General features: G+C 34.8%; 355 protein-coding genes, 5 tRNA genes and 46 pseudogenes (2 of these 406 running past the window's edge). 222 read left to right on the forward strand and 184 right to left on the reverse strand.

The features are described 5' to 3' along the window. Nucleotides 1-1,442 carry the 3' portion of a replicative DNA helicase gene (locus OPR50_RS03470; RefSeq protein ID WP_015589094.1) on the forward strand. It extends 10 nt beyond the left edge of the window, so the window shows 1,442 of its 1,452 coding nt (coding positions 11-1,452); its start codon lies beyond the left edge, outside the window; its stop codon occupies nt 1,440-1,442. Nucleotides 1,443-1,558: 116 nt separating this feature from the next. After that, entirely contained in the window at nt 1,559-3,010 is a 1,452-nt protein-coding gene (locus tag OPR50_RS03475; RefSeq protein ID WP_265024274.1) for a hypothetical protein, read from the forward strand. 73 nt (nt 3,011-3,083) lie between these two features. Here the strand turns inward: OPR50_RS03475 and metG are convergent, their stop codons facing one another. Next, nucleotides 3,084-4,721 carry a methionine--tRNA ligase gene (metG, locus tag OPR50_RS03480; protein WP_265024275.1) on the reverse strand — a complete coding sequence of 546 codons (1,638 nt, stop codon included), beginning with the start codon at nt 4,719-4,721 and terminating at the stop codon, nt 3,084-3,086. Between the two features lie 139 nt (nt 4,722-4,860). On the opposite strand from metG, the gene OPR50_RS03485 reads away from it, so the two are divergent. Continuing rightward, complete coding sequence (locus OPR50_RS03485; RefSeq protein WP_264339322.1) at nt 4,861-5,301, forward strand: TrbC/VirB2 family protein; 441 nt, start codon at nt 4,861-4,863, stop codon at nt 5,299-5,301. An 11-nt stretch (nt 5,302-5,312) separates the two neighbouring features. Here the strand turns inward: OPR50_RS03485 and ubiG are convergent, their stop codons facing one another. Further along, nucleotides 5,313-6,488, reverse strand: coding sequence for a bifunctional 2-polyprenyl-6-hydroxyphenol methylase/3-demethylubiquinol 3-O-methyltransferase UbiG (gene ubiG / locus OPR50_RS03490; RefSeq protein WP_174515933.1), 1,176 nt, complete (start codon nt 6,486-6,488; stop codon nt 5,313-5,315). Nucleotides 6,489-6,835: 347 nt separating this feature from the next. Between ubiG and OPR50_RS08775 the strand changes: the two are divergent. Then, nucleotides 6,836-7,776, forward strand: a pseudogene (locus OPR50_RS08775) (IS5 family transposase). A 293-nt stretch (nt 7,777-8,069) separates the two neighbouring features. Here OPR50_RS08775 and OPR50_RS03510 read toward each other — a convergent pair. Beyond that, nucleotides 8,070-8,408: an outer membrane protein assembly factor BamE gene (locus OPR50_RS03510; RefSeq protein WP_006279908.1), complete on the reverse strand. Its 339-nt coding sequence runs from the start codon at nt 8,406-8,408 to the stop codon at nt 8,070-8,072. A gap of 131 nt (nt 8,409-8,539) precedes the next feature. On the opposite strand from OPR50_RS03510, the gene OPR50_RS03515 reads away from it, so the two are divergent. The 3 genes from OPR50_RS03515 (at nt 8,540) to tsaB (ending at nt 11,382) form a co-directional block, all read left to right on the forward strand. Further along, on the forward strand, nt 8,540-9,529 hold the full coding sequence (locus tag OPR50_RS03515) for a ribonucleotide-diphosphate reductase subunit beta (RefSeq protein WP_155969016.1): 990 nt from the start codon (nt 8,540-8,542) through the stop codon (nt 9,527-9,529). Nucleotides 9,530-9,667: 138 nt separating this feature from the next. Next, entirely contained in the window at nt 9,668-10,798 is a 1,131-nt protein-coding gene (locus OPR50_RS03520) for a dicarboxylate/amino acid:cation symporter (RefSeq protein WP_264339318.1), read from the forward strand. Next, the gene (gene tsaB, locus OPR50_RS03525) at nt 10,798-11,382 is read left to right on the forward strand and encodes a tRNA (adenosine(37)-N6)-threonylcarbamoyltransferase complex dimerization subunit type 1 TsaB (RefSeq protein ID WP_155969018.1); all 585 of its coding nucleotides are present in this window, start codon (nt 10,798-10,800) and stop codon (nt 11,380-11,382) included. The genes OPR50_RS03520 and tsaB overlap by 1 nt, the downstream gene beginning before the upstream one ends. Here tsaB and OPR50_RS03530 read toward each other — a convergent pair. Beyond that, a complete protein-coding gene (locus OPR50_RS03530) occupies nt 11,377-12,000 on the reverse strand; it encodes an AAA family ATPase (RefSeq protein WP_265024276.1) in 624 nt (207 codons plus the stop codon). The genes tsaB and OPR50_RS03530 overlap by 6 nt on opposite strands. A 280-nt stretch (nt 12,001-12,280) precedes the next feature. Between OPR50_RS03530 and OPR50_RS03535 the strand changes: the two genes are divergently transcribed. After that, complete coding sequence (locus OPR50_RS03535; protein ID WP_155969022.1) at nt 12,281-12,991, forward strand: class II aldolase/adducin family protein; 711 nt, start codon at nt 12,281-12,283, stop codon at nt 12,989-12,991. A gap of 105 nt (nt 12,992-13,096) precedes the next feature. Further along, nucleotides 13,097-14,077 (forward strand): annotated as a pseudogene (locus tag OPR50_RS08780) (IS3 family transposase). Nucleotides 14,078-14,123: 46 nt separating this feature from the next. Here OPR50_RS08780 and OPR50_RS03555 read toward each other — a convergent pair. Further along, the gene (locus OPR50_RS03555) at nt 14,124-14,405 is read right to left on the reverse strand and encodes a hypothetical protein (RefSeq protein ID WP_039964338.1); all 282 of its coding nucleotides are present in this window, start codon (nt 14,403-14,405) and stop codon (nt 14,124-14,126) included. On the opposite strand from OPR50_RS03555, the gene secD reads away from it, so the two are divergent. Continuing rightward, a complete protein-coding gene (gene secD, locus OPR50_RS03560) occupies nt 14,305-15,747 on the forward strand; it encodes a protein translocase subunit SecD (protein WP_458694006.1) in 1,443 nt (480 codons plus the stop codon). The genes OPR50_RS03555 and secD overlap by 101 nt on opposite strands. Nucleotides 15,748-15,763: 16 nt before the next feature. Here secD and OPR50_RS03565 read toward each other — a convergent pair whose 3' ends face one another. Further along, nucleotides 15,764-16,549: an enoyl-ACP reductase FabI gene (locus OPR50_RS03565; protein ID WP_182309896.1), complete on the reverse strand. Its 786-nt coding sequence runs from the start codon at nt 16,547-16,549 to the stop codon at nt 15,764-15,766. A 233-nt stretch (nt 16,550-16,782) separates the two neighbouring features. Between OPR50_RS03565 and OPR50_RS03570 the strand changes: the two genes are divergently transcribed. The 5 genes and pseudogenes from OPR50_RS03570 to OPR50_RS08790 all read left to right on the forward strand — a co-directional run. After that, nucleotides 16,783-17,502 carry a hypothetical protein gene (locus OPR50_RS03570; RefSeq protein ID WP_265024278.1) on the forward strand — a complete coding sequence of 240 codons (720 nt, stop codon included), beginning with the start codon at nt 16,783-16,785 and terminating at the stop codon, nt 17,500-17,502. Between the two features lie 262 nt (nt 17,503-17,764). Then, nucleotides 17,765-18,937 carry a porin gene (locus tag OPR50_RS03575; RefSeq protein ID WP_265024279.1) on the forward strand — a complete coding sequence of 391 codons (1,173 nt, stop codon included), beginning with the start codon at nt 17,765-17,767 and terminating at the stop codon, nt 18,935-18,937. A gap of 170 nt (nt 18,938-19,107) precedes the next feature. Next, nucleotides 19,108-19,815: pseudogene (locus OPR50_RS08785) on the forward strand (IS3 family transposase); the annotation flags it as partial. Nucleotides 19,816-19,923: 108 nt separating this feature from the next. After that, nucleotides 19,924-21,390, forward strand: coding sequence for an IS4 family transposase (locus OPR50_RS03590; protein WP_265024323.1), 1,467 nt, complete (start codon nt 19,924-19,926; stop codon nt 21,388-21,390). A 14-nt stretch (nt 21,391-21,404) separates the two neighbouring features. After that, nucleotides 21,405-21,744 (forward strand): annotated as a pseudogene (locus OPR50_RS08790) (transposase); the annotation flags it as partial. A 298-nt stretch (nt 21,745-22,042) separates the two neighbouring features. Here the strand turns inward: OPR50_RS08790 and OPR50_RS03605 are convergent. From OPR50_RS03605 to OPR50_RS03620, 4 genes are all read right to left on the reverse strand, one after another. After that, nucleotides 22,043-22,600: a hypothetical protein gene (locus OPR50_RS03605; protein ID WP_405196805.1), complete on the reverse strand. Its 558-nt coding sequence runs from the start codon at nt 22,598-22,600 to the stop codon at nt 22,043-22,045. 402 nt (nt 22,601-23,002) lie between these two features. Further along, on the reverse strand, nt 23,003-24,331 hold the full coding sequence (locus OPR50_RS03610; RefSeq protein WP_155969615.1) for an IS4-like element ISWosp9 family transposase: 1,329 nt from the start codon (nt 24,329-24,331) through the stop codon (nt 23,003-23,005). Between the two features lie 125 nt (nt 24,332-24,456). Further along, nucleotides 24,457-26,898, reverse strand: a complete 2,442-nt coding sequence (locus OPR50_RS03615; protein WP_264339187.1) for an ankyrin repeat domain-containing protein — start codon at nt 26,896-26,898, stop codon at nt 24,457-24,459. A 62-nt stretch (nt 26,899-26,960) separates the two neighbouring features. Beyond that, the gene (locus OPR50_RS03620) at nt 26,961-28,688 is read right to left on the reverse strand and encodes an ankyrin repeat domain-containing protein (RefSeq protein WP_265024280.1); all 1,728 of its coding nucleotides are present in this window, start codon (nt 28,686-28,688) and stop codon (nt 26,961-26,963) included. A gap of 681 nt (nt 28,689-29,369) precedes the next feature. Between OPR50_RS03620 and OPR50_RS03625 the strand changes: the two genes are divergently transcribed. From OPR50_RS03625 to OPR50_RS03635, 3 genes are all read left to right on the forward strand, one after another. Further along, complete coding sequence (locus tag OPR50_RS03625; protein ID WP_265024281.1) at nt 29,370-30,602, forward strand: hypothetical protein; 1,233 nt, start codon at nt 29,370-29,372, stop codon at nt 30,600-30,602. Nucleotides 30,603-30,703: 101 nt separating this feature from the next. Continuing rightward, nucleotides 30,704-40,546, forward strand: a complete 9,843-nt coding sequence (locus OPR50_RS03630; RefSeq protein ID WP_265024282.1) for an ankyrin repeat domain-containing protein — start codon at nt 30,704-30,706, stop codon at nt 40,544-40,546. 28 nt (nt 40,547-40,574) lie between these two features. After that, nucleotides 40,575-40,718, forward strand: a complete 144-nt coding sequence (locus OPR50_RS03635) for a hypothetical protein (RefSeq protein WP_265024283.1) — start codon at nt 40,575-40,577, stop codon at nt 40,716-40,718. Nucleotides 40,719-40,891: 173 nt separating this feature from the next. Here the strand turns inward: OPR50_RS03635 and OPR50_RS03640 are convergent, their stop codons facing one another. After that, complete coding sequence (locus tag OPR50_RS03640; RefSeq protein ID WP_265024284.1) at nt 40,892-41,761, reverse strand: Rpn family recombination-promoting nuclease/putative transposase; 870 nt, start codon at nt 41,759-41,761, stop codon at nt 40,892-40,894. 120 nt (nt 41,762-41,881) lie between these two features. On the opposite strand from OPR50_RS03640, the pseudogene wmk (OPR50_RS03645) reads away from it, so the two are divergent. From wmk (OPR50_RS03645) to OPR50_RS03655, 3 genes and pseudogenes are all read left to right on the forward strand, one after another. Next, nucleotides 41,882-42,792: pseudogene (wmk, locus tag OPR50_RS03645) on the forward strand (WO male-killing family protein Wmk). A gap of 170 nt (nt 42,793-42,962) precedes the next feature. After that, on the forward strand, nt 42,963-43,619 hold the full coding sequence (locus OPR50_RS03650; RefSeq protein WP_264330402.1) for a JAB domain-containing protein: 657 nt from the start codon (nt 42,963-42,965) through the stop codon (nt 43,617-43,619). A 101-nt stretch (nt 43,620-43,720) separates the two neighbouring features. Then, a pseudogene (locus tag OPR50_RS03655) lies at nt 43,721-44,551 on the forward strand (hypothetical protein); the annotation flags it as partial. A 101-nt stretch (nt 44,552-44,652) separates the two neighbouring features. On the opposite strand, the gene OPR50_RS03660 reads toward OPR50_RS03655, so the two are convergent. Both OPR50_RS03660 and OPR50_RS03665 read right to left on the reverse strand, forming a co-directional pair. After that, a complete protein-coding gene (locus OPR50_RS03660; RefSeq protein WP_096097236.1) occupies nt 44,653-45,885 on the reverse strand; it encodes an IS256 family transposase in 1,233 nt (410 codons plus the stop codon). Nucleotides 45,886-46,089: 204 nt separating this feature from the next. Beyond that, nucleotides 46,090-47,049, reverse strand: a complete 960-nt coding sequence (locus OPR50_RS03665) for an IS110 family RNA-guided transposase (RefSeq protein WP_264688607.1) — start codon at nt 47,047-47,049, stop codon at nt 46,090-46,092. A 253-nt stretch (nt 47,050-47,302) separates the two neighbouring features. Between OPR50_RS03665 and OPR50_RS03670 the strand changes: the two genes are divergently transcribed. The 9 genes from OPR50_RS03670 to OPR50_RS03710 all read left to right on the forward strand — a co-directional run bounded on the left by OPR50_RS03670 (nt 47,303) and on the right by OPR50_RS03710 (nt 54,545). Continuing rightward, the gene (locus tag OPR50_RS03670) at nt 47,303-47,515 is read left to right on the forward strand and encodes a PAAR domain-containing protein (RefSeq protein WP_264688641.1); all 213 of its coding nucleotides are present in this window, start codon (nt 47,303-47,305) and stop codon (nt 47,513-47,515) included. Between the two features lie 21 nt (nt 47,516-47,536). Beyond that, on the forward strand, nt 47,537-47,872 hold the full coding sequence (locus OPR50_RS03675) for a GPW/gp25 family protein (protein WP_262986416.1): 336 nt from the start codon (nt 47,537-47,539) through the stop codon (nt 47,870-47,872). A gap of 2 nt (nt 47,873-47,874) precedes the next feature. Then, nucleotides 47,875-48,660 (forward strand): baseplate assembly protein, encoded by a 786-nt coding sequence (locus OPR50_RS03680; protein ID WP_265024285.1) that lies wholly within the window; start codon nt 47,875-47,877, stop codon nt 48,658-48,660. Beyond that, entirely contained in the window at nt 48,660-49,820 is a 1,161-nt protein-coding gene (locus OPR50_RS03685) for a phage tail protein (protein ID WP_265024168.1), read from the forward strand. Before OPR50_RS03680 ends, OPR50_RS03685 begins: the two co-directional genes overlap by 1 nt. A 167-nt stretch (nt 49,821-49,987) precedes the next feature. Then, nucleotides 49,988-50,716, forward strand: coding sequence for an ankyrin repeat domain-containing protein (locus OPR50_RS03690; RefSeq protein WP_265024167.1), 729 nt, complete (start codon nt 49,988-49,990; stop codon nt 50,714-50,716). A 38-nt stretch (nt 50,717-50,754) separates the two neighbouring features. Beyond that, a complete protein-coding gene (locus OPR50_RS03695; protein WP_265024286.1) occupies nt 50,755-51,219 on the forward strand; it encodes an ankyrin repeat domain-containing protein in 465 nt (154 codons plus the stop codon). A gap of 4 nt (nt 51,220-51,223) precedes the next feature. Then, nucleotides 51,224-51,664 (forward strand): DUF2924 domain-containing protein, encoded by a 441-nt coding sequence (locus OPR50_RS03700; RefSeq protein ID WP_265024287.1) that lies wholly within the window; start codon nt 51,224-51,226, stop codon nt 51,662-51,664. Beyond that, on the forward strand, nt 51,657-53,165 hold the full coding sequence (locus OPR50_RS03705; protein WP_265024288.1) for a recombinase family protein: 1,509 nt from the start codon (nt 51,657-51,659) through the stop codon (nt 53,163-53,165). The genes OPR50_RS03700 and OPR50_RS03705 overlap by 8 nt, the downstream gene beginning before the upstream one ends. Before the next feature lie 66 nt (nt 53,166-53,231). Further along, the gene (locus tag OPR50_RS03710; protein ID WP_264704602.1) at nt 53,232-54,545 is read left to right on the forward strand and encodes a hypothetical protein; all 1,314 of its coding nucleotides are present in this window, start codon (nt 53,232-53,234) and stop codon (nt 54,543-54,545) included. 113 nt (nt 54,546-54,658) lie between these two features. Here OPR50_RS03710 and OPR50_RS03715 read toward each other — a convergent pair whose 3' ends face one another. Beyond that, a complete protein-coding gene (locus OPR50_RS03715; RefSeq protein WP_264704603.1) occupies nt 54,659-56,743 on the reverse strand; it encodes an ankyrin repeat domain-containing protein in 2,085 nt (694 codons plus the stop codon). A 298-nt stretch (nt 56,744-57,041) separates the two neighbouring features. On the opposite strand from OPR50_RS03715, the gene OPR50_RS03720 reads away from it, so the two are divergent. Then, nucleotides 57,042-58,001, forward strand: coding sequence for an IS110 family RNA-guided transposase (locus OPR50_RS03720; protein WP_264688607.1), 960 nt, complete (start codon nt 57,042-57,044; stop codon nt 57,999-58,001). Nucleotides 58,002-58,201: 200 nt separating this feature from the next. Here OPR50_RS03720 and OPR50_RS03725 read toward each other — a convergent pair whose 3' ends face one another. The 4 genes and pseudogenes from OPR50_RS03725 to OPR50_RS03735 form a co-directional block, all read right to left on the reverse strand. After that, a complete protein-coding gene (locus tag OPR50_RS03725; RefSeq protein ID WP_264704604.1) occupies nt 58,202-60,850 on the reverse strand; it encodes an ankyrin repeat domain-containing protein in 2,649 nt (882 codons plus the stop codon). 827 nt (nt 60,851-61,677) lie between these two features. After that, nucleotides 61,678-64,221: an ankyrin repeat domain-containing protein gene (locus tag OPR50_RS03730; protein ID WP_265024289.1), complete on the reverse strand. Its 2,544-nt coding sequence runs from the start codon at nt 64,219-64,221 to the stop codon at nt 61,678-61,680. 12 nt (nt 64,222-64,233) lie between these two features. Then, a pseudogene (locus OPR50_RS08610) lies at nt 64,234-64,680 on the reverse strand (ankyrin repeat domain-containing protein); the annotation flags it as partial. A gap of 189 nt (nt 64,681-64,869) precedes the next feature. Then, nucleotides 64,870-65,334: an ankyrin repeat domain-containing protein gene (locus OPR50_RS03735; RefSeq protein ID WP_265024290.1), complete on the reverse strand. Its 465-nt coding sequence runs from the start codon at nt 65,332-65,334 to the stop codon at nt 64,870-64,872. Between the two features lie 343 nt (nt 65,335-65,677). Between OPR50_RS03735 and OPR50_RS03740 the strand changes: the two genes are divergently transcribed. Together OPR50_RS03740 and OPR50_RS03745 are read left to right on the forward strand one after the other, a co-directional pair. Continuing rightward, nucleotides 65,678-66,658: an IS481 family transposase gene (locus OPR50_RS03740; RefSeq protein WP_265024291.1), complete on the forward strand. Its 981-nt coding sequence runs from the start codon at nt 65,678-65,680 to the stop codon at nt 66,656-66,658. A 55-nt stretch (nt 66,659-66,713) separates the two neighbouring features. Then, nucleotides 66,714-66,866, forward strand: a pseudogene (locus tag OPR50_RS03745) (transposase); the annotation flags it as partial. Nucleotides 66,867-66,883: 17 nt separating this feature from the next. Here OPR50_RS03745 and OPR50_RS03750 read toward each other — a convergent pair. Continuing rightward, nucleotides 66,884-68,209: an IS4 family transposase gene (locus OPR50_RS03750; protein WP_265023871.1), complete on the reverse strand. Its 1,326-nt coding sequence runs from the start codon at nt 68,207-68,209 to the stop codon at nt 66,884-66,886. Nucleotides 68,210-68,300: 91 nt separating this feature from the next. On the opposite strand from OPR50_RS03750, the pseudogene OPR50_RS03755 reads away from it, so the two are divergent. Then, a pseudogene (locus OPR50_RS03755) lies at nt 68,301-68,931 on the forward strand (IS5 family transposase); the annotation flags it as partial. A 75-nt stretch (nt 68,932-69,006) separates the two neighbouring features. Then, complete coding sequence (locus OPR50_RS03760; RefSeq protein ID WP_264339190.1) at nt 69,007-69,585, forward strand: hypothetical protein; 579 nt, start codon at nt 69,007-69,009, stop codon at nt 69,583-69,585. Between the two features lie 1,038 nt (nt 69,586-70,623). Here the strand turns inward: OPR50_RS03760 and OPR50_RS03765 are convergent. The 3 genes from OPR50_RS03765 to OPR50_RS03775 all read right to left on the reverse strand — a co-directional run bounded on the left by OPR50_RS03765 (nt 70,624) and on the right by OPR50_RS03775 (nt 76,713). Next, nucleotides 70,624-74,148, reverse strand: a complete 3,525-nt coding sequence (locus OPR50_RS03765; protein ID WP_019236548.1) for a cytoplasmic incompatibility factor CifB — start codon at nt 74,146-74,148, stop codon at nt 70,624-70,626. A gap of 53 nt (nt 74,149-74,201) precedes the next feature. Further along, the gene (locus OPR50_RS03770) at nt 74,202-75,677 is read right to left on the reverse strand and encodes a cytoplasmic incompatibility factor CifA (RefSeq protein WP_265024292.1); all 1,476 of its coding nucleotides are present in this window, start codon (nt 75,675-75,677) and stop codon (nt 74,202-74,204) included. A 115-nt stretch (nt 75,678-75,792) separates the two neighbouring features. Beyond that, the gene (locus tag OPR50_RS03775) at nt 75,793-76,713 is read right to left on the reverse strand and encodes an Rpn family recombination-promoting nuclease/putative transposase (protein ID WP_265024293.1); all 921 of its coding nucleotides are present in this window, start codon (nt 76,711-76,713) and stop codon (nt 75,793-75,795) included. A 120-nt stretch (nt 76,714-76,833) separates the two neighbouring features. Between OPR50_RS03775 and wmk (OPR50_RS03780) the strand changes: the two genes are divergently transcribed. The 6 genes from wmk (OPR50_RS03780) to OPR50_RS03805 all read left to right on the forward strand — a co-directional run bounded on the left by wmk (OPR50_RS03780) (nt 76,834) and on the right by OPR50_RS03805 (nt 82,528). Then, the gene (gene wmk, locus OPR50_RS03780) at nt 76,834-77,745 is read left to right on the forward strand and encodes a WO male-killing family protein Wmk (protein ID WP_265023937.1); all 912 of its coding nucleotides are present in this window, start codon (nt 76,834-76,836) and stop codon (nt 77,743-77,745) included. Nucleotides 77,746-77,915: 170 nt separating this feature from the next. Further along, a complete protein-coding gene (locus tag OPR50_RS03785; protein WP_264330402.1) occupies nt 77,916-78,572 on the forward strand; it encodes a JAB domain-containing protein in 657 nt (218 codons plus the stop codon). 99 nt (nt 78,573-78,671) lie between these two features. After that, entirely contained in the window at nt 78,672-79,886 is a 1,215-nt protein-coding gene (locus OPR50_RS03790) for a hypothetical protein (protein WP_265023935.1), read from the forward strand. 79 nt (nt 79,887-79,965) lie between these two features. Then, entirely contained in the window at nt 79,966-80,859 is an 894-nt protein-coding gene (gene wmk / locus OPR50_RS03795) for a WO male-killing family protein Wmk (RefSeq protein ID WP_265023934.1), read from the forward strand. A 25-nt stretch (nt 80,860-80,884) separates the two neighbouring features. Next, nucleotides 80,885-81,787, forward strand: coding sequence for a WO male-killing family protein Wmk (gene wmk / locus OPR50_RS03800; protein WP_265023933.1), 903 nt, complete (start codon nt 80,885-80,887; stop codon nt 81,785-81,787). A gap of 408 nt (nt 81,788-82,195) precedes the next feature. After that, complete coding sequence (locus OPR50_RS03805) at nt 82,196-82,528, forward strand: WD_0736 family protein (RefSeq protein WP_264330455.1); 333 nt, start codon at nt 82,196-82,198, stop codon at nt 82,526-82,528. 78 nt (nt 82,529-82,606) lie between these two features. Here the strand turns inward: OPR50_RS03805 and OPR50_RS03810 are convergent, their stop codons facing one another. After that, a complete protein-coding gene (locus OPR50_RS03810; protein ID WP_265023932.1) occupies nt 82,607-83,521 on the reverse strand; it encodes a patatin-like phospholipase family protein in 915 nt (304 codons plus the stop codon). Between OPR50_RS03810 and OPR50_RS03815 the strand changes: the two are divergent. Beyond that, nucleotides 83,520-84,026 (forward strand): annotated as a pseudogene (locus tag OPR50_RS03815) (phospholipase D family nuclease); the annotation flags it as partial. The gene OPR50_RS03810 and the pseudogene OPR50_RS03815 overlap by 2 nt on opposite strands. Here OPR50_RS03815 and OPR50_RS03820 read toward each other — a convergent pair. The 20 genes and pseudogenes from OPR50_RS03820 to OPR50_RS03920 form a co-directional block, all read right to left on the reverse strand. Then, nucleotides 84,017-84,235, reverse strand: a complete 219-nt coding sequence (locus OPR50_RS03820) for a hypothetical protein (RefSeq protein ID WP_264331023.1) — start codon at nt 84,233-84,235, stop codon at nt 84,017-84,019. The pseudogene OPR50_RS03815 and the gene OPR50_RS03820 sit on opposite strands and share 10 nt — an antisense overlap. Before the next feature lie 47 nt (nt 84,236-84,282). Continuing rightward, nucleotides 84,283-84,807 carry an ankyrin repeat domain-containing protein gene (locus tag OPR50_RS03825; RefSeq protein WP_007301895.1) on the reverse strand — a complete coding sequence of 175 codons (525 nt, stop codon included), beginning with the start codon at nt 84,805-84,807 and terminating at the stop codon, nt 84,283-84,285. A 56-nt stretch (nt 84,808-84,863) separates the two neighbouring features. Beyond that, nucleotides 84,864-85,799 carry a contractile injection system protein, VgrG/Pvc8 family gene (locus tag OPR50_RS03830; protein ID WP_265023931.1) on the reverse strand — a complete coding sequence of 312 codons (936 nt, stop codon included), beginning with the start codon at nt 85,797-85,799 and terminating at the stop codon, nt 84,864-84,866. After that, nucleotides 85,800-86,009, reverse strand: coding sequence for a tail protein X (locus tag OPR50_RS03835; RefSeq protein ID WP_038536967.1), 210 nt, complete (start codon nt 86,007-86,009; stop codon nt 85,800-85,802). Further along, nucleotides 86,006-86,362 (reverse strand): phage tail protein, encoded by a 357-nt coding sequence (locus tag OPR50_RS03840; RefSeq protein ID WP_038536970.1) that lies wholly within the window; start codon nt 86,360-86,362, stop codon nt 86,006-86,008. Before OPR50_RS03840 ends, OPR50_RS03835 begins: the two co-directional genes overlap by 4 nt. Next, nucleotides 86,362-88,626 (reverse strand): phage tail tape measure protein, encoded by a 2,265-nt coding sequence (locus tag OPR50_RS03845; protein ID WP_265023930.1) that lies wholly within the window; start codon nt 88,624-88,626, stop codon nt 86,362-86,364. The genes OPR50_RS03840 and OPR50_RS03845 overlap by 1 nt, the downstream gene beginning before the upstream one ends. Nucleotides 88,627-88,741: 115 nt before the next feature. Beyond that, on the reverse strand, nt 88,742-88,996 hold the full coding sequence (locus tag OPR50_RS03850; protein WP_264705694.1) for a phage tail assembly protein: 255 nt from the start codon (nt 88,994-88,996) through the stop codon (nt 88,742-88,744). A gap of 36 nt (nt 88,997-89,032) precedes the next feature. Beyond that, the gene (locus OPR50_RS03855) at nt 89,033-89,539 is read right to left on the reverse strand and encodes a phage major tail tube protein (RefSeq protein WP_265023929.1); all 507 of its coding nucleotides are present in this window, start codon (nt 89,537-89,539) and stop codon (nt 89,033-89,035) included. A 21-nt stretch (nt 89,540-89,560) separates the two neighbouring features. Beyond that, a complete protein-coding gene (locus OPR50_RS03860; protein ID WP_265023928.1) occupies nt 89,561-90,733 on the reverse strand; it encodes a phage tail sheath subtilisin-like domain-containing protein in 1,173 nt (390 codons plus the stop codon). Between the two features lie 320 nt (nt 90,734-91,053). After that, nucleotides 91,054-92,535, reverse strand: coding sequence for a hypothetical protein (locus tag OPR50_RS03865; protein ID WP_265023927.1), 1,482 nt, complete (start codon nt 92,533-92,535; stop codon nt 91,054-91,056). After that, entirely contained in the window at nt 92,532-92,726 is a 195-nt protein-coding gene (locus OPR50_RS03870) for a hypothetical protein (protein ID WP_265023926.1), read from the reverse strand. Before OPR50_RS03870 ends, OPR50_RS03865 begins: the two co-directional genes overlap by 4 nt. A gap of 4 nt (nt 92,727-92,730) precedes the next feature. Beyond that, nucleotides 92,731-93,909 carry a hypothetical protein gene (locus OPR50_RS03875; RefSeq protein WP_070356855.1) on the reverse strand — a complete coding sequence of 393 codons (1,179 nt, stop codon included), beginning with the start codon at nt 93,907-93,909 and terminating at the stop codon, nt 92,731-92,733. A 9-nt stretch (nt 93,910-93,918) separates the two neighbouring features. Next, nucleotides 93,919-95,847 (reverse strand): DUF4815 domain-containing protein, encoded by a 1,929-nt coding sequence (locus OPR50_RS03880; protein ID WP_265023925.1) that lies wholly within the window; start codon nt 95,845-95,847, stop codon nt 93,919-93,921. A 6-nt stretch (nt 95,848-95,853) separates the two neighbouring features. After that, the gene (locus OPR50_RS03885; RefSeq protein ID WP_264953772.1) at nt 95,854-96,537 is read right to left on the reverse strand and encodes a hypothetical protein; all 684 of its coding nucleotides are present in this window, start codon (nt 96,535-96,537) and stop codon (nt 95,854-95,856) included. 86 nt (nt 96,538-96,623) lie between these two features. Further along, nucleotides 96,624-98,672 (reverse strand): AAA family ATPase, encoded by a 2,049-nt coding sequence (locus OPR50_RS03890; RefSeq protein ID WP_265024294.1) that lies wholly within the window; start codon nt 98,670-98,672, stop codon nt 96,624-96,626. Nucleotides 98,673-98,689: 17 nt separating this feature from the next. Beyond that, a complete protein-coding gene (locus tag OPR50_RS03895) occupies nt 98,690-99,940 on the reverse strand; it encodes a helicase RepA family protein (RefSeq protein ID WP_265023923.1) in 1,251 nt (416 codons plus the stop codon). Then, nucleotides 99,925-100,425, reverse strand: a complete 501-nt coding sequence (locus OPR50_RS03900) for a hypothetical protein (RefSeq protein WP_265023922.1) — start codon at nt 100,423-100,425, stop codon at nt 99,925-99,927. The genes OPR50_RS03895 and OPR50_RS03900 overlap by 16 nt, the downstream gene beginning before the upstream one ends. A gap of 38 nt (nt 100,426-100,463) precedes the next feature. Beyond that, nucleotides 100,464-101,251: pseudogene (locus tag OPR50_RS08540) on the reverse strand (AAA family ATPase). 11 nt (nt 101,252-101,262) lie between these two features. Further along, nucleotides 101,263-102,084 (reverse strand): ATP-binding protein, encoded by an 822-nt coding sequence (locus OPR50_RS03915; RefSeq protein ID WP_265023919.1) that lies wholly within the window; start codon nt 102,082-102,084, stop codon nt 101,263-101,265. A gap of 93 nt (nt 102,085-102,177) precedes the next feature. Next, nucleotides 102,178-102,672, reverse strand: a complete 495-nt coding sequence (locus OPR50_RS03920) for a sigma-70 family RNA polymerase sigma factor (RefSeq protein ID WP_265023918.1) — start codon at nt 102,670-102,672, stop codon at nt 102,178-102,180. Between the two features lie 574 nt (nt 102,673-103,246). Here OPR50_RS03920 and OPR50_RS03925 point away from each other — a divergent pair. From OPR50_RS03925 to OPR50_RS04090, 34 genes and pseudogenes are all read left to right on the forward strand, one after another. Then, nucleotides 103,247-103,696, forward strand: a complete 450-nt coding sequence (locus OPR50_RS03925; RefSeq protein ID WP_265024319.1) for a crossover junction endodeoxyribonuclease RuvC — start codon at nt 103,247-103,249, stop codon at nt 103,694-103,696. Between the two features lie 113 nt (nt 103,697-103,809). Continuing rightward, nucleotides 103,810-105,019: pseudogene (locus OPR50_RS03930) on the forward strand (DNA modification methylase). A 7-nt stretch (nt 105,020-105,026) separates the two neighbouring features. Then, nucleotides 105,027-105,506, forward strand: a complete 480-nt coding sequence (locus OPR50_RS03935; RefSeq protein WP_265023917.1) for a hypothetical protein — start codon at nt 105,027-105,029, stop codon at nt 105,504-105,506. Between the two features lie 18 nt (nt 105,507-105,524). Next, nucleotides 105,525-107,009, forward strand: coding sequence for an ankyrin repeat domain-containing protein (locus OPR50_RS03940; protein ID WP_265023916.1), 1,485 nt, complete (start codon nt 105,525-105,527; stop codon nt 107,007-107,009). After that, entirely contained in the window at nt 107,006-108,835 is a 1,830-nt protein-coding gene (locus OPR50_RS03945) for a phage terminase large subunit family protein (protein ID WP_265024306.1), read from the forward strand. Before OPR50_RS03940 ends, OPR50_RS03945 begins: the two co-directional genes overlap by 4 nt. A 1-nt stretch (nt 108,836) precedes the next feature. Then, on the forward strand, nt 108,837-109,070 hold the full coding sequence (locus OPR50_RS03950; RefSeq protein WP_143688830.1) for a gpW family head-tail joining protein: 234 nt from the start codon (nt 108,837-108,839) through the stop codon (nt 109,068-109,070). 39 nt (nt 109,071-109,109) lie between these two features. Beyond that, nucleotides 109,110-109,397 carry a hypothetical protein gene (locus OPR50_RS03955; protein ID WP_143688829.1) on the forward strand — a complete coding sequence of 96 codons (288 nt, stop codon included), beginning with the start codon at nt 109,110-109,112 and terminating at the stop codon, nt 109,395-109,397. A 93-nt stretch (nt 109,398-109,490) separates the two neighbouring features. Next, the gene (locus OPR50_RS03960; protein WP_237350101.1) at nt 109,491-109,688 is read left to right on the forward strand and encodes a type II toxin-antitoxin system RelE family toxin; all 198 of its coding nucleotides are present in this window, start codon (nt 109,491-109,493) and stop codon (nt 109,686-109,688) included. 128 nt (nt 109,689-109,816) lie between these two features. Next, complete coding sequence (locus tag OPR50_RS03965; RefSeq protein ID WP_265024090.1) at nt 109,817-111,235, forward strand: phage portal protein; 1,419 nt, start codon at nt 109,817-109,819, stop codon at nt 111,233-111,235. Then, the gene (locus OPR50_RS03970) at nt 111,235-112,266 is read left to right on the forward strand and encodes a S49 family peptidase (RefSeq protein ID WP_265024089.1); all 1,032 of its coding nucleotides are present in this window, start codon (nt 111,235-111,237) and stop codon (nt 112,264-112,266) included. Before OPR50_RS03965 ends, OPR50_RS03970 begins: the two co-directional genes overlap by 1 nt. 142 nt (nt 112,267-112,408) lie before the next feature. Then, a complete protein-coding gene (locus OPR50_RS03975) occupies nt 112,409-112,780 on the forward strand; it encodes a head decoration protein (protein WP_265024305.1) in 372 nt (123 codons plus the stop codon). 25 nt (nt 112,781-112,805) lie between these two features. Then, nucleotides 112,806-113,810: a major capsid protein gene (locus OPR50_RS03980; RefSeq protein WP_265024295.1), complete on the forward strand. Its 1,005-nt coding sequence runs from the start codon at nt 112,806-112,808 to the stop codon at nt 113,808-113,810. Between the two features lie 86 nt (nt 113,811-113,896). Then, a complete protein-coding gene (locus OPR50_RS03985) occupies nt 113,897-114,202 on the forward strand; it encodes a head-tail joining protein (RefSeq protein ID WP_265024296.1) in 306 nt (101 codons plus the stop codon). Beyond that, complete coding sequence (locus tag OPR50_RS03990; RefSeq protein WP_265024297.1) at nt 114,203-114,718, forward strand: phage tail protein; 516 nt, start codon at nt 114,203-114,205, stop codon at nt 114,716-114,718. It begins immediately after the preceding gene. Then, nucleotides 114,715-115,191 (forward strand): hypothetical protein, encoded by a 477-nt coding sequence (locus tag OPR50_RS03995; protein ID WP_265024146.1) that lies wholly within the window; start codon nt 114,715-114,717, stop codon nt 115,189-115,191. The genes OPR50_RS03990 and OPR50_RS03995 overlap by 4 nt, the downstream gene beginning before the upstream one ends. After that, complete coding sequence (locus OPR50_RS04000) at nt 115,178-115,642, forward strand: phage baseplate assembly protein V (protein ID WP_265024145.1); 465 nt, start codon at nt 115,178-115,180, stop codon at nt 115,640-115,642. Before OPR50_RS03995 ends, OPR50_RS04000 begins: the two co-directional genes overlap by 14 nt. Further along, nucleotides 115,643-115,897 carry a PAAR domain-containing protein gene (locus OPR50_RS04005; protein ID WP_019236415.1) on the forward strand — a complete coding sequence of 85 codons (255 nt, stop codon included), beginning with the start codon at nt 115,643-115,645 and terminating at the stop codon, nt 115,895-115,897. 35 nt (nt 115,898-115,932) lie between these two features. Next, nucleotides 115,933-116,964 carry a PDDEXK nuclease domain-containing protein gene (locus tag OPR50_RS04010; protein ID WP_265024298.1) on the forward strand — a complete coding sequence of 344 codons (1,032 nt, stop codon included), beginning with the start codon at nt 115,933-115,935 and terminating at the stop codon, nt 116,962-116,964. A gap of 7 nt (nt 116,965-116,971) precedes the next feature. Further along, nucleotides 116,972-117,307, forward strand: a complete 336-nt coding sequence (locus OPR50_RS04015) for a GPW/gp25 family protein (protein ID WP_253309045.1) — start codon at nt 116,972-116,974, stop codon at nt 117,305-117,307. A 2-nt stretch (nt 117,308-117,309) separates the two neighbouring features. After that, nucleotides 117,310-118,104 (forward strand): baseplate assembly protein, encoded by a 795-nt coding sequence (locus OPR50_RS04020; RefSeq protein WP_253309046.1) that lies wholly within the window; start codon nt 117,310-117,312, stop codon nt 118,102-118,104. Then, a complete protein-coding gene (locus OPR50_RS04025) occupies nt 118,104-119,258 on the forward strand; it encodes a phage tail protein (RefSeq protein ID WP_253309047.1) in 1,155 nt (384 codons plus the stop codon). Before OPR50_RS04020 ends, OPR50_RS04025 begins: the two co-directional genes overlap by 1 nt. Before the next feature lie 168 nt (nt 119,259-119,426). Further along, entirely contained in the window at nt 119,427-120,137 is a 711-nt protein-coding gene (locus OPR50_RS04030; protein WP_265024299.1) for an ankyrin repeat domain-containing protein, read from the forward strand. Nucleotides 120,138-120,162: 25 nt separating this feature from the next. Further along, complete coding sequence (locus OPR50_RS04035) at nt 120,163-120,651, forward strand: ankyrin repeat domain-containing protein (RefSeq protein WP_253309049.1); 489 nt, start codon at nt 120,163-120,165, stop codon at nt 120,649-120,651. Between the two features lie 4 nt (nt 120,652-120,655). After that, entirely contained in the window at nt 120,656-121,087 is a 432-nt protein-coding gene (locus OPR50_RS04040; protein WP_253309050.1) for a DUF2924 domain-containing protein, read from the forward strand. A 10-nt stretch (nt 121,088-121,097) separates the two neighbouring features. After that, complete coding sequence (locus OPR50_RS04045) at nt 121,098-122,600, forward strand: recombinase family protein (protein ID WP_265024324.1); 1,503 nt, start codon at nt 121,098-121,100, stop codon at nt 122,598-122,600. 122 nt (nt 122,601-122,722) lie between these two features. Then, nucleotides 122,723-125,521, forward strand: coding sequence for a hypothetical protein (locus OPR50_RS04050; RefSeq protein WP_265024300.1), 2,799 nt, complete (start codon nt 122,723-122,725; stop codon nt 125,519-125,521). After that, entirely contained in the window at nt 125,518-127,074 is a 1,557-nt protein-coding gene (locus OPR50_RS04055; RefSeq protein WP_265024301.1) for a flagellar basal body-associated FliL family protein, read from the forward strand. Before OPR50_RS04050 ends, OPR50_RS04055 begins: the two co-directional genes overlap by 4 nt. A 57-nt stretch (nt 127,075-127,131) precedes the next feature. After that, nucleotides 127,132-128,457 (forward strand): IS4 family transposase, encoded by a 1,326-nt coding sequence (locus OPR50_RS04060; protein WP_265023871.1) that lies wholly within the window; start codon nt 127,132-127,134, stop codon nt 128,455-128,457. 54 nt (nt 128,458-128,511) lie between these two features. Beyond that, the gene (locus OPR50_RS04065) at nt 128,512-129,720 is read left to right on the forward strand and encodes a hypothetical protein (RefSeq protein ID WP_265024302.1); all 1,209 of its coding nucleotides are present in this window, start codon (nt 128,512-128,514) and stop codon (nt 129,718-129,720) included. Nucleotides 129,721-130,305: 585 nt separating this feature from the next. Beyond that, nucleotides 130,306-132,162, forward strand: coding sequence for a hypothetical protein (locus OPR50_RS04070; protein WP_264718830.1), 1,857 nt, complete (start codon nt 130,306-130,308; stop codon nt 132,160-132,162). Between the two features lie 240 nt (nt 132,163-132,402). After that, a complete protein-coding gene (locus tag OPR50_RS04075; protein WP_265024303.1) occupies nt 132,403-135,006 on the forward strand; it encodes an ankyrin repeat domain-containing protein in 2,604 nt (867 codons plus the stop codon). 183 nt (nt 135,007-135,189) lie between these two features. After that, a pseudogene (locus OPR50_RS04080) lies at nt 135,190-135,409 on the forward strand (transposase); the annotation flags it as partial. Nucleotides 135,410-135,814: 405 nt separating this feature from the next. After that, on the forward strand, nt 135,815-136,600 hold the full coding sequence (locus OPR50_RS04085) for an ankyrin repeat domain-containing protein (RefSeq protein WP_265024304.1): 786 nt from the start codon (nt 135,815-135,817) through the stop codon (nt 136,598-136,600). Further along, nucleotides 136,528-137,367, forward strand: coding sequence for a hypothetical protein (locus OPR50_RS04090; protein WP_265017885.1), 840 nt, complete (start codon nt 136,528-136,530; stop codon nt 137,365-137,367). The genes OPR50_RS04085 and OPR50_RS04090 overlap by 73 nt, the downstream gene beginning before the upstream one ends. Here OPR50_RS04090 and OPR50_RS04095 read toward each other — a convergent pair. Then, the gene (locus OPR50_RS04095; protein WP_015589128.1) at nt 137,356-138,267 is read right to left on the reverse strand and encodes an Rpn family recombination-promoting nuclease/putative transposase; all 912 of its coding nucleotides are present in this window, start codon (nt 138,265-138,267) and stop codon (nt 137,356-137,358) included. The two genes, OPR50_RS04090 and OPR50_RS04095, sit on opposite strands and share 12 nt — an antisense overlap. A 580-nt stretch (nt 138,268-138,847) precedes the next feature. Here OPR50_RS04095 and OPR50_RS08795 point away from each other — a divergent pair. The 6 genes and pseudogenes from OPR50_RS08795 to OPR50_RS04130 all read left to right on the forward strand — a co-directional run bounded on the left by OPR50_RS08795 (nt 138,848) and on the right by OPR50_RS04130 (nt 148,219). Further along, a pseudogene (locus tag OPR50_RS08795) lies at nt 138,848-139,940 on the forward strand (IS3 family transposase). 1,331 nt (nt 139,941-141,271) lie between these two features. Further along, a complete protein-coding gene (gene coxB, locus OPR50_RS04110; RefSeq protein WP_012673173.1) occupies nt 141,272-142,036 on the forward strand; it encodes a cytochrome c oxidase subunit II in 765 nt (254 codons plus the stop codon). A 15-nt stretch (nt 142,037-142,051) separates the two neighbouring features. Beyond that, on the forward strand, nt 142,052-143,602 hold the full coding sequence (gene ctaD / locus OPR50_RS04115) for a cytochrome c oxidase subunit I (RefSeq protein WP_265023821.1): 1,551 nt from the start codon (nt 142,052-142,054) through the stop codon (nt 143,600-143,602). Between the two features lies 1 nt (nt 143,603). Then, nucleotides 143,604-144,491 carry a heme o synthase gene (locus tag OPR50_RS04120; RefSeq protein ID WP_182309217.1) on the forward strand — a complete coding sequence of 296 codons (888 nt, stop codon included), beginning with the start codon at nt 143,604-143,606 and terminating at the stop codon, nt 144,489-144,491. 175 nt (nt 144,492-144,666) lie between these two features. Then, on the forward strand, nt 144,667-145,104 hold the full coding sequence (rnhA, locus tag OPR50_RS04125) for a ribonuclease HI (protein ID WP_151807582.1): 438 nt from the start codon (nt 144,667-144,669) through the stop codon (nt 145,102-145,104). Beyond that, entirely contained in the window at nt 145,097-148,219 is a 3,123-nt protein-coding gene (locus tag OPR50_RS04130) for a DUF3971 domain-containing protein (RefSeq protein WP_265023822.1), read from the forward strand. The genes rnhA and OPR50_RS04130 overlap by 8 nt, the downstream gene beginning before the upstream one ends. A gap of 562 nt (nt 148,220-148,781) precedes the next feature. Here the strand turns inward: OPR50_RS04130 and groL are convergent. Both groL and OPR50_RS04140 read right to left on the reverse strand, forming a co-directional pair. After that, complete coding sequence (gene groL, locus OPR50_RS04135; protein WP_265023823.1) at nt 148,782-150,431, reverse strand: chaperonin GroEL; 1,650 nt, start codon at nt 150,429-150,431, stop codon at nt 148,782-148,784. A gap of 100 nt (nt 150,432-150,531) precedes the next feature. Next, nucleotides 150,532-150,813, reverse strand: a complete 282-nt coding sequence (locus OPR50_RS04140) for a co-chaperone GroES (protein WP_173862895.1) — start codon at nt 150,811-150,813, stop codon at nt 150,532-150,534. 186 nt (nt 150,814-150,999) lie between these two features. Here OPR50_RS04140 and ygfZ point away from each other — a divergent pair, with 186 nt between their 5' ends. Together ygfZ and OPR50_RS04150 are read left to right on the forward strand one after the other, a co-directional pair. Beyond that, the gene (gene ygfZ / locus OPR50_RS04145; RefSeq protein ID WP_155968877.1) at nt 151,000-151,806 is read left to right on the forward strand and encodes a CAF17-like 4Fe-4S cluster assembly/insertion protein YgfZ; all 807 of its coding nucleotides are present in this window, start codon (nt 151,000-151,002) and stop codon (nt 151,804-151,806) included. A 260-nt stretch (nt 151,807-152,066) separates the two neighbouring features. Then, nucleotides 152,067-153,392: an IS4 family transposase gene (locus OPR50_RS04150; RefSeq protein WP_264339118.1), complete on the forward strand. Its 1,326-nt coding sequence runs from the start codon at nt 152,067-152,069 to the stop codon at nt 153,390-153,392. On the opposite strand, the gene OPR50_RS04155 is transcribed toward OPR50_RS04150, so the two are convergent. Together OPR50_RS04155 and OPR50_RS04160 are read right to left on the reverse strand one after the other, a co-directional pair. Continuing rightward, complete coding sequence (locus OPR50_RS04155) at nt 153,379-154,281, reverse strand: hypothetical protein (protein ID WP_264339178.1); 903 nt, start codon at nt 154,279-154,281, stop codon at nt 153,379-153,381. The genes OPR50_RS04150 and OPR50_RS04155 overlap by 14 nt on opposite strands. 173 nt (nt 154,282-154,454) lie before the next feature. Further along, nucleotides 154,455-156,581 (reverse strand): heme lyase CcmF/NrfE family subunit, encoded by a 2,127-nt coding sequence (locus OPR50_RS04160; RefSeq protein ID WP_265023824.1) that lies wholly within the window; start codon nt 156,579-156,581, stop codon nt 154,455-154,457. 168 nt (nt 156,582-156,749) lie between these two features. On the opposite strand from OPR50_RS04160, the gene OPR50_RS04165 reads away from it, so the two are divergent. The 10 genes and pseudogenes from OPR50_RS04165 (at nt 156,750) to OPR50_RS04210 (ending at nt 173,607) form a co-directional block, all read left to right on the forward strand. Further along, a complete protein-coding gene (locus OPR50_RS04165; protein WP_265023825.1) occupies nt 156,750-157,985 on the forward strand; it encodes a hypothetical protein in 1,236 nt (411 codons plus the stop codon). Nucleotides 157,986-158,099: 114 nt separating this feature from the next. Continuing rightward, nucleotides 158,100-159,425, forward strand: a complete 1,326-nt coding sequence (locus OPR50_RS04170; protein ID WP_264339174.1) for a dihydroorotase — start codon at nt 158,100-158,102, stop codon at nt 159,423-159,425. A 198-nt stretch (nt 159,426-159,623) separates the two neighbouring features. Then, complete coding sequence (locus tag OPR50_RS04175) at nt 159,624-160,808, forward strand: dicarboxylate/amino acid:cation symporter (RefSeq protein ID WP_155968759.1); 1,185 nt, start codon at nt 159,624-159,626, stop codon at nt 160,806-160,808. Between the two features lie 3 nt (nt 160,809-160,811). Next, nucleotides 160,812-161,408 (forward strand): orotate phosphoribosyltransferase, encoded by a 597-nt coding sequence (gene pyrE / locus OPR50_RS04180; protein ID WP_265023826.1) that lies wholly within the window; start codon nt 160,812-160,814, stop codon nt 161,406-161,408. A gap of 105 nt (nt 161,409-161,513) precedes the next feature. After that, nucleotides 161,514-163,343, forward strand: a complete 1,830-nt coding sequence (typA, locus tag OPR50_RS04185; protein ID WP_265023827.1) for a translational GTPase TypA — start codon at nt 161,514-161,516, stop codon at nt 163,341-163,343. A gap of 62 nt (nt 163,344-163,405) precedes the next feature. Next, nucleotides 163,406-163,651: pseudogene (locus OPR50_RS08545) on the forward strand (PD-(D/E)XK nuclease family transposase); the annotation flags it as partial. 969 nt (nt 163,652-164,620) lie between these two features. Beyond that, the gene (gene clpB / locus OPR50_RS04195) at nt 164,621-167,182 is read left to right on the forward strand and encodes an ATP-dependent chaperone ClpB (protein WP_264339172.1); all 2,562 of its coding nucleotides are present in this window, start codon (nt 164,621-164,623) and stop codon (nt 167,180-167,182) included. Nucleotides 167,183-167,209: 27 nt separating this feature from the next. Further along, entirely contained in the window at nt 167,210-171,952 is a 4,743-nt protein-coding gene (locus tag OPR50_RS04200) for an NAD-glutamate dehydrogenase (protein ID WP_264339576.1), read from the forward strand. Between the two features lie 4 nt (nt 171,953-171,956). Next, nucleotides 171,957-172,253, forward strand: coding sequence for a Sec-independent protein translocase subunit TatB (tatB, locus tag OPR50_RS04205; protein WP_010082258.1), 297 nt, complete (start codon nt 171,957-171,959; stop codon nt 172,251-172,253). Continuing rightward, entirely contained in the window at nt 172,225-173,607 is a 1,383-nt protein-coding gene (locus OPR50_RS04210) for a PleD family two-component system response regulator (RefSeq protein WP_264339171.1), read from the forward strand. The genes tatB and OPR50_RS04210 overlap by 29 nt, the downstream gene beginning before the upstream one ends. A 388-nt stretch (nt 173,608-173,995) precedes the next feature. Here OPR50_RS04210 and recO read toward each other — a convergent pair whose 3' ends face one another. From recO to OPR50_RS04225, 3 genes are all read right to left on the reverse strand, one after another. Continuing rightward, nucleotides 173,996-174,718, reverse strand: a complete 723-nt coding sequence (gene recO, locus OPR50_RS04215) for a DNA repair protein RecO (protein WP_065094880.1) — start codon at nt 174,716-174,718, stop codon at nt 173,996-173,998. A 66-nt stretch (nt 174,719-174,784) separates the two neighbouring features. Further along, a complete protein-coding gene (locus tag OPR50_RS04220) occupies nt 174,785-174,925 on the reverse strand; it encodes a hypothetical protein (protein ID WP_007548500.1) in 141 nt (46 codons plus the stop codon). Then, nucleotides 174,925-175,956: a PDDEXK nuclease domain-containing protein gene (locus OPR50_RS04225; RefSeq protein WP_265023828.1), complete on the reverse strand. Its 1,032-nt coding sequence runs from the start codon at nt 175,954-175,956 to the stop codon at nt 174,925-174,927. Before OPR50_RS04225 ends, OPR50_RS04220 begins: the two co-directional genes overlap by 1 nt. Before the next feature lie 172 nt (nt 175,957-176,128). On the opposite strand from OPR50_RS04225, the gene OPR50_RS04230 reads away from it, so the two are divergent. The 5 genes and pseudogenes from OPR50_RS04230 (at nt 176,129) to OPR50_RS04260 (ending at nt 182,939) form a co-directional block, all read left to right on the forward strand. Beyond that, complete coding sequence (locus OPR50_RS04230) at nt 176,129-176,749, forward strand: hypothetical protein (protein WP_264339167.1); 621 nt, start codon at nt 176,129-176,131, stop codon at nt 176,747-176,749. A 202-nt stretch (nt 176,750-176,951) separates the two neighbouring features. Next, nucleotides 176,952-177,892 (forward strand): annotated as a pseudogene (locus OPR50_RS08800) (IS5 family transposase). A gap of 694 nt (nt 177,893-178,586) precedes the next feature. After that, nucleotides 178,587-180,335, forward strand: coding sequence for a DNA primase (dnaG, locus tag OPR50_RS04250; protein WP_265023830.1), 1,749 nt, complete (start codon nt 178,587-178,589; stop codon nt 180,333-180,335). A gap of 237 nt (nt 180,336-180,572) precedes the next feature. Beyond that, nucleotides 180,573-181,655 (forward strand): Fic family protein, encoded by a 1,083-nt coding sequence (locus OPR50_RS04255; RefSeq protein WP_213863077.1) that lies wholly within the window; start codon nt 180,573-180,575, stop codon nt 181,653-181,655. A gap of 201 nt (nt 181,656-181,856) precedes the next feature. Further along, on the forward strand, nt 181,857-182,939 hold the full coding sequence (locus OPR50_RS04260) for an efflux RND transporter periplasmic adaptor subunit (protein WP_265023831.1): 1,083 nt from the start codon (nt 181,857-181,859) through the stop codon (nt 182,937-182,939). Between the two features lie 57 nt (nt 182,940-182,996). Here OPR50_RS04260 and OPR50_RS08805 read toward each other — a convergent pair. Next, nucleotides 182,997-183,358: pseudogene (locus OPR50_RS08805) on the reverse strand (transposase); the annotation flags it as partial. Between the two features lie 87 nt (nt 183,359-183,445). Here OPR50_RS08805 and OPR50_RS04275 point away from each other — a divergent pair. Continuing rightward, nucleotides 183,446-184,428 (forward strand): annotated as a pseudogene (locus OPR50_RS04275) (IS4 family transposase); the annotation flags it as partial. 287 nt (nt 184,429-184,715) lie between these two features. On the opposite strand, the gene OPR50_RS04280 reads toward OPR50_RS04275, so the two are convergent. Then, entirely contained in the window at nt 184,716-186,041 is a 1,326-nt protein-coding gene (locus OPR50_RS04280) for an IS4 family transposase (RefSeq protein WP_264339118.1), read from the reverse strand. A gap of 87 nt (nt 186,042-186,128) precedes the next feature. On the opposite strand from OPR50_RS04280, the gene OPR50_RS04285 reads away from it, so the two are divergent. Genes OPR50_RS04285 through OPR50_RS04295 form a run of 3 tightly spaced genes read left to right on the forward strand, consistent with a single transcriptional unit; the run spans nt 186,129 to nt 187,839 of the window. Beyond that, a complete protein-coding gene (locus tag OPR50_RS04285; protein ID WP_265023832.1) occupies nt 186,129-186,299 on the forward strand; it encodes a hypothetical protein in 171 nt (56 codons plus the stop codon). An 8-nt stretch (nt 186,300-186,307) separates the two neighbouring features. Beyond that, nucleotides 186,308-187,228: a patatin-like phospholipase family protein gene (locus OPR50_RS04290; protein WP_265016534.1), complete on the forward strand. Its 921-nt coding sequence runs from the start codon at nt 186,308-186,310 to the stop codon at nt 187,226-187,228. Further along, nucleotides 187,213-187,839 carry a hypothetical protein gene (locus OPR50_RS04295; protein ID WP_264705698.1) on the forward strand — a complete coding sequence of 209 codons (627 nt, stop codon included), beginning with the start codon at nt 187,213-187,215 and terminating at the stop codon, nt 187,837-187,839. The genes OPR50_RS04290 and OPR50_RS04295 overlap by 16 nt, the downstream gene beginning before the upstream one ends. Nucleotides 187,840-187,885: 46 nt before the next feature. On the opposite strand, the gene wmk (OPR50_RS04300) is transcribed toward OPR50_RS04295, so the two are convergent. Both wmk (OPR50_RS04300) and OPR50_RS04305 read right to left on the reverse strand, forming a co-directional pair. After that, nucleotides 187,886-188,842: a WO male-killing family protein Wmk gene (wmk, locus tag OPR50_RS04300; RefSeq protein WP_265016533.1), complete on the reverse strand. Its 957-nt coding sequence runs from the start codon at nt 188,840-188,842 to the stop codon at nt 187,886-187,888. A 170-nt stretch (nt 188,843-189,012) separates the two neighbouring features. Then, nucleotides 189,013-189,396 (reverse strand): annotated as a pseudogene (locus OPR50_RS04305) (hypothetical protein); the annotation flags it as partial. A gap of 84 nt (nt 189,397-189,480) precedes the next feature. Between OPR50_RS04305 and tnpA the strand changes: the two are divergent. Further along, nucleotides 189,481-189,918 carry an IS200/IS605 family transposase gene (gene tnpA / locus OPR50_RS04310; RefSeq protein ID WP_265023833.1) on the forward strand — a complete coding sequence of 146 codons (438 nt, stop codon included), beginning with the start codon at nt 189,481-189,483 and terminating at the stop codon, nt 189,916-189,918. Between the two features lie 64 nt (nt 189,919-189,982). Here the strand turns inward: tnpA and OPR50_RS04315 are convergent. From OPR50_RS04315 to wmk (OPR50_RS04325), 3 genes and pseudogenes are all read right to left on the reverse strand, one after another. Further along, nucleotides 189,983-190,792: pseudogene (locus OPR50_RS04315) on the reverse strand (hypothetical protein); the annotation flags it as partial. A gap of 352 nt (nt 190,793-191,144) precedes the next feature. Beyond that, the gene (locus OPR50_RS04320) at nt 191,145-191,813 is read right to left on the reverse strand and encodes a JAB domain-containing protein (protein ID WP_265023834.1); all 669 of its coding nucleotides are present in this window, start codon (nt 191,811-191,813) and stop codon (nt 191,145-191,147) included. A gap of 170 nt (nt 191,814-191,983) precedes the next feature. Then, entirely contained in the window at nt 191,984-192,895 is a 912-nt protein-coding gene (wmk, locus tag OPR50_RS04325) for a WO male-killing family protein Wmk (RefSeq protein WP_265023835.1), read from the reverse strand. 113 nt (nt 192,896-193,008) lie between these two features. Here wmk (OPR50_RS04325) and OPR50_RS04330 point away from each other — a divergent pair, with 113 nt between their 5' ends. After that, on the forward strand, nt 193,009-193,941 hold the full coding sequence (locus OPR50_RS04330; protein WP_265023836.1) for an Rpn family recombination-promoting nuclease/putative transposase: 933 nt from the start codon (nt 193,009-193,011) through the stop codon (nt 193,939-193,941). Between the two features lie 332 nt (nt 193,942-194,273). Here the strand turns inward: OPR50_RS04330 and OPR50_RS04335 are convergent, their stop codons facing one another. Both OPR50_RS04335 and OPR50_RS04340 read right to left on the reverse strand, forming a co-directional pair. Further along, complete coding sequence (locus OPR50_RS04335) at nt 194,274-194,579, reverse strand: hypothetical protein (RefSeq protein ID WP_265023837.1); 306 nt, start codon at nt 194,577-194,579, stop codon at nt 194,274-194,276. Next, complete coding sequence (locus tag OPR50_RS04340; RefSeq protein ID WP_264339584.1) at nt 194,557-196,023, reverse strand: IS4 family transposase; 1,467 nt, start codon at nt 196,021-196,023, stop codon at nt 194,557-194,559. Before OPR50_RS04340 ends, OPR50_RS04335 begins: the two co-directional genes overlap by 23 nt. A gap of 105 nt (nt 196,024-196,128) precedes the next feature. Here OPR50_RS04340 and OPR50_RS08810 point away from each other — a divergent pair. The 3 genes and pseudogenes from OPR50_RS08810 to OPR50_RS04360 form a co-directional block, all read left to right on the forward strand. After that, nucleotides 196,129-196,490 (forward strand): annotated as a pseudogene (locus tag OPR50_RS08810) (transposase); the annotation flags it as partial. 171 nt (nt 196,491-196,661) lie between these two features. Then, nucleotides 196,662-199,247, forward strand: a complete 2,586-nt coding sequence (gene polA / locus OPR50_RS04355; protein WP_265023838.1) for a DNA polymerase I — start codon at nt 196,662-196,664, stop codon at nt 199,245-199,247. A gap of 49 nt (nt 199,248-199,296) precedes the next feature. After that, nucleotides 199,297-200,436 carry a hypothetical protein gene (locus tag OPR50_RS04360; protein WP_264339616.1) on the forward strand — a complete coding sequence of 380 codons (1,140 nt, stop codon included), beginning with the start codon at nt 199,297-199,299 and terminating at the stop codon, nt 200,434-200,436. 36 nt (nt 200,437-200,472) lie between these two features. Here the strand turns inward: OPR50_RS04360 and OPR50_RS04365 are convergent, their stop codons facing one another. The 4 genes and pseudogenes from OPR50_RS04365 to OPR50_RS04380 all read right to left on the reverse strand — a co-directional run bounded on the left by OPR50_RS04365 (nt 200,473) and on the right by OPR50_RS04380 (nt 202,865). Further along, nucleotides 200,473-201,252, reverse strand: coding sequence for an exodeoxyribonuclease III (locus tag OPR50_RS04365; RefSeq protein WP_006280373.1), 780 nt, complete (start codon nt 201,250-201,252; stop codon nt 200,473-200,475). After that, nucleotides 201,252-201,959 carry a uroporphyrinogen-III synthase gene (locus tag OPR50_RS04370; protein ID WP_010962976.1) on the reverse strand — a complete coding sequence of 236 codons (708 nt, stop codon included), beginning with the start codon at nt 201,957-201,959 and terminating at the stop codon, nt 201,252-201,254. Before OPR50_RS04370 ends, OPR50_RS04365 begins: the two co-directional genes overlap by 1 nt. 253 nt (nt 201,960-202,212) lie before the next feature. After that, a pseudogene (locus OPR50_RS04375) lies at nt 202,213-202,710 on the reverse strand (hypothetical protein). Between the two features lie 70 nt (nt 202,711-202,780). Further along, nucleotides 202,781-202,865, reverse strand: a tRNA-Leu gene (locus tag OPR50_RS04380). 62 nt (nt 202,866-202,927) lie between these two features. On the opposite strand from OPR50_RS04380, the gene tldD reads away from it, so the two are divergent. Next, nucleotides 202,928-204,346 (forward strand): metalloprotease TldD, encoded by a 1,419-nt coding sequence (tldD, locus tag OPR50_RS04385; protein WP_265023839.1) that lies wholly within the window; start codon nt 202,928-202,930, stop codon nt 204,344-204,346. A 286-nt stretch (nt 204,347-204,632) separates the two neighbouring features. Further along, on the forward strand, nt 204,633-205,880 hold the full coding sequence (locus OPR50_RS04390; protein WP_265023840.1) for an IscS subfamily cysteine desulfurase: 1,248 nt from the start codon (nt 204,633-204,635) through the stop codon (nt 205,878-205,880). Here OPR50_RS04390 and OPR50_RS04395 read toward each other — a convergent pair. The 5 genes from OPR50_RS04395 to OPR50_RS04415 form a co-directional block, all read right to left on the reverse strand. Then, the gene (locus OPR50_RS04395; protein ID WP_265023841.1) at nt 205,877-206,827 is read right to left on the reverse strand and encodes an Rpn family recombination-promoting nuclease/putative transposase; all 951 of its coding nucleotides are present in this window, start codon (nt 206,825-206,827) and stop codon (nt 205,877-205,879) included. The two genes, OPR50_RS04390 and OPR50_RS04395, sit on opposite strands and share 4 nt — an antisense overlap. 261 nt (nt 206,828-207,088) lie before the next feature. Continuing rightward, nucleotides 207,089-208,252 (reverse strand): 1-deoxy-D-xylulose-5-phosphate reductoisomerase, encoded by a 1,164-nt coding sequence (gene dxr, locus OPR50_RS04400; protein WP_265023842.1) that lies wholly within the window; start codon nt 208,250-208,252, stop codon nt 207,089-207,091. Nucleotides 208,253-208,324: 72 nt separating this feature from the next. Continuing rightward, a complete protein-coding gene (locus OPR50_RS04405) occupies nt 208,325-208,822 on the reverse strand; it encodes a hypothetical protein (RefSeq protein ID WP_264339621.1) in 498 nt (165 codons plus the stop codon). Nucleotides 208,823-209,142: 320 nt separating this feature from the next. Continuing rightward, complete coding sequence (locus OPR50_RS04410) at nt 209,143-209,844, reverse strand: ABC transporter ATP-binding protein (RefSeq protein ID WP_006279859.1); 702 nt, start codon at nt 209,842-209,844, stop codon at nt 209,143-209,145. Further along, entirely contained in the window at nt 209,837-210,619 is a 783-nt protein-coding gene (locus OPR50_RS04415; protein ID WP_264339622.1) for an MlaE family ABC transporter permease, read from the reverse strand. Before OPR50_RS04415 ends, OPR50_RS04410 begins: the two co-directional genes overlap by 8 nt. 918 nt (nt 210,620-211,537) lie before the next feature. Here OPR50_RS04415 and rpmF point away from each other — a divergent pair. Genes rpmF through OPR50_RS04430 form a run of 3 tightly spaced genes read left to right on the forward strand, consistent with a single transcriptional unit; the run spans nt 211,538 to nt 213,771 of the window. Beyond that, complete coding sequence (rpmF, locus tag OPR50_RS04420) at nt 211,538-211,720, forward strand: 50S ribosomal protein L32 (protein WP_041573607.1); 183 nt, start codon at nt 211,538-211,540, stop codon at nt 211,718-211,720. Between the two features lie 10 nt (nt 211,721-211,730). Further along, nucleotides 211,731-212,768, forward strand: coding sequence for a phosphate acyltransferase PlsX (plsX, locus tag OPR50_RS04425; RefSeq protein ID WP_182309753.1), 1,038 nt, complete (start codon nt 211,731-211,733; stop codon nt 212,766-212,768). Then, nucleotides 212,761-213,771, forward strand: a complete 1,011-nt coding sequence (locus tag OPR50_RS04430; protein WP_182321005.1) for a beta-ketoacyl-ACP synthase III — start codon at nt 212,761-212,763, stop codon at nt 213,769-213,771. Before plsX ends, OPR50_RS04430 begins: the two co-directional genes overlap by 8 nt. Before the next feature lie 117 nt (nt 213,772-213,888). Here the strand turns inward: OPR50_RS04430 and OPR50_RS04435 are convergent, their stop codons facing one another. Beyond that, on the reverse strand, nt 213,889-215,214 hold the full coding sequence (locus OPR50_RS04435) for an IS4 family transposase (RefSeq protein ID WP_264339118.1): 1,326 nt from the start codon (nt 215,212-215,214) through the stop codon (nt 213,889-213,891). Nucleotides 215,215-215,526: 312 nt separating this feature from the next. Here OPR50_RS04435 and OPR50_RS04440 point away from each other — a divergent pair, with 312 nt between their 5' ends. Continuing rightward, nucleotides 215,527-215,709: a WD_0736 family protein gene (locus OPR50_RS04440; protein ID WP_265023843.1), complete on the forward strand. Its 183-nt coding sequence runs from the start codon at nt 215,527-215,529 to the stop codon at nt 215,707-215,709. 81 nt (nt 215,710-215,790) lie between these two features. Continuing rightward, on the forward strand, nt 215,791-217,257 hold the full coding sequence (locus tag OPR50_RS04445; protein WP_265024323.1) for an IS4 family transposase: 1,467 nt from the start codon (nt 215,791-215,793) through the stop codon (nt 217,255-217,257). Nucleotides 217,258-217,431: 174 nt separating this feature from the next. Here the strand turns inward: OPR50_RS04445 and OPR50_RS04450 are convergent, their stop codons facing one another. Both OPR50_RS04450 and OPR50_RS04455 read right to left on the reverse strand, forming a co-directional pair. Then, a complete protein-coding gene (locus OPR50_RS04450) occupies nt 217,432-218,703 on the reverse strand; it encodes a M16 family metallopeptidase (protein ID WP_265023844.1) in 1,272 nt (423 codons plus the stop codon). Further along, nucleotides 218,700-219,329: a superoxide dismutase gene (locus tag OPR50_RS04455; protein ID WP_265023845.1), complete on the reverse strand. Its 630-nt coding sequence runs from the start codon at nt 219,327-219,329 to the stop codon at nt 218,700-218,702. Before OPR50_RS04455 ends, OPR50_RS04450 begins: the two co-directional genes overlap by 4 nt. Nucleotides 219,330-220,271: 942 nt before the next feature. On the opposite strand from OPR50_RS04455, the gene OPR50_RS04460 reads away from it, so the two are divergent. The 7 genes from OPR50_RS04460 (at nt 220,272) to OPR50_RS04490 (ending at nt 228,178) form a co-directional block, all read left to right on the forward strand. Then, nucleotides 220,272-221,678, forward strand: a complete 1,407-nt coding sequence (locus OPR50_RS04460; RefSeq protein WP_265023846.1) for a cytochrome ubiquinol oxidase subunit I — start codon at nt 220,272-220,274, stop codon at nt 221,676-221,678. Further along, nucleotides 221,671-222,693 (forward strand): cytochrome d ubiquinol oxidase subunit II, encoded by a 1,023-nt coding sequence (gene cydB / locus OPR50_RS04465; protein WP_265023847.1) that lies wholly within the window; start codon nt 221,671-221,673, stop codon nt 222,691-222,693. The genes OPR50_RS04460 and cydB overlap by 8 nt, the downstream gene beginning before the upstream one ends. A 250-nt stretch (nt 222,694-222,943) precedes the next feature. Next, nucleotides 222,944-223,828 (forward strand): GTPase Era, encoded by an 885-nt coding sequence (era, locus tag OPR50_RS04470; RefSeq protein ID WP_265023848.1) that lies wholly within the window; start codon nt 222,944-222,946, stop codon nt 223,826-223,828. Continuing rightward, the gene (locus OPR50_RS04475) at nt 223,821-224,642 is read left to right on the forward strand and encodes a 3'-5' exonuclease (protein WP_006279435.1); all 822 of its coding nucleotides are present in this window, start codon (nt 223,821-223,823) and stop codon (nt 224,640-224,642) included. The genes era and OPR50_RS04475 overlap by 8 nt, the downstream gene beginning before the upstream one ends. A gap of 207 nt (nt 224,643-224,849) precedes the next feature. Beyond that, the gene (locus OPR50_RS04480) at nt 224,850-226,817 is read left to right on the forward strand and encodes a WD0745 family porin (RefSeq protein WP_265023849.1); all 1,968 of its coding nucleotides are present in this window, start codon (nt 224,850-224,852) and stop codon (nt 226,815-226,817) included. 436 nt (nt 226,818-227,253) lie between these two features. Then, entirely contained in the window at nt 227,254-228,060 is an 807-nt protein-coding gene (locus tag OPR50_RS04485; protein WP_010962809.1) for a DUF2163 domain-containing protein, read from the forward strand. Between the two features lie 31 nt (nt 228,061-228,091). Beyond that, nucleotides 228,092-228,178, forward strand: a tRNA-Ser gene (locus tag OPR50_RS04490). 106 nt (nt 228,179-228,284) lie between these two features. On the opposite strand, the pseudogene OPR50_RS04495 reads toward OPR50_RS04490, so the two are convergent. Beyond that, nucleotides 228,285-228,631, reverse strand: a pseudogene (locus OPR50_RS04495) (transposase); the annotation flags it as partial. Nucleotides 228,632-228,723: 92 nt separating this feature from the next. On the opposite strand from OPR50_RS04495, the gene OPR50_RS04500 reads away from it, so the two are divergent. Next, nucleotides 228,724-230,049: an IS4 family transposase gene (locus tag OPR50_RS04500; RefSeq protein WP_264339118.1), complete on the forward strand. Its 1,326-nt coding sequence runs from the start codon at nt 228,724-228,726 to the stop codon at nt 230,047-230,049. Here the strand turns inward: OPR50_RS04500 and OPR50_RS08815 are convergent. Continuing rightward, nucleotides 230,045-230,651, reverse strand: a pseudogene (locus OPR50_RS08815) (transposase); the annotation flags it as partial. The gene OPR50_RS04500 and the pseudogene OPR50_RS08815 overlap by 5 nt on opposite strands. Nucleotides 230,652-231,008: 357 nt before the next feature. Between OPR50_RS08815 and OPR50_RS04510 the strand changes: the two are divergent. The 3 genes from OPR50_RS04510 to OPR50_RS04520 are packed head-to-tail and all read left to right on the forward strand — an operon-like array spanning nt 231,009 to nt 234,422. Beyond that, complete coding sequence (locus tag OPR50_RS04510; protein WP_265023851.1) at nt 231,009-232,118, forward strand: outer membrane protein assembly factor BamB family protein; 1,110 nt, start codon at nt 231,009-231,011, stop codon at nt 232,116-232,118. Then, nucleotides 232,111-233,490, forward strand: a complete 1,380-nt coding sequence (lpdA, locus tag OPR50_RS04515; RefSeq protein ID WP_265023852.1) for a dihydrolipoyl dehydrogenase — start codon at nt 232,111-232,113, stop codon at nt 233,488-233,490. Before OPR50_RS04510 ends, lpdA begins: the two co-directional genes overlap by 8 nt. 2 nt (nt 233,491-233,492) lie before the next feature. Then, nucleotides 233,493-234,422, forward strand: a complete 930-nt coding sequence (locus OPR50_RS04520; protein ID WP_264339486.1) for a tyrosine recombinase XerC — start codon at nt 233,493-233,495, stop codon at nt 234,420-234,422. Here OPR50_RS04520 and OPR50_RS04525 read toward each other — a convergent pair. The 4 genes from OPR50_RS04525 to OPR50_RS04540 form a co-directional block, all read right to left on the reverse strand. Then, nucleotides 234,419-235,456, reverse strand: a complete 1,038-nt coding sequence (locus tag OPR50_RS04525) for a coiled-coil domain-containing protein (RefSeq protein WP_265023853.1) — start codon at nt 235,454-235,456, stop codon at nt 234,419-234,421. The two genes, OPR50_RS04520 and OPR50_RS04525, sit on opposite strands and share 4 nt — an antisense overlap. A gap of 108 nt (nt 235,457-235,564) precedes the next feature. Beyond that, nucleotides 235,565-235,936, reverse strand: coding sequence for an ankyrin repeat domain-containing protein (locus tag OPR50_RS04530; protein ID WP_265023854.1), 372 nt, complete (start codon nt 235,934-235,936; stop codon nt 235,565-235,567). Between the two features lie 89 nt (nt 235,937-236,025). After that, on the reverse strand, nt 236,026-236,973 hold the full coding sequence (trxB, locus tag OPR50_RS04535; protein WP_264339488.1) for a thioredoxin-disulfide reductase: 948 nt from the start codon (nt 236,971-236,973) through the stop codon (nt 236,026-236,028). Continuing rightward, nucleotides 236,960-237,559, reverse strand: coding sequence for a peroxiredoxin (locus OPR50_RS04540; RefSeq protein ID WP_012673206.1), 600 nt, complete (start codon nt 237,557-237,559; stop codon nt 236,960-236,962). Before OPR50_RS04540 ends, trxB begins: the two co-directional genes overlap by 14 nt. Before the next feature lie 841 nt (nt 237,560-238,400). Between OPR50_RS04540 and OPR50_RS04545 the strand changes: the two genes are divergently transcribed. The 4 genes and pseudogenes from OPR50_RS04545 (at nt 238,401) to recJ (ending at nt 244,501) form a co-directional block, all read left to right on the forward strand. Next, the gene (locus OPR50_RS04545) at nt 238,401-239,726 is read left to right on the forward strand and encodes an IS4 family transposase (protein WP_264339118.1); all 1,326 of its coding nucleotides are present in this window, start codon (nt 238,401-238,403) and stop codon (nt 239,724-239,726) included. A 14-nt stretch (nt 239,727-239,740) separates the two neighbouring features. Then, nucleotides 239,741-240,577: pseudogene (locus OPR50_RS04550) on the forward strand (cbb3-type cytochrome c oxidase subunit I); the annotation flags it as partial. A 781-nt stretch (nt 240,578-241,358) separates the two neighbouring features. Then, nucleotides 241,359-242,284 (forward strand): annotated as a pseudogene (locus OPR50_RS08820) (IS5 family transposase). A gap of 477 nt (nt 242,285-242,761) precedes the next feature. After that, a complete protein-coding gene (recJ, locus tag OPR50_RS04565) occupies nt 242,762-244,501 on the forward strand; it encodes a single-stranded-DNA-specific exonuclease RecJ (protein ID WP_264339147.1) in 1,740 nt (579 codons plus the stop codon). A 54-nt stretch (nt 244,502-244,555) separates the two neighbouring features. On the opposite strand, the pseudogene OPR50_RS04570 reads toward recJ, so the two are convergent. The 3 genes and pseudogenes from OPR50_RS04570 to OPR50_RS04580 all read right to left on the reverse strand — a co-directional run. Further along, a pseudogene (locus tag OPR50_RS04570) lies at nt 244,556-244,813 on the reverse strand (IS256 family transposase); the annotation flags it as partial. Nucleotides 244,814-244,892: 79 nt separating this feature from the next. Beyond that, a complete protein-coding gene (locus OPR50_RS04575; protein WP_264339118.1) occupies nt 244,893-246,218 on the reverse strand; it encodes an IS4 family transposase in 1,326 nt (441 codons plus the stop codon). A 335-nt stretch (nt 246,219-246,553) separates the two neighbouring features. Next, nucleotides 246,554-248,020 carry an IS4 family transposase gene (locus OPR50_RS04580; protein ID WP_265024323.1) on the reverse strand — a complete coding sequence of 489 codons (1,467 nt, stop codon included), beginning with the start codon at nt 248,018-248,020 and terminating at the stop codon, nt 246,554-246,556. A 150-nt stretch (nt 248,021-248,170) separates the two neighbouring features. Between OPR50_RS04580 and OPR50_RS04585 the strand changes: the two genes are divergently transcribed. Both OPR50_RS04585 and secF read left to right on the forward strand, forming a co-directional pair. After that, nucleotides 248,171-248,962 (forward strand): hypothetical protein, encoded by a 792-nt coding sequence (locus tag OPR50_RS04585; RefSeq protein ID WP_265023855.1) that lies wholly within the window; start codon nt 248,171-248,173, stop codon nt 248,960-248,962. Nucleotides 248,963-249,162: 200 nt separating this feature from the next. Next, on the forward strand, nt 249,163-250,038 hold the full coding sequence (gene secF, locus OPR50_RS04590) for a protein translocase subunit SecF (RefSeq protein ID WP_264339180.1): 876 nt from the start codon (nt 249,163-249,165) through the stop codon (nt 250,036-250,038). A 6-nt stretch (nt 250,039-250,044) separates the two neighbouring features. Here secF and OPR50_RS04595 read toward each other — a convergent pair whose 3' ends face one another. Beyond that, nucleotides 250,045-250,560, reverse strand: a complete 516-nt coding sequence (locus OPR50_RS04595; protein WP_006279648.1) for a TIGR02281 family clan AA aspartic protease — start codon at nt 250,558-250,560, stop codon at nt 250,045-250,047. Nucleotides 250,561-250,694: 134 nt separating this feature from the next. Here OPR50_RS04595 and yidC point away from each other — a divergent pair, with 134 nt between their 5' ends. The 5 genes and pseudogenes from yidC (at nt 250,695) to OPR50_RS08830 (ending at nt 255,530) form a co-directional block, all read left to right on the forward strand. Continuing rightward, complete coding sequence (yidC, locus tag OPR50_RS04600; RefSeq protein WP_265023856.1) at nt 250,695-252,404, forward strand: membrane protein insertase YidC; 1,710 nt, start codon at nt 250,695-250,697, stop codon at nt 252,402-252,404. Then, nucleotides 252,382-252,810 (forward strand): 6,7-dimethyl-8-ribityllumazine synthase, encoded by a 429-nt coding sequence (locus OPR50_RS04605; RefSeq protein WP_006279647.1) that lies wholly within the window; start codon nt 252,382-252,384, stop codon nt 252,808-252,810. The genes yidC and OPR50_RS04605 overlap by 23 nt, the downstream gene beginning before the upstream one ends. Next, on the forward strand, nt 252,810-253,292 hold the full coding sequence (gene nusB, locus OPR50_RS04610) for a transcription antitermination factor NusB (RefSeq protein WP_007549265.1): 483 nt from the start codon (nt 252,810-252,812) through the stop codon (nt 253,290-253,292). Before OPR50_RS04605 ends, nusB begins: the two co-directional genes overlap by 1 nt. Before the next feature lie 172 nt (nt 253,293-253,464). Next, nucleotides 253,465-254,405 (forward strand): annotated as a pseudogene (locus tag OPR50_RS08825) (IS5 family transposase). A 199-nt stretch (nt 254,406-254,604) separates the two neighbouring features. After that, a pseudogene (locus tag OPR50_RS08830) lies at nt 254,605-255,530 on the forward strand (IS5 family transposase). 229 nt (nt 255,531-255,759) lie between these two features. Here OPR50_RS08830 and OPR50_RS04640 read toward each other — a convergent pair. From OPR50_RS04640 to yihA, 4 genes are all read right to left on the reverse strand, one after another. Beyond that, a complete protein-coding gene (locus tag OPR50_RS04640) occupies nt 255,760-256,377 on the reverse strand; it encodes a hypothetical protein (RefSeq protein ID WP_231115830.1) in 618 nt (205 codons plus the stop codon). Between the two features lie 78 nt (nt 256,378-256,455). Further along, nucleotides 256,456-256,917, reverse strand: a complete 462-nt coding sequence (dut, locus tag OPR50_RS04645) for a dUTP diphosphatase (protein ID WP_006279458.1) — start codon at nt 256,915-256,917, stop codon at nt 256,456-256,458. Between the two features lie 392 nt (nt 256,918-257,309). Continuing rightward, nucleotides 257,310-258,221, reverse strand: coding sequence for an acetylglutamate kinase (gene argB, locus OPR50_RS04655; RefSeq protein WP_320110175.1), 912 nt, complete (start codon nt 258,219-258,221; stop codon nt 257,310-257,312). A 4-nt stretch (nt 258,222-258,225) separates the two neighbouring features. Next, nucleotides 258,226-258,819 (reverse strand): ribosome biogenesis GTP-binding protein YihA/YsxC, encoded by a 594-nt coding sequence (yihA, locus tag OPR50_RS04660; RefSeq protein ID WP_265023858.1) that lies wholly within the window; start codon nt 258,817-258,819, stop codon nt 258,226-258,228. Between the two features lie 98 nt (nt 258,820-258,917). On the opposite strand from yihA, the gene prfA reads away from it, so the two are divergent. Next, on the forward strand, nt 258,918-259,997 hold the full coding sequence (prfA, locus tag OPR50_RS04665) for a peptide chain release factor 1 (protein WP_265023859.1): 1,080 nt from the start codon (nt 258,918-258,920) through the stop codon (nt 259,995-259,997). Nucleotides 259,998-260,024: 27 nt separating this feature from the next. On the opposite strand, the gene OPR50_RS04670 is transcribed toward prfA, so the two are convergent. Further along, complete coding sequence (locus tag OPR50_RS04670) at nt 260,025-261,188, reverse strand: multidrug effflux MFS transporter (RefSeq protein ID WP_264339185.1); 1,164 nt, start codon at nt 261,186-261,188, stop codon at nt 260,025-260,027. 16 nt (nt 261,189-261,204) lie between these two features. Here OPR50_RS04670 and OPR50_RS08835 point away from each other — a divergent pair. The 4 genes and pseudogenes from OPR50_RS08835 to OPR50_RS04700 all read left to right on the forward strand — a co-directional run. Further along, nucleotides 261,205-261,347, forward strand: a pseudogene (locus OPR50_RS08835) (N-acetyltransferase); the annotation flags it as partial. A gap of 304 nt (nt 261,348-261,651) precedes the next feature. Further along, nucleotides 261,652-262,581 carry an AEC family transporter gene (locus OPR50_RS04680; protein ID WP_141456821.1) on the forward strand — a complete coding sequence of 310 codons (930 nt, stop codon included), beginning with the start codon at nt 261,652-261,654 and terminating at the stop codon, nt 262,579-262,581. Between the two features lie 209 nt (nt 262,582-262,790). Beyond that, a pseudogene (locus tag OPR50_RS08840) lies at nt 262,791-263,771 on the forward strand (IS3 family transposase). A gap of 173 nt (nt 263,772-263,944) precedes the next feature. After that, nucleotides 263,945-265,276 (forward strand): DNA recombination protein RmuC, encoded by a 1,332-nt coding sequence (locus OPR50_RS04700; protein WP_151807714.1) that lies wholly within the window; start codon nt 263,945-263,947, stop codon nt 265,274-265,276. A gap of 36 nt (nt 265,277-265,312) precedes the next feature. Here the strand turns inward: OPR50_RS04700 and OPR50_RS04705 are convergent, their stop codons facing one another. Further along, on the reverse strand, nt 265,313-266,641 hold the full coding sequence (locus tag OPR50_RS04705; protein ID WP_155969615.1) for an IS4-like element ISWosp9 family transposase: 1,329 nt from the start codon (nt 266,639-266,641) through the stop codon (nt 265,313-265,315). Nucleotides 266,642-266,808: 167 nt separating this feature from the next. Between OPR50_RS04705 and OPR50_RS04710 the strand changes: the two are divergent. Together OPR50_RS04710 and OPR50_RS04715 are read left to right on the forward strand one after the other, a co-directional pair. Beyond that, nucleotides 266,809-267,003: pseudogene (locus OPR50_RS04710) on the forward strand (IS256 family transposase); the annotation flags it as partial. A gap of 589 nt (nt 267,004-267,592) precedes the next feature. Continuing rightward, nucleotides 267,593-267,736 (forward strand): hypothetical protein, encoded by a 144-nt coding sequence (locus OPR50_RS04715; protein ID WP_153296793.1) that lies wholly within the window; start codon nt 267,593-267,595, stop codon nt 267,734-267,736. Between the two features lie 27 nt (nt 267,737-267,763). On the opposite strand, the gene OPR50_RS04720 is transcribed toward OPR50_RS04715, so the two are convergent. Further along, on the reverse strand, nt 267,764-268,936 hold the full coding sequence (locus tag OPR50_RS04720) for an NADH-quinone oxidoreductase subunit D (protein WP_264339441.1): 1,173 nt from the start codon (nt 268,934-268,936) through the stop codon (nt 267,764-267,766). A gap of 275 nt (nt 268,937-269,211) precedes the next feature. On the opposite strand from OPR50_RS04720, the gene OPR50_RS04725 reads away from it, so the two are divergent. The 5 genes from OPR50_RS04725 (at nt 269,212) to folD (ending at nt 273,472) form a co-directional block, all read left to right on the forward strand. Then, nucleotides 269,212-270,390: an aspartate aminotransferase family protein gene (locus OPR50_RS04725; protein ID WP_155968466.1), complete on the forward strand. Its 1,179-nt coding sequence runs from the start codon at nt 269,212-269,214 to the stop codon at nt 270,388-270,390. An 88-nt stretch (nt 270,391-270,478) separates the two neighbouring features. Continuing rightward, a complete protein-coding gene (locus OPR50_RS04730) occupies nt 270,479-271,762 on the forward strand; it encodes an HlyC/CorC family transporter (protein WP_007549013.1) in 1,284 nt (427 codons plus the stop codon). A gap of 13 nt (nt 271,763-271,775) precedes the next feature. Continuing rightward, a complete protein-coding gene (locus OPR50_RS04735; protein WP_010082293.1) occupies nt 271,776-272,042 on the forward strand; it encodes a DUF2312 domain-containing protein in 267 nt (88 codons plus the stop codon). Continuing rightward, nucleotides 272,035-272,610 (forward strand): UbiX family flavin prenyltransferase, encoded by a 576-nt coding sequence (locus OPR50_RS04740; protein ID WP_006280027.1) that lies wholly within the window; start codon nt 272,035-272,037, stop codon nt 272,608-272,610. Before OPR50_RS04735 ends, OPR50_RS04740 begins: the two co-directional genes overlap by 8 nt. Beyond that, nucleotides 272,594-273,472 carry a bifunctional methylenetetrahydrofolate dehydrogenase/methenyltetrahydrofolate cyclohydrolase FolD gene (folD, locus tag OPR50_RS04745; RefSeq protein ID WP_155968464.1) on the forward strand — a complete coding sequence of 293 codons (879 nt, stop codon included), beginning with the start codon at nt 272,594-272,596 and terminating at the stop codon, nt 273,470-273,472. Before OPR50_RS04740 ends, folD begins: the two co-directional genes overlap by 17 nt. Before the next feature lie 480 nt (nt 273,473-273,952). On the opposite strand, the pseudogene OPR50_RS08845 reads toward folD, so the two are convergent. After that, a pseudogene (locus tag OPR50_RS08845) lies at nt 273,953-275,039 on the reverse strand (IS3 family transposase). Nucleotides 275,040-275,690: 651 nt separating this feature from the next. On the opposite strand from OPR50_RS08845, the gene fsa reads away from it, so the two are divergent. Both fsa and OPR50_RS04765 read left to right on the forward strand, forming a co-directional pair. Then, the gene (gene fsa / locus OPR50_RS04760) at nt 275,691-276,332 is read left to right on the forward strand and encodes a fructose-6-phosphate aldolase (protein WP_007552982.1); all 642 of its coding nucleotides are present in this window, start codon (nt 275,691-275,693) and stop codon (nt 276,330-276,332) included. 336 nt (nt 276,333-276,668) lie between these two features. Further along, a complete protein-coding gene (locus tag OPR50_RS04765; RefSeq protein ID WP_265023861.1) occupies nt 276,669-277,364 on the forward strand; it encodes an ankyrin repeat domain-containing protein in 696 nt (231 codons plus the stop codon). A gap of 183 nt (nt 277,365-277,547) precedes the next feature. Here the strand turns inward: OPR50_RS04765 and OPR50_RS04770 are convergent, their stop codons facing one another. Continuing rightward, the gene (locus OPR50_RS04770) at nt 277,548-278,873 is read right to left on the reverse strand and encodes an IS4 family transposase (RefSeq protein ID WP_264339118.1); all 1,326 of its coding nucleotides are present in this window, start codon (nt 278,871-278,873) and stop codon (nt 277,548-277,550) included. A 167-nt stretch (nt 278,874-279,040) separates the two neighbouring features. Continuing rightward, on the reverse strand, nt 279,041-281,701 hold the full coding sequence (gene secA, locus OPR50_RS04775) for a preprotein translocase subunit SecA (RefSeq protein ID WP_265023862.1): 2,661 nt from the start codon (nt 281,699-281,701) through the stop codon (nt 279,041-279,043). Nucleotides 281,702-282,163: 462 nt separating this feature from the next. On the opposite strand from secA, the gene OPR50_RS04780 reads away from it, so the two are divergent. From OPR50_RS04780 to OPR50_RS04800, 5 genes and pseudogenes are all read left to right on the forward strand, one after another. Beyond that, nucleotides 282,164-282,511: a hypothetical protein gene (locus tag OPR50_RS04780; protein ID WP_264339438.1), complete on the forward strand. Its 348-nt coding sequence runs from the start codon at nt 282,164-282,166 to the stop codon at nt 282,509-282,511. Next, the gene (locus tag OPR50_RS04785; RefSeq protein WP_265023863.1) at nt 282,460-284,250 is read left to right on the forward strand and encodes a hypothetical protein; all 1,791 of its coding nucleotides are present in this window, start codon (nt 282,460-282,462) and stop codon (nt 284,248-284,250) included. Before OPR50_RS04780 ends, OPR50_RS04785 begins: the two co-directional genes overlap by 52 nt. A gap of 33 nt (nt 284,251-284,283) precedes the next feature. Continuing rightward, nucleotides 284,284-285,432: a tetratricopeptide repeat protein gene (locus OPR50_RS04790; protein ID WP_265023864.1), complete on the forward strand. Its 1,149-nt coding sequence runs from the start codon at nt 284,284-284,286 to the stop codon at nt 285,430-285,432. Nucleotides 285,433-285,497: 65 nt separating this feature from the next. Next, nucleotides 285,498-286,823 carry an IS4 family transposase gene (locus OPR50_RS04795; protein ID WP_265023865.1) on the forward strand — a complete coding sequence of 442 codons (1,326 nt, stop codon included), beginning with the start codon at nt 285,498-285,500 and terminating at the stop codon, nt 286,821-286,823. Between the two features lie 128 nt (nt 286,824-286,951). Next, nucleotides 286,952-288,109: pseudogene (locus OPR50_RS04800) on the forward strand (phage major capsid protein). 389 nt (nt 288,110-288,498) lie between these two features. Here the strand turns inward: OPR50_RS04800 and OPR50_RS04805 are convergent. From OPR50_RS04805 to OPR50_RS04815, 3 genes are read right to left on the reverse strand one after another with little or no spacing between them, the layout of a single operon-like run. Beyond that, on the reverse strand, nt 288,499-289,140 hold the full coding sequence (locus OPR50_RS04805) for an amino acid ABC transporter ATP-binding protein (RefSeq protein WP_077188144.1): 642 nt from the start codon (nt 289,138-289,140) through the stop codon (nt 288,499-288,501). Then, nucleotides 289,124-289,771, reverse strand: a complete 648-nt coding sequence (locus OPR50_RS04810; protein ID WP_007548901.1) for an amino acid ABC transporter permease — start codon at nt 289,769-289,771, stop codon at nt 289,124-289,126. Before OPR50_RS04810 ends, OPR50_RS04805 begins: the two co-directional genes overlap by 17 nt. Continuing rightward, the gene (locus OPR50_RS04815) at nt 289,771-290,505 is read right to left on the reverse strand and encodes a substrate-binding periplasmic protein (protein ID WP_077188142.1); all 735 of its coding nucleotides are present in this window, start codon (nt 290,503-290,505) and stop codon (nt 289,771-289,773) included. The genes OPR50_RS04810 and OPR50_RS04815 overlap by 1 nt, the downstream gene beginning before the upstream one ends. 125 nt (nt 290,506-290,630) lie before the next feature. On the opposite strand from OPR50_RS04815, the gene OPR50_RS04820 reads away from it, so the two are divergent. Then, the gene (locus OPR50_RS04820) at nt 290,631-291,086 is read left to right on the forward strand and encodes an arginine repressor (protein WP_064125001.1); all 456 of its coding nucleotides are present in this window, start codon (nt 290,631-290,633) and stop codon (nt 291,084-291,086) included. Nucleotides 291,087-291,139: 53 nt separating this feature from the next. Here OPR50_RS04820 and tatC read toward each other — a convergent pair whose 3' ends face one another. From tatC to OPR50_RS08855, 4 genes and pseudogenes are all read right to left on the reverse strand, one after another. Further along, nucleotides 291,140-291,901 (reverse strand): twin-arginine translocase subunit TatC, encoded by a 762-nt coding sequence (tatC, locus tag OPR50_RS04825; protein ID WP_010962605.1) that lies wholly within the window; start codon nt 291,899-291,901, stop codon nt 291,140-291,142. Continuing rightward, a complete protein-coding gene (locus OPR50_RS04830) occupies nt 291,898-292,995 on the reverse strand; it encodes a type I glyceraldehyde-3-phosphate dehydrogenase (protein WP_264339594.1) in 1,098 nt (365 codons plus the stop codon). The genes tatC and OPR50_RS04830 overlap by 4 nt, the downstream gene beginning before the upstream one ends. Nucleotides 292,996-293,599: 604 nt before the next feature. Beyond that, nucleotides 293,600-293,680 (reverse strand): annotated as a pseudogene (locus tag OPR50_RS08850) (WPE palindromic element domain-containing protein); the annotation flags it as partial. Between the two features lie 46 nt (nt 293,681-293,726). Beyond that, nucleotides 293,727-294,667 (reverse strand): annotated as a pseudogene (locus tag OPR50_RS08855) (IS5 family transposase). A 329-nt stretch (nt 294,668-294,996) separates the two neighbouring features. On the opposite strand from OPR50_RS08855, the gene OPR50_RS04855 reads away from it, so the two are divergent. The 8 genes and pseudogenes from OPR50_RS04855 (at nt 294,997) to lepA (ending at nt 303,492) form a co-directional block, all read left to right on the forward strand. Beyond that, nucleotides 294,997-295,284, forward strand: a complete 288-nt coding sequence (locus tag OPR50_RS04855; RefSeq protein WP_264339398.1) for an HK97 family phage prohead protease — start codon at nt 294,997-294,999, stop codon at nt 295,282-295,284. 189 nt (nt 295,285-295,473) lie between these two features. Beyond that, the gene (locus tag OPR50_RS04860; RefSeq protein ID WP_265023866.1) at nt 295,474-295,755 is read left to right on the forward strand and encodes an HK97 family phage prohead protease; all 282 of its coding nucleotides are present in this window, start codon (nt 295,474-295,476) and stop codon (nt 295,753-295,755) included. 135 nt (nt 295,756-295,890) lie between these two features. Further along, nucleotides 295,891-296,217 (forward strand): hypothetical protein, encoded by a 327-nt coding sequence (locus tag OPR50_RS04865; RefSeq protein ID WP_265023867.1) that lies wholly within the window; start codon nt 295,891-295,893, stop codon nt 296,215-296,217. Nucleotides 296,218-296,290: 73 nt separating this feature from the next. Then, nucleotides 296,291-297,616, forward strand: a pseudogene (locus OPR50_RS04870) (IS4 family transposase). Nucleotides 297,617-297,700: 84 nt separating this feature from the next. Then, nucleotides 297,701-297,940: a hypothetical protein gene (locus OPR50_RS04875; protein ID WP_265023868.1), complete on the forward strand. Its 240-nt coding sequence runs from the start codon at nt 297,701-297,703 to the stop codon at nt 297,938-297,940. A gap of 480 nt (nt 297,941-298,420) precedes the next feature. Continuing rightward, nucleotides 298,421-299,361: pseudogene (locus OPR50_RS08860) on the forward strand (IS5 family transposase). An 855-nt stretch (nt 299,362-300,216) separates the two neighbouring features. After that, the gene (locus OPR50_RS04895) at nt 300,217-301,620 is read left to right on the forward strand and encodes a malonyl-CoA decarboxylase (RefSeq protein WP_265023869.1); all 1,404 of its coding nucleotides are present in this window, start codon (nt 300,217-300,219) and stop codon (nt 301,618-301,620) included. Nucleotides 301,621-301,695: 75 nt separating this feature from the next. Next, nucleotides 301,696-303,492: a translation elongation factor 4 gene (gene lepA, locus OPR50_RS04900; RefSeq protein ID WP_264339418.1), complete on the forward strand. Its 1,797-nt coding sequence runs from the start codon at nt 301,696-301,698 to the stop codon at nt 303,490-303,492. A 653-nt stretch (nt 303,493-304,145) separates the two neighbouring features. On the opposite strand, the pseudogene OPR50_RS08865 reads toward lepA, so the two are convergent. Then, a pseudogene (locus OPR50_RS08865) lies at nt 304,146-305,086 on the reverse strand (IS5 family transposase). A 359-nt stretch (nt 305,087-305,445) separates the two neighbouring features. On the opposite strand from OPR50_RS08865, the gene OPR50_RS04920 reads away from it, so the two are divergent. Then, entirely contained in the window at nt 305,446-305,820 is a 375-nt protein-coding gene (locus tag OPR50_RS04920) for a TrbC/VirB2 family protein (protein ID WP_006279664.1), read from the forward strand. On the opposite strand, the gene OPR50_RS04925 is transcribed toward OPR50_RS04920, so the two are convergent. The 4 genes from OPR50_RS04925 to OPR50_RS04940 all read right to left on the reverse strand — a co-directional run bounded on the left by OPR50_RS04925 (nt 305,796) and on the right by OPR50_RS04940 (nt 310,805). Beyond that, nucleotides 305,796-306,794, reverse strand: a complete 999-nt coding sequence (locus tag OPR50_RS04925) for a pyruvate dehydrogenase complex E1 component subunit beta (protein ID WP_012673123.1) — start codon at nt 306,792-306,794, stop codon at nt 305,796-305,798. The genes OPR50_RS04920 and OPR50_RS04925 overlap by 25 nt on opposite strands. A 547-nt stretch (nt 306,795-307,341) precedes the next feature. After that, nucleotides 307,342-308,442: an ATP-binding protein gene (locus OPR50_RS04930; RefSeq protein ID WP_265023870.1), complete on the reverse strand. Its 1,101-nt coding sequence runs from the start codon at nt 308,440-308,442 to the stop codon at nt 307,342-307,344. 395 nt (nt 308,443-308,837) lie between these two features. Beyond that, nucleotides 308,838-310,163, reverse strand: coding sequence for an IS4 family transposase (locus OPR50_RS04935; RefSeq protein WP_265023871.1), 1,326 nt, complete (start codon nt 310,161-310,163; stop codon nt 308,838-308,840). Between the two features lie 57 nt (nt 310,164-310,220). Further along, the gene (locus OPR50_RS04940) at nt 310,221-310,805 is read right to left on the reverse strand and encodes a hypothetical protein (RefSeq protein ID WP_265024325.1); all 585 of its coding nucleotides are present in this window, start codon (nt 310,803-310,805) and stop codon (nt 310,221-310,223) included. Between the two features lie 213 nt (nt 310,806-311,018). Between OPR50_RS04940 and OPR50_RS04945 the strand changes: the two genes are divergently transcribed. Continuing rightward, nucleotides 311,019-312,224, forward strand: coding sequence for an MFS transporter (locus OPR50_RS04945; protein ID WP_265023872.1), 1,206 nt, complete (start codon nt 311,019-311,021; stop codon nt 312,222-312,224). Nucleotides 312,225-312,449: 225 nt separating this feature from the next. Then, entirely contained in the window at nt 312,450-313,775 is a 1,326-nt protein-coding gene (locus OPR50_RS04950) for an IS4 family transposase (protein ID WP_265023871.1), read from the forward strand. Nucleotides 313,776-313,834: 59 nt separating this feature from the next. On the opposite strand, the gene OPR50_RS04955 is transcribed toward OPR50_RS04950, so the two are convergent. Continuing rightward, nucleotides 313,835-314,428 (reverse strand): hypothetical protein, encoded by a 594-nt coding sequence (locus OPR50_RS04955; RefSeq protein WP_231115873.1) that lies wholly within the window; start codon nt 314,426-314,428, stop codon nt 313,835-313,837. A gap of 85 nt (nt 314,429-314,513) precedes the next feature. Between OPR50_RS04955 and OPR50_RS08870 the strand changes: the two are divergent. Further along, nucleotides 314,514-315,591, forward strand: a pseudogene (locus OPR50_RS08870) (IS3 family transposase). Between the two features lie 46 nt (nt 315,592-315,637). Here the strand turns inward: OPR50_RS08870 and OPR50_RS04970 are convergent. From OPR50_RS04970 to OPR50_RS04980, 3 genes and pseudogenes are all read right to left on the reverse strand, one after another. Beyond that, nucleotides 315,638-316,008: pseudogene (locus OPR50_RS04970) on the reverse strand (IS4-like element ISWosp8 family transposase); the annotation flags it as partial. Nucleotides 316,009-316,229: 221 nt separating this feature from the next. Then, nucleotides 316,230-317,231 (reverse strand): gamma-glutamyl-gamma-aminobutyrate hydrolase family protein, encoded by a 1,002-nt coding sequence (locus tag OPR50_RS04975; protein WP_264339431.1) that lies wholly within the window; start codon nt 317,229-317,231, stop codon nt 316,230-316,232. A 90-nt stretch (nt 317,232-317,321) separates the two neighbouring features. After that, nucleotides 317,322-317,394 (reverse strand) — tRNA-Phe (locus OPR50_RS04980). A gap of 79 nt (nt 317,395-317,473) precedes the next feature. On the opposite strand from OPR50_RS04980, the gene coaD reads away from it, so the two are divergent. Continuing rightward, nucleotides 317,474-317,980 carry a pantetheine-phosphate adenylyltransferase gene (gene coaD, locus OPR50_RS04985; RefSeq protein ID WP_015589048.1) on the forward strand — a complete coding sequence of 169 codons (507 nt, stop codon included), beginning with the start codon at nt 317,474-317,476 and terminating at the stop codon, nt 317,978-317,980. A gap of 68 nt (nt 317,981-318,048) precedes the next feature. Beyond that, nucleotides 318,049-318,240 carry a zinc-finger domain-containing protein gene (locus tag OPR50_RS04990; RefSeq protein WP_006279326.1) on the forward strand — a complete coding sequence of 64 codons (192 nt, stop codon included), beginning with the start codon at nt 318,049-318,051 and terminating at the stop codon, nt 318,238-318,240. A gap of 16 nt (nt 318,241-318,256) precedes the next feature. On the opposite strand, the gene OPR50_RS04995 is transcribed toward OPR50_RS04990, so the two are convergent. The 6 genes from OPR50_RS04995 to rpsB all read right to left on the reverse strand — a co-directional run bounded on the left by OPR50_RS04995 (nt 318,257) and on the right by rpsB (nt 322,852). Beyond that, nucleotides 318,257-318,883, reverse strand: a complete 627-nt coding sequence (locus tag OPR50_RS04995; protein WP_015589049.1) for a phosphatidate cytidylyltransferase — start codon at nt 318,881-318,883, stop codon at nt 318,257-318,259. Continuing rightward, nucleotides 318,873-319,568, reverse strand: coding sequence for a polyprenyl diphosphate synthase (gene uppS / locus OPR50_RS05000; protein ID WP_182309382.1), 696 nt, complete (start codon nt 319,566-319,568; stop codon nt 318,873-318,875). The genes OPR50_RS04995 and uppS overlap by 11 nt, the downstream gene beginning before the upstream one ends. 275 nt (nt 319,569-319,843) lie before the next feature. Continuing rightward, entirely contained in the window at nt 319,844-320,401 is a 558-nt protein-coding gene (gene frr, locus OPR50_RS05010; protein WP_155968563.1) for a ribosome recycling factor, read from the reverse strand. A gap of 7 nt (nt 320,402-320,408) precedes the next feature. After that, on the reverse strand, nt 320,409-321,146 hold the full coding sequence (pyrH, locus tag OPR50_RS05015) for a UMP kinase (protein ID WP_406830263.1): 738 nt from the start codon (nt 321,144-321,146) through the stop codon (nt 320,409-320,411). Nucleotides 321,147-321,162: 16 nt separating this feature from the next. Beyond that, on the reverse strand, nt 321,163-322,023 hold the full coding sequence (tsf, locus tag OPR50_RS05020) for a translation elongation factor Ts (protein WP_264339432.1): 861 nt from the start codon (nt 322,021-322,023) through the stop codon (nt 321,163-321,165). Continuing rightward, on the reverse strand, nt 322,004-322,852 hold the full coding sequence (rpsB, locus tag OPR50_RS05025) for a 30S ribosomal protein S2 (RefSeq protein ID WP_264339433.1): 849 nt from the start codon (nt 322,850-322,852) through the stop codon (nt 322,004-322,006). The genes tsf and rpsB overlap by 20 nt, the downstream gene beginning before the upstream one ends. Nucleotides 322,853-323,043: 191 nt before the next feature. Here rpsB and OPR50_RS05030 point away from each other — a divergent pair. From OPR50_RS05030 to OPR50_RS05045, 4 genes are all read left to right on the forward strand, one after another. Further along, a tRNA-Asp gene (locus OPR50_RS05030) sits at nt 323,044-323,120 on the forward strand. A 137-nt stretch (nt 323,121-323,257) separates the two neighbouring features. Continuing rightward, the gene (yajC, locus tag OPR50_RS05035) at nt 323,258-323,629 is read left to right on the forward strand and encodes a preprotein translocase subunit YajC (protein ID WP_015589055.1); all 372 of its coding nucleotides are present in this window, start codon (nt 323,258-323,260) and stop codon (nt 323,627-323,629) included. A gap of 80 nt (nt 323,630-323,709) precedes the next feature. Continuing rightward, a complete protein-coding gene (gene glmS, locus OPR50_RS05040) occupies nt 323,710-325,521 on the forward strand; it encodes a glutamine--fructose-6-phosphate transaminase (isomerizing) (protein ID WP_265024326.1) in 1,812 nt (603 codons plus the stop codon). 306 nt (nt 325,522-325,827) lie between these two features. Then, nucleotides 325,828-326,760 carry an Rpn family recombination-promoting nuclease/putative transposase gene (locus tag OPR50_RS05045; protein WP_141457147.1) on the forward strand — a complete coding sequence of 311 codons (933 nt, stop codon included), beginning with the start codon at nt 325,828-325,830 and terminating at the stop codon, nt 326,758-326,760. Between the two features lie 114 nt (nt 326,761-326,874). Here the strand turns inward: OPR50_RS05045 and OPR50_RS05050 are convergent, their stop codons facing one another. The 3 genes from OPR50_RS05050 to hemC form a co-directional block, all read right to left on the reverse strand. After that, nucleotides 326,875-327,066 (reverse strand): hypothetical protein, encoded by a 192-nt coding sequence (locus OPR50_RS05050; RefSeq protein WP_265023874.1) that lies wholly within the window; start codon nt 327,064-327,066, stop codon nt 326,875-326,877. A gap of 96 nt (nt 327,067-327,162) precedes the next feature. Then, nucleotides 327,163-328,050: a UDP-N-acetylmuramate dehydrogenase gene (murB, locus tag OPR50_RS05055; RefSeq protein ID WP_174516061.1), complete on the reverse strand. Its 888-nt coding sequence runs from the start codon at nt 328,048-328,050 to the stop codon at nt 327,163-327,165. Then, nucleotides 328,041-328,919 (reverse strand): hydroxymethylbilane synthase, encoded by an 879-nt coding sequence (hemC, locus tag OPR50_RS05060; protein ID WP_010962666.1) that lies wholly within the window; start codon nt 328,917-328,919, stop codon nt 328,041-328,043. The genes murB and hemC overlap by 10 nt, the downstream gene beginning before the upstream one ends. 955 nt (nt 328,920-329,874) lie before the next feature. On the opposite strand from hemC, the gene odhB reads away from it, so the two are divergent. Continuing rightward, nucleotides 329,875-331,047, forward strand: a complete 1,173-nt coding sequence (gene odhB, locus OPR50_RS05065) for a 2-oxoglutarate dehydrogenase complex dihydrolipoyllysine-residue succinyltransferase (RefSeq protein ID WP_264339436.1) — start codon at nt 329,875-329,877, stop codon at nt 331,045-331,047. Between the two features lie 40 nt (nt 331,048-331,087). Here odhB and OPR50_RS05070 read toward each other — a convergent pair whose 3' ends face one another. The 8 genes from OPR50_RS05070 to OPR50_RS05105 form a co-directional block, all read right to left on the reverse strand. Further along, on the reverse strand, nt 331,088-331,255 hold the full coding sequence (locus tag OPR50_RS05070) for a tetratricopeptide repeat protein (protein WP_265023875.1): 168 nt from the start codon (nt 331,253-331,255) through the stop codon (nt 331,088-331,090). A 10-nt stretch (nt 331,256-331,265) separates the two neighbouring features. After that, entirely contained in the window at nt 331,266-332,591 is a 1,326-nt protein-coding gene (locus OPR50_RS05075) for an IS4 family transposase (RefSeq protein WP_265023871.1), read from the reverse strand. Nucleotides 332,592-333,418: 827 nt separating this feature from the next. Beyond that, on the reverse strand, nt 333,419-334,216 hold the full coding sequence (locus OPR50_RS05080) for a hypothetical protein (protein WP_007548904.1): 798 nt from the start codon (nt 334,214-334,216) through the stop codon (nt 333,419-333,421). Between the two features lie 49 nt (nt 334,217-334,265). After that, the gene (gene pyrF, locus OPR50_RS05085; RefSeq protein ID WP_264339403.1) at nt 334,266-334,940 is read right to left on the reverse strand and encodes an orotidine-5'-phosphate decarboxylase; all 675 of its coding nucleotides are present in this window, start codon (nt 334,938-334,940) and stop codon (nt 334,266-334,268) included. Between the two features lie 30 nt (nt 334,941-334,970). Next, nucleotides 334,971-336,329, reverse strand: coding sequence for a coiled-coil domain-containing protein (locus tag OPR50_RS05090; RefSeq protein WP_265023876.1), 1,359 nt, complete (start codon nt 336,327-336,329; stop codon nt 334,971-334,973). Nucleotides 336,330-336,494: 165 nt separating this feature from the next. Further along, the gene (locus OPR50_RS05095) at nt 336,495-337,646 is read right to left on the reverse strand and encodes an AAA family ATPase (RefSeq protein WP_265023877.1); all 1,152 of its coding nucleotides are present in this window, start codon (nt 337,644-337,646) and stop codon (nt 336,495-336,497) included. Between the two features lie 5 nt (nt 337,647-337,651). Then, nucleotides 337,652-337,996, reverse strand: a complete 345-nt coding sequence (locus OPR50_RS05100) for a hypothetical protein (RefSeq protein ID WP_264339406.1) — start codon at nt 337,994-337,996, stop codon at nt 337,652-337,654. Nucleotides 337,997-338,068: 72 nt separating this feature from the next. Continuing rightward, complete coding sequence (locus OPR50_RS05105) at nt 338,069-340,729, reverse strand: valine--tRNA ligase (RefSeq protein WP_265023878.1); 2,661 nt, start codon at nt 340,727-340,729, stop codon at nt 338,069-338,071. Nucleotides 340,730-340,978: 249 nt separating this feature from the next. Here OPR50_RS05105 and OPR50_RS05110 point away from each other — a divergent pair, with 249 nt between their 5' ends. Continuing rightward, on the forward strand, nt 340,979-342,271 hold the full coding sequence (locus tag OPR50_RS05110) for a coiled-coil domain-containing protein (RefSeq protein WP_265023879.1): 1,293 nt from the start codon (nt 340,979-340,981) through the stop codon (nt 342,269-342,271). A 50-nt stretch (nt 342,272-342,321) separates the two neighbouring features. On the opposite strand, the gene OPR50_RS05115 is transcribed toward OPR50_RS05110, so the two are convergent. Beyond that, entirely contained in the window at nt 342,322-342,837 is a 516-nt protein-coding gene (locus OPR50_RS05115; protein WP_010962614.1) for a gamma carbonic anhydrase family protein, read from the reverse strand. Nucleotides 342,838-342,981: 144 nt separating this feature from the next. Between OPR50_RS05115 and secG the strand changes: the two genes are divergently transcribed. From secG to OPR50_RS08875, 4 genes and pseudogenes are all read left to right on the forward strand, one after another. After that, nucleotides 342,982-343,302 (forward strand): preprotein translocase subunit SecG, encoded by a 321-nt coding sequence (gene secG, locus OPR50_RS05120; RefSeq protein ID WP_007548880.1) that lies wholly within the window; start codon nt 342,982-342,984, stop codon nt 343,300-343,302. After that, nucleotides 343,302-344,906 carry a CTP synthase gene (locus tag OPR50_RS05125; RefSeq protein ID WP_265023880.1) on the forward strand — a complete coding sequence of 535 codons (1,605 nt, stop codon included), beginning with the start codon at nt 343,302-343,304 and terminating at the stop codon, nt 344,904-344,906. The genes secG and OPR50_RS05125 overlap by 1 nt, the downstream gene beginning before the upstream one ends. Before the next feature lie 25 nt (nt 344,907-344,931). After that, complete coding sequence (locus OPR50_RS05130) at nt 344,932-345,342, forward strand: nucleoside deaminase (RefSeq protein ID WP_015588966.1); 411 nt, start codon at nt 344,932-344,934, stop codon at nt 345,340-345,342. A gap of 180 nt (nt 345,343-345,522) precedes the next feature. After that, nucleotides 345,523-345,630 (forward strand): annotated as a pseudogene (locus tag OPR50_RS08875) (WPE palindromic element domain-containing protein); the annotation flags it as partial. 72 nt (nt 345,631-345,702) lie between these two features. On the opposite strand, the gene OPR50_RS05140 reads toward OPR50_RS08875, so the two are convergent. Continuing rightward, nucleotides 345,703-347,028, reverse strand: coding sequence for an IS4 family transposase (locus tag OPR50_RS05140; RefSeq protein WP_265023871.1), 1,326 nt, complete (start codon nt 347,026-347,028; stop codon nt 345,703-345,705). A gap of 235 nt (nt 347,029-347,263) precedes the next feature. Next, nucleotides 347,264-348,733: an Asp-tRNA(Asn)/Glu-tRNA(Gln) amidotransferase subunit GatA gene (gene gatA / locus OPR50_RS05145; protein ID WP_010962643.1), complete on the reverse strand. Its 1,470-nt coding sequence runs from the start codon at nt 348,731-348,733 to the stop codon at nt 347,264-347,266. A gap of 389 nt (nt 348,734-349,122) precedes the next feature. Between gatA and mtaB the strand changes: the two genes are divergently transcribed. Then, nucleotides 349,123-350,349, forward strand: coding sequence for a tRNA (N(6)-L-threonylcarbamoyladenosine(37)-C(2))-methylthiotransferase MtaB (gene mtaB / locus OPR50_RS05150; protein ID WP_010082135.1), 1,227 nt, complete (start codon nt 349,123-349,125; stop codon nt 350,347-350,349). Between the two features lie 66 nt (nt 350,350-350,415). Further along, complete coding sequence (locus tag OPR50_RS05155; RefSeq protein WP_070357048.1) at nt 350,416-351,327, forward strand: outer membrane protein; 912 nt, start codon at nt 350,416-350,418, stop codon at nt 351,325-351,327. Between the two features lie 7 nt (nt 351,328-351,334). On the opposite strand, the gene OPR50_RS05160 is transcribed toward OPR50_RS05155, so the two are convergent. The 3 genes from OPR50_RS05160 to OPR50_RS05170 all read right to left on the reverse strand — a co-directional run bounded on the left by OPR50_RS05160 (nt 351,335) and on the right by OPR50_RS05170 (nt 355,843). Next, the gene (locus OPR50_RS05160; protein WP_265023882.1) at nt 351,335-352,822 is read right to left on the reverse strand and encodes a type II secretion system protein GspD; all 1,488 of its coding nucleotides are present in this window, start codon (nt 352,820-352,822) and stop codon (nt 351,335-351,337) included. A 134-nt stretch (nt 352,823-352,956) separates the two neighbouring features. Next, complete coding sequence (locus OPR50_RS05165; RefSeq protein WP_265023883.1) at nt 352,957-354,321, reverse strand: ankyrin repeat domain-containing protein; 1,365 nt, start codon at nt 354,319-354,321, stop codon at nt 352,957-352,959. An 847-nt stretch (nt 354,322-355,168) separates the two neighbouring features. Continuing rightward, nucleotides 355,169-355,843: a septal ring lytic transglycosylase RlpA family protein gene (locus tag OPR50_RS05170; protein WP_010082236.1), complete on the reverse strand. Its 675-nt coding sequence runs from the start codon at nt 355,841-355,843 to the stop codon at nt 355,169-355,171. Between the two features lie 26 nt (nt 355,844-355,869). Between OPR50_RS05170 and murC the strand changes: the two genes are divergently transcribed. From murC to fumC, 4 genes are all read left to right on the forward strand, one after another. Then, the gene (murC, locus tag OPR50_RS05175) at nt 355,870-357,366 is read left to right on the forward strand and encodes a UDP-N-acetylmuramate--L-alanine ligase (RefSeq protein ID WP_265023884.1); all 1,497 of its coding nucleotides are present in this window, start codon (nt 355,870-355,872) and stop codon (nt 357,364-357,366) included. Nucleotides 357,367-357,370: 4 nt separating this feature from the next. Then, nucleotides 357,371-358,645 carry a phosphopyruvate hydratase gene (gene eno, locus OPR50_RS05180; protein ID WP_182309408.1) on the forward strand — a complete coding sequence of 425 codons (1,275 nt, stop codon included), beginning with the start codon at nt 357,371-357,373 and terminating at the stop codon, nt 358,643-358,645. Beyond that, on the forward strand, nt 358,633-359,655 hold the full coding sequence (gene cgtA / locus OPR50_RS05185; RefSeq protein WP_174515741.1) for an Obg family GTPase CgtA: 1,023 nt from the start codon (nt 358,633-358,635) through the stop codon (nt 359,653-359,655). The genes eno and cgtA overlap by 13 nt, the downstream gene beginning before the upstream one ends. A gap of 475 nt (nt 359,656-360,130) precedes the next feature. Next, nucleotides 360,131-361,525 (forward strand): class II fumarate hydratase, encoded by a 1,395-nt coding sequence (fumC, locus tag OPR50_RS05190; RefSeq protein ID WP_265023885.1) that lies wholly within the window; start codon nt 360,131-360,133, stop codon nt 361,523-361,525. A 194-nt stretch (nt 361,526-361,719) separates the two neighbouring features. On the opposite strand, the gene grxD is transcribed toward fumC, so the two are convergent. Together grxD and OPR50_RS05200 are read right to left on the reverse strand one after the other, a co-directional pair. Beyond that, nucleotides 361,720-362,043 carry a Grx4 family monothiol glutaredoxin gene (grxD, locus tag OPR50_RS05195; RefSeq protein WP_265023886.1) on the reverse strand — a complete coding sequence of 108 codons (324 nt, stop codon included), beginning with the start codon at nt 362,041-362,043 and terminating at the stop codon, nt 361,720-361,722. Nucleotides 362,044-362,058: 15 nt separating this feature from the next. After that, on the reverse strand, nt 362,059-362,277 hold the full coding sequence (locus tag OPR50_RS05200) for a BolA/IbaG family iron-sulfur metabolism protein (RefSeq protein ID WP_006280012.1): 219 nt from the start codon (nt 362,275-362,277) through the stop codon (nt 362,059-362,061). A gap of 164 nt (nt 362,278-362,441) precedes the next feature. Between OPR50_RS05200 and OPR50_RS05205 the strand changes: the two genes are divergently transcribed. Further along, nucleotides 362,442-363,314: a P44/Msp2 family outer membrane protein gene (locus OPR50_RS05205; RefSeq protein WP_080717615.1), complete on the forward strand. Its 873-nt coding sequence runs from the start codon at nt 362,442-362,444 to the stop codon at nt 363,312-363,314. A 14-nt stretch (nt 363,315-363,328) separates the two neighbouring features. Here OPR50_RS05205 and OPR50_RS05210 read toward each other — a convergent pair whose 3' ends face one another. Then, a complete protein-coding gene (locus OPR50_RS05210) occupies nt 363,329-364,651 on the reverse strand; it encodes a malic enzyme-like NAD(P)-binding protein (protein ID WP_155969552.1) in 1,323 nt (440 codons plus the stop codon). Between the two features lie 134 nt (nt 364,652-364,785). Here OPR50_RS05210 and pgsA point away from each other — a divergent pair, with 134 nt between their 5' ends. From pgsA to OPR50_RS05255, 9 genes and pseudogenes are all read left to right on the forward strand, one after another. Beyond that, entirely contained in the window at nt 364,786-365,328 is a 543-nt protein-coding gene (pgsA, locus tag OPR50_RS05215; RefSeq protein ID WP_012673109.1) for a CDP-diacylglycerol--glycerol-3-phosphate 3-phosphatidyltransferase, read from the forward strand. 111 nt (nt 365,329-365,439) lie between these two features. Continuing rightward, entirely contained in the window at nt 365,440-366,381 is a 942-nt protein-coding gene (locus tag OPR50_RS05220) for a hypothetical protein (RefSeq protein ID WP_265023887.1), read from the forward strand. A gap of 60 nt (nt 366,382-366,441) precedes the next feature. Beyond that, a complete protein-coding gene (locus OPR50_RS05225) occupies nt 366,442-367,149 on the forward strand; it encodes an outer membrane protein assembly factor BamD (RefSeq protein ID WP_155968525.1) in 708 nt (235 codons plus the stop codon). 59 nt (nt 367,150-367,208) lie between these two features. Next, nucleotides 367,209-367,943 (forward strand): YebC/PmpR family DNA-binding transcriptional regulator, encoded by a 735-nt coding sequence (locus OPR50_RS05230; RefSeq protein ID WP_155968523.1) that lies wholly within the window; start codon nt 367,209-367,211, stop codon nt 367,941-367,943. Next, nucleotides 367,940-368,878 (forward strand): M23 family metallopeptidase, encoded by a 939-nt coding sequence (locus tag OPR50_RS05235; RefSeq protein ID WP_264339421.1) that lies wholly within the window; start codon nt 367,940-367,942, stop codon nt 368,876-368,878. The genes OPR50_RS05230 and OPR50_RS05235 overlap by 4 nt, the downstream gene beginning before the upstream one ends. A gap of 7 nt (nt 368,879-368,885) precedes the next feature. Then, nucleotides 368,886-369,730: pseudogene (locus tag OPR50_RS05240) on the forward strand (SPFH domain-containing protein). A 39-nt stretch (nt 369,731-369,769) separates the two neighbouring features. Next, a complete protein-coding gene (locus tag OPR50_RS05245) occupies nt 369,770-370,204 on the forward strand; it encodes a thiamine diphosphokinase (protein WP_265023889.1) in 435 nt (144 codons plus the stop codon). A 57-nt stretch (nt 370,205-370,261) separates the two neighbouring features. Further along, nucleotides 370,262-371,587: an IS4 family transposase gene (locus OPR50_RS05250; RefSeq protein ID WP_265023871.1), complete on the forward strand. Its 1,326-nt coding sequence runs from the start codon at nt 370,262-370,264 to the stop codon at nt 371,585-371,587. Between the two features lie 10 nt (nt 371,588-371,597). Continuing rightward, nucleotides 371,598-373,076 carry a coiled-coil domain-containing protein gene (locus OPR50_RS05255; protein WP_264339395.1) on the forward strand — a complete coding sequence of 493 codons (1,479 nt, stop codon included), beginning with the start codon at nt 371,598-371,600 and terminating at the stop codon, nt 373,074-373,076. On the opposite strand, the gene OPR50_RS05260 is transcribed toward OPR50_RS05255, so the two are convergent. Then, nucleotides 373,060-374,235, reverse strand: coding sequence for a CCA tRNA nucleotidyltransferase (locus tag OPR50_RS05260; RefSeq protein ID WP_213862916.1), 1,176 nt, complete (start codon nt 374,233-374,235; stop codon nt 373,060-373,062). The two genes, OPR50_RS05255 and OPR50_RS05260, sit on opposite strands and share 17 nt — an antisense overlap. Before the next feature lie 75 nt (nt 374,236-374,310). Beyond that, nucleotides 374,311-375,243 (reverse strand): OTU domain-containing protein, encoded by a 933-nt coding sequence (locus OPR50_RS05265; RefSeq protein WP_265023890.1) that lies wholly within the window; start codon nt 375,241-375,243, stop codon nt 374,311-374,313. A gap of 117 nt (nt 375,244-375,360) precedes the next feature. Here OPR50_RS05265 and ychF point away from each other — a divergent pair, with 117 nt between their 5' ends. From ychF to OPR50_RS05290, 5 genes are all read left to right on the forward strand, one after another. Then, nucleotides 375,361-376,455, forward strand: coding sequence for a redox-regulated ATPase YchF (gene ychF / locus OPR50_RS05270; protein WP_264339392.1), 1,095 nt, complete (start codon nt 375,361-375,363; stop codon nt 376,453-376,455). 267 nt (nt 376,456-376,722) lie between these two features. Beyond that, nucleotides 376,723-377,916: an ankyrin repeat domain-containing protein gene (locus OPR50_RS05275; RefSeq protein WP_265023891.1), complete on the forward strand. Its 1,194-nt coding sequence runs from the start codon at nt 376,723-376,725 to the stop codon at nt 377,914-377,916. Then, nucleotides 377,909-379,714 carry a pentapeptide repeat-containing protein gene (locus OPR50_RS05280; RefSeq protein ID WP_265024327.1) on the forward strand — a complete coding sequence of 602 codons (1,806 nt, stop codon included), beginning with the start codon at nt 377,909-377,911 and terminating at the stop codon, nt 379,712-379,714. The genes OPR50_RS05275 and OPR50_RS05280 overlap by 8 nt, the downstream gene beginning before the upstream one ends. Further along, nucleotides 379,698-380,303: a guanylate kinase gene (gmk, locus tag OPR50_RS05285; RefSeq protein WP_264339592.1), complete on the forward strand. Its 606-nt coding sequence runs from the start codon at nt 379,698-379,700 to the stop codon at nt 380,301-380,303. The genes OPR50_RS05280 and gmk overlap by 17 nt, the downstream gene beginning before the upstream one ends. 285 nt (nt 380,304-380,588) lie before the next feature. Next, a complete protein-coding gene (locus OPR50_RS05290) occupies nt 380,589-383,126 on the forward strand; it encodes an ankyrin repeat domain-containing protein (protein ID WP_265023892.1) in 2,538 nt (845 codons plus the stop codon). On the opposite strand, the gene sdhA is transcribed toward OPR50_RS05290, so the two are convergent. Continuing rightward, nucleotides 383,098-384,903 (reverse strand): succinate dehydrogenase flavoprotein subunit, encoded by a 1,806-nt coding sequence (sdhA, locus tag OPR50_RS05295; RefSeq protein WP_213862922.1) that lies wholly within the window; start codon nt 384,901-384,903, stop codon nt 383,098-383,100. The two genes, OPR50_RS05290 and sdhA, sit on opposite strands and share 29 nt — an antisense overlap. An 867-nt stretch (nt 384,904-385,770) precedes the next feature. Continuing rightward, a complete protein-coding gene (gltX, locus tag OPR50_RS05300) occupies nt 385,771-387,201 on the reverse strand; it encodes a glutamate--tRNA ligase (RefSeq protein ID WP_265023893.1) in 1,431 nt (476 codons plus the stop codon). A gap of 149 nt (nt 387,202-387,350) precedes the next feature. On the opposite strand from gltX, the gene OPR50_RS05305 reads away from it, so the two are divergent. Next, on the forward strand, nt 387,351-388,106 hold the full coding sequence (locus OPR50_RS05305) for an ankyrin repeat domain-containing protein (RefSeq protein ID WP_265023894.1): 756 nt from the start codon (nt 387,351-387,353) through the stop codon (nt 388,104-388,106). Nucleotides 388,107-388,178: 72 nt separating this feature from the next. Continuing rightward, the gene (locus OPR50_RS05310) at nt 388,179-390,155 is read left to right on the forward strand and encodes an acetyl-CoA carboxylase biotin carboxylase subunit (RefSeq protein WP_265023895.1); all 1,977 of its coding nucleotides are present in this window, start codon (nt 388,179-388,181) and stop codon (nt 390,153-390,155) included. Here OPR50_RS05310 and OPR50_RS05315 read toward each other — a convergent pair. From OPR50_RS05315 to OPR50_RS05340, 6 genes are read right to left on the reverse strand one after another with little or no spacing between them, the layout of a single operon-like run. Further along, a complete protein-coding gene (locus OPR50_RS05315; protein ID WP_265023896.1) occupies nt 390,104-391,378 on the reverse strand; it encodes a COX15/CtaA family protein in 1,275 nt (424 codons plus the stop codon). The two genes, OPR50_RS05310 and OPR50_RS05315, sit on opposite strands and share 52 nt — an antisense overlap. Beyond that, nucleotides 391,336-392,934, reverse strand: coding sequence for a glycosyltransferase family 2 protein (locus OPR50_RS05320; RefSeq protein WP_320110177.1), 1,599 nt, complete (start codon nt 392,932-392,934; stop codon nt 391,336-391,338). Before OPR50_RS05320 ends, OPR50_RS05315 begins: the two co-directional genes overlap by 43 nt. Before the next feature lie 14 nt (nt 392,935-392,948). Further along, nucleotides 392,949-393,425 carry a F0F1 ATP synthase subunit B family protein gene (locus OPR50_RS05325; protein ID WP_065094793.1) on the reverse strand — a complete coding sequence of 159 codons (477 nt, stop codon included), beginning with the start codon at nt 393,423-393,425 and terminating at the stop codon, nt 392,949-392,951. Between the two features lie 8 nt (nt 393,426-393,433). Next, nucleotides 393,434-393,913: a F0F1 ATP synthase subunit B family protein gene (locus tag OPR50_RS05330; RefSeq protein ID WP_065094794.1), complete on the reverse strand. Its 480-nt coding sequence runs from the start codon at nt 393,911-393,913 to the stop codon at nt 393,434-393,436. A gap of 3 nt (nt 393,914-393,916) precedes the next feature. Next, nucleotides 393,917-394,144: a F0F1 ATP synthase subunit C gene (locus tag OPR50_RS05335; protein ID WP_006014985.1), complete on the reverse strand. Its 228-nt coding sequence runs from the start codon at nt 394,142-394,144 to the stop codon at nt 393,917-393,919. A 59-nt stretch (nt 394,145-394,203) separates the two neighbouring features. Further along, nucleotides 394,204-394,929 carry a F0F1 ATP synthase subunit A gene (locus OPR50_RS05340; protein WP_264339383.1) on the reverse strand — a complete coding sequence of 242 codons (726 nt, stop codon included), beginning with the start codon at nt 394,927-394,929 and terminating at the stop codon, nt 394,204-394,206. Between the two features lie 229 nt (nt 394,930-395,158). Here OPR50_RS05340 and OPR50_RS05345 point away from each other — a divergent pair, with 229 nt between their 5' ends. Together OPR50_RS05345 and pheT are read left to right on the forward strand one after the other, a co-directional pair. Further along, nucleotides 395,159-395,446 (forward strand): hypothetical protein, encoded by a 288-nt coding sequence (locus tag OPR50_RS05345; protein WP_077188073.1) that lies wholly within the window; start codon nt 395,159-395,161, stop codon nt 395,444-395,446. Nucleotides 395,447-395,566: 120 nt separating this feature from the next. Further along, on the forward strand, nt 395,567-397,906 hold the full coding sequence (gene pheT, locus OPR50_RS05350; RefSeq protein WP_264339382.1) for a phenylalanine--tRNA ligase subunit beta: 2,340 nt from the start codon (nt 395,567-395,569) through the stop codon (nt 397,904-397,906). Here pheT and OPR50_RS05355 read toward each other — a convergent pair. Both OPR50_RS05355 and OPR50_RS05360 read right to left on the reverse strand, forming a co-directional pair. Then, nucleotides 397,897-400,617: a hypothetical protein gene (locus OPR50_RS05355; protein ID WP_264339381.1), complete on the reverse strand. Its 2,721-nt coding sequence runs from the start codon at nt 400,615-400,617 to the stop codon at nt 397,897-397,899. The genes pheT and OPR50_RS05355 overlap by 10 nt on opposite strands. 68 nt (nt 400,618-400,685) lie before the next feature. Next, nucleotides 400,686-403,940: an isoleucine--tRNA ligase gene (locus OPR50_RS05360; RefSeq protein WP_265023898.1), complete on the reverse strand. Its 3,255-nt coding sequence runs from the start codon at nt 403,938-403,940 to the stop codon at nt 400,686-400,688. A 176-nt stretch (nt 403,941-404,116) separates the two neighbouring features. Between OPR50_RS05360 and OPR50_RS05365 the strand changes: the two genes are divergently transcribed. Both OPR50_RS05365 and OPR50_RS05370 read left to right on the forward strand, forming a co-directional pair. Continuing rightward, nucleotides 404,117-404,470 (forward strand): hypothetical protein, encoded by a 354-nt coding sequence (locus OPR50_RS05365; protein ID WP_265023899.1) that lies wholly within the window; start codon nt 404,117-404,119, stop codon nt 404,468-404,470. Next, nucleotides 404,463-405,581, forward strand: coding sequence for a peptide MFS transporter (locus OPR50_RS05370; RefSeq protein ID WP_265023900.1), 1,119 nt, complete (start codon nt 404,463-404,465; stop codon nt 405,579-405,581). Before OPR50_RS05365 ends, OPR50_RS05370 begins: the two co-directional genes overlap by 8 nt. 139 nt (nt 405,582-405,720) lie before the next feature. Here OPR50_RS05370 and miaB read toward each other — a convergent pair whose 3' ends face one another. Then, nucleotides 405,721-407,040 carry a tRNA (N6-isopentenyl adenosine(37)-C2)-methylthiotransferase MiaB gene (gene miaB, locus OPR50_RS05375; RefSeq protein ID WP_264339378.1) on the reverse strand — a complete coding sequence of 440 codons (1,320 nt, stop codon included), beginning with the start codon at nt 407,038-407,040 and terminating at the stop codon, nt 405,721-405,723. Nucleotides 407,041-407,810: 770 nt separating this feature from the next. On the opposite strand from miaB, the pseudogene OPR50_RS08880 reads away from it, so the two are divergent. After that, nucleotides 407,811-408,751: pseudogene (locus OPR50_RS08880) on the forward strand (IS5 family transposase). Nucleotides 408,752-409,067: 316 nt separating this feature from the next. Here the strand turns inward: OPR50_RS08880 and hemJ are convergent. Further along, on the reverse strand, nt 409,068-409,496 hold the full coding sequence (gene hemJ, locus OPR50_RS05395; protein ID WP_010082641.1) for a protoporphyrinogen oxidase HemJ: 429 nt from the start codon (nt 409,494-409,496) through the stop codon (nt 409,068-409,070). A 55-nt stretch (nt 409,497-409,551) separates the two neighbouring features. Between hemJ and pdhA the strand changes: the two genes are divergently transcribed. Further along, nucleotides 409,552-410,532: a pyruvate dehydrogenase (acetyl-transferring) E1 component subunit alpha gene (gene pdhA / locus OPR50_RS05400; protein ID WP_264339372.1), complete on the forward strand. Its 981-nt coding sequence runs from the start codon at nt 409,552-409,554 to the stop codon at nt 410,530-410,532. A gap of 633 nt (nt 410,533-411,165) precedes the next feature. Next, nucleotides 411,166-412,089 carry an RluA family pseudouridine synthase gene (locus OPR50_RS05405; protein ID WP_155968382.1) on the forward strand — a complete coding sequence of 308 codons (924 nt, stop codon included), beginning with the start codon at nt 411,166-411,168 and terminating at the stop codon, nt 412,087-412,089. A 7-nt stretch (nt 412,090-412,096) separates the two neighbouring features. Here OPR50_RS05405 and OPR50_RS05410 read toward each other — a convergent pair whose 3' ends face one another. After that, nucleotides 412,097-413,359: an MFS transporter gene (locus OPR50_RS05410; protein ID WP_264339370.1), complete on the reverse strand. Its 1,263-nt coding sequence runs from the start codon at nt 413,357-413,359 to the stop codon at nt 412,097-412,099. 61 nt (nt 413,360-413,420) lie between these two features. Beyond that, nucleotides 413,421-415,223, reverse strand: coding sequence for an aspartate--tRNA ligase (gene aspS, locus OPR50_RS05415; RefSeq protein WP_007548818.1), 1,803 nt, complete (start codon nt 415,221-415,223; stop codon nt 413,421-413,423). Nucleotides 415,224-415,419: 196 nt separating this feature from the next. Here aspS and OPR50_RS05420 point away from each other — a divergent pair, with 196 nt between their 5' ends. The 4 genes and pseudogenes from OPR50_RS05420 to OPR50_RS05435 all read left to right on the forward strand — a co-directional run bounded on the left by OPR50_RS05420 (nt 415,420) and on the right by OPR50_RS05435 (nt 420,760). Then, a complete protein-coding gene (locus OPR50_RS05420) occupies nt 415,420-415,851 on the forward strand; it encodes a hypothetical protein (protein WP_265023901.1) in 432 nt (143 codons plus the stop codon). 3 nt (nt 415,852-415,854) lie between these two features. After that, nucleotides 415,855-416,478 carry a heme ABC exporter ATP-binding protein CcmA gene (gene ccmA, locus OPR50_RS05425; protein WP_182309299.1) on the forward strand — a complete coding sequence of 208 codons (624 nt, stop codon included), beginning with the start codon at nt 415,855-415,857 and terminating at the stop codon, nt 416,476-416,478. 992 nt (nt 416,479-417,470) lie between these two features. Then, nucleotides 417,471-418,936 (forward strand): annotated as a pseudogene (locus tag OPR50_RS05430) (IS4 family transposase). Nucleotides 418,937-419,464: 528 nt separating this feature from the next. Continuing rightward, a complete protein-coding gene (locus OPR50_RS05435) occupies nt 419,465-420,760 on the forward strand; it encodes a Na+/H+ antiporter NhaC family protein (protein ID WP_264339364.1) in 1,296 nt (431 codons plus the stop codon). A 1,001-nt stretch (nt 420,761-421,761) separates the two neighbouring features. Here OPR50_RS05435 and OPR50_RS05440 read toward each other — a convergent pair. The 5 genes from OPR50_RS05440 to OPR50_RS05460 all read right to left on the reverse strand — a co-directional run bounded on the left by OPR50_RS05440 (nt 421,762) and on the right by OPR50_RS05460 (nt 426,283). After that, on the reverse strand, nt 421,762-422,061 hold the full coding sequence (locus OPR50_RS05440) for a type II toxin-antitoxin system RelE family toxin (protein ID WP_010962566.1): 300 nt from the start codon (nt 422,059-422,061) through the stop codon (nt 421,762-421,764). Then, nucleotides 422,042-422,266, reverse strand: coding sequence for a hypothetical protein (locus OPR50_RS05445; RefSeq protein WP_010962565.1), 225 nt, complete (start codon nt 422,264-422,266; stop codon nt 422,042-422,044). The genes OPR50_RS05440 and OPR50_RS05445 overlap by 20 nt, the downstream gene beginning before the upstream one ends. 94 nt (nt 422,267-422,360) lie before the next feature. After that, nucleotides 422,361-424,067, reverse strand: a complete 1,707-nt coding sequence (argS, locus tag OPR50_RS05450) for an arginine--tRNA ligase (RefSeq protein WP_264339362.1) — start codon at nt 424,065-424,067, stop codon at nt 422,361-422,363. 95 nt (nt 424,068-424,162) lie between these two features. After that, a complete protein-coding gene (locus OPR50_RS05455; protein ID WP_010962563.1) occupies nt 424,163-424,381 on the reverse strand; it encodes a hypothetical protein in 219 nt (72 codons plus the stop codon). A gap of 195 nt (nt 424,382-424,576) precedes the next feature. Further along, a complete protein-coding gene (locus tag OPR50_RS05460) occupies nt 424,577-426,283 on the reverse strand; it encodes an ABC transporter ATP-binding protein (protein ID WP_264339358.1) in 1,707 nt (568 codons plus the stop codon). 811 nt (nt 426,284-427,094) lie between these two features. On the opposite strand from OPR50_RS05460, the gene OPR50_RS05465 reads away from it, so the two are divergent. Further along, a complete protein-coding gene (locus tag OPR50_RS05465; RefSeq protein WP_264339357.1) occupies nt 427,095-427,958 on the forward strand; it encodes an Rpn family recombination-promoting nuclease/putative transposase in 864 nt (287 codons plus the stop codon). Between the two features lie 281 nt (nt 427,959-428,239). On the opposite strand, the gene OPR50_RS05470 is transcribed toward OPR50_RS05465, so the two are convergent. The 8 genes from OPR50_RS05470 to rpsD all read right to left on the reverse strand — a co-directional run bounded on the left by OPR50_RS05470 (nt 428,240) and on the right by rpsD (nt 433,051). Then, on the reverse strand, nt 428,240-429,355 hold the full coding sequence (locus OPR50_RS05470; RefSeq protein ID WP_264339356.1) for an FtsW/RodA/SpoVE family cell cycle protein: 1,116 nt from the start codon (nt 429,353-429,355) through the stop codon (nt 428,240-428,242). After that, the gene (gene ubiE / locus OPR50_RS05475) at nt 429,352-430,068 is read right to left on the reverse strand and encodes a bifunctional demethylmenaquinone methyltransferase/2-methoxy-6-polyprenyl-1,4-benzoquinol methylase UbiE (RefSeq protein ID WP_264339354.1); all 717 of its coding nucleotides are present in this window, start codon (nt 430,066-430,068) and stop codon (nt 429,352-429,354) included. The genes OPR50_RS05470 and ubiE overlap by 4 nt, the downstream gene beginning before the upstream one ends. Before the next feature lie 53 nt (nt 430,069-430,121). Beyond that, nucleotides 430,122-430,985: a lipoyl synthase gene (gene lipA, locus OPR50_RS05480; RefSeq protein WP_264339352.1), complete on the reverse strand. Its 864-nt coding sequence runs from the start codon at nt 430,983-430,985 to the stop codon at nt 430,122-430,124. Beyond that, the gene (gene rpmB / locus OPR50_RS05485) at nt 430,978-431,292 is read right to left on the reverse strand and encodes a 50S ribosomal protein L28 (protein WP_006279619.1); all 315 of its coding nucleotides are present in this window, start codon (nt 431,290-431,292) and stop codon (nt 430,978-430,980) included. Before rpmB ends, lipA begins: the two co-directional genes overlap by 8 nt. A 37-nt stretch (nt 431,293-431,329) precedes the next feature. Further along, entirely contained in the window at nt 431,330-431,671 is a 342-nt protein-coding gene (locus OPR50_RS05490; RefSeq protein WP_010082513.1) for a DUF721 domain-containing protein, read from the reverse strand. A gap of 438 nt (nt 431,672-432,109) precedes the next feature. After that, on the reverse strand, nt 432,110-432,310 hold the full coding sequence (gene iscX / locus OPR50_RS05495) for a Fe-S cluster assembly protein IscX (protein WP_007552114.1): 201 nt from the start codon (nt 432,308-432,310) through the stop codon (nt 432,110-432,112). 30 nt (nt 432,311-432,340) lie between these two features. Then, a tRNA-Leu gene (locus tag OPR50_RS05500) sits at nt 432,341-432,427 on the reverse strand. A 9-nt stretch (nt 432,428-432,436) separates the two neighbouring features. Beyond that, nucleotides 432,437-433,051 (reverse strand): 30S ribosomal protein S4, encoded by a 615-nt coding sequence (rpsD, locus tag OPR50_RS05505; protein ID WP_010962555.1) that lies wholly within the window; start codon nt 433,049-433,051, stop codon nt 432,437-432,439. 113 nt (nt 433,052-433,164) lie between these two features. On the opposite strand from rpsD, the gene tkt reads away from it, so the two are divergent. Next, a complete protein-coding gene (gene tkt, locus OPR50_RS05510) occupies nt 433,165-435,216 on the forward strand; it encodes a transketolase (RefSeq protein WP_265023902.1) in 2,052 nt (683 codons plus the stop codon). 259 nt (nt 435,217-435,475) lie between these two features. Here tkt and OPR50_RS05515 read toward each other — a convergent pair whose 3' ends face one another. From OPR50_RS05515 to OPR50_RS05535, 5 genes are all read right to left on the reverse strand, one after another. Next, nucleotides 435,476-435,649: a hypothetical protein gene (locus tag OPR50_RS05515; protein ID WP_265023903.1), complete on the reverse strand. Its 174-nt coding sequence runs from the start codon at nt 435,647-435,649 to the stop codon at nt 435,476-435,478. Then, nucleotides 435,646-436,671, reverse strand: a complete 1,026-nt coding sequence (locus OPR50_RS05520; protein WP_265023904.1) for an ankyrin repeat domain-containing protein — start codon at nt 436,669-436,671, stop codon at nt 435,646-435,648. Before OPR50_RS05520 ends, OPR50_RS05515 begins: the two co-directional genes overlap by 4 nt. 276 nt (nt 436,672-436,947) lie before the next feature. Beyond that, a complete protein-coding gene (locus OPR50_RS05525; RefSeq protein WP_265023905.1) occupies nt 436,948-438,228 on the reverse strand; it encodes an ankyrin repeat domain-containing protein in 1,281 nt (426 codons plus the stop codon). 133 nt (nt 438,229-438,361) lie between these two features. Then, nucleotides 438,362-439,525 (reverse strand): multidrug effflux MFS transporter, encoded by a 1,164-nt coding sequence (locus tag OPR50_RS05530; protein WP_264339590.1) that lies wholly within the window; start codon nt 439,523-439,525, stop codon nt 438,362-438,364. Nucleotides 439,526-439,708: 183 nt separating this feature from the next. Then, nucleotides 439,709-440,524: a hypothetical protein gene (locus tag OPR50_RS05535; protein ID WP_265023906.1), complete on the reverse strand. Its 816-nt coding sequence runs from the start codon at nt 440,522-440,524 to the stop codon at nt 439,709-439,711. Nucleotides 440,525-440,730: 206 nt separating this feature from the next. On the opposite strand from OPR50_RS05535, the gene OPR50_RS05540 reads away from it, so the two are divergent. Then, nucleotides 440,731-442,056, forward strand: a complete 1,326-nt coding sequence (locus OPR50_RS05540) for an IS4 family transposase (RefSeq protein ID WP_264339118.1) — start codon at nt 440,731-440,733, stop codon at nt 442,054-442,056. Here OPR50_RS05540 and OPR50_RS05545 read toward each other — a convergent pair. Both OPR50_RS05545 and dcd read right to left on the reverse strand, forming a co-directional pair. Continuing rightward, on the reverse strand, nt 442,033-442,305 hold the full coding sequence (locus OPR50_RS05545) for a hypothetical protein (protein ID WP_265023907.1): 273 nt from the start codon (nt 442,303-442,305) through the stop codon (nt 442,033-442,035). The genes OPR50_RS05540 and OPR50_RS05545 overlap by 24 nt on opposite strands. A gap of 353 nt (nt 442,306-442,658) precedes the next feature. Further along, nucleotides 442,659-443,216: a dCTP deaminase gene (gene dcd / locus OPR50_RS05550; protein WP_006280485.1), complete on the reverse strand. Its 558-nt coding sequence runs from the start codon at nt 443,214-443,216 to the stop codon at nt 442,659-442,661. A gap of 140 nt (nt 443,217-443,356) precedes the next feature. On the opposite strand from dcd, the gene OPR50_RS05555 reads away from it, so the two are divergent. Next, a complete protein-coding gene (locus tag OPR50_RS05555; RefSeq protein WP_265023908.1) occupies nt 443,357-444,373 on the forward strand; it encodes a substrate-binding domain-containing protein in 1,017 nt (338 codons plus the stop codon). Nucleotides 444,374-444,452: 79 nt separating this feature from the next. Here the strand turns inward: OPR50_RS05555 and OPR50_RS05560 are convergent, their stop codons facing one another. After that, entirely contained in the window at nt 444,453-445,691 is a 1,239-nt protein-coding gene (locus OPR50_RS05560) for a hypothetical protein (RefSeq protein WP_265023909.1), read from the reverse strand. A gap of 141 nt (nt 445,692-445,832) precedes the next feature. Between OPR50_RS05560 and OPR50_RS05565 the strand changes: the two genes are divergently transcribed. Further along, nucleotides 445,833-447,293: a TrkH family potassium uptake protein gene (locus tag OPR50_RS05565; protein ID WP_209472862.1), complete on the forward strand. Its 1,461-nt coding sequence runs from the start codon at nt 445,833-445,835 to the stop codon at nt 447,291-447,293. A 255-nt stretch (nt 447,294-447,548) separates the two neighbouring features. Here OPR50_RS05565 and mgtE read toward each other — a convergent pair whose 3' ends face one another. Next, entirely contained in the window at nt 447,549-448,919 is a 1,371-nt protein-coding gene (mgtE, locus tag OPR50_RS05570) for a magnesium transporter (RefSeq protein WP_265023910.1), read from the reverse strand. 153 nt (nt 448,920-449,072) lie between these two features. Here mgtE and prfB point away from each other — a divergent pair. Beyond that, nucleotides 449,073-450,177, forward strand: a protein-coding gene (gene prfB, locus OPR50_RS05575) for a peptide chain release factor 2 (protein ID WP_141456981.1) whose coding sequence is annotated in 2 segments (ribosomal slippage) — nt 449,073-449,147 and nt 449,149-450,177 — 1,104 coding nt in all. Because the reading frame shifts where the segments join, the coding sequence is not laid out codon by codon here. Nucleotides 450,178-450,356: 179 nt separating this feature from the next. Here prfB and OPR50_RS05580 read toward each other — a convergent pair. The 12 genes and pseudogenes from OPR50_RS05580 to OPR50_RS05640 all read right to left on the reverse strand — a co-directional run bounded on the left by OPR50_RS05580 (nt 450,357) and on the right by OPR50_RS05640 (nt 458,417). After that, the gene (locus tag OPR50_RS05580) at nt 450,357-450,521 is read right to left on the reverse strand and encodes an IS3 family transposase (protein WP_010082072.1); all 165 of its coding nucleotides are present in this window, start codon (nt 450,519-450,521) and stop codon (nt 450,357-450,359) included. Beyond that, nucleotides 450,514-450,675: a DDE-type integrase/transposase/recombinase gene (locus OPR50_RS05585; protein WP_010082071.1), complete on the reverse strand. Its 162-nt coding sequence runs from the start codon at nt 450,673-450,675 to the stop codon at nt 450,514-450,516. Before OPR50_RS05585 ends, OPR50_RS05580 begins: the two co-directional genes overlap by 8 nt. Before the next feature lie 233 nt (nt 450,676-450,908). Beyond that, nucleotides 450,909-451,616 (reverse strand): annotated as a pseudogene (locus OPR50_RS08885) (IS3 family transposase); the annotation flags it as partial. Nucleotides 451,617-451,694: 78 nt separating this feature from the next. After that, nucleotides 451,695-452,453, reverse strand: coding sequence for a phosphate ABC transporter ATP-binding protein PstB (gene pstB / locus OPR50_RS05600; protein WP_265023911.1), 759 nt, complete (start codon nt 452,451-452,453; stop codon nt 451,695-451,697). After that, entirely contained in the window at nt 452,450-453,235 is a 786-nt protein-coding gene (gene dapB, locus OPR50_RS05605; RefSeq protein WP_182309436.1) for a 4-hydroxy-tetrahydrodipicolinate reductase, read from the reverse strand. The genes pstB and dapB overlap by 4 nt, the downstream gene beginning before the upstream one ends. Before the next feature lie 406 nt (nt 453,236-453,641). After that, the gene (locus OPR50_RS05610) at nt 453,642-454,403 is read right to left on the reverse strand and encodes a Fic family protein (protein ID WP_265023912.1); all 762 of its coding nucleotides are present in this window, start codon (nt 454,401-454,403) and stop codon (nt 453,642-453,644) included. Between the two features lie 303 nt (nt 454,404-454,706). Further along, the gene (locus OPR50_RS05615; RefSeq protein ID WP_265023913.1) at nt 454,707-454,901 is read right to left on the reverse strand and encodes a hypothetical protein; all 195 of its coding nucleotides are present in this window, start codon (nt 454,899-454,901) and stop codon (nt 454,707-454,709) included. A 169-nt stretch (nt 454,902-455,070) separates the two neighbouring features. Beyond that, on the reverse strand, nt 455,071-456,063 hold the full coding sequence (gene holA / locus OPR50_RS05620; protein WP_182309435.1) for a DNA polymerase III subunit delta: 993 nt from the start codon (nt 456,061-456,063) through the stop codon (nt 455,071-455,073). 5 nt (nt 456,064-456,068) lie between these two features. Further along, nucleotides 456,069-456,248: a hypothetical protein gene (locus OPR50_RS05625; protein WP_010082539.1), complete on the reverse strand. Its 180-nt coding sequence runs from the start codon at nt 456,246-456,248 to the stop codon at nt 456,069-456,071. Nucleotides 456,249-456,379: 131 nt separating this feature from the next. Next, a complete protein-coding gene (locus tag OPR50_RS05630) occupies nt 456,380-457,189 on the reverse strand; it encodes a metal ABC transporter permease (protein WP_265023914.1) in 810 nt (269 codons plus the stop codon). Between the two features lies 1 nt (nt 457,190). Beyond that, nucleotides 457,191-457,547, reverse strand: a complete 357-nt coding sequence (locus OPR50_RS05635; protein WP_209472851.1) for an Mth938-like domain-containing protein — start codon at nt 457,545-457,547, stop codon at nt 457,191-457,193. A 3-nt stretch (nt 457,548-457,550) separates the two neighbouring features. Continuing rightward, entirely contained in the window at nt 457,551-458,417 is an 867-nt protein-coding gene (locus OPR50_RS05640) for a 4-(cytidine 5'-diphospho)-2-C-methyl-D-erythritol kinase (RefSeq protein WP_182309431.1), read from the reverse strand. 81 nt (nt 458,418-458,498) lie between these two features. On the opposite strand from OPR50_RS05640, the gene OPR50_RS05645 reads away from it, so the two are divergent. After that, nucleotides 458,499-461,373, forward strand: partial view of a UvrD-helicase domain-containing protein gene (locus OPR50_RS05645; RefSeq protein WP_265023915.1) — the 5' portion only. It continues 368 nt past the right edge of the window; the window shows 2,875 of its 3,243 coding nt (coding positions 1-2,875); its start codon is at nt 458,499-458,501; its stop codon lies beyond the right edge, outside the window.

The following is a 461,373-nucleotide window of genomic DNA, read 5'->3' on the forward strand; positions in this document are numbered from 1 at the left end:
TAGCCAATCTCCTCAGTTCAAGAAGTGTAGATAAGGAAATATGTAAATTACCGCATAATTTAGAAGCTGAACAGATGCTTATTGGTGCAATGATTCGTGATAATAGAATCTGTGATGCAGTTGAAGACACAATTACAGCAGAAAATTTCTATGATCCACTGCATCAAAGTATTTTTACGCAAATATCTAAAACCAGAAAACATGGCATAGTTGCCAATGAACTGAGCCTTAAAATGTTTTTTGAAAACGACCAAGCATTTACCGAGTGTGGTGGGGTAGAGTACTTAGCAAAGCTTGCAGCGAAGGCAAGTATTGCACTTGATATTTATAGTTTGACTAGAATAATCCGTGATACTTACTTAAGGAGATGTTTAATCAAGCTCGGGCAAGAAATAGTTGGTGATAGCTACAACTACGATATTGAAAATCCTGCACAGGCGCAAATTGAACAAGCAATGACAAAATTGTTCAATTTGGCAGTAAAAAAACAAGGTGAGAAAACATATATAAAACTTGCAAGTTCAATTAAAGATGTAGTTGAGAAGATCAGCACACTGAAAAATAATCCAGAAGCGCTAGGCGTTACAACCGGACTTCAAGATCTAAATCAGCTTCTTGGTGGTCTACAAAAATCTGATTTATTAATTTTAGCTGCAAGGCCTTCTATGGGTAAAACAGCATTGGCGCTAAACATCGCACTTAATGCTTGTAAGATGTTGCAAAAAAGAGCAGATAAGCAACACTATGTAGCGTTTTTCTCGCTTGAAATGTCAGCAGAGCAATTAACTGCAAGGCTGATCACTATAGATTCAGGAATTAGTTATTATAAGGCATTAACCGGGAGAATTAGTGATTTTGAATTGCATGAATTTATCAATACTAGTACAGAATTATCTGAACTGCCTTTCATCATAGATGACACCCCTGCGCTATCAATTAGTGCCCTTCGCACCAGAATACGCTTGCTGTATCAATTATATAATGTAGAAGTGGTATTCATTGATTATTTGCAGCTAATCAGAGGAACAACAAAAAGGAGTAATGAAAATAGAGTGCAAGAAATCTCGGAAGTGACGCAGGGTTTGAAAGCAATTGCAAAGGAGCTAAATATTCCCATTGTTGCACTATCTCAGCTCTCTCGTTCTGTTGAGCAGAGGGATGATAAAAAACCACAACTTTCTGATTTACGTGATTCAGGGAGCATAGAGCAAGACGCAGATATAGTAATGTTTCTCTATAGAGAAGAGTATTATGAACTAAGAAAACAGCCAAATGAAGGAAACAATAAACATCGGGAATGGCAAGAGAAAATGGAAAAAATTAGAAACATTGCAGAGCTCATTATTGCAAAGCAGAGAAATGGACCAATTGGCAGTGTGAAGCTATATTTTGACTCTAACAGAGGTGCATTTAAAGATTACACGGAAAGGCATAGTTCATAGCTTGACAGCAATCTTCTTGTTCCCAAGTTTATCAATTATTTTTTTATGTAAAGATAGCTTGACAACTTCTTAAAAATCCTTTTATAATGGTATTATATTTTATAATACGTGAGATGATGAATAAAAACAATGTACCCTATTATATAGCTGGAACTCTGGCTGCTTTAACTTTATTAGCATCTGGAGTGTTTGCTGCAGCTCCTTATATTGGTTTCTTAGCTCCAGTTGCAGCATTAAGTGTTGGCCTTCCATTTATTATTGGTGGTGCTGTATTTTCTGCTGTAGCTATTGCACTTTCGTATGCAGCAGTTAGTAAGAACAAAACTATTTCTGAGAAGGAAGCTCAGCTTTCTGATGAAAAAAGTAAAGTAGAAGCTAAAGGTAAAATAATTTCTGAGAAAGTAAAAGAAATATCCGAAAAAAATACTCAACTGGCTAATCAAGCAAAAGAGATAGAAGATAAAGATAAAACTATTTCTGAGAAAGATCGGGAGATTTTTAGAATGAAAAATGAGTTGGCTGCAACCAGAAGGATTAATGCTTCTCAGCCAGGTAATGCGGTAGAATTTGATAGCATAAACCAGCAGCTTACTAAGAGAGATTTCGAAGTACAAACTCAAGAGCAAGCCATTATTTCACAAGCAAAAGGGAAATTTAATAGTGTTGGAAATAAATTAAAAAATATTTATGATACTATGCCATCAGCTGAGTTTGCAAAGGATATCAAAACAGCATCTGAAAAAGCATTTACTTCTACAAAAGAAGCATTTATTAGTGGTCGTGTAACTCGTATTGTTAAAGATGGCTTAAAAGATGTTTATGGTACGTCATTTGAACCAGTAAAAAGTGCACTTAATAGCTTTGGAAGCAGCTTGAAAAACACTTGTGATACATCAATTGAGTCAGCAAAAGGGACAATTAGTAGTGTTGGAAATAAATTAAAAAATGTTTATGATACTATGCCATCAACTAAAATAGAATTTTCATGGGTCTCAGAAAAATTTTCACCATACTGGAATAGTGTTAAAAACTTGATGTTTGGTAATAAGGCAGATCAAGCAAGTGGTGCTAGTCAACTTTCAAGTGAATCTCAAGGTAATGGTATTGTTATTCCAGAGGGGGCAAAGCTAGAGCTTTCTCCAATATTATTTGATTTTTTGTTTAGAGAAAAACAGAAGATGGTAAGGCAATTTTTAAGAGAGCAAACTGATGAAAAAAAGAATGTGGCTACACAAGAAAATTTAAAAACTGAGACTCCTAGCCAGGAAAATCAGATGAATATTGATAACGTTCCTAAGCAACCTGATCATTTAAATGTTGATGCTGCTAAAAGGTATTTAATGAGTCTTTCTGAGGATCAGGATGTATTTTATGATGCAGAATCTGGTGATGAAAAAGGTACTGAGATTTCTAGCCCAGAAAGTCAGCCAACTAAAGAAGAAAATGGTCAAGGCTGGTTTGCATGGAGCCTAGGAAAGGTTAAGTCGGCAATGACTGAAGTAGTAGTGATAGATGCTGATGTTACTAAATCACATTTTGCTAAAGTAACTAAGGCACTTGCCACCTAACTTGAATATGTAGACAGCGGTGTGCACCGTCGTTAACTAAAGATAATCCCATCCAGGAGAAATAGTTTTTACACTATTTCTCCTCTTTAGCATCAACCCTCAAAAAAACCGGCGTAGATTTAGGCAATGTTATGCCTGAACTTACGCACGCGTCGCACAAAGATTTTAAATCTCGTTGTTCTTTCGGAATTTGCAGTTGATTTAGTATCATCTCTGCTGACTTGGGAACGATTGGCTGCAATAAAATGCCTATTATCCTGATATATTCCAGTAACTTGTAAATTACTAAATTCATGCGCTCTCTGTCAGTTTTGCTTAGTGTCCAGGGTGCACTTTTGTCTATGTAGGCATTTGCTTCAGAAGAGATGTTGATAATTAGAAGTATAATCTGGTTAAATTCATACTTTGATAGGTGATTCATCACTTGATCGAGTATAGCTTTGCAACCTGGAAGACTTTCTTCACCTTTAAGTAGGCTTTGATCGATTGTTGGTACAATTCCAGAACATTGCTTGTGTAAAAATGAAATTGTTCTTTGTACTAAATTGCCTATGTTGTTTGCCAGTTCTGAATTTATCCGGCTGATCATATTTTTCTTACTAAAGTTGCCATCTTGGCCGAATCTTGCTTCCCGAAGGAGAAAATAGCGTAGCTGATCAACACCAAACTCTTGAGCGAGGCCAATTGGATCTATGACATTACCAAGGGACTTGGATATTTTCTCTCCCTCGTTCAACCACCAACCATGAACTGCAATTTGTTTTGGCAGTGGCAGGTCTGCTGCAAGGAGAATCGCTGGCCAATATACAGCATGAAAGCGCAATATGTCTTTACCGATTACATGAACGTTGAAAGAGTTGTCAGCTAGGTTTGCAGCGCTTGACACTGGAATCTGCGTTTTCCCTTGGTTTGGTGTCATTCCAGTGCTTGACACTGGAATCTGTGTTTCTGGTTCTGCCCAAAACCTCTTATATTCCTCACCTTCAGTACTAGGGAAACCTATTGATGTAAGATAATTGGTTAATGCATCTATCCAAACATAGATTACGTGTTTGTCATTACCTGGTACTTTTATTCCCCAGTTAAAACTAGTGCGAGAGATTGAGAGGTCAATGAGCCCTGATCTTACAAACGATATCACTTCATTTCTTCTGCTCTCAGGAAAGATAAAACTTGGCTGATTTTTATAGAGTTCCAGTAATTTTTCTTGCCAGTTTGATAAGCGAAAAAAGTAACTCTCTTCTTTTATCCACTGGACCTCAGCACCTGTTGGTGCTTTGCCATCTATCAGCTCTGACTCCTGATAAAATGCTTCATCACGAACTGAATACCAACCCGAATAGGAATCCAAATATATTTGCCCTCTCTCTTCAAGTCTATTCCATAAAGCTATAACTGCTTTTTTGTGACGTTCCTCCGTAGTGCGAATAAAATCGTCATACTCAAAATTCATGAACTTAGCCAATTCTTTAAATGAAACGCTCACTTCATCTGTAAATTCTTTTGGCTGCATTTCCTTTGCTTTAGCTGCTTTTTCTATTTTTTGTCCATGTTCATCTGTACCGGTGGTAAATTTGACATTTTTCCCAGCTAGTTTCATGAACCTTGCCACCACGTCACACAAGAGAGAAGTGTATGCATGACCAATATGCGGCTTATCGTTTACGTAATATACTGGCGTGGTGATGTAAAAGTTCTCGAATTGTTCCATGGTTTAGCATTTTGATAAAAATCAACTGAGTTAATTATAGTATTAAAAAGGCAGTAATAAATAAATATTGATTGGGTTAAGCATAATTTTTGAAAAAAGCTATTTACTGAAATTTTATTAAAATAAGAAACAATCAGGCATGATTATTGAAAGAACAATGAGAAATTTTCTTGTAATTCTATTTATAGTTTTCTATGCATTTGATGCACACGCTGATGGAGCAACAGATGTAATGTGTAATGTAATAGGTTACGTTCATGGAATAGGTAGACCAATGATTACAGTGGTAATAATTGGTTCAAGCTTACTTGCAATATTTGGCAGAATGCCTTGGCCTGCACTTTTCGCACTGGGTATGTTTGTTGCTGTGTTTTTTGGTGCTCCTCAAATTGTAACAAAGGTAACAGAAAAAGAAGTTTGTTGTCTTTTTAAAGGTCAAACCTTGGAGAATGGAAAGTGTGTTGCTGCTCCTGGATATGAACGTGTAGGTACAGATTATGCTTGTCGTTCCGGTTGGGCGCTAACTAATAAAGGCTACTGTATAAAAGCTGGCCAAGATCCTTCAAAGTATTGGAAGTGAAAATGGTGCTTTTATAGAGTTAAATCTAACAAACCGCAGAGTATATAATTAACATCCACGCCTTTAGTTAGATTCCACTCACGCTTTATTACGTTGTACTCCATGCCAGCCATGTTTTGCAGCGTTACATTATTTTCTCTTAAGTGATTTGCAATTTCTGACGGCTTGAGAAATTTATTCCAGTTATGTGTACCTTTTGGCAGCCAATTTAATATGTACTCTGCACCAATTATTGCAAGGCAGAAGGATTTGATAGTTCTATTTATTGTGGATATAAATATCAGCCCATTCGGTTTTAGCAGTTCTATCGCTTTTTTCATGAAAAGCTCTAAATTATCCACATGTTCAACTACTTCCATCAACAGAACCACGTCGTACTTCTTGTCATTGCTTAGCTCTTCAATGCTGGTGTGTATATATTCTATATTTAACCCTACTTTTTTTGCATGTGAATGCGCTACTTTTATGTTTTCTTCACATACATCTATTCCCACAACGTTAATGCCAACGCGTGCCATTGACTCTGACAAAATGCCACCACCGCATCCAACATCAAGCAATGATAATTCTTTCAAATTGCATTTTTTTAACTCTTTTATTTTCTCAATAATGTAAGATACTCTAACAGGATTCATTATGTGCAATGGTTTGAATTTGCCGTTCTCATCCCACCACTGGCCTGCCATTTTAGCGAATTTTGATATTTCATCTTCGTTATAAGTTTTTGTTTTTTTTTTCTTAGAGGTTATATTGCTGAGTTTATCAAGGCGTTTTTTATGTCTGCTTTCTTTTGAAAATTCTGTTTCGAGGAATTGTTTGACTATGTCTTTTGCTAATCCACTCGCAGTAAATCCTGCACCAAGACACAGTACATTTGCGTTGCCATGCTCGCGAGCTAATTTTGCGATCTCAACACTGTTACATAAAGCAGCGTAGATTCCTTCAAAACGATTTGCCACAGTACTCATGCCCAAACCTGTACCACAAATTAATATCCCATAATTTGCTTTTTTGCTTGTTATATCTTCTACAACTTTAACAGCATAGTTTGGGTAATCTACACACTTTTGCTTAGCAGTGCAGCCTTGATCTACTACTCTGTAACCTAGGGCTTCCAGGTAAGGTTTTATTTCTGATTTTAATTCATAACCAGCATGATCTGAGGCAATTGATACTATACCTAACATATAAGAAATAAGGACATTTTATATGGGTTTGAACTTTCTGTCAAGTCATTCAATGCTTCTGACCTTTTGGGAGTTCTAAAGCTATAGCTAAGGTTTTCCTACGTCATACCGCAATTCATTCCACAACTGTACGAACATTGTGATTTGAGAATAATCTCCGCCAGGAAGGGTGTCATCCCAGTGCTTTGGCACTGAGATCCAGAAAACTTAATTTTAAATAAGTACACCAGATAGCTGTATAATAAGAACTGGATTCCAGTGGGCTTTGTTGCATAGCAACTGAAAAAATCTGGTGGCTACTGACAAAATTCATTATAAAATAGCCATTTAACCTTGAAAGAAAAAATATGCCACAAAAAATGAGGGTCAGTAACCATAGCGAATATAACAAATTTCTAGAAAAAAGAGGAAATATTTTTCATTATATCAACGAAGCCATAGAAAAGTGGTACGAGAATGGTCCAAAAATACCAGTTGGCAACAATATTTATAGCGATAAAGTTGTAATTTTGGTGCACATAATAACTTGTTTATTTAGAATAGGCCTGAGGCAAACAGTTGGGTTTATAGCAGGATACCTTGAGCAAATTGGGAAAAATTTGCAAGTTATCAGCTATTCACAATCATCAAGAAGGTTTAAGAAACTCAATATTAAGATCAATGATTGCAGAAAATAATATGGAAGATATCGAAATTGCTATAGACAGTACAGGAATTAGTATATACAACAACACTCCTGGTCATAGCAAAGAAAATAGCGAAGATAGAAAGTATCGCAGCTATGAACAGACAAGAAAATTGCATGTAATGTTGAATACAAACAGCAAAAAAGCCATAGCTGTAAAATACAGTAACGGCTGATCACTATGGAGCTTGTGATTTGCTAAAAGAAGTCGATTTTCAGTATGTCATAAAAGTACTATATGCAGATAGGGCATATGACAGAGAAAAGCTCTATAAGCTGTGTAATCAATATGGTATAAAAACGAAAATTCCTCCGAAAAACAACGCAGCAGAGCATCCAAAGTTAGACTATATGGCTGAGAGAAATGCTGCAATTAGACTAATAAAATCATGCAGCGAAGATGGAATGAAGAGGTGGAAAAGGCAAACAAACTACGGAAAAAGATCTTATATAGAAAGTTTTTTCTCGCGACTGAAACAAACATTCGGGTTTAGTTTTAGGAATAAATCTGAGACAAATAGAGAGAAGGAACTACTTGTTAAATGCTATTTGCTCAATAAGTTCACTGATATTGGTATGGCTAAATTTGAGATAGCTTCATAAATTTATTGTGCGTTACCTACTATCCGAAGAGCGATGCAACAAAGCCCACTGGGATCCAGTTTTCTTTACAAATTCACCAAAAGTGCTTCATTCTATAACGCAAAACCCATACTTACCAAACCCAATGCATTACTTGCAATTAAGTTTCCTGGATCCAAGTAGTCTGGGCACTGCCGTCATAAAGGAACTAGTGTCAGCTACTTTCATGACACCCTTCTGGTAGGCCCAAATCGCAATGTTCGTACAGTTATGGAATGAACCGCGGTATGACGTAGGAAGATCTGAGCAAACTTTCAATCAGAAACAGCCAAAGATCTCTCTAAGATGTCAGTTTCTTTTGTATCTTCAACTTTACCGTCCTGGTCGAATGAAATTTGCAGAGACTTACTACTATACTTCCTTTTTCCTAAAAAATTGGCTTGTTTAATTTTATATGAGACATAGTACCAAACATTGTCATCGAACTTTGATACTAATGTTGGTGATCCTAAAGTGTGAACCACTTTTTCTTTATCGTCACCTACTTTTATCTTGCTCCACAATTCAACACTAATGCCAGGAGCTCCGTGATTGTGAATAGTGTGAGTGCAGCTCACTGTAAATAATAAAATAAAAGATATTAATACTCGCATTTCTGTTGATAAATTACTTGAAGCTATAATACACTAATAAATTATCTGCCGTCAAATTTCAAAAAAGTTAAATTGACTGATTCTCAATATCACTTAATATAATATTTACTTTAGAAAATAATAGGTGTCTTATGTCATTGTTAGAAGCAGATCCAATATACAAACCTTTTAATTACCCTTGGGCGTATGATGCGTGGCTGCAGCAACAAAGAATCCATTGGATACCTGAGGAAGTTCCGCTTGCTGATGACGTAAAGGATTGGAAAACTAAACTTTCAAGTGTAGAAAAAAATCTACTAACCCAGATCTTTAGATTTTTTACTCAGGCAGACATTGAAGTAAATAACTGCTACATGAGGCATTATTCAAATATATTTAAGCCAACGGAAATATGCATGATGCTTGCAAGCTTTTCCAATATGGAAACTATACACATTGCAGCTTATTCTTATCTTTTAGACACAATTGGCATGCCAGAAAGCGAGTATCAAGCATTCTTAAAGTATGATGCTATGAGAAAGAAGTATGAATACATGTTAGAATTCGAGGAAAGCAAAAAACACGATAAAAAACATGTAGCTAAAACTCTAGCGGTGTTTGGTGCATTTACCGAGGGGTTGCAGTTATTCGCATCATTTGCAATTTTGCTCAATTTTCAACGCTTTGGAAAAATGAAAGGCATGGGACAAATAATTGCCTGGTCAGCCCGTGATGAAACTTTGCACACCAATTCAATTATCATGTTGTTTAATACATTTATTAAAGAGAATAATGAAATTTGGGACGACGAGTTTAAAGAGGAATTATATTCTGCATGCCGCACTATTGTTGAGCTTGAGGATGAGTTTATAAAGCTTGCTTTTAATTTCGGAGACGTTGAAGGACTATCTGCAGAAGAAGTGCGCAATTACATACGCTACGTAGCAAACAGACGGTTAATGCAATTAGGTCTTGAGTCCATATATGATGTTAATGATAATCCTATTCCGTGGCTTGATGAAATACTAAATGGCGTGGAACATACGAATTTCTTTGAAAATAGAGTAACAGAGTATAGCCGTGCAGCAACTCAAGGCACATGGGAGGAGGCTTTTACTGAAAACGACACGAATAATAAGTGAGTGCTAATTTCACTCTTCTTTGTCATTCCAGTGTCAGCTACTTTCATTACGTCATTTGCTGTGCAATTTAGACAGTTTTGCTTTACTTAACAACTAACTTACCATATATATGTCCATAGGACATTGGTATATAAGAACGTGCTACAACTATTAATCTTACTCACGGTCATCACTTCAGTTGCATTCTTTGGTCATTTAGTTCCAATGGAAGCAAAAACCTTCTTGTACTCAACGAGCCTGAGTATAAAAGAGGTTTTGCTATTTATAATGCCTTTTATTATTTTTGCGTTAATCTTTAGCAGTGTTAACAATCTTAAGCAGTCAGCTATAAAGTTCATATTGTTACTTATTATAATGATCTTCTTGTCAAATCTGGCTTCAAGTTTAATAGCTTATTCTGTTGGGCATTTTATCATACAAAACACTCATTCAATACAAGATATAACGTATGAAGAAACAATTGTTCCCTTATGGTCGTTTAGGCTGCCTGCATTGCTTTCTAATTTTTATGCCCTTGCCTGTGGATTTGTGTCCAGCATAGTAGTGTCCACACTGCTACCCAAGAAAAGCAAAGAGCTTTCGAACAAAATGTTAGATTTAACTCTCTTTCTTTTGAAGACGTTTTTGACGCCGATTATTCCAATATTTGTACTTGGGCTTGCTTTAAAAATGCAGCATGATCAAGTTTTATCTATAATATTTAAGGATTACTCAATAATTTTCATTATTATAGCATCTGCAACCTACCTTTATGTTTTCCTCTTATATGGAGCAGCAAATTCATTCAAGATCACAAGCTGGATAGCTAGTATAGGCAATATGATACCGGCATTTATTACTGCAATGAGCACAATGTCTAGTAATGCAACTATGCCACTTACTCTTGAAGGAAGCAAAAAAAATGTAAAGCAACCTGACATAGCATCGTCTGTTGTACCAATAACTGCTAGCTTTCATTTAGTAGGTGATTGCTTTTTTATCATAATATTATCAATGATAATTGCCTCCGGTTATTCATTGTTCACAATAGATTATGTAACTTTTCTTCTCTATTTTTTGTTATTTAAGTTTGCTATCGTGGCAGTGCCGGCAGGAGGAATTATGGTAATGCTACCTATTCTTGAGAAATATCTCAAATTCTCTCCAGAAATGCTTTCGTTAATTACAGCATTGTATATAGTGTTTGATCCAATAATCACTTCAGCAAATGTTATGGGTAATGGTGCCTTTACTATAATATTTTCAAAACTCTATGATAAGCTTAAGTAATGTCTATTTTAGCGATTGATACTGTAGGTATTGGTAGTTCAATAGCAATAGTTGATTATGATGGTAACTGTTTTGTAGAGCACAATTCCACCAGCAATAGTCATGCAGAATCATTTTTTCAAATACTAAGTACTTTATTTGATAAGCACAACTATAATTATGATAAAATAGATCATTTGGCGGTAGTAGTTGGACCAGGAAGTTTCACTGGAATTAGAGTTGGTATATCAGCTGCACAAGGTATAAATCTTGCTACAAATAAGCCGTTATACGGGGTTAGTGCGCTGGAAGTTCAAGCCTACGCAATATCTTTGCTTTGTGCAAATAGCAAAAAAAATATCAGAGCTATAATCAAAAATGCTCAAGGGTTTTATACACAGTTATTTGATTTCAATTTATTGCCGCTGTCTGGTCCAACTGCAGCATGTGACCCTGGTTACGCTACAAGCAGTACACATATGGATTGCAATTTAAATGCTAGCCATGCAGGGCTATTAGTTCATTATAGACTGAAGAACAAGCAAAAATTAAATGAAGTTGAAGCTCTATATTTAAATGAGCCTCAGTATATGAAATTGCTATAGACTATTTTTTTGCATACACGCAATTTGGCTAAGCTTGTGCATCTGGTTTACTATCTCTTGAGCTACTTCTTTTATACTCATATTTGAATTTTCTATCTCTATAGCACTCGGTGGTGTAAATAAATTGTTAATCCTACATTGCTCCATCATGCTATTTAGATTAATCACCTTCCTATTTTTTCTTTGCCTTTTTAATGCAATACGCTTTTGTAATGTCGGTAGATCACACCTAAGTACCACAGGAAGGATTTCTGTGTTCATTTTTTTACTAAGCCTTACTATTGAATCATACATCCTCATGTTCTGGTCATTATTTTTCATCAACTCATCAATAAATATGTAATTTTTTGAGTGAATCGGATAATTTTCTATTACCTGAAGCATAATTTGCATAATGCCATATATTCTATCTTGAACTTCTTTAGGTATTTGATCACGTTCAAAGACACCATCGTATATAGAGCAAGCTTGAACATTGTTATAGAACTTGCTATTTACAATTAATGCGTCTATCATATTAGATAATTCTATTGCTGTGGAAAGTTTACCACTTCCCGAAAGACCAGAGAGATATATGAAAAATCCTGCTGGCTGTTTTTTTGTGTTAATATTTACCATATTATTTTCAATCTTGAAACTTACATTTATAATAACATAAAAATGAAGCTTTAAAACATATGAAATATTATATAGAAAATTATTTTTTTAGTTAAGATATTATGTAATTTAAAAACATAAATTCTGTATATAAACTCTATAATAACGATAACTATTTTTAAGCAAGCTACAACACAAAAGTGTTTGGTATTCAGAAAGCAAGACAGAGTGGCATAGACTTATTAGTTTACTACAAGTCTCTTTTCGCGTATAAACCTTCAGAAGATTCTAACAGAGGATTGTGTTGTTAACAAAGAGCAGAGTAAAAAGGGATCTAGTCTATGCCTATCAGATTTTGTCCTACCTTAAGTTCGATGATCATACATATACTCACCTTTCAGTGCGTTCTGAAGATCAAAAGTCGTTTTATATTTATCCGTTTGGTATGCGTTTTGATGAAGTAGATGAACGTTCGTTAATGAAAGTATCATTTGATGGAGATGTAATTGAAGGCAAAGAATATCAATATAATAGAACTGGCTATATAATTCATGGTTTTGTTTATCAAGCAAGGAAAGATATTCAAGCAATTTTTCACTTGCATACACCTTCTATTGTAGCGGTTTCTTCTCTCAAAGATGGGCTGCTTCCTATAAGTCAATGGGCACTGCACTTTTACAATAAAATCTCTTACCATAATTATAATTCCCTAGCACTTAGCGATACAGAAGGAAAGAGGTTAATAGCTGATCTGAAAGAAAATTTTGTCATGTTAATGCGTAATCATGGATCTATAACGTGTGGTCGGACTATACAAGAAGCAATGTTCTACACATATCATTTAGAACGAGCGTGCAAAACTCAATGTTTAACGTTAGCAATGAATAAGGAGTTATCAATTCCAAGTGAAGAAATTTGCTCAAAAGCTGTAAAGGATCTCCTATCTTTTGAAAGCAATCTTGGTGAGAGGGATTGGCACGCATGGGTTAGACTAATTAAAAGTAAGTTGTAAGAGACTTTCGCACTACTATCTGTCATCCAAGTAGTGACCTTACCCAGAAAAAGTAGAGAGAAAGTTAAGACGTTTTTGGAGTAAAATAAAACGTTTTTTCAAAATATGACAAATAGAAGAGAATATACAGCAGAATTCAAATTAGAAGCTGTTAAGCTGGTTAAAGAAACAGGTCAAGCAAGTACAAAAATAGCAAAAGATCTAGGTATAGATGGTAGTATGTTAAGTAAGAAAATATGATGGAAAAATGTCTGGAGCATACGCATTTCCAGGCAAAGGCTCCTTATGACAAAGAAAGATTTGATCTAAAAAAAGAGCTAATAAGAGAAAGAGACATCTTAAAAAAAGCCCTGGGCAAAGAAAAAGAGTAAAGTATTCTTTTATATAGAAATTGCTATAAAACACAGGAACTATGTAGGGTTTTGTACTGGTGGTATGGGTTGCTAAGGAAAAAAGCAGTAAAGAATTAGTAAAAGAAGGGCTTCTAGCAGATATTCAAAAAATACATCAAGCTTCTAAATGCAGATATGGAGCCCCTAAAATTCACGCTGAATTAAAAGCTTTAGGCAAAAATTAAAACAGTACAAAGTGTTATGCAAGAAAATGGCATTAAAGCCAAGTTTAGACGAAGGTTCAAAAATAAAAAACAGCAAATAAGCAACCGAGTTGTGGCTCCGAACACATTGGATCAAAATTTTACTACTGATCAGCCAAATAAAGTTTGGGATTACCTACATAAAAACTAAAGAAGGTTGTTGGCGGCAATAATTGACCTATATTCACGCATGGTGGTTAATGAGTAACATGATAATTAGTTATAGATTCTTTATTGATGGCCGTTGATAAACGCAAACCCGATAAAAATCTGCTGTTACATAGCGATCAAGGGTCACAGTATACCTCTCAAAATTACCAATTTCTATTGAATACAAAAAACATCATTTCCAGCATGAGCCATAAGGGCTGTTGTTACGATAACTCTGTTGCAGAAAAGTTCACTTAAAAGGGAGCTGCTTATTGATACTTCTCGCTCAACAAACCAGAACTGCCATATTTGAATACATAGAAATCTTTTATAACAAATAACGTAGACATTCTACTATTAACTATTGCATTCCTGCACAATTTATTCTCATGATAAAAACGTCTTAACTTTCTCTCTACTTTTTCTGGGTAAGGTCAAATAGAGAATTTTACAAAAATCTATTTTTAACTTACAATCAATTATTACAATTTTAAACCTACAACTTATGTATAACAGACTTATAGTCAAATCTTTTTCAGTATTATGCATCTGTTTATTTGCTTTATACATAACACTGCCAAATTTCTTTGATAATAAGCTTTTTATTTCGAAAAAAAGAATAAACTTAGGCCTTGACCTGAAAGGAGGGGCATCTTTGCTTTTAAACATAGACTTAGACTTCTATTTTAAGGAAAAGCTAAGCATGCTAGCTAACGAAATAAAAGAGACATTGCTAACAAAAAATATTGAATCTAACGTACAAAATAGCGTTATAACTTTAAATAATATTGATGATTATAAAAAAGCATCTGTGTTGATTAATGCGATAAATCCAAATTTAGAGCTAAATAGAAAAGATTCTTCAATTCTCATTTCGTATAAACCCCATTATAAAAATTCTTTGATCAGTGAAGTAGCTGCAGAATCAATAAACAATGTCCAGCGCCGTTTGGACAAACTTGGCACAAAGGAAGTTAGCGTTCAAAAACAAGGGCAGAATAAAATATTAGTGCAGGTGCCTGGAGTAGAAGATACCAAGCAGATAAAATCTCTGCTTGGCAAAACTGCTAAGCTAGCTTTTCATTTGGCAAACACTAACATAGCCAAGGTGCAGGATATAGACCATGAAACCACTGTCATGCTCAAGGATTCTTTAGGTAATTCTTATCCAATATTCCGCAAAACTGAAATAGGTGGTGATTCGCTGGTTAACGCATCAGTTAGATTTGGTCACTTAGGTAAACCAACAGTGCATTTTAAATTTGACAGCATAGCGAGTAAAAGATTCGCAAAAATCACTAAAGAAAATGTGGGAAAACCTTTTGCAATTGTTCTGGATAACACAGTCTTAACAGTACCTACAATACGTGAGCCAATTTTAAATGGAGAGGGAGAAATTAGCGGTAATTTCACTGAAAAACAAGCAAGCGAACTTGCAATACTTTTAAAATCTGGAGCACTGCCAGCACCACTTAAAATAATTGAAGAAAAAAACATTGGCCCAAGTCTTGGAGAAGAATCAATAAAGGCAGGGGAAATGGCAGCAACAATCTCTATTATAGCCGTGGCTTTATTTATAATCATCACTTACGGCAAATTAGGTGTATTGGCCTCTGTTGCACTTTTTTCTAATGTAGTTCTTATATTATCAATTCTCACTCTGCTTGAAGCAACTCTAACTTTACCTGGAATTGCCGGTATTGCACTCACTGTCGGTATGGCGGTGGATGCAAATGTTTTAATATTTGAGCGAATTCGTGAGGAAATAAAATCTGGCAAGAGAGTGGAACGTGCTATTGAAGAAGGGTTTAAAAACGCTATAAAGACAATACTGGATTCAAATATCACTACATTAATTGCTGCAGGAATAATGTTCATTATTGGCAGCGGAGCAATTAGAGGCTTTTCTGTCACTTTATCAATAGGAATTTTATGTTCGATGTTTTCTGCAATCACAGTCACAAAACTCCTGATAGAGTTGTGTATGAACCCGAAGGAACTAGCGCTTTGAATTAAGGATTTAGATCTCAGTCAACCACCTTCATTCCCACAACGTTATATCCTGAATCGACGTGCAAAATTTCTCCAGTAGTGCCACTACTTAAATCGCTTAATAAGTATAGCGCTGCCTTGCCAACATCCTCTATTGTAACATTGCGTCTGAGCGGAGAATTATTTCTATTCCATTCTGATATGAAGTGAAAATCGCTTATTCCAGAAGATGCTAAAGTTCTGATTGGACCAGCGGAAATTGCATTTACTCTGATATTTTGTGGCCCGAGATCACATGCTATATATTTTACACTTGCTTCAAGTGCTGCTTTACATAAACCCATAACGTTATAATTTGGCATAACTTTTTCAGCGCCATAATAAGATAAAGTAAGCAAACTACCACCACCTGACATCATTTTTTCAGCTCTTTGTGCTAAAGCAGTGAAAGAATAGCACGATATATGCATTGCATTGAGGAAGTTATCCAGTGAAGTATTGACATATTTACCATCTAACTCATTTTTATCGGAGAATGCTATTGCATGCACCAAAAAGTCAAGAGTACCCCATTTTTTCTCTATTATTTCGAAAGCGTTATCTATGATTTTTTCATTTGAAACGTCGCAGTGTAATATTAGCTCCACATTTAGTTCATCTGCTATTGGTGATAGTTTTTCTTTTATTATTTCATTCTGGTAGGTGATTGCAAGTTCTGCTCCGTGCTCTGAGAGAGTTTTTGCTATACCGTATGCTATTGATCTCTTATTTATTATTCCGGTTATTAATCCCTTTTTGCCTTGTAATAGACTTGTCGTCATAGAACTATCTGTTTTTTTATAATTTGGAATATTAACTAGGTAAAGTCAAGATATCACTATGTTTTAAAATATTTTTTGCAGTAACTTGAAGTCTATAAACAGTAATCTTGATTCTTCTACAACAAAGCCATCCCGTATGACATTTTGTCTATAGCTAATTAAGCATATCAATAAGTAAGTAAATCTTAATATAATCTTATTATACTTATAAATACGCTGTATAGAATGAAAGTATGGATGATTTCATAACTGCAAGAAGAAAAGATGATGCTGTGGTATCTGTTTGTCAGGATAATAAGAAAAAAAACGTGTTAATTTTAGGGCTCAATCAAGCCGCAAGGAATTTGTTAAAATACGAGGAAGGGAATTTACTTAATAAGCCGTTAATCAATATTTTAAGTGCAAGAGCAGCTGACGACATGAAGAATTATTTAGAGTATACCGAAAATGGGCACGATTTACTTGATATATTACCTAAAGTGATAGATTTTTCCTTAACTGATGCTAAAGGAGAAGATATCAGGACAAAAGTAAAAGTTTTCCGCACTGCACAATTTGCCAGTAATAAAATAAATTATGAGCTGTTAATACGTGATATCAGTTTGTCCCATAAATTAGGAATCTTTAGAGATGAATATCTAATGGGTAAGAAATATAAAAACCATGACTTATTCGATATAACGGGCAATGAGTCCACTATTCTAGAGTTATACGTTATATTGAATTTCGCCTTTCAACATCAAATTAATGCAGCTATAGGAATAATTGGCTTAAATAGTAGCTGTAGCGAGACAAATGATGCACTGAAAGTTATCATAGAACATTTTTATAAAAATTGCCGTAGTGATGATTTTCTAGGGTATATTGATGAGAATAAAGTGCTTTTTGTTTTGATTAACTGCGATGTAAAAAGTACATCTATAGCCTTTCTTATAATAGTCCGAATGCGATAAGATATGTGTTTATGGCTATAGCAGGCCAGTAGCATATTACGGTCTGTTCGGATTATTGTAAAAAGAGCTATAAAATAATTAATCGTATACATTCTGCCATTAATAAGCAGTTATTAATGCAAAAATTACCAAGTGTATCAATAATTTATGGGAATATAGCTCAAAAACAGGCAGCAAAATCTACCAGCGGTGCCTTCTGAAAAGTTGTTTTTTATTTATATTGAGTTTAAACTTAAATTTTTATAAAGATTTAAGTTTATTTATGAAGTTAAAGTACTACCTGGTAGCACTGCTTTCATCATTGTTTTTGCAGAATAGTGCTAGCTCTAAAACAATTTTGGATAAGGAAATATTTTATGCAGAACTAGACGGAAAAATAGATTTGAGATTCAGCTACGCCTTCAACAGAGATTCTTTCAATGCTAAGCCTAAGGATAAAACTTCAAGTTATTCATACTTGCGCTTTCTTTATTTACAGCAAGTTTATCCAAATACTCAAATGGGGGTTAATGTTAAGGCAGGGGTTTCTGGTATTGCAAACCTAAAAGCGTTAGACATAGAAAAGTTAGACATGGAGGAATGGTATTTTATCATAAAAAACCAGGAACTTGGATCAATTGAATATGGTAAAAGAAGTTTAGTTGGTCAGAGCATGTTAATTAACACTTCAAAAATTTATGCAGCTGCTGGAGGAGTAAATGGTCATTGGACAAACTATGCAAATTTGCGCGGTGATCATAAAAAGGATGGTGACCCTGGATATGATCAAGACAAGGTGTTCTGGGTCAAGCCCAATATTTATAGCGATTATAATGAACTCGAACTAGGGTTAAAACAATCATCAATTAACTACATCTCCCCTGAAATCTATAACTTTCAACTCGGATTCAGTTATGTTCCAGGAAAAAATAACTTACAGTACAGCAATTTAATTGCTGCTGGCCTTTCCTATAAAAACAGCTTGTCAGATGATATAGGTTTTACTACTGCCTTAACTGGTGAATTTGCAAGAGAAAATTTAACTGATTGCTCAGATGGGACTTCTAAAAATTATGAATGCCGCAATCAATTACTACACTGGAATTTTGGTTTGAAGCTAAAATTGTTCGATCTTGATTGCATTTTTTCGTATGGTAATGGTGGTAAATCTGGTGAGAAGCGTAATCCTGAAACAAATAATACGTATTATATGAATGCAGGTATCGCTTACCGTTCTGATTCTTACAAATCGAGCTTAACATATTTTAGTAGTGGTAGGGATATTGCAGGCGAAGGTACAAACGAGTTAACATCATATGCTTTAAGTCTTGAAAATTCTCTTTTTTTAGGTACTTCATACTATTTCGATATTGTAAAGTTTAGTACAAAAGAGCCTAAAATAGAAAATAACAACTCTGGTTATGTGTTCTTGGCTGGACTGAAATTAAGTTTTTAATATTGCCTCCTTCCAACACTCTTTTCTGTCATCCAAGGTAACCGTTCACAGATTTCCACTTAATTTTTCAATCTCACTCATGGAGAGGCCAGTAAACTGACCTTACCCAGAAAAAGTGGAGAGAAAGAAAAGAGTTTTTTTGGGTAAAATAAAATTTTGGAGGATTAGAAATGGTAAGAGAATATACGGCAGAATTCAAATTGGAAGCTGTTAAGCTGGCAAATGAACAAAGAAAGGTAGGTCAACCAGTTGCAAAAGTAGCAAGAGATCTAGGAATAAGGGATAGTGTATTAGGAAAATGGATGAAGAAATATAACGAAAAAAAGTCAGCGGCAAATGCATTTCCAGATGTAGCACCTTATGACAAAGAGAGGTTTGATTTACAAAGCAAGAGTAACAAGGGAAAGAGACATTTAAAAAAAAGCCCTGGCCAGTCAAAAAGAGTAAAATATTTTTTTATATAGTAACTGCTATAAAGTACAGGAATTATGTAGGATTTTCTGCTAGTGGCTACTATAAGTGGACCACAAGAAAAATAAGCAGTAGAGAATCAGCAAATAAAGAGCTACTCGAAGCTATTCAAAAAATATATCAAGTTTCTAAATGTAGATATGGAGCTCCTAAAATTCATGCTGAATTGAAGGCTTTGGGTAAAAGTTGCAATTTGAAAACGGTGCAAAGTATTATGCAGAAAAATGACATCAGGGCTATACTGAGAAGAAAGTTTAAAATTAAAAAACAACAAACAGATAATAGAGCTGTAGCTCCCAATATATTAGATCAAAACTTTATTGTTGATCAACCAAATAAAGTATGGGATTACTTACATCAAAACCAAGGAGGGATGGCTATATTTGGCAGCAATAATTCTCACGTATGGTAGTTAATCTTACTATTACCCATAAGTATATAAATAGTAAAAAAGCTGATATTTTACTAATTCAACTTTCTATTATAAATGGATCTATGGTCTAAAAATGGAATATATGATGAAAAGAACTATAAATACTTCAACTGGCGAATGGGCAGAAAGTGAATTTGGAATTGTTAATTTTGGTGATATAAGATTAAGTAAAAGGCTTCTAAAAATAGTTAATAGTTTTGCTGAATCGCCTGAGCGTTCAATAAATCAAGCTTGTGAAGATTGGCATCAAAGTAAAGCAGCTTATAGATTTTTCCAAAACGATGCCATTTCTGAGAGAAAGATATTAGAAAGTCATATAATTAAAACTGTTGAAAGAGCTAAAGAATACTCAACTATCTTAGCTATCCAAGACACGAGTTATATCTCATATAAAAATCATAAAAAGACCGAAGGATTAGGGATTATAGCAGCAAGATTAACATCTAAAACAACTAATTTTAAAACACATGGATTAGTGATGCATACAACGTTTGCAGTTACAACAGAAGGACTGCCTATAGGATTATTGGATCAAAAAATTAGTACTAGACCCTCCTTAGCTGAAGACCTAAAAGAGTTGAAAAGAAGAAGCCATAATACTGCTGTTCCCATAGAAGAGAAAGAAAGCATACGGTGGATAGAATCACTTAAATATTCTACTAATCATCCTGGATTAAAGGATATCAAGGTAGTTACCGTCTGTGACAGAGAAGCAGATATGTATGATTTATTTGAAGTTGCTTCCACTAATCAATCTCTTTTTGTAGTAAGAGGAAATCAAAACAGAACAATAAATAAGAAGTCGACTTATTCTGAAAAAGGTGGTGAAAGGTTGTGGGATCTGATGAATCGCATGTCTTGTCAAGGAGAAATACAAGTGAATATTCCTGCTCGCAATGATAAACCTCAAAGAACAACAGTTTTAGAAGTAAAGTTTAGCAACTTTGTGATGAATGCATCAAAAAATAACGCTAGACGTAAAACCCAAAAACTTCCTAATTTAAGTTTAAATGCTGTCTATGCTATAGAAAAATACTCCCCATTTGGCGAAGAGCCTGTGAACTGGATTTTGTTGACAAATATAAATATTAATAATTTTGAAGAAGCAGTAGAAAAAATACAATGGTATTGCTTAAGATGGAGAATAGAGGTTTTTCATAAAATTTTGAAATCTGGTCTTAAAGTTGAAGAATGTAGGCTCCAAGCAGCAGATAGATTAATCCGCTTTCTTACAATAATGAGTATAATTGCATGGAGAATATTTTTTATCACACTAGTAGCTAGAACAAATCCAAATCTTTCTTGCACTTTCATACTGACTGACGACGAATGGAAGGTTTTATATACCAAAATGCTTAAGACAAAAAACTATCCTGAGACACCACCACCTATAAGAGAAATTGTGAGGTGGGTGGCCAAGTTAGGAGGGTTTTTAGCTCGCAAAAATGACTTAGAACCAGGCCCTATAGCTTTGTGGAAGGGATGGAAACGTCTCTTTGATTTAGCAGAAGGATGGAAACTTGCTCATGAATTTTATACTTGTGGGTAATAGTAAGGTAGTTAATGAGTAGTGCAATAAATAAACAATTGGTTATGAACTCTTTATTAATGGCCATTAATAGGCGTAAACCTGTTAAAAATCTACTGCTGCACAGTGACCAAGGTTCACAATATACTGCGCAAGGGTATCAATATCTCTTAGCTGTAAAGAATATAGATGAGTAATAAAGGCTGTTGTTACGACAATTCTGTTGCAGAAAGCTTCTTTAGCTCATTGAAAAGAGAAATACTTATTGATACTTCACAACACTCTGCTCAACAAACTAGAACTGCAATATTTGAATACAACGTCACTATTAACTATTGCATTCCAGAACAATTTGATGCATCATTCTTTTTGTAAAAAACATTCCAAACTTTCTCTCCACTTTTTCTGGGTAAGGTCAATACCTTTAAGCCCAACACCAAGCTCGAGAAAGTAGAAAGTGTGGAGCAGCCTATTCAGTCTTCTTTGAATCTAACATGAAAGGCTATGCTCAAAAAACTATAAGCGTCCAAGTAATTTTTTAAATAAGATAACTCCTTTAGAATATCTCTTAAGCTATTAACTTAACATCACCATAGGATTTAAAACATTCCCCAAAAAATGTTAAAGCTATTTTAGTAAAATACTCAAAACTTGACCCTAAGCAACTTTGAGTTCATGCTCCTGGTACTCTTGCTTTACCTTCCTGCATAATCGCTTTTGGAGGAAATATATTACTGGATGAAGAACTCACTATATCACCACACTTTAAACCTTTTACCGCTGCTTTGACTCCTTCTGAGACTTTTTTAGATAGACTAATTGTTTCAAAAGATTGACAAAGTTTTCCAGACCTTTCAAAATATCCCTGTTTAATAGCATCGTAGACCCAATATCCACCAAGCGAGCAATTCTCACCTAATTCTTCTTTACAATTTTTGAACTTTTCCAGTATTTCCTTTTTGTTACTAACTTCTACTATTATTTTATCTTGCTTGTCAGGGTACAAATTAACTTCTAATTCTCCTAAACTAGTAGAGAAAGTTAACACTATATTACTATTGTCTGCAAGATTAGTGTAATGCCTTATGCCATTTTCCGTTATAATTTCTACCTCACTTTTACCGATCTTTACTATATCTCTTCCGTATTCTATTTTTCCTTGAGTTAACCCTAAGCTCCTTGCCCCATCTGTTATCTTTGCGACATCTATTATGCTCTTAAATAAGTTCACTACTTATCGTTCTACAGCCAGAATGTCACACAAACGAAAGTTTAATTTGTGCTTACTGTAGACATGGGGTTTTAAATGTGATACCCATGGATGTGAAATCCCACCCCTGAAGATTAGAATTCAAGCAGTTTAGCTTTAACCATATTGATCAGGTGTTGCAAGCCGTTACCTTACACATCTTCAGATAACTCTCGCTTTACATACATGCTCTTGTCCTCCTTCCCTTTCGGGTTAAAGTTAGTTGTTCACCTCGAGGCCATTTATTCTGAACCCCGCTTAGCTCCGCTAAGTATTTCTTAATGCGTACCACGGCGCACCCTCTCGACTCACACAGCTCCCATTATTCAGCCTTTTGTCCCAAACCTAATGTCCAGTGGGGGAGTGTTAAATAAACCATACGCGTCAAGTTAAGGAATGTAGAGAGCTTAAAGTAGATACCCTGGTCTTCCTATATCTGTCTTTCAAAGAAAACTTTGACCAGATTATAGTAAGCTTTTTTAGAAAAATTTTTAAATTATTGACAATATTGTTTAATATCAAAAAGAGCTCTCTAACCCGCCTTTTCAATTCAATAAATGCCTTTGTTAAACTGAGCTCCGTGTTCTTTTTTAGTTTTACACAGCCAACCATTTCGTGAAATACGAGAATAGCACATAATTTTGCGTATAGCTCGCACAATACTCTAAATGGATTTGTCTTTCCTTTTAGTTTATCAAGATTGATATGACTTTTATATAGTTTAAATAGTAATTCGATTTGCCATCTTACTCTATAAACCGTCAATATTTGTTCAGCATTAATTTTACTCTCTGGAACATTAGTTATAAATATTGACCAATCTAATAACTTTTGATTCTTTTGAGAAGATGTATATCCATGTGACTTTGCTAATTTATTAGCCTTTCTTCTTCTAGCCATAGACTGTTCTTCAGTTAGCTTTTGACATATAATTCTTACCTTAATTTTTACTTCCTTTCCTAATAATACTTCTTTTTCTGAAGATAATTGACCTTCTAAATACTCCAATAGCTCTATTTTTTGATTTGTTTCTATATCATATATATTGGTATCAGACTTATAACGACTAACAAAATATGCACCTGCTTCATCAATCTGTTTAAAAGAACTAGGCACAAAGTAGCCCAAGTCAAATATTAGCAAATCATTGGCTGATAAACCGTTCAGATAATCCCTATAACCTTGATCCGACCTTATTCCTTCCATAAAATTTAACTTATCTAGCGCTTGATTCAGGTAATCAAAGACTAACTGTAGCTTTATTCCTGATTTAGTATTATTCTCACAATCTCTATAGCTACTGCCATATCCTTTGTACATATCTTCCATGCTACTGGGCAGGCTAATGTAGCTGCTATCCAATAATTTAACGCTTCCAAATTGCTGTAAAATTTTGCAATCAATCTGTAGACTTTTTTTAAATAAACACAAAGCTTCGTTATACATTTTTTTCATGAACTCAACTGCTTCTTCACTAAACCTAAAATCTAAACCCTGTTTTGTAATTTCTATCGAGTCTTCATTTAGCAATTGGCACATTGTTTCTATGCTGCAATCATCAACTCCTATGTTACCAAAAACCATAGCTTTTATGAATGATGAGCCATTAAGTTTTCTCTTTCTTTTTATAAAACCTACTGCAATTGATATTTCGTCTGCTTTTTCATTAAAGAATTCATTGAGGTCTTTTGATAAGCAAGCTATTCTGTCCATTGTAAGTTCTCTCATTCATATATCCAAGAGAATTTATACCTTATTATTTTCCTTCACTCTATCAACTTTACTTACACTTTTCCTTAACTTGACGCGTATGGTTTATTTAACACTCCCTCACTTCATTATAGAAAACGGCCTACTGTTTCTTCAAGACTTGAAGCTTTTCTCATTTTTTCGCGCTTTGTCCAAGAGTCCACTTTTGTTGCATCAGATTGATTAATTGTTTCAGAACGAATCAACTCTCCAGATCTAGTAAAAAAACCTCGTTCAATAGCATCACGTACTGAACACCCACCAAGCAAACATTTTTCCCCTATCCGTTCCTCACAATTCTGTAATTTTTTCCACTTTTCTTGATCTTCTACTTCTACCTTTATTAGATTTTGCTTATCAGGGTATAATCTCACTTCCAACTCTCCCAAGCCAGTATCGAAAGTCAATACTATATTACTACCATCTGCTAGGCCTACATAATTCCTTATAGCGTTTTCCGTTATAATTTCTACCTCACTCTTACCTATCTTTATTATATTTCTTCCGTATTGTACACCTTCCTGAGTGATACCTAAACCCCTTGCTCCATTTGTAATCTTTGCAACATCTACTTTACTATCCTGTGAATATTCAAGACAGAGAGTAGAGTTGTCGATTTTTACGTCTCTTACCTTACCACTTGTTGCGCTTTGAACGATTGTTATGAAATCTAAAGCACGATTCTCATAATCTGCATAAGCGTTTTTCATATTAGCTTTGTGGCTTTCAAACTCTTCCAGTTCGTCAATTACATATATACTGCTTATGTTGTACAAAATTGCCCCTTTTGATATCAATTGACATACTATACCACTAGCAACCTCTATATTCCTTGAACCTTCGGAACTCTTTCTTAATTCACTAATCTTTCTTATCACAAAATCTGTAAAACTATATTCCTTTTCATATACCTTTCCGTATATACTACCCTGGTTAGGAAAGTTCAGCCTTACCCCAAGTTCTATAGCTTCGTTTACAACGCGTTTTAACTCATCTATATCTTTGGATTTATTTACCCTACCCAAAAATATTTTCAACTTTTCCGACTGATCTAATATTAAATCATCCCATAGAGTTCTAAGCTTAGGCAAACGTTTTTTGTCCTTCCACTCTTCGTAATCAATCGCTCCTGCTTCTAGCAGCAACTTTTTTGCTTCTTTGAAATGAGTTTCATTACCATAACAAGCCTCCCTAATCTTTTGAAAAACTCGAGACTTTCCTTCGCAATCACGAAGATTGAGAATCTCTTTAAGACCTTCATTTCCTTTGTGCTGATTGAAAAACTTTCTTAGTCGATTAGTGTTAAAGCTATGACCGCAAATACCTTCTAAATCATTTTTTGCTTCCAATTGCTCCTGAGTTAAAAAGATCTGTTCTAAAAGATTCACTTCAAAAGGTTTTTTGTTAATAATTACAATGTCTAGAGGAGTTTTTCCTTGTCTGTCAGTTTGACCACGTGCTCCTTTTTTCAGAAGCAAAGGTATATTTAAAGTATTATAATAAGCAGCATAGTGCAAAGGTGTTTGCCCTTCACTGTTAACTATGTTAGGATCAGCACCAGATTTTAAAAGTAAAGTCATAAATGCACTAACTGCACAACCTATGTCTTTTTCCACTGCTAAATACTCCATACCTTGTATTACATGTAGTATTGTCAATTTGGATTCTCCCCTTTGAAGATTGAGAACAGCTTTTAGATCATCACCTTTGTTATCGTGTAAAAAGTCCTCAAACCTTGTAATGTCACAAAATGGAAAGTCTGTAAGAAGGTTTAACAGTGCCTTATTCAAATTTTTTTGGTTATCTTTTAAATCAGGTACGTTGAAAGACCAATCAGATATTAAATTTTTGAATTTTTCCCTTTTAATAATAGAGGTCAAAGAGCTGTTATCACTAAGCAGCAACGAGTATTTAATTGACTCATACTTATCATCTACCCGCCCCTCCTTCTGTTCTACCTTTACCTCCTTTAAATACTCTGTATCATCATCTTTAATGCGTTTAGCTAGATCCTTTAAAAATTCAATATCTCTGTTTTCCAGTAAAGGTAATGCCCCCTTCTTCATGAGAATCGAGACCATTTTTGTACTTCGTCCAGCTAAGTATAATGGAGTGCGCCGTTTTTCATCTAACGCATTAACATCAGCTCCATTGTTTATAAGATACTCTACTATTTTTATTTTTTGGCTCAAGACAGCATGATGTAGAGGAGTGCTTCCGTCATTATACTTCTTATTAACACTTGCTCCATTTTTTATTAGGATCTCTACCATTCTTGTGTTCCCTTGTGAGATAGCATAATATAATGGATCACGATTGTACGCATCAATTGTGTTAACATCAGCTCCTCCTTTTATAAGGGTTTCTACCATTTGTTTGTTGTTTTTTAAAACAGCAAAACTTAATTGGCACAATGTACCTGGATCTACTTGCTTTAATCTCTCTTCTATTTTACTAACTACATTACTCTTACTGAAACCAACATCAGCGTTAGCAGAATTTAATACTTCCTGCAATTTATTCAATTCCATAACTCCACCTCGGTTAAAAATACTACACACCATTTTCACACGCATGACATAAAATGCAAGAACTAATATGACATGCAACATTCGTCCTTAGGCATTTGAGGTAAGCTTTGCCTATTCACTTCACATTCATTTAGCCTACTATTAGGCTTTAATACTGCATATGTAATGCCACCAGCAATGGCCCCAACAATCAATGCAGCAGTAGCTGATATTGATAAACTAAGATGAATAGCAGTACATCCAATAGCCACACTTGTCAACATGGTCATTATCCCTACACAGAAACTGGTCTTTATTGCTCTATTAGTTATAGTTAGGTGTTTATTTTCTGTCACTTTTTGATACTGTATCACATTTTTATCATCAGCCAGACTTCCCGAGGTTTTGGGACACTCCCTTACTCGAAGACTAAGATACTTAACTATATCTTTGTAACCATTAGAATCTGCCAAATCGGAAGGAGTCTCACCTCTAAAGTTTTTTACATCAATAGTAGCCTTTTCTTCCTCTACAAGATATTCAACTATATCGTAGCAATTCATTCTAGCAGATTCATGTAATGGAGTATCGCCATTTTTTTCGCTTACTACATTAACATCAGATCCCTTTTCTAACAGAGCTTTAACTATGCCTAAACAGCCCACCTCACAAGCAATATGCAAAGCAGTGCATCCTTCTTCGTTTCGTGCTTCAAAACTAGCTCCTTTTTCTAACAGAAATTGAACTACTTCCAAATGACTACATCCAGCAGCTTCATTTAAAGCAGTATCGCCTTCATAGTTTGTTGCATTAATATCAGTACCTTTGTCTAATAGAGCTTTAACGATTTTTAAGTAACCCTCTCGAGCAGCAATATGCAATACACATTTGAAACTATTCTTTCGTATGTCAGCATTATTCATTTGGCCCAATAGAGCTTTAACTATTTCTAAGTGGTCCTCGCTAGCAGCAATATGCAAAGCAGTACAGTCTTTGTTGTTTCGTGCCTCAACACTGGCTCCTTTTTCTAACAGAAATTGAACTACATCTAAGTGACACATTTCAGCGGCAATATGCAAAGGAGTGTCATTATCATAGGTTGCTTGGTTAATATTGATTTTTTCTTCACTTATAAAGTACTCAACCACTTTTAATTTACCCATTTCAGTAGCAGAATGAAGAGCAGTGCATCCTTCTTTGTTTCGTGCCTCAACACTAGCCCCTTTTCCTAATAGAACTTGAACTACTTCTAAGTGGCCTGCTTTAGCAGCAATATGTAAGGCAGTGTCACCATTATCTTTTTGCGCATCAACATCAGCACCATTATCTAGTAGAACTTGAATTACGTTTAAGTGACCCATCTGAACAGCGATATGCAGCGGAGTAGCTTCTTCATTGTTTATTACCTCAACAGTAGCTCCTTTTTTTAACAGGGTTCCAACGATTACGAAGTGGCCCCTGCCAGCAGCAAGATGCAAAGGCGTGTTACCATTGTTGTCTTTTATCTCAACACTAGCTCCTTTGTTTAATAGATCTTGAACTTTCTCTAAGGAACCATGAAAAGCAAAATTAAGTAAGTCAGTATGTATATTACTTTCGTGTACACAATGCTCATCTGTTTTTAAGTGACTATCGAGCGTAGCTAAATATGAATACGTAATATTTTGATTAACTTGATAAATTGGTATGGTCTGTGTTGCATAAAAACCTTGTTCTTTTGACCGCTTTTCTATTCCATCAACCATACTGTTCTCTTCTAAATCTGCTTGAATATTTATTGGACTAGATACTTCTTTCAATTGATTACCCACGACACTACCTTAACTTAAAAACTTATGTTTTAATTATTACACAATTATTATAATTAGCAATAGTTTTATATTTTTTTCAGAATTACAAATTTATTGTATTCAGATATAGGAAAATACCTTTTGTCTCTAAAAAACATTGCAACCAAGTATTACAAAGATTTCAATTATTTACTTCTTCAAAGATCCCAAAAAGATCGTATCTTTGTGAGAACAAGCTACGTAAAAGTAGGGTTATGAAAATAGGAACTTGCAATCTTTGCAACAAAGTTAGGTAAGTTAGTTCGTATGTAAATGTAGTAAAAGTAGGCTAATATAGCTGGTTTTAGGATATAGTAGAATCACTATAAAGAAAAGTTCGAACGGTACACTTGGTAGACCAATCCATTCCAAAACGAACTCTTCTCTCACTAGCTGGTTTTGAGTGCTGGAAATGGTTATATTATTTAAGTTATTAATGACATATATTGTTAAATTAATACCAGTTTATTTTAGAATAATAATTAAGGTAGACTTATAAAAAACAGAATTTAAAAGTGAACAAAAGATCGTATATTAAGCCTATTAAGAGCCTTTTACTGAAAACCACTTTAGGTTAGAAAATTTTTCTAAAATAGTAATTGACAGAGTTTTAAAGGTAGAGCAATATTCCTAAAATATATTAAATCTTGTTAGGGGGTAAGTATGGATTACAAAGATGTACAAAAGATATTACTAACGTCTATTAAAGAAGATGATCCTCATAAAGGGCTTAAAGAGTTAGAGATTAAAAGATGGTGTATTGCATATCAGACATTGCTGAATAAATGGGGTAGAACAATAATACCACCCCTTTTTAAGAAAGTTTTAGAAGATGAAACTTGTTGGAAGATAGAAGATGCTTCAGGACAAATTAGACTCAATAGGTATACTTTCGGGGAAAAATTGTTAGCCTTGAAAACTTTGGATGGGCAAAGAAGTCTTATTAGACCCTTTGATCGCTACAGAATAGCCTGCTGGTGTTGTTTTGAGGACGAGATAAGAGCCATTTTTGAGGAATTTAAATCAACATTAGGCAATAAACCAGTAGAGAGTTTGGTTAAGGGATGTGATAAAGGGGCTTTAATGATTTACTGGTCACATGCTATGAATAACCAAGAACATCAGTTGAAGTTAAATAATGAGCATCCATACGTTTACGCTTTTAAGTGTGCAATGCTAGAAAAGCATGTTGAAGCTTTAGAATTCTTTTGGAGTAAATTGCAATCTATTGGTTCTGTATCCCCAAAAAGGAAAGAAGATTTATTAATGGAGGTAGCATATAATAAAGGGCGTTTTTCCACTGACGATGTTGGTATGGTTGATTTCTGTCTACGTTACCTTCATGAAGATAAGTATCATGAGTTATTGAAAAGGGATTTTAAACAAAATAGGTATTACCATACCTTAAATACATTAAAAGGAAATTATTTTTTTGAAAGCGCTAAAAAGCTGTTTGAGCATTTAAATGCAGAATATTTATCTCCTGATAAGTACTCTACGTTAATGTTTGCAGCGTTAGACTCAATTGTTTCTGCACCAAATGATAATTTTGTTAAATCTGGCAGTGATATGCTCGCCTCTATGTGGAATAGTCCTGGCTTTGAAGCTCATAGACAACACTATTTACATAATCTAAGCATAAGATTGTCATCCAGAGATTTAATTGTCCAGCTTATCAAGGAAAACAAAGCTACTAAAGTAGTATCAGAAATTATCAATTCTCTTAGTCAGGAGCAAATGCAGTCTATTATGAAACTCAATAAGTCAGAGTATGAGGTGTTTATTAGAGTTAGAAACAAACAATCAGATGGTAGAGGTGATAGTCAGTTGCCAAGTTCATCATTAGATGTAGAAACTATACAGCAGAAGGTGGTTGATGTTACGAGCAAAGTGTAGTGCTCCTCTTTTGAGAAATTCAGTTACTTAGACTTAAACGAAAGCATGCAAAGAGCTTAGTGAGGATAAAATTTGTAAAGGGTTAAAATCGGGGGCTAGTTATGGTTAATAACGATCAACAGCAAGAAAAACCACAAGATTTCGAGCTAATGGAGTTACTTTTTGGGAAAGTAGATTCTTCAACTTCTGATTCACTGGATAAATCTTTTGAAGCAAGATATCAGTCGTTGGTTGATCAAATACAATCTTATTTACATTCTAGTGAAAAGCCTGGCTTTTTTCCTCATCGATTTTTAGGTTCTTTTTCCAGTGTATTAGATACTAAACTTAATGACAAGTTAGGCATAAAGAAATTGCACTTTCGTTTTGAGGGGGCGAGAACTTTAAAAGTTGTAGCAGAAACAGAATCCAAAATACATGTTTTTATTTTCACTGAAGATATAGAAGCTCAACATTCTAAACAAACAAATACTAAGAATTTCGAATTCACCACAGGTGAGTGGAAGAATGTGATGGGTAGAGATTATACTAAATCAGATGCGCATAAGCTTCAAATTGATGTAATAAAAATTTTAAAAGATAAGTATGAGTTAGTAAAAAGCAGATCGAAGTCAGATAAAGATGTTAAATCGAAGAAGTTATATTTATACTTGAGGAATAACGTATTGAAGTGTAAAGCTAAGGATGTATATGGAAATACTCAAACGATACAAATTGGTCCTGATGAATTAAAAGGTAATAATGCATTTAAAAATAAATTTTTTGATGAAATCAAGCAGTTTTTAGATAAGTCAGGTAAAGATCTTAGTGATGATGTTAGAAAGGAGTTATCAAGAATCACGTCAGCAAAGGGATATACCTTAAAGAGTGATGGAGAAGATGAAAAAATAAACATTAAGGTAGAAAGTAAAAAGAAGATTGTAGATCAACCCATCGAGCCTACAGTAAAGTTTCAAGAAGTGACAAAAAAGTTAGATAAATCTGTCTATCTGGAAAGTTATATTGAAAAGCTTGCTAACCCAGATGCAGAAATAGATCAAGTTCAGGATAATCTTGAAAAAATTCTAACTTACATAAAAGAAGTTCATACCAATTTAGATTTACAGGGTAATGTTTATGGTATTAAAGCTCGCGAAGCTGCTCAACATGGCTTTGTAGCAGGAATATTCGATAATTTTCGATATCGTGATAATACCAAACTCTATTTGGAACAATTTGCTGGTGGAGGTTACGCTGATATTGTTTTGCTTGTTCGTGGGCCTAATCGTGCTATTGATTCAGTTCCAATTCTTATTGAACTCAAGGCTGGAACTGAAGGACAAGTTGATCCAAGTGATGCACTTGAGCAAGCTAAAGATTATATAAAAGGTTTTAGACCAAATAAGATGAGGATTTTAACCAATGCAGATAATGCCATTGCTGTTGGGTTAAATTTAGATGACGCGGAACCGTTTAAAACCGAAGTACAACCTATTAAACAACCACCAGCTCCTTTGATGGAGGAATTTATCGAACTAGTTGGCGAGTGGGATAATCAACAAATTTCTGAGGAAGATTTTAAGCAAGAAATAACGGATTTGTTATCAAGTGAATACCATACTTTTCCAGCAAATAAAGAAACAAAAGATCATTACTATTTCAGTCGAGACATATTAGGTCAATCAATTTTAATCAACAAGATTGGTCAAGATCAAAGTAACATTAAAAAATATATATACTCATATGGTGAGTACCCTCTGGATTGGTCTGGAGGAACGGAGTACACTTTGTCCAAAAGCCCGGTTATGACATTAATATTTGTTCAAGGTAATGAAGGGCAAGAAAACACAGCATTCATTTTTCATATACGGGAGTCCAATACAAAGGAATTCTATGCTGATAAAAAAATTCCAGTGCTGAACATACCTGAAATAGGAGGAGTAGGAAATGTCATAGAAATTAAAATGAGTCTCAAAAAATATGAAACAGGGTTATCTTTTGAAGACCTTTTTGAAATAGAACAGATAAGTAAATATGAATCAAGTGGTAATGATCAACAATTTACAGATGGCAAGTTTATTGAGATACCTAATTCTGATGAATTAAAGGCAAAATTTGATCAAGCAATCACTTCTCAACATGCTTCCGACGGTGAGGTTTCATTGCAAGCCTATAAAGTGTTGCTTACTAAAGTAGCAGATACGATTTACCCTATCAAAGATTTGATTACTAATGAAGCAAGATTACAAGCCATTCTTAATGGTTTATTTAGTAGTTACAGTGATTTAAAGCTACAGGAGACTTCTGCGAAGACTGTAATTATACCTGAATTTCAAGTAGGAGCAGGTGGTCGTGTCGATATGGTAATTCAAGGTATTGGTCCTTCACCTCAGGGTGCTAAAGAATACACTCCTATAGCACTGGAATTTAAGCTTATAGGTAAAAACTTAAATCAAGATCAGCTAAAACAGGAAGTTGATAAATTAACAAAAGAACAAAACATTAGATATGCTAAAGGTGCGGCACTGAAAGCAATTACAGATAGTGATAAAATGTTTTTCATGGGTGTAGTTGTTAATGTGAAGGCTAAGGATAAAAATTCTTTAATATTAACGAGTGATAAGCTTGTCCATGCTCTAGTAGTTCATAGTTCTATTGACATAGCTAAGAGAAAACATTTAGAAGGAATACAAGAGATAACTCAGAGACTTAAAAATACTGGTATACAAGAGGAGAATCTACGTACGTTAGAATCTGCAACAGCAGAACGAGATTATCATTATTGGCTGCAGCAACATGATATAGCTGATATTGCAAGAATAAAATATGGTTATGGAATTGACACATTGTTTGAAATAGTGGGATCACCAGAACATATAGTTAATCAATTGCAACAGTTTCAAGATAGCGTAACAACAAGAGGTGAAAGAAGGCCATTAACTTTAATTGTTAATTTAGATAATAATCACTGGGTTACGTTGGTCATCTCCCATCAAAATGGGCAGTATAATGGATACTATGTAGACTCGTTGGGTAATAATGTTCCAGATAATATTCGTCAAGTTTTACAACAGGCTCAAATTACCGTTAATGATGTTTCTGTTATTCAACAAAGAGATGGTTATAATTGCGGCTTATGGGCGTTAGAAAACGTTAGAGATATTAATACTGTGTTGCAAGGAAATAGATTAAGTAATATTCCTGATGAAATACGTAACCATTTGCGAATTCAAAGAAGAGAAAATCATTTTATACGTATGAGAGAAGGTATTTCAAACACATTAAGTATAGATCCACAACGTATAGCTAACTTAGAGGCTGTACTTGCTGGGACACAACAACCAAAATTCGACCTAAATAGTTGCGTAGGAGGAGGTAGAAGTAGAAGAAGTATCAATCCTTGTTTATTTTCAAAGGGTGATGTGGAAGAGTTTAGTAAAGGGAAAGTAGATGGAAATAATGTGGACAAAATTATAGTTGATAGCGAAAAATTTCTAACTTATGTTAAAAACAGTCAAGATGAAGCAAAAAATGCTCAACTAGTGGAGTTTGTTAGGAACAAAAATATTGAAGGTGACTATAAATATTTAGTTGATAAGGTAATTGAAGATCAAGGATATGAGCGCTATGTCCAGAATGAACGTATCAAGGATTTGCACGGTGATATTGTACATCAAGAGAGTAGTTTAACAAAAAATCTAAAGCTAAAAAGCAGGTTAATGAATGCTGCTGGTGGGATACAATTAATAAGAGGGATCCATGGTGCCATTGTGTCTTGTAAGGATGGAACAGCAACGGATTGTGGATTAAATCTAGGCGGAGTAGGATGGTCTTTTGCATCTCAACCAATTGAGAATGTAATGGTTAAAATTACTCCAAGAGTTGTAACATCAGCTGAAAAGGTTGTAGGAAAAGTTATACCAGGTGCTTTAGGTGAACAGACAAAATTTGCTATTCGAGTTGCAGGAGTAAAATTTGGAAGTACAATAGCGAAAGGTACAGCAGGAGCTTTAACTGGTGTCTTTGATATTGTTGATATAGGCATGTCAGCAAGTAATCTTGTAGATTGTAAAAAAAGAGAGAATAGTGATAATCCATGTGGAGAGAAAGAAATAAGAGATAATATAGCATCTATATCTTTTTCTGGTGTGTCATTTGTTTCTGGTGTTGCTCTTGCAGCAGCAAGTATGCCGGTAGTTGGTATTGCAGTTGGATTTGGGCTCATGGTAGGTTACGGAATTTATAGTGGTGTTAGCAATATCGTAGAGTACAAGAAAAAGTATGATACAACCCATGGAGAGAACTGGAGTATTTTTTGGCGTACACTTCTTTTTCAACCTATGGCAGCTGATGTGCAGCATCTTGCAGCTAGGAAAGACATAGTTAATAGTTTAGCTAAACAAGTTTGGAAGGCTCTAAATAATGCTCCTAATAGTGTTATTGCTTATGGTGTTGGTCTTGGAAAAGTAAGTGGTAATACTCTTCGTCCAGATTATGCAACGATTATGATGAATAGGAAAAATGCCAATACAAGAAATCTTTCGCGTGTTATACCTGATTATATTAAAGGTGCTAGCAAGATTTGTTTACCACAGATTACTAATCAAGATTATGAAAAAGGTATTAAAAGCTCAGTTAATTCGGCTGTATACTACTGTGAAAATGCAATGGTTATTAGCCATGATAAGAGAGTAAATATGATGCAAAAGGACAAAACAATTATTTATGATTTAAGCAATGTGGACAAAGGTACCGTCGTTGGAAGTAACGAGTGGAACAATAATTTTCTAATTGGCTCAGGTACAGCAAACATAACTGGTGGTAGTAATAAGGTAGTAAATAGGTTTGTTGTAAATAACGTTGACTTCTCAGGTAAAATTATTGGTGGAAGTAACTCTGTTAATATACTTGATTTGAGCCAATTGAAAGATGCAGTTATAGGAGTGAATGTTAACTATCGTTTTAAGCCTAGTGCCTCTGGGTCATTAAAGGCAAGAGTAAATGGTCGTTGGCTAATCAATGATCAAATTCATAATAATGGCATCTTTAATTATTACTATGTTGGAAGAAAGAACAAGGTGGATGAGATTTCGTGCATGGGTTACTCTAAACACTTTACAGGAATCGATGATCGTGACGTTATCATAGATAGTGGTGGTGGTTCTAATAAAAATGAGAAAGATGTAGTTGAAAGTTGCAAAAAAGTAATTATTTCGCCGTATACTAGAGTCAAAGGTAGAAAAAGCAATTATACTTTTTACGTAAAAACTGCAGACTATAAGGGTAGGGGATTATATTCAGAAATTGACGTAGATGGAACAGGAACTGTAAGTTTTCCTGAATTTGATTTATTAAGTGATTGTGATCAAATAACTTACTCTAAAAATAGTAATACTTTATCTTTGAAAATAAATTTTGGTCAAAATAATCAATTTACCCTCGATATAAAAAATTATGTTGAACAAAGCAGTAATAAACCTCACTTTGCACTAATAGACAAAAATGGTAGTAATATTGTTCCTAAAATTGAAAAATCGGACTCACCAACTATAGAAATTAAATCATTTGAGCTATATTCAGAACATTCTCTAAAGGGTTTTAGAGCTGTAGAAAATCATTACAAGAAAATTCTAAATAATCATAAGGGTTATAAAGTCTTGAGCGTTGTTAGAGGTAAAACACAAAGTCAAAATAATAGTGTAGTTTCACACATAGTTTTTGGTTCTCTGGAAGATGATGTAATAAACTTCGATCAAGGAACTATGTTTGCTAGGGGAGGAGGAGGAAGTGATGTGTATTTTATTAGCAATGATATAAATAGTAGAGAAGTTAAAATTGATAATAACTCAAGTGATAAAAAACTAGATACACTATTTATGTCGGCAGTTGAGAAAGATTTTTCAATCCAGCAATGTGATCTGTATTTAAAATACAATAATAGTAACATTCGAGTGAAAAATTACTTTCAAGATCCTAATTATAGGCATCTTATAGTTATGAACAAAAAAGGAGAAACTTTTATCCCCAATATACAATCAATGTTTTGTTCTCCCTCTTCTTCGGGAAAGGGTAAATTAGTTCCTTTTTTCCACTCTACACAAGCTCAAAACATGTTTGTGTTACCTAAAGATTTTCAAGATGATCATGTAGTGATAGATTCCCGTCTTGAAGATATTGAAAAATATAAAGATAAAGATGACCTCTTATTAATAAGAGAAAGTGAAATTCCTTTTATTATTAGAATAGAAGGGTTTTATACTAACCGAAATAAATGGAAAAATATTTCTTATTCTTTATGGAATAATAATGACCTTTTCCTATCTTCTGGCTTATTAGAAAATGTTGATAATGTAGTGGAGTATAAGGATAAACTTAGAGGTGATTATGAAAGAATTGTAAAAGAATACACTGAAGATTTCAGTGACTCTACTAGTATTATTCATCACAACCAAAAGTTGGAAGAAAATATCTCTACTTCTATAGAACAAGATGAGGAACGTATAGGAGTAATGATATTAAAGAATATTACTCCTGGTCAAGTTGAAATTTTCAGCAATGGTGCAGATCTGATATTTCGCGATAAGATGTCTAATCACACGATCAATATAAAAGATTGGGATAATAATGAATTTCATAGAATTTCTACGTTGGAATTTGATCTAGGTTTAGAACCAATAGTAATCCGTAGATTAGATAGGTTTAGTTTATCTGAGGTAAGAAAAATACAAGCTTTAATTGATAAAGCTTCAGAAAATTACCACAATAGAAGTAAATATACTCCTAAAGTAGAAACTGACTTTAAATGTTTAATATCAATTGATGGTTTTGCAAATAAAAATTCAACGTATCAATGTTTAGGTTTTTCGTCAGTCCAAAATCAAATTAGCTTTACTGAAAATTTCTGTAGTTTAGAACAACTCACTGAATTTAGAGATAAATCGAAGAGCACTCAGGTTTCAGCGTTATCAAAGAATTTACAAAACAATCTTTTATTAAATGGATATGATCAAAATATAGTAGGTAAGTGCTCTAAATTAATATTGACTGAGGAAAATAATCAGCAGAGTAAAATATCTTCCATGGTTAAAAGTGTTGAAGAATCTACTTTCCTCAGCCAATCAGAAAATAAGTTAGATTTAGGTAGATGTTTAAGTAAAAGGAGGAAAAGAAGCTCTGATTTTTGTCCAGCGTTTTTGGAAAATATACACAATGAACTTAATAGAGAAGAAAGTGAAAGGAGAAATATTGTTGTAGAAGAAAGCAGTATACGTGTAATTACTTCATACCATGAAACACTCGATATAGAAAACTTACCTATTCGAGAAGTAGTAATTAATGACAATATCAACAGAAAAAGGAGTTTGAGGAGTACGTTAGATTTGTATAAGTTGGTACAACAAATAGATAAGGATTTGGGTATTGAACCAATATCAATGGTTATTAAAGATGCAAGTGATTTGTTAATTAAGTTGTCTATATCAGCTACTGGCTTAAGGCAAGATATAATAACAGTTAGGTTAAAAGATGCGCTTATAAATAAGTGGTATAAAAAATTACAAATTATTTTCGATAATGCACCTATGGAAATAGGTGATAGTTTAGATTTGAAGCCTTCACTCTTTATTTCTGATGAAAAAATTACTTTAGTAAGAACTCAAGATGTAGAAGAAAGTAATAAACTAATTATATCTAAAAGAGCAGGACAATATACTTATCTTTATGATAAATATGACTTGATGATTACCAATGCCTTTGATGCTGACATAGAAGCAAATGAGTTGTATATTATATATTTTAGAGATTTCTATAAAGAACCTAAAATGAAAACTTTATCCATAAGGTTTGCTGATAAAGAGGTGTTATTAATTGATGAAATAGATAAAATATACAAATCAGAAAGTGCTGATAAATTAAATTATGTTAGCTCTATTCTCAATTTACAGGAAAATTCTGCGTCTTTTGAAGTTACAAACAGTGGAGAAATAAATGCTCGAGGTAAACTTGATAGGACATCTTTGCATCTTGCTTCCGAAGCGGGTGAATGGGATAAGGTGAAGCTTCTTCTTGATGAGAGCGCTAATATCGAAGTTCAAGATGAGTTTGGTTACACACCAATATTTCTTGCTACTCAATCAGGTAAATGGAGTGTGGTAGAACTTCTTCTTAATTATGGTGCTGATATTGATGCTCAAGATAAGGAAGGTCAAACACTTTTATGCTTTGCTGTATCAGGGAATAATTTAGATATGATTCAATTTCTTGTTGATAGAGGTGCAAGCATTGAGGCTCAAGACAAGTCTGATTACACACCTATACTCTATGCTGCTCAGTCAGGTAAATGGGATGTGGTAAAACTTCTTATTAGTAACGGTGCTAAATTTAATAATGAAATAACATATCAAGGAACACCTTTACATTTTGCTGTTCAGGAAGGAAATTTGGATATGGTTCAATTTCTTCTTGATAAAGGTGCTGATATTGAGGTTGAAAATACATATAATGAAAAACCCTTGCATATTGCTGTTAAAGCAGGCAGGCTGGACATATTAGAACTTCTCCTTGATCGAGGAGCCAATATAAATGCTACAGATATGGATGGACAAACACCTTTGCATTTAGCTGCTAAGCATCACAGACTAGATGTGGTAAAGTACCTTATAGAAAAAGGGGCCAATACCAATGCTAAAGATAAAGATGAAAAAACACCTTTGGAATTAGCTATTCAAGAAAATTATGCGGATATAGTAGAGTTTTTCAAACAAACACAATTAGATAAAGAACTATTAATGGCTGCAGAAAAAGGAGATCTTGAAAAAGTTAGAGACAGTATCATACGAGGTGCTAATGTTAATGCTCAAGATAGTCAGGGTTGGACTCCTTTATTCTGGGCCATTCAAAACAATAATTTTAATATAGTTGAACTTCTTTTAGATAACAGTGCTGATATTAAGGTCAAAGATAATGAAGCTTGGACACCTCTTCATTGGGCTGTGCAGTTGGGTTCATTAGACGTCGTTGAGCGTCTTGTTGAAAGAGGTGCTGATTTTAATGCCTCAACTGCTGACGGTAGAACACCACTAGATATTGCTAGAGATAAAGGATATGATAATGTTGTAAATTATTTAGAGGAAGAGCTCAGTAAAGAAAGAGAAAAACCTGTACGACGTAAACGCCTTCATCATCATGGAGATTACAATTCTTATCACTTATCACGCAAGCTTCGTAGTATAGATTCGAGTAATCAACCCGAAATAGTAGCAAGTAGTGGTGCAAGACCATCTTCATGGATAAATGATTTATTTGGTTGGGTAAAGAGCTCTATAGGTGGGTTATTAGGTTCTAGAGCTGCTTTACCTGAGAAAACATTCACTCAAAGTTCAATCTCACAAATTAGTGCACCAATCGATGTAAATGGTACAATAATGTTACTTGACGTGCTCATTAGAAAAGTTACAGGTCAGAAGTACATTGCTACAGTAGATCAGCCTATATCTCCACTAGAAGCACAGGGATATGCATTAAGTATTATAGAGAAATTTGAAAAAGTAGTAGAACAAGCTGCATTAAAAAGTGGCATATCAATGCACCGGTTAAATATTGATTTTGTAGAAATACAGAAAGAAGTTACAGGAAAAATCATGAGTGGTAAATTTAATGAGACTTCAGGGATTTTAAAGTCGTATGTAGAGAAAGCATGTCCTGGTAGGGAAGCAGGGTGCCCTGGTAAATTAAGTCCGAAGAAATTTGAAAAGTTTATAGCTCAATTTAATAAGGGTCTGCTAAATCAATCAATAGAGCAGATATTACACAACGGAGATGGTAGGTTAGAAGTTGATGGTGCAAAGCAAATGAGTTTAGAGCCTCAAAGTTATTTAAGTAATGCTTCAGTTCACAGCCATTCAGAAGTATCAACTTGTCTTTCTGAGATAGGAGTAACCAAGCTTGGAGGTAATATCAATAGGTAGGTTATAATATAAGAGGTGCAGCTATAAAATGCCAAGTAGTGAAATTTTTAAAGTGAAGGTAGCCAAAATAATTAGGGAAACCAGTAGCAAGTTTGATGGTCTTAATACTAAAATGAATGAAGTAGACGTTACAGGTAATAATGCTAAGTGGTTAATGTGTTTTCCATATTGAACTTACAGTATGTAGCTTTGATATAGAAGTTTGAGTAACGTTATGATAGTAATTTATATAATTCTGTGTGCTATTTTTATAGCTGTTTTAGACAGTTCATTAGACTCTTAATTATGGGGTATGTCTAACTTAGGAAAGATTTTCATCAATGTTGAAGTGGATAAGTAGGAATATTATGTTTTTTCTTTGAGTTGTGAAATTTCAGAATGAGAGAGACCGGTAATTTGAGCTATAACATCAATAGAGACACCGGCCTTGAGTGAGTTTTTTGCAACTTCGATTTTTTCTTCTTGTCTACCTTCTAGTTTAGCATCATCGAGTTTTTGAGCGAGGATAGCCTGTTCATCACGAATACGTCTGATCTCTTGTTCATAGGCAATAAATTCTTTTTCTGACCAGTTGAACCTATTTAGTTCTTCATATGCTCTTTTAATTATTAGGTCACTTCCTATGATTCTCTCTAGCTCTTGTTCACTAGTTTCATCTGCATATCTAAAGAAGTAGACCCATTTTTCAACTATACTTAAAAGCTGATCTTCTTTGGTTTTTGGAAATTTAGGCAACTCAATAAATATAAAGTAAAAATCTTTCAGATCATGTTCATTAGTATCTTCATCGCGAATAGTATGCTTTGATTTGTACTCAGACTTATCAGGGAATAAAATACAATCTGCTATAGCAATAAAGATAATTTCCTTAAGATCATGATATTGATCACCTTTATCAGCCTGTCTTGAGTAAGCTTTAGCAGCATAGTATTGAGCACGTTTTTCAAAGCCTTTAGTTTTAGCGACCTGCATTTCGACTATCACTTGCAGCCCATTTTCATCTCTACAAAGAACATCAACAATGCTTTGTTTTTTAGAAGCAATATCAGGATCTTGAATAGTACTTAAAAACTCTATATCCTTTATTTCATTTTTGCCAGTAAAACCCAGAATATCATTGAGAAAGTGAATGAGGATGTCTTTATTCTTTTCAGTGCCAAAGATACGGCGAAATGCGACATCATTCTTGGGATCGAGAAACTTCGAGAGAGCCATAGCAAGAGTACCTAAAAAGCATTAATAATTATACACAATTCTGAAGAAATATTCAACTAAAATGCAAACATAGAAGTTTTTGTATATCTTTGTTTGGTAGTATTAACATGTATAATATTTATGGCAAACATCTCAATAAGGTATCAGATAGCACAAAAAGTAAGGAACTGGAGGTTAAAGCGAGGATATACTCAAAAAGATTTAGCGAAGAAAGTCAGTGTAACGTATCAAGTAGTACTACAATATGAAAAAGGAACACGTAAATTTCGATTGAAAAGTTGTATGCTATAGCAGAGATATTGTCGATTGGTATTATAGACCTAATTCCTGTATCAAATGAAAAAATCTGTTTTGAAGATGAGGGAGAGGAAATATTAAATCTAGTAAGAAAATATAAAAAGATTAATGATCAGGAATTACGTAGAATGTTTTGTTTACTAACCAAATTTGTTCAAGTTAGTGAGAAAAATAGTAAAAAAACGGAGAGAATAAAAATTGCAAAAGGTCTTATTAAAGCAGGAGTTTCTGTTGATACTGTTTCAAAAACAATTGGTCTGTCTGCTGATGAATGTGTTGAAGAAAAAACGGGTTCTATCTACTACCAAATAGGAAAAAAGATAAAGGAGTGGAGGGCAGTACGGGAGTATACTCAAAAGGATTTGGCTGAGAAAATGGATACAACACGTGATGAAATAAGCAACTATGAGCAAGGACGTGTGGCCATTCCACTGGAAAAATTATATGCAATAGCAGAAACATTATCAATTAGCATTACAGATCTGCTCATAGAAGAAGATGAGATAGTAGAAAATGAACTACCTGATTTAATAAAAGAATACAAAAAAATTGAGAGTCAAGAATTACGCTATGCGCTAATAAAATCTCTGTTTGAAAGCATACAAGTTTGCAAAGAGAAAGTGGAGAGAGTAGAAAAGATGAAAATTGCAAAGAATTTAGTTAAGGAAGGAATTTCTATCAATATTATTTTAAAAACAGTAGGCATCTCTTTAGGCGAAATTCAACAGATTTAAAATAAAAAAATCATTATCTATTAAGATCTTAATTTATTCATGAAAAAATAAGTAGAAAAGATTGAGAAATTGATTTGACTTCACTCGAAAGCTATGGCTTTATGCCAATGCTGATAAAAAACAGCAGTAAATATTAAAAAAAAGTTTGTTGTTAGTGAAGGGTAAATTATATGAATAAAAGTAAAGAAGAAATCGAATTCAGAATATTAGAAAGCAAAGGCAAAGCACTACTTGATCGTGAAATAATGGAAACGTTTTTAAGTGCAGTACATGAAAGACCACAAGCTCAAGAAATTGCTAAAAATCTGGTGAACACTTATACGGGAGTAGGAAGGATTTTAGGCCGAGAAATGGATGACCTGAAAGTTATAGAAGGAGTAACTGATTCTGCAGTAGCAATGATTATGTGTGTTAAGGAAACACTAGAAAGGGTACTGAAAGAAAAGCTTAAGAGTGAGCCAATAATGGACTTACAAGGGCTAGTAGAGTACTTAAACGTAAGTATAGGTCATGCAGAGAGGGAATGTGTAAAAATACTGTACTTGAATAAAAGGCGTCAACTAATTGGAGAAGAATCCTATATTGGTGAAATGGAAAAAGCACCAGTATACATAAAGGAAATTATAAGAAAAGCATTAATAAAGAATGCAACATTAGTAATAATGTCACACAACCATCCTGGGGGACGCTTAGAACCATCAGAAGAAGATCAAGAAGTAACGAAGAGCTTAGCAGCAGCATGTAGTACTGTAAGCGTTAGGTTATTTGATCACATTATCATCACAAGTGGTGGCTATTTTAGCTTTAGAGAAAACGGATTGTTATAGCAGAAAGTATTTGCAAATCTACTCACTATAATTTATAATAAGTAATAGAGTGTATAATAACTATACACTTAGAAAGTATTTTTAATAATGGAGGTAATTGTATGGGTAATAAAATAATTGTACCTTTTGGTGACAAAAAAGGAGGTACTTACGAATTAAACGTTGACCTTGATAAGTTATCAAAAGGTGAGATGTTAAATGCTATTATAGGAATTGGTCGTACTAAAGAGCAGTCTACCTTTGTAAGCAAAATTAATAAGGCTAAAAATCCTGGAGATGTACCTTTCCCTGGTAGAGAAGTTCAAATCAACTATGGGAAAGGACTTGACTACATATATGGTACAAAACCTATAAGTGATCAAGAAGATAAAAATCCATTTACCTCTGCCTTGCAAAAAATAAAGCCAAGTAGAGGTGAAAGTGAAAAGTTGAGCTGGTTTAAGAGTACTGTGGTAAGAGCAAAAAGTCCAAATGAACTGCACAAGGCTGTAGACGAAGCACTAGCTGCTGGAGCAAGGCTAAATGCATGTAATGATGGGGAATGGAGTTTTGCAGAATATGTAGTATTAGGTACACATTTTCACAGATTAGAAAAAAGTGATCGAAAAAAGCTAATACGTAAATTAATGCTAAGCGGTGCAGAGTTTCATGATACTTTACTGCAGAATAAACTGATAGGTGAAATCTATAATGAGCTACAGCCAGAAGTTCAGCCACAGATAGATAAGCAACTAGAAGAGCTAGAGGAAGCTGGCGAAAGTGCTGTTCAAGAAGGATCCTTAATAGATTTCGAGATAGACAATACAACATCATATATAGAATTTTCTGATGATAGCAAGGTAGAGGTAGCCAAAATACTGGAAGCAAACAGAGGTTTAATTTTAAGAATGGGCAATAATGCAGTAGAGGTTAAAAGCGAGAAAGGAGCAGTTGTGTTAAAAGTCAATAGAAAAATACTAAAAATAAATTTTTACTTAGTGGACTATAAAGCCAAAGATGGGGAACGTTCAAAAAAGTGTGTCAAGCCGCATTTTTAGTTCAACTCAATTTTCAATCTATCTGGAAAGAAAATATCAAGTTGAGACATAGTTAAAGCCCAATTAGGGAGAGCCATAATCCACTTTTGCTCTACCTTTTTTATAGCACAATATACCTGTTTGTACAAGGCATTTGTACTAGTAAATGAACCCTTAGTTTTAGTAAATTTCCTGATTTGTCTATGCAACCCCTCAATTGGATTGGTGGTGTAAATCAGCTTCCTAACTTGCCCAGAATACTTAAAATAACTGGATAAGTTTTCCCAATTGTTCTGCCAGGATTTTATAACTAAAGGATACTTCTCTCCCCATTTTTCTTCCAGCTCAAGCAGATAATTCTCAGCGATCTCTTTACTTGAAGCACGATATATTTTTTTCAAATCATTCATGAAAACTTTTACATCTTTGCTAGATACATATTTCAGTGAATTCCTTATCTGATGCACTATACATAGCTGTACTTCTGCCTTAGGAAACACACTATTTATAGCCGCAGGAAAGCTTTTTAGCCCATCAATGCAGGCAATTAGAATATCTTCTACTCCTCGCTCTTTTAGGTCATTTAGAACTCCCAACCAGAAGTTAGCTCCTTCACTTTCAGCCAAATAAAAACCTAATACTTCTTTTCTGCCATTTTGATTTATGCCCAATATATTATACATGCATTTACTTATACAATGTCCGTCCTCCTTGACCTTAAAGAACATGCCATCCATAAACACTATTGGATACACTGATTGCAGTGGGCGGCTGCGCCATTCATTGATTACTGGTAGCAGTTTATCAGTAATACTGGATATCTCTGCTGCTGATATTTTGTGGTCATATATTTCCTCAACATGTGAAGCTATATCTCTGTATCCCATGCCACTGGCATATGTGCTTAAGACCTTTGCTTCAAGTTCTGGATGTAGGCTTGTTTGCCTTTTTTTGACTATTTGCGGTTCAAAGCTTCCTTCTCTGTCTCTTGGTGTTAATAGTTCAAATGAGCCTGAACTTGTACGTAAAGTTTTTGCATTCCTTCCATTTCTTCGGTTATTTTCTTCACTTTTAGCTGACATGTGGCTTTCTATTTCACCTTCCAGACTTGCCTCTAGCAACCTTTTTATAAACGGTGTTAATGCTCCATCTCTTCCTGTCAATGGTCTTCCTTCTCGTATAGATGACAGGATATTTGTTTCTAATTCTTTATAATCTACCAAACCAGTAGTTCTATTTGCTTGACCCATATCAAACCTCCATTTTTTATATCAATTTATTACTTTTTTTTCGGTTTGACACACTTTTTTGAACGTTCCCCAAAGATGCTTTTAACACATTTTACGTAATTTAAGTTGTAGTATTTGATTTGAATTCTTTTAAGAAGTGTGGATGTGGATAAGTGCTTTCAGTCTGTGTAAGCGCACTTATCCACAACTACACTAATTTTCAATCTAAGCAGCTTTAGGGCTATATTCCTCAGTAAAAACCCTGCCATCTCTGATTAAAGAGTTAGCAAGGATAAGTAATTTTCTCATGGCAGCAGTAGAAGCAACTTTATATGGTTTTTTGTATTGATCGTATAGCCTATCAAAGAAGATTCTTATATAAGAATTGTACTTTTGTGCACTAAGAACACACATATGTAAAACTGTTCTAATCTGTGATCTACCACCTTGAATACATCTTTTTCCTTTACTAAAACCACTATCTCGATTAAAAGGTGCAACTCCAGAAAGGCTAGATATTTCTTTATGTCGGAGAGTTCCTAATTCTGGTAGATAACAGATCATAGTAATAGCTAAGATTCTACCTGCTCCTGGCATACTAGTTATTGATATGTATTTTTCTTTAAGCTCTTGACTTTGCTCAATCAATGTTATCATCTCGTCTTCTAAAACTTGAATTTGACTTTGCAAAATGGCAAGTAGTTCTTCCATTTGTTTGATTATGGATATATCAGTTACTTGATGAGCTTGAGTTTTTTGTATTTTTGCCATTTCCACTAATTGATTTCTGCGAGATAACTTTTGCTTCAAACTGTCAATATTACTAACCTTTAAAGGAGTAACACGCATATCTGTATTATTGATATAACGTGAGATGATGCTGCAGTCTATTTTATCAGTTTTAGTAGCGATACCAAGGCTTTTTGCATAATCTCTAACCCATCTAGGTTGAATAACATATACTTCGAAACCATGGCTTAGTAAAGTATAAGCACATAATTTTTCGTACCCACCAGTTGCTTCAAGTCCAACTTTGGTTACATTATGCAAACGTAAAAAGTCGAGTATTTGATCAATAGCTTGAACGTCATTTTCAAATACTTTATAATGTCCAAGTGGATGAATGTGGATATCTAGCTTATTTTTGCTAACATCAATGCCAGCAATGATATTTGATGAATTCATAATTCCTCCGTAAGAATAATATAATACTGCATTTTCCACCCTTATATACGAGCCTAAAAACTCAATCAGTTGTTCGGAACTATTCAGTATATAAACAGAGAAGAGAACCTTGCTCCAATACGGTCCCTTATGACCAAGATCTATGACGGTTCCTCTTCTCTATACATCTTTATATTACTACTTCTTAATACTTATAAAGACTTGTTTTTAACATATAAGACTTGTTTTTAACATATAAGATCATTGTACAGGTATGCCGATTCATGTCTGTGTGAGCGGGAGTGAAGATGTATTTGTTAATGGTAGACCTGCTTGTCGTAAGGGTGATATCTTGAGTATTGGGGAAACACTAACGCAAGGATCAAACAACGTATTTGTAAATGGTATTGGTGTAGCGAGAACAGGTGATGTGGCATCCTGTAGTTTTCAAATAGTAAGTAAAAATCAAAGTGTGTTTTCAAAATAAAAAAATTAAAATAGTCGAAAAATGAAAGGAATGGACGCTAAAACAGGTAAAGAATTAGAGGGAATAGAACATCTGAAACAATCGATAATTGATATATTGACCACTCCTATTAACAGTAGAATAATGAGAAGAGATTATGGATCAAGATTATTTGAGTTAGTAGATAAGCCAATAAATAGGGATTTAACTTTGGAAATTTACGCATCAACTGCAGAAGCACTGGGGAAATTTGAGAAGAGATTTAAGTTAGAAAAAGTAAAAGTTGAAGGAGTAAAAGAAGGAAAAGTGACGCTTGATCTAGAAGGATTGTATCTGCCAATGGGAAGAAAGATTCGCTTCGATGGGGTTGTAGTATAAAGATGCAGCAGCCAAATATTATTGAATCACTGAGCTTTGAAGAGATTTTTTCTCGGATGAAGGAAGAGTTAGTGAAAAGTTTTACAGCATTAGTAGAAAGTGATCCAGCAATGAAGGTATTAGAAGTAGCAGCATGGCGAGAACTTTTGCTTAGAGAAAGAATAAATGAAGCAGTAAAGAGTAACTTACTTAAATTTGCGACAGGAGAAGATCTTGATAATTTGGCTGAGTTTTATGGAGCAGAGAGGCAAGATGGAGAAGAAGATGAACGCTTCAGAAAAAGAATCAAGGCAAGAATAGTTGGCTCAAGCACAGGAGGGAGTAAAGAGCATTATCGGTTTCAAGCACTCTCAGCAGATAGTAGAGTAAAGGATGCGCTGGTTGAATCAAAAGTGCCAGGAAAAGTACAAATTTCAATCTTATCAACACAATTATCCACAACTGGCATAGCGTTAGAAGAGCTACTAGAAATTGTAAAAAAGCAGGTTACTAGAGATGATATAAGGGTTTTAACAGATACAGTAACAGTAATTGGTTGCAATATTACGGAAATAGATATTCACAGCAGAATGAGCATAAGTCCTGTAATATCGAAGGAGGAAATCAAGAAACAGTTCATTAAGAAGTTTGAAGCAAATAGAAGGCTGGGATGGAACGTTACAAGATCATGGATAATAGCGAATTTGTTTGTGGAAGGAGTGGAAAACGTAGAATTAATCGAGCCAAAAGAGGATATTGTGATACTAGGGAACGAGTGTGCAAATTTGCGAAAATTAAAGATTGAGTAATGCTATTACCACCAAATGCAACAAAACAGGAAAAAGCGCTAGTAGATGCAACAGATTATAAGGTTGATCCAAGCTGTATTAGAGGATTTAAATTTAGATTGGAAGAAGAAACATTGTCGTGGATAATAGAAGAATATGGTTTAGAAGAGATATTACGCTGGGTAAAAGATAAAAGAAAAGCCATAGTAGAAGGAGTAAAATTTCAAAGACTGCGAGGAACACCTAAATCACTTAAAATAGCACTCAAGTGGGCAAATATAGAAGACATTACAATCATCGAAGAACCACCCGGTAAACACTTTTTTGAGTTGCAAGTAGGGATAAAAGAGGTACCAAATGACTTCTTCGTAGATGCAGTAGTAGAGCTGGCAAAACTATCACTGCCTGTAAGATCCAGATTGATGAGGATTTTTAACGATTATTATAATGTGCAGAGATTTATATTGGATGAGAGTTTATTTGGAGATCTTCTTTCTGATTATTCAGGGGTAAAAATAGAAAAAGATGGACCAGTGTTATCATTTGGAAGAGTAAATTTTTTCAGGTCTAGTGGTCCAGTTATTAGGATTATAGAAAATTATCTACGCGATCATTATGAACGAGCTTTAAGCAATGATATATATCGCCTAGATGTAGCAATCCTTGGAGAAACCGAGCCTCACACAAAGAATTATAACGGTATTTATGAAAGAAATCATTTGTGGTACAACTTAAAAGCACTATATCCATTACCACAGAGTTTATTACCATCGATTAAATTTGCAAAAGCGCAGATTGTACTGTCAGATAGCTGGAAATTAGGAGAAATAAATAGCTGTTTTCCGGTTGGTAGAATAGAAGAAGAAGGAAATAAATTTGTATTGGGAAACGATAAACTTTCAGGGCAACGTTGGAATTTAAAACACAAGCCAATTTTAGAAAGGTTTAGCGTTACTCACCACTACAAAATAGAAAATTATACAGATCAGAAGGTCAGAAAATATGTTTTAGCAGAACACAACATTTACTATAAAAACGACTTATATTCAGAGCAAAAAGACTCAATACACGAATTAGAAAAGCACATTTTAGTGTTTTACCCGGGAGTACTGAAATGGCACGAACATCGACATTTGCACAGAAGTTGGAAAAATAGTCAAGCAATATGTGTAATAAGTTAAATACTTATATTTAGATCCTCATATATTATATTAATAATAGTTTAAAGTGTATGAAATAAAAAGAAAAGGACTTGCTTTCTCATGCTAAAAAGGACATGACTTGAATAGCAGCAGGTAAATATAAGAAATTTGTCTGGCGCTAGAAAAGCTAATTTTGTGAGGTAAGTATGAAGTTTAGCAAAGAATCTTTTAGTAAGTTTTTTAAAGAAGTATCAAGTAACGGGTTTAAAAACATTAATAAAAGAAATGAAGAAGGAGAGACAATATTACACCAAGCAGTGGAAATCTCTGATTACAAAACAGTGAGATTATTAATAAAAAAAGGGGCAGAGGTAAATGCAAGAGATAAAAATGGTTATACACCACTACACTGTGCAGTATTTGCGAAAAGTTTAGAAAATGTAAAAGTGCTGCTAAGGGAAGGAGCAGAAGTCAATGCCACTCAATATATCACCGGATGTACACCTCTGCACTCTGCGTGCAAAATAGGAGGAGCAGGAGTTGAAATAATAAAAGAGCTAGTAAAGGCCGGAGCTGAGGTTAATCAACTGAATAAATATGGTGCAACGCCAATGTATTACATATGGGAAAGTGAAAAGTATTCTCTATGTGATAGTAAAGAAAGTGAAAAGGCGAGTAAATTTTTGAGAGAAAAAGGTGGAGTAACAAAAAGTAGAGAACTGACGTGCTATGGAATAGAGGGGCTAGTGGGAGAAATAGCAGACATGTTGAATGGGAGTTATTTACCAGAGTTAAAAATAATAGAGATAGGAGAAATAAGGAAGAGAGACAAATCGCTAATAAAGAAAGAATGTCAAAATTTAGCAAGCAAGATAATGAGCCAAGTAAATGAAATGATAGATGAGGTAGAAAATGTAGTGAGAGGGAAGGCTTAAAAGAGGGATTTAAATTTAAAGAAAAAGTGGGGTAAGTTATGGTAAAGCTGGGTAAAAAAGAGGAGTCACTATTAGAGAACTCATATAAAAATATTTATGCAAGAGACGAAAAGGGAAGAACGGTTTTACATTATGCGATAGATGCAAAAACAGTGAGGTTACTAGTCGAAAAAGGAGCAAATGTGAATGCAACAGATGCAAGAGGATATACAGCACTGCATCTAGCGGTAACAGAGAAACGCCTAGAAACCGTGAGAGAATTGATAAAATCAGGAGCAGATATAAATGCTGAAGAGTATGGCAATAAATGCACTCCATTGCACCTTGCATGTATGGTGGGGAAAATGGAAATAGTAAAAGAGTTAGTGGAAGCAGGAGCAGAAATAGAGCAAGAAGATAAGTTCGGAATGACAGCAATGGATTATGCGAAAAATAGCAAAGAAATAGCCGAGGTATTAAAGAAAGAAACAGACAGAATTGAAAAGCTATTTATGAAGGGCTAAAAATATGGAGAAAGAAATAGAAAAGAAAATAATGAATTTAGAGAGAAAACCTTTGGGTGAGCTGAGAAAAACGTGGAAGAAGGTATATGGGGAAGAGGCGCCTAGATACTCAAAGAAATATCTGATACCTAGATTAGCTTATAGAATGCAGGAAAAAGCGTATGGAGAAATGTCAAGAAAAGGGTCAAAAAGACTAGATTATTTAGCAGATCGGCTGGAGAAGGGAAAAAGAATAAGTAGTGACAAATTACCAGTAGCAGGAACAGAGCTAATATTAGAGAGAGGGGAAGAAACGCATGCGGTAATGGTAACAGACAAGGGTTTAATCTACAAAGAAGAGTTTTATACATCATTGTCAGCAGTAGCAGGGGAAATAATGGGAATGAGTTACAATGGGCCGCTCCTATTTGGTTTGCGTGATCAAAAGGGAAGGGAAAATGTGTAAAGGGATAAGATGTGGAATATATACGAGAAAGTCAAATGAAGACGGTCTAGAGCAGAAGTTTAACAGTTTAGATGCGCAACGAGTAGCATGTGAGAAGTACATAAAGAGCAAAGAAGGCTGGGTAGCATTGGCCAAAAGGTATGATGATGGCGGATATTCAGGAAAGAATTTAGAAAGACCAGCGATAAAGGAATTATTTGCAGATGTGAAAGGAGGAGAGATAGATTGTGTAGTAGTATATACTCTGGATAGGCTATCAAGGGAAACAAAAGACAGCATCGAAGTAACATCATTTTTTAGAAGGCACCGAGTAAATTTTGTAGCAGTAACGCAGATATTTGACAATAATACGCCAATGGGAAAATTTGTACAAACGGTGTTATCAGGAGCAGCACAGTTAGAAAGAGAGATGATAGTAGAGAGAGTAAAAAATAAAATAGCAACATCAAAAGAGCAAGGAATATGGATGGGTGGAACTTTGCCTCTGGGATATGATGTAAAAGAGAAGGAATTAATAATAAATGAAAAAGAAGCAAAGTTGGTAAAACATATATTTGAGAGGTATATAGAGCTGAAGTCAATGGCAGAATTGGCAAGGGAGTTAAACAGCGAAGGGCACAGAACAAAGAGATTTGAAGCAAAATCGGGGAAAGTATATGGAGGAGAGATCTTAAAAAAAGCGACGGTGAGAAGAATAATAACAAACCCAATATATATGGGAAAAACAAGACATTACGAGAAACAATATGAAGGAAAACATGAAGCAATAATAGAAGAAGAAAAATGGCAAAAAGCGCAGGAATTGATAAGGAATCAACCATATAGAAAAGCAAGATATGAAGAGGCGCTACTTAGGGGAATAATTAAGTGCAAGAGCTGTAATGTAAATATGACGCTAACATATGCAAAAAAGGAAAATAAAAGGTACCGATATTATGTGTGCAACAATCATTTAAGGGGAAAGGGTTGTGAATCAGGAAGCCGAAATGTAATAGCCGGAGAAGTGGAAAAAGAAGTAATGAGGAGAGCGGAGCAGATATATGAAAAATGGGGAGAAAAAGCAGAAGAGTGTAGTTTTGGAAAGCAAAAAGAAGTAGTGAAAAAGTTAATAAAGGGAGTATTGGTGAGAGAGGATGGAATAGAGGTGCATTCTGAATCAGAGGAAAAATTTATACCAATAAAAAAGAAAGGAAACAAATGTGTAGTAATAGAACCAGAAGGCAAAACAAATAATGCGTTACTCAAAGCAGTGATAAGATCCCATCTGTGGAAACGTCAGCTAGAGGAAGGAAAATATAGAAGTGTTAAGGAACTCAGTGCCAAAATTAACATAGGTACAAGACGTATACAACAAATTTTAAGATTAAATTATTTAGCTCCGAAGATTAAAGAAGACATAGTAAATGGGAGGCAACCAAGTAATTTGAGGCTAGCTGATTTAAGGGAAATACCGATGCTGTGGAGTGAGCAATTTGAAAGATTTTACAAATTAGCGCCTTAAAAATTGCACAATTAATACTTTCCTAACATAACTCATTTATAAAGACAACAGTAGGAGTATAATAGTATGAGAATAATAAAAAACGCTAATAGAGCAGATATAACTTATGAGTTGACAAGTAATGATGGCAAGTTAACAAATCAAGATAAAGAAAAGCTTTTTAAGCTATTAAAAAAGATAGAAGAGGGTAAAAGTATTAGTGAAAAATTGAAGAAATCTGATTACAACACAAGAAAGATTCTGCTGACAAGAGTAGTTTACAAACATGAAGGTAGAAAAGACGTATTTACACTACTACATTATGCTAAATTTTGTAAGAACAACCAAGCTGTAAAGAATCTTTTAGAAGAAGCCAAAAAACATGGTCTTTTTGAGGAAGTTAATGATAAGAAAATAATCTCAGAATATTTAGGGAGTAATGGAGAACCAATACGTACCCATAGTGCTGTTGAAGATGGTGTAGTAAGAGTAAAAGATCTTTATGATAAAAATAATAAGAAAGTGCTGAATCAAAATATAACAATTCAAGTTGGTGCTAATGCAGAGATATCAACCGACACCAGATCATGTGGAAGTAACGAAGAAGGCAAAAATGCTTCAACAGACAATACTATGGAAGAATCGATGGCTTGTAGTGTATCAAGGAAGGTTAAAGAAGTGATGGATAAGTGTTTTGATATAGAAGGGCAAGAGGAGATAATAAATTTTTATAAAGCTAAAGAAACTGACACTGAGTCATATAAGGATATTAATAAAGATAAAGAAGATTTTCAACTGACATTTGAAAATAATGAGAGAGCTGAAACCGAGGTTCCTCTTCCTAAAGAAAAAATGGTGTCAACACAAAGACTAATACCATTAGATCTGGTATTATTAGACGACGAACGTATAGGTAATTTTAATCCAACAACGATAGAGCGTGCTAAAGAAAAAGCGATGTCAGCAAAAAGGTTGATACCATTAGATCCAGTATTATTAGACAATGAAGATAACGAAAATTTTCACCTGACATTTGAAAACAGCAAAAAAGTCCAAAACTTCTCAATAGAAAATGCTGTGCAAGAGCGCAATATTTCTGATAGCTTTCCTTTTCGAAAATGTTTTAATAGTGATGCTGCAGGCAAAGAAGAAAATCCATCAACAAAAACAATACAGCAAAAACGAGTAATCCTGTCTAGTAGTGCTGGGATAGTGTTATTGGTGGGTAGTGTTGTATCCTATATTATGAAAATACATGTAATAGCCGTAATTGGAGGGATTGTTGGATTAGCGTGTATAGGTTTCGCACTGTATAATTCGTTCAAGCCAAATACCAAACTGGAGAAAGTGGAAGATCCAGCACAGCCTGTCATTGTTCATTCTTATTTGAATACAACATAAAAATGTTATGCTTAAAAACAAATAAGCATCAGGTAAACCTTTAAATAAGATAATTTATTGAGAAAATTACTCAAAATGTTAACTTAATATTACCATGGCTTTCCATTGTAAAATTATGTAACTGACCATCTTACCTTTTGTATACTTTCTTGTATAGGAGAAGATAAAGATACATCACCTAATGAGGAGTTGACGCTAAGTGTTTCAGAAGGTTGACTAAGCTTTCCAGATCTGAAAAAATATCTTTGTTCTATTGCCTTATTGACTGATAACCCTCCTAGCAAGCAATTCCTTCCTAGTTCTTCTTCACAGTTCTTTAAACTTTCCAGCAGACCTTGATCTTTTATTTCTACCCTTATTTGTTCTTTATTTTGCTCGTCAGGGTATAACCTAACTTCTAACTCCCCTTGGCTAGTGTAGAAAGTTAATACTATATCACTATTATCTGCAAAGTCTGTGTAATTCCTTGTGCCATTTCTTGTTATAATTTCTACCTCACTTTTACCGATTTTTATCAAGTCTCTTCCATATTCTATGCTTCCCTGAGTTAGCCCTAAACTCCTTGCTCCATCTGTGATCTTTGCAACATCTATCGTGCTATCCTCTGAATATTCTAAATAAAAAGTAGAGTTATCCATTCTTGCATTTTTTACCCTACCACTAGCTGCACTTTTAACAATTTCCATAAACTCTAGAGTACGATTGACATATTCTGCATAGGCTTCTTTCATATTGGTTTTATGGTCTTGAAATTCTGATTCCAGTGCCTCAATTACTTTTATGCTACCATTGTTACACAATACTGCTCCTCTTGATACCAATTTACATACTATCTTACTGGCAACTTTAGGATTCTTTTCTAATTCACTAATTCTTTCCATTACACGATCTGTAAAATTATACGTACTTTCATACATATCTTCACCTTGAGAAAATCGTTTAGGAAAATTAAACCTTACTCCAGAGTATATAGCTTTGCTTACAACTTTTTCTAGTAGATCCATATTTTGAGCTTTAGATACTTCACTAAAAAATTCGTTCAGCATTATCTTCTGCCTTGGTATTAAATTACTCCATAAGGTCCTAAACAAACACTCTTTCCTGTCATAATCTAACTCTTTTTGGTCAGCTACTCCTGCTTTCAAAAGTAAGTTTTCTACTTCGGTACCAATTCCAGAATCAAAAAGAATACTTCTTGCACGTCGAAGCACTTTTGACTTTCCTTCTTTACCCCGAATATTTAAAACCACTTTTAGATCTTGATTATTCTTGTGTTTCTCCAAAAAGTCTTTTAGATTTTTAGTAAAGTTACCAATGTAATCCAAATAATTTACAGACGATCTTTCACGTTGATATAATACTTCGTGAATTATATCATGTAATTCTTTGTATAATATCTTCTGACTGTCAGTGAAAAAGCACTTTTCAATATGGTAGTGATGATTATCAATTGCAACTTCTAGTGGGGTCTTCCCTTGTCCATCACGTAAATCGGGTTTAGCGTTGTTCTCTAGAAGCAAATCTACACTTTTACTATCACCAATGTCAGCAGCATAATGCAAAGGTGTTTTCCCTTCATTGTCCCTTATATTAGTATCAACTCCTGCTCTTAGGAGATGAGTTATACTACAAGATCCTGTAGCATAATGTAAAGGTGTCTTACCTCCATCACTCTTTCTATTAGGATCAGCTCCTGCTTTTAAGAGTAAACCCATGGCACAACCATATATGCTACTTACCCAATCCACACTCGATAGTAAATGTAATATTGTCAATCCAGATTCTCCTATTTTTAGGTTAAGAACATATTTTAGATCTGGATGTTTCTCATTTTTTTTTAAAAACTCCGTAAGTCTTGGAATATAACCATTTTTTTCATCAAAAGAAGGTGGATAGACGGTAAGAATGCTTAATAATCCCTTATTTAACTCCTCTTGACTTTCTGTTAAATCAGATGTTTCAACAAACCGTTCATACATTAAATTATCAAGTGAATACTTAAATTCAACAGCACCCACTAAAGAGCGATCATGAAAGAATAAAGGACGATTATAAGCTGAATTTAAATATTCTTTAACCAACTCATACTCATGATCGAATTGCTCTTTCTCTAGCATTTTTGGTAGCCCCTCCAATGTTTCGTTTATCTCTGGATTTGTTTTTCTGTTAAGATTTTGCTCATTGTCTTTAGCTACCATATCCACTCCAATCTATAAACACACGCTATAGTATATAGTACAAACAAATCTAATCAAGCATAATTTTTTTACTAAGATACTTATATGTTAAAAACAAGTCTTTATAAGTATTAAGAAGTAGTAATATAAAGATGTATAGAGAAGAGGAACCGTCATAGATCTTGGTCATAAGGGACCGTATTGGAGCAAGGTTCTCTTCTCTGTTTATATACTGAATAGTTCCGAACAACTGATTGAGTTTTTAGGCTCGTATATAAGGGTGGAAAATGCAGTATTATATTATTCTTACGGAGGAATTATGAATTCATCAAATATCATTGCTGGCATTGATGTTAGCAAAAATAAGCTAGATATCCACATTCATCCACTTGGACATTATAAAGTATTTGAAAATGACGTTCAAGCTATTGATCAAATACTCGACTTTTTACGTTTGCATAATGTAACCAAAGTTGGACTTGAAGCAACTGGTGGGTACGAAAAATTATGTGCTTATACTTTACTAAGCCATGGTTTCGAAGTATATGTTATTCAACCTAGATGGGTTAGAGATTATGCAAAAAGCCTTGGTATCGCTACTAAAACTGATAAAATAGACTGCAGCATCATCTCACGTTATATCAATAATACAGATATGCGTGTTACTCCTTTAAAGGTTAGTAATATTGACAGTTTGAAGCAAAAGTTATCTCGCAGAAATCAATTAGTGGAAATGGCAAAAATACAAAAAACTCAAGCTCATCAAGTAACTGATATATCCATAATCAAACAAATGGAAGAACTACTTGCCATTTTGCAAAGTCAAATTCAAGTTTTAGAAGACGAGATGATAACATTGATTGAGCAAAGTCAAGAGCTTAAAGAAAAATACATATCAATAACTAGTATGCCAGGAGCAGGTAGAATCTTAGCTATTACTATGATCTGTTATCTACCAGAATTAGGAACTCTCCGACATAAAGAAATATCTAGCCTTTCTGGAGTTGCACCTTTTAATCGAGATAGTGGTTTTAGTAAAGGAAAAAGATGTATTCAAGGTGGTAGATCACAGATTAGAACAGTTTTACATATGTGTGTTCTTAGTGCACAAAAGTACAATTCTTATATAAGAATCTTCTTTGATAGGCTATACGATCAATACAAAAAACCATATAAAGTTGCTTCTACTGCTGCCATGAGAAAATTACTTATCCTTGCTAACTCTTTAATCAGAGATGGCAGGGTTTTTACTGAGGAATATAGCCCTAAAGCTGCTTAGATTGAAAATTAGTGTAGTTGTGGATAAGTGCGCTTACACAGACTGAAAGCACTTATCCACATCCACACTTCTTAAAAGAATTCAAATCAAATACTACAACTTAAATTACGTAAAATGTGTTAAAAGCATCTTTGGCTTTATAGTCCACTAAGTAAAAATTTATTTTTAGTATTTTTCTATTGACTTTTAACACAACTGCTCTAAACACTATTTTGAGAAACTACACGTTCAGGATCCTTTAAGACTTGATCGGTTTCAACATTACTAAGTGCCGTATTTGCCTTATATGAACAGTAACACCCTACTGCAAGAAAAGTTAATGCGGCTACAGAAAGTATAATACACACTGCTGAATGAAACATTGTTAAACTTGCACCAACAGCAAATGCTCCAGATAATACAAAAGAAATAGAAGCATAGGTTATTTGCTTTCTACCCTGAGCGCTTGCTGCTGAGAGTTTTTTGCTTCCATTATCTGGATTTGGACCTTTCAAGCTTTGTTGCATTCCATTTAAATTCTCTTCTAATTGCTTTGCATCATCGAGCTTTTTCTGCAAGTCTACAAGCTGAGCTTTTGTTGCGTTAAGTTCATCTCTAAGTTGACTTTTTTCATTAATAAATTGAGTTACCTGATCATTTAATTTACTAACTTCTCCTTCCTTCTCTTTAAGCTGAGCCTTTGTTCTATTGGATTCTTCTCTAAGTTCATTTACTTCACTATTTAGCTTCTCCTTTAATTGACTATTTTCTTCCACCTGGCTAGCTTTTTCTTTTAGTTCAGCGTTTGCTTGCTTAAGCTTTTCTACTTGACTAGTTAGACCATTTTTTTCCTTAAGAAGCACAGCTACTTCCTTAGTTTTACCTTCTAGCTCTTTCTCTTTATTTGCAAACTCTTGCTTCTTTACTTTGAGTTCAATCTGTATCTGCTCCAGCGCTTCATTATTCCTTGCAAGTTTAGCTTCTGTTTCCTTAAGTTTCTCTACTTGTACTTGGCTAATTAGATCACCATTTCCTTGTTTAAGTTGAGCTTTTGTTTCATCAAATTCCTTTTTAAGTTTCTCTGCCAAAAGATTAAATATGTCCTTTGCTCTGTTGTTTGATACTTTCAACTTTTTGATTGCCAAGCTCAAGTATGAAAAATCAAAATAATCTTCATGATTAAGTAAAAGATTAATGGCTTCCAATTTGCTCTTTTCAATAGCAAGGGCTAAAGGCGTACAATTTTCAGAATCTTGAGCGTTAATAAAGCGTTCTTGTTCGAGAAGAAGCTTAAGTGTTTTAGAATTATCACTTAAAATAGCGTAATGTAAAGGTGTACGCCTCTTTCCTATTTCTACCTCTTCCTCAAAGAATTTTATCACTTCTTCTTTGTTTTCTGATTCTGATGATCTTGCCAAATCTAAAACAGTTTTACCCTTACATTCAAGATCAAAGTCAGCGCCTTCCTTCACAAGAAACTTTATCATCTCCAAATTGCCATTACAAACTGCAAAGTGTAAAGGTGTCATACCACCACTATCTTTGGCATCAATGTTAGCACCTTTACCAAGAAGAAACTCTATACCTTCTCGAAAGGGTGCCGTATCATCGTTGCCTGCGCTACTACTAGAAAAATTCAACCAGTTAGGCAACACAGAAAACCACCCATTATTAGTATCTTTTTGAGCTACTTGACCTACATTGCGAGCTATAAAGTGTAAAGGTGTCATATCATTAATATCTTTAACATTAACACTAATTCCATTATTCAAAAAGTCTTGAGCTGTTTCTCTACTATAGCAAGCAGCAAGATACAAAAGACTAGCACCACTAAGTCCAGCTTTTCTGGATGAAACTAGTATTGCTTTGATACACTCTTTATTTTGAACAGACGTCGCTGCATCAAGTATATTACGTATCGTATCAACAATATTGTTATCTTTTAATGTTTTCAAGTATTGAGTAATATGGCTAGTAAAAAGCTGGTTAAATTCCTTTCTTAATGCTATAGTTGAAAAGAATTTATGGCTTACAACTTTTATTCGGTTATCTTTCTCTTTCAATTTATCGGATAAAATGTCAATGTATTTTTGCCCGCCTACAAGCAGTAATAGAGATTTTAGTTCTAAATCTTCTTGATTAAGCAATACATCCTGATACTTTTCTGCGAGCTTGTTATTGGCTGCAATTGCTAGAAGTATTAATTCTCTTTCTAAAAAATTGCAATCACCACCTTCTGTGCCAAGATTATACTTTGACAATATGTTGTCATATATATACTTACGATCAGTCCTTTCGTGCAAATCCAAATTAAGGTATTCTGAACAAAAGGCTTTAAAATTATCACTATTCAGACTAGTTATAAACACATAATATCGATTATCCCTTATAACTTCATTTAATTTTTGATAATCATCACCATTGACTGCTTTGCTTAAAGTGTTTCTCAACTCATTAAGGGTTGTCGTGTAAGAAATATCGAATTCTTCATCAAATTCTTCTGAAGCTTCATCATTATTTTCATCTCTCGCCCTTGGTGTTTGACTATACCCATCACGGGTACAAGATTCTCTCTTTCTGTCATAGCGCTCTCTTTTTTTTGAGTCGGATAATGTACCATATGCAAAAGAAATTTTCTTAAAGGGCAAGAGTTTTTTTTCAAGCTGAACTAGCTGCTCTTCTTCTAACGATGAGAGTGATTCCCCATCTTTTTTTCTTTCCGATAGTTTTCTGTGTTTATCCCGTTCACCAGGTGAAAGAAATCTATCCGGATGATACTCCTTAGACAACCTGTGGTATTCCTGTCTTATCTTATGTTGAGTGGCATCGGGTTTCACTCCTAATACCTCATAGTGGTCACTATCCATCATTCCCCCTAACAACACTGGCCTTCTACTTTTTAAAGTATAGCCTTTCTTATAATAGTCCGAATGCGATAAGATATGTGTTTATGGCTATAGCAGGCCAGTAGCATATTACGGTCTGTTCGGATTATTGTAAAAAGAGCTATATCTATAATATTACCGTATTAATGGTACGAATTAACCTAGCTTTTGTCAACATGCATAATAAACCTCTAAATTAGAAACATTAATTTATTTTAGAATTATTCAACAAGGAAACATATCAAAAGCTCTGTCAACTTACATTAAAAGTCCGTTCTAATGCAACAAAATATTACACTCTCTAGCATCAACGAAAATTTATTTGTTTACTTTATTCCAAAAATAGAAAAATAGTACGTACCTTCGCGAGAACAATTTAAATAAAAGCTGCGTTGTGAAAATAGAAGCTTAAAATTCTTGCACCGAAGCTAGGTAAGTTAGTTCATATGTGAATTTAGCTGAAGTAGTCTAATATAGCGGATTTTGTGGTATAGTAAAATTATTATAAAGAAAAGTTCGCACGGATCTAGCGGTAGACCACGCGATTCCAAGAAAAAATCTTCTCACGCTAGCTGATTTTTGTTGCTGGAAATGGTTGCATCATTTAAATTTATTAATGTTATACACTACCAAATTAATAACTGCTCATTTCAGAACCTCCTTCAACTTTACCCAACTCGACACATATACTTTTTGAAACATTGCTGCAAGTAGAAAAAAACAGGTTACCCACCTTAACTTCTTTAAAATTGCTCACATCTCTACTTGATGCATAAGGTTTTTATTACACTCCTTTCATCTACCGATTAGCTCTACCTACCGCCTTTACCTTTGCTAAGGTCAGAAACACGACTAGCTTCAGGACCTTCTAAACTAGACTGTGGCAGGTCACCAAAATTACTGGGATCACTAACACCAAGCGATATAGGTGCTTCTACTAATCCATACCCTCCTCCTACTCTGTGATATCCTAATTCTAGATAAGTACGTAGTAATGGATCAATTTGTTCTCTATTTTGAATGTATGCTTGCAATTGCACATCTTGAAATCCCGGATCATTCCTGAATAATTGTGAAATGCCCACTCTTATGTTCTGAAAGTAATTTCTATCTCTTTTTGGGTGACCTCTTTCAAGAAAATCGCGTATTATATTTATGATATTCTGCACTTTCCCAACAGGATTTTCGTTTAGAACTCGATTAATACTATTAGCATTTTCTAATGCCCATAAACCACAATTCCAGCCATCTGTTTGCTGACTAACAGAAACATTATTAATCCTGATATTATTTCCTAAGTTATTTTGAATGATATCAGTAATATCACCTGGAACAGCAGTAGCAGTTGAATCAGCATAGTATCCAACATAGTTCCCATTTTGACGTTCAATCACTAGTGTAACCCAATGAGCATTATTTAAAGTAATGATTAAGGTTAAACGCTGTTGTTCTTCATTTTCCCTAAATTGATTTAATACTCCAACAATGGGCTCGTTACCGTCATTCCCCTCCAAATTAGCTACTTCAAAAGTGTGATTACCTTCAGTACGAAACTGATATAGCAATCTTGCAGCACGGGCTATATCAATTTGTTGAAGCCAGTAATCATAATAGCCAGCACTTGTTGCAAATTCCAGTGTAAGCAGATCATTTACTTCTATCTGTTGGTTATCAAGAATCCCTCTTATTTGTGTTAATATGTCTTGCACAGTTTGAGTAGTAGGTATAGTTTTATGCTCTAATGAAGACCTTCTCTCTATCACTTTCTCATTAGGTAGCCCTTTCACCTCTACCAACTTAATTAAGGATTTTCTATCGAAACTACTTGGTAGATATTTTACTATCATTTCACCTATTTCTAGAGGTAAATTTTTCACTACAAAAAGATTGAAGATTGCTTCCAAAGCTCGATTGAATAGGTGTAAATTCTCCTTTCCTATTTCATATTGACTTTCCATTATCTTGGAATACGTAGGAAATTTACTTTTATATTCACCTTTCTCCAATACTGTTACTATATCTTTATTAAGCATCAAAGATGCTAATTTATCACCTTTGCTTGTCAAAAGATCGTAAAATGTAACATTACCATTAATTATTTCTTTTTTTATCCCTTCTATTTCATTCACACATCTATCAATATATTCTGACGCTTCTATTTCAAGATCGGGATTATGTTGCACGATATCTCGTGGCTTTCTTACATTGCAACCCTTTAACTTAACTTCATGTTCCATTAAAAGCTTTGCTATATCTTGAAACTCATAACCTACAGCCCAATCTAAAGGATAGTCAACATCCTTAATTTCAGCTCCTTGTTCTATTAGGGTATTTACTGCCTGTATATTATTACTTTTAACAGCCCAATGTAAGACAGTATATCCACTTCTACTCACCCTATTAACATCAGCCCCTCGTTTTATTAGAGTATCTACCATCTGTATATTGTTGCTTCTAACAGCAAAATGTAAAGGAGTAAATCCATACTTATTTGCTTTATTAACATCAACCCCTCGTTCTATTAGACTATTTACTAACTCCATATCGTTTCTTAGAACAGCTAAATGTAAAGGTGTACATATATCATCACCCACTTCATGTGCTATTAGAGCATTTATTATCTCAGCATTACCTAATTGAACAGCTAAGTTTAAAGGAGTACGTTCATATTTATCTGCTTTATTAATATCAGCACCTCTTCCTACTAAAGCATTTACCATCTCAAGATTACCTAGTTGAACAGCTAAGTATAAAGGAGTACGTTCATATCTATCTGCTTTATTAACATCAGCACCTCTTCCTACTAAAGCATTCACTGCCTCGAAATTGCCTTCCTCAATAGCTAAATGTAAAGGAGTACGTCCATATCCATCCGTTTGATTAATATCAGCACCTTCTTCTAATAAACAATTCACTGCCTCGAAATTGCCTTTCTCAATAGCTAAATGTAAAGGAGTGCTTCCGTAAGCATATCTGTCACTACTTCCGAAAACAGATTCGTCACTATTCATTTGATTAACGCCAGCCCCTCTTTCTATCAGAGCTCTTATCACCTCTGCATTGCTTACTTGAGCAGCAAAATGCAAAGGAGTAAATCCGTACTTACCTACTTCATTAACATTAGCACTTCTTGCTAATAAAGCATTTACTACATCAACATCACCTACTTGTACAGTAAAATGTAAAGGAGTAAATCTATCATTATTCATTTGATTAATCTTGGCACCTTGTTCTATTAGAGCATTTATCATCTCAACATTACCTGCTCGAGCAGCTAAATGTAAAGGTATATATCTGCCCCTACTCTCTTGACAAACATTAGCCCCTTGTTTTATTAGACTATTTACTAACTCCATATCGTTCCTTAGAACAGCTAAATGTAAAGGTGTACATATATCATCACCCACTTCATGTGCTACTAGAGCATTTATTATCTCAGCATTACCTATTTGAGCAGCAAAATTTAAAGGAGTAGATCCATACTTATCTGCTTTATTAACATCAGCACCTCTTCCTACTAAAGCATTTATTATCTCAAGATTACCTGATTGAACAGCTAAGTGTAAAGGAGTATGTCCATATCTATCTACTTTATTAACATTAGCACTTCTTGCTAATAAAGCATTTACTACATTAACATCACCTACTTGTACAGCTAAGTGTAAAGGAGCACGTTCATATTTATCTGCTTTATTAATATCAGCACCTCTTCCTACTAAAGCATTTATTATCTCAAGATTACCTGATTGAACAGCTAAGTGTAAAGGAGTATATCCATATTTATCTGCTTTATTAACATCAGCCCCCCGTTCTATTACTTACTATTACCCACAAATATAAATGTTTGTTGCATAGCTCTTAATGGCATAACTTTTGCTTGAAATAACTGTTTATATGGTGCAATTTACAGCTTTTAGTTGCTAAAATTATAACTCTTAGTTTAATAATTTTAATCTAATAAGCTTTCAGGTTAATAAAATTAAATTATTTGAGTAAATACAATACTATGTTTTTATTTGTGGGTAATAGTAAGGTTCTATTAGGGTATTTACTATCTCAAGATTACCTGATTGAACAGCTAAGTGTAAAGGAGTATGTCCATCCGTTTGATTAACGTCAGCACCTCTTCCTACTAAAGCATTTATTATCTCAAGATTACCTGATTGAACAGCTAAGTGCAAAGGAGTATGTCCATATCTATCTACTTTATTAACATTAGCACTTCTTGCTAATAAAGCATTTACTACATTAACATCACCTACTTGTACAGCTAAGTGTAAAGGAGCACGTTCATATTTATCTGCTTTATTAATATCAGCACCTCTTCCTACTAAAGCATTTATTATCTCAAGATTACCTGATTGAACAGCTAAGTGTAAAGGAGTAGATCCATATCTATCTGCTTTATTAATACCATACCATAGCAAAATAGCTAAGGATGAAAGAAAAGGAATGTGTCTATCTTCCATTTTGCCTCGTTAAATACCTTACTATAACACTTAAAGTAAAATTTGCAACCAATATAAGTTGTTTAAAAATGTCTTACTTGGAAATATCTGTTACACTTGTTTTGGCTGCGTTAACTTTCCTTAGAACCTGTTAAGAATCTTGGAAATATGAGTTAAAATAGGCATAGATTTAAGAAAGAGGTATATATCTATGCAAAAAAGTTATCCAAGTGATATAAGTTGTGTGATTCATAGAGGTTATTACAGCAAAAATGTAAGATAAAATAAAAACTTTGACTTGTGATAGTTTAAATACCTTATTACAATAATATGAATAAATTCATCAACAAGAGGCAATCAGTAAATGGATACCAAAGTTAAGTTGCGTTTGAATTGGATAGAATTATACAAAAAATTAGTTCATGCAGGCAAAGTGTGTCAACACTATAACATTTCACGCTTTACCTTACGAAAATGGTACAAACGTTATGAAAAGCTAGGTGCACAGGGATTGTCAAACCTTAGTAGCAGGCCTAAAACTTTACCCTTACAAAAAATCAACGAGTCAAATGAGCAGCTCATTCTTCATCTGAGAAAAGCTAGAAAATTAGGAGCAAGACGTATTCAAGCTGAATTGAAGCGTTTACATGATATCTCTTTTGCATTGGCTACTATACACAAAGTTTTGAAGAAACACGATGTAAGTCTTTTACGTATTAAACGCCACTATCGCAAGCAGATTAAGCGTTATAACTGCAAAGTGCCAGGAGAGCGTGTACAAATGGATGTTTGCAAAATATCCTCGGGGCTTTATCAATATACTGCTATAGATGATTGTACGCGTTATAAAGTTATCGCATTATACTCAAGGCGTACTTCAAAAAATACTCTGGATTTCTTAAAACAATTAAGGGAAAGGGCTCCATTTCATTGTCAAAGGATTCAAACCGATAGAGGACAAGAATTTTTTGCTTACGAAGTGCAAGAGTGTCTAAAAGAATGGAAAATAAAATTCCGTCCAATTAAGCCGTTTTCACCACATTTAAATGGTAAAGTAGAAAGAGCGCAGCGTACAGATTTAGATGAATTTTATAGTAGCGTTAACATTAAGGATCATGAACTGCAAGTCAAGCTTAGGGATTGGGAAGAATATTATAATAAACAACGTCCTCATAGCTCTCTTCAGGGAAAGACTCCTTGGGAAAAATATAAAGAACTGGAAAAAACAATTCCTTGTCTAAGTGAAATACAAAAAAATTATATTTCATCAAAAGAAACGTTTGTCATGCAAAATTACAAACATGACCAAGAGTTAAAGTCACTTCAAAAATACAAAACCTCTTAACAGGTATTTCAAGTTCAGACTTGATCTGACAAATTAGTTGCAATAACCTCTATGAATCACACATATAAGTCGAGAAAAGTTTGAGATTATTGTAGCAGATCTGGAGTCTTGCAGGAAGAGGACAAAGCCAAGAACACTTGATTTATATGATGTATTTTGTGGAGTGTTATACGTCTTAAAAAGTGGCTGCCAGTGGAGAATGTTACCAAAAGCATACGCGTCAAGTTAAGAGATTGTGAGCAAATTTAGAGAGGTTAAAGTGGATACTCTAGCCCTTCTACGTTTGTCTTTTAATGAAAATCGCGACCAAGTTATAGTGAGTTTTTTAAGAAATGCTTTTAAACTATTAATTTTGGTTAATACTAAAAATAACTCTCTAACCCGCCTTTTTAGCTCAATAAATGCCTTTGTTAAGCTAAGTTCTGTATTCTTTTTCACTTCTGTGCAACCAACTATGCCGTGAAATATAAGAATTGCGCACAATTTAGCATATAGTTCACATAATACTCTGCATGGCTTTCCTTTTAGCTTATCAAGCCTGATATGGCTTTTATACAATTTAAATAATAACTCAATTTGCCACCTTACTCTGTAAATCGTTAATACTTGCTCAGCACTAATTTTATTTTCTGGAACATTAGTTATAAATATTGACCAGTTCAACAATTTTTGATTTCTTTTAGAGGATGTATATCCCTGCGATCTTGCTAATCTATTAGCTTTCCTTCTTCTGGCCATAGACTGTTCTTCAGTTAGTTTCTGACATATAATTCTTACTCTAATTTTTGCTTCTTTTCCTAACAATACCTCGTTTTCTAAAAATAACTTATCCTCTAAACATTCTAATAACTCCATTTTTTGATTTGTTTCTACATCATATATGTTGGTATCGGATTTATAACGACTTATGAAATAAGCTCCTATTTCATTGATTTGTTTAAAAGAACTTGGCACAAAATAACCGAGATCAGATATTAGCAAATCATTGCTTAATATATTACTTAAATGTTTCCTATATCCCTGGTCTGATCTTACCCCCTCCGTTAAATTAAGTTGGTCTATTATCTGATTCATGTAGTCGAAAACTAATTGTAACTTTATTCCAGACTTAGTATTGCTTTCATAGCCACTGTAGCTAGTACCATAACCTTTATACATCTCTTCCATACTGTTAGGTAGAGTAATATAGCTACTGTCCAATAATTTAACACTATTAAATTGCTGTAAGATTTTGCAATCAACTTGCAAGATATTTTTAAAGAGAATCACAGATTCATTATACATCCTTTTCATAAATTCCACTGCTTCTTCAGTAAATCTAAAATCCAAACCTTGTTTTGTTATATCTATCGAGTCCTCGTTTAGTAATTGACACATTGTTTCTACGCTACAATTATCAACTCCTATATTACCCAAGACCATGGCTTTTACGAATGATGAACCTTTTAGCTTTCTCTTTCTTTTTATAAACCTTGTTGTAATTGAGATTTTCTCTGCTTTTTCATTAAAAATTTCTTTGAGCTTTTTTGATAAGCAAGTTATTTTATTCATTGGTTCTCTCACTAAAAGTATATCTGGGAGAACTTATACCTTATTATTCTATCTCTTTCATACCTTTATTTCCTTAACTTGACGCGTATGGTTACCAAAAGAGTTTCCAAAATGGCGGAATTGTTACGACTATTTTAAGAAATGGAGTGAAAAAGCAGATGCAAATAAAGAAAGTGTTCTGGAGCTGGTATTAAAAAAAAATAGTTGGCATGGTCCGACAAAACAATGGTCGGAAAGAAAAAAACAGCTTCTGCATAATTGATGCACAAAGCGTAAAAAATGCAGATACTGCTGAAGAAAAAGGCTATGATGCAGGCAAAAAGGTTTCAGGAATAAAACGCCATATTGCGGTAGATACGCAAGGTTTACCCCACACAATTTATATAACAACGGCAGAAATAACTGATCGTAGTAGCGCTGTGAGAATGGTTAAAAATGCTAAAGAAAACCTATCTGAAGTTAAAAATATACTAGTTGATGCTGGCTACACAGGAGAAAATTTTGCAACACAAATAAAAGCAACTATTGGCGCTACCGTTGAAGTAATAAAGCGAAACGAATTACACACCTTTGTCGTATTGCCGAAAAGATGGGTTGTTGAGAGATCTTTTGCTTGGTTGCAAAAATGTAGGCGATTGTGGAAAAATTGCGAGCGGAAACTCAACACTAGCCTACAAATGGTCGTTCTTGCTTTCGCTGCTTTGCTTCTGAAAAGATTATGAACAGGCTCTAAGAAAGAAATTGAGCAATTAAAGAATGAAAGTGAAATATCAGAAAGAAGAGCAGAAGAAGCAGAAGTGAGAGCAGAAGAAGAAAGAAGAGCTAAAGAGGAAGAAAGAAGAGCTAGAGAAAAAGCAGAAGCAAAAGTTGAAATGGAAATAGCAGAGAAGAAAGCTCTTGATTTACTATACGATGAAGCAGGCGATCAAGATATATCAAGAAAAAGAATAAAACAAAATAAGGAAGTGCAGAAGTTTTTAGAGTGCCAATATACTTTTCTGGTTTTAAATGAAGGTTATACAACAAAATTTAAGAACCTATGTAAAGAGTATAGGGAGTTGAAGAGGGAAGTGAAAGAGCCTGACTTTGAAAGATTATCAAAGCTTGCGAATGAGTTTGAGAAGCTAAGCAGAAGTTTTATTGAAGGAGAGAAAAGAGAGAATGTACCAGAATGTAGTGATCTTAATATTGATAGATTAAAGCTAAGTATAGTAACGAGAGTAGTACAAGCAAGGGATGTAGCAGAGAAAGAAAAGAGGAAAGTAGAAAAAGAAAAAGTAGAGGTAGAAGAGATAGTAAAACAACTGCAAATACCAAATTCTGCATTTAGTAGTGTAAGTCATGAATCAGTTGCAGGACCTTCTTGGTGGATATGAAAGACTGAAAATTTTTGAAAGGTTTGAACTAATATAGAAAAGATTTTATAAAAATATCAGTCTATTAGTGTCACGGCAAATTGAATTATTTACTCCTTCAAAAAAGGTCGTATATTTTTGAGAACAAGTTGCGTAAAAATAGGATTGTAAAAATAGAAGCTTGCAACCTTTGCAACGAAGTTAGGCAAACCAGTTCATATGTAAATGTGGCTCAATCAGGCTAATATAGCTGGTTTTAGCGTATAGTAAAATTATTATAAATAAAAGTTCGTATGGTACACGTGGCAGTCCAATCCATACCAAAAAAACTTGTTCTCACCGCACTTGGTTTTGAGCGCTGAAAATGGTTGATTTACTTGAGATATTAATAATATAGTTTACTGAATTAATAGTAATTCATTTGAGAATAAAAAGAAAAATTTATGATAATTTTACATTTCAAATCGATATTGTTCTTTTTATAAAAAATATTCCTATACTGCGCAAGGTCAAGTTTTAACCACATCAATTTTTCTTTCAAATTAAATCTTATCTTTTACAATGGGTCTTACGTTTAAATTATTTGATACCCAAAATTAAGGAAGCCATTTTAAACGGCACACAACCTCAGCATCTAAAACTAGCTGATTTGAAGGAAATATCACTCTCATGAGAGGAGCAAATGAAGGTGCTTTACGGACAAGAGTCTTAATAATAGTCTTCTATATTATTGTTAATAAACACCACCATAAAATATCTTACTATTACCCACAAATAAAAACATAGTATTGTATTTACTCAAATAATTTAATTTTATTAACCTGAAAGCTTATTGGATTAAAATTATTAAACTAAGAGTTATAATTTTAGCAACTAAAAGCTGTAAATTGCACCATATAAACAGTTATTTCAAGCAAAAGTTATGCCATTAAGAGCTACGCAACAAACATTTATATTTGTGGGTAATAGTAAGATAAAATATGCAGAAACAACCTAGAAGACCGATTACAACCAATGCGTAAATATAGAGTAAAGAAAACTTCATCCACCTATTAACTTCTACCTACTACCTCTACTATTGCTATGGTTATAAACTCTACTCACTCCATCAATTTTATCTAATGCAGACTGCGGGTTACCAAAATCAATTGATATCACTCTTTCTCCGCCTAATTGTAATGCTCCTCCACCTCCACGCTGTGGGTATTGGAGTCCTAAAAATTGTAATAGTAATGGATCAATTTCATGTTGAATTCCTGGATGATCTTGAATCAGTCTACCCCTAGGAGAAGATAGAGGATCATTTTGGAATAATTGTGAAATATTTCTTCTCCGATTTTTAAAGTATTGTTCATTTCTTTGAGATTGTCTAGTGTCATTTCCAATGCCTACACTAAGAAGACCACGTATATAACCTATAATACCCTCACCTTTCTCTCCAAAGTTATTATTTCCCTGTAAAGCTTGATCAATAGCTTGGTTAATATCCCTAGCATTTTCGTATACCCATATGCCACAATTATGGCCATCTGTTTGCTGATGAACGGAAACATTATGGACATTATCATCGTTAATATCACATTCTCTTAAAGCTCCTCGAATATTATTGTCAATACCACTATCTGGACCAAGTGAATCAGCATAATACCCATAATAATTTCCATTTTGGTGTACAATAACTAATGTAACCCAATGACGATTACCTACATTAATAATAGCAATTAATCTATCTTTTTCACCCGAATCTACTTTTTGTTTAAAGTTAGCTATGTGACTACTTAATAAGCCCCTACCTGTTGGATCATTTTGATTTCCATCGACTCCTACTGAAGTTATTGTAAAATCATGACGATTATTAGTTGGATTAGATCGATCATCATAAAAAGTATATTGTTGTGCAGCGAAAAACATGTCATGAGTTTGTAGCCAATAACGATAATTTTGATTATCTGTTGCAAAGTCTAGTGCAAGTAGATCATGCACATCTTCTATCTCACGAGCGTTGTTTCTACGAAGGATAGCATTTATTTGTTGTAATATTCCTTGTGCTGTAGGAGTACCACCTCCCCTTATTCTTGACTTTAATGTTTCTATTACCTGTGCTCTAGTACCTTGCAAGTAACTAAACGGAACATGTAGATTGTCGCCTATATCAAGCAAAAAAATCGAATTTTGTCCTGGTGCTTTTTCTTCGTAAAAACGCCTAAAGTTTTCACGAGTCTGATCTGATAATAGACCTTCTGGTGGATTCTCATCAATAACACTTTCAGGTCCCACTAATCCTCCTGGTCTTGAACCGCGAACATGACGATCAAGCTTGTGTACATACTCTTCTCTTCCTATCCCTTCTGGGAAAAGTATAAGATTACCTGCTTCGCGTGCATCTCTATTAAACACAATAGGAAACAAAACCACCTCATTTCCAGAAGTAATAGGTATAAATCCTCTGTGTTGTTTCTTAAGTCTTCCGATTTCTTGTCTCGCATCATTTTGCTGTTGTCCTACTTCTTCTGCATTATTAGCAAGTCTTAACACATATCCAATTGGGTGAGTATCTAGGTCATTCTCTCTAGGTTGTCTTAATAATAAAAGATCTAATCTCTGTTCTGTAATTCTTGTGAGTATTACCCTTTCTCCTTCTTCTTCCTGCCCCCTTTTTAAACTATATGTTTGACCAACTTTATACATAGCAAGCACTTTATAAGGATTATCACTAGCATAAAATGTACCATGTAGTATAGAACGGAACTTATCCTCACTATTAACATTTATTGTATCCACAAGCGGCATCAATGCTCCAGAGATCTCTTGAAATAATCCTCTATGCTGAGCTATATTTTTCCAGCCATCATTCACAACTTGATTTAAAGTATTATGTACATTTTCAGTATTGGGCACTTGTACAAGATCACCAGCAAGAAAATTATTTGCATTATTATTTTGGTAATCGTGATATAAACCAAGGTCATTTGGTAGATCAATATCTAGTTCAAGTTGATTATTAAGTGTGCATGAAACTTCCCACACATGAACATCATTTCCATTAACATTAAGAGTCTGTAAATTGATGGCTCCTTGTTGTTGCGCATCGTGAGCTCTAATATGAAGTATAACTATATCAGAACCTTCAGCATGAAAGACCATAGTTAAACATCTTAAACCCTCATCACCATGTCTAAATATGTACTTTGTTATAGGTGCTTCGTCTTCCTCTTCTAGTTCTAAAGGGTGCCTATCAAAAGCACTACTTCCAAAAGCAAAGCCAGTTATGCAATCAAATATTCTATTATAATTCTCTGCATTTCTTGGTATTTCAGCAGGAAGATGGTGAAGCAAGAAATCTCTAACATTTTCTCTAATGCCTTCATTCTCTAAACACTCAAATAATCTTTGTACTAAAGGAAATCTATCCTGTTGAAGTTCTACTGTATCAACACTAAAAGGATCTAGATCTAAATTAAAATTTAATCCAACACAGACAGTATTTCTTGATTCAGTATGGATAGGTATAAATGAAGAAGTGTGTAACCTTCCAGCGTAGCCTATGGCACAGTTTAATGTAACATCTGACGGTGTGTCAAATATAGCAAGATTAATAACAATAGGAATATTTTCTCTTTCTGCTTGATGACGTACAAGAAATGCAACATGTGTGTTTCTAGGAGATAAATCAAGATCGATGCCTATTGTGTAGCGATGACTAAAATTTGCTAAGAAACCTAATAAAAACCCGTGACCCTCAAATCTTTGATTGCGATTTTCAATATTATTTTCCAGTACTTGTCTGTAATTATTATAGATGTCAGTTATGTATGGCAAAATTTCTCTGCGTATTCTATCTCTTACATCTTGTCTTCTATCACTCGCTAGCATTTCCATAAAATTATCAATTCCTTGTTGACCCTGTGCTACTTGCGCAAAATTGACCAACCTACCAAGTTGTCTACGCTGATTTTGATTGAGTTGTCTTCCTTCTATTTCCTTAATTGTTAGTCTGTGATCTCCTAAGAGCCGTCTAATAAGATTGATTTCAGATGCTGAATATTTGGCAAATTTATCCCTACCTTGACGATCTTTTTCACGAATTACCTCGAATACCGTTGCAATTGCCTCTCCCTGACTCTTGCCCTTTCCGTGCATGCATACTTTGTATTGCTCAAAATTTAGGTCTTCTTCCCTTAAATTTGGATTTTGCCGTCTAATCTCTTGTACTAGAGCATTTCTCTCCCTTGTACTGAACCTCAACCCATCACTATTAGGACGATCAGAAATACTGTAGCATCTGACAACTTGCTGTCCGTCACGATAAACAGCAACTTTTAGGTTTGCCGTATTTCGATTTTCACCATTACGTGGATTAACACCATGGTTATCAAAACGAAAATAGACTCTCTCATTTGCATTTAAGATATTAGCATCATGTGCAGTAGAAAACATACTAAAAAAGAATACAGGAAGGAAACGACCTGCACTTACATGATACAAGAAAGATGGACATTGATCTAAAAAAGATTCAAATCCTTGTCTGAATCCTTCAAGATCTCCATCCACCAAACTCCTAATAAGTCCATCACCATTACTCATACAAAATACCCCTTATTTACTACGACCAAAAACACCAAGAGTTCATAAGTGGATTACTTATTACCACTAAGCGTAAAGACGCTTTTTTTCTTATAAGAAGAAACACCACTTACACTAGGAGTTCCAAGCTCAGACTGCGGACTATCATCAACTGGCAAAGTTGTTTTCTTACTACCATGAGCTTTAGATCGTGATCGCAAATTACTGCAAGGACCATCACCTACAGGACCAGGTGGCAAAATTGTTTTCTCTAACTCAGAGAATAATTCTTCTGCAAACAGACCGTAATCTACATTTACTCTTTTACCTTCCCTACCGCATAATCTAAGGTCTCTTATTATTAGTTTTTTAAAGAGCTCAAACTTTTCAGGAAAGCAATCTTTGGCAAATGACATCATATCTAATATTTCTTTTTTCTCTATTTCTTTTTCTTCATCAGTCTTATAAATGTCTTCTCGTCTCCAATTGACTATTAACTCTGCAAATACACCACTTGTAGGAACTGTATAATTAGAAGTATTAACAGCAGCTTTTCTGTATTGATACAAGCTACCACATTCCCAAAATTCCATAATAAGAGATCTAGCTTGAACATTTGATTCAGGATTTTTCAACATCACATCTGAAAGAGAGGAAAGAAAAAGCTCATAGTCTCGCTGTGAGAATATTTTGTCCGAACAGTCTCCTCTTGCTGAAACTTCTTTATAACACCAGCACTGTAGCAAATCATGAACCGTATCAAAAAAACATGACTCTATTAATTCAGCAAAAAGGGAATATACTCCTTTATCTTTCTGTGATAATTTCTGTAAAAGAGTATCTTTATCGACTATCTTATTTACACAAAAATCTAAAATAGGGGCGTCTTTCTCAACAGATTGAACGCGAGAAAGAGCAAGAATAGCTTCTGTGAGCTTCTTTTCCTTATCTTCTTCTTTTAAATGATTATAAAAATACTCTACCCCTTCACTCCACTTAAGTTTTACAGCACTGTCAAAACCTTCTACTGCATCATACTTCTTTAATTCCCCAGATTCTCTATCGATCCAGAAATCAAATACAGGACCTTTCCTCTTTATGCTATCTAGTAACGAGTTTCGTACGTATTTGCCAAATTCAGTTTCAGTTTTACCATCAAATGCACCAGGAGGAAACTTGTTCCTATAAGATTCAAATCTTTTTTGAAAGAGAGGATGAATTTTATCCACTACACAGTAACTACAAGCCATCTCATATTTGCGAAGTGGATTATCTATTCCACCTATTTTTTCTTCAGTAAACCTTTGACCTAAAGCAGCATTATCCAACCTTACACCTGACCAGCAACCTTCATCTTGAAATACATTGTGCAAAAACTTCAACTTATCACCCTTAAAGTATTTTATGTGCTCCATAAAGTTATCTTGAAGGACTCCCACCCATCTCTTGATAGCTGACTTCCTCCCGGCAACAACTGCTGGATCTGGATGTTTAATAGCTTCCTGTAATTTTTTGGACATCGTAGCCCGAAGCTCTTTCTGTGTTGGCATTATCCCCCCTATTAAGTATTAACAGTGTCATGTAAAAAAGGCATTATACAGAAATTAGAATGGATTGCAATATTAAAATTACCAGAATAGAGGGTTTAATAAAAAAACGTTATGGCTAAAACTTCTTTTCTTGAATTTTCTCAATATAATCAACAGAAAGACCAGTAGTTTGAGTTATAATGTCAATAGAAACTCCTGCTTTAAGTAGATTCTTTGCAACCTCAATTTTCTCTGCTTTTCTGCCTTTTTCATGGCCGATTTGGATGCCTTCTTGTCTACCTTCTTGTCTACCTTTTTGAGTGGCATCATCGAGTTTTTGAGCGAGGACAGCCTGTTCATCACGAATACGCTTTATCTCTTGTTCATAGGCTATAAATTCTTTTTCTGACCAGTTGAACCTATTTAATTCTTCATACGCTCTTTTAATTATTAGATCACTTCCTATTATTCTCTCTAGCTCTTCTTCACTAGTTTCGTCTGCATATCTAAAGAAGTAGATCCATTTCTCGACTATACTTGAAAGCTGATCTTCCTTGGTTTTTGTAAATTTAGGTAACTCAATAAATATAAAGTAAAAATCTTTTAGATCATGTTCATTAGTATCTTCATCACGAATAGTATGCTTTGATTTGTACTCAGACTTATCAGGAAATAAAATACAATCTGCTATAGCAATAAAGATAATTTCCTTAAGGTCCTGGTATTGATCACCTTTATCGGCTTGTCTTGAATAGGCTTTAGCAGCATAGTATTGGGCACGTTTCTCGAAGCCTTTGGTTTTAGCGACCTGCATTTCAATAATCCATTGCACCCCCGTGGAATCTCTACATAATACATCAACAATGCTTTGCTTTTTAGAGGCAATATCAGGGTCTTGAATAGTACTTAAAAACTCTATATCCTTTATTTCATTTTTGCCAGTAAAACCCAGAATATCATTGAGAAAGTGAATGAGGATGTCTTTATTCTTTTCAGTGCCAAAGATACGGCGAAATGCGACATCATTCTTGGGATCGAGAAACTTCGAGAGAGCCATAGCAAGAGTACCTAAAAAGCATTAATAATTATACACAATTCTGAAGAAATATTCAACTAAAATGCAAACATAGAAGTTTTTGTATATCTTTGTTTGGTAGTATTAACATGTATAATATTTATGGCAAACATCTCAATAAGGTATCAGATAGCGCAAAAAGTAAGGAACTGGAGGTTAAAGCGAGGATATACTCAAAAAGATTTAGCGAAGAAAGTCAGTGTAACGTATCAAGTAGTACTACAATATGAAAAAGGAACACGTAAAATTTCGATTGAAAAGTTGTATGCTATAGCAGAGATATTGTCGATTGGTATTATAGACCTAATTCCTGTATCAAATGAAAAAATCTGTTTTGAAGATGAGGGAGAGGAAATATTAAATCTAGTAAGAAAATATAAAAAGATTAATGATCAGGAATTACGTAGAATGTTTTGTTTACTAACCAAATTTGTTCAAGTTAGTGAGAAAAATAGTAAAAAAACGGAGAGAATAAAAATTGCAAAAGGTCTTATTAAAGCAGGAGTTTCTGTTGATACTGTTTCAAAAACAATTGGTCTGTCTGCTGATGAATGTGTTGAAGAAAAAGTTGGTTCTATCTACTACCAAATAGGAAAAAAGATAAAGGAGTGGAGGGCAGTACGGGAGTATACTCAAAAGGATTTGGCTGAGAAAATGGATACAACACGTGATGAAATAAGCAACTATGAGCAAGGACGTGTGGCCATTCCACTGGAAAAATTATATGCAATAGCAGAAACATTATCAATTAGCATTACAGATCTGCTCATAGAGGAAGATGAGATAGTAGAAAGTGAGCTACCTGATTTAATAAAAGAATACAAAAAAATTGAGAGTCAAGAATTACGCTATGCGCTAATAAAATCTCTGTTTGAAAGCATACAAATTTGTGAGGAGAAAATTAGAGAAGAAGAAAGAATCAAAATTGCAAAAGATTTAGTAAAAGAAGGAATTTCTGTTGATATTATTTTGCAAGCGGTAGGCATCTCTTTGAACGAAATTCAACAAATTTAAAATAAAAAATCATTATATATTAATATTTTTACTTCTTAATGAAAAAATAAGTAAAAAAGATTGAAAAATTGATTTGACTTCACTCGAAAGCTATGGCTCTATGCCAATGCTGATAAAAAAACAGCAGTAAATATTTAAAAAAAGTTTGTTGTTAGTGAAGGGTAAATTATATGAATAAAAGTAAAGAAGAAATCGAATTCAGAATATTAGAAAGCAAAGGCAAAGCACTACTTGATCGTGAAATAATGGAAACGTTTTTAAGTGCAGTACATGAAAGACCACAAGCTCAAGAAATTGCTAAAAATCTGGTGAACACTTATACGGGAGTAGGAAGGATTTTAGGCCGAGAAATGGATGACCTGAAAGTTATAGAAGGAGTAACTGATTCTGCAGTAGCAATGATTATGTGTGTTAAGGAAACACTAGAAAGGGTACTGAAAGAAAAGCTTAAGAGTGAGCCAATAATGGACTTACAAGGGCTAGTAGAGTACTTAAACGTAAGTATAGGTCATGCAGAGAGGGAATGTGTAAAAATACTGTACTTGAATAAAAGGCGTCAACTAATTGGAGAAGAATCCTATATTGGTGAAATGGAAAAAGCACCAGTATACATAAAGGAAATTATAAGAAAAGCATTAATAAAGAATGCAACATTAGTAATAATGTCACACAACCATCCTGGGGGACGCTTAGAACCATCAGAAGAAGATCAAGAAGTAACGAAGAGCTTAGCAGCAGCATGTAGTACTGTAAGCGTTAGGTTATTTGATCACATTATCATCACAAGTGGTGGCTATTTTAGCTTTAGAGAAAACGGATTGTTATAGCAGAAAGTATTTGCAAATCTACTCACTATAATTTATAATAAGTAATACAGTGTATAATAACTATACACTTAGAAAGTATATTTAATAGCGGAGGCTAATATGAATAATAAAATAATTGTACCTTTTAGTGATAAAGAGGGGGGTGTTTACGAGTTAAACGTTGATCTTGATAGATTATCAAAAGGTGAGATGTTAAATGCTATTGTAGGAATTGGTCGTACTAAGGAGCAATCCACCTTTGTAAGCAAAATTAATAATGCTAAAAAGCTTGGAGATAAGGAAGTAGTACCTTTCCCTTGTAGAGAAGTTCGCGAAAACCAAATCAACTATGGGAAAGGATTTGACTATATTTATGGCACAAAACCTTTGAGTAATCAAGCAGATTATCCAGAAGGGTTAAATCCATTTGCTTCAGCTTTGCAAAAAATAAAGCCAAGTATAAGCGAAAGCGAAAAGTTGAGCTGGTTTAAAAGTGAAGTGGTAGAGGCAAAAAACGTAAATGAATTGCACAAAACTATAGACCAAGTACTAGCCTCTGGAGCAAGAATAAATGCATATAACGATGGGGAATGGAGCATTGCAGAGTATGTAGTATTGGGTACACATTTTCATAAATTTGATAAGACTGATCGAAAAAAGATAATGCGTAAATTAATGCTAAGTGGTGCAGATTTTCATGATACTTTATTGCAGAATAAACTAATAGGTGAAATCTATAATGAGCTACAGCCAGAAGTTCAGCCACAGATAGATGAGAGACTAGAAGAACTAGAGAAAGCTGGCGAAAATGCTATGCAAGAAGGAGAATTAATAGATGTTGAGATAGATAATACAACATCGTATATAGAATTTTCTGGGGATAGCAAGGTAGAGGTAGCCAAAATACTGAGAGAGTTAGGAATTAATATTTTAAAAATTGGCAATGATGCAGTTGAGGTTAAAAGTGAGAAGGGAGGTATAAGAAACTATATCGATATGTCAGATGAAAGCTCTATCATGTTAGAATTTCCTACAAGCATTGGTAAGCTAAATATTATATTGTACCACGATGTAAAAAAATATGATCAAGTACAAGTCAGAGTAGAAAACAAGGAAATGTGGGCTGAATTACAAAAAAGAGGCGAAGAAATAGGAAAAAACTGCCTTTTTGGAGGAGTGAAACTTCAAGAAGCAGTAGAAAAGGGAAGTTTTATGAGGTGTGGCATATGGAATAGCAAGCAGCTTATGAAGGAGGTTGATAGCCCAAGTGAAAAATTGTTTTCATGGGCAGACAAAGTACGTGAAAATAGTAAAGAAACTTGTAGGGCACTTTAATTTAAAGGTTCCAGAGTCTGGCTATTATATCTGGAGCCTTTGAGCTATAATAGAAAATATTATATGCAAGGTTCTTTTTGTGGAAAAAAGTCTAGATTATAAAGTAGGGCAAAAATTAAAAAGCTGGAGGTTAGAGCGAGGGTACACTCAGAAAGATTTAGCAGAGAAAATTGGTGTAAAATACTGGGTGATATTGCAATATGAGAAAGGGAATCGTAGAGTTCCAATTGAAAGGTTGTATGCTATAACTGAGGCACTATCAATCAGTATTACGGATCTTATTCCTGTATCAAAAAGCTGTCTTGAAGATGAAGAAGAAATATTAAATCTAGTAAGAGAATATAAAAAGATTAACGATCAGGAGTTACGTAAGATGTTTTGTTTGCTAACCAAATTTGTCCAAATTAGTGAGAAAAGTAGTAGAAAATCGGAAAAAATAAAAATTGCAAAGAGTCTGGTTAAAGCAGGAGTTTCTGTTGATATTGTTGCAAAAACAATTGGTCTGTCTGCTGATGAATGTGTTGAAGAAAAAGTTGGTTCTATCTACTACCAAATAGGCAAAAAGATAAAGGAATGGAGACTGGTAAGAGAGTGCACTCAAAAGGATTTAGCAGAGAAAATGACTACAACACGTGATGAAATAAGTAACTATGAGCAAGGAAGGACTGCTGTTCCACTTGATAAATTATATGAAATGGCAGAAGCATTATCGATTAATATTATGGATCTACTAATAGAGGAAGGGAGTAAAGTGAAAAATGAGCTACCTGATTTGATTAAAGAATACAAAGAAATTGAGAGCCAAGAACTACGTAATGCACTAATAAAATCTCTGTTTGAGGGAATACGTATTTGTGAGGAGAAAGTGAGAGAGATAGAAAGGATTAAAGTTGCAAAGGATTTAGTAAAAGGGGGAATTTCTATTGATATTATTTTGCAAATAGTTGGTTTATCCACTGATCAAATTGCATGAAAATTTATTTCTAAGTAAGGTATATATGTTTGTTTCTGTAAGAGATATTAGTTCTATAAGTTATAAAATAGGGCAAAAAATAGAAGATTGTAGATTAATGCAAAGGTGTACTCAAGCAGAGTTAGCAAGTAAAATCGGATTAGCATATAAAGAAGTAACCAATTATGAAAATGGGTATATTCCTATTACGATTGAAGTACTATATGTAATAGCAAGAGTACTGTCAGTTAATGTTGTAGATCTATTACCTAAACCAATAACAGTAAGAGAGTATGAAGATGAAGACGAAGAAATACTCTATCTAACAAAAATATATGAGAATCAAAAGTTAGGCAAAATAGTACCTTCATTAATCAGGTTTGTTCATATTAGCGAGAAAATCAATCAAGAGGAGGCAAGATTAGAAGTAGCAAAAAATCTAGTTAAAGAAGGAGTTTCAGTTGACATAATTTCCCAAGCAACCGGCTTATCTATTTACGAGTATGATAATACAGAGAAAGAAGTCTGCACTGATTCTATATACTACAGAGTAGGGCAAAGAATAAGAGAATGGAGATTGATAAGGAGATACACTCAAAAAGATTTGGCGGATAAAGTTGGTTTAACACTCAAGGAAATACACGACTATGAAAGAGGGTATACTGCTATAACATTTGATAAATTATATGAAATATCAGATGCATTATCAGTGAATATTAAAGTTCTGCTACCTAAAACAAGAGAAAGCAAAAAGCTATTGAGTTTAATGGATGAGTACGGAGAACAAGAATCACTAGTCAAATCTCTATCTGAAAGTATGAAAAATGGCAAGAAAAAAGTTAAAAAAATAGAAAAGATCAAAGTTGCGAAAAATCTAGCAAAGGCAGGTGTTGCTATTGATATTATTGTGCGAGCAAGTGGCCTAACTACTGATGAGTGTGAAAATTGAATTGTGTTAAAGATATAAGTAAAAGTAGTTATATACTTAATATAGATAAAGGTTGCAAATAATCTACTTATGCTGGACATTTCTATTGAGGAGATTGAAAATCATGCTTTCAAAACTTAACCTGGATTAAAGATTTCAGTAGTTTACTTACTCATAAATAATACATTAAAATATCAATAAAAATAATTGTATATTTAATATATCTAAATTACTGAATGAAATTCTTGTGCTTCTGTGTTTAATATATAATGTTCAAATAGATTGAAGTGAATTAACTAAATTAGAATTTGCTTAATGTAATTCATTGGTATCACAAATGATTATCTTGAGTATGCCAATTTTTCTAAAAATATTGACGGTACTAAAAAAATAAGTTATCCTTTTAACAGATTTATTAAGAAGGTGTGTATGGTTAGTCATGAAAAGAAACATACAGTAGCATTTTGCATTTCAGCTATTGCGTTTTGTGTTGGCATCTCATTAATTGCAGCAGTACTTACAACAATAGCACCTTTAATTGCCATAATTGTTTCAACTATAATAGGGGCAATAACTATTTTGTCTGCTTGCCAAGCTATTGAAAGCTACTCAGTCATAAAAAATAGCAATAAGGTAACAAGTAGTTTGCATGAAATAAAAGAAGCTTTTACAGGAGAGGAAAGCGAGCTTTTTATTGAAAAGGTTTTTAACCATTTACGTGGATTTTTTAGTAGTGAAAAAGAAAGTAGTACACAAAGATAATAAGATTTCTCAACAAGGCAAATTTGCTTATTTTACTTTTCTGGCTCAATGAAAGCTTTATATTTTACTTGATGTAAATTAAGACACAATGTTACAAAATTTATCGACTACTTTTTGATTATTCTCTATCATTGCCTTTGCCTCTTGCTGAAGAGATTTGATATTTTTTGATGTAATATTATCCATGTCAGGTGATGCTATTTTCAATTGCAATTGTATGCGTATATATTTATCAGCTATAACTTGATCAAGTTGGTAATTTACTGCATCTAAACTTGAGGCAAACATCACATGTAGTAGTGGTTTTACCCAGCCTATTTTTCCAAATCTCTTTGAATTGGCTATGCTTCTATCTGTTCTTCCAGTACCTATCGATAACAGTACAATATCATCATTTGGAAATAACCTTTTACTACTTGCATATGCACAAGCCGCTGGATTATTGGCAAAAACCCCTCCATCCACTAATACCATTTCCTTTTGGTTAATTTTAAGATATTTAGGTGCAAAGTAAGTAGGTGCTGCAGTTGCTGCTCTTAATACATCCCTTAATTTAATAAAATTCCTATCCTCTTTCCAGCTTTTGAAGAAAAATGGGCAGTTATTGTGAATATCGTAACTCGTAATCAACACATTACTTAAAGTGTTTTTAAAGACATCATCGCCAAAATATTTATGAAGTACATACTCAATATTTTTATGTGGGTATTGTGTACAGTTAAACCAAGATAATATTGATCTTCTCAAAAATGAAGACTTAAAAATATATGGTCCATATTCCCGATAGAACTCGACTAAATCATTAGCAGAATATTGAGGTTTATCTTTTTTACATAATCCTGCCACAACAATCCCACCGGTTGAAGTACCAGCCATTAGATCAAAGATTTCAGCTATAGTTCTTCTTGTTCTTTTTTCTATTTCTGCTAGAATAATGGCTGGTATGATGCCTCTTATGCCTCCGCCGTCAATTGAAAGGATGTATTTTGCCATGGTTAGGTATTTATTGATTTTATTAACTTGTTCGCTTTTATCGGGATGTGTTTCCTGCCCAAAAGCCACAGTCTGCTTCACGCCTGGAGAAAATTGCACCAACCTAATAATTGATTCCGTGGGTCATGCTAAAAAATCCTTGTTGGTTCAGGCATACCAATTTACCTCAAAGCCTATTGCTGAATCCTTGGTTCAAGCTAAAAAGCGTGGAGTTGATATTAAGGTTATTCTAGATGAATCACAAACTAGTTCAAAACATAGTGTAATTAACGAATTATTTGAGCACAAAATCCCGATATGGATTGACTTTAAACCCGCTATTGCTCATAGCAAGGTAATTATTATTGATGAGCAAAAAATCATAACCGGATCATTTAACTTTTCAGATGCCGCTCAGCAAAGAAATGCTGAAAACCTACTGATCATAACAGGAGATTCTCCACTAGTTGAACAATACGTCAAAAATTGGAAAAATCGCCAATCGCAGTCTAAGCATTATACACCAGACTTTAAGTTATCTTTGAATTCATCTAATTCCTCAGAAAGATTTTTCACCCTTTCCTCAAGTACTAACACTTTTTCCATTAAACCATATTCAATAAGTTTATCGTGAAATTGTACCCTTGAGTCTAACTTGGATAACCACCATATCAATGCTACGGTTTGGATTAATAACGTGATAATTAATGTAATTGGGATTTTTTGATTTTGCATAATGATTTAAAGTATGAATTTATTATGGATAGCTACTTTAGTAACTACTATTTTGATTTATGCTGTTCCTCTGCATTTGCAAGTAGCTTAATAATTTCTCTGTAAGGTTTATCTTTGTTGTGCCTTGATTCTATTACAGCTACATCCCGAGGGTTTTTTCCATCTGTATCTCTAGTATTAGGATTAGCACCTCTTTCTAATAAGAACTTAACTATCTCTAAATTGCCTCCGTATGCGGCAGAATGTAATACTGTCCATCCTTTATATCTACCTGTATCATTTATATCAACTCCTTCATTCACTAGAAATTTTACTAATTCTAGACATTTTCCTTCTGCTGCACAATGTAGCGCCGTTAATCTAGGAATTTGTGTGTTAATGCTCAATAGGTTCTTTACTGAAAACTTTACTACATCTAGATTACAATTTTCAGAAGCAATGCGTAAGATTGTTTTGTAATTATCTGTAGCTTTAGATTTTTGATAGCAATATGTAATAACAAGACATACTATTAATAGTGCGAACCATGCGAAATGTAACTTATATTTTTCATTAGACTTTATTTTTTTCATATTTCGCACACAGTTTCTTCATATTAAATAGATCATTACTCATTTTTTTCTTAACATTACTTACTCAAAGATGCTGACAACATAGTAAGGTAACCCGAGCTATTTAAAGTATGCTCCGCTCTGTTAACTATCCATTCACCATCTACCGCTTGATTAAAACCTATAAGATTAAGTTTAGCTTCTGCAAATAACTCTGGATTACCAGGCATAGTTATATCTAAAGTTTCATTGTTACGCTTCAATTGTTTCAACTTGGCATTTGCTGCACTCAGCGCTGACTCTGCATTAGAGTAAAGTTCCAGCATAATATAACTTGGCTCGCTACTACCAACTGTTTCTTTAATAGTTTCGCCCTTTTCATAGCTGTGCCATTTTGCTACTACTGAATTGTATTTATCGCGTACGGTAAAATGCACTTTCCAATTAATTGTGTCTTGAGGTCTAATAGTCGTTGTTCCTAAAGCTTTTCCTGTGGCTGATTTTGCCATGTTTTTTGAAATAAATAATATATACCCACCAGCTAATTTTGCCATTGCTTCACGCTCTGTTGCGATCTTTGTTAACAGACTTATATCACTTTCATCTGCCTGATTAATATGGGGTATCAATACATTCTTAAATTCCTCAGCAACTTTATGTCCATATCCATGTTTTTGGGCTATTTCTTTCACTAAGTTTTCTATGGTAATTTGATGCCATTCTTTTGATACCTTTGCTTTTAAAGATATTCTTAAATTTGTTGCATGAGCTTTGATTAGTAGAGTCTTAGGTGGACCCTGTATAGTCACTTCGTTGACTGTATATATACCCATTGGAAAGATTCCAAATTCCTTATAACCTAGTGCTATGTTCAATTCATTTGGAACTTCCACATTTTCATTGCCATAATCAACGCATACCTCTGCAACATCATCTATAGTACCAGATTCATCAGTAAGATGCACCGATATTACATGATCTTTTATTCCTTCAATGCTAAATTCAGGTTTCATTTATTCCCACACTTTTAACTTCGATTTTTTTAATTGCTCTTGTATTCTAGGTAACCTGATCTTTAATCCTGTAGGCAAAAAACTTCCATACTCTGCAAGACCAGGATTAGCCTCCAATACTATTTCTACTGCTCCAGAGCTATATCCATAGTGCTTAAAACATATGTAATCTAACATTTCATTTTCTCGGGTTATATAATGTACTGTCATACATAACTCCTTAAACTTAAGCTAAATTCAACCTTTTTTGGTAATCCACAGGGAAAATACGACGTTTGCTTTTCTTCTAACCGCACAATAACAAATCTTCCCAAAACATTCCCTAAATTGTCTACTAAGATACTTGGTTCATGATTTTTCTCAGTTTCTTTCATACTTTTTAATTGATTTAAATCATTCAGATTATGGAAATAAATTACTCCTTCTAAGTCTATATTTTCTGCACCTTGACCAATATTTTGTAATGAAGGTATTTTACCAATGCACTCAATTGTACTCCAACGATTTTCTTTACTATACCTTACACTTGTTGGAGAAAGCTTATGTTGACCAAGTGATAGCATTAGTAAATTGGTTCTATTGAATCAAATAAAACATCACGAGATTTTTCCCTTATTCTTTTTATTACTGCATCAGCAAGACTACGTACATCTTGGTTAGGTTCTGCTTTTATACTTATATTAAATGTAAAAGTTTGATTGAAAATTTTTTGTTCACACTTTTCACAGTCTTTTAAAACTTTCTCTGAATTATCTGCTACAGAACTTTTTTCTGTAATCACACTTTCAATATTCGTTCTACTATTCGAAATTCTACTAAAAGCATTATTATTCAATAAAGGATTTCCTTTACTAAAAACATTATTTTCACTAGTTGCACTGCCTATTTTTGCTTCTACTGGTTTCTCTAATGCTTTTATTGGACTATCATTAAAAAATTTTCCTATACCAGTCCAATTTTCTATAGATTTTGTAATTGATTTCCAGAGACTTGAAAAAAAGTCCTTTACCTTTTGCCAATTAGCAATTACAAGCGCTGTACCAACTGATAGTCCAGCAATAGCAGCTCCTATAGGATTGGTTAGCGTTAAAGCTTTCAGTCCCATGATTACTGCTGGAATTACTCGCGCTGATAACGAAGTTAATACTGGCAAAAGTGTTCCCTGCAAAATAGCCTTAAAAGTTAGTATTCCACCTCCAGCCAATGCAAATGCATAACCAAAACCTACCACTGCAATCTTGCCAATAATAAGAGCTGAAATTATGCTCATAACTCCTGTAGTTAAAATTGGACACTTCTCTGCGAACCAAGCTATACCTGTAGATATTGACCTCAAAATCTTACTTATCCAATTTAAAGGAGGTAGCATAACTGACCCTAAGTTCATTCCTAGCTCTGCTATTGTATTTTTGAGTAGCTGCAAGTTATTTGCTGTAGTACTTGCACGGTTATTAAATTCCTTTTGCATAGATTTATTATACTTTTCTTTATCGGTCACAAAACCTATTGCTTTTTTATATTCTTCCAAACTCCCAACTATCAATGCAATATCATCTTGATATTCTTGACCGAAGAGGTTGAGAAGAATTTGAGAACGTTCCTGTCTATCTACTTTTTCTAAAATTTCAAAAAAATGAAGTAGAGCGTTTTGCCCGTTTTCAGCAACCTTTTGTGACATTTCCTCTGCAGTGATACCTATGGATTCCAATGCTGCTCTGAACTCTTTTCCCTGTCCTTCAGCAGTCTGAAGTTTACTAAGTAGAGCGTTTATTGCAGTTGCTGCTTTTTCAGGTTGTTTACCTAAACTAACGAAGGCATTTACTAAACTACTTGTCTGATTAATATCTAAACCAAATTGTTTTGCATTACCACCCCCTCTAGCGAGTGCTTCAATCATATCGTTCGCCTTAGCTGCAGTATTATCTGATAGGTAATTTATAACATCACCAACTTCTTCCATCTTCTCTACTGCGATTCCATAAATGTTAGCGAGTTTGGCAATAGAATCACCAGCTTGTTCAGCAGACATGTCAAATGCTGTGGCCATTTTAGCTACTGTTGTGGTAAATTCAAGTAGCTTATCTTTGTCGATACCAAGCTGACCACCACTTGCAGCTATTTGTGCTAACTCTGCAGCTGATAATGGTATTTCACGGGATAATTTCTTCAATTTTTGAGCAAATTCTTCGGCTTCATTTGTTCCATCCTTGAAATTTACTACCTTTTTAACATCAGCCATAGCACTTTCAAAGTCAATCGCAACTTTAATTGGTGCTGCAAGTGAAAGACCTAGTCCTATAGTCTCCATTACTTGTGACCTATAATGCGCTTTTTTTGCCAAAGCATTTTGCTGTTTTTGTATTACAGATCCTAATTTACTGTATTTCCCTTTGAGTACTTCAACAGATGAACCAAGTTTAGTTTGATCCCTCACTAAAGATTTAATATCCTTTCCACTTTTCCTTATTTCTTCATTTAATGTGTGAAGTGCATCTCTCTTTTTGATATAAGCCTCTTTTGCCTTTGATGCCGATGCTTTCAATTTTTCGAATTCATTTCTCAGTGCTTTGCTTGGTTCTTTTTTTTCCTTCTTCTCTTTAGCAATTGCTGCGGCTGATTTTTTTGCTTTTTTCTCTGCTTTCTTCCAATTCTTCATGGCTTCAAGGGCATCATGATTTAATTGCTTAAATTTAGAAACAGATTTCATTGACGAATCAAGCTGCTTTATACTATCACCCAACTTAGAAAGCTTTGCTGCACTACCTGTCATTGCACTATTAAAACTGCCATCTAACGTTGCACCGATCTTTATTGAAAGCATTGACATTTTTTTGTCACTCCTTCACTTACTTCTAACCACTTTAGAAACTCTTTTATACTCATATTAATAATTTGCTCAATTCCACTTCCTGTTGTTGAGCTAAGTTTTAAAATATTGAATCTTAACTCCTCTGTTCCAGCGGCGACAAAAAATCTTTTAGTACCTTCTGTATTTCTACATAATCTTTAATACATAAATCTTCAACTACTTCTTTTGGCACAGACGCTAGATTAGCAATTAAAGCTACTTCTTTCAAAGCTTCGCCTTCTATGCGTTCTATAGCAAGTAAATCTCTTACTTTAGGTTCACGCATCGATAACTCTGAAACAGAAATTCCATCAACTGTAATGGGGTTATTAAGTGTTATAGTGTGCATTATTGCCTCCTTAAAAATAAAATTTCAAATAAGTTTTTATATGCCTAAAACCGTTTGCAGCAAGGCCATCTGATCAACACCATTTATCTTTCTAATCATATTTTCAGCATCGATCTCTATCAGTTCATTGCCACCTATCGTAAGTTTATAATAATGAGCAGCTACAGTGCATTTTAGAGTGGCTTTTTCAGCAGGTTTCCAGCTACCAAAATCAAATTCTTTGAATATACCCCTAAGGTTGATAATTACTCCTTCAATATCATTACTTCCACTTCCTTGCATTCCACCTCTGAGCGTCAAAGATACCGAATTTCCATTTATCAACCCAAATAGCCGAAAGAGCTCTGTATCGTATTCAGAAAAAGTGAAATCTGCTTCAATCTTTTCCATGCCCATATCAATATTTACTGGAATATCCATACCACCAGCACGATACTCTTCTGTTTTTATGGTAAGTTTTGGTAGGGTAATTTCATCTATTTTTCCTGCATAACCACGACCATCAACAAATACATTAAAATTCTTTAAAATCTTTGGTAACATTTTTTCCTCTTTCTCCCCTTTTTATAATATTGTACCACTCACAAGATGTGACCTGAAAGTAATCTGTTCTGCCGGATATGGTGGTGTAAACTCAAAGTCAAAATATACTTTTCCACTTGCAATATTTGTTGGTGTATTGAGCTCTGGTGTTGCATAACATTTTCCACTGATAATAGCTCCTTGCGCTTTTAAATTGGCCAAATAAGAATTCACCCCCTCAATTACATCATCTATGTAAGTTTTGGTAATATTGCGATCAACTGCCCATAGATGAGCTCGCAGCAGACTATCGTTGATTAAATCTGCAGTCCTTCTCACTGACAGAAAAGCCCATTTCGAATCGTTTGAACATGTTCTATTTCCCCAAAGCCTATAGCCATTTTGATGAATTATCGTTGTTACTTCATTTTCATTTAAATTGTTTGCTCTACAATTTGTATTACCGAGCGTAAAATCAATAGGCCTGCTTGTTCCAACAATACCGTTTATTTCTTTATTTGAAGGTGAGTGCCAGAATCCTTGTTCGCTATCTACTTTCGCTATTAAACCAGCTACAAATGGGCTTGCTGGCAAAATTTCTTCTTTTCCTTCAATAAGTACCTTAACCCACGGATCAACAACATAAACTCTTGAGCTGCCTACACTTTTTCTCCACTTGATTGCTTCTTCATCATTGGTATTTGGTCCATCTGCTACTATTATGCTTCTCAGCTTTTCTGCTATAGGAATTAATGCTGCAACCACTGCATCTTCTGGGAGTTGGTGAGTAAACTGAGGTGCAATTAATATTCTTGGCGCAACATGAACTATGCTTTCACTGCTGAGAAATGCCTCAATTCCCTGATATTCTCCGGTTTCTTTATCAACTCCACCAATTATATTTTGAATAGTTTCACTTTCTTTGAGCTTTGGATCACTGTTATCACTTTCTTTAACTCGAATAACCACTACTGTTGCACCAATTTGGGAAAATATTCCATTTACTGCAGAAGGTAAACTGCCACTCTTTCCGAGCTTTGCTGCTTCCTTTAAGCTTCCTGCAACTAACACTGGTTTATTTAGCGGAAATTTTTGCTCATCTGCTTCAGGTGCAGTACCAATTACACCTATCACTGATGATTTAGCTGTACGTACTGATCTTGCCCCTGAGGTTACCTCAATAACATTTACACCATGTAAAAATTGTTCTGTCATATAGTTGCGTTATAAGTTTGCTAAAACTTGCTCTTTAAAATTGTTAAAAAACTCTGTAACTCTTTGATTTCCCTAATTTTCTTCTTGTTCCAAATCTTCTGATTACTACTTTTTAAGATTTAGTATATTTATTAAAATAAAGACAAAAACTAGAAAGTATAGAAAATTTCTCATTTTGCAATAACTCCAACTCAATATCTTCTTTACTCCTCTTGGCAATTTCTCCCCCTTCTGTTAAACGATTATCAATAAAAATCCTCTCTAGCTTGTTTTCAAGTATTGTTATTTCAACTTATTTGTAAGCGTATTTTCTTCCTCTTTTACTGCCAAAGCTTATATGTTGCATCTAACCCAGGACATTGCCACGCTCTTAATGTCCTTTCTACATCTATCTCAAGCCCTTTGGTTAAAAAATTGCTGCGAAAATTATATATTCCCCACTGGATAAATTGACCATAGATTGTGCTATACGTGTGCTCACTTGCAAAGAACTCAGGTGTCTCACCAACTCTTTCACCTTCTGAGTGAAGATTGGATGACGTATAAAGTAACACTGTAACAGTTTTTCCTGCTGGAATGATTATGTTACCTGATGCAATAAATTCAGGACTGCTAATTTCATGCTGGTAAATACGTGTCCAAGTAATTCTCGAAATATCTGACTTCCTTGTGTTAGTTTTATCAGGTGTACCTATAAATAATCCTGCTCCTCCATAATTAACTTCATCTTTGTACCACATTGCAGATCCAACAAAGTTTAGAGTTTTACTTATATCTACATTGCTTGTGTTTTTTACGAATATTACTCCCAATGCAGCATAAGGGTATTTCAGCATATTGAATTGCTCAGAAAATCCATCATACATAAATCTTGGGTATGATTCTCCATAGATAAATGTACCTTTGCTTCCCTCTAAAAAACTGAGTTGTCTTGGCCGATAAAAACTAACATAGCTTGTATCATATGTGTGAGTACCTGCTAGTAGTTGTAGCATATAGTCTGTTTTTGTTACATCACTACTCCACTGACCAAGCTCAGTTGTAAAAGTTCCGTGGCCAAAGTAATTATTTTTTCTACTTAGTACACCAAATAAAAAAGGTAATGCTCCAGGTTCAATCATATGACGATTTCTTACTTCTTTCATGATTGATGAGCCACTTGGTACATCATTTATGGAGTTAAGCTTGGTTGGTTCTCTGCTCCTTATCTCCCTCATAATCGATGAACCACTTGGCACATCATTAACAGTACGGAAGTTATTCACTAAACCTTTTAGACCATCTTTATGATCATTGCCAACACTATTTATTGCTGCAATGTTGGCATTCTTTCTCGTATCAAGTAGCGATATATGTGAATCTGATGATGCTTTTAAAGTATCCAAGGTATTAGTTTTTAGCGTATTGATCTCATTTACAGACTTTGTCTTTGCTACAGTTATTGCCGATATTGAATTTTCCTTATTGGTATTTATGTCATTCAAATGTGATCTTGCAGCGTTTAGAAGTTCTTTTAACTTACCATCTGTCATCTGTACAATTTCAGAAACTGCACTTTTGTCGATTATTGATTCCAATGCTTTAGCAAGATATGCTAATTGATCTGGTGTACTGTTTTCTGCTAAATCCTTAAGCCTCTTTTGTAGTGCATCAATTATTTCTTTTACTTTAGTCATTTGCGCAATATCAGAAATAGCTTTTTTATCTGCTATCAATTCCAGCGATTTTGCAAGATATGCCAGTTGATCAGGTGTGCTGTTTGCTGCTAAATCCTTTATCCTTTGGTATATTGCTTCTTTCATTTCCAAAAATTTAAAAAAGTCTCAAAATTAAACCGCTCAAAATTACTCTTAAGTTGATTATGCTCATCTTCTCTTTCGGTAATATCTTCATCTATTTTCTTAATTGTGGTACGGATACGAACAACATCTTCCACTGCAATATTCTCTGGGTGTGGCAAAGGATATCCGCGCCTCGTTTCATCATTTGGCATTTTCTTACGTTATAACAACCCGCAAGTTTTTTACCTTTGGCCGATAAATAACCGTTCCACTTAAAACCAATTTTACCCTTGTTTCATTGCTATTAAAGTTTGTTAGTACATGAGTTCTCTCCACCCAATTTTCCCCAATAGGTTTTCCTGATGTTAAATTTACTAATTGCCATCCTTTGACGCTTTGTTCCACATATGCTTTAACATCTGCAGTGCCAGGTATTAGCGCATCATAGGTAATTGTTATCTTAGTGTTAGCTCCTGCTGTAATGCTCCTTGTAACATAATCTCCGGACTCTGAAAGATTACCTAGAACTAGCTGTAACCCAGGATAGAGAACAGGACTTTTTTCTTTTGCACCTTTTAAATTTGCCTTTACTGTTAACTCTCCAGATAGTCTTTCACGCAGCGCGAGCGGCAAATTATCAGACAAAAAGTTTTCTTTCCCTTCTTCATCTGTTAAGATAAATTCTACATTGGTATCAAATGCTACTTTTTCAACATTTGTTAAAACTATTAAATCTGATACGTTGTTTGCAGTGACTTTACCAAGATCAATAACATGAGAATTTTCACTAAATTTTGCAGCTAGTAGTCGAAACGTTAAATCTAAATTTTGATGCGGAGTCCAGGTACTTGCATTACTTGATGATAGTAATACTCCTACTTGATATGGCTGACTCGTTACCCAGCGGCTATTTACTACATCATATTTGCCAAGCTCTGCTATTTTTACTGCTGTATCTGCATCATCGGTTAGCAAAACTATTGCATATTCTCTGCTAGATTCACACCAGACAGGAGACCAAGTTATACGTGTTGCTGTGCCATCTATCTTTATATCTTTTGGCTCAATATAGCTTTCAGCAATGACAGTCTGCGAGGGCATTCCCACTGCTGTTTCTCTAATCTGCACAACAACACGTTTTTTGCCTTTATTTACAAACCATAGCTCCACGCCTCCTATGTGTCTGCTCTCATTTAGCGTAAATGTTTGGGCTAAAGGATCAACTCGTCTTGCTGCGATCACTCTTCTTCTTTCTTCTATGGTAATAGTTTTTTTACCAGTATAAGTTGCCTCTCCATAGCTTCCTTTATCCCCATAAAACTGTACTAATTTAGTACCTGCTGGAATGTTTGCTGGGATTTTTATCTTTCCACTTATTCGTCCTTGATTTTCCACTTTTTTCCTCTATGGTATGGGTTGAATGCTTAGGCCATCAAATTTTACTTCCTTAAGCTTTTCACCAGTTGCAAAACCTTCAATCTCAAAATTTTGAGTTGCTTCTCGCATAAATTCAGTTTCGTATGAGGTACTTGACAGCAGCTCTGTTGTTTCTTTAACATTAAACACTCTGGTTACTGGACTTTTCCAATTCGTAGTAACCTCCGTCCAGTGATCTATATTTTTGTTCATGGTAACTTTTGCCGGGACTGGGTCAAAAGCTTGATATGGATTGATCTTTTCTCCTTTGGTCTGTAAAAGCTGCTCCAGTACCGGTTCAAGTTCATATGGCAACAAATAAGTTTTTTCTCCTCCATCAATATCAGCAATCGTTACATCTATTGGTAAAATTAGTTCCTTATTTACTATTGCTGCAGACTGCAAAATTCCTTGATCACGCATATCATCATCAAAGAACGAATCAACAAATACTCCTTTTTTGGTGGTAGGTTCTCTTGAATTTGCATCATTGCGTAAACGCTCCTGTGCAACAAGTGCATAAAGATCATTTATTCCTTTTTTCATTGCTTCAAGCTCATTCATCGGTACAGCATGAATAGCATTATTCACTATTTTTACCCCTTCGCCTTTTTTCCACGTCTGATGAATGTAGCAGAGCAAAAGTTGTCCACTAGGCGCTCTAGGCATTGATGGTCGCCAAGGGTGAGAAATTCCTTTTATTCTTCTTACCACTCCTTTGCTATCGATAGTAATTAAATCATAGCGGGGCATTTTCCAGGTGTAATCAATCAGAACCAAGCTGTTATCAACTGCTCTTTTTACTTTGCATCCCTGTTCACTTATATCTTCAGGGCTTACATGAGTGCGACAGCGATAGGTTATTAGGTAACTACTTCCAGGAGCTGGTTCTTTACCTGGTAATGACCAATCAACATTTCCTGCATTTAACTTATAGTCTATACTATTTTCATAAATAACATTGCCTTGTTTAACTTGAATAATCTCAAGTACTGCAGAGTCAGGTATCGGATCAATAGCTCCAGAATATGAACCATGAGTAATGGTAATGGTTTTTTGAACAGTGATATCTACTTTTTTAATTTCACTTATTGGAAAATCATTAACTTTAAGTTCCATTACTCTTTGGCTATTTGGCTGAAAAGTATGTGGTTCTGATTCAACTGATTTTATATCCGGATCTTCATCAAAAGAAACACGAATACTGTGAGGAAGTTCAATCTCATAGCCATCAACATGAGCTTTGCCCTCATTAATTACAAATATTTTTTTTCCTCCTTCCCCCTCTTCCTTTTGCAGGAACATTACTTCAAGACCATTTACGACGTAGGAACCATTTGCTTCTTTGTCATAACGAGCAAGAGCAGTAGTTACTATGTTTGCTTGTGGAGGTGGTGAATGTTCTATTAATACTCCATTTTCAATGTTATAGATTGGATAAAACTCTCCTTCAGAAAAACGTGGAGAAAGACCTTCTGCTTGATAACCCCAAATGGTGGAAACTTTAAGCCTTGCAGCTCCTACTTCCTGATAGTTTCTTGTACCAACTGCAGGATCACGAAGATTTTCATCCTCAAGTTCTGTAATCGTAGATTCTACGTAATAAACACCGATACGAACTATAGTATTAAGAGGAACAACAAACTCTTCTTTTTCGACTTTTCTAACTGCACCACGCAGATAGATTTTTCCTCCTTCAAGTGTAACTTTACCAGTTTCTCTATCTATAATACAATTGCTTCCCGTTATAACATCACCATCACGAAATATTGCATCACCTATGCCTTTAAGCTTAGAAAGAGCATACTCCTGAGTCTCATTTAATTCTGCAGACTGTAGACCTCTTCCTGCAAGGAACAAACTTTTTTCGTACTCTTTGTCAGGATTAAAGCGGTTATAATAACTATTTAAGGTCATTTTGTTTCAAAAAGTTACAACAAATGAAAAAGTTTCCCGAGTTGCAGATGTTCTGATAAGTGGTACGGTATGTTCTAAAACTAATAAAATTCCAGGATTTTCCACGTCTTTTGGCTCGAAATATCTCTGTCCTTCAGGTAATCCTTCTTTTATTTTAGTACCAACCATAACCCCTAATTCCCGTATAACTTGATTTGCTGCGTCCGTGAAATCGAAAGTAAATTTAAGGTACAAGTTATTAGTTGGTACATTTAAGGGCCTAAACCTTCCAGAAGGAGTTATAAGTTCGCCATTTTCATCACCTGTGCAGAATAGCACTTCATCTGCAGTACGTCTGCCAAGTTCATTCAAGAGCTTTATAGAATTTATAGGTTCAGGTGGTGTGCTTTCAGTATGCTGTACAGTAACTTTATCACTTACTGGAATAGAGCTATTTTCCGTACGTTTTATTAGACCAGTACTACTATCAACTGTATAGTCAACACTTGGCTGATAAGTTGTTTGTCCGATAAAAACTTTTACGTCTTTAATGGGATGGTGATCTAGGGCTATTTCACCCTCAACAAAAACTTTTTCGACCTGATGGCTACTTTCCCAATTTGCATCACCACTGCTCCAGGCAAGATGTAGAGGTTGCTCTTTTATGCTGGCTGCTATTGCTGCTCTTCCTGATTGTGTGAGTATTGACATTTTTCTCCCTATATTATATATATGTACGATGACTTCAAAATTCGTCCGCAAAAATCAAAATATTTTTTTTATATCAGAAAAAATTTTTAGGAGAATAGCTCAGCTCCACAGCTAAATTTTCCAACACCACGAGCAAATGGTCCGCTAGGAATGTCAAGCCATTTATCTTCTTTTGAACCAGTAGCCATTTCCTTAACCAGCTTCCGTGCTTGTAACAGCTCTTGAACTATACGCTCCATTCTATCTCTCCCTATACTGTGAAACTCCTCAGGTAGTCTATGCCGCTGTTTATACACTCCTGTACTTCCTGTATGGGTAAATGGATGTCCAGAAATTGCTGCTCGTGTAATTGCAGTTATAAGATGCTGCTTTGAATCTTTTTCGTTCATATTTTTTATTTTTAATCTTTCAGTTATGTCTTCTAACAATCCTGTTTCTTCATTTCTTAAATAAGTGCGTAAAGTGCGATCAGCCAAACCGTTTGCTTTAACAATTGCTCCATAAAATAATGCGTTCTGTCTTACAGATTCTCCTATTGATTTAAAAATTGTCGGTTTAGCTGCATCTTCCACAGACCAAAAAGCGTATGAACACCTAACACCATTAACAAGAGCAGATGTACCTCTAATGGCATCTCGTGCTTGCTCAACAGTCGATATAGGTTTTTCACTTTTTGGCTTTCTCATATGGTGGGCAGTAATTATTGATGCTCCAGTGCTACCTGCTAAATCAGATAATAAAGACATCAAATAATCGCCTACGGCTGGGTCAGTATTTAAGTCAGCGTGCACAAATGAAGCAAGTGGATCAAATACGATTAATTTTAAGTCTTTTATCTTATGAAGTTGTTTTGTTATAGATTCAAATTCAGGAGAAATCTCTATAATTTTACTCGAAATACTCTTTATTATCGTAAGTGATCCACTAACATTGGGTAATGGTACAATAAAGAGCCTATCTTTATATTTTAATCTTTCGCATTGCGAATCAAGACGCTCTAAACGACGATGTATTTCACTCATATCATCTTCTGCTGAGAAAATTACAACAGATCCATGTTCAGTAACTAAAGGACCAAAACCACATGGCTGATCTTTTCTACTCGCAACTTTCAGTGCTAAATCAAGCAGAAGCATACCTTTACCAGTATCTCCCATTGCAGCTAGAATAGATGTCACTCCTAAAGGAAATAACCCTTCAACAAGAAACTTTTGCTCTGGTACTGGACCTATAAAACGTTCTACGCTCCATTCTTGAATATTAAGCAATTGCTTAACAATTACTTTTCTCGAGTTACTTTCAATGAATTCAGAAATATCTATATTTGTTTGTACGCTATCTGCTGCATCCCATCCCTTTGGTTTATTCTCCGGTATTTCAAGAAGAGTAAGTGATAAAACACCAAGAAAAGTAAGCTTTTTCACAACTTTCTCAGCATATTGTTTACCTGGTTCATCATTGTCTGGCCAAATAATAACATGCTTGCCCTTAAGTGGTGACCAGTCTGTTTTTTCTATTGGTGCATTTGCTCCTAACATTGCAGTTGTGGCAGTCATACCTTGCTCTATCAGAGCATCTGCAAACTTTTCACCTTCAACTAAAATCACCTTATCAGATTTCACGATACCTGGAATATTATATAAAGGCCTGGTCTCTGGTAGAGTAAAACTAGACCTTTTTACATCAAAAGGAAGATATCTTTTTCCTGAATCAGTGTTATAACGATAAACTGTAACAATCACTTGATCACTTTCATCGTAATAGTTCCATGATGCCGTTGGTTGCCCCAGAGTGTTATTTTTTTCCGAATAACCAATCCACTTAGCAATATCTTCTATCGTATCAGTAAATTGATTTTTTCCAGTAACAGCAGCCCAAAGATCAAAAATATCTCCTCCTTCTTCGGTAGAAAAATCATGCCATAATCCGGCTTTACTGCCAGTTAACTCCACTATCATACTTTGTCCTTTATTGCCTTGTAGATCACCTACATAGAACTTATCACCACGAAAAGTTCCTCTTGGCAGTAAATAAGAAAGACATGACCTTATATTTGATAGGAGTTGAGTTCTTAATTGTTCTTTCTTCCCTAATAATTTATAATGTCCATTTCTTTGTGAACAATAAATATCCATACCTACCTGAAGAATTTTTATGCTCTAGCTATAACATTAGCAGTTTTCCAACATCCATTAATCTTGTTGATGAATTTTGTTGGTATAGATCTACCGTTTCTAAGTTCATATACTACTTGCAAGATATTTGTACGTTTATTGGGTTGAAATATTACTATTCCAGATGTATAAAAACTTCTTAAAGCGTTAGCACCAACGAGAGCTTGAAATGGATTCTTTTCCAATATAGAGGTAGATACTTTTTTGGTGTGATTTGTGATGATTATTCCAGCCATAGGATTAATCTTGGAACGTAGTTTTTCTATTGCATGCTGCAGACCATAGTTAACGTAATTATAAGGAGAATCAATCACAACTAAATCAAACTTTTCCTCTACCATATTTTTTATTTTTTCTATACCTTCTTCATTTAAGGTCAAATTCATCTTGTTCGTCACAATTAAGTTTTCTGTTGCTAAATGAGGAAGTTTGTTGAGTTGTTGTATACGTTCTCTAATATAGTCATATTCCATTTCATTTTGTAGATAGAATATTTTTAGCGGTCTTGTAGGTTTCATGCCAAGAAATGATCTTCCTGCTGCCAGATGTACCAATAGAGAAAGAAGAAAATGACTTTTGCCAATCTTTGGAGTACCACCTATGACCAAAAGACCACCTGGTGTCAAAATTCTTGGGCCTATTATATCTTGTGGCATTGGTGATTTGTCGTTTAAGTAATGGTTTACAGAAAATGCTTTTTCCGAGTTTTGTTTTTCTTGCAGTACGGAACTTCTTTCATCTTTACCGTTCAACCATGTCTCAGCAGAATCTATATTACCTTTAACTAAAGTCCAAAGGTATATTATATTTCCTTTCTTTTCTTCGATCAGGTTGTACCAATTTCCTGCATTTTCTCCTTCCATTTCAACTATTATCTTACTTCCATTTCTACTGCCAATATAGAATTTATCTTGGTAAGATTTGCCATCAGGCAACAAATAAGATAAACAATCTTTGATGTTATTAATTAATAATGATTTTATTTTCAAAGCATTTTTAGATGAAAAATCCATAAAATTCTCCTTGTTTATTCCAAATTTGTTCAACATATTTTTTAGACGTTTACAGTCAAGATTAGCCAGCTCACAAACAGTTTCAAAAGATCGTGAGCGAATCCATTGACAAGCCTCTTTTTTAAGTTTAGGGTTTTTTCCTGCTGCATCCTGAATAGCTCTAGTAATAACAGCAGCCCACAACTTTCCTTCGTCGTACTTCAAAATGGCAACCAATCATCTTGAAAACTTTTTTGTAATTCTGGAGTAATAACTGTAGTAATCCTATTCCTATCTCCGTACGTATTATTAGTTTCAACGCCTACTTTTGCTGTAAACTCTAAATCGTTGAAATCAGCTATAGAGTTGATTCTTCTAGCAGTAACTGCTTTCTCTGAAGTGTCATTTGCATGAATATTTCTGGATGATTCCAAAATACTACGCAGCATAGAACGTCCAGATTCTCCCCAGATGTCTTCTTCACCTTCTGCTTTGCCATTTTTGATACCTATAATCTGAAAAATCTTGCGTTTTGCATATGGGCCTTCAGTGACGGTAAATTCTGCATTTAAATAGATACTGCCAGTAGTGTAGTTTTTAGTGAACCAATTTTCATAACCTCCAGGCTTTATTGCCATTTTTACCTTGACTATTGTACCTTTCGGTATTAAACTGCTTTGCAGTTTTGCGTTATTAAAATCAGTTAAAAAATCTTGTAGCATACGCTCTCCTATAAGTTGATTTTAAAGTGAAAAATTAGCTATTCCATTAGCTGCCAATGACCATTTATCTTATCGACAAGTTTGTTTGGCACGCGTTCACCATTACGAAGCTCAAATACTATCTGGCGTACACTGCTTTCTTCATCATGAGCAAACATCACCATACCAGTACTGTAAAATCCACGTAAAGATCCAGCACCACTTAGGCCTTGAAATGGATCTTCTTCGAGCATCTTTTTTGATAATTTTTTTGTATGATGAGTAAGTACAATACAAGCATCTGGATTGACAGCACTGCGTAACTTCTCAAGAGTCTTTTGCAGAAAGAACAGCATAGCACTATTATCATTTTCATTGCCATACTCGCTGCTAAAGATGTTACGCAATGGATCTATGGCCAAAACATCAGGTTTAAAGCGTTCATTCACAATTTCCTTAATTTCACTTATTTCATCATGATTAAATGATAGTGCACTTTTGGCGTAATGATTAAGTTGTTAGCAGCTACATTCAAAAGTTCATTATCAAGTTGTTGCAACCGTTCTTTCATATATTCATATTCAATTTCAGTTTGCATGTAGAAAATTTTCAAAGGTCTATTTGAATCCATACCAAGAAAAGAAACACCTGCAGCCATATGGACGAGCCATGAAATCAAAAAGTCGCTTTTGCCGATTTTAGGTGGGCCACCCAGTATCAATAAGCCTCTTTTTGTTAAAATTCTTGGTGAGATTATATCCTCTGGTATTGGCGATCGATCGTCCAAGTATTCTTTCACACTGAAAAAAGGAATTTTTTGACCAATAGTTAAAAAGTTTTGTAGCATATAATAACCTCCTATATGTTGGGCGTGACAGGTTGAATTGCAAAAGCTTTAGTTTTAATTTTTGTAAGAAGTTTTCCTAGATGCGGTTCTTCAACCATATTAAGGCAACCACTTCGATCTTTAGCAGGATATCCCCAAGAATTAATCGTCTGACAGACAAATGAACGAATTTCTGTACCATCATCTTTCTTGATTCCAACCATACTGATTACTTCGTCAACTATCCCAGGAATTTCACTTGCGGTTTTAGCACCTTCACACTGAGGTAGCCAAGTCGAGCGATTGAAATCATCAAGGTATTGCCCAAGAGTTCCAACTGTAATGATGTCTTTATTTGGAATATGTTGAAACTGATTGAGCCAAGCCATCATTTCTTGAGCAAGTAACCCGTAAGCAGCTCTCATATCTTGTTTTCCTGATCTTTCAGAAAAGGCTTCAGGTTGCATTTTTGCCCATAATAGACATAAACGCGAGGCTACTGTAATACTATCGATAAAAATACAGCGATACTTGAGAAACTCCGAAGCAAGCTCTCTGTATTTACTGGATACATGCTCATAGTGTCTTTGGCTATATGCTGAGTCAGATTTTAACGCAGGATTAGGACCACCTATGAGACATGCAATATCTCTTGCCTCATTCCAAGTACGAATACTTACAGAATCCCCTTGCCAATCTTGAACAGCAAGTAAACCTGCCTCAAAATCAAGACAAAGTGTTGGTTCATTTATGGTCTTTAAGAGACTAGTTTTACCTATACCATAAGGACCAAAGATGACCATTTTTATACCTGTTTGAACTTTTAGCCGTTCATTGCTGTTCATTATTTTCATTTTTCTCCCAGTACCTAAATATATATGTACGATGACCTAGGCAATTCGTCCGCAATTTGCAAAAAAAAAATTTGAGCAAATATAATCAAGAGCTTATAACTTCTCTAAAACTGAGAATTTATCGCGTATTCGTTCTAGTGTGCGATAGATAGTTGTCTTTGGTATTTTGGTTATTACAGAAACTTCAGTAATAGTAAATACCTTAAGTAATTGACATAAATTACTATCTTTTTCAGATAAAGTTGAAATTATATTATTTATATCAGTGCGAATTATCGCTTCGATTTCCGAGTTCCTATGATCTGGAATATTGTCGTTTATATCATCAAAAATTATATTACGTTTTAGACACAACTGATTGCGTAACATATTGCGAGCACAATAATTAGCTAATCTAGCAACGAAAGTACTAAAACTACTTCTTTTCTCATCGTGCTGGTTAAGATATTGCCAAACCTGACAAAAAAGCTCCTGCTCTATATCTTCGAGACTTTCGTTAATAAAACAGCTTTTAGATTTAAGACGTGAAGCTTGAAATCTTACATGTTTAACAATTGTAGAATCGATTCCTTGATAAGAATTCTTCATAAAAACTCCAAAAGTTTCATGAATAGAGATTTTTACCAAGACCTTATATGACTAATTTATTATAAAAAAGTAGTAATAATTTTTTTATCTAAAAGAATAAAATCTTTAAAAATTAAAATAAGATTTAAACGTTTTGATACACTACTGAAGCTACTTTTTCATAGGTAAAAAACTACCAATTTCGTACCTAATTTCTGAATTACTAATTAGTATTTCAGAAAGCAGTAATCGTTAAGTTATTGATAATATTGTCTTTTTTATGTTCTATTCCTAAAAGCCGTTTCTAAAGTTAAGTGGCTAAAATCGGCCAGTGAAGAGGATTTACGGATTACTGAAGTCTTATATATATTATATATATATTTAAATACAGGTAAAATATAATATATAATAATATAAATATTGGCGTAATATAAGTTATGTAAAATAGTTATTAAGATAAGTAAAAACTCAAATGGCAGGATATGAAATTTTTTTTAATTTTTTTTCAAAATTGCGGACGAATTTGCGAGTCATCGTACATATATATTATACAGGGCATTGAACTTTAATTACACAAAGGAGTTTTTGTACGTCAATCTTAACGCTAGATCTCGGCAAGCAAACCGGCTGGGCAATTCTTACAGATGGAGTAATTGAAAGTGGAAGCAAAAGCTTTCATGGTAGCCGTTTCAGTGGAGGTGGAATGTGTTTCTTAAACTTTTGCAATTGGCTCAATTCTTTGAAAGACATTTCTGCAGTGTACTTTGAGGAGGTGAGAAGACATTTAGGAACTGATGCAGCCCATTGCTACGGTGGGTTTCTTGCAGTGCTGTCTGCTTGGTGTGAAGAGAACAATATTCCCTACCAAGGTGTTAATGTTAAAACTATAAAACGCTTTATAGCAGGCAAAGGCAATGCAAGTAAGAGTGAAGTTATTGAAGCGATACGTGAAAAAAGTTTTTCACCTAGAGATGATAATGAGGCCGATGCTTTGGCATTAATGTTCTATATTAGTAAAGATATTAATAAGACGAAAAATCCATAAAAAGTGGGTCCTTTCAGCCAGAATGGCGGATTTGGTGGGTTCAACCCCAGGCCTTCTTTAGCGTCAGAGATATTTTGAATATTAACTTTTTAATTATTAAGGATTTAAATTATATGAATTTAGCAATCCACTACTATCCTGTTGAAAACCTCGTCGAATATAAGCGTAATCCTCGTAAAAATGATGATGTAGTAAATAGAATGTGTGCTTCAATCAGGGAATTTGGCTTTCGTATACCAATAGTTGCAAAAAGCGATGGAACTGTGGTTGATGGTCATTTAAGACTTAAAGCAGCAAGAAAACTTGGTATGGAGAGTATTCCAGTGGTCTTAAGTGATAATTTAAATGAACCACAAACTAAATTTTCGGTTACTGGCAAATCAATCAGCTAACTGGGCGAAGTGGGACGATGATCTTTTGAAGGTGGAAATTCAAGAATTAGAAGATTTGCAGTTTGACCTTAAAATGACAGGATTTGAATTAGAAAAAGTTCAACATTTCCTTGATGATTTAGATAGTGAAAAAGAAGATTTTTCTGACTTGGTTGGTGATGAAAAAAGGGTAGAAATAACAAAACCAGGTGATCTTTGGATTTTAGGTGATCATCGAATCTATTGTGGTGATAGCTCTGTAGTTGAATCATATAAAGCGCTGTTAGATGATAAAATGGCAGACATTACTGTTTGTGATCCTCCATATAACGTTGATTATGGTGGTAGCCAAGATAAAAAAATATTAAACGATAATCAAGGTGAAAAGTACGAACTTTTTCTCTACGATATCTGTTCCCACATTTTAGCATATACGAAAGGTGCAATTTACATCTGCATATCATCATCAGAGTTTTCAACGTTGCAAAAAGTATTTGAGGAGGCAGGAGGAAAATGGTCAACATTTATCATTTGGGCAAAGAATCATTTTACGCTAGGCAGGTCTGATTATCAAAGACAATACGAAGCAATGCTCTATGGATGGAAAAGCGGCAATAAACGTGAGTGGCATGGAGGTAGAAATCAAAGTGATCTGTGGTTTTATGATAAGCCAACACATAACTCATTACATCCAACGATGAAGCCAGTAGAGCTAATGGAGAGAGCAATAGTAAACAGCAGCAGATCAGGAGACATAGTACTTGATCCATTTAGCGGTTCTGGCAGCACACTGATTGCATGTGAGAGAACAGGAAGAATTTGCAGAACAATAGAGCTAGATTCAAAATTTGTAGATGTAACGATAAAACGTTGGCAAGTATACACAGGTAGGGAGGCAATTTTAGCCGGTACTGGTAAAACCTTTTCACAAATTCAAGAAGAAAAACAGTAAGAAAAAAGTGGAAAAGATAACGCAAACAGAATGGGCAAAAGAACAAGGATTTTCAAAGCAATATGTCTGTTATTTAGTAAAAAAAGGAATAGTTAAGTTGGAGGATGGTTTGATCGACCGAGAACAAGCAAATGAAGCAGTAGCGGCAATAAGAGATCCAAGTCAGCCACTGAGGAGGAAAAATCCAGAAAATACAAGTAATCTTTCCACGATGTTGCTAAAAACTAGAATAAAAAATGAAATGGAACGAGGTAAACTGCTTGAGGCAAAGGCAAAAGCTGAGATTGGTGAACTTGTAGCAGTAGAGGAAGTAAAGCGCGAAGCATTTAATGTAGCAAGAGTTGTCCGTAATAATTTGCTTAATATTCCAAATAGAGTTTCAGCGCTGCTTGCATCACTGAGTGACACTGAAAAGATTCATGGAACATTGACTGAGGAAATTACAAACTCACTTGAAGAATTATCTAACACTAAATTTCAAATGTAAAAAGATTTTGAATATAAAATGGCTGATAACCTAAGTTTGGAGTTAATAAAGTGCCTCATTAATCAACCAGGGGTAGATATAAACATTAGAGGATCAAACGGAAAAACCCCACTACATTGCGCTATAGAGTTTGATGAATTAAGTATGGTAGATCTGTTACTCACGAAAAAGAACATTAATCCTTTTGTAGAAGATAATGATGGTAAAACATCTCTTGATTACGCCAAAGAAGGGAAAAAAGCAGAAATATTACAAGCGCTAATTAATAACAAGTACGGGTCAGAACAAGATAGCTTACTTCATTTAGCTGCAATGATAGGTGAAGTTAATGCAGTTAGATATTTGATAGGAAAAGGTATTGACGTTAATGTACGAAATGCTTTGCATCATACGCCATTACATCTAGCAGCAGGAATAGGACATGCAGAAGTTGTAAAGATTTTGATAAGAGAAGGAAAAGCTGAAATCGAGGTTTTTGATGCACGAAATCAGACACCGATGCACTATGCAGTTAATAACAAAAAGTTGGAGATAGTAAAGTTACTGCTAAAGCTAGGAGCAGATGTAAATAGCGCACGTGTAGGACAAAACTCGATGAAATTATCACCTGTTCATATAGCTGTAAGTAATACTAATTACGATGAAAGAGACTTATGTCTTGATATCCTCAAATCCTTAATAAAGGAGCCTAATGCTCAAGTAAATTTGCAAGACTACGAAAATAAAACACCACTACATTATGCTGAAAGACTAAAAACAATAGAAGTTTTACTAACGCGAGAAGATATAGACCCTCTGGTAAAAGACGATAGCGGTAAAACACCATTTGATTACGCTAAACCTGAGATAAAGAAGACTTTGATGAGCAATAAGTATGGTTCTGAAAAGAATAGTCTACTCCATTTAGCTGCACAAAGAGGAGAAATTGAGATTGTAGATGCAATCTTAAAGGAAGAAATTGATATTGATATTGTAAATAATAAAGGTTTATCACCTATTTACCTTGCTGCAGAAAAAGGACATTTACATGTAGTAAAATTACTACTGAAAAAAGGAGCAAACTATACACCTGTTTTGCACTTAGCAATCAAGTCAAATAATTTAGAGTTACTTAAAGTTTTATTTACTGAAAAAAATGGAGCGTTACTCTGCAGAGATACCGTTGTTAATTTTCCAACCCTTCATAATAAATATATAGCACAGAGAGAAATAGCAGATAAAAGGATGAAAAAACATAATAATATTATCTGCATCTGTATTACAGTTAGCGCAGTAGCAATGGCAGCATATATAGGTTTAACAGCAACAACAATAAGCAGTACAATCATTTTTGCAACAACAACAGGAATACTTGCGCTTATTATAGCAATAATGATAAGTGAGATGAGCAAAAGATACATAGAAAAGGAATTTCAGAAAAAGATGTTTATGGAACTGGAAGAGTGTAGTTCTACTGTTAATGATGTTGAGATAGAGTCAATTATGAGTAGATGCAGACAATGATATACGCTAGAGCTTTTTCTGAAGGTTTAAGACCAGATCCAGAGCTTAAAGTATCAGAGTGGGCAAATGAGTATCGAGTTCTAGCACCAACTGCAGCATCAGAGCCAGGGAAATGGAGAACAGAAAGAACTCCTTATTTAAAAGAAATAATGGATTCACTTTCTCCTTCTTCACCGGCTGAAAAAATAGTATTCATGAAAGGAGCGCAGATTGGAGGAACAGAAGCAGGAAATAATTGGATTGGCTATATCATAGATCAAACACCAGGTCCAATGCTAGTAGTACAGCCAACAGTTGAAATGGGAAAACGTTGGTCAAAAGGAAGATTTGCGCCACTGATTGAAAGTACACCATGTTTAAAAAGTAAAGTAAAAGACCCAAGATCAAGAGATTCAGGGAATACTGTACAAAGTAAGGAATTTCCAGGTGGAATAGTAGTAATAACCGGAGCAAATAGCAGTGTAGGACTAAGATCTATGCCAGTAAAATACCTCTTTCTTGATGAAATAGATGCCTATCCAGGAGATTCGGGAGGTGAAGGAGATCCAGTTTTACTCAGCATAGCCCGTACTAATACATTTGCACGGCGAAAGATTTTTTTAGTATCAACGCCAACGATTCATGGAATAAGCAGAATTGAGAAGGAATTTGAAGCTACAGACAAGAGATATTTTTTTGTACCATGTCCGCATTGTAATTATTACCAAATTTTAAAGTGGTCACAAATAAAATGGGAAGATAAAAATCCAAATACAGCACACTATATGTGTATAGAATGTGGTGAAAAGATAGAAAATCATCAAAAGACAGAGATGCTAGACCGTGGAGAATGGAGAGCTACAGGGGCAAAAGAAGGGGAGAAAAAAGGATTTCATCTTTCAAGTCTTTATAGCCCAGTTGGGTGGTATAGTTGGCAACAAGCAGTAGAGGATTTTCTGCATGCAAAGGAAAGTGAACAATTACTGAAAGTTTGGATAAATACTACGCTTGGAGAAACTTGGGTAGATAAAGGAGAAGTACCTGATTGGAAGCAATTATTTAACAGGAGAGAATTTTTTCAGATTGGCACAGTACCAAAAGGCGAAGTAGTTCTCACAGCAGGTGTTGATGTCCAAAAAGATCGTTTAGAAGTAGAAGTTGTAGCATGGGGAAAAAGCCGTGAAAGTTGGTCAATAGACTACCGAGTATTTGAAGGAGATACTGGAAGTAGAGAAGTATGGGGAAAGCTTTCGGAGCTTCTGAGTCATCATTTTATCGGTGAAAATGGGCTTGAATATATGATAAGCATGATGGCGGTAGATGCTGGATATGCAACGCAAGAAGTATACAACTGGGTAAGAGGTCATCAAGGATCTGGAAGAGTAATGGCAGTCAAAGGTGTAAATAAAGCCCTAGTGCCACTGAGCAGCCCAAGTAGAGTAGATATAACAGTTGGTGGTCAAAAGCTAAAGAGAGGAATAAAGCTCTGGCCAGTGGGAGTATCGATATTAAAGTCAGAGCTTTTTCAATTACTTAATATTTTGAAAGAAGAAGAGGGAAAAGCTCTACATGGATATTGTCATTTTCCGGAGTATGCACCTGAATATTTTAAGCAGCTAACGGCAGAGCAATTAGTCAGCAAGGTAGTAAAAGGATACACCAAACAAGAGTGGCAAAAGGTAAGAGAAAGAAATGAAGTATTAGACTGTAGGATTTATGCAAGAGCAGCATCGATAGCACTGGGAATAGACAGATGGCCAGAGAGTAAGTGGAATAGTTTGAGTGGAAAAATGGAAAGTAAAAAGCCTAAAAAAGTGAGACAAAGTAAATGGTTGAATGAGAAGTAAAATGTACAATCAGGAATATTTAAGTCAAGTCGAAGAAGCGATAAAAAAACTGCAAAGCGGAGAGCGAGTAGTATCAATTGCATATGGTGACCATGTGGTGAGATATGCTGAAGTTCAGATAAATGACCTGCTGAATCTACGGCAACGTATTAAGGCTGAACTGAAAGTTGCAGGTGTGAGACCGAAGAGAAGAATTGTGATTGCGACAAGTAAGGGAATTGACAAAATTGTGTAAAAATGTTATAGTTTAAAATTGGTATTTTCTAGTTAAAATATGGATCAAAGTCAAGAAAGGCTTAATGTTAATGTAAATTTTGAGGGGGAATTTGCTCACTACCTTATAGAAATGGCAAAAGTTCAAAATAGAACTATAGAAGAGGTTGTAAAGGACCTAGTGGAAGAAGAAATTGAAGCAAGTAAATTATCTGAAGAAGATGATGAAATAGATGAAGTAGATATAAAGTTGGCTAAGCTTTCTCTTGAGCGTGATGCTAGAGGTGATGAAGAAATTAGAAGTGAGGATGTAGATTGGAATAGAATATTATCTGCAAAAACAGTCTAAAGGTGGAGATACAAGCTGAGATACGATATTATCTATTCAAAAAAAGTTCTTGAGGAAGACTTTCTTGCATTACCACCAACGATAAGATCTAGAGTGAGAAGAGCTGTAGATAGTCGTCTTGCAACCAACCCTAAAGCAATAGGTAAAGCATTATCGCATGAATTCAAAGGGTATTTTAGGATACGAGTAAGTGATTATCGTGTAATTTATAGGATAAATTACTCAAAACACACAGTAACTATTACTGCAATGGGACATCGGAAGGACATTTATGAACGCAGCCCAGAATAAGCGTTGGTATTTGTGCAAGAGCCTCATGCATAATTTATAAAGTGTTAACAGCCAGACTCTCCAGCAGCTTGCTGTAATTTTTTAATGTCAAATTGCGCAACAAACTGCTGCATAATCAAAGAGGCAAAATGCTATTAAAATCGTTCAAACAACTATTTAGTAAGCCAAAAATCAAAAGCTCAGCGTGGGATGCAGCAGGCTCAGGAAGAAGATTTTTTCACTTTCAACCAGAGTTAGGAAGTATAAACAATTTGCTGTCTCAAAGCCTTGAAACTTTACGTAGTAGATCACGTGATATGGTGAGAAAAAATCCTTACGCTGCAAATATAATTGATACAATAGTAAGTAACTCTATTGGAACAGGAATAAAACCACAATCAAAAGCAAAAGATGGAGAATTTCGAAAGAAAGTACAAGAATTATGGCTAAAATGGACAGACGAAGCAGATAGCTGTGGAATAAGTGATTTTTATGGATTACAAGCTCTAGTATGCAGAAGTATGATAGAGGGTGGAGAATGTTTTGTACGTTTAAGAACGAGAAAGCTGGAAGATAGATTTTCTGTACCATTACAACTGCAAGTACTTGAGTCTGAACATTTAGACAATAAGAGCAATCAAACTTTAGCAAATGGTAATGTAATAAGAAACGGGATTGAGTTTAACAAGCTTGGGCAAAGAGAAGCTTATTACTTATTTAAAGAACACCCTGGTGAAAATACCTTTGGAGAGTCAGTAAGAGTGCCAGCAAACGATGTTTTACATATCTATAAACCACTGAGACCTGGACAAATTAGAGGGGAACCTTGGCTTTCTAACGTGCTTTTAAAACTTTACGAACTTGACCAGTATGATGATGCAGAATTAGTACGAAAAAAGACTGCTGCAATGTTTGCGGGATTCATTACGAGACTCGATCCTGAAGCAAATATTTTAGGTGAAAGTGAGTCAAATGAGCAAGGAGTAGCACTATCTGGCCTAGAACCTGGTACTATGCAACTACTTGATCCAGGTGAGGATATAAAGTTTTCAGAGCCATCTGATGTAGGAGGAAGCTATGAAGCATTTATGAGACAGCAACTCAGGGCAATAGCAATAGGCACAGGGATAACATACGAACAACTAACAGGAGATTTAACCGGTGTTAATTATTCATCAATCAGAGCAGGACTGATAGAGTTTCGTCGTCGATGCGCTATGCTGCAACATAACATTATGGTATTCCAATTTTGTAGACCAGTATGGAGTAGATGGCTAGAGTTAGCAGTACTTTGTGGAGAACTCCGTATAGATGAAAAAGTGGCAAAAGCAGCGAAAGAAGAAGTAAAATGGATACCACAGGGATTTGATTGGGTGGATCCACTGAAAGATCAACAAGCACAACAGATGGCAGTAAGAAATGGCTTCAAGAGTCGCTCAGAAGTTGTTTCAGAATTGGGTTACGATGTTGAAGAAATTGATCAAGAGATTGCCGAAGATCAAAAGCGAGCTGATTCTTTTGGACTTTGTTTCGATTCTGACATTAATCATAAAAGGGAAGGAAGGTGATGTGGATAAATAAACCAGTAATGGTAGAGAGAAGAAGCTTTGAACTATTATCATTATATAATAGCAAACAACCTATCTTTAAGAACTTAAAGCATTTTCATATAAACCCAAAAGGAATAGTAATAATACGTATTTATGGAGTTTTGACAAAAAAAACAGAAGCTTTTGATCATATTTTAGATATGACTTCGTATGAAAATATTCATGAAGAGATAGAGAGTGCTTTAGAAGATAAAAGCATAGAGACGATTCTACTTGACATAGATAGTCCAGGTGGAGAAGTAAATGGAGTGTTTGATCTAGCTGATTTTATCTACGGTGTAAGAGGAAAAAAGAGGATAATAGCGATAGCAAATGATGATGCGTACTCTGCTGCATATGCTATAGCTTCAAGCGCTGAAAAGGTTTTTGTGAGTAGAACCTCTGGTGTTGGAAGTATAGGTGTTATTGCAAGTCACATTGACCAAAGCGGTTTTGATGAAAAGCAAGGAATAAAATACACAACTATTTTTGCAGGCAAGAGAAAGAATGATTTAAATCCACATGAGCCAATGACGTCTGAAAGTCTGGAAAGCTTACAAAAAGAAGTAGACCGACTATATGAAATGTTTGTGCAGCTAATAGCAAGAAACAGAGGTCTTTCAATTGAAAAGATTCGATCAACAGAAGCAGGTCTATATTTTGGCGAGAAAGCAGTAGAAATAGGCCTTGCAGACGGAATGACAATTCTTTCATCTATTAATAAAAACAGGAGTATTACTATGAATGAACAAACTACAAATGACCTAGAAACTGATAATTTAACCAAGTATCGTACTGAAGTTCTTGAATTAATACGTTTATGTAATTTATCGAAGATGCCAGAAAAGATAGGAGAATTTATTGAGCAGGGCGTAAGTATTGAGCAAGCAAGGGAGGTTTTAATGGAATTACTTGCAGAGAGAACGAAGAAGACAGAGATACTGAGTGCAATACCACAGAATTCGCAGGAAGATTTGATGACACAGGTAGCGAAAAGTCGGTGCATTTAAATTTTATAACCGCCATATATAGTGCTCTGCGGTAAATAAGTGTCCAAAATGCGCCATAATGGCTAATTATAAGGTAATAACCGCAGTGTATAGCAGTTATAAACACGGCGGTAAAAAAAATAAAAAAAGGAGAGAAAAAGACATGATAAGTATAACTGAAGGAAATAATTTAGGCGATCTTCTGAAATATGAAGTGTCCAACCTATATTCAAGAGACCAAATAACAGTAGCTAAAGGTCAAAATCTTAAGCTTGGTGCAGTAGTTGCCAAAAAGACGGAAGATGGTTTTATTAGAGTACTTAATCCTGCTGGAACAGATGGCACACAAACAGCAATAGGTGCAATAATAAGTGATGTAAATGCGACAGAAAATGCCAAAGCAGTAATTATTACTCGTGGTGCAATACTAGCAGATCATGCAGTTGTGTGGCCAGCAAATATCACTGAAGAACAGAAAGCTGAAGCAATAAAGCAACTTGAAGCACGAGGGATCATTGTCCGCAAGGGAGTGTAACTTAAATTAATAAGGGGGAAAAAGAATGCAAAATCCATTTACAAATACAGCATTTAGTATGACGGCACTAACAAATGCGATAAATATATTGCCGATAAATTATGGACGAGTTGAAAATTTAAACTTGTTTCCAAGTAGGTCAGTAAGATTTAGACATATTACCATAGAAGAACACAACGGAGTTTTAAGTCTATTGCCAACACAAGTTCCAGGAGCACCAGCAACAGTAGGAAAAAGAGGAAAAAGAAAGGTAAGAACATTTACGATTCCACATATTCCACATGATGATGTAGTGTTACCAGAGGAAGTACAGGGAATAAGGGCATTTGGATCAGAAAGTGAACTTAAAGCGCTAGCAGACGTAATAACTGACCATTTACAGCTAATGAGAAACAAACATGCAATAACATTAGAGCATTTGCGAATGGGAGCGCTGAAGGGAATAATTTTAGATGCTGATGGGTCAGAATTATTAAATCTGTACAACGAATTTGAAATAACACCAAAAGTAGTAAATTTTGCCCTTGGAACAGCAACAACTGATGTAAAACGTAAGTGTCTGGAAGTATTGCGGCATATAGAAGATAACCTAAGTGGTGAATATATGACTGGAATTCATGCCTTGGTAAGCCCTGAGTTTTTTGATGCACTAACTTCTCATGCAAAAGTAAAAGAAGCATATGAAAGATGGCAAGAAGGAGCAGCACTTCGAAATGATATGAGGTCAGGGTTTACATTTTGTGGCATAACGTTTGAGGAATATAGAGGGCAAGCAACTGACCCTGAAGGAACGGTTAGAAGATTTATTGAGAAAGATACAGGGCACTGTTTTCCACTAGGAACAGCAAGCACGTTTACAACATATTTTGCACCAGCAGACTTTAATGAGACGGTGAATACTCTCGGACAGCCACTCTATGCAAAACAAGAGCCAAGAAGATTTGATAGAGGGACCGATTTACATACGCAGTCAAATCCTCTGCCAATGTGCCATCGTCCAGGGACATTAATCAAAGTCGTTGCAACATAACAATACTAACTACAAAAGTGGTGAGGCATTCTACCAATATGCCCCTCCTTAGCGTGCGTGTAGAGATTAGTGCATAAAGGTAAAATATGCAAGGAGAAATAGAAAGATTATTTGCAGATTGTTTTGCACATCTTGGGGAGCAAGCGTTGTATGAATCAAAGGATAAGGCATACATGGTACAAATATTGAAGCAACAGCCAGATAAATTATATGGAATTGGTGAAGGACAATTTGTGGGGGAGATGCTTTTTCTTGAGGTAAGCGTTTTTGATGTATTAAAGCCAATGGTGGGAGATATTTTTGTTATTGATGATCGTAAATATAAAGTACATTCTCCACCGCTGCAAGACAATTCAGGAATGGTATGGAAAATTCAAGCGTCGGGGGTGTGAATGCGTATCAACGTTGAGGTTAGCGGTAGCATTGAGAAGGTTATGCAAAGTATAGATGCTGAAAGGAAAAAAGTGGAAAAAGCGACGGAGAGGGCATTAAACAAAACAGCACTATGGTTAAAAGCAAAAGCAGCTAAGGAAATTAGTGAGGAAAAGAAGATAAAATTAAGTTTGATAAGAAAGAGATTAAGAATTTTTAAGGCAAAAACTAGCAGATTAGAAGTGTTAATTAGAGCAAATCTCTATGACATTAGAGCATCAACAATTGGTAAAATACAAAAAACAAGAAGAGGATCGAAAGTAGGAAAGCATGAGTTTATAGGAGGATTTGCAGCAGTTATGCCAAAAGGAAATAGCGGTATTTTTAAGCGTGAAGGAAGAACAGCATTACCAATAAAGGAAGTTAAATTGTCACTGAAACCAGAGGCTTCAAGGATAATAGGTAATCTTGTTAATTATGAAGTTGAAGAAGTCTTTACAAAGTTTTTTGAACGTCAATTGAGCTATAAAGGATGAATTTGAAAGATTTACATGATAAAATTTGTACCACGCTGAAGAGAGAAATACCAGCAATACAGACGTGCGAAATTTATCCAACAATAAGGAAAGAATTGATAGCACCGGCAGTATTTGTGGAACTTAGTGGCTTTGAAAAAGGACATGATCCAGGAACAGAAGAATTAGCGTTGAGAGCAAAATTTGAAGCACGAATTGTAGTTGATGGAACAGTCGAGGATTCCTCGGTAGTTGTAAGGTCATTAGCAGCAGAAGTAGCAAGAGTAGTAAATAAAAATACTTGGAACGTAAAGAATATTTCTCCTGCTGAATTTCTCTCTGCAGAGCCTGATGGATTTAGACCCGAATTAGATGCATATTTGGTGTGGATGGTTGATTGGAGTCATCAGCTTCATTTAGGTAAATCAGTATGGGAAGAGGGGAAAATTAAGCCACATAAAATAGCAGTAGGAGAAATGCATGTTGGAAAATAATTTTGCCATTGCAGAGTTACAGAGAAAAGTAGCGAATATCATTCGTATAGGAGTTGTAAAAGAAGTAGATTATGAAAAAGCAAAAGTAAGAGTGAAAATAGGAGAATTTTTAACAGATTATTTACCGTGGATAACAAGTAAAGCAGGAAAAGATAGAAATTGGTCTTCACCAGGTATCGATGAACAAGTTGTGGTATTTTCTCCTTTTGGTGAACTATCATTAGGAGTGGTATTAGGAGGAATATATCAGAAAAAATACCCTGCACCAGAGAATAAAAAAGAAATAAATAGTATAAAATTTCAAGATGGGACGAAGTTTACATATGATAAAGGTAAGCATCATTTAGAGATTGAAGTAGTAGACAAAATAACACTGAAAGCTGGGGGATCGAGAATAGAAATGACAAAAAGTGGAATAAAATTGAAGGCAGATAAAATAAACCTTAATTAAATGAATAAATCGGTTGTGCGAGTAGGAGATCATTGTGCAGAAGCAACACTACATTTTTGCGTTAGTGGCAGTAACAATGTTTTTGTAAATGGTAAGCCAGTTTGCCGAAAAGGAGATAATTTTACAGAAGGTAGAGTATTAACTGAAGGATCAAAAACAGTGTTTGCAAATGGGTTTGGAGTGGGAAGAGTTGGTGATATGGTTTCTTGTGGTTCCAAGGTGATCAGTGGTAGCAGTAACATTTTTTCAGGATAAAATATGCTATACTTATCAAAAATAAAGTTATGAATATGGATATAACTACTAGCCTATTAGGAGACATTAGTAATTTAATAGATAGAGCAAAAAATCATCTTTCTGTTCAATTCAATTCTACTCTAGTATTGTTAAACTGGGAAATTGGCTCTAGAATTGATCAAGATATTCTAAAGCACAAACGTGCAGATTATGGGAAGCAAATCATCTCCCAACTTGCAAAAGAACTTCAGATTAAATATGGACGTGGTTTTGATAGAGCGTCATTATTTCGTATGGTGCAATTTTCTAAATTCTTTTCTGATCAAGAAATTGTCGCGACACTGTCACAACAATTGAGTTGGTCACATTTTGTAGAAATTATTGCAATTTCTGATGAGCTGAAGCGTAATTATTATATAGAAATGTGTCGTATTGAAAGGTGGAGTGTTAGGGCACTACGTAGTAAAATCGATACTATGTTGTATGAACGTACAGCGCTAGCAAAAAAACCTGAAGAGTTTATAAGAAGGAGTATAAAAAATTTACGTGAAGAAAATATGTTAGCACCAGAATTCATTTTTCATGACCCATACTTCCTTAGCTTCATGGAATTGCCATCAAGTTATAGTGAGACTGATCTAGAAAATACAATCTTGGATGAATTGACAAAATTTTTACAAGAGTTTGGAAATGATTTTTGTTTTGTAACACGTCAAAAAAGGATGAGTACTAAAACAACTGACAGGTATTTGGACCTGCTATTTTTTCACAGAGGATTAAAACGCCTTATAGCAATAGAACTAAAAATAGGTCGCTTTGAACCAGCTTATAAAGGACAGATGGAATGGTATTTAAATTGGTTAGATAAAAATGAACGAAAAGCAGGTGAAGAAAAACCGTTAGGGATTATTTTATGTGCTGATAAGGATCAAGAGGATATAGAATATCTTGAACTCGAAGGCTCTAATATTCATGTTGCACAGTATTTAACACAGCTTCCTTCTAAAGAAATTCTTGAAAAGAAGTTGAGAAAGGCTATTTCTATAGCACGTGAAAAACATGCAAGTATTCAGTCAGAGCCATGAAAAATATATGCGAGGAATGGATGCTAAAACGGGAAAAGCTCTTGAAGGAATAGAGCACTTAAAGCAATCGATAATTGATATACTGACCACTCCTATTAACAGTAGAATAATGAGGAGAGATTATGGGTCAAAACTATTTGAATTAGTGGACAAGCCAGTTAATCGTGATTTAACACTAGAAATTTACGCAGCAACTGCAGAAGCTTTGGAAAAATGGGAAAAGAGATTTAAGTTAGAAAAAGTAAAAGTTGAAGGAGTAAAAGAAGGAAAAATAACTATTTCACTTGAAGGAGTTTATCTGGCAAACGGGAAAAACATTCATTTTGATGGAATTGTAGTGTAAATATGCAGCAGCCAAATATTATCGAACCACTGAACTTTGAGGAGATCTTTTCCAGAATGAAGGAAGAGTTAGTAAATCGAGACACAAGTTTTACAGCATTAGTGGAAAGTGATCCAGCAATGAAGGTATTAGAAGTAGCAGCATGGCGAGAACTTTTACTCAGACAAAGGATAAACGAAGCAGTAAAGAGTAATTTACTGAAATTTGCAACGGGAGAAGATCTTGATAATTTGGCTGAGTTTTATGGAGTAGAGAGGCAGAAAGAAGAAGAGGACGAACGATTTAGAAAAAGAATTAAAGCAAAAATAAAGGGGTGGTCAACAGGAGGAAGCAAAGAACACTATCGATATCATACACTGTCAGCAGATAGTAGAGTAAAAGATGCATTAGTAGAATCACCCATACCAGGGAAAGTACAAATTTCAATCTTATCAACAAAATTATCCACAACTAGCATAGTGTCAGAAGAGCTACTAGAAATCGTAAAAAAGCAGGTTACTAGAGATGATATAAGGGTTTTAACAGATACAATAACAGTAGCTGGTTGCAATATTATGGAAATAGATATCCACAGCAGAATCAGCACGAATTATATAATATCAGAGGAAGAAATCAAGAAGCAGTTTATTGAGAAATTTGAATTAGCAAAAAGATTAGGGTGGAGTGTAACAAGATCTTGGATAATAGCGAATCTATTTGTAGATGGTGTAGAAAATGTGGAATTAATAGAGCCAAAAGAGGATGTTGTGGTGCTAGGTAACGAGTGTGCAAATTTGCGAAATTTAAAGATTGAGTAATGCTATTACCCCCAAACGCAACAAAGCAAGAGCAAGCACTGGTTGATGCAACAGATTATAAGGTTGATCCGAGCTGTATCAGAGGATTTAAGTTTAGTCTTAAAGAAGAAACATTGCCTTGGATAATAGAAGAATATGGTTTAGAAGAAATACTGCGCTGGGTAAAAGATAGAAGAAAAGCCATAGTAGAAGGAGTAAAATTTCAAAGACTGAGAGGAACACCTGCATCACTTAAAATAGCGCTCAAATGGGCAAATATAGAAGATATTACAATTATTGAGGAGCCACCTGGTAAACATTTTTTCGAGTTGCAAATAGGAATAAGAGATGTTCCAAATAACTTTTTTGTAGATGCAGTAGTAGAACTTGCAAAACTATCACTACCAGCAAGATCAAGGCTAATGAGGATTTTTAATGACCACTACAACGTTGACAGGTTTATATTAGATGAAAGTTTATTTGGCAGCTTATTATCAGACTATTCAGGTAGAAAAGTTGAAAAGGATGGACCAGTACTGTCATTTGGTAGAAAGAATACATTTGAGCTAAAAATCTTAAATCCAAGTTTTAAGTTTAGTACTTTTCGTGTTCATTATGAGCAGGCATTTAGTAATGACATATATCGGTTAGATGTGGCAGTACTTGGAGAAACAGAGCCTCACACAAAGGATTACAAAGGCATCTATGAAAGAAATCATCAGTGGTACAATTTAAAAGCACTATATCCATTACCACAGAGTTTATTACCAGAAATTAAGTTTGCTAAGGCACAAATAGTATTATCGGACAGTTGGAGGTTAGGAGAAATAAATTCGTGCTTTTCAGTTAGTAGTGTAGAGGAAAGAGGGGATAAATTTTTACTAGGGAGTAGCAAGCTATCTGAGCAACATTGGAATTTAAAACACAAGCCAATTTTAGAAAGATTCAGCATTATACATGATTACAAAGTAGAAAATTACACCGATCAGAAAATCATAAGATACGGTTTAGCAGAACACAACGTTTACTATAAAAATGATTTAGAGCAAAAAGACTCAATACACGAGTTAGAAAAGCACATTTTAGTATTTTACCCGGGAGTACTGAAGTGGCACGAACATCGACATTTGCACAGAAGTTGGAAAAATAGTCAAGCAATATGTATAATAAGTTAAATACTTATATTTAGATCCTTATATATTATATTAATATTAGGTTAAAATGTATGAAATAAAAAGAAAAAGACTTGCTTTCTTATGCTAAAAAGGACATGACTTGAATAGCAGCAGGTAAACATAAGAAATTTATCTAGCGCTAGAAAAGCTAATTTTGTGAGGTATGAAATGAGTTTTAGCAAGAGTAAGTTTTTTAAAGAAGTATCAAGTAACGGGTTTAAAAACATTAATAAAAGAAATGAAGAAGGAGAGACGATCTTGCATCAAGCAGTAGAAATCTCTGATTACAAAACAGTGAGATTATTAATAAAAAAAGGGGCAGAGGTAAATGCAAGAGATAAAAATGGTTATACGCCACTACACTGTGCAGTATTCGCAAAAAGTTTAGAAAATGTAAAAGTGCTGCTAAGGGAAGGAGCAGAAGTAAACGCCACTCAATATGTCACTGGATGTACGCCACTGCACTCTGCGTGCAAAATAGGAGGAGCAGGAGTTGAAATAATAAAAGAGCTAGTAAAGGCTGGAGCTGAAGTTAATCAACTGAATAAGTACGGCGCAACGCCAATGTATTACATCTGGGAAAGTGAAAAGTATCGTCTATGTGATAGCAAAGAGAGTGAAAAGGCGAGTAAATTTTTGAGAGAAAAAGGAGGAATAACAAAAAGTAGAGAACTGACGTGCTATGGAATAGAGGGGCTAGTGGGAGAAATAGCAGACATGTTGAATGGAAGCTACATGCCGGAGCTAAAAATAATAGAGATAGGAGAAATAAGGAAAAGAGACAAATCACTAATAAAGGAGGAATGTCAAAATTTAGCAAGCAAGATAATGAGCCAAGTAAATGAGATGATAGATGAGGTGGTGAAAAGGAAGGCTTAGGTTTAAAGAAAGGTAGGGGTAGATTATGATAAAGCTTGGTAAGAAAGAGAAATCTCTATTAGAGAACTCATTTAAAAATATTTATGCAAGAGACGAAAAAGGAAGAACAGCTCTACATTATGCAGTAGAGGTAAAAACAGTGGAGTTATTAGTCGAAAAAGGAGCGAATGTGAATGCTAAAGATGTAGAAGGATATACAGCACTGCACCTAGCGGTAACGGAAAAACGCCTAGAAACCGTGAGAGAGTTGATAAAGTCAGGAGCAAATGTAAATGCTGAAGAGTATGGCAATAAATGCACTCCATTGCACCTTGCATGTATGGTGGGGAAAGTGGAGATAGTAAAAGAGTTAGTGGAAGCAGGAGCAGAAATAGAGCAAGCAGATAAATTTGGAATGACAGCAATGGATTATGCGAAAAATAGTAAAGAGATAACCGAGGTATTAAAGAAAGAAACAGACAGAATTGAAAAGTTATTTGAACAGCAAAGTGGGAAATCTTCTATGAGAGGCTAAAAGCATGGAGAAAGAAATAGAAAAGAAGGTAATGAATTTAGAGAAAAAAGCGTTGGTAGAGTTGAGAAGAATATGGAAGAAGGTATATGGGGAAGAAGCGCCAAGGTACTCAAAGAAATATCTGATACCGAGACTAGCTTATAGAATACAGGAGGAATCGTATGGAGAAATGTCAAGAAAGGGGACAAAAAGACTAGAGTATCTGGCAGATCGGCTAGAGAAGGGAAAAAGAATAAGTAGCGATAAATTACCAGTAGAGGGGACAGAATTAATATTAGAGAGAGGTGAAGAGACGCATGCGGTAATGGTAACAGATAAGGGTTTAATCTACAGAGAAGAATTTTTCACATCATTATCAGCAGTAGCCGGGAAAATAATGGGAATGAGCTACAACGGACCTTTATTATTCGGTATGCGTGATAAAAATGAAAATTGAAGAGAATAAAATGCTAAAAGAAGTAAGGTGTGCGATATATACAAGAAAATCAAATGAAGACGGTCTAGAGCAGAAGTTTAACAGTCTTGATGCGCAGCGAGTAGCATGTGAAAAATACATAAAGAGCAGAGAAGGCTGGGTAATATTGGCCAAAAGGTACGATGATGGAGGATTTTCAGGGAAAAATTTAGAAAGACCAGCGATAAAGGAATTGTTTGAAGATGTAAAAAAAGGAGAGGTAGATTGTGTAGTAGTGTACACACTAGACAGACTATCAAGAGAAACAAAAGACAGCATCGAAGTAACATCATTTTTTAGAAGACATAGAGTAAATTTTGTAGCAGTAACGCAGATATTTGACAATAATACGCCAATGGGAAAATTTGTACAAACGGTATTGTCAGGAGCAGCACAACTAGAAAGAGAAATGATCGTAGAAAGGGTAAAAAATAAAATAGCAACATCAAAGGAGCAGGGATTGTGGATGGGGGGAACTTTGCCGCTTGGATATGATGTAAAAGATAAAGAATTAATAATAAATGAAAAAGAAGCGAAAATAGTAGGGCACATATTTGAAAGATATTTGGAGCTAAAATCAATGGCAGAATTGGCAAGGGAGTTAAATAGTCAAGGTTACCGTACGAAATCAGATATCTTTAAGAAAGCGACGGTGAGAAGAATAATAACAAATCCAATATATATGGGAAAAATAAGGCATTATGAGAAAGAGTATGAGGGAAAGCATGAAGCAATAATAAAAGAGGAAAAATGGCAAAAAGCGCAGGAATTGATAAAGAATCAACCATATAGAAAAGTAAAATATGAGGAAGCGCTGCTTAGGGGAATAATTAAGTGCAAGAGCTGTAGTGTAAACATGACGCTGACCTATGCAAAAAAGGAGAATAAAAGGTACCGATATTATGTATGCAACAATCACCTAAGGGGAAAAGATTGTGAATCAGAAAACCGAAATGTAATAGCAGGAGAAGTGGAAAAAGAAGTAATAAAGAGAGCGGAATGCTTATATGAGAATTGGGAAAAAGGGGCAAAAAAAGAAAAATGGGAAAATTTAAGTTTCAGAGAACAGAAAGAAGTAGTGAAAAAATTAATAAAGGGAGTAATGGTGAAAGAAGATGGAATAGAGGTGCATTCTGAGTCAGAGAAGACATTTATAGCAATGAATTTAAAGAAGAAAGGAAACAAATGCACAGCAGTAGAACCAGAAGGAAAAACAAACAATGCGCTACTGAAAGCAGTGGTGAGAGCCCATCTGTGGAAACGGCAACTAGACGAAGGAAAATATAGAAGTGTGAAAGAGCTGAGCGTTAAAATTAATATAGGTACAAGACGTATACAACAGATTTTAAGGTTAAATTATTTAGCACCAAAGATTAAGGAAGATATAATAAATGGGAGACAACCGAGAAGTTTAAAGCTAGCTGATTTAAGAGAAATACCGATGCTGTGGAGTGAGCAGGTGAAGAAATTTTATGGTCTTAATTATACCATTTAGTAACTAGATGAAGTTCCGGTAGTGTGTACGTTCGACAAGTAGTTCAAGAGATTATGTAAAAGATATTGACTTATAAAGTCATGACAATTAAGATATGCTTAGTCTATAGCTAGAGAGGTCATATGCCGAGTTTTTTTGATAAACCGTTTGCAGAACAAGTAGAAGAAATAATGAGAACGGGGGATCTAAAATTACTGCAGGCACTGATTGGTACAAGGGCACCAATTGGGTTATCATTATATTGTTCTAGCTTTTTTCTTACTAGAACAGTTATTGCACAAGCAAAGTATCAAGCATATAGTGCTCTACTTAACGTGCTAACTGAATATCAAAAAGCAGAAAAAGAGATTTTTGTAGACAACATAAAAAGGGATATAGAAAGACAAATAAGCGGTAATGAGGATAGATTACGCCAAAAAGCACTTTTGCCATCGTCAAGTAATAATTTAAAATCTCTAACTAATAATAGTTGCTCTGATTTAGAGAGTTATGTTCAGGAAACAGATGTATCAAGTTTGTGTACTTTTAACTTACAAAAAGTAATTGAAATTTATCATAACTATATTTCTCGTGAAGAGATAAAAAACTTAGAGAAAGTAATATTAAAAGGTAAAGAAATGGAAGATAGGTACTCGTATATAGAAAGTCAAAAAACAAACTTACAGTATAATAGCAAAAGAGAAAAAGCACGTAATACAGTAAAAGATAATGAACCTCTATTACTCAAAATAAAGGACAAGACCTTTTTTGATAGCTGGTATAAAAAATTATTGTACGAAGTTCTTTGTGAAGCAGAAATGAATAAGAAACATATACTACATGAAGAAATAGTAAAGAGCAGTTCTCCCTATATGAAAGATAAAATTAATAGTGCAAAAAGCAAGCTAGGTACTTCCTTTAATAAAGAAGCAGTTAGAAGAGTAATAAATAAATTAGTGAATGATTACATTAAGATTTTACCAACTAGTTTTGGAGTAAAAGAATCGTTATTGTCCTACATGAAATGTGTTGATATTGATGATTATAGAGGAAGAATGAATTATGAGGCAGTAAATCATAGGATTATTAGTAGAGCCAATGAGGTGATCTTAAGTGAGTCAATTGTACAAAATAGTTTGAGTGATGATGTAGAAAGGGGTTTACAGTACATAGTGGACAGAATGGATGTATCTCTTCTTACTGCAGTAGAGCAAGAGATGCTAAATGAAATAGCAGAAAGAGCAGCAAGTTATAGGGAAAGAGACAATAAGAAGAAAGATTTAGAGTTGCTATCTATATGCAATGGAGGAGAATTTGAAGATAAACTTTCTTTACCAACGGACTTGAGTTTTTCAGAGATTGAGCGTTTATATAAAGATATGCTCTCAATAGAGTTTAAAGAGCAAGGGGAATTTGAGTTACACAAGCTATGCGAGAGGTTACCATTGTTAGAATTGGAAGAAATAAAAGAAGCCTTTCCTGCTTCTATCACTGAAGATATTTTAAAGAGTATGGTAGAAAGCCTGAACAAGTATGTAGAGATAGTAAAGAAGGTAAAAAAGGACATAGTTGATAAAGTTTTTGGAAAGCAAGAAAATTTAGAGAAGTTATATAAATTGGAGCAAGAACTGGAGTTTAGTTTTATGCAAAGGCTTTTCCACCCTATTTATTATGGACAGTATAAAGAGATAAAAAGTTTTGTTGAATGTAAAAGCTTTATTCACGATAACATCAAAAGCGAGAAAGATGTAACATTCCGTGAAAGACTTGAAGAGCAACTAAGAAAACTAGATAAACCAAAGCGTGAAGAATTGGAAAGATTGTTATTATCCTCAATAGATAATGAATTTCAAGGATTGGTAAATCAGTTAATTTTTTGTAAAGATGAATTAGAAAAGAAAGCTAGAAAAGAATTTCGCTTGCCAAAATTGTTCCATCCTTCTTATTGGGAATCTTATATAGAAAGAGAGAATCATAGTCTTAAAATATGTGAGGAGGCTTTGAAGAAAAGTGTTGCTACAGGAGATGATGAGTTGTTCTATCAAGCAGTAGAAGATATCAAGAAAAACTCTAATTATATGTGGGTATTTCAGGTAAATAAAGCATTGTTTGACGGTGTATACAAAACTCAACATGATTCAAGAAAAAAGACGTTATCATTTAGAGAGCTAGCAGAAAAATTTATTGGGAATCGTAAAAAGCACATAGCTGATCAACAAGATGAGTATAAGATAAGAAAAGCAACTGCAGAACAGCGTCAAGTCAATGTGGAACTTGCTGGAAAAGACATAATTAATCAAGAAGAACTTCATGCTATGGCAGCAAGTAATGAAATACTAGGAAAAAAAGCAGAGGAAGCAGAAGCAAGAGCTGAAGAAGAAAGAAGAGCTAAAGAGGAAGAAAGAAGAGCTAGAGAAAAAGCAGAAGCAAAAACAAAAGCGATTGACCTACTATATGATGAGGCAGATGATCATGGCATATCAACGAAACGAATAAAACAAAACGAGGATGTACAAAAGTTTTTAAAATGCCAATATACTTTTCTGGTTTTAAACGAAGATTGCATAACAAAATTTAAGGGTCTCTGTAGAGAGTATAGGAACTTAAGGAGAGAAATAAAAGAACCTAACTTTGAAAGGTTATCAGAACTTGCAAATGAGTTTGATAGACTAAGCAGCAGTTTTGCTGAAAGAGAAAGAGAAGAGGAAGAATCAAGAGAGAATGTACCAGGATGTAATGACCAGAGTATTGATAGGTTAAAGCTCAGTATAGTAACGAGAGTAGTACAAGGAAGAGATGTAGCGGAGAGAGAGAAAAGAACAGTGGAAAAAGAAAAAACTGAGGTGGAGGAGATAGTAAAACGACTGCAAATGCAAGCACCAAATTCTGCATTCAGTAGTGTAAGTCATGAGCTAGTTGCAGGAACATCTCAGCAAATATGAGAGCAGAGGAATTTATTGACTTTTTAGAAAAGGAAAAGCTGAAGAGCATTATATATAAAAGGTTAAAGTGGAGGGAGAGTTACATACCGAAAAGCTCTGAAGAATTGAATGCTCTAATTTACGAGTTTGGCAGGCTGAAGATAATTTGGTGGATGCCAAGCGTAGCTGATTGTAGTAAAGGTAAAAGATTTGCTAAAGGGCAAGTAGTATTAGCTCTTTTTTTTATAGGACTATCATCGTGTTGTTTGTCTAAAGAATATAGATTAATGTCAGCTTTGTGTCTAGTGGCGTTATCTTGTTATGTAATATGCTCTTTTCTACTGTATGCAAGGTATATTACAGATTATGTTGATATTTATAAAGGAGAGATTATGCCTTTTTTTTCTTATACGGGAGTAGAAGAGTGTGTTGAAGGGGATTACATTGAATCAATAAAGGGAATAGTAAGCAGTGCAGAGTTTAGTATGCATGTGTGCTATTTATTAAACATGGAAGATGAAGGGTATGAAGACGACGATGGAATATATCATACAGGGTTTAACGACTATGTATCACAATTAAGAAGTAGTAATAGATTTAAGACTGAACTTGAAAAAAGTGTAATAGAGAAGTTTTTAAGTTATGTAGAGGTTAAAAGGAAAGATAGAAAAGGTTTTGAACAGGATATAAGAAGCCTGCGTTTTTGTGATGAAAGAAATGATGAGCAAGGTATTAAGAAAGCATACGAAAAGTTGTTTAGATGTACAAAAAAGTTGCTTTGGCATATAGAGCCTTATAAGTTGCAAGATGATAAGCCAATAGATGTGTTCTATAAAAGAGTAAAACACCTTAATGAGAACTTATCACTGGAGAAGTCTTTAGAGAGGGTGTGCATTTTATATGATAACCCTGATCAAATACTAAGGGAATTGAAGGGCTTATTAGTTATGTATCATCCAGATAAAAATATACATGAGGATGCAAGAAAAATATATGAAAAAGTTGAGTTGGTATATAAGGCAGTAAGCACGATATTAAAAGGCTATGAAAGGCATTTTGGTGACACTATATTCTGTAACTTTAAAATGTTTTTAGGGAAGAAATTGCAGGATATTGATGAGAATAGTGTATACGAAGAAATTGTTTCAACGTACAAAATTTTAAGAATGAAAGAGTACTCAAAAAAGAAAGATAATATTGCAAATATAAGAGATGAGATGCTAGAAAAATATAGGGTATTAATATACTGGGAAGATATAATTTTAGAGAAAAGGATAACTTATCCTAATCCAAAAAGATACAAAGGAACTCAAGAAAAAAAAACGGAATTGAAAGAAGAATACAAAGACCAGGAAAAGACGATAAGAGAACTTTCTAAACGAAAAAAGGAAATAATTGAAGAGTTAGAAAATTTGAGTAAGAAATTAGGGCTGGAAATTGAGGAGATGTCAGAGATATGTTCTACAATAAAAGAGAGGTGTAATAACGAAATAGAAAGACAAAGCCTTGTTTTTGCTGATAATGCTTTTAGTAAGTACTACCATACGCGTCAAGTTAAGGAAATAAAGGTATGAAAGAGATAGAATAATAAGGTATAAGTTCTCCCAGATATACTTTTAGTGAGAGAACCAATGAATAAAATAACTTGCTTATCAAAAAAGCTCAAAGAAATTTTTAATGAAAAAGCAGAGAAAATCTCAATTACAACAAGGTTTATAAAAAGAAAGAGAAAGCTAAAAGGTTCATCATTCGTAAAAGCCATGGTCTTGGGTAATATAGGAGTTGATAATTGTAGCGTAGAAACAATGTGTCAATTACTAAACGAGGACTCGATAGATATAACAAAACAAGGTTTGGATTTTAGATTTACTGAAGAAGCAGTGGAATTTATGAAAAGGATGTATAATGAATCTGTGATTCTCTTTAAAAATATCTTGCAAGTTGATTGCAAAATCTTACAGCAATTTAATAGTGTTAAATTATTGGACAGTAGCTATATTACTCTACCTAACAGTATGGAAGAGATGTATAAAGGTTATGGTACTAGCTACAGTGGCTATGAAAGCAATACTAAGTCTGGAATAAAGTTACAATTAGTTTTCGACTACATGAATCAGATAATAGACCAACTTAATTTAACGGAGGGGGTAAGATCAGACCAGGGATATAGGAAACATTTAAGTAATATATTAAGCAATGATTTGCTAATATCTGATCTCGGTTATTTTGTGCCAAGTTCTTTTAAACAAATCAATGAAATAGGAGCTTATTTCATAAGTCGTTATAAATCCGATACCAACATATATGATGTAGAAACAAATCAAAAAATGGAGTTATTAGAATGTTTAGAGGATAAGTTATTTTTAGAAAACGAGGTATTGTTAGGAAAAGAAGCAAAAATTAGAGTAAGAATTATATGTCAGAAACTAACTGAAGAACAGTCTATGGCCAGAAGAAGGAAAGCTAATAGATTAGCAAGATCGCAGGGATATACATCCTCTAAAAGAAATCAAAAATTGTTGAACTGGTCAATATTTATAACTAATGTTCCAGAAAATAAAATTAGTGCTGAGCAAGTATTAACGATTTACAGAGTAAGGTGGCAAATTGAGTTATTATTTAAATTGTATAAAAGCCATATCAGGCTTGATAAGCTAAAAGGAAAGCCATGCAGAGTATTATGTGAACTATATGCTAAATTGTGCGCAATTCTTATATTTCACGGCATAGTTGGTTGCACAGAAGTGAAAAAGAATACAGAACTTAGCTTAACAAAGGCATTTATTGAGCTAAAAAGGCGGGTTAGAGAGTTATTTTTAGTATTAACCAAAATTAATAGTTTAAAAGCATTTCTTAAAAAACTCACTATAACTTGGTCGCGATTTTCATTAAAAGACAAACGTAGAAGGGCTAGAGTATCCACTTTAACCTCTCTAAATTTGCTCACAATCTCTTAACTTGACGCGTATGGTAAGTACTACAGTCAGAAGAAAATAGATGGTTTTAAAGCAATGTTAGAAAAGCTAGATAAAGAACAAAAAGAAATGAAGGCTTTTTTAATAAGGTTGAAAGGCAAGAGCGTTTTAAATATGGTAAAAAATGTGGATGTTAAGGAGCTACTTAGCTCTAGTAAGAGTGGAATACAAAGTGCGTTAAACAACAGTTATAAAACAGTGAAGAAGAGGGGAATGATAGGTACATTAGAAAGTGGTTACGAAACAGTAAGGAACATATTCTCTTTAGAGACAGAGTACGACTATATAGGGTATTATTCTGATCTTCATGCAAAGTACTTGTTGGTGGAAGAAGAGGTAAAGGATTGTGAGGTGAAATCCGACGAGAACGGCAAGTTTATTTTTTATAGAAAAGTGTACGAAAGGCAAGAAGGCTTATGCTCTGATTGGCCAAGTGATGTAGTTAAAGTAGAAACGGTAGATTTTGATGCCAAGTTAAAGAATCTAAGATGGGAGAATGATCGGCTGAGTAAGGCATTTAAAACGCAGCAAGAACTGGAAAAGGAATACAAAGATAACTTATTAGTAACTAAGAATATGAAGAAGAAATCAGTAGAAACGAGAAAAAAAATTGAGCAGTTAAAGAATGAAAATGAAATATCAGAAAAAAGAGTAGAAGAAGCAGAAGCAAGAGCTGAAGAAGAAAGAAGAGCTAAAGAGGAAGAAAGAAGAGCTAGAGAAAAAGCAGAAGCAAAAACAAAAGCGATTGACCTACTATATGATGAGGCAGATGATCATGGCATATCAACGAAACGAATAAAACAAAACGAGGATGTACAAAAGTTTTTAAAATGCCAATATACTTTTCTGGTTTTAAACGAAGATTGCATAACAAAATTTAAGGGTCTCTGTAGAGAGTATAGGAACTTAAGGAGAGAAATAAAAGAACCTAACTTTGAAAGGTTATCAGAACTTGCAAATGAGTTTGATAGACTAAGCAGCAGTTTTGTTGAAAGGGAGAAGGAAGAGGAAGAGTCAAGGGAGAATGTACCAGAATGTAATGAACAGAATATTGATAGGTTAAAGCTCAGTATAGTAACGAGGGTAGTACAAGCAAGGGATGTAGCAGAGAGAGAAAAAAAGATGGTAGAAAAAGAAAAAACTGAGGTGGAGGAGATAGTAAAACGACTGCAAATGCAAGCACCAAATTCTACATTTAGTGGTGTAAGTCATGAGCTAGTTGCAGGACCTTCTTGGCGAATATAAGAGTTTTGGAGTTTCTATAGTGTGAAAGGTTTGAATTTGTAAATATTATTTTATATAGCCTTTCTACCATAGAGGGTGTCAAAAAATTACTTTTTATAAAAACACAAGTTTATTAGCGTCGCAAAAAAATTAGATATTTACTTTCCCCAAAACCGCAAAAAAGTACCTACCTTCGTGAGAACACGTTGCATAAAAATAGGGTTGTGAAAATAAAAGTTTAAAATTATTGCAATAAAGTTAGACAAGTTGGTTCGTATGTAGATTTAGCAAAAGTGAGCCAATATAGCTGATTTTAGCGTATGTTAAAATTATTATATTAAAAAGTTCGTATGTATCATTTGGTAGTCCAATCCATCCCAAAACAAACTCTTCTCACGACCCTTGGTTTTGAATGCTGGAAATGGTTGTGTTATTTGAGTTAGTGGTAATTAATGTTAAAGAGTGAAAATTAGTTTATTTGGAAATAAAAGGAAAATTCATTGCAATTCTATATTTAAAATAGAATAAAGCTCTTTTTGCATCATGTATTAATAAAAAAATATATTTTTTTTGCGTATCCTTTCGTTTTAATTAATATGAAGTGATATGACACCTAATGTAGAGTTTAAAGATAATCACGGCACATCAATATCAAATTTGGAAAATGTTAAAATTATAACCTTGAGTGATGAGAAAGGTAATAAGTATACTTTAGATGCAAGCAATGGTAGTCTGGAATTAAAATATAAACAAAATGGTCAAAATGAAATAAGCCATAAAGTAGAAGGTTTAGCGGCAGCTTTTAAAAGTCTACTTGATATGAAAAGTACTAACAATGATGAACATACAGTACTTGAAGAGAAGTTAGCAGAAAAGTCCATAGTGGAGGCGATATTTTATGCAAAAGATTTTGATAAGGGTGATAGAATCTCTAACTTGATACTAGATAGTACATTTCCTAGGCGAGATGTTCTGCCTGCTTACCTAAATAAAAAGGCTGATGTTGAAAATGTATATACTAAGGAAGAAGTAGATGAAGGATTAAATAAAAAGGTTGATGTTGAAAATGTATATACTAAGGAAGATACAGATAGAGGATTTATTTCTCGTGACAGTGACGGAATCAATAGATTAGCAAGTGAATTATTTTATAAACATGATCCCAATGCAACTTCAATTTTAGTTAATACATTAGGGAAGCTTCTTGATGAAAAATATGAAATATATGGTGATAATAAAACAGCAAAAGATTTTTTGGCAGAAAAGGGTAATTTTGCTAAAGCTGATGGCTCTAATATAAAAATTTTAGAATTCACGAAAAAAATACTTGATGCAACAGAGGATATAGGAGATGGGAAAAAGAAATCAATTTTAGTGGAGAAATTAGGCAGATTTCTTGATCAAACTGCTGATAACGAAAATGCTTATGATGGTAAGATAGCAAAAGCTTTTTTAGGAGACAAGGGGGTGCAGGGATCAAAAGGTGCAGATGGTCCTCAAGGTCCGGCAGGTAGAGATGGAAAAAGCCCATCAATTGAGGAAGTCGCTGTACAGCTACTTACTGATGAAAATAAAGATATATTGGGAAAAACAGTACTTGATATAACTGATAGCACTGGTCAAAATCTTGCTACTCATGTTGCTAATAAAATAAATCTTAATTCGCAGGATTTTATAAATAAAGCTGATCCAATAAAACTCGCTGAGTTGCTTTTTAATAAAAGTAACTTAGATCAACTTGCAGCCAAAAAGATTGCCGAAGATAAAGTTAGCTCGTATAAGATTTCTGAACTAGTATTTAACGATGCTAAGAATGCACTAGCAGAGAATTATCAGTGGGATCAAAAGAGCTTTATTGAAGATATAATAAAAAATGTCGGCACTTCTAGGTTAGCTGAGTTGTTATTTAATGCTGGCAGTATAGAGAAAGGTGAAGCAAAAAGAATTACTGAAGGGAAGGTTAGCCCTGAAAAATTAGCTGAATATTTGTTTAATGCAAGTGGCTTAGGCGATAATATAGATGAGTCGAAGACGTTAGTCAATAACGTAACTCAGCACCTTTTGAATACCAAGGTAGATGAAATAGGGAAAGCGGTTGTGAAGGATAATGAAAATAGAGAGATCTTAGCAGGTAGTCGTATTTTGCAGGAAGGAGTGGCAGAAAAATTAATTAGTAGCAACACAAATAAATTGGGACAAGCTATTCTGAATGTGAAAAACAAATTTGGTAATGACGCAAAACCTGTGCTGGAAACTCATCTTGCCAATAACAGCAGCTTTCAGGAAGCTGTGGCAGGAAATCAAGATTTAAGGACTGCAGTAACAGCTAATTTTGGGAGCAATAGAGATTTTTGCAATATTGTAACAAGAGATCTTAGTAGAGATGAAGAAAGTCTGTTAATTGATAGGCTGCCTTTTTATGAAATTCCAGATGATCCAAATGCTCCGCTTTCTTGGAATTAGTAATGTAATTTTTGCTAGACCAACCGATTCCAAGAAAAATTGTTCTCACGCTTGCTGGTTTTGGGTGCTGGAAATGGTTATATTGTTTAGGTTTTTAACAGTATATATTGCTAAATTAGTAGCAATATATTAAAGACTTTCATCAAAAATTATTCCATAAAAAATTTCTAAATAGGGGTTGATAAGTTTTAAAAATGGAGTATTGTACTGAGTAGGAAAATAGTTTTTTTTATATAGTTTATGAAAGATCAAACGAGCCTTACAACGGATTTTACGCATGCTATAGAAAATGACGACTTTAAACGGTTGGAGGAATATATTGATCAACATATTGATAAATATAATGTTAATCGTGAACTTTTAGATAAGTTGCCTTTGCTGTCCTGGGCTGCCTGTAAAAATAGTGTAAATGTAGCTCAACTTCTTCTTAGTATTGGTGCTGATATTGACATTAGATGTGACCAAAATTGGACACCTCTACACTATGCTGTTAGTGCAGGTCAATACGATATGGTTAGATTTCTTGTTGATCAAGGTGCCAGCATTTTAGCTAAGGATAATAATGTTAAGACACCTTTACGCATAGTAAATGAGCTTGGTAACACAGAAGTAGCAAACTTTTTGAGAGCAAAGCTAGATAAATATTTATTTTCTGCTATAGAAAGAAAAGATATTAGAAAGGTTAGTGATTTTCTTGATGGAGGTGCTAATATTGAGGCTAAAGGTATAAACAATCAAACGCCTTTGTGTGTAGCTTCTTGTAAGGGTAATTTGTATGTCCTTAAACTTCTTCTCAGTAGAAATGCTAAGGTTAACGTTCAAGATGATAGTAGAAAAACACCTTTACATTATGCTGCTAGGGAAGGTCATTCAGATGTAGCTGAACTTCTTCTTGGCCGTGGTACTATGATTAATGCTGAAGACTGTTTTGGTATGGCTCCTCTACACTATGCTGCTTACCACAATAGAAAAAATATGGTTAGCTTTCTTATAAAACAAGATGCCAAAATTGAGGCCGTGGATAAAGAAGCTAAAACACCTTTACATTATGCTGCTGGGAAAGGTCATTTAGATGTAGCTGAACTTCTTCTTGACCGTGGTGCTATAATTGATGCTGAAGACCGTTTTGGTATGACTCCTCTACACTATGCTGCTTGCTACAATAGAGAGGATGTGGTTAGCTTTCTTATAAGCCGAGATGCTAAAGTTGAGGCCATGGATGAAGAAGATAAAACACCTTTACATTATGCTGCTGGGGAAGGTCATTTAGATGCAGCTAAACTTCTTCTTGACCATGATTCTATAATTAATGCTAAAGACCGTTTGGGTATAGCTCCTCTACACTATGCTGCTTACTACAATAGAGAGGGTATGGTTAGCTTTCTTATAAGCCAAGGTGCTAAAGTTGAGGCCATGGATGAAAAAGCTAGAACACCTTTACATTATGCTGCTAGGGAAGGTCATTTAGATGTAGCTAAACTTCTTCTTGAATGTGATGCTATAATTGATGCTAAGGACTGTTATGATCGGGATCCTTTATATTATGCTGATTCGTATAAAAAATTAGATGTAGTTAGACTGCTTGAAGGTAGGAATGGTGTGAACACTTGTAACCCTCTTACTAATTTTTTAAGTGCATGTATCCATTCCCCTATTGCTCGTTACTTCGGAAGTGTTTGCGTAGAAGGAGCGCCAATTTTATACAGAAGGCAACGTGCCTCTGCAATTGATCACAATGCTTTGGAAGGTAGTTTACGACTCTTCAGTATCTGTAAAGGAGGAAGAGAAGGTATAGATAAAACACGTTTCAATAAAGAGATTAGTTATCTACATGAAAATGCTTATTTGTATGATGTTTTACTGTTACAAGATGAGGAAAATCAAAACACACTTTTGCATGTGGTTATTAAAGAAAATCAGGTTGATCTTGTAAAAGAACTTTTGTGTATTCTTAAGGAGCCATATCGTTCGAATAAGGTGTATGAGTGCAAGTATTTTGAAGGTAAGCAAGAAAATGAAAAGCCGCTTTCTAAAGTTATTAATTCTAAGGATAAAGACGGAAAAGATGCAATTACTCTGGCTATTGAAGGTAATGACCCAGAATGTATTTCGGCTCTTTTCAAGTATTTAACTTATGAAAATATTAACAGAAGGAAAGATGTTAAAAGCGATTACACACCTCTACATGAAGCTGTGCGTTCTAGAAGTAGTAACGCAATTAGTGCGCTTCTAAAATCAGAGCATGTAAACGTTGAGCTCATAGATGGAAGATCTTATAGAGCATGGAAATATGTTAATAATGAAGAAACAAAACAATTGTTTATTAGGTACTATAGTGATAAAATTGATGATTTGCGTAAAGAATTAGCACATTGCAATGAAAAATTAGCGCAAGTCGAGTATTTCCTGTGCAGAACAAAACTTGCTTTTGTATGCTCTGCAGCTTTTGGCTCTTGTCTTAATATGTATAAAAATTTTCATGATGCAAGAAGTGGAGGTATGCCAGGTGTTACCATTCATCCTCTCTTGTTGTTATTTTCTAGTGCTACAGGTCTAATAGTGTTGTGTAATCATTTTATCGATTTAACACTTTCAAAGTATAAAGAAGAAAGTGTTAGCTTGCAAAAAAAATTGGACAGTTTTAGAGAAGCAAGAGATAAGTTGGAAAATAAATTACTTCATTTTCAAGAAGGTACATCTCAGGGTATTAGGACGAATTCAATTTCTACGCAACTATCTGATTATGATGACGTACCTGGAACATTAGAATCACCTACCTCTATAAAGAGCTTTGAAAGCTCAGCAAAGGTATCCGTTTATAACCTGCCTAAGGAATTTAAGTAGCCTAATTTAGTAAGTACATAGAAGTAATCATATTAAAGAAGATATTGGTTTTTGAAGTAAGAGGAGAAAGCTCACAATCTTTGCTCATGTGTCTAAATTGGAGAACCAAGAGAAAGTTTGTTCCACAATAGAGATGTTCAAAAAAGTGTGTCAAATCAAAAAGAAAGTAATAAATTGATATAAAAAGGTGAAATAGAAAACCACTTATTGGCTGAAAGTGAAGAAAATAATAGAAAAAATGGGAGAAATGCAAAGGCTTTACGTACAAGTGCAGATTCATTTGAACTTTTAACACCAAGAGATAGAGAAGGAACCCCAAATAGTCAAAAAAAGGCAAATAAATTTACATCCAGGGCTTGAAACGAAGATTTTAAGCACATTTGCAAGACCAATCGATTTCCAAAAAAATCTTCTCATGCTAGCTGGTTTTTATTGCTGAAAGTGGTTGTATTATTTAGGTTCTTAGTAATATTTAATATTAAATTAATAGTAATTCATTAAAAATTTTCATCAAAAATTATTTCAAAAAAATTTTAAATTAGGGGTTGACAAGTTTTAAAAGTGGAGTACTATTCCTGAAATACATTAGATTACTAATTTTTTATGGTATGTAAGTGTGTGATGGCTAAGGTAATTTTACTTTTGTGAGCGGGCTATGTTATGTGAGGGCATTCCAGAATTCTTGTTTGAGGGAAGATGGTCCTTTCTGTGTTGCTTGAGGAAAGAAAAAAGCTCAGGGTAAGAGTGGCTTGTTATAGTGTGATTGCTTAGTTAAGTTAGGTAAGTTTTTATAAATTTGGAGGGACAAATGACTTTAAACAATGATGATTTATTAGTTAGTGCTGCAGGAGCAGGACGCCTTAGTGACGTTAGAGAACTTCTTGAGAAAGGGGCTAATATTGAAGCTAGAGATAATGATGGTTACACATCTTTGCATAGGGCTGCTGAAGGAGGTCATTTAGAGATAATTAGATTTCTTATAGATAAGGGGGCTAACATTGGAGCTAAAAATAAGGATGGTGGAAAACCTTTAGATGTAGCAAATACCTCTCGTCAGTCAGAAGTAGTAAACTTTTTAGGACCAAAGCAAAGTGAGTATGATAGACTTTTATTTGCTGCTGTAGAAAGTGGGAATGTTAGTGAAGTTACAAATCTTCTCAATATTGGAGCTAGTATTGAAGTTAAAGGTGTAGAAAATGCGGAGTTTAGGTTAGCCCGTTATGTAAAAAGAATTATGGAGATGAGTAATTACCATAATGTTCATTCGGAAAAAAAATCTGAGCTTGAAAGGATAAAAGGAGAATTACCAGAGTCAGTAAAGAATGCAGTATTTTCATCGGAGGTATGTATTAAAAGTGTTTACTATAGTAATGAGTATTTATATCCTGCTAGTGATTATCTTAGCCATGATAGTGATAGAAGGAGAGTATTTACTTGGAGGCCAGGGGCAAAGATAGTCCATGTCAATGGAAAATTGAGGATTGTGGATCTACTCGCAAGAAGCGTGATGTACAATATAGTATTACAAAAGAAGCTAAGTGTGATCTATCTTATGATAATGCATCAGACAATTCATCGCAAAGTGACGAAATAGGCTATAACAAAATAGGAGCTACAAGCGGAGCAAGTAAGCCGTCTTCATGGATAGATGCTGTTAAAGGTGTTTTTCAGTTTATCTCTTCCCCTTTAAGGGCTGCGTTGCCTTCATTTTCAGAAAATAGCTCTAGCCGTTCTGGTACAGCAGGAAGTAGCTCCAATCATTCTGATACAGTAAGAAACCCAAATATCCAATATACTAGCCAATTTAGTCGTGAAGTTTGTGCGAGTAATAATGCTAGCTTGATGTTTTTCTTGTTACAAGCTTTTCTAGATAAAAAGTGTCCTCTTCCTAAGTTTTCTGATGTTAATCCTGTAAAGGCTCTTTTTTACACATCGGATATTATAAAGTCGTTCAAGGAAGTATTAGAGAAGCAAGCTGAATCGAAAGGTGGTATAAAAATGCACCGCTTAGATATTAATTTTGAGAAATTATTTGAGAAGATTAATGAAAAAATTAGGAGTGGTGAATTTAATGAAATTTCAGGGATTTTAAAATCATACGCAGAGGAAGCATTGCCTGGTAGAGAACCCGGAGATCCCGGTAGATTAAGTCCGAAAAAGTTTGATAAGTTTATGGCTGAATTTAATAGAAGAATAGACCCAGTAATAAATCAATTAATGCAACAAATGTTAAGCAGATTAGAAGTGAGTGACGTAAAAGAACAACAAATAAGCTTGGAGCCTAAAAGTTATCTAAATAATACTTCTGTTCAATGTCATTTAACTCAAGCTAGAGGTCAAGGTAAAGTATTAATTCCTTAATTTTTGAATTTCATCTATCGAAAGGCCGGTAATTTGAGCGATAACATCAATAGAGACACCGGCCTTAAGTGAGTTCTTTGCCACTTCGATTTTCTCTGCTTTTCTGCCTTTTTCATGTCCGATTTGGATGCCTTCTTCTTTACCTTCTTCTCTACCTTTTTCAGTAGCATCATCAAGTTTTTGAGCGAGGACAGCCTGTTCATCAAGAATACGTTTTATTTCCTGTTCATAGGCAATAAATTCTTTTTCTGACCAGTTGAATCTATTTAGCTCTTCATAGGCCTTTTTAATTATTACATCACTACCTATTATTTTTTCCAGCTCTTCTTCACTAGTCTCATCTGCATATCGAAAAAAATAAACCCATTTTTCAACTATATTTTCCAACTGATCTTCCTTATTCTTTGGAAATTTTGGCAACTCAATAAATATAAAATAGAAATCTTTTAGATCATGCTCATTAGTGTCTTCATCTCGAATAGTATGCTTTGATTTGTACTCAGATTTATTAGGAAACAGTACACAATCTGCTATAGCAATGAAGATAATTTCCTTAAGGTTATGATACTGGTCACCTTTATCAGCTTGCCTTGAGTAAGCTTTAGCAGCATAGTATTGGGCACGTTTTTCAAAGCCTTTAGTTTTAGCGACCTGCATTTCGCAAATGTATTGAGCACCTGTAGAATCTCTACAGAGAACATCAACAATACTTTGCTTTTTAGCGGCGATATCGGGGTCTTGAATAGTACTTAAAAACTCTATATCCTTTATTTCATTTTTACCAGTAAAGCCAAGAATATCATTGAGGAAGTGAATAAGAATATCTCTATTTTTTTCAGTACCGAAGATACGCTTAAACGATACATCATTTTTGGGATCAAGAAACTTAGAAAAAGTCATAAGAAAGAACCTTAAAAAGCATTAATAATTATACACAATTCTGAAGAAATGTTCAAGTTTTTTATTTTTTTAAGTTTTGAATGCGTTGATGAAAAAAATGTCTCCCATAGATGGCTTTAGAATGCTACTACGCACCTTAGACGTCCTTTTGTACATCTTTTATTAACCCTTCTATAAAGAGCCTTAAAAGGCTGGCAAATGGATGCTATGAGTTTGGAGCTGTAGGAGACATCAAAGATACCCTTTTTGGTGTATAAAAATACGAATCTACGACAACATCGTTTAAAGAAATTAGCAGCTATTAATATCTTCTACCTTTTCATAAAAAAATAAACAAAAAAAAATTGAAAATTTGATTTGACTTCACCCAAAAGCTATGGCTTTATGCCAATACTGCTAAGAAAATAACAGTAAACATTTAAAAATAATTTATTATTAGTGAAGGGTATATTATATGAACAATAAGAATAAAAGTAAAGATCGTAAAAAAGAAATAGAGTTCCGAATTGACCTTACCCAGAAAAAGTGGAGAGAAAGAAAGGAGTTTTTTCGGGTAAAATAAAATTTTGGAGGATTAGAAATGGTAAGAGAATATACGGCAGAATTCAAATTGGAAGCTGTTAAGCTGGCAAATGAACAAAGAAAGGTAGGTCAACCAGTTGCAAAAGTAGCAAGAGATCTAGGAATAAGGGATAGTGTATTAGGAAAATGGATGAAGAAATATAACGAAAAAAAGTCAGCGGCAAATGCATTTCCAGATGTAGCACCTTATGACAAAGAGAGATTTGATTTACAGAAAGAGTTAGCAAAAGTAACAAGAGAAAGAGACATTTTAAAAAAAGCCCTGGCCAGTCAAAAAGAGTAAAATATTTTTTCATAAAAGAGCATAGTAAACACTATAAAGTGCAGGAATTATGTAGGGTTTTCTGCTAGTGGCTACTATAAGTGGACTACAAGGAAAATAAGCAGTAGAGAATCAGCAAATAAAGAGTTATTAGCAGATTTCAAAAAATATATCAAGCTTCTAAATGTAGATATGGAGCTCCTAAAATTCATGCTGAATTAAAGGCTTTGGGTAAAAGTTGCAACTTAAAAACAGTGCAAAGTATTATGCAGAAAAATGGTATTCAGGCTATATTGAGAAGAAAATTTAAAATTAAGAAACAACAAACGGACAGTAGCTCCCAATATATTAGACCAAAACTTTATTGTCGATCAACCAAATAAAGTATGGGATTACTTATATAAAAACCAAAGAAGGATGGCTATATTTGGCAACAATAATCGATCTATATTCACGCATGGTAGTTAATGAGCAGTTCAATAAATAAACAATTGGTTATGGACTCTTTATTAATGGCCGTTAACAAGCGTAAACCTGCCAAAAATCTACTATTACATAGTGATCAAGGTTCACAATATACTTCGCAAGGTTATCAATATCTCTTATCCATAAAAAACATAGATGAGTTATAAAGGTTGTTGTTACGACAATTCTGTTGTGGAAAGCTTCTTCAGTTCTCTAAAAAGGGAGTTACCAATAGACACCTCTCGGCACTCTAAACAGCATATCAAAACTGCTATATTTGAATATATAGAAATTTTTTATAACAAACAACGTCACTATTAACTATTGCATTCCAGAACAATTTGATGCATCATTCTTTTTGTAAAAAACATTCCAAACTTTCTCTCCACTTTTTCTGGGTAAGGTCATCATAGCATTAGTTAGATGCATTAGAATTGATCATGATGATGTACATATAATGTTTAGGTTTCAAGAACTTGCTCTGGAAATGCAAAAAAAAATGTTCAACATTATGTCGCGAGTCAAACTTAGGGTATTTGGCGTCTCATGTTTAATTTTTCGCACTACGTGCATCGCATGTCTTTAAAAATTTCTGGGTTTTTACCTATATAAGCTGAAACGCGCTTATAAAGCGTTACAAGACATCAAAAAATGCCAATACTCGACAGAGATAGTAAAAGACTAGCTAACTCGGGGATTCTTTGTCTTTTTTTCTGCTTAGTAAATTTCTTAAACATTTGCAGCGTAGGTTAGTTGCAATTAAAAGCAGCTGAATTTCGCTTGTCAAGCGTTTAAAACATAAAAAACGCCAATATTTTAAAGCGGATAATAACCCCAGGGCTTCTTTTGCCTTTTTTTTTATTTGGTAAATTTCTTAATGTTTATGGCTAAACGACAATCGTCATCCCGCTACTTGTTAGCGGGATCTAGAGATACCGCGAATGAATCGCGGTATGACGGTTTGTGGCGGCATGACGATAAGGTTTATACCTTGTCATCCCAGTGCTTGACACTGGGATGACAGCTAGCCTGACAATCGTCATCCCGCTACGTGTTAGCGGGATCTATGCTTTGAGATACTGCGAATGAATCGCGGTATGATGGTTAAGTAAGGGATCTATGCTAAGAGATGCCAAAGACCTTCATGAAACTTTGCCCATTTGGCTTCTCTAAAGATTTCGTTTACAGAATCTAGTAACTCAGCTATGCAGAATAAAAAAAGTTTGTATGGTATACAAATAGTGTGTTTTTTTTATAATTATTTTCTATAATACATAAACCTTTGGTCCAAGCTGTAAATGCCACCATAGGCATTAAAAGTTAATTAACAAACTGCAATGTATAATGAAATAAAGAAACTTGTAAGACTTTGATCTTACAGATTATAAACTTGTCATAAAGTTTAATAGTGTCTGTTACTGCTTTTAGGTGTGAGGCTAGAGGGTTATTAGCAGTAACAGACACTATTAAAATTATTATAGAATTTACTTAAAGTAAATACTTAATTTAAAATATTATAATATTTTTACTTACAATAGATTTATGTAAATGCTTTTTTCCTCAATTAGTATTGTACTATTATACTTGTTGAATGCTAAAAAATTATTAACCATCACTAATCTCTATTTGCATAGTAAGTTTATATATACTATTATACAGTATATCACTTAGTTTTATAGCAAACAAACAAAAGATATGGTGAAGTTATTTGCACTATTGATAATATTTTACTCAAATATATCTGTTGCCTCTGCTCCTACTTCCTGGCAATTTGGATTTCCTGCTCCTGCAACTGAAGTAATGGAGGCTGTAGTTAGGTCACATTCGTTTGTGATGCTTGTGATGGTTACAATAATGCTTTTTGTGTGGGCGCTGCTTGCTTATATAGCGTTTCGCTTTCGTAAAAGCAAAGTAACAAACATAAGTAAAACTACCCATAGTGTTCCTTTAGAAATTATTTGGTTTGTTATACCAACTATCATTGTTGGAATATTAGCCTTTGAAAACGCTAAATTACTGAAGCTACAGGAAGAAATACCGAAAGCTGATATAACACTGAAAGTTATTGGCCATCAATGGTATTGGAGTTACCAATATCCAGAATATCAAGGTGTGTCATTTGATAGTTATATTAAGGGAAAAGAAGACTTTATCGAAGGAGATTTAAAGCTATTCTCTGTTGATAACAACATCGTTTTACCCATTAATACTAATGTTCGTTTACAAGTTACAGCAGGAGATGTGATACACAGCTGGGGAGTACCGGCTTTTGGTGTAAAAATTGATGCGATACCAGGTAGGCTGAATGAGGCGTGGTTTAATATCAAAAAGTCTGGTGTTTATTACGGGCAGTGCTATGAATTGTGTGGTCAAGGCCATGGATTTATGCCAATTGTTGTTGAAGCAGTAAGCAAAGAAGATTTTAATAAGTGGATTGAAAATAGAAAATTAGTGAGTTAAATTTGGAGTATAGATATGAGTGACGTACCAAGGGGCATAAAGCGTTGGTTGTTTTCCACTAATCATAAAGACATAGGGACACTGTACATTATTTTTTCCATATCAGCTGGAATTATTGGTGGATTATTATCGGTGATTATTCGCACTCAGCTAATGCACATTAATATACTTAACAATAACTATCAATTATATAACGTAATGGTTACAGGGCATGCATTGATAATGGTGTTTTTTATGATAATGCCAGCCCTCATGGGAGGATTTGGTAACTGGTTTGTACCTCTCATGATTGGCGCACCAGATATGGCATTTCCTCGTATGAATAATTTAAGTTTTTGGTTATTAGTGTCATCTTTTATTTTGCTCATTCTCTCAGTGTTTATTGGTGAAGGTCCAGGTACAGGTTGGACTTTATATCCACCTTTATCACAGGTAATGTCCCATCCAAGTGCAGGAGTTGACATTGCTATACTTGCACTTCATGTTGCTGGTATGTCGTCAATTGTTGGGGCGATCAACTTTATAGTTACTATATTTAACATGCGTGCGAAAGGCATGTCGTTGACTAAGATGCCACTATTTGTTTGGTCTGTCTTGCTAACAGCATTTATGTTGATTGTTGCCTTACCGGTGCTTGCCGGTGCTATAACTATGCTTCTTACTGATCGCAATGTTGGTACTTCCTTTTTTGATCCTGCCGGTGGTGGTGACCCTGTGTTATTTCAACATTTATTTTGGTTTTTTGGTCATCCAGAAGTTTACGTAATTATTTTTCCTGCATTTGGCATCATAAGTCAGGTTGTATCAACTTTTTCTCACAGACCTGTATTTGGTTACATAGGGATGGTTTATGCAATGATAGGTATAGCAGTATTTGGCTTTATGGTTTGGGCTCATCATATGTTCACTGTTGGGCTTAGTGCTGACGCTGCTGCATTTTTTAGCACTACCACAATTTTTATCGGTGTTATAACTGGTGTAAAAGTCTTTAGCTGGATTGCAACTATGTGGGGCGGAGCAATTGAGTTTAAAACCCCTATGCTATTTGCACTAGGTTTTATTTTTATGTTTGTTGGCGGTGGCATAACGGGAATAATTCTTTCTCATGGTGGAATAGATAAGCTCCTGCACGACACCTATTATGTTGTTGCTCACTTCCATTATGTCATGTCACTTGCTGCATTATTTGGAGCTTTTGCTGGCTTTTATTATTGGATTGGTAAAATGTCGGGTAAACAATATAATGAGCGCTTAGGTCAAATCCACTTTTGGCTTACTTTTATTAGCACCAATATCACTTTTTTACCTCAACATTTCTTAGGATTAGCTGGTATGCCAAGGCGTATACCTGATTATCCTGATGCGTTTATCCCTTGGAATTATATATCCTCAATTGGTTCGTATATGTCCTTTGTTTCAGTTATGTTTTTTGTGTTTATAGTTATACATCTTTTTAAATGGGGCAAGAAAGCTGGAGATAATCCTTGGGGAGGTGACACCTTGGAATGGACGGTATCTTCACCACCGCCTTTTCATACTTTCGAAAAACCACCAGTGGTAAAATAGAATGTACACAAGTGTTTTGCTAAATGTTGAATCAACAATACTGGATTTTTGGCGTTTGCTGAAGCCAAGGATAATGTATCTTGTGGTATTTACTGCAGTTGCTGGTATGGTTACTGCACCAGGTAGTATGCACCCTTTTCTAGCACTAATATCTCTTATATGTGTTGCTCTTGGCTCAGGATCTGCAGGTGCTATAAATATGTGGTATGACAGAGACATAGATCTGCTCATGGAAAGGACAAAAAACCGCCCTATACCCTCAGGTAGAGTTTCTGCAGAAAGTGCGCTTGAATTTGGTATAACTCTTGGAATATTGTCAGTATTTATCATGGCAATAGCAGTAAACTATATTTCTGCTGCTTTGCTTGCTGTTAGCATATTATTTTACGTTTTCATATATACAATTTGGCTAAAAAGGCGTACTCCGCAGAATATCGTTATCGGTGGTGCAGCAGGTGCTTTCCCTCCAATGATTGGCTGGGCAGTTGTGACTAATTCTGTAAGTTGGGAAAGTTTCATTTTATTTTTAGTAATTTTTATGTGGACTCCACCACACTTTTGGGCCCTATCTTTAAATAAGTCTGAAGACTATGCAAAGGCATCAATTCCAATGTTCAATATTGTTTATGGTCCGGAAAAAACAAGAAAATATATATTAATTTATAGTGTTTTGCTGGTGCTAACTAGCTTGCTTCCGGCTCTATTTTTGAAAAAGGCTTTACTTTATCTAAGCATGGCAACCTTTGAAGGTTGCGTTTTTATTTGGTACGCTGTATCTGTTATGAAGTTCAAGAATCACAGCTCACAGAAAAAAATGTTTTCTTATTCAATTTCTTATCTATTTTCCCTATTCGCCAGTATTATTTTTTGTTCTATTGATTTATTTTAGTTATGAAAGAACGGCAGAAGCATAAAAACTATTTTTTACTTTTCCTTTTGGTAATGCTCGTTGTCACACTTTTTTTTGTTTCTATAATAAAATTTAAAGGTGCAGCTTAAACTACCTTTAGAAATTGTGCTTTCATAAAAGCAACTATATACTTTGTTAACCGATATAAACAAAGATGAGTAAAAAAGAAGTGACAATATATACGGATGGGGCGTGTTCTGGTAATCCTGGAGCGGGAGGATGGGCAGCTATCATATTATTTCAAGATTACAGAAAAGACATTTATGGTAGAGAAGAAAATACCACAAACAATAAAATGGAGTTAACAGCGGTGATCAATGGGCTGAAAGTATTGAAATTTTCTTGTAATATTAATTTATATACGGATAGTCTTTATGTTAAGCATGGCATAACAGAATGGATAAATAAGTGGAAAATGAATGGCTGGAAAACAAGTAATAAAAAATCAGTAAAAAATATGGAATTGTGGAAAGAGCTAGACAACGTTGCTTCACAACACGAAATTGATTGGAAGTGGGTTAAAGCACACAGTGGCGATAAGTATAATGAGGAGGCTGATAGTTTAGCAAGAAAAGCAATAATCGATGCTTAAAAAAATTACTATATTATTTTCCGTAGCTTTATTATTCATATTGTGCTTCTTTATTTTTTTTAAGCCTTTAGAAATCAATATTAATTATATTGATTTTTATGTTAAACATAAAATATCAAAAATATTTGTTGGCTCAAGCGTTAATATGGAGAATACCTCAGTTGTTTGGCAGAAAGATGGCAAAGATCCGTATTTAGTCATTACGGATTTGGCAATAGCAAACCCTAATTTTACTATAAAAGTTCCTGAGCTTTTTGTACATTTTAAGTTAAGTTCCTTATTTAAAGCTAGCACAAATCTCTCTCAGGTTTCAGCTGATAATGTGCATGTATGTATCAAGAGAGAAGAAACTAATGTTAATCCGCAAAACTCATTAGACCTTTTGGATAATCATTATTTAAGTAGTAACCGCCTTCCTTCGGTGTCATTCCAGCGCGTGACGCTGGAATCTAGAAAAAAAGAAACAAGTAGTCAAGCTACTTGGATGACAAGGACGAGTGCTGGGATGACAGGAAAAAAAGATACTGGGATGACAGGGAAGAATTTCAAGATGACAGAAAGTAGTGCAAAAAATCTATTAAAAACAATAAGGGAATTTTTTTTTGACTTAAATGCGGATTCAAAAATTGAATTTACTAACATCGCTATTGATAAAAGCACAGAAGATGAATTTTTTATTGATAAATTATATATAGGGAAGGGGGAAGATTTTAATGTTTTAGATATTCATGTGAATACAAAAGATGGAAAGGGATTTTTGGATGATTTATCAATTACGATAAAAAATCGCAACAATTTGCTAAATGTGTACGGGATATTTTATGATCTAAAATTGGGACTATTGAGCAAGTTTTCTACATTAGTTAAAAGCTACAATTTGGACAAAAATATAGGATTCAAAGGAAGCTTCTCAGTGAAAATTAATAAAAAGGATGAAATTGTAGATGGAAATATATACGTATTAAATACAGAAAATTATTTGAACAAAAATTTGGCCTTAACTAATGTAAATATAAATTTAACATATAGTAGTGGAATTATTAGTGTAAAAAACTTCCATTTTAAGTTAAATGACACGTATCTCTCTTTAATAGGCAAAATGAACTTTGGTACAAGTCATGCTTTGCTTAGAATTAATATTAGTAAGTTTGCTGCAAAGGATTTATGTACTTATATACCAGATAGTGTAGTAAATAGTAAATTTAAAAGCTGGTATTGTGATAATATTGATGGGGATGTTTTAAATACCATTGTAAGTTTCAATGGCAAAATTAACAATTTGGTTGATGACGATCTGTCAGACATTGTAATTGTTGCTGATATAGAAAACGGTAGCGTAAAATTTGATGAAGATTTTGAGCAAGTAAAGGAATTAAAGGGTGATTTGATCATCAAGAATAACGATCTTGAAATTACTGTAAATAGCGCTAAGTTTCAGAATTTCACTGTTAATGGTGGTGATATTGAAATGAAATCTCTAAATAAGGAAGATTCAGTTCTAACCATTAATGGCAAAGCTGTAAGTGATGCGTATGGTTTATATGAGCCTATAAGATTTAAGCTGGATGATGTGGTGAAGGTTGAAAGGGATAAAGTAAGTGGAATGGCAAAATCCGTATTTAATTTTCGCATTTTTAATCTAAATGCTGATGACAAAAAAGTAGACTTCTCAGCAAATTTTCATTCTGAAATTGACAATTTGGCCGTCTATAATGCAAGTCTTGGTAAATATGATATTAAGCTTAGTTTTGGCAGTGACTTTATAGATTTAAATGGTAGTGGTATGGTGAATAACACACAGCTATTATTTGACCTGAAAAGTAGCAATAGGAATGAAAGTTTCGCCTGGAATTTGACCGGAGATTTACCCGCTCAAATATTTAATTTTGATAGTGGCTATGTCAGTGCAAATTTAGAGTCAGTGATAAATCAAGATAAGACGGGGTATGTTAATGGTGATATAGATTTATCAGAATTTGAATCACATTCAAGCTACTTAGGGTGGAAAAATCGCTTTGAAGATCACAATAAAATTTTGTTTTCTACAAGGTTAAAAGGAGCAGGTGAATTGTTAGTAGATAAATTAGACATTGTAGGAAATGACCTAGATATAAAATTCAGCGGAAGAGTAGAAAATGGAAATTTATATTTAAATTCTAGTAGCTTTAAATTGCCTGATAATGATTTTAGTATAGAAATTGAATCAGGTAAGGAGAAAAATGCCATAACTATTTATGGTGAGGAAATTAACTTAAGTGATATTTTAGGCTTGCTTGGCAAAAACAGTAATGGATTAAATAAAGATATAGAGATTAGTATGAATGTTGACAATGTAATTATGAAAGAAGGCATCGTTATCAAAAATGCTAAGCTGAATGTAACCTGTACTAAAGGTAATTGCAATGGAAGTCAATTTACAGGGCAGTTTCTGGAAGATAGCAGCAACATACTAGCAGAATACAGTGGAATAGGGCTCGAAATATATGCGGATAATTCAGGTATGCTTTTGCGTTCCTTAGGCATTAGTAAATCAATTAAAAACGGCAAATTGTCTTTTTATCTCTCTCCTCAGAGAGAAAGTGGAGAACATTATGGTACGTTATCCATTAGCAATTTCTACATCAAAGATGCTCCACTACTTACTACTTTATTGTCGATGTCTTCATTGCCTGGCATTGTAAATGCCATAAAAAATGAAGGTGTATACTTTTACAAATGTAATGCACCTTTTTCATACAAAGATGGCACTATTGAAATTGAAGAATCTTGGCTTGAAGGGGCGGAGTTAGGTATTAGCACTGGTGGTAAGCTCGATATTAGAAATTATAAATTCCAGGTTGCAGGACAAGTAATACCAGCATATTCAATTAATAAATCTTTGTTAAAAATTCCTATAATTGGAAAACTTCTTACTGGTGGGAAAAGTAGGGGAATCGTTTCAATAGACTATAAAGCAAGTGGTGATGACAAAAACAATAACGTATCTGTTGATCTTATCTCTTCGCTAACTCCAAACCTATTAAAGAGGTTATTGGGAGTGTTTGACCGCATTATGACAAAAACTAACGAAAGTGGCTTAAAAGGTGGTGTGAAAAAGAAATTTGGTTCGATATGACCAAAAGGGAAGTTATTTAACAAAATTATGGACAAAAATGCAAGAATTTCAGAATGATCTACCTGATTTTTTATTTAGTTGTTTAAGTAATACCACTCCCTTTAACCTCTCTATATTTGCTGAACAACTAAAAAGGGTAGGGGGGTGGTTGTAAATTGTATCTGTTCAGCAGAGTGGCAAAATAAGGTAGACGAGAAAAGACAACTATAGGAACAAATGGGTGTCATGCCAGTACGTGACACTGGTTTCCATCCAAAAGGGTGTCATTCCAGTGTCAGCTACTTTCATGACATCGTTTACTATGTGCCATATTGTAATGTTCGTACAGTTGTGGAATGAATCGCGGTATGACGTGTTGCTTGGGTCAGCTATAGTATAAATATACTAGGGGTTATAGTTTTCTTATGCTGCCTTTTTGTTATTAGACAACCACAATATAAAGGAGTGAAACGGATGCAAACAGTAGTGCATTTCTGCACCAAACGTATTACCTTTAACGAATAGTAAAATGTGAGATTTTTTGGAACTACCGTGGAGCAATTGCTCCACGGTTTCATTCTACTTAGAATCCACCCATGCCACTCATTTCTCCTGCACCCATAGGAGATGAAGCATTTTCTTTGCTTGGTACATCAACTATCATAGATTCAGTAGTTATCAGCACACTCGCAACAGATACCGCTGTTTCAAAAGCAATACGCACCACTTTTGCTGGATCAATCACACCAGCTGTAAATGCATTAGCGTAATTCATAGCCTCAACGTTGTATATAAGCTCTTTATCATTCTGCTTAATCAAATAGTCAATTATAACAGCAGATTCAAGACCAGCATTTTTAACTAACCTTCTAATTGGAGCACTGAGAACTTTCTTGATAATGTTTATGCCTATTTGCTCTTCGTCACTTGCACCTTTTAATTTGTCGAGAACAGATGAAGCATAAAGAAGCGCAACTCCACCACCTGGAACTATGCCTTCTTCAATTGCAGCTCTTGTTGCATGCAGCGCATCTTCGACTCTATCTCTACGTTCTTTAACTTCCACTTCAGTTGCTCCACCAACTTTGAGCACAGCAACGCCACCTGATAATTTCGCTAAACGTTCTCTTAGCTTTTCTTTATCATAATCAGAAGTTGAAGTTTCAATTTGAGATTTAATCTGCTCGATTCTAGCTTTCACACTGTCAGAATCGCTGTTTTCGCTGACAACTGTGGTATTATCTTTAGTAATTTTAACATTTTTAGCCGTACCAAGATCATCAAGCGTGAGATCTTCCATCTTGATTCCAAGTTCATCTTTTATGACGTACTTAGCACCAGTTAAAGTTGCTATGTCTTCGAGCATCTCCTTTCTTCTGTCACCAAAACCTGGAGCTTTTACTGCAGCAACTTTTAAACCACCACGCAATTTATTGATAACTAAAGTGCTTAATACTTCACCTTCGATATCCTCTGCAATAATAACCAAAGGTTTACCAGATTTAACAATAGCTTCAAGAATAGGAAGTAAAGGTTGAATAATATTTAATTTTTTCTCTGTAATTAATAGATAAGGATTATCAAGCTCCACGATCATTTTTTCATTATTTGTAATAAAATACGGAGAAAGATAACCGCGATCAAATTGCATGCCAGTAGTCAGCTCAACTTCTAACTCTTTTGAACCTTTACTCTCTTCAACAGTTATTACACCCTCTTTTCCAACTTTTTTCACGGAATCAGCGATACTGTTACCTATATCCTTATCACCATTTGCAGAGATTATTGCAACTTGTGCCACTTCGTCTATTTTCTCTAGAGAAATTGTACGAGACATTGACGCAATTTCCTTTAATATTACATCTTTTGCCTTCTGTATTCCGTTTTTAATACCAACACGATCGTTTCCAGCAGCAATTGATTTTGAAGCTTCCATTATCATGTTGCTAGTTAGTATTGAGCACGTTGTTGTACCATCACCAACTTTATCGTTACATTGAGAACAACTTTGTGCAAAGATGCTTGCTATCGCAGCGTTTAATGGTTTTTCAGGCTTGATACCCTTCATCACCTTATAACCATCTTTTGTAATTTCTGGTGCTCCATAGGGCTTATTAATCCCTACTGTTTTTCCTCTAGGTCCTGCAGTTATTGCTACCGTTGAATCCACTATTGCTGCAACTTCACGAAAGGCTTCTTGCAACTGCTCACCTGATACTACTACATTAGTCATTTTTATCACCTCTTGTTAATAAAAAATTTAGAAAACTATAATAAAATCATTTACAATGCGCTATGTTGCGCTTTGTTTCAGTTTAGTAAAATAAAGACTGCTACTTAATGACAGCAAGTATATCGGACTCTTTCATCACGATAAGCTTCTCATTATTATGTTCTATTTCTGTACCAGCCCATTGGCGATAGAACACTTTATCACCAGCTTTCACAGTTAAAGTTACGCGTTCGCCACTTGAATTGCGTGAACCTTCACCAATTGCTATAACTTCACCTTTAGTAGGTTTCTTTTCAGCACTTGATGGAAGCACAATTCCACCTTGCTTTTCTTCGCTAATAGGCTTGATCAGCACGCTATCATCTAATACATTTAAACTTATACTTGACATTTGTTTTTCCTCATCAACAAATTAACTTATAAGTTTATATATATATACTCGTAAGTTAGATTTCAAGGGCTGGAGCTTGTAAAATATGCACGCCATTATAAAATATGCACGCCAAAAGCAGTTTCTAAAAGAGCCTAATGTTATATAATAAAATTTAGATTTATTTATAGAGATTTCATGAGTTATATACCATTTTTAAGTCGTGGTGTGATAGTGCTATATGGGCCTGACACTAGAGATTTTCTGCAGGGTATTATAACCAATGATATTAATAAGTTGGATAGCCAAAAAGCCATTTACTCTTTATTGCTTAGCCCTCAGGGAAAATATCTATATGATTTTTTTCTTATTGAATATGGTAAATACACCCTCTTGGAGTGCGAAAACATGCACTTGCAGCAAATAATCGAGAAACTGGATTTGCTTAAAACTTATTTGAAAGTGAAAATTAAAGACGTTAGCGCACTATATAAGGTTGGAGTTTTGTTTAATACTAAGTTGGCGGAGTGTAGTGGTAAGTCACAAGTTATTTTTCAAGATCCAAGGCACAAGCTGCTAGGAATGAGGATCATACATAAAGATGAAATAAAAGAGCCGGTTGGGGATTTTACTCAGTATGAAAAAGTTAGAATTCAAAATCTCGTTCCAGATGGAGCGAAAGATATGGTGCAGAATTCATCATTTCCACTGCAATTTTTAATCGATAAAGTAAACGGTATAAGCTTTAATAAGGGGTGTTATATAGGTCAGGAAGTCGTAAATCGAATGAGCAGACAAGAAATATTCAGAAGAAAACTTTACCTTGTTGAGGGAGATAACGCACTTCCAGATATTGGCACTAAAGTGACAAATGAAAATAATGAGGAAATAGGGGAACTGCGCTCTAGTGTAGACAACATTGGATTTGCATTGCTTAATACTGGAAAGAGCCATGCAAATTTATATGCAGATGGAGTTAGGTGCGTTAAGACGTTGAAGTCTTAAGGTAGCGCATATAGAAACGAAAAACTTGCTTGACACCCTTCGCCAGCACCCTTATCATAACAGTGAAGCTATTTCATTTAACTTCGCAATCTGTGCAGATTAAAACGACAAGGACTCCTGATATAATGTTGAACATTTTTTTTCTGCATTTCCGGGAATGTTCAAAAAAGCATACGCGTCAAGTTAAGGAAATAAAGGTATGAAAGAGATAGAATAATAAGGTATAAGTTCTCCCAGATATACTTTTAGTGAGAGAACCAATGAATAAAATAACTTGCTTATCAAAAAAGCTCAAAGAATTTTTTAATGAAAAAGCAGAGAAAATCTCAATTACAACAAGGTTTATAAAAAGAAAGAGAAAGCTAAAAGGTTCATCATTCGTAAAAGCCATGGTCTTGGGTAATATAGGAGTTGATAATTGTAGCGTAGAAACAATGTGTCAATTACTAAACGAGGACTCGATAGATATAACAAAACAAGGTTTGGATTTTAGATTTACTGAAGAAGCAGTGGAATTTATGAAAAGGATGTATAATGAATCTGTGATTCTCTTTAAAAATATCTTGCAAGTTGATTGCAAAATCTTACAGCAATTTAATAGTGTTAAATTATTGGACAGTAGCTATATTACTCTACCTAACAGTATGGAAGAGATGTATAAAGGTTATGGTACTAGCTACAGTGGCTATGAAAGCAATACTAAGTCTGGAATAAAGTTACAATTAGTTTTCGACTACATGAATCAGATAATAGACCAACTTAATTTAACGGAGGGGGTAAGATCAGACCAGGGATATAGGAAACATTTAAGTAATATATTAAGCAATGATTTGCTAATATCTGATCTCGGTTATTTTGTGCCAAGTTCTTTTAAACAAATCAATGAAATAGGAGCTTATTTCATAAGTCGTTATAAATCCGATACCAACATATATGATGTAGAAACAAATCAAAAAATGGAGTTATTAGAATGTTTAGAGGATAAGTTATTTTTAGAAAACGAGGTATTGTTAGGAAAAGAAGCAAAAATTAGAGTAAGAATTATATGTCAGAAACTAACTGAAGAACAGTCTATGGCCAGAAGAAGGAAAGCTAATAGATTAGCAAGATCGCAGGGATATACATCCTCTAAAAGAAATCAAAAATTGTTGAACTGGTCAATATTTATAACTAATGTTCCAGAAAATAAAATTAGTGCTGAGCAAGTATTAACGATTTACAGAGTAAGGTGGCAAATTGAGTTATTATTTAAATTGTATAAAAGCCATATCAGGCTTGATAAGCTAAAAGGAAAGCCATGCAGAGTATTATGTGAACTATATGCTAAATTGTGCGCAATTCTTATATTTCACGGCATAGTTGGTTGCACAGAAGTGAAAAAGAATACAGAACTTAGCTTAACAAAGGCATTTATTGAGCTAAAAAGGCGGGTTAGAGAGTTATTTTTAGTATTAACCAAAATTAATAGTTTAAAAGCATTTCTTAAAAAACTCACTATAACTTGGTCGCGATTTTCATTAAAAGACAAACGTAGAAGGGCTAGAGTATCCACTTTAACCTCTCTAAATTTGCTCACAATCTCTTAACTTGACGCGTATGATCATCACCACAGTCCGAACTGTCTTCTGAGTTCCCATCACTATCTGACCAATTGTTAACTTTCGGAAATTCTGAGCTTTTCTGTTCACCTTCAAAAGTCTGATTACTACCACCAGCGCCCTTTGTCAAATTTTCTTTACTTTCACAAGAACCATCTGAACCATAGCCCTCATTCCCTTTTGGATCTGAATCATCTGGATTACAATCAGAAGTTATTTCTGTATCTTCAGAAATCTGTTGATTATCACTTTCACCTAACAAACCACCATTTGTTGGATTACATACATTTTCTGTATATTTTTGATTATTTTGTGCTTCTATTTTCCTCTTCTTGTACAACGGTTCAAACTGATCAATTTCAATCGATCGTACTCGTTTCCTTGAAGGAAAGTCCTCTGGAATCTGATCCTCATCGTCAGAATTGTGACCTGAATCACAAATTACATGATCATTGCAGGTAGAATTATGCTCTACTGAATCAGTACTTTCAAAAATTTGTGGATTATTACTCACGTCTGGCAAATCACCTGATAAACCAGTCTGATGATTATTTTCACCTGCCCAACCATCAGTTGGTGTTGGAATGCATATTCCTGTATATCTTTGGCTATCAAGAGAATCATTAGTTAATTGTACTGCTGTATAAGTTGCCCGGTCATCCTCATCATCGGAACTAATACCTGAATCATGGCCATCACCTTCTTCAATCTTTTGAGTTTCTATATCGTGTTCATTTATTTCGCTCGACGAATCATAGTTGGAAGGGTTATACTGTTGATTAGGACGTTTAAAAATTTGATGCCAATCGCTGTAAGGCTCCTTAAAATCGAAAGCAGTGCGTATAGCTTTTTCCTTGTCTGATACCCCACCATTCATATTGTATAACCATTACTCACTAATCCCTTAGTGAATATCGTAATATATAGGTCTGTCAATAAAAAAATATAACTTTCTTTGGTTCTAACCTTTGCAAATCAGTATCTATAGCCCGGTAATTTCTCATATATTGCACTCTGGACCTAGGAGCGTTGTTAATAAATCCACGACAGCTAGACAACCTTCGCCCGTTTACTAAAAGGAAAAGCAGCAAAGAGCGAACCAAAAGCGATAAGAAAGGATCCAAGCCAGATTATAGACATTCCAGGTTTATAGTGCACTTTGGCTGCGATTTTGCTCTTACTCTTATCAATCTCTCCAATTACAACATAAATATCAGAAAATAAATTGTGGTAGATACTGCTTTCAACATTTTTCTGACCTTCCACAAGGTAAAATCTATATTCAGGGGTCATCTCACCTAATATCTTATTATTCAGCAAATTCCTGATATCCATTGTACCCCTCACTGCATGGAAATTTTTTTCTTTTATTAGCTCAATATTTCGTAAAGTAACTTTAAATTTATTGACTGTTATGCTATCCCCTATTTTTAAGTAATTTTCTTTTTTCTCCTGCCAACCAACCGAATATGCTATACCAAGCACTAGAATTGCCACTCCAGCATGAGCTGCCATCATTGCATAGTAGGATTTAGAAACTTTTCTTGCTAATAAAATTGATTCACCAAATGCTACCTTAAATAAACAAATTCTTTTACTGTATGCTTCTAAAACAAAGATTAATAATGCTATGGAGATAGTAATTGATAGCACAATTATTAGCTCCATGTGAAAAATAAACGGCAAAATAGCTGCAGCACTACAAAATGAAAATCTATATTCACGGAATATTGGCAATAGACTATTTCCCTGCCAACTGCAGTATTGCCCAATTATCGTGAGGGCTAGAATAGCCAGTGCAATAGGGTTAAATAAGGAATTATAGTATGGTGCTCCAACTGAAATTAATTTACCGGTTAAATATTCGAGCACTGTAGGGTATAAAGTGCCAACGAACACAATGAAAAAGGCAGTGATGAATAATAAATTGTTCATCAGCATCATCGTAAGGCGTGAAAAGAATCTTCTACCCTCTGTCACTTGAGTAGCAGGTTTCTTTTCAGATTCCAGTGTCAAGCATTGGAATGACATCGCAGACGTGTGATTTTTTCTCGTAAATACTACAAATATTACTAAGCTACTGACTGTAATTACACCAAGTAGAGCTAATATATATAGTCCATATCTTGGATCATCTGCAAACGTGTGCACTGAGGTAAGTATTCCTGAGCGGACTAGAAATGTTCCAGTCACACTCAATATAAAAGTTGTAAGCGTAAGTAAAATAGCAAAGTTCCTTAAAACATTGAAATTTCGCACCACGAGCAACAAATGTGTCAGCGCTACTGCAATTAGCCACGGCATCAAAGAAACGTTTTCCACTGGATCCCAAAACCAAAATCCACCCCACCCAAGTTCGCGATATGCCCACCAGCTACCTAAGCTGATGCCCAAAGTGAGCAGCGACCAAGAAATAAGTACCCAAGACCTGACAATTTTAGCCCAAACATTTCCTTCAGTATTTAAAATTAATCCAGCTATAGAGAGCGAAAAAGGAACGCTAAATCCAAGGTACCCCAAATATAATATCGGTGGATGAATAGCAAGGCCTATATCCTGCAATATCGGATTAAAACCCAATCCATCTGTTTCAATGCCTGGCATTTTAGTGAAGGGGCTGGATTCAATTAAAGTGAACAGCAAAAAACAAAAGCAAATCAGCCCATGAGTGATAAGAGATATTTTTTTTAATTTACTACCATTAGTTCGTTCTGGTGTCATTCCAGTGCTTGACACTGGAATCCAGTTTTTATTACACTGCCATTTGATGTACTCATTTGCAATTAAATTGTCTGGATCCCAGTGTCTGGGCACTGGGATGACAGAAGAAGAGACTGGGATGACAGAGGGGGAAACTGGGATGACAGAAGGTATATAAATATCCATTAGTAATAAATACATGACAAGCACTAAGGTCCAAAGCAACATGGACCCTTCTTTGTTTCCCCAAACACCACAAATCTTGTAGATCAAAGGTTTTGTTGTGTGTGAGTGGTAGTATACGTTTTCAAGTGAAAAATCATTTGTAATGTGGCAGTAGATCAAAATAGCCATTGACACTGATACACAAAAAAATATGGCAGTGGTAATAAACCGACAAGAACTAAGCGGTAAAAACAAATATGTCAAAGACAATAAGCAGGCTAGCAATAGCAATATATTCCCAAGTTCAGGCATAAAAAATTATAGTTTTTATATAAACAATATTACTGATGACAAGTTAGAAGTTAAAGTGTTAATTGATGCTAGCATAATGCTCCCGTAGTTAGCTGTGCTAGTATTAATTAAAAATTAAATATTAAATCTTTATACTTTTATAGATAGCGTTAATATTGAGGTAACATTGTGGGTACAACTAAGATTAGTAAATTTCCATTCAATATAAAAGGTAAAGTGGCAAAACAACATGCCGAACCAATAATCGAAAAAAATCTCTATACTATTTTAGGATTCAAAGATATAGAAGATTTTGAAAATAAGACAAGTAAGCTTGTTAATAAAAAAGTTTGGCAATCATTTGTTGACTGCTTTGCAAAAGAAATAGATTATGCAGCAACCGAAAAAGTTGTAAAAAGCATCGTTTGTAACATTGCAAAGAGTGATCGCGGTGATGCTTTTACCAAAACTGAACATCTCATATTAAATGAAAAACAAGATAATAAAAAGAGAGAAAAAGCGATTAGAAAAGCTATTAGTATTTTGAGAAAAATCAATCCAGAAAAAGCCTTTAATGAACTTTCAGTAATAAAAAAACAAGCTGAAGATTTTTTACAAACCGATTTTTGTAAAGCACAGAGTAAATCACTTCAAGGATTTGCTCCCTCTGGTGGACAGCTCTTTGCGGAAACTCTGAAATATATAGAAACACTAGAAAGATTATCCGAAGTAAAAAAAGAAGGGCTAGTTAAAGATTTCTTGTTAAATCATGTTAGTTCATTGAATAAAAAGTATCCTAAATCACAAGGTAAAAGGGAAGATGCTATAACAATACTATCAAGTGATGAGTTGAAGAATTTTTACAATAAAGGTGTAGAAGAAGGAATATTACAACCAATGGCATCTTACAAAGAATGTAGAAACCTGTATGACAAAATGAACCAGATAAAAAATGAATCCAAAAGTATAATTAAAAGAGAAGAACGGGAAGAAAATTCGAAGAAAATAGATAAGTCGATAGTCAGCGCGATTAATGACATAAAAAAACATAGAGAAGCAATCCTTAACTGTAAAGACTTTCAAAGTTCTTACATAAAAGAGAAAAAAGAACATCCATTTAGAGGCAACGCATGTCAAAAAATGATTGATATATATCAAGAGAGAATTGTTGGATATCAGGAGAAAATTCGTCAAAACTTAAACCAAATAAAAGCGATATTAAAAAGTGCGCCGCAAGAAATGGATGAAGAATTAGAGGAAATAATCGATGGTATACATGAAGCAAAACAGTTCGATGAAGATTTTGATTCAGCTTTAATTTGTTTATCGAACATGCAGAATGAGCCAGATATTCAACTGGAAAATCCTCCAACAGAGCTAAGAGTTTCACACATTAACGTTAAAACTAAGCTAATTAGGTTATAAGGGCGGGATTTTTGGGATAATTTTAATTCAAGACAGCTCTTAGTCTGTGTTTTAATTTGGTTGTGTTTTATTAAAAAAACTTTAGATTTATTGCATAATTGATACTCAAATATAATGACTCAAACTTGGAATTTGTTGCAAACAGGGCAAAAGGAAGGCTATAAAATTGCGTATACTAATGCTCGTATTATCGACCCAGAAACTAAACTTGATATAAAAGGTTCGCTATTGACTGAAGGGGATAAAATTGTTGATTTTGGCGAATCATTATTTTCAACAAGTGGAGTTGATGAAACAATAGACTGTAAAGGGCTTGTTCTAATGCCAGGCCTTATTGACATTCACGTACATTTTCGTGAACCAGGCCAGGAACATAAAGAAACTATATATACAGGCAGCAAATCTGCAGCTGCGGGGGGAGTTACAACTGTAGTTTGTCAGCCAAACACTGTTCCAGCAATTGATAGCGTTATTTTGGCTAAATATTTGAAATATAGAGCACTTGAAACTTCACATGTAAACGTTGAATTTTACGCTAAAATCACCACTTCGGAAGAACACCTGACTGAAATGGCACTTTTAAAGGAAGCAGGTGCGGTTGGGTTCACCGATGATGGCATGCCAGTTATGAACCCAATGATTATGAGACAGGCGCTGCTTTATTCAAGTATGCTGAATGTTCCTATTGCTCAACATGCAGAAGATTTAAATTTATCAGCAGGTGGTGCAATCAACGAAGGTAAAATTTCTGAAGAATTGGGAGTAAAGGGGATCTTAAGTGCGTCAGAATCGGTTATGGTAAGTCGCGATATACTGCTCATGAAAGATATGGAGAATGTGCACTACCATATTCTACATGTCTCTTCAAAAGATTCACTTGATGCTATTAAACGTGCAAAAGATTTGGGATTAAATGTTACGTGCGAAGTAACCCCTCATCACTTCACTTTGACTGAAGATATAGTAAAACAACATGGGGCAATTGCAAAAATGAACCCGCCACTTCGCACTGAAGAAGATCGTTTAGCTATGGTTGAAGGTTTAAAGACAGGTGTGATTGATTGCATTGCAACCGATCATGCTCCGCATGATCGTAGTTCTAAAGATCTGCCACTTGAAAATGCTGCATTTGGTATTGTTGGTCTTGAAACAATGCTGCCCCTTTCACTTGAACTCTATCACAGTGGGCAAATGGGTCTACTTGATGTGCTCGCAAAATTGACATATAAGCCTGCAGATATAATACACATACCACGTGGTCGTATACAAAAAAACCTTGCTGCAGACTTAATTTTAGTTGACCTCAATCATGAATGGGAAATTAAAACTGACAACTTTGCTAGTAAATCAAAGAATTCTCCTTTCGATGGTCGCAAAGTAAAAGGACACGTAGTACGTACTGTTGTGTCCGGCAAAACTATATACTCGCAGAAGAGTTAGTTATCATATCTTATCTATTCCAATTTGTTATCACCAGAATGGGCTAAGTGCACCTAAATTTAAATTAAGAAATCTTACACTGTCTCCGAATAAACACATCCTCTTATCTTTCCCTAATCTGTAAAGTTATTTTGTCTATCAATCTGATTCCAAAACAGCAAAATTATTGTATAATGTTACTTTGAAGTTTTATTTTCAATGCACAAGTTTGCAATACTTTTTTCTATACTGCTTGCAATAGTTGCTTACTACCTAAACAATGAAATCATATTTGAAATAGCAAAGCTATTTAGTGATATCTTTATCAGCTTGCTCAAATTAATAAGCTTACCTTTGGTTTTTTTATCCATAGTTTCCACAATTTCCGGGCTCAAAGACTCAATTGAAATCAAAGTCTTAGTTAAGAAAACACTATTTTATACTCTGCTTACAACTATTATAGCTGCGTTTGTTGCATTATCGTTTTATTTGTTAATAGATCCAGCAAGAAAAAATTTCATAAGTAATACAATAGGGAGTATTAACAGCAATAACCACAGTTATTTTTCATATTTAAAATCACTCATTCCTTCTAATTTTGTGCAAGTTTTTCTTGAAAATAATATGATTGGTAGCATATTAATCGCTTTTTTGATGGGTGGAGCTATTGTTTCACTTTCAAAAGAAAAGCAGGATATATTACATCAAATATTCTCTGCACTTTTTGATACGCTACTTAAAATTGCTCAGGGGTTACTAAAATTCATTCCGCTTGCTGTGTGGTCCTTTATCACATGTTTTTTGCATGAATTAAAAGGCGGTAGTGAGTTCTACAATCTTTTATGGTATTTTGTTTGCATAATGTCTGCAAATTTTGTGCAGGCATTTCTGATTTTACCGCTATTTATGTGGTATAAAGGCATATCACCAATTCAAACGCTGAAAGGGGTTATGCCAGCACTCACACTTGCGTTTTTTTCTAAATCATCCAGTGCAACATTGCCAACAACTATAGAATGTGTGCAGAACAAGCTAAAGGTGCCAAAGAAATTATCGTCTTTTATTTTACCAATATGCACAACAATTAACATGAATGCATGTGCTGCATTTATACTAATCACTGTAATGTTTGTTGCAGAAATGAACGGATACGTATTTTCCTTAAGCGAAATGTTGATATGGATTTTTTTAGCTACAGGGGCTGCAATTGGTAACGCTGGAGTGCCGATGGGGTGCTATTTTATGGCAACCAGTTATCTCATGTCGATGAATGTTCCTCTGCATATTATGGGACTGATTTTGCCTATTTATACAATCATCGATATGTTTGAAACTGCAATAAATGTGTGGTCTGATGTTTGTATCACTCAGATAATTAATAAAGAATGTAATAGTGAAACTTAAAAAATGATATTAGACGAAAATAACCTAATAATAAAAGAATTTAAAGAAGCAGAAGCAATTTTGCATGGGCATTTTGTTTTATCATCCGGGCTGCATAGTGACACATACATACAGTGTGCGAAGATTTTTGAAAATCCAAGCAGAGCCATGAAAGTTTGCGCATTATTAGCAGATAAAATAAAAAAAGAATTAAATAGCTCCATAGATTTAATATTATCTCCTGCAATTGGTGGAATAATTGTGGGTTATGAGATTGGCAGGCAGCTTGGAATAAAGACAATGTTTTGCGAGCGCGTTAATGGTAAGTTTGAATTACGCCGTGGATTTAAGATCAAAAAGGGTAAGAAAATATTGCTCATTGAAGATGTAATAACCACAGGTAAATCTTCACTTGAAGCAGTGGAATGTGCAGAAGGGGAAGGAGGTAAAGTTGTTGCTGAAGCTTCTTTGATAAAGAGAAATAGTGAAACGAAACTGCCTTTTCCTGTCATATCTTTGATTGAACTGAACATCAAAAACTACAGCGAGGAAGAACTTCCAAGTGAATTAAAACAACTACCCATAACAAAACCTGGGAGTAGGGAATATTTAACAAAGTAATCCTATAATATCTTGGAAACACAGCATTTATACACAGCTTTAGTTATTTACTCCAAGTGTATTTTATGTATACTTATTACTAAATTAATTTTGAAATGATAGAAAATGAACGAATTTAAATCGATCCGAAATATAGCAATAATCGCACACGTTGACCACGGTAAAACTACTTTACTTGATAACATGTTAAAACAAAGTGGCACATTCCGCGAGAATCAAGAAGTTCAAGAACGAGTGATGGATAGTGGTGATCAAGAGCGTGAACGCGGAATTACAATACTTGCAAAATGTACATCAATAATGTGGGGCGATGAAAAGATCAATATTATTGACACGCCAGGGCACGCGGACTTTGGTGGGGAAGTGGAAAGGGTATTGTGCATGGCAGATGGTGTGTTGCTGCTGGTTGACGCTGCAGAAGGTCCCATGCCACAAACAAAATTTGTGCTCTCAAAAGCACTAAAAGCAAATTTGAAGCCAATTGTGATAATCAATAAGGTCGACCGACCAGACAGCAGAATTGATGAAGTATTAAATGAAATATATGAGTTATTTTTTAACCTTGATGCAACCAACGAGCAGCTAGATTTTCCAGTGTTGTATGCTTCAGGTAGAAATGGCTGGTGTGCTAAGGAGCTTTCTGATGAAAGAAAAGATTTAAGCCCATTATTTTCAACGGTTATAGATTATATAAAACCTCCTGTTTATAATCAAAATGCACCTTTTGCTATGTTGGTCACTCTACTTGAGTCTGATAAGTTTCTTGGCAGAATATTGACAGGAAAGGTTTATCAGGGCATTGCAAAAGTCAATTCAGATCTTAAGGTGCTTGACCTCGATGGCAAAGTAATTGAACGAGGAAGATTAACTAAGTTGCTCTCATTTTCTGGCTTGAAACGCATTCCAGTAGAACAAGCTGTGGCGGGAGACATAATTGCAATTGCAGGACTTGAGGAAGCTTCGGTTTCAGATACTATAGCAGCACCAGAAGTTACAACTGCAGTAAGCTCAACTCCAGTTGATCCGCCAACAATGGCGATTACTCTGAGCGTTAATGATTCACCTTTTGCTGGGCAAGAAGGTACAAAGCTTACTTCAACTGCTATAAAGGATCGTTTATATGCGGAAGCAGAAACAAATGTTGCAATTACTGTGACTTTGGCACCAAGCGGTGAAGCATTTGAAGTAGGTGGGCGTGGTGAGTTACAGCTTGGAGTGTTAATTGAAAATATGAGGAGAGAAGGTTTTGAGCTTTCGGTATCACGCCCTCGCGTGTTATTTAAAGAAGAAGGCGGTAAAAAACTTGAACCTATAGAGGAAGTAGTAATTGATGTAGATGATGAATATAGTGGAATCATCATGGAAAAACTCAGCTTCCGTAAAGGTGAAGTAACTGACATGAGACCTTCTGGTAATGGCAGGACAAGATTAACGTTTTTAGTGCCATCAAGAGGATTAATCGGTTATCAAGGAGAGTTTTTAACTGATTCTCGTGGCACAGGCATAATTAACCGTTTATTTCACAGTTATGCTCCACATAGAGGTCCAATTTCTGGAAGGCGCAATGGAGTTTTAATTTCTACAGATAAGGGTGAGGCTGTGGCATATGCAATTTTCAATTTGCAAGACAGGGGAATTATGTTTATTAAGCCACAGGATAAGGTATATTGTGGCATGGTTGTCGGCCAGCATAGCCGTGACAATGATTTGGAGATAAATGTGTTAAAGGGTAAGCAATTAACAAACGTAAGAGCTTCAGGTAGTGATGAAGCTATAAAGCTCACTCCACCAAAGATAATGACACTGGAGGATATGATAGCGTATATAGATGATGATGAATTGGTGGAAGTAACTCCAAAATCTATACGTTTACGCAAGAAATTCCTTGATCCAAATGAACGTAAGCGTGCAGGAAGGGCAAAGAATAAGGAGTAATCAGAGGTTGAACATTTGCGAAAAATAGTGTATAATTATTCGTCTCCTAATTGTATTTAATTATGGCCTTTTCGAAATTTCTCGATCCAAAAAACAATTTCGCGTTCAAGAGAATATTTGGCACTGAGAAAAATAAAGATATTCTCATTCACTTTCTCAATGATATATTGGGCTTCGCTGGCAAAGATGAAATAGAAGAAATAGAATTTCTCAGCACTATCATGGATGCTGAGATTGCCTCTAAAAAACAAAGTATTGTTGATGTTTTCTGTACTGATTCTGCTGGAACCCAGCTAATTATTGAAATGGTGCGACCTGAAAGTCTTCGGTCATATTGTTTAAAAGGAGAGGAATTCCTTCAGAAAGAAACTAAAAGAGTTCTAAAACTTATTAAACCAGATGTTTTGCCATCTGAGTCTACGCATCAGTGCGAATCGGGTAACCGGTTGGTGCCAAGCGATGCGGACAATGAACCTCCTCTTGAAAAAGAAGATGCTCAATCGTGAAAGGAGCATAAACTACAAGCATCATGTGGTTGGAGAGCTAGGCTTAGTGGTATGGTGAACGTAAGTGAAGCTTCATAAGTATCGTAACGATTAAAGAGCTAAAGATGCTGATAAGCTCCGACCAAAAGGTAATGTGACATTTTTCATTTCTGGATGTACGCAAATCACCGGTATAGAGAAGTCACCTAACCCACTGTTGTATGACAGAAGGAACAGGGTAAGCCTGTATTTCCGCCTATATGGCAAGCAAACCGCAAGGAACGCTGATGAAAATGCAGGTAAAGGATAATGGAGAAAGCGAATGCCATTTTGTAACGAAATGTATAGAATTTGTAACATTAATTCGCGTGAAAACGAGCAGATTTCCATTTGGTCCCTCGTGACAAGAAACTTTGTTAACCACTTGAGGTAGAGAAGCAGATGACCTTACCCACAGAAATGATGAAGAAATTAGGAATATTTTTTACAAAAAGGACAATACTAACAAAAGAACTTTATTCTATTTAAAATATAAAGTTACAATAAATTTTCCTGTCATCTCCAAATAAATTACATTAACTTAGTATTGTATATTGTTAATAACTTAAATAATACAACCATTTTCAGCAACAAAAACCAAAGGTCTTGAGATACAAGATATTTGTATGGTTACTATGATAGTTCCTTTTTTAAGAAAGTTTTAAATTTCATACTTAACAATAAGCAACTTTAGGTTTAAATTTATGAAATCAGTTGTTATATACATCAGCAAATACGAATTTAACTGGTGTTATGGACTTAAATAAATTTACCGAAAAAGCAAAAAGTCTAATTCAAAGTGCTCAGATGAAAGCGTTGGGAGCTGGGCATCAGATTTTTATGCCTGAGCATTTACTAAAAGTGATGCTTGAAGATGAATCAGGTTTAGTTCAGGATTTGATAAACGCTTGTGGTGGAAATGTGCAGAGTATTTCCGATGCTGTGGATAGTGCAATAAAAAAGTTGCCAGTAATTGAAGGTCCAGGAAGTGGTGGCCTTCAACTTTCAAGAGAAATAGCAAAAGTTTTTGAAGATTCAATTGGTATTGCAAAGAGAAATAAAGATTCATTTGTTGCTGTCGAGCGTTTACTGCAGGGCCTCACTGCACAAAAAGATGATACTGTAGGCAAAATTCTGGCAGAGAATGGTGTGACTCCACAAAAACTGAACTCAGTTGTTGCAGAAATGAGAAAGGGCAGCAGTGCGGACTCGCCAAACAGTGAGGAAAAATTAAATGCGGCAAAGAAATATACAAAAGATGTTACAGAGCTTGCTATGCAAGGAAAGCTTGATCCTGTAATTGGTCGTGATGAAGAGATCAGAAGAACTATGCAGGTATCACTGAGGCGGACAAAAAATAATCCAGTGCTGATCGGTGAACCTGGTGTTGGAAAAACTGCAATAGTTGAGGGGCTTGCAAATAGAATTGTTGCAAACGATGTACCACTTGGTTTGCATGATGCAAAGGTCTTAGCTTTGGATCTTGGAGCACTAATTGCTGGCACTAAGTTTAGAGGAGAATTTGAAGAAAGGTTAAAAGCAGTTATTAATGAGCTTTCGAGAGCGGAGGGAAAAGTTATCTTGTTTATAGATGAGCTTCATACTTTAGTTGAAGCAGGAGCAACAAGTGGTGCAATGGATGCCTCGAATCTGCTAAAGCCTGCTCTTGCGCGTGGAGAAATTCGCTGTATAGGAGCCACAACTTTAGATGAATATCGTCAGCATATAGAAAAAGATCCTGCACTTGCAAGGCGTTTCCAGCCCGTGTTTATTTCTCAACCAACTGAAACTGATACCATTTCAATACTCAGGGGTTTGAAGGAAAGATATGAGGTGCATCATGGTATAAGAATTACAGACGGTGCAATAATTGCTGCTGCAACGTTGTCCAATAGATATATAACAGATAGGTTTTTACCTGATAAAGCAATTGATTTGATTGATGAAGCAGCAAGTAGGGTGAGAATTGAAATGGATAGCAAGCCTGAAGTTATTGATGAACTTGAGAGAAAGGTTATACAGCTAAAGATTGAAGCAGAGGCTTTAAAAAAAGAAAGTGATGAAAATTCTAAACAGCGTTTAAAAAAGATAAATGAAGAGATCGAAAATCTAAACAGTAAATTTGCTGACTTGAACAGCAAATGGCAGATGGAAAAGAATAAAATAGCTAGAATACAAGAAACAGCCGAAAAATTAGATAACGCTAGAAAAGAGCTGGAATTGGCTCAGCGGAGTGGAAATTTAGGAAAAGCAGGAGAGCTGATGTATGGTGTGATCCCTCAGCTTGAGAATGAATTAAAAAATCAGGAAAAGGTTACTGATAGTTTCTTAAAGAAAGAAGTGACTGGAGATGATATTGCAAACATTGTTTCAAAGTGGACAGGAATTCCAGTTGATAATATGATGCATAGTGAAAAGGAAAAACTCCTTAACATGGAGAATGAAATAGGAAGAAGAGTAATAGGGCAGAAAGATGCAATAGAAGCGATAAGTAATGCAGTTAGGCGCTCCCGCTCTGGGGTGCAAGATACTAATCGACCTTTTGGTTCATTCTTATTCTTAGGCTCAACCGGGGTTGGTAAAACCGAACTTGCGAAAGCCTTAGCTGAATTTCTGTTTGACGATCAATCAGCGCTTCTGCGTTTTGATATGTCAGAATATATGGAAAAACATTCTGTTTCAAAGCTAATTGGCGCGCCTCCAGGGTATGTTGGCTATGAACAAGGTGGCAGATTAACTGAAGCGGTAAGAAGAAGGCCATATCAGGTTATTCTGTTTGATGAAATCGAGAAAGCAAATCCAGATATATTTAATCTATTGCTACAGATCTTGGATGAGGGGAGACTCACTGATAGTCATGGTAAATTAATTGATTTTCGCAACACCATACTGATTTTAACTTCTAACCTTGGCGCTGAGATAATGCTAAAAGGGAATGTTGATTCTGTAAGAAATGAAGTGATGCAAATAGTTAAATCAACATTTCGTCCAGAATTTTTAAACAGGCTGGATGAAATTATTATATTTCACAGTTTAACCAGAGATGACATCTATAAAATTATAGATGTTCAATTTTCTTATTTACAAAAAACACTTGCTAAGCGTAAACTGAGTATAAGTTTGTCGCAGGAAGCTAAAGAACTAATAGCACAAACTGGCTATGACCCTGAATATGGAGCAAGGCCCTTAAAAAGGGTTATACAAGAGTGTATTCAAAATAATTTAGCTAAATTAGTTTTATCAGGGGAAGTAGTAGAAAATGATGAGCTAATAGTGTACGCTCTTGATAATGAAATCTTAGTTAAAAAGGTTTAAGTTCACTGTGTATTTTTGTTAAAAAAAATGTGTATAGATCATAATGTTGACACTGAGTCTTTATTTAAGCTAGCTGATCAAGAAAATCAGCAAGATAAAGAAAAAATTAAAAAATTCATTAAGTATTTTTATAGTTTTGTTTATAAAAGCGACCTAAAAGCCAATGATAAGTTTTTGCTATATATTGTAAACGATGCTTACAATTTTGTTTCTCAAAAAGAGAAAGATGAAAGTAAGTTAGTAGTAAGCAATATAGATGATATACCAGGAATAGAAGGCGATTTTACCACGATTAAGATAACAAACGATGATATGCCATTTTTGGTTGATTCTGTTATTGCAACTATTAAATCGCACGATTTAACCATATGCTATTACAGCAACAGCATAATTAACATTAAAAGAAAAGATGGCCTAATAGACGAGATTTACTCTTTGGAAGAAAGCAATGGAGTCAAAGAGTCAGTCATATATGTAATTATCAAAGGTATAAGTGACAGCTTTGTTGATACATTAAAAGAATCTCTACAGAAAACGCTGAAAGCGGTTAATTGCGTTGTGAAAGATTGGCACTTAATGCTCAAGAAACTTGATGAGGCAAGTCTTTCTGTCATCCCAGCTGGGATCCAGGAAAAGGACACGTGGATTCCAGTGTCACGCACTGGAATGACACCAGACCGAAATCAAGAGCAAAAAGATTTTCTAGTTTGGTTAAAGAATAATAATTTTGTATTTCTAGGTTATCAAGAATATATTGCTGGTAAAGATGAAAAACTCGTCTGTGATGGCAAAAAGGACCTTGGCCTGATGAGAGTAGGTCAAAGTACGTTGATTCCTTCTGCAAACCTTGATTCCCTATACATATTGAGATCAGATCTAATCTCAATAGTCCATCGGCGTACATACATGAATTGTATAGGAGTAAAAGAATTTGATGACCAGGGTAATGTAGTAAAGGAACGGCGTTTTTTCGGGCTATTTACTTCTGTAGCGGAGGTCCAAGATATTCGAACTATTCCAATAATAAAAGATAAAGTTAAAGTTATAGAAAAAAATGCAGGATTTGTAACCGGGGGCCACAACAATAAAGCTTTGATTTCTATTTTGCAAGTGTTCTCTTGTGATGAATTATTCCAATCAAATGAAGACGAATTATTTAAAATTTGCATTTCGATCATGTCTCTTGCGATTAGGCCAAGGGTCAGATTATTTTTAAGAAGAGTCGGGGATTTTATTAGTTGCATAGTGCTGATACCGATGCGTTATGCTAGCGCTAGGCTAATGTTCAAGATACGTGACATATTGAAGGATGAGACAAGTGCAGGAAGTTCAGATATTTATAACAATCACATTATCAATGAATATGATTTGATGAAATTGCATGTAGTGCTAAAGACCAAAAATGCTAGCGTTCTTGATGATGAAGTTTTGCGTATCGAAAACAAATTAAGAAACATTACAGAAAAGTGGGAAGATCGTTTTATAGACAATTTATACAATACTTTTAGCACTGTTGAGGATATATTCATCCGTTATTGCAAGGCATTTCCAATAAGCTATCAAGAGAGTTTCGAACCTCATGACGCATATTACGATATGAAAAAATTGGAGATAGTGAGGAAGAAAGGAGTTAGCGAGGTCGATTTAAGACTTACTCGTGATAATCTTAATTATCAATTAAAGGTTTATACTCCAAACAATGGAGGCCTTGAATTATCGAAGATATTAAGGATCACTAAGAATTTGGGAGCTAAAATTCTATCTCATAATGGCTATTACATAGAAATTAACGGTGGAATATGGATACACCATTTTGTGTTGTCAAGAGTCGATGAATTAATAGACAACATTACCCTAAAAGAGCAATTTGAAATAACACTTGCGAAAGTGTTTAGCAAGGAAATTAAAAATGACTATTTCAATAGTTTGATCATTATTGCTGGGCTCAAGTGGAAGGAAGTGCTTCTGATTAGAGCGCTAAGTGCCTATCTAAAGCAGACGTCATTTAACTACAACCCAGAATATATCCAAAAGGTAGTCTCAGAGTATCCAAAAGTAGTAAAGTATTTGATACAACTATTTCATGCAAGATTTGATCCTAACATAGACATTGATAGAGCAGAAACTACAGACATTGTCAGAGAAAAAATTGAGGAACTTCTAAAAGAGATCAGCAATGTTTCACATGATTACGTTTTGCGCTCGATATTTAACTTGATAATGGCTATTTTAAGGACCAGTTATTATCAAGATAATAAACCCTACTTATCCATAAAATTTGACTCAAGTAAAGTGAATGGTTTGCCTGATCCTCGTCCGTATCGTGAATTATATATTTATTCAAACCTTTTTGAGGGAATACATCTAAGAGGAGGGAAATTAGCCCGTGGTGGCTTAAGGTGGTCGGATAGGACGGAAGATTTTCGCACTGAAGTTTTGGGGCTCATGAAAGCTCAGATGACAAAAAATGCGGTTATTGTCCCTGTTGGCGCAAAGGGTGGGTTTGTAATTAAGCAAGTTTATAAAGACAAAGATACTTTAAGAGAGAAAAGTGTTGAGTGCTATAAGAGTTTTATTAGAGGAATGCTTGATATTACTGATAACGTGGTTGATGGTGAAATAATTCCACCAGAGAATGTGATTAGGTATGATGAAGACGATCCATACTTGGTAGTTGCAGCAGATAAAGGCACTGCTTCATTTTCTGATTATGCCAACCAGATAGCCTCTGAATACAATTTTTGGCTTGGCGATGCATTTGCATCTGGTGGATCAGCAGGTTATGATCACAAAAAAATGGGTATTACAGCCAAAGGTGCATGGATTGCAGCACAGAGGCATTTTTGGAAAATGAATAAGGATATTTACCAGGATGCAACTGTTATTGGAATTGGGGATATGGCTGGCGACTTATTTGGAAATGGTATGCTGCTTTCAAAAAATATACATTTAATCGGCGCATTTAACCATATGCATATTTTTGTTGACCCAAACCCTGATGCAAAAAAGAGTTTCACAGAGCGTAAACGTCTCTTTGAGTTACCATTTTCAACTTGGATGGATTATAATAAAGATTTGATTTCTAAGGGTGGAGGAGTATTTGAGCGTAGCAGTAAGCAAGTAAACATTTCTCAAGAAATAAAAAAGTGCTTTGATATAACAGAAGATATGCTACCTCCAAGTGATTTGATTAGATATCTATTGAAAGCAAAAGTGGACTTCATATGGAATGGAGGAATCGGCACGTTTGTTAAGGCAAAGAGTGAAAATCATAGCATGGTCGGTGACAAAGCAAACGATGAGTTAAGAGTGAATGGTAAAGATATTAGAGCTTCTATGTTTATAGAGGGTGGAAATCTTGGTTGTACACAGTTTGGAAGAATAGAATATGCTGAAAAAGGTGGATATATCAATGCAGACTTTGTTGATAATTCAGCCGGAGTGATATGTTCGGACCTTGAAGTTAACATTAAGATTGCATTTGTTTCAGCTATGAAAGCAGGGGGTATTTCTTTAGAAAAAAGGAATGAAATACTGGCAAGTATGGTGGATGAAGTTGCATCCAAAGTGCTTGAGAACCACAACAAAATTGAAACAAAAGCATTACTTCTTGAGTGTTTGCAAGCTAAAGAGAGATTGGAGCAGCACCACAGGTTACTGCTCAGTTTAGAAAAATCTGGGCTGTTAAACCGAAGCGTAGAATTTCTTCCAACTGAAGAAGAGATAGCAAGGATGTTAACTGGTGCAGAAGGTTTCAGTTCTCCTCAGCTCTCTGTTCTAATGTCTTATGCTAGAACAGCAATAAAAAATGAAATTATACATTCCGATCTGTCTGAAAAAGATCTTATATCTCATGACTACTTGCTAGGTTATTTTCCTAAAAAGATGGTAACAAAGTTTAAGGATTTCATATTAAAACACCAACTTCGTAGAGAAATTATCTCTACTTGCATTGCAAATGATGTAGTGAATAGAATGGGCTGTATATTCATCAATAATTTGGCTGAGAACACTGGAATTAAGATACAAGAAGCGGTTAACATATATATTGTTGTCAACCACCTGTATGATTTAAACAGCCTGTGGCAGAAAATTGATGAATTGGATGGAAAAATTGATGTTAACTCATACTTACAAATAGTGAGGAACGTGCAGAAATTTATTGGCAGAGTATCATTTTGGCTAGTGAAAAATCTTGGCAAGCTTAGCTTTGTAGAATTGGATGATGTTACAAAATTTAAAGATGCAATTGAAACTTTAGGCCAGAACTTAACTGATGTTTTAGATGAACACCTATTAAAGATCTATAGCCATGGATCAACTTCTTTAGTAGAACTTAATATAAATAAAGATCTAGCAAAAAAAGTTGCTGATCTATGCGTTCTTGCTTATGCACTGGACATTATATCTGTTGCTGAACAGACATCTTTGTCCATTCTTGATGCTGGTAAAATATACTTTGAGTTAAAGTCGCTGTTAAGATTCGATCTGATTAGAACAATTGCCATCAAGATGAAAAGCCGCTCTTCTTATTGGGATCGCAGCTTAGTTAATGATTTATTGGACGATTTAAGCAATTACCATCACAAGCTAGCTGTTAAAGTCATAAAAGCTACTGATAACCCCGAAGATAAGGTTCAAACCTGGGCTTGTGATGATAAGGACTACATAGAACGTTATAATAGTTTTTTAGATGAGATGGTTGCTTCTAAACTTGATTTAAGCAAATTAATATTTATAATCAGAAGGATTAAAGTACTTGCTTCATAGGAAAATGTTCAATATAGGTCTTTCAGAAATTTTAGTTGTAGCTTTAGTGAGCATAATTGTTCTTGATAAAAATAAGGTACCTGTATTTATTGATTTTATTAAGACTATATATAGGTATTTTACAATTGTAAGGTTAAAAGCCAGAAGGTTATTGAAGGATGCCGGAATTGAAGACTTATATAAAGAGTGTAATACTGAGAAAGTAAATTACATAGTTGGTAAAAATGGTAAGCTTTATCCTACTTACGATATAGATAATACATCTAAAGATAATGACAGCGAAGATTCTGGTAGTAGATGATGTACTATCTAATGTCAAGCTTTTAGAAGCTCGACTAAAAGCAGAGTACTATACGGTTATCGTAGCTCATGATGGTGAAGAAGCTATAGATTTAGTAGCAAAGCAGCAGCCTGATATTATATTACTTGATATCATGATGCCAAAGATGAATGGCTTTGAAGTTTGTAAGGAGCTAAAGAGTGATCCCTTGACAACCCATATTCCAATAATTATGGTAACTGCGCTGCATGATACTCATGATAGAGTGCAAGGTATTAATGCTGGCGCGGATGATTTTCTGACTAAACCAATAAACGAAACTGCTTTATCTGCACGAATTAAGTCTCTCACACGCTTAAAGATGATTATTGATGAATTGCGTTTGAGAGGAGAAACTAACGCTGAGATTGGTGGAGTCGCAGGAAACAGTATTATGGATTATTCCAATCAGATTTTTGATGCTAACATACTTGTTATAGATGAGGATGTTCATCAAGCAGAGCAGATATATAATATATTAAAGCAACGCTTTAGGTCAATTAAAATACTGAGTGATCCAATGGAAGCATTGAAGGTTGGTATTGAGAATGGTTACGACCTGATCATTTCTGATATGCAATTTTCAAAAACTGACGGCTTGCGTTTGTGTTCTGAGTTTCGTAGTAAGGTGGAAACACGTTATACACCAATTCTGATTCTTTCTGAGGATTATGATAAAAACAATTTAGTAAAAGCACTTGATGTAGGTGCTAATGATTATTTAACAGTACCTTTGGATGAGGGTGAGCTAATAGCAAGGGTTAATTCGCAAGTAAAACGCAAAAGATATCAAGATGCCTTGAGAATGAATTTATTTAATAATGCGGAAATGTCTATAAAGGACCCATTAACTAACTGTTATAATAGAAGATATTTTGATGCACACTTAAGAAACATTGTTAAGGACTCTGTGGAAAAGGATAGAAGGTTGTCTCTTATGATACTTGATATAGACTATTTTAAGATAGTGAATGACAGTTTTGGGCATAGTGCTGGAGATGAACTTTTAAAGCAAATACAGAAAAGAATTTCTGAAAATATCAGAGTGACAGATTTACTAGCTAGGTTTGGTGGTGAGGAGTTTGTTGTTGTAATGCCAGATACCAATGTATCAGATGCGTATACTATTGCGGAGAGAATACGAAAAATTATTGCTAAAGAACCTTTTGTACTTGCGGATAAAAATACAACCCATAATGTAACTGTGAGCATTGGAATTGCAGAAATGCAAGGATCTGACTTTGATGATATTAAAAAATTTATAGTACGTGCCGACAAATATTTATATAAAGCAAAAAACAGTGGTAGAAATAGAGTGGTTACTGGCTATAGCTAAAGTGGCTTAAGTTTACCGACAACCGTCATTCCGCTACTCGTTAGCGGAATCTATGCTGAGATACCGCGCACAACTGTACGAACGTTGTAGTTTGGGAGCAATTCCCACCAGTGGGATGTCATCCCAGTGCCCAGACACTGGGATCCAGCTTCTATGCAACTTAATTAAAAACGTTTGTTTTAGCGTAAGACAACTACCTTTAGCTCATCAGCTCAGTTATAAGCAAAATTTCTGGATTCCAGTGTCAAGCACTGGAATGACACCATTTGCTGTGCAATTTACCTTCAAAAATGAATGTTTGTACAGCTATGGAATGAATCGCGGTATGACGTGTTGCTTGGGTTAGCTATAGATTTCTGAAATGATTTCAAAAAAATGATAACTAAGATTAAAGCGACAACATGAGGTTTCTCAGCTCTGGAAATTTCACGTTTAACTGCAAAAATAGATACTTATTTAAAAAATATCCTGTGACTTTCAGTCCTAACTGAAATTCTTGGAATGAGTAGCTGTTTTGTAGGGTATTATTGTATACATCATGCAACATTTGTGGAAAAGGTAGGAGTTTATCTGCATAATAATCTCCTACTTTTTTTGACACTGCTCTACCAGTTTTTGGAGAAATAAATTGCAGATTTTCCTTAACACCTGTTACAGCGCATTTGGATAAGTCTAACTTGAATCCCAATTGCGTAAGAAGCAGAAGCTCTAAGTTAAGATAATGGCTTTGCCAAGACTGATTGTTGTGTTTAATTACATCGATGAAATATCGAAAATTGTCATACAGCATGGCACAGGGTTCACTTTCTGGAAGCACTTTTTCTAAAATAGAGGAGAAAGAAACAATAGTAATGCTTTTTAACCTATCTTGAAAGAAATGATGGAATGGAGATTCGATTAATTCGCACTTAAAAAAACCTAGATTTTCAGGTAACTTAGCACTCCATTCTGCATGTAATAGATTACTTATCTGAAACTTATAATTGCTATTGTTTGTTAGCTTAGTTAATCCCCTGCGCTTTCCATGATTTTTTGTAAACAGAGAAAGAATTAAGTTTTTATCGCCGTATTTTTTAGCAGCTATAATGATGCCTTCATCTTTCCATCTCATTTAGAGTGTATTGACCGTATGATATATAGGATAGTGCACCTAGAGCGTGTAATCCATAAAAATCACTTACTCCGTTACTGTTTGCTTCCAAAGTTTCAAGGCTATGAGAGAGTAAGTTATTGGCTGCCACTCTTCTTCCTGAGCCTGATGCATTTCATACTGAGCTTTTGGTTTGCTAAATAATTGTTTGAATGATTTTAGTAACATTACTTTTCCTCGTCTGAAATTTTGGATAATTCAGCTTCTAATTCTTCTATCGTCGGTAAAGCTGTTTTTATGTTCTCTGGTAGATTTTCAGTTATTCGATATTCTGCTAGCCCTATTGGCTTATTCATGTCTCGGAGTGTATATTTAGCAAGTACATCGTCTTTAGATTTACATAAGATTAACCCTATAGAAGGTTGATCTGTCGAGTGCTTCAGTAAATCATCAACTGCAGAAAGATAAAAATTCATTTTACCAGCATATTCCGGCTTAAAATCCTTATCTTTTAGTTCAATCACTACGAAGCAACGTAACTTTAAATGATAGAATAATAAATCAATATAAAAGTCTTTATTACCAACATCTAAATGAAATTGTCTACCAACAAATGCAAATCCTTCACCGAGTTCTAACAGAAATTTTTCCATATGCCCTACGAGTCCTTTTTCTACTTCTCTTTCATGAGCATCCTTACCTATACTTAAAAAATCAAAAATATACGGATCTTTTAATGTGTAATGTGCTAGATCGGATTGTGGAGATGGTAATTTTTCTTTAAAATTAGTTATTGCTTTTCCTTGACGTTTATGTAGTCCAAGTTCTATCTGCATCACCATAATGTTACGTGACCAGCCATGTTCAATAGCTTTTTTTACATAAAATAATCTTACTTCATGACTTTCTATTTTTTCCAAAAGAGTGATATTGTGATACCAAGTTAATTGTGCAAGAGGCTCCTGCACAAATTCAACATCAGGATATTCTTCGGCAAACTTACGCATATACTTCAGATTTCTCATGCTAAAGCCTTTCATTTCTGGAAATGTACTTCTCAAATCCTTACTTAATTGATCAATTACCTTAGCTCCCCAGCCGTGTTCTCTTTGCCGTTTTAAGATTTCTGTTCCAATATAATGGTAGAGCAAGATAAGCTTACTATTTACTGCAAGCGCTGCCTTATAACGGCTTGTTGCAATACGATCTTTCAACTGCTCTAAAAATTCTGTATATTCTTTTGCTATAATTCTTGTCATAGGATTCCTTTTAATCCATTATACAATTCCTTTGTCTGTCGAGAAGACAATCTTTCGCTTGCCTGCAACTTTGAAGGGATTCCTTATTTACTTCAAACTTGTCCATCAACTAAAATATATTGACTTTACGTGCAATATTAGCTTTAAACCAGTAAAACAAGCTGCTTAACATATGCGTTTTTTCTATTCTAATTATATTCTTTTTTTGTCTTTATGTTGTTTTTTGCTTTTTTCGTTATCTTCAACAAAAGCCCAAACGAATGATACGTTAGCTGTTCCTATACCACAAAGGAAAAAAGAAATAGTTGAGCACACTGTTGTAGCACAACCGAGGCAAATTATCGAAATGCAAGAAGAAGTCATTATTAACGAGGGTAAAGAATTCATTCCTGTTCCAAAAAGAAAAAAAAGTGTAGAGAAGAAACTAAGAAGGGATGTCAGAGAGGCAAAGAATGAAATAGGAAACGAAAAAAGCGTTGAGAGCAAAAAGGATGAATTAGTTGTAACAGAAATTATTAACTCTATAAGAGAAAAGCTCACAAAATGCTGGAGCATTCCTGAAAGCATAGCTTACAAAGAAAATTTTAATATAAAAATTAACTTATTGTTATCCAGTCAAGGCGAGATAATTATGGCAGATGTAGCAGACAGTGATTCCTATCGAAATAATCCACTTTTCAGGTCGATAGCAGATAATGCAATGCGTGCAGTATATAAATGTAGCCCATTGACCGGCTTGCCTACTCAGCACCACCACATTTGGCGTGAAGTAACACTAGATTTTATTCTATAGCTAAAGTAATTCTATAATTTAATAAGCCCACTGTATCCGTTCAGGATAGCAGCAAGACCATAGAGTAAAAGTGAGTTTACAACAAATGGTGTCATCCCAGTGCTTGACACTGGGATGGCTTTGTTGCATAGCAACTGAAAAAATCTGGTGGCTACTGACAAAATTCATTATAAAATAGCCATTTAACCTTGAAAGAAAAAATATGCCACAAAAAATGAGGGTCAGTAACCATAGCGAATATAACAAATTTCTAGAAAAAAGAGGAAATATTTTTCATTATATCAACGAAGCCATAGAAAAGTGGTACGAGAATGGTCCAAAAATACCAGTTGGCAACAATATTTATAGCGATAAAGTTGTAATTTTGGTGCACATAATAACTTGTTTATTTAGAATAGGCCTGAGGCAAACAGTTGGGTTTATAGCAGGATACCTTGAGCAAATTGGGAAAAATTTGCAAGTTATCAGCTATTCACAATCATCAAGAAGGTTTAAGAAACTCAATATTAAGATCAATGATTGCAGAAAATAATATGGAAGATATCGAAATTGCTATAGACAGTACAGGAATTAGTATATACAACAACACTCCTGGTCATAGCAAAGAAAATAGCGAAGATAGAAAGTATCGCAGCTATGAACAGACAAGAAAATTGCATGTAATGTTGAATACAAACAGCAAAAAAGCCATAGCTGTAAAATACAGTAACGGCTGATCACTATGGAGCTTGTGATTTGCTAAAAGAAGTCGATTTTCAGTATGTCATAAAAGTACTATATGCAGATAGGGCATATGACAGAGAAAAGCTCTATAAGCTGTGTAATCAATATGGTATAAAAACGAAAATTCCTCCGAAAAACAACGCAGCAGAGCATCCAAAGTTAGACTATATGGCTGAGAGAAATGCTGCAATTAGACTAATAAAATCATGCAGCGAAGATGGAATGAAGAGGTGGAAAAGGCAAACAAACTACGGAAAAAGATCTTATATAGAAAGTTTTTTCTCGCGACTGAAACAAACATTCGGGTTTAGTTTTAGGAATAAATCTGAGACAAATAGAGAGAAGGAACTACTTGTTAAATGCTATTTGCTCAATAAGTTCACTGATATTGGTATGGCTAAATTTGAGATAGCTTCATAAATTTATTGTGCGTTACCTACTATCCGAAGAGCGATGCAACAAAGCCATTCCAGTGTCAAGCACTGGAATGACACCTTCTGTATAAATATTAAGAAATTTACCAAACGAAAAAAAAGGCAAAAGAAGCCCCGTGGTTGGCTAATTACTTACATTATACTTTCAAGTATGGCGTTTTTTTATTCTAAACACTTAATAACCGCGATTTAGCTGCTTTTAAGCCGCAACTAATCTAAATTATAAACGTTAAGAAATTTACTAAACAGAAAAAAAGGCAAAAGAAACCCTAGGGTAGCTAGTTATTTACTATCCATTTTTTAAGTTGGCGTTTTTTAATGTTTTAAATGCTTTATAAGCGTATTTCAGCTTGTGTAGGTCAAAACCCGGAAATTTGATAAAGACATAAGGTGCACATAGTGCAAAAAATTAAACATGAGACGCCAGATACGTTGAGTTTTTTTGTCATTTAATCTGTACAGAGAAGATAAATAAATAGCTTCAGTTTCATGATAAGGGCGCTGGCGAGGTTTGTCAAGGAAGTTTTTTGTTTCTGTGGGCTACCTGGATGACAGGATTGCTCTTGAATTTGTATAGCTACATTGTCGGTAAATCTAAATTGCTTTAGTTATAGAAATAAATTTCGAGTCAGATGTGTATAAATTCTATATAATTTTTATCCTACTACTAATTTAACAAGATGGATCATATAGATATTATAAAATCAAAATTATTATTATCCGACCTAGTAGGTAAAAAAGTCAGATTAATAAAAAGAGGAGATAGTTTTGTTGGGCTCTGTCCATTTCATAACGAAAAAACCCCATCTTTTTCGGTAAGTAATACTAAAGGATTGTATTACTGTTTTGGTTGCTTAGCTAGTGGTGACGTATTTGAATTTATTTCACAAACTGAAGGATTAAGCTTTAAAGAAGCATTGGAAAGATTAGCATCGGTTACAGGTGTTGAACTGCCCAAAAGTCTTAGTATTACAAAAGAGGACAATAAACTATTTTTAGCGCTTGATTTAGCTGCAAATTGGTTTGCACAAAAAAATCAAAGTGTTGTAGATTATTTAAAGCAGCGTAAGATTTCACCTAAAATCATAGATAAATTTAAGATAGGTTATGCACCAAGCTCTGGTTTGAAAGAGTATTTAAACTCTTCAGGTATTGAAGACAAAATTTTAATTGATATTGGATTAGTAAACAAAAATTTTCATGATTATTTTTATGACCGGCTGATATTTCCTATACAGAGCATTGCAGGGAGAGTTATTGGTTTTGGCGGACGTGCGCTAAGTTCTGAGCAACAGCCGAAATATTTAAACAGTCCAGAGAGTCAGCTCTTCAAGAAGAGGGAGAATTTATACGGATTAAACTTTGCTTTAAGCGAAATACGTAAAAAACAGCACATACTCGTTGTTGAAGGATATATGGACGCTATAGCGCTACATCAAGCAGGAATTAGTAATGCAGTTGCTCCGCTTGGTACCGCAATTTCTGCAGAGCAGATAAAAAATCTATGGAGATTTGCTAAAGAAATCTCCATCTGTATGGATGGCGATAGTGCTGGACGTCATGCTGCTACTCGAGTTGCAGAACTTGCTCTGCCAATATTAGAGCCTGGATACACGTTAAAATTTGTGACTTTGCCGAGTAATAAAGATCCATACGATATATGTAACGAACTGGAATACAAGAAAGAAGACGTATTGATTGCGCTTGATCACTCAACAAAACTTCATTCTGAATATTTATGGCATCACATAATCGATAGCAATTTGCAAAATTATGAAAAACTTGCTCCGGAAAAATATTCAATTCTTGAGCACAAGTTCATGGAATATGTAAATACTATTAGCAACAGCAGTATTAGAAGGTATTACAGAGATTATTTTTACAATAAGGCTAGTGAACTAAGAAGTAGCTTCAAAAAACAGATTTTTAATAGTAAAACTAGAGCAACAAAAGGTGAGTATCTTCATAACAAATCTCCAGAGCTAATTGAAGCAGAGCAAAATCAGGCCGTAATTTTGCGTATAGCCGTAGAATTTCCTGAAATCTTGAACCGTCCTATATTTTTTGAGCAATTTTCTCATTTTGAATTTACTAATGAGATGAAAAGATTACAACAGCGTATAATTGATGTAATAAGTAACAAAAGCAAACTCGATAAAGAGGCTTTGTTACAAGAATTGAAACAGTTTAACGTTATAAAGTATGTATTTGAAAAAACTAGTGTACTAAATAGCCAACTGAACGAGAGAAAATCTGCAGAAATTGTGTGGAATAATATAGTGTTACTAAAAGAGTTAAATGCATTACGAAAAGAAAGAACCGAAGCGAGGCTGAGCGGTAATCTTGACTTAGAGGAAAGGTTGATAGAACAAATAAAGCAAATAGAAAGCAGTATACAAGAAATGCAAATGGAGTTTATTGAAAAGTAGATATCGTCTCGTTAGTCAACAAGAAAATTACAAAATAAGACAATATTTTACATAAGATTGAAATTTTTAACTAATTAAGCCTTCCTCTAACAGCTTTGCCCTGTAGTTTTTGATATGGTTAGGATCACTTGAAAATGTATAATTTTTGTAGTTAGCTCTGCTGTGCATATAAAGTTTACTATTGACTTTTATCACATTATCTCACATTATCTCACATAATATGCATGTGAGAAGAATATGAACTGGAAGAATTTTCGTCTTAGTACGCGTCTCAACCTAGAAGGGCCTGTAATTGAGCAAGTGTACGAGTTAATTACTGCAGTTGATAGTGTTAAAAATAGCTGGCAGATAACGAAAAAACTACTACCACAAACAATTGAAAGATTAACTCATTCAGTTATTGTTACATCTTCTGGCGCTTCTAACCGTATTGAAGGAAATCGTCTAACCGATAAAGAAGTTGAGGATCTATATAAAAACCTACGTGTCAAAAAATTTAAAAATAGAGATGAGCAAGAAATTGCTGGCTACTTAGAAATGCTTAAACTAATATTTCATGATTATACGGATATTCCAATTAGTGAGTCATCAATATTGCACATTAACAACCAGATGCTACTTTATAGTGAAAAAGATTTGTATCATAGAGGAAAATACAAAGCAAGTTCTAATAGAGTTGAGGCAAAAGATCAGAATGGAAAAGTTGTTGGTATAATTTTTGATCCCACACCACCTTACCTTGTTAGAAAGGAAGTACAAGAGCTTATTGATTGGTATCACTGGTCCTTAAATAATAAATTTAAGCATCCTCTTATTATTGTTGCTAACTTTGTTTTTGAGTATTTGGCAATACACCCTTTTCAAGATGGAAATGGCAGAACTAGTAGATTGATAACTAATTTAATGCTGTTGCAGCAGGGTTATGATTTTGTATCTATTGTATCACATGAAAAGATAATTGAAACTAACAAACTTGATTACTATTTAGCGCTTAATAAAACACAAAGTAGCTGGAAAAGTGGCAAAGAAGATATTTCCCCATGGTTAATATTTTTTCTTAATGTGCTCAAAACGCAAGCAAATGAGGCGCATTATATTCTTGAGAGGGAGAATACTGAATATTTATTATCAAGAAAACAATTATTCTTCTGGGAGTGGGCACTTAGCCTTGCAGATAAAGAATTTAGTAGAAAAGATGCTATAGAAGCTCTAGGATTTCCTCCAAGAACAGTAGAGGCAATTACAAAGAAACTGCTAGGGATGAAATACTTACAGCGTCTTGGAGAAGGCAAAGCCACTAGATATAAAGTTATTATTTAAAAGTTTTAGTATGTTTTTCGAGATTTTTTTAAATCCAGTCTTATGCACAACTTTGTTTGCAATTTTATTCGATTAAAAATTGCATTTTAGCAATAAAAAACTTACTTATTATAGGAAAATCTTGTGTTTGTTCTCATATAAAACTATTTATGGAGTGACAATGGTACATGTATTATACTTACATTTCTGATTCGAAAATTTATGCAGTTGTTTCTAACAAGATTGGTCAACAAATTCTATTGTTTAAAGATGAGAAATAAAGTAATCATCATTTCCAGTATTGCTTTTATTCTACTGTTTTTTATCAGCAGTGCATTTTTAAAAAAAGATCAGGCGGTTCATAGCGATAATGCAACTAGTAGCTTTTCAGTAAAAACTCAAGAACGTGCGCCGCAAAACCGCACTATATATTTAAATTTTTCTGGTACAGTAAATCCCTTACATAGAGCTAGCCTTGTCTCAAAAATAAGTGGTAAGATTATTGCTATTTATTTACCTGATGGTGAAAAGGTAAAAAGAGATGATGTAGTGTTAAAGATAGAAGATTATGACAGGATTGAGCAAGCTCAGAAAGCCAAAGCTTTATTAAAGCAGCGTGAAATTGAGTATGATTCCTCTCACAAACTGAATAAAAAAGGCTATGGGGCACAAATACAAGTAGAAGCAGCTTTTACTGCGTTACAAAGTGCAAAAGCTGACCTAAAAAGGCTAGAATTGGATTTAGAAAATACTGCAGTCACATCTCCTATAGATGGTTATATTGATAAAATCAATGCAAACGAAGGGGATTTTGTTAATGCTGGGCAAAAAATAGCTGACGTGGTTAATTTCGATCAAATTCTTGTAGTGTTATACGTTTCGGAAAATGAAGTAAATAAAATAGAGCTAGGCAGCACAGCTCAAATTAATTTGCTGGACGGAAAAGAATTGGCAGGTGAAGTAAGTTTTATTAGTAAAATTGCTGAGCCTAAAACTGGGTCTTATAGGGTAGAAGTAAAGGTAACTAATAATAAAATGATATCCTTGCAGGGACTAACTGCCAACGTAAGGCTACCTTCAGGCGAAAGATTTGCATATAAAGTTCCTTCTTCAGCCCTGAGCTTAAGTGACGAAGGTGCTCTTGGAATAAAGATTGTTGATGATAATAATTATGTAGTATTTGCACCAATAGAAATTGTTGATCATGAGAGCGATGGGGTTTGGATAGTAGCAAATAACGAAGGTAAACCCATAAAGTTAATAGTATTGGGCCACCTATTTGTTAAGCCTGGTGATAAGGTTTAAGACATAAGATCCTTTGACCTTACCCAGAAAAAGTGGAGAGAAAGTTTGGAATGTTTTTCACAAAGAGAATGATGAATCAAAATGCTCAGGAATGCAATAGTTAATAGTAACGTTGTTTGTTATAAAAAATTTCTATATATTCAAATATAGCAGTTTTGATATGCTGTTTAGAGTGCCGAGAGGTGTCTATTGGTAACTCCCTTTTTAGAGAACTGAAGAAGCTTTCCACAACAGAATTGTCGTAACAACAGCCTTTATTACTCATCTATATTCTTTACAGCTAAGAGATATTGATACCCTTGCGCAGTATATTGTGAACCTTGGTCACTGTGCAGCAGTAGATTTTTAACAGGTTTACGCCTATTAATGGCCATTAATAAAGAGTTCATAACCAATTGTTTATTTATTGCACTACTCATTAACTACCTTACTATTACCCACAAATATAAATGGACTAAAAAGTAAAATATTACAATATTAAAGTTTGCAAATATTGAGGGTGTAAAATGGCAAGTAAAAGTAGTGAATGGGCTAAAAATGAATTTGGAGATAAAAGATTAACTGACCGATTAGTAAAGATTGCTGATAGTTTGATAAGTTTACCTGAAAGCTCAATTAATGAGGCATGCGGAAGTTGGTCAGAAGCAAAAGCAGCATACCGTTTTTTTCAAAATGAGAATGTAAAAGAAAGTGATATTTTAGCTACACATATTAATAAGACGGTTGAGAGAACAAAAGCTCACAAGAGGGTTCTTGTCATTCAAGATACCAGTTACATTGTATATAATAACCATAAAAAAACAAGCGGATTAGCAAATTTGTCCAGTTATGATACTGCAAAAGGTATTATAATGCATACAGCTCTTGCCGTTAGTATAGAAGGTTTGGTACTAGGGATACTAGATCAAAAAGTTTATTCAAGACCTGAAGAAACTGAGAACCTTAAAAAAAAGAGCGATCGCATTGAAGATAAAGAAAGCGTAAAGTGGTTGGAAACTTTAAGAAAAACAAATAATATTATTGATCCAACTCAAACTGAGACTATAACTGTATGCGATAGAGAAGCAGATATATATGACTTTTTTGAGCTTGCACATAATCTTAATTCGGCAGTGCTAGTTAGAGCATGCAGAGATAGAGCAGTAAATAGAAAATCTCGATATCCTGAAAAAGGTGAGCAGAAGTTATGGGCATTTATTAAATCCTCTCATTGTACAGGTACGGTAGAAGTTGAAGTTCCTGTAAAAGATAATAAGCCAAAAAGAACAGCACGTTTGGAAGTTAGATTTGGAAAGTTTATGATGAATCCATCTAAGAATAATATTAGGCATAAGACGGAAGAACTACCTAAATTACCACTTTATGCAGTTTATGTTGTTGAGAAAACTCCCCTTCCCTTAAAAAAAAACCGCTAGAATGGATGCTATTAACGAATCTTTCAGTTAATACTTTCGATGAAGCTGTTGAAAAAATTAGTTGGTATCAACTATGTTTTTTAAAAATTTTTTTATTTGTGTAATTTTGCAAATTATATGGGCAATAAAAACCCGTTTGTCATAGAAATAGAATTTTATATCAAACAGCTACCACAGCAATTTCTGCTTAAGCTAATGAATATGTGCTTTAAGTCTGTGTGGACGCACATATTCATTAGCCAATTTCAGTTACCGTTGTGAAGATTTTTAAGTATGCAAATTAATTGCTTCTTTAAGTCTTGTATTAGCAATTACTATAATTTTACGCATTAGGGCTGTTATAGCCACCATACGCGTCAAGTTAAGAGATTGTGAGCAAATTTAGAGAGGTTAAAGTGGATACTCTAGCCCTTCTACGTTTGTCTTTTAATGAAAATCGCGACCAAGTTATAGTGAGTTTTTTAAGAAATGCTTTTAAACTATTAATTTTGGTTAATACTAAAAATAACTCTCTAACCCGCCTTTTTAGCTCAATAAATGCCTTTGTTAAGCTAAGTTCTGTATTCTTTTTCACTTCTGTGCAACCAACTATGCCGTGAAATATAAGAATTGCGCACAATTTAGCATATAGTTCACATAATACTCTGCATGGCTTTCCTTTTAGCTTATCAAGCCTGATATGGCTTTTATACAATTTAAATAATAACTCAATTTGCCACCTTACTCTGTAAATCGTTAATACTTGCTCAGCACTAATTTTATTTTCTGGAACATTAGTTATAAATATTGACCAGTTCAACAATTTTTGATTTCTTTTAGAGGATGTATATCCCTGCGATCTTGCTAATCTATTAGCTTTCCTTCTTCTGGCCATAGACTGTTCTTCAGTTAGTTTCTGACATATAATTCTTACTCTAATTTTTGCTTCTTTTCCTAACAATACCTCGTTTTCTAAAAATAACTTATCCTCTAAACATTCTAATAACTCCATTTTTTGATTTGTTTCTACATCATATATGTTGGTATCGGATTTATAACGACTTATGAAATAAGCTCCTATTTCATTGATTTGTTTAAAAGAACTTGGCACAAAATAACCGAGATCAGATATTAGCAAATCATTGCTTAATATATTACTTAAATGTTTCCTATATCCCTGGTCTGATCTTACCCCCTCCGTTAAATTAAGTTGGTCTATTATCTGATTCATGTAGTCGAAAACTAATTGTAACTTTATTCCAGACTTAGTATTGCTTTCATAGCCACTGTAGCTAGTACCATAACCTTTATACATCTCTTCCATACTGTTAGGTAGAGTAATATAGCTACTGTCCAATAATTTAACACTATTAAATTGCTGTAAGATTTTGCAATCAACTTGCAAGATATTTTTAAAGAGAATCACAGATTCATTATACATCCTTTTCATAAATTCCACTGCTTCTTCAGTAAATCTAAAATCCAAACCTTGTTTTGTTATATCTATCGAGTCCTCGTTTAGTAATTGACACATTGTTTCTACGCTACAATTATCAACTCCTATATTACCCAAGACCATGGCTTTTACGAATGATGAACCTTTTAGCTTTCTCTTTCTTTTTATAAACCTTGTTGTAATTGAGATTTTCTCTGCTTTTTCATTAAAAAATTCTTTGAGCTTTTTTGATAAGCAAGTTATTTTATTCATTGGTTCTCTCACTAAAAGTATATCTGGGAGAACTTATACCTTATTATTCTATCTCTTTCATACCTTTATTTCCTTAACTTGACGCGTATGGTAGGATTCATATGGTGGTTGGCAAAACTTGACTTACGTGTACACATCCATGATAAATTTATAGAAAAAAACCAAGAACTAATCGAAATAGTCTATCGACTTGAAGAGAGAGTGAAAAACCTCACTGAAGAAGTCAACGAACTTGAAGCTATTCACAAACACAAATAAATTTTACAGTGACAAAGTACATTTTATCTGTAGATGGAGGTGGCATTAGAGGGATAATACCTGCCATTATTCTTGCAGAAATTGAATCTAGGACAAAAAAGCCAATTTCCCAGATTTTTGATTTAATGGCAGGCACCTCAACCGGTGGGATTATTGTTGCTGGACTTTGTAAAAGCAATAAACTTCAATACTCTGCCAATGATTTGGTTGAACTTTACCAAGAGTATGGAGCATATATCTTTCAATCATCATTTTGGAGAAAATCAATTGCTTCTTGGCTGAGTGGTTCTCAGTACTCGTATAGAAATATGGAATTTATTCTCAACAAATACTTTGGTGAAAGTACTATGGCCGATGTTGCGAGTAATCTACTGCTCACCAGTTATGACATTCACAATAGTTGTGAGTTTTTCTTCAAAAGTTGGAAAGAAGAAAACATTAAGTTGAAAGATGCACTCAGAGCTACAACAGCTGCCCCAACGTACTTTACACCAAAACGTCTAAAAATTAGCCAAACAGAGAGAGTGTTGATAGATGGCGGAGTGTTTGCTAATAATCCAGCGGCTTGTGCATATGCAAGTGGTAAGAGGTTATTTCCAAATGATGATACTCTACTGTTATCGATAGGTACTGGAAGAACAGATAGAAGTATAGCTAATTCAAGGAGATTTGGAAAAATAAGCTGGATAAAACCTTTGTTAAATGTGATGTTTGCCTCTGGATTGGACTGCGTAAATTATCAGATGAATCAAGTAATAGGCAATAGATACGTAAGAATACAATCGCAATTAAAAATAGCATCACCTGACATGGATAATATTACATCAAAAAATATCAAATCTCTTCAGCAAGAGGCAAAGGCAATGATAGAGGACAACCAGGAAGTAATAGATAGATTCTGCAATATTGAACGATGCCAAGCAAACTAAAGAAATTATACCACAAAGCAAAGAAAGGTTTAAAAAACATAATTTCGCCCAAAAAACATGCTAAGGGGCAAGAAGCTAAAACTTCAAACGATAAGCCAAAACCGCTCTCTGAAATTGTGATGAAACCTAGCCTATGCTCGAAAGTAACCTCTAAAGCAAAAAAAGATAAAAAAGGAATAAAAGAAAAAATAAAAAGCTTTAAAATAAAGAAAGCAAAACCCGTAGAAAAAGAGCTGAAAAAGGGTGACATATTCAAAAAAGGCTTCAAAAAGCTAAAAGGGAAAATAAAAAGCCTAAACCCCATAAAGTCCAAGAAAAACAAGATAATCGGGAGCAAAAGACTAGCATTTTTACTAACATCTGCTACAATCGTGGCAATTTTACCAACATTCAGTTTAGCTCCCTTGCCAGCATTAGCGGTAACTTCTGCATGTGTTTTCAGTATAAACTTTATCGCAGTCAAAACATTGAAGAAGTTTATCAAACAACGCAAATTAGCAGCAGAATCTAAAGAAGTAGCCGAACCAAACAAGCCGGAAGAGGAAATTCAAGATGTATCGGTTGAACCGGTAAAAGAAAAAGCCGCAAGCAAAACTTCAGAGAAATCTTAAATAGATTAACTATTTTCATCTATATCATAATATATTATATAAATTATCATAGTTTTAATTCCGTTGGGAGCGTAAGTTGCGCAATTTCCTCAACAGTCAAGCTAGTTATTGAAGAAATAGCATCAGCAGAAACACCTAGTATAAGTAGATTATTTGCTACTTTGATTCCCTCTATTTTATCAATCTTTTCTTTATAAATTCGCTTTCTTTGCAATAAAAATTCTACCCATATATCCAGTTCATCTTGTGATTCTTGATTGTTAATTTTTTTTAACTCTCTCGCCCAGCTTAATAGCTCTTTTTCTCCTTCACTATCTGTATCTTCGTCTTCACAACAGTTTTCTTCCGCTACCAGATCTTCAGCATTCACTGATAATTTTCTTGCTATTTCCCATAACCTCTCACCGAACATGGTGCTTCCTTGTTCATAGTAATGTATCTGTGGACCTCCTATACCAAGCTCCTTCGCTAATTCCTCTTGAGTATATCCCCGTATTATCCTCCACTTTTTCATTCCATCCCTCTTGTTGGAACGCTTAGAACTTTTTTCTTCTTTATTTTCATATTCATCAACTGATAAGCCTGTTGCTCGGTAGATAATATCAGCATCAAATTCTAACTTGAGCATATTTTTTGCCATTCTTATTCTTGCTGCTTTTATAGCACTTTCTTCCTCAGCTCGGATAGATTTGGTTAATGCGTAGATTGCCTTGCGTCCCCTTGTTTTTTCTATGAAATTGGACATCCATTGAGTCTTATCACAACAACGATTTTCTTTGAGTACTTTTTGTCTAGGAAGTAGATCACTAAAACTAACTGATAATGCGTCTGCTATTGTTTGTAACTCTTCATCTGGAATGCCACATACCCCTAGTTCATATCTTCGCAGCGTATGATAGTTTATACCTGTTTTGCCTGCTAAGTCTTTTACGGTATATTTTCTTTTTAACCTCCAGCTTCTTACTTTTTGCGCTATTTTGTATCTTATAGAGATATTTGCCATGCCGCAACGGTTTTACGGAAATAAACATGTATACCCTGTTAATAGGCTTTTTGCTATAACCTACTTTGTCAAAAGATTAAATTTAGCTTATGTTTATTGGAAGAGCTCGGCTTGGACTGCGATTTATATAAAGCTTTTACGCAGTCCAATTTGAGAAGGAAGTCCTTTGTTTAACGTTTCCTAAATGCTTCTTGGCTACCTCCACATGCCCTATTTACCCACGACAGTGTTTCACTTGAGTGATCCGCCCTTATCTCCTCTTTGGCCTGCTCTTTACTCCACATGCCACTTCTTGTGAAACTTCCTCTTTCTACAGCTTCTTTGACTGTCGTTCCCCCAAAGAGGCAACCTTTTCCTATTATTTCACCTCTTTTTTGTAGTTCAGACCACATTTCTGTATCTGCTACTCTTACCTGTACTTGGTGGTCGTTTTCTGCTTTGTGGTACAGTATAACTCTTAGTCCACCAATGCTTGTTGGAAATGTTACCTCAAAAACGCTATTGTCCGATATATCAGTGTAATTTCTCTCACCTCCTTTCTCGTTTTTGACTTTCCATAAGATGGTACAAGCCTCCACCTTCTAGGTGGAGAAACTTTAGTTTGTCAATGTCATAACTGTACTTTATAAAGTATAGTTATGACGGAATATGACAAAGGAAAACACACTGTATTTTATCATAGGTACCATATAGTCTGGATTACAAAATATCGGTACAGAGTATTAACTAAGGCTATGAAGGAGAGAATACGAACAATCATAGCAGAAGTATCTGAAGAAATGGGGATTAAGATAGAAAACGGAGTAATATCATCAGATCATTTACATTTATTCGTAGTAATACCTCCTCATATAGCTGTGAGTGATTTTGTTCAAAGAGCCAAAGGCAGGTCTTCACGCAAAGTTCAACAAGAATTTTCAGAGCTAAATAAAATGTACTGGGGAAAGCGTTTTTGGGGAAGAGGATACTTTAGTGCTACCAGCGGACATATCACAGATGAAGTCATTAATGAGTACATCAATAAACATACAGATGCACATCAGCCTCATTCTATATCTAGTATAAGATTGGAGTAGCTTTAGCTTCTCACCGCGCTTCCAGCGCTATATCCAACCTTTCGGCTCTCAGCCGATAGTGGTTGAGTTCAAATTCTCTATTGCCTATTTTTATGATGTTACATCTGTTTAGACCTAAGCCTTCTATTACTTTTGCAGGCTCTACTGTGCTACCCTCAGAAAATTCCGTATACGATGTTGTATTGTCTATTTCCACATCTATTACAGCTCCTTTTTGAACAGCACTTTCACCGACTTTCCTCAGTTCTTCAAGTTGCTTGTCTAGCTGTGGCTGCACCTCTTTTTGCAGTTAGTTATAAGTTTCACCTACCAGCTCATTCTGCAATAGCCTGTCATGAAACTCTGCACCCTTCAGCATTAATTCACGCATTATTTTTTTTAGTTCACCTTTTTTGACTTTGTGAAAATGTGTGCCTAATATCACATACTCGGAAAAACTCCATTCTCCTTCATGACATGCATTTATCCTTATTCCAGCAGATAGAGCTTGATCCACAACCTTATGCATCTCTTTTGGGCTGCCTGCTTTTACCACTGCACTTTTAAACCAGCTCAACTTTTTATTTTCCCTTGCACTTAGCTTTATTTTTTGCAGGCCTGAGGCAAATGGATTTAACCCCTCTGGATAATCTTCTTGATTACTTGCTGGTTTTGTGCCATAAATACGGTCAAGTCCTTCTTCGAAGTTTATTTGGTTTTCGCGACCATCTCTACTAGGGGAAGGCATTGTACCTCCAGGATTCTGGTTATTAATTTTGCTCACAAAGTTAGACGGTTGTATATCAATGCCCTCAAGAGCACTAAATATTTTGCCCAATAACTTGCGGTTAATATTGAACTTACGATTCTTTTTATTTGGGTCTTTTCGAACCATTGTAATTTTTTTACTAGCCATATAAGCCTCCTATATTAAGCATATTATCTAAGTCTATAGCGCAATTTATTGCTTTACTATTAACTTAATATACAAATATTAGAAAGATCTTGTATGGTTTGCAACTATTTATAACAAAAGAATAGAGCTTTTTGGGCTTTTATTCGTTTATTATAACTTAATATGCAAGTTATACAAAGATCTTGTATGTTTTACAACTTTTGTTATGTCTTTTTCCAAATCTCAGCTATAGAAATACGCTTTTCTTAAAGCACTTATATTCATATTTCGTATTGTTTCCACTAGCAGTGGTAGCCAAACTTCCCAAACCTGAAAAATTTGGCATCCATCTTTATAACAGCTCTCTTTCCTTAAAGCTGCAATATCCTTTGTCCGTCACAATAATGTGATCCTCTAGCTCAATTCCCACCCCTTGACATGCTGACACTAATTCTCTAGTCATAACTTTATCATCTTCTGATGGTTCTAAACTCCCTCCTGGATGGTTGTGAGCTAATATTATCGATGCTGCCTCCATTGATAATGCCTTTTTTACCACTTTCCTTTCAGATAGGTGCACCTCATCTATTGTACCAAAATACACTTCGTCTCTTATCAAACGGTAATGTGTATCCAAATATATTATCTGGACAGCTTCTTTTGCTGAAAAGCCTATGTTTACCCTTACATACTCTATCAGCTTTTCTTGGCTATCCATTACAGGGCCTCTTTTTAACCCTTCTCTGAGTGCTCTTTTATAAGCTTCTTTAACACATTCAATTGCTGCAGCTGCATGTTCGGTCATTCCTTCTATCATTTTCAGATCATCGATTTCTCGTCCCAAAATTTCTCCTATTCCTGGGCAGTTATCCATTAGAGTTTTAGTAACATCTTGTGCTTGCTTTCTGTCATGAACTGCTCCTAGAAGCACTGCCATTATTTCACGATCAAACAGAGCACTTCCTCCTCCACTCTGTAATACTCTCTCAATTTCTTCTGTAAGTTTTTTACCATTATTCATAAAATATACTCCTCGTTAATAACAAATTGTTTTTAATTATTTACTGCTGTTTTTTATCAGCATTGGCATAAGGCCATAGCTTCCGAGTGAAGTCAAATCAATTTCTCAATCTTTTTTACTTATTTTTTCATGAATAGGTGAAGATATTAATATATAGTGATTTTTTTATTTTAAACTTGTTGAATTTCGCCTAAAGAGAGGCCTGTTATTTGCAAAATAATATCGGTAGAAATTCCTTTTTTAACTAAGTTCTTTGCAATTTTGATTCTTTCTTCTTCTCTAATTTTCTCCTCACAAATTTGTATGCTTTTAAACATAGATTTTATTAGTACATTACGTAGTTCTTGGCTTTCAATCTTTTTGTATTCTTCAATTAAATTCGGTAATTCATTTTCTACTTTACTACCTTCCTCTATTAGAAGATCTGTAATACTAATCGATAATGTTTCTGCTATTGCATATAATTTATCAAGTGGAACAGCAACTCTTCCTTGCTCATAATTGCTTATTTCGTCACGTGTTGTACTCATTTTCTCTGCTAAATCCTTCTGAGTATATTCCTGTACTGCCCTCCATTCCTTTATCTTTTTCCCTATTTTGCAGTATATAGAACCCGTTTTTTCTTCAACACATTCATCAGCAGAGAGACCAATTGTTTTTGCAACAATATCAACAGAAACTCCTCCTTTAACCAGACCTTTTGCAATTTTTATTCTCTCCGTTTTTTTACTATTTTTCTCACTAACTTGAACAAATTTGGTTAGTAAACAAAACATTCTACGTAATTCCTGATCATTAATCTTTTTATATTTTCTTACTAGATTTAATATTTCCTCTCCCTCATCTTCAAAACAGATTTTTTCATTTGATACAGGAATTAGGTCTATAATACCAATCGACAATATCTCTGCTATAGCATACAACTTTTCAATCGAAATTTTACGTGTTCCTTTTTCATATTGTAGTACTATTTGATACGTTACGCCGATTTTTCCCGCTAAATCTTTTTGAGTATAACCTCGCTTTAACCTCCAGCTCCTTACTTTTTCTGCTATCTGATACCTTGTAGAGATATTTGCCATAAATATTATATGGGTTAATACTATCAAATAAAGATATACAAAATGTTTGCATTTTAGTTGAATATTTCTTCACAATTGTGTATAATTATTAATGCTTTTTATCTTACTTTCTCATGGCTCTTTCGAAGTTTCTCGATCCAAAATTAGATTTAACATTTAAGAAAATCTTCGGTACTGAAAAAAATAAGAATATCCTTATCCATTTTTTGAATGATATCTTAGGCTTTACTGGAGTCAATGCTATTCAGGATGTTGAGTTTCTCAGCACCATTATGAATCCTGAGATTGCTTCTGATAAACAAAGCATCGTTGATGTCCTCTGTAAGGATTCTCTCGGAAATAGGTATATTGCAGAAATGCAGCTTGCTCGTGATAAAGGCTTTGAGAAACGTGCCCAACTTTATGCTGCTAAGGCTTACTCAAGACAGTCTGGCAATTACATCGATTTTAAGACAGTATTCTTTATTGCTATTTCCAATAGTACTCTCTTTCCTTCAGATGTTTATTATATTTCCACTCATAATATACGCGATATAAAGACTAACGGGCACTATTTAAAAGATTTTCAATTTGTCTTCATTGAACTACCTAAATTTACAAAAAGTAAAGTAGAGCAGTTGGAAACTACTGTTGAGAGATGGTGCTTTTTCTTTAAGTATGCAGAAGAAACTACGGATGAAGATTTAAGAAAAATAGCAGAAAAGTCACCAATAATAAAGCTAGCATATGATGAATTAGATAAGTTTCATTGGAATGAGAAGGACCTAGTAGCTTATGAAGAAAGAGTAATGGATTTACAGAAAGAAGCTGCTATCTTGGAACAAAAAATCGATGATGCTAAACATGAAGGCATCCAAATTGGAGAAGAGAAGGGCAGGAAAGAAGGCATCCAAATCGGCCATCAAAAAGGTAAAATTGAAGGTAAAATTGAAGGTAAAATTGAAGTTGCAAAAAACTCACTTAAGGCCGGTGTTTCTATAGATGTTATAGCTCAAATTACCGGTCTCTCTCATTCTGAAATCTTGCAACTCAAGGAAAAAACATAATATTCCTACTTATTAACTCGAACATTTATGAAAACCTTTCTTAAGTTAGACATATCCCTTAACTAAGAGTCTAATGAACTGTCTAAAACAGCTATGAAGATTGCACAAAGAATTATATAAATTACTATCATAACGTTACCCAAACTTCTATATCAAAGCTACGTGCTGTAAGTTCAATATGGAAAATACATTAATCACTTAGCATTTAATGTCTACTTCATCCATTTTAGCATTAAGACTATCAAACTTGCTACTGGTTGTTTCCCTAATTATTTTGGCTACCTTCACTTTAAATTTTCCACTACTTGGCATATTACCTCTTATATTATAACCTACCTATTGAGATTACCTCCAAGCTTGGTTACTCCTATCTCAGAAAGACAAGTTGATACTTTGTCCTTTGAATGGCTGTGAACTGAAGCATTACTTAAATAACTTTTAGGCTCTAAACTCATCTGCTGTTTTTTTGTACCATCAACTTCTAATGTACTATCTCTGTTGTGTAATATCTGCTCTATTGATTGATTTAGCAGACCCTTATTAAATTGAGCTATAAACTTTTCAAATTTCTTCGGACTTAATTTACCAGGGCACCCTGCTTCCCTACCCTTACTATTACCCACAAGTATAAAATTCATGAGCAAGTTTCCATCCTTCTGCTAAATCAAAGAGACGTTTCCATCCCTTCCACAAAGCTATAGGGCCTGGTTCTAAGTCATTTTTGCGAGCTAAAAACCCTCCTAACTTGGCCACCCACCTCACAATTTCTCTTATAGGTGGTGGTGTCTCAGGATAGTTTTTTGTCTTAAGCATTTTGGTATATAAAACCTTCCATTCGTCGTCAGTCAGTATGAAAGTGCAAGAAAGATTTGGATTTGTTCTAGCTACTAGTGTGATAAAAAATATTCTCCATGCAATTATACTCATTATTGTAAGAAAGCGGATTAATCTATCTGCTGCTTGGAGCCTACATTCTTCAACTTTAAGACCAGATTTCAAAATTTTATGAAAAACCTCTATTCTCCATCTTAAGCAATACCATTGTATTTTTTCTACTGCTTCTTCAAAATTATTAATATTTATATTTGTCAACAAAATCCAGTTCACAGGCTCTTCGCCAAATGGGGGGTATTTTTCTATAGCATAGACAGCATTTAAACTTAAATTAGGAAGTTTTTGGGTTTTACGTCTAGCGTTATTTTTTGATGCATTCATCACAAAGTTGCTAAACTTTACTTCTAAAACTGTTGTTCTTTGAGGTTTATCATTGCGAGCAGGAATATTCACTTGTATTTCTCCTTGACAAGACATGCGATTCATCAGATCCCACAACCTTTCACCACCTTTTTCAGAATAAGTCGACTTCTTATTTATTGTTCTGTTTTGATTTCCTCTTACTACAAAAAGAGATTGATTAGTGGAAGCAACTTCAAATAAATCATACATATCTGCTTCTCTGTCACAGACGGTAACTACCTTGATATCCTTTAATCCAGGATGATTAGTAGAATATTTAAGTGATTCTATCCACCGTATGCTTTCTTTCTCTTCTATGGGAACAGCAGTATTATGGCTTCTTCTTTTCAACTCTTTTAGGTCTTCAGCTAAGGAGGGTCTAGTACTAATTTTTTGATCCAATAATCCTATAGGCAGTCCTTCTGTTGTAACTGCAAACGTTGTATGCATCACTAATCCATGTGTTTTAAAATTAGTTGTTTTAGATGTTAATCTTGCTGCTATAATCCCTAATCCTTCGGTCTTTTTATGATTTTTATATGAGATATAACTCGTGTCTTGGATAGCTAAGATAGTTGAGTATTCTTTAGCTCTTTCAACAGTTTTAATTATATGACTTTCTAATATCTTTCTCTCAGAAATGGCATCGTTTTGGAAAAATCTATAAGCTGCTTTACTTTGATGCCAATCTTCACAAGCTTGATTTATTGAACGCTCAGGCGATTCAGCAAAACTATTAACTATTTTTAGAAGCCTTTTACTTAATCTTATATCACCAAAATTAACAATTCCAAATTCACTTTCTGCCCATTCGCCAGTTGAAGTATTTATAGTTCTTTTCATCATATATTCCATTTTTAGACCATAGATCCATTTATAATAGAAAGTTGAATTAGTAAAATATCAGCTTTTTTACTATTTATATACTTATGGGTAATAGTAAGGTAGTTAATGAGTAGTGCAATAAATAAACAATTGGTTATGAACTCTTTATTAATGGCCATTAATAGGCGTAAACCTGTTAAAAATCTACTGCTGCACAGTGACCAAGGTTCACAATATACTGCGCAAGGGTATCAATATCTCTTAGCTGTAAAGAATATAGATGAGTAATAAAGGCTGTTGTTACGACAATTCTGTTGCAGAAAGCTTCTTTAGCTCATTGAAAAGAGAAATACTTATTGATACTTCACAACACTCTGCTCAACAAACTAGAACTGCAATATTTGAATACATAGAAATTTTTTATAACAAACAACGTCACTATTAACTATTGCATTCCTGAGCATTTTGATTCATCATTCTCTTTGTGAAAAACATTCCACACTTTCTCTCCACTTTTTCTGGGTAAGGTCATATGTGTACATCCCCATCATAAATGCTATTTTCGGTAAAATCTCTTACAACGCTCAAAAGCAGAAAAACAAAAACTTGATTTTCTCAGCTAAATAGTGGACCATCAAAAGCACGCATAAATATCTACAATGAAAGAAAAAACTTTCACAATCATCGATGGCTATGGTTTTCTTTTCAGAGCTTACTATGTACTACCTCACTTAATTACCACAACAGGAATGCCAATAGGTGGTGTATATGGCTTTCTGAATATGGTTCTTAAGTACATTGCCCATTCGGACTACTTAACTATAGCACTTGATGCAGGGAAAAAGAATTTTAGGCACAATTTATATCCTGAGTACAAAGCGAACAGAGTAACGCCTCCTGAGGATCTAACTCCACAGTTCACCATACTGAGGGAAGCGGTAGAAGCTTTTAACCTCAGCTATGAAGAGATTGAAGGTTATGAAGCAGATGATATAATCGCAACACTAGCTGCAAAATACGCCAAACACCAAGACTTTAAAGTGGTAGTCGTTTCATCAGATAAAGATTTGTTCCAGCTTTTGAATTACAACATTCTAATATTTGATCCTATTAAAAATATATACATAGATGAAAAACAAGTAATAGAAAAATTTGGTGTAAACTCACACAAGCTTCTTGATTTATTTTCTCTAACTGGTGATGCATCTGACAACATTCCAGGCGTTCCGGGAATAGGTCCGAAGACTGCAGCTAAATTACTGGATGAATTTGATTCATTGAATAATATTATAGAGAACATTGATAATATCGAGCAAACGAGGATTCGTAATATTCTCACCGAACATAAGGAAAAAGCTCTAATTTCAAGAGAACTTTTATCACTATGCGAAAAAGTAGACCTTCAACATGATATTGCAAAATATGAAGTCCATTCTCCAAATATGGAAAAACTATTATCCTTTTTAAAGAAGTATGAATTCAATTCCTTAATAGGGAAAGTGGAAAAGCTTTTTTCCTATAATGGGTCTAGCACAAAAGAGAAAATAGAATATAGTAGTGAAGAGTTAGAGAAATTTTTGGAGCATTGTAGATATGAAGGCAGAATTGCAATTCATTGCCACTTTGAAGACAACTTATTAAATAAAATTTCCTTATCTTATAGCGAAAGTAATATTTTTTATATAGAGCAAGACAGCATACAAGATGCACTCATTATAATTAACTCAACTTTACTCTCAAATGGGGCGCTTAAAATAATACATAACATTAAAGAAATCAGGAAAATCTTCCCTACAGTAGAGAAGATGCTAGATTCAGTTGATGATTTGATGATAATGTCGTATAGCTTGGATACAGGAAAGCATGATCACAGTATTCCAAACATAGTTGCGCATAATTTGAGTGAAAATGCAGAAATTTTCTCGGCAAAAACTTTAATAGCAATTCATGAAAAGCTAAAGCAAAGGTTATTTCAGGAAAAATTGCTCACAATTTACGAGCGCTTCGATAAGCCACTTATGAAAGTAATATTTGATATGGAGAAAAATGGGATATTACTGAACATACAAAAATTACAGGAGCTGTCCGATAAATTTCAGCAGGTAATTGCCGTGCTTGAAGATGAGATATATAATTTGGCAGGAGAAAGATTTAATATTGCTTCGCCAAAACAATTAAGTGATGTTTTGTTTAACAAAATGGGGCTTAATAAAAAGAAAAAGTCAAAAAAATCTGGATCGTATAGCACCAATTATGAAGTTCTAGAGGCACTCGAAGAAGAAGGGGTAGAAATCGCAAGTAAAATCTTAAATTGGCGACATTTAAGTAAATTAAAAGGCACCTACACTGATGCATTAATAAAGCAAGTTGATCCACTTGATGGTAGAATACACACAAGCTTTTCAACGACTGCAACTGCAACTGGAAGGCTGAGCTCCAGCAATCCTAATTTACAGAATATTCCTATCAGAAGCGAAGAGGGAAATCTTATCAGACAAGCATTTATTGCGCCAAAAGGGCATAAGATAATTTCTGCTGATTATTCACAAATAGAGTTAAGACTCCTGGCACACGTTGCAAACGTTGCAGCATTTAAAGAAGCTTTTGCAAACGGACAAGATATTCATGAGATCACCGCTAGGCAAGTTTTTGGAGTGCAAGAAATAGATGAGCAATTAAGACGCAAAGCAAAATCCATCAATTTTGGAATTATATATGGCATTAGCCCATTTGGTCTTGCAAAGCGGCTTGGAATTACCATTGCGGAAGCTGCTGAATACATTAATTACTATTTTTCCTGTTACCCAGAAATAAAGGCCTATATGGAAAAAGCAGTGTCTATCGCAAGATTGCATGGTTATGTAGAAACTTTGTTTGGCAGGAGATGTTTTGTAAGAGACATAAACAATACAATTCCTTATATAAGACAATTTGCAGAAAGGGCAGCAATAAACGCACCACTGCAAGGAACCGCTGCTGATATAATAAAACGTGCGACAATTCAGCTTTTTGACCAATTGAAAGTAGGTAAAATAATCCTCCAGGTTCACGATGAACTACTGGTTGAAGTAGAGGACGAAAAGGTACAAGAAACAGCAAAACTTATGAAAGATATAATGGAAAATGCAATAGAAATTTCTGTACCACTTGAAGTAGAAATAAAAGTTGGCGACAACTGGGGTCTAAATTCCCTTAATTATGACTTAAACATCGTGAATTCTAGGAGTATAAATCATTTGAACTAATACGAAAAATATGTTAGAATAGGACATAGCAAATGCAAATAGGTCAGCCATGATAGGCCCACAAGTAAAAAGTTCAAAACCTCCAAAGTTACCTACTCAGGTAACTAACAAAGATGAGAAAGTTTTTAAATTTGAAAAAGAGAAACATCAGTTAATCTATCGTACTTTCCTAGATATTTTTAAAAATCCAGAAAAACTAGAAGAGCAAACGAAACAGGAAATAGAAAAGAAGGAACAGGAAATAGAAAAGAAGAAACAGAAATTGAAAGAAAAACAAAAATTACAGAGTGATCTGAAGTCATTAAAGGAACGGTTACCTCGATTACAGGATGAAAATGAAAAGAAAATTTTTACTTTTGTATTTGAGAATAGTGGAAAGATATTCAACAATGTCAATCCAGAAGATATAAAATCACTCAGTGAAGAGAATTTTTCTCAGTTTTTACTTTCCGTATTTGAGAAAATTAGAGAGAAAAAATTAGCTAATGAGGAGAATCTCAAGAATGGTAAAATAAAAGAAGTAGTAGATGACTGTGTAGCTGATATACGCGGTACAGAAGCTAAAGATTCATCCATAAAGTTCGTATTGGAAATGCCGCTGCTGCTAATTGGAGGGATCAAAATAGACCCGAAAAATATTTCTGGCTCCTTTATGGATGGGGTGAAAGAAAAAATACCATTCTTAGGTAAAGACAAAAAAGAGGAAGATGAACCACCACTTAGTGATGAAGAGATGGTAACAACGTTCTTAAGCAAGATCTTTTTTCCTGTCCTTCTTTCCACTATTCCAATGTTAATTTTTGGTCCTACTACACTCGGAGTAGTTGTTGCTGCTATTGGTGCAATATTCGTCATAAAAGGAGGAGTGGAGGTTCTTTTTTCAAATGACAAAAAAGGTACTTTATATAACCCTCATTCGCAAGATGAAAAGAAAAAAGAAGGATGGGATGGGAAAGTTCTTGATGGTATCAATACAATTTTAAAAACTTCAGTCAAAGGAGCTGAGAAATGCACCTCTGTTTCTGAACAAATTTCCCAAGGAAAAGAAAAGAGTGAACAACAGCATGTTCCTGAGAAAGTTTCCCAGAAAAATGAAAAGAGTGAACAACAACCTAACCCTATGCTTGAAAAAATTAGTGTTGGTCAGCAAGCTAAAAACACAGTGCGGCAGACAAGTAAGACTCCTTAGGTTTGCCAAAAAGTGAGTTGTGTAAGAGGTCTACTATTATTCTATAGCACATACAACAGGAGTATGGTCAGACGGATTTTCTAGCTTACGCAATCTATCATCTATGTAGCATGTTTCCAATTTATCTACAGCTTGTGGTGATAACAGCATATAATCTATTCGCATTCCTTGATTATTTCTGAGTGAATTGCCTTGATAATGCCACCAAGTGAATTGTTGCAAATTTGGGTGAGATATTCTAAACGCATCTTTAAACCCAAGATTCAAGATCGCTCTTAACTTCTCACGTTCTCTTATATGAAAGCACACTTGGCCATTCAATAAGTTTGAATCAAAGACATCAATTTCATCCGGTGCAACATTATAATCGCCAGCTATAATAGTTAACTCTTCATTCTTTAACAAAGTGCTCATCCTTTCATATAGATTATCAAAAAACTTGAGTTTATATTCAAATGCTTGAGAGTCCGGGCTTTGACCGTTTGGAACGTATACACTTCCCACCCTTACCTTCTGATTATTGTGCTTTATTATGCACTCTATATAACGCGCTTCTTGATAACCTTCTACGATATCAATCTTAAACTTCTCCAGTATCGGATATTTAGATAAAACACAAACGCCATTTCTTGCAACTTGTCCATAGATAGCATATTCATATCCTAACTTTTCTATCTCCGCATAAGGAAATTGCTCTTCCGTACATTTTATCTCTTGCAGCAAAACTATATCTATCTGACTATCAACTATAAAACTACAAAGTTGGTTAACTCTTTTACGTATGGAGTTTACATTCCAAGTTGCAATCTTTAGCATCAGCAATCCTTATTAATTATATCAATTAAACTCTCCCCAGTAGGCAACCTCGATGTTATAATTTTTTTCCACTTGATTAACTTTAAACTATCAGCAATGTTTTTACTCATGGTATATGCAACTGTATTATTCATCACATGAGATAGCCCACTTTTTAGAACTAATGAACAAAATACCCTTGCTGTCTGTGAGGAAAAAAAAGCAACACTACCAATTTTACCATCCAACAGTAAATTTTTACACCTATTAGTTAGACTCCTTTTAATGATTGTTTTATAGAGTACAACTTCTCTTACGTTAAAATCTTCTTCAGATAATCTCTTTTTTAGGTCACATGATACTTCTTGTCCTCTTATATATAAGAACTTTATTGCACTTGAATAGTGAGCTTTTATGAATGATATCAGACCATCAACGTTGCTGTCTGCTGAGATTATATCAGAAAATCCCAAATTTTTTGCAGCCTGCATGGTTGAATTACCAACTGTAATAATCGGAAAGTCATCCACTTTGCATATTTGACTAAAAGCCTTTACACTGTTTTTACTTGTGGATATTACAACGTCAAATTCGTGTGCAGATATATCAGGATTTAAGTACTTTATTGTGAATACTGGTTCTATATAAACTTTGTATCCATACTTTCTCAATATATTTCTTGTATTGAACGAATCCAATAAAGGCCTCGTTAATAAAATAGACTTCATTCTGATTTATTTTACTACCAGTAAAATAGTACCCTTTATACACAAATTACTGAATAAAAACTTTTATTTTGATAGCTTGAGCAATTATTCAAGTAATTGATGTGGAAGTAGGAGTACTAAGCGCTCCTACCCCAATAAGCCCACAATTTCTGCTTACACTTTTTTGACGCTAATTACATCGAACTCTTTTGAATGGCTTCCTTCAGTGGAATTATATAGCTAATATTCCTGTATAAGTTAAATAAGTTAATACTTAAGCTTGTACTCTTGCAGTATTTGAAGAGAGATTCTCAAGGACGTTTTTTGTCTGTGGTTCACTAATCATAGTTTGAACGATATTAGCTGCCATAATAACACAGCCTAGAATAAAAAAAGGCGTAGAAACAAAATAAATAACAGAAGACTCAAAAAGCGACATAGATGCAATACCTCCTATTAGAAATGAAGCACTGGATGCTATATCAAGATAGATCTTTGTTAACTTTTTTTGTCCTGGAGTGTTTTTTATGCCAGATTTCTTATTAAGATTCTGTTGTCGGGAATGATCATTTAGTGACCATATATTTAAAGCAAACGAAAGTGCACTGAATATAGTGCCGGCAATACTAAAATACAGACTTAAGACAGGAATATTCAAGACCAATGCCGCTATTTATCCAATGAAAGAGATAGTAGATAGTGTAGTAACTAAGCGTTTCGAGTAAGTTCGTACCTTCTTTCTGTAGGCTAACTTATCTTTTTCACCATACATAGCATAAATATTACCTAATATGTTATATTATAACATTAATTAATTCAATAAGCAATATGGAAGCTAAGAGTGCCCGAGAGAAGACTTGAACTTCCACAACTTAAAAAGTTACTAGCACCTGAAGCTAGCGCGTCTACCAATTCCGCCACCCGGGCTTTTTATAGTTTACTATGTTAAAGTTAAATAATATACTTAAACAATTTTTAGTTCAAAGGTAATGCCAAATCTAGATCAAATATTTTTTGCTCAAAACAATGTTAATATTAATAACGTATATAAAATAGTCAATAACGCTTTGAGCAATAGCGATGGTGGTGAGCTGTTTCTAGAATTTTGCCAGTCGGAGTCCCTGGTTTTTGAGGATAACATATTAAAACACATGGACTTGAATACTAGAAGGGGATTTGGTTTAAGGTCTTTTTGTGAAGATAGTACATCTTTCGTTTGTTCTTCTGAGATCAGCGAAAAAGAAATTAGTAATGCTGCTTCTATGGTAAAAAGCTCAGTGTCTTTAAACAAGACAAATTCAATAAATTTAAACGAAGAGACAAAAAGCCTATATTCGAGGATTAACCCTATAAATGAAATGGATCTGAATTCAAAGATTAAGCTACTCAATGAGGTTAATGAGTATGTAAGGTCCAAAAATAACTGCGTGAAGCAAGTAAAAATAACTCTAAGTGAAGAATGGCAAGTTGTACAAATAATAAAGGGTGATCACAGATTAAGCGATATCAGGCCTCTGGTACGTTTTAATGTGCTAGTCATTGTAGAAAAAGATGGCCGTACCGAAAGAGGTTCTGCAGGGCATGGTGGAAGGGACTCTTATAGTAAGTTTATTTCTGAGAAAAAGTGGAAAGAAGTTGCAAACCAAGCGTTAGAACAAGCACTGGTAAATCTTGAAGCAATTCCAACTCCAGCCGGAGAAATGACAGTCGTTTTAGGTCCAGGCTGGCCAGGAATATTGTTACACGAAGCCGTGGGTCATGGACTTGAGGGCGACTTCAATCGCAAAAAAGTCTCAGCATTTTCAAATTCTGTGGGTAAACAAGTAGCAGCTAGTGACATCACAGTAGTTGATGACGGAACTCTGCCCAATTTGCGCGGCTCTATCAGCGTAGACGATGAAGGCACTCCACCCAGTTATAATATATTGATAGAGGATGGGATCCTAAAAGGATACATGCAGGATCATATGAACGCTAAACTCATGGGTGTAAGCCCAACTGGTAATGGTAGAAGAGAAAGTTATAAAGAAGTTATTATGCCGCGCATGACAAACACCTATATGTTGCCCGGAAAGTATACACCGAAGGAAATAATATCTAGCGTAAAGAAAGGTCTATATGCAGTAAATTTCGGTGGTGGGCAGGTTGATATAACGTCAGGAAAATTTGTTTTTTCATCTTCGGAAGCTTACCTAATAGAAAATGGCAAAATTACACAGCCAGTAAAAGGAGCAACACTAATTGGTGACGGTCCAACAGTGTTGAAAAAAGTATCTATGGTTGGTAATGACTTAAAGTTAGATCCTGGTGTTGGCACATGCTCGAAAGATGGACAAAATGTGCCCGTTGGAGTTGGTCAGCCGACACTCAAAGTCGACGCAATAACTGTTGGTGGAACTGAGATATAGATAAGGGCTAAAACGGATTCCAGCGCACGGCGCACAGCTGTACAAACATTATGATTTGGAAGCAATTGCCACCAATAGGGTGTCATCCCAGTGTCTGGGCACTGCCTTTGTGTTTGAGGCAAAACTGGCTATAACATTTAACACACTGCTTTCGCAAATAAATGTTCGTACAGTTATGTGTCAGCTACTTGGATGACACTTTTGTACTTGATGCAAGATTATATCTTGAAAAAATTAAGTTTTAATGCTATAAAATAATTGTAAATTTTGTCTCCGTGGTAGCTTTATGAATGTTGAAAGTAAAAAAATACACGATGCTAAAATAAAATTACCAATATTTCTTGATTATCAATCTACTACTAAAGTAGATCCCCGTGTTTTAGAGGTGATGATACCTTACTTTGGTGAGTTCAGCAATGCACACTCTCGCAGCCATTCATTTGGTTGGACTGCTGAAGAAGCAGTGGAAAAAGCAAGGAAACACATCGCTGATCTGGTGAACGCAGATAGCAAAGAAATTATCTTTACCTCAGGTGCAACTGAGTCAAATAATACAGCAATCAAGGGCGTTGCTCACTTTTATAAAAATAAAGGAAATCATATAATCACTGTCTGCACGGAGCATAAGTGTGTTCTGGATTCTTGTCGGCATCTGGAAAATGAAGGCTTTAAAGTTACATATTTGCCTGTTAAGCAAAACGGAATTATAGATTTATCAAAGCTTGAGGAAGCAATTACTGATCAAACGATCCTGGTTTCAGTGATGATGGTAAATAATGAAATCGGAGTAATTCAGCCTGTAAAGGAGATTGGTAAAATATGCGGAAAGCATAATATATTTTTCCATACAGATGCAGCTCAAAGCTTTGGAAAAGTTCCAATTGATGTTAATGAGATGTGCATTGATCTTATGAGTCTCTCTAGCCACAAAATTTATGGAACTATGGGAATAGGCGCATTATATGTACGTAGAAAGAATCCTCGTGTTAGGCTGATACCACTAATTAGTGGTGGTGGACAGGAAAGAGGCATGCGTTCTGGAACAGTTCCAACACCTCTTGCAGTTGGTTTTGGTGAAGCGGCACGTATTGCTAAAGAAGAAATGAAAAAAGAAACAACTAGAGTGGAAGAATTAAGGGATATTTTGTATAATAAGATAAAAGAAGCGTTTCCTGATATCGTTTTAAATGGTGATTATGAAAATAGAATTCCTGGCAACCTAAACTTGAGCTTTCCCTATGTTGAGGGTGAGTCTCTCATCATGGCAATCAAGGATTTAGCAGTAAGTTCTGGTTCTGCGTGCACGTCTGCGTCTCTTGAGCCTTCCTATGTCGTACGGTCGCTAAATAATGGCCATAACCTTGAGCATTCATCAATTAGATTCGGCCTAGGCCGATTTACAACTAAAGAAGAAGTTTTGTACGCAGCAGATCTTGTTGCTAAAAATATTGGCCGACTGAGAGAAATGAGCCCACTTTGGGAGATGGTACAAGAAGGAGTAGATTTGAACACCGTGAAATGGGACTCTCATTAAATGTATCCATTCCAATTGCAAATGCACTTTGAAATTACTCTGTAACCGTTCACACTTAATTCTTCAATCTCACTAATAGAAAGGCCAGTAAACTTGACAATAGTGTTGACATCAACATTATTAGCCAGCATTGCTTTTGCGACTTCAATTTTCCCTTCCTCTTTACCAATTTTGATGCCTCTTTCTTCGCCAATTTGGATGCCTTTTTCAGTAGCAAGGTCAAGTCTGTATTCAAGAATTGCTTCTTCTTTGCGTAGATCCATTATTCTTTCTTCGTAAGCTGCTAAATCTTTTTCATTCCAGCTAAACCTGTCTAATTCATCGTAGGCTAACTTTATTATTGGTGCTTTTTCTGCTATTTTCCTTAAGTCTTCTTCCGTAGTTTCATCTGCATATTTGAAGAAAAATAACCAACGATCCACTATGCTTTCTAGCTGTTCTTCCTTATTCTTAGGAAATTTAGGTAGTTCAATAAATACAAATTGAAAATCTTTTAAGTCATGCTCATTGGTTTTCTCATCTCTTATAGTGTGGCTGGATATATAATCAAGCTTATCAGGAAATAAATTACAATTAGAGATAGCAATAAAGAAAACCTTCTTTAAATCAATGTACTTACCAGATTTATCAGCTTGCCTTGAGTAAGCCTTAGCAGCATATAATTGAGCTCGTTTTTCGAAGCCTTTATCGCGAGTAAGCTGCATTTCAATCACATACCTGGCCCCACTAGAATCCCTGCAAAGAACATCAACTATACTTTGTTTATCAGATGCAATTTCAGGATCCATTATAGTACTGAGGAATTCCACTTCTTGTATAGTATTTATCTCGGTAAACCCTAAAATATCATTCAAAAAATGTATGAGAATATTCTTATTTTTTTCAGTGCCAAAGATTCTTTTAAAGGTTAAATCCAGCTTAGGGTCGAGAAACTTAGATAAAGCCATAGCCAAAGTGCTTAAAAATATTAATAATTATACACTATTATTAACAATTATTCAACCATATTTTTGAAGATAGCTATGCCGCCGCGAACCGTCATACCGCCGCGGGATCTAGAGATACCGCTAACAAGCAGCGGGATGACGAATTACTTAACCGTCATACCACCGCGGTATCTTAGCATAGATCCCGCTAACAAGTAGCGGAATGACGATTGTGTATCGTGTTTTGCTAAAAATCACAGAATGCAGTCTGGTTACATTACTCTAGCTATACGCAACAACTTTACTTTCAACAATTTTGTGAGCAATAATACGACTTTCACAATCAATATTTATTATATCAGATAGTGAATTAATATCGGTATAACTACCAAAACTTTCCATTGTTGATTCCACTACCTCTACTATTTTTAAAAAGCCGATTCGTGACTCCAAAAATTCATTAACAGCTATTTCATTTGCAGCATTGAGCACAATACTGTTTGTTTGTGGAGCAGAAGAGTTTAACACTGCCATGCTAAGCTTTAGCGCAGGAAAACGCTTATGGTCTGGCTCTTGAAAGGTCAATTTTCCTTGCTTTGTTAAATCTAATTTATAATTTAAAACTAATCTTTCTGGCCAAGATAGAGCATACGAAATGGGGATTGCCATGTCAGTTTCTGCAAGCACAGCAAAGTTGAACCCATCTTTATAAGTTACAATTCCATGTACTATTGACTCAGGATGCACTACTGCTTCAATTTTATCCGGGCTGATGTTAAACAAGTTATGTGCTTCTATTATCTCTAGTGCCTTATTCATCATTGTTGCGCTATCAACCGAGATTTTCTTTCCCATATTCCAAGTGGGGTGACTAAGCGCCTTATCTACCATAACATTTTTTAATTGCTCAAGGCTATAATTTAAGAATGGTCCACCAGAAGCAGTAAGTATGATCTTTTCTACGCATTTGTCGTCATTTTGCAAAATTTGAAAAATTGCATTGTGCTCAGAGTCAATAGGGATTATTTGTACATTTTTTTCTTTAGCTTTTTTGAGTAATAACTTTCCACCGCAAACAATGCTTTCTTTGTTTGCCAATGCAATGACTTTGGTACCGCTTTCTATAACTTCCATAACTGGCCCAAGGCCTGCAATGCCAACTATTGCAACAACTGAGAGATCAACAGGTATAGCAGCAACATTTGTAGCACCAATTGCTATTTTTACATCTGTACCAAGTAGACTTTCTTTCAAATCTTTGTAAAGTCTTTCATCGGAGATAGCAACATATTTTGCATTCAGCAGTTTTGCTTGGTGTGCCAGTAGAGCAAAGTTCGAATGGGCACTTAGTGCTTCCACTTGGTATTCTTCTTTTCTCTTTGAGAGCAAATCTACAGTCTTTTTTCCAACACTTCCTGTTGATCCTAAAACTGAAACCTTTTTCACTAAGACAAACTCATAACAATAGCAACTTTTCTTATTAGGCCTTCTTCCAACTATTCAATAGTTTTTAAGCGTTTAACCAAGTTCATGTCCGTGGTCATCGCCAACAGATGGTGAAGGACCAGGTGAAAAAGATTGACCATGGTGATCACCTGCATCATGCATGTCTTGCAAACCATCAGCATTATGAGCTATTTCGTTATTGGCATGAGGGTAATCATCTGAGTGATGTCCATCATCACCATGAGCCATGTCCATTCCTTCTGATGGCATATCTTCCCCACCTCCACCTGAAAAATATTCTGCAAGGCCTTCAAGAAGTTTTATGCCAAACATATTACCTGACTTTCCAAACAGTGTTACTAAACTACTGCCACTCACCAAACCTTCAAACACATTATTATAAGCAGCAATTGCTCCTTCATGAAAGTTGAACAACCATTTCATTCCATCGACAACTGTTGAAACAGAGTCACTGTGACCAAGACCAAAACCACTTTTCTCACCAGCAGCCTCTTGGTGTTGCTGCTGCGCTTGCCATTCTGCAATATTTGGACCTTGAGCTTCACTCATAAATTTTTACTCTCAACCTTAAGCTATTATTTTATCACAAATATTGCAAAATATCAATAGAGCTTTTGAATATAGCTAATACAAACAATTTCTGTCATCCTATATATAGCTAAACTGACTTACGACAATTTGAAAAACGACAAATTCGTCATTCCGCTACTAGTTAGCGGAATCTATGCCGAGATACCGCGAATGAATCGCGGTATGACGTGTTAGCTATAGGATCCAGTTTGAAAAAAATCTGAATTCCAATGTCCACTACCTTTTACAAAGTTAAAACTTAAAAATATGACTGTTAGCAATAGTGTATATATCTTTAGCTATATATAATGAATGAATTTTTTTATATATTCGTTATTGGTATTTTGTATTTCCTGAACAGTTCCATGGGAAATGATCTCCCCTTCATATAATACTGCTATTTTATCAGCTATTTTAAATGCACTATGAATATCATGTGTAATCGTGATAATTGTAGGGTTAAGATCTCTAGATAATTTTATTATTATCTCGTTTACTATATCTGACATAATTGGGTCCAATCCTGAAGTTGGTTCATCCAAAATAATGATTTCTGGATTGTGTGCAATCGCCCTTGCAAGTGCCACTCTTTTTTTCATTCCACCTGATAGCTCTATTGGAAACATATCTGCTATGCTTTCCTCCAGTCCAACATCATTTAACTTCTCGATTGCTAGCTGTTTTGCCTCTTTTTTGCTGATATTAAAGCGCTTTTTATAATTAAAAGATATATTTTCCCACACTGTAACGTAGTCAAATAAAGCGGAATTTTGAAATAAAACCCCAAATTTATTTTTGCTTTTACTATTTATTTTAACAGACCCTGAGTCTGGAGCAAGCAAGCCGATAATTGTTTTTGTTAATACAGATTTGCCGCTTCCTGAGCCACCAAGTATGACTAATGATTCCCCTTTTAATATATCAAAATTTAGATCTTTTAGTACTGTCCTATCATCAAAAGATAAGCTTAAGTTCAATATTGATATTATGGGGTTACGCATGTATCAAAGTAATCATGTAGTTTGCTAAAATGATCAGTATGGACGATAAAACAACAGTTGATGTTGTAGCAACACCTACTCCTCGTGCACCTTCTTTGCAATGGTAACCGTAATAGCAGCTTGAGACAGAAATTATGGCGCCAAATACAGTTGCTTTTATTAGCCCAGTTATAAAATCATACGTATTAAAGAACTGAGCTGTGTGTTTAATGTATATATTTAAATTGTGGTTAAATTCGAAGACTGCAGTGATACATCCTCCAAATATTCCTATTAAATCTGCACATACTGTAAGTATGGGAAATACTATGATTGACGCTAAAATCCTTGGTGCAATTAAATATTTAAAAGGGTTGATGTTCAAGGTTGTAAGTGCATCTATTTGCTCGGTGATGCGCATTGTACCAATTTCTGCTGCAACTGATGATCCAACCTTTCCTACCATTATTAAGCTGATCAAAACTGGTCCTAACTCTTTAATGATAGTGATCGTAACAAGTTTGGGTATTATCTGTTCTTGGTTAATTAATGGGTCACTCAAGCTACTTTGTAAAACTATTGCCGCTCCTATAAAAACTCCAGTGAGCCCAACAATTGGCAGAGAGAAAAAGCCTATCTCTATAATTTGTCTTGCTATGTTGCTAAAATAATATGGTGGCACAAGGAAGTGGTATAGAGATTGAATAAAAAATATGAATGCACTACCAAGCCTTAACAAAAAATTGATAAAGTACCTACCAATTATTCTAACACTATTTATATCAAAAAAGCTCACTTTGTATTCATTTTAGCTAGAGGTTAGTCTTACTGATTTTATTAAAATTTTTATTAACTTTATCGCAAAGTATAGCTGAGATATGTTTTAAGTTCAACATACTTGATGTTTTAATTTAAAGCTCATATAGCTAACCCAAGAAAGGTTTCCCTACGTCATACCGCCACGGTATCCACAACTGTACGAACGTTGTAGTTTGGGAGCAATTCCCACCAGTGGGCCAGTGCCCAGACACTGGGATGTCTTTGTTGCATCGCTAGCTATGATGGATTAAAGATAAAAAAGATAGGGAATATCAGTAGCTTATTATTCTGGTATTTATAACAAGAACGGTCAGTGAATACCTAAATTTGAGTAAAAGAAATTTCACTACCACTCACCAATCTGGCTAAAATTCAAGAATTTCAATGCTTTAGCTATTTTCAATAGAATTAAATTTATTAATATAAATAACAAATTACTATTCTTAAATTTGATCAGATTGATTGCAAAAAAACAAGATTTTCAATAGGTCGCTTATAATCCTAACTATAGTTAGCCTTTCATAAGTAGCGATGCAACAAAGCCCACTGGGATCCAGCTTCTATGCAACTTAATTAAAAACGTTTGTTTTAGCATAAGACAACTACCTTTAGCTCATCAGCTCAGTTATAAGCAAAATTTCTGGATTCCAGACTGGAATGACATCATCTGTTGTGCAATTTACCTTCAAAAATGAATGTTCGTACAGCTATGGATTCATTCGCGGTATAGATTCCGCTAACGAGTAGCGGAATGACGGTTTTTCAAATTGTAGAGCCACTTTAGCTATAGAACTCAATTACATAAGCAAACCTTACTTATTTTACTATCCCTGTTTACTTCCTGTAAAAAACATGTTACTAATGTATTGTATTTTGTAGTAGAATGGAGGAAATTTTGGCAGTTCCAAAAAGAAAAAAGTCAAAGTCAAGGCGTAATATGCATCGTTCTCATCATGCTATTGAGCCTAAGAATATTGTGGTGTGTTCAACAACTGGGGAATTCATGTTGCCTCATAACGTAGCAGTTGATGGCAGTTACAAAGGAAAACGGGTTTTCATCAAGCAACAGGCGGAGTGACTATTATGATATGTTACCTACGGTCAATAATAATATAGTTATTGCACTTGACGCTATGGGGGGCGATTTTGCGCCTCTTTCCGTAATTCAGGGTGCTGGTTTTTTTTTAGACAACCTTGTTGACCCAGGCATTAAAGTTTTTTTTCATATTTATGGAGATAAGGAAGAAGTATCTCCTTTGCTTTTGAAATATAAAAAAGTAAGTAACAATTCTGAATTTACTCATTGTTCTGACAATGTCCTTGCAAATGATAAGCCATCTTTTGCGCTGAGACATCGTAAAGACTCAAGTATGAAAGCTGCAACTGTTGCAGTGAAAGAAGGTAAAGCTTTCGGAGTGGTATCTTCAGGCAACACCGGAGCGTTGATGGCAATTTCCAGATTTATTTTAGGAACATTACCAAACATTTATCGTCCTGCTATTGCCTCTATCTGTCCAACTAAGACAAAAAGCTTCGCTTTGCTTGACCTTGGTGCAAATGTTGATTGTAATGCCGACTCATTATTTCAATTTGCGTTAATGGGTAGTATATTTGCAAAAATAGCATTAAAAATTGACAATCCTGAAGTTGCTTTGCTAAATATCGGCACAGAAGAAGTTAAAGGTAATGACTCAGTGCGCGGCGCTTTTGAGTTGCTTAAAAACGCTCCAGGCATTAATTTCAAAGGGTATATAGAGGCAAGTGAATTTTTAGAGGGTAATATAGATGTGATTGTTGCTGATGGTTTTGTTGGCAATGTAATGCTCAAAACGGCTGAGGCAACCGCTAGTACCTTTATCAATCTAATAAAGCAGGAAGTATTCAATTCGTGGATAGCGAAAATGCTTGTTGGTATATTGTTAAAATCCAAACTAAATAAAGCTTTAACGCGTTTTAATCCCAAAATTAGAAGTGGAGCTATGTTTTTAGGGCTGAATGGTATCATCATTAAAAGTCATGGAAATTCTGATGCTATTTCTTTTGCCCATGCCATAAAATTTGCAGTAAATGCAATTAGTGAAAATTTAAATCAAAAGATAATTAACGGGGTAAGTCATATTGAATAAAAGTTTCATATTAAGCACTGGATCTTACCTACCAAGAAAAATGTTGAGTAACAACGAAATTGCATCGATAGTTGAGACGAGCGATGAATGGATAAGGCAGAGAACAGGAATAGTTCAAAGGCATATAGCAGATGAAGGAGAACTAACGTCAGATCTAGCTGTAAATGCAGCAAAAAGTGCTATAGAAAAAGCTAAAATTTCAGTAGATGAAATTGACTTGATTATAGTTGCTACAACAACTCCTGATAAAACTTTTCCTAGCTGTGCAACGATTGTACAAAGTAAGTTAAAATGTAAAAACGCATTTGCTTTTGATGTACAAGCAGCATGCTCTGGTTTTATATATGCAGTTACAGTTGCTGATTCGCTCATAAAATCTAACAATAGAATTAAATATGCATTGGTTATAGGTGCTGAAATAATGTCTAGGATTGTTGATTGGGAAAATAGGTCAACTTGTGTACTCTTTGGTGATGGTGCTGGTGCAGTAATAATGAAATCAGCATGTCATTTTAACGTCATTCCAACAAATGATGCTGATACTTGGGTGGCAGAGAAGGGGGTTACAAAAGGTATAATTTCAACTAGCCTATATTCTGATGGCAATGTGGACATACTATGTACGAACGGAGGGATATCCTCAACTGGTGATTCTGGAAAAATATGCATGAATGGAAGAGAAGTGTTTAAACATGCAGTGGATAAGTTAACAGCCTCAGTAGAGGAAACTCTGAAATGCAATAATTTGAAAATCACTGATATTGACTGGTTAATTCCCCATCAAGCAAACATTCGTATTATTGAAGCAGTAGTAAAGAAATTAGATTTTCCTATAGAGAAAGTGATTAATACCGTTGATAAGCATGCAAACACCTCAGCGGCATCAATTCCACTGGCCTTAGACTATGCAATACAAGAATCAAAAATAAAATCAGGAAATCTGGTACTGCTGATTTCAATAGGTGCAGGCCTGACCTGGGGTTCCGTGTTGCTGCACTATTAGACTTCCTGCATTACCTCCTGTCATCCAAGTACCCTCTTTGTCATTCCAGTGCCTCTTTCTCCTGTCATCCCAGTGCCCCCTTTTGTCATCCCAGTAGCCCCTTCCATACGCGTCAAGTTAAGAGATTGTGAGCAAATTTAGAGAGGTTAAAGTGGATACTCTAGCCCTTCTACGTTTGTCTTTTAATGAAAATCGCGACCAAGTTATAGTGAGTTTTTTAAGAAATGCTTTTAAACTATTAATTTTGGTTAATACTAAAAATAACTCTCTAACCCGCCTTTTTAGCTCAATAAATGCCTTTGTTAAGCTAAGTTCTGTATTCTTTTTCACTTCTGTGCAACCAACTATGCCGTGAAATATAAGAATTGCGCACAATTTAGCATATAGTTCACATAATACTCTGCATGGCTTTCCTTTTAGCTTATCAAGCCTGATATGGCTTTTATACAATTTAAATAATAACTCAATTTGCCACCTTACTCTGTAAATCGTTAATACTTGCTCAGCACTAATTTTATTTTCTGGAACATTAGTTATAAATATTGACCAGTTCAACAATTTTTGATTTCTTTTAGAGGATGTATATCCCTGCGATCTTGCTAATCTATTAGCTTTCCTTCTTCTGGCCATAGACTGTTCTTCAGTTAGTTTCTGACATATAATTCTTACTCTAATTTTTGCTTCTTTTCCTAACAATACCTCGTTTTCTAAAAATAACTTATCCTCTAAACATTCTAATAACTCCATTTTTTGATTTGTTTCTACATCATATATGTTGGTATCGGATTTATAACGACTTATGAAATAAGCTCCTATTTCATTGATTTGTTTAAAAGAACTTGGCACAAAATAACCGAGATCAGATATTAGCAAATCATTGCTTAATATATTACTTAAATGTTTCCTATATCCCTGGTCTGATCTTACCCCCTCCGTTAAATTAAGTTGGTCTATTATCTGATTCATGTAGTCGAAAACTAATTGTAACTTTATTCCAGACTTAGTATTGCTTTCATAGCCACTGTAGCTAGTACCATAACCTTTATACATCTCTTCCATACTGTTAGGTAGAGTAATATAGCTACTGTCCAATAATTTAACACTATTAAATTGCTGTAAGATTTTGCAATCAACTTGCAAGATATTTTTAAAGAGAATCACAGATTCATTATACATCCTTTTCATAAATTCCACTGCTTCTTCAGTAAATCTAAAATCCAAACCTTGTTTTGTTATATCTATCGAGTCCTCGTTTAGTAATTGACACATTGTTTCTACGCTACAATTATCAACTCCTATATTACCCAAGACCATGGCTTTTACGAATGATGAACCTTTTAGCTTTCTCTTTCTTTTTATAAACCTTGTTGTAATTGAGATTTTCTCTGCTTTTTCATTAAAAAATTCTTTGAGCTTTTTTGATAAGCAAGTTATTTTATTCATTGGTTCTCTCACTAAAAGTATATCTGGGAGAACTTATACCTTATTATTCTATCTCTTTCATACCTTTATTTCCTTAACTTGACGCGTATGGATACCACTACACTGTGAATTATACACCTAGTTCATATTTTTCTACGCTTATTTTATATTCCCTAAAACAGAAAAAGCCTTCCTCTTCCTACTCTTTCTTCCTTGGCTAATCCATAGTTAGCGTCTTTTGCACATGTGCGTTGCATTTTTTAATCTTCTTTAAAAACTTGACAATACATGACAACACTGGTATGTTAAAAATATAGTTTTTGTGAGGTATTTATGGTTAACAATAAAGAAAAACATCAAATAGCGTTTTGCGTTTCAGCCGTTACATTCTTAGCTGGGTTATCATTAATCGCAACTGCAATTGCAGTGGGTACCGTACCTGCTATAGCTGCTTGTCTAGTGATAGGAGGAATTTTGACTGTCTTGTCTGGTGTGCAAGCTTACTATTACCCATAAGTATATAAATAGTAAAAAAGCTGATATTTTACTAATTCAACTTTCTATTATAAATGGATCTATGGTCTAAAAATGGAATATATGATGAAAAGAACTATAAATACTTCAACTGGCGAATGGGCAGAAAGTGAATTTGGAATTGTTAATTTTGGTGATATAAGATTAAGTAAAAGGCTTCTAAAAATAGTTAATAGTTTTGCTGAATCGCCTGAGCGTTCAATAAATCAAGCTTGTGAAGATTGGCATCAAAGTAAAGCAGCTTATAGATTTTTCCAAAACGATGCCATTTCTGAGAGAAAGATATTAGAAAGTCATATAATTAAAACTGTTGAAAGAGCTAAAGAATACTCAACTATCTTAGCTATCCAAGACACGAGTTATATCTCATATAAAAATCATAAAAAGACCGAAGGATTAGGGATTATAGCAGCAAGATTAACATCTAAAACAACTAATTTTAAAACACATGGATTAGTGATGCATACAACGTTTGCAGTTACAACAGAAGGACTGCCTATAGGATTATTGGATCAAAAAATTAGTACTAGACCCTCCTTAGCTGAAGACCTAAAAGAGTTGAAAAGAAGAAGCCATAATACTGCTGTTCCCATAGAAGAGAAAGAAAGCATACGGTGGATAGAATCACTTAAATATTCTACTAATCATCCTGGATTAAAGGATATCAAGGTAGTTACCGTCTGTGACAGAGAAGCAGATATGTATGATTTATTTGAAGTTGCTTCCACTAATCAATCTCTTTTTGTAGTAAGAGGAAATCAAAACAGAACAATAAATAAGAAGTCGACTTATTCTGAAAAAGGTGGTGAAAGGTTGTGGGATCTGATGAATCGCATGTCTTGTCAAGGAGAAATACAAGTGAATATTCCTGCTCGCAATGATAAACCTCAAAGAACAACAGTTTTAGAAGTAAAGTTTAGCAACTTTGTGATGAATGCATCAAAAAATAACGCTAGACGTAAAACCCAAAAACTTCCTAATTTAAGTTTAAATGCTGTCTATGCTATAGAAAAATACTCCCCATTTGGCGAAGAGCCTGTGAACTGGATTTTGTTGACAAATATAAATATTAATAATTTTGAAGAAGCAGTAGAAAAAATACAATGGTATTGCTTAAGATGGAGAATAGAGGTTTTTCATAAAATTTTGAAATCTGGTCTTAAAGTTGAAGAATGTAGGCTCCAAGCAGCAGATAGATTAATCCGCTTTCTTACAATAATGAGTATAATTGCATGGAGAATATTTTTTATCACACTAGTAGCTAGAACAAATCCAAATCTTTCTTGCACTTTCATACTGACTGACGACGAATGGAAGGTTTTATATACCAAAATGCTTAAGACAAAAAACTATCCTGAGACACCACCACCTATAAGAGAAATTGTGAGGTGGGTGGCCAAGTTAGGAGGGTTTTTAGCTCGCAAAAATGACTTAGAACCAGGCCCTATAGCTTTGTGGAAGGGATGGAAACGTCTCTTTGATTTAGCAGAAGGATGGAAACTTGCTCATGAATTTTATACTTGTGGGTAATAGTAAGGTGTGCAAGCAGTAGAAAGCTATTTATTTTTACGAAACAGCGAGAAAACTTTGAATAAACTGATAAGTAATATACGCGATGAACCAGAAAGTAAACTTTTTATAGAAAGGATTTTGCAACCGTTCATTGAACTTTTTAGTGAGCTTAAGCAACATAATTAAAGTACACTAAGCTTTAAGCATAGAAACCACTTTATCGTAACTTGGCAATGATTCAATTTCTCCAATTGCAGCTAGAGTGGTTTTTTCATGCTGAGATAACAATTCTTCTGCTGCTTTTTTTACGTTAGCAGTGGTAACTGCACTAATTTTTTCTATTAATTCATTTTTACTGATGTACCTATTATAGTTACCGTAGTAGTGTCCCAATGTTTCAGCACGTGAGCTAACACTTTCGCGTGACATTAAAATTTGGGATTTTACTCGCTCTTTCACTCTATTTACTTCTTCTTCCTTCAGATCATCTGTAGACAACTTCTTCAACTCTGTCGTTATAGATTTTAAAAGCTTATCTAAGTTACTACTGTCTGTACCAGCAAAAATGGAAAACATTCCTGTATTAGTATAGCTGGAATTAAATGAATAAACAGAGTAAGCTAATCCCTGCTTTTCCCTTACTTCCTGGAATAAACGTGATGACATTCCGCTCCCTAATATAGAATCAAGCACTTGAAACGTGTGATATTTATCGTCATGGCGAGAAACACTAGGTAGACCAATTAGCAAGTGTACCTGATCTAATTTACGATGTTCTAAATACTCACCACCAGTACAGCTCGCATTTTGGCTTTTTTTCAGCTTTTTAGAATGAATCTTTGAGAGAAAATCTTTGGTTAATGCAACAACTTCTTCATGTTCAACATTTCCTGCAACGGCAAATAGCATATTCTCACCAAAGTAATGCTCATTTATGTAATTATCTAGATCTCCTCGAGTAAAAGATTTTACAGTATTTTGCGTGCCTAAGATTGACCTACCAAATGGTTGGTCTTTATAAGCTGCCTCAAAATATTTGTCGAAAATAATGTCACTTGGTGAATCATTAGTTTGAAAAATCTCTTGTATTACAACACCCTTCTCACGTTCCAATTCACCTTCTGGAAACGTGGAATTCATCAATATATCTATTAATATATCAATACCAGTTTTTATGTCTTTCTTGAGGACTTTTGCATAATAGGTGGTGCTTTCCCTACCGGTGCTAGCGTTGAAAACTCCACCTATGTCATCAAAAGCTTTTGCAATTTCAAAGGCAGTTCTTGTCTTCGTCCCTTTGAAAGCCATGTGTTCTAAAAAATGGGATATTCCATTTTGCTTTGCACTTTCTGCTCTACTGCCAACACCAACTCGTATGCTTAAAGCTACGGAATCAATATCACGCACCTGCTCAGTTATTATGCGCAGACCATTATCTAATTTTGTTACCCGGGGTATATTCATCTCATATATTCTTCTAAGTTCTCTTCTGCAAAATCCCAATTAATCAAATGATCAAGGAAAACTTTTATGTAGTCAATTCTACGGTTTTGACAATCTAAATAATAGGCGTGCTCCCACACATCCATAGTGAGTAGTGGCACTTGGCCATAAATTATTGGCAAATCTGCATTTGGAGTCTTGGTGATTTTGAGCTTTCCTAACCTACCTTTTTCGAGCACTAACCATACCCATCCACTGCCAAACTGGCTTACTCCATGACTCGAAAATTCTTCATAAAATTTATCAAAGCCACCGATATCGTCTTGAATTTTTTTTGCTAGAAGACTACCATCTTTAGGCTTACCACCACCATTTTTTTTCATTGAATTCCAATAAAAAGTATGGTTCCAAACTTGTGCTGCATTATTAAATATAGGCAAGATAGGCAAGTTGCCGCTATTACCATGCACTTTTGTTATTAATTCCTCAATTTTTACATGTTGATAATCTGTATTTTCAACTAGCTCGTTGAGTTTATTTAAATATCCTTTATGGTGCTTATCATAATGAAAATCTAAGGTTTTTGCAGATATATAAGGCTCCAAAGCTGTTTTATCGTATGGTAATTCAGGTAAAGTAAAACTCATAAAAACCTCTTTATTTCTAACCTACTTGGATGGTAGGGCAATATATGCTTTTGTGCAACATATAATTAATAGCTAAAACATTTAGGTATCTATTGCATTATTCTAAATTATACTACAATAACGATTATTATATAAGCCATAGAAATGGATTAAATGCAAAAGTTACTTGACACCCTTCGCCAACCCCCTTATCATGAAACTGAAGCTATTTATTTATCTTCTCTGTACAGATTAAATGACAAAAAAACTCACGTATCTGGCGTCTCATGCTTAATTTTTTGTACTATGTGCACCTTATGTCTTATAAAATTTCTACCTACATAAGCTGAAACGCGCTTATAAAGCGTTTAAAACATAAAAAAACGCCAACTTAAAAAATGGATAGTGAATAACTAGCTACCCTAGGGTTTCTTTTGCCTTTTTTCTGTTTAGTAAATTTCTTAACGTTTATAATTTAGATTAGTTGCGGTTTAAAAGTAGCTGAATCGCGGTTATTAAACGTTTAGAATAAAAAAACGCCATACTTGAAAGTATAATGTAAGTAATTAGCCAACCACGGGGCTTCTTTTGCCTTTTTCTCCGCTTGGTAAATTTCTTAATGTTTATACGGAAGGTGTCATTCCAGCGCGTGACGCTGGAATCCCAAAAAAAGGATGATGTCATCCGAGTAGCTGACACTGGGATGACAAAAAAAGGAGCACTGGGATGACATCATAGGGGCGCTGGCCTGACAATCGTCATTCCGCTACGTGTTAGCGGGATCTAGAGATACCGTGACGGTATGACAAGGGAGAACAGTTGTATTCCTGCACAATTTATTCTCATGACAAAAACGTCTTAACTTTCTCTCTACTTTTTCTGGGTAAGGTCAATTTTGTGAAAAAATGGATTGAATTATAGGCAGATTTGGCTATTATTTGTAATACATGGGTATTAGGTAAAATGTTTAAATTTGATCCTTTATTATTAGCTCGAATTCAGTTTGCCTTCACAATAGGCTTTCACATTATATTTCCTGCTTTCACGATCGGGCTTGCAAGTTTTCTAGCCTTTTTGGAATGGTGTTGGCTTAAGACTGGTGATACACGTTTCCGTGATGTTTATAAATTCTGGATCAAGATTTTTGCCGTTGCTTTTGGCATGGGAGTGGTATCTGGAGTTGTAATGTCATATCAACTTGGTACCAATTGGTCGATTTTTTCTGACCGCATAGCCAATGTTCTCGGCCCTCTATTTTCCTTTGAGGTTTTAACAGCCTTTTTTCTGGAGGCATCTTTTTTGAGTATTATGCTATTTGGATGGAATAGAGTAAGTTCTCGTATGCACTTTGCTTCTACTTGTATTGTTGCAGTGGGAACGCTTATTTCAGCTTTTTGGATTATTGCGGCCAACAGTTGGATGCAAACACCCGCTGGATTCACGATTGGTGAGAATGGTCTCCTATATCCAACCAATTGGTTAGAGATTATTTTTAATCCTTCTTTCCCTTATCGCTTTATTCATATGGTAACAGCAGCCTATCTTACAACAGCTTTTGTGGTTGGTGGTGTAGGAGCATTTTATCTTTTGAGAAAACGACATGCTCCTCAAGCAAGAATTATGCTTGGTATGGCAACCATTATGGTAGCTTTAGCTGCACCATTTCAGCTGTTCATGGGAGATAGGCATGGATTAAATACACTAAAGCATCAACCTGCTAAGATTGCTGCAATGGAAGGTATATGGGAAACCGAAAAAGGGGTTGGCTTACTTTTATTTGCTTATCCGGATCAGCAAAATGAAATTAATCACTACGAGATAAAAATTCCTAATCTTGCCAGCTTGATCTTAACACATGATTTTTTAGGAGAAGTAAAAGGATTAAAGGAATGGAAAAAAGAAGATAGACCACCTGTAGTATGGGTATTCTGGTCCTTCCGTATAATGGTTGGAGTTGGAATTTTAATGATCATAATTGGGTCAGTAAGTGTTATACAGTATCTTCGTGGCAAATTATTCCAAAGTTGTTTCTTACATGGATGGTGGATATCAATGATGCCGTCTGGGTTCATAGCGTTACTTGCAGGTTGGTTTACTACTGAAATTGGCCGTCAACCTTACACTGTATATGGAATTATGCGCACAATTGAATCATTTTCACCTGCGATTACCGGTCCTCAGGTTGCATGGTCTTTGATTGCATTTATCGTTATGTATACCCTTATATTTGGAGCAGGTAGTTACTATATTCTGAAACTTATATACAAAGGAATTCCTGTCATTAAAGAAGAAGAGCAATTTTATAAATACGGTATTGGAGCTTCAGTGATTGATGCTGGTACATCTGGAAAGGACAACAATCATGTTTGATTTTTCTTCCTTAATTAATTTACCCCTAATCTGGGGATTACTAATTGCCATAGCTGTTTTACTGTATATTTTAATGGATGGGTTTGATTTAGGTATTGGTATTTTACTTCCTTTTGCACCGTCAGATAAATGCCGTGATCACATGATAAGCTCAATTGCACCATTTTGGGATGGAAACGAAACATGGTTGGTATTGGGTGGTGGAGGGTTGTTTGCTGCTTTTCCTCTTGCATATTCAATATTAATGCCTGCTTTTTATATTCCAATCATTATTATGCTGCTTGGCCTTATAGTGCGCGGAGTATCCTTTGAGTTTCGTTTTAAGGCAGAAGGAAAATACAGGCAATTATGGGATTATGCCTTTCATTTTGGGTCACTTGGTGCTGCATTTTGCCAAGGCATGATTTTAGGTGCATTTATACATGGTGTAGAAGTAAACGGACGCAACTTTTCTGGTGGCCAATTTGATTGGGCAAGTGCTTTTAGTGTAATGACAGGCATTGCTGTGATATTTGGATATGCACTTTTAGGTTCTACATGGCTCATAATGAAGACAGAAAATATAACACAAGAATGGGCACGCAAGGTTGCTTCTTATACGCTTGGTTTTGTAGGTATTTTCATGGGACTAGTGAGTGTAGTGACACCATTTTTAAATGAACGTATTAAAAACTTTTGGTTTAGCATGCCAAATTTTTATTATTTATTTTCTATTCCATTACTCACATCTTGGCTATTTTTCATGCTGTGGTTTGATCTTCAGAATACTAAACAGGAGTACCGTCCATTCTTTCTCAGTATTGCTATTTTTTTTATGGGATATTTAGGTTTAGGAATTAGTATCTACCCATGGATTATACCTTTTCAATATACCATTCTGGATGCAGCCGCTTCTGGGCCAAGTTTATCTTTAATGCTCATTGTTATAATACCGCTTTTACCAATCATTTTAACTTACACTGGTTATTGCTATTATGTCTTTCGTGGAAAATCAAATTATGAACACACATATTAAGGAGTTAGTGACCTTATGGTTAAAACGTTACCCTTAAATCAAGCAGTCGTTCAGGCAATGGCGTCAACTCAAGAACCTTCATTAGCAAACCCTCCTATGGATTTTCTGAAAAGTTTTTGAGTATATTGTATTTTTAATTTGTAGAATAAGTTTTTTTCCTTTTTGCATGCTAACCAAAAAGGGTTCTGTCATCCTTCTTGTCATATAAGTAGCTTGACGCGGGCATTCAGTTTTCTTTATAATTTTCTTTGTGAAAGAACAAAAATGCTTATTTGTAACCATAGCTGGCTTACCAAATGCTGGGAAGTCTACATTAATTAACAGCATCATAGGCAAGAAAATTGCAATTGTCACCCCTAAAGTGCAAACAACAAGGACGCAAATAAGGGGTATTGCAACATGCAACAACACACAAATTGTCTTTACTGACTCCCCAGGAATTTTCTCAGCAGAAACAAAACTTGAAAAAGCTTTAGTCAAATCTGCATGGTCGGCAGTTAAGGATAGTGACATCACTTTGTTGCTTGTTGATGTAAGCAATTATTTGAAAAATATAGAAAGAATTAAGACTATATTTATGCGGCTGCAGCGCACAAAAGGCAGATGCATTTTGGTTATCAATAAAACTGATTTGGTAAAAAGGCCTGAATTAAAGATGGCGCATGAGCATCTGAATTTGCTTTATAAATTTGAAAAGGTTTTTATGATATCAGCATTAAAGAATGATGGACTTTCTGATTTGATGAATTACTTGTCTGAAGTTGCATCGGTGAGCCCCTGGTTTTATGAAGAAGATCAAATAACCGATTCCTCGACAAATTTTTTATCAGCAGAAATTACGAGAGAAAAATTATTCTTGAACTTGCGTGAAGAATTGCCATACTCTACAGCTGTTATAACTGAACAATTTGAGGAAAAAAAAGATAAGAGTTTAGTCATCAAACAGATCATATTTGTGTTGAAAGATAGTCATAAAAAAATAGTACTAGGAAAAGATGGCAGTAATATTAAAAAAATTAATATCGAAGCGCGTGCTGAACTAGAAAAATTATTTGAGTGCAAGGTACACCTCTTTTTATTTGTGAAAGTGCGACCTTGGATCAACCGTCCGGAGGAGTATATAGGCAATGCTTAATTCTTTATTGGTATTTGATATTGAAACTATACCAGATGTAAATTCCTGCAAAAATTTACTCAATATTAGTGATGATAGTAGTGTAGAAGAGAAGAGGGATGCATTAACAAAATATCATCTTGAAATAACAAACGGGCAAAACTCTTTTCTGCGTCAGCCTTTTCACCTTGTTGTAGTTATTAGTTTTTTACTTTGCAATATAAGCTACCAGAGTGGTTATGAGGTGTTCACACTGCAAGAAATAAGATCTGGAGGCACACTAAATTCCAGTGAAAAGGAGCTAGTGAAAGGATTTTTTAACTACATATCAGAGAAAAAGCCAAGATTAGTTTCGTTCAACGGACGCACTTTTGATATACCAGTGCTGAAGTATCGTGCTATGGTCCATGGCATTCAAGCAGAATATTTTCATAAAGCTGGCGATAAGTGGAATAGTTACAATCAGAGATATAGCAGTGATTGGCATTGTGATTTGCTTGAATCCCTCTCTGATTTTGGAGCTTCTGCGAGAGTAAAAATGAACGAAGTTTGTGCAGCATTTAATCTTCCTGGTAAGATTGGAGTTGATGGGTCACAAGTTATGGACTTATACGATAGCGGCAAGATACAAGAGATTCGAGATTATTGTGAAACAGATGTAATTAACACTTATTTGATTTACTTAAGGTTCATGCATCATCAGGGAAGGATTACTACTGAAAGCTACAACAAAAGTGTGGAAGAGCTGCTTTTAGAGTGCGAAAAAAAAGAATACCTAAAGAAATTTAAAGAAGAATGGCAAATAACTTGTGGTGGAAAAATTTTACTTCCATAGAATAAATAGTCGAGTTATAATGCACTAACAAGCGAACCTCTGTACTAAATTTTGGTTAATATACACGTTGAGCATATTAAGAAAGTTGCTTTTAAGGTATTGCATTTTACTTTTATTTTCGTTATAAGGTTGCTTTAAGTTGAATTTTCAACATTTTTATACTATTTACATTTAAGATATGATTTCGAAATTTTTTGGGGGCACTTCATGAAAAAGTCTATGTATACTAGAACTGTTCTAGTTTCTTTATTAACTTTATGTTCTTTCAGCAGTTTTGCAGCTGACTTTCCTGATGAGAGTATGAAGGAAATAAAAAAGCAAGAGAGCACAAAAACTTCTGGAAAAGTGGAAGTTATGAAAACATCAAATAAAAAACTGAAAGAAAAGATGGACAGAATATGTAATGCTGATCCAAGAAAAAAAGCTGAAGAGCTTAAGAAAAAAGAAGAGCTAAGATTAGCAGCCGAGCAGAAGAAAAAAGAGGAGATCAGGCTAGCAAATGAGAAAAAAGCAAAGCTTATAGAGGATTCAAAAGCGAAAGCTCTAAACGCTAAGAATTCTAATATAGAAAAAGGTAAAGTTTCAAAAACTAAGCGTTCTAAAACTAAGAATGCTAAAGTTGAAGCTAAAGATGTAAAGAAGGATATAAAAGTTGTTAACAAAAATACAGAGGAAAAAGGTAAGGCAAGTCCTGTTGTTTCAGTTGGTGGAGTTGATATTATCGATACCAATCAAGGGCAAAGTAATTTAAGAATAACTTTTGGTGGTGTTGTTGATGCTCAAGGTTATGGCAAAGCTGGACCAAGTGGCGCAGATTATAAACGTTATAACGTTATGCCAAACAGATCTACAGAGTATTATAATGCCACTTCAGGTATAACAAGAGGAGCAAATCCAATATTCTATGAAGGAATAGGAAATATTGGTGATTACAGCAACGATATGGGTATGATTGCTGACGCGATATTGCACCTCAGAGCAGAAAATAAGAATGAAGATTTAGGTCTTCTTTATGGTGCTGACGTGCAGTTTCATGTTCCAGTGACCGAAGGTAAGGGAGCTTCACAGGGTGTTTATGCTGCAAAAGGCAGAAGTGCGCATGTGTTTGTTAACTCAAAATATGGTGACGTGAAGCTTGGTTACCAATTTGGTCCTGAGGCTCTGATGAGGCTTGATGCAACAAGAATTGCGACTGTTGACGGAGCTGCAGATAGTGACTGGTTCAGAAAAGTGAACTTAGAAGGAAGCGCTGCTAGCTTTCCATTTTATGTAACACCACGTCTTTACACTGAAAGTTTTTCGAGTGAAAGTGAAAAATTCTCTTTCCGCATGGCAGGGAAATATAACAAAGGCGTTATGACTACACTGCCATTTAGAGTTGCCTACTACTCACCAAATCATATGGGCGCAAGGTTTGGCATCAGTTATGCACCTCGTTATGATAGTAGCTTGTTTATTGTGAAAGAAAAAGAAGAGAAAAACGGTAAGGTAAAAGATAAGATAAGGCATGTCGGTCCAGACTATGAGCACATAGTAAGTGCTGGTGCATCATATGAATATGACTTTGATAAATATAATGTAAAAGTTAAAACTTCTGCAGTTGGTGAGTATGGCTTTCCAAAGCAACCAAGTAAAGATAAGCATCTTTATAAGGAATTTGTGGAGTATAATGACCTGATGGGTGTTAATTTTGGTGTAAGCGCTGATTATAAGATTAATGAAGATCAAGGCGTAAAGTTTGCTGCCTCTTTTGCATACTTGGGCAAATCTGGTCAACCGAAGGGTATTAAAAAATTAATTGGTGATACCTATACGGAAATTGATAGTAAAGATGCTACTGATGGCAAAAGAGTGGAAGGGCTGAAACCTCAATTTGGTAAAGATAGTATAGATACCATGTATTGGACTGTAGGAGCTGGGTATCAACATGAGAATATCTACACAAGTTTGACGTATTTTGGCAGCAGAATGAATGACAAAGATATGCTTCATGATGGTGCACTTGGCGTTCAATATGATCTGTCTCCTGCATGCAGTAAGAACAAATTTGTTCCTTACGCAGCTCTCCATTATTTTATGACTAACGAAACAGGTAAGCTGAAAGATGAGTCTGATGCTGATGTACCTTCTAACCAAGGAATTCTCCTTCTTACTGGTGTGAAGTTTTCTTTCTAACCAGCCAGTACACACCACAGTTAACTGTGGTGTATTCTTGTCTGTTAGTGTTTATTTGTCGATCAAATAAACATATGGTGTCCTCTCTCCTGTCATCCCAGTGCGTGACACACAACTGTACGAACATTGTGATTTGAGGACACTCCACCAAGAAGGATGTCATCCCAGTGCCCAGACACTGGGATCCAGCTTTCCATGCAACTTCATCAAAAGCGTTTATTCAGCATAAGATCAGCCACTTTTTATGCTCACCAAATCAGTTTGCTTACTTACAAGCAAAATTTCCTGGATTCCAGTGTCAAGCACTGGAATGACACCCTATGGTCACCGGAATGACGCTTTATGGCTACTTAGATGATGAAAAAAGAACACACTGCCCTTATTCTACTGGCCGTATAGCTACTTTCAAATTTAATCAATTAAGCAGGAGGCCCCTATGCAAACCACACTAAAAAATCATTTAGCTGGAGAATTACTTACCACCGCTACGTGCTGGAAATTAAAGCTCGCAGGTGGAGAAGTAATGGGATTCACTGACTATGATGAAGATTTAAATATTGATAATATACTCTATAAATCTTCAAGTGGATTTACAGCCAGTAGTATAATATTAAACAGCGATTTAAAAACTGATAATCTAGAAATTGAAGGGATATTAAATAGTGCTGATATTAAAGAAGAAGATGTTTTATCAGGAAAGTACGACTTTGCAAATATTGAAATATTTCTTGTGAATTATAAAGACTTGACCCAGGGAACAATGAATCTACATTCAGGAATTTTTGGTAAAGTGACATTAAGTAGTGGAAGATTTATTGTTGAAATTAGAGGGCTTTCAGCAAAGCTTGAGAGAAGCATAGCAGAATTATACTCTCCTGCATGCAGAGCACAATTTTGCGATGATAAATGTAAAGCCGATACTAAAAAATTTAGTAAAATAAGTACAATCACTAAAGTAATAGACGAAAGAAGATTTGAAGACACGAATTTAACTGAGAGTGATGAATATTATAAGCACGGAGTAGTAAAATTCTTTGGCTCAATAGCGTTTGAAGGTGTAGTAAAAGAATATAAAAATAAAGTAGTTACGTTGTTTACTTCGCCTCCATACCAAATTTTTGCTGGAGATAAATATTCAATACTCGCAGGTTGCGATAAAACATTTCCAACTTGCAGAAGCAAGTTTAACAATACTGTGAATTTTCGTGGTGAACCCTATATACCAGGTTTTTATATTGTTTAGCAGTACAATTTTCAATATTATGAATAAGCATGGAAAGGTGGCTGAGTGGTCTAAAGCACACGCTTGGAAAGCGTGCACATATGAAAATATGTCGGGGGTTCGAATCCCCCCTTTTCCGTATGTTACTTCTAGAATAGTATAAAACCCCCGGTCGCGCACACAACTGTACGAACATTGTAATATGGTACAATGTTACAACTATGCGGTGGTAATTTACGATAAATTCATGTAGCCATTTCAAATTTAGCCATACCAATGTCAGTAAATTGATTAAGCAAATAACACTTGAGTAGCAGTTCCTTCCCACGATTAATTTCAGATTTGTTCCGAAAATTAAACCCGAATGTTTGTTTCAGTCGCGAGAAAAAACTTTCTACATAAGATCTTTTTCCGTAGTTTGTTTGTCTTTTCCACCTCTTCATTCCATCTTCGCTGTATGACTTTATTAGTCTAATTGCAGCATTTCTCTCTGCCATACTTTGGATGCTCTGCTGCATTGTTTTTTTGGAGGAATTTTTGTCTTTATGCCGCATTCATCACAGAATTTATAGAGTTTATGTCTGTCATATGCTCCATACGCGTCAAGTTAAGGAAATAAAGGTATGAAAGAGATAGAATAATAAGGTATAAGTTCTCCCAGATATACTTTTAGTGAGAGAACCAATGAATAAAATAACTTGCTTATCAAAAAAGCTCAAAGAATTTTTTAATGAAAAAGCAGAGAAAATCTCAATTACAACAAGGTTTATAAAAAGAAAGAGAAAGCTAAAAGGTTCATCATTCGTAAAAGCCATGGTCTTGGGTAATATAGGAGTTGATAATTGTAGCGTAGAAACAATGTGTCAATTACTAAACGAGGACTCGATAGATATAACAAAACAAGGTTTGGATTTTAGATTTACTGAAGAAGCAGTGGAATTTATGAAAAGGATGTATAATGAATCTGTGATTCTCTTTAAAAATATCTTGCAAGTTGATTGCAAAATCTTACAGCAATTTAATAGTGTTAAATTATTGGACAGTAGCTATATTACTCTACCTAACAGTATGGAAGAGATGTATAAAGGTTATGGTACTAGCTACAGTGGCTATGAAAGCAATACTAAGTCTGGAATAAAGTTACAATTAGTTTTCGACTACATGAATCAGATAATAGACCAACTTAATTTAACGGAGGGGGTAAGATCAGACCAGGGATATAGGAAACATTTAAGTAATATATTAAGCAATGATTTGCTAATATCTGATCTCGGTTATTTTGTGCCAAGTTCTTTTAAACAAATCAATGAAATAGGAGCTTATTTCATAAGTCGTTATAAATCCGATACCAACATATATGATGTAGAAACAAATCAAAAAATGGAGTTATTAGAATGTTTAGAGGATAAGTTATTTTTAGAAAACGAGGTATTGTTAGGAAAAGAAGCAAAAATTAGAGTAAGAATTATATGTCAGAAACTAACTGAAGAACAGTCTATGGCCAGAAGAAGGAAAGCTAATAGATTAGCAAGATCGCAGGGATATACATCCTCTAAAAGAAATCAAAAATTGTTGAACTGGTCAATATTTATAACTAATGTTCCAGAAAATAAAATTAGTGCTGAGCAAGTATTAACGATTTACAGAGTAAGGTGGCAAATTGAGTTATTATTTAAATTGTATAAAAGCCATATCAGGCTTGATAAGCTAAAAGGAAAGCCATGCAGAGTATTATGTGAACTATATGCTAAATTGTGCGCAATTCTTATATTTCACGGCATAGTTGGTTGCACAGAAGTGAAAAAGAATACAGAACTTAGCTTAACAAAGGCATTTATTGAGCTAAAAAGGCGGGTTAGAGAGTTATTTTTAGTATTAACCAAAATTAATAGTTTAAAAGCATTTCTTAAAAAACTCACTATAACTTGGTCGCGATTTTCATTAAAAGACAAACGTAGAAGGGCTAGAGTATCCACTTTAACCTCTCTAAATTTGCTCACAATCTCTTAACTTGACGCGTATGGTCATATGCTCTGTCTGCATATAGTGCTTTTATGGCATGCTGAAAATTAACTCCTTTAAGTAAATCGCAAGCTCCATAGTGATCAGACCGTTACTGTATTTTGCAGCTATGGCTTTTTTGCTGTTTATATTCAACATTACATGCAATTTTCTTGTCTGTTCATAGCCACGATATTTTCTATCAGCGCTATTTTCCTTGCTGTGTGTTGTTATAAATGCTGATGCTTGTGCTATCTATGGCAATTTCGATATCTTCCATATTATTTTTATCAATTCTGCAATCATTGATCTTAATATTAAGTTTTTTTTGAAGCTTGCGAATAGCTGATAACTGCCAAATCTCTTCCTATTTGTTGCAAATATCCTTTTATAAACCCGACTGTTTGTCTTAAGCCAATTCTAAAAAGATTAACGATTATATGCACTAAAATCAAAACTTTATCACTATAAATATAGTTGCCGCCCTGCATTTTTGGACTATTTTCATACCAATTTTCGATAGCTTTATCGATGTAACGAAAAATATTTCCTCTTTTTTCTAGAAATTTGTTATATTCATGGCAGTTACTAACTCTCATTTTTTGTGGCATATTTTTTCTTCAACAGTTAAATAGCTATTTATAATGAATTTTGTCAGTAGCCACCAGATTTTTTCAGTTGCTATGCAACAAAGCTATCCCAGTGTCAAGCACTGGGATGACAGGAAAAGAGGCTATTTGGATGACATCTTTCTTCTTGGTATAAATTATTTTATATCTCAATGTTCATACAGCTATGCACGTTGCTGCATAGTGGATGAGGTGTACTACCTCTAAGAATATACATTATCTCACATAATAATATAATATTTCGTTCATAAATCAACGTTTTTAACATGCAGCAAGAACATTTCCGTTGTAATTAAGGTTCTTAAGATGTATATTAATGAATCTTGTTTTCAATAAATAATGAAAGTAATAATTGTCATGATAATGTTATTGTGTAGCAGTTACACAATGGCAAGCGAGAGAATAAGTCTAGTGGATAAAAAACTATCTCAAGGATATGTAGCTCCAGTGCTTATAGAAAATAGCGTTATTTTATCAGACAAGCACGGCGCTTTATATTCCTTTGATATTGATAACTCAAAGGCTATGAATTGGAAATTACACCTCTCACATAGGAAAAAAATTGGTAACATGAGCCTATCACATTATGAAAAAAATGTTTTCTTTATAGTGGATAACACTTTACACGCAATAGGCGCAAAAACTGGCAAGATTGAGTGGGAAAAAGAATTGAGAGCTCCAGTAAGAGGAAAAGCAGCAGTAATAAATAATAAATTGGTAGTATTGACTATTGATAATTATCTGTACGTGTTTGATATAAAAGATGGCAGCTCCGCTTGGGCTTATCAAAACGGTATCAATGAGGTTCGAGGTTTGTATTCCATATCGCCAACAACTTCTAACGATAAAATAATAGCACCATTTTCAAATGGTGAGTTAATAGCTTTTAATGAAGATGGTAAAAAATTGTGGAGCCAAAAATTGGCTACAAACCTTTTGGATACACAGCTCACAGATGTAACTACTACACCGAGAGTGCTTGGCGATACTTTAATAGCTACAAATAATTCTTATATTTATGGTATTGACGTAAAATCAGGAAATATTTTATGGTCAAAGTCACTGCAAGTAAAAAGTGTATCAGACATTGAGTCATATTATAGTCCTCTTATTCCTGCAGAGAAACAAAAAGAAGGCGGAAGAATTTTTATAGTTACTAAAGATGATAAAATAATTGGCCTGGATATAAAAAATGGAGAAATAGTCTGGGCATCTGATTTAATAGAAAATACGCAACTATTTGCTCCAATTATGCATGCCCATACACTGTGGGTGACAAGCAATAAAAGTTCAATGTTTGCTTTTCCGGGATCTGAAAGTGCAGGAAAGGTAGTAAAAGTACCTGGTAATGTGTTTCACACTCCAGTGTTTACTCGCAATAAGATATATGTAACAACTGAGGGAAAAGGTGTTTATTCTTTAGAAAATAGGTTTGTTTTTTATGACTGATTATGATTTAATTGTTATAGGTGGTGGCCCAGGAGGCTATAAGTGCGCTATCGCTGCTGCAAAACTTGGATTGAAAGTTGCCTGTATAGATAAAAATAGCATTTTTGGTGGCACATGCCTCAGAGTTGGGTGCATACCCTCCAAAGCATTGCTCCATTCTTCCTATCAGTATGCTCACACGAAAAATGATCTGTCGAAGCTTGGCATAAAAATTAAGGACGCAAGTTTCGATTTAAAAGAAATGCTAGGTTATAAGGACGCCAGAGTTCAGGAACTTGGAAAAGGTATAGAATATCTGTTTAACCTTCACAAAATCACTAAAATCAATGGGCTTGCTTCTTTTGACCAAGGTAATCTTGAAGTTTCAGTTGAAGGTAAGGTGCTGAAGACAAAAAATATAGTAATTGCAACCGGTTCTGACGTTATTTCTTTGCCAGGAATTAATATCGATGAGAAAGACATTATTTCTTCCACCGGTGCACTATCTTTAACTGAAGTACCAAAAAAACTTGTCGTAATCGGAGCTGGGGCAATAGGGCTTGAAATGTCTTCTGTATGGAGGAGGCTAGGGTCTGAAGTCACTGTAGTAGAATTTTTTGACAGAATCGCTGCAGCAATGGATGGAGAATTAAGTAAGTCTCTACTTTCTAGTCTACAAAAACAAGGAATAAAATTTTTACTTAGCACTAAAGTTGAGGAGATAAAACAAAGTAGTAATTCTTTGAGTGTGAAAGTTTGCTCTGTAAAAGATAATCAAACAAACACTATAGAGGCGGATAAGGTATTGGTGGCAGCAGGACGCAAACCATGCACTGAGAATCTTGGTATTGATGAAAAAATAGAAAAAGATAATCGCGGTTTCGTTCAAGTTAACAACAGATATGAAACTAATGTGAAAGGAATATTTGCTATTGGTGATGTGATCGGTGGAGCAATGCTTGCTCATAAAGCAGAGGAAGAAGGAGTGGCAGTTGCAGAGATAATAGCAGGACAGTCACCTCACGTTGATTATGGAATCATACCATCTGTCATTTACACTCACCCTGCGGTTTCTTCAATCGGTAAAACTGAAGAGGAGTTGAAAAGTGTTGGCCGTAAGTACAAAGTTGGTAAATGTCAATTTGCTGCAAACGGCAGAGCAAAAATAACTGATGATGCTGAAGGATTCGTGAAAGTGCTGACTTGTAGCAGGGCAGATACAATACTAGGTGTGCATATCATAGGAGCATACGCTGACACGCTAATCAACGAAGCAGCGGTTGCAATGGCATATGGCGCAGCAGTAGAGGATATATACAGAATTTGTCACTCTCATCCTGATATAAATGAAGCCTTTCGAGATGCGTGCATCGATGCTTTCTTTAAAAAATAATTGTGGACCTCGGTTCAATCATTGAAAAATGGTATGAGTGGCTGAGGTGCAACAGATCTTATTCACCAAACACTTTGGAATCATACATGAGGGACTTGAAGGATCTTATAAGTTTCCTAAATACTCACATTGGTGGAGAAGTAAATGTTGGTACTCTGAAAAATTTAAGCATACCTGAGTTAAGAAGTTGGCTTACCTCTCGTTACGCAAGAGGTGTAAACGCAAGATCCAACACTCGAGCACTCTCAGTAATCAGAAATTTCTTCAAGTACATAAAAAATAACCACAATATAGACAATGAAGCTGTATTTTCCTTATCAAGGCCAATTCAGAGAAGAACTCTGCCCAAAGCATTATCAATACCTAATATAAAAACTTTATTGAAAGAAATGAAACTATCCGACCTGGGTGAACCTTGGGTGGTAAAAAGAGAAATTGCGATTATCGTCCTGCTATATGGTACAGGCTTAAGAATCAGTGAAGCGTTGAACCTTAGGGTTAGTGATATTAACAATGAAAGTTTAATAGTAACAGGTAAGGGAGATAAACAAAGGCAGGTATTCATTCTTCCGGTAGTAAAAAAATGTATACAGGAATATGTAAAAGCCTGTCCTTATCTTGGCATTAATGATGAAGCACAATATCTTTTTTTGGGAGTAAGAGGAAAAAAATTGGGAAGAACTTATGTGGCCAATCGTTTGCAAAAAATAAGGAGAATGTTAAATTTACCAGAAATTTTATCTCCACATGCATTTCGCCATAGTTTTGCTACTCATTTGCTTCAGGAAGATATTGACATAAGATCAATACAACAACTGCTTGGTCACTCAAGCCTGGAAACTACTCAAATTTACACTCACCTCAATTATCAAGATGTTTTTAACATGTACAAAAATTTTCAGCAGGGCCTGGAGAAGAAATCAAAACTTTAACTTCGTTCTAAACCACCAAGCTGAGTGCTTTCAACATCACTAAGTATTGTGTTTGCTTTATATAAATTACAACATCCTAATAAAAAAAAAGCCAGTGCAACTGCTGTAAAGAAAGCACTTATTATCCCTGGATAATCTTCTATTACTAAACATGCAACAACAGTATATACTCCAAGCAATATAAAACATGCAGAAGCGTAGTTGCTTAGTTTTCTACCAGAAGAAATTGCTTGCGAGGATTTTTCGTTTTTATTACTACGGAGTAGTCTATTTTCTGATGAAAGCCTATCTCTTTCTTCCCTTACTTGTTTCAAATCTCTTTTTAATTGTAAAATTTCGACAGTGTCGCTTGCTCTTCCATACACAATTCTATTAAGTCGAGTTACTTCACTATTTAGATCATTGATTTTTGTTTTTTGAGCCGATTTTTCCTGTCTTACTTGCCCTAAATCTCTTTCTAATAGTGAAATTTTGCTAGTTTTATTCGTTAGCTCTTGCTCTTTCTCTACAAGTTGAGCTTTTGTTCTTTCAAGCCCTTGTAAAAACTTCTCAAAATCTTCTGGTATATTATTCGTATTTGCAGGAAATTTTTCATTTAAATAATCTTTAATAGAGTTAACTGGATTATCAACACCCCCCAATGCAGCAGTAACAACTGCACGATTTATAAAACAATTATCTTCTACTAATTTTTTCACATCATCTAAATCTTTTCTATTAATAGTATCAGTTAATCGGCTCTGAATAGCTTGTTCAATTGTTTGCTTTAATTGTGCATACTGCTCGTAACTAAAATCTAGGTCTTTATGTTTTAAAAGTTTTGTCAATACTTCTTTTTTATCTTCTGTTATCGTTCGTAAACATAATCGAATAATTAAGCTAAGTGGTGTTTTTATTCTTCCATCTTGGGTTCTTCTCCAGCAATTAGGATGAAGCTCTTGATTCAATAGTGTTTTCGCTTGGCAAATATTTCCGCTAGAAAGAGCAGCTAATAATTCTTTTCCTTTCTGTGCTTTTTGTATTTCTATTATCAAATGCCCAGCACGATTTTGTCTAGCACATTCCTCAGGATTTTGATGGTTTTTATTGGTTAGATAAGTGTTTATGTTTGGATGACTTAGTAAGAGTTGTAAAGTTTTCTTTTATTGAAACCACATTGCTAGATGCAAAACTGTATTGTTATTATTTTGTTCAGAAATATTAACATCTATGCTCCGGTGCAGTAGGAGCAACCTAATCATATTCTGATATTCTTTTTCTGTTTCAGAGCCTGCAGACAAATTAGTAACTATGGACATCAAAGGTGTCATGCCTTCTTTATCAAACGCATTAACATCCGCACCCTCTGCCAGAGCTTCTTTAAAATCTTCTAGGTTTCCATCATCAATAGCCTTAAATAGCTGTTTTGTTGATTCACTTAGCTGTCTTGAAGTTGTCGGATTTCGAGCTTGCGATGCCGTGTTATCACCACCTCCATAAGCTCTATAATATGCTACACCGTTTCTATAAGGCATACTAAACCCTCTTTATTAATGATTTACTAATATAATTATGTAAAAGAAAAGGAAAATTGCAAGCAATTTATCTAAAATCCTAGAATTAACTACGACTCCAAAAACTTTTCTGCATCAAGCGCAGCCATGCATCCTGTTCCTGCTGCAACTACTGCTTGACGATATACCTTATCTTGAACATCACCTGCAGCAAACACTCCTGCCCTACTAGTTAAAGTTGTTCCAGGTTTTGTAATGATGTAACCCTGCTCATCCATTTCAACAAAGCCTTTAAAAATACCCGCATTTGGTGCATGCCCGATTGCAATGAACACTCCATCCACTTTTAATTCTTGGGTTTTATCGATCTCTGCTGATTTAATCGCAATACCAGCAACCCTTTTTGGATTTTCTTCTCCAAGAATCTGCTCTACGGTATGGTTCCACATTACTTTTATTTTATCATTTTTAAAGAGCCTATCTTGCATTACTTTTTCCGCTCTTAATTTATCACGCCTGTGTATTAATATCACTTCTTTGGCAAATCGAGTTAAAAATATTGCTTCTTCAACAGCAGTGTTTCCACCACCAATCACAGCTACAACTTTATTCCTAAAAAATGCACCATCGCAAGTCGCACAAGCTGAAACCCCATAACCCTGAAATTTCTTTTCACTTTCTAAACCAAGCCACTTCGCTTGCGCACCAGATGCAATGATAATTGCATCTGAATAGTAGTCATTGATATTACCAGAAGATCTAAATCTATACTCATTAAAGTCCTCAAGTTGTTCAACGCTTTTTATCTCATCATCTATTATTTTTGCTCCAACCTTTTCTGCATGAAACCTCATTTGCTCCATTAGTTCTGGACCCTGTATTGAAACAAAACCAGGATAGTTTTCAACATCTGTAGTAATTGTAAGCTGACCACCAGGCTGCATTCCCGTTACTACAATTGGCTCTAAGTTTGCACGTGCTGCATATATAGCGGCAGCATAACCCGCTGCCCCAGATCCAATAATAAGAACTTTTGTACTAAATTTATAATTCTTCACTGTATGAGTTTAGATAATCAGCTACTCCTTCATCGCTTGCCTGCATTGCTGGCTTACCTTTCTTCCACCCTGCTGGACATACTTCACCATGCTCCTCATTATGTTTAATTGCATCAACGATTCTAACGAATTCATCGATATTACGCCCTAAAGGCAAATCATTTATCGATTGATGACGTACAATAAATTTATCATCAATAACGAAAGTTGCTCTCAGCGCAATTGAGTCATCATATAAGACCCCATAGTCTCTTGATATAGACTTTTTGATATCAGACACTAAAGTGTAGCTAATCTCTCCAATACCACCATCATTAACTGGAGTGTTTCGCCATTTATAATGTGAAAATTTTGAATCTACACTTATTCCTATCACTTCAACACCACGCTTTGCAAACTCATTTATTCTATTATTGAGCGATATCAATTCAGTTGGGCAAACAAAAGTAAAATCAAGTGGATAGAAAAAAAGGACAGCATACTTATTTTTTATGCGCTTACTCAGACAGAAATCATCAACAATTTCTCCGTCAGAGAGAACAGATGAAGCAGTAAAATCGATAGCAGATTTTGTTACAAGATTCATAATTAACCTATTCTTTTAAAATAACTTTAATTTTACATCTTGATAAACTTATATGCAAGTTTTCTTTGGTTTTAGTCCTATAAAAACTTCCTAAAATAGCTCTTCTTTTTTACCGATAAGATACAATCCAGGTTGGAATACTGAGTTGGTGAGTATAAAATTCTACGTCATGCCACCGCGAACCGTCATACCGCCACGGTATCTCAGCCGCTCACAAGTAGCGGGATGACGGTTGTCGTTTAGCTATAAATGTTAAAAAATTTGCCAAACGAAAAAAAAGGCAAAAGAAGCCCCGTGGTTGGCTAATTACTTACATTATACTTTCAAGTATGGCGTTTTTTTATTCTAAACGTTTAATAACCGCGATTCAGTTGCTTTTAAGCCGCAACTAATCTAAATTATAAACATTAAGAAATTTACTAAACAGAAAAAAAGGCAAAAGAAACCCTAGGGTAGCTAGTTATTCACTATCCATTTTTTAAGTTGGCGTTTTTTTATGTTTTAAATGCTTTATAAGCGCATTTTAGCTTATATTAGGTAAAAACCTAGAAGTTTTATAAAGACATAAGGTGCACATAGTGCAAAAAATTAAACATGAGACGCCAGATACGTGAGTTTTTTTGTCATTTAATCTGTACAGAGAAGATAAATAAATAGCTTCAGTTTCATGATAAGGGAGTTGGCGGAGTTTGTCAAGTAAGTTTTTCGCTTCTGCGGGCTACTTGAATAACGGCTACAATGTTCATACAGCCATACGCGTCAAGTTAAGAAAATAAAGGTATGAAAGAGATAGAATAATAAGGTATAAGTTCTCCCAGATATACTTTTAGTGAGAGAACCAATGAATAAAATAACTTGCTTATCAAAAAAGCTCAAAGAATTTTTTAATGAAAAAGCAGAGAAAATCTCAATTACAACAAGGTTTATAAAAAGAAAGAGAAAGCTAAAAGGTTCATCATTCGTAAAAGCCATGGTCTTGGGTAATATAGGAGTTGATAATTGTAGCGTAGAAACAATGTGTCAATTACTAAACGAGGACTCGATAGATATAACAAAACAAGGTTTGGATTTTAGATTTACTGAAGAAGCAGTGGAATTTATGAAAAGGATGTATAATGAATCTGTGATTCTCTTTAAAAATATCTTGCAAGTTGATTGCAAAATCTTACAGCAATTTAATAGTGTTAAATTATTGGACAGTAGCTATATTACTCTACCTAACAGTATGGAAGAGATGTATAAAGGTTATGGTACTAGCTACAGTGGCTATGAAAGCAATACTAAGTCTGGAATAAAGTTACAATTAGTTTTCGACTACATGAATCAGATAATAGACCAACTTAATTTAACGGAGGGGGTAAGATCAGACCAGGGATATAGGAAACATTTAAGTAATATATTAAGCAATGATTTGCTAATATCTGATCTCGGTTATTTTGTGCCAAGTTCTTTTAAACAAATCAATGAAATAGGAGCTTATTTCATAAGTCGTTATAAATCCGATACCAACATATATGATGTAGAAACAAATCAAAAAATGGAGTTATTAGAATGTTTAGAGGATAAGTTATTTTTAGAAAACGAGGTATTGTTAGGAAAAGAAGCAAAAATTAGAGTAAGAATTATATGTCAGAAACTAACTGAAGAACAGTCTATGGCCAGAAGAAGGAAAGCTAATAGATTAGCAAGATCGCAGGGATATACATCCTCTAAAAGAAATCAAAAATTGTTGAACTGGTCAATATTTATAACTAATGTTCCAGAAAATAAAATTAGTGCTGAGCAAGTATTAACGATTTACAGAGTAAGGTGGCAAATTGAGTTATTATTTAAATTGTATAAAAGCCATATCAGGCTTGATAAGCTAAAAGGAAAGCCATGCAGAGTATTATGTGAACTATATGCTAAATTGTGCGCAATTCTTATATTTCACGGCATAGTTGGTTGCACAGAAGTGAAAAAGAATACAGAACTTAGCTTAACAAAGGCATTTATTGAGCTAAAAAGGCGGGTTAGAGAGTTATTTTTAGTATTAACCAAAATTAATAGTTTAAAAGCATTTCTTAAAAAACTCACTATAACTTGGTCGCGATTTTCATTAAAAGACAAACGTAGAAGGGCTAGAGTATCCACTTTAACCTCTCTAAATTTGCTCACAATCTCTTAACTTGACGCGTATGTGGGCAAATTGGGCTAGTTATTATACTTGTATCGTCATTTCTTTGCTTTGTTTTAGCATATAATAATATGCCTCCAGGTCTATATCACTCAGATAATAATTTATTTTACGAATATCTCTTTTGGGGAGGCGGACATTTATTGCAGTTTGCTTTTACTCAAGGAATGTTTTTAGTCTATTTAATAATGCTAAGTTCCAATGATATTAGTCTAGCTTCAAGCAATAAAATTACTATTTTACCACTATTTATAAACACGATTTTAGCTGTAGGCGCACCGTTTGTATATTTTGTTTATCCAGTTGATAGTGCCAAGTTAATACAGTTTTTTACTTGGCATATGAGGATTGCTGGAGCAGTTTTGCCGTGCTTTTTGATAATATTAGTGTGCTACAACATCAGAACTTTTATTAATGATAAAAGCAACTATTTATTACATTCATTTTTGTTGTTCACTTATGGAGATGTGCTCGGAGTGTTGACTATTGAAGGTAATGTCACGATTCCTGCTCATTATCACGGTTCTGTAGTTGGGATCACTATAGCTTTTATGAATTTCATTTATTGGCTGTTACCCAAATTAAACTTTAAAGAGGTAAAAAACTCCATGGTAAGATTACAGATTTATGCCTACAGTGTAGGGCATTTTCTCCATATTACTGGCCTTGTGTGGCTTGGTGGATATGGTGCTTTAAGGAAGGTTGCAGATCTGCCAAGCATTTCGTCAATGTTAGCACGCACGTGCTTCATTATAGGTGGCGCTATATCAGTTGTTGGTGGAATGTTGTTCGTAATAATTGTGCTTTTACATCTGTTAAAAGGCAAAGCGCGTACCAACTGACCCATAGAAACGAAAAAACTTCCTTGACAAACTCCGCCAGCGCCCTTATCATGATACTGAAGGTATTCAGTTATCTTCATCTGTGCAGATTAAACAGCAAGAAAACAACGTAGTTGGCGTCTTATTTTTAATTTTTTGCACTATGTGCACCTTATGTCTTCACAACATTTTTAGGTTTTTACCTATAAAAGCTGAAACGCGCTTATAAGTCGTTTAAGACAGTATAGTACGCCAATTTGCAGGATTAGAGAGTGAACACTAATTACCACGGGGTTTCTTTTGCCTTTTTTTCTGCTTAGTAAATTTCTTAAATATTTTAGCTAAAGTTAGTTGCACTTAAAAGCAGCTAAATTGCAGCGTTTAAGACTTAAAAAACGCCAAATACTGAAAATAGACAATGACTAGGGTTTCTTTTGCCTTTTTTTTTGTTTAGTAAATTTCTTAATGTTTATAGCTAAACGACAACCGTCATCCCGCTGCTTGTTAGCTGATGAGATACCGCGGCGGTATGATGTAGGACTGCTGTCATTCCAGTGCTCCTTTTTTTGTCATCCGAGTAGCTGACACTGTCCTCCTTTGTCATCCCAGTGCCCAGACACTGGGATCCAGCATTTCACGCAATCCCATCAAGAACGTTGTATTTTACATAACACTTTTATGCTTACCAACTTAATAAAATTCCTGGATCCCAGTGGGCTTTGTTGCATCGCTCAAGTGAAAAGAACTGGCAGTTACTGACAAAATTCATTATAAATAGCCATTTAACTGTTGAAGAAAAAATATGCCACAAAAAATGAGAGTCAGTAACTGCCATGAATATAACAAATTTCTCCAAGAAAGAGGAAGCATTTTTTGTTATATCAATGACGCCATAGAAAATTGGTACGAGAATTGTCCAAAAATGCAGGGCGGCAACTATATTTATAGTGATAAAGTTGTGATTTTGGTGCATATAATCGTCAGTTTCTTTAGAATTGGTTTAAGACAAACAGTCGGGTTTATAAAAGGGTATTTGTAACAAATAGGAAGAGATTTGGCAGTTATCAGCTATTCACAAGCATCAAGAAGGTTTAAGAAACTTAATATTAAGATAAATGATTGCAGAAAATAATATGGAAGATATCGAAATTGCTATAGACAGTACAGGAATTAGTATATACAACAACACACAGCAAGGAAAATAGCACTGACAGAAAATATCGTGGCTATGAGCAAACGAGAAAATTGCACGTAATGTTGAATATAAACAACAAAAAAGCCATAGCTGTAAAATACAGTAACGGCTGATCACTATGGAGCTTGTGATTTGCTAAAAGAAGTTGATTTTCAGCATGCCATAAAAGCACTATATGCAGATAGAGCATGTGATAGGCACAAGTTTTATAAGTTGTGTAACGAATATGATATAAAGACAAAAATTCCACCAATAAACAATGCGGCAGAACATCCAGAAATAGATTATATGTCTGACAGGAATGCTGCTATTAGGTTAATAAAATTATACGGTGAAGATGGCATGAAAGAATGGAAAAAAGAAGTAAATTATGGGAAAAGATCTTATATTGAAGGGTTTTTCTCAAGATTAAAGCAAATATTCGGATTTAGTTTTAGGAATAAATCTGAGATAAATCGAGAAAAAGAACTAAATGCTATTTGCTTAATAAATTCACTGATATTGGTATGGCTAAATTTGAGATAGTTACATGAATTTACCATAAATCACCATCTCATAAAGTGTGATGCAACAAAGCCATCCCAGTGTCAGCTACTCGGATGACAAAAAAAGGAGCACTGGGATGACAGGAGAGGGAGGCTACTTGGATGACATCATAGGGGCACTGGGATGACAGGAGAGGGAGGCTACTTGGATGACATCATAGGGGCACTGGGATGACACCATTCTTTTTCCTGGATCCAAATAGTCAAGGCACTGGAATGACAAAAAAAGGAGGCACTGGAACGACAAAGTGGAGTGTCTGCTTCTGTCATCCTATGATAGCTAAAAAGACCTGGTCACGCGCTGGAATGACACCGAAGGGGCTACTGCCCTCTTGGATGGAGACCAGTGTCAGCTACTTAGATGATACCTTTTTTCTACTTAGTTTAGGTTATGCAGAAGTCTAATACAATTATAGAACAAGCTTAAAAATTCTGGTAAAGTAGTTTTATTTACAAAGAAAGAATATGCTACTTGAAATTGAAAAGCGCAGCATAACAAATGCATTGTGGAAGTTGCAAGAAGCAGATCAAAGGCAAATCTTAACTCTTACACAGAGATTTGAGTTACCAGAAATATTAGCAAGAATATTGGTTACTCGTGGTGTTAACATAGAAAATGCAAGCGACTTCTTATATCCACTAATCAGATCGCTATTACCAGATCCCTTTCACCTTCTTGATATGGATAAAGCTGTTTCTCGTATAATACGGGCAATAAAAAATGATGAAAACCTTGCAATATTTGGTGACTATGATGTTGATGGTGCAACGTCGTCAGCATTGATTAACAGGTACCTGAGAGCAATCGATATACACTCTATAATCTACATTCCAGATCGTGTTGATGAGGGTTATGGATTAAACACAGATGCTTTATTACAACTTAAAAAGAATGGAATTGATTTATGTATTTCCGTTGATTGTGGTACGCTTGCATATCAACCAATAGAAGATGCAAAGGCTTTTGGTCTTGATATTATAGTTGTTGACCATCACCTTGGTACGGAAAAATTACCAAGCGCCGTAGCAGTTGTGAATCCAAACCGCCTTGATGAGAGCTCTCCTTATAATAACCTAGCAGCAGTTGGAGTGTCATTTCTGCTAATTGTTGCTCTTAATAAAAGCCTACGTGAGCAAGGATTTTTTACCAACAAAAAAGAACCAGATTTATTTGATCTGTTGGATTTGGTTACCCTGGGAACTGTCTGTGATGTTATGCAGATCACAGGCCTCAATAGAGCACTTGTCTCACAAGGATTAAAAGTTATGTCAACAAGAAAAAACGTTGGCTTGCGTGTTTTATTTGATGCTTTGGGAATCCTTGAAAAACCAAGTGTTTCTCGATTAGGGTTTAGTATTGGGCCATGCATAAATGCTGGAGGAAGAATTGGAGAAGCATCGCTTGGTGCAAGGTTGCTTTCCACCGATGATGATGAAGAGGCACATTCAATCGCGCTAAAATTAATAGATTTGAATAATGCAAGAAAAGTGTTAGAAAATGAGGCTCTCTTGGAAGCTACAGCACAAGCGGAAAAGTCTGCCCAATCAGGTGCGAATTTTATAATGATAAGTGGCAATTGGCACCAGGGAATAATTGGTATAATTGCATCAAGGCTAAAGGAGCAGTTTCACTTGCCAACAGTAGTGATATCTTTAAATAATGGAATAGGAAAAGCAAGCTGTAGATCAATTTTGGGAGTTGATATCGGTGCTGCAGTCCTTTCCGCAAAGTTTATAAATTTGATTATTGAAGGTGGTGGCCATAGTATGGCGGCAGGATTTTCAATTAAAGAAGACAAAATAAATGATTTGCATGATTTTTTTACTGAAAGATTTTCAAACTCTATAAATGAGAAAACTTTAAAAGCTGATAGTATAGTAACTGCTAAAGCAATAAATTTGTCTTTATGGAATCAATTGCAACGCTTGGGACCATTTGGAGTGGGAAATCCTGAACCAAGGTTTATTATCCAAGGAGCAAAGATAAGAAAGCCTGAAGTTATAGGAGTTGACCATATAAAATGTTTTATTGCTGATGATAATGTTATGGTAAGAGCTATTGCATTTCGTTCTGCAAATACTCATCTTGGCTCTGCTATCATGCAGGGTAATGTTAAAGCTATTTTGGGTAAAATCTCTATGAATTACTGGAATGGCAATGAATTTGTACAATTTTTAATAGAAGATGTATTGACCATTAGTTGAGTGTATCTGTTCAGCAGAGTGGCAAAATAGGTAGACAAGATAAACCAAAAAATCAAGAAGAAGTGAGTGTGCACTTGTCCGTAAAGTCTTTCCATTTCTCCCATTTCTTCGATTATTCTCTTCACTTTCAGCTAATAAGTGATTTTCTATTTCACCTTCCAAACTTGCCTCCAGCAGCTTTTTTATAAGTGGTGTAAATGCTCCATCCCTTCCTGTTAATGGTCTGCCTTCCCTTATTGATGACAGTATATTTGCTTCCAGTTCTTTGTAATCTACCAAACCGGTAGTTCTGTTTACTACTTTCTGACTCATTGTCAAACCTCCATTTTTTTATATCAATTTATTACTTTTTTTTCGGTTTGACACACTTTTTTGAACCATACGCGTCAAGTTAAGAGATTGTGAGCAAATTTAGAGAGGTTAAAGTGGATACTCTAGCCCTTCTACGTTTGTCTTTTAATGAAAATCGCGACCAAGTTATAGTGAGTTTTTTAAGAAATGCTTTTAAACTATTAATTTTGGTTAATACTAAAAATAACTCTCTAACCCGCCTTTTTAGCTCAATAAATGCCTTTGTTAAGCTAAGTTCTGTATTCTTTTTCACTTCTGTGCAACCAACTATGCCGTGAAATATAAGAATTGCGCACAATTTAGCATATAGTTCACATAATACTCTGCATGGCTTTCCTTTTAGCTTATCAAGCCTGATATGGCTTTTATACAATTTAAATAATAACTCAATTTGCCACCTTACTCTGTAAATCGTTAATACTTGCTCAGCACTAATTTTATTTTCTGGAACATTAGTTATAAATATTGACCAGTTCAACAATTTTTGATTTCTTTTAGAGGATGTATATCCCTGCGATCTTGCTAATCTATTAGCTTTCCTTCTTCTGGCCATAGACTGTTCTTCAGTTAGTTTCTGACATATAATTCTTACTCTAATTTTTGCTTCTTTTCCTAACAATACCTCGTTTTCTAAAAATAACTTATCCTCTAAACATTCTAATAACTCCATTTTTTGATTTGTTTCTACATCATATATGTTGGTATCGGATTTATAACGACTTATGAAATAAGCTCCTATTTCATTGATTTGTTTAAAAGAACTTGGCACAAAATAACCGAGATCAGATATTAGCAAATCATTGCTTAATATATTACTTAAATGTTTCCTATATCCCTGGTCTGATCTTACCCCCTCCGTTAAATTAAGTTGGTCTATTATCTGATTCATGTAGTCGAAAACTAATTGTAACTTTATTCCAGACTTAGTATTGCTTTCATAGCCACTGTAGCTAGTACCATAACCTTTATACATCTCTTCCATACTGTTAGGTAGAGTAATATAGCTACTGTCCAATAATTTAACACTATTAAATTGCTGTAAGATTTTGCAATCAACTTGCAAGATATTTTTAAAGAGAATCACAGATTCATTATACATCCTTTTCATAAATTCCACTGCTTCTTCAGTAAATCTAAAATCCAAACCTTGTTTTGTTATATCTATCGAGTCCTCGTTTAGTAATTGACACATTGTTTCTACGCTACAATTATCAACTCCTATATTACCCAAGACCATGGCTTTTACGAATGATGAACCTTTTAGCTTTCTCTTTCTTTTTATAAACCTTGTTGTAATTGAGATTTTCTCTGCTTTTTCATTAAAAAATTCTTTGAGCTTTTTTGATAAGCAAGTTATTTTATTCATTGGTTCTCTCACTAAAAGTATATCTGGGAGAACTTATACCTTATTATTCTATCTCTTTCATACCTTTATTTCCTTAACTTGACGCGTATGGTGGTGATGATAATGTTGGTCATTATGATACAGATTGTGGTGAACGCTACAGTCATCTAAGTTTTCATGATGAAAACACAAACATAATAAGAAAAAAAGATTCTTTTTTTTTAGCCCAAATAGAACTGAATAAAGCAGAAAGGGAGAAGTATGAAAATATTTGGCAAGAAATGGACAAAATCCTTAGTAGTTCACATGAAGTTGGTCTATGTGAAGATGATATTGAGGAGTTGAAAGGCTTACTATTACCCACAAGTATAAAATTCATGAGCAAGTTTCCATCCTTCTGCTAAATCAAAGAGACGTTTCCATCCCTTCCACAAAGCTATAGGGCCTGGTTCTAAGTCATTTTTGCGAGCTAAAAACCCTCCTAACTTGGCCACCCACCTCACAATTTCTCTTATAGGTGGTGGTGTCTCAGGATAGTTTTTTGTCTTAAGCATTTTGGTATATAAAACCTTCCATTCGTCGTCAGTCAGTATGAAAGTGCAAGAAAGATTTGGATTTGTTCTAGCTACTAGTGTGATAAAAAATATTCTCCATGCAATTATACTCATTATTGTAAGAAAGCGGATTAATCTATCTGCTGCTTGGAGCCTACATTCTTCAACTTTAAGACCAGATTTCAAAATTTTATGAAAAACCTCTATTCTCCATCTTAAGCAATACCATTGTATTTTTTCTACTGCTTCTTCAAAATTATTAATATTTATATTTGTCAACAAAATCCAGTTCACAGGCTCTTCGCCAAATGGGGAGTATTTTTCTATAGCATAGACAGCATTTAAACTTAAATTAGGAAGTTTTTGGGTTTTACGTCTAGCGTTATTTTTTGATGCATTCATCACAAAGTTGCTAAACTTTACTTCTAAAACTGTTGTTCTTTGAGGTTTATCATTGCGAGCAGGAATATTCACTTGTATTTCTCCTTGACAAGACATGCGATTCATCAGATCCCACAACCTTTCACCACCTTTTTCAGAATAAGTCGACTTCTTATTTATTGTTCTGTTTTGATTTCCTCTTACTACAAAAAGAGATTGATTAGTGGAAGCAACTTCAAATAAATCATACATATCTGCTTCTCTGTCACAGACGGTAACTACCTTGATATCCTTTAATCCAGGATGATTAGTAGAATATTTAAGTGATTCTATCCACCGTATGCTTTCTTTCTCTTCTATGGGAACAGCAGTATTATGGCTTCTTCTTTTCAACTCTTTTAGGTCTTCAGCTAAGGAGGGTCTAGTACTAATTTTTTGATCCAATAATCCTATAGGCAGTCCTTCTGTTGTAACTGCAAACGTTGTATGCATCACTAATCCATGTGTTTTAAAATTAGTTGTTTTAGATGTTAATCTTGCTGCTATAATCCCTAATCCTTCGGTCTTTTTATGATTTTTATATGAGATATAACTCGTGTCTTGGATAGCTAAGATAGTTGAGTATTCTTTAGCTCTTTCAACAGTTTTAATTATATGACTTTCTAATATCTTTCTCTCAGAAATGGCATCGTTTTGGAAAAATCTATAAGCTGCTTTACTTTGATGCCAATCTTCACAAGCTTGATTTATTGAACGCTCAGGCGATTCAGCAAAACTATTAACTATTTTTAGAAGCCTTTTACTTAATCTTATATCACCAAAATTAACAATTCCAAATTCACTTTCTGCCCATTCGCCAGTTGAAGTATTTATAGTTCTTTTCATCATATATTCCATTTTTAGACCATAGATCCATTTATAATAGAAAGTTGAATTAGTAAAATATCAGCTTTTTTACTATTTATATACTTATGGGTAATAGTAAGGTTGAAAGGGAGACTTGATGAAGTTATAAGCCAAGCACTGGAACAAAGAATTATGTTCACTTTTCCATATAGAGACGGCGAGTCCTTTGTAGACTGTATAATTAATACAACACAAGAACTATATTGGGTCGATTCTACTGAGAATTCTAGACTTCTAGAGGAGAAAAAGATATTACAAGTAATATCGGAGGGTGCAACTTTAAATAAATTTACTAAAGAAAGGTACGATGATTATGTAAATTGTATTTACAGAGAAAAAGAGATTTTAAGTCAAAGGAATAAAAATATTTTAGGACTTAATAATTTAGCATATGAAAGTATTGTAAACAAAAGCAAGCAGACTCAAAATGTATTAGGAGTAGACAAGGATAATGGATATTTTTGTATAGAATATTCGCAAGATAGTATTGTTGAAGTTGCAGAAATCCTAAACAATGAAAAAGCCAAAGACTTAAATTTAAGAGTTGGCATACTCAAAATTGGAGAAAGTATAGTAAGAGTTGAAAATGTAGAAGAAATAGGGGGAAAAAGAAATTACATGGATGTCTCAAAAGGTGGTATTGAAATGTCTTTTACTACTGAGGTAGGAGAGATAAGTATTTATCTAAGTCCTAGTGAGAAAGGCAGCAATAAAATAAAAGTGGAGATTGATGGGGAAAACAGAGCAAGGCTTAATGAGTTAAAAAATAGGGGAAAAAGTTTAGGGGAAAACTGTCTTTTAGGAGGAAAAAGTGTTGAGGAAGCTATAGAGCATGAAAGTTTTGAAAGATATGGCAGTGTACCTAACACTGCTATGAAGGAACCTAGCTTAGGTTGCGTTGCTAACATAGCAAGGGGGGGATAAGCTTGCAGAGATAAAATGATGGGCCAAATTGGCAGTATTTCGCTTTTGTAATGTACTTCAAAATGGTAGTATGCAAGCTAGATAGAACTTAATTGACAGACAAGAATTAACTGATGGAAAAATTGACATAATCAAACAATCACAGAATAAACTAGTGAATTTTTTGAAAAGTATATAAAATTCAAGTTTAAGTAAATAGCATGGCACTTAGACTCATTCCAGATAACCTCAATATCAAGTTTAGTAAATATAGAAATTTGACAGCACTCGTTAGCATTATTCTTATCATCTTTTCAATGCTCATTGTTGTACTGCGTGGAGTGAACTTAGGCATAGACTTTGCAGGCGGAATTTTGATAGAGATAAAATCTTCAGATGAGAATCACTCTATTCTCGATGCATTAAAAGAAAATGGTTTTACAGTGCAGAGTTCAAAAGCGGGTGATAATTTAGTCATGCGTTTTAAAGATGAAGGAGATGAAGATAAAATCAAAAAGATAAAAAGCATACTAGAAGAAAAGCTAGGTAGCTCAATAAGCTATCGTAAAATAGACTATGTTGGCCCACAAATAAGCTCAACACAAATATTTGAAGGAATGTTATCCATGTTGATCGCGATTGTTGGAATATTTTTTTACGTTTGGTTTAGATTTAATTGGCAATGTGGATTCAGTGGAATAACAGCACTGATTCATGACGTGATTTTAACTGTTGGTTTTATTAGCCTAACTGGCATTGAGTTTAATATTTCATCAGTTGCAGCTCTCCTCACTGTCATTGGTTATTCAATCAATAACTCAGTAATTATATATGATCGGATTCGAGAGTATCGCAGGAGTGGTAAAAGTGGGCGGATGAGTGAGGTAGTAGATGCAAGTATCAACGCTACATTATTTCGCACTATATTAACTTCTGGTACAACCCTTCTTGCTGCTCTTCCTTTGGTATTAATCTGCACAGATGCAGTGAGAGACTTCAGCTTGATCATTTTTTTTGGTATTTTGATTGGCACTTGTTCTGCAATATTTATTTCTGCTCCTATATTGACCTACAGAGCTTTGATAAGTAGATTGTAGAAGTGTTTAGTCGCGGTATAATATCAACTTATTATCTCTTATAGTGAAATGAAAATACCTTAAAAAGCTCATTCCAAGTAGTGAATGAGACATAGAATGAGTGTTAACGCTTGCCTGTACATCATTAATCAAAAAATTTCCTATTTTAACTTGAGGTATTTGAACCACTCCAGCTTTTATTTGACCTTTCGCAGTTTCATATATTTTAAAATCCTGAACATTTTGTAAGTTAATACCAACATGTAATGCGTCTTTTTGTGATAGAACAATATCGGTTGCTCCAGTATCAAGCAAAAACGTTATATTGCGATCATTGACTTGAGCCTGAATATAAAAGTGTCCATCATATGACTTCGTAAATTCAATACTTCCACTATTCTGACCGCTATTTTGAATTCTTCCTTTATATGGTAAAAAAGTACTGAGAAATCTGTCGCTTAGTTTGTCCCTTTGTGAATCAATAAGCATTGCAGTAGTGGCTATTATTAGCAACCAAATAACTAGATTTTTCACCGCGTTCATATTGTTAAAATTTGAAGCTATTAAAATAAATTTTAAAGATCAGCGTTAAAAGTTATTATTAAAAATAAGTAAATTTCATTGTTTTAGTACAATATTTAGTATACACTTTAAGAAGATATGTTTGATTTAATTTCATGTCAGAAGCAAAAAGTTTAATTTTGGCAGCTATCCTTTCCATGTTAATCATGGTGTCTTGGCGTATTATTTATGGTAATTTTTTTAGTACAAACCAAAATCAGCCATTGATTGAAAATATTGAACATATCGAATCTTTTAACGACCTTGCTCCTATAATACACCAAAATCGTTCTGAAATTATTAATTCTACTCGAGAACAGAGGGTTAGTTTAACCAATAACATGATTAAAGGATCAATTTCTCTGAAAGGTGCAAGGTTTGATGACTTAATTTTAACTAATTACCACTTAGAACCGAGTTCTTCTTCTCCACAAGTGGTGTTACTGTCACCTGCAGAATCAAAAGATGTATATTTTGCAGAATTTGGGTGGCTCGATCCGAGTAACAAGATTAAAGTTCCAGATTCTAAAGCAGTCTGGCGAGCAGATAAACTTAATCAAAAAGAGGTCAATTTATCTTGGGACAATGAGAATGGCATTTTATTTAGAATGAAAATTAACCTCGACGATAATTACATGTTTAAAGTTGAGCAAGTTGTTGAAAATAATACAAAGGATAATGTAGTTTTGGTTCCTTATGGTAAAATTAACCGTAAACGTGACAATATCAACGAATCTTATTGGATATCCCATGAAGGAGTACTGGGTGCATTTGATAATAAACTAGAGGAGTGGACATATAAGGATATTTCCAAAAAACATTTAATAAAAGCAAGCACGAGTGAAAAAAATTGGTTTGGTTTTGCTGATAAATACTGGCTCACAGCCATCATACCTGAAAAATCTGATAAAATAAATGTAAGCATTAAACACACAAACGTTAATAATACTGATAAATTCCAAGTAGATTTTGTCAAACCTTACAAGAGCATACTTCCTGGTGCAAGCGTTTCTAATGTGAATTATTTTTTTGCTGGAGCAAAAAAGTTGAATTTACTGGATTCTTATAAGGACACTCTCAATATACCCCTGTTTGATAAAGCTGTAGATTTTGGTGTTCTTTACTTTATAACTAAACCAGTGTTTTTACTGCTTGAATATTTTAACTTCGCTTTAAAAAATTTTGGCTTAGCAATATTATTGCTGACTTTAGTAATCAAACTTTTGATGCTTTCCTTATCTAATAGATCATATATTTCGATGTTTAAGGTAAAAAGCCTGCAGCCTGAATTAACTCGTATAAAAGAGTTGTATAAAAATGACAGCTTAAAGCAGCATAAAGAGACAATTGCATTGTTTAAGAGAAACAACGTAAATCCAATGTCGAGCATTTTTCCCATGCTAATACAAATACCGGTATTTTTTGCTCTATATAAAGTATTATTTGTTACTATAGAGATGAGGCATGCTCCTTTTTTTTTATGGATTAAGGATCTTTCAGCTCCTGACCCAACGAACATCTTTACATTATTTGGGTTGTTTAATTATAACTTTCCTATTTCTATAGGCATTTTACCTATAATTTTCGGTGCCACCATGATAATTCAGCAGAAGCTAAGTGAGAAAGATCAAACCAGTAAAGATGATATTCAAGTAAATGTTATGAAGTTTTTACCTTACATTTCTGTCTTTATTTTTTCTTCTTTTCCTGCCGGCCTGGTAATATATTGGATATTTAGTAATATTATAACTCTAATTCAACAGTCATTAATAAAGTTGTTTTTAACAAAAAAAGTGGTAGTAAATGTCGAGAATACTAATAGTTAATTCGATTTATTATACTGAAATAGCGAACCTTTTGCTTGAAGGTGCAATTGATAAATTAAAAGGCAGTAATGCCAGTTACGATGTAGTTGAGGTTCCTGGTACATTTGAGATACCAGCTACAATTCTTTTTGCAGTCAAGAGTGGGCATACTAATTATGATGGTTATTTAGCTCTTGGGTGCGTAATTCGCGGTGAAACCGATCATTATCAATATGTTTGTAAAGGAGTAATTGAAGGCTTAAATGAGGTTGTTATGCATTATGCAATACCCCTTGGTATGGGTGTAATTACCGCTGACAGCAAAGATAAAGCACTAGTTAGAGCTGATAAAAACAAAAAGAACGTTGGTGGCCATGCAGCCTCAACTGTTTTGCGTATGATAGATTTACACAATAAATTAAAATAATGGAGGAAAAACCAGTAGATAAAAAGTGGCGCATAAAAAGAAGCACGGCAAGATTTCTTGCTGTACAAATTGCTTATTCAAATATTTTCGTAGGTTACAACAAAAGCACTTTTAAACTGGAAAATTGTGAGCTTAAGGACTACATAAATAAGTTGAAAGATATATTTGAATGTGAAGAATTTGAACATCAGTTCTTAGAAAACTTGTTATATAAGGTTATAAAAAGCAGTGAAGAATATGATAAAATAATAGAGTCTTATTTACACCCAAGTTGGTCCCTTTCACGGTTAAATCTTATAAGCTTATCTATTTTGCGTGTTGCAATATGTGAGTTAGCTAATTGTGATACGCCAGTTCCAGTTGTCATTAATGAATATACTAACATTGCATCTGATTTACTTGATAAACCAAGCGAAATAGGTTTTATTAATGGGTTATTGGATAAGGCAAAAGATGCAGTTAAATTAAATAAAAATCCTTAGCAATTATAGCCAGCAAGCACAAGGTGTCATCCGAGTAGCTGCTGTATGAACATTGTCTACCAGATCCCAGTGCGTGACACTGGAATGGCTTTGTTGCATAGCAACTGAAAAAATCTGGTGGCTACTGACAAAATTCATTATAAAATAGCCATTTAACCTTGAAAGAAAAAATATGCCACAAAAAATGAGGGTCAGTAACCATAGCGAATATAACAAATTTCTAGAAAAAAGAGGAAATATTTTTCATTATATCAACGAAGCCATAGAAAAGTGGTACGAGAATGGTCCAAAAATACCAGTTGGCAACAATATTTATAGCGATAAAGTTGTAATTTTGGTGCACATAATAACTTGTTTATTTAGAATAGGCCTGAGGCAAACAGTTGGGTTTATAGCAGGATACCTTGAGCAAATTGGGAAAAATTTGCAAGTTATCAGCTATTCACAATCATCAAGAAGGTTTAAGAAACTCAATATTAAGATCAATGATTGCAGAAAATAATATGGAAGATATCGAAATTGCTATAGACAGTACAGGAATTAGTATATACAACAACACTCCTGGTCATAGCAAAGAAAATAGCGAAGATAGAAAGTATCGCAGCTATGAACAGACAAGAAAATTGCATGTAATGTTGAATACAAACAGCAAAAAAGCCATAGCTGTAAAATACAGTAACGGCTGATCACTATGGAGCTTGTGATTTGCTAAAAGAAGTCGATTTTCAGTATGTCATAAAAGTACTATATGCAGATAGGGCATATGACAGAGAAAAGCTCTATAAGCTGTGTAATCAATATGGTATAAAAACGAAAATTCCTCCGAAAAACAACGCAGCAGAGCATCCAAAGTTAGACTATATGGCTGAGAGAAATGCTGCAATTAGACTAATAAAATCATGCAGCGAAGATGGAATGAAGAGGTGGAAAAGGCAAACAAACTACGGAAAAAGATCTTATATAGAAAGTTTTTTCTCGCGACTGAAACAAACATTCGGGTTTAGTTTTAGGAATAAATCTGAGACAAATAGAGAGAAGGAACTACTTGTTAAATGCTATTTGCTCAATAAGTTCACTGATATTGGTATGGCTAAATTTGAGATAGCTTCATAAATTTATTGTGCGTTACCTACTATCCGAAGAGCGATGCAACAAAGCCCACTGGAATCCAGAAAAATTGATTGTGCACTATACAACATTTTCGATCAAAAGCTGGATCCCAGTGGGCTTTGTTGCATCGCTCAAGTGAAAAGAACTGGCAGTTACTGACAAAATTCATTATAAATAGCCATTTAACTGTTGAAGAAAAAATATGCCACAAAAAATGAGAGTCAGTAACTGCCATGAATATAACAAATTTCTCCAAGAAAGAGGAAGCATTTTTTGTTATATCAATGACGCCATAGAAAATTGGTACGAGAATTGTCCAAAAATGCAGGGCGGCAACTATATTTATAGTGATAAAGTTGTGATTTTGGTGCATATAATCGTCAGTTTCTTTAGAATTGGTTTAAGACAAACAGTCGGGTTTATAAAAGGGTATTTGTAACAAATAGGAAGAGATTTGGCAGTTATCAGCTATTCACAAGCATCAAGAAGGTTTAAGAAACTTAATATTAAGATAAATGATTGCAGAAAATAATATGGAAGATATCGAAATTGCTATAGACAGTACAGGAATTAGTATATACAACAACACACAGCAAGGAAAATAGCACTGACAGAAAATATCGTGGCTATGAGCAAACGAGAAAATTGCACGTAATGTTGAATATAAACAACAAAAAAGCCATAGCTGTAAAATACAGTAACGGCTGATCACTATGGAGCTTGTGATTTGCTAAAAGAAGTTGATTTTCAGCATGCCATAAAAGCACTATATGCAGATAGAGCATGTGATAGGCACAAGTTTTATAAGTTGTGTAACGAATATGATATAAAGACAAAAATTCCACCAATAAACAATGCGGCAGAACATCCAGAAATAGATTATATGTCTGACAGGAATGCTGCTATTAGGTTAATAAAATTATACGGTGAAGATGGCATGAAAGAATGGAAAAAAGAAGTAAATTATGGGAAAAGATCTTATATTGAAGGGTTTTTCTCAAGATTAAAGCAAATATTCGGATTTAGTTTTAGGAATAAATCTGAGATAAATCGAGAAAAAGAACTAAATGCTATTTGCTTAATAAATTCACTGATATTGGTATGGCTAAATTTGAGATAGTTACATGAATTTACCATAAATCACCATCTCATAAAGTGTGATGCAACAAAGCCATCCCAGTGTCAGCTACTTGGATGACAAGAAAGGGAACACTGGAATTTTTGTTTCAGCATTAGCCATGCATCTAAACAGATACGTTGCCTTGAGAATCGCAACATCCATGCAGTTATGCGCGTAACACTGAAAATCAAAAAAACAAAGAGGCAGACTTAATCTACCTCTTTTATACTTAGCTGTCTAGTCTGGTACTTTTCCTTTAGCAGCTTGTTCAACAATAGGTGAGCCTAAATAAGTGTTAACCTCTTTAGCACCATCTTTGTCTAAACCTAATGTTTTATTCCACTTTGTTTCATTTACTGCCTCGAACTTACCTTCATCGTTTTTCTCTTTTAGTGAACCTATCTTGAAGAGTAAAGTATTGCCTAGTATACTGGTAAGCTGATTAATATCAACAATAATACGGTAGTTCTTGCCTTCTAAGCTGAAGTCTATATAATATTTATCCTTTTCTACCTTACCTTCTTCATCTTTAACTTGGTTATTCCTTGCAATTTCCCTAAATGCGTCTTTTGTTACTAGCAACCCATCCTTAATAACCTTCAGAGCTTTCAACTCAGATATTTCGTTATTTTTGCTGATAGCATATATTGCTAAATAAGTCAGCGCAGCAGCAACAAATGCTAAAACGCCCATTCCAAGTGGTGTAGCTGCAAAAGCTGCTAGCTTGCAAGTTGAAGGCCTCCAAAGCGGTGTTGAAAGTATTGCTAATCCACCTATAACGTATATAGCAGTAAATGCAACAAATACAGTGTTTGCTTTGTGGAGCTGGCCACAATGATTTTTGAAAGTTAGCATAAACGACTTCATTTAATAAAATATTAATATGCTTAAATTGTGTATAAAAGAACTGTCATAGTTAAGCTTTTTCGTAAGCTACCTGCCGCTTGAGCCAAAGCCCCCTGCATTGCGACCGGTTTCTTCTGCGCAGAATTCTTCTCTGTCATCCCAAATTACCTGAGATACAGGAGAAATAAGGATTTGTGCGATTCTATCTCCTCTTTTTATTTCGTATGGCTGATTACTTAGATTAATTAGACAAATTTTAACTTCACCTCGATAATCAGAGTCTATAGTACCCGGAGAATTTAAGACAGTGATTCCATGTTTTGCAGCAAGACCAGAACGTGGGCGGATTTGCCCCTCAAAACCGTTTGGTATTGCAATCACAATTCCAGTTGGAACAAGTAATCTTTCAAGTGGATTTAAAACAGCAGAATCATTCAATGCAGCATAAAGATCCATGCCAGCACTCTGCGTAGTTGCATAACATGGAAGAGACAAGTCTTCTCCGTGTGATAATCTTTTTATTTCTACTTTAATTTTACTTCTTTGCACTCCAATTTACCATCTATGAAGACTCAATTATAGCATGTAAATTGTATCTGCAAAAGTGATAAATGTAAATGATGTCATTCCAGCGCGTGACGCTAGGCCATAAAATTCCTTGACAAGTTCAGTGCTCCTTTTTTTGTCATCCCAGTGCCTCTATGATGTCATTCCAGTCTGGAATCTAGTCCTTATTATGCAGCCACTTGGTTGAAATTAAGTCTTCTGGATCCCAGTGTCTGGGCACTGGGATGACACCCTGACAACCGTCATCCAGCTACTTGTTAGCGGGATCTAGAGATACCGCGAATGAATCGCGGTATGACGTAGATTGCTGTCATTCCAGTGTCAGCTACTTGAATGACACCCTCTTGGTATTCGTGTAGTTGCAAGCAGTATAGCTATAAATCACTCACAATCGATATGCTTGAATTACTCTCAGTAAATAAATCAAGCATAATGTTAGGTATTCTACCATCAACTATGTGAACAACTCCAGCACATTCCTCCGCCATTTTAACGTATGCCATAAGCCTTTCAATAAATTTTTCCCCTTTAATTTTCCCACAATCAATCGATGCATTTAAATTTTTAACAGATATCTTCCTGCCACCAATTTTATCTATTTCTTCATCTGTGTCACTCAAGATTATCATTTTAGATGCAGAAACTGCGATTGCGATTGCGCTTGCAGTGCTATCGGCATCAATATGATATGTTTCCCCATCTTTTCCATGACCAATTGGTGCAATAACTGGTATAAAATCTGATTCTTCAATAAAAAATAATATATCAGGATTGATTTCAGTGGGTCTACCGATGAACCCCATGTCTAATATCTTTTCGATATTATTTGATCTATCTTCTCTAAGCGTAGCGGTTATTTTTTCGGCTTTAATTAAGTTACCATCTTTTCCACATAATCCAATAGCTGAACCACCAGCAGAATTTATATGCTGAACAATTTTTTTATTAACTGAGCCACACAGTGCCATTTCAATGATTTTCATAGTGTCTCTGTCTGTAAGTCTGATACCATTCACAAATTTACTGTCCATACCCAGCACTTTTAACACCGAGTTAATTTCATATTCTCCGTCATGAATTATTACCGGATTTATACCAAGCTGCTTCAACAAGACAACATTATGCACAAAAGTGTTAAATAGTGTTTCATCTAAGATTATTGTACCACCGCATTTAATGACAAAAGTCTCGCCTACAAAGCTAGGTATATTAGATAGCACTTCAAATAATATTTCTGCTTTTTGTTCAAATGATACCTCAACCTTTAAGAATTCACTACTCTTCATTTTTTTATCTTGTAAACTTGAAAAACTCATCTCTTACCTTGGTTATTTTATGCTTAACACGGATGCTCATTTGATGAATTGACACATTCTCATTATTAATCCATCTTTGAATATCTTCTATAACAGCACCTAAGCTTTTTTGACTTACTTTATCTATTTTTGTTAGCACAACGTTAAAGTTAATGTTATTATATATTAACCAATAAATGAAGTCTTTGTCTATTTCTTTTAATCCTACCTTGCTATCTATCAACACAAACACTCTTCTTAGATTTCTTCTTTGAATTAGATAATACTCAATTAAGTTTAAATATTGTATAATTTCCTCCTTACCTGCATGAGAATAACCATACCCTGGTAGGTCAACAAGCCTGAACTTATCATTGTACATAGAGTAAAAATTTATTTGTCTAGTGCATCCAGGTTTAGAGGAAACTCTGGCAGCTTTTTTGCTGTTTATCAGTAAGTTAATCAGACTGGATTTTCCTACATTTGATCTACCAGCAAATGCAATCTCTGGAACCGACTCATTTGGTAATGATTTTATGTCCGAAGCTCCAAATATGAAATTGCAGTTTGATGTTATCTGTTTTGCCATTATATTCAACTAGAAGGTAGTAGGTATATTATAGTGTTATTGCTTGATATAAGAAATTTTTTATTTCAGTATATATTACTTAGCTAGATCTGTGCTATATGGATATGGAAAATAATTTACAAGACTTAAAGAAAAAATTTAATGATATAGAGAGGAATTTGGAAAATCATACCAATTTAAGTCAAAAAGAATTCATTACCCTTTCAAAGGAATACTCTGAGCTCAGGCCAATAATCAAGATAATTGATGAATATAACACGCTGAAAGAGGAAATTTCAGACTTAGAAGAAATAATGAAAGATGAAAACAGCGAAGGTGATATAAAAGAGTTAGCAAAAGAAGAATTTTTCGAAAAGCACAAGGTATTATTACCAAAAATAAAAGCAAAATTAAAGTTAGCATTATTGCCCAAAGATGAAGATGACTCAAGAAATGCAATATTAGAAATTAGAGCAGGTACAGGCGGAGAAGAAGCAGCATTATTTGCAGCAATGTTATTTCGTATGTATCAAAAATATGCAGAAAGAAGAAATTGGAAGTTCGAGCCAATAAGCATTTCTAATACAGGTATAGGTGGCTATAAGGAAGCTTCTGCACTCATTAATGGAACAGAAGTTTTTGCAAGGTTGAAATTTGAATCAGGGGTGCACAGAGTACAGAGAGTGCCAGAAACTGAATCCTCAGGAAGGTTGCATACCTCTGCCGCTACTGTTGCGATATTACCTGAAGTAGAAGAAGTTGACTTTAAAATAGAAGAAAAAGACTTACGAATAGATGTTTATAGATCCAGTGGTCCTGGAGGGCAATCAGTGAATACAACTGACAGCGCAGTAAGGGTCACCCACTTGCCAACAGGGATAGTTGTGATACAGCAAGATGAAAAATCGCAGCATAAAAATAAAGCTAAAGCGCTCAAAGTATTGAGGGCAAGGCTATACGAAATTGAAAGACAAAAAAAAGAAATGGAAAGGTCAACAATGAGGAAAAGCCAGATTGGCTCTGGTGATCGTTCCGAGCGCATAAGAACATATAATTTCCCACAATCAAGAATAACAGACCACAGAATTAATCTAACTTCACATCGGCTAGAGCAGATTATCAAAGAAGGCGAACTAGATGAATTTATTGAGGCATTAATCTCACGTAATGAAGCAGAAAGATTGGCAGGGGAAAGTTAGCAGCCTACAATGGAATATCTTTATTAATTACATAGGATCTTTTAAACGCAATAGATAGACAGTAAAAACAAGTTCTAGTACTATCGCGGATAAAACAAGAACAGCTACACTAATTGTTTGACCATTGTAAATGTAGCTTGTTAAGCCGATAAAAATAGCCATGATAAAAGCTCTAATGAACGAGACTGCAGAAGAAGCTGTGCCTTTAATTTCAGGGAAAACATTTATTGATGCATTAAAAATCACTGGCTGGAAAATTGCACAACCGATAGAAAAAATAATCATAGACAGTGTTACTAAGTAGAAAGAGTGGGGTACAATTATACTGAATATTACAAGCAATAGAGACCCAATAGCACCCACGCTCGTACCAGAAATTACACACTTTATTGCTCCAAGTTTCTGCAAGATTTTGCCAGCAAATAGACTGATGAGTGAGAAGCACCCAACTATTGCACCTTGATGTAGTGCATAAATAGTGCTAGATAAACCAAAAGTCTTCATATACAGAAAAGGTCCACAAGTGATGAATGACATATAAGCAGCAGAAAAGAGGCTTGACATCAAAGACAACGTAACAAACCTCGGATTAGATAGTAGTTTTCTGTAATCTTTCATCGTTTTTTTCAAACTGAAAATATCGCGGTCCTTTTTTGTTTCTGGTAACGCTAAAAGCAGCAAAACCCAAGAGATCAAACAAAGTATTGCAACAGTTGCATAATTACCACGCCATCCTACAATTTCATTGATGAAACTGCCTAACACTGGCGCAATTGCCATGACAACTGTAAGAACAGAATTCATGATTCCAATAAATTTCACCGCTTCGTCACCTTTATAGCTGTCTGCAACGATTGCAAACACAACTACAGATGTGCTGACACCAATGCCCTGAACAAAGCGAGAGATTAAAAGCCAAAAAATCGACGGTGCAAAAACACAACCAACAGCGCCGATTAATAACAAGGTGTTACCTATGATCATAATTCTCCTTCTGCCGTAGCATTCAGACAATGGACCGAAAAACAACCCTCCTATGCAAAAGCCTAAAAAATTATAAGCAATAGTTAATTGAATTGTTCCTTCTGATACGTTAAAATAGCGCACCATATCAGGAAAACTAGGTACGGAAATGTCAATTTCAATGAACTTGGCAATTAGAGACAGGATTAATAGAAATGGTAGTAACATTTGAGATTTTCAATTAATGAATAAAAATGTCACATTTAAAGCGTTGAAAGAAGAACATTTTTTACTGTTATTAAAATGGTTAGAAACACCTCACGTAAAGAGGTGGTGGATAAATTGGACACCAGAGTTAATTGAGAAAAATATGACAACTATGTTAAAGCTCTTACTCTCTGTCCTAACTTTACTTATTTCCTCTTACTTTTTCAACAGTTCGTCTAAATTACTACAAGCAGTTTAATTTTTAGTAAATATGTCATTATTTAAAAATATGCAAGAAGCTTTATAGAAACTTAACATAATTTTATCATAAAAATGTCATTCTTAAGTCCTATGTAAAAACAAATTTTGGCACTAATTTAATTAACTATGAGCTGGATAAATTGGAAAATAAATTTTGTTTACTTTTACAATACCTTAAGATCTAATATTACTTTATCAGTCAAAAGTATCACAATAGGCTAGTATGTTCTTTACTCTTTTCCTAAAAATATTACCTATTTATATTACGATATTTATTGGTTATTTAGCAGGAAAATGTCTTAAAATTGATAGAAACACTATATCTCAAATACTCTTTTATATAGCTAATCCAATAGTGATTTTATATGGAGTTTCTCATACAGAAGTTAATTTAAAAGTAATTTCTCTGCCGATTTTGATATGGTTTATAGGTAGCACTATGTCCTTATCAGTGTATTATCTTTCTTCTTTTTTATTTAAGGATAACACGAGAAACATATTAGCATTTAGCTCGGGTAGCACAAGTATGGGTTATTTTGGCCTGCCGATTGCCATGGCTTTATTTGATGAAGATTCAGTATCTGTATATGTTGTTTGTTATATAGGAATGGCGCTATTTGAAAACAGCTTAGGATTTTACATAGCTGCAAATGGTATTTATACCGCAAAAGAATGCATATTAAAGTTGTTCAAACTTCCTTCGCTTTATGCGATGGTTCTGGGCTTCTTTTTAAGTATATACGATATACAAATACCTACTTTTTTAACAGATGTTATGATGAACATTAGAAGTACTTTTGTCACATTAGGAATGGTGCTACTTGGAGTGAGCATTGCGAATATTGCAAGCTTTAAAATAGATTGGAAGCTTGCTTTGATCACTATTACAGCAAAGTACGTATTCTGGCCACTGTTTGTTTTAGGAATTGTCCTTTTAGACAAGCATGTTATAGGTATATACGATGAGAGCATATATAAAGCACTGATGTTGCTGGCTATTATTCCAGTTTCTGGGTCCAGTATAATACTTGCTAATATTTTGAATTATCAACCAGATAAAGCTACTCTGTTGCTTCTAATCAGTACTGCAGTGGGACTGTTTTATGTTCCACTAATAATATCATTATTTTTTACTAAACTTGTTCCTTTTTGATCAAAAAATTAAGCGCTTGCACAACCATTATTTGGGTAACAACACAAGACATTGATAAAACTTGAATTTATAGCTAAAGCAACTTCTACAATTTGGTAACCCGTCATCCCGCTACTAGTTAGCGCCGCGGCGGTAAATTGACCTTACCCAGAAAAAGTAGAGAGAAAGTTAAAACGTTTTTGGAGTAAAATAAAACGTTTTTTCAAAATATGACAAATAGAAGAGAATATACAGCAGAATTCAAATTAGAAGCTGTTAAGCTGGTTAAAGAAACAGGTCAAGCAAGTACAAAAATAGCAAAAGATCTAGGTATAGATGGTAGTATGTTAAGTAAGAAAATATGATGGAAAAATGTCTGGAGCATACGCATTTCCAGGCAAAGGCTCCTTATGACAAAGAAAGATTTGATCTAAAAAAAGAACTAACAAGAGAAAGAGACATTTTAAAAAAAGCCCTGGGCAAAGAAAAAGAGTAAAGTATTCTTTTATATAGAAATTGCTATAAAACACAGGAACTATGTAGGGTTTTGTACTGGTGGTATGGGTTGCTAAGGAAAAAAGCAGTAAAGAATTAGCAAAAGAAGGGCTTCTAGCAGATATTCAAAAAATACATCAAGCTTCTAAATGCAGATATGGAGCCCCTAAAATTCACGCTGAATTAAAAGCTTTAGGCAAAAATTAAAACAGTACAAAGTGTTATGCAAGAAAATGGCATTAAAGCCAAGCTTAGACGAAGGTTCAAAAATAAAAAACAGCAAATAAGCAACCGAGTTGTGGCTCCGAACACATTGGATCAAAATTTTACTACTGATCAGCCAAATAAAGTTTGGGATTACCTACATAAAAACTAAAGAAGGTTGTTGGCGGCAATAATTGACCTATATTCACGCATGGTGGTTAATGAGTAACATGATAATTAGTTATAGATTCTTTATTGATGGCCGTTGATAAACGCAAACCCGATAAAAATCTGCTGTTACATAGCGATCAAGGGTCACAGTATACCTCTCAAAATTACCAATTTCTATTGAATACAAAAAACATCATTTCCAGCATGAGCCATAAGGGCTGTTGTTACGATAACTCTGTTGCAGAAAAGTTCACTTAAAAGGGAGCTGCTTATTGATACTTCTCGCTCAACAAACCAGAACTGCCATATTTGAATACATAGAAATCTTTTATAACAAATAACGTAGACATTCTACTATTAACTATTGCATTCCTGCACAATTTATTCTCATGATAAAAACGTCTTAACTTTCTCTCTACTTTTTCTGGGTAAGGTCACCTCTTTAGGTGCTCCTTTTTTCTTTCTTATACACACAAAAATCATATAGAATTGTAAATACAGCTTTTTTATTCTGATGCTTTTCAATTCTATAGCTCTGGTTGTCTCTCTATTACTATTTTTCTACATTATCGTAAAAAAACTGAGCGAAAAGAAAGCAAACCTTGAGGGTAATTTATGTAAATTAGAGCAAGAACTTCAAGAAACAAAGCAAACTTTGCTTACGAAGAATGAAGAAATAGTTGATTTAAGGGTCAAAAAAGCAGAACTTGAAGTAACTCTGCAAAAAGAACGTGAGGAAAAGAAAAAGGAAATAGAATTACTAACAAAAGCAGAGGAGAGATTAACAAACACTTTTAAAGCGCTCTCTCTTGATGCTTTGCAAACAAATAACAATAATTTTCTGAACTTAGCAAAGGAAGTAATCGATAGTAAATTAAAAGAAACGGAAAGCGATTTCAAAAAAAGACAAGCAACGATCAACGAAGTTGTAACTCCAATAAAAGAAAAATTAGAAAAATTCGATAATGAAATACGTGAGCTAGAAAAGGAGAGGGTAGGGGCCTATGAAGGTTTAAAGGAGCAAATTGGAGCGCTGATGAACCAAACTTCCAACCTTGCTAATGCCCTGAGGAAACCTCACATTAGGGGCAAATGGGGTGAAATGCAACTCAAAAGAGTGGTAGAAATGGCAGGAATGATTGAGTATTGCGATTTTTTTACTCAGCCGTCAGTGATTGATAAAAACGAGGATAATTTATTGCGTCCTGATTTAATAATCAAAATGCCATCTGGAAAGCAAATAATAATAGATGCTAAAGTGCCGCTTGATTCTTACATGGATGCTATATCACAAAATGATTTGCAAATACAAAAGGAGAAATTAAAGAACCATTCCCTGGCAATAAAAAAACACATAAATGATTTGGGTAAAAAAGAGTATTGGAATCAATTTGAAAATACGCCAGAACTTGTGGTGCTTTTCTTAACAGGGGAGGGGGTTTTTAGCGCAGCACTGGAATATGAGCCTGCTTTGATAGAGATTGGAGTGGAAAAAAAAGTGATCATTGCAACACCGATCACTCTAATTGCGTTGCTGAGAGCAATAGCGTATGGATGGAAGCAAGAGATGATAGCTGAAAACGCAAAGAAAATCAGTGAACTAGGTCATATTTTATATGAGCGCATTTGCACAATGGGTGAAAACTTTGATAATTTGCGCAGGAGCTTAAAAAGTGCTGTTGATCATTATAATAAAACTGCTGGCTCTCTTGAAGCAAGGGTGTTTCCTGCTGCTCGAGAATTCAATAAGCTTGGTATACATGCAAAAAATAAAAGTTTAAGTGCTGCAAAGGAATTAGAGTCTTTACCACGCAGTTTACATACTGAGGAGCTGAAAGTAGATTAGGCATCTTAACAGGGAGTGTTAAATAAACCATACGCGTCAAGTTAAGGAATGTAGAGAGCTTAAAGTAGATACCCTGGTCTTCCTATATCTGTCTTTCAAAGAAAACTTTGACCAGATTATAGTAAGCTTTTTTAGAAAAATTTTTAAATTATTGACAATATTGTTTAATATCAAAAAGAGCTCTCTAACCCGCCTTTTCAATTCAATAAATGCCTTTGTTAAACTGAGCTCCGTGTTCTTTTTTAGTTTTACACAGCCAACCATTTCGTGAAATACGAGAATAGCACATAATTTTGCGTATAGCTCGCACAATACTCTAAATGGATTTGTCTTTCCTTTTAGTTTATCAAGATTGATATGACTTTTATATAGTTTAAATAGTAATTCGATTTGCCATCTTACTCTATAAACCGTCAATATTTGTTCAGCATTAATTTTACTCTCTGGAACATTAGTTATAAATATTGACCAATCTAATAACTTTTGATTCTTTTGAGAAGATGTATATCCATGTGACTTTGCTAATTTATTAGCCTTTCTTCTTCTAGCCATAGACTGTTCTTCAGTTAGCTTTTGACATATAATTCTTACCTTAATTTTTACTTCCTTTCCTAATAATACTTCTTTTTCTGAAGATAATTGACCTTCTAAATACTCCAATAGCTCTATTTTTTGATTTGTTTCTATATCATATATATTGGTATCAGACTTATAACGACTAACAAAATATGCACCTGCTTCATCAATCTGTTTAAAAGAACTAGGCACAAAGTAGCCCAAGTCAAATATTAGCAAATCATTGGCTGATAAACCGTTCAGATAATCCCTATAACCTTGATCCGACCTTATTCCTTCCATAAAATTTAACTTATCTAGCGCTTGATTCAGGTAATCAAAGACTAACTGTAGCTTTATTCCTGATTTAGTATTATTCTCACAATCTCTATAGCTACTGCCATATCCTTTGTACATATCTTCCATGCTACTGGGCAGGCTAATGTAGCTGCTATCCAATAATTTAACGCTTCCAAATTGCTGTAAAATTTTGCAATCAATCTGTAGACTTTTTTTAAATAAACACAAAGCTTCGTTATACATTTTTTTCATGAACTCAACTGCTTCTTCACTAAACCTAAAATCTAAACCCTGTTTTGTAATTTCTATCGAGTCTTCATTTAGCAATTGGCACATTGTTTCTATGCTGCAATCATCAACTCCTATGTTACCAAAAACCATAGCTTTTATGAATGATGAGCCATTAAGTTTTCTCTTTCTTTTTATAAAACCTACTGCAATTGATATTTCGTCTGCTTTTTCATTAAAGAATTCATTGAGGTCTTTTGATAAGCAAGCTATTCTGTCCATTGTAAGTTCTCTCATTCATATATCCAAGAGAATTTATACCTTATTATTTTCCTTCACTCTATCAACTTTACTTACACTTTTCCTTAACTTGACGCGTATGGTTCAAAAAAGTGTGTCAAACCAAAAAAAAAGTAATAAATTGATATAAAAAAAATGGAGGTTTGACAATGAGTCAGAAAGTAGTAAACAGAACTACCGGTTTGGTAGATTACAAAGAACTGGAAGCAAATATACTGTCATCAATAAGGGAAGGCAGACCATTAACAGGAAGGGATGGAGCATTTACACCATTTATAAAAAAGCTGCTGGAGGCAAGTTTGGAAGGTGAAATAGAAAATCACTTATTAGCTGAAAGTGAAGAGAGGGTTTGGTTGGAAGAAGTGGAGTAGCGAATGGATATACAAAACGCTGGGTCTATATTCAGACTACAGAATAAGGTATTACAAACCGAAAGCATCACCAGCACAATATGTTATAAACTTTGGTAAAGAATCTGCTAGGAAAGCGTAGTGCGGATGCTGCGTTTGACGAGGCGGGAGCTGGAAACGTTAACATGGGAATTTGGATTGAGGCCTATTGTGAAAACAATAGATCAGCCACCAAACCCTAAAGTAGGCGCGCCAGTTCTTGACCCTACATATTTTTTTGAAGGTTAAATCCAGCTTAGGGTCGAGAAACTTAGATAAAGCCATAGCCAAAGTGTTTAAAAATATTAATAATTATACACACAATTATTCAACCATATTTTTGAAGATAGCTATGCCGCCGCGGTATCTCTTAGCCGCTAACAAGTAGCGGGATGACGATTGTTGGTAAATCTAAGTCAGTTTAGCTATAGGCAGCAATTTTCTGTATTTATTTTAAATTGAAGGAAGCTCAAATGAAAGATCATGTTTTGCTAAAAATCACAGAATGCAGTCTAACAGTGAACGGTTACGCTTTTGATCAAAAATGTTATATAGTACACAATCAATTTTTCTGGATCCAAGTAGTCAAGGCACTGCCTTTGTGTTTGAGGCAAAATCGGCTATAACACTTAACATACTGCCTTTGCAAACAAATGTTCGTACAGTTATGTGTCAGCTACTTGCATGACGCCATTGCCTGAACGGGTACCAATGATTACCTATCAATCTCACCAAAAACTATATCGAGTGAGCCAATAATTGCTGCAACGTCAGCAAGCATGTGTCCTTTTGCCATAAAGTCTAAGGCTTGTAAATGCGCAAAGCCAGGTGCTCTTATTCGGCACCTATAAGGTCTATTGGTACCATCTGAAACTATATACACTCCAAACTCACCTTTTGGTGCCTCAACAACTGCGTAAGCCTCACCTTCTGGTACGTGATATCCTTCTGAATAGAGCTTAAAATGGTGAATCAGAGCTTCCATAGATTTTTTCATCTCTACTCTTGACGGTGGAGAAATTTTTCTATCTTCAGTTTTTATTTGCCCTTCAGGCATTTTCTCTATGCACTGCTTCACCAAACTGATAGATTGCCTAATCTCTGCCATTCTAACTAGATAACGGTCATAACAGTCGCCATTTTGGCCGATCGGTATATCAAAATCTAGTTGATCATATATCTCATATGGCTGGCTTTTTCGCAAATCCCAAGCAAGCCCAGCAGCGCGCAACATTGGGCCACTAAAGCCCCAATCAAGTGCCTGTTTAATTGATATTTCACTAATTCCTACAGTGCGTTGCTTCCATATCCTATTTTCTGTTAAAAGTTCATCAACATCGTCTATATATTTTGGAAATTGCTCTATAAACTTTGCAATATCCTCAATCAAATCTTCTGGAACATCTGCTGCAATTCCACCTGGCCTGATGTAAGCTGCGTGAAACCTTGCACCTGAAGCTCTTTCGTAAAATTCCAGTATTTTTTCTCTTTCTTCAAAGAGCCATAAAAGAGGGGTCATTGCTCCAACATCAAGTGCTTGAGAAGAAACGTTCAGTAAATGATTTAGTATTCTCGTCAGTTCACAAAACAAGACACGTAAATACTTTGCCCTAATTGGCACTTCACATTGCAACAATTTCTCCACACAAAGTGAATATGCATGCTCTTGTGACATTGGTGATACGTAATCAAGGCGATCAAAATAAGGCAAAGCTTGAAGATACGTTTTATGTTCTATTAATTTTTCAGTACCGCGGTGCAAAAGCCCAATATGGGGATCTGCCCTCTCGATCACTTCACCATCCATCTCTAAAACAAGACGCAACACTCCATGTGCAGCTGGGTGCTGAGGTCCAAAATTTAACATCATTGTCTTTAGATCGGGCATGTCCAGTAGTTTAAGATATTAAAATTGTATAGGCTAAAGTGCGCTCAAAGTCAATAAACTTCTTGCATAGGCTACAACTATCATTCAATAGAAACAAAAACTTTTACAATGGCTAATAAGTGTTGGTAAAACCAAGTCACTTTAGCTATAGAATGACAAAAAAGGTTTGCATTAGCCAAATTTTTAGTTGAAGTAGCATAAGAGGTTAAAGGAAAAGCTTTGTGTTAATGGATTCATTTCAGGTATAGTATAGATAATACCACAATACTTATAAAATGGATCATGTTGTTAATGCGTATAATAGACTTGACACTCCTATAGTCAGGGGAGAAGGGGCATATCTTTTTGATAAAGATGGTAAAAAATATTTAGATTTTGCTGCAGGTATTTCTACAACTTCTTTAGGGCATTGTCATCCATACATTACAGATAAGCTGAAAGAGCAATCGAGCTCATTATGGCACTGCTCTAACATTTTCACTATTCCCGAGCAAGAAAGGCTTGCCGAGCGTTTAACAACCCTGACTTTTGCAGATAAAGTTTTTTTCTGCTCAAGTGGGCTTGAAGCAACAGAAGCTGCAATTAAGTTTATTCGTCGTTACTTTTATTCAAAAGGGCAAGCAAAACGTAATCGTATTATTACAATTGAAGGAGGCTTTCATGGCCGCAGTATTGCTGCAATTTCTGCTGGAGGCAATGAAAAATCACGCGAAGGTTTTGCTCCGCTCCTTTCTGGTTTTGATAAAGTGCCAAGAAATGACATTAAAGCATTAGAAGAAAAAATCAACAATGAAATAGCTGCTGTATTTTTAGAGCCCATACAAAGCGAAGGTGGAGTATATCCACTAGACGTAGAATATCTTCAAAAAGTAAGGGAAATAACAAAAGCTCAAGGAATAATTTTGTGCTTTGATGAAGTGCAGTGCGGATATGGACGCATCGGTTCTTTATTTCATTATCAAAATGTCGGCATTGAACCTGATATGCTAACCTGTGCGAAGGCTATGGGTAACGGTTTTCCTGTAGCTGCATGTTTAGTGAAAGATTATATAGCAGAAGCAATTACTCCAGGAACTCATGGATCAACCTATGGTGGCAATCCACTTGCCATGACTGTTGGTAATGCAGTGCTCGATATAATGCTAAAAGAAGACTTTTTTGATCATGTTAAAAGAATTAGTAAATATTTAAAAGAAAAGCTGTTGCTTTTAGCTAAAGAATTTCCTGAGATGATTTTAGAAGTTCGTGGAGAAGGGTTACTAATGGGAATAGAACTAGCAACTCTTGTAGCTGATAAAATTATTAGTCGATCTCTTGATAAAGGTTTAATAATAACTAGGGTTTTAAACAACAAAGTAGTAAGGGTAACCCCACCACTTATCATTGAGGATGAGCATGTGAACGCAGCGTGTAATATGCTTTATGATTTGTTTTTTAAGATTAAAGGTATATAAAATTCGGCAATATAAATTCAGGCTTGCAAATGCCTCTCATAACATGTAAAATTAATTTTATTTTTTATCACAATAACATCGTACTTTAATGGATTGGTTATTGGTCTTAGTATCATCAGCAATTTTTGTTTTGTTAGTTTTATCGTTTTTGTTCTCAGGAGCAGAAATAGGCTTAACCTCAATTAGCCGTTCTCGAGTTAATAAGCTAAAGCTAGACGGTAACAAAAAAGCCAGGGTAATAGATCGCTTATTAAATAGGAAAGAATTGACAATAGGAACGGTATTGCTCGGCAATACAATTATTAATATTACTTGCTCTGCTTTATTTACAGCAATATTTATCAATCTTTTTGGAAATGAGGGCATTCTCCTATCAACAATTATAATGACATTTTGTATTTTATTGTTCTGCGAAGTTCTACCAAAAACTTATGCTATTCAAAATCCTGAAAAATTTGCATCATTTTCTGCTTATTTTGTATTGTTTTTTGTAAAGATTTTTTCTCCATTGACACTAGGTATTCAATTTATTGTTAACCTCATCCTAAAATTATGTGGGCTGCATAAAGATAAGGAAGTGATATCTGCAGCGGATGCAATGCGTAATATGATTACTCTTCACCGCAGTGAAGGAACTATGTTGCAACAGGATTTAGATATGCTAAGCAGCATACTTGATTTGGCTGAGACAGAGATATCACAAATTATGACCCATAGAAGAAACCTATTTTCTCTTGATATAGATCGGAATAAAGAAGAGTTAATAAGAGAGATTTTAACCAGCAGTCACAGTAGAGTACCTTTATGGCAGAAGGAACCAGATAACATTGTAGGTGTAATTCACGTGAAAGCTCTAATAAATGCTTTGCGTGAAAAGAATAATAAAGCGGAAGAAGTTGACATTACCCAAGTTATGTCAAGGCCTTGGTTCATACCAGAAAGTACACCGCTCAGCGTGCAACTTCACAACTTCCGTAAGAACAGGAAACACCTTGCATTTGTTATTGATGAGTATGGAGCACTGCAGGGAATTGTAACTCTTGAGGATATACTGGAAGAAATAGTTGGAGAAATTTCGGATGAACATGATTTGATTACGGAGAATTTTATAAAGAAAATATCTGATAATATGTATCACATAGAAGGAAAATCTACTATTAGGGACATTAACAGGCAGTTATACTGGAATCTCCCTGATGAAGAAGCTACAACTCTAGCAGGTATGATTGTGAATGAAATAGAGCGCATTCCTGACGAAGGCGAGGAGTTTTCCATGTATGGTTTTCGCTTTAAGATTTTAAAGAAAGATAAAAATATTATTACTGTTGTTGAAGTGCAAGTAAAAACTGGTAATATTAGTGGCAGCAATTAATTAGTGGAGTTTCATGGAAGATACAGTAAAAATAACGGCTGAAGAGTTGAAGGGTTACATAGAGAGAATCGAAAAACTTGAACAAGAAAAGAGGGATGTGCAAGATCACATTCGTGATGTATATGCAAAAGCCGCAGATGAAGGTTGGGATATAAAAGTGATGAAACAAATTATTAGGCTGAGGAAGATGGATGATGATGACAGAGAGGAACAAGAAATATTGCTTGATACCTATAAACGTGCATTGGGAATGAGCTACGAAGAAGAGTTAAGTGAATAGCAGAATTGTAATTGGAATAAGTGGAGCATCTGGTTCTATTTACGGTGTGCGTATTTTAGAAGCGTTGAAAGACGTCGATTATGAAACTCATTTAGTGATAAGTCGTGCTGGGAAAATAACTTTAGCTCACGAGATTAAAGAAAAACTTGAAGATATTACATCACTTGCAGATTTTTACTATTCTGAAGAAAAGATTGGAGAAAAAATAGCAAGCGGCTCATTTAAAACCTCAGGGATGATTGTAGCACCATGCTCTATGAAGACAATGTCTGAAATCGCATCAGGTGTTACTTCCAATCTATTGACAAGGGCTGCAGATGTAACGCTAAAAGAAAGAAGAAAGTTAGTTCTTATGGTGCGAGAGTCACCACTGCATCTTGGGCATTTACAAAATATGTTAAAATTAACGGAGATGGGAGCAATTATTGCTCCACCAGTGCCTGCTTTTTATATTAAACCGAAATCGTTGGATGATATTATTAATCATTCTGTTGGCAAAGTATTGGATTTATTTGATATCAAATTACCCGACTTTAAGGAGTGGCAAGGAAGTGACAATTATTATTGATGGTAAAAAAATAGCAAACGACCTATGTGAGAGGCTATCACAAAAAATTGATATTTTAAAGAGAGAGTATAACATTTTTCCTTGCCTGAAAGTAATTCTCGTGGGCAGCAATCCAGCAAGTCAGGTTTATGTTCGCAACAAACAGAAAAAAGCAGAATCAATAGGCATAAGTTCTGAGACCATTGTTTTGCCTGATAATATTTCAGAAGATGAATTAATTGAAAAAATCAATGAATTAAATGAAGATCCATCTGTGCATGGCATTTTAGTGCAATTGCCTTTACCAAATCATATTAGTGCAAGCAGAGTAATTAACACAGTAAGTGTTGAAAAAGATGTAGATGGCTTTCATGATGAAAACGTTGGCAAATTAGTTAAAGGTGAAAAAAACTGCCTTATACCTTGCACTCCTAAAGGTTCTTTGCATTTAATTAAGTCAATTGAAGAGAACCTTTCCGGTAAAAACGCAGTGGTAATTGGTAGGTCAAATATCGTGGGCAAGCCAATGTTTTACCTGCTATTGCAAGAAAACTGCACTGTCACCATCTTGCATTCACAAAGCAAGGATTTAGCTGAATATTGCTCTAAAGCGGATATAGTAGTTGCAGCAGTCGGAAAGCCAAATTTTGTTCAAGCAGACTGGATAAAGAAAGGTGCAATAGTGATCGATGTTGGCATAAATAGCGTTAACGTAGGAAAGCTTGTAGGTGATGTTGACTTTGAAGGAATAAAAGGGAAAGCCAAAGCTATGACCCCAGTACCCGGGGGCGTTGGCCCAATGACCATTGCATTTCTAATGATGAACACTGTTATTGCTGCTTGCTTGCAAAAGGGAGTTGATGCTTCTGATTTCATTAGTTGAGGTATGAAGAGGAAAGCTATATGAAGATAGAATGTACCATATCACAATTAATAAAAAATTGAGATTTTTGAAATTCCTCAGTAGTCAAATTTATTAAATATTTAGGATCATCATCTATTCTTTTTTCTCTACAAGTATAGCTAAAGTGGCTTAGGTTTACCTACAATTTGAAAAACAACAAATTCGTCATTCCGCTACTCGTTAGCGGAATCTATGCTGAGATACCGCGGCGATATGACGTAGGGAAACCTTTCTTGGGTTAGCTATAGTTAGTGGAATTGCAAAGTTTCTAGGCATAAAAAGCTTTGAACCTAATATATGAGCCAAACTTGATTTTCCAACCGTAGATACACCTGTAATAAAAATAATAGTCTTCATTTTGTGAATTTACTTGCTATATGAACTATCGGAGAAATTTTTTTATAGTTTATAGTATCTGACCTTACCCAGAAAAAGTGGAGAGAAAGTTTGGAATGTTTTTCACAAAGAGAATGATGAATCAAAATGCTCAGGAATGCAATAGTTAATAGTGACGTTGTTTGTTATAAAAAATTTCTATATATTCAAATATAGCAGTTTTGATATGCTGTTTAGAGTGCCGAGAGGTGTCTATTGGTAACTCCCTTTTTAGAGAACTGAAGAAGCTTTCCACAACAGAATTGTCGTAACAACAACCTTTATAACTCATCTATGTTTTTTATGGATAAGAGATATTGATAACCTTGCGAAGTATATTGTGAACCTTGATCACTATGTAATAGTAGATTTTTGGCAGGTTTACGCTTGTTAACGGCCATTAATAAAGAGTCCATAACCAATTGTTTATTTATTGAACTGCTCATTAACTACCATGCGTGAATATAGATCGATTATTGTTGCCAAATATAGCCATCCTTCTTTGGTTTTTATATAAGTAATCCCATACTTTATTTGGTTGATCGACAATAAAGTTTTGGTCTAATATATTGGGAGCTACTGTCCGTTTGTTGTTTCTTAATTTTAAATTTTCTTCTCAATATAGCCTGAATACCATTTTTCTGCATAATACTTTGCACTGTTTTTAAGTTGCAACTTTTACCCAAAGCCTTCAATTCAGCATGAATTTTAGGAGTTCCATATCTACATTTAGAAACTTGATATATTTTTTGAATAGCTGCGAGTAGCTCTTTATTTGCTGATTCTCTACTGCTTATTTTTCTTGTGGTCCACTTATAGTAGCCACTAGCAGAAAATCCTACATAATTCCTGTACTTTATAGCAGTTACTATATAAAAAAATATTTTACTCTTTTTGACTGGCCAGGGCTTTTTTTTAAATGTCTCTTTCCCTTGTTACTCTTGCTTTGTAAATCAAACCTCTCTTTGTCGTAAGGAGCCATGTTACCTCTACCTGGAAATGCATTTGCCGCTGACTTTTTTTCGTTATATTTCTTCATCCATTTTCCTAATACACTATCCCTTATTCCTAGATCTCTTGCTACTTTTGCAACTGGTTGACCTACCTTTCTTTGTTCATTTGCCAGCTTAACAGCTTCCAATTTGAATTCTGCCGTATATTCTCTTACCATTTCTAATCCTCCAAAATTTTATTTTACCCGAAAAAACTCCTTTCTTTCTCTCCACTTTTTCTGGGTAAGGTCAATATACCAGTGCCGAAAATAGTTGACAAAGATTGTGTATACTTATTACAATTGTTTGGGTACCAGAAGTTTTTACGGCAACAAAGTATGCACTAACTATAAGTAAGGAAGACTTTAAGCAGGCAATAAAAAAAATGAAGTAACGTTTAAAAGAGATTGAAGGAGAGAAGAAAAAGGTAAAAGGGAATACGGCAGAAAATGAATCTTATTACAAATAGCATAAAGGGCTTTTATTCTAGTGTTAAATCGGACCTAGATTGGCAAGCCAAACGTAGTCTTATTAGAACATTAGTAAAAGAAGTCAACATTGATCTTGATAAAGTAGATGTAGTATTTAAGATCAAAGAACTTGAAAACCCCGCCCAGAATGGACAAAATCAAAAGATGGTACATTGTCTAAGGGGTCTGGGCACTGGGATGACATCTTTTTTCTTGGTACAAATTACTCTTATGTCTCAATATTTGTACAGTTGTGTTATCGGCTGTTTGATGTTTACAACGCAGGAAGTTCATACGGTTGTAAGTCAAGCGGTAGGATGACAAGATTTTGCAAGGGTATTTTTTTTATAGGAGATTAATATGGAAATTTTTCTTGATAGCGTTGATTTAAATGAAATTAAAGGACTAAAGGAGTTCATTGACGGCATAACAACTAATCCTTCTTTAATAGCAAAGTCCGGGCGTAAAGATAAATACGAGGATTTAGTGCGTGAAATATGCTCTATTATAAAAGGGCCTGTTAGTGTTGAAGTTGTTGCAGATAGCCATGAAGAGATGATCACAGAAGGTCTGAATTTAGCAAAAATTGCTGATAATGTTGTGATCAAATTACCTCTTACACATGAAGGATTAATTTCTTGTAAAAAGTTATGGACAGAGCATAAAATACCTGTTAACATCACATTATGTTTTTCTCCTGGACAAGCACTGCTTGCCGCTAAGGTCGGTGCTTGTTTTATTTCCCCCTTTGTTGGTCGCCTTGATGATATAAGCTATGATGGCTTATCGCTAATAGAAGATATATGTACTATATATTCTAATTACGGTTTTGATACTAAAGTTCTTGTTGCATCAGTGAGAAGCCCAGCGCATGTAATAGAAGCTGCAAGGCTTGGTGCTGATTCAATTACTGTGCCAGCAAAAGTACTTAGACAATTAATTAATCACCCACTTACTGACCAAGGACTAGCAATATTTGAAAAAGACTGGGGTGTAAAATAATAAACGGTTACAAATGAACATAAAAATTGGCGTATCCGTTCAGGCAATGGCGTCAACTTAAGAGCCTTCATTAGCAAACTCTCCTAAAGACATGATGGCGTTTGCTACCTTATTGCGGCTACCCTGGTCGAATTTTAACTTTATAGCTAACCCAAGAAAGGTTTCCCTACATCATACCGCCGAGGCGCTAACGAGTAGCGGAATGACGAATTTGTTGTTTTTCAAATTGTAGGTAAACCTAAAGCTATAGAAAAAAAGAAGAACCAGTTTCTTAGTTTTTCATTGACATAATCCACTCCATATGCCATAATAAAATTTTATATCTTGGAGAAGGAAATGACATTAAGGTTAATACTACAAGAAGTCAACAGTAGTCCAGATCTGAGTAAGGAAAATTTAATTGATAGAATTAAAGATAAGCTGCAGCAGGAAAATCAACTTATATATGATGAGTGGAAAAAAAACGAATTTGATATAAATTACACGTTTATAGTGCTCAAGTGCAATTTATTACTTATAGCAGCTGAAAATGGCTATGAAAAAGTAGTAAGATACTTAACAAAAAACGGAGCTAATGTTAATGTACAAGATGAATGGGAAAAAACCTCCTTACATTATTCTGCTCAGCATGGGCATGCACAAGTAGTAGAAGTTTTGCTAGAAGAAGGAGCAGACGTTAATGCACAAAATGAAGATAAAGGGACTCCTTTGCATTATGCTGCTTATAGTGGTCATATAGAAGTAGTAAAACATCTTATAAAAAAAGAGGCAGATGTTAATGTAGTGGACAGATATGGAAGAAGTCCTTTACATTATGCTGCTGAGAATGGATACACACAAGTAGTAGAAGTTTTGCTAGAAGAGGGAGCAGACGTTAATGCACAAGATAAAGACGGAAGAACTCCTTTATATTATGCTGTTTATTACACTCATGGTGAACATCCAAGACTAAATTATCAACATCCAAAAGTAGCGAAACTTCTGCTAAATTATGGTGCAGACCATCATTTATTCATAGACCTAAAGCTATAACAGCAGGAATTACTGTAGGTATATTAGCTGCCATTGTTGCTCCATTAGCACTCATTTATGCTACTGCATTACCTGCACTAGCAATAGTTGTAATTACTGTGGCATCTGCACTGATCGTTGGTGGAATTTCCTATGGGGTTGCATATAAGTCATCAGAGCATTCATTAAACCATACGCGTCAAGTTAAGAGATTGTGAGCAAATTTAGAGAGGTTAAAGTGGATACTCTAGCCCTTCTACGTTTGTCTTTTAATGAAAATCGCGACCAAGTTATAGTGAGTTTTTTAAGAAATGCTTTTAAACTATTAATTTTGGTTAATACTAAAAATAACTCTCTAACCCGCCTTTTTAGCTCAATAAATGCCTTTGTTAAGCTAAGTTCTGTATTCTTTTTCACTTCTGTGCAACCAACTATGCCGTGAAATATAAGAATTGCGCACAATTTAGCATATAGTTCACATAATACTCTGCATGGCTTTCCTTTTAGCTTATCAAGCCTGATATGGCTTTTATACAATTTAAATAATAACTCAATTTGCCACCTTACTCTGTAAATCGTTAATACTTGCTCAGCACTAATTTTATTTTCTGGAACATTAGTTATAAATATTGACCAGTTCAACAATTTTTGATTTCTTTTAGAGGATGTATATCCCTGCGATCTTGCTAATCTATTAGCTTTCCTTCTTCTGGCCATAGACTGTTCTTCAGTTAGTTTCTGACATATAATTCTTACTCTAATTTTTGCTTCTTTTCCTAACAATACCTCGTTTTCTAAAAATAACTTATCCTCTAAACATTCTAATAACTCCATTTTTTGATTTGTTTCTACATCATATATGTTGGTATCGGATTTATAACGACTTATGAAATAAGCTCCTATTTCATTGATTTGTTTAAAAGAACTTGGCACAAAATAACCGAGATCAGATATTAGCAAATCATTGCTTAATATATTACTTAAATGTTTCCTATATCCCTGGTCTGATCTTACCCCCTCCGTTAAATTAAGTTGGTCTATTATCTGATTCATGTAGTCGAAAACTAATTGTAACTTTATTCCAGACTTAGTATTGCTTTCATAGCCACTGTAGCTAGTACCATAACCTTTATACATCTCTTCCATACTGTTAGGTAGAGTAATATAGCTACTGTCCAATAATTTAACACTATTAAATTGCTGTAAGATTTTGCAATCAACTTGCAAGATATTTTTAAAGAGAATCACAGATTCATTATACATCCTTTTCATAAATTCCACTGCTTCTTCAGTAAATCTAAAATCCAAACCTTGTTTTGTTATATCTATCGAGTCCTCGTTTAGTAATTGACACATTGTTTCTACGCTACAATTATCAACTCCTATATTACCCAAGACCATGGCTTTTACGAATGATGAACCTTTTAGCTTTCTCTTTCTTTTTATAAACCTTGTTGTAATTGAGATTTTCTCTGCTTTTTCATTAAAAAATTCTTTGAGCTTTTTTGATAAGCAAGTTATTTTATTCATTGGTTCTCTCACTAAAAGTATATCTGGGAGAACTTATACCTTATTATTCTATCTCTTTCATACCTTTATTTCCTTAACTTGACGCGTATGATTCATTAAACAGTAAGCTAAGTGAGGTTAGCTGCAGTAATGTTGATGGAAATAAACAAACTGTACAACCATAATTATTAATTCACCACAGTAACCGCGCCGTGGCAGTGTTTGTACTTCTTTCCAGAATTACAAGGGCACTTGTCGTTTCTTGAGACTTTGGGAAGTCTGCTATTTCTAGCAGAATGTAACCTATTGCCTATCTCTTGGTTATCTGCCAACTTAAAGTGCGCTAGGCGGTGAATGGTGAGTTCCTTCCATTTTTCAAGCATTGACTCAAACATCAAGAAAGCTTCGCGTTTAAATTCATTCAGTGGATCTTTCTGCCCCATGGCACGTAGGCTTATGCTTTGTCTTAGGCTCTCTAGAACTGAAAGGTGTTCCCTCCATAAATGATCAAGTGTCATTATCATCATTTGCTTCACGATCGTATTCCACAAATCTGTAGTGTGCTGACTGTTGAAATATTTTTCTTTCTCAGTAAAAAATTCTTGTATCTTATCATTTATATAATCCAAAGCTTCTTGTTTGTTTAAAAACTTTGCTAAATCTTCTTTATCAAGCGTTATTCCATACCTTGTATGGAATTCTTTGACTATATCTTCAATATAATCCTCATAATAGCCACTTTGGACTATACCTTCTATTACGCTCTCATTTACTTCGCTATATACTTCAAGTAAATCATTAATTTCGTTGCCTAAGATATTGTTTCTCTGCTTAAAAATAACTTTACGTTGGTTATTGATTACGTCATCAAACTTAAGTAGAGATTTCCGCACGTCATAGTTTCTAGCTTCAACTTTCTTTTGCGCTTTCTCAAGTGCCTTATTGATCCATGGATGATGAATAGCTTCGTTATTCTTTAACCCTACTTTTTGTAAAAAGCTTCTCATTCTATCAGAACCAAATATTCTCATTAGGTCATCTTCGAGCGATAAAAAGAACTTAGAAAGTCCAGGATCACCCTGACGGCCAGAACGGCCACGTAATTGATCATCTATTCTCCTGCTTTCATGTCTTTCGGTTCCAACCACACATAAACCACCAGCTTTTATAGCAATTTCCTTATCTTTTTTTACTCTTTCAACTATTTCTTGATATTTTTTTTCTCTTTCATCAGCATTTTTTATCTTCTTTAGCTCCACCTTTGCGATCATTTCAGCATTTCCACCAAGCTGAATATCAGTTCCACGTCCTGCCATGTTAGTTGCTATAGTGACACTACCTGGCACCCCAGCTTGCGCTATTATGTACGCCTCTTGTTCATGATAACGAGCATTCAATACTGAATGCTTAAGAGAATGGCTTTGCAAAAGCGCAGAAAGCTTCTCAGAGTTTTCGATGCTCACCGTGCCAACAAGGACCGGTTGAAGGCGTTTGTGGCATTCTTCTATAAACTTCAATACAGCATTAAATTTTTCCTTTTCTGTACCGTAAATTTCATCATCAATATCAACTCTTTTTACAGATACATTGGTTGGAATTTTTACTACATTTAATCTGTATATATCACGAAACTCTTCTGCCTCTGTTGCTGCTGTTCCAGTCATTCCGGAAAGTTTATTGTACATACGAAAGTAATTCTGAAATGTGACCGATGCTAAAGTTTGGTTTTCATGCTGAATTTCAAGATTCTCCTTCGCTTCAAGTGCCTGATGAAGACCATCGGAATATCTCCTGCCCTCCATCATACGCCCAGTAAATTCATCAATAATCACTACCTTTCCATCTTTCACTATATAATCTTTATCAGCAGTGAACAGCTTATGTGCACGTAATGCTTGGTCCATATAATGAGTCATTATCATGCTGTCAGTATCATAGAGCGAGGAATTTTCAGGAATGAGATTGTATGATCTTAGTAGTTCCTCCACTCGTGAAATACCATCTTCAGTCAAGAATACCGTTCTACCTTTTTCATCTACTTCATAATCAGAGTCAACTAATTTGGTTACTATTTTATTGATATGCTTATATATCTGATTGTTTTCCTCAACCGGGCCAGAAATAATAAGCGGAGTGCGAGCTTCATCAATGAGTATTGAGTCCACTTCATCAACTATTCCGTAGTGAAAGCCTCTCTGAACCATGTCTTCTTGAGAAAATTTCATATTGTCTCGCAGGTAATCAAAGGCAAGCTCGTTATTTGTGGAATACACGATATCTGCACTGTAAGCCTCTTTCCTCTCTTCGTCTGTCAAGTTATTCGTAATAAACGCAACAGAAACCCCAAGAGAATTATATAATTTGCTCATCCACTCTGTGTCTCGTTTTGCAAGGTAGTCATTAACAGTTACGACGTGTACGCCTTTCCCTTCTAAGGAATTTAGATATGCTGCTAAAGTTGCAACGAGTGTCTTTCCCTCTCCTGTTTTCATTTCTGATATCATACCATTGTGGAGCACCATTCCACCAATCAGTTGAACATCAAAGTGCCTCATGTTAAGAAACCTTCGAGAGGCTTCACGCACAACTGCAAATGCAGGTACGAGAAGATCATTTAACGTTTTCCCATTTTTCAATTCTTGTTTGAATTCTTCAGTTTTACCAGCAAGCTCCTCATCAGATAAACTCTCCATTTCTGTTTCTAATGCATTTATTTGCTGAACAATTTTCCTAAAGGATTTTATTATCTTCTTGTTTGTGGAACCAAATATCTTTCTTATAAAAAAGAATGACAACGTAAAAATGAAAAATATAAGAATGGCTGTCAAAATTAGCGGAGAATCTAGCATAAACTTAAGTAACGTCTTATTTAATATGAGATTATATTACTAAATGCAGCCTACAGCAATTACATATTAGATTCGGGGAATCCTTATTCATATACTAAGGTAATAAACAAAGGAACACTTCCAACCCTGTTCTTGCACTTACTATTACCCACAAATAAAAACATAGTATTGTATTTACTCAAATAATTTAATTTTATTAACCTGAAAGCTTATTAGATTAAAATTATTAAACTAAGAGTTATAATTTTAGCAACTAAAAGCTGTAAATTGCACCATATAAACAGTTATTTCAAGCAAAAGTTATGCCATTAAGAGCTATGCAACAAACATTTATATTTGTGGGTAATAGTAAGGTTCTTGCAGGGACTGTTATTGAAATATTAAAGAATCTGTTGCATTATCTTAGGCACTTGGTGACTTTAATTTTTTATAGAAAGAAGTTATTCGTAGGTTTAGTAGGGTATGAATGTAGAAAATAAACAGTCTGAAATACTTAGTAATCGTATATTTAAGAAGAGAGATGGCACATCAACAGGTGATCATGGTTGCAAGTATGAAGTAAAATTATTAATGCTGTATCTACTTTATGGGTTAAGTAGTAAAATTGACTTTTGGTTAGCATCAAACATAGAAGGTTTTGGAGCCTTTGATGATATTTTTTTAAGTATAAAGATCAGAAGAACAAATCGAGAATTATCTTGGTTCAAGCTAAACACCGTAACGACCCTAGTTCATCAGCGAATATTACTTTTGAAGATTTGTTTATTGATGGAAACAATAGAAAGCGACAGAAAGAGGATTTCTGGTTAAACAAATATTTTGAATCTCATCCTGAGATTAAGCAAAACCCTGAGTATAAGAACAGTGATATTACACTTGTCATTCATGCTAATGTTAATGTGAACTTAAAAAAAGGTACAGAAAAGCAAGGCAAAGTGGAAACATTAGAGGAGTATCTGGAAGAGTCAAAGTTAACAGATGATAACATTTTAAGTATTTATGAAGGTCACAGAGGAACGTGCTACAAAATAAAAAATCATATTGAACTGAAAAAATACTTCAGTTGCGGCAGTGAAGATGAAATAGAAGATTTTTTACTTAGAATAAGGTTTGTAGTTAATCAACCTAATCATTCAAAATTAGATGATATTATTAAGAAAGAAATAGGGAGTATATACAAAATATCAGGCAAGAAAAACATTGACATGGTTTTTGACTTTGCACGCGGGAAGGTAGAAAAATGGTGGGAACAACAGGGTAGCGAAGTTTCTTATCTAACAAGAAAAGACAATTATTTTAAGGAAGCCATAGAACATCTTTATAGTCTCAAACTTAAGGAAGATCTACCTGAATTTTGGCAAGTCCCTCTTCGAAATTATAACTTTGTCGGCAGAGAAGCGCTGCTAGATAAAATAGAAGAATGCCTGAAAGCTAATGATACAGCAACACTAGTTGCTTGTCATGGAATAGGTGGAATAGGTAAAACACAATTAGCATTAGAATTTATTTGGAGTAAGCTCCAAAAATATAGATGGATAATTTGGCTTGATACACGAGATAGAAATACTTTAATTAACGAGTACATCAAGTTAGGACGTGGACTAAACGTTATTCATGGTTACAGAGAAAACGTTCGTGAAGAAGATCACGCCAAGCATGTTAAGTATTGGCTAGAACACCCTGAACGTGCTGGGTGGCTACTGATATGCGATAACGCTCCTAACTACAAAGATATAGCAGATTTACTTCCTATAGAAGGAGGAAAGATATTATTAACTTCTCGTTATACATTTGGCTGGCCACAACCACAGAACACTATTTCTGTTGATGTTTTTGAACCTGGAGAATCAAGGAGCTACATTTGTAAGATACTAGAAGTGGAAGGAACAAAGCTAGATATAATTCAAGTGGATGCATTAGCAAAGACATTAGGTCATTTACCTTTAGCTTTAGCCCAAGCAAGCGCTTATATAAAGAAAACAGGTATAAATATTTCAGACTATTTGAAATTATATAACGATAGAAAACGAGCTTTATTATCTGATGAAACATTGCTTGAAACATTTCCAGCCGACGCTAATAGAGAGACTGCAGCAATAGTGTATGTTACATGGGACATCACAGTAGAAGCAATAAAAAAAGAATCCTTATTGGCAGCTAACTGGCTTACTGCTTGTGCTTACTTAGATGGTAGTCCTATTCCTCAATCTTTACTAGAAATCTTTGCTGATAATCAAGAAAATAATCCTTCCTTAGAAACTTTCCATGAAGCGTTTGGAATATTAATAAGTTACTCCATGTTAACTACCAAAAAAGATCATAGTATGTTAATACACAGCTTGGTTCAAGAAGTTATAAGGCTAAAGTCAGAGAAAAGTGGAAAAACTAAAGAAGACATAAAGACTGTTTTTCAACTATTACAAAAGGGTTTTCCTTACCACAGTGATAAACTAGAAGATTATGCTAAGAAACGACAATTATTACCACATTTAGAAGCATTTTTATCACACATGGATAATTTGCTAGAAAAAAATTCTTCAGAAAAGTAAACAATAGAAAAGGATTATCTTTTAGATTTGTTAATGTGGATTAATGATGGATACTCTGATTTAGGTAACCCTAAAAGACAAAAGGAGTTGATCGAATGGATTTTACCTATTCTTCAGAGGCATTTTATCCCTGATTATGAAATTGCTACACTGCTGGTAAGTCTTGGTATTGCTTATAATGCTTTAGACAATCCTCGGAACGCAAAAGAGTTGTTTGAATGGGCTTTACCTATTCTTGAGAAATATTATGGTTCTGATTGTCCTAAAGTTGCTGTTGCACTGACAAACCTTGGTAACGCTTATGAGGATTCGGGTAATCCTCATAAAGCAAAAAAGTTGTTTGAATGGGCTTTACCTATTTTTGAGAAACATTATGGCTCTGATCATCCTAAAGTTGCTGTCATACTGACAAACCTTGGCCACGCTTATGAGAATTTAGATAATCCCCGGAGAGCAAAAAAGTTGTTTGAGCAAGCTTTAGCAATTCAAGAGAAACATTATGGACTTGATCATTTCGAAGTTGCTAAACTACGGGCAAACCTCGGTCTTGTTTGTTATGCTTTGGGTGATCTTCAGAAAGCAAAGGAGCTGTCTGAACGGGCTTTACCTATTTTTGAGAAACATTACGGTCCTGACCATCTTGAATTTGCTAAACTGTTGTCAAACTTAGGTGTCATTTATGGGGGTCTAGGTTATCATAAGAAAAGAAAGAGGTTACTTGAACGGGCTTTAGCAATCAAAAGGAAACATTACAGGTCTGACCATTTCGAAGTTGCTATACTGCTGGTAAATCTTGGTATTGCTCATAATGCTTTAGGTAGTTCTCAGAAAGCAAGAGAGTTGCTTGAACGTGCTTTACCTATTTTTGAAAAACACTATGGCCCTGATCACCCGGAAGTTGCTAAACTACTGGTAACCCTTGGCATTACTTATGGCATTTTAGGTAAACATAAGAAAAATCAAGAGTTGCTTAAACGGGCTTTACCTGTTTTTAAGAAACATTATGGCCCTGATCATCCAGAAATTGCTATTATACTAATAAGCCTCGGCATCTCTCATGGGGACTTAGGTGACCACGAGAAACAAAAGGAGCTGTTTGAACAGGCCTTGCCTATTCTTGAAAAACATTATGGCCCTGATCACCCGGAAGTTGCTACCATACGCGTCAAGTTAAGGAAATAAAGGTATGAAAGAGATAGAATAATAAGGTATAAGTTCTCCCAGATATACTTTTAGTGAGAGAACCAATGAATAAAATAACTTGCTTATCAAAAAAGCTCAAAGAATTTTTTAATGAAAAAGCAGAGAAAATCTCAATTACAACAAGGTTTATAAAAAGAAAGAGAAAGCTAAAAGGTTCATCATTCGTAAAAGCCATGGTCTTGGGTAATATAGGAGTTGATAATTGTAGCGTAGAAACAATGTGTCAATTACTAAACGAGGACTCGATAGATATAACAAAACAAGGTTTGGATTTTAGATTTACTGAAGAAGCAGTGGAATTTATGAAAAGGATGTATAATGAATCTGTGATTCTCTTTAAAAATATCTTGCAAGTTGATTGCAAAATCTTACAGCAATTTAATAGTGTTAAATTATTGGACAGTAGCTATATTACTCTACCTAACAGTATGGAAGAGATGTATAAAGGTTATGGTACTAGCTACAGTGGCTATGAAAGCAATACTAAGTCTGGAATAAAGTTACAATTAGTTTTCGACTACATGAATCAGATAATAGACCAACTTAATTTAACGGAGGGGGTAAGATCAGACCAGGGATATAGGAAACATTTAAGTAATATATTAAGCAATGATTTGCTAATATCTGATCTCGGTTATTTTGTGCCAAGTTCTTTTAAACAAATCAATGAAATAGGAGCTTATTTCATAAGTCGTTATAAATCCGATACCAACATATATGATGTAGAAACAAATCAAAAAATGGAGTTATTAGAATGTTTAGAGGATAAGTTATTTTTAGAAAACGAGGTATTGTTAGGAAAAGAAGCAAAAATTAGAGTAAGAATTATATGTCAGAAACTAACTGAAGAACAGTCTATGGCCAGAAGAAGGAAAGCTAATAGATTAGCAAGATCGCAGGGATATACATCCTCTAAAAGAAATCAAAAATTGTTGAACTGGTCAATATTTATAACTAATGTTCCAGAAAATAAAATTAGTGCTGAGCAAGTATTAACGATTTACAGAGTAAGGTGGCAAATTGAGTTATTATTTAAATTGTATAAAAGCCATATCAGGCTTGATAAGCTAAAAGGAAAGCCATGCAGAGTATTATGTGAACTATATGCTAAATTGTGCGCAATTCTTATATTTCACGGCATAGTTGGTTGCACAGAAGTGAAAAAGAATACAGAACTTAGCTTAACAAAGGCATTTATTGAGCTAAAAAGGCGGGTTAGAGAGTTATTTTTAGTATTAACCAAAATTAATAGTTTAAAAGCATTTCTTAAAAAACTCACTATAACTTGGTCGCGATTTTCATTAAAAGACAAACGTAGAAGGGCTAGAGTATCCACTTTAACCTTTCTAAATTTGCTCACAATCTCTTAACTTGACGCGTATGATTCGTACAACTGTGGGAAACATCTATGGATGCCATTCCTATTACCTTATTTCCATTTTTATTTCATTTTCAAAGGAGGCTATTATGTCACTTACCGATATCGCTCACCGTATCAATGAACTCGCTTCATCTTAAATTAATAAATGATCGCAAACTAAAAGAAATTGAAAGCAAAGGGCGTGCTGATTCTGCAACAATTGAGCAGCTATGCAAGGTAAATAATGCCATTGATAGTTGCAAAGAGCGTTTAGACTTGATCGAAACTGCAGCTCAACGCCCAGAAGTAAATACAGATTTTAGCACAAGCGATAAATATTTTTCTGATTATATCCGCAAGGGAATGGAAAGCGGTTTATCACACAAAACCCTCAGTGGAGATGACAGTGATATCGGGGGGTATCTAGTTACTCCGCATATTGTAAAACGCATAAACAAGCGCGTAACTGATTCGTCCCCAATGCGACAAATATGCTCCAGTCAAAGAATCTCTACTGAAACATTGGATTACATTATAGAAGATTTTGACCGCGCCGGTGCAGGTTGGAGCAGTGAAACAGTAGATGATGAGGACGGTGGCAATAAGTCTAAGTATGATTTTGCAAAAGATACGGACACGCCCAAAATCCAAAAGATTTCCGTCACAACTTACGAGTTATATGCTCAACCATAAATATCACAAAAGTTACTCGATGATGCGTTTGTCGATGTTGAGAGTTGGCTGGTGGAAAAGATTGCCGAGACTTTTAGTAAGGAAGAAAGCGAAGCCTTCATTAAGGGTGAGGGCACTTTTCAACCAAAAGGAATTTTAGCTTATGAAAATGGAAACAGTTATAATAAAATAGAGCAAGTTAAAACTGAAAAATTAGATAGTGATTCAATAATGATGTTGTATTACTCTCTGGACGAATATTATTCCAAAAATGCGTCATTTTTGATGAATAGGAGTACGTTGAAGGATATCAGGCTGCTAAAATCTCAAACAGGTCAGTATCTCTGGCAGCCAAGTCTGTCGCTTGAAGCTCCAGATACTTTAATGGGAATACCAGTATATCAATCTGCCGATATGCCACCAGCGCCAAACAATCAGCTACCAGTAATTGCGATGGCAGATTTCAAACAAGCTTATAAGATTGTAGATAACAGAGGAATGAGAATATTAAGAGACCCTTATACGAATAAACCTTATGTGAGGTTTTTTGTCACTAAGCGTGTCGGCGGAGAGGTTGTAAACACCAGTGCTATTAAATTGTTGAAAGTTGCGAGCAAGTACTAAAAACTTCCGCAGCATCATCTTTATAGCTGATCAAAGCAACACGTCATACCGCGATTCATTCCATAACTGTACGAACATTGTGATTTTGGCCCATCAGGAGGGTGTCATCCCAGTGCTTGACACATATAGCTAAACTGACTTAGATTTACCGACAGTTTGAAAAACAAAAATTCGTCATTCCGCTACTTGTTAGCGGAATCTATGCTGAGATATCGCGGCGGTATGACGTAGGAAAACCTTTCTTGGGTTAGCTATAGTTTGCTATATTATGTGATTTTATTTTTAGCGTTGCTTCTTATATTATGTAATTTATTTTCCATAATATACATTATGTAATTTTCGATGCTAAGATCTGTTATAGCTCTCAGTATGATATGAGTGATTCTCTTTTAATAATTATTTTTTAAATAGTTTGTTGGTTCATCAATTTCTTTAGGATTGATATCTACAATTATTTTTCCGTTTTTTAACAGAATAATCCGATCTGATATTTTTGTTAAAAAATCCAAATTGTGAGAAGCGATAATCATAGTAATACCCATATCTCTAACTGATTGTAATAGTTCCACAACGTCGACTATTGTTGCTACATCTAAACCAGACGTTGGCTCATCGCATAATAGAATCCTTGGATTCATCATTAAGCTTCTGGCAAGCGCAACCCGCTGTTTTTGCCCACCGGATAGATTACTAGGGTAATCATTTTTTTTAGAGGCAATACCCAAAGACTCAAGTAGTGAATCACTTTGATCCTGAGTTTTGTTTTTAAGTTTGGGAGCATATGTAAGATTTTCCCAGACAGTCATATGTGGGAAAAGTTGAAAATCCTGAAATACAAAACCAGTACTATCATTGCATTCAATGCTACCAGAATCTAAAACTTCGAGTTTTTGTATACAACGTAACAATGTTGATTTACCACTACCAGAAGGACCAGCAAGACCAACTATAGATTGTTCTATAATCAGGTTAATATTATTAAGTACTGGAATATTATTAAATAATTTACAAACATTATGCATTTTTATCATATATACCTTTCTGTTCAATCTTTTTGCCTATATATTCAATTAGTAATACAAGAGCGTAATAATAAGCCCCAGCAAGACAAAGTGGTATAAAATAAGTAAATTGTTCTGCTGCAAGCATTTGCGCAGAGCGCATAATATCAACACCACCAATAGTAGAGATTAATGCCGTTTCTTTAAGGAGTGCAATGATCTCATTTATCATTGCAGGAAGAATATTTTTAATAACTTGTGGTAATATAATATCTCTCCACATATAGAAACTAGGTATTTGTAAAGTTTTAGCTGCTTCAAACTGGTTTTTTGATATAGTTTCAATACCAGCTCGTAAAATCTCAGCAATATAAGCACAGCTATTTAGACCAAATGCTATAATGCCAGCACTAAATATGTTTAATTTAATTCCTGCAATGGTTGGAGTCATAAAATAAACAACACTTAACTGTAATATAAGGGGGGTGCCACGTATTACAGATATAATTCCATTAATTAATGGAATACAGATCTTATTATATCTGAGTACTGAAAATAACCCTCCTAGACTCATACCTAAAAGCAGTCCTCCAATCAATAATTTTAAAGTAAAGGCAAGGCCTGTTCCAACAAACAAGAAATTAGAAATTAATTCTTGCATCAGTTATCTCCTAGCCATTTTTCTGCTATCTTTTGTATTACACCTTTACTTTCTAAACTTTTTAACGCCTCGTTTATTTTATCCTTTAAATCAGATCCTTTATTCACAGCAATAGAATAACCATTATCTGACTTAGCGATGGCTGACCATGATAGACCAGGATTTTTTTTGCTAAATACTTTACCTTGGAATTCATCAATTAGGACGCTATCAACATGACCAGACTTTAATGTTTCTACAGCTTGATTATTATTGTCTATAGCAATAATTTGAGCTGTTGTAGGAACATGCTCTTTTAGCCAAATTTCCATGACAGTTCCTAGTTGAACGGCTATCTTCTTGTGAGTTAAGTTGTTTATACCGGCTATGGGTTTATTTTTGTGATATAGAATACCAAATTCCCCTGTATAATAACTATTTGAAAAATCAAAATTTTTTTCACGCTCTTCTGTGCTACCAATAGTAGATATAGCAGCATCTACAGAATTACTTTGCAATGCTGCAAATATAGTACTAAACTGCATATCTTTAAATATCGCTTCTTTACCTAACTCTTTTGCTACTAATTGAGCAAGCTCAATGTCAAAGCCAGTAAATTTACCATTTTCATAATATTCAAAAGGTGGATAATCTGCAGAAATTGCAAATCTAATGATATTATCGTGTTTATCTTCCTTGCATCCTGTTAATAGAATACTTATCGCTATAATAGCATTTAAAATGTATTTTTTCATATTACTAATTTATATTCATATTTTATTCATCTTGTGAATATAGACATTAAAAATTGAATAGTCAAGAAATAATGAATATAATTTCAAATATACTTATTACATATTCAATATGAGGAAAATGCATAATGCATGACAACACACTAGGTGAACATATTTTAAATATTATTCAAAATCATGAAATTTTAGAACAGAGCGATTTACAGACCTTACTCAAAAAAAGAGGGTATAACATTTCTCAGGCTACTTTATCAAGAAAATTGAAAGAACTTAAAATTGCCAAAGTTGCTGGTATGTATAAAGTAATTGACATCAACCAATATCGATTACCATTAATACTTAATATGCAAATTTCGGATTTTGGTTTAATAGTACTACACACTCAACCAGGACAAGCTAGCAGCCTAGCTTACTTTCTAGATCAGAAGTATGTTATTTATTCATTAAATAATAGCAAAAACATAGGAATTATAGGAACTATAGCAGGTGATGATACAGTATTATTGATCATCAAAAGTAAGGCTGAACTTAACAAAGTATTACAATCAATTTATGAAACATTTCCATATTTAAGTCCTGAATAAGAATGTTGTAAGTTAAAAATGTGATATAAAGGAGATGAGAGGGATTCCTTTGTTTAAATCTTTGTCTTCTTTTTTTCAATATACCTACATATCAGAATGGACAATTCATATAGAATCAGCATTGGTATTGCAAGCCCTACTTGGCTTAATACATCAGGTGGAGTTAAGATTGCAGCGATAATAAAAATTACCACTATCGCGATTCTGCGTTTATTTGACAAACTTTGTGTAGTGAGTAACCCTACTCTCACCATTAATGTGAGTATTACTGGAATTTGAAATGCAGTGCCAAAAGCAAACATAAATTGGAGAACGAGGTCTAAATATTCGCTAACTGATGGCATAAACTCTATTGGTATACCGAAAGATTTCCCACTATGTTCAAAAGTGATGAAAAACTTCCAGGCTAAAGGAAATATATAGTAATAGACTACAGTAGCTCCCGTTACAAATAAAACCGGTGTTGCAATCAAGTATGGCAATAACACTGCCCTTTCACTTTTATATAACCCAGGTGCTAAGAACATATAAAATTGCCATGCAAACACAGGAAAAGAAAACAAAAGTGCGCTCATTATTGCAACTTGGAGATACACAAAAAATGCCTCTGTTAAGTCTGTGTAAATTAAAGAAAAACCTTCGCTACCTTTTGTTGCTTCTATTAAAGGTGCGAGTAAAAAACGGTATATATTTTCCTTAAAGTAATAACAAAAACCAAAAGCAACGCAAAAAAATAGAAAGCAAAAGATAACTCTTTTTCTGAGTTCCGCAAAGTGCTCATAAAATGAGGCGTATTTGCTTGAGTTCCAGTTCATACTTTACTATAGCTCAATAATGCTATGTCTAACATTCTCAGCGAAAAAGCCCACTCATTGTCATACCACGCTGCAACCCTGCATATATCACCTGTAACATATGTACCGGTTAAATCCACAATTGCACTATAAGGGTTATGCACAAAATCTATTGAGACTAAAGGTTCCTCGCATATAGAAAGTACATTTGACATTGGATAACCCTCTGTCATCCTAGTACCCTCTGATGTCATCCGAGTAGCTGACACTGGGATCCAGAAATTAGATTCCAGCGTCACGCGCTGGAATGACGTAGAGGAGAGAGCTGCATCCTTAAACATTTCATTGATTTCTTTAACGGTCGCTTTCTTATCAGTCGTAAATGTAAAATCAACCATAGAAACATTGCTAACCGGAACTCTGACGGCAGTGCCATCTAGCTTGCCCTTTAATTCAGGAATTATAGAACCAATTGTTTTTGCTGCCCCGGTTGTAGTTGGCACCATAGATAATCCGCAAGCCCTTGCTCTACGCAAATCTTTATGATTACCATCAAGAACATTTTGATCATTCGTGTAGGCATGTATAGTAGTCATAAAACCGCTTTTTATACCTAAACTGGAGTGTAGGACTTTCACAATCGGAGCAAGGCAATTTGTAGTGCAAGAACCTGCTGATATTACTTTATGCTCTTTTTTGAGCATATCATTATTCACACCATAAACTATAGTTACATCAGCATCCGGAACTGGAGCAGAGACAATTACTTTCTCTGCATTGTGCCTTATTGCTTCTTCACGTTTGTTGAATGCACCAGTACATTCAAGTATTACATCAACATTCCAAGGAATATTTTCAGGGCTCCGTTCTCTATATAAAGAAAACTTTTTGCCATTTATGGATAGCCAATTTTGAGACTCATTAAAGTCAATATCACCACTGAATTTGCCATGAACAGAATCATATTTAATCAAATGTGCATGCTGCTTTGCACTGAGCGATCCATTTACAGCTACAACTTCTATTTGCTCACTATACTTTTCTATTTCATAAATAGCACGCAATACGCCTCTGCCTATTCTACCCAGACCATTAATTCCTACGCGAACCGTCATCTCTTCATTCAAAAAATTTAATTATAGAGGATATCACTTGATATTTCATTCTATTCTTTTGCTTTTCTATCGATATGAACATTATAGCAAGGAGACAGGGCTAAAAACTTGCTTGACAAACTCCGCCAGCCCCCTTATCATGAAACTGAAGCTATTGTATTTGCTTTCGCCAATCTGCAGATTAAAAGGTAAGGATTACTTAATGTATCGGCGTCTTATGTTTAATTTTTTGCAGTATATAGATACTGTATGTCTTTACAAAACTTCATCTACATCTAGATTTTTATCTAAATAAGCTGAACGCGCTTATAAAGCGTTACAAGACATCAAAAAATGCCAATACTCGACAGAGATAGTAAAAGACTAGCTAACTCGGGGATTCTTTGTCTTTTTTTCTGCTTAGTAAATTTCTTAAACATTTGCAGCGTAAGTTAGTTGCAATTAAAAGCGGCTGAATCTCGCTTGTCAAGCGTTTAAAACATAAAAAACGCCAATATTTTAAAGCAGATAATAACCCCAGGGCTTCTTTTGCCTTTTTTTTCATTTGGTAAATTTCTTAATGTTTATAGCTAAAAGAGCCCAAGAGAGGTCAATGCCCCTGTGATGTCATTCCAGTGCTTGACACTGGAATCCAGCCTTTATTATGCAGCCACTTGGTTGAAATTAAGTCTTCTGGATCCCAGTGGGCTTTGTTGCATCGCTCTTCGGATAGTAGGTAACGCACAATAAATTTATGAAGCTATCTCAAATTTAGCCATACCAATATCAGTGAACTTATTGAGCAAATAGCATTTAACAAGTAGTTCCTTCTCTCTATTTGTCTCAGATTTATTCCTAAAACTAAACCCGAATGTTTGTTTCAGTCGCGAGAAAAAACTTTCTATATAAGATCTTTTTCCGTAGTTTGTTTGCCTTTTCCACCTCTTCATTCCATCTTCGCTGCATGATTTTATTAGTCTAATTGCAGCATTTCTCTCAGCCATATAGTCTAACTTTGGATGCTCTGCTGCGTTGTTTTTCGGAGGAATTTTCGTTTTTATACCATATTGATTACACAGCTTATAGAGCTTTTCTCTGTCATATGCCCTATCTGCATATAGTACTTTTATGACATACTGAAAATCGACTTCTTTTAGCAAATCACAAGCTCCATAGTGATCAGCCGTTACTGTATTTTACAGCTATGGCTTTTTTGCTGTTTGTATTCAACATTACATGCAATTTTCTTGTCTGTTCATAGCTGCGATACTTTCTATCTTCGCTATTTTCTTTGCTATGACCAGGAGTGTTGTTGTATATACTAATTCCTGTACTGTCTATAGCAATTTCGATATCTTCCATATTATTTTCTGCAATCATTGATCTTAATATTGAGTTTCTTAAACCTTCTTGATGATTGTGAATAGCTGATAACTTGCAAATTTTTCCCAATTTGCTCAAGGTATCCTGCTATAAACCCAACTGTTTGCCTCAGGCCTATTCTAAATAAACAAGTTATTATGTGCACCAAAATTACAACTTTATCGCTATAAATATTGTTGCCAACTGGTATTTTTGGACCATTCTCGTACCACTTTTCTATGGCTTCGTTGATATAATGAAAAATATTTCCTCTTTTTTCTAGAAATTTGTTATATTCGCTATGGTTACTGACCCTCATTTTTTGTGGCATATTTTTTCTTTCAAGGTTAAATGGCTATTTTATAATGAATTTTGTCAGTAGCCACCAGATTTTTTCAGTTGCTATGCAACAAAGCCATCCCAGTGTCAAGCACTGGGATGACAAAAAAAGGAGGCTACTCGGATGACAGGAGAAGGTACTGCCGTCATAAAGGAACCAGTTTCAGCTACTTTCATGACATCGTTGTAACATTGTACCATATTACAATTTAGCGTTTTTAGTAACTAAGAAAAGTGCTTCCCCCTTTTAGAGCACTGCATATAATAGAATTATATCGCAGTGCATTGCGAAACAAAATTCCCAATACTACAGGAGGCTTTATGAATAAGAAATTTCTCTATTCACCATTGTCAATAAAAAGCATAGGAGAAAACGGTGTATTTTCTGGTTATGCTAGCGTTTTTAATATAGTTGATAAACAAAATGATCTGATATTGCCTGGAGCATTTAAGGAAAATTTAAACAGAAATAAAATAAAACTCCTTTGGCAGCATAATCCTGACGAACCTATAGGTAGCATCATAGATATTTATGAAAATGATGTTGGCCTGTATATAACCTTACTATTACCCACAAATAAAAACATAGTATTGTATTTACTCAAATAATTTAATTTTATTAACCTGAAAGCTTATTAGATTAAAATTATTAAACTAAGAGTTATAATTTTAGCAACTAAAAGCTGTAAATTGCACCATATAAACAGTTATTTCAAGCAAAAGTTATGCCATTAAGAGCTATGCAACAAACATTTATATTTGTGGGTAATAGTAAGGTATATAACCGCACATTTACTTTTGGGTATTCAGAAAGCAGAAGAAGTGTATTTGATGCTCAAAACTGGGGCAATTAACGGACTTTCCATCGGCTATATACCTATAGAGTATGATGTTGATCATAAAAGTGGAGCTAGAGTGTTAAAACAAGTGGAATTATGGGAAGTCAGTTTGGTCACTTTTCCTGCAAACTTGGCTGCTCAGGTAATCAATGTGAAAAATCAGAACAATGAACAGGAAGTGTTAGCAAGAGCGATAGAAAAAGCAAATGCTGTACTTGCAGACATGTACATTTCTGCTTAAAGTGTATTAGGCGGGCAAAGACTTTACCATAATTTGACACCTGTGTTAGTATTTGTTTAACATTTATACTAATATATATAACTTTATTACTATTAAAATTTTCTGTAAATTAAAGTTAAAAAATAAGGTAATTTTATGCTAAATATTAATAATAAGGTTAATTATGAAATTAATATTAAGCGAAAGGAAAAAAAATACAGCTGGTCTACTGTATTTGCTTGGTTATATCTAAAAACGATTGGACGAATATTGCCCAAGAGATGGAATAGATGGGCAGAAAATATTTTGTACTACGATAAAACTACTGCAAACAATGAAGTTCAAACTGATGCTTTTAAGACAATAGATGGAAGTGTTCAAGTTGACTTAAAACCTGAAGTTGTAGAGAAAGAGAGCCAAAGTGTAGTGATAAACAAAGATGGAGGGGTTCAGACTGATGGAGTAGCATACGCGTCAAGTTAAGGAAATAAAGGTATGAAAGAGATAGAATAATAAGGTATAAGTTCTCCCAGATATACTTTTAGTGAGAGAACCAATGAATAAAATAACTTGCTTATCAAAAAAGCTCAAAGAAATTTTTAATGAAAAAGCAGAGAAAATCTCAATTACAACAAGGTTTATAAAAAGAAAGAGAAAGCTAAAAGGTTCATCATTCGTAAAAGCCATGGTCTTGGGTAATATAGGAGTTGATAATTGTAGCGTAGAAACAATGTGTCAATTACTAAACGAGGACTCGATAGATATAACAAAACAAGGTTTGGATTTTAGATTTACTGAAGAAGCAGTGGAATTTATGAAAAGGATGTATAATGAATCTGTGATTCTCTTTAAAAATATCTTGCAAGTTGATTGCAAAATCTTACAGCAATTTAATAGTGTTAAATTATTGGACAGTAGCTATATTACTCTACCTAACAGTATGGAAGAGATGTATAAAGGTTATGGTACTAGCTACAGTGGCTATGAAAGCAATACTAAGTCTGGAATAAAGTTACAATTAGTTTTCGACTACATGAATCAGATAATAGACCAACTTAATTTAACGGAGGGGGTAAGATCAGACCAGGGATATAGGAAACATTTAAGTAATATATTAAGCAATGATTTGCTAATATCTGATCTCGGTTATTTTGTGCCAAGTTCTTTTAAACAAATCAATGAAATAGGAGCTTATTTCATAAGTCGTTATAAATCCGATACCAACATATATGATGTAGAAACAAATCAAAAAATGGAGTTATTAGAATGTTTAGAGGATAAGTTATTTTTAGAAAACGAGGTATTGTTAGGAAAAGAAGCAAAAATTAGAGTAAGAATTATATGTCAGAAACTAACTGAAGAACAGTCTATGGCCAGAAGAAGGAAAGCTAATAGATTAGCAAGATCGCAGGGATATACATCCTCTAAAAGAAATCAAAAATTGTTGAACTGATCAATATTTATAACTAATGTTCCAGAAAATAAAATTAGTGCTGAGCAAGTATTAACGATTTACAGAGTAAGGTGGCAAATTGAGTTATTATTTAAATTGTATAAAAGCCATATCAGGCTTGATAAGCTAAAAGGAAAGCCATGCAGAGTATTATGTGAACTATATGCTAAATTGTGCGCAATTCTTATATTTCACGGCATAGTTGGTTGCACAGAAGTGAAAAAGAATACAGAACTTAGCTTAACAAAGGCATTTATTGAGCTAAAAAGGCGGGTTAGAGAGTTATTTTTAGTATTAACCAAAATTAATAGTTTAAAAGCATTTCTTAAAAAACTCACTATAACTTGGTCGCGATTTTCATTAAAAGACAAACGTAGAAGGGCTAGAGTATCCACTTTAACCTCTCTAAATTTGCTCACAATCTCTTAACTTGACGCGTATGGTATCTTTTACACACCTTCACCTCCCATGGTAGGTTACACTTTACAAAAAGGTATTACCCATTTTTTTTCTTTGCCAAAAAATACTAAAATATCTTTACTTGGTATACCGAGAGCTCAAATATCAACCAAAGGATTAAAATGGGAACTGCACCTTAGTAATCTTGCTTTTCCGGGAAAAAATTCTTGCTTTAATCGAAGTTTAGGCAATAAGGTATCCGTAGAAGTACACAGTGGTATATGTCTAGCAATGATTTATTTAGAGACAGTAGATGATGCTGCAAGACATCATGTGCGTCAAGTTAAGAAGTAAATAGACTTCTTGCATAACCCAAACTAAGTAGAAAAAAGGTATCATCCAAGTAGCTGACACTGGTTCCTTTATGACGTGTCATTCCAGTTTCAGCTACTTGAATGACAGCAGTCCTACGTCATACCGCCGCGGTATCTCTTAGCCGCTAACAAGCAGCGGTATGACGAATTGCTTAACCGTCATACCGCCACGAACCGTCATACCGCCGCGGTATCTCATCCGCTAACACGTAGTGGGATACTTGATCTTTACAGGAATGACGGTTGTCAGGCTAGCCTGTCATCCCAGTGCCCAGACACTGGGATCCAGGAATTTTATTAAGTTGGTAAGCATAAAAGTGTTATGTAAAATATAACGTTCTTGATGGGATTGCGTGAAAGGCTGGATCCCAGTGGGCTTTGTTGCATAGCAACTGAAAAAATCTGGTGGCTACTGACAAAATTCATTATAAAATAGCCATTTAACCTTGAAAGAAAAAATATGCCACAAAAAATGAGGGTCAGTAACCATAGCGAATATAACAAATTTCTAGAAAAAAGAGGAAATATTTTTCATTATATCAACGAAGCCATAGAAAAGTGGTACGAGAATGGTCCAAAAATACCAGTTGGCAACAATATTTATAGCGATAAAGTTGTAATTTTGGTGCACATAATAACTTGTTTATTTAGAATAGGCCTGAGGCAAACAGTTGGGTTTATAGCAGGATACCTTGAGCAAATTGGGAAAAATTTGCAAGTTATCAGCTATTCACAATCATCAAGAAGGTTTAAGAAACTCAATATTAAGATCAATGATTGCAGAAAATAATATGGAAGATATCGAAATTGCTATAGACAGTACAGGAATTAGTATATACAACAACACTCCTGGTCATAGCAAAGAAAATAGCGAAGATAGAAAGTATCGCAGCTATGAACAGACAAGAAAATTGCATGTAATGTTGAATACAAACAGCAAAAAAGCCATAGCTGTAAAATACAGTAACGGCTGATCACTATGGAGCTTGTGATTTGCTAAAAGAAGTCGATTTTCAGTATGTCATAAAAGTACTATATGCAGATAGGGCATATGACAGAGAAAAGCTCTATAAGCTGTGTAATCAATATGGTATAAAAACGAAAATTCCTCCGAAAAACAACGCAGCAGAGCATCCAAAGTTAGACTATATGGCTGAGAGAAATGCTGCAATTAGACTAATAAAATCATGCAGCGAAGATGGAATGAAGAGGTGGAAAAGGCAAACAAACTACGGAAAAAGATCTTATATAGAAAGTTTTTTCTCGCGACTGAAACAAACATTCGGGTTTAGTTTTAGGAATAAATCTGAGACAAATAGAGAGAAGGAACTACTTGTTAAATGCTATTTGCTCAATAAGTTCACTGATATTGGTATGGCTAAATTTGAGATAGCTTCATAAATTTATTGTGCGTTACCTACTATCCGAAGAGCGATGCAACAAAGCCATCCCAGTGTCAAGCACTGGGATGACAGCAGTCCTACGTCATACCGCCGCGGTATCTCAGCCGCTAACAAGTAGCGGGATGACGGTTGTCGTTTAGCCATAAACATTAAGAAATTTACCAAATAAAAAAAAGGCAAAAGAAGCCCTGAGGTTATTATCCGCTTTAAAATATTGGCGTTTTTTATGTTTTAAACGCTTGACAAGCGAGATTCAGCCACTTTTAATTGCAACTAACCTACGCTGCAAATGTTTAAGAAATTTACTAAGCAGAAAAAAAGACAAAGAATCCCCGAGTTAGCTAGTCTTTTACTATCTCTGTCGAGTATTGGCATTTTTTGATGTCTTGTAACGCTTTATAAGCGCGTTCAGCTTATTTAGATAAAAATCTAGATGTAGATGAAGTTTTGTAAAGACATACAGTATCTATATACTGCAAAAAATTGAACATAAGACGCCGATACATTAAGTAATCCTTACCTTTTAATCTGCAGATTGGCGAAAGCAAATACAATAGCTTCAGTTTCATGATAGGGGGGCTGGCGGAGTTTGTCAAGCAAGTTTTTTCGTTTCTACTGAATGACAGTTGTGGCTTGGGAGGTAGTGCAAGAAGTCTATTGTATTACTGAATTATTAATAATCTAGTAATAGTGCCTGCTATGTAGCTAAAATTTTCCTTTAACTTAAGCTATATGTAGCTAAAATAACTTGGGTTTACCGACAACCGTCATCCCGCTGCTTGTTAGCGGGATCTAGAGATATCGCGGCGGTATGACCCTGACTTGCATTAGCTATGTATAATAAAGGGAATCTATGACAAAAGAATCATTGGTAAAAACTGATATAGTGAAAGTTGAAGACAAAAAGGCGGTAAGAAGCTTTTTTAAAATACTAGGTGGAGTGGCAGATGCTGTAAGATCGTGGATTGGTAACATCAGTCCTGATTTAAGCAACAGTCGCGATATCGATAGTTTAGTCTTGAAGATGAACGAGTGCTTAAATCCAAAGGGAGGGGAGGTTTCAGCACGTAAAAACGCTGTATCTCTTGGTAACTTGTACTTAAGCTTATCAGAGAAAGGTAAAATAAAATTTCTACAAACCCTGGCAGAAAAATTTAATCCGAATAAAGCGGAAATAGATGAGAAAATTAGAGAGTATAAGAAAAACCAAGATCCCGAGTTAAACTATAAATTTGAACAGGATTTAATAAAAATTCTTGAATCACCGCGTTCTAAAATATTAAAGCAATTTATTTCTTTACCACAAGGCCTTAAGTTTATTGTTGATATGCGTTCTGATGTGCTTAAGCTAAAAAACCAACATAGAAGCTTGAATCCACTAGAGAACGAATTAAAAAATATACTCTATACTTGGGTTGATGTCGATCTACTCGATCTTCGTCAAATCACTTGGGATTCACCTGCATCATTGCTAGAAAAACTTATAAAATATGAAGCTGTGCATAAAATTTCCTCTTGGGGCGACCTAAAAAACAGACTAGATTCTGATCGTCTCTGTTTTGCTTTTTTTCATTACAAGATACCAAACGAACCTCTAATTTTTGTAGAGGTTGCATTGGTGGATAAGATTGCAGATAGCATTCAACACCTTTTAGATGAGTCAGTACCTTCAAATGATCCGAGTAATGCGAGCACTGCTATATTCTATTCAATATCAAATACTCAAGCAGGGTTATCTGGAATCAGCCTTGGTAATTTTTTGATCAAAAGGGTTGTAGAAAAGCTATCACAGGAGTTTAAAAGTATAAAAACATATGCAACTCTTTCTCCAATACCTGGCTTTACGAAATGGCTAAAAAACAATCTAAACCAAGATGTCACTTTATTGGGCAAACTAAATATAAAACAATCTAGTGCAGAAATTTTAGAAAGTGCAGAGCAATTAAAAACTAATGTTGAATGTACAAATGAAACTAAACAATACATGCTTAAACTATGTGCATATTATTTACTAAAAGTGAATAATAGTAATGGAAATACTTATGACCCGGTGGCGCATTTTCATTTAAGCAATGGCGCATCAATAAAACAATTAAACTGGATGGCGGATACTTCTGAAAAGGGTATTAGTCAGTCAGCCGGGATGATGGTAAATTATCTATATGAGTTGCCTAAAATAGATAATAATCATGAAAACTATATGGTTAATAAAGTGATTTCCTGCTCGAAAAAAGTGTCGTCTATGTTGAAGGAGTAAATAGTCTCTTAATAAAGGATTGCCCTCACAACACTTAAAATGTAAAATGGTTCTACTTAAGTAAAATAGCCATAAATGAACAACATAAGAAATTTTGCAATAATAGCGCATATAGACCACGGTAAGTCAACGCTTGCTGACCGTTTAATAGAGGAATGTAACGGCCTTGAAGCAAGAGAAATGACCAATCAAATACTCGATTCAATGGATATAGAACGCGAACGTGGGATTACAATTAAGGCACAGACGGTAAAACTCAATTATACGGCAAACGACGGTAATCAATATTGCCTAAATCTCATGGACACCCCAGGTCACGTTGACTTTTCTTACGAGGTAAGCCGAAGCTTAGCCGCATGTGAAGGTTCACTTTTAGTGGTAGATAGTAGCCAGGGCGTTGAAGCACAAACCCTTGCAAATGTATATAAAGCTATTGACAACAACCATGAAATAATAGTTGTGCTCAATAAAGTTGATCTTCCTGCTGCAGATCCAGAAGGGGTAAAACTCCAGGTTGAGGAAATAATCGGTATTGATGCAAGTGAGTCAGTTTTAATATCAGCAAAAACTGGACTTGGAATAAAAGATGTACTGGAAGCAATAGTAGCAAAACTTCCAGCTCCTCAAGGTGATGTAAATGCTCCATTGCAAGCAATTTTGGTTGATAGTTGGTATGACACTTACTTAGGAGTAGTAATTTTAGTGCGAGTTAAAAATGGAGTGCTAAAAAAAGGCATGAGAATTGTTATGATGTCTAATAATGCTACATATCAAGTGGACAATATTGGTATTTTCACCCCTAAAAAAGTTATGACGAGTGAGCTTTCAGCGGGTGAAGTTGGTTTTATAACTGCTTCAATGAAGGAAGTAGCAGACTGCAAGGTAGGAGACACTATCACTGAGGAAAAGAGACCTTGTAGTGAAGCACTTCCTGGATTTAAAGAAGTGCATCCTGTGGTATTTTGTAGCATTTTCCCTCACAAAACGGATGATTTTAAATATCTAAGGGAAGCTCTAGAGAAGTTACATTTAAATGATGCAAGTTTTACCTTCGAAGCTGAAACTTCAAATGCACTAGGCTATGGATTTCGTTGTGGTTTTTTGGGAATGTTGCATCTTGAAGTTATTCAAGAAAGGCTCGAGAGAGAATTTGATTTAGACCTAACAGCAACTGCACCGAGTGTTATATATAGGGTTACAACACGAAGTGGTGAAATTTTGAATATTCATAACCCAAGTGATATGCCAGATCCAACGAAAATTGAAATTGTGGAAGAACCATGGATTACCGCAACCATAATGGTCCCTGACCAATACTTGGGAGAGATTCTATCTCTATGTGAAGAAAGGAGGGGAGAACAGGAGGATTTATCTTACATTGGTAACACAACAACAGCATTGTTAAGATATAAATTACCACTGTCTGAAGTTGTTTTTGACTTTTATGATCGATTAAAATCAATTTCCAAAGGATATGCAAGTTTGGATTGGGAAATTTCCAGCTATCTGGTAAGCCAAATAGATAAGTTAAGCTTTTTAATTAATGGAGAGCCCGTAGATGCACTGGCTTGTATCGTTCACAAAAGTAGGGCAGAAAAAAGAGGGCGTGAAATATGCGCACGCTTGAAGGATCTAATACCACGTCAGCAATATAAAATCGCGATTCAAGCGGCAGTGGGCGGAAAAATTATTGCCAGAGAAACGATTAACCCATACAGAAAAGATGTAACAGCTAAACTCTATGGTGGAGATGTAACGCGAAGAATGAAACTACTTGAAAAGCAAAAGAAGGGTAAAAAAAGGTTACATTCTATAGGGAACGTAAATATTCCACAGAATGCTTTTATTCAAGCCTTGAAGATAAGTGATTGATCTTAAAAGACTTCTTGTATAGTTTTTGGCAACAACCGTTAGAAACGAAAAAACTTACTTGACAAACTCCGCCAGCTCCCTTATCATGAAACTGAAGCTATTTATTTATCTTCGCAATCTGTGCAGGTTAATGACAAAAAACTTAGGGTATTTGGCGTCTCATGTTTAATTTTTCGCACTACGTGCATCGCATGTCTTTAAAAATTTTTAGGTTTTTACCTATATAAGCCGAAACGCGCTTACAAAGCGTTTAAGACAGCAAAAAACGTCAAATTGACAAGGGAGAATTTGAATGCTAGCTACTACGGGGTTTCTTTGCCTTTTTTCCTGCTTAGTAAATTTCTTAAACACTTGCGGTGTAGGTTAGCTGCAAGTTAAAAGCAGCTAAATCGCTCTTAATCAAGCGTTTTAGAATAAAAAAACGCCGATATTTTAGTACATAGTAAATAGCCAACCACCACGGGGCTTCTTTTGCCTTTTTTTCATTTGGTAAATTTCTTAATGTTTATGGCTAAACGACAACCGTCATCCCGCTACTTGTTAGCGGCTGAGATACCGCGGCGGTATGACGTAGGACTGCTGTCATCCCAGTGCTTGACACTGGGATGGCTTTGTTGCATCGCTCTTCGGATAGTAGGTAACGCACAATAAATTTATGAAGCTATCTCAAATTTAGCCATACCAATATCAGTGAACTTATTGAGCAAATAGCATTTAACAAGTAGTTCCTTCTCTCTATTTGTCTCAGATTTATTCCTAAAACTAAACCCGAATGTTTGTTTCAGTCGCGAGAAAAAACTTTCTATATAAGATCTTTTTCCGTAGTTTGTTTGCCTTTTCCACCTCTTCATTCCATCTTCGCTGCATGATTTTATTAGTCTAATTGCAGCATTTCTCTCAGCCATATAGTCTAACTTTGGATGCTCTGCTGCGTTGTTTTTCGGAGGAATTTTCGTTTTTATACCATATTGATTACACAGCTTATAGAGCTTTTCTCTGTCATATGCCCTATCTGCATATAGTACTTTTATGACATACTGAAAATCGACTTCTTTTAGCAAATCACAAGCTCCATAGTGATCAGCCGTTACTGTATTTTACAGCTATGGCTTTTTTGCTGTTTGTATTCAACATTACATGCAATTTTCTTGTCTGTTCATAGCTGCGATACTTTCTATCTTCGCTATTTTCTTTGCTATGACCAGGAGTGTTGTTGTATATACTAATTCCTGTACTGTCTATAGCAATTTCGATATCTTCCATATTATTTTCTGCAATCATTGATCTTAATATTGAGTTTCTTAAACCTTCTTGATGATTGTGAATAGCTGATAACTTGCAAATTTTTCCCAATTTGCTCAAGGTATCCTGCTATAAACCCAACTGTTTGCCTCAGGCCTATTCTAAATAAACAAGTTATTATGTGCACCAAAATTACAACTTTATCGCTATAAATATTGTTGCCAACTGGTATTTTTGGACCATTCTCGTACCACTTTTCTATGGCTTCGTTGATATAATGAAAAATATTTCCTCTTTTTTCTAGAAATTTGTTATATTCGCTATGGTTACTGACCCTCATTTTTTGTGGCATATTTTTTCTTTCAAGGTTAAATGGCTATTTTATAATGAATTTTGTCAGTAGCCACCAGATTTTTTCAGTTGCTATGCAACAAAGCCCACTGGGATCCAGTTGAGCTATTTCAACAAAAATACTGCATTTGAGATGAACGTTTATTCTTACCAGACTTATTTATAAATATAACAATTAAAGTCTGGATTCCAGCGTCAAGCACTGGAATAATATCGTTTACTATGTCTATATTACAATATTTGTGCAGTTGTGTGTCAACTACTTTTGTGGCACTGTTTGTTATTCAATCTTTATGCTAGTTTTACTAAAAATTATAGTATTTTAGGTATAATTGCAATATCTAAATTTAAGGTATAGAGATGAACCCTAGGAAAGTTTTTAATATTCTTTTTATAGTATTATTTATTTCTTTTTCTCATGTTGGGAGTGCTGCCGCTGACACTAATACTGATACAACTGCTCAAGTAATATGTAACATTATTGGCTACGTTTGGGGAATAGGCGGACCGCTTATGACCGTAGTGATAATAGGTGCAGCTTTGCTTGCGATATTTGGTAGAATGCCATGGCCAGCTCTTTTTGCACTCGGTATATTTTGTGCTGTATTTTTCGGTGCTAAAACTATCGTCATAAAAGTAATGGGTGGTATAGGCGGCACTGGAAATACTTCTTTGATGGACCAATGCGGAACAGGAGACACAAAAAAGAACTATTTTTTTCTAAAACAGACCTGATGCACGGCTTCAACTATATCTTCCACTTGCGGTAATGCTTTTTTTTCTAGATTTGCAGCGTAAGGTAAGGGGATGTCCTTGCCAGTTACACGTACAACTGGAGCATCAAGGTAGTCAAATCCTTGTTCCATAACAACGGCTGACAGCTCTGCTCCTATTCCTGCAAATGGCCATCCTTCTTCTACACTAACTAACCTATTAGTCTTCTGAATAGAGTTAATAACAGTTTGAGTGTCAAGTGGTCTTAAGGTTCTGAGGTCAATAACTTCAGCTTCTATACCTTCACTCGAAAGTAAATCTGCTGCATTTAAGGCATCCATTAATTTTAATGAAAAAGCAGTGATAGTTACATCCTTTCCTTCCCGTATAACAGCAGCTTTGCCTATCTCAAGTAGATAATCTTTGTTTGATAGCTCAGAGTCAGAAACTTCATGCTCATGTCCATAAGCTATTTCGTTTTCTAGAAATATTACCGGATTAGGGTCACGAATTGCAGCTTTAAGCAGACCTCTGCAATCGGAGGCAAAATAGGGTGCTATTACTTTTAACCCCGGTATATGCGAATACCAAGCTGCAAAGCATTGAGAATGTTGTGCAGCAACTCTTGCTGCAGCGCCATTTGGTCCACGAAATACTATAGGGCATCCAAGTTGTCCGCCTGACATATAATTTGTTTTTGCTGCGGAATTCACAATTTGGTCAATAGCTTGCATAGAAAAATTAAAAGTCATAAACTCAACGATTGGCTTTAATCCAGCAAATGCCGCTCCAACAGCAAGGCCAGCAAATCCATGTTCGGTAATAGGCGTATCAACTACTCTGTTTTCTCCAAACTCTTTCAGTAATCCTTTCGTTACTTTATAAGCACCATCATACTCTGCAACTTCTTCACCCATGATAAGCACATCAGAGTCGTTTTGCATTTCTTCTCTAATTGCTGTGCATAAAGCTTCTCTTACACTTAAGGTTGCCATTTATAAACTTTTATAGACTTTAACTAAAGTAACTATATCAGAATTACTGGGGGTAAGTAAAGTGTACAAATTAAGTTTTACAAACATCATGACCAACTCATTCCAAAAAAAAATCTTCTCACGCTTGCTGGTTTTGGTTGCTAAAAATGATTGTATTGCTTGTGTTTTTAATAATATATACTGCTGAGTTAATAATAATTCACTTGGGAATAACAGAAAAATACATGATAATTTTATATTTCAAATAGAATAAAATCCTTTTTATTGATACTGTCTTTTTTTGTAAAAAACATTCCTAACTTTTCCACCACTTTTTCTGGCTAAGGTCAGTATAACTTTTGCTTGAAATAACTGTTTATATGGTGCAATTTACAGCTTTTAGTTGCTAAAATTATAACTCTTAATTTAATAATTTTAATCCAATAAGCTTTCAGGTTAATAAAATTAAATTATTTGAGTAAATGCAATACCATGTCTTTATTTGTGGGTAATAATAAGAATAACGAAGGTTGGCTCAGCTACACTTCTATAATTTCAATTTTTATGTTTACCGTATAAAAGAAGTTTCTTCTATCTGTGTCTTCGCGTTTGAAACTAACTTTATTCTATCTCTTTCTTGTTCTGGACTTAACCTGTGAAGCGCGTAACTGAAATCTTCCTTACTCACTATAAGCCGTCTTTGCGCACCAGCGCTAATTTTTGCTTCATTCACTAATTGCTCTAACTCAGCCCCAGAATAGCCTTCATTCTTGTCTGCAATGTCTTGGAGGCTTAGCTTTTCATCAGTTTTTGTACCTCGCATATAAAGTGCCAATATCTTTTGTCTCACCTCTATGTTTGGATTAGGGACATAAACCTTCTGACCTAAACGTCCAGGTCTAATAAGTGCTGGATCTATACCACCGATAAGGTTAGTTGCACCAATTACTATTATATCTTTTCTGCTCTTAAATCCATCTATTTCAGTTAACAACTGTGTTAAACTCTCTCGACAATGGTAAGCTGAGTTATTAGCGGTACTTCTTTTTTGAGCAACTGCATCTATTTCATCTATAAAGACTATACAAGGAGAATATTTTTTTGCTATTTTAAAAAGCTCGCGTACAGCATGTGCACCATGACCAATATATACTCCAATAAGTTCAGGACCTGAGATGCTTATGAAATTCATATTTGATTCACCTGCAATTGCACGAGCGATAAGTGTTTTACCATTTCCAGGAGGGCCATATAATATGTAACCTCTTAGTGAATTAATACTTTTATTTCCAAACAGCTTGCGCATTTCTTCTGTCATTTGGTCACAGCAAATCATCTGCAACCGTTGTTTTAAGGAGTCATCAATTATAGCATCAGCAAATGTTATTCTTTTATCATCTGAATTAGCTAATTCTATCGATATAGGCAGCTCTACTTCCTTTAGTTTGCTGAATACTTGATCATATACAAACCAAACAATAAAAAGGAGAACGACAAGTAACACACAAGGCATAGCTTCACTAACATAATGTGCAGCTAACTCATACCCTTTACTAAGCAACATTGTATGCATATAGGCAAACAAAAAAGCGATAGAGACAATAGTTGCCACGCATAGTAAACAGATTGAAATTCTTTTTAGTAATTCTGAAATTTCAATTTTTTTCATCTTAATACCTTATACCAATTTTAAACTAAGAATAATTTTATCTAGCTTACCTATTTTAGCTTGATTAGAGCGTTCAGAAAAATTATCAAGTACGTACTTTAATTTATTAAATACTAAAAACAATATATCACCATATTGTCACATACATCTTTAAAGTTTACCAAATTCATTTTCAAAAAACAAGATTTTATTATTAACCCGAATTCTGGATTAGATTTTAGGTAAATTATTGAAAGTCTTGAATTTTACTAAATTAGTAACTAGTCTTAAAATGCTTACTGCTTTATCGTAAATGCTAAAACAATAAGCTATTGATATTCTTGTTTTTCTGTATTTGTCTTTTAAGGAAAATTTTAACCAGGTTGAGGTGAGTTTTTTGAACCATACGCGTCAAGTTAAGAGATTGTGAGCAAATTTAGAGAGGTTAAAGTGGATACTCTAGCCCTTCTACGTTTGTCTTTTAATGAAAATCGCGACCAAGTTATAGTGAGTTTTTTAAGAAATGCTTTTAAACTATTAATTTTGGTTAATACTAAAAATAACTCTCTAACCCGCCTTTTTAGCTCAATAAATGCCTTTGTTAAGCTAAGTTCTGTATTCTTTTTCACTTCTGTGCAACCAACTATGCCGTGAAATATAAGAATTGCGCACAATTTAGCATATAGTTCACATAATACTCTGCATGGCTTTCCTTTTAGCTTATCAAGCCTGATATGGCTTTTATACAATTTAAATAATAACTCAATTTGCCACCTTACTCTGTAAATCGTTAATACTTGCTCAGCACTAATTTTATTTTCTGGAACATTAGTTATAAATATTGACCAGTTCAACAATTTTTGATTTCTTTTAGAGGATGTATATCCCTGCGATCTTGCTAATCTATTAGCTTTCCTTCTTCTGGCCATAGACTGTTCTTCAGTTAGTTTCTGACATATAATTCTTACTCTAATTTTTGCTTCTTTTCCTAACAATACCTCGTTTTCTAAAAATAACTTATCCTCTAAACATTCTAATAACTCCATTTTTTGATTTGTTTCTACATCATATATGTTGGTATCGGATTTATAACGACTTATGAAATAAGCTCCTATTTCATTGATTTGTTTAAAAGAACTTGGCACAAAATAACCGAGATCAGATATTAGCAAATCATTGCTTAATATATTACTTAAATGTTTCCTATATCCCTGGTCTGATCTTACCCCCTCCGTCAAATTAAGTTGGTCTATTATCTGATTCATGTAGTCGAAAACTAATTGTAACTTTATTCCAGACTTAGTATTGCTTTCATAGCCACTGTAGCTAGTACCATAACCTTTATACATCTCTTCCATACTGTTAGGTAGAGTAATATAGCTACTGTCCAATAATTTAACACTATTAAATTGCTGTAAGATTTTGCAATCAACTTGCAAGATATTTTTAAAGAGAATCACAGATTCATTATACATCCTTTTCATAAATTCCACTGCTTCTTCAGTAAATCTAAAATCCAAACCTTGTTTTGTTATATCTATCGAGTCCTCGTTTAGTAATTGACACATTGTTTCTACGCTACAATTATCAACTCCTATATTACCCAAGACCATGGCTTTTACGAATGATGAACCTTTTAGCTTTCTCTTTCTTTTTATAAACCTTGTTGTAATTGAGATTTTCTCTGCTTTTTCATTAAAAATTTCTTTGAGCTTTTTTGATAAGCAAGTTATTTTATTCATTGGTTCTCTCACTAAAAGTATATCTGGGAGAACTTATACCTTATTATTCTATCTCTTTCATACCTTTATTTCCTTAACTTGACGCGTATGGTTTTTTGAACATTCCCGTACTGCCTGCTTATTTCTAGCAGTTTTTTCTTCTTTTGCTTCTTCCATTTTAGAGCCTGGTTCTTCATGTGTATCAGTCACAGGTTCTTTTTCTGCTTGCATTATTTTACCTGATATGTACTCCTTAGCTTGCTTAGCGAGCTCGATTACAATAGCTACTCCAATTGCAGTTGCAATCAGAAGTACTGGTATTGTAGCTCCCATAGCTAACAAAGAACTAACTGTAGTTGATAAAGACGATAAAGAATCTACTTTAATTATTGGAGTCAAGCCACATGCAACAAGGCCAACTCCGGCTGCAACACTTCCAATAAACAAGCCAGCTAGACACGCAGTTTCTTTTAATGTTAACCCGCTATGACGCTCATATGGAATTGGATACAAAAGAATTGTTATGAAAGCTGCAATTAATGGCACTACATAGATGGCTCCAACAGTTCCGCCTATTATCAGAGGTGAAAGACTAGTGAAACTTAGTAAGAGACCTATTAAAGTGCCTATTATAGCTCCTATTATTGCTGCCACGCCCAGCATCGCTAAATAAATTACACCCACCATAACTTTGTCCCTATGTTAATAACATTTTAGTTTCACACACCATAATAAAAAAGTCAACCCACACCTTAGGTTGCAAAATCCCAAAAAGCAGCCACAATGAAATAAGCAAACATTTACAAATTAAATTTAGTGCAAACAAGGGTGTTGACATCAGCTATTCTCTGCAGAATCGCAATATGGTATGACCATATGCTCTTTATCGATCTGGTTAACATAATTAGTAGAGAGTTTTGTTGTGCAAAAGATGTTTACAACAGAATACTGCAATTGTTTGGAATTGCAGGACTGGGTGCTATGGTAAGGCCACTTGGCGCATTCATATTTGGTCACATTGGTGACAGGTATGGAAGGAGAATGGCATTAACGATTGCTATCTTGCTAATATCGATTCCGTCTAGTCTCGTTGCGTTTATTCCAAGTTATAGCAAAATAGGTATAACTTCTACTATATTGCTTCTTGCAATCCATGTGACACAAGGGATTGCGCTTGGCGCTGAACAAGGAGGCAGTTCTGTTTATCTCATAGAGCATTTACCTAATAAGAAAAAACTAGGAATGTTTTTTGGAATAATAAGTTTTGGTCGCTCCATTGGCATCTTGCTCTCTGTGATTGTAGTGATCATCTGCAAAAAAAACACTGATTTTAACGCTTGGGGTTGGAGGTTGCCGTTTACTTTTTCATTTGTTTTGGGGTTAATCAGCGCATATAGTGTATACACATTAGGAGAAACTCCAGCATATGAAGAAAATCGAAAACAAAGGAATTTATCTGATTTGCCAATAATAGAGCTTATAAAACGCTACAAGAGAGCTCTGATACTTGCTATTTTAATATCTGTACCTGTTAATGTTGTTGTTGGATTTACCATATTTCTTCGAACAATTGCAAAAGAAATAGTGTCGGTTGAGACGTATGTAACAACATATGTCAATGAAATTGTGCTCATTATAACCAGTATATTAATGCCGATATCTTCAATAGCGCTCGGAATGTTAGCTGATAAAGTAGGAAAAGAGCGCACTGCAATCTTATTTACAGTGATCACAATGGTACTGTGTTGTCCTGTGTTATCTACTGCATACTACTATAAAAGTTATCTTATAATTATGCTTGGTGTAATGGCTCTTTCTATAATAGAAAGGGGTATAAATCCTATAGGAATAGTTGCTGCTGAACTTTTTCCTACCAATGTTAGATTTAGTGGAGTGAGTTTATCACGTAACATCTCTTATGCGTTACATGGAGGATTTACTCCTATGATATGCACTTGGTTTACTATAACATTTCCTCAAGTAAACTTTGCCGCTGGGCTTTATGTAGTCTTTTGCTTATTGATCAGTGTGGTAGCAATATTGCAAATAAAACCGCAAGATAAGAAATTTGATTGGTCTTAGTTTTCTCCTATGTGATTTGATAGACCGGGAAAGGGTTTCATCTAAGTAGCTGACACCCTGACAACCGTCATCCCGCTGCTTGTTAGCGGGATCTAGAGATACCGTGACGGTATGACGTAGGACTGCTGTCATTCCCATACGCGTCAAGTTAAGGAAATAAAGGTATGAAAGAGATAGAATAATAAGGTATAAGTTCTCCCAGATATACTTTTAGTGAGAGAACCAATGAATAAAATAACTTGCTTATCAAAAAAGCTCAAAGAAATTTTTAATGAAAAAGCAGAGAAAATCTCAATTACAACAAGGTTTATAAAAAGAAAGAGAAAGCTAAAAGGTTCATCATTCGTAAAAGCCATGGTCTTGGGTAATATAGGAGTTGATAATTGTAGCGTAGAAACAATGTGTCAATTACTAAACGAGGACTCGATAGATATAACAAAACAAGGTTTGGATTTTAGATTTACTGAAGAAGCAGTGGAATTTATGAAAAGGATGTATAATGAATCTGTGATTCTCTTTAAAAATATCTTGCAAGTTGATTGCAAAATCTTACAGCAATTTAATAGTGTTAAATTATTGGACAGTAGCTATATTACTCTACCTAACAGTATGGAAGAGATGTATAAAGGTTATGGTACTAGCTACAGTGGCTATGAAAGCAATACTAAGTCTGGAATAAAGTTACAATTAGTTTTCGACTACATGAATCAGATAATAGACCAACTTAATTTAACGGAGGGGGTAAGATCAGACCAGGGATATAGGAAACATTTAAGTAATATATTAAGCAATGATTTGCTAATATCTGATCTCGGTTATTTTGTGCCAAGTTCTTTTAAACAAATCAATGAAATAGGAGCTTATTTCATAAGTCGTTATAAATCCGATACCAACATATATGATGTAGAAACAAATCAAAAAATGGAGTTATTAGAATGTTTAGAGGATAAGTTATTTTTAGAAAACGAGGTATTGTTAGGAAAAGAAGCAAAAATTAGAGTAAGAATTATATGTCAGAAACTAACTGAAGAACAGTCTATGGCCAGAAGAAGGAAAGCTAATAGATTAGCAAGATCGCAGGGATATACATCCTCTAAAAGAAATCAAAAATTGTTGAACTGGTCAATATTTATAACTAATGTTCCAGAAAATAAAATTAGTGCTGAGCAAGTATTAACGATTTACAGAGTAAGGTGGCAAATTGAGTTATTATTTAAATTGTATAAAAGCCATATCAGGCTTGATAAGCTAAAAGGAAAGCCATGCAGAGTATTATGTGAACTATATGCTAAATTGTGCGCAATTCTTATATTTCACGGCATAGTTGGTTGCACAGAAGTGAAAAAGAATACAGAACTTAGCTTAACAAAGGCATTTATTGAGCTAAAAAGGCGGGTTAGAGAGTTATTTTTAGTATTAACCAAAATTAATAGTTTAAAAGCATTTCTTAAAAAACTCACTATAACTTGGTCGCGATTTTCATTAAAAGACAAACGTAGAAGGGCTAGAGTATCCACTTTAACCTCTCTAAATTTGCTCACAATCTCTTAACTTGACGCGTATGCTTAATTAAACAGACTGAATTCTGTAATTTTGGGATGTTGAAAAATTTACCTCACGTTGTCATTCCATCGCATAACGCTGAAATCCAGATTTATAGAAACGAAAAAACTTGCTTGACACATTTTGCCAACCCCCTTATTACGATGTGTGGTACAATGATACAAATTAAGAATTCCCCCATCCTGTGCTGGTTCTTCGATCTGAAATCCTACTTCTACCTGATCACAACCAATGTTAATTTGTCCTATTAATGCTTTAATAATGCCGCGCTTAGTTTGCCAATCTAGCTGTTCCAGGTTCGATTTTACACTAGAATAAAAATTCTTTATGCTATTTATAATAAGACTTATTCCTTTTTCTACTGCCTTCTGATCAACTACCTTTTTTTTCTCTTCTTCTATCCCTTGTAAGCGTTCTTTCATTTTTCTCATTGTCTGTTTAAATTCTTCCTCGCTTATATATCCTTTCTCTCCTGCATTTTCTTGACTATAATAATCTTCCATTAATTTTTCGATACCTTCTTTTATTTGATTTTCTCTTCTTGCAAACTTTTTCTCTGATGATTCATCATTTTTATTTTCTAATACTCTACGTTGGTATTCCTTTTTTATCATCTCTGGGTTTTTTAGTACATCTTTCACCTTTTCCCATACTGACCTTACCCAGAAAAAGTGGAGAGAAAGAAAGGAGTTTTTTCGGGTAAAATAAAATTTTGGAGGATTAGAAATGGCAAGAGAATATACGGCAGAATTCAAATTGGAAGCTGTTAAGCTGGCAAATGAACAAAGAAAGGTAGGTCAACCAGTTGCAAAAGTAGCAAGAGATCTAGGAATAAGGGATAGTGTATTAGGAAAATGGATGAAGAAATATAACGAAAAAAAGTCAGCGGCAAATGCATTTCCAGATGTAGCACCTTATGACAAAGAGAGGTTTGATTTACAAAGCAAGAGTAACAAGGGAAAGAGACATTTAAAAAAAAGCCCTGGCCAGTCAAAAAGAGTAAAATATTTTTTTATATAGTAACTGCTATAAAGTACAGGAATTATGTAGGATTTTCTGCTAGTGGCTACTATAAGTGGACCACAAGAAAAATAAGCAGTAGAGAATCAGCAAATAAAGAGCTACTCGCAGCTATTCAAAAAATATATCAAGTTTCTAAATGTAGATATGGAACTCCTAAAATTCATGCTGAATTGAAGGCTTTGGGTAAAAGTTGCAACTTAAAAACAGTGCAAAGTATTATGCAGAAAAATGGTATTCAGGCTATATTGAGAAGAAAATTTAAAATTAAGAAACAACAAACGGACAGTAGCTCCCAATATATTAGACCAAAACTTTATTGTCGATCAACCAAATAAAGTATGGGATTACTTATATAAAAACCAAAGAAGGATGGCTATATTTGGCAACAATAATCGATCTATATTCACGCATGGTAGTTAATGAGCAGTTCAATAAATAAACAATTGGTTATGGACTCTTTATTAATGGCCGTTAACAAGCGTAAACCTGCCAAAAATCTACTATTACATAGTGATCAAGGTTCACAATATACTTCGCAAGGTTATCAATATCTCTTATCCATAAAAAACATAGATGAGTTATAAAGGTTGTTGTTACGACAATTCTGTTGTGGAAAGCTTCTTTAGCTCATTGAAAAGAGAAATACTTATTGATACTTCACAACACTCTGCTCAACAAACTAGAACTGCAATATTTGAATACATAGAAATTTTTTATAACAAACAACGTCACTATTAACTATTGCATTCCTGAGCATTTTGATTCATCATTCTCTTTGTGAAAAACATTCCAAACTTTCTCTCCACTTTTTCTGGGTAAGGTCAGTTTCCATTTGGTTCAAACTCGGATACAATTTCTCCAGAGCTGGGTAATCTCATACCAGAACCATCTGCTGCAATAAGTCTATAGCCTCTCCAACTCAGGTTCATCCTGATAGGCTGTTTGGATGCTTAAATTCTTGAAAGCCTGTATGGCAAATCTTATACCTTGCTTTAGAAAAAGCTTGCTTTGAGGGTACATGTCAATGGCTCCATAAGTTTACATTCTATTCCCAAACTTTTTTTAACTAACTTTAAAATCATAGAAAATACTGTCGAAAAAGCTTGTTCGTGTAAAACTCAACACAATGGATTTTCTGAAAAGTTTTCGAGTATATTGCATTTTTAATTTGTAAGATAAGATCTTTTCCTTTTTGCATGCCTCACCTAAAAAAGACACATTTTAAACTTTTTTGTTGCAATAAAATAGAAACAAAAGTGCTGTCCCTTGCACTCTTTGGATAATTTAATGATAAAAAATTTGGAGAGAAATTTTATACACTATCGCTGATATTTTTCCTTAAGTTGACGCCATTGCCTGAACGGATACATGACAAATCTATCGTTTATCAAATCGTCGGTAAGCCTAAAGCTATAGCCATTAAGCACGATAAAGAAAATCATTCATAATCGCTATAGCAACTAGTGTAGACACTTGACGTTCCTTGTGATTTGATAAATAGAGGTTTTTATCTGACTTCACAACAAGGGCTTCTGGATGACTTTGAAAGTGAACATTACCATGCTTATCTTCAATAGCCTCTATTACCCCCTCACTGGAAAATGCTGCAACTTTATATCCAAGTGACTCCAATTTTCTTCTATTTTCTGGTGTATTACCTACTGCTCCTGAATGAGCATCTGGAAAATATGTTGAAAACCAGCCATTTTCATTAGGTATTAGGAATTTGGCTACTACTTCTGCTAAACGACTATTTGGAACGATCTTTATCTGCTGGAGAGGTACATCCTCTTTCTGTGGATTAGGTGCTGATTTTAAATGAGATCTTTGCTTCTCTTCATCACTCACAACACTCACTACTTCAATTCCCTTTGCATTCATTATGCCTTCACATATGCCAAGTAAATGAATTGCAGGGTTATCATCAACTATTTTTACAATTGCTTCAGTAACAAGCTGGCGATAAGGAGTGGGTGCTGAATGTAAATTATCCGGAATAAATATCCTATTTATTTTGTGCTCTTTAATGAATTGTGCAACTTCAACTTTTATTCGGTCTAATGTTAGCTTTTTTGCCAATGTTTTATCTTGTTTTGCGAGATTAAGTGACTCTGTCTGAATTTTTTTAAGGCTAATTATCTTATTATAATCAATCAGTACAGTCTTAACCACAAAGTTATTAAACATCTCATAGATATTTTGAGATAGCCCAAGTTCATGTGCTTCTTCCGTTTTCAACAAACCAACAACTACGTCATTATTTACTGTATTTTCTGCCGTCAAGACAGTTGACGCTGGTTCTTCTTTTCTGGTTACATGTTGAGATGCCGGTTTTTCACTAACGCCAGCATAAGTAATATTGCTTAATAATAGAACTATAATTAATAAGATATTAAATATTCTGCTATAATATCTATACATATAGTTTACCCTCTCAACACTTATATCAATATCATAACATATTATAGAACGTTTTACAACAAAAAGGTAAATTTGGTAAGAAAGAGAAGGTGGCCTGAGCAGGAATCGAACCAGCGACACAAGGATTTTCAGTCCTTTGCTCTACCAACTGAGCTATCAGGCCAACTGTATACTTTTATTTTTAGATAAAAAATGTTATTATGTCTATCAAAAGTTTTTAAAGTAGTTTATAAAAATAAAGGATGAACATTAATGACAAAATAGGAATCTACCCTGGCACATTTGACCCTATAACTTTTGGGCATATTGACATAATCAAAAGAGCGTGTAAACTAGTCGATAAATTAATAATAGGAGTTGCAGAAAACGTTAATAAGCATACTGCCTTTGACACAAAGCTACGCACAAGCATGGCTGAAAATGAAATCAAAGGACTAGGAATTGATGCAGATGTTATATCTTTTAATGGGTTGCTAGTGAAGTTTGCCAAAGAGCAGAATGCTTCTGTTATTATTAGAGGATTAAGAGCAGTGTCGGATTTTGATTACGAGTTTCAAATGAGTTGGGTAAATTATAAACTTCTTCCTGAAATCGAAACCATATTTCTTCCCGCTTCTGAAGATACTCAATTTATCTCATCAAGCTTTGTAAAGGAAATAGCAAGATTAGGAGAAGATGTTAGCAAATTTGTATCAAAAGGTGTTCAAAACGAATTGATTAACCTGAATAGGATAAAAAATGGAGAATAGTGCTTGTTGTTTTTTATTTCTGAATGGGTATATTCAATATATAAAATGTTATAAGCTAAAGGAGCAGCATGTCAAAAGTGAGGGTTAATAATAGAAAAGTTTGTTGTCATGGTGATGAGAATGATGAGGGTTCCGGCCATCCATTAATATATTTAGATATGGGAGAAGAAGAGGAAATAGCCTGCCCTTATTGTGAAAAGACGTTTGTCCATGACTGCACTGTAGAAGCGGTTGGGGAGCTGACTAGGGATGAGCTCTAATGGCACTTCTGCAGACTTAGCTTATGTAAATAGCAATAAGAGGGGCAGTAAAAATGAAACTGTCCATACGGTCGAGCACTCCCCCATGGCCAGGTATCATATTTCCACTATCTTTAACACCGTAAGCTCTTTTAACAAGCGACTCAGTGAAATCGCCAAGTTGCGCTAGAATAGCAATTGCAAGGCCAATGATTGGAGAATAAAAAATTGAAAATAGACCAAAAAATATTGATCCAAAAATTGTGCACACTACTCCAGCTAAAATCGCACCAAGAAGTCCTGTCCAAGTTTTTCCAGGGCTAAGAATTGGGCAAATTTTAGCTCCACCAAAATTCTTGCCAAATAGGTAGGCAGTAACGTCAATTCCCCAAATGGTTAAGACGAACCATACTAATGCGTATTTTCCCTGTGGTAGATTATATAAATATATTAATGAGGCGCTTGGTAGTGCAATCAATAATAATGCAAAAACGTATAAAATTTTATTTCCTTGGGTTAGATTATACCATTCAAAAGAAGATAAAACTGCTATTGAAAAAATCAATAGGTAAAACGATAAATCACTAAAATATGTAGCAAAGGAAAATATGAATAATATTACTATTGAGGACAACATTCTAATTATAAAATTATTATCTACCATATTTTTTCTCTCTTTTTATATAATCTTCTAATGCTTTACTCAAATCTTGACAAGAAAAATCAGGCCATAAAGTATCACAAAAATACAATTCAGCATAAGCTGCTTGCCATAATAAAAAGTTGCTTAACCTTTTTTCGCCGCCAGTGCGAATTAATAAATCCAATTTTGGCAAATCTTTAGTATACAGAAATTTTTCAAATTCCTCTTCTGATACATAAGCAATATTTTCTTTTATAATATTGCTTATAGCTTGTGTAATTTCTTGCTTTGCTCCGTAACTGACTGCCACAGTGAGTAATAAACCATCGTTCTTATGTGTCATTTCTTCTGCTTTTTTAATTTGATCCAATATTTTACTGGATAACAGACTTAAATTGCCAATAAAATTCAACTTAATGTTACAGTTGCAAATGAAATTGACTTTATCTTCATTAGTTAAAACGGAGTAAAATAAATCAAATAGACAGTCAGTTTCGTTTTTGGGTCTAAGCCAATTCTCCATAGAGAATGCATACAAAGTTAAGTAGGGTATGGTTAGGTCCGTACAATACTTGGCAATATCGTATGCAACTTCACTGCCCTTTTTATAACCATCAATTTTTACTCTTCCTTGATTGTTTGCCCATCTACCATTACCATCCATAATAATTGCTAAATGTTTCGGTAAAGATTCTTGATTCAACATTTAAATTTAACCTAATTTTGACTTGAGTGAAATTTTTTGGATTTCAATGGACACCTGGAAGGTGTCAGCTACTTGCATGACAGGAAGAGAGTTACTGTAGTGACACCAATAGTTGATACTTGAATGCAAAATTGGTGTCATCCCAGTGCTCCGACACTGGGATCCAGGAAATTTGATTTCAAACAAGTGCATCAGATAGTTGTATAGTAAAGACTGGATTCCAGTGTCAAGCACTGGAATGACATCATTTGCTATGTAAGCTTTCTCCATATCATTTAGTGATTCAGTATATCCTTTTCTTTGATGGACAATTCACCATCAATTTTTTTTATATTATTATCAGTAATATTTTGTATTTCCTTTTTAGCACCATGAAAATCATCTTCTGAGATTTCTTTATTTTCCTTCATTTTTTCTGTTTCTTCCATAATATCTCTACGTATATTTCTAATGGCAATCCGTGCATTTTCAGCAAACTGATGCAATAATTTCACTAATTTTTCACGGGTTTCTTGTGTCAAGTCCGGAAGAGCTATACGTATGGTGCTACCCTCGACAACAGGATTTAAATTCAGGTTAGCATTTAATATAGCGTTTTTCACTTCACCTACAACACTAATGTCCCAAACTTTAATTGATAGGGTTTTGTTATCTATAACCGAAACACCTGCAACCTGATTTAACTTTTGATGTCCACCATAGATATTTACAACTATACCATCAAGCAACGATGCGCTAGCTCTACCAGTGCGTACGCCTTTAATATCATCATGAAAGGACTGAATAGTTTTTAGCATTCTTTCTTTTGTTTTAGCTTTTATTTCATTTAACATAAATTACCTAATGTTTACAATCTGAAACTATAGTATAAGTACCTTGACCCTTAATAATATTGACTATTTTTTCTCCCTTCAAAGAAAAAACTATAATTGGAATAGAATTCTCACGAGCAAGTGAAATTGCTGATGCATCCATAACTTTTAAATCACGAGTCAATAAATCCGTGTAAGAAAGCCTATCATACATTACAGCATCCTCATTTTTTTTCGGATCAGCGGAGTATACACCATTTACTTGCGTACCCTTTAGAATAACATCACAATTCATTTCAACAGCACGTAAGGCTGCAGCTGTATCTGTAGTAAAAAATGGGTTGCCTGTGCCTGCTGCAAAAATTACCACTCTACCTTTTTCTAAATGACGAATAGCTTTCCTTCTGATGTAAGGTTCGCATACAGTGGCCATGGGTATTGCAGATAATACCCTAGAAGCTACTAAATTTTTTTCTAAAAAGTTTTGTAAAATTAAAGCATTGATTATAGTTGCAAGCATTCCAATATAATCAATGCTTGCTCTTTCACAACCACTTAAAGACGCAGATGTGCCACGAAAGATATTACCACCACCAACAACAATACATACCTGAACTCCAAGATTACAAACTTCAACTATGCCTTTAGATAACTCACCTATAGTCTCCATATCGTGACCAAATTGCTTTGATCCCATCAAAGCCTCACCAGAGATTTTAAATAACACCCTGGAATATTTTATTTCGCTTTTTTCATTTGTTGAAATAAACATTTTTTGCTATTTAATCTGCATCACCCAAAACAAGTAACTTGTAATTAGAGAGTTTAACAGCACTCAACTCGCTTGATTTTATAAAATCAGAAATCTTCATCTTATCATCCTTTATAAATTTTTGCTCCAGTAAAACAACTTCTTCATAGTACTTAGCCATTCGTCCATCTACTATTTTTTTTGCTACTTCTTCAGGTTTATTTAAGCTCCTCACTTGCTCTTCAATTATAGAACGTTCGTTGTTCAACTTCATTTGATCTAAATCATCTATAGACAAGGCTTCAGGCTTCATAGCAACTACATGCATAGCTATTTGTTTCCCAATCTCTTGTAGCTTCGCCTTATCACCAGATGATTGCAATGCAATTAAAGCACCAATCTTACCTAAGCCATGCGCATCACCATGTACGTAGCCAGCAATAACTCCATCCTTAGCTTCTAAGTAACAAAGCTTGCTTAACTCTAGCTTCTCACCAAGAACTGACGTACCATTCATAATAGCTTCCTGCACTGTGCCAATGCTTTCATACTTGGCATTTTTTAACTCATCAACGCTAGTACAGCGTTCTTGATGAGCAATTGATGCTAAATTTAAAACTAACTCTATAAATTTCTCATTCCTTGCGACAAAATCGGTTTCGCAATTGAGTTCAATCAATACACCACAATTTTCAGTCAAACACATAGCAACGAGCCCATCTGAAGCTACTCTATCAGATTTTTTGTCAGCTTTAGCAAGACCTATTGTACGTAACTTATCAACGGCTTTCTTAATGTCACCATTACATTCTTCTAATGCTTTTTTACAGTCACTTAAGCCAAGCCCTGTTCTATCACGTAATTCTCTTATATCATCTGGATTCATCTTCATTTGTTACTACCTCCCTTTCTTCTTCTTTGTAAACTTTACTACGTCTCCTTTTAGTTTGCACAATACCATCTTCTTTTTCTTGAATAAACTCATCACCCCTTATATCATCAACCTTAACTCCAGATTTTGCTAGACTAGACTCTATTCCAGCCAATATAGAGTCGGTAGCTAATTTACAATAGAGCTCTATTGATTTCCTTGAGTCATCATTTCCAGGTATTAGATAAGTAATACCATCTGGATCAGAATTAGTATCAAGTATTGCAACTATTGGAATTCCTAACTTCTTAGCCTCCTTAACCGCTATATGCTCTTTATTAGTATCAATGATGAATAAGATATCAGGAATTGCTCCCATTTCTCTAATACCGCCAAGCGCCTTATCAAGCTTTTGCTTTTTCTTTTCAATGTTTCCCAATTCTTTCTTTGTTAAAATGCTATCCTCGTCATTTAATATTTTCTCATATTGCATCAAGGTTTTTATCGAAGAAGAAACAGTGCCCCAATTAGTAAGCATACCACCAAGCCAACGATGATTCACATAATATTGACCACAACGAATCGCTTCACTTGCAATAATATCAAAAGCTTGAAACTTTGTACCAACAAATAGAATGCGACCACCTTGAAATGCAACGTCATATAAAGCCTTCATGGCCACCTGTAGCAATGGTAGTGTTTTTCGCAAATCAATTATATGTATACGATTTTCTTGATGCACTCCATATATGTATGGAGCCATTTTTGCGTTCCAGCGACTAATTTTGTGACCAAAATGTACACCAGATTCAGCTAAATCACGCACAGTGACTTTAGGCAAATTTGTCATATATCATTCCTCCAAATAGTTTATCTTCCATGGCATAACCCTAATGGGACTACTTGTACAAGCCATGTGTGAAATTAAATTATTTACATAGTAATAGAAAAGACAGCAAAGCGCAAACAAAAAATATTGACAAAGGGCAACATGTTTATTAGCTTTAAAGTTGAAGCCCGAAAACGCTAAAAAGAAATTAGGGGGGTGTAGCTCAGTTGGTTAGAGCGCATGCCTGTCACGCATGAGGTCGTGAGTTCAAGTCTCATCACTCCCGCCATATTAGTTTTAGCATAACTTAGAATTCGCAGTATTATTGCCGGTATTGAGAAACGCCTTCACCAAACTTGACATGGCATGGTATTGTAATTAATACTTAAATAGGTTTGTTTTTATCATTAACAATTAGGATTAAATATGCTCATTTCTGAAGTTTTTGCAGCAGATGCAACTAGCAATACATCAAGTATCGGCGCATCTTTTGCTAGTTTTACTCCATTGATTTTAATATTTGTGGTATTTTATTTTCTCATTATTCGCCCGCAACAAAAAAAACTAAAAGAACATAGAAAGATGATAGATCAAATAAAACGTGGTGATACAGTCATTACTTCTGGTGGAATAATAGGTGAAGTTAATAAAGTTGATGAGGCAAATGCACAATTTATAATAGAAATAGCACCAAAAGTTGAGATAAAAGTTCTAAAGTCCGCTATATCTGAGGTTTTAAGCAAAGAAACTCAAAAAGTAGCAGCTAAACCAATTAAAAAGGTAAAATCGAAAGAATGATAAAAAGAATATAAATCAACCAGTAATAAAGGCAAAAATGCTTAACATGTTTAGAAAAAAGTTTGTTTGGTGATCCATTTGTGTGCGGAATATTTGGTGTAGTAAGTAGCGGTGATTCAGTAGTACCAACTTTACTAACTGGGTTGCAAAAATTGGAATATAGGGGATATGACTCTTCAGGTATAGCAATCATAAATAATGAAGGCGAGATAGAAGTCAAAAAATCAGAAGGTAAAGTCAAAAGGTTATGTGAAGTTGTTGATGACAGCAAGATGTCTCACAGTACAGTTGGTATAGCACATACTCGCTGGGCTACACATGGAGTCCCAGGCCTTAAAAATGCTCACCCCATTCGTACAAATAACGTTGTTGTTGCTCATAACGGCATAATTGAGAATTACAATCTGCTAAAAAAGGGCCTAGAAGAAAGGGGCATGTCATTCCATACTGACACTGACACAGAGATCATACCAAACATGCTAACCTTATATCTTGATGAAGGATTGTCGCCAGTTGATTCTCTATTTAAGTGTTTAAACAACCTACACGGCTCATTTGCCTTGGTCTTATTATTTGCAGAATATCCAGACGCCTTATTTGTTGCGAAGAGAAATTTGCCTTTAGCAATAGGCTATAACTGTAACACAGTGTTTGCTGCATCTGACTCTAATGCTTTAAGTGCATTTGTGGAAAGAATATCGCATTTGGAAGATGATGACATTGCAGTGATAAAATCTAGTGGAGTTAGTATATACAACAATGGTACACAAGTTAAACGCAGTATAGAAAATAGTAGTCCAAGTGATTTTCTAATTAGCAAAAATGGTTACCCTAGCTTCATGTTAAAAGAGATTTTTGAGCAACCTTGTGCATTAAACAAAACAATAAACCAATTTTACAAGCAATATAAAGAGGTCAACAAAAAATTATTCTCTGAACTGAATCACATTACTATAGTTGGATGCGGATCATCTTATTTTGCTGGGCTAATAGCGAAGTATTGGCTGGAAAGTGTCGCTCAAGTTCGAGTATATCTAGAAATCTCGTCAGAATTTAGGTATAGCAACGTCAAGCTAGAAGAAGGCAGCATTGGGTTATTCATCTCTCAATCTGGCGAAACTGCAGATACCATAGAAGCGCTGCGTTATGCGAAATCACAGAAGCAAACAATCATTAGTATAACTAATACATTTAGCAGCAGCATTGAAAAGATCTCAGATATTGTGTTACATACTCTTGCTGGGCCAGAAATTGGTGTTGCTTCAACAAAAACCTTTTCTGCGCAACTTGCAACTTTAGCATGCTTTGCCGTGGAGCTTGGAAAAATAAAAGGTATACTGGGTGGAGAGAGAATAAAACAGCTAAGCAACGCTATTAACTCTATTCCCGAGTATGTTGAGCACGTTTTGAATGTGATGAAAATACAACATATATCGGGCAGTATATTAGAACACAATAACGTTATTTTAATCGGCAGAGGAAGTTCATACGGAGTTGCAATGGAAGGCGCATTGAAAATAAAAGAGCTTTCATATATCAATACAACTGGTATTGCAGCGGGAGAAATGAAGCATGGTTCTATTGCTTTAATAGACTCTACTGTGCTTGTTATAGCAATTATCCCTTATGATGATTTATTCTTTAAAACGCTATCTAATATACAAGAGATTATTGCAAGAAAAGGCAAAGTAATTGCCTTCAGTGATAAACAAGGAGCGCCATTCCTAAGGGGAGTTTGCGCAGATGTGGTGCAACTTCCAGACACTGATAATTTTATCTCTCCAATCATCTACAGTGTTGCTATGCAATTCCTTGCTTACTTTACTGCAGCAAAAAAAGGGTTAGATGCAGATTGTCCAAGAAATTTAGCTAAGTCTGTCACGGTTGAGTAGTCCATTTAAAGTTAAAGCTAAACTTCTAATAAGGTAACCAGACTGCATTCTGTGATTTTTAGCAAAACACGATACACAATCGTCATTCCGCTACTAATTAGCGGAATCTATGCCGAGATACCGCGGCGGTATGACGGTTCGCGGTGGTATGACGGTTAAGTAATTCGTCATCCCGCTGCTTGTTAGCGGGATCTAGAGATACCGCGGCGGTATGACGGTTCGCGGCGGCATAGCTATCTTCAAAAATATGGTTGAATAATTGTTAATAATAGTGTATAATTATTAATATTTTTAAGCACTTTGGCTATGGCTTTATCTAAGTTTCTCGACCCTAAGCTGGATTTAACCTTTAAAAGAATCTTTGGCACTGAAAAAAATAAGAATATTCTCATACATTTTTTGAATGATATTTTAGGGTTTACCGAGATAAATACTATACAAGAAGTGGAATTCCTCAGTACTATAATGGATCCTGAAATTGCCTCTGATAAGCAAAGTATAGTTGATGTTCTTTGCAGGGACTCTAGTGGGGCTAGGTATGTGATTGAAATGCAGCTCACTCGCGATAAAGGCTTCGAAAAACGAGCTCAACTATATGCTGCTAAGGCTTACTCAAGGCAAGCTGATAAATCTGGTAAGTACATTGATTTAAAGAAGGTTTTCTTTATTGCTATCTCTAATTGTAATTTATTTCCTGATAAGCTTGATTATATATCCAGCCACACTATAAGAGATGAGAAAACCAATGAGCATGACTTAAAAGATTTTCAATTTGTATTTATTGAACTACCTAAATTTCCTAAGAATAAGGAAGAACAGCTAGAAAGCATAGTGGATCGTTGGTTATTTTTCTTCAAATATGCAGATGAAACTACGGAAGAAGACTTAAGGAAAATAGCAGAAAAAGCACCAATAATAAAGTTAGCCTACGATGAATTAGACAGGTTTAGCTGGAATGAAAAAGATTTAGTAGCTTATGAAGAAAGAATAATGGATCTACGGAAAGAAGAAGCCATTCTTGAATACAGACTTGACCTTGCTACTGAAAAAGGCATCCAAATTGGCGAAGAAAGAGGCATCAAAATCGGTAAAGAGGAAGGGAAAATTGAAGGAAAAATCGAAGGAAAAATCGAAGTCGCAAAAGCAATGCTGGCTAACAATGTTGATGTCAACACTATTGTCAAATTTACTGGCCTTTCTATTAGTGAGATTGAAGAATTAAGTGTGAACGGTTACTAATTAAGAACTTTAATTATCAATCATAAATCACTGAATTTCGCTAGTAAATTTGTTGCCATTGTCCATATTGCACAATTGTATATAAGATATAGTATAACAATAGTGTCCGTTCAGCTAATACCAATTCCCACTGCACAATAAACGGATAGATAACAATGAAAAAAAAGCCATACTATTGCCTTTCTTTCTCACTCCACAATTAAATAACTCTACAATATCGCTTATTTGATTCACTAATAATGAGAATTGGTATAACTTTGCTATTTTTCTCTCTAGATTCTTGCAAAGTTCTACAAGATTAACCACATTACCTCACGGTTTCTCTATGATTATTTTTTTAGATTACTTGTTTACCTTATTTGCCGTTCTCCTGAACGAATATACATAAGCTATAAAAACTATCTAATAGCTACCCAAAACCCTTATTTCCCACTCAAGTTCAACATTAAATTTATCCTTTACTGCATCTTTTACTTTGTTGCCAAGGTTTTCCAAGTCAGATGCAGTTGCATTATCGTAATTGAGCAAGAAGTTACAATGTTTCTGAGAGATTCTAGCTCCACCAATATTTAACCCTAGGCAGCCAGATTTATCAATTAACTCCCATGCTCGGTAGTTTTTTGGATTTTTGAATATGCACCCAGCAGTTTTTCCTCTTATTGGCTGGCTTTTATTTTTCCTCTCAATAACTTCCTTTAACCTTTGCAGTATAAGCTCATACTCTGAGTTTACTCCTTTAAACTCAGCTTCAACAAAAATCCAATTTCCTTTTAGGCTATGTCCACGGTAAAAATACCCCATTTCTTCGCTGGAGAACTCATATAGGTTTCCATCCTCTAGATTCACTGCTTTTATGGATTGTACAACACTTGCGATATCACTACCATATGCACCTGCATTCATTTCTATTCCGCCACCAACTGTTCCTGGAATTCCAACTAGAAACTCCAACCCACTAATCTGCTGATTTCCCGCAAAGTGAGCAAGGTTGCTGAGCAGCACAGCTCCCCCAGCTACAATAGAGTTGTTACCCTTACTTTTAATATATGCAAACTCCTTACCTAATTTTACTGTTATTCCTCGAATGCCACTATCTCGCACTATTATGTTGGATGTTGCACCAATAACGCTAACTGGCAGTTCAGTATTTTTAATCAAGTATGTTAAATCTTCAATATCACATGGTTTAAATAATACATCAGCTCGTCCACCAACATTTAACCACGTCGCTTTAGACATTAAGACATCATAACGATAGATTCCACGTACTTTAGGTAAGCTTATAAGCATTTTGATTTCAACTCTAATCCTGCATCCATACCCATTTTCTCCGCATCTTCTATAAATGAAGTGCGCTCAGTGAAGTATATATTTTTTCCACTTGCTAACATACAACGAAGGTGTAGCATATTTTCGCTCACATATTCAGCCAAAGCTGCAAGTGGTGTAAAACATGAACCATTCACTGTCTTCATAAAACTGCGCTCTGATTTCACTCCTATAAAAGACATATTATTATTAATTTTCTCTAAAAGATCGATAATTTTTACATCATTCCTTCTACATTGAATACAAACCGCCCCCTGCCCCACTGCACTTAACATAACTTTTGGTGGCAATACCTCTGTAATCAAGTGATGTTTTTCTAATCTTATGAGTCCTGCTTCAGCTAGAATTATTCCATCAAAACTTTGATTTTGCAATCTGGTTGTTACATTTCCACGTAGCGGTACTATATTTAAATCTGGTCTAACATTTAACAACTGAACTTTTCTTCTTATTGAAGAAGTGGCAATAGTAGCCTGCTGTGGCAAAGACTCAAGGCTATTGTGTTTATGAGAAATAAACGCATCGCATGAACTTAGCCTTTCTAAAACACAAGGAATTGTTAAACCCCCTGAGAAAAACGCAGGCATATCTTTTAGCGAATGAACTGCCATGTCTATATTATTTTCGAGCAATTCAGTCTCAATTTCTTTAATGAATAATCCTTTGCCTCCTATTTCAGCAAGATTTGCGTTTGCATACTTATCTCCAGAAGTTTTTATTTTAACAATTTCAATAGATAAGTTAGGAAAAGAATCCAGCAACTTTTGTTTTGCTTCCAAAGCCTGGGCAACTGCAAGCTTGCTTCCTCTGGTACCTATTTTGACTAGCATGTGTACGATTGTTTGTCTGATGTCATTCAAGTAGCTGACTACTTGGATCCAGTTTATATAAACCTTTGCATTTATTGTACTTTAACTTAAAACCAAAAGCAACTTTGACTTTACAAAATAATAACCTTTTATATGCATAAATAAGCTTACTGGATTCTAGTACTTGCATGACAAGGTATAAACCTTATCGTCATACCACCGCGAACCGTCATACCGTCACGGTATCTCTAGATCCCGCTAACACGTAGCGGGATGACGAATTATTTAACCGTCATACCGCGATTCATTCGCGGTATCTCTAGATCCCGCTAACAAGCAGCGGGATGACGGTTGTCGTTTAGCTATAAATATTAAAAAATTTACCAAGCGAAAAAAAAGGCAAAAGAAGCCCCGTGGTGGTTGGCTATTTACTATGTACTAAAATATCGGCGTTTTTTTTATTCTAAAACGCTTGATTAAGAGCGATTTAGCTGCTTTTAACTTGCAACTAACCTACACCGCAAGTGTTTAAGAAATTTACTAAGCAGGAAAAAAGGCAAAGAAACCCCGTAGTAGCTAGCATTCAAATTCTCCCTTGTCAATTTGACGTTTTTTGCTGTCTTAAACGCTTTGTAAGCGCGTTTCGGCTTATATAGGTAAAAACCTAAAAATTTTTAAAGACATGCGATGCACGTAGTGCGAAAAATTAAACATGAGACGCCAAATACCCTAAGTTTTTTGTCATTAACCTGCACAGATTGCGAAGATAAATAAATAGCTCCAGTACCATGATAGGGGGGCTGACAAAGCTTGTCAAGGAATTTTTATGGCCTAGCGTCACGTGCTGGAATGACATTTGGGAATATGTTATCCGTTTGTCACTTCTAAATGATAAGAGCCTCAATGAATTTATTAGTTTATTACATGTCTCTTTTCATGTATAAATCTATAGAAAGTTTTATACGGAAGTTGTTTTATGAGCAAAATTATAGAAATCAGAGCACCAAAAACTCTTGGTGGTGAATCAGTTACAGAAGGTATAGTAAAAATAAAGAAGGGTATTGGAGAAGCAGTAAAAGTAGATGACTTGATCTTTGAAATTGAAACTGACAAAACAGCACTCGAATTAACTGCAGAAGCTTCAGGGCAAATAACTGAATTTCTTATAAAAGAAGATGATGTAATAAGTCCTGATCAATTGTTAGCGAAGCTTTCCATGGGAGAAGTAAAAGAGGAAGCGAGAAAAGAAGATAAAAGCGAAAGTGCTGCTAAAAAAGATGCTCCATCAGCTCGTAAAATTATGGAAGAAAATGCAATCAGTGCAGAAAGCGTCAAAGGAACTGGCATGGGAGGCAGAATAACAAAAGCAGATGTAATAGGCCATATAAACAAAACAGAACAGCCTGCAATAAAACAATACGAATTGCCAAAAAGTGTAGTAAATGGAGAGCAAAGAGAGGAACGAGTAAAAATGAGCAAAATAAGGCAAGTAATTGCCGCTCGTTTGAAAGCATCGCAAAATACTGCTGCAATACTGACCACGTTCAATGAAATTGACATGAAGAATGTCATGGATCTAAGAGCAAAATATAAGGACGCCTTTGAAAAAAAATATGGAATAAAACTTGGTTTTATGTCGTTTTTTATAAAGGCAGCGGTGCAAGCATTGAAAGAAATTGCTGAAATTAACGCTGAAATCTCAGGCGATGAAATCATATATAAACATTACTATGACGTAGGTGTTGCTGTTGGCACCGATAAAGGTCTTGTTGTACCAGTTATTCGGGGTGCCGATCAGATGTCATTTGCAGAAATTGAGTTGACTTTAGTTGCTCTTGGCAAAAAAGCTCGTGAGGGTAAATTACAAGTATCAGAAATGGAAGGTGCAACATTTACCATCTCAAACGGTGGAGTATACGGTTCACTTCTTTCCACTCCGATAATAAACCCTCCGCAATCTGGAATACTTGGAATGCATTCAATACAAAACAGGCCAGTTGCTGTTGGTAATGCAGTAGAAATCAGACCTATGATGTACATTGCTCTCTCTTACGATCACAGAATAGTTGACGGCAAAGGAGCAGTAACTTTCCTCGTTAAAATAAAAAATTATATAGAAGATCCAAACAGGTTAGTTTTGGAAGTGTGATTATAAAATAAGTGATTATTAATCTAGTGTTGCTAAAAGCCTAAATATCATCTAGCTCTGCCAGCAGTTTAGCAACTTCCGGATGATCAGGGCCATAATGTTTCTTAAAGATGGATGAAGCCCGTGCAAACAACTCCTTTTGTTTCTTATGGTTACCTAGAGCACCATAGGCGTCGCTTAGGTTTATCAGTAGTGTAGCAACTTCCATACGCGTCAAGTTAAGAGATTGTGAGCAAATTTAGAGAGGTTAAAGTGGATACTCTAGCCCTTCTACGTTTGTCTTTTAATGAAAATCGCGACCAAGTTATAGTGAGTTTTTTAAGAAATGCTTTTAAACTATTAATTTTGGTTAATACTAAAAATAACTCTCTAACCCGCCTTTTTAGCTCAATAAATGCCTTTGTTAAGCTAAGTTCTGTATTCTTTTTCACTTCTGTGCAACCAACTATGCCGTGAAATATAAGAATTGCGCACAATTTAGCATATAGTTCACATAATACTCTGCATGGCTTTCCTTTTAGCTTATCAAGCCTGATATGGCTTTTATACAATTTAAATAATAACTCAATTTGCCACCTTACTCTGTAAATCGTTAATACTTGCTCAGCACTAATTTTATTTTCTGGAACATTAGTTATAAATATTGACCAGTTCAACAATTTTTGATTTCTTTTAGAGGATGTATATCCCTGCGATCTTGCTAATCTATTAGCTTTCCTTCTTCTGGCCATAGACTGTTCTTCAGTTAGTTTCTGACATATAATTCTTACTCTAATTTTTGCTTCTTTTCCTAACAATACCTCGTTTTCTAAAAATAACTTATCCTCTAAACATTCTAATAACTCCATTTTTTGATTTGTTTCTACATCATATATGTTGGTATCGGATTTATAACGACTTATGAAATAAGCTCCTATTTCATTGATTTGTTTAAAAGAACTTGGCACAAAATAACCGAGATCAGATATTAGCAAATCATTGCTTAATATATTACTTAAATGTTTCCTATATCCCTGGTCTGATCTTACCCCCTCCGTTAAATTAAGTTGGTCTATTATCTGATTCATGTAGTCGAAAACTAATTGTAACTTTATTCCAGACTTAGTATTGCTTTCATAGCCACTGTAGCTAGTACCATAACCTTTATACATCTCTTCCATACTGTTAGGTAGAGTAATATAGCTACTGTCCAATAATTTAACACTATTAAATTGCTGTAAGATTTTGCAATCAACTTGCAAGATATTTTTAAAGAGAATCACAGATTCATTATACATCCTTTTCATAAATTCCACTGCTTCTTCAGTAAATCTAAAATCCAAACCTTGTTTTGTTATATCTATCGAGTCCTCGTTTAGTAATTGACACATTGTTTCTACGCTACAATTATCAACTCCTATATTACCCAAGACCATGGCTTTTACGAATGATGAACCTTTTAGCTTTCTCTTTCTTTTTATAAACCTTGTTGTAATTGAGATTTTCTCTGCTTTTTCATTAAAAATTTCTTTGAGCTTTTTTGATAAGCAAGTTATTTTATTCATTGGTTCTCTCACTAAAAGTATATCTGGGAGAACTTATACCTTATTATTCTATCTCTTTCATACCTTTATTTCCTTAACTTGACGCGTATGGGGATGGCTTTGTTGCATCGCTAGCTATGATGGATTAAAGATAAAAAAGATAGGGAATATCAGTAGCTTATTATTCTGGTATTTATAACAAGAACGGTCAATGAATACCTAAATTTGAGTAAAAGAAATTTCACTACCATTTACCAATCCGGCTAAAATTCAAGAATTTCAATGCTTTAGCTATTTTCAATAGAATTAAATTTATTAATATAAATAACAAATTACTATTCTTAAATTTGATCAGATTGATTGCAAAAAAACAAGATTTTCAATAGGTTGCTTATAATCCTAACTATAGTTAGCCTTTCATAAGTAGCGATGCAACAAAGCCCACTGGGATCCAGCTTCTATGCAACTTAATTAAAAACGTTTGTTTTAGCGTAAGACAACTACCTTTAGCTCATCAGCTCAGTTATAAGCAAAATTTCTGGATTCCAGTTTCAAGCACTGGAATGACATCATCTGTTGTGCAATTTACCTTTAAAAATGAATGTTCGTACAGTTATGTGCTTGGCACTGAAATGGCATCATTTTTTATCTGTTGAAAATGTAAACCGAAAAATAGCGTGGCACTTTGTGCCACGCTTAGTACTGTAAGCTTAATCCAGTAATTAAATTAAGCGAGGTAAAATAAAAGATAATGACACTATATAATGTTCGTTCTTTTATGTCAAGCACTTTTTTGAATTTTTTTGGTGATAATTTTTATCCAGTTATTTTATTATTGTAGTATAATTTCAATGCCAGATACTATCATTATGATCACTATCTAAATTTAAATCGTAATTATCATCAAATTTATATATCCCCTCCATCTCTTCTCTATGCAATTCATGTGAATCACCTAAAGCTTTTTGATTAGAAACGTCAACACAATACTGTAACAGTGCTCTTAATGCTCCAGCACTATCTTGATCTAAATTAAAATTGCTAAAATCAAATTTCTGCATATTCTCCACATGTCCTTCTCTACATAACCTACATATCTTAGCAAAAGCCCTTTCACTTTCTCGACTCCAAGCATTAAGAAAGTAAGGATCTACTACTTTGCTAAATTGTTTCTCTATCTCTTCAAGAGAGCTCTCTGGATTAAGTTCTAATATTACTTTGAAAATCCCACTGCCATGGAATCCATAAAATTTACTAGATAAGCTATCTTTTACAAAATTAACTGCATCATCTATTGTAACACCAGAGCGAGATTCAAATATCATCTCAAATGCTCCATAACAACTATCAATACCAAAATTAATTATTTTTTCCATAAAATCAATTACCTCTTCTAAGGAAATTTGTGGCTTATTCCTCAAGATAACTTCTAAACTCTTGACAAAATTATGCCCATGCTGACCCATAGCATGGGTTTTCCCATTTATTGTATAATGATATAGCTTCTTATTTTCTATTATATGCTTATTGCACTGGTAGATATGTAGCTTATTCAATTTGCCAGAATATTCCTCTATTTCCTTATCTGGTAATTTTGAGCGGAATTCCTTGATTACTTCGCGTATTATTCTATTGATATTACTCATGCTTATTCCTAATTAATATGTTAGTATTTTTATAAATTAAGTTATTATATTAAAATTCTTTCATGGATTTCAATATTAGCTCCGCACTACTTGTAGTTTTTGTAATGGGTCTGCCAATGACGATATAATCAGCTCCTGAATTTATTGCTTCTTTTGGTGTTGCTGTTCTTTTTTGGTCGTCATGACCTGGATCTATACGAATTCCTGGAGTAATAATTTTAAAGTCTTCACCGCACTCTCGGCGCACTTCTTGAGCTTCTAGTGCAGAACAGACTACTCCATGGAGTCCAATCTTTTTTGCAAGCTTTGCAAGCAAAATTACCTGTGATTTTGCCTCTCTTGCTACTCCAAGCTCGTTTAAATCCTCATTGCTCATACTAGTTAGCACTGTCACTCCAATCAGCTTTATTTTTGTGCCTTGCACTACACTTAGCGCTTCTTCAAGCATTTTTGTTCCACCGCTGATGTGCAGAGTTAACATTTCAACGTTCAGAACTTTTATTACTTCAACTGTTTTAGCTACAGTGTTTGGAATGTCATGCAATTTCAGATCTAAAAAAATTGGTACATTGCATTTTGCAACTTCTTGCACTCCAGAAAGACCTTGAGCAGCAAAAAATTCTAATCCCAGCTTTACCATGCCAACTTTACCACGCAGAGCATTAGCTAGAGAAATAGCCTTATTTAAGTCTTGTGTATCCAGTGCGCATATTATTGGGTTCATTATCTTGCATGATTTATCTTATAATAAGACTCATTGTTGTGTTTTGCAAATACTTTCACTCTGATTACGTTCATAAGATTCTGTCAATAGTGAATTTGGCAATTTGATCGGAGTGGATGAGCGACTTGCATATCCAAGATCCTCCAGTAAACAATCAAACGTTTCCTCTGATGGTGATTCACATCTAGAATCTTCACCTAGCGTGAATTGCATAATTTCCTTCAATATAAACTTTATTTTTTGAGTCTCCTGTAATATTATTTTTCTACTACGATCTCCGATCGCTTCATTATTGTTTACCAATTTTTCTACCTTGTCTACCACAGATTCTAACATTTCCGGTAAATAACCCTTTTTCTCTTCTGCATTTCTCAACAAATCTTCTTCAAGTTGTTCTATTTGACTGTCTCGCTCTAAAAGTAAATTTTTTAAACCTTTTACCTCATTGTTACAATCTTTTCTTATTCCGTCTAACTCAAAAGACTGATTTTCAATTAAACCATTTGCTTCATCTAACTCGTCAAATTTCTTTTCCAATTTTTTAGATAAATTTTCCTTTTCTTTATTGATTTTTCTGATTTCACATTTTAGGTCATCTAATTTTGTATGCAACTTTTTTTCTTCCTCATATAATATATCTCTTTCTTTATAAAGTGTGTCTTCTTTCTTACGTAATATATCTCTTTCTTTATAAAATTTGTCTTCTTTCTCGTATAACTCCCTTATTTCTTTACGTAATTTTTCTACTTCCTCATTCAATTTTTTATTTTCTAATTCTTTGCATTGATTATTGTCTATTTTCCCTTTCAATTCTGTTATACGTTCTTCTTTTTCTTGTAACTGTTCACGTAAACACGAGATTTTAAGATGTAATTCTTCTTCTCGTGCAACAAGCTTCTCTATTTCCTCTTTTGTTTTGTCCAATTCATTGTCTATTTCAAACGTACGATTCTTTGCTGTTTCTAATTTTTTCTCTAAAGATTTTTTTTCTTCAAGAAGAGATTCTCTCTCAACTTCTGACTCATTTACTTTCTGATTCAATTTTTTTGCTCTCTTGTCTAAATTTTGCTTTTCTCGAGTTAATTCATGTAATTGATTCTTCACTTCTTTGTTTGCAGCTTCTTCAGCTTCCTTTCCTAGAGTTATTTTATTTTCCAACTCTTGCTCTTTTTGAGCGAATTTATTTCTCTCAATCTCTATTTTCTTATTATTACGAATTATTTTATATAAAAGTGCAAGCACCAAAACAGATAATGTAGCTAAAGCAAGAATTAGAGGAAGAGGCACATTAGAAGTTACAATAAGCGCTAAAGATGTAAGTAACGTAAGAGTAGCTAAGGAACTAGCTACAAAATAAAATGCATTAGCCTCACTAAGCAAATTGCTCATTACTCCCCTCCCCCCCACGTTCAGCAGTCTTGTATATATTTATTAAAATTCTCTTATCTGTGGAGGGGAGTATTTATTTTTATCCTGCACCTACAACAAACTTCCCATCTTCAGTCTGCTAGCTAAAAATGGCTAAGGTTTTATGTATCCAGTGTACAACTGTACTCAAAATGTGTGGTAGCTATTGGTTGGGGTAGAACATATACTGGTATATCCAGAATCACATGAAGCGTCATTCAGCTTACGTGATGGTCTGGATGTGTATTGCTGTGATTCTCCTACAGAATTTTCAATTTTCCCGTTAGTCTGCTTATTCGACACCTTTGTAACATTATGAGTCTTCTTAAAATTTCGACAAATAACCCCAATCCTAGTATTGTCAAGTACTTTACTTCCACAATCTTCTATTTCCTTTAATAAACTAATCAGATTTGCTGGTGAAAAATTCTCATTAGTATTGCGTAAAATTGTGTCAATAAATATATTTTGCAATTCTTTCTTCTGAAAATACTCATTTATTATTTTTTTACGTGTGTCTGTGTCTAATGTAGGAATCTTAATGTGTGTAGACAAACGACCACCCCTAATAAGTGCATCATCTAAAACATTTATACGATTAGTTGCAGCAATCACCGTCACACCTTTTCTAAATTCAAATCCATCCAATTCAGCTAATAAATTATTTAAAGATTCTACATTATTATCACTGCGCATTTTGCCAATGCTATCAATTTCATCTATAAAAATTATACAAGGAGTGTTTTTTTTTGCTTTCTCAAAAACCTTATTTATATTTGACACATTAAGCAAATCAGATCCAGAAACACTTATAAATGCAGATTTGAATCTAGTTTCACTTGCAATCGCCTTAGCAGTCATAGTCTTACCAGTTCCTGGTGGACCATACAAAATGTATCCTTCTCCTTTTTCTAGAGCATTTGGTTCACAAATCCTTATCAACTTTTGTTTTATATCGTTTTGAAGTATAACATCATCAAATGTTATCTTTCCTCTTTCTTCATCTTTTCCATAAAACTTCATCCGCAGCTCTTCTTTTACTTCAACTTTCTTTATGAGACTACCAAGCCTTTCTTCTAATTCCTCTTTTGTTATGAGACTACCAAGCCTTTCTTCTAATTCCTCTTTTGTTATGAGACTACCAATTAGCTTTTCCATTTCATCGCTAAGCTTCTTACTTAGCTCTTCCATTTCACCTTTTGTTGTAGCATTATTAGCTTGCTTTGAAATTTCATCTAATTTTGCCGTGAAACTACTAATTAGCTCTTCCACTTCATCTTTTTTTGCAGCACTACCCATTAGCTTTACAATTTCATTGTATTGACTACTAAGCCTCTTATTAGCTCTTTGATTTGAAGCTCTAAGCTTTGTATTATATTTTCTTGCTCTTTAGCTAATCCATTTTTTTCATTAGGTTCTGCTTTTTGTGCATCAAGCTTTTTATTCTGGCTGATCATTTTACATGAAAGTACAAGCACCAGAACAGAAAGTATAGACAAACTCAAAGCAACAGGAAGAGCTACATTAAAGGCTGCAACTGAAGACAAGAACTTAACATAAGGGGCAACAGCAAGTGTCCCAGACGCAAGCAATACCAAAGTAGCAAGAGCACCAGCTATAAGATATGGTGCATTGGTTTTACTATACAAATCCCTCATTATTCCCTCATACTAATAATGATTACAATAGCATGGATATTAAAGGAAGTAAAGCTATAAAAATCAGTATAAGTCTATATTCACTATGTATTTTCCGTCTTCAGTTTCAAGCTCAGACTGCATCCACTCTATCGTTTCCGCATTGCAAACTGCCTGCAAATCATCCTGTGCAGATTGATTCAATTTATCCTCTCGTAGATCTGCTTTTATCATCAACTTTTTTATCAGATGCTTAACTGATACATTATTATCTGCCTTTATCTTTCTGATAATGTTTAATATCTGAATAACATTATCTCCCATTTCCTCTGAATATTTATCGTAGATAAGTTCTTCTTTGCTCGGCCAATTACTTTGATTGTGTACAGAATTATAACTATACAATTGGTGGTATATCTCTTCTGTAATGTAAGGCAAGAAAGGTGCAAATAACCGCAAAATAATATTCAGTACATACGCCAAGCTTTGTTTTGCACTTAAACTGCTTCCGTACGCACGTTTTTTTACTAACTCCAAGTAACTATCACAAAAATCCTTCCAAAAAAATTCCTCTATTACGCCCAAAGCTTCGCAGTATTCAAATTGTAATAGGTTGTTCGTTGCTCTTTCTATAACTTTGTATAACTTAGACAATATCCACTTATCCATTGTCTCGTGAGCAGAATTTGTGCTCATCACTTGATGCTTTTCCATGGACATGGAAACGAACTTGCTAGCGTTCCAAAGTTTTGTAACGAGGCGCTTGCCAATTTTGAATGTATTTTCAGAGTAGACTGTATCAACTCCAAGCCTTGAGTTCGCTGCCCAATAGCGCACTACATCAGCTCCATAAGTTTCAAGTATTACATGAGGAGTAATGATGTTACCCTTTGATTTACTCATCTTTTTCTTATCATCTGCTAAACACCAACCGCTGATCATAATGTTTTTCCAAGGTAAAGAATTTGCATGATAATGTGCCTTTAAAATAGTATAAAAAGCCCAAGTTCTTATTATCTCATGGCTCTGGCTGCGCAGATCTGCAGGAAATATCGTATCATAGCGATGATTTGGTAAGCTAAACTCACTGTTTACTGCTAGTGCACTTAGTTGAGGAGTAATTGAACTTGTGGCCCAGGTATCCATTACATCTTGATCTGGGATAACCTCTTCTTTGCTATACCCTTTTGGCAAATCTTTCAATGGATCTATAGGCAGGTCCTTTATCTCAGCTAGAATAATTTTACCTTCTTCTCCCTTACGGTTGGAATACCACGCTGGAAATGGCACACCAAAATAACGTTGCCTTGAGATGCACCAGTCCCAATTTAGCCCTTCTATCCACACTTCCATACGTTTACGCATAGTAGCTGGATGCCAATTGCATTCTTTTACTTTATCTAATACTTGAGCTTTTTGCTCTAAGGTCTTGATAAACCATTGATAAGTAGGCAATATCTCAAGTGGTGCACCAGATCTTTCTGCACACTTAACAGAATGAGAAATGTTAGTGCTTTCTACCAAAAGTCCTTTTTCAGTTAGGATTTCGATTATCCGCTTTCTTGCTGCTGTAACTTTCAATCCATTTATTTCATTTAGTATATCGTCTGTCATCCGAGTAGCTGACACTGGGATCCATTCTTCTTTCTGATCACACCCACCTTCCTTTGTCATCTGAGTAGCCCTTTCTCCTGTCATCCCAGTAGCCCCTATGGTGTCATCCCAGTGCCCAGACACTGGGATCCATTCTTCTTTTTTCTGACCATACGCTGACATGATATCTTCCTCTGTCATCGCTGGCATTGGCTCTTTTTCCTGGATTCCAGTGTCAAGCACTGGAATGACATCATCTAGGTCCATCCTTCCATCCTGATCGATGATAATTTTCATCGGTAGATTATGCTTTTGCTGCCAATATATGTCGAGTTCATCACCGAATGTACAACACATAACAAGCCCGGTGCCTTTATCTATTTTAACCTTATCATCTGCTATTATTGGAACTTTCTCCTCTGTTATTGGCACTACCGCTGTTTTTCCGATCAGATGAGTGTAGCGCGTATCCTCTGGATGACAAAAAACTGCAACACATGCAGGAAGTAACTCAGGCCGCGTAGTTGCAATGTTGATCTGCTCATTTTCTTGAGTAGAGAAAACTATCGTGTTTAAGGATGACTCAAAAACTTTATCTTCTATTTCTGCTTGCGCAATTGCGGTTTTATCAACCGGGTCCCAAAGGATGGGCTGCATTTTTCTATATGCATATCCCTTATTATATAGATCAATAAACGACATCTGTGAAAGCGTCACAGTTTCCTTGCTGATCGTGTGATATTCCAAATCCCAGTCATAACTAATGCCGACCGATTTAAATAGTTCCTTGAATTCTTGCTTTGATTTTTCAATAACCTCATGGCACATCTCTATAAATTTTTCCCTGCCAACTTCTTTTGCGCGGGTTTTATAGGTTTGCTCAACCAATCTTTCAGTGGGAAGCCCATTATCATCAAACCCAATTGGGTAAAACACATCTTTTCCCAGCATGCGCTGAAACCTTGCAATAAAGTCCGTGTGGCAATAGCTAAATATATGGCCGATATGGAGTTTTCCTGATATTGTCGGTGGAGGCGTGTCTATAGTGAAAGTGTTATCCTTTTCACCATTCCATTTATAAACTTTACTACCTTCCCATAATATGTTGCATTTGTCTTCAACTTCTTTAAAGCCGTATTTTTCTTTTAACATAAATATTTCTCAATTTTAAACTTTAAGCTAGCAACGTCATACCGCCGCGGTATCTCTAGATCCCGCTAACAAGCAGCGGAATGACGATGGTCGGTAAACCTAAATTACTTTAGCTATAGCACAATTACGGCAATTTTACGCCAAAATTTTTTGTTTACGAACATAAATTTTCTATGCTATGATAAAAATATTACTTGACCTTAGGTTCTAAGGGTATTATGTAATGTTAAATTATAATTGAGGTTCGTTATGCTAAGCTTAAAGAATGGTACAATACAGGTTGCCGATGATAAAATAGTGCTTGTTATAAAAAAAGATGATTATGAAGAATTTAAAAAGTATAAAAACGTAGATAAGAGTGGTGCTATAATTGATGACAAGTTTTATGTGGGCTGTACGCTAAATGATCAACAACTATATATTACTGGTTCTTATCCTCAAGAAGAACTAGGAGATAATACAATCATGAATGTAAAATCCGTTGGGAAAAAGGGTGGCAAATATTTTAGTCGCCTAGAAGAAATGAAAAATCTGTTAGGCTTTAACGATGGGAAAGAGGAGATTATGGTAAAAGCCCTATCTTGCCATCCCACAGTACAATTGTTAGAAGAGAAAAATGTTAAAACAACAGAATTGGAAGCTGCAGAAGAGCAGTTAAAGGGGAAAAATGAAGAATTAGAAGCTGAAAAGAAGAAAGCTGAGGAGGAATTGAGAATTAAAACACAAGAATTACAAGATCAATTGGACACAGCTCAGCAGGAAAAACAAGACTTAGAAGCTGAAGTGGAAAAACTAAAGGCAATAGATTCTACAGCGTTGCAGCAGCAGTTAGAAGAGAAAAATGCTAAAATAACAGAATTGGAAGCATTAGATGCTGTGGCGTTACAGCAAAAGTTAACAGAGAAAGAGAATGAAATGACAGCATTAAAAGCTCAACCAGATGCTGCTGTTACGAAGTTAGAGGGTGAAAAAACAACACTAACAAATAAAATAAAAGATTTAGAAGCACAGTTAAACAACCAACCAAATGCTGCTCAGTTAAAAGCCAAAGAGGATGAAATAAATAAACTAAATGATGAAGTTGCGCAGTTAAAGGCAGCACCAAATGATACTGCTGCTCAGTTAAAAGCCAAAGAGAATGAAATAATAGCATTAAAAGATCAAGTTCAGCAGTTGCAAGCAGCACCAAATGATACTGCTGCTCAGTTAAAAGCCAAAAAGGATGAAACAAAAGACTTACAAAATCGATCGACTGAAGCTGAGGAGAAAAATAGAAAACTAGAAGATAAAAGCAAAACAACTGAGCAACCAAAACAAGGCAATGGAGCACGGTACACTGCTACTGTTGGTATGGGTCTTGCTGCTGGACTGATAGCATTTACTGCACTTGAACGTACAGTTAAGTTAGAGATGTTAGTAATGATTGGTATAGCAGTAGCATCTGCACTCGTAGCCGGTGGTATTACATATGCAGTATTACCTAGTACTCAAGTAGATGGGGCAAAAGCACAAGAAGTAAATGAGAATGGGAAAAAGAAGTAACAAGGGTTAAGCCGAAATGTACGTGTCAAGTAAAACACTTGACGCGAACTTCAGTTTTTATATTCCTTCATTAGCATAATATAATTTTGTGCTGATTGTGTAATATGTTTAATTTCTTCATTCGACATTTTTTTGAAGAATTTTGCTGGCCTGCCAGCCCATATTTCCCCACTTTTTATCACTTTTCCGTGTGTTACCAGTGAGCCAGCAGCTACCATAGCTTCAGGCTCCACAACTGCATGGTCCATCACGGTAGAGCCCATACCAATAAACGCCTTATCATGCACCGTGCATGCGTGCAACACACAAAAATGTCCCACTGTTACCATGCTGCCAATAATTGTGTCACCACCTGGGTTTCTATCCACATGAATTACCGTTCCATCTTGAATATTTGTTCCATTACCTATTTTTATTGATCCAACGTCCCCTCTGATTACACAATTAAACCAGATGCTTGCATCTCTTCCTATTTCAACCTTGCCTATGATATGCGAACCACCTGCGATGAAAGCACTTTCGTCTATTTTTGGTTCATAATCTTTGTATTTTAAAATGTGATACATATTAAGCCCAAAGTCTTATGCATATGTTAATCAAAATAAGGTAAGCAGTAAATACATACTTAGATTTCAAACTACTTGGGTGACAGATGTTCTTGACTTACGTGCTTTGTACTGCTAAGATTTTTATTTTCAGCCCTATCTATAATGTCAGTAGCGGTATTAAGTATATTTCAAATAATATTGGTTGTTGTGTTAGTAATTTTAGTGCTCTTGCAGCCGCCTGGAAGTAGTTCGTTAAGTGGTTTTAGTAATACACAACAGGGGGTCAATTCGATGATTCCGGTGAAATCTTCTGAAAACCCGCTCAGCAGAATAACGGCTATTGTTGCTGGATTGTTTATTATAAACACATTGCTATTGTCAGGATTATGTTCAAAAGACGTACATAAAAAATCGATCGCAGAAAAAATTATATTAGAAAAAAAGCAAGAAAGTGAATCTACTTCTGTTCCATTTGAAAATTAATGAAGGAAGCTAAATTTATCTTTGTCACAGGTGGAGTTGTGTCATCGCTTGGTAAAGGCTTAGTTGCTTCGAGTGTTGGTGCGCTTCTTCAAGCTCACGGTTTTAAGATCCGTATCAGAAAACTTGACCCGTATCTCAACATTGATCCTGGGACAATGAACCCAACTCAGCACGGAGAGGTATTTGTTACCGAAGATGGTGCTGAAACTGATTTGGATCTTGGGCATTATGAGCGTTTTACTGGAATTAAAGCAACAAAAGATGACAATATAACAACTGGTAAGATATATCATGAGTTATTGAAGAAAGAGAGGCGTGGTGATTATCTGGGCAAAACTGTGCAAGTCATTCCTCATGTAACAGATTTGATCAAATCGTTCATTTTTAATGGTACGGAAGGTTTAGATTTTGTAATATGTGAAATAGGTGGAACTGTAGGTGACATTGAAAGCCAACCATTTTTGGAGGCTATACGCCAAGTTAACTACACATTAGGAAAACAAAGAGTTATCCTTATTCACTTAACTTTAATACCATATCTTACCGCAGCGCAAGAATTAAAGACAAAGCCAACGCAGCATTCAGTTCGAGAGTTAAATTCCACGGGGTTACAACCAGATATTATATTATGCCGCAGTGAGAAAGAAATTTTCGATAATCAAAGAGAGAAAATAGCTAAGCTTTGCAATGTTTCTTTATCCAATGTGATACCTGCTCCTGATGTGAGTCATATATATGAGTTACCGGTGTTGTATAGCCAATGTGGGCTTGATACGCAAATTTTGGAGCACTTTCATTTAAGTAAGCCAAGACCAAGCTTGACTGAATGGGATCAAATAGTGCATTCCATAAGGCACCCAACACAGGAAGTTACTGTGTCTATAGTGGGAAAATACACCGAATTCCCTGATGCGTATAAATCACTAGTTGAAGCATTAAATCATGGTGCGATTAGTAATAAAGTCAAAGTAAGGATAAATTGGGTTAACTCAAGAGAGAAGGAAGAAAAACCTATAAATGAAAAACTTATAGGAGAGAAATTACAGAATTCTCATGCAATCCTTGTTCCAGGGGGGTTTGGTGATGACGGAGTAGAGGGTAAAATATTAGCAATAAATTATGCCCGTACAAATAATATCCCATTTTTCGGAATTTGCCTTGGTATGCAGCTTGCAATTATTGAGTTTGCTCGTAATGTTGTTAAGCTTGAAGATGCACACTCTGAAGAATTTCGTAACTGTAAACATCCAATCGTTAAGTTAGCTGGCGATCAAGATGACGATCTTGGTGGAACCATGAGACTTGGGGCATACAAATGTAATATAAATGCAAACTCTAAAATGATGGATGCATATAGTAACACTACTATTTCAGAAAGACACAGGCATAGGTACATAATCAATTCAGATTATAAAGATGACTTAGAAAAAAATGGGCTGTTATGCAGTGGCATATCAGAAGATGGAACGTGCATAGAGGCAGTGGAGTTAGAGAGTCATCCGTGGTTTATTGGTGTGCAGTTTCATCCAGAATTTCAATCAAAGCCGTTTTCTCCTCATCCTCTTTTCGTGTCGTTCGTTAAAGCAGCAATTGATAAGAAATAAGTGCCTAGTGTTTAAGTATCAATATATGGAGCTTGCCATAGAGCAAGCCAAACTCGCTCAAAAAAATGATGAGGTGCCCATAGGTGCTGTAATAGTGAGTGGAGACAATATCATTTCTTCTGCACACAATATATCCAGCGATCCAACTGCACATGCAGAGATGTTAGCGATCAGACAAGCATTTTCAACTCCCACGCTTTGTGATGCTGATATGTACGTAACATTAGAACCATGTCCGATGTGTGCTCAAGCTATTTCCTTTGCCAGAATTAAACGATTGTACTTTGGAGCTTATAATCCAAAAGGTGGAGGAATTGAAAATGGTGCTAAGATATTTCAATTTTGCAGCCATATACCTGAAGTTTATGGTGGGATATTAGAAACAGAATGCTCTTTTTTGTTAAAGGATTTTTTTGAGAAACTAAGGAACATTTGATAAATCGTCATGCTACTTGTTTTCCGATATAAAATCGTCATCCCGCTACTTGTTAGCGGGATCTATGCTAGGAGATACCGTGACGGTATGGCGGTTAAGTAATTCGTCATTCCAGCGCGTGACGCACAACTATACAAACATTGTCCACCAGCAGGGTGTCATCCGAGTAGCTGACACTGCCCTCCTTTGTCATCCCAGTGCCCTGACTACTTGGATCCAGAAGACTTAATTTTAACCAAGTGGCTGCATAATAAAGGCTGGATTCCAGTGTCAAGCACTGGAATGACATTACAGGGACACTGGGATAACATCATCCTTTTCTCTGGATTCCAGACTGGAATGACAGCCATACGCGTCAAGTTAAGAGATTGTGAGCAAATTTAGAGAGGTTAAAGTGGATACTCTAGCCCTTCTACGTTTGTCTTTTAATGAAAATCGCGACCAAGTTATAGTGAGTTTTTTAAGAAATGCTTTTAAACTATTAATTTTGGTTAATACTAAAAATAACTCTCTAACCCGCCTTTTTAGCTCAATAAATGCCTTTGTTAAGCTAAGTTCTGTATTCTTTTTCACTTCTGTGCAACCAACTATGCCGTGAAATATAAGAATTGCGCACAATTTAGCATATAGTTCACATAATACTCTGCATGGCTTTCCTTTTAGCTTATCAAGCCTGATATGGCTTTTATACAATTTAAATAATAACTCAATTTGCCACCTTACTCTGTAAATCGTTAATACTTGCTCAGCACTAATTTTATTTTCTGGAACATTAGTTATAAATATTGACCAGTTCAACAATTTTTGATTTCTTTTAGAGGATGTATATCCCTGCGATCTTGCTAATCTATTAGCTTTCCTTCTTCTGGCCATAGACTGTTCTTCAGTTAGTTTCTGACATATAATTCTTACTCTAATTTTTGCTTCTTTTCCTAACAATACCTCGTTTTCTAAAAATAACTTATCCTCTAAACATTCTAATAACTCCATTTTTTGATTTGTTTCTACATCATATATGTTGGTATCGGATTTATAACGACTTATGAAATAAGCTCCTATTTCATTGATTTGTTTAAAAGAACTTGGCACAAAATAACCGAGATCAGATATTAGCAAATCATTGCTTAATATATTACTTAAATGTTTCCTATATCCCTGGTCTGATCTTACCCCCTCCGTTAAATTAAGTTGGTCTATTATCTGATTCATGTAGTCGAAAACTAATTGTAACTTTATTCCAGACTTAGTATTGCTTTCATAGCCACTGTAGCTAGTACCATAACCTTTATACATCTCTTCCATACTGTTAGGTAGAGTAATATAGCTACTGTCCAATAATTTAACACTATTAAATTGCTGTAAGATTTTGCAATCAACTTGCAAGATATTTTTAAAGAGAATCACAGATTCATTATACATCCTTTTCATAAATTCCACTGCTTCTTCAGTAAATCTAAAATCCAAACCTTGTTTTGTTATATCTATCGAGTCCTCGTTTAGTAATTGACACATTGTTTCTACGCTACAATTATCAACTCCTATATTACCCAAGACCATGGCTTTTACGAATGATGAACCTTTTAGCTTTCTCTTTCTTTTTATAAACCTTGTTGTAATTGAGATTTTCTCTGCTTTTTCATTAAAAATTTCTTTGAGCTTTTTTGATAAGCAAGTTATTTTATTCATTGGTTCTCTCACTAAAAGTATATCTGGGAGAACTTATACCTTATTATTCTATCTCTTTCATACCTTTATTTCCTTAACTTGACGCGTATGGTTTAATTAAGTGTGAACTGTTACACGAAAATTTTGTAAACAGATTAATATACCCTGTTTTTGCTATTCATCTAAAAATGGAACCATAGAGTACGTTGAGGAGCGTAAGCAAATTTTAATGCAAAAATTACTATCAAAAAATAGATTATGCAAGAGGTCTAATTATTCTGCCGCAATTTTGCTCTATCACACTTGCCACATTTAATATTCCAGCTTCATCATAATAATTTCCAATCACTTGCAAGGCAAGTGGTAAACCCTCATTGGAGAGCCCAACAGGAACAGAAATAGCAGGCAATCCTGCCAGACTTGCCGGCACAGTAAACACATCATTGATGCACATAATTAGCGGATCTGGCTTTTCATTTAAGCCAAAAGCTTCTGTTGGAGCAGATGGCACAAGTATGTAATCTATTTTTTCAAACGCTTTTATAAAATCATTTCTGATTAATGCCCTGATACACTGTGCTTTTTCGTAATATTCATTGTAATGACCTGAGGAAAGCGCATAAGCGCCAATTAAAATTCTTCTTTTCACCTCTTTACCGAAACCTTCTGCTCTTGTTAGTGAATACATTTCTTCAAGGGTATCAGCATCAACCCTGAACCCATAACGCACACCGTCATAACGAGCAAGATTGGATGAAGTTTCAGCAGAACAAATTAAATAATAGACTGGTATTGCATATTTAGTATGTGGCAGAGTAACGTCAACAACTTCAGCGCCATTTTCTTTTAAATAGGAAGCAACTTTCTCCCAATTATGGACTATTTCCTCTGAAATTCCATCCATCCTATATTCTTTTGGTATACCAATACGCTTACCCTTGACATCACCATTTATAAAGCTAGAAAATTTAGGCACTGGCTTTTCGCTTGATATTGAATCTTTTGTATCATAGCCACAGATTGCTTCCAGCATTAATGCTGAATCAGAGACAGAACGAGTAATGACTCCTGCTTGATCTAGAGAACTCGCAAATGCAATCATACCAAAACGCGAGCATCTTCCATAAGTTGGCTTTATTCCAACCACTCCACAATAAGCTGCTGGTTGGCGCACAGATCCACCGGTGTCACTCCCTAGTGCTCCAGCGCATAAAAATCCAGCCACCGATGCTGCAGATCCACCAGATGATCCACCAGGAACAACTTTTTCCCCATCGCTTTTTCTAATCCACACATTTTCAACAGGGCCAAAATAGCTATTTGTGTTCGCAGAACCCATAGCAAATTCATCCATATTAAGCTTACCGAGCATGGCTGCTCCACTTTTTAAAAGCAAGTCAGACACCGTAGATTCGTAAGTCGGAACGAAATTTTCCAGCATTTTTGAGCATGCTGTTGTTTTTATTCCTTTTGTACAGAATAGATCTTTGATGCCAACTGGTACACCCATGAGCGGCGAGATTAAATCATCCTTTTGCCTAGAGAAATGTTCATCTGCAGCTTTAGCAGCTTTCATTGCTATCTCTGGGGTTTTTGTTATAAATGCATTTAATTTCTCATTTTCAACCGCACTGATGTGCGCCTCTACGAGTTCAACGGCAGAAAAACTCTTTTTTTTGAGCCCGTCATGCATTTGTGTAATACTTAACTTTCTTAGTTCATTCATCAATATTTAATTTTTAGCAAGACGTTAATTATAACATGGCACGATAAAAAATCCATACATTTATAGTTACAGCTAGAAATGTAGCTAAGGTAACTTAGATTCACCGACAATCGTCATCCCGCTACTTGTTAGCGGCTAAGAGATACCGCAGCGGTATGACGTAGAAGCTATACTTTTATACTCACCAACTCAGTATCCAATCCGGATTGTATCTTAAAAAGGTCAAAAGACTATAATAAGCAAAGGAGTGATACTGTGTCTGAGTGAAAATCGTTGAGATCCCAGTGTCTGCTGCTTGCATAGCATTTATTTACAAAAAAATAGTCATGCAAGAGACTTTGCTTGGATATTTGATATAATTTAGGTCTATTAAAGCAAAAAATACTAACATGAATGAAGTGATAACATTTGGTTGTCGTCTAAATTTTTACGAGAGCGAGTTAATCAAAGAAGCATTAAAAAAAGCAAAGAGAGAAAATGTTGTTGTGGTGCATAGCTGTGCAGTGACAAACGAAGCAGAACGTCAGGTAAAGCAAAAGATACGTAAGATTTACAAAAATGATCCAAATAAAGAAATTATCGTAGTTGGTTGTGCTGTTCAGTTGGATCCAGAAGTTTACAGTAGCATTCCTGGTGTAAGTAAAGTGCTCGGTAATCAAGATAAGCTAAAAGCTGAAAATTACTTACTAAATGACGATAAAATCTTGGTCAGTGATAACCAAGTAGAACCTGTTCTAATTAATGGATTTGAAGATAAGTCAAGGGCATTTATTGAAATTCAAAATGGTTGTAATCATAGCTGCACATTTTGTTCAATTACTGAGGCAAGAGGGAATAATCGATCTGTGCCAATAAACAGTATTATAGAGCAAATCAGGATCTTTGTAGAAAATGGATATCAAGAAGTAGTGTTTACAGGGGTTGATATTACTGACTTTGGTACAGATTTGTTGGGTAAGCCATCACTTGGTTCAATGATTAGGAGAGTTTTAAAGGATATACCAGAGTTGAAGAGGCTAAGACTTTCCTCTATCGATGTTGCTGAAGTTGACGACGAATTAATGGATTTAATAGCTAATGAGTCAAGACTTATGCCTCATTTACATTTGAGTCTACAATCTGGTAATAATTTAATACTAAAGAGAATGAAGCGTCGTCACAACAGAGAACAAGTGATAGAATTTTGTCATAAAATGAAGAGCTTGAGGCCTAATATAGCATTTGGCGCTGATATTATTGCTGGATTTCCAACAGAAACTGATGAAATGTTTCAGGATACAGTTGATTTACTGAAAAAAACAAATATAGTTTACCTACATGCTTTTCCATATTCAGAGCGGAAAAATACACCTGCTGCACGAATGCCACAAGTACCAGAGAATGTGCGTAAAGAACGAGTAAAAAATTTAAGAGAAGTAAATAAAGAAATTATGAGCAGTTTTTGTCAATCCTTGATCAACACTAAGCAAAGTGTTCTGGTTGAGCAAAATAATGTCGGTAGAGCAGAAAATTTTGCATTAATAAAGCTTGAATCAAAAGCTCAAGCCAAGAGTATTGTGAAAGTTAATGTTAAAGGAGTGGAAAATAATTATCTAATTGGAAATATTTTTTCTTAATTTTTGTACATTGAAGAAATATACGATATAGTAATTATACTGTAAATGATAATTGTGAATTCATTTATGATAACTAGAATATCTATTACTTTATTTTTGATTTTCATTTCATGTGTCTATTTTTTTATTACTTATATTAGTAATGATACACACATTGAGCAAGTACAACCCTTAAAATTAGAAACAGACAATAATAAAAGTGTGATACGTTCTGAGGAGGTTACTGCAAAAGAAATACCAATAAAATATCAAGAACTTGAAAGTAGTCCACCTTCTGTTTTCCAAGTAGCTGATCAGAAAAATATGTGGTCACGTATTGCAGATCAAGCTGAGCCTACAAAAGAAAAATCAAAAAAACTTGATTTTTATGTTAGCGCTAACGGTGGTAAGGTATACCATGATAATTCAGAAATATTTGTAAAGGGTATACAAGAAATAGGAAAAAGAGTCCTAACTTTAGTTGAAAGTCATTATGGTTTTATAATAAAAAATATAGTGGCAGATGAAATTAAAAGTATACAGCAATTTGATGGTAAAATTGATTTCCAGTGGTTTAGCAGCATGTCTTTAGGTTACTATGCTGGAGAAAATGGTAAAATTGATTTTGAAGCCGCGTATTCTATAGCCAATATTGAAGATAGTAATTCTCCTCCGGTATTTGATAAATCAGCAAGTATATTTGCGTTTTTGTTAAACTTCTATTATAATCCCAGCGTTCAGGATACACAATTTGCTCCGTACATCGGTCTTGGTATAGGACCAACAGTTTTTAGATTAAAAAGGATTAATGGGTCACCCCAAAATTCAATGCCACTGAATGTTCCTTGGTTTGCTTATCAAATAAAACTTGGTGTTGATTATTCAATAATCCCAGAAATCAAAACCTTTCTCGGCTATCGTTACTTTAGCGTTCCGATACCTGTTGCAGATGACATATCTACTCACAATATTGAAGTTGGTTTGATATTTAATTTTTAGTGATAATTTAATATATATATAAATTCTTATCTTTTCTATCTAACAAACCAAATGTTGGTACGATTGTTGCTTTTAAAAAAATGACAGTTTCTACTGTTCTAATATTATTCGCTAGCCTTTTTGATTTCTGATGCAATAAGCTTTGCTTATCTTCTCTATGTTCTATAAGCCCGCCGATTACCATAATTTCACCGCTCTTAATTTTTAACATAGAGTTCATTTCTCTGATTTCAACAATTGGAATGTCGCTATTTAATTTCATTTTACTCTGCTGTGCGACGTACTCTATATCTGGATCTTTAGTGTAGCCGTTAATTCTTGATAAAGTTGGATGTATATCCATGAATATTTCACTAGTATCAATGTTAATGCTTGGGTGGATTATTAGCACAACACCTATTGGGACGCTATTCATCTTGGTAATTAAGGTCTGATTAGAGTTTCTAGTATCTTTTTGTATATCGGAGGTAAAATAAATATGGTTTTTAGTAAATGAAATCATCGCTTGCTGATTATTTATAGCATGTACTCTGGGGCTTGAAATTACAGTTGAAGTGCCAAATTTGTCTAAATTTTTTACTAAATCTCCTAGATCATTTGCACCAAAGTTCATTGCTAGGTTAATAATGGAGTTATCTTGATTTATTATAGACTTAGTTCCATCTTGTAAGTCATTTAAGTTCATACCAGAAAGGTATTTGTCATCTAGCACAACTTCAACTATTTTTGCCTCTATCATTACTTGAGAAGACGCTAACTTCTTAACCTTATTAATATATTCTTCAACAGCTTTGTGGATATCTTTTCTAGCATTCAAAATAATAACACCAGCTTCTCTGTTGGATGAAAGGAATTCGCCATCATCCACCCCGTTAACATCCATTATTGCATTCAAGCCTTTTTCTAATGAATTCCATAAGTCACTACTGTATTGAGACTTCATAACATTGTTATAGTCCCTATCAACGTTACTTCCATCATTGTTAGTAATATTGTTATTAATGACGAAACTGCTTTGAGCAGAATGTTGAATATTGATGAAGTCTACGTAATAATTTTGTGCGTATGGCAAGTCCTGCTCAATTCTAATTACACCATTACTTGTTGAGTAACGCAGTTTGGCGCTATTTGCTATACTCTGAATTACTTCGTTTATATCCTTATCTTTTAGCTTTAAAATAATATTACCTGATATTTTTGGGTCCATATCCAAGTTAACGTCAGAAAGTTTTCCTATCTCAATCAGCAAATCCTTTACTGATACTTCTTCACTAACATTAATAGAAATAAGCTGATTACTGATTGTGAGATCGGGAAACTCTATTGGTAAAGGCATAATTTCTGGTATTGCCGGTTCATTAATCTCCAAAGAGGTGTTATATTGTTGCAACGGATAATCGTGCTTATAATTGTCTATGTTAATAGGATATTGCTTGGTAGGTAGATGTGTGCAAGAAATAATGAAGAGGAGTATTAAGCATTTAAAAATAGCCATTAGAACAGCATACAAAATCTATACTAATAGATTTCTATAAAAATATTAAAAATGTATTTAATCTCATTTTCATCGAGCAGATAATTGTCGTGTATTAGCTTTGGCTATGTATTTTTTGTATACTCTTCTTGTACTTAAATGTAGACCAGCATAGCCCTAATTTTTTTATATATTTTACTTCTTTCTCTGTATTTAATAATAGGCTTGAAAATAAATGGTAAGCCTATAATTGTTAAGCTTAGAGCTAGGGTTGAAAGTATACAACAGGCTTTGTGTTTACTATGTAGTTCTTTCAGGTAAAGCATCAAAAATCTACAAAATTTTTTGTAATTTTCTTCGATGTTTTTTTTGCTATGAGCCTTGCTAATGAACATATCTATTGCGGTATGACCGTTATTGCACTTAATGTTAAGGTCTGCACCTTTTTCTGTTAACAACTGAGCTATATCAAAATAATCCTTTTGAACAGCAAGATGTAGAGGTGCAAAACCTTGTTGCTCACAAATGTTCATATTGGCTCTAACTTCCAATAACATTTTCACAATTTGTGTATGGCCTTTTTTAACTGCGAGTAGCAAGGGAGTTCTGTTACATTTAGTAACAGCATTAACGTTTACCTTAAGCTTCAATAAGAGCTTAACTGTTTTAGTGTTACCATTATGGCTAGCTTTATGCAGCCTAGCGTTACCATTAAAATCTTGATCGTTTGCTTCTATTCCCTTTGAAACAAGAAATGTTACCATTTTTCTATTATTATGCTCAATAGCGCAATCTAACGCATCAAAACCATGGTTGTTTTTTGTGCAAAAAAACTCTTTAAGTTTAATTTTATCGTTACTTGCTTGCTGTTTTTTTGCAATAAGTTTTACTATTTGCATTTTGTTGTTATACGCTGCTAGGAAAAGCGTAGTGTTATTTTCTGCATCTTTGGCTTCTATATTTGCACCTTTCTTTATCAGATATTCTATAATTTCTGCTCTGCTGTCATAATGTGCGGTGCATTGATAAATGGTTAAAAACAAAGGAGTACGAAAATTGTTATCTTCACATTCGAGATTTGCTCCGCTATCAATTAAAATTTGGACGCTTTTTTTAGAACCGTATAGTGAAGCTATATGAAGAGGATTATAGCCCTCTTTGGCATCTTTTTCATTAATTTTTGCGCCTTTTGTTATCAAAAAATCTATTAATTCCGTGTCATCTTGTAGTGCAGCAAGGTGCAGTGGAGTGAATCCATTTTTATCCTTGGAATTAATTGTCAGTTGGTTAACAAAAAGTTTAGCAACTTTCTTGTGTCCATGCATAATGGCGTAATGCAGAGGGTTTCTATTTTCGTTGTCTACGACATTGAAATCAGCTTCGTGCTCTAGTAATGACTTTACTCCAACTAAATCGCCTTCTTTTGTGAACTTATGCAAGAGAGTGATTCCACTTGCATCTTTTGAGTTAATATCAAATCCATTTTCTACTAATTGGTTTATATCTTCCTCACGCGCCATATCACTTAAATCTCTAATTAAACTCTTTTCGCGTTAATAATACTCCTACTTGATTAAGTTTAAATGAATCTGTGAGAAATGGCTAGTGCATTCTTGCATAACAAACTTTTGGCAGCGCATTGGATGAAACGAAAAACTTACTTGACAAACTCCGCCAGCCCTCTTATCATGAAACTGAAGCTATTTATTTATCTTCGCAATCTCTGCAGTGGATTAATGACAAAAAACTTAATGTATTTGGCGTAAATCATGCTTAATTTTTTGCACTATGTGCACCTCATGTCTTTATAAAACTTTTAGGTTTCTACCTATACAAGCCGAAACGCGCTTATAAAGTGTTTAAGACAGTAAAAGACGTCAAATAGACAAGGGAGAATTTGAATACTAGCTACCCTAGGGTTTCTTTGCCTTTTTTTTTATTTGGTAAATTTCTTAACATTTATAGCTAAACGACAACTGTCATTCCTGTAAAGGTCAAGTATCCCGCTACTTGTTAGCGGGATCTAGAGATACCGTGACGGTATGACGTAGGATTGCTGTCATTCTGCTACTTGTTAGCGGCTGAGATACCGCGAATGAATCGCGGCATGACGGTTCGCGGTGGCATGACGATAAGCTCGTCATCCCGCTACTTGTTAGCGGCTGAGATACCGCGATTTATTCGCGGTATGACGGTTAGCGGTGGCGTGACGATAAGCTCGTCATTCCGCTACGTGTTAGCGGCTAAGAGATATCGCGGTGGTATAGCTATAAATTGTTGATATCTTTTTTATATCACATTTTTAACTTACAATAGTTAGCCAGCGTTCCTTACATTAACCAAATCTTTCAAATTCTGCACTCACCACTACCTATAACTCACTTTCACGCAATATTGATCGTTCTTAAAAAGCAATCTAACATTTTTTATTCCTTGATTGCGAAGCTTTGATGCAGCTGATTTAGCAGCCTGAGCACTTTTAAAAAATGCAACATATCCCTTACTTTCTGCACTGTCTTGTTTTGGATGACGTTTCTGCATTTCTTTTTCATATTGCTTTCTGTAATGAGGAGTATTTTGTATCAATTGTTCTGACATCTTTCTTAGGTATTGAACTTTTACTTTTGCAAGCCCAGATTTATGAAATCCTAAGACTTGAGCTGCTTTTTCTGATAAGTCTATTATTCTGCCTTCAATAAAAGGCCCTCTATCGTTAACCCTTGTAACAAGCTTTCTTCCATTTTCTAAATTAGTGACAAGAACAAAGCAGGGTAAGGGCAAAGTCTTATGCGCTGCAGAGATCAAGTGACGGTTAAACGCTTCACCATTTGCTGTAAGTGTGCCATGATCTTCTATTCCATACCACGATGCTATCCCTATCTCTTCATAGTGTTTACAGTTTTTTGGATAATAAGTTATACCATTTATTGTGTAGCTGCTGCCAATTTTATAATGACCTGCAGTGCAGTTAAACCTGTTGCTAAAACTGCAGCTACTTATCAAAACAAATATTAGACATAGAAAGGTTAGGTTTTTTATCATTGTATTCGGTAAGAGGGTTCGATACTATGAGGATTTTAAATTATACTATAATAAATTTAGTAATGAGTAAACATCTACTGCTAAATATTAACAAAACTCAAAAAGGAATAATACATATTATTGGTATAGGTGGAATTGGAATGAGTGCCATTGCTGAAATTCTTCACAATTCCAATTACAAAGTTCAAGGTAGTGATGCACAATCAAACGACAATATAAATAGGTTACAAAAGCTGGGTATAGAGGTTTATATTGGTCACAATGCTGATAATATAAGCCAAGCTCAAATAGTTGTACATTCTTCTGCGATAGAATCTGATAATGTGGAGTTAATTGCGGCAAAAAATAACAATAAAACCATTTTGCATAGATCAGACATACTTGCTGAACTTTTAAGAGATAAATATGTGATAGCGGTTTCAGGTTCGAGCGGAAAGACAACAACAACCGCTATGATTGCTTCCATTTTTGATCATTCTGGCATTGATGCGACTGTAACTGTAGGAGGGATATTAAATTCCTATAAGAGCAACTTCAAACTTGGAGGGAGTGACACTTTTCTGATCGAGGCTGATGAGTCTGATGGAACTATGCTAAAAATCCCTGCAAAGATTGCTGTCATAACAAGTATTAACAATGACCACATAGATTATTACGGCACATTTGATAATATCAAAAATGCATTTTCCCAATTCGTGAATAATGCAGGTTCTGCAGTTTTACCTGATTCTGTAGACATCGATTATGATGCGGGTAATTCTATAACGTTTGGGTTTGAGAATGGTAGCATAAGAGCCAGCAACATTAAACAGCATGCTAACAGCATAGAATTTGATGTGTTGAACAACTGGATTCCAGCATTACGTGCTGGAATGACAAAAGGAAAGTGTACAGAGATGTCATCCCAGTGCGTGACACTGGGATCCAGCCCTTTAAAAAACATAGTACTATCAAATGCAATTGGAATTCACAAAGTAAGCAACGCCCTAGCTGCAATATCAGTTGCGATAAAGCTCGGAATTAGCGATGCAGATATTAAAAAAGGCCTTTTGGAATTTCAAGGAGTAGCAAGAAGATTCTCTTTGATTGCCGATATTAAAGGTGTTAAGTTAATTGAGGATTATGCCCATCATCCAAATGAAATATATGCAACTTTAACGGCTGCACGTTCGATTACTAAAGGAAAAGTAATAGGAATTATCGAACCACTTCGTTTTGCCCGCATTCGTAATTTTTTTGATGAATTCATACGAATTTTCATGATGTTTGATTATGTCATCCTCACTCCTGTTCATCCCCCAGAAGACAAGCCTATTCCTGGTTGTGGGATTGATGATATACAAAAAGCTTTAATCAGTAATGGATTTAATAACACAAAAATTATGAATGATGCTTTGCTCATTTCACATTTTATTAGTGATTCGACAAGTCCAAGTGATATAGTATTATTTATTGGTGCTGGTAGTAATATAGCTAAATTGGCAAAGGAAACTGCAGCACTTATTGCGGAAGTTAAGGTTTAATGTAATGAATAAGATAATCAATAACGTATTTGCAAGAGAAATTTTAGATAGCAGGGGTTACCCCACTATTGAGGTAGAAATTGAGCTCTGTGATGGTGCAATAGGCAGGGCATCTGTACCTTCTGGAGCTTCAACCGGTAAATTAGAAGCCTTGGAACTCAGGGACCAAGATGAGAAAAGGTATTGTGGTAAGGGAGTGCTGAAAGCTGTTCAAGCTGTAAATGGGATAATAGCAGATGAAATCATTGGAATGAATGCAGCGGACCAAAATGCAATTGATAAAGCATTAATTGAACTGGATGGAACAAAAAATAAATCTAAACTTGGAGCAAATGCAACTTTGGGTGTGTCTCTTGCGGTTGCAAAAGCAGCAGCAAACAGCTTCAATATGCCGCTCTACAGATATTTGGGAGGAGAGCAGATGAGTGTTATGCCGGTTCCACTCATTAACATAATTAATGGTGGAGTACATGCAGACAATAAGCTCGATTTCCAAGAATTCATGATTCTTCCGGTCGGTGCTGAGACTTTCAGTGAAGCTATCAGAATATCTGCGGAGGTGTTCCACAACTTACGTAGCATTCTTAAGAAAAAAGGTTATAGCACAAACGTAGGAGATGAAGGTGGTTTTGCACCAAATATTGAAAGCACTGAAGAAGCACTTGACTTGATCATATACGCTATAGAATCAGCAGGTTATTCAGCGCAAAGTGATTTTGCACTGGGCCTTGATGTTGCTTCATCTACTTTTTATGAAGATGGAATTTACGAATTTGAAAGTAAGGGGCTTACTTCAGAAGAGTTGACTGAATATTATTGTAATCTTGTGAAAAGATATCCAATAATTTCTATAGAAGATGCAATGAGTGAAGACGACTATGAAGGTTGGAAATTACTTACTGCAAAATTGGGGAGTAAAATTCAATTGGTTGGGGATGATTTGTTTGTTACAAATTGTGAACTGATATGCAAAGGAATAGAGGAAAAAATGGCAAATGCTGTACTGATCAAGCCAAATCAAATAGGGACGTTAACAGAAACTTTTGCTGCTATTGAAATGGCAAAATCAAATGGCTATAAAGCTGTTGTTTCTCATCGCTCAGGTGAAACAGAAGACACAACAATATCTCATATAGCAGTTGCGTCAAATTGCGGGCAAATAAAAACCGGGTCGCTATCGCGTTCTGATAGACTCGCGAAGTATAATGAGCTAATGAGAATAGAAAGCACGTTAGGAAAGGATGCTAAATATTATCGTGGGTTAGCATGGGTTTTATAGACGAAGTAAAATTGTGTTTAAAAGCCGGTGACGGTGGTGATGGCTGTGCAAGTTTTCGTCGAGAAAAGTTCGTTGAATTTGGTGGTCCAAATGGTGGTAATGGAGGAAAGGGTGGAAACATAGTTTTCATCAGCGACGCTAATCTCAACACTTTGCTTCATTTTCGTTATAGAAGACACATTAAAGCAGATAGTGGAAAAAATGGTGCAGGCAGGGATAGATCTGGCACAGCAGGGAAAGACGTTATACTTAAAGTTCCAGTCGGTGCACAAATAATTGATGAAGAAAGTGAAGAGATAATAGTAGACCTTGACAAGCCTGGTATGGAATTTCAAGTAGCACAGGGTGGAAAAGGTGGACTTGGAAATACTAATTTTAAATCTTCTACTAATAAGGCACCAAGACATTTTACTTACGGTCAGCCTGGCGAAGAAAAACATGTATTATTAAAACTAAAAGTTTTATCAGATGTTGGAATTATTGGCATGCCAAACGCAGGTAAATCAAAATTTTTGACTCGCTGCTCAAATTCCGATACAAAAGTAGGCGATTATCCATTTACCACCGTAAGACCTCATTTAGGCATGGTAAAAGTGGATGATAGCGAAGTTGTAATAGCAGATATTCCTGGAATAATTACTGATGCTCACCTTGGAGTTGGGCTCGGGCATAAATTTTTAAAGCACATAGAAAGGTGTCAAATTTTACTTCATTTAATCGATGTAACTCACGATGACGTTGTTTCGGCTTATAGTTGTATCCATAATGAATTGGAACTTTACAATAGTGATCTTGTTGAAAAAGAAGAGATTGTAGTATTAAACAAATGCGACTTATTGAGGGAAGCAGAAATTCTGGAAAAGAAGAATCACCTAGCTAATTATCTCAATAAAGAAGTGCTGTGCTTATCAATTAATGGTGATTTACAGCCTATTTTAAGATTATTAAGTGAAAAATTGAAAAAGAGTAATTCTAAGGAAATCGATGTATATGATCCTTTTAAGATGTGAATTTCATTTATTTTATCATATAACTAGAATATATTTGTACGAACATTTGTTTTTGTTAAACACAACAAATCCCAGTGTCAGCTACTTGCATCTACCACACAACTGTACGAACATTGCAATTTGCAGGCAATTTGCGTGGCAGATGGTGTCATCCCAGTGCCCAGACACTGGGATCCAGCCTTTTCATAATCATCAAAACGTTGTATTTTAACATAAAACGGCTACTTTTATGCTTACCAACTTAATAAAATTTCTGGATCCAAGTGTCAAGCACTGTGATGACATCATAGGGGCGCTGGGATGACACCCTCCTGCTAGACAATGTTCGTACAGTTGTACATCTACCATGCAAGTTACCTGAAAATTGCAATGTTCGTACACTTGACTACTTGGATCTAGTATGATTTAATTAACCAAGAAGTAGGCATGAAAAAATTATGTAGTGAACCAGTTTGCATAACACCAGGAGGAAAATATGGATAGAAAGACGAGAATAGAATCAGACAGCTTAGGGGAAGTAAAAGTACCAAGTGAACATTACTGGGGAGCGCAGACTCAGCGTTCTTTAGAAAATTTTAAGATTGGCACAGAAAAAATGCCAGAGCCTCTGATTAAAGCATTAGCAATAGTAAAACTTGCAGCAGCACATGTTAACATGAAGCAGGGTAGCATAGATAATAAGGTAGGGGACGCAATCTGCGCAGCCGCAAAGGAAGTAATAGATGGCAAATTTAATAATGAATTTCCGCTTGTTGTTTGGCAAACCGGATCCGGAACGCAGACTAATATGAATATGAATGAAGTGATCAGCAATCGCGCAATAGAGATTTTAGGTGGTAATTTGGGTAGTAAATCTCCGATACATCCAAATGATCATGTGAATTATGGTCAGTCGTCAAATGACACCTTTCCAACAGCAATGCATATAGCAGCAGCAGAGCAAATAAACTGCTTGCTTATTCCAAATCTTGAAAAATTGCATAAGGTGCTGGATAATAAGGTTCAGGAATTTAAAGATATAATAAAAGTAGGACGTACTCATCTGCAAGATGCAACGCCCCTAACACTAGGACAGGAGTTCTCTGGCTATGCAGTCCAGATTAAAAAGGGGATAGAGAGAGTAAAATCAACTTTAAGTGATATATATGAGCTTGCACAAGGTGGCACTGCAGTTGGCACGGGACTCAATACTAAAAAGGGTTTTGCTGAAGATTTTTCAAGCCAAGTTGCAGAAATTACTAACCTTCCATTTACTTCAGCAGGCAATAAATTTGAAGCGCTAGCAGCAAATGATGCTTTAGTTGAGCTCAGTGGAACACTCAATACAGTAGCAGTCAGTTTAATGAAAATTGCAAATGATATAAGGTTGCTTGGTTCTGGTCCAAGATGCGGAATTGGGGAAATAATGTTACCGGAAAATGAGCCTGGTTCTTCAATTATGCCAGGTAAAGTGAATCCAACTCAGTGTGAAGCGGTGACTATGGTATGCACTCAAGTTATGGGAAATCATGTTGCTGTAACCATTAGTTGTTCAAACGGTCATTTTGAATTGAATGTGTTTAAGCCAGTGATAATTTACAATGTTTTGCAGTCTATAAGACTTTTAGCTGACGCAAGTTTAAATTTTACAGAAAAATGTGTAGTTGGTATTAAAGCAAATGAAGAGAGGATAAAAGATTTACTGAATCAGTCGTTGATGTTGGTCACTATATTAAATACGCATATAGGGTACGACAATGCAGCAAAAATAGCGAAGCTTGCTTATAAAGAAAATATCACTCTAAAAGAAGCAGCAGCAAAACTTCAACTGCTCACTGAGGAAGAGTTTGAAAGGATAGTGAAACCAGAAGAAATGGTAAATTATTTGTAACCGCTCACACTTAATTCTTCAATCTCACTAATAGAAAGGCCAGTAAACTTGACAATAGTGTTAACATCAACATTATTATCTTGCTTTGTCTACCTTATTTTGCCGCTCCCCTGAACGGATACGGTTTAAGACATAAGATCCTTTTTCATAGCAATACTACGTTATCCAGCGTCTGGGCACTGGTTTCTTGGTACTTATTCCGCAATAATTTTTTTTTCCTTCAATAAACTTTGCAGTTCGCCTTTTTCGTACATCTCGCGAGTGATGTCGCAACCACCAATAAACTCTTCCTTCATATATAATTGTGGAATTGTTGGCCAATCAGAAAACTTTTTTATAGATTCACGTATTTCATCATTCTCCAACACGTTAATATACTTAAACTTCACGTTCAATTTTTTTAGGATTGACACGACGAGTCCAGAGAATCCGCATTGAGGAAAATCAGAAGTGCCTTTCATATACAATACCACATCATTTTCTGTTATATCTTTTTTTATTTGTTCAAAATTGCTCATAAATTCACCTTATTTTTAAGTATTAGTTTCCAGTTGCAAGGCGTGTATAGACTGACCTTCCAGAGCTTTATATACCATTTTATGCTGTTCTATTTTTGTCTTTCCAAGAAAACACTTGGAGTTTATTTTTAAATGATAATGGTCATCATCTCCAGCAAGATCATGAATCTTTATATCAGCGTCGGGGAACGATTGTTTGATGATCCTCTCTAATTCGTGAATTGCAATAGTCATTGATTTGCTTTAAATTACAATACTTTCATTATAAATCTAAAACGATTGAGCGCAATAAAAAGTTGCTATCATAAAAAATAGAAGCATACTATAATAATGGAATGACAAGTTATGCAGGGAGGCTTTGTGGTGGACGAAAGATTTAAATTCACATATCTTTGGTTTTGCTAACTTTTTCATTTAGGTGCTTATCTTACGATGATAAAATAAATAACTTAGAGAATGTTTACATCAAAGCTAACTATTTTGGAGCATTCTTCAATGCAATAGGTTCTCTAGAAGGAAAAGAAGATGCAGGTGACAATATAACAGAGGGGGTTTTTAGTTTTAATAAGAAGGAGCGAATTGAAGCTGGATACAGTCCTAAATATGTTCCAGGGTTTGCCGGTAGTGCTGCAATAGGGTATTTATTCAAAAATATGAGAGTTGAGTTTGAAGGCTTATATTCTCAGACTAACTTGTATGATGAAGATTATTCAGATAAGAAAAAAGCAAGATATATTGAACTTCGTCGTCACAATGATGCGTCTACTGGAGCGGAATGCAATTCACCTTGGAGAAGTGGAAAGGTTGATATTCACATTCAAGAAAATTGTAGTGTTGAAGCAGAGTTCAGAGCTGCATTTAAGATGAAAAATGAAGGTTTTAATAACTTAGCTGGAATGGTCAATGTATATCGTGATTTTAATATAGCAAAAATGCCATTCACCCCATATGTTGGTATTGGTGCAGGTGTAACTAGGGTTAAATTTCTAGGAAAAACCAGATATGCCTTGGCTTACCAAGCAAAACTTGGTATCAATCACCAACTTACAGCACAAACTCAAGCATTTGCTGGTTTACGCTATTTTGGTATCCTTGATAACCAATTTAAAGATATTGTACCAGGAATAAAGATACTAGCTGGTGAAGGATATATTCCTGCCGGTGGAGGAAGTAAGGTTGATGAAACTGCACGTGTTGAATCAACAACTGCAACCATTACCAATAGGTTTGGCATATATGGCTTAGAGTTTGGGTTGGTTTATCACTTTTAACTTTATCCAATAAATTACATATGTGAAGATAGTAAATTCAGCGTGCTGAGAACATTAGAAAGACGAGATTTTAATTGATTTTCATATTTACTCCAATCTTGTATTGCCTTTCTTGCAACACCTGAATCAACTGCGGCTTTTGCAACAGCAGGAGCTACTATAGAAATTAATCTTGGGTCAAATGGAGTAGGTATTATATATTCACGTCCATAGCCCATTTTACGACCGCCATAGACTGCAGATATCTCACCTGGTACTGGCTCACGGGCAAGCTTTGCTATTGCATCTGCAGCTGCAATTTTCATTTCATCATTTATTGTTGTTGCATGTACATCAAGTGCCCCTCTAAATATATAAGGAAAACCCATTACGTTGTTGACTTGGTTGTTGTAATCTGACCTACCAGTTGCAATTATTGCATCTGGCCTCACAGATTTTGCAAACTCAGGCCTTACTTCTGGATCGGGATTGGCAAGAGCAAAAATAATCGGGTCTTTGCCCATACTCTTTAACATCTCTTCATTTAACACATCTTTTGCAGATAGTCCGATGAATACATCAGCGCCTTTTATTGTATCAAGTAGAGAACGTTCGGAAGTATCAATTGCATATTTTTCCTTCCACTCATTCATGTCCTCGTTTCTACCTTTGTATATTACTCCTTGCTTATCACACAGCACTATATTTTTAGCGCCCATGGACTTTAGTATTTCTAAACATGCAATACCGGCTGCTCCAGCACCATTCATAATGATCTTAACGTCCTCTAATTTCTTTCCGACAATATCAAGAGCATTTTCTATACCAGCTGCAACAACCACTGCAGTTCCATGCTGGTCATCATGGAACACTGGAATATCCATCAGTTCATTCAGACGTTTCTCTATTATAAAACAATCGGGAGATCTTATATCCTCTAAATTTATCCCCCCCCAACTTGGCCCAAGGTACCTTACTGCATTGATAAAATCTTCTATATTTTCTGTACCAACTTCTATATCAACTGCATCAATATCAGCAAAACGCTTAAATAAAACAGCTTTGCCTTCCATGACAGGTTTTGCAGCAAGAGGACCGATATTACCAAGTCCAAGCACTGCAGTGCCATTTGAAATGACAGCAACACAGTTGCTTTTTGCCGTATAATCATAAACAACCTCAGGATTTTTAGCTATTTCAAGGCACGGAGCTGCAACGCCAGGGGAATAAGCAAGTGACAAATCATACTGGGTAGATAAAGGTTTTGTTGGCATGATTGAAATTTTACCAGGTTTACCACCTCTACTGTGATAATTAAGTGCCTCTTGTTTTGTGGTACTATCTAAATCATCGTTCATCATTACATCCTTATATTTTAAGCTTGTATTTTTTAAGTATATGGAGTTTTTATAAATGTTCAATTGTAAACTATTAGCTTGTGAACTCTGGTGTACTTCTGTATAAGTTTACCTACTACGTAGAATGGTATTACATGCTTAAGAAAAACGTGCCTAATTTGCTTACAATTTCTCGTGCGCTTGCAGTACCAGCAATAATATTAAGTTTTTATATAGAAAATAAATATGCAGGCCTGATAACAATATCAATCTTTGTGTTTGCGTGCATTACGGATTTTTTTGATGGTTACTTGGCGCGTGCGTGGAAAGTCCAATCAAAATTTGGCAAGCTATTTGATCCAATTGCTGATAAATTAATAGTGGTTTCAACGATAATTATGCTAGTTTATAAGCAGAAGATAAATGATTTTACAATAGTACCATCGATTATCATCATCTGTAGGGAGATATTAGTCTCGGGTTTGCGGGAGTTTTTGATAGCTACAAATGTTAGTCTACCTGTAAGCAAAGCTGGAAAAATTAAAACATTTCTACAGATGGTTGCTGTAGTAGCGCTAATAATGAACGATTATTATATGATTCAATATACAGGTGCGATTTGTTTATGGGTTGCAGCTATTATAACTATGTGGTCAGGCTATAATTATATCCTAGCCGGCATCAAACAGATTGATTAAATCTCCTAGGAAATAGTTAATAGACAAGAGTAGTTAATATCTTAGTGATATTGACTCAGAAAGCAAAAAGGTGTATAATTGTATTAACTTACAACTAATTAGGTTAATATTATGAAAATACCTAGTGGCAAATTTTCTTCTACTAAAAAGGTTCCAGGAAAGAATAAGAAAAAAAGAGATTTTGAATCATTAGAAGAGTTTTTTTGGGATTTTTGGCCAACAGTTGATAAAGAAGTCAAAAGAGAAAGGCTAGAACAAGAACTATTAGCACTAAAAAAAAGAGAGCTATATAGAAAATGTGCATCATTGGCAACAATGGTCCCATTTACATTGCTGATGGCGATTGAACTGGAAAAAACATATAGCGATCAGGTATTACTTGGCGTGATAAGTGGCGCGCTAAGCCACACTATATTACCTTTTACAGTCTTATCTCTTATTTGTACGCTATATTTAATTTACAATAATAGGAAGATAGCACAAAAAGAACGAGAGTTGGAGATTATTGAAAATGGAGAGGAAGTAAAGGAAAAAGAGCACAATATTTCTGATATAGGTCAGTGTTTGATCTATATTGAGGCTATAACAACTGCACTGGTTATTGTAGGTATGATAATGGGTGAAACATCTTCACTTGAAGCAGCAGAGGATGCAATTTTATTTCTTGCCAATGCAATTGCTTTTCTTGCAACTCTTGTTTCTTATATTGATAAGCATGAAAAAAATAAGAAAAAGGAAACAGAAAAGTCTGATCTTGATGAGAAATCTAGCAAGAAAACTAGCAATATATCTGTAGCCGGATTGGCGCTTGCTGGTTCTTCTGTATTTTTAATAAGAAGGATAATGTTAATAGCATTAGCATCGTCCTTAAATCCTGCTGTTGGACCTACTTTAGGCTTGATAGGTATTGCAATTTTTATGGCTGTACAGGTCTTAACTATACATTCCTACAGTAAGACGCTGAAAGATCCAAAAGTGGAAGGACGAGGTGAATCAAGAAATGCAGGTAGTTCTGACCGTAGTTATAAAGAAGAAGGACCGGCTATTGCCTAAGAAATTTATTTATTTAAGTAATATTTAGGTCTATACTTTATTTTGATCGAAAAAAATCTTATGTATAAGACTTTAATCACGTGCTTTATTTTCCTAATTTGCTCCTTTACACAATCGTATGCGGATGATCTTGAAAAAACTGAAACTGAACTATATGAAGAAGCAGTTGAACTTTTTGACCAGAAAAAATATAAACAAGCTATTAGGGCATTTCATAAGATAGAGGATTTGTATCCTTTTTCTTATTGGGCAATGAAAGCAAAATTATTATCTGGGGTCTCTCACTATAATATGGGTAACTATAGCAGTGCTGCAAGTGATATGGCTGATTATATATATGTTTATTCAAATGGTGAAGATTTACCATATGTATACTACTTAAGGGTATTATCTTATTACATGCAAATTAATAAAGTGCAACTTGGACAGCAAACTGCATATAAAACTTTAGAGCTAGCCACTGAGTACATTAATCTCTTTCCAGGCAGCGAATATGTAGACGAGATAAAGGAAAGAGCAAAATTAATCACAGAACATATATCAACAAAAGAGTATTCTATCGGTAAATTTTACCTGAGGCGTGGTGAATATTTAGCAGCAATTAAGCGTTTCCAGAATATGGCAAGCTATAAGGATTCTAAATATTTTTCTAAGTCTATTAACTATTTAGTAGCAGCCCATTCAGCCCTTGGCCTTGACTTAGAAGCTGAGCAGTATGAAAGTATGTTATTAGCAGAAAACCTGCAAGATGCCAAGCCAGAGGCTTGAAAATTTGCTTTAGCTTTTTCTATGCTTTGATATATAATTAGGTTTTTAACTATTTGAATATGGCTGGTCATTCACAATTTTCAAATATAAAACACCGGAAAGGTGCTCAGGATGCAAAGCGCTCTCAAAAATTTACGAAGCTGATTAGAGAAATAGCAGTTGCTGCAAAGCAAGGGCTACCCGAACTCAACCCGCGCCTTCGCTCTGCTATATTTGCTGCACGCAAGGAAAATCTACCAAAAGATAAAATAGAAACAGCAATAAAAAATGCAACTGGTAACGTTGCTGGAGAAAATTACGAGGAAATACAATATGAAGGTCATGGGCCTTCTGGCACTGCACTCATTGTCCATGCCTTGACTAATAACCGCAACCGTACTGCTTCTGAGGTACGTTATATCTTTTCTCGTAAAGGTGGAAATTTAGGAGAAACAGGAAGTGTTAGTTACCTTTTCGATCATGTAGGCTTAATCGTCTATAAAGCAGAAGGTATGAATTTTGACGATTTATTCAGTCATGGAATCGAATTAGAAGTATTGAATGTTGAGGAAAATGACAAAGAAGGATTACACGTTATAACTTGTGAAATAAAAGATTTTGGTAAAGTACGCGATGCCTTTTATGCAAAATTCGGAGAACCAGAACTTGCTCGTCTTTCATGGCAGCCAAAAGATCTGATTGAAATTAGCGATAAAGAGTTGATTGATAAATTATCTGCATTGGTTGAAGAGCTGGAAGATAATGATGATGTACAGTATGTGGAAGGTAATTTTACTTTTGTTGATAAGCTATGAGGCTGGTAATATTTGTATTGCTTTGTATTTTACCAGCATATGCTACTGAAACATCAACAGATCTTGCACAGCCATTCCAGCATGGAATCAGAAAAAAAAAAGCTACTTTGACGACAGAAAGTGATAGAAAGTTGTTATTCATATCCAGTACCATAAAATCTTCCTTTTTTGCCACGGAAGGGTTGGCGCCAAATACAGTGGTGAAATTGATCAACATATATAAAGATTTCGGTGTTGATTTTAAAAAAGACATTGTGCCGAAGAGTAAATTGGAGGTTCTTTTTGAGAGATTGCCTAATAATCAGAAGACTGAAGAAAAAATTTTATATGCTTCACTGACAATAAACAAGAAAGCTATTAGTTTATATCATTATAAATCGCAAGACGGCAAAGAAAGGTATTTTAATAAAGAAGGAATAAGCTTAAAAAATGGCGAAATTTTTGCAAATCCTTTAAATGGAGATTATCGCATATCCTCAAAATTTGGCAATAGAAAGCATCCTGTTCGCGGTAAAATTGCTTTTCACAAAGGAGTGGATTATGCAGCTAAACTTGGCACTCCCATATACGCTGCTGCAGAGGGTGTGATAGAATATATAGGAAAGAATGGTGGCTATGGAAATTACATCAAAATAAAACACAAAAATGAATATTCAACCTGTTACGCGCATATAAGTAGATTTAGTGGCGATATAAAGTTAGGCTCTAAAGTAAAGCAGGGGCAGATCATCGCTTATGTTGGTAGCACTGGTGTTGCAACAGGACCCCATTTACATTACGAAGTTATATATAATGGCAAACACATTGATCCGCTTACGATAGCACATAAAACTGAAGTAAAATTGCCTGATCATGAATTAAGAGAGTTTAAACTATTTGTAAATAAGATAAACAAAACGATCAACAGAGAGAGTTCAAGTGAAAAAGAAGTTTAAAGACAATATGGATAAGAATACGATAAACGATAGAATTTGAGTCAAATTCGGGCTTTTCCTGTACTAATAGCGCTAGGATTAATTTTATCGCTGCTTTTTTTGGCATATGACAGCACAATTGCACTTGGAGTTGCTGCCGTTTCAATTTTGACTTTTCTTCAAGGATTTTTTATTAATGACCCTAATGAAGCAAGAGTGATAGAATTTTTTGGTCATTATATTGGAACTTATTTTAAGTCTGGAATATGTGTAACGCTTCCCTTTTCAAGCAAATATATAGTTTCCCTAAAATTTCAGAATATTAACACAGAAAAAATAAAAGTTAATGATGCCAATGGAAGTCCAATAGAGATTTCAGCAGTAATTGTTTGGAGAGTGAGCAGTCCTGCAAAGGCGTATTATAATGTTAACAACTATCACGAATTTGTTTTTGTACAAAGTGACTCAGTAATAAGAGAATTAGCTAGTAACTATCCGTATGACAGCGAAAGCGATGAGGAATCTTTACGTAAAAATTCTGATAAAATTTCGAGTGAATTGCAGTCAATGTTACAACAAAGATTAGATATTGCAGGAATTGAGATTACAGAAGCGAGAATATCGCATTTGGCGTATTCGTCCGAGATTGCACAAGCAATGTTAAGGCGTCAACAAGCACATGCTATCACTTCTGCAAGAAAGCTTATAGTGCAAAATGCAATAGGAATTGTCGAGGAAGTAATAGCTCATTTTGAAAAAAACAAAAGCTTACAATTAGATGGCAAGCAAAAGGTTCAATTGATAAATAATTTGTTGGTTGCCCTAATCTCTGAGCAAGATGCACAACCAACGATTAGTTTGGATAATAATTAGTATAATTGCTAATATCGGTTATTCAAAAATGTTATTACGATGCAAAAGCTGCGTGAAGCATTTCATAATCATGTACTACATTGTAGCATACAACAACAATATCGTTCTATTGTTGTGCTAAATGGGGAAATACCTGATTCATCGTTTTTTAAACGAGATATACCTATTATTGCTGTAGATGGAGGAGCAAACAAGCTTCTATCAATTGGCGTAAAACCTGATCTTGTAGTAGGAGATTTGGATAGCGTAAATCTGGATTTACGTGCTAATTTGAATACGATATATCTACCTGATCAAGATTATTGTGACTTTTCTAAAGCCATAGCCCATTTAAAGACAATGAAGTTACTGCCATCGATAATAACAGGTATTACTGGAGGAGCAATTGATCATATACTACAAAATATTAACGTTTTTCTAAGTACAGATAGTATCTTTTACCATACGCGTCAAGTTAAGAAAATAAAGGTATGAAAGAGATAGAATAATAAGGTATAAGTTCTCCCAGATATACTTTTAGTGAGAGAACCAATGAATAAAATAACTTGCTTATCAAAAAAGCTCAAAGAAATTTTTAATGAAAAAGCAGAGAAAATCTCAATTACAACAAGGTTTATAAAAAGAAAGAGAAAGCTAAAAGGTTCATCATTCGTAAAAGCCATGGTCTTGGGTAATATAGGAGTTGATAATTGTAGCGTAGAAACAATGTGTCAATTACTAAACGAGGACTCGATAGATATAACAAAACAAGGTTTGGATTTTAGATTTACTGAAGAAGCAGTGGAATTTATGAAAAGGATGTATAATGAATCTGTGATTCTCTTTAAAAATATCTTGCAAGTTGATTGCAAAATCTTACAGCAATTTAATAGTGTTAAATTATTGGACAGTAGCTATATTACTCTACCTAACAGTATGGAAGAGATGTATAAAGGTTATGGTACTAGCTACAGTGGCTATGAAAGCAATACTAAGTCTGGAATAAAGTTACAATTAGTTTTCGACTACATGAATCAGATAATAGACCAACTTAATTTAACGGAGGGGGTAAGATCAGACCAGGGATATAGGAAACATTTAAGTAATATATTAAGCAATGATTTGCTAATATCTGATCTCGGTTATTTTGTGCCAAGTTCTTTTAAACAAATCAATGAAATAGGAGCTTATTTCATAAGTCGTTATAAATCCGATACCAACATATATGATGTAGAAACAAATCAAAAAATGGAGTTATTAGAATGTTTAGAGGATAAGTTATTTTTAGAAAACGAGGTATTGTTAGGAAAAGAAGCAAAAATTAGAGTAAGAATTATATGTCAGAAACTAACTGAAGAACAGTCTATGGCCAGAAGAAGGAAAGCTAATAGATTAGCAAGATCGCAGGGATATACATCCTCTAAAAGAAATCAAAAATTGTTGAACTGGTCAATATTTATAACTAATGTTCCAGAAAATAAAATTAGTGCTGAGCAAGTATTAACGATTTACAGAGTAAGGTGGCAAATTGAGTTATTATTTAAATTGTATAAAAGCCATATCAGGCTTGATAAGCTAAAAGGAAAGCCATGCAGAGTATTATGTGAACTATATGCTAAATTGTGCGCAATTCTTATATTTCACGGCATAGTTGGTTGCACAGAAGTGAAAAAGAATACAGAACTTAGCTTAACAAAGGCATTTATTGAGCTAAAAAGGCGGGTTAGAGAGTTATTTTTAGTATTAACCAAAATTAATAGTTTAAAAGCATTTCTTAAAAAACTCACTATAACTTGGTCGCGATTTTCATTAAAAGACAAACGTAGAAGGGCTAGAGTATCCACTTTAACCTCTCTAAATTTGCTCACAATCTCTTAACTTGACGCGTATGGATGGAGTAGCATTGATAACAGAGGAAGATGATGAAGCATTAGAAGAACAGCTGGAGGGCATAAATCAGGAATTAGAACTTGAACGTTTACAAAATGCTTCCTTAAAAGAAGAAAATAGAGAATTACGATCTGCAATTGAAGGACTTGAAAAGAGTTATAAGGGACTTACAGAAGATGCAGGCGAACGAGAAGAGGAACTAACCAAATACAAACAAGATAAAAAAGCAATGCAGGATAAAGTTGATGAACAACAGAAAACTATATTTGATCAATACATGATAATAAGAGAGCAAGGAGAAGAAATTGAAGCTACTAGGAAAGATAATGAAAGTCTGCAAGCACAAATAATAGAACTTAAGAGTAGGTTAAAGGACAAGGAGGATAAATTAATTGAATTGAATCAACAATGGCAAGCTAGCAAATTAGTGGCTTTACTTAAATCACAGACTGATAAATTGTGTCAGGCTAAAGACAAAAATACTGAATTAGAAAATAAAGTCAGTGACTTAGGTCATGAAAACAAAGCTCTACGATTAAGTGTGAATACATTGACTGCTCAATTGGGTGAAATGGAGAACTTGGGGAAGCAATTACAAAGTGTTCAAGAATCTAAACAACAATTGGAGATTGATTTAGAAGGTCAATTGAAAGCTGACACTAAGAAACTACAGGAAGCAAAAGAAGGTCAATTGGCTAAAAAGGCAGGTGCAGTGAGTACAGTATCTACTGCAAAATCAACTCTTTCAAAATTACGAAACTTGCCCAATAAGCTTTCTAGGGATAAGGGTCTCAATAACTTTTTATCTGGGAAAAACGAGGAGTTAAAAAAAGGTTTTCCTGAATTTAAAGAGAAACACTTTTGCCATAACGTGCTTAATGAAACTATAAAGTCTCTATCAAATCAAGATGATGGCAAATTTGAAAGCAGTAAGCTGCTTGAATTATTAGAAAGTAATTTGAAACAATCCGCAAGGGAGATCATAGAAGCTAAGGTTAAAGAAGTTGTCAACGAACATTGTAACATTGGAAAAAATATGGGTAAAGAACTACGAGATGACACGTTAAAAGCCAAGTTGTCACCTTCTGTTAGAAAATGCGTAAAGAAATTAGAATTTAACAAACAAGAAGGGGTAAATAAGATTGTAGACTCTATCTTGCACAGCTTTAATAGCAAGAATAATAATAATAACGACTCAGGAGAATTGCTTAAAGAAATTGTTACAGGAAAATTAACAGAGGCTAAAATGAAATGTTTTTCAAATAAGATTCAAGAGTTACAACTGGCATTAAGCATAAGAGATAAATTTTTATCTCCAGATCAGGGAATGTGTAATCAAACTCAAGGAGGAGTAAACGAATATCAATTAACAGAAAAAGCTAAAAAAGAACATATACCTAATTCCTCTATGAGTTCCCCTAATATTGCAAGCATACATTCATTGAACAGTCAGAAAGCAGTTAGAATAGGCTCTTAGCATAAAGCACCAGCTCCTCTTTTGTTAAAGTGTAGGAGCTATCTTCCCAATGTTGTTTTAGCAATTCCAAGTTTCTACCTAAACTTTTTCCTGGCTGGTGACCTATACTTATTAAATCATCGCCAGATAAAGGAAATTTTGGAATATTGAATGTGTTAGCAAATGAAATGTATTCATCAACATTTTCTCCAGACTCAACACCACAAATTTTCACTAAATCACAATATAATTCTCTACCAAATAAAGATATGTATTTTTTTTGCTCTTTTTCTGAGAGTTCTGTTTTGATATCGTTGGATAGTAAAAATAGCAGCTTTTTCTTTTGCTTGTTCGAAAGACGTAAAAATTTGCTTACATATTCTCCAAGACTTAGCCTGTCATTTTTTTTAGTAGTCCTAAGGAGTAACGCTAATTTTACTAGTGCATCAGTGCCCAAAAGAAGTGGCGAAGACAGAATTTCGCATTTTACTTCTTTTGGGATAATCTTTTGCAAAACATCAGATTCTTGCATGCTCTTAAGTGTTGGAAAAGGATCATTGCACTCCAGCAATTTAAGTATTTCATCTCTTATTCTCTCTCCAGAGAGGTTTTGAATCATATGCGAATGCTTTTTGCATACGTTTAGTATTTCATCACTCAAATCTCCGACACATATTTTTGCATGAAAACGAAATGCTCTTAAAATACGTAGATAGTCTTCTTTAATTCTATCTTCAGCGTTGCCTATAAAGTTTAACCTTCGCGCTTTTAAGTCCTCTATACCACCAAAGTAGTCATATATATGGCCATGCTTATCTGCATACAGAGCATTAAATGTAAAGTCGCGCCTTGAAGCATCCGCTTGCCAATTATTGGTAAATTCTACTTTTGCATGCCTACCATCACATTTCACATCATGCCTTAGTGTTGTGATCTCAAAAGATCTTTGATTTAGAACCGCAGTGATAGTTCCATGTTTTAAGCCAGTTGGAATAGTTTTTATATTACGGAGTTTTAGCGCTTTAATCGTTTGATTGGGAAGCAAATTAGTAGCTAAATCGATGTCGTGGACATCACGCTGCAAAATTGAGTCTCTCACACACCCGCCGACAAGCCTAGCCTCACCACCAAATTCCTCTATGGCATCAATAATTAAACTAGTCTCATGGTCAACTTGCATTTAGGTTAGTACGTACTGCAAGTTCATATTATATGAAATGCTTGCAAAAGCCCTATATAAAAATATACAGGGCTATTAAGATTTTACAAGTTGTGGTGCTCGTTGTTGATGAAATGGTTCTGCCATCGATTCCGTACCACATCTTAGTAAACTTGAAGGGTTTTGCTGCTCTATGTGCTGCTTTATATCACTAACGCACTGCCCTACAACATCACCAATTTTTCCATCAGCATTTTCTGCCAATAACTTATCAAATCCCTTTTCAACCTCTGCTCTCTCAGAGATATCCTTTGAAAGGTTACAATATTCTAAGATCTCGTCTAGCTGCAGTTTTTTTGCTAATAGGAAATCTTCTTGTTCTTGCTCTTGTTTAAGTTTGGTTTCCTCTTGCAGTTGTTTTGCTAAACTTTTATTTCTATCAAGCAATGGTTCGAAATGCAATCCGCCTTTGTTTATTATATGCACAATACTACTATCATCATAATCAACTTTATTGTATTCACCTGCACTTTTTGAACCTGAATTGTCTATTAATTCATGCAAAGACAGATCTTGGTTATCAACAGTCTGGTTCTCTATAACATGTAGCTTTACCTTATACTTTTCACAAAGTATTCTGCCTTCAACGTCAGGATCACCCCACCTACTGTTACGCATAATGTCTGCTGTATAATCATCTACAGTTTCACTACGGTGCTGGCCATTGTTATCATGACTATTGACAATTGCATTTGTAAACCACTTTGGTGGATTCTTTTGCGCAAATTCCCTACAATCATTTCTTAATTTTTCGGCAGTAACTTGCTCTCCTGTCTGTTGTTCTAGACTTTGCCTGAACGAGTCAAAAAAACAGCTTCCATTACCAATTGCTTGTCCTACATAGAAATTGTCAGGGTAAGGGTTACTATTTAAAAGAGTTATTTCTTGCCCTGAGATCCTGGGCCTTTTTATTCCAACCTCAACATCATGAAAGTCACTTGGTAGTTTCCGTTTCTTAGCTGTAGTCATAGTTTTACCTTAATTTAAGCTATATATTACTATACCAACAAAATTGTCAATAAGCGACTAATTAAGTATAGCAGAAATTTTTAAATTATGCAATAGTTATAATTTTACATAGCAAATATGAGTTTTAACTGCGGTATAGTTGGGTTACCAAACATAGGAAAATCAACCTTATTTAATGCGCTTACAGAGTCAAGTGCAGCCGAAGCTGCAAATTATCCTTTTTGCACAATCGAGCCAAATATAGGCAAGATTTCGATAAAAGATCAACGTTTGAAACAAATCGCAGCAATTGCAGGCTCAGAGAAGGTAATCTACAACCAATTAGAAGTTGTAGATATTGCAGGTCTGGTAAAGGGTGCGAGTAAAGGCGAAGGGCTCGGCAATAAATTTTTAAGCCATATCAGAGAAGTTGATGCCATCGTTCATCTGCTCAGGTGCTTTACGGATGACGATATCAGCCATATACACAGTAAAATAGATCCAATATCAGATGCTGAAGTGGTAGAAATGGAATTAATCCTAGCTGATATTGATAGCATAGAAAAAAGGCTTCCTCAATTGGAAAAGAAAGCAAAGCAAGGTGATAAAGAGCTAAAGAGACAACTTGAATTAATGCAAGAGGTATTAGCTACTTTAAAATTAGGTAAACCTGCAAGAAGTTTGGAGAATATCGATGGAGATGAGATGAAGTTGCTTCAATTGCTGACAACAAAGCCCGTTATGTACGTTTGCAATGTTGAAGATACAAATGTTATAACTGGCAATGAATTATCTAAAAAGGTAGAGAGAATGGCAGAGGAAAATAAAAGCAAATTTTATTGCATTTCAGCAAAACTCGAAGCAGATATTGCAAATCTTGATAGTGAAGAGGAAAAACAGAGTTTTTTATCAGAATTTGGCTTACAAGAATCAGGGCTTGATGGAGTAGCGCGTATTATGTATGAAGTGCTGAGTATGATAACTTTCTTTACTGTAGGGCCAAAAGAAGCACGAGCTTGGCCAGTAAAAATAGGGTCAACAGCCGATAAAGCAGCAGGTGTAATCCACACTGATTTTGAGAAAGGCTTTATAAAAGCAGAAACGATAGGCTTTGCAGACTACATAAAGTATGGAAGTGAACCGGCTTGTAAAGACGCAGGAAAAATTCGCTTTGAAGGCAGAGATTACATCGTGCAAGATGGTGATATAATGCACTTTAGGTTTAATGTGTAGTTTATTATGCAGCCACTTATTTAAAGTTAAGTTTTCTGGATCCCAGTGTCTGGGCACTGGGATGACATCCTCCCTAGCGGAGATTGCTCTCAAATCACAATGTTCGTACAGTAAGCACTGACCACTTTGCTTCAATATTTGCGATGCCCCTGAACAGATACAAAAAATCTATTGTTTTTTTATAAATTAAATCCTAAGGCATTTTTTACTGTAGATTAATCATTTGATTATAGTATCATTTTAATTAAGCTTATGCTTGGGATATTTATGAAGAATATTTTATATTTTATATTATTAGCTGTCGTATTCGGATCACCCATCCTGTTTGCCGTAGAGCAGCTTGAAGAAAAGAAAATTGAATCAGTTCATAAAAACGAAAATGTAGGTGTAAGGAAGCAAGATAGCACAAATCAAAAAGATGAGTTGAAAAGCAACGTCGATGCTAAACAAACACAAGAGGCTGAGAGCAAAAGATTAGACGGCACTACCGATAAAGAGAAACTGCAACACAACGAGAACAAAGCTTTCGTGGTTGAAAAAACTATAAGTGAAGGTGAAAGGATTGATAAAGATTTGCCAAATGACCAGCTAGAAGGAAGCACAGACAAATTTGCTCAAAATTTACCAAATGTGGCCAATAAAGAAGTGAATAAAGATTTGAAACCAGAGCCTTTGCCTTTAAGTGCTGATTTAAATGAGAATACAGCTAACCCGCAAAAAAATCTACAAGCTGATCAGAAGATTGATATAAAAGATAATGAACTTTCAAAAAGTGATGCGAGTCAATTATTAGAGGAAAAAAAAGAAAAAGTAGAGAGTCAGTTTGAAGAAAAAAAAGTGAAAGAAACAAACAGTAATTCCAAGGACCGCAATAGAGTAAAACCTATAACTAAAAAAGATGAAAGTGAAAAGAAAAATTTACAAAAATGGACAAAGCTAAACAGAGAACCAATAAAAGAATGGGGTCATAAAGACATACAAAGCAAGTCAATATATAAACGACAATATGATAGCCTTAATGAGCATCTTCCTACAACTGTGTTTATTGATGATTACAGTAAGCAATTTTTTTACTGCATTAAGAAGAACAACTTAACTTGCTTAAGAGGAGTAATAAGTAAGCTAGAAAAAATTGGATTAACAATACAAGAGATACTAAGGTTTAGAAATAAATTGGGTGATACTCCTCTCATTTATTCAGTTAAACAAGGTGAGGTAGACATAGTGCGCTTTCTCTTATTACAAGGTGCTGATCTTAGAGTAGTTAACAATAATTTTCAATCCCCAATTGATATAGCAATCGAAAAAAAGCAGATCAATATAATAAATGCGATTGCCGAAATGATGCCACACCTTTTGGAGGATAGAAAAATAGACAATAAAGAAAGCTCAGCAATGTACGATTGGGCTGTGAAAACGAAAGAAAACAATGAGTCGCAGTGTGATAAGCAAGATGATTAGATTTTTGATATTAATTTTAGTTGGTCATTTATGTTATGGAAACGAAACAAATGATGAAAAAAATCAGATTAGTGATTTTTTAAAAGCTCTGCATGATGTAAAATACGTATCTTACAGTAAAAAAGACTTTGCTGAATTTTTGGTGCAGTGCCACAAAGAGGGCGTGCCAGAAGATTTTAAGAAAGGTTTTGGTTCTAACTTAAATGGAGCTAATTTTAACCAACTGTACCTAAGTAAATCTGTTTTTGATGGAGTAAGTCTGATTGGTGCCGATTTTTCTAACACCGATTTATCCGATGTGTCTTTCATTGATGTTGATTTACGTGGTGCTAATTTTTCCAATGCTAATTTACATGGCATTAAAATAAAAGGTACAAATTTGAGTTTTACAAAATTTGTTTCTGCAAACTTAACAGATATCGTATTTGATCAGTCTAATGTTAGTTATGCTGATTTTATCAGTTCCGATCTCAAAAAAGTAAGTATGCACAACGTAATTGGTTTGCATACTAATTTCTCGAATGTGAAAATGAATTTCTCCAACTTATCAAACTCGAATGTTAGCCACGTAAATTTTAGTGATAGTGAAATAAACGATACTGTTATGCAGAAAAACAACCTTGATAATGCAAGTTTCTTTGGAGTGGATGCATATAAATTAAAGATACAATTTTCTTCATTAAAAAATGCTAACATATATGGTGCAGAGTTAAAAGAATCAGACTTTACAGGTAGCAATCTTTCCGATGCCTGCCTTAATTCTTCTATCATAATTAACAGTAACTTCGACGAGGCTAATTTAAGCAACACACAAATTTCCTATGTGAATGACGATAATTCAAGTTTTGTTCAATCTATACTAAATGGTTCCAAGATAAAACATGCATATGTTTCTGAAGCAAATCTTCATGATGCTGATTTATCCAATATTGATTTTAGTTTTAGTGAACTGCATCAAGTTAATGTTTCTAATGCTGACATTCGTCACGGAAAGTTTCATAATACTAAAGTTGCAAATTCTAACATGAATGGCTCATTTTTTGACCATTCACTATTCACCTCTGCGAAGATAGAAGATTCAGACCTTTCTACAACTTCAATGTATAAGATAAAAATCAAAGACTCTCAAGTTTATAACAGTACACTTTCTCGCCATAATATTGATTCCAGTGAAATAGAAAATTCAACATTCTTTAATTTATTAGCTGATAATTCGAGCTGGTCCAATTTAAAAGTAACTAATTCAAATTTTATTGAAAGCGATTTCAGATCTTCTTTGCTTCACGCTAATGCCTTTAGGAAAACTAGCTTTTTTCTTAGCAATTTGAGTAATTCAACAATTAGTGATATGTCTTTTCTCTCTTCAAGCATATATAAAAGTTCAGTTGTTGATGCTCACTTAACAGGTTGCAAATTTGATAATTCAATTTTGATTGACAATAAAGGACAGAAAAAACTTGCAGGTTCAGAAAATGCTATAACTTCGATTAAAGATTTGCAAGAGAAAATATCACAGGGTGAAAAATTTAATGTAAATTATTCTTACTTTGAATTTAAGAATATGAATTTAGAAAATGCCGATTTTTCTAATTCAACATTGAGTAGAGCAAAGTTTGTAAACGTTAATTTGAATAAGGCAAATTTTGAAAAGACCGATTTGCGCTATACTGTCTTTGATAACTCTTCTCTCATTGGCACCAACTTATCAAATTCTAATTTAGAAGGTTCTAGCTTTTTAAACTCTGATCCAAAAAGCACCATGTTAAAAAATGCAAAGAAAAATGACCGTAAAAAGTGAGGGCGTATTATTGGTTCTATCCTCCCCTTCTGGAGCTGGAAAAACTACTATATCAGCAAAATTACTTGAGCAATCAACTAATTTAGTTAGGTCTGTTTCTATGACTACACGCAAGCCTCGCCCCGGCGAAAGAAATGGAAAAGACTATTTTTTCGTTACCGAAGAAAAATTTCACGAGTTATGCAAAGCTGGCCAAATGCTTGAATACGCCAAAGTTTTTGAGAATTTTTATGGTATACCAAGAAATTTTATAGAGCAAAACTTAAGCAATGGAATAAGTGTTTTACTCAGCATAGACTGGCAAGGAGCATTTCACTTATTCAAGCTCATGAGAAAAAAAGTTGTGAGTGTTTTTATACTTCCCCCTTCAATGGAAGAGCTTAGGTTGCGTTTGCAAAAGCGTAATAGTGATGATGCAAGCGAAATAGAGCGCAGATTAGCCGAAGCTCAAAAAGAGATAAGCAAACGTGATAAATATGATTATGTAATAATCAATGATGATATTGATAAAAGTGTAGAAGAGATAAGCTCCATACTAAATAAAGAAAGACTTAAAAAACTAAAAGAAAAACCAAGTCTGGAAGACTGATAAAAACATCAATTTGGATATTTGCAGCTATAGTTTCTTATCCTATTTTAGCCAATAGCACATTTCACAGTTTAGCTATATTTATTATTTTTTAAGATTAAATGGTTAAAATAGTAGCAACTGTTCAAGTGAGGTTTAACTATGACGGCAAATTTTCTCACAGAAATTAATTTTCTGCCTTTCCACCTATACATATACAACGTTTAGCTCAATTTAAAAGTCAAACTTCTTGGTTGTTAGTTTAGTGCTGACAACTTAAATAGCTTTTAATATTGAGGTTTTAGTATGGGTATAGATATAACTGCACTAACTACTAATGCAGATAAATTAGGTGAATGCATAGATAAAAATAAAAAGCAAGAGCAGGATAGAAAAGACGAGCAATTGCACTGCACTATAGAGAGAAAGGTAAAAAAAGAAGAACACAAGCGTGAAAAACCAAGAGGTCAAGATGGAACCCTCAAGAAGTGTAAAAGGTTATTTGAAAAAGATGCTAGTCCTGAAGTATTAACTAAATTAGAAGAATCACTTAGAGAACAAGAAAAATATTATAGGTATTATGTCCAATGCTTCCTTCCAGTGCTAGATAAAGCAATAGAACGATCGAAAAAAATATCAAATGAAACAAAAGAGCGAGTAAAGCAAGCAATTTCAGAAATTACTTATAATAGCAAATATTGTAACCAAAATGATCGTAGGGACAGTGGAATTGAAAGTGACTACAGTAGCGATGCTGGTGATGATTATGAGAAACATTCAATCAGTAACCCTAATACAGCAAATGAAGATCAAGAAGTAGAGAAAAGCAACGGAACAACGCATAATAATGTTCAATTACTAAAAGCGATCAAAAATGGAAATAACAGGAAATTTAGAAAATATCTAAAAGATTGTACGGATATTAGCAGCATAAAAGATGAAAAAGGAAATAATATTTTACACCTTATCGTGTCATTGGAAAAGAAACAGAAATGCAAGTTTCTAGGTACCCTAATAAAAACGGTCACCAAGGAAGATCTAGCACAACTCATTAATAGTGAAAATCAGACCCCTTTTCAGGTAGCACTAATTAACAAGGTAACAAAAGAAAAACATGAGTCTAATACAATTCGAAGTAACGATAACACACTTAAGTTTCTTACAAAATTGTTAGAGCATGGAGCCAGCTCTGATAATTTAGAATTATCTACAGAAGAATTACAAAACTTAAAAGAGGAGCAAAAGACATACTATCGTAATTTCTTAGAAAAATTAGCAGAGTCAGTAAAGAAGTCTAAGTTAGACCAAAAGACAGAAAACTCGGTAGTAATTAAAATCGCGAAAATTACCGACGGTGGTTACCCATTACATAAAGCAGTTTCAGATAAAAATATAGATAGATTTAATGATTTGCTACAGAGAGGTGATGATATTACTACTAAAAATGCAGATGGTGATACGGTCTTACACTGTGCTGTGACATTAAAGAAAGAAGCAAAGTGTAACTTTACTCAGCTTATACTAGAAAAAAACAAAGAACTGGTAAATACTCGAAACAAACAGCAAACACCTCTTCACCGATTACTTCAGTATATAAAAAAAAAGAGCGGGAAACAATCATGTACAGGTAAAAATTTTGAAAAAACTAAAAGGTGTGAAACCCTAGAACTATTGCTAAAAAATGGTGCAGATATTACTGTGCAAGATAAAGATGAAAAAAATGCTCTGCACTATATTGCTTCATTCAAAGGAGAACAAAAAGTTGCATGTTTGAAGTTGACTTTAGGTAAGGATGAATTTAGTAAGGCTATAAATGCTGTTAACGGGAAAGAGCAAACACCTCTTCATCAGTTGCTTCAGCATATAAAAGAAAAGAATGAGGATCGATCATGTACAGATAGAAAATTTGAAAAAACAAATAGATATAAAGCCTTAGAGTTATTTTTACAAAATGGTGCAGATATTACTGTGCAAGATAAAGATGAAAAAAATGCTCTGCACTATATTGCTTCATTCAAAGGAGAACAAAAAGTTACATGTTTAGAGTTGATTTTAAATTCGGTGGAAAAAGAGAAATTTAGTAAAGCTGCAAACGCCGCTAACGAAAAAGAACGCACACCACTACAAGTAGCGCTAATTACTAAGACGACAAAAGATAAACATAATTTGGTCAATCCTAAGAGCCGTGATAACACGATCAAGTTCTGTGTAAAATTATTGCAAAATGGTGTTGACCCAAAGCAGTTAATACTACCCGAAAGATTATGGAGCAAAGAGTATTATAAAACTATAAAAGGAATAGAGAAATCAATGGGTAGAGCGCTTATTCCAGATGATATGAGAACTGAACTGAAGTGCAACTTTGGCAGGAAGTTAAAAGCACGCGATATTGTGAAGTACATCAATAATGTTGCTTGTAAAGCAGTGACAACGCTTGTATTTGCTGCTTTAGCCTGTGCAGCAATATTCAGTGCTTCTCAAGGAATTATTACAATTGCAACTGCCTCATCTATTATAGCAGTTATTGGAGTTTGTTATCTTATTTACTTGAATTTAGAAAATATTTATGAAGGATTTGGAAAAATTAAAGGAAAGTTTACTGAAGAAAAGCAACTTACACTTCAAGATAACGCACCAAAAAATGATACACAATGCAATAACTCTGTTAAAGATATAGAAAATAAGTCCAACGATTTAGAAGAGCAAGAGGTGCAAAAATCATCAAATCAATCAGAGCATACTGAGAGTCCTCCAGACACTAAAATGAGTGCCATATCAATAAAACTCGTTGAAAAATTGTGTAGGGATAGTGTAACTAGTAAACCCTCTTCTCTGGCGCTATGAAATCAATCTCACCGCTCAGAGTTTTTTCAGCCACTTTTTTATAATCAATTTTTACGTTAATTTGCCCTTTCTTTTCTTCAAGCCACGCTATAGTGTGCTTCATCCAGTTTTTGTCATCACGTTCAGGAAAGTCTTCACGAGCATGGGCACCTCTGCTTTCCTCGCGATTAGCTGCGCATTCCATGGTAATAACCGCTTGTGGGATCATGTTAGCAAGCTCCAGTGCTTCAACTAAATCACTATTCCACATCATACTGCGATCCTCAAGTGAAATATCAGGCATCATTTTTGCTACCTTTTTTATAGCTTTTTTGCCTTCTTCTAAAACTTCAGCAACACGGAACACTGATGCGTACTTTTGCATAGTGTTCTGCATTTCGCTGCGTATTTTTGCTACTTTTAGCCCACCGGAGGCAAATCGCATTTTATTAAATCTATCTACTATCCAGTCTGTGCAGTCTGAATGCAATTTTTTATGTGGTGTACCGGATTTTAGTTTCTCTCTTGCTCTGAGCGCTGCAGCTCTACCAAAAACCACAAGATCAAGAAGCGAGTTAGAACCAAGTCGATTTGCACCGTGCACAGAAACACATGCAGCTTCTCCAATTGCAAATAGTCCATCTACCACTTCTTCCTTACCTTGCTTCAGCGTGATCACTTCTCCATAATAATTGGTTGGAATGCCACCCATGTTATAGTGAACAGTCGGAATGACCGGTATTGGATCTTTAGTGACATCAACTCCAGCAAAAGTTCTTGCGGTTTCGCTGATGCCCGGCAATCTGAGTTTTATTACTTCCGGATCAAGATGCGCTATAGTTAAATACATATGATCTTTTTTTGGTCCAACCCCCCTTCCCTCTCTAATTTCAATTGTTATTGCGCGACTTACCACATCACGGGAAGCTAAATCTCTTGCTTTTGGTGCGTAACGTTCCATAAACTTCTCGCCCTGAGAATTAACGAGGTACCCCCCTTCACCACGGCATCCTTCTGTCATCAGGCACCCTGAGCCATATATTCCTGTTGGATGAAATTGTACAAATTCCATATCTTCAAGTGGTAATCCAGCCCTTACTACCATGCCATTACCATCACCTGTGCAGGTATGCGCACTTGTTGCAGAGAAATAAACACGTCCATATCCACCTGTTGCTAACACCACTCTATGCGCACGAAATCTATGTAATGTGCCGTCGCATAGCGACCAAGCAAGAACTCCGCAGCATGCTCCGGTTTCGCTATCCATAATTAAATCAATCACAAAGTATTCAACAAAAAATTCAGCGTTGAATTTAAGACACTGCTGATATAGAGTGTGAAGGATTGCGTGCCCAGTCTTATCTGCTGCCGCACAAGTGCGCTGCGCTGATTTTCCTTTACCAAAGTGAGTTGTCATTCCACCAAAGGAACGCTGGTATATTTTGCCATCTTCTGTACGAGAAAAAGGTACGCCAAAATTTTCAAGTTCAATAACAGCTTTAGCAGCGTTTTTACACATATATTCTATTGCATCTTGATCACCAAGCCAGTCTGAACCTTTTATTGTGTCATATGCATGCCAGCGCCAATCGTCTTCACCGATATTACCTAAAGCTGCACTAATTCCGCCTTGTGCTGCAACTGTATGACTTCGTGTAGGGAAAATTTTAGAAATGCAGGCAACTGAAAAATTAGTTGCAGCCATCCCAAGCGTTGCTCTGAGCCCTGCTCCACCTGCACCTACTACTACCACGTCATACTCATGTTCTATGATCTCATACGCTGACTTATCCATATTTACTTATTTTATCATTACAGGCTTATGATATCACAGAAGTAGAAAAAATCTATACAAGTTTTCTATAGTTAAGACGTCATGCCGCCGCGGCGCTAACAAGTAGCGGGATGACGGTTGTCGGGGTGTCATGAAAGTAGCTGACACTTGGGGTCTATGTTTTTTCTGGTCACACGTACAGCTGTACGAACATTGTGCTACTAGTAGGGTGTCATGCCAGTGCTTGACACTGGCATCCAGGAATTTTATTAAGTTGGTGAGTATAAAAGTAGCTGTTTTATGTTAAAATACGACGTTTTCGATGAGATTATATGGAAAACTGGATTCCAGTGTCAAGCACTGGAATGACATCACAGAGGCACTGGAATGACACCTCTCTTGGGCTCTTTTAGCTATAAACATTAAGAAATTTACCAAACGAAAAAAAAGGCAAAAGAAGCCCCGTGGTTATTATCCGCTTTAAAATATTGGCGTTTTTTATGTTTTAAACGCTTGACAAGCGAAATTCAGCTGCTTTTAATTGCAACTAACTTACGCTGCAAATGTTTAAGAAATTTACTAAGCAGAAAAAAAGACAAAGAATCCCCGAGTTAGCTAGTCTTTTACTATCTCTGTCGAGTATTGGCATTTTTTGATGTCTTGTAACGCTTTATAAGCGCGTTCAGCTTATTTAGATAAAAATCTAGATGTAGATGAAGTTTTGTAAAGACATACAGTATCTATATACTGCAAAAAATTGAACATAAGACGCCGATACATTAAGTAATCCTTACCTTTTAATCTGCAGATTGGCGAAAGCAAATACAATAGCTTCACTGTCATGATAAAGGGGCTGGCAAAGCTTGTCAAGAAATTTTCTTATTTCATTTAAATTGCTTGTAACCTTCTTATACACTCATCTTTACCAAGAATCACCATGATATCAATGATTCCAGGTGCATCCATTACTCCAGTTATAGGGGCGCGTAATGAGTGGTATACATCGCTTATTTTCATATCGTGCAATTTTGCACATTCCTTGATCTGAGAAGATAAAAAATCCTTATTCCAATTTTCATCACCGATCTTTGACAGAAATGACGCGAGTAACTTGATTATATCGAGGTTAGATTTGACAATTTGCTCAGCCTCTTCACTTAAATCAAGTGGCGGATCTTGAATATAAAATTTTGCTAAATCCAATAATTCGGTCAGGTAGTTTGCTCTTTTTTTTAGCTCTGTCAGTCCCTGCAGTAAATAGCCCTTTTTTTTGTCAGTTAGAGTATTTTCTCTAAGCATTAGAGTCAGAATATCTTCATTGCTCATATTACTAATATAGTGGTTATTCAAATGCTCCAGTTTTTTGAAATCGAGCCGTGCAGGTGAACGACCAATACTTTCTAAATTAAACCACTCTATTGCTTGCTCATCGCTAGTAATCTCATCGTTGCCGTGACTCCAGCCAAGTCTCAGCAAGTAATTACGCATCGCTTTTGGCAATATTCCCATCTTTTCATAATCGCAAACGCTTGTGGCACCATGCCTTTTGGATAGCTTATTCCCATCTTCCCCATGGATAAGCGGCACATGTGCAAAGCGTGGAATGTCAAAATCAAGAGCCTGGTATATTAGCAGATGTTTAAAGGTATTAGTGAGATGGTCAGAACCGCGTATTATATCAGTTATTCCAGCATCATGATCGTCAATTACGACAGCAAAAATATATGTTGGAGTGTTGTCAGAGCGTAAGATCACTATATCATCAAGCTGGTTGCTATTTACTTTGATTTGGCCGTATATTTTATCATCAATGACGATCTCTTGTGAGTCTGGCACTTTGAAACGGATAACTGACCTCACACCGGATGTCATTCCAGCGCGTGACCACATATTTTCTTCTGGATCCCAGTGTCGGCTACTTGGATGACAAGAAGGAGGTTTTGTAGTACATTTATGCTTGTATATCTTGCCCTCTTCTCTTGCTTTTATTTTCTTTTCTGCAACTTCATCTTCAGGGCAATAACAGTGATACGCCCTACCCTTCTCAACTAAAAGGTTTGCTACTTCTTTATGCCGCTCTATTCTTTTTGACTGATATACTATTTCCCCATCACAGCTCACACCGAGCCATCTTAGCCCTTCTATAATTGCATCAATTGCTTCTTGTGTTGAACGTTTTCTGTCGGTGTCCTCAATTCTTAGCAAAAACCTGCCACCATGATGCTTTGCATAGAGCCAATTAAATAACGCAGTACGAGCTCCTCCAATGTGCAAAAATCCTGTTGGTGATGGAGCAAATCTCGTGACTATACCTGGCATATTTGTCTGTTACAGTAATGTAAATGATGATAGCTAAAATTTATGTTTGTAACAATTTAGAATTTATTTGTTCTGAGAGATAAAATTTACTTGTTTTTCATAAATTGTGTTGTATAATTTAGTATTGGTTGAATATAGTGAGGTGAGTTATGGATGGACTTGTAGATATAGCAAAATTGCTTTCAGATAATGAAGCTAATATCAATTGGCGTTACACCGGCCCTTTTGATAAAACAAAACAAAGAGTACAGGCAGATAATCTCCTGCATTTAGCTGCAAGAATACAAAACAAAGGTAAATTTGTAGACATTTGTAAGAAGAACATTGCTTCTGTAACTGCGCATAATGAATATGGAGATAATCCATTTCATGAAGCAGCAAGAAGTGGAATTTTGCTGCCTGCAGTACAAGAGATTGTGAATGACTTAGAGAAGGAAGCTAATAACAAAATTACGAAAGCAGAAGAAGCTGGAGATCGGAAAGAAGTAAGCAGATTGAAAGAGGAACTCAAATGTAATAAAAAATATATTAAAGATGCGCTCTGCAGTAAAGGCTATGCTTTTAATAAGAAGAGGGAAACTCCTTTTTATTACTTAAATGCTGCACAACAGAAAGAAATTAAGCAAATCGCAGGCATAAAAGACAGCTTTATATGTAACCAGAAGTTTCACCTGTGCTTATATATAATAGGAGCGATAGCATGTATCGCTGCTTTATGTTTGTCTTTATACTTTTTATTTTTAGTTTCTCAATCTTTTGCACTAAGCTCGATGGTTGCAATAGCTTCTGGCGGAGTCAAATACCTGTCAGTTAAAGCATGTAGCGAGATACATGCCTTGCATAACGAAAGCACTTTAGTGGAAAATGCTAATGTACAACTTGCAGGAGAAAGTTTGGGTGTTTGATGAAGTTAGAAATTACTTGCAGGCAATGATATAGAAATTTACTTTCTTAACTTCAGAAAGTATACTCATACGATGATAGAAAAGAAGTACAGTAAGATTTTAATAGCAAACAGAGGAGAGATTGCCTGCAGGATTATCAGAACTGCCCATAAGATGGGTATATCTTGTGTGTGCATATACTCGGATGCAGATGTAAATTCTGTGCATGTAAGACAAGCAGATGAGTCAAGATATATCGGCCCTTCGCCATCTTGCCTCAGTTATTTAAACATTGAAAAAATATGTGAAGTAGCAGTTGAAACAGGTGCTGAGGCGGTTCATCCTGGCTATGGTTTTTTAGCAGAAAATCCAGATTTTCCACGTGCTCTTCAAAAACATAATATAGACTTCATCGGCCCCAGTGCAGAAACAATAGAAGTTACAGCCAACAAAATAACAGCAAAAGAAGCGGCAAAAAAAGCTGGAGTAAATGTAGTGCCAGGATATATGGGTAAGATCAGCGATGCTGCCCATGCAGCTCAAGTTGCTGAAGAGATCGGTTTTCCCGTTATGCTCAAAGCTGCATCAGGCGGTGGTGGCAAAGGAATGCGAATTGTAAATTCCAAAAAAGAAATTGAACTAGCGTTCACATCAGCAACAAATGAAGCAGAGAAAAGTTTTAAGGATGGCAGTATCTTTATAGAGAAATATATAGAACTACCAAGACATATTGAAATACAAATCATAGCAGATAAATATGGCAATATAGTTTGTCTTGGAGAAAGAGAATGCTCGATACAAAGGAATAATCAGAAAATAATAGAAGAAACGCCAAGTCCATTCATTAGTGAAGAAGTAAGACAAAAAATGTATGTTCAATGTGTTTCTCTGGCAAAGCAAGTTGGCTATTTTTCAGCAGGCACTGTTGAGTTTGTTGTAGATAAAGACCAAAACTTCTATTTTCTTGAGGTAAATACGAGATTGCAAGTTGAGCATCCAGTAACAGAATTTATAACTGGAATAGACATAGTAGAAGAAATGATTAGAACTTCCTGTGGAGAGAAATTGAGATTCAATCAGGATGATATTAAACTTACTGGTTCTGCAATAGAAAGTAGAATTTGCGCTGAAGACCCATCGAAGAAATTTTTCCCTTCCAGCGGAAGAATAAAATATTACGATAAACCGGGTGAAAATGATTATGTAAGAATAGATGATGGAGTTGCTGCAGGTTCAGAAATTAGCACGTTCTATGACTCAATGATTGCAAAAGTTATAACATATGGAAAAGATAGAGTAGAAGCGATTAGCAGAATGCAAAAAGCATTGTCTGAATGCTATATAGAAGGAGTAACAAATAATATAGAATTTCTAGAATCCATCTTCCATCACCCAAATTTTATCGCAGCAAAGCTCCATACGAGATTCATTCCAGATCATTACCCTAGTGGGTTTCACGGCGATTTTATTACAGAAGAGTATATTAAAATATTTATTTTCACTACGTTATATGTTCATTTAGAAAATGAAGAAAGGTATTATCATAAGGCAGTGAATGAAACGCTTGTAGTTGTAATAAATGACAATGAGTACTCTGTAAACGTAAAGTACCAAGATAATACGTTAATAACAATATACAACCATAACGTATATTCTGTAAGTGGTAAGTGGAAATCAAGTCATGAGTTACTATATATTACAATTAATGATGATGCTGATATAACATTTAAAGTAGAAAAACAAGGCAGTAAATACTTCATAAGACATGCAGGTATGAAAGCTGATTGTTGTATATTTAAACCTCATGTAGCTGAATTAAGTAAGTTAATGCTAAATAATGAAACAGAAGGGATTTCAGCAGATGCTGTAAAATCCCCAATATCTGGTTTATTAGTTAAATTACACGTAAATGTAGGAGATCAGGTGGAAATAGGACAACCTTTATTTGTGGTGGAGGCAATGAAAATGGAAAATATCATATGTGCTGAAGCAGCAATGGTGATAAAAAATATTCCCGTTCAAGAAGGAAAAAATGTGCAGATCGGTGATGTAGTCTGCTTTCTTAAATAACACAAGAAGTACAAACTTGACCCAAACAAGATAAATGAAAACACTTGATGAGCTATGGCAATGGCTATTGGTATGTGTAACAAAAGAGTAACCACTCCTAAAATTATCTGAATGATGATGGAGAGCAGCATAATATATACCGGTTTTACGCTAGCATTTTTTACTGTGAGTATTACTACCAAAGTTAGTATTAGCAATGCCAGTGCTCGATGTATAAATTGCACTGTCGCTCTGTTCTCAAAGATATTCAGCCATATAGGCTGTAAGAAAAATAAATCTTCTGGAACGACTTGTCCGTCCATTAGTGGAAAGGTATTGTAAATCAAACCAGCATTTAATCCCGCAACAAATGCGCCGAAAATTATTTGTATTACAATTAGAATCAGAATAAGTATTGTGTAATATATACTACTGTTAGTAGATTGAAATCCTGTCATCCGAGTAGCTGACACATAACTGTACGAACGCTTACTTTTGAAAATAAATTGCACAGCAAATGGTGTCATGAAAGTAGCTGACACTGGAATCCAGCTTTTACTATGCAGCCACTTATTTAAAGTTAAGTTTTCTGGATCCCAGTGTCTGGGCACTGGGATGACATCTTTCTTGGTGAAAATTACTCTTATACTGCAATGTTCGTATAGTTGTGTACGTAACACTGGGATCCATATTTGGTAATCAAAAAATTGATATGACAATAATGCAAAGATAATTAATGCTAATAATAAGTGAAGTGCAAGCCTATAGTGGCTAACATGAGGTTCAGTTACTAAACCACTTTTAACCATATACCAACCAGCAAAAGCTTGTAAAGCTCCAAATAATAATGCCACACATAGCTTTATTACTACCTTTTTAGATATTTTTCTTCTTAATGTAAAATATATAAATGGCAGGACAAAAACTAAACCTGTTAGTCTTGCAACCAATCTGTGTACATATTCTATTAAGTATATAGCGCGAAACTCCTCCATACTCATACCATAGTTAAGTGCTTTATATTCAGGTGTAGCTTCGTATTTTAATTTTTCTTGTAGCCAGTCTTGTTCACTCAGTGGTGGTAATGTTCCAGTAATTGGTTTCCACTCCGTGATTGACAATCCTGCTTTTGAAAGTCTGGTAAATCCACCAATCCCTACCATGAGAATTACCATGACCGAGCAGAGAAAAAGCCAAATAGCTACAGGTTTTGCTTCCATAAACCATGCTGAGTTTTGTTCCATCGCTCAGTGTAAAGAATAAATTCCCATAAGGCAAGAAAAGCTGCAACACTATGTAGCAGACTATAGACCGGAAAAAATATCGATACTATATAAAAATAAAAAGGCATCTTTTGCTGTTTGACAGCTATTACCAAAAGAATCAGGTTAGTAACGTATACCACTACAAAGTAGTACAAAAATAATTCATTTAAAACTTTAGTTAATATCAATGAAAGCAGTAAAAATGGAGTAGTAAAAAATATAAAAGCTGCAGAACCAACAAAAAGATTCAATAGCAAAATTCCCTTAAATCCAGTGTGTTTATAAAGTGACTTTATATTTTTTAAATGAACAATATAAGTTTGCATATAGCTTTTGATCCAGCGCGCTCTTTGCTTAATCCAAGCAAATACAACAATTGGTGACTCTTCCAATGTTTCTGAGTCAATCATCCTGGTTTTATATCCCATTTGCGCAAGTCTCAAACCGAGGTCAGCATCTTCGGTAACACTGTAAGCATCCCAGAAAAACACTTTTTTTAGAATTTTTACTGAAAAATGATTACTGCTACCACCCAAAGGCATTGGCATGTTCATTTTTTGGAATCCAGGCAATAAGTATTGAAACCAGTTCATATACTCCAGAGAAAAGGATTGTGTAAGAAAATTATAATCACAATTATAGTAATTTAATTTTGCTTGTACACAGGCAAGCTTATCGTCGCCCTTATTAAATTCAATCAGTGCTTTTTTTAACTGCAATGGGTCTGGTTTATCGTCCGCATCATATATTACTGCATACTTTCCTCTAGCAAAGCTCATAGCATAATTGCATGACTTGGCTTTTGTTCTAGGCAAAGAATAAGGCACTTTTATTACTTCAAAATACTGCGGTAAAGTGTACTTTTCTATAGCTGCTAGCGTTTCTTGGTCATCACTTTCTACCTGAAGCTTCACATCTAATTTTGATTTTGGATAATCCAAACTTTCAATGCTTTCAACCAATTGCTCTATCACTGCACTTTCTTTAAAAGCAGGCAATAAAATAGTATATATAGGAAAATCTTCTTCACTCAGCTTACTATAATCCACTTTTTGGTTGGAGGTTTCACATAAGTTAAAAATTGTAGCTATAAACTTGAATAAATAGCTAGAACATCCGATTATAAATATCAACATCAAAGCAAAATATGTATATTTCTCTGTTAGTGTTAAAATTGAAGTTACAATAAAGAAAGAAGCAAAAAATATTGAGCTTAGTTTAATGCTTTTGGCTGAAAAATTAGGATTCTTGTAATATAAGTAGTTGCTTGCAAATTCTGAAATACCAAAGTGCGAGTTAAGAAGATTTAAAATCTGTTCGCTATCCACTTTTATTAATACATAGTCAATACCGTAATGAGCTTCGACCCAACGGTTGATATCTCGGCTTGTGTCTTCAACCATAAAAAAAGTAGTATTATTTAATTTTTGCCAAGGAATTATATTAAATTTATAGTAAAAAAGTTTCTCTGGCTCTTTGCACAAACTAGAATCAAACTTAATTTTTTCTACATTATCAGCTTGAAGTATAGGCAATTGTTGCATTGAACCTAATGCAATTTTTTATTTAAGTCACGTGAAAATGAAGATATGACCTCGCTACTACGCTTATCATCTTTACGTTCATGCATTATTTTTTTTACAGCATCAGCAGCTATATTCGCTGTGTTAGCCTGTAAATCTCCAAGAGCTTTTTCAACTTGGTCAGTGACTTTCTTCAAGTTAGAATGGGCATTGTCATCTAATGTCTGATCTAGCTGCTGTCTATTGTGCTTAATGATACTATTAGCTTTATCAAGTGCTTCATTCATCATTTTATTAACTTCTGCATCTAATTCTTTGTATTTTTTAGAAGATTTTTTGTAATACTCCAACATATCTTTCCTGAATTTTTCAGTTTCTTCACTTGAAAATTTGCTTTTGTTACGCTTATTGTTAAGCGCATTTTTTATCACTTTCTTTAGCAATTTATACGAAAGGACAAAACTTACCAAGAAGGCAAGACCGATAATCAGTGATGTAGACATAAAAACCCCTAAAATTCTTTGGACACCAAGTCAGCAATAAATTCCTCTTCAATTTCAGAATTAGTCAATTTAGTATAATAAATTAAAGCAATACTAGTAGCCATTTGTTTTAACTGATCAGTATATTCAGATTTAAATTCTGCCACTTTTTTTTCAATAAGCTTGCTCTTTTTTTTATCTTCCTCTTCTAATATATTCTTAACATTAGCTCTCATTTCTTCTACCTGAGCAAGTGCATCATCTATGATTTTTTTTGCCTGTATTCTAGCTTGGTTTAAAGCGGCATTATACTTGGCAACCTGATCTTCCGTGAGTCTTAAAAGATGAACAGAACTATTAAAAGAATCCAATACTTCTTTACTTCTAGTGCTTATTATTTCATCTAACTTTGGCAAAAATAAACAACTTACTACGAAAAAAAGTGAAGAGAAAAAAATTAAAAACCAAAAAACTTGAGAAAAGAAGGTTGAAACATCAAGCTGTGGCATCTGTTAAGCAGCAAATATTAATAACATTGCAAGTACAAACGCAAGCAATCCCATGATTTCAACCATGGCAGCACCAATATAAACATAACTTTTCATTTTACCTTCTGATTCAGGGTTTCTCGCAATCCCATTTAACATAGCAGAGAAGATATTAGCTATACCTAAACCAGCACCGAGCATTCCAAACACAGCTAAACCAATTGCTATAAATTTTAAAGCTACTAAATCCATATATTACCTTTAATTATTTCTTTATAATATAATTGTAAAATATTCTACAAGGAAGTCAATTACTTTACTGCATCTGACAAATATACACATGTTAATATAGTAAATATATAAGCTTGTAAAATTGCAACAAATACTTCAAATCCTATCAATGCAATTATGAACAAAAACGGCGCAGGAGTGAAAAATATGTTCATATTTACAATAAACCCTGCTATCACTTTGATGATTGTATGACCAGCAATCATATTTGCTGCAAGCCTTATTGATAGGCTAACCGGCCTTACTAAATAAGCAAACAACTTAATAATAATTATTATAGGTGCAAGCCACGAAGGAGTTCCTTTTGGTAGCAATATGCGTAAAAATTCTACTCCCCTTTCTTTAAATCCAACAATCGTTATATAAATAAAAACCACCATCGATAAAGCGAAGGTGACTATCACATGACTTGTGACCGTGAAACTATAAGGAAGAACACCAACTAAATTACACGATAAAATGAAAATAAACACTGTAAATATCAATGGAATGTGCTGCAAGCCTTTGCTTCCAGTGTTATTTTCTATTATTGAAATAACAAAATCATATACATACTCAACTGCAGCTTGCAAATATCCTGGTATTACTGCCCCCTTCTTTATTCCAAAAAGCAAAAAGAGTATCATCAATATCACCGAAATCATCGTGAAAAAAGATGAATTGGTAAAGCTTACGTCATACCCAAATAACCTAGGTAACTCTATTATTGTATATACTTTAAATTGCTCTAGCGGATTTAACGCCATTTTGACCCTATGTACTTGAACTATAACAGTAAATAAAGTATGAATTTTATAGGACAAAGTCAAGGGTTAAGATAAGGCTCTGTGTTATTATAACATTGATACATTAACAAAATATGTAATTAGAGTGTTAATTACAGTCAGCTCTGTATTTTAAAATTTACTAATCTTATTAAATTATTTAACTTAACATCTTATTTTAATTATAATTTAATTTTTAGTGAGGTATATAATGAACGAAATAGATTTTATTAACGCTAATCATCCTTTAAATTTAGAGCAGGAATTTGGTAACGGATACATCAAATTGACAGATGGTTCCTTTAACGAATATACTGGCCATTATCAAATAGGAAGCGAAATACTAGATGAAAGCCATAATATGATAGGAGACTTAACTATAGATGGCTACATTCATAGCTTCCATGCAGATACCCACAATATGAATCTTAAATCCTTTACGGAGATAGATTTAAAAGGTGATATAAAGAAGATAAATTCTCTTTACAAGAAGATATAAAGTTACAAAAACTTCTGCATCATTGCTTGTGATACAGAAGTCACTTTTCATTCCACTACAATAAGCTTTAAAATCACTACATTTTACATTACAATAACTTTTTCACTTCTTTTTAGGTCCATGAAATTCACATTATCTTGGTTATTAGAACACTTAGAAACCAATGCTAGTTTAGAAGAAATTACCGATAAATTAACTCACATAGGGTTAGAAGTAGAAGATGTGATCGATAATTCCAGATTGACTGGGTTTATTGTTGCAGAGGTATTAGAAGTCGTACCTCATCCAAATGCTGATAAATTAAAATTATGTAAAGTAAATGATGGAAGTAAAATTCTACAAATAGTCTGTGGAGCAAACAATGTTAGAGAAGGTATGAAAACTGTACTTGCATCTCTTGGTAGCACGTTGCCAGAAAGTGATCTCACAATTAAGTCCACAAAAATACGAGGAATGCTAAGTGAAGGGATGCTCTGCTCTGCTTCTGAACTTGCGCTGGTTCAAGAGGAAAGTGAAGGAATAATCGAGCTTTCCGATGATTATAAAGTAGGGGATAAATTTTTCAATTGTGACCCTGTAATTGATATAAATGTTACTCCAAACCGTGGAGATTGCTTAGGCATTTATGGAATAGCTCGCGACCTTGCTGCAACTGGAATTGGGACATTAAAGACTTTAAGCATTCCACAACTTACCAGCTCCATAAATTCACCAATCGATGTTGAAGTTACTGACGGGGAAAGTTTTATTAGTGGAATATACATCGCCAATGTAAAAAATCAAGAAAGCCCAAAATGGTTAAAAGATAGGCTGGAATCGATAGGAATGCGCTCCATTTCTGCAATAGTTGATATCACGAACTATATTATGATATCTTTCAGCCGCCCAATGCACGCGTATGATGCAAAAAAAATAGAAGGAGAGCTCACAGTACGCAAAGCAAACGACGGAGAAAAATTTGCTGGTTTGAACGGTAAAGAATACTTATTAAACAAAGACATAAGCGTTATTGCAGGTGATAAAAATATTCATGGAATTGCTGGAATTATAGGTGGTAAGTGCAGTGAATGTACTCTTGAAACTACTGATATCTTTTTAGAGTCTGCTTGGTTCGATCCCATCTCTATTACTAAATCTTCAAGGCAGCTCGGCATCTCCACAGACGCTAGTTACAGATTTGCACGTTCAGTTGATCCTGGATTTACTTTTGATGGACTCAACCTTGCAGCTAAAATGATTCTGGACTTATGTGGTGGAGAAACCTCAAGCGTAGTGTCTGCTGGCAGTTTAGATAGTGCTGACACCAAGGTGAGCTTTGATTATCAGGATGTGAACAAGTTTGGAAGTGTGTCTGTATCGCCTGATGAAGTGCTTGATATCTTAACGAAACTAGGGTTTAGTATTGATAAAAAAACCGAAGGCAATTGGAATGTACAAGTACCAAGCTGGAGACCGGACGTGACAATACCGGCTGACCTAATCGAAGAAGTAACAAGGATATACGGCTATGACAAAATAAAAGAAGAACCACTACCAAATAATGTTGAAGAAGTAGATAGTACATACGACAATTTGCGTATTTTGATGACAAACAGAGGGTTTCATGAAGTGCTAACCTGGTCGTTTATGAGTGAATCAACAGCTGAAAAATTTGGTTACTCGAATAAGTTATTTATCATCGATAATCCGTTTAACAATAGCTTTAATATAATGAGACCAAGTATTATGCCAAATTTATTGCAAGTTACTGCTGATAATATTGCCCATGGAATATCTGATCTTGCAATCTTCGAAATCGGGCCGATTTACGATGGTGAAGCTCAGTCTAAGTATGTTTTAAGTGGAATTAGGTCAGGAAATAATTTACCGCGAAACCATTATAATACTGATAGGAAAGTAGATGTTTTTGACGCAAAGGCTGATTGCATAGCAGCTTTGGAGTTTTTTAACGTTAATTGTGATAATTTAACGATAGAGAAAGCAGAAAAAGAACATTACCACCCAGGAAAGTCAGGCACTCTCTCTTTTAAGAATAAAGTAGCAGGTTATTTTGGAGAGTTGCATCCTAATATATTAGATCTTTTTGATATCAAGCAAAAAGTTGTAGGTTTTGAGGTAATACTAGAAAATATTGAAAATTTACCTGTAAGTAGAAAGAAATTTATCGATTATAAATACCAAAGTGTAAAACGTGATTTTGCATTTATAGTAAATAAGGATGTGGAAGTAGGTAACATAATCAATGTGATAAAAAAAAGCTCAGAGCTCATCACAGAAGTTTTGATATTCGATGTATACCATGGAAATAATATAGAACCGAATAAGATGTCTATAGCGTTGTCAGTTACTTTTTGCTCTCCAATCCACACTTTAACTGAAAAAGAGATCCAAAAAGAATCAAGTGCTATAGTTAATTTAGTATGTGAAAATACCGGAGGAACTTTGAGAACTTATCGTTGAGTCACAATCATAGTTTCCTGCCGTTGCTGTGTCACACTTACTTCATCCAATTTATTTCCAATATTGAATTCAATATCCTTGAAAAATCTATCCCACATTCCATGCAAATGCTCTTCTATTTTAGGCCACACATCATTTTTAAATGTTACCCCATCATCAGAAAATAAATTACCTAAAAAGGCTCCAATACCTTCATAATTTGACTGAAAACATTGAAGAAATGTCTCTCCTTCTTTATAAGTATTATGTGCCACATTTAACGCTTTTCTCTCTGTAGTCTCTTTATAAGCATTTGATGCTCCAATCTTTATTGCACCAAACATAACTTTACTCCAGTTCTTAACTTTCTGTATACAACCTTCACTATTTCCTGGTATATTATTTATTATATTTTTTGTCAAATTGTCTATCAAAGGAGACAATAAATTTTGACTAAAATGTTTGATATTATCTTTTGTTTTAATTACAGGGTATTTGATGCGTTTTTCTGCTAAACAGTACTCCAGTTCTGCTCTTTCTAATAACTTCTTGATTTCTTTTTCATCAAAAGTTTCAAGCTTGAATACCTTCAGTAAATCATCTTCTATTACTGCAAATTTTATTTTTTCACGAGACGTTAGTTCTTCTTTATAATCATTTTTTGTTTCTTCATTTATCAATAATTCTTTTTTGCCTAATTCTAACTGTTTTAATGCTTTCAGAATTTCTTCATTCCTTTTTAAGAGCACTTCTATTGATCTTGTACCCGGATGCCCTTTTTCCCTGTTATTTTGTTCAGCTTGTAAACGCTTATTTTGATCTTTGAGTGTTTGTTCTAATGTAGATTTTTCTAAATGTCCTTCATCTTGCACGCGAAAAGCTTCAATTATTTCTGCTAGACCTGATTCACCATATTTTCTTAATTTCTTGCATAAACGTAAAACACCCTTTTTTTGTTCTCGAAGTAACCTTTGCACTTTATATTTTTTTATTTCTAAATACATCTTTTCTATAAAGTCATTTATTTTAGCTGAAGCTTCCTTATCCGATGGAACCTTTACTTTTTTTTCTAAATCTTCAAGCTGCTTCCTTAGGCTTTGCTTCTCCTTATCCGGTATATCTGATTGACTTAACTTACCTTGAACTTTTTTCATTACTGATTTTATCAGCCTGCGCTCAATCTCTTGATCATCATATTCGAATTTAAAAAGGTCTTCTAACCCCCTTTTTAAGGTGTCATTTGTTAAGCTACTGTTTTCATGTATTTCTTTTAATTTCTTATATATATTGTTACACCTTGTTTGACCTATTCCTCTTAAACGTTCAATTTCTTCTTTCGCATTACCTAAGGCTTTCTCTGTTGCTTGGAGATGCTTATTTTTATAAATATCAATTACTGTCCTTTTAACTATTTCGCCTTCCTTTATAAGCTTTTTCCATTCCGCCTCATGTACAGAAAATTCATCATCTTTTGAGTCTTCTACTTCCATTCCTGCGTTTTTCAAATCTTCTATTATAATCTCTTTTCTACTTGGTAATTCCTTACCTTGGCTCTCTAATTCCTGTCTCACTAAAGAATTTTTTATCTCATCTTCCAGCGAAAAATCTTCTCCCCGTCTATCTCGCTGAAACTTAATTGCTTGTATAAAGGCAACTTGATAAGCACTTTGTATTAAGTGACTTGTCAAATTAGGACCTGTACTATCTACCACTTTCGACTTGAATTCGTTCAATAATTCCTTCAATTTATCATATGTAATCTCTTTCTTTTCTAGCTTTATCAGTTCTTCCATAGTCTTCGCAAATTCCTGAATAGAAGTTGCAAGCACATCCTTGATTTCATTGCGTAAGGGCTTAAGACCATTTTTTAAATTGATGTTAGTTGACAATTTCAGTACGATGCTATGCTCTGAATCCCGCGTCACATCAAACCACTTGTTATTTTCATTTTCATACAAATCTCTAAGCAATCGTTTAAATTGCGGTGGAAATTCTATTTCCATATCCCACGCAATATTTGGTCCAGTAACTTCCTTTTCATGAAAAGACACCTCAATATTTTGATGCTTATTAGAATACCGCCCCATACTTATTTTAAGAGCAGTAACTAAAGAGTGAGATAAATCTCTATTTAAAAGATAAAAAGTAGCCAAAGCAATTGTTGCAGGAACAACTAAGGCTACAAGTACAGCCATATTAACAAAAATTGCTATTGCAGCAAGAACACCATATGCCAATCTTTTTGGCACGCCAGTTTCACTCTTTTTTGTCTTATCTTCCCCTACACTGTCTTGTGTCTTGCTGTTTGCTTGAAATCTACTGCATACGACTAATCCCAGTGCAGTAAAAGCAATATAAGGAAGCATTAAAACTGACAGAGCTAAATTTAATATTTTCTTTTCTGGGCAAGTTCTATTTATTTCCTTAAATATTTCGCTTGATATATTATACCAGGAAGTAAAAAAATCAGAGTTATAATCTTTATAATGAAATATACTGAGTGGAACGTTAAAATTAGCTAACGGCTCTTGTTCTTCCACAGCATCAAAAAATTCTTCTTCCTCTTCTGAAGTAGCAAGACCTAAATTATTCCCTTCTTCTACATTAGAAACAGCTTCCATAGCATCAAAAAACTCTTCTTCCTCCTCCAAAGTAACAACAGATTCTGCTTTACCTAAACCACCACTATTGTTAACAACTTCTTCATAATCATCTGCAACAGCTTTATTCATATTATAACCTTATCCAATTACCTTAAGTATAGCATAAATACTGACAATCTTGCAACTTTATTAAAAATTTAACGCTCAATACTAACACTTAAATCCTGATATTCCTTAGAATAGAAGTTAGTTCCAATTTCTGTATTAATGTCCAAAGATAAGGCAAGGGTCTGCTCTTTTATATATTCAAACCACGTATTTATTGCTTCCTTAATTTTCTCATCTTCTGTTTTGATTATTACTCTGATTCTATCTGATATATGAAAATCAGCTTGTTTCCTAGTTTCCTGAATGAGCCTCACGACATCTCTCGCTAGCCCTTCTAGAATCAATTCATCATTTAAAGTAGTGTTTAGGATAACAACCCCTTTGTTGTTATCAAATACAGAGGAGAATTCACTGTTTGCTTTTAATAATAGTTCATATTCGCCTTTTTTTATAGTATAGTTCTCTGTTTCGTCTCCCAGAAATATCTGTTCATTTCCAACTTGCCTCCATTTTCCCTCTTTGACGTATTGAACTAATTTCTTGATCTTGCCTGGAACTCTCTTTCCAAGCACAGGGAAGTTGAGTTTTAACTCTAGTGATGCAACTTCTTTCAACTTATCCACTATTTCTAATTCTTTTACATTTACCTCATCTTTTATCATCTCTTGATATTCACCTTCAAGAAAACCACAGGAAGACTGATGATAAATCCTCATACTGCCAAGTGGCTGTCTGATACGTATGTTAAAAGTGTTTCTAATAGAGAGTGCAGAGTTACATATCTCTCTCACTAGATCCATTTTGGCAATGAGCTGACTATCAAACTTCTCTAATTGTGGAAAATTAGCCAAATGAACAGATGTTTCTTCATACTTAAGCCCTTGCCATATATTCTCTGTTATAAGTGGCAACAAAGGAGCTGCAGCTCTTAGTATGTAATAAAAAACCGTATATAGAACATTATAAGCATCAGTTTTATCCTGATCCAAATCACCTTTCCAAAAACGCTCGCGACTGCGACGAATATACCAATTATTTAGCACTTCAAAAAAGTTCATTAAAATTTTGCAAGCCTCTTGGGAGTTATAGTTGTTCATAGAAGCTTGGATACCTTCTACAGCTTCAAAACACTTGGAAATCATGTAACGATCAATAGTGCTTCTATAGTCCTTACACACTTCAGCTTTAATTCCATCTGCATTTGCATACATAGTAAAAAAGTGATAACTATTCCAAATAGGTTTTATTACATTTTTTAGAACATCTCGTATTGAGTTTCCTTCTTTATCGAGTAGCAAATTACCACCACAAACAATAGATCCAGAAAGCATAAGAAAACGCAGTGCATCAGAACCGTATCTATCAAAAACCTCCATTGGATCTGCATAGTTATTCAAACGTTTGGACAATTTTTGCCCTTTTACATCCAAAACAACACCGTGGCATATGCAGTTCTTAAATGGTTCCCTATCAAACAAAGCAGTGGACAATACAAAGAGCGTATAAAACCACCCCCTGGTTTGCGCTATGTATTCAGTGATAAAATCCGCAGATTCAAACCACTCCTTATTTTCAAACGGATAGTGGATTTGCGCAAATGGCATCGAGCCAGATTCAAACCAGCAGTCAAACACGTCAGGTACACGGCGCATAACTGATTTTCCTGTTGGATCATCAGGATTTGGTCTTGTTAAAGTATCGATAAATGGTCTGTGCAAGTCGTCTATTTTAACATTAAAATCTCTCTCCAGTTCTTCTATTGAACCATATACATCTACTCTTGGATATCTCGCATCGTCTGATTTCCATACAGGGATTGGTGTACCCCAGAATCGATTGCGTGAAATTGACCAGTCGTGTGCCCCTTCAAGCCATTTTCCAAATTGACCATCTCTAATGTGGTTTGGTATCCAATTAACTCTCTTATTTAGCTCTACCATTCTGCTTTTGAATTTTGTAACAGCAACATACCAAGAAGGCATAGTGCGATAGATCAAAGGAGTGTCAGTTCTCCAGCAGTGTGGATAATTGTGAATATATTGTTCAGTTTTAAACCAATTCCCTTGCTCTTTTAATTTTTTTATTACTGTATCATTGGTATCAAAAACATGAACCCCTGCCAAATCTGAAATTTCAGCAGTAAATTTTCCACTGTTATCAATTGGACAAATAACTGGAATATCATGGCTTTGGCAAAGGTAAAAATCTTCCTCACCAAATCCAGGAGCAGTATGCACAACGCCAGTACCATCTTCTTCCGTCACATAATCAGCAATAAAAACGCGAAATGCATTTTTTGTGTCTTTAAAATAGTCAAACAGTGGTTTGTAAGAAAGACCTGCAAGATCATTCGCTTTAAGTTTTATATTGCAGTTTTCATATGGAATATTGTTTTGTTCAGGGTGGCTGATAAATTTCTCTAAGTAGCTTTCAGCAAAAATGTATATTTCACCATTCATTGAACTTCCTTCACTACTCCCTGTCATCCCAGTGCCCAGACACTGGGATCCAGAAATAGATTCCAGCGTCACGCGCTGGAATGACATCAAAGGGTGGACTGACACTGCACAATACTTAATATCTTTTCCTATTGCTAAAGCCAAGTTGCTCGGCAACGTCCAAGGAGTTGTAGTCCAAGCAAGTAATTTACACTTTCGTTTAACACTTTTAAATTGCTGTGGGTTTTCTAAAAGCTCAAATGCAACAGTTACAGCTTTGCTAACTTTTTCTCTATACGCGTTATCAAGCCTTGTTTCGAAATTAGATAATGGAGTTTCGCATGCCCAGCTATATGGTACAACGCGCACTGATTCATACACCAGACCCTTATCATAAAGCTGCTTGAATGCCCACATGACCGACTCCATGAATGATTTATCCATAGTCTTATAGTCATTGTGAAAGTCTACCCACCTTGCTTGCCTATTTACATACTTCTCCCACTCTGATGAAAATTTCATCACAGAAGTACGGCAATGATCGTTAAATTTATCTATACCAAACTTCTCTATCTCAGTTCTACCAGATATTCCAAGTTCTTTTTCTGCACCCATCTCAGCCGGCAATCCATGGCAATCCCAGCCAAATCTACGTTCAACCCTTTTTTGAAGCATAGTTTGATATCTTGCAAATGCGTCTTTGATGAAACCAGTGAGTAAATGTCCATAATGCGGAAGTCCATTTGCAAACGGAGGCCCATCGTAAAAGACAAAACAATTATCCTTGGAACGTTCTTCAACTGACCGCTCAAAAACTTTGTTTTCCTGCCAAAATTTTATGATTTCCTTTTCTAACGATAAAAAATCAGGACTACTTACTGTATCAGGATAATGCTTTGACTTCATGTTCGCTATGTAAAACTAAAGAATATAGGGCTTTCTGAAAAATTACAAATTCAAAAATATTTCCGTAGCTCACACCCCAACAAACTATTCTGCCGAGCTTCCAATACCTTTTTTTAAGTTTTACTTGCAGTTTTTATTGTTTTACTTAACATTAACCAAAGCTTTAGGGGTATTTTATGGATCAGAAGACAGATAAGTTTCCACAATTTTTAAAAATGTTGTGCTTTGTTGAAATGTGGGAACGTTTCTCTTACTATGGAATGAGGGCACTTTTGGTCCTATTTTTGACTTCTCACTTAGGTTTCACTGATGAGAGGGCCTTTACTATTTACTCATTATTTGCTGCAACAGGTTATGCTATACCAATACTTGGAGGTTTTTTAGCTGATAAGTTGATGGGATTCCGCAACATGGTGTTGCTTGGAGGGATAGTGATGATAGCAGGTCATGCTTGCATGTCATTGGTTAAGTTTGAACCAGGCTTATTATATTTAGGTTTATCTCTTAGCCATAGGTACTGGTATGTTTAAAGGGAACGTAACTAACTTACTTAGTTCATGCTATGGCAAAGACGATCCTGAACGTAGCAGAGGCTTTACTTTATTTTACGTAGGTGTGAATATTGGAGCAATATTGGCTTCTATTTCATGTGGTTATGTAGCCCACTTGTTTGGCTGGCACTACGGCTTTGGTTTAGCTGGTATTGGGATGTCTATAGGGCTAATCTTTTTTCTCAAATTTCAGAATCTTTTAGGAGATAGCGGCCTTTCTCCTTATCCAGAGCTTATGAATAAGCGCATATTAGGGATTAAAATTTTTGGTATAGTATTGATAGGAAGCTTTCTGTCATCATCAATAATTGCTAAAATGCTTATACATAGTGAATTTTTTACTAATATGCTCATATTTATTGGAATAACAGCTCTGGGCATATTTATTTATATAATATCTAAATTATCAGCAGAACAAAGACGAAAATTAGTGGCATTATCTATTCTTGTGGTATTTTTCTTGTGTTTTTTTGCTTTAGAAATGCAGCTTGGCTCTTTGGTTAACTTATTCACCGAAAGAAACGTTATTAACAATGTATTAGGTATAACAATCCCAGCTTCAGTTTCTCAAGCCATAAATCCTTTGTCAATTATAATATTTGGCTTTCTTTTTGGAACATACATGAAGTTTAAGCAAAAATATGCAACTTCCATGTTTACCCTTGGCCTTCTGACAATGGCTATGTGTTTTTTCACACTGTACATAGGATGTTTAAACTCTAACATTGAAGGTAAAGTAGAATACTTATATTTAATAATTGCTATCTCCTTTATGGGACTGGGAGAATTATGTATTGCTCCATTAGTCCAAGAACAAGCAACTACACTAGCCCCCAAAAACCTTAGAGGAGTAGTGATGGGTATAGTAATGCTGTCATTAGCGTTTTCTAACCTAGCCGGAGTTGCAATATCAAAATTTATGTCAGTTCCTTCAGTAAATGGTAAAATAAATTATTTAGAATCTTTAGAAATATATAAAGAGGGTTTTTTAAAGGTGGGAATATTTAATTTAATGCTCGTTATTGTATTTTTATTCTTCTTCAATTTTATACATAAAGTTGTTACTAACTCATCTTGTACAAAAAATTGATATAGGTAAGCTCAAATTTGTAGGTTTAAGGTACCCGTTCAGCAGAGGTAGCAATTAAACTTTGTAACTTTTGAAAAAGATTATGATTGCATTTTTTCAATACTCTTTGCTTAAGATTTATATTTAACGCTGCTTAAAATCAGTGAAATGCACACCCCAGCAAACTACTCTGCCGAGCTTCCAACACTTTCACATTTACTATTTTATCCCTGTATTTATCTTCAGAATCATCAATGCACACTGATTGCATATATGGGCTTTTACCAATAATTTGGTTTTGGTGTTTACCTTTTTTATCGCTAAATAGAACAGGTATAGTTTTACCTACCATACTCTGGTTAAACTCAAGTTGTTGCTTACTAATTAATTTCTGTAAACGAAGAAGGCGCTCTGTTTTAACCTCTTCTGGTACTTGATCTTTTCTTTCCGCTCCCGGTGTGCCTGGTCTTGGGCTGTATTTAAAACTATAAGCCTGAGCATATCTAACTTTTTCTACTAATTTCATAGTTTCTTCAAAATCTTTTTCGGTTTCTCCAGGAAAACCAACAATAAAATCAGAAGAAAATTCGATTTCAGGTTTCAATTTGCGAAATCTGTCTATTATTTCCAAATACTCCTCTGCAGTGTGTTTCCTGTTCATCGCGTGCAATATTTTATTCGAACCAGACTGCACAGGCAGGTGAACAAACGGCATGAGCTTTGGCTCTTCCGCATGTGCCAAGTAGAGAGATTCATGCATATCTCTTGGATGAGAAGTTGTATAACGAATCCTCTCTAGCTTTTCAATTTTAGCAATATGACTAATTAATTTTCCTAAATCCCACACTTCCCCTTCGCACTCCCCATGGTAAGCATTGACGTTCTGACCAAGCAAATTGATCTCATTTGCCCCATTTGCAACTAATTTCAATGCTTCACGAAATATTTCATTCACTGGCCGTGAATACTCAGCTCCACGAGCATAGGGCACTACACAAAACGTACAAAATTTATCACAACCCTCTTGTATGGCAAGAAACGCAGAAGACCCCTGGCTATTGCCATAGCATTCATCTGGCAATTTATCAAACTTTGCAACTTCAGGAAAATCAGTGTTTATTACATGACCTTTACTTCTGCTTGCTTTGACTATCAGCTCCGGTAAGGTAGCGATACTCTGCGGACCAACAACAATATCAACAAAAGGAGCCCTTCTGAACACTTCTTCTCCCTCTGCTTGCGCTACACACCCAGCCACCACTATAGTCATTTCTTTTCGTAACGAATGAATCTTCCCAAGCTCTGAGTAAAGTTTTTCTGCTGCCTTCTCTCTAATGTGACAAGTATTCAGTATCACTAAATCGGCTTTCCCTGCATCACTAACAACGTTGAACCCCAAAGGTTTAATTACATTTTCCATTAAAACGGAGTCATAAACGTTCATCTGACAGCCGTAAGTTTTAATATATAGGCCTTTCATATTTGGTATGTCTTTTTCAAAATTTCTTCACCCTACACGTAAATGTCTAACAGACCAGCGCGTGACGCTAGTGAACTTGCTAGCACAATAGATTTTGACAAAATTATACGAAAAACTGGATCCCAGTGTCAAGCACTGGGATGACAAGTTCTCGGCAACCCCTACGTCATACCATCACGGTATCTCTAGATCCCGCTAACAAGTAGCGGGATGACGGTTGTCAGGGTGTCATGAAAGTAGCTAACACTGGCTTCCATCCAAGAGGGCAGTGCCCTCTTCTTGTCATCCCAGTGCTTGACACTGGGATGGCTTTGTTGCATCGCTACTTATGAAAGGCTAACTATAGTTAGGATTATAAGCAACCTATTGAAAATCTTGTTTTTTTGCAATCAATCTGATCAAATTTAAGAATAGTAATTTATTATTTATATTAATAAATTTAATTCTATTGAAAATAGCTAAAGCATTGAAATTCTTGAATTTTAGCCGGATTAGTGAGTGGTAGTGAAATTTCTTTTACTCAAATTTAGGTATTCACTGACCGTTCTTGTTATAAATACCAGAATAATAAGCTACTGATATTCTCTACCTTTTTTATCTTTATCCATCATAGCTAGCGATGCAACAAAGCCCACTGGGATCCAGGAAAAAGAATGGTGTCATGCAAGTAGCTAACACTGGGATGGCTTTGTTGCATAGCAACTGAAAAAATCTGGTGGCTACTGACAAAATTCATTATAAAATAGCCATTTAACCTTGAAAGAAAAAATATGCCACAAAAAATGAGGGTCAGTAACCATAGCGAATATAACAAATTTCTAGAAAAAAGAGGAAATATTTTTCATTATATCAACGAAGCCATAGAAAAGTGGTACGAGAATGGTCCAAAAATACCAGTTGGCAACAATATTTATAGCGATAAAGTTGTAATTTTGGTGCACATAATAACTTGTTTATTTAGAATAGGCCTGAGGCAAACAGTTGGGTTTATAGCAGGATACCTTGAGCAAATTGGGAAAAATTTGCAAGTTATCAGCTATTCACAATCATCAAGAAGGTTTAAGAAACTCAATATTAAGATCAATGATTGCAGAAAATAATATGGAAGATATCGAAATTGCTATAGACAGTACAGGAATTAGTATATACAACAACACTCCTGGTCATAGCAAAGAAAATAGCGAAGATAGAAAGTATCGCAGCTATGAACAGACAAGAAAATTGCATGTAATGTTGAATACAAACAGCAAAAAAGCCATAGCTGTAAAATACAGTAACGGCTGATCACTATGGAGCTTGTGATTTGCTAAAAGAAGTCGATTTTCAGTATGTCATAAAAGTACTATATGCAGATAGGGCATATGACAGAGAAAAGCTCTATAAGCTGTGTAATCAATATGGTATAAAAACGAAAATTCCTCCGAAAAACAACGCAGCAGAGCATCCAAAGTTAGACTATATGGCTGAGAGAAATTCTGCAGTCAAGCTCATAAAGTCATATGATGAAGATGGTATAAAGAAGTGGAAAAAAGAGATGAGTTATGGAAAAAGATCTTATATAGAAAGTTTTTTCTCGCGACTGAAACAAACATTCGGGTTTAGTTTTAGGAATAAATCTGAGACAAATAGAGAGAAGGAACTACTTGTTAAATGCTATTTGCTCAATAAGTTCACTGATATTGGTATGGCTAAATTTGAGATAGCTTCATAAATTTATTGTGCGTTACCTACTATCCGAAGAGCGATGCAACAAAGCCCACTGGGATCGAGGAAAAAGAACGGTGTCATCCGAGTAGCTTGACACTGGCATCCAGGAAACTTAATTGCAAGTAATGCATTGAGTTTGGTAAGTATGGGTTTTGCGTTATAGAATGAAGCACTTTTGGTGAATTTGTAAAGAAAGCTGGATCCCAGTGTCAAGCACTGGGATGACAAGAAAGGGAGCACTGGAATTTTTATTTCAGTATTGTACATTAGCCATGCATCTGAACAGATACGAGCTTTCTGCTTTTTTTGGGTAAGGTCAGTCAAAAAGGTTTTACAACAACCATAATAACTATAACTATTATCAATACTGTAACTGCTTCATTTAAAACGCGAAAATAAATATGTGACTTCTTATTCGAACCCATTGCAAAATTTTTCCTATATTTTGCAAGTAGCATATGAATAATTAACATCAAAAGTATTGCAAATGCTTTTACATGAAACCATCCTTCACGATATGCTTCCCTAATAACCATTAGTGTAATTCCAAGACCAAGTGAGAAAAGCATTGCAGGGTTTATGATATATCTAAGTAGCCTCTTTTCCATTGTTTGAAGCAAGCTATCATTTTCCGATCCCGGTTTTACAGTTGCATGGTAGACATAAAGCCTGGGTAAATAAAGCATACCTGCCATCCACATGATAACAGAGATAACGTGAAAAGCCTCAAGCCAGTGGTAATAGTTCATTAGCAAAAATTTAAAATTCCTGGTATTGTGTTAGTTTAATGAAAAAGAAATCGATATGAAAGCAGAAAATTTCACTAAAGAACAGATAATTGGATTCTACAGGAAAATGCTACTCATACGCAGATTTGAGGAAAAAGCAGGACAATTATATGGGATGGGATTAATAGGCGGGTTCTGTCACCTATCAATAGGACAAGAAGCAGTTGCAGTTGGAACTCAAGCTGCATCAAAATTAGGTGACGCTTTTATCACAAGTTATAGAGACCATGGTTTAATGCTCGCATGTGATTCTGATCCAAATGTTGTAATGGCAGAACTCACCGGCAAAGAAACGGGATGTTCAAAAGGTAAAGGTGGTTCGATGCACGTATTTGACGTTGAAAAAAAATTTTTCGGCGGACATGGAATAGTGGGAGCACAAGTTCCAATTGGCACAGGAATAGCATTTGCTAATAAATACAAGAAAAAAGATACCGTGGTATTCACGTATTTTGGTGACGGTGCTGCAAATCAAGGACAAGTATATGAATCATTTAATATGGCAGCTTTGTGGAAGTTGCCTGTGGTTTACATCATAGAAAATAACGAATACGCAATGGGAACTTCTGTGCAAAGATCAACTTTAGTAACTGAGCTGTACAAAAGAGGAGAAAACTTTGGTATTCCTGGAAAACAAGTTGATGGAATGGATTTTTTCTCTGTTTATGCGGCTACAAGCGAAGCAGCGGAACACACACGCAGCGGAAAAGAGCCTATCCTGCTTGAAATGAAGACATATCGATATCGCGGTCACTCAATGTCAGACCCTGCTACTTATCGCTTAAAAGAAGAAGTTGAAGATATGAAGCAAAATCATGACCCTATAAGCACTTTAAAGAAATACATGACAGATAATAAAATGGCTTCAGAAGAAGAGTGCAAAGTAATTGATAAGGAAATACGTGATTTAGTAAAAAAGTCGGAAGATTTTGCCAAAAATAGTAAAGAACCAAGCGTTGATGAGCTGTATACTGATGTTTATAAATTTGTTAGCTAATTTTTTTATCCAGAACTGTACAAACATTGTATAGTAAACGATGTCATCCAAATAGCTCCTTCTCCCGTCATCCAAGTGCCCTCCTTTTTTTGTCATCCCAGTGCTCTGACTACTTGGATCCAGCTGAGTTGGTGAGTATAAAAGTATAGCTAACGCAAGCTCTACGTCATGCCGCCGCGAACCGTCATACCGCGATTCATTCGCGGTATCTCTAGATCCCGCTAACAACTTACTATTACCCACAAATAAAAACATAGTATTGTATTTACTCAAATAATTTAATTTTATTAACCTGAAAGCTTATTAGATTAAAATTATTAAACTAAGAGTTATAATTTTAGCAACTAAAAGCTGTAAATTGCACCATATAAACAGTTATTTCAAGCAAAAGTTATGCCATTAAGAGCTATGCAACAAACATTTATATTTGTGGGTAATAGTAAGCGCTAACAAGCAGCGGGATGACGGTTGTCAGGCTAGCTGTCATCTCAGTAGTCTCCTTCTCCTGTCATCCGAGTAGCTGACACTGGTTCCTTTATGACGGCAGTAGCCCCTTCGGTGTCATTCCAGTGCTTGACACTGGAATGACACCAATAATTGACATTTCACTAGATATTCATTATAAATAATGGAATGCTACAAAGTATAAAAACCATATTAATAGAAGACGATAACGTTAGGCTGGATAGGTACATCAGAAGAATCTTTCCTGATCTAAAGCAATCTGTAATTGAAAAATCTTTAAGGAAAGGATTAATCAAAGTTGATGATTGCAAAGCAAAGTCCAGTGATAGAGTAAATTCTGGGCAAACTATAACGCTGAAGCACTTGCATTATATTGAAAACGCTAATTCTGATCGCAAATATAATGAAAAGTTAGTGAATCTACTAAGAGAGAACATATTATATGAAGACGAATATATACTAGCTATAAACAAACCCGCAGGGGTCATCGTTCAAGGTGGCGTAAAAGTAAAGATTAGCATGAGTGATTTGCTTGACCAAATAAGAGAGGGAGAAACATTTAAAATTGTCCATAGGCTAGATAGAGATACGAGTGGAGTGATAATATTCGCACGCAACGCTAATGTTGCCAGATACCTTATGGAAGAATTTAAAGGACGAAGAGTAAAAAAAACTTATTTAGCATTAACTTCTGGCATACCGAGCAAGGATAGTGGAACAATAGACTATCCATTGGTGAAAAAATATGTTTCAGGTCAAGAAAAAGTGGTCGTTGATGAAAATTCACCTCAGAATGCCACTACGCATTTTTCAATTATAGCAAAATCCAAACACAATGTTGCTTATTTAAAATTACAACCAATTACCGGCAGAACCCATCAGTTACGTGCACATTTAGCTCATATAAATTGCCCTATTCTTGGTGACGGTAAATATGGTGGTAAAAAAGCTTTTATTGATGGGATAGCAAATAAAATTCACCTTCATTCGCATTCTTTATCTTTAAAACTGCCAAACAATAAAGAAATCACTATCACCGCTCCTATCACTAAACACATCGAAAAATCCATTGAAGCGCTATTTTTCGACTGAAACGATTTCACCAATCAACTTTTCTGTCTTTGGCTTTAATTTGAAGCACAGATATTAGGCTAATTAATGCGCAGGCAGTAAGATAAATGCCTGCTGCAAGTTTTGTTTCGGTTTTTTCTATAAGCCACATGCATATGTATGGAGAAAGGCCACCAAAAATTCCTGCAGATATATTATTTGCTAAGCTTACGCCAGTGCATCTTACTTTTGTTGGAAACAGTTCACAAATAACAGAACCATATATTCCAAAAGATGCACCTACTGGTATAGTAATCAATAAGTAAGTTATTATTACGACATAGTGGTTAACGGAAGATAATAATGGTAATACACATGTACCAATCAGAGATAGCATAATCAGTACAGGAATCATTACGCGTTTTCTTCCAACTTTATCAGATAAAATTGCAAAAAGTACCGCAGATGCTGCAAATACAACCTGTATTACTATCCTCATTAAATCTTTAACACTAATAGATAAAATAACTAGCTCTTTTATTGATATATTATAAAACATTATTGCTGCGTAGACAATTGCATTCTGAGCAATTCCCAGATTGATTGAAATAATAAGCGGTCTTTTATAGTTTCTTACTAGTTCTAACAATGGTGAATGTGCTAAATTATTAGCGTACTTATTAGTTTTATATGCTAAGCTTTCTTTTAATATGTACCTAGTTAAAAAACCTATTGTCCCCAAAAAAAAGCAAAAATAAAAAAGCAACTTCCATTCCCATATTTCATAGTTCTCACCTGTAACTCTTTTGCAGATAAATATCATTGTTATGCATAAGAGCGTTCCAAGGGCTCCGCTAAAGGGCTTCATACTTCCTAAGAAACCTAGATTTTTTTTATCTTTTGAATGCTCTATCGTAAATGCTGTATTAATGCTTGTTTCACCTCCTGCAGTTATTCCTTGCACTATTCTACAAAACACAAGCAATACAGGTGAAAGCAACCCTATTTCTTTATACCCAGGTATAATTCCCATAATTGTGGATGATATTGAAATTAATATTACTGAAGTAAGTAAAGTCTTTCTTCTGCCATACTTATCTCCCATATAACCAAAAATTACTGCACCAATTGGTCTAAACGCAAAACCAATTGCAAAAACACCAAGGAATTTGAGTGTACTCAAATAATGATCTTCTGATGGGAAAAAAACGTTGATGATTGTATCTGTTAATACTCCAAAAAGAGTGAGTTCATACCACACAATCATGTTACAGATCATGCCCGATAGTATTGCTTTTTGGATATTATTCATGGTCTTTCAATTTAACATAACCTAATATATCATTAACCGGTGCTCCTTGCTATAAAATTTTTCATTCAATAACCTTCAAGGATAATTCACGTAAATGCTTATCCTCCACCTTGGAAGGAGCACCCATTAGAACATCTTCACCTTGCTGGTTCATAGGAAAACAGATTACTTCACGAATATTTGGCTCATCAGCAAGCAGCATAACTATTCTATCAACTCCTGGTGCTATTCCACCATGAGGAGGAACACCAAATCTGAATGCACGTACAAGTGCACCGAATCTTGTATCAACTTCTCCCCGGCTATAACCTGCAATGGCAAAAGCTTTATACATGATATCCAGTTTGTTATTACGAATCGCCCCACTTGACAGTTCTATTCCATTGCAAACAAGATCATATTGGTAAGCAAGGATATCCAGTGGATTTTTGTCCTCTAAATCTTTCAGACCACCGTGTGGCATGGAGAATGGGTTATGAAAGAAATCGATTTTTTTACTTTTATCGTCATATACAAAATATGGAAAATCAATGATCCAACAAAACTTGAAGATATTATCATCTATAAGACTGAGTTCTGACCCTAAAAGAGTGCGTACTTTTCCTGCAATGTTTGCCGCCTCATTCTCTTTGTCAGAAGCAAAAAATACACTATCTCCTGGCTCTATGTTTGTTGCTTCTCTTATGTGGTTTAGCCTATTTTCATCAAGAAATTTAGCAATTGGGCCTTTCGCAGTTCCATCTTTATCAAACGTTATATATCCGAGACCCTTAGCACCGAATTCTTTTTGCGCATGTTCTATCTTTTTATCAAAGAAGCTGCGTGGTTCCTCTGCTGTTTTAGGTGCAGGGATGGCTCTCACTACCATACCACGCTCAATATTGCTTTTGAAAATATTGAACCCTGAATCACGAAAAATTTCTGTAACATCGCTGATTAATAGTGGATTGCGCAGATCTGGCTTATCAGAACCATATTTAAGCATTGCTTCTTTATATGTAATACGTGGAAAATCTTTATCAACAGACTTACGAGAAAATTTAGCAAACACTCTATATAAGGTAGACTCAATAATCTGAAAGATGTCTTCTTGAGTTACAAAAGACATTTCAAGATCTAGCTGATAAAACTCTCCCGGAGAACGGTCAGCCCTTGCGTCTTCATCACGAAAACACGGTGCAATTTGGAAATATTTATCAAACCCTGAAACCATGAGCAACTGTTTGAAAATCTGCGGAGCTTGTGGCAATGCATAGAACTTGCCAGGATTTAGCCTGCTTGGCACTAGGTAGTCGCGTGCTCCTTCAGGAGAGGAAGCAGTGAGTATTGGAGTTTGAATCTCTAAAAATCCTCGCTCTATCATGAGCTTGCGGAGCTCTGCAATAATTTGTGAGCGCAAAATAATATTGTTGCGGACTTTTTCACGTCTTAAGTCAAGAAATCGATATTTAAATCTCATGTTTTCTGGGTATTCTTGCTCGCCGGTAATGCTTGCCAATATACTTCTTTCTTCTTTTGCTATTTCTTCATCAAAGTGGAACTCAACTTCCGACTCAACGCGCAAATTGTTGACTATCACCTCGATTTCTCCGGTAGAAATAGAGCTGTTTACCGTATCTTCAGTTCTAGCTTCAACTATTCCTGTAACAGTAATTACACTCTCTAATTTTAAATTTGATATCTCATCAAAAAAGTCTTTGTCATTATTAAATACTAGCTGAGTGATTCCGTAGAAGTCTCTTAAATCAACAAAAATTAGGTTACCATGGTCGCGCTTACGATATAACCATCCAGAAAGGGTAACTTCCTTTTCTACGTCGTTCTTCCTCAGTTCATTGCACGTATGAGTTTTATAGCAGTTCATATTTGTTTTACTTCTAAATTCTTTAAGAAGTATAGAAATAAACCTTATTACATACAAGCCCGTTCGTCAGATATTTGCGCAATTTTCGAAATAGAGCAGTACTGCTTTTATATTGTCTTTACCCGCAAAAAAATTGCACAATTTCTATAATTATGGTATAATAGTAAGGGTATTTTTAATGAATTAGATACAGGAAATGCCACTTACACAGATCATATTATATAGCGTAACATTACTTGCTGTAGCTGCAGTATTTCTCTTTTTGAGAAAAATATACAAAAATCGCATTAGAAAAATCATATTTCCTAGAAAAGTTTTTAAAGAAGAGTGGGAAGAAGACAGAAAATTCAATGAATTGTATCAAAAAAACAAGCAAAAAGAATTGATGAAACAACAGGAAATACTGCGCGAGAAGCAAAAAGATGTGCAAATTTATAAAGAAGATCCAGAAATAGTTGACATAGCAAAACCGGTAGGTAAATGGACAAAGATGGTTATGATGGGTAATGGTTTAATGAAGCGTTTTGCACAATTGATACATAGCGAAGGCGGACAGAAAGGATTTTGGGAGCTGTTTGTTAAAGCTCAGGCTTCAACTCAAGGTAAACATAAGGGGAAGGGCAGATAATCCATGCTTGAATGTGAAAATTTATCCTGCGCTCGTAATAATAAGGTACTATTTAAGAATCTCAGTTTTAAAGCTGAGCTAAAATCAAAGATTCTAATCACTGGTCCAAATGGTAGTGGTAAAACCAGCTTAATTAGAAGTTTATCTGGACTTTTACCGCCGGTATCAGGCAGTATAAAGCATTGTGGGAAAGACATATATGATGACCCAAAATCTTACATATCTTTTATGGTCTATATAGGGCATAAAAACGCCTGCAAGGACAGCTTAACTGTTGCTCAAAACATAGAATTCTGGGCAGGAATACGAAATACTAGGGAATTGATTATGGCAGCTATTTGTTGTTTGCAGTTGCAACCTGTACTTAATATTAGATATGGCGAACTTTCTGCAGGCTGGAAAAGGAGAGTTGCGCTTGCTCGCCTCTTGATTTCTAATGCAAACGTTTGGCTGATAGATGAACCATTTTGTAATCTTGATAGTGCAACGTGTGAATTAGTGCTGAACTTAATCTCAATACGCTCTGAGCAAAATGGTATAGTAATTATTACAGGGCATAGCTCTACAGAGCAATTGTGTGATTTTACAACGATTGATATACGCGATTTCAATAGACTTCTTGTATAGTTTTTGGCAACAACCGTTAGAAACGAAAAACTTCCTTGACAAGTTTTGCCAGTCCCCGTATCATGAAACTGAAGGTATTCAGTTATCTTCATCTGTGCAGATTAAACAGCAAGAAAACAACGTAGTTGGCGTCTTATTTTTAATTTTTTGCACTATGTGCACCTTATGTCTTCACAACATTTCTAGGTTTTTACCTATATAAGCTGAAACGCGCTTATAAGTCGTTTAAGACAGTATAGTACGCCAATTTGCAGGATTAGAGAGTGACAACTAGCTAACACGGGTTTTCTTTGCCTTTTTTTTCTGCTTAGTAAATTTCTTAAACATTCAAACTAAGGTGAGTTGCATTTAAAAGCAGCTAAATTGCAGTGTTTAAGACTTAAAAAACGCCAATACTGAAAATAGACAATGACTAGGGCTTCTTTTGCCTTTTTTTTTATTTGGTAAATTCCTTAATGTTTATGGCTAAACGACAACCGTCATCCCGCTGCTTGTTAGCGGTATCTCTAGATCCCGCGAATGAATCGCGGTATGACGGTTCGCGGTGGCATGACGATAAGCTCGTCATCCCGCTGCTTGTTAGCGCTTACTATTACCCACAAATAAAAACATAGTATTGTATTTACTCAAATAATTTAATTTTATTAACCTGAAAGCTTATTAGATTAAAATTATTAAACTAAGAGTTATAATTTTAGCAACTAAAAGCTGTAAATTGCACCATATAAACAGTTATTTCAAGCAAAAGTTATGCCATTAAGAGCTATGCAACAAACATTTATATTTGTGGGTAATAGTAAGCGCTAACACGTAGCGGGATGACGAGGTTATCGTCATGTTGCCGCGAACCGTCATACCGCGATTCATTCGCGGTATCTCTAGATCCAGCTAACAACTTACTATTACCCATAAATCTATAAATGATGAAAAGCTGCTATTTTACTAATTTAACTTTCTACTATAAATAGATCTATGGTCTAAAAATGGAATATATTATGAAAGGAAATATAAGTACCTCAACTGGTGAATGGGCAGAAAGTGAATTGGGAATTGTTGATTTTGGTGATATAAGATTAAGTAGGAGGCTTTTAAAAATAGTTAATAGTCTTGCTGAATCGCCTGAACGTTCAATAAATCAAGCTTGTGAAGATTGGCATCAAAGTAAAGCAGCTTATAGATTTTTCCAAAATGATGCCGTTTCTGAAAGAAAGATATTATACAGTCATATAATTAAAACTGTTGAAAGAGATAAAGAATATTCAACTATTTTAGCTATCCAAGATACGAGTTATATTTCATATAAAAATCATAAAAAGACTAAAGGATTAGGGATTATAGCAGCAAGGTTAAAATCTGAAACAACTAATTTTAAAACCCATGGATTAGTGACGCATACAACATTTGCAGTTACAACAGAAGGACTACCTATAGGGTTATTGGGTCAAAAAATTAGTACTAGACCTCCCTTAGCTGAAGATCTAAAAGAGTTGAAAAAAAGATGCCATAATACCGCTCTTCCCATAGAAGAGAAAGAAAGCATACGGTGGATAGAATCACTTAAAGACTCTACTCACTATCCTGGATTAAAGAATGTTAAGGTAGTTACCGTTTGTGATAGAGAAGCAGATATTTATGATTTATTTGAAGTTGCTTCCACTAATCAATCTCTTTTTGTAGTAAGAGGAAATCAAAACAGAACAGTAAACAAGAAATCGACTTATTCTGAAAAAGGTGGTGAAAGATTGTGGGATTTGATGAATCGCCTGTCTTGTCAAGGAGAAATTCAAGTGAATATTCCTGCTCGCAATGATAAACCTCAAAGAACAGCAGTTTTAGAAGTAAAGTTTAGTAACTTTGTGATGAATGCATCAAAAAATAACGCTAGACGTAAAATCCAAAAACTTCCTAATTTAAATTTACATGCTGTCTATGTTATAGAAAAATACCCACCATTTGGTGAAGAGCCTATGAACTGGGTTTTGTTGACAAATATAAATATTAATAATTTTGAAGAAGCAGTAGAAAAAATACAATGGTATTGCTTAAGATGGAGAATAGAGGTTTTTCATAAAATTTTGAAATCTGGTCTTAAAGTTGAAGAATGCAGGCTCCAAACAGCAGATAGATTGATCCGCTTTCTTACAATTATGAGTATAATTGCATGGAGGATATTTTTTATCACATTGGTAGCTAGAACAAATCCAAATCTTCCTTGCACTACCATACTAACTGATGATGAATGGAAGGTTTTGTATACCAAAATGCTTAAGACAAAAAACTATCCTGAGACCCACCACCTATAGGAGAAATCGTGAGGTGGGTAGCAAAATTAGGAGGGTTTTTAGTTCGCAAAAATGACTTAGAACCAGGCCCTATAGCTTTATGGAAGGGATGGAAACGTCTCTTTGATTTAGCAGAAGGATGGAGACTTGCTCACGAACTTTATATTTGTGGGTAATAGTAAGTTGTTAGCGGCTAAGGGATACCGCGAAGGGATACTGCGAATGAATCGCGGTATGACGGTTAATTATTCTGCGGCGGTATGACGTAGAGCTCGCGTTAGCTATACTTTTATACTCACCAACTCAGTATCCAATCTGGATCCAAGTAGTCAGCTACTTGGATGACACCCTGTTGAGGCTGCGCTTACACATTCCACTTTCTATGCTCACCAAACAAATTTGCTTACTCGCAGCAAAATTTTCTGGATCCAAGTAGTCAGCTACTCGGATGACATCTTTGTGTTTGAGGCAAAACCAGCTATAACATTTCTTCGCAAACAAATGTTCGTACAGTTATGCGCGTGATGCTGGAATCTAGACAACAATTAGATCCTATTGTCAAGCAATAAGCTACATGTGCTATTTATTTAGTAGATTAAATATGAAGTTTAAAACTCTGCTATTGACTTCCTGTAGAACTAGTGAAAACCAAACTTGCTTAAAACCACTTAATTAGTTATAGTTATAAGTTTAGGTACAGTAAAATGACAGCTTTTGTCCCCTTGATTATTTTTTTAATCTTGTATCTTGGAAGTGGTGCTTATTTTTCTTTTATCGGAACTGATAATCCACTTCATCAGGTTTCACCAGTAATATGCTTGTTACCAGCACTATTTTTTGCTGTCTCACGTGGTACAAATAAAACTCAGCATAACATCGATACTGTTATCGAGGGCATGGGTGACAAAAATACCCTTACTATGTGTTTAATTTTTTTATTTTCTGGAGCATTTTCTGCAGTTACTCAATCAATTGGTAGCGCAGACACTGTTGCTAATTTAATTCTTAATTTCCTTCCAGCAAGATTACTGCTGCCTGGAGTATTTTTGGCTTCTGCTTTTATTTCAACTGCAATTGGCACATCTATGGGAGTTGTTGCGCTGATGGTACCTATAGCTGTTAATCTGGCAAAAAGTGGAGCTTTTGGTCTCGAAATAGGAACTGCAACTGTAGTAGGTGGTGCCGTGTTTGGCGATAACCTTTCGATGATATCTGATACCACCATTGCATCTGTTTCTTCACAGGAAGCTTCAGCAAAAGATAAACTTAAAATGAACTCTAAAGTTGCACTTATTGCCAGCATTATAACACTCATCTACCTAGCAGTTGCCTCAAATAGTACAAAAATTATTTCTATATCAAATTTAGATTATTATTCTATAATAAAAATTATTCCTTACATTTCTTTAATAATCATGGGGCTGCTTGAAGTCGCCACTTTAGTAACAATAACTATAAACATAATTATTGCTGGTGTGCTAGGAATAACTTTTTTTGACTATGCTATCATTCAATTTCCTCATGACGTGTATGACGGTTTCAAAAAAGTAAACGAAATAGTGATATTTGCTCTATTTATCGGTGGATTGAGCCATATAATGTACAAGCAAGGTCAAAAAGCGTTGCATAAACTCATCGATGAAAGCAATATCACAAAAACTAAAGCTGAATTTGTGATAGCAGGAATTGCGTCTATGTTTACTACCTTAGTTGCCAATAATACCATTGCTATTTTACTAAGTGGTGGCATTGCAAAAAGGCTTGCACAAAAACACAGTATTGCGCCACATCGCAGCGCATACTTATTAGATGTTTTTGCTTGTGCTACAAAAGGTATCTTACCTTATGGTTCCCAACTATTGCTAGCAGGTAGCATCGCCTCTGTATCACCTATTTCTTTATTAACACAGGTATATTATTGCTTTATTCTAGCGGCAGTTACAATAGGCGAAATAATCATCAACAGCAGAAAAGAGAAACATTGTGCGGCTGCAACTTAGAGTTTCTCTTTTTTTACCCATAAGGAACGGAATTACTTGACACCCTTCGCCAACCCCCTTATCATGAAACTGAAGCTATTTATTTATCTTCGCAATCTGTGCAGGTTAATGACAAAAAACTTAGGGTATTTGGCGTCTCATGTTTAATTTTTCGCACTACGTGCATCGCATGTCTTTAAAAATTTTTAGGTTTTTATCTATATAAGCCGAAACGCGCTTACAAAGCGTTTAAGACAGCAAAAAACGTCAAATTGACAAGGGAGAATTTGAATGCTAGCTACTACGGGGTTTCTTTGCCTTTTTTCCTGCTTAGTAAATTTCTTAAACACTTGCGGTGTAGGTTAGTTGCAAGTTAAAAGCAGCTAAATCGCTCTTAATCAAGCGTTTTAGAATAAAAAAAACGCCGGTATTTTAGTACATGGTAAATAGCCAACCACCACGGGGCTTCTTTTGCCTTTTTTTTTATTTGGTAAATTTCTTAAACATTTATAGTTGCAATTTAAGAGCCCGTAAAGGGTGTCATTCCAGTGCCCCTGTGATGTATTCCAGTGCTTGACACTGGAATACAGTTTTCCATATAATCTCATCGAAAATGTTGTAACCACTTTCCATGCTAGTTTGCTTGTTCACAAGCAAACTTTTCTGGATCCCAGTGTCTGGGCACTGGGATGACAAGAGAAGGTACTAGCCTGACACCCTGACAACCGTCATCCCGCTGCTTGTTAGCGGGATCTATGCTAATGCCCTTTTATTCTTTCAATTATGTTATTTCCATTTAAATCTGTCTGTTCCGCAACTTCAGTGAATACAGTTGAATACTCCCTAAAACTGATCGTCATAACTTTACCCTACTTTGAATAATATTTTGATCATTACATATTGTAACAAAAAAAAATCAACTCATTTCTTCTAACGGCTCTATATTAAAGATAGAAAGTCCAGAAGCAATGACGTGTGCTAAGGCTTGGACAAGTTGCAGCGGTGAGATCTTTCTTATATTTTTAATTGTGTAATCTTCTGTGTTTGTAAATGTTTTTTCTATACCCCACTGCAGTAATAAGTACTTTACGTTCTGAATGATTTATGATGTAAATTATACGGTAGTTGCTAACCCTTATCCTATATTGCCCTCTAAAGCTATGACATAAAGGCTTTCCTAGATTAAAAGGATCAACTGTAAGGCGTTTCTTTATGGCCTCCTGAACCATTAATTTAATCTTTGCCGGAAGAGCTGGAATTTCTTTTTCAATAACATTTTTTAAGAATTTTATAGTGTAAGTTTTATTTCCAGATGTTTTCATCATCCTCTACTTCTTCTTCACCTTCAGAGAGGCGATCGTCAGCTATTTTGGATAGCTCTACATCTTCTTCGAACTCTTCTTCCACTAAATCTACTAAAACTTCAGGAATAGTTTTGTTTTGAGTCTCTGCCATTTCTGTAAGATACTGAGCCAATTTACTGTCAAAACTTACATTAACATTGAGCTTTTTTTGACTGTGAGCCATATATTAACCAGAAAATACTACTATAAACTATAACATTTTTACTTAATTTTGTCAACTTCTCTATTCGTTGAAAAAACAATCTTGCATAAAAAAATCAACTCATCTCTTCCAAAGGCTCTATATTGAAGATAGAAAGTCCAGAAGCGATGACGTGTGCTAAGGCCTGCACGAGAAACATTCTTGCAGCGGTGAGGTTTAAGTTGTCTTCCAGTATGAAACGCATGTTTAAATCACTCTTGCCATACCCCCATAAAACGTGAAACGCTTCTGCAACTTCAAGTAAGTAGAAAGTAATTCTGTGTGGCTCACAAAGCCTTGCTGCAATTTCTACCACATCTGGCCACTTTGCTAAGGTTTTTATGAGGAAGAGCTCTCCACCTGTCCTTAAAAGTGAAGGATCTGCTGTTGGGAGCTCTTTTGGAGCATTACGCATTAATGAATGAGCACGAGCATGCGCATATTGCACGTAAAAAATAGGGTTGTCTTTTGACTGTTCTTTAACTTTAGCAAAATCAAAGTCCAAGACCATATCATTCTTGCGTGTTAGCATTATAAAACGAGTTATGTCCCTGCCAACTTCTTCCACTACATCTCTTGCTGTTAGGAAGTTTCCTGATCTTTTGGACATCTTAACAGGTTTGCCGTTCTCGAAAAAATTCACAATATTATGCAGTTTTACCTCTATTTTTGCTTGATCATCACTGAGCGCAGAGACGACTGCTTTGAGTCTTTTGACATAACCGCCGTGGTCACTACCAAGCTCTACGATCATATTGTTAAAACCACGCGATATCTTATCAAAATGGTAAGCGATATCCGAGGCAAAATAAGTCCAACTGCCGTCCTCTTTCTTCAATGCACGGTCAACGTCATCACCAAATTTTGTAGAGCGAAATAGCATCTCTTTTCTGGAAGTCCAATTTTCGCTTTCTTTGCCTTTTGGTTTCTCCAGGTACCCTTCATACACTAGACCCTTGTCAGACAATATCTTTATACTCTCTTCAATTTTGCCACTTTTTTGTAGCTCATACTCTGAAGTAAAAACATCATGATTTACTCCAAGTAAGTTCATGTCTTCCTTTATGATTTCTAAGATAGAACTTAAAGTATAGTCTCTAATCACTTGATTATCTTGCTTTTCTAGAAGCTCTGCGCCATATTTTTTGGCCAGCCCAGTCCCTATTGGTTTTAAATATTCACCTGGGTATAAACCTTTTTCGATGCTGATTTTTTCTCCCAGAGCTTCCTTATACCGCAAATATACTGACCGAATTAGCGTATCTATCTGCGCTCCAGCATCATTAATATAGTATTCCTTAGTAACTTTATAACCAACTTTTTTCAATAAATTTGCCAGAACATCACCAAATACTGCCCCTCTTGCATGACCAATATGCAGTGGACCAGTTGGATTTGCAGATACAAATTCAACATTAATGGCCTGATTGTTCCCTATATCTAGGGTGCCAAACTCTGTTTTTAGCTCATTTATTTGTTTTAAAATCCCATGCCATACTTTTATTTTTAAGTGTATGTTGATGAAACCAGGGCCCGCTATTTCCACTTTTGCAACTTCATCAAAAAGTTCAAATTCTTTGGCTAAAACCTCTGCAATTTCAATGGGATTCTTCTTTTCATGCTTTGCGAGCACCATAGCAACGTTTGTGTAAATGTCTCCATGTGCTCTGTTACTTGGGGGTTCTACGATAAAGTTTGTTGTATCTGTATTTATAATACCCCTTTGCTTCAACTCGTTTAATTTACTCAAAATTAAGGAAGAAGCCCTTTTGAAAATGTTCATCAACTAGAAAAACTATGAAAACCTCCAACAATATAGCGAATAAGTGGGGCTAGTTGAAGGTTTATCTTAACTATTTTATCTTCCTGGATCAGAGTTTATATTAAGTCGTTGCCGTAACCATGGTAAGAGAAAGCCATACCTTCACTGTAACCATCATTACCAGCATCAGGCTCTTCAACATCATCAGTTACTACCTGATCTTCAGTTGTGATTTTATCCTTGATCGTCTCATCTACACCCTCATCACTATAAGAAAATTTGTTAGTATATGAATAGCGATTATTGATTTTATCACTATAGTTATGTTTTAACATAGAGACCTCCTATACAGTCAAAATTGGAATTACATTAAGATAGAACAAGCTATGAATATAACGTGAATGAAAGAAACTACAGATCACGAAATTTCCGGATAACTATGGAACCATTATAAAATAATAAAATTAAAAATTTAATAATTTTAATTATAAATCTAGCATATCAACTAACGGTATGATTTAAATTTTCTTTCAATTCCACTGTATCTTCGCCAGTTTTGCATACAGCCCGTCTTTACTCATTAGAGAGTCATGAGTTCCTACTTCTTCTACTTTTCCATGATTAATTACTATAATCTTGTCAGTCTTGAGTGCGGTTGATAGCCTGTGTGTAATTACGATTGTTGTTCTGTTTTGCATTAACTTGCTCAATGCTTTTTGCACGAGGTTCTCACTTTTGTAATCAAGGGCAGAGGTTGCTTCATCCAGTATTAAAACCTGAGGATTGTTGAGTATGGCCCTTGCTATTACAATACGTTGTTTTTGTCCTTCAGAAAGTTTTAATCCTCTTTTTCCTACAAATGTATCAAATTTATCAGGCAGCTTATCAATAAATTCCATTGCATAAGCGCTGATGGCTGCTTGCTTTACTTCCTCATATTCGGCACCTGGTTTGCAATATAGTATATTTTCCATTATTGAGCAAGAGAATATCATGTGATCTTGTGGCACTAAGCCAAACAACGATCTGAGGTCATTTAGCGCAATTGACTTAATGTTGTGCCCATCGATAGTAATGCTACCTTTGTTTGGATCATGAAAACGGAGCAGAAGCTTTAAAATGGTGCTTTTACCACTGCCAGATGGTCCAACAATTGATACTGCTTGACCTGCCTCTATAGAAAATGATACGTTATCTAATGCTGGCTTATCAGCATAAAAAAATGTTACACCATTAAACGAAATTCCCTTTTGAACACTACAAATTTTTATAGGATCATCGGGATCTGCTATAGAGCTTTTCATATTTTTAAATTCAAATAAACGCTCTACTATTCCAAGACCTCGTTGTAAATCACTGATATTATCGCTCAAATTATTTATAGCTCCTGCCGCAAGCGCTGAATAAAACACAAATGAGGAGAGTTCTCCAATAGTTATATTATTGCTTAAGACTTCTTTAATACCAAAAAAGAGCAAAACAACTAGTGAACCTATCACACACGTGATAACTAGAGTTACTAAAATAGCACGCAAGAGTACTAATTTTACGTATGATTTTGATACTGAGTTTAAATGTTCCTTAAAACGGATTTTTTCGTTTTCCTCGAGTACAAACGATTTGATAGTCACTATAGATCTAAAATTTTCCTCACTAAATGACGCAAGCTCACTTAATTTATCCTGAGCAAAGCGTGCATAGCTACGCACTTTTTTTCCAAGTGAGGTCATGATAATGAGTAGTATAGGTATTATTGCGGCTGCATACGCAGTTAGTTGTATATTTGTATATAATAACATAGCAACACTGCCAATCAGAATCACAAAATTTCGTAATATGGTTAGTAAGCTGCTGTTTATTATTGATTGCAGCACAGAGGTATCAGTAATTAACGCTGAGATAACATCTTGTACGCCTGTGTTCTCAAAGAAACTTGGTTGCAAGTTAGTGATACTGCTATATAAGTCATATCTGATTCTTGCGATAACTTTCTCGCTGCCAATGCCAATGAAATATAACCGAGTAAATGCAGTGAGAGAAATGGCTAAAACTATAAGTATTGCAACTAATAGTTTGGTAGTAAAATCGTGCTCTGTGCCAGAATCAATTATATTGCTTAAGCCTCTGCCAAAGAGGAGGATCGTTAAGGCTGAAAATAAAACTGCAATAAAAGCTATGACAAAATAGGATAGATTAGGCTTTATATAGTAAAATAACTGCCTAATATTAGATCGCATCTTATTTTAAAGTTTCTAAAGTTAAGTATATAGATTTTAGTTTCAGGGGAAAGGGGAAAGGTGTAGTATGAAGCAATTTAGGTTCTGCAGCTGTTATAGTCCACCAAGAAAGGGTAGTAGCCCGCAGAAACGAAAAACTTGCTTGACAAACTCCGCCAGTCCTCTTATCATGGTATTGAAGGTATTCAGTTATCTTCATCTGTGCAGATTAAACAGCAAGAAAACAACGTAGTTGGCGTCTTATTTTTAATTTTTTGCACTATGTGCACCTTATGTCTTCACAACATTTCTAGGTTTTTACCTATATAAGCTGAAACGCGCTTATAAGTCGTTTAAGACAGTATAGTACGCCAATTTGCAGGATTAGAGAGTGACAACTAGCTAACACGGGGTTTCTTTTGCCTTTTTTTCTGCTTAGTAAATTTCTTAAACATTTAAACTAAGGTGAGTTGCATTTAAAAGCAGCTAAATTGCAGTGTTTAAGACTTAAAAAACGCCAATACTGAAAATAGACAATGACTAGGGCTTCTTTTGCCTTTTTTTTCGTTTGGTAAATTTCTTAAGTATTTATGGCTAAACGACAATCATCATCCCGCTACGTGTTAGCGGGATCTATGTTAAGGTATGACGGTTAAGTAAGGGATCTATGTTAAGAGATACCGCGGCGGTATGACGGTTCGTGGCGGCGTGACGATAACCTCGTCATCCCGCTACGTGTTAGCGCCACGGCGGTATAGCTATACTTAAAAATATGGTTGAATAGTTGTTAATAATAGTGTATAATTATTAATCTTTTCTCAGTATTTTTACTATGGCTCTTTCTAAATTTCTCGATCCAAAGTTAGATTTAACATTTAAGAAAATCTTTGGCACTGAAAAAAATAAGAATATTCTTATCCATTTTTTAAACGATATTTTAGGATGTACTGAAGTCAACACTATACAAGAAGTAGAATTCTTAAGCACCATTATGGACCCTGAAATTGCTTCTGATAAACAAAGCATTGTTGATGTTCTTTGCAGAGATTCTAGTGGGAACAGGTATATAATTGAGATGCAGCTCGCTCGTGATAAAGGCTTTGAAAAACGCGCACAACTTTATGCTGCTAAGGCTTACTCAAGACAAGCTGATAAATCTGGTAAATACGTTGATTTAAAGAAGATTTTCTTTATCGCGATTTCAAATTGTACCTTATTCCCTGATAAGCTTGACTATATATCTAGCCATACCATAAGAGATGAAAAAACCAATGAGCATGACTTAAAAGATTTTCAATTTATCTTCATAGAGCTGCCAAAATTTCCTAAGAGTAGAGAAGAACAACTAGAAAGTGTAGTAGACCGTTGGCTATTTTTTTTCAAATATGCAGATGAAACAACGGACGAAGATCTCAGAAAAATTGCGGAAAAATCACCAATAATAAAGCTAGCATATGATGAATTAGATAAGTTTCACTGGAATGAAAAAGATCTAATAACTTATGAAGAAAGAATAATGGATCTGCGCAAAGAAGAAGCCATTCTTGAATACAGACTTGATCTTGCTAAAGAGGAAGGTAGAAAAGAGAGGGAAATTGAAGTCGCAAAGAATCTACTTAAAGCAGGTGTTTCTTTTAATATTATAGCTCAAACTACTGGTCTTTCTATGAGTGAGATCAAAGAATTGCAGAATTAAGTGTGAATGGTTACGAAAAATATAAGTTTTTGTGATAAACGACATAGTGATGTATTTGTTGTTCAGCATGTCAGTGGAGTATTTTCTGGTATCTGTTCAGATGCATGGCTAATGCTGAAACAAAAATTCCAGTGCTCCTTTTTTTGTCATCCCAGTGTCAGCTACTTGCATGACACCCATTTGTTCCTATAGTTGCTTTTCTCGTCTACCTTATTTTGCCACTCATCTGAACAGATACCCATTTTGGAGGGATACCAATAATAGTTGTGAGCGGTACAAGTTTAGTCCATATACCTTCCAAGCATAACACGCTCACGAAACTTTAATGCGATAGCTTGGTTTCTACTGAAAGACAGCATTATGCCAAGTGCGATGCTCGAAGATAAAAGAGAAGAACCACCATAGCTAAGTAACGGCAGGGTTATGCCGGTGGTTGGAAAAACACTCAATGTTACCCCTATGTTTATTATGAATTGTGTGATGAATTGAATTGAGATACCGAGAATCACCAACAGATTAAATAATTCATTTTCCCTATATGCAATGTAAAGCAAGCGGGCGGAAATGATGCCAAATAACATCAATGTGGCTAAGCACGTAATCAAACCAAATTCTTCTGCTAAAACAGAAAACACAAAATCTGTATGGCAATCAGGAAGAGAGGCTTTTACGCTACCTTCACCAGGCCCAACTCCAGTTAATTGACCTCTTTTGAATGCTTCTAATGATTTTGTGACTTGAAAGTTATCGCGCTGCGTAAAAAAGACAAAATTGTAAATCCTTTGCTTTATATGTGGGAGGCATAAGTAAGCTATTGTAGTTCCAGTTGTGGCCATTCCTATTATGCATAGAAAGTATAAAAATGGTATACATGCAATAAACATTTGACCGATAAAAGAATATGTTAAAAGCATAGACATACTGAAATCAGGTTGCAAAAGTAACAACACAAAAACTAACAGAAATATTATGATTGATATGTGTATTTTAAACTTCATTTCGCTGGCCAAGATACTAGCTATAACAACAGAAAAAAATGGCCTTACGAACTCAGATGGTTGAACTGAAATTTTGACAATATGTAACCATCGTTTCGCACCTTTTACCTCTATACCAAGTATTATCGCAATTGCTACTAGAATAGTAAATAAAATGAAACCTGCGAACGAGAGGTTAAGTATAGTTCTTGTGTTGAGAAAAGAAAATGTCACCAAGGTAATTAGTGACAGGACTATATAAATTGTGTGACGCCGTATAAAATAATCTTGTGGTAAAGAAAGACGCTGCGCAATTACAGGGCTTGCTGAATAAACAAGAATGAAGCTTATAGTGAGCAAAAAAAACACTGGAAGGATGAGATAATAATCCAGCGTTCTATACCAGAGTTTAATATTCATTTTGTTCCAATGTGTAATGCCACTATTCCATAGCTCATATTATGAAACTCAACATTCTTAAAACCTACCTCTTCAATCTCCATTTTAAAATCAGCCTGAGTTGGAAATTCTCTGATGCTCTTCACTAAATATTCATAAGAACTCTTGTCTTTAGCAACTATGCTGCCAATTTTAGGAATTACTTTAAATGAATATAAGTCATAAAGTTTGGTAAATATCTCATTTTGATAGTGCATAGGGGCAAATTCTAAGCAGATAAATTTTCCATGTGGTTTTAATACCCTGTGCGCCTCATTTAAAGCCTTCTTACGGTCAGAAACATTTCGAATGCCAAAAGCTATTGTGCAATAATCAAATTCGGAGTCTTCAAATGGTAAACTTTCTGCGTTCGCACATACCCAATCAAAATTAATTTGGTTTGAATTTATAGCTTTATCACGTCCTCTGCTTAGCATGTTTTGATTTATATCGCATACTGTAACCTTAGCACTTGGCTCTTTTCTTACTACTCTTATTGCTATATCTCCAGTTCCTCCAGCAACATCTAAAACCTTAGAGTTTTTTGTAAAATGCACACTATTTACCATCCTATCTTTCCATAATCTGTGCATTCCGAGGCTCATTATATCATTCATGGTGTCATAGCGATTTGCCACGGAGTCGAATACCTCTTTAACTAATTGTGATTTCTTCTCGATTTTTATAGTAGACATTACGTAAAAACTCCTTTATAATTAGTAAAAATTAATTTGAATTAATACAAATGTCAACGACAGGCCTTGAGCCTGTTAAAATCTTCTTCAGCGTGGTATGATGACCGAGTTAGTGGGCTTGATGCAACCACTAGGAACCCTTTGGAGTAAGCGATATATTTATAATGCTCAAACTCTTCTGGGGTAACATATCTATCAAGTTTTGCATGTTTTGGAGTTGGTTGTAGATATTGACCAATTGTAATAAAATCAACCTCAGCACTGCGCAAATCGTCCATAACCTGAAATATTTCCTCTTTTGTTTCTCCAAGACCAACCATAAGCCCCGACTTTGTGAAAACTTTAGGATTAATCTGCTTTACCATCTTCAGCAAATATAGTGAATGAAAATAGCGAGCTCGTGGTCTTATTTTTGCATACAATCTCGGCACTGTTTCAATATTGTGGTTATAGACATCAGGTGATGCAACAGCGATTGCTTCAAATGCTCCTTTCTTATTTAAAAAATCAGGAGTTAAAATCTCTATTGTTGTTTCTGAAGTTATCTTTCTAATTTCTTCTATGCACTGTATAAACTGATTTGCGCCACCATCTGGCAAATCATCACGATCAACGGAAGTAATGACAACATGTTTTAAGTTTAACTTTTTTATCGCTTTTGCTAAATTTTCTGGCTCATGAGGGTCTAGTTTATCAGGAATGCCAGTTGCAACGTTGCAAAATGCACAAGCACGAGTGCAAACAGAACCAAGAATCATCACAGTAGCATGACGTTTATTCCAACATTCACCAATATTTGGACATGCAGCCTCTTCGCACACTGTATGCAAGTTATGCAGTTTAACGATGTTTAAGGTCTCATTGAATACTTCACCGGTCGGAGCTTTTGCTCTCAGCCATGGAGGCTTACTATGCATCTGAAACTGCTAACTCTACCTCTTGCTTTACTAAAACTTTTTTCAACCTTCTTTTTATCTTCTGCGCTTTCTCACTTAGTTTAATCGTTCTTGTGTTGAGCAAAAAAGCATCTAAATCACCTTTGTAATCTATAGTTCTCAAAGTTCTTGTTGCCACACGAAATCTAAACTTTTTATTCAATATATCACTTGTTAACGTAACCTTATGTAAATTTAAAAGAAAGGTACGCTTTGTTTTACGATTCGAATGTGATACCTTATTACCAAAAGATTTTTTTCTATTTGTTAATTCACAAACTCTACTCACTTCAATATACCAAATTATTCTATGTACTTAGATTACCTTATATAGTCAAATAGTCAATACTCTCTTGCTTAATTTTTATACCATATACTGCTTTATAACCAAAAAATATCGTAATTTTTTCTATTATAAGAGAAATCATATGCTGAATTTCCAATGCTTTGCTGCCATTTGTTACTACCAGATGCAACACACCCGAATTTATATTCTGTGCATATGAGATCTTTTTCGGTTTTGTACACTCTGCTATTTCTTTCCCTACTATATTTCGCCAGTTTAAAATAAGACGTATTTCATTTTTACTAATCTTATTTTTCATGCATTTTAATGCATAGTTTTCAATTATAGACTTTAATTTTTTTGGACCGCTACGTTTGAGCATTTTTCTGTTTTTTTAGTAGGTAGATAATATAAAAGTATACATATAACTTGAGATTTTGTCATTACTGCTACATGTTTGTGAGATACCGTGACGGTATGACCATAATCGTCACTCCGCAACGCATATTGCATAGTCGTCATTCCGCGGCGTGTTCGCGGAATCTAGCTCTGGTCACGCTACTTAGATGACAACCTGCTAACTGCTTTACAAACCTCTAGCCTCACACCGTAAAAGCAGTATTTTTATGCAAAACTTATCTCAACGTAGCACTTGTCAAGATCGTTCCATTCAAAAATTTTTGTTTTGCCTCATAATTAACCTTATAGCTGTTTTAATTGTAATTAGTTAAATTATTATTAACTTGCCAGGCTAGATCCAAAAAATAGCATAATCAATATGCAAATTGTAATAGAAATCACGTTTGCGTATGGTTTATTGCTATGCGGTTAATCTTTCCTCAATCCAAGCTGCTTGAATAGCTTCGAGTATTTTTTCGTTACAGCGTTTTTCATCATCATCAAATTCCTCTAAACTCAAGACCTTTTTTTTAAGCTCAGTGAATCTGATACTAATTATATTCTCATTTGGAAATTTTTCCTCCAGAGCTTCCACAATATCTTCTATATCAAGCCATTTCATACTTTTTTGTATTTATCTGCTAAGTTAAATTGGTGCCCATGGGGAGACTTGAACTCCCAAGGTCGCAAAACCCACGGATTTTAAGTCCGCTGCGTCTACCGATTCCGCCACACGGGCTTTTTTTATCTATCTAGAGTAAAACTCTACTACTAAATTGACTTCCATGTCTGCTGAATAAGGAACCTCAGAATATTGAGGTGACCTCAAATACTTCACTGAATGCTCTTTACTATCTGCTTCTAAATAATCCGGAGCCTTGCGCTCTTGTTTTTGTTCAGCCTCTACTACTACAGGGATTTTTGCTGCCCTTTCTCTTATTTTTATTATATCACCTGGCTTCACTCGATAACTCGATATGTTAACCACCTTATCATTAACTGTAACGTGCTTGTGAGATATGAGCTGCTTTGCTGAGTAAATTGTTGGAACAAGACCAGAGTGGTATAAAACAGAACTTAATCTCGATTCTAAGATACCGATAAAATTATCAGCCGTATAACCCTTTCTGTTATAAGCATCTAAAAATGTACGTCTGAGCTGCTTACTTGAAATCGCATAGTAAAACTTAAATTTCTTATGCGCAGCAAACTGCTTACCAAAGTCGGATAACTTCTTGAATCCAAGAATACCATGTTGACCTGGAGGGTATTTCCTTTTGTTTACTGGGTCTTTAGCTCTACCCCATAAATTTACACCAAGTCTACGGCTAATCCTATACTTTCTAGTGATAACAGTTGTCATATAAAAACTCTCACGATTTAACTTTAGATTATTAAGGATTTTAGCACTCAGTGTCAACTTGTTTTTGCTGATATAATCTTTTATACTTCATTTTTAAGTTTTTCTATTAACACATGAATCATTCACATTTAAAATCTATGGCAAACGCCATCCGTTTTTTATCAATTGATGCAGTACAAAAAGCAAACTCTGGACACCCAGGTATGCCACTTGGCATGGCAGATGTTGCAACTGTTTTGTTTGCTAAATATCTGAATCATAATCCTGATGATTCTAAATGGTTCAATAGAGATCGCTTTGTTTTATCAAACGGTCATGGGTCAATGTTACTATATTCAATATTATATTTGACAGGTTATATCGGTATAGATGAGCTAAAAAACTTTAGGCAAATGAGATCCAAGACCCCAGGTCATCCAGAGTTTGGCTTGACTTCCGGAGTAGAGGCAACAACAGGCCCGCTCGGTCAGGGGTTTGCCACTGCTGTTGGCATGGCACTTGCTGAATCGATTCTTAAAGAACAATTTGGAGATAGCTTAATTAATCACTACACTTACGTGATGCTAGGGGATGGCTGTCTTATGGAAGGAATAAGCCATGAAGCAGCATCACTTGCTGGGCATCTTAAATTGAATAAGCTTATAGCTCTTTTTGATGATAATGATATTTCTATAGATGGCGCTACTTGCCTTTCCTGTTCTGAAGATGTAGAGAAACGCTTCTTAGCGTATGGATGGAATGTTGACAAAATTGATGGCCATGATTTTGATGCCATATCCCTTGCAATAGAGCAAGCAAAAAAGTCTGATAAACCTACAATGATCTGCTGCAAAACTATTATCGGAAAATTTTCAAGCCGTGCTGGCACATCCTCTGCTCACAGTGGTGCTTTTTCGGAGGAAGACATAAAACAGATGAGAGAGAAATTAAACTGGAATTATGAACCATTCCATGTACCAGAAGATGTGAAAAATGCCTGGAAGAAAACTGTTGAGAGAGCAAAACAAAACTACATGATGTCATTCCAGCGCGTGACCAGGAAAGAAGAAAAAGAATGGATCCCAGTGTCAAGCACTGGGATGACAGAAGAGAATGCTGGGATGACAGGGTATCATGCAGAACTTCAAAGACGGTTAGATAAACATCTACCAGATAATATCGCTGGTGTTTTAGCTGACCTGAAGAAACAAATATGTGAGCTAATGCCAAACGAAGCTACTCGATCTTCTTTCGGCAGAGTAATGGAACTTTTAACTGAGTCTATGCCGGAATTAATCGGCGGTTCTGCTGATCTTACTGGGTCAAATTGCACTAAATATAAGCACATGCAGGTAATAAATAGCAATAATTATAGTGGCTCTTATGTCCACTATGGAGTGAGAGAGCACGCTATGGCAGCTTGTATGAATGGTATGGCACTTCACGGCGCGATTCTTCCTTATGGCGGCACTTTTTTGGTATTTTCCGACTATTGTCGTCCTGCTATACGTCTTTCAGCTCTGATGAAGCAGCAGGTTATGTATGTCATGACTCACGACTCAATTGGAGTGGGAGAAGATGGCCCAACTCATCAGCCAATAGAGCATTTAGCCTCTTTGCGTGCTATACCAAATCTATATGTTTTTAGGCCAGCCGATGCAGTTGAAACTCTAGAGTGTGTTAGCATTGCACTCGAAAAAAAAGAATCACCTGCACTGTTTGCGCTCTCAAGGCAAAACGTAAGTTACATGCGCAAGTTCTACTCTGATATCGATCAATCTGCTAATTTATCGAAGTTTGGTACATATATTTTGTGTGAATGTTCAAAAGAATTAAAAGTGACGATATTTGCTACGGGGTCCGAGGTTGAAATTGCAGTTGAAGCAAGGGAGAAATTGCAGGAAAAGGGTATAGGTACAAGGATTGTTTCTATGCCATGCTGGAGGCTTTTTGACGAGCAAAGCGATGAATATAAAGCGGCAATATTAAATAATGACAGCATTAAAGTTGCAATTGAAGCCGGAAGTGAAATGGGTTGGCATAAATACATAGGTTCAAACGGTATATTTATTGGCATGAAAAGCTTCGGAGAATCAGCACCTTATAAAACACTCTATGAGCATTTTAATATCAGTGCTGATCACGTAGTAAAATGTGTGTGTGAGAAACTGGTTTATATTCAGTAGACTTCTTGCATAACCATATGAAAGCCCACTCTTCTTTGTCATTCCAGCGCGTGACGTTATTTCCATCCAAGATGGTGTCATTCCAGTGCTCCTTTTTTTGTCATCCCAGTGCGTGACACTGGGATCTAGCCTTTATTATTTGGTTGAAATTAAGTCTTCTGGATCCCAATGTCAGCTACTTTCATGACATCATCATAAAGTAAAATGAGATCCCAGTGTCAAGCACTGGGATGACACCTTTTCCGGTAGAAGATCACTATCAAATCACATTGCTCTGGTCATTATGATCACCATTATTTTGTTCAACTGATTGATCGACCCCAGGTGAAGAAGAATCATCATAAGGTTGTGTGTCAGACTTTTCTTCGTCAGACCCAAACAACCATGAAAAAAAACCACCAAAAAATGATGCAACTAATGAAAAAGGCTTCATAAGTATACTAAACAAACTACCAAAAAAGAGCTCGGCTGTTCTTCTGTTTGTGCAGGTTCTGTGGAAGCAACAGGACCTACATCGTTGTCTTGTACATCAGTTCCTTGTTCTGCACTGGTGGTGCTGGTTTGTCCTCCCTTATTTTGTGTAGATCCAGTAGGTTGACTACCGTTGCTTACACCAGTTCCTTGTTCTGCACTGGTGGTGCTGGTTTTTTCCCCTTCTTTGCTATTATCTGATTGTAGTTCAGTATCATCACCTACTCGTTTTTCTTCCTCTTGACCCCCTTCACTATCTGTCGATGATCCACCCGCTGAACCATCATCAGATTTTTCTGCTGGTTGCAATAGAGTTTTTATTCCTTCATCAGTGGCTAATTTGAAAGGAGTATTTCCATCTTCATTTTCTATATTAACATCTGCTCCTTTTTCTATTAAGAATTTTACTGTTTCCGCAGAGGCGTTTGCTGGACGATATGCATAACCCATAAACATTTTATTTTTTGTAGTAAAATGTAAAGGAGTCCATAGATCGTTATCTTGTATATTAACATTCGCTCCTTTTTCTAATAAAAGTTCTGCTATATCCGTATAACCTTCTCTAGCAGCCCAATGCAAAAGAGTATGTCCATATGAATCTACTGCATCAGCATTTGCTCCCTTGTTTAATAAAGCTTTAACTATATCTTTATGGCTACTATTGTAATTATATTCCATCATACTCTGAAGAAGTGATTCCATTACTGTATCAACCTTTGCTCCACTATTTAATAAAACTTCAGTTGCATCTTTATGACCATAGAAAGCAGCTTTAAACAAAGGAACCATTCCATTTTTATCTGCTATATTAACATCTGCTCCTGCTTTTATTAGGGCGTCTACTATTTCTTTATGGCCACTTGCAGCAGCTTCAAATAAAGGAACCATTCCTTCTTTATCTGCTATATTAACATCTGCTCCTGCTTTTATTAGGGCGTCTACTATTTCTTTATGGCCACTTGCAGCACTTACTATTACCCACAAATAAAAACATAGTATTGTATTTACTCAAATAATTTAATTTTATTAACCTGAAAGCTTATTAGATTAAAATTATTAAACTAAGAGTTATAATTTTAGCAACTAAAAGCTGTAAATTGCACCATATAAACAGTTATTTCAAGCAAAAGTTATGCCATTAAGAGCTATGCAACAAACATTTATATTTGTGGGTAATAGTAAGCTTGCAGCAGCTTCATGTAAAGGAGTTTTTCCATTGCTGTCTATTGAATTAACGTTTACTTTTTTACTTAATAGAATTTAAACTTCCTTATAATTATCACTTTGAACGGCTGAATACAAAGCTTCGATATCCTTTTGCGTTTCTTCTAGAATTTTTACTATATGTTGCCTGCCTTGTTGAGAGGCAAGCTTTAAAGGAATGCTGTCAGTATTATCTAGTGGAGTAACACAAATTCCTTTTGCTTCTAATAGAACTGTTACTATTTTCTTATCGTAACTTTTAGCAGCTTCATGTAAAGCAGTCCTTCCATTTTCATTTGCTATATTAACATTGATCCCTTTTGCTTCTAATAGAGCTTCTATTATACTTGTATCGAGTGGTTGCGTTTTGTTGGCTTTTTCAACAGCAACATGTAAAAGAGCGCGTCCATTTTCAGACTGTGCATTAACATCTGCTTTGTTATCAATTAAAAGCGAGACCATATCTTTGTCTCCTTTGACAATAGCATGCCGTAAAGGAGTAAATCTGTTTCCATCTAAAGCATTAACATCTGCTCCTTCACTTATTAGACGCTTTAATCCATCAATATCACCTCTTTTAACAGCCTCAAATAAAGCAGCATTTTGTGGAACTTGGCTTTCTTCTTCATCATTTTGCAATACTGGACTAGCATCATCAGATTCTTCTGCGGGTTGCAATAGAGTTTTTATTCCGTCATCACCGGCTAAATTTAAGGGAGTATTTTCCCCTTCATCTTTTGCATTAACATTTGCCCCTTTTTCCAATAGATCTTTTACTATCTCTGCATGGCCATTTTCAGCAGCCCGATGTAAAGGAGTCTTTCCATTTTGATCTGTTATATTAACACTTGCCCCTTTGTCCAATAGGGCTTCTACTACCTCTTTATGGCCATGTGCAGCAGCAAAATGTAAAGGAGTACCTTCATATTTATCTTGTGCATTAACATCGATCCCATTTACTTTCAGTAGGGCTTCTACTACTTCTTGATGGCCCTCTTCAGCAGCCCTATGTAAAGGAGTGCTGTTATGTTCATCTATTGCATTAACATTTGCCCTATTATTTAGTAAAACTTCTACTACCTCTTTACGGCCCTCTTCAGCAGCTCGATGTAGAGGAGTCATATTTGCAAATCCTACTGCATTAACATTTGCCCCATTATCCAATAGATCTTTTACTATCTCTGCATAGCCATTTCCAGCAGCATAATGTAAAAGAGTGTTGTTATGTACATCTACTGCATTAACATCTGCTCCTTCACTTATTAGACGGTTTACTGCATCAATATCACCTCTTTCAACAGCCTTAAAAAAATTATCTCTACTTTGTGAACTACTCATCCTACACCTCTTTGTAAAACTATATTGTTATAATAAAGCCGTTAATAATCTATGAGCTCTCACCCCCTGTAAAATTATATTATCATGATAAAGTCATTAATAACCCATGAGCTCTGGATCACGCAAATAATGGTTATTCCCTGTGTTTTTCAGTACATTTGAGCTGGCTGTACATAAGAATTGCAATTGTAGAGCATGCTATTGTTAATAGTAAATTTGGTAAAATACCATAGCGAAAAAATTTTCCTACTATATATATTCCAATAGCCCCAAACATCATATTGCAGAATGAGAGAACTGCACTACCAAGCCCTATACCTTTGATCGTTTCTAAAGCAGAAGTTACGTTATTGCTTATTATTAATGCAAGTCCGATATTGGCTGGAATCCAGGCGACTTGAAGAATTAATATATTCAACTTGTCCGCGAAATAAAAATATACCAATAAACTATCGGATATTATCGGTAACACCAAACCTATTATTAGCATTTTGCTAACCCCTACTTTTGGTACATACCTTCTATTAATTAAAGTTCCAATTATGTAGAATATGACTATGATCGATATGAGGTAGCCAAAATACTGTACTTCAATGCCCATCGATTCAAATATGAACGGGTAGTTAGCAATGTATGCCCAAAGCCACATGAAAGTTAATCCATGAATGGCTGAAAACCCAAGGAAACGATAATTTCTAAATATTGATATATATTGCTTGAAGATATTAGTAGTTATGTTAGTTATACTGGTTTCATTTTTATTTACAGTGAGTGTTTCTTGTAACTTAAAGTAGATAAAAATAAGTATAGCAATTGCTGCAAGTGATATAATAAAAAACAAAAATTTCCAATGATACCCATGTGAAATTATATAACTGCCCACCACTGGAGCTATTCCAGGTGAGAGTGCCACAACCATATTTAATTTTGAAATGACTCTCGAGTATTCACTACCCGAGTACATATCCCTTATTGCTGCATACCCAACAACACCTGCAACACCAGCCCCTGTTCCTTGTATGAAGCGAATTAGTATCAAGAGCGCAATGCTGTCGGCTATATAACACATGACACTTGCCAAAGTAAAAATTGTCATACCAATCAGCATCATTGGACGCCTACCATAATGGTCCGATAATGGACCATAAATTAATCCAGACACCGCAAATCCAACTAGATTCAAGCTAATTGTAAGCTGCACTACACTGCCTTCTACTTTAAAATAATTGGCAATGCTTGGTAGTGCAACTGAGTATAGGTCAGTTGCCATATCGACAATTGCTACAGACAATATCATAATAAGAGAGATGATATTTTGCGAAAGAGCTGTTTTCACTTAATGATTTATTGGTAAATATACTTAATTATAATGTATTTTTTTCATTAGTATAAGTACAATGTTACATAGTAAACGATGTCATTCGAGTAGCGGACACTGAAATCTTAAGCTAAAATCATGAAAAGCACGAATTTCAATATCTTACCTTTGATTATTCACTTTAAGCTTTAAGTCTTCAACAGAAGATGCATTTGCCTCACTTACTACCTTTAGTGGTTCACCAAGGCTATGTTCCACTTTTGTCTCAAATTTAAAGCCCAATTTTTCGCAAAGCTTCTGAAAATATTCAACAATAACATCAAACAAATTCTTACCACTTACTTTGTAGTTTTTTAGCTCTTTAGGAATGGTAAGAAGTACTTTACCATCTTCATATGTTACATTTTTATCTTCACATTTCAGTTTAAACTCCGCTGAACTGCAAAAACCTGGTGTTTCGATATATGTATAATCATCATAGTTAAGCATTTTTGTATATTTCATGCTAAAACTAAACTTTATACAATTGGGTTCACGACAATCCATAATATACTCTCTTGTCATACAGTTGCCTTGCGTTGACAAATGAAAAGATCCAAGAGCTTGATTCATATCATTAGGAAGAAAATGAGTATATCCGCCCTGATAATAGTTATTTATTAACTCCTCAATAATAGAGTTATTGGGAATTGTTGCACCAACGTGTTTAAACATTTCTGTAAAAATTTGTCTGAGAAATGGACGATAATTCCCTTTTCCGTTTTCATCCCGTAGAATTAGATTTTTATGGTTTGAATACAGATTGTTAATAAATTCGTTAGTTATTTTTTGTCCGTTAATAGCAAGGCCGTGTGTTCTATTAAGATCCTTATATGTTCCCTCACCAGAAATTACTTCGTCCCAAGTGTTAGCTTTGAAATCAGCATATTTGAGCTTCTTCACTTCAGCTTTCAACGCATTGACCATTTCCTTTGACATGTTATATCTCTACCATTAATACCTGTATATTAATTCTAGCACTTACTTTATTAAATTTCAATTACTAAATGAATTTATCACTTTCACTTCCGTATTTTCCAGCGAGTCACCGTAAGCATACGCGTCAAGTTAAGGAAATAAAGGTATGAAAGAGATAGAATAATAAGGTATAAGTTCTCCCAGATATACTTTTAGTGAGAGAACCAATGAATAAAATAACTTGCTTATCAAAAAAGCTCAAAGAATTTTTTAATGAAAAAGCAGAGAAAATCTCAATTACAACAAGGTTTATAAAAAGAAAGAGAAAGCTAAAAGGTTCATCATTCGTAAAAGCCATGGTCTTGGGTAATATAGGAGTTGATAATTGTAGCGTAGAAACAATGTGTCAATTACTAAACGAGGACTCGATAGATATAACAAAACAAGGTTTGGATTTTAGATTTACTGAAGAAGCAGTGGAATTTATGAAAAGGATGTATAATGAATCTGTGATTCTCTTTAAAAATATCTTGCAAGTTGATTGCAAAATCTTACAGCAATTTAATAGTGTTAAATTATTGGACAGTAGCTATATTACTCTACCTAACAGTATGGAAGAGATGTATAAAGGTTATGGTACTAGCTACAGTGGCTATGAAAGCAATACTAAGTCTGGAATAAAGTTACAATTAGTTTTCGACTACATGAATCAGATAATAGACCAACTTAATTTAACGGAGGGGGTAAGATCAGACCAGGGATATAGGAAACATTTAAGTAATATATTAAGCAATGATTTGCTAATATCTGATCTCGGTTATTTTGTGCCAAGTTCTTTTAAACAAATCAATGAAATAGGAGCTTATTTCATAAGTCGTTATAAATCCGATACCAACATATATGATGTAGAAACAAATCAAAAAATGGAGTTATTAGAATGTTTAGAGGATAAGTTATTTTTAGAAAACGAGGTATTGTTAGGAAAAGAAGCAAAAATTAGAGTAAGAATTATATGTCAGAAACTAACTGAAGAACAGTCTATGGCCAGAAGAAGGAAAGCTAATAGATTAGCAAGATCGCAGGGATATACATCCTCTAAAAGAAATCAAAAATTGTTGAACTGGTCAATATTTATAACTAATGTTCCAGAAAATAAAATTAGTGCTGAGCAAGTATTAACGATTTACAGAGTAAGGTGGCAAATTGAGTTATTATTTAAATTGTATAAAAGCCATATCAGGCTTGATAAGCTAAAAGGAAAGCCATGCAGAGTATTATGTGAACTATATGCTAAATTGTGCGCAATTCTTATATTTCACGGCATAGTTGGTTGCACAGAAGTGAAAAAGAATACAGAACTTAGCTTAACAAAGGCATTTATTGAGCTAAAAAGGCGGGTTAGAGAGTTATTTTTAGTATTAACCAAAATTAATAGTTTAAAAGCATTTCTTAAAAAACTCACTATAACTTGGTCGCGATTTTCATTAAAAGACAAACGTAGAAGGGCTAGAGTATCCACTTTAACCTCTCTAAATTTGCTCACAATCTCTTAACTTGACGCGTATGGCAACACGAGCAGTGCCATAGATAATTGGAATTGTTCTGCCATAGGTTGAGGTTTGAACTTGCAGATTTTTTAGCCTCGCACCATGCGTTACTTTTTGCTCGGCATCAAGGCCAAACATCGCACCATCAAGCTGCGCACCAAGAAGAGCACCGAGTTCTGAGCCGATAATCTGGCCAATTGGCCCAAAAATGCTGCCTGCTTGACCAAAAATTGATGATAAAATTATTGTAGACATAATGATCCTCCTTTTTGTTTCTATAGCTAATGTAGGCTCTACGTCATGCCGCAGCGGATAGATCCCGCTAACAAGCAGCGGGATGACGAGCTTATCGTTATGCCGCCGCGAACCGTCATACCGCGATTCATTCGCGGTATCTCTTAGCATAGATTCCGCTAACTAGTAGCGGAATGACGAATTTGTCATTTTACAGCCACTTGGATGACAATTTGCTACTAAATAGTAGCAAATTCAATAATTTACAATAAATAATTGAAGTTTTTAATTAAGAAAAGCACATGATGTAGCTATAATCATTGTAAGCAACAATGAAAAAGTACGGAAGTGAAAAATTACCACTCTCATGGCAATCACTTCACCAGCGGCAAAGTGATACCATGCTGATTCATATATTTTCCTTTCATATCATCATATGATTTCTCGCATTCACTTTCGCCGCTTAAAAATACGAATTGGCATGCGCCTTCATTAGCGTAAATTTTCGCAGGAAGCGGAGTGGTGTTTGAGAATTCGAGTGTGACATGACCTTCCCATCCAGGTTCTAAGGGAGTAACGTTTACTATAATTCCACACCTTGCGTAAGTTGATTTACCAACACAAATGACCAGTACATTCCTTGGTATACGAAAATATTCCACTGTACTTGCAAGTACGAAACTATTTGGTGGAATTATGCATACATCTGTTTCCTTATCTATAAAACTATTCTCAGAAAAATTTTTAGGGTCCACGATAGCTGAATTAACGTTAGTAAAAATTTTAAATTTATTATCCACTCTTGCATCGTAACCATAAGATGATAGTCCGAAAGATATAACACCTTTGCTGCTTTTGTGATTCACAAAAGGCTCTATCATTCCAAAATTTTCAGCTTTTTCTCTTATCCATTTATCTGGCATAACTGCCATAATTGCCCCTTAAAGTTGTGTAATACTTACAATAATATAAAATAAAATTTAAATGTAAACTGTAGCTTTTGTCATGCAATTAAAGCTTTTCAGTTTGATTTTTGTTATAATAATTAGATTGATGTTCTTAACTAAAAATAATGCTTAGAAACTTTCTCCTGATTTTTGTATTCTTATTATTCACGCCGCTATCAAATGCTGATGCCAGGAAATACATCAGAATTGTTGGATCTTCAACTGTTTTTCCTTTTATCTCGTTTATAGCCGAAGAGTTCAACCGTGTATTCTCCTTTAAGACTCCAGTTGTGGAATCGATAGGAAGTGGATCAGGATTCAAAATGTTTTGCTCAGGAATAGGGGAAGACACTCCAGACATCACCACTTCATCTCGCCCTATGAAGGAAGTAGAAAGAGAACTATGTAAAAGGAATAAAATTAATGAAGTGATAGAAATCATCATTGGCTATGATGGAGTTGTCATTGCAAATTCAAATCAAAGCCATAGATTTGATTTCACAAAGAAGGACTTATTTGAAACTTTATCTGCATATTCTCAAGAAAATGATAAATTAGTAAAAAATAATAAGAAGTTTTGGTCTGATGTAAATCAAGCCTTACCAAAAACAGAAATTGAAATTTATGGTCCACATCAAAATACAGGCACATACGAAACTTTGGTTAATTCTATTATGCTTGATCAATATTCATGCATGAACTCGAGAATTTTCAAAGAGAATTATAAAGATCAGGAAGAAAGAAAGCAAGCATGTGGTAATATAAGGGATGACGGAAGGTATATAGAAGTTGGAATTAATGAAAACATAATAATACAAAAATTGAAAAGTAACAAGAACGCTTTAGGGATATTTAGTTTTAGCTTTTTAATGAGGAATCAAGATAAAATACAAGGGAGCACAATTGCAGGAATTGAGCCAACTTACGAAAATATATCATCGGGAAAATATATATTAGCAAGACCTCTATACCTTTATATAAAGAAAGAACACCTGGATACTGTTGATGGATTAAGAGAATTCATAAAAGAAATTATAGATTCGATCAGCATTGAAGATGGGTACCTATCTAGGCTTGGTCTAATTCCACTTTCAAGTGAAGATATAAAGAAAGCTTCAGCAAAGGTTTATGATATAACGTGACGGCAACGTTTCTTTTATATTCTTTGTTCTAGCGTAGTCAGACCCAGCGCGGCGCGCTGGGATGACAATGGATTACTAATTAGACAGTTCTGCGTTGTTGCAACACCCCAGAAACAACCGGGTCCGAGCTTTTCGTATTTGGGCTTTCTGATTTCTCACAAACTCCTCCAATATAAGCTAGTACAGCCAATGCTGAAACTGCTAAAACTTCTAAAACTAATGCAACTACAGGATATGCCAGCACATAGGCTGCAATAGCACCAACTACGCATAGTCCAACAACGCCCAGAGCGATCTTCCCTTTGTGTTCACTCCAGAAGTTTGTATCGTTTTTTTCTGGGGTTTTGTTGTCTGCAGTTGGTGCAGAGTTTACGGTGTTTTGATCTAGATCAGTGTCATCTATAAAGTTAAGATCATCATTCTCAGACGGATCCTGATTGATTTCTTGTGAAAATCGAGTCGCATACTCTTTATCCCATGCTATCTGATCATCAGTCTTGGCATTATCTAGTTCATTTTTACTAAGTTTTTCCTCAAATTCTTGAATCAAATCTTGAAAGCATTGCTCACCTACTCCAGGTATTTTAGCAAAACGTTTTTGTGCACATGTAAGTTTATCCATTACATAGTTATTTCCATTGGGCTCGAACCCAAGGAGCCCTGGAGAAGCAGCATCAAACATTAATTTAAAGCTTTCTTTTATCTTTTCCACATCTTCTTGGTTCAATTCTTCACTATATTCAACTTTCAGAGGATAAACTAAAAGGGCATCTACTCTTCCACTACTCCAATATACCTCTCGCTCTAAAACCCTTTCTACATCTTCACCACAATTCTCTAATGCTGCTTTAACTTGATCAATATCAAGGTTTTCTATTGCTTCTTGTAAGTTGGAATCAAGATCCATTACCCACTTGTGATCTTCTATTTTTTGAATAACTTTTCCAAGAACAGGTCCGTTATTAGAATCGTTGGTCCTTTCTTGCAGGCCTCTAAGCATATTTATTGTGTTAACACTATCACCTCCTACTAGATCGTATTCTGTATTACACAAAAAATCACGAGTTTTTTGATCAGCTTCCTTCCAAATTTGTTCAATGATCTCTACTTGAGCTTTAATTGTAATGCTACAACACATAACAAAATCTAAAATGGTACCTTTGTCACTAGTCAAAGTCCCCTCGTGGCTCAAAACTGCTTGTATATCATTATGTTCATTATTGTCGAGTACGTTCTGGACTTCCTGAAAATTGCCATTCCAGACTGCCTGTCTTAATGAATCTAGAATTTCTTCTTGTGCATTAGTTAATTCAACCATATCTTACCTCTAATAAAAATTTAATTATCACACATATTTACAAGTAAATCAAGCATACTGTTAATAACTGTTAATAAAGGCCAACAAAATGCTTGACGTTAGAGTAGCTTTTATGGCTTTGTATAGCGAGGAAGTAATTCTATGAAAAATCATCAACGTTTACAAAATTTGCGTTCAATTGTATTTATTGTGGGAATATTCCTATTGCTGTTTAGCTTAGCAATGCTTATTCCTGCTATTACCAATAAGTATCTCAGCTACGAATGGAAAAATTTCCTCGCTGGATTCATAATTACCTGCACATCTGGCGCAATTTTTATTTTACTCGGTAAATTAAGTAGATTGCATGGAATGCCAGCAATTTTTGCGATTACTAGTTGCACCTGGATTGCCTTGTCTCTGTTTGCAGCTATTCCTTTCTATTTTGATAATCTGAGCTATGTTGATGCATTGTTTGAAACGATATCTGGCATCACAACCACAGGAGCAACTATATTTAATGATATTGAAAAACAATCTCCAGGAATACTGCTATGGAGAGCAATGCTACATGGCATGGGGGGTTTTGGTGTAATTACTTTAGGAATTGCAGTTTTTCCTATGTTTAAGGTTCTCAGCCTAAATAATTTACTTTATTCTGAGTATTCAGATGCTACCAAAAGGAAGTTGCCGAATACGCGAAGCGTAGTGATTCATGTTACGGCAATATATTATGGCTTAATTTTGTTATGTATATTTTCCTATTATCTAGCTGGTATGCCACTATTTGATGCAATATGTCACGGAATGTCTGCTGTATCAACTGGTGGATTTGCTAACTATAATGATTCTATAGGGCACTATAATAATCCCATACTAGAAGCCATAACGATCGTTTTTATGATTTTGGGTTCTCTGCCTTTTCTTAGCTATTTAAAAATCATAAGACGGTTAGACATTTGCTATGATGAGCAGGTCTCTTACTTTTTTAAGATAGCTATTGTTTCATCTTTATTTGCTTGTTTTTGGTTGTATAAAAATGTTGATTTAGGAGTGTCATTATCATTTAGATGCAGCACATTTACCATCACTTCCTTGATTACGTCAACTGGTTATGCAATCTGTAATCATATAGATTGGAGTTTCATTTCAGTCTTAGCTTTTTTTCTCACCTTTGTTGGTGGATGTAGTGGTTCTTCAAGTGGTGGTGTCAAAATCTTCCGCTTGATTGTTCTTTTAAGGTCTATAAGAAATTACTTTTACCTTTTATTAAACCCTGATGCAGACAATGGAGTAAAATTCAATGGAAAAACCCTGGAGAATGATGAAGTTCACTCTGTCTTTATATTTTTTGCAATTTTCATGTTAACGTTTACCATTTCATCAATAGTGATGTCTTACTTAAGCAATGCAGACTTTATAACTAGCATCAGTTCAGTCTCTGCAACGCTTACAAACTCTGGCCCGGGATTTAGTAATTTAATAGGTCCTTCGGGTAATTATTCCTCTTTCAGTAATGAAGTAAAATTATTTCTATCGTTTTTAATGCTGCTTGGCAGACTTGAAATATTGCCAATCTATTTTTGTATAGGCAATTTATTCTTATTTAATAGAAAGAAATAGTTGGTAAAATTTGATATTATAGCTAAACTGACTTACGACAATTTGAAAAACCGTCATTCCGCTACTCGTTAGCGGAATCTATACCGCGAATAAATCCACAGATGTACGAACATTGTGATTTGGGCACACCAGGAAGAATGTCATCCAAGTAGCCCCTTTCTCGTCATCCCGCTACTTGTTAGCGGGATCTATGCTAAGAGATACCGCGAATGAATCGCGGCATGACGGTTCGCGGCGGTATAGCTATAGATAGTATTAGCTATTTAATAAAAAGATCGTAGCTAAACCAAGAAATATAAAAGCTGAGAGAATATCAGTTGTTGCCGATGTTAGGATTGAAGAAGAAACGGCAGGGTCAGACTTTAAACGGTGAAGCATTATAGGAATGAAAGTTCCGATGAACGTTGCAATAATTGACATCATAATCATGGAGACCACAAAAATCATCTCCACTTTGAAGTTGTGAAACCTTATTGCTAACACTACTAATGAAATAGTAGATAAGATCACCCCGTTTATAAGACCTATTAAAAATTCTTTCATCAGTATTCTTTTTGCATTTTGCTCAGTTAGATATTTTGTTGCGATTGCCCGGATGGTTAGCGTTACTGTTTGGGATCCTGCATTTCCGCTCATTGATGCAATTATCGGCATGATTATTGGCAGCACTATAAAACTTTTTATTACATCATCGAAAAAGCCAACTACTATGGAACACATTGTTGCAGCTAAGAGGTTAAACAGTAACCAAGGTAGCCTTTTAATTATAGTTTTATGTATAGGGGCATTTATATCGGCTTTAGAAGATACACCGCTTATTTTGAGTACATCCTCTTCTGTTTCTTGTTGAACAACTTTTATTACATCTTCAATTAAGATCACACCAATAATTTTACCATTCTTATTTACTACCGGAGCCGATAATAGAGAGTAATCTTTAAATATTCTTGCTACTTCCTCTTGGTCTATTCCAGTTTTAATGATTTTTATGTCATGATCCATTATCTCTTTTATTATTGTGTCTCCTGAGTGAGATATTACCTTATTTAAATTAACACTGCCTATAGGCTCTAATTTTGAGTTGATAATGAATATCTGGTGAAATTTTTCTGGTATTTTTTTATAGTTGCACACAAATTCTGTCAGTTGATTTATTGTCCAATAATATGGAGCTATAACCATATCTTTATGTATTAACCTTCCTGCACTTTCTTCTGGATATGATAGCAACTCCTCTACCGATTTCTGAGTTTTGCTGGGCAAATAGTAAAGTATATTTTCTACAGACTTTCTATCTAAATCTTTCACTATGGTTACTATATCTTCTACATCAAGGAGCATTAGTAACTTTGCTGTATTTTCTATTCCCAATGTTTCTATGATCTCTATTTGTAAATCTGGCACTACATGCACTAGGGCATCACTTAACAAATGTTGATCGAGGATATTAACTAATTTCTCCCTGTGATCACTGATCGAAGTAGATAAAAAATAAGCTAACTGAACACTGTCTATCGTTTTTACAATATTACGAACATTCTCTAGCTCCTCGTTATCAAGTGACTCTATTAAGTCATCAATAGCCTTTTTGTCTAAACCATAATGGGAATTTATTTCAATATTCATTACTTTACCTTGTTTTTTAATAAATATACGCGCTTGATTTCCTTAAACATTAAAGTATAATGAAATTATTTAAATTAACTATCATATGGTTAAATTTCTATTTTGTTTACTGTTATTGTTATTGATAGTAAATATATTAAAATCTAAAGTATAATGAAAACTTATCCAGAAATTCTTGAACACTTTCAAAGCTTAAATAAAAGTATTTCTCTTATCAGGAGGTGTCTTTGACATAGAAAAATTAAAGTTGCGCCTTGAAGAGCTTGACTCCCAAGCGTCGAATGATGACCTATGGCAAGATAACCAAAAAGCACAAGAAGTTTTAAAAGAACGTTCTAAAATTAAGAATGACGTAGAGTCGTTTTTAAAGCTGGAAAGCGATTACAACGATGCCATCAGCTTAATGAAGTCTGCTATTGATGAAAATGATGAAGAATTTTTCTCTGAAGTTGAAAATGAATTAGCTAAGCTAGAGAAATTAATCAAGTATAAAGAAACAGAGTCCTTATTTACTGGTGAAGCAGATAATAATAACTGCTTTTTAGAAATCCACTCAGGAGCTGGCGGAACCGAGAGCAATGATTGGGCTGAAATGCTGATGCGCATGTATATAAGGTGGGCAGAAATTTATCACAACTTTAAAGTTGAAGTTGTAGAAAAATTAGAAGGAGAGTCAGTTGGTATAAAGTCTGCAATGATAAAAATCGTTGGAGAAAAAGCTTATGGGTGGGCAAAAAGTGAAAGTGGAATTCACAGGCTGGTTAGAATATCGCCATTTGATGCAAATGGTAAACGTCATACCAGTTTTGCAAGTGTAGGAGTAACTCCAGTGATCGAAGATTCAATTGATATTGCTGTGGATGAAAAGGATCTAAAGATCGACACCTACCGAGCTTCTGGAGCAGGCGGTCAGCATGTGAACAAAACTGAAAGTGCAGTACGCATTACGCATATTCCAACTGGTGTTGTAGTTCAATGCCAAAATGGTCGTTCTCAACATAGAAATAAAGATGAGGCGTTAAAATTACTTAAAGGACGTTTATACCAAATTGAACTGGAAAAAAAAGAACAGAAAATGGCTGAAGAGTATGGTAAAAAATGCGATATAGGCTGGGGTAATCAGATCAGATCGTACGTTATGCATCCATATCAAATGGTGAAGGATTTAAGAACCGGACATGAAGTGGGCAATATAAATTCTGTTTTTGATGGTAATATAGATTGTTTCATAGTTAGTGTGCTTACTAAGCAAAATTAGGTAGGGTTGACTTTCTTGCCATAATATATGATAATTAAAATATTGTTAAAGTAGGAGTAAAGTTATGGCGATTAAATATGATCAGTGGAAAAGTGACCTTACCCAGAAAAAGTGGAGAGAAAGTTTGGAATATTTTTTACAAAAAGAATGATGCATCAAATTGTTCTGGAATGCAATAGTTAATAGTGACGTTGTTTGTTATAAAAAATTTCTATGTATTCAAATATTGCAGTTCTAGTTTGTTGAGCAGAGTGTTGTGAAGTATCAATAAGTATTTCTCTTTTCAATGAGCTAAAGAAGCTTTCTGCAACAGAATTGTCGTAACAACAGCCTTTATTACTCATCTATATTCTTTACAGCTAAGAGATATTGATACCCTTGCGCAGTATATTGTGAACCTTGGTCACTGTGCAGCAGTAGATTTTTAACAGGTTTACGCCTATTAATGGCCATTAATAAAGAGTTCATAACCAATTGTTTATTTATTGCACTACTCATTAACTACCTTACTATTACCCACAAATAAAAACATAGTATTGTATTTACTCAAATAATTTAATTTTATTAACCTGAAAGCTTATTAGATTAAAATTATTAAACTAAGAGTTATAATTTTAGCAACTAAAAGCTGTAAATTGCACCATATAAACAGTTATTTCAAGCAAAAGTTATGCCATTAAGAGCTATGCAACAAACATTTATATTTGTGGGTAATAGTAAGATTAACTACCATACGTGAGAATTATTGCTGCCAAATATAGCCATCCCTCCTTGGTTTTGATGTAAGTAATCCCATACTTTATTTGGTTGATCAACAATAAAGTTTTGGTCTAATATATTGGGAGCTACAGCTCTATTATCTGTTTGTTGTTTTTTAATTTTAAACTTTCTTCTCAGTATAGCCCTGATGTCATTTTTCTGCATAATACTTTGCACCGTTTTCAAATTGCAACTTTTACCCAAAGCCTTCAATTCAGCATGAATTTTAGGAGCTCCATATCTACATTTAGAAACTTGATATATTTTTTGAATAGCTTCGAGTAGCTCTTTATTTGCTGATTCTCTACTGCTTATTTTTCTTGTGGTCCACTTATAGTAGCCACTAGCAGAAAATCCTACATAATTCCTGTACTTTATAGCAGTTACTATATAAAAAAATATTTTACTCTTTTTGACTGGCCAGGGCTTTTTTTTAAATGTCTCTTTCCCTTGTTACTCTTGCTTTGTAAATCAAACCTCTCTTTGTCATAAGGTGCTACATCTGGAAATGCATTTGCCGCTGACTTTTTTTCGTTATATTTCTTCATCCATTTTCCTAATACACTATCCCTTATTCCTAGATCTCTTGCTACTTTTGCAACTGGTTGACCTACCTTTCTTTGTTCATTTGCCAGTTTAACAGCTTCCAATTTGAATTCTGCTGTATATTCTCTTACCATTTCTAATCCTCCAAAATTTTATTTTACCCAAAAAAACTCTTTTCTTTCTCTCCACTTTTTCTGGGTAAGGTCAGAAATTTAATGATCCAGGATATACTCCTTTGTTAAGGGAGATTGAGCATTTTCGAATATTTCTTGAGTGCTTCCAGACTCAACAATTCTGCCATTATGAAAGAAAATCACACTATCAGATAACTTCTTAGCTTGCTTCATTGAATGAGTTACCATAATTATAGTAAATCTTAATTTCAGCTCTTGTATAAGATTTTCGATTGCATTGGTTGCCATTGGATCAAGAGCGGAGCACGGTTCATCCATTAATAAAATAGTTGGCTTCACTGCAATTGCGCGAGCAATGCATAGTCTCTGTTGTTGGCCACCGGATAAATTGAGTGCGCTATCTTGCAATCTGTCCTTCAATTCTTCCCATAAACCAACCTTGTTTAAACTATTTTCCACCATCTCATTCAATTTTTGCTTATCCTTCGCCATACCATGCAATTTTGGCCCACAAGCAACATTATCATATATTGATTTTGGAAAAGGATTTGGCTTTTGAAATACCATACCAACTTTTGCTCTAAGTAGTACAACATCCATATCGCGTGAATATATATCACCCAGCCCATCGATATCTAATTCACCAACAGTTTTGCAACCTGGTACATAGTCATTCATACGATTAAAACAACGCAAAAATGTTGATTTACCGCACCCGGATGGTCCGATAAAAGTAGTAACTTTTCTTTTATAAATATTCAAATTTATATCGAATAAAACTTGCTTAGAGCCGTACCAGAGATTTAAATCTTTAACAGAGGCACGTGTATTGCTCATATCACATCCTGCATTGAATAGAGCCCCGGAATTTCTCTTTTATTTTCGTATAGCCATACTGCTGCTTGAACAGCTCCTCTAGCAAATGTTGTGCGATCAATTGCTTTGTGGTTTAGTTCTATCCGTTCATCAGAATTAACAAACATCACGCTGTGATCTCCTATTACTCCACCTCCACGAGATACTGCAAAACCTATTCCCCCCTTTTTTCTTATGTTTGAACCACTATGTAAATATTGATTGGACTGAAAATCCATTTTTGAAGCGTTAGCAATTGTTTTGCCAAGTTCTATAGCTGTTCCAGATGGTGAATCCTTTTTTAAGTTATGATGCATTTCCCAAATCTCAACGTCATATTCATTACCTAAAAGCTCAGCAGCTTTTTTTACCAATTTCAGCAACACATTAACCCCAACACTCATATTTGCTGACCATAATATTGGAACTTCAGCAGCATATTCTTTCAAATCGACACCTTCTATTCCAGTTGTGCCACTAACCAGCGGTGTTTTAAATTTTACAGCTGCTTTAAGGCAGTCTAACATACATTCTTTAGTTGTAAAATCTATTACAACGTCAGATGACTCAAATATGCCACTAATAGAACTTGTAACTTTAATTCCTAGATTGGCTATAATTGGTCCAATATCTGAATCTATGTACTTACTACCTGAACGGGCAACAGCACCTGCTATTTCCACTTTGGTATTTGTAATTAATTCATTGAGTATTTTTTTGCCCATTCTGCCTAAGCAGCCTATTACTCCAACTCTGATTTTCATAAAGCTTTTTACGTTTATTAAGAATGTTAGGCCTTTTTTTAAGCTCTGTCACTTCTGATCTATATTCTATAGCTGTACGAACACTGCAATTTCAGATCCCAGTGCCTTGACCACAACTATTGCAATATGGTACACAGTGAACGATGTCATTCCAGTCTGGAATCTAGCCTTTCTGCAATCTCATCGAAAACGTTGTAACCACTTTCTATGCTAGTTTGCTTGCTTACAAGCAAACTTTTCTGGATCCCAGTGTCTGGGCACTGGGATGACAGGAGAAGGCACTTGGATGACAAGAATAGGGCACTGGGATCTAGTGGGCTCAAACTACAATGTTTGTACAGCTGTGATCTATATTCTATAGCTGAATAATTTAACAATTCAAAATGAATACATATCCTATTGAGCTCTATATTACATACCAGGTTGCTTTGCCTTTTCCATGCTGAGTGATGTGATTACTCTTTACGAGATTAGATACGTGCTTCTTTAAGGTATTGCAGTTTGCTTTAGTAATATTTTCCAAATCCTTAATTGTAAGACGTCCATGTTTGCTGAGTAGTGCTAATACTTTAGCAGAAAGTGGTGGTAAATAGAGATTTAACACTTTTTCATGTGACACCTTTTGTTCGAGATGAAATTTTTGCTTTTGTAGTGACCTTAAAAAGAATATAAGCCATGGATTAAAATCATAGCTGCTCGTCTTCAAGGATTGTTGAGTACGACGCAAAGCTAAGTAGTAACTCTCCTTATTACTTTCAAGGGAACTGTAAGGTACATAGATATACCCTAACTTTAGTAACAAGAAAGTTGTGAGAATGCGTGATAATCTGCCATTTCCATCCTGGAAGGGATGAATAGCTAAAAAAGTAACTATAAAAATGCCAATAATTAATAGAGGGTGTAACGATTTCACCTCTAATTGCTGGCTAGTCCAATAAATAAGTTCTTGCATTTGTGTTGCTGTCTCAAATGGAGAGGCTGTTTCAAAAACTATGCCCAAGCTTTTTCCAGATTCATCAAACGCTTCAACATGATTGGGGAATTTTTTATATTCTCCCATGTGCCTTTGATCTTTATATGAAAATTGTAAAAGCCAGATGTGAAACTGTTTTATAGTGTTTTCTGTAAATGGCATCTTTTTAAAATTTTGAAATACTTCTTCACACACATACGCATATCCGGCTATTTCTCGTTCATCTAGAGAACGAAATGAACGTGTATCAAGTTTGGATAATAATTGTTCAATTTCACGGTCTGATAGTTTTGCCCCTTCAATACCTTACTATTACCCACAAATAAAAACATAGTATTGTATTTACTCAAATAATTTAATTTTATTAACCTGAAAGCTTATTAGATTAAAATTATTAAACTAAGAGTTATAATTTTAGCAACTAAAAGCTGTAAATTGCACCATATAAACAGTTATTTCAAGCAAAAGTTATGCCATTAAGAGCTATGCAACAAACATTTATATTTGTGGGTAATAGTAAGCTTCAATACGGGTAGAAGAACCAATACTTTCAATTGTTGCAATTTTCTTGAGCATTTGTAAACGTTCTGGAGCTAAATTACCAAACAATTGCCATGCTCCTTTAAATTCATCAATTTCAGCAACTAATTTTAACATTTCAGGTGTTATTACAATTTTTGAAATGTCAAACATATCTGTATTTTTATCTAGTTATATTCAATTATATTCGAAAATATCCTATTAGCAAAGAATACTTGTGAGACACACACTAAAGAATGAATTTTGGTAGGCATAAAAGCAGCTATTTTATGTTAAAATACAACATTTTGATGAAATTATAAGAAAGGCTGGATCTGAGTAGTCAGCTACTCGTCAGTGCATGTTGAAAAATCATTTTATGATCCAAGTCAGTTTTTTTACAGGTAACTTCTAAGCTTATCAATTTTTCCAAGATCTTCTTAAGTTCTGAAAGTTGCAAACTTTTCAAATGAGATTTAAAGCTCTGCAATTGTTTAAAAAACAATGGAGGGCTTAGCTGATCAATCGCAGCCTGCTCACTCATTCCACCTTGCACTGACAGCAAAACGTTTTCAAGGCGTAGGAAATAATTTGATATAATGCGAATTAGTGCTATCGGTGAAAAATTTTCTTGCGATATCAATACATCAGAAATTCTAATGAAGCGCGACATATCTTTACTTGCTATGGCAGAGCATAGATCATCAAGTGTAGCATAGTCGTTGCCAGAAGTTGAAAAGCATAATTCTATATCAGTAAGTTTTAGGTCTTTTCTCTCCCCTAAGTATAAAACTAACTTCTCAAGTTCTGAACATATAGGCAGCTTGCTATGATTAAAGTAAGATTGCAAATGGTAGATTATCTCATTTGTGCATTTTATATCATTTTGTTTTAAGTAACTTGATATAATGTCATAAAGATTGCTGTTGCTGTCCTTATAGCAAGCAATCACACCAAAAATTTTTGAACTCTCCATATAACTTTTAGTCGCAGAATTATATGGAAGATCACTTGCTACCATCATTACATAGTGACCACTTGCGTTATAATCCAATACGTTTTTTAACTCTTTGGATATACCTCCACTCACATTTATCAGCTTAATTAATTTTTTGCTGGTAAACATCGAAACGTTTGCCAATTCAGAAAACAGTAAACTGGGTGACTTATTCACTATTGCAAAATCCATCACCTGAACTGAATACTCACCCAAATTAGCAATTATTTCTTGTACATAAAAATCAACCCTACTGTTATCACTTCCATGAATTAACACACCACGTAAAGCATCAGGTTTCTCTAGGAATTTTTTAACTTTGGATGGTGTGACCCTCATGCTATCTATATGATATCATTCTCATTTGACTGTACATGAGTATCCAAAGACTCTGAGTCTCCTTGTGCAATATTATGCACATCGCCTGCTACATCATCTGACTCTTCTGTTTTTCCTGTAATATAATTATAAAATTTTTTCACAGGTTGAGATATATATTTGGAAAAAAATCCTTCTTCGCTCATATTGCTTACTCCATAAAATTAACAACTTATCATTAGCATATAAATAATAGTATAGCAAAAACTATTTTGTGCTAAGATAGTGATGTTTTATAATGAGTATATTACAAAATTATTAACATTCGAGATCAAAATTAAGCCAACCTGCTTAATACTAGCCTTATAAAATAAGCGATAATTAAATATACCGCTGCAACAAGTATAATTGCAGGTCCAGTTAACAAATCAAAACTTGCAGATAACATGAGACCTGATATCCCAGAGATCACAGAAAAAACTGTTGCAACAATAATCATCTGCATTGGAGTTTTCGAAATGAGCCTTGCAGATGCTGCTGGTATTAGCAAAAATGCAGCAATGAGTAATATTCCTATTAGTTGGGCAGAAATTGCTATAAATATAGCAAGAGTGATTAAAAATTCTAGTCTAACAAAGGTAACATTAATTTTTTCAACTACTGCTAAATCTTGATTAATTGAAATCATTAACCAATAACGCCATCTAAATATTAATATCAAAGTAACTATTAGAGAGGTTAAAAAAATCGATATTATATCACTTTGATCGAGCGTTAATATATCACCAAACAGTGAGCTAATAATACTATTATTGCCAGATGGAAGAAAAGACATAAGTATTAAACTCGATGATAAAACTACATTGGTAACAATGTTCAATATCGTATCAGCAGAATATAATCTGTTAAAATTAAGAGAAAGTAGTATAGCAAATGTAATTGCAATGAGCATTATGCTAAGCGATGGGCTAATCTTAAAGATCAAAGCAAGTGCAATACCAAGCAATGAAGAATGGGACAAACTATCACCAAGATAAGATAACCTTTGCCATATCATAAACGATCCTAAAGCGCCTGTTACTAGGCTAATTACGACTACTGCAACTAGACTGTTGATGAAAAAATCCTGGGTAAACATTTCAAACATGCTATATGGCTATTAGATAACTGACAACAAATCTATCTTCGGATATCAGAATATTATGGGTTCTGCATGCAGAACCTGTTGTCATAAATTCAAAATTTAAACCTTTTTGTTCCATAAGATAGGACTTCACTGAAGAACTTAGTATATTGCGTGTTTTACCAGTACCTATTAACAAAATTTCTATTTCCTCTGTTAAAAAAGATTCAAAATACTCCTTGCTGTTTATATCACTTTCTTTCAATTTAATCACCTTTTCAGGAAAAATTATAATTGAGCCGCAATATTCTCTATTATTCACCAAAAATTTTCCTTCCCTGTAACCATTTATAAGATTTTTATTCTCGGAAATTAAGGGCATAAGTCAAACTATTAATTGAGTGTCACATACCCACCATTCTGGTTGCTTTTTTCCGATATTAACTGCAGCAGCTTTTGCATTTTCCTCACTATCGAATATTCCAAAACATGATACACCACTGCCTGACATGCGAGAAAGTATAGAGCCTTCTTGTGACTCAAGTGTTGATATCACATCCTTAATTTCAGGTACAAAGCTTATTGCTATTTCTTGAAGATCGTTTCTCGTCTCTTTAAGAAGCTTCAACAAATCCTTTTCAGCGTCATCGCTCCATTTAATTGGCTCAGAAAATTTTCCTTCATGTTTGGAAAATACATCTGGTGTACTCAAAAACCTTTTTTTCGGTTTCACAAGCACCACATTTGTAGGTAAAGAGAATTTTTTAATGTGGCATAATTCTTCGCCAATACCTCTAACAAAAACTGGCTTGCTATCTACGCTTGCGGGAACATCAGCACCAACGTTTAAGGCTATTTCATTTAAAATCGTCCTATCAATCTCCCACAGCTTCCCTAGCGTACGTACCACAGCTCCAGCATCTGAGGATCCGCTACCAAGTCCTGCAGCAATTGGTATGTTTTTTACAACCTTTACAGTGACTTTAGTGCGTACAGGAGCATGCCTAAGCAGCAGATTAACCGCTTTCATTACAGTGTTATATTGGTTATTTATTTTAGACTCGGAGTTTATAAATTCAACTGTAGAGTTATCGTATCTAGAATCCTTCTCACCTACTTTTATTTCCAAAAAATTAGAGAGATTAGCAAAGACAAATAAACCTTCAATCAAGTGATACCCTGTTTCTTTTTTGTCTACAACATGCAAAAAAAGATTGATTTTTGCAGGCGCCTTTACACAAAAACTTTTCATTATATATCTTCACTAACACTATTTTTACATTATATGTATAATGCTATTCTAGTCAACTTTTATAAGGTTCTCGCACTTCTGATGAGATCAAATGCCATAAATCCTAATTTCTCTGTGTGGGTAAATGCGTCCGCTGGTACAGGCAAAACAAAAATCTTAATAGACAGAGTATTGAGACTTTTATTAGAAAACAAAAGAAATATTCTTTGCTTAACATTCACCAATGCTGCAGCAAACGAAATGGAGAATCGCATTCACAGCATACTCAGTAAGTGGGCAATATGTTCAGATAGTGTGTTGGCAGCAGATCTAGAACAACTAGATTTCTTTCCAATGTCATCCCAGTGCGTGACACTGGGATCCAGAAAAAATAAAGATTATTTAACAAGAGCAAGAAGGCTTTTCTCTGAACTGGAAAATCTTGGTCTAACTATACAAACCATACACGCTTTCTGTTACAAATTAATCTCCAGCTTTCCTATAGAAGCTGGCATTGCTCCAAATTGCACGCTGAGCGAATGCAAAGAATTACATTCCATCATATTCAATAAAGTGCTTCATAACGAAACTGTGCAGGATGATATCAACCTTATTGCAACTGAAATTGATGAAAATAAACTACGCGATTTGCTTTATACTTTATGTATAAAAAGATCGATATCAGCAAATGATTCGAAATATATCAAAGATAAATTGAGCGCCCCAGATGAAATTCATGACTTACAGAGTGAAACAATCGAGCACGTGGAAAGACTAGCCGAGATATTAAGTGAAGGCAGTAAAAGAGATCAGAGTTATAGTGAAATACTTTATTCTACTGTCATCCCAGCTGGGATCCAGAAAAAAAGAACCAGTGTCAGCTACTCAGATGACACCGGAATAAAGTGGAATGACACCAAAATAGAAAACCTAGCCAAGGTATTTCTAAAATCAGAATCGCACGAAAAAAAGAGCATATCATCCATTGCAACAAAAAGTATTTTGGAGAAATTCAAAGATGCAGAGCAAATAATAGAGAGCGTTCAGAATGTAGTATTTACCCATATAAGAGACATGAACTCTTATCAAATATTCAAGAAAACCAGTAGCTTACTTGGTGTATTTAAAGTATATGTTGATTTGTATAATAGTGAAAAATCAAAAAATGCACTGCTTGACTACAATGATATAATTGACTTAGCAACAAATCTTCTCAGCAATCCAAACTATAAAGATTGGATATTGTTTAACTTGGATCAAAAAATAGATCACATCCTTGTTGACGAGGCACAAGACAATAGCATCAGCCAGTGGAAAATTATAACAAATCTCTGCGATGAATTTTTTGCCGGTAATGATGAAAAGCGAACCTTATTTGTAGTTGGTGACGTAAAACAATCCATATACAGATTTCAAGGAGCAAATCCCCATCTATTCAACTATATGCAACAATACTTTCATACGAAAACTGGTGGTAGAGATTGGATATCATGCCAACTTGAAAAGTCATTTCGCTCAACTCCAGAAGTTTTGATGCTTGTAGATAGAATATTTAATAACTTCCGCGCAGAAATATCTTTTAATGATAATGAAATAAAACATGTTCCACATAGAGAAAATGACCAAGGATATATTGAAATTTGGCCAGCGTTACCAAGGCGCAAAGAGAAAGAACAGCGAGCTTTACAAATTCCTCTGACATGCAAGGAAGGTTATACAATAGCAGATCGATTACTTGCTCAAACAATAGCTAACAGAATTCACAATTGGTTAAACGAAGGGCGGATTTTAGTCACTAAAGATCGCCATATAGAGCCAAGAGACATTATGATTTTGGTGCGACAACGAAACGTGTTAGTTGATTACATAATAAGCGAACTTAAAAAAGCAAATGTGCCAGTTGTAGGCCGGGATTATTTTAGAATTATGAACTATATAGCCGTGCAGGACTTAATAGCTTTGGCCGAATTTTTACTCCTCCAGGCAAATGATTTAGCTCTTGCAAATGCTTTAAAATCACCGCTATTTAATTTCACCGAGGATGATTTATTTAACATTGCATACGACCGTAAAGAGCATTCACTATGGGAAAGAATTCACGATTATTCTGTGGTTATCTATAGTGAATTAAACTATCTCATTAACTTATCTCGCATAGAGTCTCCTCTTGCACTATTTACGCATATATTACGTACAGGTAAGAAGAAATTTGCTGCAAGGCTAGGTCTTGAGTGCTTTGAGGTCCTAGACGAATTTATGAACCTCGTGTTGCAATTTGAAAACCCATCTCTTCAAGCGTTTGTTCAATGGATCAAGGAGAATAATCCGGAGATTAAGAATGATATGCAATCAGAACGCAATGCTGTGCGAATAATGACAATTCACAAATCAAAAGGTCTGCAAGCTCCCATAGTATTTTTGGTTGATACAAACACAGTGCCAAGAAACAGTGAAAGCATTATCTTTGATGGAACGGAAGCACCATTTTGGTGTGGAAAAAACAACAACGCTTATTGCGATCAAGTAAAAAGAGAGAAAAAACTAGAGGATTATAATGAATATTTGCGTTTATTATACGTAGCACTCACGCGTGCTGAAGATGAGTTATACATCTTAAGTAAAGAGCCAGTGCAAAAGGGCTCTTGGTATGATCTAATCACTAAGTATGGAGAACCATATGAAAAGAAACAAAGGGGTTTACGGCCAATATTTAAAGAAAAAGTTGAAGTATTATGCGTGAATGCAAACTACCCTTACATTTATAAAAAACGTGATTACTTTGACGTTCCGGTCATTTCCCTTCCACCAGCTTTAGCCCACTCTTCGGTGTCATCCCAGCGCGTGACGCTGGAATCCAGTGAAAAAGAAGGAGCAGAATGGATCCCAGTGTCAGCTACTTGGATGACAGATGGTTATGCAAGAGGCCTGATTATTCACAGCATATTGCAGTATATGCCCAAGATAGAAAAAGAAAGGA

The sequence above is a fragment of the Wolbachia endosymbiont (group A) of Epagoge grotiana genome (assembly GCF_947251775.1).
In the GTDB taxonomy this organism is placed as follows: Bacteria; Pseudomonadota; Alphaproteobacteria; order Rickettsiales; family Anaplasmataceae; genus Wolbachia; species Wolbachia pipientis.

What these genes read in the sequence shown, in the direction of transcription:
- OPR50_RS05625 (WP_010082539.1), bottom strand. Translation starts at nt 456,248, where the DNA reads ATGAGCGAAGAAGGATTTTTTTCCAAATATATATCTCAACCTGTGAAA.
- OPR50_RS05250 (WP_265023871.1), top strand. Translation starts at nt 370,262, where the DNA reads ATGAATAAAATAACTTGCTTATCAAAAAAGCTCAAAGAAATTTTTAAT.
- nusB (WP_007549265.1), top strand. Translation starts at nt 252,810, where the DNA reads ATGGAGGAAAAACCAGTAGATAAAAAGTGGCGCATAAAAAGAAGCACG.
- OPR50_RS03980 (WP_265024295.1), top strand. Translation starts at nt 112,806, where the DNA reads ATGCAAAATCCATTTACAAATACAGCATTTAGTATGACGGCACTAACA.
- OPR50_RS04435 (WP_264339118.1), bottom strand. Translation starts at nt 215,214, where the DNA reads ATGAATAAAATAACTTGCTTATCAAAAAAGCTCAAAGAATTTTTTAAT.
- OPR50_RS05440 (WP_010962566.1), bottom strand. Translation starts at nt 422,061, where the DNA reads ATGAAAACATCTGGAAATAAAACTTACACTATAAAATTCTTAAAAAAT.
- OPR50_RS03710 (WP_264704602.1), top strand. Translation starts at nt 53,232, where the DNA reads ATGAGAATAATAAAAAACGCTAATAGAGCAGATATAACTTATGAGTTG.
- OPR50_RS03845 (WP_265023930.1), bottom strand. Translation starts at nt 88,626, where the DNA reads ATGTCAATGCTTTCAATAAAGATCGGTGCAACGTTAGATGGCAGTTTT.
- OPR50_RS04395 (WP_265023841.1), bottom strand. Translation starts at nt 206,827, where the DNA reads ATGGCTTTATCTAAGTTTCTCGACCCTAAGCTGGATTTAACCTTTAAA.
- pheT (WP_264339382.1), top strand. Translation starts at nt 395,567, where the DNA reads ATGAAATTCACATTATCTTGGTTATTAGAACACTTAGAAACCAATGCT.
- OPR50_RS04995 (WP_015589049.1), bottom strand. Translation starts at nt 318,883, where the DNA reads ATGGTAGATAATAATTTTATAATTAGAATGTTGTCCTCAATAGTAATA.
- OPR50_RS05260 (WP_213862916.1), bottom strand. Translation starts at nt 374,235, where the DNA reads ATGCAAGTTGACCATGAGACTAGTTTAATTATTGATGCCATAGAGGAA.
- OPR50_RS05490 (WP_010082513.1), bottom strand. Translation starts at nt 431,671, where the DNA reads ATGCTCAAACGTAGCGGTCCAAAAAAATTAAAGTCTATAATTGAAAAC.
- OPR50_RS05070 (WP_265023875.1), bottom strand. Translation starts at nt 331,255, where the DNA reads ATGGAAGTTGCTACACTACTGATAAACCTAAGCGACGCCTATGGTGCT.
- OPR50_RS04805 (WP_077188144.1), bottom strand. Translation starts at nt 289,140, where the DNA reads ATGATAAAAATGCATAATGTTTGTAAATTATTTAATAATATTCCAGTA.
- fumC (WP_265023885.1), top strand. Translation starts at nt 360,131, where the DNA reads ATGGATAGAAAGACGAGAATAGAATCAGACAGCTTAGGGGAAGTAAAA.
- OPR50_RS03945 (WP_265024306.1), top strand. Translation starts at nt 107,006, where the DNA reads ATGATATACGCTAGAGCTTTTTCTGAAGGTTTAAGACCAGATCCAGAG.
- OPR50_RS03685 (WP_265024168.1), top strand. Translation starts at nt 48,660, where the DNA reads ATGCTATTACCACCAAATGCAACAAAACAGGAAAAAGCGCTAGTAGAT.
- OPR50_RS04770 (WP_264339118.1), bottom strand. Translation starts at nt 278,873, where the DNA reads ATGAATAAAATAACTTGCTTATCAAAAAAGCTCAAAGAATTTTTTAAT.
- OPR50_RS04735 (WP_010082293.1), top strand. Translation starts at nt 271,776, where the DNA reads ATGGAAGATACAGTAAAAATAACGGCTGAAGAGTTGAAGGGTTACATA.
- OPR50_RS04605 (WP_006279647.1), top strand. Translation starts at nt 252,382, where the DNA reads ATGTCGAGAATACTAATAGTTAATTCGATTTATTATACTGAAATAGCG.
- wmk (WP_265023835.1), bottom strand. Translation starts at nt 192,895, where the DNA reads ATGGCAAATATCTCTACAAGGTATCAGATAGCAGAAAAAGTAAGGAGC.
- OPR50_RS04020 (WP_253309046.1), top strand. Translation starts at nt 117,310, where the DNA reads ATGCAGCAGCCAAATATTATCGAACCACTGAACTTTGAGGAGATCTTT.
- OPR50_RS03850 (WP_264705694.1), bottom strand. Translation starts at nt 88,996, where the DNA reads ATGCACACTATAACACTTAATAACCCCATTACAGTTGATGGAATTTCT.
- tsaB (WP_155969018.1), top strand. Translation starts at nt 10,798, where the DNA reads ATGTCTATTTTAGCGATTGATACTGTAGGTATTGGTAGTTCAATAGCA.
- OPR50_RS05305 (WP_265023894.1), top strand. Translation starts at nt 387,351, where the DNA reads ATGGATGGACTTGTAGATATAGCAAAATTGCTTTCAGATAATGAAGCT.
- dnaG (WP_265023830.1), top strand. Translation starts at nt 178,587, where the DNA reads ATGGATCATATAGATATTATAAAATCAAAATTATTATTATCCGACCTA.
- ubiG (WP_174515933.1), bottom strand. Translation starts at nt 6,488, where the DNA reads ATGTTAGGTATAGTATCAATTGCCTCAGATCATGCTGGTTATGAATTA.
- tldD (WP_265023839.1), top strand. Translation starts at nt 202,928, where the DNA reads ATGCCAAATCTAGATCAAATATTTTTTGCTCAAAACAATGTTAATATT.
- OPR50_RS04340 (WP_264339584.1), bottom strand. Translation starts at nt 196,023, where the DNA reads ATGATGAAAAGAACTATAAATACTTCAACTGGCGAATGGGCAGAAAGT.
- OPR50_RS04390 (WP_265023840.1), top strand. Translation starts at nt 204,633, where the DNA reads ATGAATGTTGAAAGTAAAAAAATACACGATGCTAAAATAAAATTACCA.
- OPR50_RS03640 (WP_265024284.1), bottom strand. Translation starts at nt 41,761, where the DNA reads ATGGCTCTCTCGAAGTTTCTCGATCCCAAGAATGATGTCGCATTTCGC.
- OPR50_RS04530 (WP_265023854.1), bottom strand. Translation starts at nt 235,936, where the DNA reads ATGCCTTATAGAAACGGTGTAGCATATTATAGAGCTTATGGAGGTGGT.
- dcd (WP_006280485.1), bottom strand. Translation starts at nt 443,216, where the DNA reads ATGGCAGTTATGCCAGATAAATGGATAAGAGAAAAAGCTGAAAATTTT.
- OPR50_RS04925 (WP_012673123.1), bottom strand. Translation starts at nt 306,794, where the DNA reads ATGGCAACCTTAAGTGTAAGAGAAGCTTTATGCACAGCAATTAGAGAA.
- tnpA (WP_265023833.1), top strand. Translation starts at nt 189,481, where the DNA reads ATGACGGAATATGACAAAGGAAAACACACTGTATTTTATCATAGGTAC.
- OPR50_RS05525 (WP_265023905.1), bottom strand. Translation starts at nt 438,228, where the DNA reads ATGAGTAGTTCACAAAGTAGAGATAATTTTTTTAAGGCTGTTGAAAGA.
- wmk (WP_265016533.1), bottom strand. Translation starts at nt 188,842, where the DNA reads ATGGCAAATATCTCTATAAGATACAAAATAGCGCAAAAAGTAAGAAGC.
- OPR50_RS04175 (WP_155968759.1), top strand. Translation starts at nt 159,624, where the DNA reads ATGCACAAGTTTGCAATACTTTTTTCTATACTGCTTGCAATAGTTGCT.
- OPR50_RS03715 (WP_264704603.1), bottom strand. Translation starts at nt 56,743, where the DNA reads ATGGTAGCTAAAGACAATGAGCAAAATCTTAACAGAAAAACAAATCCA.
- metG (WP_265024275.1), bottom strand. Translation starts at nt 4,721, where the DNA reads ATGGAACAATTCGAGAACTTTTACATCACCACGCCAGTATATTACGTA.
- ubiE (WP_264339354.1), bottom strand. Translation starts at nt 430,068, where the DNA reads ATGTCTACTATAAAAATCGAGAAGAAATCACAATTAGTTAAAGAGGTA.
- OPR50_RS04540 (WP_012673206.1), bottom strand. Translation starts at nt 237,559, where the DNA reads ATGAATCTTGTAACAAAATCTGCTATCGATTTTACTGCTTCATCTGTT.
- OPR50_RS05155 (WP_070357048.1), top strand. Translation starts at nt 350,416, where the DNA reads ATGATAACTAGAATATCTATTACTTTATTTTTGATTTTCATTTCATGT.
- prfA (WP_265023859.1), top strand. Translation starts at nt 258,918, where the DNA reads ATGGATATGGAAAATAATTTACAAGACTTAAAGAAAAAATTTAATGAT.
- OPR50_RS05515 (WP_265023903.1), bottom strand. Translation starts at nt 435,649, where the DNA reads ATGAAGCCTTTTTCATTAGTTGCATCATTTTTTGGTGGTTTTTTTTCA.
- groL (WP_265023823.1), bottom strand. Translation starts at nt 150,431, where the DNA reads ATGACTAATGTAGTAGTATCAGGTGAGCAGTTGCAAGAAGCCTTTCGT.
- gatA (WP_010962643.1), bottom strand. Translation starts at nt 348,733, where the DNA reads ATGAATGAACTAAGAAAGTTAAGTATTACACAAATGCATGACGGGCTC.
- OPR50_RS04715 (WP_153296793.1), top strand. Translation starts at nt 267,593, where the DNA reads ATGTTATATAGTACACAATCAATTTTTCTGGATCCAAGTAGTCAAGGC.
- OPR50_RS04765 (WP_265023861.1), top strand. Translation starts at nt 276,669, where the DNA reads ATGACATTAAGGTTAATACTACAAGAAGTCAACAGTAGTCCAGATCTG.
- rpsD (WP_010962555.1), bottom strand. Translation starts at nt 433,051, where the DNA reads ATGACAACTGTTATCACTAGAAAGTATAGGATTAGCCGTAGACTTGGT.
- OPR50_RS03485 (WP_264339322.1), top strand. Translation starts at nt 4,861, where the DNA reads ATGATTATTGAAAGAACAATGAGAAATTTTCTTGTAATTCTATTTATA.
- OPR50_RS04065 (WP_265024302.1), top strand. Translation starts at nt 128,512, where the DNA reads ATGTTAGAAAAGCTAGATAAAGAACAAAAAGAAATGAAGGCTTTTTTA.
- OPR50_RS05225 (WP_155968525.1), top strand. Translation starts at nt 366,442, where the DNA reads ATGTATAAGACTTTAATCACGTGCTTTATTTTCCTAATTTGCTCCTTT.
- OPR50_RS03665 (WP_264688607.1), bottom strand. Translation starts at nt 47,049, where the DNA reads ATGAATTCATCAAATATCATTGCTGGCATTGATGTTAGCAAAAATAAG.
- OPR50_RS05140 (WP_265023871.1), bottom strand. Translation starts at nt 347,028, where the DNA reads ATGAATAAAATAACTTGCTTATCAAAAAAGCTCAAAGAAATTTTTAAT.
- OPR50_RS05630 (WP_265023914.1), bottom strand. Translation starts at nt 457,189, where the DNA reads ATGTTTGAAATGTTTACCCAGGATTTTTTCATCAACAGTCTAGTTGCA.
- tsf (WP_264339432.1), bottom strand. Translation starts at nt 322,023, where the DNA reads ATGAAGATGAATCCAGATGATATAAGAGAATTACGTGATAGAACAGGG.
- OPR50_RS05315 (WP_265023896.1), bottom strand. Translation starts at nt 391,378, where the DNA reads ATGGAACAAAACTCAGCATGGTTTATGGAAGCAAAACCTGTAGCTATT.
- OPR50_RS04030 (WP_265024299.1), top strand. Translation starts at nt 119,427, where the DNA reads ATGAGTTTTAGCAAGAGTAAGTTTTTTAAAGAAGTATCAAGTAACGGG.
- OPR50_RS03615 (WP_264339187.1), bottom strand. Translation starts at nt 26,898, where the DNA reads ATGGAATTGAATAAATTGCAGGAAGTATTAAATTCTGCTAACGCTGAT.
- OPR50_RS03770 (WP_265024292.1), bottom strand. Translation starts at nt 75,677, where the DNA reads ATGCCAACACAGAAAGAGCTTCGGGCTACGATGTCCAAAAAATTACAG.
- OPR50_RS04025 (WP_253309047.1), top strand. Translation starts at nt 118,104, where the DNA reads ATGCTATTACCCCCAAACGCAACAAAGCAAGAGCAAGCACTGGTTGAT.
- OPR50_RS03890 (WP_265024294.1), bottom strand. Translation starts at nt 98,672, where the DNA reads ATGGATATTTATTGTTCACAAAGAAATGGACATTATAAATTATTAGGG.
- OPR50_RS03750 (WP_265023871.1), bottom strand. Translation starts at nt 68,209, where the DNA reads ATGAATAAAATAACTTGCTTATCAAAAAAGCTCAAAGAAATTTTTAAT.
- frr (WP_155968563.1), bottom strand. Translation starts at nt 320,401, where the DNA reads ATGTTAAATGAAATAAAAGCTAAAACAAAAGAAAGAATGCTAAAAACT.
- OPR50_RS04920 (WP_006279664.1), top strand. Translation starts at nt 305,446, where the DNA reads ATGAACCCTAGGAAAGTTTTTAATATTCTTTTTATAGTATTATTTATT.
- OPR50_RS05335 (WP_006014985.1), bottom strand. Translation starts at nt 394,144, where the DNA reads ATGGATTTAGTAGCTTTAAAATTTATAGCAATTGGTTTAGCTGTGTTT.
- OPR50_RS04360 (WP_264339616.1), top strand. Translation starts at nt 199,297, where the DNA reads ATGATAGGCCCACAAGTAAAAAGTTCAAAACCTCCAAAGTTACCTACT.
- OPR50_RS04170 (WP_264339174.1), top strand. Translation starts at nt 158,100, where the DNA reads ATGACTCAAACTTGGAATTTGTTGCAAACAGGGCAAAAGGAAGGCTAT.
- OPR50_RS04855 (WP_264339398.1), top strand. Translation starts at nt 294,997, where the DNA reads ATGAATAAGAAATTTCTCTATTCACCATTGTCAATAAAAAGCATAGGA.
- argB (WP_320110175.1), bottom strand. Translation starts at nt 258,221, where the DNA reads ATGAAGAGTAGTGAATTCTTAAAGGTTGAGGTATCATTTGAACAAAAA.
- OPR50_RS04095 (WP_015589128.1), bottom strand. Translation starts at nt 138,267, where the DNA reads ATGACTTTTTCTAAGTTTCTTGATCCCAAAAATGATGTATCGTTTAAG.
- OPR50_RS05635 (WP_209472851.1), bottom strand. Translation starts at nt 457,547, where the DNA reads ATGCCCTTAATTTCCGAGAATAAAAATCTTATAAATGGTTACAGGGAA.
- OPR50_RS05235 (WP_264339421.1), top strand. Translation starts at nt 367,940, where the DNA reads ATGAGGCTGGTAATATTTGTATTGCTTTGTATTTTACCAGCATATGCT.
- OPR50_RS04285 (WP_265023832.1), top strand. Translation starts at nt 186,129, where the DNA reads ATGGTAGGATTCATATGGTGGTTGGCAAAACTTGACTTACGTGTACAC.
- OPR50_RS03940 (WP_265023916.1), top strand. Translation starts at nt 105,525, where the DNA reads ATGGCTGATAACCTAAGTTTGGAGTTAATAAAGTGCCTCATTAATCAA.
- mtaB (WP_010082135.1), top strand. Translation starts at nt 349,123, where the DNA reads ATGAATGAAGTGATAACATTTGGTTGTCGTCTAAATTTTTACGAGAGC.
- OPR50_RS03575 (WP_265024279.1), top strand. Translation starts at nt 17,765, where the DNA reads ATGAAGTTAAAGTACTACCTGGTAGCACTGCTTTCATCATTGTTTTTG.
- OPR50_RS05115 (WP_010962614.1), bottom strand. Translation starts at nt 342,837, where the DNA reads ATGTATCACATTTTAAAATACAAAGATTATGAACCAAAAATAGACGAA.
- OPR50_RS03530 (WP_265024276.1), bottom strand. Translation starts at nt 12,000, where the DNA reads ATGGTAAATATTAACACAAAAAAACAGCCAGCAGGATTTTTCATATAT.
- OPR50_RS03660 (WP_096097236.1), bottom strand. Translation starts at nt 45,885, where the DNA reads ATGGGTCAAGCAAATAGAACTACTGGTTTGGTAGATTATAAAGAATTA.
- ctaD (WP_265023821.1), top strand. Translation starts at nt 142,052, where the DNA reads ATGAGTGACGTACCAAGGGGCATAAAGCGTTGGTTGTTTTCCACTAAT.
- OPR50_RS03475 (WP_265024274.1), top strand. Translation starts at nt 1,559, where the DNA reads ATGAATAAAAACAATGTACCCTATTATATAGCTGGAACTCTGGCTGCT.
- OPR50_RS03950 (WP_143688830.1), top strand. Translation starts at nt 108,837, where the DNA reads ATGTACAATCAGGAATATTTAAGTCAAGTCGAAGAAGCGATAAAAAAA.
- OPR50_RS05580 (WP_010082072.1), bottom strand. Translation starts at nt 450,521, where the DNA reads ATGAGTAATAAAGGCTGTTGTTACGACAATTCTGTTGCAGAAAGCTTC.
- OPR50_RS03650 (WP_264330402.1), top strand. Translation starts at nt 42,963, where the DNA reads ATGAATAAAAGTAAAGAAGAAATCGAATTCAGAATATTAGAAAGCAAA.
- uppS (WP_182309382.1), bottom strand. Translation starts at nt 319,568, where the DNA reads ATGTTGAATCAAGAATCTTTACCGAAACATTTAGCAATTATTATGGAT.
- OPR50_RS04410 (WP_006279859.1), bottom strand. Translation starts at nt 209,844, where the DNA reads ATGCGTAACCCCATAATATCAATATTGAACTTAAGCTTATCTTTTGAT.
- cgtA (WP_174515741.1), top strand. Translation starts at nt 358,633, where the DNA reads ATGGGTTTTATAGACGAAGTAAAATTGTGTTTAAAAGCCGGTGACGGT.
- OPR50_RS04055 (WP_265024301.1), top strand. Translation starts at nt 125,518, where the DNA reads ATGAGAGCAGAGGAATTTATTGACTTTTTAGAAAAGGAAAAGCTGAAG.
- OPR50_RS03885 (WP_264953772.1), bottom strand. Translation starts at nt 96,537, where the DNA reads ATGTCAATACTCACACAATCAGGAAGAGCAGCAATAGCAGCCAGCATA.
- OPR50_RS04500 (WP_264339118.1), top strand. Translation starts at nt 228,724, where the DNA reads ATGAATAAAATAACTTGCTTATCAAAAAAGCTCAAAGAATTTTTTAAT.
- OPR50_RS05165 (WP_265023883.1), bottom strand. Translation starts at nt 354,321, where the DNA reads ATGGCGCGTGAGGAAGATATAAACCAATTAGTAGAAAATGGATTTGAT.
- OPR50_RS05110 (WP_265023879.1), top strand. Translation starts at nt 340,979, where the DNA reads ATGCTAAGCTTAAAGAATGGTACAATACAGGTTGCCGATGATAAAATA.
- ygfZ (WP_155968877.1), top strand. Translation starts at nt 151,000, where the DNA reads ATGAGTTATATACCATTTTTAAGTCGTGGTGTGATAGTGCTATATGGG.
- OPR50_RS05555 (WP_265023908.1), top strand. Translation starts at nt 443,357, where the DNA reads ATGCTTAGAAACTTTCTCCTGATTTTTGTATTCTTATTATTCACGCCG.
- OPR50_RS04200 (WP_264339576.1), top strand. Translation starts at nt 167,210, where the DNA reads ATGTGTATAGATCATAATGTTGACACTGAGTCTTTATTTAAGCTAGCT.
- OPR50_RS03880 (WP_265023925.1), bottom strand. Translation starts at nt 95,847, where the DNA reads ATGACCTTAAATAGTTATTATAACCGCTTTAATCCTGACAAAGAGTAC.
- OPR50_RS04370 (WP_010962976.1), bottom strand. Translation starts at nt 201,959, where the DNA reads ATGAAGTCTATTTTATTAACGAGGCCTTTATTGGATTCGTTCAATACA.
- recO (WP_065094880.1), bottom strand. Translation starts at nt 174,718, where the DNA reads ATGAGATGGAAAGATGAAGGCATCATTATAGCTGCTAAAAAATACGGC.
- OPR50_RS03840 (WP_038536970.1), bottom strand. Translation starts at nt 86,362, where the DNA reads ATGCTATCACTTGGTCAACATAAGCTTTCTCCAACAAGTGTAAGGTAT.
- aspS (WP_007548818.1), bottom strand. Translation starts at nt 415,223, where the DNA reads ATGAACTGCTATAAAACTCATACGTGCAATGAACTGAGGAAGAACGAC.
- plsX (WP_182309753.1), top strand. Translation starts at nt 211,731, where the DNA reads ATGTTACCTACGGTCAATAATAATATAGTTATTGCACTTGACGCTATG.
- OPR50_RS05405 (WP_155968382.1), top strand. Translation starts at nt 411,166, where the DNA reads ATGCTACAAAGTATAAAAACCATATTAATAGAAGACGATAACGTTAGG.
- OPR50_RS03975 (WP_265024305.1), top strand. Translation starts at nt 112,409, where the DNA reads ATGATAAGTATAACTGAAGGAAATAATTTAGGCGATCTTCTGAAATAT.
- dapB (WP_182309436.1), bottom strand. Translation starts at nt 453,235, where the DNA reads ATGAAAATCAGAGTTGGAGTAATAGGCTGCTTAGGCAGAATGGGCAAA.
- OPR50_RS03730 (WP_265024289.1), bottom strand. Translation starts at nt 64,221, where the DNA reads ATGGAGTTAGTAAATAGTCTAATAAAACAAGGGGCTAATGTTTGTCAA.
- OPR50_RS04280 (WP_264339118.1), bottom strand. Translation starts at nt 186,041, where the DNA reads ATGAATAAAATAACTTGCTTATCAAAAAAGCTCAAAGAATTTTTTAAT.
- OPR50_RS05460 (WP_264339358.1), bottom strand. Translation starts at nt 426,283, where the DNA reads ATGCGATCTAATATTAGGCAGTTATTTTACTATATAAAGCCTAATCTA.
- polA (WP_265023838.1), top strand. Translation starts at nt 196,662, where the DNA reads ATGAAAGAAAAAACTTTCACAATCATCGATGGCTATGGTTTTCTTTTC.
- OPR50_RS03920 (WP_265023918.1), bottom strand. Translation starts at nt 102,672, where the DNA reads ATGAAGAATTCTTATCAAGGAATCGATTCTACAATTGTTAAACATGTA.
- OPR50_RS05090 (WP_265023876.1), bottom strand. Translation starts at nt 336,329, where the DNA reads ATGAGCAATTTGCTTAGTGAGGCTAATGCATTTTATTTTGTAGCTAGT.
- OPR50_RS03555 (WP_039964338.1), bottom strand. Translation starts at nt 14,405, where the DNA reads ATGTTTAAAAGCAAAGATGCCCCTCCTTTCAGGTCAAGGCCTAAGTTT.
- OPR50_RS05540 (WP_264339118.1), top strand. Translation starts at nt 440,731, where the DNA reads ATGAATAAAATAACTTGCTTATCAAAAAAGCTCAAAGAATTTTTTAAT.
- OPR50_RS05355 (WP_264339381.1), bottom strand. Translation starts at nt 400,617, where the DNA reads ATGAATAAAGCTGTTGCAGATGATTATGAAGAAGTTGTTAACAATAGT.
- OPR50_RS04295 (WP_264705698.1), top strand. Translation starts at nt 187,213, where the DNA reads ATGCCAAGCAAACTAAAGAAATTATACCACAAAGCAAAGAAAGGTTTA.
- OPR50_RS03825 (WP_007301895.1), bottom strand. Translation starts at nt 84,807, where the DNA reads ATGAAAAAAATAAAGTCTAATGAAAAATATAAGTTACATTTCGCATGG.
- miaB (WP_264339378.1), bottom strand. Translation starts at nt 407,040, where the DNA reads ATGAAAGGCCTATATATTAAAACTTACGGCTGTCAGATGAACGTTTAT.
- OPR50_RS03610 (WP_155969615.1), bottom strand. Translation starts at nt 24,331, where the DNA reads ATGGACAGAATAGCTTGCTTATCAAAAGACCTCAATGAATTCTTTAAT.
- OPR50_RS03965 (WP_265024090.1), top strand. Translation starts at nt 109,817, where the DNA reads ATGCTATTAAAATCGTTCAAACAACTATTTAGTAAGCCAAAAATCAAA.
- OPR50_RS04160 (WP_265023824.1), bottom strand. Translation starts at nt 156,581, where the DNA reads ATGCCTGAACTTGGGAATATATTGCTATTGCTAGCCTGCTTATTGTCT.
- OPR50_RS04895 (WP_265023869.1), top strand. Translation starts at nt 300,217, where the DNA reads ATGACAAAAGAATCATTGGTAAAAACTGATATAGTGAAAGTTGAAGAC.
- OPR50_RS04585 (WP_265023855.1), top strand. Translation starts at nt 248,171, where the DNA reads ATGTTCACTTTTCCATATAGAGACGGCGAGTCCTTTGTAGACTGTATA.
- OPR50_RS04545 (WP_264339118.1), top strand. Translation starts at nt 238,401, where the DNA reads ATGAATAAAATAACTTGCTTATCAAAAAAGCTCAAAGAATTTTTTAAT.
- OPR50_RS04035 (WP_253309049.1), top strand. Translation starts at nt 120,163, where the DNA reads ATGATAAAGCTTGGTAAGAAAGAGAAATCTCTATTAGAGAACTCATTT.
- OPR50_RS05230 (WP_155968523.1), top strand. Translation starts at nt 367,209, where the DNA reads ATGGCTGGTCATTCACAATTTTCAAATATAAAACACCGGAAAGGTGCT.
- OPR50_RS05470 (WP_264339356.1), bottom strand. Translation starts at nt 429,355, where the DNA reads ATGAATATTAAACTCTGGTATAGAACGCTGGATTATTATCTCATCCTT.
- iscX (WP_007552114.1), bottom strand. Translation starts at nt 432,310, where the DNA reads ATGAAATGGCTTGATATAGAAGATATTGTGGAAGCTCTGGAGGAAAAA.
- secF (WP_264339180.1), top strand. Translation starts at nt 249,163, where the DNA reads ATGGCACTTAGACTCATTCCAGATAACCTCAATATCAAGTTTAGTAAA.
- gmk (WP_264339592.1), top strand. Translation starts at nt 379,698, where the DNA reads ATGACCGTAAAAAGTGAGGGCGTATTATTGGTTCTATCCTCCCCTTCT.
- OPR50_RS04455 (WP_265023845.1), bottom strand. Translation starts at nt 219,329, where the DNA reads ATGAGTTTTACTTTACCTGAATTACCATACGATAAAACAGCTTTGGAG.
- OPR50_RS04070 (WP_264718830.1), top strand. Translation starts at nt 130,306, where the DNA reads ATGACACCTAATGTAGAGTTTAAAGATAATCACGGCACATCAATATCA.
- murC (WP_265023884.1), top strand. Translation starts at nt 355,870, where the DNA reads ATGAGGATTTTAAATTATACTATAATAAATTTAGTAATGAGTAAACAT.
- OPR50_RS03985 (WP_265024296.1), top strand. Translation starts at nt 113,897, where the DNA reads ATGCAAGGAGAAATAGAAAGATTATTTGCAGATTGTTTTGCACATCTT.
- OPR50_RS03510 (WP_006279908.1), bottom strand. Translation starts at nt 8,408, where the DNA reads ATGCGAGTATTAATATCTTTTATTTTATTATTTACAGTGAGCTGCACT.
- holA (WP_182309435.1), bottom strand. Translation starts at nt 456,063, where the DNA reads ATGAGGGTCACACCATCCAAAGTTAAAAAATTCCTAGAGAAACCTGAT.
- OPR50_RS05435 (WP_264339364.1), top strand. Translation starts at nt 419,465, where the DNA reads ATGACAGCTTTTGTCCCCTTGATTATTTTTTTAATCTTGTATCTTGGA.
- OPR50_RS04260 (WP_265023831.1), top strand. Translation starts at nt 181,857, where the DNA reads ATGCAGTTGTTTCTAACAAGATTGGTCAACAAATTCTATTGTTTAAAG.
- OPR50_RS04405 (WP_264339621.1), bottom strand. Translation starts at nt 208,822, where the DNA reads ATGAGTGAAGCTCAAGGTCCAAATATTGCAGAATGGCAAGCGCAGCAG.
- OPR50_RS04935 (WP_265023871.1), bottom strand. Translation starts at nt 310,163, where the DNA reads ATGAATAAAATAACTTGCTTATCAAAAAAGCTCAAAGAAATTTTTAAT.
- OPR50_RS04130 (WP_265023822.1), top strand. Translation starts at nt 145,097, where the DNA reads ATGCTTAAAAAAATTACTATATTATTTTCCGTAGCTTTATTATTCATA.
- OPR50_RS04705 (WP_155969615.1), bottom strand. Translation starts at nt 266,641, where the DNA reads ATGGACAGAATAGCTTGCTTATCAAAAGACCTCAATGAATTCTTTAAT.
- OPR50_RS03630 (WP_265024282.1), top strand. Translation starts at nt 30,704, where the DNA reads ATGGTTAATAACGATCAACAGCAAGAAAAACCACAAGATTTCGAGCTA.
- OPR50_RS04575 (WP_264339118.1), bottom strand. Translation starts at nt 246,218, where the DNA reads ATGAATAAAATAACTTGCTTATCAAAAAAGCTCAAAGAATTTTTTAAT.
- OPR50_RS03855 (WP_265023929.1), bottom strand. Translation starts at nt 89,539, where the DNA reads ATGTTACCAAAGATTTTAAAGAATTTTAATGTATTTGTTGATGGTCGT.
- OPR50_RS03670 (WP_264688641.1), top strand. Translation starts at nt 47,303, where the DNA reads ATGCCGATTCATGTCTGTGTGAGCGGGAGTGAAGATGTATTTGTTAAT.
- fsa (WP_007552982.1), top strand. Translation starts at nt 275,691, where the DNA reads ATGGAAATTTTTCTTGATAGCGTTGATTTAAATGAAATTAAAGGACTA.
- yidC (WP_265023856.1), top strand. Translation starts at nt 250,695, where the DNA reads ATGTCAGAAGCAAAAAGTTTAATTTTGGCAGCTATCCTTTCCATGTTA.
- OPR50_RS04220 (WP_007548500.1), bottom strand. Translation starts at nt 174,925, where the DNA reads ATGTTACTAAAATCATTCAAACAATTATTTAGCAAACCAAAAGCTCAG.
- OPR50_RS03810 (WP_265023932.1), bottom strand. Translation starts at nt 83,521, where the DNA reads ATGGCAAAATACATCCTTTCAATTGACGGCGGAGGCATAAGAGGCATC.
- OPR50_RS03900 (WP_265023922.1), bottom strand. Translation starts at nt 100,425, where the DNA reads ATGCTACAAGATTTTTTAACTGATTTTAATAACGCAAAACTGCAAAGC.
- tkt (WP_265023902.1), top strand. Translation starts at nt 433,165, where the DNA reads ATGAATCATTCACATTTAAAATCTATGGCAAACGCCATCCGTTTTTTA.
- OPR50_RS04475 (WP_006279435.1), top strand. Translation starts at nt 223,821, where the DNA reads ATGCTTAATTCTTTATTGGTATTTGATATTGAAACTATACCAGATGTA.
- yihA (WP_265023858.1), bottom strand. Translation starts at nt 258,819, where the DNA reads ATGGCAAAACAGATAACATCAAACTGCAATTTCATATTTGGAGCTTCG.
- OPR50_RS05275 (WP_265023891.1), top strand. Translation starts at nt 376,723, where the DNA reads ATGAAGAATATTTTATATTTTATATTATTAGCTGTCGTATTCGGATCA.
- OPR50_RS04010 (WP_265024298.1), top strand. Translation starts at nt 115,933, where the DNA reads ATGGATATAACTACTAGCCTATTAGGAGACATTAGTAATTTAATAGAT.
- OPR50_RS04820 (WP_064125001.1), top strand. Translation starts at nt 290,631, where the DNA reads ATGCATGACAACACACTAGGTGAACATATTTTAAATATTATTCAAAAT.
- OPR50_RS04155 (WP_264339178.1), bottom strand. Translation starts at nt 154,281, where the DNA reads ATGAATGGTGGGGTATCAGACAAGGAAAAAGCTATACGCACTGCTTTC.
- OPR50_RS03625 (WP_265024281.1), top strand. Translation starts at nt 29,370, where the DNA reads ATGGATTACAAAGATGTACAAAAGATATTACTAACGTCTATTAAAGAA.
- OPR50_RS05105 (WP_265023878.1), bottom strand. Translation starts at nt 340,729, where the DNA reads ATGTTAAAAGAAAAATACGGCTTTAAAGAAGTTGAAGACAAATGCAAC.
- grxD (WP_265023886.1), bottom strand. Translation starts at nt 362,043, where the DNA reads ATGAGCAATTTTGAACAAATAAAAAAAGATATAACAGAAAATGATGTG.
- OPR50_RS04945 (WP_265023872.1), top strand. Translation starts at nt 311,019, where the DNA reads ATGCTCTTTATCGATCTGGTTAACATAATTAGTAGAGAGTTTTGTTGT.
- OPR50_RS05455 (WP_010962563.1), bottom strand. Translation starts at nt 424,381, where the DNA reads ATGTTAAAACATAACTATAGTGATAAAATCAATAATCGCTATTCATAT.
- wmk (WP_265023933.1), top strand. Translation starts at nt 80,885, where the DNA reads ATGTTTGTTTCTGTAAGAGATATTAGTTCTATAAGTTATAAAATAGGG.
- OPR50_RS04580 (WP_265024323.1), bottom strand. Translation starts at nt 248,020, where the DNA reads ATGATGAAAAGAACTATAAATACTTCAACTGGCGAATGGGCAGAAAGT.
- OPR50_RS05340 (WP_264339383.1), bottom strand. Translation starts at nt 394,929, where the DNA reads ATGGCGTTAAATCCGCTAGAGCAATTTAAAGTATATACAATAATAGAG.
- hemJ (WP_010082641.1), bottom strand. Translation starts at nt 409,496, where the DNA reads ATGAACTATTACCACTGGCTTGAGGCTTTTCACGTTATCTCTGTTATC.
- OPR50_RS04120 (WP_182309217.1), top strand. Translation starts at nt 143,604, where the DNA reads ATGTACACAAGTGTTTTGCTAAATGTTGAATCAACAATACTGGATTTT.
- OPR50_RS04005 (WP_019236415.1), top strand. Translation starts at nt 115,643, where the DNA reads ATGAATAAATCGGTTGTGCGAGTAGGAGATCATTGTGCAGAAGCAACA.
- OPR50_RS05545 (WP_265023907.1), bottom strand. Translation starts at nt 442,305, where the DNA reads ATGTCTACAATAATTTTATCATCAATTTTTGGTCAAGCAGGCAGCATT.
- OPR50_RS03565 (WP_182309896.1), bottom strand. Translation starts at nt 16,549, where the DNA reads ATGACGACAAGTCTATTACAAGGCAAAAAGGGATTAATAACCGGAATA.
- OPR50_RS04045 (WP_265024324.1), top strand. Translation starts at nt 121,098, where the DNA reads ATGCTAAAAGAAGTAAGGTGTGCGATATATACAAGAAAATCAAATGAA.
- OPR50_RS04330 (WP_265023836.1), top strand. Translation starts at nt 193,009, where the DNA reads ATGGCTCTTTCGAAGTTTCTCGATCCAAAATTAGATTTAACATTTAAG.
- hemC (WP_010962666.1), bottom strand. Translation starts at nt 328,919, where the DNA reads ATGCTAGTCAAAATAGGTACCAGAGGAAGCAAGCTTGCAGTTGCCCAG.
- OPR50_RS05160 (WP_265023882.1), bottom strand. Translation starts at nt 352,822, where the DNA reads ATGGCTATTTTTAAATGCTTAATACTCCTCTTCATTATTTCTTGCACA.
- OPR50_RS04780 (WP_264339438.1), top strand. Translation starts at nt 282,164, where the DNA reads ATGAATGTAGAAAATAAACAGTCTGAAATACTTAGTAATCGTATATTT.
- OPR50_RS05210 (WP_155969552.1), bottom strand. Translation starts at nt 364,651, where the DNA reads ATGAACGATGATTTAGATAGTACCACAAAACAAGAGGCACTTAATTAT.
- OPR50_RS05565 (WP_209472862.1), top strand. Translation starts at nt 445,833, where the DNA reads ATGAAAAATCATCAACGTTTACAAAATTTGCGTTCAATTGTATTTATT.
- OPR50_RS04640 (WP_231115830.1), bottom strand. Translation starts at nt 256,377, where the DNA reads ATGCTAACTTTCAAAAATCATTGTGGCCAGCTCCACAAAGCAAACACT.
- OPR50_RS04595 (WP_006279648.1), bottom strand. Translation starts at nt 250,560, where the DNA reads ATGAACGCGGTGAAAAATCTAGTTATTTGGTTGCTAATAATAGCCACT.
- OPR50_RS05310 (WP_265023895.1), top strand. Translation starts at nt 388,179, where the DNA reads ATGATAGAAAAGAAGTACAGTAAGATTTTAATAGCAAACAGAGGAGAG.
- pyrE (WP_265023826.1), top strand. Translation starts at nt 160,812, where the DNA reads ATGATATTAGACGAAAATAACCTAATAATAAAAGAATTTAAAGAAGCA.
- OPR50_RS04460 (WP_265023846.1), top strand. Translation starts at nt 220,272, where the DNA reads ATGTTTAAATTTGATCCTTTATTATTAGCTCGAATTCAGTTTGCCTTC.
- OPR50_RS03725 (WP_264704604.1), bottom strand. Translation starts at nt 60,850, where the DNA reads ATGATGGATAGTGACCACTATGAGGTATTAGGAGTGAAACCCGATGCC.
- eno (WP_182309408.1), top strand. Translation starts at nt 357,371, where the DNA reads ATGAATAAGATAATCAATAACGTATTTGCAAGAGAAATTTTAGATAGC.
- OPR50_RS04720 (WP_264339441.1), bottom strand. Translation starts at nt 268,936, where the DNA reads ATGCCCGATCTAAAGACAATGATGTTAAATTTTGGACCTCAGCACCCA.
- pstB (WP_265023911.1), bottom strand. Translation starts at nt 452,453, where the DNA reads ATGAGCAATACACGTGCCTCTGTTAAAGATTTAAATCTCTGGTACGGC.
- OPR50_RS05080 (WP_007548904.1), bottom strand. Translation starts at nt 334,216, where the DNA reads ATGAGTAATATCAATAGAATAATACGCGAAGTAATCAAGGAATTCCGC.
- OPR50_RS03785 (WP_264330402.1), top strand. Translation starts at nt 77,916, where the DNA reads ATGAATAAAAGTAAAGAAGAAATCGAATTCAGAATATTAGAAAGCAAA.
- OPR50_RS03765 (WP_019236548.1), bottom strand. Translation starts at nt 74,148, where the DNA reads ATGAGTAATGGTGATGGACTTATTAGGAGTTTGGTGGATGGAGATCTT.
- OPR50_RS04940 (WP_265024325.1), bottom strand. Translation starts at nt 310,805, where the DNA reads ATGCTGGGCGTGGCAGCAATAATAGGAGCTATAATAGGCACTTTAATA.
- OPR50_RS05445 (WP_010962565.1), bottom strand. Translation starts at nt 422,266, where the DNA reads ATGGCTCACAGTCAAAAAAAGCTCAATGTTAATGTAAGTTTTGACAGT.
- wmk (WP_265023937.1), top strand. Translation starts at nt 76,834, where the DNA reads ATGGCAAACATCTCAATAAGGTATCAGATAGCGCAAAAAGTAAGGAAC.
- OPR50_RS04335 (WP_265023837.1), bottom strand. Translation starts at nt 194,579, where the DNA reads ATGAATTTTATACTTGTGGGTAATAGTAAGGGTAGGGAAGCAGGGTGC.
- OPR50_RS05560 (WP_265023909.1), bottom strand. Translation starts at nt 445,691, where the DNA reads ATGGTTGAATTAACTAATGCACAAGAAGAAATTCTAGATTCATTAAGA.
- OPR50_RS03515 (WP_155969016.1), top strand. Translation starts at nt 8,540, where the DNA reads ATGTCATTGTTAGAAGCAGATCCAATATACAAACCTTTTAATTACCCT.
- OPR50_RS04950 (WP_265023871.1), top strand. Translation starts at nt 312,450, where the DNA reads ATGAATAAAATAACTTGCTTATCAAAAAAGCTCAAAGAAATTTTTAAT.
- OPR50_RS03590 (WP_265024323.1), top strand. Translation starts at nt 19,924, where the DNA reads ATGATGAAAAGAACTATAAATACTTCAACTGGCGAATGGGCAGAAAGT.
- OPR50_RS04865 (WP_265023867.1), top strand. Translation starts at nt 295,891, where the DNA reads ATGCTAAATATTAATAATAAGGTTAATTATGAAATTAATATTAAGCGA.
- OPR50_RS05280 (WP_265024327.1), top strand. Translation starts at nt 377,909, where the DNA reads ATGATTAGATTTTTGATATTAATTTTAGTTGGTCATTTATGTTATGGA.
- recJ (WP_264339147.1), top strand. Translation starts at nt 242,762, where the DNA reads ATGCTACTTGAAATTGAAAAGCGCAGCATAACAAATGCATTGTGGAAG.
- OPR50_RS03635 (WP_265024283.1), top strand. Translation starts at nt 40,575, where the DNA reads ATGCCAAGTAGTGAAATTTTTAAAGTGAAGGTAGCCAAAATAATTAGG.
- OPR50_RS05535 (WP_265023906.1), bottom strand. Translation starts at nt 440,524, where the DNA reads ATGTCAAAGGAAATGGTCAATGCGTTGAAAGCTGAAGTGAAGAAGCTC.
- lipA (WP_264339352.1), bottom strand. Translation starts at nt 430,985, where the DNA reads ATGCATAGTAAGCCTCCATGGCTGAGAGCAAAAGCTCCGACCGGTGAA.
- OPR50_RS04480 (WP_265023849.1), top strand. Translation starts at nt 224,850, where the DNA reads ATGAAAAAGTCTATGTATACTAGAACTGTTCTAGTTTCTTTATTAACT.
- rnhA (WP_151807582.1), top strand. Translation starts at nt 144,667, where the DNA reads ATGAGTAAAAAAGAAGTGACAATATATACGGATGGGGCGTGTTCTGGT.
- OPR50_RS04510 (WP_265023851.1), top strand. Translation starts at nt 231,009, where the DNA reads ATGAAAGTAATAATTGTCATGATAATGTTATTGTGTAGCAGTTACACA.
- OPR50_RS04040 (WP_253309050.1), top strand. Translation starts at nt 120,656, where the DNA reads ATGGAGAAAGAAATAGAAAAGAAGGTAATGAATTTAGAGAAAAAAGCG.
- ccmA (WP_182309299.1), top strand. Translation starts at nt 415,855, where the DNA reads ATGCTTGAATGTGAAAATTTATCCTGCGCTCGTAATAATAAGGTACTA.
- pdhA (WP_264339372.1), top strand. Translation starts at nt 409,552, where the DNA reads ATGAAAGCAGAAAATTTCACTAAAGAACAGATAATTGGATTCTACAGG.
- yajC (WP_015589055.1), top strand. Translation starts at nt 323,258, where the DNA reads ATGCTCATTTCTGAAGTTTTTGCAGCAGATGCAACTAGCAATACATCA.
- OPR50_RS05200 (WP_006280012.1), bottom strand. Translation starts at nt 362,277, where the DNA reads ATGACTATTGCAATTCACGAATTAGAGAGGATCATCAAACAATCGTTC.
- lpdA (WP_265023852.1), top strand. Translation starts at nt 232,111, where the DNA reads ATGACTGATTATGATTTAATTGTTATAGGTGGTGGCCCAGGAGGCTAT.
- OPR50_RS04060 (WP_265023871.1), top strand. Translation starts at nt 127,132, where the DNA reads ATGAATAAAATAACTTGCTTATCAAAAAAGCTCAAAGAAATTTTTAAT.
- lepA (WP_264339418.1), top strand. Translation starts at nt 301,696, where the DNA reads ATGAACAACATAAGAAATTTTGCAATAATAGCGCATATAGACCACGGT.
- OPR50_RS05075 (WP_265023871.1), bottom strand. Translation starts at nt 332,591, where the DNA reads ATGAATAAAATAACTTGCTTATCAAAAAAGCTCAAAGAAATTTTTAAT.
- OPR50_RS04050 (WP_265024300.1), top strand. Translation starts at nt 122,723, where the DNA reads ATGCCGAGTTTTTTTGATAAACCGTTTGCAGAACAAGTAGAAGAAATA.
- OPR50_RS05615 (WP_265023913.1), bottom strand. Translation starts at nt 454,901, where the DNA reads ATGTTTGACATTTCAAAAATTGTAATAACACCTGAAATGTTAAAATTA.
- secG (WP_007548880.1), top strand. Translation starts at nt 342,982, where the DNA reads ATGTCAGTAGCGGTATTAAGTATATTTCAAATAATATTGGTTGTTGTG.
- OPR50_RS04795 (WP_265023865.1), top strand. Translation starts at nt 285,498, where the DNA reads ATGAATAAAATAACTTGCTTATCAAAAAAGCTCAAAGAATTTTTTAAT.
- sdhA (WP_213862922.1), bottom strand. Translation starts at nt 384,903, where the DNA reads ATGGATAAGTCAGCGTATGAGATCATAGAACATGAGTATGACGTGGTA.
- OPR50_RS04230 (WP_264339167.1), top strand. Translation starts at nt 176,129, where the DNA reads ATGCGTTTTTTCTATTCTAATTATATTCTTTTTTTGTCTTTATGTTGT.
- OPR50_RS04225 (WP_265023828.1), bottom strand. Translation starts at nt 175,956, where the DNA reads ATGACAAGAATTATAGCAAAAGAATATACAGAATTTTTAGAGCAGTTG.
- coaD (WP_015589048.1), top strand. Translation starts at nt 317,474, where the DNA reads ATGAACATTAATGACAAAATAGGAATCTACCCTGGCACATTTGACCCT.
- OPR50_RS05290 (WP_265023892.1), top strand. Translation starts at nt 380,589, where the DNA reads ATGGGTATAGATATAACTGCACTAACTACTAATGCAGATAAATTAGGT.
- OPR50_RS03675 (WP_262986416.1), top strand. Translation starts at nt 47,537, where the DNA reads ATGAAAGGAATGGACGCTAAAACAGGTAAAGAATTAGAGGGAATAGAA.
- pgsA (WP_012673109.1), top strand. Translation starts at nt 364,786, where the DNA reads ATGCTTAAGAAAAACGTGCCTAATTTGCTTACAATTTCTCGTGCGCTT.
- OPR50_RS03990 (WP_265024297.1), top strand. Translation starts at nt 114,203, where the DNA reads ATGCGTATCAACGTTGAGGTTAGCGGTAGCATTGAGAAGGTTATGCAA.
- OPR50_RS04810 (WP_007548901.1), bottom strand. Translation starts at nt 289,771, where the DNA reads ATGCAAGAATTAATTTCTAATTTCTTGTTTGTTGGAACAGGCCTTGCC.
- OPR50_RS05330 (WP_065094794.1), bottom strand. Translation starts at nt 393,913, where the DNA reads ATGCCACAGCTTGATGTTTCAACCTTCTTTTCTCAAGTTTTTTGGTTT.
- OPR50_RS04815 (WP_077188142.1), bottom strand. Translation starts at nt 290,505, where the DNA reads ATGAAAAAATACATTTTAAATGCTATTATAGCGATAAGTATTCTATTA.
- OPR50_RS05170 (WP_010082236.1), bottom strand. Translation starts at nt 355,843, where the DNA reads ATGATAAAAAACCTAACCTTTCTATGTCTAATATTTGTTTTGATAAGT.
- OPR50_RS03775 (WP_265024293.1), bottom strand. Translation starts at nt 76,713, where the DNA reads ATGGCTCTCTCGAAGTTTCTCGATCCCAAGAATGATGTCGCATTTCGC.
- OPR50_RS03790 (WP_265023935.1), top strand. Translation starts at nt 78,672, where the DNA reads ATGAATAATAAAATAATTGTACCTTTTAGTGATAAAGAGGGGGGTGTT.
- clpB (WP_264339172.1), top strand. Translation starts at nt 164,621, where the DNA reads ATGGACTTAAATAAATTTACCGAAAAAGCAAAAAGTCTAATTCAAAGT.
- OPR50_RS05095 (WP_265023877.1), bottom strand. Translation starts at nt 337,646, where the DNA reads ATGGGTAGTGCTGCAAAAAAAGATGAAGTGGAAGAGCTAATTAGTAGT.
- OPR50_RS03705 (WP_265024288.1), top strand. Translation starts at nt 51,657, where the DNA reads ATGTGTAAAGGGATAAGATGTGGAATATATACGAGAAAGTCAAATGAA.
- odhB (WP_264339436.1), top strand. Translation starts at nt 329,875, where the DNA reads ATGAGCAAAATTATAGAAATCAGAGCACCAAAAACTCTTGGTGGTGAA.
- tatB (WP_010082258.1), top strand. Translation starts at nt 171,957, where the DNA reads ATGTTCAATATAGGTCTTTCAGAAATTTTAGTTGTAGCTTTAGTGAGC.
- OPR50_RS05125 (WP_265023880.1), top strand. Translation starts at nt 343,302, where the DNA reads ATGAAGGAAGCTAAATTTATCTTTGTCACAGGTGGAGTTGTGTCATCG.
- OPR50_RS03700 (WP_265024287.1), top strand. Translation starts at nt 51,224, where the DNA reads ATGGAGAAAGAAATAGAAAAGAAAATAATGAATTTAGAGAGAAAACCT.
- OPR50_RS04930 (WP_265023870.1), bottom strand. Translation starts at nt 308,442, where the DNA reads ATGAAAAAAATTGAAATTTCAGAATTACTAAAAAGAATTTCAATCTGT.
- OPR50_RS04975 (WP_264339431.1), bottom strand. Translation starts at nt 317,231, where the DNA reads ATGTATAGATATTATAGCAGAATATTTAATATCTTATTAATTATAGTT.
- OPR50_RS05345 (WP_077188073.1), top strand. Translation starts at nt 395,159, where the DNA reads ATGAACGAAATAGATTTTATTAACGCTAATCATCCTTTAAATTTAGAG.
- mgtE (WP_265023910.1), bottom strand. Translation starts at nt 448,919, where the DNA reads ATGAATATTGAAATAAATTCCCATTATGGTTTAGACAAAAAGGCTATT.
- OPR50_RS04000 (WP_265024145.1), top strand. Translation starts at nt 115,178, where the DNA reads ATGTTGGAAAATAATTTTGCCATTGCAGAGTTACAGAGAAAAGTAGCG.
- OPR50_RS05045 (WP_141457147.1), top strand. Translation starts at nt 325,828, where the DNA reads ATGGCTTTATCTAAGTTTCTCGACCCTAAGCTGGATTTAACCTTTAAA.
- OPR50_RS03740 (WP_265024291.1), top strand. Translation starts at nt 65,678, where the DNA reads ATGGATACCAAAGTTAAGTTGCGTTTGAATTGGATAGAATTATACAAA.
- OPR50_RS04670 (WP_264339185.1), bottom strand. Translation starts at nt 261,188, where the DNA reads ATGTTACTACCATTTCTATTAATCCTGTCTCTAATTGCCAAGTTCATT.
- OPR50_RS04725 (WP_155968466.1), top strand. Translation starts at nt 269,212, where the DNA reads ATGGATCATGTTGTTAATGCGTATAATAGACTTGACACTCCTATAGTC.
- OPR50_RS04730 (WP_007549013.1), top strand. Translation starts at nt 270,479, where the DNA reads ATGGATTGGTTATTGGTCTTAGTATCATCAGCAATTTTTGTTTTGTTA.
- OPR50_RS03830 (WP_265023931.1), bottom strand. Translation starts at nt 85,799, where the DNA reads ATGAAACCTGAATTTAGCATTGAAGGAATAAAAGATCATGTAATATCG.
- ychF (WP_264339392.1), top strand. Translation starts at nt 375,361, where the DNA reads ATGAGTTTTAACTGCGGTATAGTTGGGTTACCAAACATAGGAAAATCA.
- OPR50_RS03680 (WP_265024285.1), top strand. Translation starts at nt 47,875, where the DNA reads ATGCAGCAGCCAAATATTATTGAATCACTGAGCTTTGAAGAGATTTTT.
- OPR50_RS04440 (WP_265023843.1), top strand. Translation starts at nt 215,527, where the DNA reads ATGGTTAACAATAAAGAAAAACATCAAATAGCGTTTTGCGTTTCAGCC.
- OPR50_RS04790 (WP_265023864.1), top strand. Translation starts at nt 284,284, where the DNA reads ATGTGGATTAATGATGGATACTCTGATTTAGGTAACCCTAAAAGACAA.
- murB (WP_174516061.1), bottom strand. Translation starts at nt 328,050, where the DNA reads ATGCTTATAAGCTTACCTAAAGTACGTGGAATCTATCGTTATGATGTC.
- OPR50_RS04255 (WP_213863077.1), top strand. Translation starts at nt 180,573, where the DNA reads ATGAACTGGAAGAATTTTCGTCTTAGTACGCGTCTCAACCTAGAAGGG.
- OPR50_RS04210 (WP_264339171.1), top strand. Translation starts at nt 172,225, where the DNA reads ATGACAGCGAAGATTCTGGTAGTAGATGATGTACTATCTAATGTCAAG.
- OPR50_RS05325 (WP_065094793.1), bottom strand. Translation starts at nt 393,425, where the DNA reads ATGTCTACATCACTGATTATCGGTCTTGCCTTCTTGGTAAGTTTTGTC.
- typA (WP_265023827.1), top strand. Translation starts at nt 161,514, where the DNA reads ATGAACGAATTTAAATCGATCCGAAATATAGCAATAATCGCACACGTT.
- OPR50_RS03970 (WP_265024089.1), top strand. Translation starts at nt 111,235, where the DNA reads ATGTGGATAAATAAACCAGTAATGGTAGAGAGAAGAAGCTTTGAACTA.
- secA (WP_265023862.1), bottom strand. Translation starts at nt 281,701, where the DNA reads ATGCTAGATTCTCCGCTAATTTTGACAGCCATTCTTATATTTTTCATT.
- OPR50_RS04830 (WP_264339594.1), bottom strand. Translation starts at nt 292,995, where the DNA reads ATGACGGTTCGCGTAGGAATTAATGGTCTGGGTAGAATAGGCAGAGGC.
- OPR50_RS04485 (WP_010962809.1), top strand. Translation starts at nt 227,254, where the DNA reads ATGCAAACCACACTAAAAAATCATTTAGCTGGAGAATTACTTACCACC.
- OPR50_RS04075 (WP_265024303.1), top strand. Translation starts at nt 132,403, where the DNA reads ATGAAAGATCAAACGAGCCTTACAACGGATTTTACGCATGCTATAGAA.
- argS (WP_264339362.1), bottom strand. Translation starts at nt 424,067, where the DNA reads ATGAACATTTTCAAAAGGGCTTCTTCCTTAATTTTGAGTAAATTAAAC.
- OPR50_RS05265 (WP_265023890.1), bottom strand. Translation starts at nt 375,243, where the DNA reads ATGACTACAGCTAAGAAACGGAAACTACCAAGTGACTTTCATGATGTT.
- OPR50_RS03720 (WP_264688607.1), top strand. Translation starts at nt 57,042, where the DNA reads ATGAATTCATCAAATATCATTGCTGGCATTGATGTTAGCAAAAATAAG.
- OPR50_RS03870 (WP_265023926.1), bottom strand. Translation starts at nt 92,726, where the DNA reads ATGCCAAATGATGAAACGAGGCGCGGATATCCTTTGCCACACCCAGAG.
- OPR50_RS05640 (WP_182309431.1), bottom strand. Translation starts at nt 458,417, where the DNA reads ATGAAAAGTTTTTGTGTAAAGGCGCCTGCAAAAATCAATCTTTTTTTG.
- OPR50_RS05465 (WP_264339357.1), top strand. Translation starts at nt 427,095, where the DNA reads ATGGCTCTTTCTAAATTTCTCGATCCAAAGTTAGATTTAACATTTAAG.
- OPR50_RS03690 (WP_265024167.1), top strand. Translation starts at nt 49,988, where the DNA reads ATGAAGTTTAGCAAAGAATCTTTTAGTAAGTTTTTTAAAGAAGTATCA.
- OPR50_RS04680 (WP_141456821.1), top strand. Translation starts at nt 261,652, where the DNA reads ATGTTCTTTACTCTTTTCCTAAAAATATTACCTATTTATATTACGATA.
- OPR50_RS04085 (WP_265024304.1), top strand. Translation starts at nt 135,815, where the DNA reads ATGACTTTAAACAATGATGATTTATTAGTTAGTGCTGCAGGAGCAGGA.
- OPR50_RS05220 (WP_265023887.1), top strand. Translation starts at nt 365,440, where the DNA reads ATGAAAATACCTAGTGGCAAATTTTCTTCTACTAAAAAGGTTCCAGGA.
- gltX (WP_265023893.1), bottom strand. Translation starts at nt 387,201, where the DNA reads ATGCCAGGTATAGTCACGAGATTTGCTCCATCACCAACAGGATTTTTG.
- OPR50_RS05585 (WP_010082071.1), bottom strand. Translation starts at nt 450,675, where the DNA reads ATGAGTAGTGCAATAAATAAACAATTGGTTATGAACTCTTTATTAATG.
- OPR50_RS03570 (WP_265024278.1), top strand. Translation starts at nt 16,783, where the DNA reads ATGGATGATTTCATAACTGCAAGAAGAAAAGATGATGCTGTGGTATCT.
- OPR50_RS04150 (WP_264339118.1), top strand. Translation starts at nt 152,067, where the DNA reads ATGAATAAAATAACTTGCTTATCAAAAAAGCTCAAAGAATTTTTTAAT.
- OPR50_RS03955 (WP_143688829.1), top strand. Translation starts at nt 109,110, where the DNA reads ATGGATCAAAGTCAAGAAAGGCTTAATGTTAATGTAAATTTTGAGGGG.
- pyrF (WP_264339403.1), bottom strand. Translation starts at nt 334,940, where the DNA reads ATGAACCCAATAATATGCGCACTGGATACACAAGACTTAAATAAGGCT.
- OPR50_RS05530 (WP_264339590.1), bottom strand. Translation starts at nt 439,525, where the DNA reads ATGATATTGTCTGTAGCAATTGTCGATATGGCAACTGACCTATACTCA.
- OPR50_RS03915 (WP_265023919.1), bottom strand. Translation starts at nt 102,084, where the DNA reads ATGAAAATAATGAACAGCAATGAACGGCTAAAAGTTCAAACAGGTATA.
- OPR50_RS05360 (WP_265023898.1), bottom strand. Translation starts at nt 403,940, where the DNA reads ATGAAGTCAAAGCATTATCCTGATACAGTAAGTAGTCCTGATTTTTTA.
- OPR50_RS04700 (WP_151807714.1), top strand. Translation starts at nt 263,945, where the DNA reads ATGCTTTTCAATTCTATAGCTCTGGTTGTCTCTCTATTACTATTTTTC.
- coxB (WP_012673173.1), top strand. Translation starts at nt 141,272, where the DNA reads ATGGTGAAGTTATTTGCACTATTGATAATATTTTACTCAAATATATCT.
- OPR50_RS05420 (WP_265023901.1), top strand. Translation starts at nt 415,420, where the DNA reads ATGCCACTTACACAGATCATATTATATAGCGTAACATTACTTGCTGTA.
- OPR50_RS03695 (WP_265024286.1), top strand. Translation starts at nt 50,755, where the DNA reads ATGGTAAAGCTGGGTAAAAAAGAGGAGTCACTATTAGAGAACTCATAT.
- OPR50_RS04320 (WP_265023834.1), bottom strand. Translation starts at nt 191,813, where the DNA reads ATGAATAATGGTAAAAAACTTACAGAAGAAATTGAGAGAGTATTACAG.
- OPR50_RS03735 (WP_265024290.1), bottom strand. Translation starts at nt 65,334, where the DNA reads ATGGAAGATAGACACATTCCTTTTCTTTCATCCTTAGCTATTTTGCTA.
- cydB (WP_265023847.1), top strand. Translation starts at nt 221,671, where the DNA reads ATGTTTGATTTTTCTTCCTTAATTAATTTACCCCTAATCTGGGGATTA.
- OPR50_RS04990 (WP_006279326.1), top strand. Translation starts at nt 318,049, where the DNA reads ATGTCAAAAGTGAGGGTTAATAATAGAAAAGTTTGTTGTCATGGTGAT.
- OPR50_RS04015 (WP_253309045.1), top strand. Translation starts at nt 116,972, where the DNA reads ATGCGAGGAATGGATGCTAAAACGGGAAAAGCTCTTGAAGGAATAGAG.
- tatC (WP_010962605.1), bottom strand. Translation starts at nt 291,901, where the DNA reads ATGAACTGGAACTCAAGCAAATACGCCTCATTTTATGAGCACTTTGCG.
- OPR50_RS04445 (WP_265024323.1), top strand. Translation starts at nt 215,791, where the DNA reads ATGATGAAAAGAACTATAAATACTTCAACTGGCGAATGGGCAGAAAGT.
- rpsB (WP_264339433.1), bottom strand. Translation starts at nt 322,852, where the DNA reads ATGACAAATTTGCCTAAAGTCACTGTGCGTGATTTAGCTGAATCTGGT.
- OPR50_RS03835 (WP_038536967.1), bottom strand. Translation starts at nt 86,009, where the DNA reads ATGACAGTACATTATATAACCCGAGAAAATGAAATGTTAGATTACATA.
- OPR50_RS04365 (WP_006280373.1), bottom strand. Translation starts at nt 201,252, where the DNA reads ATGCTAAAGATTGCAACTTGGAATGTAAACTCCATACGTAAAAGAGTT.
- OPR50_RS05410 (WP_264339370.1), bottom strand. Translation starts at nt 413,359, where the DNA reads ATGAATAATATCCAAAAAGCAATACTATCGGGCATGATCTGTAACATG.
- OPR50_RS05370 (WP_265023900.1), top strand. Translation starts at nt 404,463, where the DNA reads ATGTTTAAAGGGAACGTAACTAACTTACTTAGTTCATGCTATGGCAAA.
- OPR50_RS03865 (WP_265023927.1), bottom strand. Translation starts at nt 92,535, where the DNA reads ATGAAAGAAGCAATATACCAAAGGATAAAGGATTTAGCAGCAAACAGC.
- OPR50_RS04450 (WP_265023844.1), bottom strand. Translation starts at nt 218,703, where the DNA reads ATGAATATACCCCGGGTAACAAAATTAGATAATGGTCTGCGCATAATA.
- OPR50_RS03820 (WP_264331023.1), bottom strand. Translation starts at nt 84,235, where the DNA reads ATGCAAAATCAAAAAATCCCAATTACATTAATTATCACGTTATTAATC.
- OPR50_RS03805 (WP_264330455.1), top strand. Translation starts at nt 82,196, where the DNA reads ATGGTTAGTCATGAAAAGAAACATACAGTAGCATTTTGCATTTCAGCT.
- OPR50_RS03860 (WP_265023928.1), bottom strand. Translation starts at nt 90,733, where the DNA reads ATGACAGAACAATTTTTACATGGTGTAAATGTTATTGAGGTAACCTCA.
- OPR50_RS05245 (WP_265023889.1), top strand. Translation starts at nt 369,770, where the DNA reads ATGCAAAAGCTGCGTGAAGCATTTCATAATCATGTACTACATTGTAGC.
- OPR50_RS05255 (WP_264339395.1), top strand. Translation starts at nt 371,598, where the DNA reads ATGGATGGAGTAGCATTGATAACAGAGGAAGATGATGAAGCATTAGAA.
- OPR50_RS03995 (WP_265024146.1), top strand. Translation starts at nt 114,715, where the DNA reads ATGAATTTGAAAGATTTACATGATAAAATTTGTACCACGCTGAAGAGA.
- OPR50_RS05365 (WP_265023899.1), top strand. Translation starts at nt 404,117, where the DNA reads ATGGATCAGAAGACAGATAAGTTTCCACAATTTTTAAAAATGTTGTGC.
- OPR50_RS05130 (WP_015588966.1), top strand. Translation starts at nt 344,932, where the DNA reads ATGGAGCTTGCCATAGAGCAAGCCAAACTCGCTCAAAAAAATGATGAG.